Raw genomic sequence first — 452,391 nt, forward strand, 5'->3', positions numbered from 1 at the left:
GCCGGCACCGGCTCGTCGCGGCAGTCGCTGCGGGCGTCGCCGCCGTCGCCGCGGGGGTGGCGGTGCTGCTCGCGGTGGTGCTGCCGGGCGGCTCGGGGCCACAGGGCGATGCGATGACCGCGCTCGGCCGGTACCCGGTGCAGGCCAGCGTCGAGCTGACCGAGGCCGCGTGGGGCACCAAAGTGGACATGTCGTGCAGCTACCGCGGCGCCACGGGCGGCGACTACGTGCTGGTGGCCGTCCAAAGCGACGGCCGCGAGCGCCGCCTGGCCAGCTGGTACGCCGTCCCGGAGGACACGGCCGAGCTGTCGATCGGCACGCCGCTGCGGCGCGGGGACATCGACTTCCTGGAGATCCGGCTCCCCGGCGGACCGGCGCTGCTGCGGCTGCCCGTGTCGCCGTAGGTGCATACGGCAGTCCGTGCGGGCCCCGTGGCGCACGGCGTCCGCCGGGCCGGTGCGGTCTCCAGTCGTGGCGCGGCCGTGGTCTCGTGACTGAGGGCCGTCGCGGCCGGCAGGCAGTGGCGCCGGTTAGCTCGGTCGGGTGGTCCTGGGCCGTGATCCGGTGCGAACGGACCGCTCGCTCCGGCACGTTCTTGCCGTCTCGCCGCGGGCGCCTCCACGCTGGATCTCGTGTACTGGGGGTTGATCGTCGCCGTCGTCGCCGGTGGGCTCACCGGGTGGGCCGCGAGCTGGGCGCTGCGCCGCGGGCCGCGTCCGGCTGCCGTGCCGGCTCACTGGTGTGCCGCCGGCACGGCGGCGCTGTGGGCGCTGGTCGTCTGGCGCCTGCTGACGAGTGGCGTGCCCGGCTGGTGGCTGCCCGTGCCCCTCGCCGTCACCGCCGTGGCGGTTCCGCTGGTGCTGGCCGACGTCCGCTACCGGCGCCTGCCGGACGTGCTGACGCTGCCGGCGTGGCCGCTGACCGGTGCGGCGGTGACGGTGGCGGCCGTTGCCGGGCCCGGCGTCGGGCTCGCCTGGCGCGCCGCCCTGGCCGCGGCGTTGTTCGCCGGTGCCCACGCCCTCGTACACGCCGTCGCGCCGGCCTCCCTCGGAGCCGGTGACGTGAAGCTGGCGGGCAGCCTCGGGGGCGTGCTCGGCGCGACGGGATGGCCTGCCGTGGTGGTCGCCGCCTGCACGGCGGCGGTGGTCACGGCGGTGCTGGCCCTGGCCGCGGCACTCCTGCGTGTTCGCCGGTGGCGTGACGGAGTGCCGCACGGTCCCGGGCTGCTGCTCGCCACGTGCCTGGTCGTGGTGTTCCCGGGCGCGGGATTGGAGGTGAACATGGGTAGCTGAGGTCGCGAAGGCGCCTCGTGACAGGATCGACGGCGTGTTGCGCTGGATGACCGCAGGTGAGTCCCACGGCCCCGCCCTGGCCGCGATCCTCGAGGGCATGGTGGCCGGGGTCGAGATCACGACCGCTGATGTCGGTGAGCAGCTCGCGCGCAGGCGGCTCGGTTTCGGTCGCAGTCCCCGGATGGGGTTCGAGACCGACCGGATCGAGTTCGTCGGCGGCGTCCGTCACGGCCGGACGCAGGGCGGGCCGATCGCGGTGCAGATCGAGAACGCCGAATGGCCGAAGTGGGAGAAGGTCATGGCGGCCGACCCCGTCGATCCCGCCGAGCTCGAGGGTCTCGCCCGCAACGAGCCGCTCACGCGGCCACGGCCCGGCCACGCCGACCTGCCCGGCATGCAGAAGTACGGCTTCACCGAGGCCCGGCCGGTGCTGGAGCGGGCGAGCGCCCGCGAGACCGCCTCCCGGACGGCGCTGGGCACGGTGGCGCGCCTGTTCCTGCGGCAGCTGCTGGGCGTAGAGGTGATCAGTCACGTCGTGTCCATCGGCAAGGCGGACGCGCCCGAGGGGCCGCTGCCGGAACCCGGTGATCTCGCCGCCATCGACGAGAGCCCGGTGCGGGCGTTCGGCGACGCCGCCACCGAGGCGATGGTCGCGGAGGTCGACGCCGTCCGCAAAGCCGGCGACACGGTGGGCGGCGTCATCGAGGTGATCGCCTACGGGCTGCCTCCGGGCCTCGGCTCCCACGTTCACTGGGACCGCCGTCTGGACGCCCGGCTCGCCGGTGCGCTGATGGGCGTGCAGGCGATGAAGGGCGTCGAGGTCGGCGACGGCTTCACCACCGCGCGCCGGTGGGGCAGCCAGGCCCACGACGAGATCGACCGGGGCACCGGCCCGAAGGGGGTCACCCGGCGGTCCAACCGGGCCGGCGGGCTCGAAGGCGGCATCACCAACGGCGAGCCGTTGCGGGTCCGCGTCGCCATGAAGCCGATCTCGACGGTCCCTCGCGCGCTGTCCACTGTGGACGTCGAGACGGGCGAGGCGGCGGTGGCGATCCACCAGCGGTCCGACGTCTGCGCGGTGCCGAGGGCCGGCGTGGTGCTGGAGTCCGTGGTGGCGCTGGTGCTCGCCGACGCCGCGCTGGAGAAGTTCGGCGGCGACTCGCTCGCCGAGGCCAAGCGCAACGCCGACTCCTACCTCGCCGGTCTCGAGGACTGGTGGCAGCGCTGACCGCGACGACGCTGTCCGCCGGTGACCGCGGGACCGCCCGCGCCGCGGCTGTGGCCCGGTGGCTACCGTGACCGGCATGAGCACACGTGGTCCGGTCGTGATCGTGGGACCGCCCGGCTCCGGCAAGAGCACCGTCGGCCCGCTACTGGCCGAGCGGCTGGGCGTGGGTTACCGCGACGCCGACGCCGACCTCGAAGCCGAGGAAGGCCGCACCATCAGCGACATCTTCGCCACGGACGGTGAGCCGGTGTTCCGCGCGCTCGAGGAGCGGAACATCGAGAAGACGCTGCGTGAGCACACCGGTGTGTACTCCCTCGGTGGCGGCGCCGTCCTGTCCGAGGCGACGAGGGCGCGACTGCGTGGGCATACCGTCGTGTTCCTCAACGTCGGGATGGCGGAGGGCGTCCGCCGCACCGGGTTGTCGACGGCACGGCCACTGCTGGCCGGCGTGAACCCCCGTGCGACGTACAAGGCGTTGCTGGACGCCCGGTTGCCGGTCTACCGGGAGGTCGCCACCCTCGAGATCGGCACCGACGACCGCTCGCCCGCGGAGGTCGTCGCCGAGATCGTCGAACGGCTGCGGGCGGAGCCCGTGCGAGAATCGCCCGGATCGGTCCCAGAGTCCTGTGTGGAGTGAACCATGCGTGCACGGATCCGGCTTGCCGGACTGATCGCCGGCGTCGCCGCGCTGACGGTGGCGTGCGGCGGTGGGGAGTCCGCTCCGGCGGACCAGGCGCCGTCCGGAGCACCGTCTTCGCGTGGTCCCGCCGGTGAGGACTACGGCGACACCGGCCAGGCAGGGCGGGAAACGCCGGTCGCCGACGATGTCGAGGTGACCGGCTGCGCGCAGACCGCGTGGTCGCCGAAGGTGGTCGTCAAGGTCACCAACAGCACCTCGCGGCCCCAGCGCTACGCCGCGACCGTCACCATCAGCAACCCGGGCGGGGACTCGACCGAGGCGTACTTCGCGAAAAACCGGCTGGAGCCGGGCCAGGCCGTGACCGACGAGATCATGGGCTCGGGCCCGGTCGCGGGCGAGCTCACCTGCGAGGTCACCGAGGCCAAGCGCCTGCCGCCGAAGTGAGGAGCACGATGACCACCGATCCGGTCCGTATCGAGGTCCGCACCGCCCAGCCGTACGAGGTGGTGGTGGGCCGCGGACTGCTCGGCGAACTGGCCGACGCGGTGCGCGACGCCTCCAAGGTCGCGCTCATCCACCCGCCGACCCTGACCACCACCGCGGAGGCCGTCCGTGGCGAACTCGCCGAGGCCGGACTGGACGCGCACCGGGTCGAGATCCCCGACGCGGAGGACGGCAAGGCACTGCGCGTCGCCGACTTCTGCTGGGACGTGCTCGGCCAGATAGGTCTCGATCGGCGCGGCATCGTGGTCGGCCTCGGCGGCGGTGCGGTCACCGACCTCGCCGGGTTCGTCGCCGGCACCTGGATGCGCGGCGTGCGGCTGGTGAACGTCCCGACCACCTTGCTCGGCATGGTCGACGCCGCGATCGGCGGCAAGACGGGCATCAACACCGAGGCGGGCAAGAACCTCGTCGGCGTGTTCCACGAACCCAGCGCCGTGCTGGTGGACCTGGCCACGCTCGAGACCCTGCCACCCAACGAACTGGTCGCCGGGATGGCGGAGGTCGTCAAGGCAGGCTTCATCGCCGACCCGGCGATCCTCGACCTCATCGAGCGCGACCCCGCCGCCGCCGTCGACACCCAGGCCGACGTCCTCGGCGAGCTCGTCCGCCGGTCCATCCAGGTGAAGGCCGACGTCGTCGCCGCGGATCTGCGGGAGTCGAACCTCCGGGAGATCCTCAACTACGGGCACACGCTCGGCCACGCCATCGAGCGGCGCGAGCGCTACCGCTGGCGCCACGGTGCCGCGGTCAGCGTGGGACTCGTGTTCGCCGCCGAACTCGCGCGGCTGGCGGGCAGGCTCGACGACGCGACCGCCGACCGGCACGCCGCCGTCCTGCGTTCGCTCGGCCTGCCGACCACCTACGACGCCGACGCGTTGCCTCAGCTCATCGACGGCATGCGCGCCGACAAGAAGAACCGCGCGGGGACCTTGCGGTTCGTGGTCCTCGACGGCCTCGCCAAGCCGGGCCGGCTCGAAGGGCCGGATCCGGCGTTGCTCGCGGGTGCGTACTCGGCCATCGCCGCGGGCGAATCGGGCAGCGGGGGAGTGCTGCTGTGAAGACGTTCGTGCTCAACGGGCCCAACCTGGGCAGGCTCGGCACGCGGGAACCCTCCGTCTACGGGTCGACGACCCACGACGATCTGGTGCGGTTGTGCGTCGAGACGGGCAAGGATCTCGGGCTCGACGTCGAGGTCCGCCAGACCGATCACGAGGGCGAGATGGTCGGCTGGCTGCACGAGGCCGCCGACGCGGCGGCGCCGGTGGTGCTCAACGCCGGCGCCTGGACGCACTACTCCATCGCCGTGCGCGACGCCGCCGCGCAGCTGACCGCACCTCTTGTGGAGGTGCACATCTCGAACGTCCACCAGCGCGAGCAGTTCCGCCACCACAGCGTGCTCTCCGACATCGCGACCGGCGTGCTCGCGGGCTTCGGCGTGGACGGCTATCGATTGGCCCTGCGCTGGATCGCCGACAACGCGAAGTGACCCCACTCCGGAGCTGACCACGCCCGGTGGCCCGCATTCGGCTACCGGCCGGAACGGATACCGGCGGTCCGGGACCGGTCCGAGGCCGGTCCACAGTGGCCGGACGAGCAGCGGGGCAGCGCTACGGACGAACCACACGGCAAGGCGAGGGGCGCCGACAGGCCATCCAGCGCGCACGTCGAACCGCTCCCGACCACGGTGCCTCACCACGGACCGTGGCCCGGGCGCCACCGGGGGCCGACCGTAGACTGATCGGCATCCCTCGATCGGGTTCACCGGGCGAGGCGGAGGGATGGAGGTTGTCCGGCAGCATGCGCACTCGGCGTACCGGACCGGTGGGATGGCCTGCGCGGTGGCCGCGACCGCGATCCTGGCCGTGGCGTGCACGCCGGGAAACGCGCGCCCCCAGGCGGAGGGCGCCCGAGACGGCGTGGCCGCGGTCGGCGAGGTGCGAGCCGAGCCCGTCGAGCTGGCCGTCGACCGGCATCGCCAGAGCGACGGCGTGGTGGCCGAGGGCGGCGCCGACGCCGTGTACAACTACGGCCCCACCGTGATGACCGAAGGCGGGACGGTGCGGATGTGGTGGTGCAGCCAGTACGGCAGTGCCGACCCGCCCGGCGACGACATCCTCCACGCCGAGGCGGACTCCGTGGAGGGACCGTTCACCGCGCCCGGTGGCGGGATCCCCGACTCCGTCCTGTCCGGCGATCCCGGATCCTTCGACGGTGTGCACACGTGCGATCCGTCGGTCATCCGGGTCGACGGCACCTACTACCTCTACTACACCGGCGCTGCGGGCAGCCACGACCACGGCAACGCCATCGGCCTCGCCACCAGCACCGACGGCCGCACGTGGACCCGTGCCGCCGGCAACCCGGTCGTGCGGCCCGCCCACGACACCACGCGAGACAACACCTACGGAGCCGGCCAGCCCGCTGCGGTGTACCTGGACGGCTGGTTCTACCTCATGTTCACCGATACGACCGGCCGCGCGGCGGGCTGGAACGGGGCGGGGCAGTTCGTCATACGGGCCAAGGACCCCACGTTCTCCACCGGCGTCGAGGCGCTCGGCCCGGACGGGTTCACCTCCGTCGCGGGCACCGGCACGCCCCGCACCCGCTCGGTGGTGGACGCCTTCAGCGCCGACCTCATGTGGGTGGACGCGCTCGACGCGTTCGCCATCGCCCATCAGACCGACCGCGGCACCACGATCACCTTCTGGAACCGCGACTTCACGGCCACGCCGTACCGGCCGGTGCTCCTGCCCGCGCCCTGGGAGGAGGGGCCCGGCCTCGTCCGCGAACCCGACGGACACGCACCCGTGTCCACCGACGATCCGTGCGGGCGCGTCCCCGTCGACGTCATCCATGCCACCCGGATCGGCGAGGCCGGGGCACCCACCGCGCTGCGGCACTTCGGCCTCGACATCCACGGCGTCGACGGCTGCGCCACCACCGGACGGGCACTCGCCGTGCTCGACGGGTTCGCGATGCCGTCGCCGCAACGCACGATGGACCTCGTCACCGGCGGAAAGCTGCTGCGCATCGAGCGGCGGTCGGTGGCCGAGACCATCGCACACACCGTGCTGGACGAACGGCCCGCCGCGGTCGACCGGATCTCCGTCGCGGCCCGGCTACGGGCGGGAGCACCTGCGGTCCGGGCGCTGGGGGAGGGCACCGGCTTCGTGCTCGACGGCACGCTGTGGCCGGTGACCGACGCGGAGGCCGTGAGCCGGAACGACTCGCACGCCCGGGCCGTGACCGACGCGGAGTGGCGGGCCTACCGGCTCGGGCCCACCCTCGGCGCACGCGGCTGAGGACGGGGCCGCGGCCGGGCGGTCGCGCGCCGCCCGGAACCCGGCTCGCCCCGGGAGCGCCCGGCCGCGACGGAGCCCGTGTCCTCCTGACCCGGCTCAGCGTGCTCCTCCTCGTCGTCGCGCTGCCCGGCCAGCCTGCCACCCACCACCAGGCCGAGACCGGCGGGCAGCAGCACCAGCAGCGCGGTGAACGCCGCGCCGCCGGTCAGCGCCGGGCCGAGCTCGCTCAGGCCGGTCTGGTCCACGAACACCGACCTGCCGAGCACGCTCAGCACACCGGCGACGGGGCCGGTGACCAGCGCGGCGATGAACCACGTGCGTCCGGCGTCGCGGAGGCGGAGCCATGCGTCGACCGCGCTCCACAGCGCGGCCGCGCCCACGAGCAGCGCGAGCGCGACCGCGGTCATGAGCGAGGTCTCACCCGGCTGGAACACCGCGATCTTGGCGAGCGCGACAGTGGCGGCGGCATGCAACACGGACATGCCGAGCGCACGGACAACCCAGGACGGCATCGGCCCACTGTAACGGCAACCGTGCCGAGGACCACCCCTAAGCTGGGCGCGTGGCTGTCACTTCCCGGAGCTCCCGCGCGGAGGCGCACCAGGCCCGCCGGGCCGCGGTGCGGGACCTGCTGCGCGAGGCCGAGCTCGACGCGTTGCTCGTCACCGATCTGCGCAACATCCGCTACCTCACCGGCTTCACCGGTTCCAACGCCGCACTGCTGCTCCACACGGACGGCGACGCGGCGACCGTGTTCTGCACGGACGGCCGGTACACCACCCAGGCCGCGGCCGAGGTGTCCGACCTGGAGCGAGTGCTGGACCGGGCCAGCGCGAGAGGCCTGGTCGCGCGGGCCGCCGGCGCCGCGCGCCGGTACCGCCGCACGGGCTTCGAGAGCCAGTACGTCAGCGTCGAGCAGTACGCGGGCTTGCAGGAGGTGTGCGGCGACGTGGAGCTGTGCCGGGCGCCGGGTCTGGTCGAACGGCTGCGGACGGTGAAGGACGACCTCGAGATCGAGGCGCTCCGGCAGGCATGTGCGGCGGCCGACCGGGCGTTCGCGGAACTCGTCGACCAGGGCGGGCTGCGGCCTGGCCGCACCGAGCGCGAGGTGGCGCGCGAGCTGGAGAGCCGGATGCTCGACCACGGCTCGGAGGGCCCGTCGTTCGAGAGCATCGTCGCCGCCGGGGCCAACTCGGCGATTCCGCATCACCGGCCCACCGACACGGTGCTCACCACGGGCGACTTCGTGAAACTCGATTTCGGCGCGACCGTCGGGGGGTACCACTCCGACATGACGCGTACCGTGGTGCTCGGCACACCGGCCGACTGGCAGGTCGAGCTCTACGACCTCGTGCGTGAGGCCCAGGCGGCCGGGCTGGCCGCCGCCCTTCCGGGCACCGAGGTCGCGGCCGTCGACAAGGCCGCCCGGGACGTGATCGCCGGGGCGGGACGCGGCGAGGAGTTCACCCACGGCCTGGGACACGGCGTGGGCCTGCAAATACACGAGGCTCCGAGCCTCGCGGCGACCGGCGCCGGTACACTGTCGGCCGGTATGGCGGTCACCGTCGAGCCCGGCGTCTACCTCGCCGGCCGTGGTGGAGTCCGCATCGAGGACACGCTCGTCGTGCGGGAGGGAACTCCCGAGCTCCTCACCCTCAGCACCAAGGAACTCGTGGTCGTCTAAGCGCGCGGCCCAACCCCGACACAGGAGAACTCACAGCAGTGGCCACCACCAACGACCTGAAGAATGGCATGGTCCTCAATCTGGACGGCCAGCTCTGGTCCGTCGTGAACTTCCAGCACGTCAAGCCGGGTAAGGGCGGAGCGTTCGTGCGCACCACGCTGAAGCACGTCCTGTCCGGCAAGGTGGTGGACAAGACGTTCAACGCCGGGACCAAGGTCGACACCGCGACCGTCGACCGCCGTCAGATGACCTACCTCTACAACGACGGCACCGACTTCATCTTCATGGACGCCGAGACCTACGACCAGATCAACGTGCCGCGGGAGACGGTCGGCGACGGCGCCAACTTCCTGCTGGAGAACACCGAGGTGCAGGTCGCGATGCACGAGGGGCAGCCCCTCTACGTCGAGCTGCCGACCTCGGTCGAGCTGGTCATCCAGCACACCGACCCGGGCCTGCAGGGTGATCGCTCCACCGGCGGTACCAAGCCGGCGACGCTGGAGACGGGCGCCGAGATCCAGGTGCCGTTGTTCGTCAGCACCGGCGAGAAGGTCAAGGTCGACACTCGCGACGGCCGCTATCTCGGTCGCGCGTGAGAACGCCGGTGGGTGCTGAATCCTCTTCTCGCCGCGGCGGCCAGATCAGCCGTCGCGCTGCGCGCAGGCGCGCGGTGGAGTTCCTGTACGAGGCGGCGCAGCGGGAGGCCGACCCGGCGGCGCTGCTCCACGACCGGATCGGCTCGGTCGACGTCGAGCCGATCGGTGACTACACGATCTCGCTGGTCGAAGGTGTGGCAGCGCACCAGGAGCGCATCGACGAGCTGCTGTCGGAACACGCCCAGGGCTGGACGCTGAACCGGATGCCGCCGGTCGATCTGGCCGTGCTGAGGCTCGGTGTGTACGAGATGCTCTGGTCGGCCGACGTGCCCGACCCGGTGGCCATCGACGAGGCCGTGGGCCTGGCCAAGGAGCTGTCCACCGACGATTCGCCGCGCTTCGTCAACGGCGTGCTCGGCCGCATCGGCAACATCGCGGACCGGCTGCGCGCGGTGCTGTGACCGCCGCTGCGGTCGTGAGTGCCGCACGCACCCACGACCGCGGCGCCGGTCAGTCCTCCTTGGAGGGACGGGCCTCCGGGGGCAGCACGCCCCAGTCGATGAGCTGCTCGGTCAGCTCACCGGGCGTCATGTCGTAGATGATCGCGAGCGAGCGCAGGTCCTCGGTGCGGATGGAGAGCACCTTGCCGTTGTAGTCGCCTCGCTGGCTCTGGATCGTGGCGGCGTACCGCGCGAGCGGACCGACCTTCTCGGCGGGCAGCTGCTGCAGCCGCTCGAGGTTGATCACGATCTTCGTCGCGGGCTCGGCGCCGGAGGGAACACGACCCTCGGGCAGGAGCTCGACCACCGGAACCCCGTAGAAGTCGGCGAGCTCGGCCAGCTTCTGGACGGTGACGGCCCGGTCGCCGCGCTCGTAGGAGCCCACCACGACCGCCTTCCAGCGGCCGCCGGACTTCTGCTCGACCCCGTGCAGGGACAGACCCTGTTGCTGGCGGATACCGCGGAGCTTGGCCCCGAGCGCCTTGGCGTAATCGCCCATGTGGTGGTTCTCCGTTTCCTCGCCCCGGCTCGGCCCGGCTGACCGACAGGGAACTCCTGAGTCGAATACTCAGAGTAATGGTTACGCGTTGTCGTCACCAGGTCAAGGTTGTCATCGCTCCCGGTGAGTTCTCGGCCACGGACGGACCACCCGATCGGTTGCCGGGCACGGCCTGCTACCGTCAGTACGGTTCCCGGCCGAATGGGGGAACCGACATCCTTTAAGGACCCGTCCGGTGAGGCGGGGAAGGAGGTCCACCGTGGCGCCACGCCCACGTGGCGCGACGGAACCGGCTGAGCGCGAGCTGCTCTCGGCCGGCGACGTCGCGCGCACCGTCGCCCGAATGGCGCATCAGGTCATCGAGAAGACCGCGCTGGACTCGGACGGCGTCATCCCGCCCGTTCTGCTGGGCATTCCCACCCGCGGCATTCCGCTCGCGACCCGGCTCGGCGCCCGCATCCGGGAGTTCTCCGGCGTCTCCGTGCCCACCGGCGCACTCGACGTCACGCTCTACCGCGACGACCTGCGGCACAAGCCGACCCGGCCGCTCGAGGAGACCCAACTCCCGCCCGCGGGGATCGACGACCGCGTCGTGATCCTTGTCGACGACGTGCTGTTCTCCGGCCGCACCATCCGCGCCGCCCTCGACGCCCTCCGCGACCAGGGCAGGCCCCGCGCCGTCCAGCTCGCCGTGCTCGTCGACCGCGGCCACCGTGAGCTGCCGATCCGCGCGGACTACGTCGGCAAGAACGTGCCCACGTCGCGCTCCGAGGAGGTGTCGGTGCTGGTCACCGAGGTCGACGGCCGGGACGCCGTCCTGCTGGGGGGACGCCGATGAAGCACCTGCTCAGCACCGACGGCCTCGCCGCCGACACGGCCACGGCCGTGCTGGACACCGCCGACGAGCTCAAGCGCACGCTGCTCGGGCGCGAGGTCCGCAAGCTGCCGACCCTGCGCGGGCGGACCGTCGTGACGATGTTCTACGAGAACTCCACCCGCACGCGGGTGTCCTTCGAGATCGCCGGCAAGTGGATGAGCGCCGACGTGATCAACGTGTCGGCCAGCGGGTCCTCGGTCGGCAAGGGGGAGTCGCTGCGGGACACGGCGCTGACGCTCTCCGCGGCGGGCGCCGACTGCGTGATCGTGCGGCACCCTGCCTCCGGAGCCGCCCACCGGCTCGCGGGCTGGCTGGCCGGCGCGGGGACGTCGGTGGTGAACGCGGGCGACGGCATGCACGAGCACCCGACCCAGGCGCTGCTCGACGCGGCGACGCTGCGCGAGCGGCTCGGCGGCCTGCCCGGCAGGCGGATCGCGATCGTCGGTGACGTGCTGCACAGCCGCGTGGCGCGCTCGAACGTCCACCTGCTCACCACGCTCGGTGCCGAGGTGGTGCTCGTCGCGCCGCCGACCCTGCTGCCCACCGGTGTGCAGAGTTGGCCGGTCACCACGTCGCACGATCTCGATTCCCAGCTGCCCGCCGTGGACGCGGTGATGATGCTGCGCGTCCAGGCCGAGCGCATGCACGGCGGGTTCTTCCCGTCGGCGCGCGAGTACTCGATCGCCTACGGGCTCAACGAGGCGCGGCTGCGGCTGCTGCCCGAGCACGCGGTGGTCCTGCACCCGGGGCCGATGCTGCGTGGGATGGAGATCGGCTCCGCAGTGGCCGACGCCCCGCAGTCGGCGATCACCGAACAGGTCCGCAACGGGGTGCACGTCCGGATGGCGGTGCTGTACCACCTGCTGGCCGGAGAGGGCGGCGATCGTGGCTGAGGTCGCCGCACCAAGGGCCCCGTGGCAGACAGAAGGAGAAGGTTCGTGAGCACGACCGTCATCAGGGGCGCGCGCCTCTACGGCGACGGCGACCCGGTGGACGTGCTGGTCGCCGACGGGATCATCGCCGAGATCGGGCACCTCGCCGTCCCGGGCGACGCCGAGGTGATCGACGCCGGCGGGCAGGTGCTGCTGCCCGGGTTCGTCGACCTGCACACCCACCTGCGGGAGCCGGGCCGGGAGGACGCCGAGACCGTCGAGACGGGATCGGCCGCCGCGGCGCTGGGCGGGTACACGGCCGTCTTCGCGATGGCCAACACCGACCCGGTGGCGGACAACGCACTCGTCGTCGAGCACGTGTGGCGCCGGGGCCGTGAGATCGGGCTGGTCGACGTCCACCCCGTGGGGGCGGTCACCGTCGGTCTGCGTGGGGAGCGGCTCGCCGAGATGGGAACGATGGCCAAGTCGGTGGCCGGGGTGCGGATCTTCTCCGACGACGGGCACTGTGTGGCCGACCCGCTCGTCATGCGCCGCGCGCTCGAGTATTCGACCGCCCTCGGCACGGTGATCGCCCAGCACGCGGAGGAGCCGCGGCTCACGGCAGGCGCCCAGGCGCACGAGGGCGAGCGCGCGTCACGGCTCGGATACGCGGGCTGGCCGGCCTCGGCGGAGGAGTCGATCGTGGCGCGCGACTGCGTGCTCGCGCGGCACGCGGGCGCCCGGCTGCACGTCTGCCACGTCTCGACCACGGGTACCGTGGATGTCCTGAGCTGGGCGAAGGGGCTCGGCATCGACGTCTCGGCCGAGGTGACCCCGCATCACCTGCTGCTCACCGACGAGCGGCTGGAGACCTACGACCCGGTGAACAAGGTGAACCCGCCGCTGCGGTCGGAGCCGGACGTCGACCGGCTGCGCCAGGCGCTCGCGGACGGTGTCCTCGATTGTGTGGCCACCGACCACGCGCCACACGCCGCCCAGGACAAGGACTGCGAGTGGCAGGCGGCCCGCCCGGGCATGCTGGGCCTGCAGACGGCTCTGTCGATCGTCGTGGAGACGATGGTCCGCACGGGGCTGCTGGACTGGCGCGGCGTGGCCAGGGTGATGAGCGAGCGGCCCGCCGAGATCGCCGGGCTGCCCGACCAAGGCAGGCCGCTGGCGGTCGGCGAACCGGCGAACGTGGTGCTCGTCGACCCGGACGCCGAGTGGACCGTGCGTGGTGCGGAGCTGGCGAGCATCGCCGCGAACACCCCGTACGAGGGCATGCGGCTGCCTGCCGTGGTGAGCGCCACGCTGCTGCGCGGGCGGATCACCTCGCGCGAAGGGAAGATTGTGTGATGGAAAGGCTTCTGCTGACGCTACTGGTCTTCGCGCTGTTCGCGCTCGGGGTCTACGGCATGTGGCGCGGCTGGCGACGACAGGCCCGCGCGCAGAGCGTGCGCATCCCGCCGTTCCCCCAGCGTCCGGCCGACCCGGGCGAGCCGGAACTGGAGGCCGCCGGGCTCTACGCCGCCACGACGAACGCGGGCCACTGGCAGCAGAGGGTGGTCACCCGCGGCGCCGGCCTGCGCGGCCGCGCGACGCTGCGGCTCTACCCCGGCGGTGTCGAGGTGGACCGGGCGGGCGCGCCGGGGTTCTGGATCCCGCGTGAGTCCATCACGGACGTGACGACGGCCAAGGGCATGGCGGGGAAGGTGATGGGCACGGCGAGTCTGCTGGTCTTCACCTGGCGCGTCGGGGACGTCGAACTCGACACGGGTTTCCGCGGGGACGATCTCGGCGTGTATCCACAATGGATCAACAAGGTCAAGGGAGGTGCCCAGGTATGAGCGGCACACGTACACCGGCCGCCCTCGTGCTGGAGGACGGCCGGATCTTCCGGGGAGCCGCCTACGGGGCGCACGGGCGCACACTGGGCGAGGTGGTCTTCTGTACCGGCATGACCGGCTACCAGGAGACGCTCACCGACCCCTCCTACCGGCGGCAGATCGTCGTGCAGACGGCCCCGCAGATCGGCAACACCGGCTGGAACGACGAGGACGACGAGTCGGCTCGCATCTGGGTGGCCGGCTACGTCGTGCGTGACCCGGCGCGGACGCCGTCGAACTGGCGGTCCCGGCGCTCGCTGGACGACGAGCTCAGCAAGCAGGGCATCGTCGGTATCTCCGATGTGGACACCCGCACGCTGACCCGGCACATCCGCGAGCACGGTGCCATGCGGGCCGGCGTGTTCTCCGGTGACGCGCTCGCCGGCGACGACGAGATGGTGGCCGAGGTGTTGGCGAGCCCGAAGATGGCGGGCGCCGACCTCGCCGGTGAGGTGACGACCGCGCAGCCCTACGTCGTGCCGGCGATCGGCGAGACGCGCTATCGCGTCGCCGCGCTCGACCTGGGTATCAAGTCGAACACACCGAGGCAGATGGCCAAGCGCGGCATCGAGGTCCACGTGCTGCCGGCGTCGACCTCGGTCGACGATCTGCTGGCCCTGGAACCGGACGGCGTGTTCCTCTCGAACGGGCCCGGCGACCCCGAGACACAGACCCACGCGATCGAGCTGACGAAGGCGACGCTCGCCAGGGAGGTGCCGCTGTTCGGCATCTGCTTCGGCAACCAGATCCTCGGCCGGGCGCTCGGCCTGGGCACGTACAAGATGCGCTACGGCCACCGCGGCATCAACATTCCGGTGCTCGACGCCGAGACCGGCCGGGTGGCGATCACCGCCCAGAACCACGGCTTCGCCCTCGAGGGGGAGCCGGGGCAGCGGTTCGAGTCGCCCTTCGGCACCGCGCGCGTGAGCCACCACTGCGCCAACGACGGCACCGTCGAAGGCCTGCGGTGCGAGGACGTGCCCGCGTTCTCGGTGCAGTACCACCCGGAGGCGGCGGCGGGTCCGCACGACGCGAACCCGCTGTTCGACGACTTCGTGAACCTGATGGAGGCGCGCGGAAGGTCCGGCCGCGCGGCGGGCACGGCACAGGAGGGGCGCAAGTAAATGCCCAAACGTACTGACATCGAACACGTGCTCGTGATCGGCTCGGGCCCGATCGTCATCGGGCAGGCCGCCGAGTTCGACTACTCGGGCACGCAGGCGTGCCGGGTGCTCCGGCAGGAGGGGCTGCGGGTCAGCCTGGTCAACTCCAACCCGGCCACGATCATGACCGACCCCGAGTTCGCCGACTCCACCTACATCGAGCCGGTGAACCCGGAGTACGTCGAGAAGGTCATCGCGCAGGAACGCCCGGACGCGCTCCTGGCGACCCTCGGCGGCCAGACGGCGCTGAACTGCGCGGTCGCGCTCCACGAGAGGGGCGTGCTGGAGAAGTACGGGGTCGAGCTCATCGGTGCCGACATCGACGCGATCCAGCGCGGGGAGGACCGGCAGAAGTTCAAGGACATCGTGCGCAGTGTCGGCGGGGACGTGCCGCGCAGCGCGGTATGCCACTCCATGGAGGAGGTCCGCAAGACCGTCGCGGAGGTGGGCCTGCCCGTCGTGATCCGGCCGTCGTTCACCATGGGCGGGCTCGGCTCCGGCATGGCGCACACCGAGGAGGAGCTCGAGCGCATGGCCTCGTTCGGCCTCGAGGAGAGCCCGGTCACCGAGGTGCTCATCGAGGAGAGCGTGCTCGGCTGGAAGGAGTACGAGCTCGAGCTCATGCGTGACCGCCACGACAACGTGGTGGTGGTGTGCTCGATCGAGAACGTCGACGCGATGGGCGTGCACACCGGCGACTCGGTGACGGTGGCGCCCGCGATGACGCTGACCGACCGCGAGTACCAGAACATGCGCAACGTCGGGATCGACGTGCTGCGCGCGGTGGGCGTGGACACCGGTGGCTGCAACATCCAGTTCGCGATCAACCCGCGGGACGGCCGCATGGTCGTGATCGAGATGAACCCGCGCGTGTCGCGGTCGTCGGCGCTCGCGTCGAAGGCCACCGGGTTCCCGATCGCCAAGATCGCCGCGAAGCTGGCCATCGGCTACTCGCTCGACGAGATCAGCAACGACATCACCGGCGAGACGCCCGCGAGCTTCGAGCCCACCCTCGACTACGTGGTCGTGAAGGTGCCGCGGTTCGCGTTCGAGAAGTTCCCCGGCGCCGACCCGATGCTCACCACCACGATGAAGAGCGTCGGCGAGGCCATGGCCATCGGCCGCAGTTTCCCGGAGGCACTCGGCAAGGCCCTGCGCTCGATGGAGACCAAGCGGGTCGGGTTCTGGACGACACCGGATCCGGAGGGCGCCACGCTCGAGTCGACGCTGGAGGAGCTGCGCACGCCGCACGACGGCAGGCTCTACGCCGTCGAGCGCGCGCTGCGGCTGGGCGCCACCGTCGAGCAGGTCCACGAGGCCAGCGGAATCGATCCGTGGTTCATCGACCAGATCGCGCTCATCGGCGAGGTCGGCGCCGAGATCAGGGACGCGCCGGTGCTGGACGTCGACCTGCTGCGGCGGGCGAAGCGCACCGGGCTGTCCGACCGGCAGATCGCCGCGCTGCGGCCCGAGCTGGCCGGTGAGGACGGCGTGCGGTCGCTGCGCCACCGGCTCGGCGTGCACCCGGTGTTCAAGACCGTGGACACCTGCGCGGCGGAGTTCGCCGCCAGGACGCCGTACCACTACTCGGCGTACGAGGCCGACCCCGCGGCGGAATCCGAGGTCGAACCGCAGCCGGACAAGCCGAAGGTGCTCATCCTCGGCTCCGGTCCCAACCGCATCGGCCAGGGCATCGAGTTCGACTACTCGTGCGTACACGCGGCGCTGGCGATGCGGGAGGCGGGCTTCGAGGCCGTCATGGTGAACTGCAACCCGGAGACCGTCTCCACCGACTACGACACCTCCGACCGGCTGTACTTCGAGCCGCTGACGTTCGAGGACGTGCTCGAGGTCGTGCGGGCCGAGCAGGCCTCGGGCACGGTCGCGGGCGTCATCGTGCAGCTTGGCGGCCAGACACCGCTGGGGCTGGCGAAGCGGCTCGCTGACGCCGGCGTGCCGGTGGTCGGCACGTCCCCGGACGCCATCCACCTCGCCGAGGACCGCGGGGCGTTCGGCGAGGTCCTGCGGGCGGCGGGCCTGCCAGCGCCGCAGTACGGCACGGCCACGTCGTTCGAGGGCGCCAAGCGCATCGCGGACGAGATCGGCTACCCGGTCCTCGTGCGGCCGTCCTACGTACTCGGCGGGCGCGGCATGGAGATCGTCTACGACGAGGCCTCGCTCGAGGGCTACATCGCCCGCGCGACCGAGGTCACGCCGGAGCACCCGGTGCTCGTGGACCGCTTTCTCGACGACGCCATCGAGATCGACGTCGACGCGCTCTACGACGGCGAGGAGCTCTACCTCGGCGGCGTGATGGAGCACATCGAGGAGGCGGGTGTCCACTCCGGCGACTCGGCGTGTGCCCTGCCGCCGATCACGCTCGGCCACACCGACCTGGAGGAGGTCCGCCGCTGCACCGAGGCGATCGCCCGGGGGGTGGGCGTGCGCGGTCTGCTCAACGTCCAGTATGCGCTCAAGGACGACGTGCTGTACGTGCTCGAGGCCAACCCGCGGGCGTCGCGCACGGTGCCGTTCGTGTCCAAGGCGACCGCCGTGCCGCTGGCCAAGGCGGCCTCGCTGATCATGACGGGCGCCTCCATCAAGGACCTGCGGACCCGCGGTGTGCTGCCCGCCGAGGGCGACGGCGGTCACCTGCCGGTCGACGCGCCGGTGGCCGTCAAGGAGGCCGTGCTGCCGTTCCACCGGTTCCGCACACCGGAGGGCCACGGGGTCGACTCGCTGCTCGGGCCGGAGATGAAGTCCACCGGCGAGGTGATGGGTGTCGACACGTCCTTCGGCACCGCGTTCGCGAAGTCGCAGGCCGGCGCCTACGGGTCCCTGCCGACGTCGGGCAAGGTCTTCGTCTCGGTGGCCAACCGGGACAAGCGCTCGCTGGTGTTCCCGGTGAAGCGGCTGGCCGACCTCGGGTTCGAGGTGCTCGCGACGGCGGGGACCGCGGAGGTGCTGCGCCGCAACGGCGTGCCGTGCTCGGTGGTGCGCAAGCACTCGGAGGGCAGCACGAAGGACGAGCCGAACATCGTCGAGGTGATCCTCGACGGTGGCGTCGACATGGTGATCAACACGCCCTACGGCAACAGCGGCCCGCGTATCGACGGCTACGAGATCCGGACGGCGGCGGTGTCCCGGGGCATCCCGTGCATCACCACGGTCCAGGGCGCGGCGGCGGCCGTCCACGGCATCGAGGCGCTCATCCGGGGCGACCTGGGTGTGCGGTCGCTGCAGCGGCTGCAGGCGTCGCTGCGGGCGATGTCGGGCCGGCCGGGACAGTCGTGACCGCGGGCGGGGTGCCGTTCGGAGCCCGGCTCGCGGAGGCGGTGGCGGCCCGGGGACCACTCTGCGCGGGCGTCGACCCGCACCCGGGGCTGCTGGAGGCGTGGGACCTGCCCGCCGACGCGGGCGGGCTCGAGAAGTTCGCGCTGACGGCCACCGACACGCTCGCCGAGCATGTGGCCGTGCTCAAGCCCCAGTCGGCGTTCTTCGAGGCCTACGGGGCCGCGGGCGTGGCGGTGCTGGAGCGGGTGATCCGGCATGCCCGGGACGCCGGTGCGCTCGTCCTGCTCGACGTCAAGCGTGGGGACATCGGCTCGACGATGGCCGCGTACGCGGCCGCCTACCTGGGCGAGGGCTCACCGCTCGCGGCCGACGCCGTCACCGTCTCGCCGTACCTCGGGTTCGGCTCGCTGGAGCCGGCGTTCGCGGCGGCCGAGGCCACGGGCAGGGGTGTGTTCGTCCTCGCCCGGACCTCGAACCCCGAGGGGGCGGCGCTGCAGGGTGCCGGCACGGGCGCCGGCACGGTGGCGCAGTCCATTGTGGATGCCGCGCGCGAGCGCAACGCCGGAGCGCGCCCGCTGGGCAACGTCGGCGTGGTCGTCGGCGCGACGATTACGCCGGGGGAACTCCGGCTCGCTGGGCTGAACGGGCCAATCCTGGCCCCCGGCTTCGGCGAGCAGGGGGCCACCGCCGACGATCTGAAACCCCTGTTCGGCGACGTGCTCGCGGCGGTGCTGCCCGCCTCGGCCCGGGGCCTGCTCAAGCACGGGCCCGATCCGGCCGCGCTGCGCACCGCGGTGCGGCGCACACAGGACGAGCTCCGCCGGGTCATCGGGTAGTGGTTGGCGAACTTCTGCCCTGCTCCACACGCATGTTGATCTTGCACTAGGGTGTGACCGGTGGCGCAGGCGGGGGTGTCGGCGGCACAGCGGAAAACGCGGTTCACCGGTCGTCGCCGACACGGCGCGGCCAGGGGTGAGTAGTGTCGTTCTTGGCCGTCCCGCGGCCTCCAGTCGCGGCGCCGGCGCGCCGTCCGCCCGGCTGTTCCCGGACGTCCGGGCAGCCTGGTCGGCGCCCACCCCCGCATTGTGGGTCCAGGTCAGGGGTGGGTACGGTCGCCACACCCACCCAGAATTTTGAGTAATACCGGAGGAAAACGTGGCACTTCCCCAGCTCACCGAGGAACAGCGTGCTGCGGCGCTGGAGAAGGCCGCCGCCGCCCGTCGCGCCCGCGCGGAGCTCAAGGAACGGCTCAAGCGCGGCGGCACGACCCTCGCCGACGTGCTGAAGCAGGCCGACGAGGACGAGGTCCTCGGCAAGATGAAGGTCTCCGCGCTGCTGGAGGCTCTGCCGGGCGTGGGCAAGGTGCGTGCGCAGCAGACCATGGAGCGTCTGGAGATCGCGTCCAGCCGTCGTCTGCGCGGCCTCGGCGACCGGCAGCGCAAGGCGCTGCTCGCCGAGTTCAGCGGCGAGTGAGCGAGCAGCGACACCGCGGCTCGAACCAGGCCGGCGCTAGCGGCGGCCGAGTGGCAACTGGTGGGCCGGTGCCGGGGAAAGCCGCCCGGCACCGGCTCACCGTCGTATCGGGACCATCCGGGGTCGGCAAGTCGAGCGTCGTCAGCGAGCTGCGGCGGCTCTGCCCCGACGTGTTCTTCAGCGTGTCGGTGACCACCCGCCCGCCCCGGCCCGGCGAGGTCGACGGCGAGCACTACCACTTCGTCGACCGGGAGACCTTCGACGCGATGGTCGCCCAGGGTGAGCTGCTCGAGCACGCCGAGTTCGCGGGGAACTGCTACGGCACCCCGCGGGCGCCCGTCGAGGCGGCGCTGGACTCGGGCAAACCCGCGGTTCTGGAGATCGAACTGCAGGGCGCCCGGCAGGTCCGCGCGGCCATGCCGGACGCCCAGCTCGTCATGCTCCTGCCCCCGTCGTGGGGGGAGCTGGTCGACCGGCTCACCGGCCGCGGTACCGAGGCGATGGAGGCCGTTCAGGCCCGGCTGAGCGAGGCGGAACGGGAACTCGCCGCCGCCAGCGAGTTCGACGCCCAGGTGGTGAACGCCGACCTGAAGACCGCCGCGCGTGAGTTGCTAGACTTGGTGACCGGCGAATACACCGCTTTCGACGATTCGGAGCACAGTTAGTGACCGCGATTACGTTGGGTCCTCAGAGCGAGAACCTCGAGGGCATCACCAACCCGCCCATCGACGACCTGCTCGAGAAGGTCAGCTCGAAGTACGCTCTGGTGATCTACGCGGCGAAGCGCGCCCGCCAGATCAACGACTACTACGCGCAGCTCGGTGAAGGCCTGCTCGAGTACGTCGGCCCGCTCGTCGAGCCGGGTCCGAGGGAGAAGCCGCTGTCGATCGCGCTCCGCGAGATCCACGCCGGACTCCTCGAGCACACCGAAGGCGAGTAGTCCCTCGGTGAGCCCGCAGCCTCGTGTCGTCCTCGGAGTCGGCGGCGGCATCGCTGCCTACAAGGCGTGCGAGGTGCTGCGCGGGCTCACCGAATCCGGGCACGACGTCAAGGTGGTGCCCACCGCGGCCGCGCTGAACTTCGTCGGCGCGGCCACATTCGAAGCGCTGTCCGGGCGCCCCGTGAACACCGGCGTGTTCACGGCCGTGCCCGAGGTGCAGCACGTGCGGACCGGGCAGGAGGCCGACCTCGTCCTCGTCGCGCCCGCCACGGCGGACCTGCTGGCCAAGGCCGCCCACGGCCTGGCGGACGACCTGCTCACCAACACGCTGCTCACCGCACGTTGCCCGGTCGCGTTCTTCCCCGCGATGCACACCGAGATGTGGGAGCACCCGGCCACGCGCGCCAACGTTGCGACGCTGCGCTCCCGCGGTGCGGTGGTCACCGAACCCGCGTCGGGCAGGCTGACCGGGGTCGACACCGGCAAGGGCAGGCTCGCCGACCCGCGGGAGATCGTCGACCTCGCCCGCCTGCTGCTCGCGCGGGCCGACGCGCTGCCCCGTGACCTCGACGGAGTCCGCGTGGTCGTGTCGGCGGGGGGCACGCGGGAGCCGCTGGACCCCGTCCGGCATCTCGGGAACCGCTCGTCCGGCAAGCAGGGGTACGCGCTCGCCCGGGTGGCCGCCCAGCGCGGTGCCGATGTGACGCTCGTGGCCGCCCACACCGACGCGCTGCCGGAGCCCGCGGGTGCCCGGGTAGTGCACGTCTCCACGGCCGCGGAGCTCGGCGACGCCGTCGACGAGGCCGCCCGTGAGGCCGACGTCGTGGTGATGGCCGCGGCCGTCGCCGACTTCCGCCCCGCCGGCCGGTCCGGACACAAGATCAAGAAGAGCGACGACGAGCCCGACCCGATGATCGAGCTCGTCCGTAACCGCGACATCCTCGCGGGGCTGGTCGAGCGGCGCAGGCCGGGCCAGATCGTCGTCGGCTTCGCCGCCGAGACCGGCGACGCGCAGGGCAGTGTGCTCGACCACGCCCGGGCCAAGCTCAAGCGCAAGGGATGCGACCTGCTCGTCGTCAACGCCGTCGGCGAGGGCAAGGCGTTCGAGGTGGAGGACAACACCGGGTGGCTGCTCTCGGCCGACGGGCTCGAGACCCGTATCCCACTCGGCGCCAAGTCGCAGCTGGCGGCCACGGTGTGGGACGCCGTCGCGCAGTTGCTGCGCCCCTCCCGCGAACGCCAGTAGGCTGCCACCGGGCAGCGGAGCCCGGAGTGTGTTGTCGAGTGAGGATGTGAGGACGTCGTGACCGCGTCGAACCGTAGGTTGTTCACGTCGGAGTCGGTGACCGAGGGACACCCGGACAAGATCTGCGACGCGATCAGTGACTCCATCCTGGACGCGCTGCTGGGCAAGGACCCGCGGAGCCGCGTCGCCGTGGAGACACTGATCACCACCGGCCAGGTGCACGTCGCCGGTGAGGTGACCACCGAGGCCTACGCCGACATCCCGACGATCGTGCGCGACAAGATCCTGGAGATCGGCTACGACTCCTCGGCCAAGGGTTTCGACGGCAACTCCTGCGGCGTCAACGTGGCCATCGGCTCGCAGTCGCCGGACATCGCGCAGGGTGTGGACACGGCGTACGAGTCACGGCTGGAGAACGCGCTCGACGAGCTGGACCGACAGGGCGCCGGTGACCAGGGGCTGATGTTCGGCTATGCGTGCTCGGACACGCCGGAGCTGATGCCGCTTCCGATCGCGCTGGCCCACCGGCTCTCCCAGCGGCTCGCCGCGGTGCGGAAGAACGGGGTGCTGCCCTACCTGCGCCCGGACGGCAAGACCCAGGTGACCATCGAGTACGCCGGCGAGCAGGCCGTGCGGCTGGACACCGTCGTGGTATCCAGCCAGCACGCCGACGGCATCGATCTGGACAAGATGCTCGGCGTCGACGTCCGGGAGCACGTCGTGGCCCCCGTGCTCGACGGAGTGGAGCTCGACACCTCCGACACCCGCCTGCTCGTGAACCCGACCGGCCGGTTCGTCGTCGGCGGCCCGATGGGTGACGCGGGGCTGACCGGCCGCAAGATCATCGTGGACACCTACGGCGGCATGGCCCGGCACGGTGGCGGCGCGTTCTCGGGCAAGGACCCGTCGAAGGTGGACCGCTCGGCGGCGTACGCGATGCGCTGGGTCGCCAAGAACATCGTGGCCGCGGGCCTGGCCGACCGGGTCGAGGTGCAGGTGGCGTACGCGATCGGCAAGGCGGCGCCGGTGGGGTTGTTCGTGGAGACCTTCGGCACCGAGCACGTCGACCCGCTGAAGATCCAGGCCGCCATCACCGAGGTGTTCGACCTGCGGCCGGCGGCGATCATCCGCGACCTGGACCTGCTGCGCCCGATCTACGCCAAGACTGCGTCCTACGGCCACTTCGGTCGCCCGGAGCTCGACCTGCCCTGGGAGAGCACCGAGCGGGCCGACGACCTGCGGCGCTTCATCGGAGCGTGACACGCCGGGTCCCCGGTGATGACGCGGGTGATCGCCTGCCATAGAGTGCCGGACTCGTGGTGGACACTCAACGCGTCGAGACCGCGGGCCCGCGGGCGGCCGACCGGCCGCGCTCGCGCGGCACGCGGCACATCAGCTGGGACGCGATCCGGGTCATCGGCATCCTTGCGGTCCTGGCCTTCCACACGACGTTCCTGGCTCCGCACACGCTGCCGGGCTTCGACCTCCCGCCGGCGCCGTTGCAGATGGACTTCCCGTTCGGGGCGTCGCTGCTGATCGTCATCTCCGGTTACTTCGCGGCGATGACGATCGGCAGGCAACCGCCACTGCGCTGGTGGCTGCGGCGACTGGCCCGGCTGCTGCCCGCCTTCTGGGTGGCGGTGGTCGTGATCTTCGTGGTGAGCATCGCCTTGCGGCCGGAGGGCTTCTACCGGCCCTCCTACGTCGACCTGGCCGGCAACCTGGGGCTGTTGCACACGCTGCTGCCCGCGGTCGAGTACATCGACCGGGCACACTGGACCGTGCCGGTCCAGGTGTGCGCGTTCACCGCGATCGCACTGCTGGCCTGGCGCGGCAAGGTCCGGGGGCGGGCGGCGACGCTGGTGATGTGGTTCGTGCTGCTGTTCCCGCTGGCCCTGCGGTACCTGTTCATGGGTCCTGGCGACACCCCGCCGACGTGGGTGAGCATGATCATGGACGGCACCGGCCTGAACCGGGCGCACCTCGCCATCGCCGGGGTCGCCATCTACCGCTGGTCGCAGAACCGGATGACGTTCCCACAGCTGTTCTGCATGCTCGGCGTCGTCCTCATCGCCCACGACAAGCATCCGCCACCCGGGGACTCGGTCCTGGCCTTCGCCGTGGCGCTCGTGCTGATCTGCGTGGCCGCCTACCAGCCGGTGTGGGACTCGCCCGTGTTCACGAACCTGGCCCGGCCGATTCGCTGGCTCGCCGGCATCTCCTACGGCGTGTACCTGATGCACTACGTCATCGGGTCGATCGTCGCCCGCCACCTCGCCGACCTGGGCGTGCCCTGGTTCGGCTGGATCCCGGCCTACCTGGCGACCGCCGTGCTGCTCGGCTGGGCGCTGACCCGCTGGGTCGAACAGCCCGCGTTCCGGTTCCTCACCTCCCGGCTCGACGCCATCCCGGCCCGGACCGGCAGGTAGGCGTACCTCTGGTAGAGAGAAGGGCGTGAGCCGCCCGGAACCGACCCCGCTGTGGGACCTGCCGCAGCCTGCGCCCGCCACCGGCGCGCGGCGCGGGCCGACGCGCAAGGACCCGGGCTCGCGCAAGGGCCGCCGGGAGCCCGCCGAGACCGATCCGATCGCGAGGGTGGTCGTCGACGTCCCGCTCGCGCACCTGGACCGCACGTTCGACTACCAGGTGCCGCGTGAGCTGGACGACGTGGCCGTGCCGGGCTGCCGGGTGCGGGTGCGGTTCGCGGGCCAGCTCGTGGACGGGTTCCTGCTCGAGCGGGCCGCCACCACCGAGCACACGGGCAGGCTGGCATTCCTCGAACGCGTCACCTCGTCGGAGCGGGTGCTCCCGCCGCGGCTCGTCCGGTTGTGCCGCGCCGTCGCCGACCGCTACGGCGGCACGCTCGCCGACGTGCTCCGGCTGGCATTGCCGCCCCGCCACGCCAAGGTCGAGGCCGAGCCTCCGCGGGAGCCCACGCCGGCGCCCGCGGAGCCGTCGCTCGCCGGGTGGCGCCGGTATCCGTGGGGGCCGTCGTATGTCGGGGCGCTCCGGGACGGCCGGGTCGCCAACGCCGTGTGGCAAGCACTGCCGGGTGAGGACTGGCCACGCCGGCTGGCCGAACTCGCCACCACCGTCGCGGCGACCGGGCGTGGGGCCGTGCTCGTCGTGCCCGACCACCGCGACGCCGCCCGGCTGGAGGCCGCGTGTGCCGAGCTGGCCGGGCCGGAGGCCGTCGTGGCGCTGTCGGCCGACCTCGGCCCGGCCGAGCGGTACCGGCGGTGGCTGGCGGTCCTGCGCGGCGCGGTCCGGATCGTGGTGGGCACGCGAGCCGCCATGTTCGCGCCGGTCGCCGATCCCGGCCTGTACGTCGTGTGGGACGACGGCGACGACCTGCATGCCGACCCGCACATGCCGTACCCGCAGGTGCGCGACGTGCTGATGGTGCGCGCGCACGCCGATCGCGCCTCGTTCCTCGCCGCCGGGTTCGCCCGCACGGCCGAGGCCCAGCTGCTGCTGGAGTCCGGGTGGGCGCAGCCGATCGTCGCCTCCCGCGACGAGCTGCGCGCGTGCGCGCCCCGCGTGACGCCCACCGGCGAGGACTTCGACGTCGCCCGCGACGAGGCCGCGCGTGCGGCGCGGCTGCCGGCCGTGGCGTTCGAGGCGGCTCGCTCCGGGCTGGCGGCGGGCGCGCCGGTGCTCGTCCAGGTGCCCCGCCGCGGGTACGTCCCCGGCCTGGCGTGCGCGCACTGCCGGACGCGCGCCCGGTGCCGCCACTGTGCGGGCCCCCTGCTGCTGCCGGGCGGCGACGGCGCAGGGGTGCCGCGCTGCCGGTGGTGCGGGGTCGTCGATGCCGCCTACCGCTGTCCCGCGTGCGGATCCGCGCGGCTGCGGGCCGTCGTCGTCGGGTCGAAGCGCACGGCCGAGGAGCTGGGCCGGGCGTTCCCCGGGGTCGCGGTGCGGACGTCGGGCGCGGGGGAGGTGCTCGCCAGCGTCCCCCCAGGCCCCGCACTGGTCGTGGCGACGCCCGGCGCCGAACCGGTGGCCGAGGGCGGGTACGGCGCGGCGCTGCTGCTCGACGGCTGGGCCCTGCTCGGCAGGCAGGACCTGCGGGCGGCCGAGGAGACGCTGCGGCGCTGGATGGCGGCCGCGGCCCTGGTGCGGCCGGGCCGGGACGGCGGCCGGGTGGTGGTCGGCGCTGAGGCCGGCATCCCCGTGGTGCAGGCGCTGGTGCGGTGGGACCCCGGCTGGCATGCCGAGCTGGAGCTGGCCGAGCGGCGCGAGCTCGGCTTCCCGCCGGCCGTGCGGATGGCCAGCCTGGAGGGATCGCCCGACGCGGTCGCCACGGCGCTCGACGAGCTCGACCTCCCCGCCTCGGGCGAGGTGCTCGGGCCGGTCCCGATCGGGGAGGTCGACGCCGAGGGCCGGGCGGACCGGGAGCGCGCCCTCGTGCGGGTGGCCCGGGCCGACGGCCGGGCCCTGGCCGCATCCGCACACGCGCTCAGTGCGCTGCGCAATGCCCGCAAGGAAACCGACCCGGTGCGGATCCAGCTCGATCCGCTCGACCTCATCTGAGCGCACCGGGCCGGGTGCTCGCCGGGAGACGGCGTCGGTGAGCAGGTACCCCCGCGCTCTAGACTGGCCCGCGATGAAGTTCGCCGTCACCACCGCGGACCGCCGATGAGGCTTGTGTTCGCGGGCACCCCGGAACCCGCCGTCCCGTCGCTGCGGGCGTTGCTCGAATCCGGCCGCCACGAGGTGGTCGCCGTCGTGACCAGACCCGACGCCCCGGCGGGGCGGGGGCGCAGGCTCGTGCGCTCGCCCGTGGGCGCGCTGGCCGACGAGCACGGCATCGAGGTGCTCACGCCGGCCACGGCGGGCGACCCCGCGTTCCTCGACCGCCTGGCCGAGCTCGCACCCGACGCGTGCCCAGTGGTGGCCTACGGTGCGTTGCTGCCGCGGCCGGCGCTGGACATCCCCCGGTACGGCTGGGTCAACCTGCACTTCTCGCTCCTGCCGGCGTGGCGGGGTGCCGCGCCGGTCCAGGCCGCCATCAAGGCCGGGGACGAGATCACGGGTGCGACCACGTTCCGCATCGTCGCCGAGCTCGACGCCGGGCCCGTCTACGGCGTGGTGACCGAGAAGATCGGCCGCACCGACACGGCGGGCGAGCTGCTCGGCCGGCTCGCCACCTCCGGAGCCGGGCTGCTCGTGTCCACGATGGACGGCATCGAGGACGGCACCCTGCAGGCGGTGCCGCAGCCCGCCGACGGCGTGACGTACGCGCCCAAGGTGACCGTCGAGGACGCGCGGGTGTCGTTCGCCGCACCGGCCGTGGCGGTCGACCGGCACGTGCGGTCGGTGACCCCGGAACCCGGTGCCTGGGCCGTGTTTCGCGACCAGCGGCTCAAACTCGGCCCCGTGCAGCCCGTCGACGCGCCCGGCCTGCCGCCGGGCGAGTTGCGCGTCGAACGCAAGCGCGTGCTCGTCGGCACCGCGACCACGCCGGTGCGGCTGGGCGACGTGCAGGCACAGGGCAAGAAGCGGATGCCGGCGACCGACTGGGCCCGCGGCACCAGGATCGAGCAGGGGGAGCGGCTGACATGACACCTGGCCGGCCACGCAGACCGGACCGCGGCCGCAGGCCCGCGCCACGCAAACAGGGCCCGCGCAGGCCACCCGTTCAGGACCCACCGCGCCGGGCGGCGTTCGACGCGCTGCACGCCATCAGCGAGCGCGACGCCTACGCCAACCTGATCCTGCCCGACCTGCTGCGCAAGCGGAACATCACCGGCCGCGACGCCGCGCTCGCCACCGAGCTCACCTACGGCACGGCCAGGGCGCAGGGCCTGCTCGACGAGATCATCGCCGCCTGCCTCGACCGCCCGCTGTCCAAGGTGGACGGTGTGGTGCTCGACGCGCTGCGCATCGGGGCCTATCAGCTGCTGCGCACCCGGATCCCCGCCCACGCCGCGGTGGCCTCGGCCGTGGACCTCGTCCGGGAGGTCGCCGGATCGCACGTCGCCGGGTTCGTCAACGCCGTGCTGCGCTCGGTGTCCGAACACGACGAAGCGGCCTGGATCGACCGCCTCGCGCCCGACCCGGAGACCGACCGCATCGGCAACCTCGCCCTGCGCACCGCGCACCCGCGCTGGGTAGCGCGGGCGTTCGCCGAGGCGCTCGGCGACACCGGCGCCGAGCTGGAGGCCGCACTGCAGGCCGACGACGCCCGGCCGGAGGTGCACCTGCTGGCGCGGCCGGGCGAGATCAGCGCCGAGGAACTCGCCGCGATCACCGGCGGCGACGTGGCGCCGTACTCGCCCTACGGCGTGCACCTGCCGCCCGGCACCGGCGACCTCGCCGTCTCCGAACCCCTGAACCAGCATCTGGCCGCCGTGCAGGACGAGGGCAGCCAGCTCGTCACCCTCGCCGCGGCCGAGGCACCCGTCGAGGGCAGCGACAGCCGGTGGCTCGACCTGTGCGCGGGCCCGGGCGGGAAGGCCGTCCTGCTCGGCTCGCTCGCCGCGACGTCCGGCGCCACGGTCGATGCCGTGGAGGTGGCCGAGCACCGCGCGCGGCTCGTCGAGCAGGCCACCGAGGGGCTGCCGGTCACCGTGCGGGTGGCCGACGGCCGCGACCCCGGCCTCGACGGAGGCTACGACCGTGTGCTCGTGGACGCGCCGTGCAGCGGGCTCGGCGCGCTGCGCAGGCGGCCGGAGGCACGCTGGCGCAGGCAGCCGGCCGACATCGCCGGCCTGACCCGGTTGCAGACGGAGCTGCTGGCCTCGGCGTTCCGGCTCGTCCGCCCGGGCGGCATCGTGGCCTACGTCGTATGCTCGCCGCACCTCGCCGAGACCGAGGGCGTGTTCACCGGCGCCGCTCGGCGGGCGGGGGCGGAGGTGCTCGACGCGCGCGCGTACTTCCCGGGTGTCCCGGCGCTCGGCGACGGGCCGACCGTGCAGCTATGGCCGCACCGGCACGGTACCGACGCCATGTTCTGCGCTCTCGCCCGCGCGCGGTGAGCCGCGTCCTCGGGCTCGTCGCGAGCTCCTGCGGTGGCGTGGAGACACGCCTGTGTGCCGAGCTCGCCGAGCCCGCCGCACGCCGGGGCTGGCGGCTCGCCGTCACCCTGACACCGACCGCGGCGCGCTGGCTGGAGGTGACCGGCGAGCTCGCCCGGCTCCGGACGCTGACCGACCTCGAGGTGCGCTGGGAGTCCCGGCTGCCCGGCCGACCCCGCCCGCACCCGGACCCGGAGGTGTTCCTGTTCGCGCCCGCGACCGCGGGCTCGGTCGCCAAGCTGGCGCTGGGCATCGCCGACAACCAGGCGATGACCGTGCTCGGCGACGCGCTCGGGGATCCGGGCGTGACGATCGTCGTCGGCTACCAGGTGCGTGACACGCGCGCGGGCCACCCGGCGTGGCAGGGCCATCTCGACGCGCTCGCGGCCGCCGGGGTCGGCCTGCACCGGCTGATGGACGAGCCGTGGACCGCCCTGCTCGACCACCTGCCGTGACCGGTGGCCTTCCCGCCCCGGTCTCTCGCAGGGGTCCGGACCCCGGAGACCGGTGGGCACCCCTCTACACTCGCGCGCGTGGCCCCTCAACCGCTGATCGCACCAAGCATCCTGTCCGCCGACTTCGCCCGCCTCGGTGAGGAGGTCGCCGCCGTCGCCGGACACGGCGACACGCGCGCCGACTGGGTGCACGTCGACGTGATGGACAACCACTTCGTCCCGAACCTCACGCTCGGGCTCCCGGTGGTGCAGTCGCTGCTCAAGGTCACCGACGTGCCGCTCGACTGCCACCTGATGATCGAGGACCCCGACCGCTGGGCACCCGGCTACGCCGAGGCCGGCGCGTACAACGTCACCGTGCACGTCGAGGCGGCCCACGACCCGGTGATGCTCGCGAAGAACCTCCGGGCCGCCGGTGCCAAGGCGGGACTGTCGATCAAGCCGAACACGCCGCTCGAACCGCACCTGGAAACCCTCAAGCACTACGACACGCTGCTCGTGATGTCGGTCGAGCCCGGCTTCGGCGGGCAGTCGTTCATCCCCGACGTGCTGGAGAAGGTCCGCACCGCTCGCCGGCTCGTCGACACCGGCCACCTGCAGGTCCTCGTCGAGATCGACGGCGGCATCAACACCGACACCATCGAGCAGGCCGCCGAGGCCGGCGTCGACTGTTTCGTGGCGGGCTCGGCCGTCTACGGCGCGCAGGATCCCGGCCAGGCCGTCGCCGCGCTCCGCGCGCAGGCCGACCGGGCCCGGGTGGCGCGCTGAGGTGACCTTCCCGGCAGGCGAGCGCGACACCATGGCGGTGGCGCTCGCCCTCAGCGAGACCGTGCGGGGCACGACGAGCCCCAACCCGCCGGTGGGCGCGGTGATCCTCGACGCCCACGGCCACCGAGCCGGCGCCGGTGCCACGCAGCCTCCGGGCGGGCCGCACGCCGAGGTGATGGCGCTGCGGGAGGCCGGCGAACGAGCACGCGGCGGCACGGCCTTCGTGACGCTGGAACCGTGCTCGCACCACGGCCGCACGCCACCCTGCACGGATGCGCTGCTCGATGCCGGGATCGCGGCCGTGCGGTACGCGGTCGCGGATCCGCACCCGCAGGCACGCGGGGGTGCCGAGGTGCTGCGGGCCGCCGGGGTCGACGTGCGCGGCGGGCTGCTCGCCGACGAGGTCGCGGCGGGCCCCCTGCGGGCCTGGCTGCACTCGGTGCGCACCGGCCGCCCCCACGTCACGTGGAAGTACGCCGCCACCCTCGACGGCCGGATCGCCGCCGCCGACCGCACCAGCCGGTGGATCTCCGGGCCCGTCTCCCGCGCCGAGGTGCACGCGATCCGGGCCGCCGCCGACGCCGTGGTGGCCGGGACGGGCACCATCCGGGCCGACGACGCCTGGCTCACCGTGCGCGACGCCGCGGGGGCGCTTGCCGAGCGGCAACCCCTGCGGGTGGTCGTGGGTCGCGGCGGCATACCGGACGGCGCGCGGGTGTTGGACTCGGTGGCGGAAACGGTGCACGTCCGCACGCACGACCCGGCCGAGGTCCTGGCGGTTCTGACCGACCGCGGTGTCGTGGACGTGCTGCTCGAAGGCGGGCCCACGCTGGCGGGCGCGTTCGTCCGGGCGCGGCTGGTCGACCGGATCGTCGCGTATGTCGCACCGGCGCTGCTGGGGGACGGCCCCGCGGCGCTCGGCCCGGCCGGCGTGTCGACCATCACCGAAGCACACCGCTGGCGTGTCGAAGGGGTCACCATGAGCGGAGAGGACGTGCGCATCACCGCCGTACCGGCCGTGGGCGAGGGAGGGGACTAGGTGTTCACCGGGATCGTGGAGGAACTCGGCGAGGTCACGCGGGTCGGGCGGCGGCCGGAGGGCGCCCGGCTGAGCGTGCGGGGCCCGCTGGTGACCAGCGATGCCAAGCACGGCGACTCCATCGCCGTCAACGGCGTCTGCCTGACGGTCGTGGAGGTCGAGGGTGACGAGTTCACCGTCGACGTCGTGCGCGAAACCCTCGCTCGCTCCAGCCTGGGCCAGGCCGAGGAGGGCAGGCCGGTCAACCTGGAACGGGCGATGGCGGCCGACGGACGGTTCGGCGGCCACGTGATGCAGGGTCACGTCGACGGTACCGGGACGTTCCTGAACCGGGACCCGGACGGGCTGACGCACTTCGCCTACCCGCCCGAACTGGGGCGCTACATCGTGGAGAAGGGCTCCATCGCCATCGACGGGGTCTCCCTGACCGTTGCCGCGGTGTCGGCGCAGGAGTTCGCCGTGGCGCTCATCCCCACGACCCTCTCGCTCACCACCCTCGGTCGTACGCAGCCCGGCGATCCGGTGAACCTCGAGGTCGACGTGCTGGCGAAGTACGTCGAGAAAATGGCCACCGTCCACATCTCGGGCGCGCCGGTGGACAATGGCGTTGGCAAGGAGGACGCGTGACCATGACGAATGCGGGCCCGGCGGTGGACATCGAGGCCATCGAACTGGCCATCCAGGACATCGCCGACGGCCGCCCGGTGGTCGTCGTCGACGACGAGGACCGGGAGAACGAGGGCGACCTGATCTTCGCGGCGGAGAAGGCCACACCGGAGCTGCTGGCCTTCATGGTCCGTTACACCTCCGGCTACGTCTGCGTGTCGCTGACCGAGCAGGACTGCGACCGCCTCGACCTGCCGCCGATGTACCACACCAACCAGGATCAGCGCGGGACCGCCTACACCGTCACCGTCGACGCCGCGGCGGGCGTCACCACCGGGATCTCGGCCGCCGACCGTGCCCACACCATCCGGCTGCTCGCCGACCCGGCGTCGGTGGCTGCGGACTTCCGCAGGCCCGGGCACGTCGTGCCGCTGCGGGCCAAGGAGGGCGGCGTGCTGCGCAGGCCCGGGCACACGGAGGCCGGTGTCGACCTCGCGCGGATGGCCGGGCTGGCGCCCGCGGGGGTGTTGTGCGAGATCGTGTCGCAGAAGAACGAGGGCGACATGGCGCGGCGCGACGAGCTCGAGGTGTTCGCCGCCGACCACGACCTGCGGCTCATCACCATCGCCGACCTGATCGCCTACCGCAGGCGCAAGGAGAAGCAGATCGAGCGCGTGGCCGAGGCCCGCATCCCGCTGGCCGCCGGCACGTTCCGCGCCATCGGCTACGACAGCCTGCTCGACGGCATCGAGCACATCGCGTTCGTCTACGGCGACATCGGCGACGGCGAGGACGTGCTGGTCCGCGTGCACTCCGAGTGCCTCACCGGTGACGTCTTCGGGTCCCTGCGCTGCGACTGCGGTCCGCAGCTGCAGGCGGCGCTCGAGGCGGTGGCCCGTGAGGGCCGCGGCGTCGTGCTCTACGTGCGCGGGCACGAGGGCCGGGGCATCGGGCTGCTGCACAAACTGCAGGCCTACCAGCTGCAGGACGCCGGCGCGGACACCGTCGACGCCAACCTGGCGCTCGGCGTGCCGGCCGACGCCCGCGACTACGGCACGGGGGCGCAGATCCTGGGCGACCTCGGGGTGCGGTCGATGCGGCTGCTCACGAACAACCCCGCCAAGCGCGTGGGCCTCGAGGGCTACGGCCTGCGCGTCACCGGGCGGGTGCCGCTGCCGATCTCGCCCAACCCGGAGAATCTCCGGTATCTCAAGACCAAGCGTGACCGGATGGGTCACGACCTCTCCCAGCTGGAGCAGTTCGACGAGGTCGGCGCCGAGGTGGGCGACGCGCGCAACGGTGGCGGAGGACAGGCGTGAGCGGCGAAGGACGTCCCGACGAGAGCACCGGGCCGGCACTGAGCGAGTGCGAGAACCTGCGGCTGGCGATCGTCGCGACCCGCTGGCACGCCCGGATCACCGACAGCCTGCTGGAGAACGCACTGAAGGTGGCGTCGGAGGCCAAGCTCGCCGACGAGCCGACGGTGGTGCGCGTGGCCGGCGCGGTGGAGCTGCCGGTGGTGGCGCAGGCACTGGCGCGCAACCACGACGCGGTCGTGGCGCTGGGCGTGGTGATCCGCGGGGGCACGCCTCATTTCGAGTACGTGTGTGACGCGGTGACGGCCGGGCTGACGAGGGTGGCGCTCGACGAGAGCACGCCCGTCGGCAACGGGGTGCTCACCTGCGACACCGAGCAACAGGCGCTGGACCGGGCCGGGCTTCCCGGGTCGGCGGAGGACAAGGGTCGCGAGGCGACCGTCGCGGCCCTGACCACCGCCACCGTGCTCCGCGGCCTGCGTCAGCCATGGACGGAACGAGGCTTCGTGTGAGCGGACGAACGAGGACCGACGAGACCGTGGTGATCAGGCCGCGGCGCGCCGCCTGGATGGGCGGCGTGGTCGCGTTGGTCATGCTGGCCGTGTTCACCGTGGTGGCCGTGCTGCTGCGCACCTCCGACACGGGCGTGATCTTCCACCTGAGCGACCAGATCGCGATGATCGGCGTCGGCGTGCTGCTGGCCGCCGCCGCCCTGTCGTTCGCGACGCCCCGGGTGCGGGCCGACGCCGACGGCATCGACGTGCGCAACATCGGCGTCGGCCGGCACTTCGACTGGTCCGAGGTGCTGTCGGTGAGCTTTCCCGACGGCGCGTCGTTCGCACGGCTGGAGCTGCCCGACGACGAGTACTACGCGCTGCTCGCCGTGCAGGCCGTCGACCGGCACCACGCCGTCGAGGCCGTGCGCGCCCTGCGCAGGCTGCACAAGCAGGCGCACGGGTCCTGACCGCGAGCCGGTGCCGGCTACAGCTCGAGATCGACCACCACAGGCGCGTGGTCCGAGGCGCCCTTGCCCTTGCGCTCCTCCCGGTCGACGTAGGCGTCGGTGACCGCGCCGGCGAACGCGCTGTCGGCGTAGACGAGGTCGATCCGCATTCCCTTGTTCTTGGGGAAGGCCAGCTGCCGGTAGTCCCAGTACGTGTACGGCCGGTCGTACTTCAGCGGGCGCGGCACCACGTCGGTCAGCCCGGCGTCCCGGAGCATCGCGAGGGCCTTGCGCTCCGGCTCGGTGACGTGGGTCGACTCGGTGAACAGCGAGATGTCCCACACGTCGTCGTCGGTGGGGGCGATGTTGAAGTCGCCGAGCACCGCGAACGGGCGCTCGCCTCGGCCGTCGGCCGTCTCGGCGAGCACCGTGGCGTGCAGCGCCTCGAGCCAGGCGAGCTTGTAGTCGTAGTGCGGATGTCCCGGCTCCCGGCCGTTGGGCACGTACACCGACCAGACGCGCACACCCCCGCACGTGGCGCCGAGCGCGCGGGGCTCCACCACGCCGTCGTAGGCGGGCTGGTTGACGAGGTCGCGGGTGATGTCCTCCAGCCCGACGCGGGAGAGCACCGCCACGCCGTTCCACCGGCCGGTGCCGTGGCAGGCGATGTCGTAACCCAGCTCGGCGATCTGCTCGCGCGGGAACGCCTCGGCCGCGCACTTGAGTTCCTGCACGCACACCACGTCCGGCCGGGCCGACGAGAGCCAGCCGACCAGGCGGGGGAGGCGGGCGGTGACCGAGTTGACGTTCCACGTGGCGATCCGCATGGGGGAACCTTCGCACAGCGGGAGGGTCGTATAACGCCCTATACGGCGGTGCCGTGGAGCGTGGCCCGGCACTAGGCTGCCGATCATGACCCGCGCGAAGGCACGGAGGCCGGAGGTCGTCCTGTTCGACGTCTTCGAGACGTTGGTGCGGCTGGAACCGCTGCGGGAGCGGTTCGTCGCGGCAGGCAGGCCCGCGCACGAGCTGGAGCTGTTCTTCGCGCGGACCCTGCGCGACGGCATGGCGTACACGCTCGCCGGTGAGGCGCCGCGGTTCCGCGAGGTGGCGGCCGCCCAGCTCATGGTCACCTCCGGCTACCAGCTCGACCGCGACGCCGCCGACCACATCCTCGACGGGTTCGCCGAGCTGCCACTGCACCCCGACGCCCAGCCCGCCTTCGACCTCCTCGCCGACGCCGGCGTGCCCTGCTACGGCTTCACGCACGGCTCGGCGGCCATCCTGGAGACCGTGCTCGACCGGCACGGCATCCGGCACAAGCTCCGGGGCGTGCTCTCGGCCGAGGCGATCCGGTCGTTCAAGCCGCCGGCGCGGGTCTACCACTGGGCGTGCGAGCAGGCCGGCGCGGAACCCGCGGCGACGGCACTGGTCGCCGTGCACTCGTGGGACACCCACGGCGCGGTCCGGGCCGGTCTGCTCGCCGGGCTCGCCACGCGCCTGGAGGGCGGTGTGCCCGGCATCGTGGAGCGCCCGCACGTGGTGGCCGAGCGCGTCGACGAGGTCGTCGCCGGCCTGCTGAGCCTCGACGGGTGAGGCAGGCCCGGTCCGCCCGACGCCGGCCCGGAGGCTGCCCCCGCCCACGACGAAGCGTCGTGCGCTGCAAGTAGATTCGAACCTGTGGCTGACCCCTCGACCTACCGCCCCGCGCCGGGGAGCATTCCGGACGAACCCGGTGTGTACAAGTTCCGCGACGCCACCCGCCGGGTCATCTACGTCGGCAAGGCCAAGAGTCTGCGCAGCAGGCTGAACTCCTACTTCGCCGACCTCGCCGGGCTGCACCCGCGTACCCGGCAGATGGTCACCACGGCGGCGAGCGTGGAGTGGACGGTCGTGTCCACCGAGGTCGAGGCGCTGCAGCTCGAGTACAACTGGATCAAGGAATTCGACCCGCGGTTCAACGTCCGCTACCGCGACGACAAGTCCTACCCGGTACTCGCGGTGACGCTCAACGAGGAGTTCCCGCGCCTGCACGTCTACCGCGGACCGCGCAAGCGGGGCGTGCGCTACTTCGGCCCGTACGCGCACGCGTGGGCCATCCGCGAGACGCTCGACCTGCTCCTCCGGGTCTTCCCGGCGCGGACCTGCTCGAACGGCGTGTTCCGCAGGCACGGTCAGATCGGCAGACCCTGCCTGCTCGGCTATATCGACAAGTGCTCGGCCCCGTGCGTCGGCCGGGTGAGCGCCGACGAGCACCGCGCGATCGTGGAGGACTTCTGCGACTTCCTCGCCGGGCGCACCGACCTGATGATCCGCAGACTCGAGAAGGCGATGGCCGAGGCGGCCGAGGCGCTGGAGTTCGAGCGCGCCGCCCGGTTGCGGGACGACCTCGGTGCGCTGCGGCGGGCCATGGAGAAACAGGCCGTCGTGCTCGGCGACGGCACCGACGCCGACGTCATCGCCTTCGCCCACGACGAACTGGAAGCGGCCGTCCAGGTCTTCCACGTCCGCGGCGGGCGGGTGCGCGGGCAGCGCGGCTGGGTCATCGACAAGGTCGACGAGATGGACGTCCCCGCGCTCGTGGAGCAGTTCCTGAGCCAGTTCTACGCCGAGCAGGTGGACCTGGCGCGGGAGAGCCCGGCCAACGGGTCCGCGGTGCCGCGGGAGGTGCTGGTACCGGAGCTGCCGCCCGATGCCGAGGCGATGAGCGAATGGCTGTCCGGGCTGCGGGGGGCCCGGGTGCGGCTGCGCGTCCCGCAGCGTGGTGACAAGCGGGCGCTGGCCGACACCGTTGCCCGCAACGCCCAGGAGGCCTTCGCGCAGCACAAGCTGCGCCGGGCCGGCGACCTCACGGCGCGCTCGGCGGCCCTGTCCGAGCTGCAGGAGTACCTCGGGCTGGACTCGGCGCCGCTGCGGATCGAATGCGTCGACATCAGCCACACCCAGGGCACCGACGTGGTCGCCTCGCTCGTGGTGTTCGAGGACGGCATCCCGCGCAAGTCCGAATACCGCCGCTTCGCGCTGCGCGAGGCCGCCACCGAGGGCGACGTCGCGGCGATCGCCGAGGTCGTGCGGCGCCGGTTCGCGCGCTACCTCAAGGAGACCGGCGGCGAGGCGGGCGGCACCGTCGCCGACGAGCCGGGCAGCGCGCCGGGCATCGACCCGGATACGGGCAAGCCGCGCAAGTTCGCCTACCCGCCGAACCTGCTGGTCGTCGACGGCGCGGGGCCGCAGGCCACGGCGGCCGCGGACGTGCTCGGCGACCTCGGCGTCACCGACGTGGCCGTCGTGGGGCTCGCGAAACGGCTCGAGGAGGTGTGGCTGCCCAACGATCCCGACCCGGTCATCCTGCCGCGGACCTCGGACGCGCTGTACCTTCTGCAACGGGTACGCGACGAGGCACACCGCTTCGCCATCCGGTACCACCGGCAGAAGCGGGCCAAGCGTGTGCAGGCGTCGGCGCTCGACGGGGTGCCGGGACTCGGGCAGGCGCGCAAGTCCGCGCTCATCAAGCATTTCGGCTCCGTGAAGAAGCTGAAGCAGGCCAGCGTGGACGAGATCGCGCAGGTGCCGGGGTTCGGCAAGCGCACGGCCGAGGTCGTGTACGCCGCGCTCGCAGGGGGAGACACGAGAGACGAGGGGAGTCACGGACGTGACTGACGAAGACGCCCGGACGTCGGGCATGGAGGTCGCGGTGGTCACCGGGCTGTCCGGCGCGGGCCGGAGCACGGCGGCCAAGTGCCTGGAGGACCTGGGCTGGTTCGTGGTCGACAACCTGCCGCCCGAGCTGATCTCGACCATGGTCGAGCTCGGCGCGCAGTCCCGTGGCGCCATCACCAAGGTGGCCGTGGTGATGGACGTGCGCTCTCGCGCGTTCACCGACGACCTCGCCTCCGTGATCAAGGGCCTCGACGCGCGCGGCTACAAACCTCGCGTGCTGTTCCTCGAAGCCACCGACGCCGTGCTGATCCGCCGGTTCGACCAGGTCCGGCGCAGCCACCCCATGCAGGGCGACGGCAGGCTCGTCGACGGCATCGGCGCCGAGCGGGGCGCTGCTGGCGCCGTTGCGGGAGGAGGCCGACCTGCTGCTGGACACCTCGTCGCTGTCGGTGCACGACCTGCGCGCGAAGATCGAGGACGCCTTCGGCACCGAGTCCTCGGCTCAGACCCGGGTGACGGTGCTCTCGTTCGGGTACAAATACGGCCTGCCGATGGACTCCGATCTCGTGATGGACGTGCGGTTTTTGCCCAATCCGTTCTGGATCCCCGAGCTGCGCGACCACAGCGGACTCGACACCGAGGTGCGCAACTACGTGCTCGGCCAGGAGGGCGCCGAGGAGTTCCTCGACCGCTACCACGAGCTGCTGCGGCTGATCGGCGCCGGGTACAGGCGGGAGGGCAAGCGTTACCTCACGCTCGCGGTCGGCTGCACCGGCGGCAAGCACCGCAGCGTCGCCATCTCCGAGGAGCTCGCCAATCGATTGTCCAAAGAGGATGGAATGGCGGTGAAGGTGGTTCACCGCGACCTGGGCCGGGAGTGAACCCGGGTATGCGCGCTGTCGCGCTCGGTGGTGGGCACGGACTGCACGCGACGCTCACGGCGTTGCGCCGCATCACCACGGACGTCACCGCGGTCGTCACCGTCGCCGACGACGGCGGTTCCTCCGGCAGACTGCGCCGGGAACTCGGGCTGCTGCCGCCCGGAGACCTCCGGCAGGCCCTCGCCGCGCTCGCCGCGGCCGACGACGGCGGGGCACGCTGGGCGGAGGTCTTCCAGCACCGCTTCGGCGGCACCGGGGCGCTCACCGGACACGCGGTCGGCAATCTGCTGCTGGCCGGGTTGTTCGAGGTGCTCGGCGACCCGGTCGCGGGTCTCGACGAGGCGGCGCGGCTGCTCGGCGTCTCCGGGCGGGTGCTGCCGATGTCCACCGATCCGCTGGACATCGAGGCGGAGGTGACCGGGCTCGAGCCGGACGGCGGCGTGAGCCGCATCCGCGGGCAGGTGGCCGTCGCCAGCACGCCCGGCCAGGTCCAGCGCATCACGCTGCACACACCCGGCAGGCCCGGGCGGCCCCCGGCGGCATGCCCGGAGGCGGTGGAGGCCGTGCTGTCGGCCGACGCCGTGTTCCTCGGCCCCGGGTCGTGGTTCACCAGCGTGCTGCCGCACCTGCTGGTGCCCGAGCTGCACGACGCGCTCGTCCGGACCACGGCCACCAAGGTCGTCATCCTCAACCTCATCCCGCAACCGGGTGAGACGGCGGGTTTCTCACCCGAGCGGCATCTGGACGTACTCTTCGAACACGCTCCCCGGCTGCGGGTCGACGCGGTGATCGCGGATCGTGGCTCGGTGCCGACACCGGCGCGGCTGCGGTCCGCGGCGGCCGCGCTGGGCGGGCGTGCGCATCTGGCGTCGGTCGCCGCACCCGGCGTGGCGGGGCGGCACGATCCGGATGCTCTGGCTGGCTGTGTGCGAGAGGCTCTCGGTCTCGAGAGCGCGAGGGAGGGGCAGTAATGGCCATGACGGCGGCGGTGAAGGACGAACTCAGCCGGCTGGAGATCACGAAGGTGGGTCCCCGCCGCTCCGAGGTGTCGTCCATGCTGCGGTTCGCCGGCGGGCTGCACATCGTGGCGGGGCGGGTCGTCGTCGAGGCCGAGCTCGACACCGGCTCGGTGGCGCGGCGGCTGCGCAAGGAGATCCACGAGCTGTACGGCCACCACGCCGACGTGCACGTCATCACCTCGGGCGGGCTGCGCAAGGGGACCCGTTACGTGGTGCGGGTCGTCAAGGACGGTGAGGGGCTCGCGCGGCAGACGGGCCTGATCGACCAGCGTGGCCGTCCGGTGCGCGGGCTTCCCGCCGCGGTGGTCTCGGGCAGCATCGCCGACGCGGAGGCGGCGTGGCGGGGCGCGTTCCTCGCGCACGGCTCGCTCACCGAGCCCGGCCGGTCGTCGTCGCTGGAGGTGACGTGTCCCGGCCCGGAGGCGGCGCTCGCGCTCGTCGGGGCCGCGCGCAGGCTCGGGATCCAGGCGAAGTCCCGCGAGGTGCGGGGAGCCGACCGCGTCGTCGTGCGTGACGGCGACGCCATCGGCGCGCTGCTGACCCGCCTCGGCGCGCACGCCAGCGTGCTGGCTTGGGAGGAACGCCGCATGCGGCGCGAGGTCCGCGCCACCGCGAACCGGCTCGCCAACTTCGACGACGCCAACCTCCGCCGGTCCGCCCGTGCGGCCGTCGCCGCCGCCGCGCGCGTGGAGCGGGCGATGGACATCCTCGGCGACACCGCTCCGGACCACCTGCTCGCCGCGGGCAAGCTGCGGCTGTCCAACCGGCAGGCCTCGCTCGAGGAGCTCGGGCAGTTGTCCGATCCGCCGATGACCAAGGACGCCGTCGCGGGACGGATCCGGAGGTTGCTCGCCATGGCGGATAAGAAAGCGGCCGAGTTGGGTATCCCCGACACCGAGTCGGCCGTGACTCCGGAGATGTTGGAAGAGGAAGTGTGAACGGGCCTCGTTACGTGGGCCGGGTGCGAGGGTGAACTCGTAACCTACCGGTTTCACGCCGGCGCCCCGGCCCGAAACGCGCCGAGCCAACTCTCGATCACGGCAGCACAGCCGGGTTCGACGAAAGGGGGCTTCGTGCACGCGACAAGGACAGGTGTGGACAGCGCCGACCTCGCCGTTTCGGCGGAGATCGGCACCTGGCTCGAGCGCCGCTCCAGCCGCGCCGACGACTGGACCGCCGCCGAGCTCGTCGCCGCCAAGCGCGGGCGCACCGTGAGCGTCGTCATACCGGCGCGGGACGAGGAGGAGACGGTCGGGGAAATCGTGCGGACCATCCGCACGACCCTGGTCGAGGACGAGCCGCTGGTCGACGAGATCCTCGTCGTCGACTCACACTCCGAGGACGCCACGGCGGAGGTCGCGGCCGCCGCCGGAGCCGCCGTGGTGGCCCAGGACGAGGTGCTGCCCTCCCTGCCGGGCCGCCGGGGCAAGGGTGAGGCGCTGTGGAAGGGACTGGCGGCCACCACGGGCGATCTCGTGGTGTTCGTCGACGGCGACCTGTACGACTTCACCGCCGGATACGTGATCGGCCTGCTCGGGCCGTTGCTCACCGATTCGGGTGTGGACTATGTGAAGGGGTTCTACCACCGGCCGCTCGTCGCCGCCGGGCACACCGAGGCCGACGGCGGCGGGCGTGTCACGGAACTCGTCGCACGCCCCCTGCTCAACATGTTCTGGCCCGAGCTGTCCGGCTTCGTCCAGCCGCTCGCCGGTGAGTACGCCGGGCGCCGGGAGGTGCTGGAGGCGATCCCGTTCGTCACCAACTACGGCGTCGAGGTCGGCCACCTCATCGACCTCGTGGAGTGGCGCGGGCTGGACTCACTGGCGCAGGTCGACCTGGGCATGCGCACCCACCGGCACCAGACCACGCAGGCGCTGGGCCGGATGTCCGGCCAGATCATGCTGACGATCATGGACCGGCTGAAGGCCTACGGCAGGCTCACGCTGTCGGTGCCCCCGGCGACCCTGCTCGCCCAGTTCCGGCGCGGCGACGCCACCTGCGGGGTGGAGCGGGAGCTGGTGCTCACCGACCTCACGCTGCACCAGCGGCCACCGCTGGCCACCCTGAGCGGCGAGACATCCGACGGGCTGCGGGACACGGCCTGAGCGAGCCCGGTGCCGGGACCCCGCCGAGGGGCCCGGCACCCGGGCCGGTCCACCAGGGCCACGCGCGCGCCCGGTGTCGCGATCGGCGGGGACCGCGGCTCTCCCGTCTGTCTCCCGCCACCGCCCAACCGGGCGCGCCCCGGGCGGCTCGCTTACCCTGTGGCGCTGTGCTGGATCACGACCTGGCCCCGGCCGATCCCGACGAGGGACTCGCGCGCAGGCTCAAGGCGCTCGCGTGCACGGCGCCGCTGCACGACCTCGACGCCCGCAAGGCCAAGCTCGACTGGGCCGACGCGACGGTCTACCAGATGGCCGAGATCGCGCTGCACACGATCGACCAGGTCACCATCGCCATGGACTTCGACACCGGTGCCGACCACCAGCAGGTGGTCAACCGGCTCCTGCCCTTCATCGCCGCCCAGGCTCCCGACCGCCCCGTCACCGAGCACACGCGGGTCGCCCGCTGGGTGCTCGACAATCTCATCAACGTCGGCACCACCGACCGCGGGTTCCGGCGTGTCTACGGCGCTGTGGACGCCGACGGCCGCTACCGGCGCCGGGCGTTCGACTTCAAACTCCTCGTCGAGCTCGCCGCCCCGGACGGCGAGGTGTACCTGCGGGCCACCGACGAGGCGATCAACGTGCTCGTCGGCGCACTGGACACCGACGTCGAGTCCGCCCAGATCGCGGCCGAGGTGAAACTGGAGAACCTCATCACCCGCGGCAGGCTCGCCGACGCCAGACTCGCCGCCGAACAGGCCCGCTACCGCACGGTGCAGTACGGCGAGATCCTGCGGGCCAAGCTGGAGGCCACCCGGCGTGACGTCCGCTCCGTCGACTGGGAACGCGAGGTGCCCGAGCTCCTCGACGCGGCGCTGTCCCACATCGAGTCCCGGTTCCGCGCGGAGACGGCGATCCTCAAGAACATCACCGCCGCCCGGGACGACGCGGAGGACCCCGACCACAAACGCCGCGCCGCCGAGCTGGTCGACATCGTCGCCGACTGCATCCGCAGGCACACCCAGCTCCAGTCCCGGCTGCAGGCGGCGGGCGCGGTGTTCCGCGCCGAGCAGGACCGCCAGCAGTTCTCCGGCCCGCCCCAGCGGGCGGCCATCGACGTGTTCGGCCAGCTGCTCACCCCCGCCCTCGAGTTGTCGCTGGCCGACGCCCTGGCGCCCACGCGGGCATTCTTCCGCGCGGGCACCGGGCTCGCGGTGCCGACCGTGCCGTCCTTGCCGTCCCTCGTGTCATTGCTGCTGCGGCCGGCGCCGGAACGCGAGCACGTGGTCGGCGAGGTGCCCGAGCCGGAGCTGCTGCCCGCCGAGGACGCCGACGGCTACACCGACGAGCAGTGGCAGCACGCCGACGAGCTGCTCGACCTGCCCGAGGTGCCGCGCAGGCTCTCCGGGTTGCTCGCCGACGCGCGCGCCATCGACGCCGGCGTGGCGCGGCTCGTCGCGCTGCGGGCCGTGCACGCCTACGGTCCCGAGGTCGGCGCCGCCGTGCGGCAGGGGGAGCGCCGGGTGCTGCTGGCCGTCGACGACGGCACCCCGCTCGACGACCCGGAGTTCGGCGGTGCCGATCTCCTGCTGCTGTCCGCGACCGTCGACGCGGCCGACGCCGCCGGTACCGGGGAGGGGGTCGCGTGAGCGCCCGGCACACCACGGCCGACGCCGAGGCCGCCGCGCGGCTGGTGTCCTTCGGCATGCGCCCGAAACTCGTGCCGGGCCGCGACGTCGTCTACGCCGACCTCGTGCGCCGCTACGGCGAGGACAGCGCGTTCAAGCAGCTGACCCACGCGGTCGCCGCCGGGCTCGGGCTCATGGTGCTGGAGGTCAACACCCAGGCGGGCGCGGTCCTCGCGGCCATGGACGAGTCGATCTTCGAGATCAAAATGGACTCCTACGCCCGGCAGAGCAAGATCCGCGAACGGCGGGACACCGAGAAGGTCCTGCACGGGCTGATCCACCTCGCCACAGCGGCGCTCGGTTACCCGCGCCCCGACGATCTCGCCAATGACACCTACATCGGGCGGGTCAGCGTCGAGCAGGTGGACGGTGTGGTCCGGGAGGCGTGCCGGATCCTCGACGAGCGCGCCGCCGCCGCGGATGCCAACAGCGACCCGCTCGCCGACGCGCCCGAGCTCGAGCAGGCCTGGCGTGCCTACGCTCGCAGGCCCGCCGCCGCGGCCACCAAGGACGGCAGGCTCGCCCCGGACACCACGCGCGGCATGGTGGCCAGGGCGCTACGGTTCCTGGCCGAGCAGGGTTTTCTCGTGCCGGTGAGTGCCGAGCAGGGCGGCACCTACCGGACGACACCGCGATACCAGGTGCAGGTGCGCGAGCTCGCGGCCGACGCGGCGTTCGACGAGCTGCTCGCGCTCGGCGTCGTCTCGGTGCCGGGCGACGGTGCGACGCTGCGGGCGTCGGCCACCGACACGCTGTAGGGGGAGTGGATGTACGAGCTGTCGCGGGTGCGCCTGCACTCCGTGGGGCCGGCGGGCGCCCGGTACCAGGACGTGCTGCTGGACTTCTCCGGCGTGGGCGAGGTGGTGACGGCGCCGAAGCAGGACGCGCTGTTCGGCGCCGGCGTCCACACCGCCGACGGCGGGCTGCCGCGCCGTCCCTCGCCCGCGAGCGTGCTGTTCCTGGAGAACGGCGGCGGCAAGTCGGTGCTCATCAAGCTGATCTTCTCGGTGATGCTGCCCGGCAGGCGGCAGGTGGTCGGAACCACCAACACGCGGGTGCTGGAGAAGTTCGTCGGCGCCAAGGACGTCGCGCACGTCGTGCTCGAGTGGCAGCACGTCGAGACGGGGGAGCGGCTCATCACGGGCAAGGTGTCCGAGTGGCGGGGGCACGTGGCTTCGTCCGATCCCGCAAACCTGGTGGACTCCTGGTACTGCTTCCGGCCGGGCACGTCGGTGGGGCTCGAGTCGCTGCCGCTGACCTCCGACGGCCGGTTGCTCACGATGTCCGGCTTCCACGAGCGGTTGTCCGCCCTGCACGCCGACGCGCCGGAACTGCGGCTGTTCTGGACCCGGCGGCACCACGAGTGGACCGAACGTCTGGACCAGCTGGGTCTGGACCCCGAGCTGTTCCGTTACCAGCGCGCGATGAACGCGGGCGAGGGCGAGGCCGCGGACGCCTTCGCGTTCGGCACCGACGAGGCGTTCGTCGAGTTCCTGCTGCGGGCCGTCGTGTCCGAGGACGAACCGAAGGACCTCGCCGAGGTGGTCGCCACCTATGCGCACAACCTCGCCCAGCGCGGCGAGCTGATGACCGAACGGGACTTCGTCGCCGGCGCGCTCGACCTGCTCGCGCCGCTGATCGAGGAGGAGAAGCTCGCCGCGGCGTCGCGCAAGCTCGCCGCGGCCGCCCGGGCGGACCTCGAGGCGCTCGCGGCCGAGGTCGCCGCGCGGGAGGCGATCGAGACCGAACGGCTCGCCGGGCTCGCGGCGCACGTGGACGAGGCCGCCGACGCCGAGCGGCTCGCCGAGGGCGATCACCGCAGGCGGCAAGCCGTGCTGACGGAGATCCGGCGGCTGGTCGCCGGCATGCTGCGCGACCAGGCCCAGGCCGACAAGGACCGGGTCGACGCCGAGCTGGCCGAGGCCAAGACGCTCGCCGAGGCGTGGCGAGAGACCGGAACGGTGCTCGCCCACCTCAACGCCGCCCGCCGGGCCCGGGACATCCGGGAGCTGGTGGGAACGCGGGAACAGAAGGCCAGGCCCGCGCTGGAAGCCAAGAACGCCGCCGCGAACGCGCTCGCCCGTGGCCTGCTCGGCCTGGCCCGGCAGGCGCAGGAGCAGGCCGACGAGGCCGAGCGGGTCGCCGGGAACACCCGGGACCAGGCGCAGCGGGAGCGGGACGAGGCCACGCGGGCGGCCGCGAGCCGCCGGGCCGAGGCGGACGGGCTCACGGGCCGCATCGACGAGGTGCGGGCCGAGATCGCGCAGGCCGTGCGCGACGGGCTGCTCGGGCACGGCGCCGACGTCGCCGACGTCGCCGAGGCCGCGCGGCGCGCGAGGGCCGAGGGCGAGTCGGCAGCGGCCGAACTCGCCCGCCGGGAGGCCGAGCTCGAACGCATCTCCGAGGAACTCGGGGCGGCGCAGGCCGCCGCCGGGCAGGCCGATCGCGAGGCGGACAGCGCACGGGACCGCGCCGAGCGGGCCGCCGACGAGCTCGCCAACGCGCACCGCCGCACCGACGCCCTCGCCGCCGAGCCTCGGCTGGCCGAGCTGCTCGGCACCGCGGATGTGGCTCCGGAGACCGACCTCCCCGTGCTGCTCGACCGGCTCGCCGAGGCCCGCGCGGCGGCGGAACGCGAACAGACGGCGCTGCGCATCGAGGAGTCGCTCGACGAACGCGCGCTCGGCGCGCTCGGCTCGGGCGGACTCCTGCCGCCGCCCCAGGAGGTGCAGGCCGCGCTGGACGCGTTGGAGGCCGCGGGTATCACGGCGTGGTCCGGGTGGCGGTACCTGTCCACACTGGACAGCGAGCGGCGCGCCGAGGCGGTGCGGCGCGCACCGCAGCTCGTCGCCGGCGTGCTCCTCAACGACCCCGGCCAGCTCGACCGGGCGCGGGCCGTGCTCACCGAGCAGCGCCTCCTGCCCGGTGCCGCCGTCGCGGTGGGCACGACGGCCGCACTGGCCGATCCGGACCTCGAGCCCGCACCGGGTGTGGCCTTCCTCGTCCCGCCCAACCCGGCGATGTACGACGAGGAGGCCGCCGACGCCGAACGTGAGGCCATCACGCGCAGGCAGGCCGACCGGCACCGCCGGCTGGCCGCGCTGGAGGAATCCCTCGGCGCCGACGCCGCGCTGTCGTGGAAGCTCACCACCTGGCGGGAGGACTACCCGCCCGGCAGCATCGCCGTCCTCGCCGAACAGGCGCAGCAGGCCGCGTCGGCGCGCGAGGCGGCGGAGCGCGCCGCGCGCGAGGCCGGGGAGGCCGCACGACGCCTCACGGCCACCCGCGACTCCGTGCGCGAGCGGATCCCGGCGCTGCGCGCTGCGGCCCGGAACGCCGAGGACACCGCGCGCAGGCTGGACGAACTGGCCGCCCGGGCGGCCCGCATTCCACAGTGGACGACGGACGCGGAGCGGGCACGGGAGGCGGCCGGGCACGCCGAGGAACGCGGCGAGGACGCGGCGGCCCGGGCGGCCCGGTGGCGGGAACAGGCCGCCGAGTACCAGCGCACGGCGGACGGACACCGGCGCACCGCCGGCGCGGCCCGTGCCGAGCTCGCGGAGGTGCCGGGCGGCGGCTCGGTGTCCGAATCGGACCCGGTGCCGGCCGAGCCGGTGGACGCCCTGCGCCGGGCGTTCGCCTCGGCCGCGGAGGCCTACGCCAAGGTCGAGGTCGGCAGCGACCTGCGCGCGGAACTGGAACAGGCCGAGGCCGGCGAGGCCGCCGCGCGGGCGGCGCTGGAGAGCCTTGACGACACCGTCCGTGCCCGGGCGAGCGAGCTGCTGGAGACGCCGGACGGGTCGGACTCCTCGGCGCGGGCCGCCGCGCAGGCCCGGGCGGCCCGGGTTGTCGCCACGCTCGAGGACGAACGCTCCGAGATCATCAGCAGGCTCGCCACCCGCACCGCCGAGCTGGACCGGCTGCCCAGGCCCACGGGACCCCTCGACACCGTCGAGCGGCCGCGCGACGTCGAGCACGGCCGTGACCTGATCGACGCCGCCGCCGAGGATGTGGCCGCTGCCGCCCGCGCCTGGGACGAGGCCCGCGAACGGCATGCCGCCGCGCAGAACACGCTCGACACGGCGAAGGAGAGCGCGTCCGGATTCCGCGTGCTCGCCGAGTCGCTGGCGGCCTACGTGCCCGCGGGCGAACCCGAGCGGGTCTACGACGGTGCCGTGGAGGACGCCCAGGCGCGCCACAGCGAGCTGACCGCACGGCTCGTCACCGCCCAGCAGGCCGTCGACGAGGCGGACACGCGGGTCCGGGCGGCCGCCGACGCGCTCGCCCAGTACGCCACCGAGAAGCGGTTCGAACAGCTCGGCACACCGGTGCGCCAGCAGGTCATCTCGGTGCGCCGCGACAGCCTGCCCGAGCACGCCGAGGAGTGGGCCAGGGCCCTGCGCCCACGCCTGCGCACCCTCACCGACGACCTCGCGCAGATCGACCGGCACCGGACCGGCATCGTCACCCGCCTGCAGAGCATGGTCGAGGGCGCGGTGCGGACCCTGCGGTCGGCCCAGCGGGTGTCTCGGCTGCCGGACGGGCTCGGCGACTGGTCCGGCCAGGAGTTCCTGCGCATCCGCTTCAGCGAGCTCACGGACACGGAGCTGGCCGAGCGGCTCGGCGAGGTGGTCGACGAGGCCGCGGCCGGCCGCACCGCCGACGGCCGGGAGGTCCGGCGGGACGGCCTGTCACTGCTGTTGCGCGGGGTGCGCGCGGCGGTGCCCAAGGGATTCCGCGTCGACATGCTCAAGCCCGACTCGGTCCTGCGCACCGAACGGCAGCGCGTCTCGGAGATCCGCGACGTGTTCTCGGGCGGCCAGCAGCTCACCGCGGCGATCCTGCTGTACTGCACCCTCGCGGCCCTGCGGGCCAACAACCGCGGCCGCATGCGCAACCCGCATTCGGGCGTGCTGTTCCTGGACAACCCCATCGGGCGCGCCTCGGCCGGCTACCTGCTGGAGCTGCAGCGCGCGGTGGCGAAGGCGCTCGGCGTGCAGCTGATCTACACGACCGGGTTGTTCGACGCCGGAGCGCTGTCCGGGTTCCCGCTCATCGTGCGGCTGCGCAACGACGCGGACCTGCGCGCGGGCCGCAAGTACCTGTCGGTCGAGTCCACCATCCGCGCCGAACTCGACGAGCTCGCCGAGTCCGACGGCGTCGCGCGGCTCTCGGCCACCCGCCTGTACACGAGGCCCACCGCGAGCTGATCGCCGCCGGTTGTCGGTGGCCGGTGGTAGGACAGGACGGTGACCAGACGTATCGCCGTGGCCGAGCGCCGCGCCCGGCTCGCCCGGAGACACCGCCTCGCACCGGTTGATCGTGCCGCGTCGCCGGTGGAGGTGGCCGAGAGTCTCGTGGCCCTGCACGCCACCGATCCCGCGACCGTCCATCTCGCGGCGGCCGCCCGTCTCCGCGAACCGGACGTCGCCGTCGTCGAGCGGGCCCTGTACGACGAGCGCACCCTCGTGCGGATGCTGGGCATGCGGCGGACGATGTTCGTCGTCCCTCGCGACGTCGCGCCACTCGTCCAGGCAGGCTGTGCGATCGACATCGAACGCAAGCAGCGGGCGCTGCTCGTCCAGCACCTCGGCCAGACCGGCATCCCGGATCTGGAGCAGTGGCTGCGGGACGTCGAGGACGGCACCGTCCGGGCGCTCAAGGCCAGGGGGTCGGCCCGTGCCCAGGACCTCGCCGACGACGAGCCGAGGCTGCGCACGGAGATCGTCATGGCGGAGGGCAAGCCGTACGAGTCGCGCGGCTACATCACCAACCGCGTCCTGTTCCTGCTGGCCGTCTCCGGCCGCATCATGCGCGGCCGCCCGCGCGGCTCGTGGCTGTCGACGCAGTACGAGTGGTGGACCACCGAGGACTGGCTGCCGGGCGGGTTGCCCGAGCTCGACGCCGACACCGCGCGCGTCGAGCTGGCCCGCCGGTGGCTGCGGGCGTACGGGCCCGCGCAGATGAGCGACCTGCGCTGGTGGACCGGCTGGACCGCCGCCCAGACAAAACGCGCGCTGGCCGCTCTCGAGCCCGCCGAGGTGGACCTCGACGGGATCCCCGGCGTGCTGTTGCCGGACGACACCGAGCCCGAGCCCGATCCGGGCCCGTGGGTGGCGCTGCTGCCCGCGCTCGACCCGACCGCGATGGGCTGGGCCGAGCGCACCTGGTTCGTCGGCGCGCACCGGGCGGCGTTGTTCGACCGCTCCGGCAACATCGGTCCGACGGTGTGGTGCGACGGCCGCATCGTCGGCGGCTGGGCGCACCGCGCGGACGGCGAGGTGGCGGTGCGGTTGCTGGAGGACGTGGGCACCGAATCGGCCACCGCGGTGCACGCGGAGGCGGCGCGCCTGAAGGAGTGGATGAAGGGCGTCACAGTCGTTCCGCGCTTCCGGACACCGCTGGAACGCGAGCTGGTTTCTTAATCGATTCGCTCAATGGTTCAAGGTGGGCGACGTCTCGCGCGGGGTATACGGGGAGGTCCCGGCCCCCGCGCTAGGGTGGCCCTGACCCCCAATGACGTGAAGTCCCGGTTCCCGCCGGGTCGTAATCCTTGAGGAGAGAAGAGCAGTGACGGTTCGCGTAGGCGTCAACGGCTTCGGCCGGATCGGCCGCAACTTCTTCCGTGCCGTGCAGGCCAGCGGCCACGACATCGAGGTGGTCGCGTTCAACGACCTCGGTGACGTCGCCACGATGGCCCACCTGCTCAAGTACGACAGCGTCCTCGGCCGCTACCCGGAGGAGGTCACCGTCAGCGACGAGGGCATCGTCGTCGGCGGCAAGACCATCAAGGCGCTCGCCGAGCGTGATCCCGCCAACCTGCCGTGGGGCGACCTGGGCGTGGACGTCGTCGTGGAGTCGACCGGCTTCTTCACCAACGCCGACGCCGCCAAGGCCCACATCGCGGGCGGCGCCAAGAAGGTCATCATCTCCGCGCCCGCCAAGGGCGAGGACCTCACCGTCGTGCTGGGCGTCAACGACAAGGCCTACGACGGCTCGCAGACGATCATCTCGAACGCCTCCTGCACCACCAACTGCCTCGGCCCGCTCGCCAAGGTGCTGCACGAGAGCTTCGGCATCGAGCAGGGCCTGATGACCACCATCCACGCCTACACGCAGGACCAGAACCTGCAGGACGGGCCGCACAAGGACCTGCGCCGCGCCCGCGCCGCCGCGCTGAACATCGTGCCGACCTCCACCGGCGCGGCGAAGGCCATCGGCCTCGTGCTGCCGGAGCTCAACGGCAAGCTCGACGGCTACGCCCTGCGTGTCCCGGTGCCGACCGGCTCGACCACCGACCTCACCGTCACGCTCTCGAAGAGCGCCTCGCTCGAAGACATCAACGCCGCCTACAAGGCCGCCGCGGAAGGCCCGCTGAAGGGCATCCTGCGCTACAGCGAGGAGCCGATCGTGTCCTCGGACATCGTGACCGACCCGGCGTCGTGCATCTACGACGCGCCGCTGACCAAGGTCATCGGCAACCAGGTCAAGGTCGTCGGCTGGTACGACAACGAGTGGGGCTACTCGAACCGCCTCGCGGACCTGGTCAAGCTCGTCGGCTCCAAGCTGTCCTGATCCATGGCGGTCAAGACACTCGACGATCTGCTCGCCGACGGCGTCGCGGGTCGCTACGTGCTGGTCCGCTCGGACCTCAACGTGCCGCTCGACGGGGCGACGATCACCGACGACGGCCGGGTGCGCGCGGCGCTGCCCACCATCACGCGGCTGGCCGAGGCCGGCGCGAAGGTGGTCGTGACGGCGCACCTCGGCCGCCCGAAGGGCGCCCCCGACGAGAAGTACTCGCTGCGCCCGGTGTCGAACCGGCTCGGCGAGCTGCTCGGCGCCGATGTCCGGCTCGCCGGCGATGTCGTCGGCGAGCAGGCGAGGACGGTGACCGGCTCGCTCACCGACGGTCAGGTGGCACTGCTGGAGAACGTGCGCTTCGACCCTCGCGAGACCAGCAAGGACGCCGGTGAGCGGTCCTCACTGGCCCGTGAGTTCGCGGCCCTTGTGGGTGAGGGTGCGGCGTTCGTGTCGGACGGCTTCGGCGTGGTGCACCGCAAGCAGGCCTCCGTCTACGACGTGGCCCGCGAGCTGCCCGCCTACGCGGGCGGTCTGGTGCTCGCCGAGCTCGAGGTGCTCACCCGGCTCACCGGCGACCCGCAGCGCCCCTACGCCGTCGTGCTCGGCGGCTCCAAGGTCTCCGACAAGCTCGCCGTCATCGAGGCGCTGCTGCCGAAGGTCGACCGGCTGCTGGTCGGCGGTGGCATGTGCTTCACGTTCCTCGCGGCGCAGGGGCACGGCGTGGGCAGTTCGCTGCTGGAGAACGACATGGTCGACACGTGCAAGCGGCTGCTTGCCGACGCCGGCGACAAGCTGGTCCTGCCCGTGGACGTCGTCGCCGCGGACACGTTCGCCGCCGACGCCGCCACCCGCACCGTGCCCGCGACCTCCATCGAGGACGGCTGGATGGGCCTCGACATCGGTCCGGAGTCGGTCCGGCGGTTCGCCGAGACGATCGGCACCGCCCGCACGGTGTTCTGGAACGGCCCGATGGGCGTGTTCGAGATGGCACCGTTCGCCGAGGGCACCCGGGGTGTCGCGCAGGCCATCGCCGACGGGGACGCGTTCAGCGTGGTCGGCGGCGGCGACTCGGCCGCCGCCGTGCGCCTGCTCGGCCTGCCCGAGGACGGGTTCTCGCACATCTCCACCGGTGGTGGCGCATCGCTGGAGTACCTGGAAGGCAAGGAACTGCCCGGCGTGGCGGTCTTGAGCGAGGGGAAGTGATGGTGGCCCGCAAGCCCCTGATCGCCGGCAACTGGAAGATGAACCTCAATCACCTCGAGGCCATCGCCCTGGTGCAGAAGATCGCGTTCTCCCTCCCGGAGAAGTACTACGCCAAGGTGGATGTCACGGTGATCCCGCCGTTCACCGACATCCGCAGCGTGCAGACGCTGGTCGACGGCGACAAGCTCCTGCTCACCTACGGTGCGCAGGACCTGTCGCCGCACGACTCCGGCGCCTACACCGGCGACGTGTCCGGCCCGATGCTCGCCAAGCTCGGCTGCACCTACGTCATCGTGGGTCACTCCGAGCGGCGCGAGTACCACGCCGAGACCGACGAGGTCGTGAACAAGAAGGTCCGCGCGGCCCTCAAGCACGGGCTCACCCCGATCCTGTGCGTCGGCGAGCAGCTCGACGTCCGCGAGGCGGGCAGGCACATCGAGCACACCACCGGTCAGCTGATCGCCGGGCTCAAGGGCCTCAAGGCCGAGCAGGTGAGCGGCGCGGTGATCGCCTACGAGCCGGTGTGGGCGATCGGCACCGGCCGGGTCGCCACCCCGGCCGACGCCGAGGAGGTGTGCGCGGCGCTGCGGGCGGCGCTGTCCGACAAGTACGGTGCCGACGTCGCCGAGGGGGTTCGTGTCCTCTACGGTGGCTCGGTGAAGTCGGGCAACATCGCCGACCTCGTCAAGTGCGACAACGTGGACGGCGCGCTCGTCGGCGGGGCCAGCCTCGACGGCGAGGAGTTCACGAAGCTGTGCGCGCTGGCCGCCGGAGGCCCACTGCCGTGATCGCGGCGGGTACCCGCTAGTCTCTGGGTACCCGCCACCCGCAGTACACAGAGGATGACATGAAGCTGTTCCTGCAAATCTTGTTGGTCGTGACCAGCGTGCTGCTGATCATCGCGGTTCTGCTGCACCGTGGCCGCGGGGGAGGGCTGTCGTCCTTGTTCGGTGGCGGGATGCAGTCGAGCCTGGCCGGGTCGAGCGTGGCGGAGAAGAACCTCGACCGCATCACGCTCGGCCTCGGTGCCGTCTGGGTCATTTCGATCATCGGGCTCGGTCTGCTCCTCAAGATCTGATCGGCACGGCGTGCCTGGGGGTACGCCAACTTTCTGGTGGGTGTGAGGATTCATGGTTGGCGGTAACGCGATTCGGGGCACGAGGATCGGAGCAGGTCCGTCGGGAGAGTCGGAGCGTGGTGAGAAGGCGCCGCGTCGCGTGGTGTCCTACTGGTGTGCCAACGGGCACGAATCCCGGCCGTCGTTCTCGGTGGACGCCGAGGTACCGGAGGAGTGGGACTGCCCGCGTTGCGGCCTGCCCGCCGGGCAGGATCAGCAGAACCCGCCCGCGGCTCCGCGCACCGAGCCGTACAAGACGCACCTTGCCTACGTGAAGGAACGCCGCAGCGACGCCGACGGGGAGGCCATCCTCGCCGAGGCACTGGAGAAACTGCGGAAGCGGCGCCAGCAGATCTGACGGCGCGTGGCCGGCACATCCAGCGCACCGGAGGAGACACGGCCGCGCGGGCGACGCCTGCGCCGGTGGAGCGAGCTGAGCGCCGGGGAGCGGCGCCTCTTCGTGCCCCAGCTGGTGATCCAATTCGTGGTCCGCGCGGCCGTGTTCTTCCTCGCACTCGACTTCGCCGTGGCGGCGGGCGCAGTGCCGGGCTTCTCGGCGGCGACCTGACCGGGCGCATCGGGACGGCGGTCGTGCGTTCCTGCGACCCGGGCGGGCCGCTCTCCCCGCTCGGCGTGAGCTGGTATCACGACTGTGACCTCTCCCTGCGCTGGTCGGACGGAGAGTCCGGCGAGGCGTCGCTGACCACGACCGAACTCGGCGGCGACGACATGGGTAGCACGGTCGGCGTGGTCGAGCGCGCGGGCGGCGACAAGTGGGGCCGCGGCCAGGCGTATCCGGCGCTGGACACGCCGAACCGGTACGGGCCGCTGGCCGCGGTGCTGTTCGTCGCCTTCGGCGTGGTCTGGTTGTTCTTCCCGCACTGGTACCGGCTCGGCACTCCGGCCGAACGCGCGGAACGCCGCGCGCGGGCCCGGTTCAAAGCACGTCCGGCGCTGGTCGTCGCGGGCGGGTACTGGCTGCTGATCGCCGGTGGAGCCGGTTGGCCGGTGTCGCCTCCCCAGCCGGGACTCCCGGGCTGGGGTCCGCTGACCTGACCACCCGTGCTGCTGGTGCTGCTCGGTGTCCTCGTCCTGGCGATCGGGCTGGGCCTGGTGCGCTACCGGCAGGCCCGCGGATACCGGTCTACGCCGTACCGGCCGCCGCTGCTCGGCAGGCTCGGCCGCGTCGTCGGCGGGACGCTCGCGGCACTGACCGGCGTCATCGTCTCCATCTCTGCCCTGTCGTCCGGAGCGCAGGACGGGTCGGTCTGGCTGCTCCAGCTCGCGCTGCCGATCGCGTTGCTCGTCGCCGGAGCCCGGCTGTTGCTGCTCTGGCTACGAGGCCGCGCACTCCCTCGACGTCCGGTGCCGAGACAGGAACCGGAACCCCGGCCGGTGAGTCACAGTGGCGACTGACCGCTGCCGGGAGGGTGCACATGGCCGAACAACCGCAATGGCTCGCGGATCTGCAACGACAGAGCGAGCGGATGCTGGAGCAATCTCAGCAGGCTCAGGCTGAGGCCAGCCGCCCGCGCCACCGGGCTCAGCGCGCCAGCGGATAGCTCGCCACCACCACGAAACCGCCGTCCTCGGTCGGCTGTGCCTCGAGAGTGCCCCCGAGGAGCCGCGCCCGCTCCTTCAACCCGGTGAGCCCGAACCCGCCGGAGGGCAACCGGCTGCCCGGCCGCGACGGCCGGTCGTTGCGGACCTCGACGAGCAACCGATCGTCCTCCGCGGCCACCGTCACGTACGCCGTCGCACCCGCGGCGTGCTTGTGCACATTGGTCAGCGCTTCCTGCACGGTCCGGTACGCCGCCGCCGACACCTCCGGCGGGAGCTCGCTGGGCACGCGAGCCACCGAGAGCCGGACCGGGACCTCGGTGGTGCGCACGAGGTCGTCGATGTCGCAGAGTTTCGGTTGCGGCCCGTCGTCCTCGACCGACCCCGACCGCAGGACCCCGACCAGGGCGCGCAGCTCCTCCAGGGTGTTGGTGCTCAGCTGCCGGATGGTCCGGGCGGTCCGCGCCGCGTCGTCGGTGGTGGCGGCCGCGGACAGCGCACCGGCCTGCATGGCGATCAGCGTGATGTCGTGCGACACCACGTCGTGCATCTCCCTGGCCAGACGCGCGCGTTCGTCGGCACGGACCATCTCGGCGTACAGTTTGCGTTCGCGGTCGCGGGACTCGGCCAGCTCCGCCAGGCGCGCCGCGAGCTCAGTCCTCGCGCCGATCAGCAGGCCGATCGCCAGCGGCATCCCGGCCACGATGACGCCGTAGATGACGTCCAGCATGTGCTCCCGCCACGTCAGGGCGAGGAAGTCCGGCAGCGGCCAGAGCATGAACCGGCACAGCCACACCAGCCCGGCCCCCACCCAGACCTGCCAGTGCATCTGCTTGCGGGTCGCGAGGAACCCGAGCGCCAGCATCGCCGCCACCTGTGCCCAGCCCGCCAGGAAACCCGGCACCGTGAGCAACAGAACCGTGAACGGCAACCAGCGCCGCACGAGCAGCGCGGCACAGCTCACCGCCGACAGGTACACCGAGTACGGCGGAGCCTCCTCGGGGAACACGAGCCACACGTCCAGCACGGCGATGAGGAACACCGACGCGTCCACGGCCGCCTTGCGGACCGCCGATCGTCTCCACACCGCGGTCATCGGACCGGCGGTCGAGGATCGAGGCCGTGCGTGGTCGGCGCTCCGCGCGCTCGGGCCGCGGACCGAAACATCGGGGATGGTCATTCCCTCTGTGGCCATGGCGTGGACCTCTCGTCGTGTGGACTCGACCATGAGAGGTCATCGGAGGCCGACGAGTACGCACTTTCACGAAAAAGTGTGCGGATGCTAACGGAGCGCACACGCCGGTGCCGAGTACGAGCTGCGTGGAATCGCTCCGTCGTGGCCGGAACCTGCCACGGTCACTCTGCGTACGCCGTCGGCGTCATCCGCGCGGAGTCAGGCCGGTCTTGCTCGCCGCCGCGGCGTCGAGCAGCCACAACGTCCGCCGCTTGCCGCGGGCCCCGGCCACCGGCAGCTGCACCTCGCCCGCGCCAGCCAGCGCCAGCGCCACGGCGTCCGCCTTCGCCTCACCGGTGCTGGTGATCCAGACCTCGGCCGCGCTCCGGATCGCCGGGAACGTCAGCGAGATCCGGGTCGGCGGGGGCTTCGGGCAGTTGCGCACGGCCACCACGGAACGCTCCTGCTCGTACGCCGCGGGCGACTCCGGGAAGATCGACGCCGTGTGTCCCTCGCCGCCCAGGCCGAGCAGCAGGACGTCGAACGTCGGCACCCCACCGTGGTCCTCCGGGCCCGCGGCGGCCGCGAGCACCTCCGCGTAAGCCGCGGCCGCGGCGTCCGGGTCGTCGCCGAACTCGCCGTCGGAGGCCGCCATCGGGTGCACCCGGGCGGGATCCACCGGGACGTGGTCGAGCAGCGCGTCGCGCGCCTGCTTCTCGTTGCGTTCGGCGTCCCCGGCGGGCACGAACCGCTCGTCGCCCCAGTACACGTCGAGCCGTGACCAGTCCACGGCGTCCCGCGCCGGAGCCTCCCGCAGCTGCTCGAGGATCGCGATACCGATGCCGCCGCCCGTGAGCACCACCGACGCCGACCCCTTGGCCGCCTGCACGTCCACGAGCGTCGTGACCAACCGGGCCGCACAGGCGGCGGCCAGCACGTCGGGAGTGGCGTGGACCACCACGTCGGACGCCGCGTTCATGCCTTCCCCTTCGCCGGGGTCTTCGGTGTGGTGGCCGTCGTGCGCCTGCGGGCATTGGAGAGCTTGCTCAGCCCGCGCAGCGCCGCCTCGTAGATCTCGTCCGGGTCGAGCCTGCGCAGTTCCTCGATGAGGCAGTCCCGGTTGTCCCGCCGGTGCAGCCCGACCCGGCGGGTGGGCTGGCCGGGCTGGGTCAGCGTGCCGGTCCGCCCGTCGGGCCGGTGGATCTTGATCGGCCCGGACGGCCGGTCCAGCGTGACCGACATGATGCCCTGCGCGCTCGTCGTCTTCTGCCGCTTTACCGGGACGTCGAGGTACTCGGCGAGCCAGCCGGCGAGCAGTTCCGACGACGGAGAGTCCGCCTCGCCGACCACCGACGCGCCGGTCACCGGCTCGTACGGCGGCAGGTCCAGTGCGGCGACGAGCTGGGCGCGCCAGTTCGTCAACCGGGTCCAGGCGAGGTCGGTGTCACCGTCCGCATAGGACTTCGAGCGCGTCAGCAGTGCACGGATCGGGTTCTTCTCGGCAGCGGAGTCGGTGATCCGGCGCTGGGCGAGCTGCCCGAGCGGGTCCTTCGCCGGTGCCTTCGGTCCCTGCCCGGGCCACCACGTGACGATCGGCGCGTCCGGCAGCAGCAGCGGCACCACGGCACTCTGCCCCTGGTTCGCCAGCGGGCCGTAGAGCCGCAGTACCACGACCTCGCTCGCGCCCGCGTCACCGCCGACCCGGATCTGGCCGTCGATGCGGGGTGCCGCCGTGCGGGCCCCTTTCGCGACCACGATCACGCGCGACGGATGTTCCCGGCTCGCCTCGTTGGCGGCGTCGATGGCGTCCTCGAGCTGGTCGTCGTCCTCCGCGACGATCACGAGCGTCAGGACCCGGCCCAGCGCCACGGCACCGCCGCGTTCCCGCAGCTCGACCATCTTCTTGTTCAGCTGCGACGTCGTCGTGGACGGCAGGTCGATGATCACGGGCGCCTCCAGTGCCGTCCGCTGCTCTCCAGGATGCGGTCTGCCGACGGCGGCCCCCACGAACCGGGCGCGTAGGGCTCCGGGGCGCCTCCCTTGGCCCAGTGCTCGAGGATCGGGTCGAGGATCTTCCACGACAGCTCGACCTCTTCGTTCACCGGGAACAGCGACGGCTCGCCGAGCAGCACGTCGAGGATCAGCCGCTCGTAGGCCTCCGGGGACGTCTCGGTGAAGGCGTGGCCGTAGCCGAAGTCCATCGTGACGTCCCGGACCTCCATCGTGGTGCCGGGAACCTTCGACCCGAAGCGCATCGTCACGCCCTCGTCCGGTTGCACGCGGATCACCAGCGCGTTCTCGCCCAGCTCCTCGGTGGCCGTGCTGTCGAACGGCAGGTGCGGCGCACGCTTGAACACCACCGCGACCTCGGTGACCCGCCGCCCGAGCCGCTTGCCGGTCCGCACATAGAACGGCACGCCGGCCCAGCGCCGGTTCTGCACCTCGAGGGTCACCGCGGCGTAGGTCTCGGTGGTCGAGTCCTTCGAGAAACCGGCCTCCTGCAGCAGACCGGGCACCTTCTTGCCGCCCTGCCAGCCACCCGTGTACTGGCCGCGGGCCGTGGTCTGGTCGAACGGGCCGACCGGCTTGGTGGCGCCGAGCACCTTCACCTTCTCCGCCCGCAGCGCGCCCGGCTCGAAGGACACCGGTTCCTCCATCGCCGTCAGCGCGAGCAGCTGCAGCAGGTGGTTCTGGATCACGTCGCGGGCCGCGCCGATGCCCTCGTAGTAGCCGGCCCGGCCGCCCAACCCGATGTCCTCGGCCATCGTGATCTGCACGTGGTCCACGTAGTGGGCGTTCCAGATCGGCTCGAACAGCTGGTTCGCGAACCTCAGCGCCAGGATGTTCTGGACGGTCTCCTTGCCGAGGTAGTGGTCGATGCGGAACACCGACTCCTCGGGGAAGACGTCGTTGACGACGGCGTTGAGCTGCTTGGCGCTCTCCAGGTCGTGGCCGAACGGCTTCTCGATCACGACGCGGCGCCAGACGTCCTCACTGGACTCCGCGAGCCCGCAGCGGGCCAGCTGCTTGGTGACGACAGGAAACGCCCACGGCGGGATGGACAGGTAGAACGCCGTGTTGCCGCCCGTTCCGCGTTCGGCGTCCAGCTCGTGGACGGTCTGGGCGAGCCGGTCGAACGCGTCGTCGTCGTCGAACGTGCCCTGCACGAAGCGGATACCTTCCGCGAGCCGGTTCCACACCGACTCGCGGAAGGGCGTGCGCGCGTGCTCGGCGACGGCGTCGTGGACGAGCTCGCCGAAGTCCTGGTGCTCCCACTCGCGGCGGGCGAAGCCCACCAGCGAGAAGCCGGGCGGCAACAGGCCGCGGTGCGCGAGGTCGTAGATCGCCGGCATGAGTTTCTTGCGCGAGAGGTCCCCGGTCACGCCGAAGATCACCATGCTCGACGGCCCGGCGATCCTGGGCAGCCGCTTGTCCCGGGGGTCGCGCAGCGGGTTCGTCCAGCCACGTTTCATCGAGCGAGCTCCTGTACGGCACGCATCAGCTCTGCCAGGCCCGCCGCCCGGTCGGTGAGGTGCAGCCGCAGCACCGGTCTGCCGTGCTCGGCGAGCACCTGTCCGTCGCCCAGCGCTTGCGCCAGCTGCAACGTGCCCAGCGAGTACGGGCGGTCGGGAACGTCGAGATCATCGTCGGCCGCGCCGGTCAGCTGAAGGAAGATCCCGTTCGGGTGACCACCCTTGTGGTACTGGCCGGTGGAGTGGAGGAAGCGCGGGCCCCAGCCGAAGGTCGTCTGCACGCCGGCGCGCGGTGCCAGCTCGGACCGGAGCAACGACGCCGACGCGTCGTCGAGCCGGTCGAGGTAGGCCTGCACCGCCAGATAGCCGCCCTCGGGTGCGGTGGCGAGGAATTCGCGCAGGACGTCGGCCAGGGTTCCCTCGCCGGTCGTGCCTGCCGAGGCGTAGACCTCGACGGCGCCGATCACGGCGGACGGCTCGGCCGTGCCGCGCAGGGCATCCGGGTTGTCGAGCAGCGAGCGGGCGGCCTTCTTGGCGGCTTCCACGTCCGGCTGGTCGAACGGATTGATCCCGAGCAGCCTGCCCGCGACGGCCACGGCCGTCTCCCAGAGCAGGAACTGCGCCCCCAGGGGGCCCGCCACGGCGATCTTCGCCGCCCCCGTGGCGGGGCCGATCGCGACCGGGGTGGCGTCGGATCCGGCGTCGGCGAAGCCGGGAGCGTCCTTGTTCTCCACCACGACCGGCAGCAGCCCGGTGCCCTGCTTGCCGGTGGATTCGGCGATGAGCTGCTCGGCCCAATCGCCGAGCCCGGCGATGCCGGAACCGGTGTCGGCCAGCACGACCTTCTCCGCACCGTCGGCGTGGGCGGCGCCGAGCGCGGCGGCGAGCCGCAGTGCCGGGTTGTCGGCCGAGTCGGCGGCGATCGCGTCGGCCACGAGGGCGGCCTGGTCGAGCAACCGGGCCACGTCCGCGCCGGCGAGGCCGGCGGGGACGAGACCGAACGCGGTCAGCGCCGAGTAGCGGCCGCCGACGTGCGGGTCGGCGAGGAACACCTTGCGGTAGCCCTCGGCCTCGCCCAGCTCGGCCAGCGGCGAGCCGGGATCGGTCACCACGACCAGGCGCCGGGCCGGGTCGATGCCCGCCTCCCGGAACGCCGCCGCGAAGATCCGCCGGTGGCTGTCGGTCTCGACGGTGGTGCCGGACTTCGAGGAGACGACCACCACCGTGCGCTGCAGGTCACCGGCGAGCGCGTCGGCGACCTGGCCGGGGTCGGTGGTGTCCAGCACCGTCAGGGCGACGCCCTCGGTCGCCGCGATCACCTCGGGAGCCAGCGACGACCCGCCCATCCCGGCGAGCACGACGCGGTCGATGCCCTCCGAGCGCAGCTGGGTGCGCAGGGCCTCGATCTCGCCGATCAACGGTCGCGACGACTTGTGCAGCGTCGTCCACGACAGCCGGATCGACGCCTCGGCCTCGGCATCGGAGCCCCACAGCGTCGGGTCCTGGGCGGCCAGCTTCCCCGCGACGCCGTCGGCCACGAGCTTGTCGAGCAGCGGTGCCGCCGCGGCCTCGAGGGCGGGGTCGGCGATACCGACCCCCGTCTGCTCTCCGGCCATCCGGCCTCAGCCCTTCGCCTTCTCGAGCTGGCCGGTGACGGTGTCGAGCAGCTCGGCCCAGGACTTGTCGAACTTCTCGACGCCCTCGTTCTCCAGTGTCAGGAACACGTCCGTGACGTCGATGCCCACCGCGCTGAGCTGGTCGAAGACCTCCTGCGCGGCCGCGGCGGTGCCGGTGACCGTGTCGCCGGTGATCTCGGCGTGGTCGGCGGCGGCCTCGAGGGTCTTCTCCGGCATCGTGTTCACGGTGCCCGCCACCACGAGCTGGTCGACGTAGCGCGTGTCGGAGTACTCCGGGTTCTTCACGCCGGTGGACGCCCACAGTGGACGCTGCGGGTTGGCGCCCTCCGCGCGCAGGGCCTGCCACCGGTCGGACGCGAACAGTTCCTCGTAGGCCGCGTAGGCCAGGCGGGCGTTGGCGATCGCGGCCTGGCCGCGCAGGGCCAGCGCCTCGTCGGTGCCGATCGCCTCGAGCCGCTTGTCCACCTCGGCGTCCACGCGGGACACGAAGAACGAGGCCACCGACTGGATGGCGGCCAGGTCGTGCCCGTTGGCCTTGGCCTGCTCGAGGCCGGCGAAGAAGGCGTCCATCACCGCGCGGTAGCGCTCGACGGAGAAGATCAGCGTGACGTTGACACTGATGCCCTCCGCGAGCGTGCGCGTGATCGCGGGCAGGCCTTCCTCGGTCGCCGGGATCTTCACCAAGATGTTCGGGCGGTCCACCGTCTTCCACAGATCCGCCGCCTCGGCGACGGTCTTCTCGGTGTCCTTGGCCAGGCCTGGGTCGACCTCGATCGACACCCGGCCGTCCACACCGTTGGTGGCCTGGTAGACGTCCCGGAACACATCCGCGGCGTTGCGCACATCGGTGGTGGTCAGCTCCCGCACCGCCGCGTGCACGTCGGCGCCGCGCGCGGCGAGGTCACGCACCTGCTCGTCGTAGGCCTTACCGTTGGAGAGCGCGTTGGCGAAGATCGTCGGGTTCGTGGTCACCCCCACGACGTGCTGGTCGCGGATGAGCTCCGCGAGGTTGCCGGAGGTGAGCCGCTCCCTCGACAGGTCGTCGAGCCAGATCGACACGCCGGCCTCGGACAGCTGGGCCAGCCGGTCGTTGTTGCTCATGACGTAATCCCCTTCGCAGGTCAGGAGTTCTTCTCCAGCGAGCGGCGGGCCGCGGCGACCACGGCCTCCGCGGTGAAGCCGAACTCACGGAACAGAGTCTGGTAGTCCGCCGAGGCGCCGAAGTGCTCGATCGAGACGATCTCGCCACCGTCGCCGACGAAGCGGTACCACGGCTGCGCGATGCCGGCCTCGACGGCGACGCGGGCCTTCACGGTCGGCGGGATCACGGCGTCGCGGTAGTCCTGGTCCTGCTGGTCGAACCACTCGACACACGGCATGGACACCACACTGGTGGGAACGCCCTCGGCCTCCAGTGTCTTCCTCGCCTCGACGGCGATCTGCACCTCCGACCCGGTGGCGATCAGCACGACCTCCGGGTTGCCGTTGGAGGCCTCGGCGAGCACGTAACCGCCCTTGGCGACGCCCTCCGGGCTGGTGCCCTCGAGCACCGGGACGTTCTGCCGGGTCAGCGCGAGGCCGGTCGGGTGGTGGACGTCCTCGAGCGCGGCCTTCCACGCCGCCGCCGTCTCGTTGGCGTCGGCGGGTCGCACCACGTTCAGGCCCGGGATCGCGCGCAGCGACGCGAGCTGCTCGATCGGCTGGTGCGTGGGACCGTCCTCGCCGAGGCCGATGGAGTCGTGCGTCCACACGTAGACGACCGGCGCCTTCATCAGCGCCGCGAGCCGCACGGCGGGCCGCATGTAGTCGCTGAAGATCAGGAACGTCGCGCCGTACGGGCGGGTGCCACCGTGCAGCGCGATGCCGTTGAGGATCGAGCCCATCGCGTGCTCACGGACACCGAAGTGCAGGTTCCGGCCGTACGGGTTGGTCGAGAACATCTCGGTGGACGCGCTCGACGGGCCGAACGAGTCGGCGTTCTTGATGATCGTGTTGTTGCTCTCGGCCAGGTCGGCCGACCCGCCCCAGAGCTCGGGCAGCGCGTCGCCGATGGCGTTGAGCACCTCACCGGAGGCCTTGCGCGTGGCGATGCCCTTGGCGTCCGGCTCCCAGGTCGGCAGCTTCTCGGCCCAGCCCGCGGGCAGGGTGCGGGTGCGCAGCCGGTCGGCCAGCTCCTTGCGCTCCGGGTTCTGCTTCGCCCAGGCGTCGAAGCGTTCCTGCCACTGCGCGTGGGCGGTCTTGCCGCGGTCGACGGCCTTGCGCGTGTGCGCCAGCACCTCGTCCTCGATCACGAAGCTGCGCTGCGGGTCGAAGCCGAGGATCTCCTTGACGGCGGCCACCTCGTCGGCGCCCAGCGCGGCGCCGTGCGCCTTGCCGGTGTTCATCTTGTTGGGTGCCGGGTAGCCGATGATCGTGCGCAGCAGGATGAACGACGGGCGCGTGGTCTCCTTCTTCGCCGCCTCGATCGCCTGCTCGAAGGCCACGACGTCCTCGCCGCCGTCGACCACCTGGACGTGCCAGCCGTAGGCCTCGTACCGCTTGGCGGTGTCCTCGGACAGCGCGATGGTGGTGTCGTCCTCGATGGAGATCTTGTTGTCGTCGTAGATGACGACGAGGTTGCCCAGCTCCTGGCGGCCCGCGATGGACGACGCCTCGGAGGTCACGCCCTCCTCGATGTCACCGTCGGAGGCGATGACGTAGATGTGGTGGTCGAACGGGCTCTCGCCCTGCGGCGCATCCGGGTCGAGCAGGCCGCGCTCACGGCGCGCCGCCATCGCCATGCCGACCGCGTTGGCCAGACCCTGGCCGAGCGGTCCGGTGGTGGTCTCGACGCCCGGAGTGTGCCGGTACTCCGGGTGTCCCGGGGTCTTGGAGTTCCACTTGCGCAGCTGCTTGAGATCCTCCATCTCCAGCCCGTAGCCGGCGAGGAACAGCTGGATGTAGAGCGTCAGACTGCTGTGACCCGCGGAGAGGATGAAGCGGTCCCGGGCGGGCCACTCCGGGTCGGCCGGGTCGTGCCGCATGATCCGCTGGAACAGCGAGTACGCGACGGGCGCCAGGCTCATCGCGGTGCCGGGGTGGCCGCTGCCGCAGTTCTCGACCGCGTCGGCGGCCAGCACACGGATCGTGTCCACGGCCCGGGTGTCGAGATCGGTCCAGTCGGCCGGGTAGTTCCGGCGCAGTAGGGGGTTGTTCTCCGCGGTCGAGGCGATTTCCGACACTGAACTCGGCTCCTGAGTCGTCTGCAGCTTGTTTCTCGTGGGTACCCGGCGGTCCGACCGCCACTGACCTTAATCGATCCTGACCCGGTTACCCCGAGGAACTCGCAGGTAACCACGGATGGTGCGACCGACGGCCGCAAGCCTAGTCCTTGCCTCTTCCGGCCGCGGCGGACACACCTGGCACGACCGGGCATGTGATGTGGGAGGCTCGGCCGGGGTACCGCCCGGAAGCCCGTGGGAGCTTCTACTACCCTTTGTCAAGGTGCCTGCCCGGCGTCGCGCGGGGCGGGTGCCGAGCCCGAATCTTGACGCAGGGAGCGAAATGTCGTTGGTGCACGCTGCGCACGACCGCAGTGAGAACACCAGCGCCGTGCATCCCACTGGCGAGTCCCCAGCCGGTGGCCGGCGAGGTATCCGCGAGGTCGTGGGCGCGTACGCCGCGCTCGCCAAGCCGAGGGTCATCGAGCTGTTGCTCGTCACGACCATCCCCGCGATGTTCCTCGCCGGGCGGGAGATCCCGTCGCCATGGCTGCTCATCGCCACGCTCGTCGGCGGCACGATGGCGGCCGGCAGCGCCAACGCGCTGAACTGCGTGATCGACGCCGACATCGACAAGGTGATGAACCGGACGAAGCGGCGTCCGCTCGTGCGCGACTCGGTTCCCCGGCGCAACGCGCTGATCTTCGGGCTCGCGCTGGGCGCGGCATCGTTCGCCGTGCTCAACCTCGCGGTGAACCTGCTGTCCGCGCTGCTGGCGATCGCGACGATCCTGTTCTACATCTTCGTCTACACGCTCGGCCTGAAGCGCCGCACGCCGCAGAACGTGGTGTGGGGCGGCGCCGCGGGGTGCATGCCGGTGGTGATCGGCTGGGCGGCCGTCACGGGAACGGTGGAGTGGCCCGCGTTCGTGATGTTCGGGGTCATCTTCTTCTGGACGCCGCCGCACACGTGGGCGCTCGGCATGAAGTACCGCGACGACTACGAGCGCGCGGGCGTGCCCATGCTGCCCGTGGTGGCCAGCCCGCTGCACGTGGCCCGCCAGATCGTCATCTACTCGTGGGTGATGGTCGGGTGGACGCTGCTGCTCGTTCCGGCCACCAGCTGGATCTACGCCTCGTTCGCCGCGCTGGCGGGCGCCTGGTTCCTCTTCTACGCGCACCGGCTGCACGCGTCGGTGCGGCGCGGCCGGGAGACCAGGCCCATGGCGTTGTTCCACCGCTCCAACACGTATCTGATGATCGTGTTCTGCGCGCTGGCCGTGGACGCCGCGATCGGCCTGCCCGTCGTCGGCCTGCCCTTCTGACGACCCGGCGGCCCCGGCGGGAATTCCCGGCGGCGGGTGTGCGTTGATACTCGGCCACCGATTTCCCTGATCCGAAAGGCGCTGCCCTTGTCCGTGTCCCCGTACGACCGGGAAGCCGACAGCACCGACAAGACCGACAAGAGCGCGGTGATCGCCGCCGAGCAGCGGTACGTCTCGCAGCTCTACGCCAAGCTCGACGCCGAGCGGGAACTGGTCGCCCGCCGGCTCGACGAGACACTGCGCAACGGCGGGGGACCGCCGCAGGCGCAGGCTGAGCGGGAAGCCGCGACGGCGACCTACAGCGACCGGCTCGCCCAGCTCAACTCCGTGGAACAGGGCCTGTGCTTCGGCAGGCTCGACTTCACCGAGGGCCACGACGGCGACTCGCCGATCTACATCGGCAGGCTCGGGTTGTTCGACGAGAGCGACGACTACCGGCCGTTGCTGGTGGACTGGCGTGCTCCCGTGGCCCGCCCGTTCTATCTGGCGACCGCGGCGTCCCCGGACGGCGTGCGCAGGCGACGGCATCTCCGCACCCTCACGCGGCGCGTCGTCGGCGTCGACGACGAGATCCTCGACATCGGTTCCGCCGGGGAGAGCGACCACCTCGGCCTGGCGGGCGAGGCGGCGTTGCTCTCCGCGCTCGAGCGCAGGCGGACCGGCGAGATGTCCGACATCGTCGCCACGATCCAGGCCGAGCAGGACCGCATCATCCGGGCCGACATGAACGGCGTGCTCGTCGTGCAGGGAGGGCCCGGCACCGGCAAGACCGCCGTGGCGCTGCATCGGGCCGCATACCTGCTCTACACGTACCGGCGGCAGCTCACGACCCGCGGCGTGCTCGTCGTCGGGCCCAACAGCACCTTCCTGCGCTACATCGGCCAGGTGCTGCCCTCGCTGGGGGAGACCGGTGTGCTCCTCACCACCATCGGCGAGCTGTACCCCGGCCTCGAGGCGACCGGCGCCGAGTCGCCGGAGGCCGCCGAGATCAAGGGCAGGCTGACGATGGTCGACGTGCTCACGCAGGCCGTACGCGACCGGCAGACCGTGCCGGACGACGTGCTGGAGATCGACGTCGAGGGCGAAGTCCTGACCCTCGACCGGCGGACGTGCGAGCGGGCTCGCGAGAAGGCCCGCCGGACCCTGCGGCCGCACAACGTGGCCCGCCGTGTGTTCGTGGACACGTTGCTCGACGCCCTGGCCGCGCAGTCGGCCGACCGGCTCGAGTCGGATGTGCTCGACGACGTCCCCGATATCCCGCTGGCCGAGGACGAGACCGACGAGGGCGACCTGCTGGACGCCCGCGACCATGCCGCGATCCGGCAGGAACTCGCCGAGGACGACGCCGTCCGCGCCGCGCTGCACGCGTTGTGGCCCAAGCTGACGCCGCAGGAGCTGCTCAGCGACCTGCTCACCGACGCGGAACGCCTGGAGTCGGCGACCCTCGGTCACCTCACCGACGCCGACCGGGACGCGTTGCTGCGCCCGCCCGGTTCACTGTGGACACCCGCCGACGTCCCGTTGCTCGACGAGCTGGCCGAACTGCTCGGCGAGGACGACACCGAGGCCCGTGAGCGCAGGGCACGCCGGGAGCGGGAGGAACGCGCCTACGCCGAGGGCGTGCTGCACGTCCTCGAACAGGACGACGAGATCATCGACGAGGAGATGATCCGAGTCCGCGACGTGCTCGACGCCGAATTGCTGGCCGAACGGCAGGAGGCCCGCAGCGCCCTGACCGCCGCCCAGCGGGCCGCGCAGGACCGGACGTGGACGTTCGGTCACGTGATCGTCGACGAGGCGCAGGAGCTCTCGGCGATGGACTGGCGGACGTTGATGCGACGCTGCCCGAGCCGGTCCATGACGATCGTGGGCGACGTCTCGCAGACCGGCTCACGGGCCGGGACGTCGGCGTGGGCGGACGTGCTCTCGCCCTACGTCGGCGATCGCTGGCGGCTGCGCGAGCTCACCGTGAACTACCGCACGCCGGCCGAGGTCATGGATCTCGCCGCGGGTGTGCTCGCCGAGATCGACCCCGGCCTGCGGGCGCCCACGTCGGTGCGGGACACGGGTGTCCCGCCGTGGCAGCGCTCGCTGGATCGGTCCGCCGTCGTGACCGAGATCTCCTCCATTGTGGACGCCGAGCTCGCCGAGGTGGACGGTGGCACGGTCGCGGTCGTGGTTCCCGGCGGGCTGGAGGCCGCGGTGGCGGGGGAGCTGGCCGGAGCGGGCGGCACGACCGCCGAGGACGACAACCCGCGGGTGTCCGTGCTGACGGTGGAGCGGGCCAAGGGGCTCGAGTTCGACTCGGTGGTGGTCGTGGCGCCGGACGAGATCGTCGCCGAGTCGCCGCGCGGGCTCAACGACCTCTACGTCGCGCTGACCCGGGCGACGCAGCGGCTCGGCATCGTCCACACGGGAGCGCCGATCGAGGCGCTGTCAGGCGCGCAAAGCGCCCGGTGAGCGCCCAGCTAGGGTGTGCGCATGCGCAATGCTGGCAAGATCATGATCGTGGCGGCCGTCGCCACGGCGCTCGCGGCGTGCTCGCCGTCCCGTGAGGAGCCGACCGACCTGTCGCCGAGCGAGCAGCCCACCCACACGCCCGCGCCGGTGTCGATCTCGGAGAGCGCCCCGCCGTCCGCCGAGCACGCGGCCGGGCAGGGCGGCAACCATGCCGAGCAGGCGGCCGAGTGCACGGCGGACGACATCACGGTCGACACCTCTGGCTCGCAGCCGCGGGTCACGATCCCGCGCGATTGCGCGGCACCCGGCGACATCGTGACGAAGGAACTCGAGCAGGGCAGCGGCGCGGCGGCCGCGGCCGGCTCGACCGTCGAGGTGAATTACCAGGTCGTCGGCTGGTCGGACGGTGCGGTCGCGGAGAACACGTTCGGCGACCAGCCGGAGCGGGTCACCCTCGGCGAGCCGCGGGACATCGAGGGCTGGGCGCAGGGCCTGGAGGGTATCCGGCAGGGCGGCACGCGCCTCATCGTGCTGCCGCCTGACCTCGGCTACTCCGCCCAGGGCGGCAACCCGCTCGCGGGCGAGAGCCTCGTGATCGTCGCCGAGGCCGTCCGCGTCGCCTGACGGCGCCGGCCGTGGCGTCCGCGCGCGCCGGTCCGCGGACGCCACGGCCACGCCGGCTCACGGCAGCAGCAGTACCTTGCCGGTCGTGCGCCTGCCCTGCAGGTCCTCGTGCGCCTGCCGGGCCTCGGTGAGCGGGTAGCGGGCGCCGATCCGGACGTCGAGCGTTCCGCGCCCCACGGCGTCGAACAGCTCGCTCGTGCGCCGTTCCAGCTCCTCACGGGTGGCCACGTAGTCGGCCGAGGTCGGGCGCGTCAGGTACAGCGAACCGCCCGAGTTGAGCACCTGCGGGTCGATCGGTGGCACCGGCCCGCTGGCGGCGCCGAACAGCACCAGCATGCCGCGCCTGCGCAGGCTGGCGAGGCTGCCCTCGTAGGTGGACCTGCCGACGCCGTCGTACACCACGGCGACCCCCTCGCCACTGGTCAGTTCCTTGGTGGCCTCCGTGAAGTCGCGCTCGGTGTAGCGGATGACCTCGTCCGCGCCGGCTTCCCGCGCGAGCCGCTCCTTGTCGGCCGTGGAGACGGTGCCGATCACGCGCGCGCCCTTCGCCTTGGCCAGCTGCACCAGCAGCAGCCCGACGCCGCCCGCGGCCGCGTGCACGAGGATCGTCTCGCCGTCGGAGACCGGGTACGTCGAATTCACCAGGTAGTGCGCCGTGATGCCCTGCAGCATCGTCGCGGCGGCCGTCTCGTCCGGCACCCCGTCGGGGATCCGGACGGCGATCTCGGCGGGCACGAGCGCCCGCTGCGCGTACCCGCCGGGGTGGCCCTGCCACGCCACACGGTCGCCGACCCGCAGGCCGGTCACGCCGCTGCCGACCGCCGCGATCGTGCCGGCACCCTCCAGCCCGGGCGTGTACGGCAGCGGGACGCGGTAGATGCCGCTGCGCTGATAGGTGTCGATGTAGTTGACGCCCGCGGCGGCGACGTCGACGAGGACCTCACCGGGGCCCGGCTCGCCCACCTCGACCTCCGCGGTCTGCAGAACCTCGGGACCGCCGGTCCGCTCGATCCGAACAGCTGTGGGCATCCGTCCTCCTCGTCTCGGTGCACGTCGATCCGACCTTAAAGAAGGATCTTCCCCGCGCGGAAGCGGGCGACACGCGGGCCGGTGTAATCTGCCGTCAACCGCCCTGATCGGCGGTTTTTCATGATCGGCCGGGAATGCGAGCCCGGCTCGGAGCGCTGGTATTTGCGATGTTCCTGCCCGTATTCCTCGGTTTCCTGGCGGCATTTCTCTTCGCCGCCTCCGCGGCGCTGCAGCGCGGAGCCGTGCTCGATGCCGCGGATTCCGACACCGAGCATCGGGCGAGCAGGCACCAGGTGCCCGTCCTGTGGCTCGTCCGGCGGCTGGTGCGACGGCCGCGCTGGCTGTTCGGCTGGACGACCAACCTCGTCGGCTTCGGCTGTCAGGCCGCCGCGCTGCACCTGGGGACGGTGGCGCTGGTGCAGCCCCTGCTGGTCACGCAGCTGCTGTTCGCCCTGCCCATGGCCTCGGCCGCCATCCGGCGGTGGCCGACGCTGCGGGACTGGCTCGCCGCGCTGGCCGTCAGCGGGGGAGTCGCGGTGTTCCTGGCCGTCGAGGGCACCGCGCCGCTCGAGGGCGAGCCGAACCGGGGGAGGTTGCTGCTCGCCGTCCTGGTGGCCGCGGCCGTGGTGGTCAGCCTGGTCCAGCTCGCCCAGCGCAAGCGCCCGATGGTGTACGCGGCACTGATCGCGACGGCCGCCGCACTGTGTTACGCGACGAGCGCGGCGATGATGAAGCTGACCGCGGACAGCCTCGTCGAGCGCGGCGTGGCGGAGACGGCCGCGGACTGGCCCGGGTACGTGCTCGCGGTGTCGACCCTGTGCGGGCTCCTGCTCGGCCAGCAGGCGTACGGGTCAGGGTCGCTCTCGGCCGCGATCGCGGTGATGTCCATCGTCAACCCCGTCACCAGCTACGCCCTTGGCCTGCTGGCGTTCGACGCGACGCTGCGGGTGTCCACGGGTTCACTCGCCGCGACCGCCGGTGCGGCGGTGCTGCTCATCGTCGGCGTCCTCGGGCTGGCGCATTCCCCCACCGTGAGAAAAGAGACCTCGAGCACTGCGGAACACGGGGTTTACCCCCAATCGGGTAACGTTTCGGGCACGGTTTCCACCAGGACGCGAAAAACGGGTACGCGCCCTTAGGGGTAACCGGAATCCGAAGCACCCGAAGCCGGGAGGCCAACCCCGTGCAACCTCGCCTGCCGTCCACCGAACGGCACCTGGTCATCGAGATCCCGCATTGGCGGGCCACGATCACCAGAGCCGTCCGCATGGCTCTGGAGACGGCGGTGATTCCCACCCTGCTGCTGATGCTGCTGCTCCACTACGTCGGGCTGGTCGCCGGGCTGTGCGCCGTGCTCGGCTGGTGCGCCTTCGTCATCGGCACCCGGCGAGCGCTCGGCAAGGAGCTGCCGCACACCTTGCTGCTGTGTACGGGGATGCTCGCGGGCAAGGCGGCGCTCGCGCTGGTGACCTCGAGCGCCGTGGTGTACGTGCTGCAACCCGTGGTCGGCTCGATTCTGATGTTCCTGCTGTTCGTGGGCAGCGCCATGGCGGGCAAGCCGATCACGGCGCGGCTGGCGCGCGACTTCGTGCACCTGCCCGCCGAACTGTTCACCAACAACGCCGTACGCAAGGTCTTCATCAACGTCGCGCTGCTGTGGGGCGGGTCGCGGCTGATCGACGCGGCGATGACGCTCGGCTTCCTGCAGTGGAGCGTGGAGGCCGGATTGCTCTCGCGCGGCGTGTTCAGCGGCCTGCTCACCGCGCTGACGATCGCCGTGTGCGCTGGTCACGGCTGGCGTGCCCTGCGCAAGCTGCCCGGCGTGACCCTGCGGCTGGGGCACAAGCCCGCCCTGGCCTGATATTTCGAAGCGGGCGTGGCGCCCGCCCGGCGTGCTATACGGGAGTGTGCTCACTGCGGGTTCGGCGCGCGGCACCGCCTCAGCCGGCACCGGTGCCGCGGGCTTCCGGCCGCCGCGCTGGCAGGCCGAGGTTCTGCTCGGCCTGGCGCTGTTCGGCGTCTACATCCTGGTCAAGGTCTTCGCCTTGCCCGGGGCCCACGCCCGCGCGCTGAGCAACGGGCAGGACGTCCTCGCGGCGGAGCGTGCGCTCGGCCTCGACTTCGAGCTGCCCATCAACCTGTGGCTGGCCGACCAGGGATGGCTGCGGATCGCGGCCAACTACGAGTACGCCTACACCTACATCGTCACCACGCTCGTGCTGCTCGTGTGGGTGTTCGTCCGGCGTCCTGAGCAGTACCGGTGGGTGCGTGACTCGTTCGTGTGGATGAACCTGGTGTCCCTGGCGGTGTTCTGGGTCTATCCCGTCGCGCCGCCGCGCATGCTGACCGAGTTCGGCTTCGTCGACACGGTGCGGCTCGGCCCGACGTGGGGCTCGTGGGGCTCGCCGCTGGTGGACAGCGCCAACCAGCTCGCCGCCATGCCGTCGCTGCACATCGGCTGGGCGCTGTGGACGTCGGTGGTGCTCGCGCGGCTGTCCGGCGGCCGCCTCGTGCAGATCGCCAGCGCCCTGCACGTCGTGCTGACGTTCGTGGTGATCGTCGCGACCGGCAACCACTACTGGCTGGACGCCGTGGGCGGGGTGCTCGTCGTCTGGCTCGGCATGGTGCCGGCCCGCCGGGCACGGGAACGGGCCGAACGAGCCGGTCCGCACGCCGGGGGACTGGTGGTGCTGCTCGAGGCCGGTGATCCCGGCCCGTCGGCGGCCGGGGTGCGGGCGGTGCTCGCCGAGCGCCTGCCTGCGCGGATGCGCAGGCGGCGGGACCACGCGGGGCTGTGGCCGCGAGCGCGACGGGAACCGGACTGGGCGTGGCACGTACCCGAACTCGACGCGACCACTCCGGACGGCGAGCCGGGCGGGCTGGCCGTCGTCCACCGGCTCGCCGCGGAGCTCGCTGCCGAGCCGTGGCCGCGCGACCGGCCACCGTGGCGCTGCGCGCTCGTCACCGGGGTCGCCGACGACGTCGCCGCCCTGGTCGTCCTGGTGCATCGCGCGGCCGGTGACGAGACGACGGCGGCGGACCTCCTGCGCAGCGTCACCCGCGAGGGACGGGCGGTGCCACCCGCGCGGGGTGCCGCGAGCGGTCCGTTCGGCACCGTGGTCCTCGACCGCGACCGGCTCGATGTCCCGGCCCGCCAGCACGCGGTCCCGGCCGCCGACGTGCTTCGCTGTGCCGTGGCCGGTGCCCTGCGCCGGGTGTGTCCGGGTCCGTTGCCGGAGGCGCTCAGCGTGGCGGTGTCCGGGGAACCCACCGCACCGCTGGCCGCCGTACCCCTCGACGACCTGCCCGAGACGTGGCGGCTGACCGGCATCGCGCGGCTGCACGGCCTGCGGACGCGTGCGGGCGGCCTGGTGCGGCGCGTGGCCGGCCCGCACACCCCGGTGTGCCTGGGCGAGGTGCCGGTGCGCACGGTGCTGCCGCTGCCGCTGCCCGCGCCCGGCGCGCTCGTCACGCTCACGGCGCTGGACTGGGCGAACTCGGTGACGATCGGGGTGCTGCTCGACCCGGCCGCGGGCGGTGACGTCGAGCGTTTCCTCAAGGAGTTCCGCGCGGTGCTCGACGAGCTGCACCTAGACTTGCGCCGTGGCTGAGACCGAGAGCACCGAGCAGACCCCCGCAGCACCCACGAGCCAGCAGCTGGCGGCCGCCAAGGCCTTCGTCGCGGCGCACGGCAAGCCGTCCCGCGCCGTCGTGGAGCGCATCGGCAGGGCGGGCGCACGGGTCGTCCTGGTGGGCGCCGACGGCGCCCTCGGCGACGTCGTGGTCCCGAGCCCCGAGACCGGCGAGGCGCTCGTCGCCGCCGTCGAGGACCTCGAGCCGGCCGAATGGGACGCCGACACCGTGAACGCGACCGTCATCGGTCCCGAGCACCGGCGCAGGATGGCGGGTCCGCTGGCTCGCCGGTGACGGCGCGGGCGATCTTCGTCGGCTGCGCGCACCGTCCCGAGGGCAACGGCGACGACGACGCGGCGGTGCGCGCACTGGCCGACATCGGCGTCGCCACCCGCTGGGCGGTGTGGGACGACCCGGCCGAGGACGTCGCGAGCGCGGACGTGGTGATCCTCCGGGCGACGTGGGACTACCCACTGCGGCGGGACGAGTTCCTGGCGTGGTGTGCCTCGGTGCCGCGGCTGCGCAACCCGTTCGCGGCGGTGCGGTGGAACACCGACAAGTCCTACCTGCTGGACCTCGAACGAGCCGGTGTCCCCATCGTGCCGACCCGGCTGGTGCATCCCGGGACGGTGCCGGAGTGGCCGGAGGGGGAGTTCGTCCTCAAACCCGCCGTCGGCGCGGGTTCGGTCGGCGCGGCGCGATTCGCCGCGGGCGAGCACGAGCGCGCGGCCGAACACCTCCGCAGCCTGCACGACCGGCGGCGGACGGCGCTGCTGCAGCCGTATCAGGCGGCCGTCGACAGCGAGGGCGAGACAGCGCTCGTGTTCTTCGGCGGCCAGTACTCGCACGCCTTCACCAAGGGCCCGATGCTCACCGGTGCCGGACTCGACGGGTCGGGACTGTATGTCGCGGAGAAGCGCGGCACCACCACGCCGTCGGTGGCTTGGCGGGCACTGGCCGAGGACACGCTGGACGCGGCGGCGGCCCACCTCGGCCTGCGCCGCGGCGACCTGCTCTACGCCCGGGTCGACGTCGTGCGCACGGACGCGGGGACCCCCGCGCTGCTCGAACTCGAAGTCACCGAACCGAGTCTGGGCTTCGGGCAGGCGGACGAGGCCGCGGCACTGCGATTCGCCTCGGCCGTGCGTGGCGTGCTCGCCTGACCGCGCCACGCACGGCGCCGGGGCTCAGGCCGTGGCGCGCTTGGCGGCGATCCGCTCGGCACGAGGCCAGCGGACGTTGCGCGCCCAGCCGAGCTTCTCGAAGAGCCAGATGATCCGCGCGGAGATGTCGATCTGCCCGCGCAGCACACCGTGGCGCGCGCACGTCGGGTCGGCGTGGTGGGAGTTGTGCCACGACTCGCCCATGGACAGGATCGCCAGCGGCCAGAAGTTCGCGGCCCTGTCGCGGCTGGCGAACGGCCGCTCGCCGACCATGTGGCAGATGGAGTTCACCGACCACGTCACGTGGTGGGAGAAGGCGATCCGGACGAGCCCGGCCCAGAAGAACGCGGTCACCGCGCCCCACCACGACCAGGTGAGCAGGCCTCCGAGCAGCGCGGGCAGCGCGAGGCTCAGGGTGATCCACAGCCAGAAGTAGCGGTTGACGACCTTGAGGTCCTTGTCGGCGAGCAGGTCGGGCGCGAAGCGTTCGTAGTTGGTGACGTCCCGCTTGAACATCCAGCCCATGTGGGCGTGCCAGAAGCCGCGCAGCAGCGCGCCCGGAGACGTGCCGAACAGCCACGGGGAGTGCGGGTCTCCCTCCCGGTCGGCGAACGCGTGGTGCCTGCGGTGGCTGGCCACCCAGAAGATCACCGAACCCTGGACGGCCATGCTGCCGACGATGGCGAGGGCGATCCGCAGCGGCCGGTTGGTCTTGAACGCACCGTGCGTGAAGTAGCGGTGATAGCCGACCGTGACGCCGAGCGTGCCCACCGTGTAGAAGAGGGCCGCGAGCGCGAGATCGACCCAGGTGAGGCCCCATCCCCAGGCGAAGGGCACGGCGGCGACGAGAGCGAGGAACGGGATCAGCAGGAATGCCTTGAGGACGATCATCTGGCCCGTGGTGCGCTGGCTTCCGATGATCGGCTTCGGCGGGGTTTTCGTCGTCGACGCCTGTGCGGGACTGCTCATGTTTCGGTGCGACCTCGTATCGGGAGGGGGACTGGACGGCTCGGCGAGTACCGGGGAAAAACGGTCGTTCGGAACAACTCCGGTTGGCATCAGGGTAACGGCAGAGCGGGATGATCACCCTGCCGTGCCGATGACGGCCCGGTGACGGTCGGCGAACAGGAAGCTAGCGAGCAGTCGCCGCGTTCTCGGGCACGGCGGCGGGTGCCTCGCTGACGACGGGCCCGCGGTCCCGGGCGGCGCACCACAGCGCCGCGGTCGCCACGATGACCGCCGCGGAGCCCAGCACATGGAAGGAGACGAGCTCCTCGGGCACTCCGAGGCGGTACTGCACGCTGCCGAGGGTGCCCTGCGCGAGTGCGACCGCCCAGACGACCGCGTACCGCCGCCACAGCCGGGCGGTGGCTCCGGTGCGCATCCACTGCAGGCCGAGCATCGCGAGGACGATCAGGTAGACCACGAGCAGGCCACCGTGGATGAGAGTCAGTGTTTCGATCGGGGCGTCGAAGCGCGGGGTGTCGGGATCGCCGCCGTGCGGGCCGGCTCCCGTGACGGTGGTGCCGGCGACCAGCACGGCCCCCATCGCGGCGACGAGTGCGACGAGGAGCGTCCGGCCGCCCTCGGGGACGCGCCAGCGTGGGCGTTCGTCACCCTCGCCGAAGGCGAACAGCAGCAGCGTGGCGAGCCACACGAGCACGGTCGAGGCGAGGAAGTGGATGGCGACCGTCCACCAGAGCAGGCCGGTGAGCACGGTCATGCCGCCGATCACGGCCTGGGCGACGACGCCGCCCGGCATGGTCCACGCGAGCTTGACGAGGCGCGCGCGGCCGGGGTGGTCGATCTTGATGCGCCATGCCGCGAGTACGCACAGCGCGGCGACGATGCCGACCACGCCGGTGAGCAGCCGGTTGCCGAACTCGATCCACTGCGTCAGCGTCTCGTACTCGGGGTGCTCGACGGGGAACATGCTGCCCTCGAAGCACTGCGGCCACGTGGGGCAGCCGAGCCCGGATCCGGTGACGCGCACGACCGATCCGGTGACTCCGATGCCACCCTGCGTGATGATCGCGGCGATGGCGAGCGCTCGCTGCACCGTCCGCGATGGATAGGGAAGCCGGGCAACGAGCGAAGACAGCTGCACGACATCGAATAGTAGTTGGGCGCGCAGCGCCTCCGTATGGGTGGTGGTGGGAGACGGGTGGGCGTAGTTGGGCGCGCAGCGCCTCCGTATGGGTGGTGGTGGGAGACGGGTGGCCCGCGGAGGCGCCGGTGTGCCGCTAGGTGAGCTTGGTGGTCCGGGTCGCGAGGGCGCCGGCGGCGACGGTCCACACCGCGAGCACCGCGACCGGGCCGGCCGTGAACCTGCCGTCGACGAGTGCGGCGTGCAGGCCTTCCGCGAGGGCACCGGAGGGGAGCAGCACCACGAGGTCGCCGTAGGCGTCGGGGAGCGTGGCCGGCGCCATGAGGATGCCGCCCGCGAGGAGCAGCACGAACCACACGATGTTGGCGAGCGCCAGCACCGCCTCGGCCCGCATCGCCCCGCCGAGCAGCACGCCGAGCGCGCCGAAGCACAGTGTCCCGAGCACGATCAGGACGATGCCGAACACGGTGCCGGCTCCGGAGGGCGACCAGCCGAGCAGCGCCGCGACGATGCCGAGCAGCACAACCTGCAGCGTCACGACGACGAGTGCGGCGACGAGTCGCCCGGCCACGAGGAGCCAGCGGGGCAGGGCCGTCGCCGAGAGTCGTTTGAGCACGCCGTAGCGGCGGTCGAAGCCGAGTGCGATGGCCTGCCCGGTGAACGCCGACGACAGCACGGCGAGCGCCAGGATCCGCGGGGTCACCCAGTCGACGCGCGGCAGCGACTCGAACTCGCCCGCGGGGAGCACGTCGAGCAGGCTCAGGCTGATGAGCAGCGCGATCGGGATGAGCAGGGTGAGCAGGATCTGCTCGCCGTGGCGCAGGGTGAGGCTGGTCTCGACGCGGGCGTGCGTGAACAGCATCCGGCCGAGCCGTCCCACGCCGGGGGCAGGGGTGAAGGTGCCCGCGGGGAACCGGCTGCCGGTCGCGGTCATGTGCGCAGCTCCCGTCCGGTCAGCTCGAGGAAGACCTCCTCGAGGTCGCGCCGCCCGACGTGCAGCTCCTCGGCGAGCACGCCTTGCTGCGCGCACCAGGACGTCACCGTGGAGACCACCTGTGGGTCGACGTAGCCGATGACGCGGTACGAGCCGGGGGTGGATTCGCGCACGAGGTAGCCCTCGGGCAGGGCGGCGCTCAGCAGTGCCGTGTCGAGGCCGGGGCGGGTGCGGAACCGCAGCTGGGCGTCCTCCGCGTGCTCGGCGGTCAGCGCGTTCGGCGAGCCCTGGGCGATGATGCGGCCGCCGTCGACGATCACGACGTCGTCGGCGAGGGTCTCGGCCTCTTCCATGAGATGGGTGGTCAGGAGCACGCTCACGCCGTCGGAGCGCAGGGCCGCGAGGAGATCCCACACCAGGCGCCGGGCCTGGGGGTCCATGCCGGAGGTCGGCTCGTCGAGGAATACGAGCTCCGGCCTGCCGACGAGCGCGCAGGCCAGCGACAGCCGTTGCTGCTGGCCGCCGGAGAGCCGCTTGAACGGTGTGCGCCGGGCGTTCGTGAGCCCGAGAACGTCGAGCAGCCAGGCGGGATCCAGCGGGCTTTCCGCGCACGCGGCGACCAGGCGCAGCATCTCCTCGGCCCGGACGCCGGGGTAGGCACCGCCGCCCTGTGGCATCACCCCGATCCGGGGACGCAGCGCGGCGCCGTCCCGCACGGGGTCGAGGCCGAGGACACGCACCGTGCCGCTGTCGGGGCGCGCGAAGCCCTCGCAGATCTCGACGGTGGTGGTCTTGCCCGCCCCGTTGGGGCCGAGGAGGGCGAGCAGAACGCCCCGCGGCATCTTCAGGTCGAGCCCGTCGACGGCGGTGACCGTTCCGAAGCGTTTCACCAGCCCGGTGATCTCGACGGCCGCTGCACTCACGAACATCAAGGGTACGGCGTGCCGCCGCATCGGCTTACAGCGACTCATCCGGCGCCGGACGGTGCCCCCTCGCCACGCCGGGCGAAGAGCATCGGCGCCGCACGCCACATCACCAGCACGGCACCGAGAATGACGATCCCGCCGGCGAGGTAGGCCTGGGACACGATGTAGGAGCGCCCGTCGAACGTGCTGCCCGTCGGCGGGATGAGCACGGCGAGCACCGCACTGACCACCGTCGCCACCACGCGGAACCGTGAGGTGCCCGCGGAGGCTGCGAGCGGGATGACCGCCCACAGCAGCCACCACGGCTGCATCGCGACGTGCAGGGTCATGAACGCCCCGAGCGACACGCCCAGCCCGATGATCGGCCGGTAGCGCCAGCGGAAGCTGTCCCAGAGGAACTTGACGGTGATGCCGCCCGCCACGGCGTAGCCGAGGAAACCGAGGATGGCGATGACCGCGGCGGTGTGGTTGCCCAGGCCCAGCGTGATCCCGAGGACGCCGCCGAGCTGCCCGAGCTCGGCGACGGGCGAGATCCAGTTCCAGACCATGGCGGGCGTGCCGAGGGCGCCGACCCAGCCGAACCCGAGTCCGGTGCCGAACGCCACGGCGGTGGTCACGGCGGCGCACACGACCGTCATGAGCGCCGCCGCCCAGAGCAGGTCGGTGATCCGGCCGTACCAGCGGCGGGCGATCAGCACACCGAAGAAGCCGAGCGCCACGATGGCGTGGATCTTGATCATCGCGGCCAGGGTGATGACCGTGGCGCCGGCGAGGATGCACAGCAGCTCACCGCGCGCCAGTGGGGGAGGTGCGTCCCCGGCGACGCGGATCGGCAGCCGCCGGATGCCGATCTCCAGGCCGGCGAGCATCAGGCCGATGCCGAGCGCCTCGTTGTGGGCGCCCGCGACGAGGTGGAAGAGCACGAGCGGGTTGGCTGCGCCGAGCCACAGCGCGGTGGCCGGCTGCACCCCGAACCGGCGGGCCAGCCGGGGCAGCGCCCACACGATCAGGCCGAGGCCGACGAGCGCCAGCGCACGCATGAGCAGGACACCGGGTGCGACGTGGTTGCCGACTGCGGCGGAGATCCAGCTGCCGAGAGTCAGGAACAGCGGACCGTAGGGAGCGGGCGTGTCGCGCCACATGTTCGACACGCCCGCGGTGAGCGGATCGCCCACGCCGAGTGCCTCGGCGGGACCGAGTTCGTAGGGGTCCATGCCGCGGGCGACGATCGCGCTCTGCGCGAGGTAGCTGTAGACGTCGCGGGAGAACAGCGGCGGGATGACGAGCAGCGGGACGATCCAGGTCACGAGCGTGCGATGCAGCTGGCCGGTGCTCGCCAGGCGGGTGCGGCCCGGCCGGGCGAACCGGCCGAGCAGGAGCCAGGCGATGACGAGCATCCCCATGCCGGTGAAGGCGACGGCGAGCGAGACCGTGGGGATCCGCGCGAACACCCGCAGTACCGGGATGCCGAGCACGGGGTTCAGGACCGGCGCGGCGCCCGCGCCCAGTGAGCCGCAGGCGAGGAACAGCGACCCCACCGCGCCGAAGCGCCGGACGACCGCGATCGCCCGGATCTCCTCGTTGTCCAGGGGTTCCGGGTCTTCAGGGTGCACGGGAGAGCGCACGGGAAGCCCAGGATCCGGGACGGACGGCGCCTCGTCGGCCTGCTGCCGCGTTCCTCCCTTGCCCGATGCCACGCGGGAAGCGTATCGACTGGGGTGAGTGCGTGAGTCCGGTCACTCGGTTTCGCGGATCTTTGCCCTCGGCCCGGAAATACGACACACTTATGTTGTGAAAAAGCAGGGAACCGACGACCAGCATGACGGCGGCCGGCCGTCCACTGCCGGTGGTGTCCCTGTTCAGGTGACGGCCGAGGGCCGGACTCGCAACGAGGTCGCCCGGCTGCTGCTCGAGCAGGGGCCCATGACCGCGGTGTCGGTGGCCGAACAGCTCGGCATCAGCCCGACGGCGGTGCGCCGCCATCTCGACGCACTGCTCGCCGACCACGAGGCCGAGACCAGGGAGGCTCCGCGGCGCGGTCCGCGGGGGCGAGGCCGTCCCGCCAAGCTGTTCCTGCTCACCGAGCAGGGACGGGCGCGGTTCGGTCACGCCTACGACGACCTGGCCGTCTCCGCCATCCGCTTCCTCGCCGAGCACGCGGGCGAGGACGCGGTTCGCGCGTTCGCCGAGCGCCGGGTGGCGGCGCTCGTGGACCCGTACCGGGAGTCGATCGCCCGCGAGGGGGCTCCCGCAGGCAAGGCAGAGGCCCTGGCCCTCGCCCTGACCAGGGAGGGTTACGCTGCGTCGACCAGGCAGGTCGGCGCGCCCGAACTGGGCACAGGAGCGCAGCTCTGTCAGCACCACTGCCCGGTCGCCCACGTCGCAGCCGAGTTCCCGCAGCTGTGCGAGGCCGAGACCGAGGCCTTCGCGCAGTTGCTCGGCACCCACGTGCAGCGACTGGCGACCATCGCGCGCGGCGATGCCGCGTGCACCACGCACGTGCCCGCCGAGACGTCGGGTCACGAAGCACGAACTCCGAATGGAGGGACGACCGCATGACTGCCGCTGCCGAGCAGCGCAATCCCACCACCACGCCGATGAGCCAGGAAGAGACCATCGAGTCCCTGGGCAAGTACGCGTTCGGCTGGGCGGACCCGGACACCGCGGGCGCCAGCGCCCGACGCGGCCTCGACGAGGATGTCGTCAACGACATCTCGGCGAAGAAGTCCGAGCCGGAGTGGATGCGCGAGACGCGCCTGAAGGCGCTCAAGCTGTTCGAACGCAAGCCCATGCCCAACTGGGGCGCCGACCTGTCGGGGATCGACTTCGACAACATCAAGTACTTCGTCCGGTCCACGGAGAAGCAGGCCACCAGCTGGGACGAGCTGCCCACGGACATCAAGAACACCTACGACAAGCTCGGCATCCCGGAGGCGGAGAAGCAGCGCCTGATCGCCGGTGTGGCGGCGCAGTACGAGTCCGAGGTCGTCTACCACCAGATCCGCGAGGACCTGGAGAAGCAGGGCGTCCTCTTCCTCGACACGGACACGGCTCTGCGGGAGCACCCCGAGCTGTTCAAGGAGTACTTCGGGTCGGTCATCCCGGCCGGTGACAACAAGTTCTCCGCGCTGAACACGGCCGTGTGGTCCGGTGGTTCCTTCATCTACGTGCCGCCGGGTGTGCACGTCGACATCCCGCTGCAGGCCTACTTCCGGATCAACACCGAGAACATGGGCCAGTTCGAGCGGACGCTGATCATCGTCGACGAGGGCGCCTACGTGCACTACGTCGAGGGCTGCACCGCGCCGATCTACAAGTCGGACTCGCTGCATTCGGCGGTCGTGGAGATCATCGTCAAGAAGGGCGGCCGCTGCCGCTACACGACCATCCAGAACTGGTCGAACAACGTCTACAACCTGGTCACCAAGCGCGCCAAGGCCGAAGAGGGCGCCACCATGGAGTGGGTCGACGGCAACATCGGCTCCAAGGTGACCATGAAGTACCCGTCGGTGTTCCTCATGGGCGAGCACGCCAAGGGCGAGGTCCTGTCGGTCGCGTTCGCGGGCGAGGGCCAGCACCAGGACGCCGGCGCGAAGATGGAGCACCTCGCGCCGCACACGTCGTCGACGATCGTGTCGAAGTCGGTCGCCCGTGGCGGTGGCCGGACCTCGTACCGCGGTCTGGTGAAGGTCGCCAAGCGGGCGCACCACTCGCGGTCGACGGTGAAGTGCGACGCGCTGCTGGTGGACACGATCTCGCGGTCGGACACCTACCCCTACGTCGACATCCGCAACGACGACGTGTCGATGGGCCACGAGGCCACGGTGTCCAAGGTGAGCGAGGACCAGCTGTTCTACCTGATGTCGCGTGGCCTCACCGAGGACGAGGCCATGGCGATGGTGGTGCGCGGGTTCGTCGAGCCCATCGCGCGGGAGCTGCCGATGGAGTACGCACTCGAGCTCAACCGCCTGATCGAGCTGCAGATGGAAGGAGCCGTCGGCTGACATGACGGTGACGGACAACAATGTCGCCGCTGCCGCGGAGGCAGTCGTTCCGGCTGCCTCCCGCGGGGAGCGCTTCGCCTCGTACGACGTAGCGGCCTTCGAGGTCCCGAGCGGACGCGAGGAGAACTGGCGCTTCACCCCGATGAAGCGCCTGCGTGGCCTGCACGACGGCTCCGCGCCCGCCACCGGCGAGGTCGAGGTGGACGTCGAGGCCGCACCCGAGGTGCGTGTGGAGACGGTCGGCCGCGACGACGAGCGGCTCGGTGCCGCCGGCACGCCCAGCGACCGGGTCGCGGCGCAGGCGTACTCGTCGTTCGAGAAGGCGACGCTGGTGACGGTGCCGCGCGAGACGAAGGCCTCCAGCCGGACGCTCGTGCGGATCACCGGCCCCGGCGAGGGCAAGACCGCCTACGGACACGTGCAGGTCCGGGCCGAGCGGTTCGCCGAGGCCGCGGTCGTGCTCGACCACGTCGGGTCGGGCACCTACGCCGACAACGTCGAGTTCGTGCTGGGCGACGGTGCGCAGCTCACGGTCGTCAGCGTGCAGGACTGGGCCGACGACGCGGTGCACGTCTCCGAGCAGCACCTGAGCCTGGGCCGCGACGCGCGGCTCAAGCACATCGTCGTCACCCTCGGCGGCGACCTGGTGCGGGTGAGCCCGACGGCCGCGTTCGGCGGACCCGGCGGGGACGTCGAGATGCTCGGCCTGCACTTCGCGGACGCGGGCCAGCACCAGGAGCACCGGCTGTTCGTCGACCACGCCGTGCCGAACTGCAAGTCCAATGTGGTGTACAAGGGTGCGCTGCAGGGCGATGGCGCGCACTCGGTGTGGATCGGTGACGTCCTGATCAGGGCCGCCGCGGAAGGCACAGAGACGTTCGAGCTGAACCGCAACCTCGTGCTCACCGAGGGCGCGCGGGCCGACTCGGTGCCGAACCTGGAGATCGAGACCGGCGAGATCGCCGGCGCGGGGCACGCGAGCGCCACGGGAAGGTTCGACGACGAGCAGTTGTTCTACCTGCAGTCGAGGGGCATCCCGGAGGAGCAGGCGCGCAGGCTCGTCGTGCGCGGGTTCTTCCACGAGATCCTCATGAAGATCGACATCCCCGAGGTGCGCGAGCGGCTCGAGGCCGCGATCGAGGACGAGCTCCAGGCGATCGGCGTCTAGTACCACCCAGAACTCTCCCGGAACTGACTGAAGAGAAACGAAGAGGCATGGCCACACTGGAAATCAAGGATCTGCACGCCGACGTCGTCAGCGACGAGGGCAGCAAGGAGATCCTCAAGGGTGTCAACCTGACGATCCGGTCGGGCGAGACCCACGCGATCATGGGCCCGAACGGGTCCGGCAAGTCGACCCTGTCCTACGCCATCGCCGGCCACCCGAAGTACGAGGTGACCTCCGGCGAGGTGCTGCTCGACGGCGAGAACGTGCTCGACATGAGCGTCGACGAGCGCGCCCGGGCAGGTCTGTTCCTGGCGATGCAGTACCCGGTCGAGGTGCCCGGCGTGTCGATGTCGAACTTCCTGCGCTCGGCGGCCACCGCGGTCCGCGGCGAGGCGCCGAAGATCCGGCACTGGGCCAAGGAAGTCAAGGAGGAGATGGGCAAGCTCGACATCGCCCCCGAGTTCGCCGAGCGCAGCGTGAACGAGGGCTTCTCCGGCGGTGAGAAGAAGCGCCACGAGATCCTGCAGCTGGCGCTGCTCAAGCCCAAGATCGCGATCCTGGACGAGACCGACTCCGGGCTGGACGTCGACGCGCTGCGGGTGGTCTCCGAGGCCGTCAACGACTACAAGGCCAACAACGAGGTCGGCGTCATGCTGATCACGCACTACACCCGCATCCTCAAGCACATCCACCCGGACTTCGTGCACGTCTTCGCCGGTGGCCGGATCGTCGAGTCGGGCGGCAAGGAGCTGGCGGACGAGCTCGAGGAGAACGGCTACGTCAAGTACGCCGGCAAGGCCGAGGCGGCGGTCTGACGCGGGCACGCGGGGGACATCGAAAGGAGTTGGCGCGATGACCACCACCGATTCGCTGCCTCTGGATGTCACGGCGGTGCGCGCCGACTTCCCGATCCTGCACCGGACCGTGCGCGACGGTAAGCCGCTGGTGTACCTCGATTCGGGAGCCACCTCGCAGCGGCCGACGCCGGTGCTCGACGCCGAACGACGGTTCCTCGAGACCTCCAACGCGGCCGTGCACCGCGGGGCGCACCAGCTGGCGGAGGAGGCCACGGACGCCTACGAGGGCGCGCGGGAGAAGATCGCCGCGTTCGTCGGGGTGTCGCCCGGCGAGGTGGTGTTCACCAAGAACGCCACCGAGGGCATCAACCTCGTGGCGTACGCGATGAGCAACGCCGGCACCGCCGGTCCGGAAGCGGAGCGGTTCTCGCTCACACCGGGCGACGAGATCGTCGTCACCGAGATGGAGCACCACGCGAACCTGCTGCCCTGGCAGCAACTGTGCCAGCGCACCGGGGCCACCCTGCGCTGGTTCGGCGTCACCGACGACGGCAGGCTCGACCTGTCCCGCATCGACGAGCTGATCACCGAGCGCACGAAGGTGGTGGCGTTCGCGCACCAGTCGAACGTGCTCGGCACGATCAACCCCGTCGAGCAGCTGGTGCGCAAGGCCCACGAAGTGGGTGCGCTGGTGCTGCTCGACGCGTGCCAGTCGGTGCCGCACGGCGTGTACCCGCAGGGTGCGGTGGACTTCGCCGAGCTGGGCGTGGACTTCGCCGTGTTCTCCGGGCACAAGATGCTCGGGCCGTCCGGTATCGGGGTGCTCTACGGCCGCCGGGAACTGCTCGAAGCCATGCCACCGTTCCTCACCGGCGGGTCCATGATCGAGCTGGTCCGGATGGAGGGCTCGACGTTCGCGGCGCCACCGCAGCGGTTCGAGGCCGGGGTGCCGATGACGTCGCAGGCCGTGGGCCTCGGTGCGGCCGTCGACTACCTCACGGCGATCGGTATGGATCGGGTCGCCGCGCACGAGCATCTCCTGGCCGAGCGTGCGCTGGAGGGACTCAAGGCCGTGCCCGGTGTGCGGATCATCGGTCCGGAGAACACGGTCGACCGCGGGGCCACCGTGGCGTTCGTGGTCGACGGTGTGCATCCCCACGACGTCGGGCAGGTGCTCGACAGCCTGGGTATCGCCGTGCGCGTCGGCCACCACTGCGCGTGGCCGTTACACCGGGCGTGCAGCATTCCGGCGACGGTGCGCGCGACGTTCTACCTCTACAATGAGGTGTCCGAAGTGGATGCCTTGGTGGACGGTGTCCGCGAGGCGCAGCGGTTCTTCGGTGTGGGTGGTGCGTAATGGACCTCGACAGCATGTACCAGGAGATCATCCTGGACCACTACAAGAACCCGCACGGCCGCGGGCTCCGCGAGCCGTACGACGCCGAGTCGTTCCAGGTGAATCCCACGTGCGGGGACGAGGTGACCCTGCGGGTGAAGCTGTCGGACGGCAAGGTCGAGGACGTCTCCTACGAGGGGCAGGGCTGCTCGATCAGCCAGGCCTCCACGTCGGTGATGACCGACCTGGTCACCGGGCACACGGTAACCGAGGCACTGACCACGATGAACGCGTTCACCGAGCTCATGCAGGGACGTGGCAAGGTCGAGCCGGACGAGGATGTGCTCGAGGACGGCGTCGCGTTCGCCGGTGTCGCGAAGTACCCTGCGAGGGTGAAGTGCGCGTTGCTCGGCTGGATGGCGTTCAAGGACGCGCTGGCCCGGACGTCGAACGAGGTGGAAGCATGACCGAGACGCCCGAACACCGCGAGGGACGGACCGCCGCCGACCTCGAGGAGCAGGCTCGGCCGGCGACCGAAGGCGGCGCGGACGTCGCCAAGATCGAGGACATCGAGGAGGCCATGCGCGACGTGGTCGACCCCGAGCTCGGCATCAACGTCGTCGACCTCGGGCTCGTCTACGACATCCGCGTGGACCCGGACAACACGGCCACCATCGACATGACGCTCACCTCGGCGGCCTGCCCGCTGACGGACGTCATCGAGGACCAGACCGCGTCCGTGCTCAAGGGCAGCGCGAACGTGGTCAAGGACTTCCGGATCAACTGGGTCTGGATGCCGCCGTGGGGGCCGGAGAAGATCACCGAGGACGGCCGGGAGCAGCTGCGCGCCCTCGGCTTCACGGTCTGAGGCCGCCGGCTCGGTTTCTCCGCACGGTGCCCCGCTCGCCAGCGAGCGGGGCACCGTCGTGTGTGGGCCGCATGGGTCACCGTGTCTGCTGTCGGTGTCGTCGTGTCTGCGATTGCGGTAGCCGTGTCGGCGGTCTGTGTCGCCGTGTTGGCCGCCCGCGGCGGGAACGGCGGACACGGCGACGGGAACGGCGGACACGGCGAGGTGGGCGGCGGCGACCGTGGCCTAGCCGGCCAGCACGGCGTGCAGGGTGGCCAGGAGGCGGTCGGCGCGGCCGTCGGCGTTCTCGGCCCGCATCTCGTTGGTGACGAACGAGAATCCGAGCTCCAGCTCCGGCCACGCGCCGTGTCGGCCACCACCAGCGCCGGAGTGGCCGAACGCGACGGCCGCCGGGCCATAGGTGCCGATCGGGTCCGGCAGCTCGAAACCGAGTCCGAAGTGGACAGGTCGGTCGTTGATCGCGTCGATGCCCTCCGACCAGGTGCGCGTCGCGCGGGCGAGCGCCGCCGGGTCGACGAGCTCGCCCGCGGTCAGCAGATCGTAGAAGCGCGCCATCGACCGCGCGGTGCCCACCGCACCGGCCGCGGCCAGCTCGGCCCGCCGGTACGCCGGGGAGTTCGGCAGGTCGGAGTCGAGCAGGCCCCGGTACATCCGGTCGACGACGGCGCGGCGTTGCTCGTCGTGCAGGAAGGTGCTGATGGCGTAGCCGGGCGCGCGCGTCAGCCACGCGACCCGCGGGTCCAGCTCGGCGGACGTGCCGAGATGCAGATCGAGATCGAACGGCCGGGCGATATGTTCCCGCAGCAGGGTGCCCACCGTCTGTCCGGTGGCCCGCCGCACCAGCTCGCTCGCCAGGTAGCCGTAGGTCATGGCGTGATAGGCGACCCGTGTTCCGGGCGTCCACAGTGGTCGCTGCCGGGCGAGAATGGCCGTCGCGGCGTCGGTGTCGACGAGGTCGTAGTCACCGTCCACATAGGGTAGACCGGCGGTGTGGGCGAGAACATGGTGCACCCGGACGTCCCGGGCCGAGAACTCCGGCCAGTACGTGACCACCCGCTCGTCGGGGTCCAGCACGCCCGCCGGCCCGGCCACCACCGCCGCCGTGATCCCCTTCGTGCCGGAGAACAACACGCACAGCGTGTCTTCGCGCCACGGCTCACCGGTGCGAGGGTCGGCCAGTCCGCCCCACAGGTCGGCGAGCACCTCGCCCCTGCGGACCACCGAGAACGCGACACCCGCGAGGCTGTCGGCGACGAGCTCGGCGAACACCTCGCGCACCGGCTCCAGGCCGGGCGCGACGGATCCCTGCACCGGCACGGTCAGATCCTCGGCGTGTGGGCGAGCAGTTCCCGCGTGTAGGGGTGCGCGGGCGCGGTCAGGACGTCGTCGACCGCACCCTCTTCGACGACCTCGCCATCGCGGAGCACGGCGATCCGGTCGGCGATGTGCCGCGCCAGCGCGATGTTGTGCGTGACGAACAGCATCGCCATTCCGAGTTCCTCCCGCAGCTCCCGCAGCAGGTCGACGATCGTGGCCTGCACCGACACGTCCAGGGCCGAGGTCACCTCGTCGCACAGCAGCACCCGTGGCGTGGTGACGAGCGCCCGCGCGATCGCGGCGCGCTGACGCTCCCCGCCGCTCAGCTGGTCGGGCAACCGGTCCGCGAGCGCCCGGGACAGTCGCACCCGGTCGAGCACCTCCGCCACCCGGTCGCGTCGCGCGGCACGGTCCAGGTCGGTGAGCGTGCGCAGGGGCGCCTCCACCGACTGCGCGATGGTCTTGCGGGGGTTCAGCGACGAGAACGGGCTCTGGAACACGTATTGCACGGCTCGCAGCTGCTCGGCGCTGCGTGCCCGCGTCGCGGCCGGCAACGTGGCACCGTCCAGCTCGACCGAGCCGCCGTCGTGCTCCCGCAGGCCCGCGATGCACTGGGAGAGCGTGGTCTTTCCCGACCCCGACTCGCCGAGCAGCATGAGGCACTCACCGGGCCGCACGTCGAGGTCGACGCCGCGCAGCACCCGGTGGTCGCCGTAGGACACCGCCAGGGCCCGCACCGCGAGGACCGGCGCCGTGCCGGAGGCCGGCGTGCCGGGGGAGCCGCCGTCCAGGTGCGGCACGGCGGCCACGAGCCGGCGCGTGTAGGCGTGGCCGGGCCGGCGCAGCACTTCCTCGGTACCGCCGGTCTCGACGAGCTCGCCCTGGTACATCACGGCGACCCGGTCGGCGATCGCGGAGACCACGGCCAGGTCGTGGGTGATGTAGAGCGCGGCCACGTCGTGGTGCGTGGTGAGCTCCTTGACCGTGCGCAGCACCAGCGTCTGCGTCATCACGTCCAGGCCGGTGGTGGGCTCGTCGAGCACCACGACGCTCGGGCGGCACGCGAAGGCCATCGCGATACCCACGCGCTGCTGCTGGCCTCCGGAGAGCTGGTGCGGGTACCGGCGCTGGTACGCCTCGTCGCCGGGCAGCCCGACCTCGGTGAGCACCTCGGCGACGCGCGCGGCCCGCTCGGCGTCCGACGCACCGTAGCCGTGGACCTCGAGCACCTCGCTGATCTGCCTGCCGATGCGCAGAGCTGGGTTCAGCGAGAGTGCGGGGTCCTGCGGAATGTAGGCGACCGTGGCGCCGCGCAGGGCACGCCGCTCGCGTTCGGGCAACTCGAGGACGTTCACCGGCTCGCCGTCGCGCGGCGACGCGAGGACGGTGCCGCCACGCGAGACCAGGCCTTGCCGGAAATGCCCGAGCGCGGCCAGGCCCGCGGTGGTCTTGCCGGATCCGGACTCGCCGACCAGAGCGAGCACCTCGCCCGGTGCGATCTCGTACGAGACGCCCTTGAGCACCGGGGTTCCGGTGAGCGTGGCGACGCGCAGGTCCGAGACGACGAGTGCATTGCGGACGGCCACCTGGGTCACGACAGGACCTCCTTCTCGCGGCGCGAGGCCGCGGATGCCAGCGAGTCCGTGATGAGGTTGGTTCCGACCGTGAGCACGGCGATGGCGAGCACGGGCAGCAGCACACCCCACGGCTGGACGACGAGCGCGATGCGGTTCTCGTTGATCATCAGCCCCCAGTCGGCCGCGGGCGGCTGGATGCCGAGCCCGAGGAACGACAGGGAGGCGACGTAGCCGATCGAGTAGGTCAGCCGCAGCCCGAGCTCCACCATGAGCGGGCCGGTGATGTTCGGCAGGACCTCACGCAGCAGGATCGTCCGGCGGGGCATGGCGTACATCTGGGCGGCGCGGATGTAGTCGTTGTCCCGGACCGCCACGGTCGCCTGTCGTGCCACTCGCGCCACCCGCGGCGCGTGCGTGATGCCGATGACGAGCACGAGCAGCCAGCCCTGTGGCCCGAGCATCGCGATGGCCAGCAGCGCGAACACCAGCTGGGGAAACGACAGCAGCACGTCGTTGCCCCGCATGATGACGCTGTCGAGGCGGCCGCCGCTGTACCCGGCGAGCATGCCGAGCGCCGTACCGAGCACCACCCCCAGTGCGGTGGCCAGCACGGCGTAGAGGAGCAGTGTCGCGCCGCCGGAGAGGAACCGGCTGAGCACGTCCCGGCCGAGGCCGTCGGTGCCCGCGGCACCGTCGGGGCGGAACGGCTTGGCGGCGAACTCCATGGGGTCGTGGCCGGTCAGCAGGGGGCCCAGCCACGGACCGAACACCGCGAGCAGCACGACGGCGGCGGTGAGCATGAGCCCCACCTTGGCCTGTGGCAGAGCGAGGGCACGGCGGAACAGGCTCATGACGACACCTCGGTGCGCAGCTTGGGATTGACGAGGATGCCGACGATGTCGGCGATCAGGTTCACCACGATGTAGACTGCGGCGACCAGCAGCGTGATGGCCTGCACCACCTCGACGTCCCGGTGGTCCACGGCGTCGATCAGCGCCTGGCCGATGCCGGGGTAGCGGAACAGGAACTCCACGACGACGACACCGCCGGCGAGCCACGCGAGCTGCAGCGCGATCACCTGCGCGACCGGGCCGATCGCGTGCGGCAGCGCGTGTCGCGTGAGGACGATTCGTTCGGGCAGACCCTTGAGCCGCGCCATCTCGACGTAGCCGCTGTCGAGAACCTCACTCATGGTCGCCCGCATCATGCGTGCGATGTAGGGCGTGACGACGAGCGTCAGGGTGAGCACGGGCAGTACGAGCTGGGCCGGCTCCGACCACACCGGCTCGCCCGGCGGTGCGAGCGTCACCGAGGGCAGGACGGGGAACACCGTCGTCGCGAACAGGACCACCAAGGCCACACCGATGACGAACTCCGGCAGTGCCGCGATCACCAGGCTGATCCCGGACACGGCGTGGTCGGCGCCGCGGCCACGCCGCAGTGCGCTCCAGGTTCCCAGCGCCAGGCCCAGGATCGTGGCCAGCACGGCGGCGCTGACCAGCAGGACGAGGGACGCGGCGATGCGGTCGCCGAGCAGCGCGTTGACCGACTCCTGGGTCGCGGCGGACGTGCCCAGGTCGCCGGTCAGCACGTCACCGAGCCAGTCCAGGTAGCGCTCCCACACGGGCGCGTCGAGGTTGAGCTGCGCCCGGAGCGCGGCGATGCGCTCCGGAGTGGCCTGCTGGCCCAGGATCGCCCTCGCCGGGTCTCCCGGAAGCAGCAGCGTCGCGACGAAGACGAGCAGCGTCACCAGCCACAGCACGACAAGGCTCACCGCGAGGCGGCGCAGTATCAGATGGAACATGCCGGACACCTCCTCAGCCGAGCCAGACGTCGCAGAACGAGTAACCGGACAAGGGCAGGCCGGTGCGGTCGGGCACGAGCCCGGCGACGTACACCTGGTAGGCGTCGACCTGGTTGAGGAAGCCCCAGATGATCATGCCGCCGCGTTCGTACTCGATGCGCTGTGCCTGCCGCAGGAGCTCGGTGCGCTGTGCCTCGTCCACCGTGCGCCGCGCCCGGCCGACCAGATCGAGGAACTCGGGGTCGTTCCAATGTGTCTCGTTGAACGGCGCGTCGGGCAGCGAGCCCGATGCCACCTGGGGCAGGTAGTTGCGCGTGTACCAGAAGGTCTGGGCGAAGTCCCAGCTCAGGTAGTTCTCGCCGAAGAACGTCGTCGTGTCCAGCCGTTTCAGCCGTACCGTGACACCGGCGGCCCTGGCCTGCTGCTGGAACACCTGTGCCGCCTCCACCGCGCCGGCCTGGATGGGCGCGGTGACGAGCTCGACCTCCAGCCCGGACTTCCCGGCCTCGGCGAGCAGCCGCCGTGCCTCGGGGATGTTCCGCCGTCGCTGCGGAAGGTCGGAGGCGTAGGCGGGATCGAACGGGGAGTAGAGGTCGTTGCCGAGCCTGCCCTGTCCACTGAGGACCTGGTTGATCATCTGCTCGCGGTCCACGATGAGCCGCATCGCCTGCCGTACCCGGACGTCGTCGAACGGCGGCCGGTCCACGCGCATGGTGAACGGTAGCCACGTGCCGGTCTCCGAACTCAGGATGCGCAGTCGTTCGTCGCTGCGCAGCACGTCGACCAGAGCCACCGGCACCTGGTCGATGGCGTCCACCTGGGAGGACAGCAGCGCGTTCACCCGCGCGTCGTCCTCACCGAAGTTGATGAGCACGAGCCGGTCGACATACGGCCGGCCGGAGCGCCAGTAGTGGTCGTTGCGCAGGAACACGCTCTGCAGCCCGGGAGTGAACTCGTCCACCCGGAACGGCCCCGTCCCGATCGGACGGTCGAGCGAGAAGTCCGCGGGCACGATGCCGAGCGAGTACTGCGCGAGGTAGTCGTCGAACACGGCGACCGGTTCGTTCAGCCGGAACTCTACAGTGCGATCGCCGGTCGCGACGACCTCGTCGAGCATCGTGAGGCTCGACGCGCCGGACTTCGGGTCGTCCGGATCCATGATCCGGCGGAAGGTGGCCACGACGTCGGCGGGCGTCACCGGCCTGCCGTCGTGGAAGCGGATGCCCTCGCGGATCGTGGCGGTCCACACCCGCGCGTCGGGCGACGGTGTCACCGACTCGGCGACGAGCATCTCGAACTCGTAGTCGTGGTCGCGGTAGAGCAGCGGCTCGTACAGGTTGCGCACCCGGGCGATGTCCGGATTGGTCGTCGGGGTGTGTGGGTCGAGGGTGTCCGACGAGCCGCCGCCGGTGACGCCGACCCGCAGCGTCCCCCCGCGACGAGGTGGGCCCGTCGGCGCGGCGACGGCGCTGCGCCCGCCACCACATGCGGCGAGCAGGGGCGTGCTCGCCGCGAGCGCGGCGCTGCCGAGGAGGAAATTCCTTCTGGTGATGCGTTTGTCAAACGACATGACGTCGGGGCTTCCGGTGTTGGGAGAGGAGGGTCAGGAGATGGCGCGACCGGCATAGTCGGGAGCCGGCCGCAGGTGTCTTCGCAGCCGCTCGGCGACCGCCTCCGGGAACGGCGCCGCCCTGGCCCGCGCGACATGCACGGCCAGCAGTTCCTCCGTGGCGACGAGTGTGCCCTCGGCGTACATCTCGTGACAGAACCGCACCGTGCGCCGGGCCACCGAGAGCACCCCGGTGGTGACGCGCAGCGGGGTGTCGGGCCCGACCTCGCGGAGATAGCGCACGTGGGCCTCGACGGTGTAGAGCGAGCACCCGGTACTGTTCCGGTAGCGCGCGTCCAGGCCCACCGCGTCCATGAGGTGGTCGGTGGCGAAACCGAACACCATGACGTAGAACGGTTCGCTGAGGTGGCCGTTGTAGTCGATCCACTCGGGACGGACGGTGTCGTGGTACTCCAGGGCTTGCGTCACCGTTGCCCGCCCCGGCTGGCGTGGACGGCACGCTGGACGGCGATGATCGCGCGGTCCCGTTCGGCCACCAATTCCGCGATCGACCGTCCGTCCGCTTCGGACTCGCAGCCGGACACCATGCCGTCCCGCAATTCGCGGGTGAGCTCGGGTGCGTCGAGCCGCGTCCACGGCGCCTTCAGTGACGGTCCGAAGTGGTCGAGCATGTGCGCCATGCCGCCCTCGCCGCCGGCGAGGTGGAACGTCAGGCACGGCCCGTGGACCGGCCAGCGCAGCCCGGGTCCCTCGGTGATGGCGGTGTCGATCTGCTCGACGGTGGCCTCGCCGGCGGCCACCATGTGCAGCGCCTCCCGCCACAGAGCCTCCTGCAGCCGGTTGGCGATGAACCCGGGCAGTTCCCGGTCCATCGTGATCACCGACTTGCCGACGTGCCGGTAGAACGTGCTCGCCCAGTCCACGGCCCACTGCTCGGTCTTGTCGCCGCCGACGACCTCGACGAGCGGAATGAGGTAGGGCGGGTTGAAGGGGTGGCCGACCACGAGGCGCCCCGGGCGGGCGGCGTCCACCTGCATGTCGCTCATGGGAAAGCCCGACGTCGACGAGGCCACGACGACACCGGGCGGGGCGACGGCGTCGATGTCGGCCAGCAGGGCCCGCTTGACGGCGAGGTTCTCCGGGGCGCTCTCCTGCACGAATCCGGCGTCCGCCACGGCGTCGGCGAGTGCGGGGAGCACGGTGAGGTTGTCGGGGGAGGCGCCCTCGGCGAGGCCGAGCTCGGTGAGCGCGGGCCAGGCGGCGTCGACCAGCCGCCTGAGCCGGTCGCCGGCTCCCGGGGCGGGATCCCACGCGCGCACGTGATAGCCGCGGGCGAGGAAGTGTGCCGCCCATCCGCCGCCGATCACGCCGGCGCCGACGCAGGCGACCGTGGTCACCTCAGCGGGTTCAGGCACGGTCGCCCTCCTTGAGGCCGAGCAACCTGCGCGCGGTGGCGGGTGAGGCGACCCTCGCGCCGAGATCCTCGACGATCCGGACCGCCCGCTCCACGAGCTGGCCGTTGGTGGCCTTGACGCCTTTCGCGAGATACAGGTTGTCCTCGAGCCCGACGCGGACGTGGCCGCCCAGGAGCACCGAGTGCGCCACCCACGGCAGCTGGTTGCGGCCGATCGCGAAGGAGGCCCACTGGGCGCCGTCCGGCAACATGTTGACCATGGTCTGCAGCAGTGCGGGGTTGGCGGGGGCACCGTAGGGGATGCCCATGCACAGCTGGAACAGCGGCGGGGCGTCGATGAGGCCCTCGTCGATCAGCTTGGTCGCGAACCACAGCTGTCCGGTGTCGAAGATCTCCAGTTCGGGCTTCACACCGAGTTCCTGGATGCGCTTGGCTCCGGCACGCAGCATGTCCGGTGTGGACACGTACAGCTGGTGTCCCTCGCCGAAGTTCAGTGATCCGCAGTCGAGCGTGCAGATGTCGGGCAGCAACTCCTCGACGTGGGGCAGCCGGCCGTGGGCGTTGACCAAGTCGGTGCCGTCGACGGGTTTGAGCGGGTCTTCCTCGTCGAGTACCAGGTCGCCACCCATGCCCGCGGTGAGGTTGAGCACGACGTCGACCCCGCTGTCGCGGACGCGGCGGACGACCTCGCGGTACAGTGCGACGTCGCGTGATCCCTGTCCGGTCTCGATGTCGCGGACGTGGATGTGGACGACCGCGGCGCCCGCGTTGGCCGCCTCGACGGCCGACGCGGCGATCTGTTCCGGAGTGACGGGGACGTGCTCACTCTTGCCGACGGTGTCGCCCGCGCCGGTCAGCGCACACGTGATGATGACGTCGTCGTTCATGCTCACCTTTCGACGATGTTGCGGTCGATGAAGTCGCGCAGCAGCGTCCGCATCTGCGACACCGAGCTTCCCGGTTTCCCGGTGAGCACCTGGATGCCGAGACCGTCGATCAAGGCGCTGAGCTGCGTGGTGATGTGGTCGGGATCCTGCTCGCGGAACACTCCCTGCTCTTGTCCACGTCGGATGGTCATGGCGATGGTGCGGAACCATCGGTCGTAGGAGTCCCAGTACAGGGCCCGCATGGCCGGGTTGAGCGTGCTCTCGTTCCACACCTGCAGCCACACCGACCACTCGTCGCGCAGCAGGCCGGGTGTGGGCAGCTGGAGTTCGACGAGCCGGACCAGGCGCTCGTGGGCGTTGTCGATGGCGTGCAGCTCGGCCACCTGGCGGTCGAACGCGAGCTTGACGTTGCGCCGCAAGGCCTCGGTGAGCACGTCGTCCTTGGTGGGGAAGTGGTAGTGGATGGCTGCCGTGCTCGTGCCGCATTCCCGGGCGATGTCGGCGATCCGGACCCGGTGATAGCCGCGCTCGGCGATGAGCTTCCACGCCGTCTCCAGGATGCGCCTGCGCGGCTCGTCCGGCGGTCCCTCGGCCAGCGGGCTGCGCGACCGGGCCGTCGGCGCGGGCACGGCCGTGACCGTCGCGGCGTCGTCGCTGCCGTTCAGCAGCCAGTTGACCGTGACCCCCGAGTACTCCGCGATCCGGACCAGTTCATGGGGCGAGAAACGCCGGGTGCCCTTCAAGGACTTGGACAGCTTCGTCTCGTCGAGCCCGATGGCCGCGGCGAACTCGCGTTGCGCTCCGGGCCTGGCCGGAATGAGGCTGCGAATCCGCTTCCGGAGCTCGGCTGCCTCGTCCATGGCAGAGCACCGTAGCCTCGACTTGCGATTATCGCAACCATGACCGGCGCACAGAGGCGGCTTATCCTTGCGTGCCAACGAGAATGTCCTTGCGCTCGACTGGCTGCTCAGTCGATTCAGTGGCGGCTGGCGGCATGGAGCCGAATTCGGCACCGCACACCGTCCACTGCGGATGCGCTGCGTTGTGTATAACGGTCTATACCGCACCCCCTGGGATGCCTCTCGTTGTCGAAAGAGGTGACGGACTGCGGTGTTTGCGATGATCACGCAAGGTGATTCGGCGAGTGACCTCTCCCGTGCTGGGCCCGCACCACGTACAACCGGTGGGTGTAGCTCGTCGTGTGCCCCGTGCTGGGTCGGCGGCCTGCTCGGCGTGCTGAGCCCGGTGCTTGCGGTGTCGCCCGTGATCGCCGTCACGGTTTGCGTTCACCCGCGTTCGCCATCGGCCCAACGTCCCGGTGGCCGTACGTGGCGGGACCGCGGAGGGCGAGCGGATGATCACAGTGCGCAACCTGATCGGCGACCGGCCGCCGCGCCATGTGGGTGGCGGAGGCCGTGGGCTCCGGGGCGTCGCCGAGCGGGTCGAGCTCCTCGGCGCCAGCCTGGCCGCCGGCCGGTCCGGGTCGGACTTGGGAGGTTGCGGTTGCCCACCGGTGGACGAGGGAGCGAGCGGTGATCCGGATGCCGGGGGTGGACGACGAGCAGCTCGTGCGCACCGGGCTGCGGGCCATCCTCGAGTCCGAACCGGACTGCGAGTGGTGGGCGAGGCCGCCGACGGCGCGGGGGTGCCAGGGCTGGTGGCGAACCTACTGCTGGGCGTGGTGCCCATGGATGCCCCGATGCCCGCCGTGGACGGCATCCGGGCCACCGAACACCTCGTGTCCACATCGGTCGGCCCGCGAGGATCGTCGCCGTCACGACGTTCGAGAAGGACTCCGTCGACGAGATGCTGCGGGCGGGCGCGCGCGGTTTCTGCTGAAACGCTCGTCGCGGCCGTTCGCACGGTGGCGGCGGGGGAGTCGCTGCTGGTCCCGGCCGTGATCCGCAGGCTCGCCGCGCCGGCGCGCCCCCGGCCGTTCACGTGGGCTCACCGGCGCAGGGTTGCCGGAGCGCGAGCCGCACGCGCCGCGTCTCAGGGCGACCGGACTGTCCAATGCGGAAATCGCGGCCCGTCTGCACCTGCGCGTGCGGATGGTGGAGACCCACGTCGCCACCGTGCTGGCGAAGCTCGGTGCCCGGGACCGCACCCGGGCGGTGATCTGGGCCCTGCGAGTCCGGTTTCGTCTCACCCCACGAGGCCGGCGCGTAGCCGCCACGGCGCGGAGGCGAACAGGGCCGCCATCGCGCCCGTCGTGCCGGCGATGTCCTCGCGGCCTGACGTGAACGCCCGCTGCTTGTCAGCAGGCTGGGCGAAGAACAGCTCGAAGAACGCCGGAACCTCCCCGCCGGGAATGCGGGTGAGGGCGCGGAGTGCGTAGCGCCGGAACGCGTGCACGGCGAGCGCCCGCGGCGACCACACCGCCCGCCGCGCCAGCAGCACCGCGCGGCGCGGGCTGTGGCGGAGGCCGTCGGCGAGTGCGGCCGCGACCCGGGGCGCGAGCCGCAAGGACGTCGCCACGCTGAACCCGGTCGCCGGATGCGTGAGCGCCGCCCGCGTACCGAAGGCGACCGTCAGCCCCGGGGCGGGCAGCGGTACGTCGAGGCGGATGCGCACCCGCTCCACCGGTGCCCCCGCCGCGTCGATGCCGGCGGCCGCGAGCCGGCTGTGCAGGCGTTCGGCCAGCACCGGCAGCGCAAGCCCGGGACGACGGGCGAGCGAGGTCTCCTCCACGAGGACACGATCGCCGCCGAGCGGCACGGCGTACAGAAAGCTCGGATCGCGCGGGGTGGCTCGACGCCAGTCCATGAACACGGCGCCGCCCGCCGGCACGAGCGCCGCCGCCGTGCCCGCGGCAAGCACGACTCCGTACGCGGTCTGCTCGGTACCACCGGGTGTCGCCCCACGGGCGTCCACCACGACCTCCGCGTCGAGCGCACGCCCGTCCCCGAGCCGGACCAGCGCGCCGTGCGGCCCGTGGGCGACGTCCGTGGCGTGGCCGGCGACCACGTCGACGCGATCGTCGGTCAGCAGACGGCGCAGCCCCGCGTTGTCGAGCACCACGTACTCGCGGTCCAGCGTGGTCCCGCAGGCCAGAGTGACCGCCGGGCTCGCCGCGACGGCGTCCGCGGGCAGGTCGGGGACCTCGTCCCGCCACAGCGCGTACGTCGGCTGCCACGGTCGGCCGGGATCGGGATCGACGAGCACCGTGCCGAGGCGCTCGCGGGCGCACGCGGCCGCGAGCGCCCGGCCGGCGGGTCCGCCGCCGAGCACCACCACCTGCGCCATGACCCGATCCCATCACACCCGGCAGGCGGGTGGGACGGAACGCGCCCCGCCGGGGGCAGCCGGTCACGTACGGTTGTGCGCATGGCAGATCAGTCCGATCCCCGCGCCCGGCGGCGAGACGAGGAAGCCGAGGCCGCCGGCTTCGCGGACCTGATCAGCAGCCCGTTCCGGCTCGACCGCGACCGGATCGCGGCGTCGCCGTTCTTCGCCAGGCTCGGTGGCGTGACCCAGGTCGTGAGCGCGGGCGGCTCCGGCCTGCTGCACAACCGGCTCACCCACAGCCTCAAGGTCGCGCAGGTCGCCAGGGCGATCGCCGAGCGGATCACCGCGACCGAGGACACGCGTGCCCTGGTCGAGAAGCTCGGCGGCTGCGACCCCGACGTCGCCGAGGCCGCCGCCCTCGGGCACGACCTCGGGCACCCGCCGTTCGGGCACCTCGGCGAGCAGGTGCTCGACCGCATCGCCCGCCACCGGTACGGCCTCGCCGACGGCTTCGAGGGCAACGCCCAGACGTTCCGGATCGTGACCACCACCGAGGCGGGCGGCCCGACGCCGCACGGGCTCAACCTCACCGCCGCGACCCGCGCCGCGCTGCTCAAGTATCCGTGGGCGCGCCTGCACTATCCGGACCCGCACCCGGCCACCCTCCGCGTGCCGCCGCGCGGAGCGGCCGAGCCCGAGGACGCACCCGGGACGGGCTCGGCGAAGTTCTCGGCCTACTCCACCGAGCTCGACGACGTCGAGCACGCGCGCGGGCCGTTCGCCGGCCGGGTCGAGCGCTGGCAGCAGACGGTCGAGGCGTCGGTGATGGACATGGCCGACGACATCGCCTACGCGATCCACGACATCCAGGACTTTCACCGCATCGGCGTGCTCCAGCACGCGGCGGTCGCCACCGAGCTCGGCCAGTGGCTCGCCCACGTCGGTGAGCTCGCCGAGCTGCCGACGGCCGCGCTGCAGGACGAGCACCGCAACCCCGGCCGCTCGCTCGAATACCTGCGCAGGCGCATGCACGCCAAGGACTCCTGGGTCGTCGACGACGACGCGTTCGCCCACGCGGTCGCGCGGGTGCGGGCGGAGCTGGTCGACGACCTGCTGGCCATCCCGTTCGACGGCTCGATCGAGGCCGAGCAGGCGATGGCGGCGTTCTCCGCCCGCTGGACGGCGCGGCTGGTCGACGGCGTGCTCGTGACGCCGTCCCCGCCCACCCGCACCGGCCACGTCACCCTGCGGCCCGCGCAGTGGCACGAGGTGCAGGTGCTCAAGTTCGTCCACCGCCGGTTCGTGCTGCAGCGTCCCGACCTGGCGCTGCACCAGCGGGGCCAGGCGAGCATGCTCAGCGATCTCGTCGACGCGCTCGACGAGTGGCTCACCGACCGGGACGAGGCGCGCAGGCTCCCGCGTAGGCTGCACGACCTGGTCACGCTCGCCCGGTCGCAGTACTCGGTGCTCGCGGAGCGCTCGCCGGAGCTTCTGGTGGGCGCGACGGGGGAGCCGGTCCACGGGCGGGACGCCGTGCGAGCGCTGGCCCGCGGCCGGGCGGTGATCGACTTCGTGGCCTCGCTGACCGACCGGCAGGCCGCCGTCATGCTCGACGCCATCACCGGCCGTGCGACGCAGCCATGGTCGGAGTCGTTCGTCCTGTGAGCACGAGACCCCGGCGGGTCAGCGGCGGTGGCGTCGCCGTGGAGGTCGAACCGGAGCGGCTGGAGCGCTGGTTCGCCAGGTTCGCCGAGCGCAACGACGGCGTTACGAGCACCCGACTCGGTCCGGACGAGGTCGTGGTGACCGGCGGCAACGGCACGACGGCGACGGTCACGGTCCCGTTCCCGCCGCTGGACGCCGAGGGGTTGCGCGACGGACTGGACATCGCGGCGCTCGCCCGGCACGCCGGCCGGCCCCGCCGCGTGGGCTTGCTCTTGCTCCGGCTGGGCGCGCACAGCGTCGGGGTCGCGGAGCAGGGCCGGGTGGTGGTGTCCCGCACCGACCGCCACCTGGTACACGGGCGCAGCGCCGCGGGCGGATGGTCGCAGCAGCGCTTCGCCCGCCGCCGCGAGGGCCAGGCCCGGCAGGCATTGCGGGCGGCCGCTGACGACGCCGCGGAGATACTCGGCGCCCGGGCGTCCGAACTGGACGGTGTGGTGCTCGGCGGGGACCGGCGCGCGCTCGACGAGCTGCGCGCCGATCGCCGGCTGGACGCGGTGTTCGCGCTCGCCGCCCCCGGGTGCTCGACGTCGGCGAGCCGCGGCGGGCGGTGCTGGACGAGGCGGCCGAGCGGGCCCGTGCCGTGGAGATCGTGGTCCGGTGACCCGGGTCACCGGCGCGGAAAACCGCTGGACGCCGGTCCGTACACTGGGTGCCGTGGTCGTTCGCCTGGAGTAGCCAGCCCGCCCGAGCGGGCTCCGCACGCTGTCCAGTTCCGCTTCTACGCCACGGAGACTTCTGTTGATCACGGCCAGTGGCCTCGAACTTCGCGCGGGTTCGCGTATTCTGCTCGCCGACACGACGTTGCGTGTGCAGCCCGGCGACCGCATCGGCCTCGTCGGCCGCAACGGCGCGGGCAAGACGACCACGCTCAAGGTCCTCGCGGGCGAGGGCGAGCCCTACGCCGGTGACGTCCGGCACAGCGGGGAGATCGGCTATCTCCCGCAGGACCCCCGCGAGGGGGACCTGTCGGTGACCGCCAAGGACCGCGTGCTGTCGGCCCGCGGGCTGGACACCCTCGTGCGCGACATGGAGAAGGCGCAGACCGCGATGTCGGAGCTCGTCGACGACACCGAGCGCGACCGCGCGGTGCGCCGCTACGGCAGGCTCGAGGAGCGGTTCTCCGCGCTCGGCGGCTACGCCGCGGAGAGCGAGGCCGCCCGGATCTGCGCCAACCTCGGGCTGGAGGATCGGGTGCTCGGGCAGCGGCTGGGCACGCTCTCCGGTGGCCAGCGGCGGCGGGTGGAGCTGGCCCGCATCCTCTTCGCCGCCTCGGAGGCGGGTGCGGGCGGCAAATCCGGCACGATCCTGCTGCTGGACGAGCCCACCAACCACCTGGACGCCGACTCGATCAGCTGGCTGCGCGGGTTTCTCAAGGCCCACGAGGGCGGGCTCGTGGTGATCAGCCACGACGTCGAGCTGCTCGACGAGGTCGTCAACAAGGTGTGGTTCCTCGACGCCACGCGTGGCGAGCTCGACAGCTACAACATGAACTGGAAGCGCTACCTCGAGGCGCGCGCGACCGACGAGAAGCGCCGCCGCCGGGAACGCGCCAACGCCGAGAAGAAGGCCTCGGCGTTGCAGCAGCAGGCCGCCAAGCTCGGCGCGAAGGCCACCAAGGCCGTCGCGGCGAAGAACATGGCACGCCGGGCCGAGCAGATGCTGGCCGAGCTCGACGACGAACGGCAGGCCGACCGGGTCGCGAAGATCAAGTTCCCGGCTCCCGCGCCGTGCGGCAGGACCCCGCTCACCGCGGAGGGACTGTCCAAGTCGTACGGTTCGCTGGAGATCTTCACCGGTGTCGACCTCGCGATCGACCGTGGCTCCAAGGTCGTCGTGCTGGGGCTGAACGGCGCGGGCAAGACGACGCTGCTGCGGCTGCTCGGGGGTATGGAGAAGCCGGACACCGGGCGGGTCGTCGCGGGGCACGGCCTGCGGCTCGGCTACTACGCACAGGAGCACGAGACCCTGGATCACGACGCGACGGTGTGGGAGAACATCCGCCACCTCGCTCCCGACACCGGTGCCCAGGAGCTGCGGAACCTGCTCGGTTCGTTCCTCTTCTCCGGCGAGCAGCTCGAGCAGCCGGCGGGAACGCTGTCCGGTGGCGAGAAGACGCGGCTCGCCCTGGCGGGCCTGGTGTCCAGCGCCGCCAACGTCCTGCTGCTCGACGAGCCCACGAACAACCTCGACCCCGCGAGCCGGGAACAGGTGCTCGACGCGCTGCGCAGTTACACCGGCGCCGTTGTCCTCGTGACCCACGACCCGGGCGCGGTCGAGGCGCTGGAGCCAGAACGTGTGATCCTGCTGCCGGACGGCACCGAGGATCATTGGTCGGCCGACTATCTCGAGCTGGTCCAGCTCGCGTAACGCCATTCGCATCCAGTTGGCCCGTTGCCAAATAGTGCGCCGCTTCGTTAGTTGATGTTCGGTAAACACTGGATCGGCGCAATATCGGCGGACTTCGGCCAGGTTTTTCGGCTCTCGTCTGGCATTCCGACGGTTGGTGTTCGATCATTGCGGCGGCAGGGGTCGAATGTGGCCCGAAACACTACGGGCGGAAGGTGGATTGACGTGGCAGACCTGAAGAAGGGTGCGCGCATCACCGGAAACACGCGCGACAAGCTGGCCGCCGATCTGAAGAAGAAATACGAGAAGGGGGCGAGCATTCGCTCGTTGGCGGAGTCGACCGGCCGTTCCTACGGTTTCGTCCACCGGGTGCTCTCCGAATCCGGAGTGCAGCTGCGTGGCCGGGGCGGAGCGACGCGCGTCAAGAAGAAGTAAGGGGCGTGGTCCCTCGCGCGGTGATGGAGGTGGGTGCCGCGCCGACGGGACGAGTCGTTTGCCCGCTCGGCACACACAACATCGCGCCGAGCAGGACGACCGGATAAACCAGATAGCCGAATCGCGTGGCCGGTGTGAGCAATGTGAACGCGCCCAGACCGACGGCGATGCGCAGCATGGCCTGCGCACCGTCGAGGGGCGGACGCCGGACCAGCCACACCGCGATCGCGAGTGCCGCGGCACCGAGCAGGACGAAGGCGATCGCTTTGCCGACGCCTCCGGTGGCGGCGATGAGGTGTCCCGGCAGTGGGCTCGCGGCAGGTGATGTCACCGCCCCGAGCCCCGCCGGGAACTTCAGCACGTGCTCGACGAACGCCCGGGGCTGCACGAGGAGCACCGGGACGTTCACCGTCGCGCACACGGCCAGGAACACCAGGACGAACCGTGCCAGTGCGGCGCGCCCGAGCCTGGCCAGCAGCAGCACGCCCACCACGACGGCGGCCGGCAGCACGATGAGCTTCGCGCTGGTGACCAGAGCCAGCACGAGGCCCGAGAGCGCGGGCCGGTCGGTGGCGGCCAGCGTGCAGCCGAGCACGAGCAGGCCCACGATAGCCAGGTCCGGGCCCGCGGTCGCCCACGTCAGCGCGGTCAGCGGGAACACCGCGGCGAGTTGCGCGGCGCGCACGGGCACGTGTGGCCTGCCGAGGAGGCGCAGAGACCCCCACGCGCACAGCACCGCGGTCAGCGCGAAGTAAAGCCGCGCGTCGGTGAGCACGTCGGTCATCGGCGTGCCGCCGAACACCGCCCTCGGCAGGCCGAACACCGGCATCACGGGTCCGTAGGGCGTGTAGTCGTTGACCACGGGCGGCCTGCCGAGCGCCGCGAGGTCGGCGTAGGGGGTGCCGTGGTCCAGCAGGGTGCTCGCCGAGCGCTCGATGACCCACACCTCGGGTTGCGCGCTCCACGACCACGGCGTGTCCAGCCAGTCGACGCCGGTGAGCCTGCGGACGAGCAACGTCCCCAGCGGCAGCAGCATGCCGATCACGGCGACCAGGCCGACGCCGGTCCAGCGGGATCGCCACCAGCCGCCGCCACGGCGTGGCGTGAGCTGCAGCCAGCACGTGTGAGCCAGTGCGAGGCCGTACCCGGCGATGGCGAAGTTCGCCCAGATCCGGAAGCCGTAGTGCTTGTCGGTGAGTGCCAGTGCGACGGCGTAGGCCGTGCACAGCAGGTAGAAAACGAGATCGAGGCGCAGTGGCCGTTCCGACCAGCTCGCGCGGATCCAGCCCGGGACGGCCCGACTCCCCATGGGTGGTCAGATTAGGGGATGCGGCGGCGTGGGCGGAGACGACCGGGCGAATCGGGCCGAGGGATCGGGAATGATCTTGAGAGAGACGGTGTTGTGCAGGACATATCTCGGGAAAAGCTCGATTAATGTCGAGGTTTGCGGGAAGGGGCGGGGTCGGCATGGACAACACGTGGGCGCTGCTGGGCGGGGCCATGCGAGCGGCCGACGCCCCGAAGGGACTCCGGAAGGGGACCGTGCGCCGCGTCGCGCGGTTCGCGCGGCCGCACTGGGCGCGGCTGGCGATCTTCCTCGGCCTGACGGTGATCTCCGCCGTGCTCGCCGTGAGCACGCCACTGCTGGCGGGCCGCGTCGTCGACGAGATCGTCGGCGGCGGGACGCTGTCGATCGTGGTCTGGCTCGCGCTGGCCATCGCGGGCCTCGCGATCGCCGACGCCGCGCTCGGCCTCGCCGAACGCTGGCAGTCCGCGCGGATCGGGGAGGGGCTGATCTACGACCTGCGCCGGGCCGTGTTCGAGCATGTGCAGCGGATGCCGATCGCGTTCTTCACCCGCACCCGCACCGGTGCGCTGGTGAGCAGGCTCAACAACGACGTCATCGGTGCCCAGCGGACCTTCACGGCCACCCTGTCCGGCCTGGTCACGAACGTGATCCAGCTGGTGCTCTCGCTGGCCGTCATGGTGACCCTGTCCTGGCAGGTCACGCTGCTCGCGCTCGTCCTGCTGCCGATCTTCGTGCTGCCCGCCCGCCGCATCGGCAGGAAGATGGCCGACCTGCAGCGGGAGTCGGCGGAGCTGAACGCGTCGATGACGACACAGATGACCGAACGCTTCTCCGCTCCCGGCGCCACCCTGGTCAAGCTGTTCGGCAGGCCGCGCCACGAGGCCGACGAGTTCGGTGCCCGGGCGGGCCGCGTGCGCGACATCGGGGTCCGGACCGCGATGCTGACGCGCTGGTTCATGACCAGCCTGACGCTGGTGTCCGCGCTGGCCCAGGCACTCGTGTACGGCCTCGGCGGCTGGCTCGCCCTGCGCGGTGACCTCGCTCCGGGCACCGTGGTCGCCCTGGCGCTGCTGCTCACCCGGCTGTACACGCCGCTGACCGCGCTCGCGAACGTCCGCGTCGACGTGATGACCGCGCTGGTGTCCTTCGAACGGGTCTTCGAGGTGCTCGACCTCGACCCGATGATCAAGGAGAAGCCGGCCCCGACGCCGTTGCCGGCAGGCGGGGTGTCCGTGGAGTTCGCCGACGTCCACTTCGCCTACCCGGCGCCGGAGGCGTACTCGCTGGCCTCGCTCGAGGAGGTCGCGACCCTCGATCACCGCGGTGGCGAGGAGGTGCTGCACGGCATCAGTTTCCGCGCCGAGCCCGGGCAGATGGTGGCCCTCGTCGGGTCGTCCGGCGCGGGGAAGTCCACCATCGCCTCGCTGGTGCCGCGGCTCTACGACGTCGACTCCGGGGCCGTCCGGCTCTCCGGCGTCGACGTGCGCGACCTCGGGTTCGACACGCTCAAGGCGACCGTCGGCGTCGTCACTCAGGACGGGCATCTATTCCACGACACGATCCGCGCGAACCTCGCGTACGTGCGGCCGGGCGTCACCGAGCCCGAGATCTGGCACGCGCTCGAGGGGGCCCGGCTGGACCGGCTCGTGCGGTCGTTGCCGGACGGGCTCGACACGGTGGTCGGCGAGCGGGGCTACCGGCTCTCCGGTGGTGAGCGGCAACGGCTGACGATCGCCCGCCTGCTGCTCGCCCAGCCCCGCGTGGTGGTGCTGGACGAGGCCACCGCCCACCTGGACTCCGAGTCCGAGGTCGCCGTCTCCGAGGCGCTCAGCGACGCCCTGGAGGGCCGCACCGCGCTCGTCATCGCGCACCGGCTGTCCACCATCCGGGCCGCCGACCGGATTCTGGTGGTGGAGGGCGGCCGGGTCGTCGAGGAGGGCACGCACGACGAGCTGCTCGCGGCGGGCGGCCGGTACGACGAGCTGTACCGTACGCAGTTCCAGGACGAGGAACCGGCCACCGCGGCGTGAGGGGGATCCGGGTGCGCGACGAACCGGTGCTCGCCATCCGCCGTCCCCGGATGCCGCCGCGGGCGGTGGCGCTCCTCCTGCACGGCGGCGCCGAGCACGGCCTCGACGCCGTGCCGCCCTGGCGGCTCGCCTACCTGCGCATGGTGCCGTTCGCGCGGGCGCTGGGCGCCGCCTACGGCGGGCACGGCCTGGAGGTGCGGCTGCTGCGCAACCGGGTCCGCGGCTGGAACGAGCCGACGCTGCCCGCGGTGCAGGACGCGCGGTGGGCGCTGCGCCGGGTGCGGGCCGAGCGGCCGAGCCTGCCGGTGTTGCTGGTGGGGCACTCGATGGGTGGCCGCGTCGCCCTGCGGGTCGCCGACGATCCCGACGTGACCGCGGTGTGCGCGCTGGCTCCGTGGACACCCGAGGACGAGCCGGTGGAACCGGTCCGCGACCGGACTGTGCTCGTGGCGCACGGCACCCACGACCGGGTGACGAGCCCGAAGGCCTCGTACCGCTACGCGACCCGGGCGGAGGCAACGGCAGGCCGGCTAGCGCGCGTCGAGGTGGCCGGCGAGAGCCACGCGATGGTGCGCAGGCCCGCCGTGTGGAACCGGCTCGTGCTCGACACCGCCGCACGGGGACTGGACCTGCCCGGCCGGGACGGAGATCTGGACCACGCCTGGTGTGAGCGGAATCCCCACAGGCTGCGCACGCGGCTGTGACGTGCGGATCCCGGCGTGTCGTACACAACCGATCGGGGGACCGTGCGTCCATATCTCGGGGGCGTGCGGTTTAGTGGGTGCCGCACGCAGGCGCCGACGACACGGATCGGGAGACGGCCATGACGTATGGCGGGCACTACGGCGGCCAGCAGCCTCCGCCCGGAGGTCGCAGGCCACCACGGGGCCCTCGGGAGCACCAGCGGGCTCAGATGCTGCCGCTGCCGGGCAGCGACCAGGCCCGTCGGCGGCCGCCGATGGAGCACACCCGGGTCGCGCCGCCGCCCCACCAGCCGCCGCCCCACCAGCCGCCACGGGATCGCAGGATGCCGCCCGAGCGTCCGCCGCGGCGTCGGCGCTGGTCCTTCGGCCGCGTCGTGATGTCCCTGTTCCTGGTCTTCGTGCTGCTGCTCGGCGCGGTGTGGCTGTACCTGGAGTTCTCGATCAACCGCATCGACGCGCTCGAGGACTACGAGGGCAGGCCCGCCGCCGCGGAGGGCACCAACTGGCTCATCGTGGGCTCCGACTCGCGCGCCGGGCTCGACGCCGAGCAGCAGGAGAAGCTCGTCACCGGTGACACCGGTGGCCAGCGGACCGACACGATTATGCTCGCCCACATCCCGGACAACGACACGGCGCCGACGCTGCTGAGCCTGCCGCGGGACTCCGTCGTCGAGATCCCCGGCCACGGCTCGGGCAAGATCAACTCGGCGTTCTCGCTGGGCGGGGCGCCGCTGTTGGCCCAGACCGTGGAGCAGGCCACGGGGCTGCGGATCGACCACTACGCCGAGATCGGCTTCGGCGGGTTCGCCAACATCGTCGACGCCATGGGCGGCGTGGAGATGGACATCCCGCAGGAGATGCGGGACAGCAAGACCGGCATCACCATCCCCGCCGGCAGGCAGACCCTCGACGGCGCGCAGGCGCTCGGGTTCGTCCGCATGCGGTACAGCGACGCGACACCCCGGTCGGACCTCGACCGCGTCGCCAACCAGCGCAGGTTCATCGGCGAGATGGTCAGCCAGATGGCCAGCCCGTCCACGCTGCTCAACCCGTTCGACGTGGTCCCACTGCTGGCCGAGGCGCCGGACGCGCTCACCATCGACACCGGCGACCACCTGCACAACCTCGTCGGGCTCGCGTGGGCCATGCGCGGCATCTCCAGCGGCGGCGTGGTGACCACGACGATGCCCACGACGTCGTCGTCGGCCGAGGAATGGGACGAGGAGAAGACCGAGGTCCTCTTCGACGCCCTGCGCAACGACACGCCCGTGCCGGACAGCGTCATCGTCGAGTAGCGGCCTGCTCGCCGCCCGGCCGGTACGCGCCCGCCGGGCGGCGACGGCTCAGGCGCGCTCGCGCAGGACCTCGAGTGCCTTGTCGGCGTGGACGGCCATCCGCAGTTCGCTTTTGATGACGGAGAGCACGGTGCGGTCGGTGCCGATCACGAACGTGTGCCGCTTGGTCAGCAGCGGGCCGAACGGTCTGCGGACTCCGAACTGCCGGGCCACCGCGCCGTCGGCGTCCGACAGCAGCGGGAAGTCGAGCCGATGGGCCTCGGCGAAGGTCTGCTGCTTGCCCACCGGGTCCGGGCTGACGCCGACGCGCTGGGCGCCCACGGCCGCGAACTCGGCGGCCAGATCGCGGAAGTGGCACGACTCGGCGGTGCACCCCGGCGTCATCGCCGCGGGGTAGAAGAACAGCACCACGGGCCCCGCGCCGAGGAACTCGGTCAGCCTGCGAGGCTTTCCGGTCTGGTCGGGCAGCGTGAAATCCGGCGCGAGATCTCCCTGTTTCATGCGGTGATCGTACGCACGCTCAGCGGGACGGCCGGATCAGCGAGCGGATCTCCTCCGCGCTTGCCGAGCCGCCGTAGATCCTCCCGCGGCCCGCGACGATGCCGATCCGGCGCAACCGCTCGGCGTGCTCGGCGCTGTGCACGCCTTCGGCGCCGATCCGGTTGATGCCGAGCTCCCGGGCGCGTTCCAGCAGCACGGACAGGTGCCTGCGGGCGTTGTCCGCATCGGGTCCCTCGCTCGCGAGCGCCCCGACGAGTGGTCCGGACAGGATCGCGAAGCCGACCGGCAACTTGTACGTGTGGACGAGCTCCAGGTCGGAGGCGCCCGAGATCGCCAGGGTGATCTTCACGTCGAGGTCGGCGAGCACGGACAGGGTCTCCGGCACCTCGCCGCGCGGGTCGAACAAGGTCCGGCTGTCGGTGCAGATCCGCAGCTTCCGCGGCGGCAGGCTGGTGCGCTCCAGCTCGTCGCGGATGGTGCCGACCAGGTTCGGGTCGATGGCCAGCCTGGTCGGCAGCTTGACGCACAGGTCCGGAGCCGCGGGGAACTCGTGGTACCACTGGGCGGCGTCCGACATCGACTTGGTGAGCAGCCACCGGCCGAGGCTGGGCGTCATTCCGGTGGTGTCGGCCAGCGGGTAGAACTCCTCGTCCTTGAGCCGGCCGTGTTCCGGGTGATCCCAGCGCAGCACCGCGTTGACGACGGCGATCTCGCCGCTGCCGTCGAGCTTCACGGTCGGCTGGTACTCCACGTCGAACTGGCCGTTCTCGAGGCCGCCCCCGATGACCGCCCCGATGCCGTACCGGCGGCGGTCGTGGCAGTCGAGCTCCTCCTCGAACAGCATCCACTGCGCGCGGCCCGCTTCCTTGGCCCGGTGGAGCGTGATCTCCGCGGCGCGCCGCAGGTCCTCCTGACTGTGGCCCCGCGCCTCCTGCACGACGATGCCGACGCTGACGTTCACGCCCACACCCCGGTCGTCGATGTAGACGGGCTCGGCCAGCTCGCTCATGGCGTACTCGACGAGGTCGATGACGTGGGCGGTGTCGAGCCTGCCGCGCATCAGCACGGCGAAGCCGTCCCCGGACAGCCGGGCGAGGAACGCCTCCTCCTCGGCGAACACCGTCTCGAGCTTGCGGGCGACGTGCCGCAGCACCTCGTCACCGGCGCCGGGGCCGAGTCCGTCATTGACGACCTTGAACCCGTCGATGTCGAGGTAGATCAGCGCGATCCGGTCGTCGCCGGGTGCGGCCAGGCAGGCCTCGAGCTTGGCGACGAAGCTCTTGGTGTTGGGCAGTCCGGTGAGCGGGTCCTGGACGTTCTGTTTGCGCAGCGCCTCACGCACGAGGTTCAGCTCGCTGATGTCCTCGGCGAACAGCACCGGATACGCCGCACCTGGCCGGTCGCCGGGCAGCGCGGCGACGGTGACGTTCGTGACCACCGGCCCGTCCTCGCCACGGCCGAGCTCCACCTGCTCTCGGCGGCGGGGCCGCGTGCCCGGCTCGAGGTCGCGCACCAGGCTGTCCAGCGCCTCGACGTCCCGGGCGCCCGCGCCCAGCTCGGTCAGCGGGGTTCCGGCCAGGTCCTGGGTGCTGACGCCGAGGAGCTCGGTGAACGCGGGGTTGGCGTCGAGGACGACGCCGTCGGGACCGGCCAGCACCACACCGCACGGCATGGCCGCGTAGAGGCAGGCGAAGCGTGCCATGGCGGAGTCGCGCCCGCCGCGGGCGTGCTCGCTCGCCTCCTCGGCGACGGAGAGCAGCGCGCGCTCCAGATCGGCGGCGGGCAGGTCGGCCGGGCCGGTGTCCGCCAGCCGGGTCGCCCAGCGGCGGGCGATGTCCACCAGTCCTGGTGTGCCGCCAGGTTCCGGCACAGTGCACCTCTCCACAATGTGTCGCAGACCGGCTCAGGGCCGTCCTGAACCGCGGGCACCACGCGACGGCCGGGTCGGCCGAGAGCCCTGCAACAGCATCATGCAGTACCCGGTGTGTCTACCGACTGGAAGGGTGGTTCTACTCGCTGTACTCGTCACGGTGCGTGGTCACACTCGATCGAGTCGCATCGGCAGCCCATCGACCGGGACGGGCAGCGACACGTAGTCCCACCGCACCCGGTAGTCGCGGGGCACGCTCCAGCGGTAGGTCCGGAGCATCTCGTGCAGCAGTGCCTTGGTCTCGAACATGCCGAAATGCATGCCGATGCACTTGTGCGCGCCACCGCCGAACGGCATCCACGCGTACCGGTGCGACTTGTCCTCGCGGCGGTCGGCGTCGAACCGTTCCGGGTCGAACGTGTGCGGGTTCGTCCAGTGGTCGGGGTCGAAGTGGTTCATCGACGGGCTGACACCGATCAGCGTCCCGGCCGGGATATAGCGGCCGAGGACGGCGGTGTCCTTCACCGCCATCCGGGTCATGCTCGGCACGGGTGCGACCAGCCGCAGCGACTCCTTGATGACGAGCTCCAGGCTCTCCAGCCGGTCGAGCGCTTCGATGTCGGGGAGCTCGTCCCCGAGCGCGAGCGACTCCTCCCGCACCCGCTCCTGCCACTCGGGGTGTTTCGCCAGGTAGTAGGCCGCGGCCGTGCTCGTGATCGTAGTGGTGTCGTGGGCGGCCATCATCAGGAAGATCATGTGGTTGATGACGTCGGCGTCGGTGAAGCGTTCGCCGTCGTCGGTGGTGGCGTGGCACAGCGCGGAGAAGAGGTCCCGGCCGTCGCCGGCGCGCTTGGCGGGGAGGTTGGCGGCGAAGTAGCGCTCGAGCAGCGCGCGGCCCTTCACCCCGGCCCGCCACCGTCCGCCCGGAACCGGATACCGGATCACCGCGGTGGCCGCGCGCACGCAGTCGACGAAGGCGCGGTTGATCTGCCGGGCGTCGGAGCCGCTGCGCATGTCCATGAACACCCGCGTGGCGACGTCGAGCGTGAGTTGCTTGAGCGCCCAGTAGAGCCGGGTGCCGGCGCCCCCGCCCCACCCGCGCACGCCCTCCCGCAGCGTCGGTCCCATGCTCGCGACGTACCCGACGAGCCGATCGCGCGTGAACGCCTCCTGCATGATCCGCCGGTGTGTGTGGTGCTCACCGACGTCCAGCAGCATCAGGCCGCGGTGGAAGAAGCGGTCGATGAAGAACCGCCAGCCCTCCTGGGAGAACGCCTTGTCCCTGTTGACGAGCGCGACCTGCGTGGCCTCCGGGCCGGTGAGGGTGACGATGCGCCGGCCGAACGCACCGGACCACCACACCGGCCCGTAGCGCTCGTACCGGCGCAGGCCGTACTCGACGCCGAAGCGCATCTGCTTGAGCGTGTGCCCGATGATCGGTGGTCCCGCGTCGCCGAGGACCGGCTCGAGGCCGCTGCCTGGCGGGGGCGCGGCGAGCTCCGTGGCCGGCCATTGCTTGCGCAGCAGGCGCGAGTCGAGCGTGCGGGGGAGGGGCAGCGCCGTCAGCGGCGGCATCCGCTCCCGGAGCGATCCGGTCATCCTGTCGACGGCTGACACCATGGCGACCATCTCCTCGGCGAGACTGCTCCCACGGTCCCGCATTGTTGGCGGCCAGACAAGAGCGTTCCGCCGTCCGCGCCCGTGGGGAGCGGTCAGCCGACGGCGCCCACGCGGAAGTCGTCGAGGTTCACCCGCCGTGTGCGGCGGCGGTACTCGTACGTCCGGCCCGGCCAGTTCGCGACGACGCGGCCGTGTTCGTTGCGGTACCAGCTGCGGCAGCGTGTCCACACCGACCGCTGCAGCCTGCCCTGGATCTCCTCGTCCCAGGCTCGCTCGGCCGCCGGCCGCACGTCGAGGTAGCGGCCCGGGTACTCGACGAGCGTGGTCACCGCGTCGCGAATGTAGCGCGCCTGGCTCTCCAGCATGTGGATGATCGATCCGCCGCCGAGGTTGGTGTTGGGGCCGTACATCAGGAACATGTTCGGAAAGCCCGGCACGGTGATGCCCAGGTGCGCCCGGGCGCCCTCACTCCACGCGTCGCCGAGCGGCCGGTGCCCGAGGCCGTGGATCTTCATGGGTGCCAGCAGGTCCTGCGCCGCGAAGCCGGTGCCGTAGATGATGACGTCCACCTCGTGGTCGGTGCCGTCGGCGGTCCGCAGACCCGTGGGGGTCACCTCGGTGATCCGATCGGTGACGAGGTCCACAGTGGATCGGGTGAGCGCAGGCAGATAGTCGTTGCTGAACAGCACACGCTTGCAGCCGAGCTCGTAGTCGGGGGTGAGCTTGCGGCGCAGTTCCGGATCGGGCACCTGCTCGCGGAGATGCTTCTCCGCCTGCCGCCGGAACAGCGGGGTGAAAAAACGCCACCGGGACAGGCATTCCTGCGCGAACTCGGCATAGAGCCAGAAGCCCAGCCGGTCCAGCTTTTGCGTCACGGGCAGCTGGCGGAACACCCAGTGGTACCAGCGGTCGTAGGCGTGGTCGCGCTTGGGCATGATGTACTGCGCCGAGCGCTGGAACACCGTCAGCCTGGCGACCTTCGGCTGGATCTGGGGCACGAACTGGATCGCGCTCGCCCCGGTGCCGACCACGGCGACACGCTTGCCGGCGAGGTCGCACTCGTGGTCCCACTCGGCGGAGTGGAACGACCTGCCGCGGAACGAGTCGATGCCCGGGATGGCCGGGTAGGCCGGTCGCGAGAGCTGCCCGGTCGCGGGAATGAACGCCACCGTCGCGAACTCCTGCCCGTCGGTGGTCCGGACCCGCCACCGCGCCGTGCGGTCGTCGAACTCGGCCGAGGCGACCTCGTGCCCGAACCGGATGTGGTCGGTGACGCCGTGCTTGCGTGCCGTGCGCTCGAGGTAGGCGAGGATGTCCGGCTGCTCGGCGTAGCGCCGTAGCCAGCGGCCGTTGTGCTCGAAGGAGTACGAGTACAACGGCGAGGGCACGTCACAGCCGGCGCCGGGGTAGGAGTTGTCCCGCCACACGCCGCCGAGGCTCGGGGCCTTCTCCAGGACGATGAAGTCGTGGATGCCGGCGCGGCGCAGTTCGATCGCCATCGCGACTCCGCCGAACCCAGCTCCGACGATGAGCGCGGTCGTGCGAATGGTCATGCCGGAAGGGTATGGGCCAATGACCGAGGCGCCCATCACAGCCGCGGACACGATATTGATATTTTCGGACAGATGGCAGGCTGGGACTTTCCACGCGGAGCGGCGAGCGTCGCTCTGCTCACCGAGTTCGCGAGCGAGCTCGGGCTGCCCGCCGAGGCGGTGCTGAGCGGCACCGGACTGGACCTCGCCACGATCCGGGATCCGCTGGCGCAGGTGGAAGCTCAGCAGGAGCTCGCGCTCGTCCGCAACCTCATCCGGCACTGCGGTGGCCGCGACGCCGGACCCCTGGGCCTGCACGCCGGGCAGCGCTACCACGCGACGTCGTACGGCATCTGGGGCTACGCGGTGACGAGCAGCCCGACAGTGCGCGACGCGGTGGAGCTGGCGCTGCGCTACGTCGAGCTCACCTACGTCTTCTGTGTGCCCGAGTTGTCCGTGGAGGGCGACGTGGCGCATCTGCGGTGCCGGGACGACGACGTGCCCGCCGACGTGCGTGCGTTCCTGCTCTGCCGGGATCTCGCGGCGATCGTCACGCTCGTGCGCGAGCAGGCGGGGGCGGCTCTGCGGCCGGAGGCGGTGACCCTGCGGTTGCCGGAACCCGCCGACACGGGCCCGTACCGGGAGGCGCTGGGGGTCCGGCCCCGGTTCGGCGGCGACAGCACGCGGATCACCTTCGACCGCGCGCTGCTGGACCGGAGGATGCCGCAGGCCAGCGAGCACACGCTGGCTCTGTGCGAGCGGCAGTGCCGGGAGCTGCTGGCCCGCCGCCGCGAGCGCACCGGGGTGGCGAGCCGCGTGCGTGACCGGCTGCTCGCGGCCGACGGCCTGCACACCGGGATGGACGAGATCGCGGCCGGGTTGTCGATGACGGTGCGTACGCTGCGCCGGAAACTGGCCGCCGAGGGCACCAGTTACCGCGCGCTCGTCGACGAGGTCCGCGAAACCGTCGCCGAGGACCTGCTCGCCACCCCGGCCTTGTCGGTCGAGCAGATCGCCCATCGGCTCGGCTACAGCGAGGCGTCCAGCTTCATCCACGCGTTCACGCGCTGGAAAGGCGTGCCGCCGCGCGAGTTCAGGCGCCGAAGCGGATCCGCACGTCCGACAGATGCGCGCTGAGGATCGGGCGGCGCCCGGCGAGGTAGCCGAGCGGACCGGCCGGGTTGATATTCCACGACGCCGCGGCTAGGCACGGCTTGCCCGCCGATTCGACGGCGCTGACCTTCCGCCGGCCGCCGACGTCCTGGCAGATCGCGAAGTTCGCCGGCAACCGTACGGGAAGTCCGGGACGCGGGGAGAACGCGGCGGTGGCGATCCAGTCGTCGCCGGTAGCCGCCGTCGCCGTGAACCCGCGGCCGTAGGTGAACTCGAAGTCCGCCAGGTCCTTGGGGATTCCCCACAGCTCGCGGCCGCCCACCATCGAGGCTGCACTGTCCACCCAGATCTCGGTGATAGTCCCGGTCGGACGCAGTCCGTTGTGGATGGCCACGGTGGACAAAAGCTCGTGGTAGGACATCTGCCCGGCCGGGAGGTAGTCGAACCACGCCGTGACCACGACGGCCCGACCGCCCAGCGTCAGGGGGTCCACGATGCCCGGCACGCGGGGCAGCTCAGCCCTCGGCACTGTCCACATCGACAGGTACGCGGACGCCGCGAGGTGCCATGGCTCGGGCGGGTAAGTCGGCATGTCGGTCATGTCTGCACCCAGGGAAGGAAGTCGGGAAGGTCGCGCTCGGGGTCGAGCCGGAACTCCGGTGGCCGCTTCTGCAGGAACGACAGGACACCCTCGACGGCGTCCGGGTTGCCCGAGACGCTTGCGATGAGTTTGGAGTCGACCTCGTGCACGGGGAACGGCGAGTCGAGCGCCGACATCCGGTACAGCAGCTGGCGCGTGACGGCCACCGACACGGGCGCGGTGTTGGCGGCGAGGTCGGTGGCCAGCTCGTAGGCGGCGTCGAGCAGCCGGTCGGGGTCGTGGAGGCTGTGCACGAGACCGGCCGCGTGGGCCTCCTCGGCGCCGAACACGCGGCCGCTGATCATCCAGTCCATCGCGCGGCCCATGCCGACGAGCCGGGGCAGGAACCACGCCGACGCGCCTTCGGGATAGATGCCGCGGCGGACGAACACGAACCCGAAGCGGGCGTCGGTGGAGGCGAGCCGGTAGTCGGCGGAGAGCGTGATGGTGATGCCGCCGCCGATCGCCGCGCCGCGGATCGCGGCGATGACCGGCTTGTTCATCGTGAAGATCCGTTTCGAGCACCGGCCCGCGGGCTCCTGCCAGTCCGGGGCGGGCCCGGCGCCGGCGTCGAAGTCGAACCCGCCCTGGGAGAGGTCGGCGCCCACGGAGAAGTCGGTGCCCTCGGCGGTGAGCACCACGACGCGCACGCCCGGATCGTGGTCGGCGCGGTCGAAGGCGTCGGCGAGCTCGTCGGCCATCCGGACCGTGTACCCGTTGCGTGCCTCCGGCCGGTTCAGCGCGATCGTCGCCGTGCGGTCGGCGACGCGGTACGTGATCTCGCGGTAGTCGTTGTCACCCACGAAGGTTCTCCCGGTGTCGTCGTCGACGCGACGGTATCGCACGAGGGACTTGCTGGCATACTGCCAACAAGGTAGAAAACAATCAAGCGTGCTTGATTTTGGTCGGGCACGGTGCGACTCTGCTCGAGACGGCGCAAGGAGGTGCCCGCGTGGCTGATCTGGCGGAGATCCTGGCCGATCTCGAGGCCGAGAGCGCGGAACTGGACGCACTTGTGGCGGGTCTGCCAGACCCTGAGTGGGCGCGGGCGACTCCGGCCGAGGGCTGGTCGATCGGCCACCAGATCGCGCACCTCGCCTGGACCGACGGCAAGGCGCTGATCGCCGTGCGCACCCCCGACGAGTTCGGCGACGAGCTCAAGCGCGCACTCGCCGCCGGCGAGCACTACGTCGACGCCGGGGCTGCCGAGGGGGCCGCGCTGCCACCGGCCGACCTGCTGCGCACGTGGCGCGCGGGCCGGGCCGAGCTGCGCGCGGCGCTCGCCCGGGTGCCCACCGGTGAGAAGGTGCCGTGGTACGGCCCGCCGATGAGCCCCGCCTCGATGGCGACCGCACGGATGATGGAGACCTGGGCCCATGGGCAGGACGTCGCCGACGCGCTCGGAGTCGTGCGCACGCCGACCGCGCGGCTGCGGCACATCGCCCGGTTCGGCGTGCGTACCCGGGACTTCGCGTTCAGCGTCAACGGGGTCGCTCCGCCGCGTGACGAGTTCCGGGTGGAGCTGACCGCCCCGGACGGCGCCACCTGGGCGTTCGGCCCGGAGGACGCCGCGCAGCGCGTGACCGGCAGCGCGCTCGGCTTCTGCCAGATCGTCACGCGGCGCCGCCATCCCGACGACACCGACGTCCGGGCGACGGGTGCCGACGCCCAGCGGTGGCTCGGTATCGCCCAGGCGTTCGCGGGGCCTGGCGGATCGGGCCGGAAGGCGGGTCAGTTCACATGATCCGCATCGGCAACGCGTCCGGCTTCTACGGCGACCGGTTCTCGGCCGTCCGCGAGATGCTCACCGGTGGCCCGCTGGATGTGCTCACCGGCGACTACCTCGCCGAGCTCACCATGCTGATTCTCGGCCGCGACCGGCTGAAGGATCCCTCGCGTGGCTACGCCAAGACGTTTCTGCGGCAGATGGAGGAGAACCTCGGTCTCGCCAAGGACCGCGGCGTGCGCATCGTCGCCAACGCCGGCGGGCTCAACCCGGCGGGACTGGCCGGCGCGCTGCGCGACCTCGCCACACGGCTGGGCATCGACGTCGCCGTGGCGCACGTCGAGGGCGACGACCTGCTGCCCCGCGCCGGCGAACTCGGGTTCGGCGAACCGCTCACCGCGAACGCCTACCTCGGCGCGTGGGGCATCGCCGAGTGCCTGAACGCGGGCGCGGACGTGGTGGTCACCGGCCGCGTGACCGATGCGTCCGTGGTGGTCGGCCCGGCCGCCGCGCACTTCGGCTGGGCTCGGGACGACTACGACGCGCTGGCGGGTGCGGTGGCCGCGGGCCACGTCATCGAGTGCGGGGCGCAGGCAACCGGCGGCAACTACGCCTTCTTCACCGAGCACGCGATCGGCACACCCGGTTTCCCCGTCGCGGAGATCCACGCCGACGGGTCGAGCGTCATCACCAAGCACGAGGGCACCGGCGGCGTCGTCGACGTCGGCACGGTGACCGCGCAGCTGCTGTACGAGATCGGCGGCGGCCGCTACGCCGGCCCGGACGTCACGGCCCGCTTCGACACCATCGAGCTCGCCCAGGACGGCCCGGACCGCGTGCGGCTCTCCGACGTCCGCGGCGAGCCGCCACCGCCGACGGTGAAGGTGTGCCTCAACAAGCTCGGCGGCTTCCGCAACGAGGTGACGTTCGTCCTCACCGGACTGGACATCGACGCCAAGGCCGCGCTCGTGCGTGAGCAGGTCGAGGAGGCGCTGAAGGAGAACCCGCCCGCCGAGGTGCGCTGGACCCTGGCGCGCACCGACCACCCGGACGCCGTGACGGAGGAGACGGCGAGCGCGTTGCTGCACTGCGCGGTCAAGGACCCCGACCCGACCGTGGCCGGGCGCGCCTTCAGCGGGGCGGCCATCGAGCTGGCGCTGGCCAGCTATCCCGGTTTCCACGTGACCGCGCCGCCGTCGGACGCCTCGCCGTACGGCGTGTACACGGAGGCCTTCGTGGACGCCGCCGGCGTGCCGCACGTCGCCGTGCTGCCGGATGGGTCCCGGGTGGACGTGGCGCCGCCGGGGGAGACGCGGATGCTCGCCGATCCGGAGGAACCGCCATTGCCCGAACCGTTGCCGCCCGGCCCGGTACGCCGGGTTCCGCTCGGGCTCGTCGCCGGAGCACGCAGCGGGGACAAGGGCGGCAACGCCAACCTCGGCGTGTGGGTGCGGTCCGACGACGCCTGGCGCTGGCTCGTGCACACACTCACCACCGGCACCCTGCAGCGGCTGCTGCCCGAGACGGCGTCGCTGCCCGTCAGGCGGTACGTGCTGCCCCGGCTGCGGGCGGTGAACTTCGTCGTCGAGGGACTCCTCGGTGACGGCGTGGCGGCCAAGGCGCGCTTCGACCCGCAGGCGAAGGCACTGGGCGAATGGCTACGCGCCCGGCACATCGACATACCGGAGGTGCTGTTGTGACGGTGACGGAGGTCTTCGCCACGCCGGAGCGGGTGGAGCTGCGCAAGACCGTCCGCCGGTTCGTGGAGACCGAGGTGCTGCCCTACCTCGACCGGTGGGAGGCCGAGGGGGAGCTGCCCCGGTCGCTGCACCGCAAGGCGGGCGAACTCGGCCTGCTCGGTGTCGGCTTCCCGCATGCCGTCGGCGGTGGCGGGGGTGACTTCATCGACGCGCTGACCGTCGCCGAGGAGATCCACTACGCCGGAGCGTCGGGCGGGGTGACCGCGTCGCTGTTCACCTGCGGCATCGCCGTCCCGCACCTCGCCGCGGCGGGCGACCCGGCGCAGATCGAGAAATGGGTCCGGCCCGCTCTCGCCGGTGACCTCGTGTGCTCGCTTGCCATCACCGAGCCCGATGGTGGCTCCGACGTCGCCGGGCTGCGGACGACCGCGCGCCGCGAGGGTGACGAGTACGTCATCAACGGCGCGAAGACGTTCATCACGTCGGGCTGCCGCGCCGACTTCGTCACCACCGCCGTCCGCACGGGAGAGAAGGGCGCACACGGGATCTCGCTGATCGTGGTCGAGCGGGGAACCCCCGGGTTCACGGTGACGCGCAAACTGGACAAGATGGGGTGGCGCTGCTCGGACACCGCCGAGCTGTCCTACGTGGACGTACGGGTGCCCGCGGCGAACCTCGTCGGCGAGGAGAACAGCGGGTTCGCGCAGATCGCCACACAGTTCGTCAGCGAGCGGCTGTCCCTGGCCGTGCAGGCCTACGCCACCGCACAGCGGGCGCTGGACGTCACCGTGGAGTGGTGCCGGATGCGGGAGACGTTCGGCAGGCCGCTGATCTCGCGCCAGCTCGTCCAGCACACCCTCACCGAAATGGCGCAGAAGGTGGACGTCGTGCGCACCTACACGCGCCACATCGCACAGCGGCACGCGGCCGGGGACGAGGTGATCGCCGAGGCGTGCTTCGCGAAGAACTCCGCCGTCGAGGCCGCCGAGTGGGTGGTCAACGAGGCCGTTCAGCTGCACGGCGGGCTCGGCTACATGAGCGAGTCCGAAGTGGAGCGGCATTACCGGGACATCAGGATCCTCGGCATCGGAGGCGGCACCACCGAGATCCTGACCGGCCTGGCGGCCAAGCGGCTGGGTTACACGTCATGACCGCGCTGACGTCTGCAATGGACACCGCGAGCGCGGAGTTCGCCGCCAACCGTGAGGCGATGCTCGCCAAGCTCGCCGAACTGGATGCCGAGCACGCGAAGGCCGTCGCGGGTGGCGGGCCGAAATACGTCGACCGGCACCGTGACCGCGGCAAGCTGCTGGTGCGCGAACGGATCGAGTTGCTGATCGACGAGGACTCGCCGTTTCTGGAGCTGTCCCCGCTGGCGGGCTGGGGCAGCGACTTCCAGGTGGGCGCCAGTGTGGTGACCGGGATCGGCGTGGTCGAGGGCGTCGAATGCCTGCTCATCGGCCACGACCCGACCGTGCGCGGCGGATCCAGCAACCCGTGGACGGTCCGCAAGATCTTCCGCGCCGCGGACATCGCGCTCCAGAACCGGTTGCCGGTGATCAACCTCGTCGAGTCCGGTGGCGCCGACCTGCCCACCCAGAAGGAGATCTTCATCCCCGGCGGGCGCCTGTTCCGGGACCTGACCCGACTGTCGGCAGCCGGGATTCCCACGATCTCGCTGGTCTTCGGCAATTCGACGGCCGGCGGTGCGTACGTGCCCGGCATGTCCGACTACGTCGTGATGATCGAGCGACAGTCCAAGGTGTTCCTCGGGGGACCGCCGCTGGTGAAGATGGCCACCGGCGAGGAGTCCGACGACGAGGCGCTCGGCGGCGCGGAGATGCACGCCCGCGTGTCCGGCCTGGCCGACTACCTCGCGCGCGACGAGCCGGACGCGATCCGGATCGGACGGAGCATCGTCCGCAGGCTCAACTGGCGCAAGCTGGGACCGGAACCCGGCCCGGCCGTGCCGCCGCGCTACGACTGCGACGATCTGCTCGGCGTCGTACCGGATGGGCTCAAGGTGCCCTTCGACCCCCGCGAGGTGCTGGCGCGGGTGGTCGACGGCTCGGAGTTGGACGAGTTCAAACCCGCCTACGGCACGAGCCTCGTCACCGGCTGGGCGCGCGTGCACGGCTACCCGGTGGGCGTTCTCGCCAACGCGCGAGGCGTGCTGTTCAGCGAGGAGTCGCAGAAGGCCACCCAGTTCATCCAGCTCGCCAACCAGTCGGACACCCCGCTGCTGTTCCTCCACAACACCACCGGCTACATGGTCGGCAAGGACTACGAGCAGGGCGGCATCATCAAACACGGCGCGATGATGATCAACGCGGTCTCCAACAGCAAGGTGCCGCACATCTCGCTGCTGATCGGGGCGTCCTACGGCGCCGGTCACTACGGCATGTGCGGCCGCGCCTACGATCCCCGGTTCCTGTTCGCCTGGCCGAGTGCGAAGTCGGCCGTGATGGGCCCGCAACAGCTCGCGGGCGTGCTGTCCATTGTGGCCCGCGCGGCGGCACAGTCCCGCAGACAGGTCTACGACGAGGACGGCGACGCCGCCATGCGCGAGGCTGTCGAGGCGCAGATCGAGGCGGAGTCGTTGCCGCTGTTCCTGTCGGGACGGCTCTACGACGACGGCGTCATCGACCCGAGGGACACCCGGACCGTGCTGGGGCTGTGCCTGTCGGCGATCCACAACAACGTCGTCGAGGGCGCCCGTTTCGACGGCAGCGGCTTCGGCGTGTTCCGGATGTGAGGGGCGACCGTGATCGAGAACCTGCTCGTCGCCAACCGCGGGGAGATCGCCCGGCGGATCTTCCGCACGTGCCGCGACGTCGGCATCGGCACCGTCGCGGTGTACTCCGACGCCGATGCCGGCTCGCCCCACGTCGCCGAGGCCGATGCGGCGGTACGGCTGCCCGGCGACGCGCCCGCCGACACCTACTTGCGGGCGGAGGCGCTGGTGCGGGCGGCGCGGGCCGCCGGTGCCGATGCCGTGCACCCCGGCTATGGCTTCCTCGCCGAGAACGCCGACTTCGCGCGCGCCGTTCTCGACGCCGGGCTCGTCTGGGTGGGGCCGTCGCCCGAGGCCATCGAGACCATGGGGTCCAAGGTCGCCTCGAAGCGGCTGCTGTCCGGCGCCGGTGTGCCCGTGCTGGCCGAGCTCGACCCGGCCGCCGTCACCGAGGACGACCTGCCCGTGCTGGTCAAGGCGTCGGCAGGTGGCGGTGGACGCGGCATGCGCGTGGTGCGGGACAGGGCGGCGCTGGCCGAGGCCGTCGAGGGGGCGCGCGCGGAGGCGCAGTCGGCCTTCGGTGATCCGACCGTGTTCTGTGAGCGGTATCTGGAGACCGGCAGGCACATCGAGGTGCAGATCCTGGCCGACACCCACGGAACCGTGTGGGCGGTGGGCGAGCGGGAGTGCTCGATCCAGCGCCGGCACCAGAAGGTGGTGGAGGAGGCCCCGTCCCCGTACGTCGGCGAGACGATGCGGGCACGGCTGTTCGAGGCGGCGCGGGCGGCGGCCAAGGCGGTCGGCTACGTCGGCGCGGGCACGGTGGAGTTCCTCGCGGCCGGTGACGAGTTCTTCTTCCTCGAGATGAACACGCGCCTGCAGGTGGAGCACCCGGTCACCGAGTGCACGACCGGCCTCGACCTCGTCGAGCTGCAGCTGCGCATCGCCGACGGCGGCCGGTTGCCCGCGGAACCGCCGCGTACCGAGGGACACGCCATCGAGGTCCGGCTCTACGCCGAGGACCCGGCGGCGGACTGGCAACCCCAGAGCGGCACGCTGCACGCCTTCGACGTGCCGGGGGTGGCGGCAGAGTTCGCCGTCCCCGCGCGCGGGCCCGCGCTGCGGCTCGACAGCGGCGTGACGGCGGGCTCGGTGGTGGGCGTGCACTACGACGCCATGCTGGCGAAGGTGATCGCCTGGGGACCGGATCGCACGGCCGTGGCGCGCAGCCTCGCGGGCGCGCTGGCCGCGGCCCGGATCCACGGCGTGACCACCAACCGGGACCTGCTCGTCGCCGTGCTCCGGCATCCCGGGTTCCTCGCGGGCGAGACCGACACGGCCTTCCTCGACCGGCACCGCGCGGCCGTTCTCGCCCCGCTCGCGGGAACGGAGGCCGTGCGGCTGTCCGTGCTCGCGGCGGCACTCGCGACGGCGGAACGCAACCGGGAGAGCGCCCGCGTGCTGGGCGGACTGCCGAGCGGGTGGCGCAACATCCCGTCGGCGCCGCAACGCAAGTCGTACGTCCACAACGGACAGAAGTACGACGTTCGCTACCGCCTGACGCGGGACGGCCTCCGTGCGGACGGCTACGACGGCGTCGCGCTGGTCGAGGCGCGGCCGGATCGAGTGGTGCTCGAGGTCGATGGGGTGCGGCGCGCGTTCCACGTCGACGCGTATCCCGGGCTCGTGGCCGTCGACTCGGCTCTCGGAGCCGTGAGCCTGGCCCGCGTGCCCCGGTTCCCCGATCCGGAGGCGGAACAGGGTGCCGGATCGCTGCGGGCCCCGATGCCCGGCACCGTCGTGCGCGTCGCGGTGTCGGAGGGTGAGCGCGTGCAGGCCGGGAAGCCCCTGTTGTGGCTCGAGGCGATGAAGATGGAACACCGGATCGACGCGCCCGTCTCCGGTGTGGTGACCCGGCTGCCCGTGGTGGCGGGCACGCAGGTGGACCTCGGCGCGGTGCTGGCCATCGTGAGCGCGGACGGGGACCAGCCGGACGACACCGACCAGGACGACCCGGACGCCCCCGACAGCGGAGACGAGGAGTGATGGTGAGCTTCACCGAGCCGGAGGAACGGCAGGCACTGCGCGAGGCGGTCGCCGATCTCGCGCGCAAGTACGGCCACGAGTACTACGCCGAGAAGGCCCGCGGCGGCGGCCACACCACCGAACTGTGGGACGAGGCGGGCCGGCTCGGCTACCTCGGGGTGTCCGTGCCGGAGGAGTACGGCGGCGGCGGGGCGGGCATCGGCGACCTCGCGGCCGTGTGCGAGGAGTTCTGCGCGGCCGGCACCCCGATGCTGCTCATGGTCGTGTCGCCCGCGATCTGCGCGACCGTGATCGCCCGCTACGGCACCGACGAGCAGCGCAAGCACTGGCTGCCCCGATTCGCCGACGGCAGCGTGCGGATGGCGTTCGGCATCACCGAGCCCGACGCCGGGTCCAATGCGCACCGGATCACCACCACGGCCGCCCGCGACGGTTCCGACTGGATCCTCAACGGACGCAAGGTGTTCGTGTCCGGTGTGGACGAGGCCGACGCCGTGCTGATCGTCGGCCGCACCGAGGACGCGCGCACGGGCAAGCTGAAGCCGGCGTTGTTCATCGTGCCCACGGACACACCCGGCTTCGAGTACAAGCAGATTCCGATGGATCTCGTCTCGGCCGACAAACAGTTCGGCCTGTTCCTCGACGACGTCCGCCTTCCCGCGGAGGCACTCGTCGGCTCCGAGGACGCCGGCCTGGCGCAACTGTTCGCGGGTCTCAACCCGGAACGCATCATGGGCGCGGCGTTCTCCGTGGGCATCGCGCGCTACGCGCTCGACAAGGGTGTGGCCTACGCGAGGCAGCGCAGCGTGTGGGGCGCGCCGATCGGCTCCCACCAGGGCATCGCGCACCCGCTGGCGCAGGTGAAGATCGAGCTGGAGATGGCCAAGCTCATGACCCAGAAGGCGGCCGCGCTCTACGACTCCGGCGACGACTTCGGCGCCGGTGAGGCCGCGAACATGGCGAAGTACGCGGCGGCGGAGGCCGCGATCCGGGCGGTGGACCAGGCCGTGCAGACACACGGTGGCAACGGACTCGCGTCGGAGTACGGGCTCGGCACGCTCCTCGGCGCCGTGCGGGTCGGCAGGATCGCACCGGTGAGCAGGGAGATGGTGCTGAACTTCGTGGCCCAGCACAGTCTGGGCCTGCCCAAGTCGTACTGACCAGGGGAGGGCAGGACATGACCACACTCGCGGGCAGGACGCTCATCATCTCCGGCGGCAGCCGGGGCATCGGCGAGGCGATCGCCGTGCGGGCGGCTCGCGACGGCGCCAACGTGGCGCTGCTCGCCAAGACCGCCGAACCGCACCCGAAACTGCCCGGCACCATCCACACCGCCGCCCGGGCGATCGAGGAGGCCGGTGGGCAGGCGCTGCCGATCGTTGGGGACGTGCGCGACGACGAGTCGGTCGCCTCGGCCGTGGCGAGAACGGTCGAGCAGTTCGGCGGCATCGACATCGTCGTCAACAACGCCAGCGCCATCGACCTGACGCCGTCGGAGCACATCCCGATGAAGCGCTACGACCTCATGCAGGACATCAACGCGCGCGGGACGTTCCTGCTCTCGCGCACGGCGATCCCGCACCTGCGTGCCGCGGTCAATCCGCACATCCTCACCCTCTCGCCGCCCATCCGCCTCGAGGAGAAGTGGTTCACCGCCGGGCATCTCGCCTACAGCATCGCGAAGTACTCGATGAGCCTGGTCACCGTCGGCCTCGCCGCGGAGCTGCGCGGCGACGGCATCGCCGTCAACTCGCTGTGGCCGCGCACGACCATCGACACGGCGGCGATCCGGAACGTGGTGGGGGCCGAGCTCACCAGCCGGTCACGCACTCCGCAGATCATGGCCGACGCGGCGCACGCCGTCCTCACCAAGCCGAGCCGGGAGCTCACCGGTGGCTTCCTCATCGACGACGAGGTGCTCGCCGCCGAGGGCGTCACCGATCTGGCGACATACCGCGTGGAGCCCGGCGACGGGGAGCTGCAACTGGACTTCTGGGTGGATCCGGCTTGACCACGAGGGAACCGCTGCGCGAGCCGCGGCAGGAGCGCAGCCGCACCACCCGGCGCAAGCTGATCGGCGCCGTCGTGCAATGCCTGGCCGAACGCGGCTGGCAGGGCACGACGGTGGCCGAGGTCGCCGAGCGAGCGGGAGTCTCGCGCGGCGCGGCGCAGCACCACTTCCCGACCCGGGAGGATCTGGTGGTCGCGGCCGTCGAGCATCTCGGCGACGAGCAGATCGCCGAGCTGCGCGCGCGTGCGGCCGCCCTGCCCGCCGGGCCGTCGCGTGCGCTGCCGGTGGCCGAGATGCTGCTCGATCTCTACGCGGGCGAGACGTTCCGCGCGGCCCTGCACCTGTGGGTGGCGGCATCGACCGACGCCGGCCTGCGCGATGTCCTCCTGCCGCTGCAGGCACGGGTCGGGCGGGAGGCCCACCGGGTGGCGGTCGAGCTGCTCGGCGCCGACGAGTCACGACCCGGGGTGCGCGAGACCGTGCAGGCCACGCTCGATCTCGCGCGCGGCCTCGGTCTCGCCAACCTGCTCACCGACGACACCCCGCGGCGCAGGCAGATCGCGCGGCAGTGGGCGACGCTGCTCGAACCGACCGTCACGGCCACTGCCCGGCCCGGAGCAGGTGTCCCCGGCACGTGACCGGTGGACCCGTGCGCGTGGCCGGCGTGGGCGTGGCCGGCGTGGGCGTGGCCGGCCACCGGCTCACTCCGTCGCCGGAGTCTCGGCGCCGATGTCCTCGAACCAGAGTTCCGGGTGAGCGCGGACGAACCCCTCCATGAGCTCGGCACACTCGGGGTCGTCGAGCACGGTGATCGCCACCCCGTTCTCGGCCAGCCACTCGTGGCCGCCGGAGAAGGTCCTGGCCTCGCCGATCACCACGTGCCCGATGCCGAACTGCCGGACGAGGCCGCTGCAGTACCAGCACGGCGAGAGCGTGGTCACCATGATCGTGTCGCGGTAGTGCGGGCGGCGGCCGGCATTGCGGAAGGCGCTGGTCTCGGCGTGCATGGACGGGTCACCGTCCTGGACCCGCCGGTTGCGCCCGCGGCCGAGGAGGTCGCCACCCGCCGTGAACAGGGCCGCGCCGATGGGCAGTCCGCCTTCGGCGGCGCCGAGGCGGGCTTGCTCCTTGGCGACGGACAGCAGGTCGGCGTAGCGGATCGGGTTCATGGGACTCACTCTCGTCCCGGGTGAGCCCCGGCCGCAATACCGGAGTCGCGTTCTCCCGGCCACACGTGGACTAGTCCATTCAAGGTGACTACGGGTGACGTCCGTGCACTCGGAGTGACCGGGATGGATCAGGAAAAACACCGGCGGTTCGCAGCCGGGATCGGGTGCGAGAGGAAACTCGGTGCGCGCTTTCCTCGATTCGTGACCGGGTTCTCTCCCGAGAAGAACGGCGTCACGGCCTCCGTTCCGGCGGGCGTCCGTGTGCCTCGTCGTCGCGGACCCTCTCCGCCGACAGGGCTCCACAGTGTCCACATGGGAACGATCGGTATGCCGGCGGTCCGGTGCGGACGGTCCTCGTCGTGGAGAAAAGGACGTCAGGAATGGCAAAGAAGACCATCGCCGTTGCCGCAGCCGTTGTCGGATCCGCGCTGCTGCTCGGTGCGACCGCGGCGACCGCAGGGCGGCACGGCGCCTGGCCGCAGTCGAACGAGATCGGCAAGGTCGACGTCCTCGGCTCGCCGCCCTCGGGCCTGACCGAGAACGAGGACGGCACCTGGTCGGCTGCGAGCTGGGATGTCACGGCCGAGAACGTGACCGACGTCGCCGTCGGTGTGCAGACCTTCGTCACCTGCGCCTACGCGGGGCTGACGAGCCGGGTCCTCCGTGGCGGGCGTCCACAGCGGACTCCCGCTACTGCGCGGAGCACCGGGCCGCCGCCGGGCACTGGTATGTCCACTACGGACCGTCCGCGGCACCCGCGCGGAAAAGTCCTCCGGCCGACGGGGCCGGGAGGCCGGCGACGACGGGTGCGGCCCGCGGGTGTGCCGATCGGCGGTGTGACGACGCCGCCTCGGGCGGGTGCTGCGGTGAACGGCCCCGCCCACGGTGGCGGAACAGCGGCGCGCCGGTCGTCAGGGGCTGGCGCGCCGGTGAGCGCGCGCTTAGTATGGCGCCGCGGCAACGATGGCGGGAGGTGCGCGTGGGCTGCGGTCAGGACGTCTTGGCGCCGAGCATGCGCAGCGCGAGCTCGCCGTACTCGCGGCCGAGCGCCTCCGGGGTCTGGCGCGCGCGGTCGGAGTACCACCGCGCGACGTCGACGCCCAGCGACAGCACCGCGCGGGCGGCCGTGTGGGCGTCGGAAACGGTGAACACGCCTTCCTCGAGTCCGCGCTCCACCAGGTCGCGCACGATGCGTTCGATGCCGCGCCGCAGATCGGCCACCACCCGGTACTCATCCTCCGGCAGTGCTCCCAGCTCGTACTGCACCACGCGCGCCACGGTGTGCCGTCGCGCGTGCCACATGACGAACTGCTCGACGATGTCCCGCATGGCGTCCACCGTGTCGTCCGAGCTGGCCGCCGCGCGCTCCACGAGCGCCAGCACCCGCTCGTGGCCGCTGCGGCTGATGGCGAACAACAGGGCCGCCTTGGACGGGAAGTGCACGTACAGCGCGGCGGGACTCATGCCGGCGGCGCTCGCGATGTCGCGTGTGGTGGTGGCGTGGTATCCGCGCCGCGCGAACGACTCCACCCCGGCGAGCATCAGCCTTCGCGCCGCGTCCGGCTGCACATCCGGCCACAGCTCGGCCGGCATCGACATCGACATGCGTGGGATTGTAAGCATTCGCTTAGAGCGTGTCTCGTTTGGATCTTGGTTGGGTTGCGGGCATGATCTTGGTTCGTGGTTGATGAGTTGTCGCGGCGGTTGGTGCCTGATGAGCTGTGGGCACTGGTCGAACCGCTGGTCCCTGCGCATCAGGTTCGTCCGCAGGGAGGCGGACGGTCGCGCGTGGATGATCGTGCTGTGTTCACCGCGATCGTGTTCGTGCTGACAAGCGGGTGCGCTTGGCGACACCTGCCACCCAGCTTCGGAGTGAAGGTCCCGACCGCGCATCGTCGCTTCACCGAGTGGACGAAAGCCGGATTATGGCGCAGGTTGCATCGCGCGGTACTCGATGAACTCGGCAGCCAGGGAATGATCGACTGGTCCCGCGCGGTCCTGGACGGAGCCTCCGTCAGGGCCAAAAGGGGGGATCTCTGACCGGTCCCAGTCCTGTGGACCGCGGGAAACCCGGCTCGAAGATCCATGCACTGTCCGACCGGGCGGGACTGCCGCTGGCGGTCGCGATCTCGGCCGCGAACACCAACGACGCGCACGCCCTCAAACCGCTGATTCTGGCCATCCCCGCCGTGAACTCCCGGCGGGGGCCCCGCCGGCGCAAGCCGGACAAGCTCCACGCCGACAAAGCCTACGACCAGGCCGAACTCCGAGACTGGGTACGCAAGCAAGGAATCACCGTGCGCATCGCCCGCAAAGGCATCGAATCCAGCCAGAAACTCGGCAAGCACCGCTGGGTCATCGAACGATGTATCGCGTGGCTGTTCGGATACCGACGATTGACCATACGCTACGAGCGCTACGCCAACCACTTCTGCGCCTTCCTCACTCTCGCCGCAGCCCTCACCTGCTTCAAGAAACTCGCGAAATGAGACATGCTCTTAGCGGGGATTGGAGATCGGCAGCGGTGAACTCACTCAAGGATCGGGTCGCCATCGTGACCGGAGCGAGCCGCGGCATCGGGCTCGGCATCGCCAAGGAACTGGTGGAGCGCGGAGCCAAGGTGTGCATCACGGCGCGCAAACCCGAACCACTCGCCGAGGCGGTCGAGCAGCTCGGTGGTGAGCAGGTCGCGCTCGGCGTGCCCGGCAAGGCCGACGACGCCGACCACCAGGACGAGACGGTCGCGCGCACGATCGAGACGTTCGGCAGCGTCGACTTCCTGGTCAACAACACCGGCGTGAACCCCGTGTACGGCCCTGTCGTCGAGTGCGACGAGGCGGCCGCGGCCAAGATCCTCACCGTCAACGTGCTGTCGCCGCTGGCGTGGACGCGTAAGGTCCGGGACGCGTGGATGGGCGAGCACGGCGGCGCGATCGTCAACGTCGCCTCCGTCGCCGGGCTGCGAACCTCGCCCGGCATCGGCATGTACGGCGTCAGCAAGGCCGCGCTCATCCGGCTCACGATGGAGCTGGCCGAGGAGCTGGCACCCGGGATCCGGGTCAACGCCGTGGCGCCCGCCGTGGTCAAGACCAAGTTCGCGACCGCGCTGTACGAGGGCAAGGAGCAGGAGGTCGCGTCGGCGTACCCGATGAAGCGGCTCGGTGTGCCGTCCGACATCGCGGGAGCCGTCGCGTTCCTGCTCTCCGAGCAGGCGGGGTGGATGACGGGCCAGACCCTCGTGCTCGACGGCGGCGTCACACTGGGCGGTGGGCTGTGAGTCTGGATCTGTCGGGGGCCGGCGTCGTCATCACCGGCGGTGGTGGCGGGATCGGCGCCGCGCTCGCCCGCGTCTTCGCGGCCGAGGGAGCGCGGCTGGTACTGGCCGACCTCGAGGTGTCCGACCTCGAGGCGGTCGCCGCGGAGGTCGGCGGCGTGGCGGTCGCCGGGGACGCCGCGAGCGAGAAGGGCGTGCGGCGGCTCGTCGCGCGGGCCCGTGAGGAGCTCGGCGAGATCGACCTGTTCTGCGCGAACGCGGGCGTCGCGCGGCCTGGCGGGCCCGACGCCCCCGAGGACGTGTGGGCGTTGTCCTGGGAGGTCAACGTGATGGCACACGTGCGGGCCGCCCGGGAGCTGCTGCCCGGCTGGCTCGCCCGCGGCCGCGGGCACTTCCTGGCCACCGTCTCCGCCGCCGGGCTGCTCACCAATCTCGGCTCGGCGCCGTACTCGGTCACCAAGCACGGCGCGCTGGCGTTCGCCGAATGGTTGTCGGCGACCTACCGGCACCGTGGCATCACGGTGCAGGCGGTGTGCCCGCAGGGAGTGCGCACGAGGATGCTCGCCGACACGGGCGCCGCGGGCGAGCTGATCATGGGAGCCTCGGCGATCGAGCCGGACCAGGTGGCGCACACCGTGCTCGAGGGCCTGCGGGACGGGCGGTTCCTCATCCTGCCGCACCCCGAGGTGGCCGGGTACTACGCCACCCGTGCCACCGAGAACGAACGCTGGCTGGCCGGCATGAACAAGCTCCAGCGCAAGATCGAGCAGGTCGAGGGCGGCTGAGGGAGGCGGCGGTGACCGATCCGGCGGCGGCGACGGCCGCGTTCGCCTACGAGCTCGGCGTGCTCAAACGCCTCCGCCGAGCCGGGTGGTGGCACGCCGGTGTGCGCGACCCGGAGTCCGTCGCCGAGCACACGATGCGCGTCGCGCAGCTCGCCGCGCTGCTCGCCACCGAGGAGGGCGCGGTGCCGGAGCGGGCGGCGTTCCTGGCGCTGTGGCACGACATGCAGGAGACGCGCACCGGCGATCTACCGCACACGGCCACCGCTTACCTCGACAAGCCGGACCCCGAGCGGATCACCGCCGACCAGACCGCCGCGCTGCCCGATCGGGCGCGGCGGGCCGTGCGCGACGCCGTCGCGGAGTACGAGGCGGCCGAGTCGCCGGAGGCGCGCTGCGCCCGCGACGCCGACAAACTCGAGATGCTGCTGCAGGCGGTGGAGTACCGGGAGCTCGGTGTCGAGCGGGTGGACGAGTGGATCGCCAGCGCCCGGAGCGGCATCACCACCGCGACCGCCCGGCGGATCGCCGAGGCGGCCGTCACCGTGTCCCCGCTCGCGTGGCGGGAAGGCTGATCGCCTCCGCGCCGGATCGTAGGGTTGGCGGTATGGCTAACGATCACGTCGTCGTGGTGACCACCACCGACTCCGAGGAGGCCGCGCGCGGCCTGGCGGCCGCTGCCGTCGAGGCGCGTCTCGGCGCGTGCGCGCAGATCGTCGGACCCATCACCAGTGTCTACCGCTGGGAGGGTGCCGTGGAGACCGAGCGGGAATGGCGAGTCGAGGTCAAGACCGCCGCGGACCGGGCCGACGCGCTCGTCGCCCTGCTCACCGAGAAGCACACCTACGACGTCCCCGAGGTCGTCGTCACCCCCGTCACCGGGGGCAACGACGACTACCTCTCCTGGCTCGTCGCCGAGACACGCTAGCCGGGGAGATCGACGAGCCCGGCGAGCGTGGCGCGGTGCCTGCCCGGCGTGCCGAGCGCGAGCTGGCTCGCCTTGGCGCGCTTGAGATACAGATGCGCGGGATGCTCCCACGTCATGCCGATGCCGCCGTGCAGCTGGATGCACTCCTCGGCGGCGTGGACGGCGGTCTCCGCGCAGTACGACTGGGCCATCGCGACCGCCACCGGAGCGTCGGCGTCGCCGCGCGACAGCGTGTCCGCGGCATACCGTGCCGCCGCGCGGGCGGCGACGAGCTCCAGCCACACGTCGGCGATCCGGTGCTTCAGCGCCTGGAACGACCCGACCGGCCTGCCGAACTGGTAGCGGTTCTTCACGTAGTCGACCGTTTCGTCGAGGCACCACTGCGCGACCCCGAGCTGTTCGGAGGCCAACAGCCCGGCGCCGGTGAGCAGCGCGCGGTCGAGGGCCGCGCGTGCCTGCTCTTCCCCTGCCAGCCGCGTGGCCCGCGCCCCGGAGAAGGTGATGTCCGCGATCCGGCGCGTGAGATCGAACGAGACCGGCTCGCTGACCGACACACCACCGCCGGCCGGCTCGACCGCGTACAACCCGGGACCGTCGGAGCCGGTGGCGGGCACGACGAGCACCTCGGCCAGCGCGCCGTCGGCGACCGAACGCACCGAGCCGGTCAGCGTGCCGTCGCCGGACACCTCCACAGTCCCGGAGAACGGCGAGCCCGGCGCGGTCGAGAGCGGCACCGCCAGCGCACCGACGGCCTCCCCGGATGCGAGCCGGCGCAGCAGTGCCGCGACCGCATCGGTGCCGGTGTCACACCCCAGCAGCGCCGAGGTCGCCAGCACGGCGCTGCCGAGGAACGGCACGGGTGCCACGGCGCGGCCGAGCTCCTCGAGCACGAGCGCGGTCTCCCGGACGGACGCGCCCTGACCGCCCAGTTCCTCGGGGACGGCAAGTCCAGCGGTCCCGAGCTCGACGGCGAGTGTGCGCCACAACTTCAGGTCATAGGGTTCGTCGCTTTCCACACGGGCGAGCAGGGCGGCCGGGGAGCACCGGTCGGCCAGCAGGTCGCGCACACTGGCCCGCAGGTCCGTCTCGACGTCGGAGTAGAGCAGGTCGGCCGGCGTCGCCGCAGAGTTCGTGGTCATCGGGGCAGGTCCTTCCAGGCGACGTCCTTGTCGGTGCGCGGCTCGGAGGGCAGCCCGAGCACGCGCTCGGCGATGATGTTGCGCAGGATCTCCGAGGTACCGCCCTCGATGGAGTTCCCGCGCGCACGCAGGTAGCGGTAACCCGCCTCGCGGCCGGTGAAGTCCACCAGCTCGGGCCTGCGCATCGTCCAGTCGTCGTAGCGCAGGCCGTCGTCGCCGAGCAGTTCGACTTCCAGCCCCGAGAGGGCCTGTGACAGCCGCGCGAACGCGAGCTTCATGCCCGAGCCCTCCGGGCCCGGCTGCCCGACGGCGAGCTGCTGGCGCAGGCGCGCGCCCGCCAGCCGGAACGCCTCGGCCTCGATCCACAACCGGAGCAGCCTGTCGTGCAGCTCGGGTGTGCGTGTGCCCGGGTTGGCCCGCCAGGTGGCGGCAACCTTGCCGACCATGCCGCCCTCGCGCGGCAGCGCGTTGCCGCCGATCGCGACCCGCTCGTTCATGAGCGTCGTCTGCGCCACCCGCCAGCCGTCGCCGATCTCGCCGAGGCGGTGGGCGTCGGGGATGCGGACGTCGGTGAGGAACACCTCGTTGAACTCGGCCTCACCGGTGATCTGCCGCAGCGGCCGGACCTCGACGCCGGGTTGGGTCATGTCGCACACGAAGTAGGTCATGCCCTTGTGCTTGGGCACGTCCGGGTCGGTGCGGGTCACCAGGATCGCCCATTGTGCCGTGTGCGCGCTGGAGGTCCACACCTTCTGCCCGTTGACGATCCAGTCGTCCCCGTCGCGCACCGCCCGTGTGGCGAGCGCGGCGAGGTCCGATCCGGCGCCCGGTTCGCTGAACAGCTGGCACCACACCTCCTCGCCCGTCCACAACGGACGGAGCAGGCGCTGCTTCAGCTCGTCACTCGCGAACCGCAGGATGGTCGGCGCCGCCATGCCCAGGCCGATGCCGATCCGGCGCGGGTTGTTGTCCGGGGCGCCCGCGGCGGCCAGCTCCGCATCCACAACCGACTGCAGTTCGCGCGGCGCGTCGAGCCCGCCCAGGCCGACGGGGAAGTGCACCCACGCCAGGCCGGCGTCGAACCGGGCGCGCAGGAACTCCAGCCGGTCGGTGGTCGCGGGGTCGTGCTCGGCGAGCAGCCTGGCCACCCGCTCCCGCAGCTCGGCTGCGTCCACTGTGGATTGTCCGGTCATCACAGATACCTCTTGAGTTCGCGGCGGGCAAGGGAACGCTTGTGGACCTCGTCGGGGCCGTCGGCCAGCCGGAGCATGCGCGCGGCCGCCCACAGTTCGGCGAGCGGGAAGTCCTGGCTCACTCCGCCGGCTCCGTGCACCTGGATTGCCCGGTCCAGGATCTTCTCCACGGCGGCGGGGGTGGCGATCTTGATGGCCTGGATCTCGGTGTGGGCGCCCTGGTTGCCCACGGTGTCCATGAGCCACGCGGTCTTGAGGACCAGCAGCCGCAGCGACTCGACCGTCACGCGCGACTCGGCGATCCATTCCTGGATCACGCCCTGCCGGGCCAGCGGCTTGCCGAACGCCTCCCGGGACACGGCGCGCCGGCACATCAGCTCGATCGCCCGCTCGGCCATGCCCAGCAGGCGCATGCAGTGGTGGATACGGCCGGGACCGAGGCGGGCCTGCGCGATGGCGAATCCACCGCCCTCCTCGCCGATGAGGTTCTCGGCGGGCACCCGCACGTCCTCGAAGATCACCTCGGCGTGACCGCCGTGATCGCCGTCGGTGTAGCCGAAGACGTGCATGCCGCGCTTGACGTGCACGCCGGGAGTGTCGCGGGGGACCAGCACCATGCTCTGCTGCCGGTGCGGCTCGGCATCCGGATCGGTCTTGCCCATGACGATGAAGATCCGACAGTCCGGGCTCATGGCGCCGGAGATGAACCACTTGCGCCCGTTGATGACGTAGTCGCCGCCGTCGCGCTCGATGCGGGTCGCGATGTTGCGGGCGTCCGAGGACGCGACGTCCGGCTCGGTCATCGCGAACGCCGACCGGATCTCGCCGTCCAGCAACGGCTGCAGCCACTGCTTGCGCTGCTGCTCGGTGCCGAACATGGCCAGCACCTCCATGTTGCCGGTGTCCGGCGCCGAGCAGTTCAGCGCTACGGGCGCGAGCGCCGGGCTGCGGCCGGTGATCTCGGCCAGCGGGGCGTACTGGAGGTTGGTCAGTCCCGCGCCGAGCTCGCCCGGCAGGAAGAAGTTCCACAGTCCGCGCTTGCGGGCCTCCGTCTTGAGGTCCTCGACGACCGGCACGCTCGCCCACGGGTTCTCCCGCGCCTCCAGCTGGTCCCGGAACACCGGTTCGGCGGGGTAGACGTGGGAGTCCATGAACTCCAGCAGGCGCTCGCGCAGTTGCTCGGTCTTGGCGTCGAAGGCGAAATCCATCAGTCCTCCTTGAGCGTCGCGTTGCCGTGCGCCACCAGCGGAGGCACTCCGGCGCCGATCTCCTCGAAGCCGGAGCCGACGGTCTGGCCCTGGCTGAACCGGTAGTAGATGCCCTCCAGGATCACGGCCAGCTTGAAGAACGCGAAGCCGATGTACCAGTTCAGCGCGGAGACGTCCCGGCCGGAGCGGCGGGTGTAGCGGTCGATCAGCTCGTCGGTGCCCGGATAGCCCGGTGCGGCACTGACGTTGCTGACGAAGCTCAGGTCGAGCGTGCGGCGCTCGGCGTAGGCGACGAGCAGCGCGAGATCGGTGAGCGGATCGCCGAGCGTCGACATCTCCCAGTCGAGCACGGCCTTGATCCGGTCGTCGGTGCCCACGAGGACGTTGTCGAGCCGGTAGTCGCCGTGCACGATCGCCGGTTCGGGGGAGACGGGGATCCTCGCGGCGAGCCGCTCGTGCAGCTCCTCGATGCCGGGCAGGTCGCGGCTGCGGGAGGCGTCGAGCTGCTTCTTCCACCGGCGCAGCTGGCGCTCGAGGAACCCGGCGGGGCGACCGAAATCGCCCAGCCCGACCGAGTCGTAGTCGACGGCGTGCAGGTCGACCAGCGTGTCGACGAGGGCGTCGGCGATGGCGCGGGTGCGCTCGGCACCGAGCGGTTCCAGCTGCTCCTTCGTGCGGAACGGCGTGCCCTCGACGAAGTCCATGACGTAGAACTGCGCGCCGATCACCGCGTCGTCCTCACACAGCAGCAGGGTCGGCGGCACCGGGACGGTCGTGGGGCCGAGTGCGCTCAGGACGCGGAATTCGCGGCGCATGTCGTGGGCGGTCGGCAGGACGTGCCCGAGCGGCGGCCTGCGCACGACCCAGCGGCGGGCGCCGTCGGTGACGATGTAGGTGAGGTTCGACCGGCCGCCCTCCACGATGTCGGCCGCCAGCGGGCCGCTGACCGTGCCGGGCAGCTCCCGGTCGAGGTGTGCGCGCAGGCGCCGCAGATCCAGGCCCGGCGGATCCGCTTCGCTCATCTGACCTCCTTGTCGATGACGCGTCCGGTGCGGGAGCGGTGTGCGTCTCCCGTACCGGACGTGGGTGCCGATGTCGGCCGGCCGATCAGGCGACCATCACGACGACGGTCTCCGCGACACACGCGGGCTTGGCCTCGCCGTCGATCTCGATCGTCCAGCGCACCACCGCCTGGGTGCCCTGCGCCGTCGGCTTCACCTCGGCGAGCTCGGCTCCGGCGCGGATCTTGGCGCCGACCTTGACGGCCTGCGGGAAACGGACCTTGTTGACGCCGTAGTTGATGCCCATGCGCAGGCCGTCGACGCGGTAGATCTCCTTGCCGAGAGCCGGAATGAGCGACAGCGTGAGGTAGCCGTGGGCGATCGGCCCGCCGAACGGGCCGCCGGCCGCGCGCTCCGGGTCGACGTGAATCCACTGGTGGTCGTCGGTCGCGTCGGCGAAGAGGTTCACCTGCTCCTGGGTGATGGTGCGCCAGTCGCTGTAGCCCAGGTGCTCGCCGACGGCCTGGGTGAAGCTGTCGAGGTCGGGGAAGACGCGGGGCTCGCTCATGCCTTCGGCCCGCCCGCGACGTAGACGACCTGACCGGACACGAAGCCGGCACCCTCGCTCACCAGGAACGACACGGTGTGCGCGATGTCCTCCGGCTGCCCGACGCGGCGGACCGGGATCTCCTGCGCCGCGGCCTTCTTGAACTCGTCGAACGACATGCCGATGCGCTCGGCGGTCGCGGCGGTCATGTCGGTCTCGATGAAGCCCGGTGCGATGGCGTTGACGGTGACGCCGAACTTGCCGAGTTCGATCGCCAGGGTCTTGGTGAAGCCCTGCAGACCGGCTTTGGCCGTGGAGTAGTTCGCCTGGCCGCGGTTGCCGAGTGCGGAGGTGCTGGACAGGTTCACGATGCGGCCCCAGCCCTGCTCGGTCATGTACTTCTGGGTCGCCCGCGACATGAGGAAGGCGCCGCGCAGGTGCACGTTCATCACCGCGTCCCAGTCGGACTCGGTCATCTTGAACAGCAGGTTGTCGCGGGTGATCCCGGCGTTGTTGACCAGGACGGTGGGCGCTCCGAGCTGCTCGGCCACGGTGGCGACGGCCCGATCCACCTGCTCGGCGTCGCTGATGTCGGCAGCCACTCCCAGGGCCTTGCCTCCGGCGGCGACGATCGCGTCGGCACCGGCCTTGGCGCCTGCCTCGTCGAGATCGACCAGCCCGACGGCGAACCCGTCGGAGGCGAGACGTTTCGCGATGGCGGCGCCGATACCCCGGCCGGCGCCCGTGACGATCGCGACACGGGAAGGCGACTCGGACAATGTTCCTCCTCGGTGAGTAAGCATCCGCTCAGGAACCTACCAGCGGAGGAGCCACCACGGGAGTACGCGCGCGGACCGATCCGAGGGAGAGCGCGACGAGCGCGGCGACCTCGGTGGCGGCCATCCCGCGCTCGACGAGGCCGAGTGGAATCGCGCGCCACCACGGTTCTCCGCCCGTCAGCATCAGCCCGACGGCGGCGAGGATGACGCCGAACCACGCGAGCGACGCCGCTGCGAGCACACCGGTCGCGATCCGGAGGACGGGGGAGTGTCGGTGGACGGCGCGGGCGGCGAGCACGGCCACCGGCAGCCCCACGAAGGCGACGACGCTGGCGTAGCGGTGGATCGTGCCGCCGAGACTGGGGCCGACGGACCAGTCCGTCTTCGGGAACACCACCACGGTCAGCAGGCCCAGCGTCCACGCCGCCGCGCCGAGCGTGGTGATCCCGCCCGCCCTGACCTGCTCGCGGTGCACCAGCGTGCCGAAGATCGCCGCCGATCCGGCCGCGATCAGCAGGACGGCCGTGTCGAACACCCACTTGCCCGGCCCGAGCGCGTACTCGCTGATGGTCCGGCGCACCGGGTCGACCTCGTCGACGGTGCCGACGTGCAGCAGGCCCATGAGGACGCTGCCCGCGAGCACGGCGGCAAGGCCTGCCGCCGCGGCCAGGGTGCCACCTTTGGCTGGCACGGTATCCGGCATCTGACGTCCTTCCCGGTCGCGGTGCTGGCGGTGTCGTCCATTCAGCCAGGCGCGTTGTGAGCGTGCCGTCAGCTCACGACCTGCCCGAGCACCGCGCGGAAGACGGTCCGGTCCACTGTCGACGGCTCCGCTGCCAGCCACGCACCGGCCTCACGGACGAACTCCTCGGGCGTCATGGGCCGGACGTCGCCGTCGCCGGGGTCGGTGGTGATCTCGCCCGCGCGGCTGGGATAGAGGACCAGCGCCCCCCGTACCTCCACGTCCGGCAGCAGCGCCTCGAACGCCGCGACGCTTTCCGCCAGCCGGGTGCCGCCGCCCCGGAAGCGCTGGCCGTTGCGGTGCAGCACCCCCGCGTCGTCGACGCTGTAGTGCCCCGGCAGCCATCGTTTCGACTCGATCAGCACCAGCCGGTGACCGCACAGCACCGCGTGGTCGACGTCGGCGAACACCGAATCCGGCCAAGCGAGCCCGTGGAAGATCCGCGCGCCGGGCAGCTGCGTGAGGTAGCGGGCGAGCAGGTCGGCGGTGCGGCGCTCGGCCACCTGGTCGTCGTCTCCGCCGGGATGGCCGAACACGGCCCGGCCGCGGTACTCGTCCTGGAAGGTCCGCGCCTCCCGCAGCGACGCCAGCTGACGGCGGACGAGCAGGAACCCGGCGCCGAGCACGACGGCGAGCAGGACCAGGCCGGCGACGAGAACCGGTGCCGGGGGAGAGGTGAGCACGAGTGTCGGCGCCAGAACGCAGGCCGCGCCTGCGGTGAGCGCGGCTGGACCGTGGCCGGCAGAGCCAGGCTGGGCGTAGTGCACGCGGCAGGCCGTGTCGACGGTGTGCCACCACGGGATGGTCCGCACGTCGACGCGGGGTGGCGGCGGGTCGTAGTGCGGGTCCTCGCCGAACCGGCGGGTCCGGGTGCGCGCACGTGCCGCGCGCGGGGACGCGGTGCGAGTCGCCTCCGCGCGGGGTGCCGCGGGACCGGCTGGTGTGGTCCGGCGTGGCTCCTGCCGCGCGTCCCCGCTCACCCGGCCGGTGTCCTCGTCGTACTCGGCCCGCAGTTCGGGATCGGCCAGTGTCTCGTACGCCTCGCGCAGGAGGCGGAACGTGCCGGTCGTGCCGCCCGCGTCCGGATGCAGCGCGCGGGCGAGCGCACGGTAGGCCGACTTGATCTCCGCGGGTGTGGCATCCGGCCGCACGCCAAGAAGTTCGTAGTAGTCGACGTCGCGCACACTCACCTCGCTAGGACCTCGGCAGGCACACACTATGGCGTGCCGGTCACTCACCGGGTACGGCCGCCTCCGGCGCGTTGGGGTGCCGGGCCGGTGTGCTAGGGCGCCTTAGGCTTGTACCGTGCTGTCGGACGAGCCGGTCGTGCTGGACGGTGGTCTCGCCACCCAGCTGGAGGCACGCGGGCACGATCTGTCCGACGCGTTGTGGTCGGCGCGGCTCCTCGCCGACGCCCCGGAGGAGATCGTCGCCGCGCACCTGGCGTTCTTCCGGGCGGGCGCGCAGGTCGCGACCACGGCGAGCTACCAGGCCAGTTTTCCGGGCTTCGCGGCGTGCGGGGTCGGCCGCGCCGAGGCGGCGCAGCTCCTGCGCCGCAGCGTCGAGCTCGCGCGGCGGGCCCGTGACCTCCTCGCCGCCGACGGCGGACGGCGCTGGGTCGCCGCCTCCGCCGGGCCGTACGGCGCCTACCTCGCGGACGGTTCCGAGTACCGCGGCCGCTACGGGCTCACCGCGCGAGAGCTCGTCGCCTTCCACCGGCCACGGCTCGAGGTGCTCGCCGAGGCGGGGCCGGACCTGATCGCACTGGAGACCGTGCCCGATGTCGACGAGGCGGTCGCCGAGCTCGCGGCACTCGATGCGGTGGACGTGCCCGCGTGGCTGTCCTACACCGTCGAAAACGGCCGCACTCGGGCCGGGCAGAGCCTGGAGGAGGCCTTCGCCGTCGCCGCGGAGGACGACCGGGTCGTCGCCGTCGGGGTGAACTGCTGCGCCCCGGACGAGGTTCCCGGCGCGGTCGGCGTCGCGCGCGAGGTCACGGGCAAACCGGTGATCGCGTACCCGAACAGTGGCGAGGGCTGGGACGCGGCGGCGAAGGCCTGGACCGGACCGGCTCGGTTCTCCCCTGAACAGGTGACCGGGTGGATCGCGGCCGGCGCCCGGTTCGTCGGGGGGTGTTGCCGCGTCGGACCTCCGGATATCGCTCGTGTCGCCGATGTCGTGAGAAATCCGCGGGGCATCGCCTGAACGGGCTGAATTGGTTTGTCCGGAAAGGCGGCTTCCCGGCGCGCGTGTGACGCTTCGTATTCGGGGTAGTCCGCAACCACCGGAGCAAGTGGTCCGGCGCCGATGCGAGTGCCGCGTGGACGAGTCCACGCGGAACGCTGCCCGCCTGCGCGGCGGGCAGCGGGACGACGGCGCGGGAGGGCCGGCCACGGAAAGGAATGGGATCCGGATGAACATAACGGAATCATTCAACGAAGCCTTACGATCGGTGATCACCTTCCTGCCGAAGTTCGCCGCATTTCTCGTCATTCTGGTCATCGGCTGGCTGGTGGCGAAGGCCCTGCGCAAGCTGGTCGACGTGGTCCTGGAGCGGCTGAACTTCGACCGGGCCGTCGAGCGCGGCGGCATCAAGCGGGCGCTCGAGCGGTCGAAGTACGACGCCAGCGACCTCATCGCGGCGATCGTCTACTACGCCGTGCTGCTGCTCACCCTGCAGCTGGCGTTCGGCGTGTTCGGGCCCAACCCGATCAGCAGCCTGCTCGCGGGCATCGTCGCATGGCTGCCGCGGGCCCTGGTCGCGATCGTCATCATCGTCGTGGCCGCGGCCATCGCCAACGCCGTGAAGGACCTGGTCGGTGCGGCGCTCGGGGGCTTCAGCTGGGGCAACTTCGTCGCACGCGTGACGCAGGTGTTCATCGTCGCGCTCGGTGTCATCGCGGCACTGAACCAGGTCGGCGTCGCCACCGCGGTGACCACGCCGGTGCTGGTGGCCGTCCTCGCGACCGTCGGCGGCATCCTCGTCGTCGGCCTCGGCGGCGGCATGGTGCGGCCGATGCAGCAACGGTGGGAGCGCTGGCTGAACCGCGCCGAGCAGGAGGTGCCGGAGGCGAAGTCGCAGACGGAGGCCTACCAGCGAGGCCGAGAGGACGCCATGCGGGCGCAGGCGGGCCAGACCGGTGAGGCCGCGGAACCCGCCGACACCGGTGCGCAGACCGGGCCCATCCAGACGGGCGCGGCCGGCGCTGGGCAGATGCCGTCGGGCACGCAGCAGATGCCGCCGCGGACCGACCTGCCGCCGCGCGACTACCCGCGCTGACCGGCGGCCGAGCTCACGGCTACGTCGTGGTGGGTGCGTTCCCCGGGCGGGACGTACCCACCACGTCTGCGCGGGGCCGGAATACGTGAGGTCAGAAGAACAACAGGGGGTCGACGTCTCCGCCGGTGGCCATGGCCACCGTTCCGGCTGTGGCCAGCAGGCACACGGCGGCCAGCCGGAGGGTCACCCAGTCCAGGTTGTGCGCGCTGGGGACATCCCGATCACCGGGACCACCCGGTTCCGGTGGGGTCCAGCCGGATTCCCGGGCCGCGTCCAGGATGCCGCGGGCGTAGCCGGCGAGTTCCACGGCTCCGACCTTGGCGCCGCTCAGCGCGAGGATGTCGCGGACGGCGGCGGCGTGCTGATCGATGGTGGCGAGCAGACCGGGGGCGAGGCTCCCGATGGCAAGCCCGGCCCGACCGAGCCGCTCGGCGAGTGCGGACAGCTCCCGCTTCGCGGCAGACTCCTGCCACACGTTCAGCAACCAACCCATGGCTGCCGAGCATAAATCCACCTATTCGGGTGGCAGCAGCGGCCCCAGCGGACCCAGGTCGATGTTGAGGTCGGCGGGGGTGAGCCCGAAATGATCGCGCAGCTCGCCCATCCGCTCCTCGAGCCGCATGAGGGTCAGCCCGATGCGTTCGACCTGCTCCTCGGACAGATCGCTCTCCTCGACGCGGCGCAGTGCCTGCCGCTCCATGAGCTGGCGCAGCAACTCCACGATCGTAAGCACGAGGCTGACCAGACCCTTCTCGACGTTGTCCGGATCAGCGTCGATGTGCTCGGCGAGCAGATTCCTGTGTTCGTTCTCACTCACGGCTGCTCCGCTCCAGGGTGCTCGCCGACGTGATGAGGGCACGCAGCGACACGTGCACCAGATCGACGTCGGCGATCGACAGGGTGATCTCGCCGGAGAGCACCACACCGCCCGCGAGCACGCGGTCGAGGAGATCGACCAGCGCGATGCGGCGTTCCGGCGCGGCGGTGTCCAGCTCGCTTCTCATGCCGGGATCTCCGTTCCGCGCGGGAGCGCCCGCGCCCGGCCTGCCCCCATGGGCGCTGCTCCGGCATGGCCGCTCATCCCGCGTTCTCCTCGAGGCCGGCGAAGGAGTACGGCGGCCACGGACCGGTGAGCTCCAGCCGGACGCCGGCCCGGTCGGCGCCGAGCCGCTCGACGGTGCGGGCGAACTCGTCGCCCCGGGCGTCGTCGACGAGGTAGGCACCATTGAGGACCATCCATCCGCTGCGCCCGGAGAGCTTCGGGTCCTGCGGAGGATGCCGCCGGGCCGCGACGGAGAGGGCCGCGAGCGCCTCGTGCAGCTCCCCGGCGTGGTCCGCGGCGGCCTGCTCGGCCCGCTCCCGCGCCGACAGCTGCGCCTTGCGCTTGAGCAGGTAGGCGGTCCCGGCGCCGCCGCCCGAACCGGCGGTGGGCTCGGCGGCGGCGACGAGTTCGTCCGGGTCGGCGTAGGCCTTCACGCCCCACTCGGTGCGCCCCGCGACCAGGTCCAGCGCGGCGGCGAAGTCCGCCCGGCGCTGCGCCAGCAGGGAGCGGACCCGGTCGTCGTCGAGGTACACGGTGGCCAGCCGCAGCGGCACCACCGCCGCGGCGGCCCGATCGGCGGCGGCGACGACGTCGTCGTGGGCGCGGGCGGTCTCCGCCAGCCAGTCGAGGTCCTCGAGGTTGCGGTGCAGGGCTTCCTCGCCGAACTCGTCAAGGCTCGCCGGGCTCACGAGCGCCACGAGGTCTTCGTTCTCGATGGCGTGCACCGGCTCGCCCGCGACCCCGCGCAGTCCCTCGAGGACTCCGTGGTCCAGGGAGCGGGCGACGACGTAGAGCCAGCGTCCGATGCCTTCGGTGTGCTCCGCGCTCGCGGTGCCGGTGGTGCCTTCGGTTCCGGAGGTGTCAGCGGCCATCGGGTGCCCAGTCCTTCCTCCTCGCTCAGCGTTGCTCGTCGGTGGTTTCCCGCTCGGTCGCGGCCTCGATCGTGCGTGGCGTGCTCGTGCCGTCCTCGATCCGGCCGCGGCGCTCCAGCTCCTCGATGCGCTGCCGCAGCTCCCGGTTCTCGCGTTCCAGTTGGTGCTTGCCGTCGCCCTTGCCCGTGAGCCAGGGGTCGTTCTCCCACCAGTTGATCCCCACCTCCTTGGCCGTCTCCAGGGAGGCGACGACGAGGCGCAGCTTGATCGTCAGCAACTCGATGTCGAGCAGGTTGACCTGGATGTCGCCCGCGATCACCAGCCCCTTGTCCAGTACCCGCTCGAGAATGTCGCCGAGATTGGTGGACGAACCGCCCGAGCCACGGGCGGAGCCCACCGTCGACTGCGCCGGCCTGCCGATCTCCGTCATCTTCAGGATGCTCCGTTCCCGAGGCCGCTGCGGCCCCGTGCATAACGTTGCGTCCGGCGATAGGCGAGGAGCTCGCCGCCCAGGTCGAGGTCCACCTGGTACAACGCCATCAGGTCCGATGTGGACGGGATGCGGCGTTCCTCGACGACCTCGATCTCGACCCGCCACCCGTCGTCGGTGGGCTCCACCGACGTGGCGCCCACCGTGTCCCGGCCGGTGAGCTTGGCGATCTCGTCCAGCGCCGTCTCCGCGGCCTCGGGCGCGCTCAGCTCGGGCGGATCACCGTCGTGTTCCGGCTTGCGGTGCGGGGTTTCCTGTTGTCGGGCCATCCCGGCCTCACCCCTCTCGAGGGTCGATCGTGCCCTCGCCGGTCATGCGTTGCATGGCCCGCTCCTGGATCGCGGCTTCCTCCTCGGCGGTGATCTCGCCCCTCGCCCTGGCCTCCTCGGCGGCCTCCAGGTCGCGGCGCACCGACGACGGGTCGGAGACCTCCTGGTCGACCTGTTCCTGGATCAGCTCGGCCAGTGAGATCACCCCGCGAACGGGGGCCAGCGGTAGCAGCGCGATCTCGCTCAGCAGGCCCATGGCCTCACTCCTGTTGCTGCGGTTGGCGCGTCGTCACGAAGTCGTACGGCGCGAGCGGGCCGAGCAGTCGCATGTGGACGCGGCCCTCCCAGCGTTCGGCGAGCTCGCCGACGGCACGTTCCAATTCCTCCTGCTTGGCGACCTCGGCCAGGCACGAGACGTAGACGGCGTCCCGTTCGTGCGTCGCCTCCCGCACGTTGACGAGCAGGCCGAGCGCCTCGAGCCGCTCGACCGCCGTGCCGGTGTCCTGCTCGCGCTTGGCGGCGAGGGCGTTGGTGATGAGCTCGCCCAGCGCGATGCGTTCGTTGCGGCTCGCGTCCTCGGACTTGCCGCGGATCGCCTCGCGCAACCGCGAGGCCTCCTCGTTCTCCCGCAGCACCTCCCGCAGGATGGCCTGCTCGTCGTAGCGACCCTTGACGACGTACTGCGCGCGCCCCTCGAGCTCGTGCAGCGCCGCCGCGAAGTCGTCGTGGTTGTTCGCGAGCAGCTCCTCGGCCACGGCATCCTCGTCGGTGACCACGGCGCCGAACCGCAACGGCAGCACCGGGGCCACGCCGGCGGTCGCGTCGAGAACGGACGCGTGCGCCGCAAGGTCCTCGGGTTTGCCGAGCTTGGCGTCGCGGCTGATGTGGCTCACCAGCGCTGCGAGGTCACCGTGACGGACGAGCGTGACCCGGCTGGGCGGATCACCGACTCCGGTGGCCTCGGGGTCGCTCTCCACGTCGCCGGGAACGATCCCGTAGACGTAGACGACGGTCTCGCGTTCGCTGTCCTGGGTGCTGTCCTTGGTGGTCGCCATGGTCACTCGCCGTCCTTCCGGCTCCGGCCGCTCGCCGGTTCCGCCTCCTCGCCGAGAAAGTCCTTGAGCTTGTCGCCCGCGGCCTCGATCGCGCCCTTGGTCTTCGTCTTCGCGCCGCCCTGGTGCATGTCCTGCACGAGCTCGGGCAGGCCCTTGTCGTCGTTGTCGGCAAGGTCGAGGCGGCTCGTCGCCTCCGCGAAGCGCAGGTAGGTGTCGACACTGGCGACGACGACGCGCGCGTCGATGGTCAGCAGTTCGATGCCGACCAGCGACACCCGCACGTAGGCGTCGATCACCAGGCCCTTGTCCAGGATGGTGTCGATGACGTCGGCCAGGCTGGACGACGACGGGCGATCGGCGGCTCCGCCTCCGCCTGCGGGCTGCACGGCTGTGGTCACGAACGACCTCCTCGTGTTCGACGGGTCCTGGTTCCCCTGGACGAGCCGGGTGCGGACGCGGCCACCGCCCGGCGGCGACGTGGCCGCGGTGCGGGTTCTTCCTCGTCCTCCGTGTCCTCGCCCGGTTCCTCGGGTTCTTCGGGTTCCTCCTCCTCGGCTTCTTCGTCGGCTTCTTCGTCGGTGTCCTCGTCGGTCTCGTCGGAGGGCTCCTCGGCGGACTCCTCGTCCTCCTGGCCCTCGTCCTCGCCGCCCTCGCGGTCGGCGACCGCGTCCTCGCTGACGACCTCGCCCTCGCGGATCTCGCCGTGCCAGCCCTCGATCTCGTCGGGCTTGAGAATGGCGTGCACCATGGCGTGCCGCTGGAAGTGCTTGAGTTCCAGCCGCGCGCGTCGGCCCGGTGCGCGCCAGATGTTGCCGGTGCGCTCGACGAAACCCTGCGGGTAGTACTCGAGCACGACGACGATCTTGGTGAGGTTCGGTGCGAGCTCGTGGAACGTCACCGCACCGTCGACGTGGCCCTTCTCGCCCTCCGACCGCCATACGATGCGCTCGTAGGGCACCTGTTCCTCGATCGTGGCCTCCCACGTGCGGTGGGACCACAGGACCTGGGCCTTCCACTTGAGCTTCTCGTCCTCCTCCTGGTCGACGTTCTCGACCTTCTTCATGAAGGAGGGGAAATCGGTGAACTGCGTCCACAGGTCGTAGGCGATGTCGATCGGCACCCCGACCTCGATGGACTCGACGATGTTGGTGACCTTCAGCTGGTCCTTCGCGCCGCCGCCACCGCCGCCGCCGAAGGCCTGCTTGACCTTGTCGGTCACCTTCGACATGCCGGTGCTGGCGATCGCGCCGAGCGGCGACTTGCCCTCGGCGAGCTTCTGGGCACCGGTCAGCGCCGTCGCCAGCCCGCCCTTGCCGCCGCTCTCGGCGTACTGGGTGAGGTTCTGGGCGGTCGAGGACACCTTGTCGCTGACCGACGAGGCCGCACGGGAGGCGACCGTCGACGCGAGCTGCTGCACCGCCTTCTTCAGCAGTGCGGACGCCCCGAGGTCACCCACGGCGTCCTTGGCCGATCCGGCGGCGCCCGTGGCGGTGTCGGCGGTGCCCTTGGTCGTGTCCTTCGCCGCCTTGCCCGCTTTGCGGGCGGCTCCTGTCGCCTGGCTGGTCACAGCACTCACCTCCGGGTGCGGCGCACCGGGGCACGGCCCTCGCTGCCGCGGGCGGGCGTGCGGCCGGAGCGCGACCGGCTCGCCGACCGCGTGGACGTGGAACGGGCCGACCGGGTCTGCGCCGCGCGCCTGCGGCGGGGCGGCTCCGGCTCCTCCTCCGGCTCTTCGTCGGTGTCCTCGGAGTCGTCGGAGTCCTCGGAGTCGTTCGAGCTGGACGCGGCCTGCTCGGACTCCTCGGTGTCGTCGCTCCCGCCGGTGTCTTCGCCGGTCTGCGAGTCCTCGGACTGCTCGTCCTCGGGTTCGACGTCGAGGTAGTCCTCGTCACCCTCGGATTCCTTCTCGTCGCCGCCGCTCTTGCCCGCGCCGGTCTGGTCCTGCAGCCGCTGGTTGAGGGAGTCGAGCCGGCTGCTGGCCGCGGTGACGGCCGCGGTCTTGGCCGCGTCGAGCAACTCACCGCGAATACTCTCGGTGATCTTGGTGAGCTCCGGCGATTCCGCGAGCCGCTTGGCTCCCTGCTGCAGGAGTTCCCGCGGCGAGGTGCCGAGCTTCCCGGTGGCGCCCGCAGCGGCGATCATCAATGCCAGTCGCATCTTGCGTGTGCGACCCAAGAGGTAGCCCGCGGCCACCGCCGCGCCTACCTGTGCCCCGCCTTTCACGAGCGATTCTCCTTCGGTCTGCAGTGGGTCCGGCCGTCCGATGGCGGACCCGAGGACCCGATCGAGTTACCACTGGTGAGTGACTGCGAAACGCCCTTGTCACCCGGGCTTCTGAATTGCTCCAGGTGGAGCACCCGTGCGGACCTGGACGGGGACCGATGTCGGCGGCATCTAGTCTGTCCGCGTGATGAGGAGGCATCGGTGAGTGAGGACGAGGGCCGGCTGATCGCCGGCCGGTACCGCCTCCAGAGCCGGATCGGCAGCGGCGCGATGGGGGTCGTGTGGCGGGCCGTGGACGATCGTCTGGACCGGACGGTCGCGGTCAAGCAGCTGCTGCTGCCCCCGGGGTTGAACGAGGTGGAGACCGACAAGGCGCGGCAGCGTGCGTTCCGGGAGGGCCGCATCGCGGCGCGCCTGCAGCACCCGAACGCGATCTCGGTCTACAACGTCGCCGAGGACGCCGGCCAGCCCGTGCTGGTGATGGAGTACCTGCCCTCGCGGAGCCTGTCGGCCGTGCTGGCCGAACGGCGCGTACTGCCGCCCACGGAGGTCGCGCGGCTCGGCGCGCAGGTGGCGTCGGCGCTGACCGCCGCCCACGCGGCCGGGGTCATCCACCGGGACGTCAAGCCCGGCAACATCCTCCTCGGCGACGACGGCACGACGAAAATCACCGACTTCGGTATTTCCCGGGCGGCAGGCGACATCACGGTGACGAGCACGGGCCTGCTCGCGGGCACACCCGCGTTCCTGTCGCCCGAGGCCGCGCGTGGCGCCGAACCGGGGCCCGCCTCCGACGTGTTCTCCCTCGGGGCCACGCTCTACGCCGCCGTGGAGGGCACGCCGCCCTTCGGGGCCATCGACAACGAGATCGCGCTGCTGCATACGGTCGCCACCGGGACGACCATCCCGCCCCGGCAGGCCGGACCGTTGGCCGGCCCGCTGCAGGCGATGCTGCAGACCGAGCCCTCCGCCCGGCCGACGATGGCGCAGGTCGCCGAGACGCTGCGCACCGTGGCCGACGGCGGCACCGTTGCGCCCGCCGATCCGCCGACCGTGCCCGCCACGGCCGCCGTTCCGCCTCCCCCGCCCCGCCGGCCGGCGACGCGGGTCGACCTCCACCCCGCCGGCCCGCCACCCGCGGCGGCCCCGGCGCCGGCAGCCCCTGCGGCCACGCGGCGGTCGAGCACCCGGGTCCTCGTGACGGCGCTGGCGGTGCTCACGGCAGCGGCGATCGGGATCCTCGTCGCCGAACTGCTGGTGGGCGCCACCGGAAGCTCCGGCAGCCCGCGGGCGGGGGCGCCACCGACCACGGAGGCCCCCCGGACCAGCGAGCCTCCCGCCACCACGACCACCACGTCGGTGGCTCCGAGCTCCGAGGAGCTCGAACAGGCCGTCGCCGACTACTACGCCCTACTGCCCGACGATCCCGACAGCGCCTGGCAGGAGCTGGGCCCGGGGTTGCGGGCCCAGGGCAAGAGCGCGTACGAGGATTTCTGGAACGGCATCGAGAGGGTGTCCCTCGTCGCGGGACCGCGTGCCCTGGATTCCGCCACCGTTCAGGTCCAGCTCGACTTCACCACCGACGACGGCAAGGTGACCCGCGAGGTGCACCGCCTCGGCATGGTCACCACGTCGGGCACGCCCCGCATCGACAGCGACCAGCTCGTGTCGTCGCGGGTCGTGAAGAAGCCCTCCGACGAGGACAAGGGCGGCAAGGACAAGAAGGACGACGAGGGTAAGGACGACAAGGACGGCAAGGACGAGGGCGACGAAAAGGACAACTGATCGCGGGTCGTGCACGGGGACTGCGTGCCGCTGCGGTAGTTTCGCCTCGTTTGACGTCACTGCTCGCACCAGCCCGGGGATGCCTTGGTTCAGGAGAACAGCCCGCCGAGTCCGGAGCCGCCCGACGAGGACCGGGCCGGCAGTCGGCCCCAGGACCAGCCGACCGGCCCACCCGCCGAGTCCCAGCCGGCCGGCCCTGCCGCGGCCGCGTCGCCCGAGCAGGATCCGGCCGACGCGGATCCGGCGACCCCCGATCCGGCAGGAACCGCATCGGCGGAGGACACCGGAGCCGGATCGGCGGACGGCGACGGTACCGCCGCTGACCCCGCGGAGCCCGCGCCGGACGGCGTCGACGCGGCGCGTCCGGACCTGACCGCCCGCGACCACGAGCCCCCGGCACGCGGTGGCCGGCCGGACACCGACCTCCCGGACGGCGCGGCACCGCAGGCGGGGCGGCTCCCGGACTCCCGCCTGCGGAAGGCCGGTCTCGTGGCCGGTGCGATCGTCGGCGTGCTCGCGCTGCTGTACGGCCTCGATCTGTTGCTGAACCAGGGTGACGTCGCGCGTGGCCGCACCGTGGCGGGCGTCGACGTCGGCGGGATGAGCCGGGAGGACGCCGAGCAGACCCTGCGTGCCGACCTGACGACGCGGCTCACCGAGCCCGTCGAGCTCGACGCCGCCGGCACGCGGCACACGCTGATGCCGGGCCCGCTCGGTCTGCGGCTCGACTGGGCGGCCACGCTCGACGCGGCCACCGACCAGCCGCTGAACCCCTTCACGCGGCTCGCGTCGTTCTTCACCACCGAGGAGATCGGCGTGGTCTCCCAGGCCGACTGGGATCTCTTCGACGACGCGGTCCAGCGGGTACGTCAGGGCGTGGACCGTGAGGCGGCCGAGGGCACGGTCCGCTTCGACGGCACCACACCGGTCGCCCAGGATCCCCGTCCCGGGCGCGCACTCGAGGTCGCCGCGGCGCGCGAGGAGATCCTGCGGCACTGGGCCGGCCCCGATCCGGTGCGGCTGCCGGTGCACACCATCCCGGTCCGCTCGACGACCGAGTCGGTGCGCGAGGCCCTCGACCGGATCGCGCGGCCCGCCGTGTCCGGACCCGTCACCGTGCACGGCGAGGGCCGGGACGCGACGTTGCGCCCGGAGGCGATCGCCCGGGCGCTGACGTTCGAGGCCCGCGACGACGGTTCACTCGCACCGAAGGTGGACCGGCAGATCATCCGGAACGCCGTCGGGCCCCAGCTGGCGCCCACCGAGCGACGCGGCCGGGACGCGCGGTTCACCTTCCCGGGCGGCAGGCCCACGATCGTCCCGGCGCGGAACGGCCGCGGCATCGACTGGGAGAAGAGCCTGAGTGGCCTCACCGGCGTGCTGCAGCGGACCGACCGGCGGGAGATCACCGCGACCTACGTCTCGCAGCCCGCCGCGCTGACCACCGAAGCCGCCCGTGCCCTCGGCATCAAGGAAGTGATCGGCGAGTTCACCACGAGCGGGTTCGCCTACGACTCCGGGCAGAACATCCGGGCCGTCGCGCGAGAGGTCAACGGCGCGGTCGTCAAGCCGGGGGAGACGTTCAGCCTCAACGGTTTCACCGGGCCACGCGGTCTCGACCAGGGCTACGTGTACGCGGGCATCATCGAGAACGGGCAGCCGGGCCGGGCCGTCGGCGGCGGGATCTCCCAGTTCGCGACGACGCTGTACAACGCGGCGTACTTCGCGGCCATGAAGGACACCGAGCACAAGGAACACAGCTACTACATCAGCCGCTACCCGGAGGGCCGGGAGGCGACGGTCTACCAGAACCCGGACGGGTCCAGCGTCATCGACCTCAAGTTCACCAACGACGCACCGACGGGCGTGGTCATCCAGACCATCTGGACTCCCTCGGACATCACCGTGAAGCTCTGGGGCACCAAGCGCTACGAGGTCGAATCCGTCAACGGCGGCCGGTTCGCCTACACGTCGCCGAGTGTCACGGTGGAGCCGATCGAGACGTGCTCGCCCACCAGCGGCGCCAGCGGGTTCAGCACCACCGACACCCGCATCATCCGCGACCTGACCACCGGCGAGGTCGTCCGCCGGGAGAAGCGCACCGTCGTCTACAACCCCCAGCCCGCCGTGGTCTGCGAGGAACCGGAACCCGAGCCGGAACCCGAGCCCAGGCCGAAGCCCCGGCCGCAGCCGTCTCCTCCGCCGCAGCCGGACGGGCCGCCCGCCGAGCAGGGTGATGTCCCACCGGGGCCACCGGCCGACCCGCCGGGTGACGCGGACGGCGAGGGCTGAGCCGGCGGCCTGTGCTCACTCGCGCGGGGAGCCGAGCGTCAGCTGGTCGAGCCGAGCCTGCAGCGCCGTGACGACGGCGAGCCGGTCGGCGTGGTTCTCCTCGTACGCGAGCAGCCGTCGGACGTCCTCGGCGGGCAGCGAGCGGATCCGCTCGCGCACCGCGAGCACCGGCAGCCGGTCGTAGCCGGCGAGCGGCAGGTCGCCGCGGTGGTCGGTCATGGCACACCTCCCGTCACGGCTCCAGGCAGTACACCGTGAACGCCGACCGGATCACGGGCTGGGCGACGTTGCGGACCCGGACCCCACCGGGGGTGACCCCGCGCTCGCACCCGGCGTGCGCGTGACCGTGCACGGCGAGGTGCGTCCGCGTCGCGTCCACCGCCTCGCCCAGTTGGTAGGCGCCCAGGAACGGGTAGATCTCCAGCGGTTCCCCGTGCAGGGTGTCCGGCACCGGGGAGTAGTGCATGAGCGCGACGCGGATGTCGCAGGTCAGCGACTCCAGCGCCGACTGCAGCTTCCCCGCGATCTCCGTGGTGTGCCCGACGAACGCCTTCATTTCCGGCTCGCCGAACGCACTCGCGCACCGGCCCTCGAACCCGCCGCCGAAGCCCTTCACCCCGGCGACACCGAGCCGCAGCCCACCGACCGGCAGCACCGTGCCGTCGCCCTCCAGGACATGGATGCCGCCGTCGGTGAGCACCTCGGTGACCTCGGGAACGGCATCGCTGTGGTGGTCGTGGTTGCCGAGCACCGCCAGCACCGGCACGCCGACGTCGGCGAACTCCCGGGCCACCACCCGAGCCTCCTCCGGCGTGCCGTGTCGGGTCAGGTCGCCCGCGAGCAGCAGCACGTCGGCGTGCCGGGGCAGCCGTTCGAGCGCGGGCCGCAACCTGCCCCGCGCGTCCGGTCCGAGATGGACGTCTCCCACCGCCGCGATTCTGATCATCGGAGCACCTCGGGTTCTCCTGGTTCGCCGGCCTCGACGACGTGGACGTCGTTGTGCACGCGCAGCCACGGTTCCCGCTCGTGCACCACCAGGTCGAGCTCGTCCTTGCACTGCTGGGACGACACGGACCCGCACAGGTAGACGTGCTCGCCCCGCACGTCCACCTGGATGCCGAGTTCCGCCGTCCGCGGGTCCTCGGCGAGCGCTCTGCGCACCCGCGCGGCGACATACTCGGGCACCTCGTCGCTAGCCCGGTTCGGCATCGGAGTCTCCTCCCTTCACGCCGAGGTCGGTCAGCAGGCGCAGGAACGCACGCGCGTACGGCGAGCCGGCCGTCTCCCGTGCCGCCCGGTGCCAGTCGACCTGTTCCCGCAAGGCTCTGGCGATGGGCAGCAGCGGGGTGAAGTCGCACCGATGCGGGCCGAGGACCAGCAGTTTGTCCACCATGACGTCGGTGGCGGGCAGCACGGGCGCCGACGTCGGGCCCACGCGCATCTCCTCGCACCGGGCGAGCAGGTCGGCGGTCACCGGCCGCTGATTGGGACGGAAGATGACGTCGACGAGGCAGTCGCCGTCGTAGACCTTGACCAGCCAGTCCTCGGGCGGGTCGGCCGCGCGCATGCCCGCGGCTATCAGCGCCTTGCGGGCCACCGGAGCGTCGGCCTCGGTGACGAAGATGTCGACGTCGTGATCGGAGGCGGGGCCGCCCCGGGCGTAGACGGCACACCCGCCGGCCAGCGCGAACGGGACATCCGCCTCCCGCAGGGTCGTCACCACCCTCGTGACGGTGCGCAGCAGCTGTTCCTGATCGACCTCCACGGCGCGTGATTACCCGCGTGGTGGCCGGGTATGCGGGGGCCAGGAGGTGAAAGCATGGCCCAGCCCAACCCCATCGAGATGCAGAAGTACCTGGCCGGTGTGGACTACCCGTGTTCGCGAGACCAGCTGGTCGACTACGCGCGCGGCAAGGGTGCGGACGACGACATCCTCGAGCACCTCAAGTCCCTGCCCGACCGCGAGTACGACGGCCCCAACGCGGTGAGCGCCGAGTACTCCAAGACCTGACCCAGTCGGCCCGGGGCGGCGGCACGTTTACCGAATGCGGCGGTGGATCACCCTCGCCGCAGGAGGTGCCTGATGACCGATCTCGCCGTTGACCTGGACCTGCCCGCCGCGGAACCGGACGACCCGCACGCCATCCGCATCGACAACCCCGTCGACGGAAGCCTCGTCGGCCGCGTCGCGATGGCAAGCCGCGAGGACGTCACCGCGGCAGTCGAGGCCGCCCGTGCCGCCACCGCCGAGTGGGCTGCCACCCCCGCTGCGGATCGGGGAGCCGCACTGCGGGCGGCGGCCGCTGCGGTCCGGGGCCGCGCCGACGACCTCGCGGCGATCAACGAGGCCGAGACCGGCAAGCCCGCCGCCGACGCCAAGGAAGGCGTGCTCGCAGGCGCGGGCACGCTGGAGCAGTACGCCGAGCTCGGTACGGTCCACAGAGGACGGAGCCTGCTCGGTGCGGTGTCCGCGACCGATCTCATGGTGCCCGAGCCACGCGGGGTCGCCGCTGTCCTCACCCCGTGGAACGACCCGGTCGCCGTGGCGTGCGGACTGCTCGGCGCCGCCCTGGTCACCGGCAACACCGTGGTGTACAAGCCCAGCGAACGGTGCCCGCACACCGGGCTGCTGCTCGGTGAACTGCTGGCACCGTACGTCCCGGACGGCGTGCTGACCAGCCTGCCCGGTGACGGTTCCGTCGGAGCGTGGCTGGCGGAGAGTCCGGTCGACCTGATCGCCCATGTCGGCAGCAGCGAGGCAGGCCGGGCCATCGCCAAGGCCGCCGCCACGACCGGTGCGAAGGTGCTCCTGGAGAACGGCGGCAACGACCCGCTCGTGGTCGACGCCGACGTGGATCCGCGCTGGGCCGCCGCCCAGGCGGCGACGGGCTCGTTCGCCAACAGCGGCCAGATCTGCGTGGCCGTGGAACGCATCTACGTCCACCGCGCGATCGCCGAGCCGTTCGTGACCGCACTCACCGAGGAGGCCGAGCGCACCGGGCTACTGCCCTTGGTCGACCGCGCCCACCGGGACAAGGTCCACGACCACGTCGCGGACGCGGTCGCCGCCGGCGCGCGCCTGTGCGCGGGCGGGGTCGTGCCGGACGATCCCGGCAGCCGATACCCGGCGACGGTGCTGGCGGACTGCACTCCCGGCATGCGGGTGCTGCGTGAGGAGACCTTCGGTCCCGTGGCACCCGTGTGCGTCGTGGACAGCTTCGCCGACGGTCTCGAGGCCGCCCGCACCGACCGCTACGGCCTCGCCGCCACCGTGCTGACGCGTTCCATGGAGCATGCCCAGCGTGCGTGGCGCGCGCTGCCGGTGGGCACCGTGAAGGTCAACGCCGTGTTCGGCGGCGCGCCCGGCGGCGCCGCGCAACCACGCGGCGCCAGCGGGCAGGGCTACGGCTACGGCCCCGAGCTGCTCGACGAGATGACCACGACCAAGGTGGTGCACATCGAGCCCGCTCCGGGCGGCTGAGGCGCCGTGGCGCCGCGCGACTCAGCGCACGACGACGGTGCGGCCGTCGCGACGGGACACGAGCTCGCCGACCACGGGTGCGCCCGGGATCTCGCCCGCGACAAGCAGGCCACCGGAAGTCTGGGCGTCCGCCAGCAGCAACGCCGTCTCCTCGTCCACAGCGGACAGATCGGCGTGCGGGCGCACCCAGTCCAGGTTGCGCTTGCTGCCTCCGGGCACGAAGCCCGCCCGCAACGACTCCCGCGCCCCGTCGACATAGGGCACCGAGGCGGAGTCGATCACCGCGGTCACGCCGCTCGCCCGCGCGAGCTTGTGCACGTGCCCGAGCAGCCCGAATCCGGTGACGTCGGTGGCACACGTCAGGCCGGCCTCGAGCGCGGCGCGGGCGGCGGCGTCGTTCAGCGTGGTCATCACCTCGATGGCCTGCTCGAACCGTTCGGCCGTGGCCTTGTGCCGCGCGTTGAGCACGCCGAGCCCGAGCGGTTTCGTCAGCGACAACGGCATCCCCGGGGCGCCGGCGTCGTTGCGGAGCAGCCGGTGGGGGTCGGCTGTGCCCGTGACGGCGAGGCCGTACTTCGGTTCGGGATCGTCGACGCTGTGCCCGCCCGCCAGATGAGTGCCCGCGGCGCCGCACACGTCCTTGCCGCCTCGCAGTACCTCGGTGGCCAGGTCGAACGGCAGCGCGTCGCGCGGCCAGCACAGCAGGTTCAGCGCGACCACCGGCGTGCCGCCCATGGCGTAGACGTCCGAGAGCGCGTTGGCGGCGGCGATCCGGCCCCAGTCGTAGGGGTCGTCGACGACGGGGGTGAAGAAGTCCGTGGTGGCGATCAGCGCTTGTCCGCCCGCGATGCGGACCGCGGCCGCGTCGTCGCCGTCGTCGAGGCCTACGACGAGCTCGCCGGGCGGGTCGAGCGGGCGCGAGCCGGTGAGGCCCCGCACCACGTCCTCGAGTTCGCCGGGCGGGTCGAGCGGGCGCGAGCCGGTGAGGCCCCGCACCACGTCCTCGAGTTCGCCGGGCGGGATCTTGCAGGCACAGCCGCCGCCGTGCGCGTACTGGGTGAGACGGTAAGCCATGTCACCAATCCTCGCGCTGCGTGCGACGATGCGCCTTGCGAAGATTGCGGCATGTCGGGCATGTCTCAGGGAGGCGCTTCCGGCCTGGTGACCGGCGCGGTCTTCAAAACCGTTGAACGGCAGGCACTGTCGTTGGCGGGTTCGATTCCCGTTCGCCTCCGCCACCGGTCGCGGGGTGCGCTGCCGTGACGGATCCACGACGGCGCATCCCGCGCACCGACACGCTTCTGGCCGATCCCCGGCTGGCGAAGGCGGTCCACGATCTCGGCCCCGGTCTCGTCAAGGCCGCCGTCGTGACCGCGCAGGAGCGGGCGCGCGCGGGTGAGATCGCGCCCGAGGACGTCGCCGAGTCGGCGCTGGCGGAGCTGCCCGGCACCGCGACCACGTTGCACCCGGTGCTCAACGCGACCGGCGTCGTCGTGCACACCAACCTGGGCCGGGCTCCGCTCTCGCCCGCCGCGCTCGACGCCGTGCGGGCCGCCGGCGGCGCCACGGACGTCGAGTTCGACCTCGCGTCCGGAACGCGGGCCCGGCGTGGGCGGGGCGCCCTCGCCGCGCTGGCGGGGGCCGTGCCCGAGGCCGGCGGCGTGCACGTCGTCAACAACAATGCCGCCGCCCTGCTGCTGTGCGCGCTCGCGCTCGCGCCGGGCCGGGAGATCGTGCTGAGCCGGGGCGAGCTCGTGGAGATCGGGGACGGTTTCCGGATTCCCGAACTGCTGGAGTCGGCCGGTGCCCGGTTGCGGGAGGTCGGTACGACCAACCGCACCACCGTCGCCGACTACGCGGCCGCGATCGGCCCCGACACCGGGTTCGTGCTCAAGGTGCACCCGTCGAACTTCCGGGTCACCGGGTTCACCGCCGAGGCCGGTGTCGGCGAGCTGGCGGAGCTGGGTGTCCCGGTCGTCGCCGACATCGGGTCGGGCCTGTTTCACCCGCACCCGCTGCTGCCCGACGAGCCTGACGCGACCACGGCGCTGCGCGCGGGCGCGTCGCTGGTGACCGCGAGCGGTGACAAGCTGCTCGGCGGGCCGCAGGCCGGGCTGTTGTTCGGCGAGCACGCCGTCGTCGAACGCCTGCGCCGCCATCCGGCCGCCCGGGCGATGCGGGTGGACAAGCTGACGCTGGCGGCCCTCGAAGCGACGCTGCGCGGTCCGCTGCCTCCGGTCCGGGCCGCCCTGGAGGCGCCGGTGAGCCGGTTGCGGGACCGCGCCACCTGGCTGGCCGGTGAGCTGGCCCGGCGTGGGGTCGACGCCACCGCGGTGGAGTCGGTGGCCGCCGTCGGCGGCGGGGGAGCGCCGGGAGTGGAGCTGCCGAGTGCCGCGGTGAGCCTGCCCGAGCACTACGCGGAGGCCTTGCGGACGGGAACCCCACCGGTGGTGGGCCGCGTCGAACGAGGCCGCTGCCTGCTTGACCTGCGCACCATCGACCCGGCCGAGGATCGCAGCCTGCTGGACGCGGTGATGCGATGCACGTCCTAGCCACCGCCGGCCACGTCGACCACGGCAAGTCCACGCTCGTCCGCCGGCTGACCGGCATGGAGCCGGACCGGCTGGCCGAGGAACAGCGGCGTGGCCTGACGGTGGATCTCGGCTTCGCGTGGATCGAGATCGACGGCACGGTACTGGCCTTTGTGGACGTTCCCGGGCACGAGCGCTTCGTGCCGAACATGCTCGCCGGTGTGGGGCCGGTGGCGGCCGCGGTGTTCGTCGTGGCCGCCGACGAGGGCTGGCAGGCCCAGTCGAGCGAACACCTGGCGGCGCTGGACGCGTTCGGCGTCCGCCACGGCCTGCTCGTCGTGACCAAGGCGGACCGCGCCGACCCGCGTCCGGTCGCCGCGGCGGCCCGGGACCGGCTGGCGGCCACCACTCTCGGCGATGTGCCGGCCGTCGCGGTCAGCGGCCGCACCGGCGAGGGGTTCGACGAGTTGCGGGCGCGGCTCGTCGCGCTCGCCCGCCGGCTGCCGCAGCCGGACGCGGACGCCGACGTGCGGCTGTGGATCGATCGCGTCTTCACCGTGCGCGGAGCGGGGACGGTCGTCACCGGCACGCTGGGCGCGGGCCGGCTCGCCACCGGCGACGAGCTCGTGCTCTCCGGCTCGGGGCGGCGCGTCGTGGTGCGCGGCCTGCAGTCCCTCGGCCGTTCGCGCGACACGGTGACCGCGGTGGCCCGCGTAGCCGTGAACCTGCGCGGCGTCGACCGCGACGAGCTGCGGCGGGGGGAGGCGCTGCTGACACCGGGCGCCTGGCACGGGACCGCCGAGGTGGACGTCCGGGTGCGCGGGGACAAGGCCGCCGAGCTCCATCGTGAGCTGGTCCTGCATCTGGGTGCCGCAGCCGTGCCGTGCCGGGTTCGTCCACTGGGGACGGACACGGCACGATTGACGCTGCGGGTCGCGCTGCCGGTGCGGGCCGGTGACATCGGCGTGCTGCGCGACCCGGGGGAGCATCGCGTCCCGGCGGGGGCGGAGGTGCTCGACCCCAGTCCGCCGCCGCTGCGCCGCAGGGGCGCCGCGCGTGCCCGGGCGCGGGAACTCGACGAGCACGACGCGGCCGCGGCGTATGTCCGCAGGCACCGGGTCGTGGCCGTGCGGGAGCTCGCCGCGCTCGGCTTCGCGCCGGCCGGGGCTCGCCTGGGGCGCTGGGCGGTCGACGAGGAGGTCCTGGCGGGGCTCCCGCGCCAAGCGGGAGAGCGGTTCGCGGCGTGGAGTGCGGCCGAGCCGTTGGCCGCGGGCATGCCGGTGGAGGCATTGCGGCGTGACCTCGGCATCCCCGCCGAGCTGGTGCCGGAGGTCCTGACCGGGACCGGCCTGGAGGTCCGGGACGGGCTCGTGCGCAAACCCGGCGTCGATGCGGAGCTGCCGGAGCCCGTGGCGCGGGCGGTGGCGCGGATCGAGCGGCGTCTCGCGGAGGAGCCGTTCCACGCGCCGGAAGCCGACGACCTCGCCGCACTGGGCCTGGGGCCGCGGGAACTGGCGGCGGCGGAACGTGCGGGCAGGCTCATCCGGTTGACGGACACGGTGGTGCTCGCTGCGGGCGCGCTCGAAATGGCCGCGCGCGAGCTGGCCCGGCTCGACCTGCCGTTCACCGTGAGCGACGCTCGCCGGGCTTGGCACACCACGCGGCGGGTCGCGGTGCCCCTGCTGGAGCGGCTCGACGCCGAGGGCGTCACGCATCGCCGTCCGGACGGAACGCGCGTCCTGCGGCAGGGCGGCTGATCGCAGGCGGCGTACCGACCTGAGCGGTGGTGAGCCGAGGGCCACGATCCGGGCCACCACCTGCCGTGCCGCACCGCTCCCGGACCGCGACGTCGTCAGCCTGCGATCGGTGCCCGCCGTGGCGTTGCCGGGCCGCGAGGCGCCTGGACCACGACGTTTCCGCGGCCGCAACCGTTGCCGCGTCACCAGCCCGGCCATACCCTTGCCGGACCGCCACGTTGTCGGCACGACCGGTGCCTGGCCAAATCTCTCCGTCCACGACGCCCCCGGGCCGCGACCGGTCACCCGGCCCGGCTGCTCCGGCTCAGCGCACGCCGCGGGGCCGGAACTGGATGCTGATCCGCGGGCCGACGGGTTTGGACGTCTTCGGCACGGCGTGCTCCCATGTGCGCTGACACGAGCCGCCCATGACGATCAGGTCGCCGTGCCCGAGGCCGTAGCGGACCGTCTCCCGCCGGTACCATGCCGGGGCCGCAGCATGAGCGACCGTGCGGCGCCCACGGAGATGATCGCGACCATGGTGTCCTCGGAGCTGCCCCGGCCGATGGTGTCGCCGTGCCAGGCCACGCTGTCCCGGCCGTCGCGGTAGTAGCACAGGCCCGCGGTGCGGAACGGTTCGCCGAGCTCGGCTCCGTAGTGTGCCGTCAGCGCCGCCCGAGCCTCGGCCAGCACGGGGTGCGGCAGCTCGTCGTGCTCGTCGTAGAAGCACAACAGCCGCGGCACGTCGACGGTCCGGTCGTACATGTGCCTGCGCTCGGCCCGCCACGGCACCTCGGTGGCCAGCACGTCGAACAACGCGTCGGCGCCCGTGAGCCAGCCGGGCAGCACGTCGATCCAGGCGCCGTGACTCAGGGTCGTGCGTGTGACGTCGGCGAGGGACCCCAGCGCCGGCGCGTCGCCCGCGTCGAACAGGGAACCCTGAAGTGCGAGGTCCATGCCCCGAGCGTACCCGTGATCGAACAGATGTTCTAGTCGGGTGGGGAATGTTCGGCGTGTGGACTCCGTTGGCACACAGGTACCGAACGCGACAACAAGGAGCCCTCATGGCGACCGTCGAGCTGACGAACGAGAACTTCAACGACGTGGTGGCGAAGGACGGGATCGTGCTCGTCGACTTCTGGGCGTCGTGGTGCGGGCCGTGCCGGATGTTCGCACCCGTGTTCGAACAGGCCGCCGACAAGCACGACGACATCGTGTTCGGCAAGGTCGACACCGAGGAGCAGACCTCGCTCGCGCAGGCCTTCGGCATCTCCTCGATCCCGACCCTGATGGCGGTCCGGGACGGTGTGGTGCTTTACGCGCAGCCGGGCGCGCTTCCCGAGCAGGCGCTGGAGCAGCTGATCGAGAAGGTTCGCGAGGTCGACATGGACGAGGTCCGCCAGGAGATCGACAAGCAGCAGCAGTGACCGCGCGTTCGGCGGCTCTGCCGGCCCGGACCTGCGGCTACAATCGGGGCATGCATCGACCTCGACCGGTGACCGAGGTCCCAGATGTGGTCGGGCTCGGCGCCGAGGACGCGTGCACCATCGTGCGGCGCGCCGGGCTCGTGCCCGTGGGCCCCGAGGGGGCCGACGAGCCCACCACCGGCGTCGTGACCGCGCAGCGGCCCATCGGCACGGCCGGCGCGGAGGAAGGCGCGGAGGTCGTGCTCTGGACCCATCCCGGCCGTGACTCGGCGGAGGCGCTCGTGCCGCCGACCCCGGTCGAGGCGGCTGATCTCGACCCGGTGTGACCCCCCTCGACGACTGAGTCAGCTCAGCCGCAGGTGCGCGAACACCGGCCGATGGTCGGAGCCGGGTGCGTCGCGCCGGTCGGTCGGGTCGTCCCCGACGGATCCACCGCCGCCCGACTCCGCGGTCGCGACCTCGCCGGCCTTTCCCACGAGCGCGTGACTCACCAGGACGTGGTCGATGAGCTCCTGGCGCCCCTGGTAGATGCGGGAGAACCGGTCCGCCTCGAGGATCAGCGACGTAAGGTTCCACAGGCGCGCGCCGTCACCTTGGTCCGAACGAGTGAAACCCGCCGTCCCCAGCTCCGACCCGGGGGGGCCGTGCAGCAGCGTCGTCGTCGCGGCATGCGGGCCGTCGTTGGGGTCGCCGAGCACGGCCAGTGCCCGGTCCCGCCCCTGTCCGGCCAGCAACTCGGTGACGAACGCCCGCACCGTGGCCGCCTCGGCGGCGCGCCTGCCCAGCGCGTAGACGGCGTACCGCGCGCGCTCGTGTTCGTCCCGCGGGGAGAACCGCCCGCCCGGGTAGGTGAGCAGCTTGGACTTCAGATGGCAGCTCACCAGCGTCACCTCGGTGCCGTCGAGATCGGCGACCGCCTTGAGCGCGGGCCTGCCCATCTGCTCGACGGTGCTGCCGTCGTCGGCGACCTGCACCGGCGCCAGGGGCTCGGGAAACCGCGCGGCCTGGGCCGGCGCGGTGAGGGGAGTCCGGGCCAGCAGGCCCACGCGGATGCCGCGTGCGTCCGGCTCGGCGAGCTCGGTGTGCCACTCGCCGGGCAGGCGGGTGACCAGGTCGGCGAGTGCCTCCGGTGACCCGACCTCCTGGACGGCCAGCACGTCGGGAGCCGCCCGGACGATCGTGGCCGCCAGGGAGTCGAGCTTGGTTTCGTAGGCCTCGGTGGATGTCGGTCCGGCGTCGGCGCCGGGGAGGAAGAGGTTCTCCAGGTTCCAGGTTCCGATGACGGCCATGCGCGGCTCCGCTCGTTGCTCGTCGAACCCCCCGCGACGACAGGCATCTTCACTGTCCTCGCCTCACCGGCCGGGTGGAAGAGTGCGCCACCGCGGTGACGTCGAGGGTCCGTTGGGACACGTGTGTCCGGCCCCGGCAGAATGGCCGCGTGGCGACCAGGCGCAGCGCTGGAATCCTGCTCTACCGCGAGCTCGACGAGGAGGTCGAGGTCCTGCTCGGCCACATGGGTGGCCCATTCTGGGCGCGCAAGGACACTGCAGCGTGGTCGATCCCGAAGGGCGAGTACGACGCGGACGAGGAGCCGCAGGCCGCGGCCCGGCGCGAGTTCCGCGAGGAGCTGGGAGTTCCCGCGCCGCCGGGAACGCTGACGGCACTCGGTGACGTCCGGCAGTCCGGCGGCAAGGTCGTCACCGTGTGGGCGCTGGCCGGAGACCTCGATCCGGACACGGTGGTGCCCGGGACGTTCGAGCTGGAATGGCCCCGCGGATCCGGGACGATGCGCCAGTTCCCGGAGCTCGACCGGGTGGCGTGGTTCGCTCTTGCCGACGCTCGCGACAAGCTGGTGAAGGGGCAGCGCGTGTTCCTCGACCGGCTTGCCGGTGTGCTGGCGCGCTGACCACGACGTTACGTCGTTCGGGGGTAGGTCTGCTCCAAATCGCGCAGGCACGCGTCGACGGCCTCCCGCAGCACGGGGTCGCCCTCGCGCGTGATCGTGTCGCAATACCAGTCGGCGAGCCAGAATCCGGATTCGGTACCCGCTTCGGCGAACACATGACGGATGATCTGCACGGCACGGCGGGAATCGCTGCTCTTGGTCGCGGCGCGAAGCTCGGCCGCTTGCGACCGCAAGTAGCTCTCCCGGTCCAGAGTCGGCAGGTTGTCCATGCCCGGTGTCCCTCCAGTCGTCACACGTCGTGCCCGTGTGATTGCGGCAGTCGTACCCGGCACGCCACGCGTCCAAACCAGTGCCGCGCTGGTTTCGTCACACAGCCCACGGGTATTTCCGGCTCATGACGATAGTGCCGGAACAGGCGGGAAGTGCCGAAAACACGGCAGGTTCGGTACGTGTCACAGTCGATCGCACTGCCCGATTGCTGCTGGGCGAAGGCTGGTCGGTCCGGGTGCTGTCGTCGTACGCGGTGCGCACCGGCATCGAGCTGCACAGCCTCGCCGATGCGATCGAGTTCGTGTGCGCCCACTGCCTGGAGCTCTGCGAAGCGACGCTGGTCGCCATTCTGCGGCGCAGGCTGGTATGCCCGTCGTGCTACGCCTCGCCGCATGTCCATGAGCCACGTGAGTCTCGCGGGATTGGGGGCTTTCGGCCCTGCCGCGAGGAGTTCGCCACCGGCAAGCTGTACTCGTTCGCCCGTTAGCGCCGCGGTGAAGCGGGTGGATCGCAGGGGTCCGACCGCGGCAGGTACCGGCCGGGTGCGGGGACATTCCGGGCGGTATCGGGGGGCGTGCGAGGCCGGGCGACGTGACGTTGCCGGGCACGACCACGGCTCCGACGACGGTGCGGGCAGTCGGCCGGATGGGGTGCCGGCTGCCCGCACCGAGATCCCCTACCCGTGCGCCACCGACACACTCGTATGGACGAGTCCCGGGTCGGCCGCCGCGAGGAGCAGGAACTCCGCGAGGTCGGCGCGGGCGATCGTGAACCCGCCGCGCACATTGCCGCCGACTCTGCTCCGCACCGGCTTACCGGTGGGAGCACCGTTCGTGAGCCGCGGCGGCAGCACGATGGTCCAGTCGAGCCCGCTGCACCGCACCACCTCCTCCATCGCCAGCATGTCGGCGAACTGGTGACGCAGCATCCGCCGCAGCATCGGCTTGACGAGCAGGCGGGTCGCCGGTCCGTCGCCGGTGGTGTGGGCACCACTGGCGCTCACGACGACCAGCCGGCCACCGCCGGCGGTCCGCATGGCGGTGGTGATCGATCTCGCGCCGTCCGCGCACACCGTAGTGGGCCCGCGGCCGCGGGCGCCGAGTGCCGAGATCACCGCGTCGCGCCCGGTGACCAGCGGGACGAGGGCGTCCGGGTCGCCGAGCGGTGCTTCGGCGACGTAGAGCCGGGAGTCGGCCGGGACCTCCGGCCGCGTCGCGCCCCGCACCACGGCCGTGACGTCGTGGCCTGCCGCCAGGGCCTGTCCGACGACGTGCGTGCCGGTACCGCCCGTGGCTCCGAAAACGGTGATCTTCATCGGCGTGCCTCTCGGTTAGTGAACACTCACCCACTACAGTGAGTCCGCACTCACCGAGGCGTCAACCGGGCGCTGAGAACTCGCTGAGGAGGCCGGCATGGGAACACGCGAGGACATCGTCGCCGCGGCGGCCCGGATCATGCGCATGCACGGGTATGCCCACGCCACGACGAAGGAGATCGCGCGCGAAGCCGGCTACTCCGAGGCGGCCCTGTACAAGCATTTCCAGGACAAGACCGAGATCTTCGTCAGCGTGCTCACCGAGCAGCTGCCCGCGCTGGACCAGATGCTGACCCGGCTGGCGGACCGCGCCGGAACCAGGACCGTGCGCGCGAACCTCGTCGATGTCGCGCGCGCCGCCGTCGAGTTCTATGCCGAGGCCTTCCCGATCGCGGCGTCGGTGTTCTCCTCGCAACGGCTCCTCACCGCCCATCGGACGCGCCTGCGTGAGCTCGGGTCCGGTGGCGGTCCCCGGCAGCCGGTCCGCCGGCTGGCCGACTACCTGCGCGCCGAACAGAAACTGGGCCGGCTCGACGCCACCGTCGACACGGAGGCCGGCGCCGCCCTGCTGTTCGGGGCGTGTTTCCAGCAGGCGTTCCTGATCGCGTTCGAGGGCGAGCGACCCGGCGAGGAGGAGCTGCGCAGGTTGGCGTCGAAACTGGTGAGAACACTGCTCACCTCGTGGTGAGAGGCCCGCGCATACTGGCCGCCGCCGTGGGTAGCCCGGGGCGGTGAGCATCGCGAACGGTCAACGTACCCGCAACCCGATTGTGCGCATGGGCAGGCGCGTCCGGCGCACCTACGAGGCGGGGGAGGAGCGCCCGCTGCACCGCTACGCCGCGGTGATCGGCGTCTACACCGCCTGTGTCGGCGCGCTCGGCGCGGTCGGTCGTGCCCGGGGAGTCCGGCTGCCCGAGCGGTTCACCGCCCAGGACACGGTGCTGCTGTGCGCCGCCACGCACAAGGCGAGCCGGCTGCTCTCCAAGGAGGCGGTGACCAGCCCGTTGCGCGCACCGTTCACGCGGTACCAGGAAGCCACCGGCGAGGCCGAGGTCAACGAGACGGTGCGCGGGACGGGCGCCCGGCACACCATCGGTGAGCTCCTGACGTGCCCGTTCTGTCTAGGCGTGTGGGTGTCGAGCGGGTTGACGGCGGGCATGGTGTTCGCGCCGCGGATCACCCGGCTGGTGAGCACGGCGCTGACCGCGGTCGCCGCCTCGGACTTCGTCCAGCTCGCCTACGACGGCGCCAAGCACCGCGCGCACTGAGCGCACGCTCGCCGTATAACGTCCTATACGCCCGGGCCTTGTCGGGGTCCTTCGGGCCGCGGCGGCGCCTGACCCGAACCACCGAACGGAGGCACGGAGGGGCCGCCCTGCTGCATCGGCGCGGGGAAGCCGTACCTCGGGGTCTCCGGCTCGGTCGGCTCGCGCCTGCCACGGGGACGTAGCGCGACGCCGGCGGCCGCCAGTGCCAGAACGGTGGCGCCCGCGAAGAGCCACACACCCAGGCCGAGGCTGGTGTCGACGGAGAAGTCGCTGTTGCCCTCGGCGGTTCCGGTGGGCCGGAAGGTCTCCTGCCAGCTCAACGCCTGCATCAGCACCGTCACCGTCACCCCCGCGACGAAGGCCGCGGCCAGGCACGTCATCGGCGTCGCCACGCGTGAGGTGTCCGGCCGGCCGCGCAACGCACCGGCCAGCAACACGGCGGCGGCCACGCACAGCAGCGCCGCCGCGATCATGAGCGGGACGCCGTTGTTCGCGACGCCGCCCTCCTGCGTGGGCGCGTCGGTCTCGAACCCCCAGCTGGTGATCGACATCTCGAACTGGGTGCTGCCGAGCGCGGTCAGCGCGCCGGTGAAGATCGGCAGGAACGAGCCGACGACGGTGAGGGCCGCGGCGGCCAGGCACAGCACCGCGGCGAGCGCGACGAGCGGCTGCTTCGGCGCGGCGGTTCCCGCGGCGCCGGTCTGGGGTCCCAGGCTGGACATCGGTCAATCGTGCCACCGCCCCGGTGCGCAGGACAGGGCACCGAGGCGGAAAAGTCGCACGCAAGCACGAACCCGCCTTTCCGCAGGTGACACGATGGACCTCGTGCATTCACCCACCTTCGTTCTCGTCCACGGCTCGAACGGCAACTCCTTCAGCTGGGCTCCGTTGCAGCGCGAGCTCGCGCTGCTCGGACACCGCTCCCTCGCGGTCGACCTGCCCGGGCACGGCTTCGGCGCCGCCTGGACCGCCGCGTACCAAGCGCCCCAGGACCCGGCCGGCCTCGCGAGCGCCCCGTCCGCCTCGGCGGGTGTGACCCTGCGCGACTCGGTCGACCATCTCGCCGGCATCGTGCGGCGCGCCCGGGAGCACGGTCCGGGCATCGTCGTCGGGCACAGCCGCGGCGGCATGACGCTCACCGCGCTCGCCAACGCCGTCCCGGACCTGCTCGCGCGGATCGTCTACATCTCCGCGTGGTGCTGTGTCGACGCGACCCCGGCGGAGCACATGGCCGGCCCCGAATACGCCTCCAGCGCGCTCAACGACCTGCCGAACCTGCTCGCCGCCGACCCCGCCGGGCTCGGCGCGCTGCGGATGAACTGGCGCATCGCCGACCCGGCCACGCTCGCCGCGGTGAAGCGCTCGATGCTTGCCGACGGCACCGACGCCGAATTCCTCGCCTACCTGAACCTGCTCGAGCCGGACGAGGCACTCGACACGGGAACGCCCGACGATCGCGCCGACCCCGAGACGTGGGGACGGGTACCGCACACCTATGTCCGGCTCACCCAGGACACCTCGATCCCGCTCGCGTTGCAGGATCGGTTCATCAAGGAAGCCGACGCCAGAACGCCCGGCAACCCGTTCGACGTGCGCACGCTGGAGAGCAGCCACGTCGGCTTCCTCGTGCGACCGGGCGAGGCGGCTGCGATGCTCGCGGAGGTCGCGGCCGGCTGAGTCCTAAGTGGTCACATCGGGCGCGTACCGCGCGAGGGCGGCGGTACGCGCGCCGGTGAGATCGTCCTCGGCGGCGATGCCGGAGGCGGACACCGCCGCTGCCCACGCGCTGATGGCGTGCTGCGCGAACCGCTGCACATCCTCGGAACCCTTCCACCCGGTGGGGTCGTCGGTGTGCTCGCCGCGCAAGAACCGGTCGAGCGCGAGCAGCCGGACATCCCACCCGGGGCCGACGCTCAACGCGGTCGCGGCCGGTTCGGCGCCGAGGACGTGTTCGAGTTCGAGCACCACCTCGCCGCTCTCGTCGGTGCCCAGCCGGATGTCCACGGTGGCCGGTTCCGCGCCCCACGTGAGCCGCAGCCGTTGCGGCGGCTCACACTGGAGAATCCGGCCGCCGGGGCCGCCGGCGAGCGTGAAATCCCCGCCGGCGCGCAGATCCCCGGCGACGGCGCGGTACCACCGGCCGAGGCGGTCCGGGTCGGTCAGCGCGGCGAAGACCTCGGCCGCCGGGGCGGGGTAGCGGCGGCGCAGCAGGACACCGAGCGCCTCTCCGGACGGGTCCGGGCCGACCTCGCGGTAGACCGTGGTGAGTTGCCTGGCGATGTCGATCATTGGTCCTCGGTGTCCTTCCGCTGCTGGCCCTTGACGCCGGTGCGATCCGGCTCAGCCCGGAGGCCAGCCCATGCCGCGGCCGGCGAGGACGTGGCAGTGCACGTGGAACACCGTCTGGTGGGCGTCCCGGCCGGTGTTGAACACGAGGCGGTAGCCGGAGGTGTCGACGCCCTCGAGCTTGGCGACCTCGCCCGCGGCGGAGAGCACGGCACCTGCCAGGGCCGGGTCCGCACTCGCCATCGACGCAGCATCGGGGTGGTGGTCCTTCGGGATCACGAGGACGTGCGTGGGCGCCTGGGGATCGATGTCGCGGAAGGCCAGCACCGAGTCCGTCTCGTGGACCACGGTGGCGGGCACGGTCCGGTCGACGATGCGGCAGAACAGGCAGTCTGAGCTCACCGGGCACACCTTAGAGGTCCTGGCCGGCCGCCGGTCGGGACGCGCCGACGCGCCGGCGAGGTGATCGGATCAGTTGGCCTTGTAGTACGCCTCGGTAACCTCGGACGGAATGCGGCCGCGCTCGGAAATCTGGAAACCGTTCTCGCGGGCCCAGGCACGAATCGCCTGATTCTGTTCCCGGCCGGATGCCGACGAACGGACGGGGGCCTGACCATTCGTCCGCTTTCCGGCGGCGCGCTTGCGTCCGCCGGCGCGGCGGGCGTGCTCGATATACGGGGCGAGCGTGTCGCGCAGTTCTTCGGCATTGTCCGCGGACAGGTCGATCTCGTACGTCACACCGTCCAAGCCGAACTCGACGGTCTCGTCGGCCTCGGAACCGTCCAGGTCGTCCACGAGGGAGACAAGAACGCGCTGCGCCACCGTTCCTCCTGCTGGCTACTCGCACCCATTAATCGCGATTCGTGTTCGCGGCGAAAGTGTACCGCGCGGTGATCGACGGCCCGACAGACCATCGGCGTGATCCCGCCGCGATAGCGGAAAGCCGCGCGTTTCGGCCGAACCGGCACGGGAATGGCGGGAGCGGTCGGCTCAACCGGGCGCCGGGTAGGCGATCGGGTCGCCCGGCCGGACGGTGCCGCCCGTGAGCACCTCCGCGTAGACGCCCATCTCGATGTGCCCGAACTCGCGCTTCAGCAACCGGGGCAGCGGAAGGTCGCGCCGGCCCGTGGCGGGATTGACCTCTGTGGCCGCGCACCGTTTCGTCGCGAGCACTCCCCGCAGCCGCAGGCCGCCGATGGTGATCTCCTCGCCGACGAGCTCACGTTCGCTGAACGGCGGCATCCCGTCGAAGTAGACGTTGGCCCGGAACCGCAGCGGGTCGACGGGCTCGCCGATCCGTTCCTCGAGCGCGCGTATCGACTCGAGATTGAGCAGCGAGACGGCGTTCATCATCGCGTCCGACACCACCGACACGTCCGTGAAGCGGCGCCCGTCCGCGTGCGCCAGCACGGGAGCGTCCTCGGCAGTGCGCCCGAGCGCGCGGGCGAAGAACGCGGTCACCTCGTCGGCGCCGCCCGGCGTGCCCAGGTCGGCCACCAGCACCTCACGGCCGTCCTCCTCGACGCGCAGCATGTTCGTCGCGGTGTCGACGTGGGTGGTGAACGCCGCCAGGCTTTCGTCACGGGCGAGCATGAAGAACTGGGTCTTGGGCAGCGGCTCGGCCAGTCCCGGCACGTAACGCCCCTCCGGGCGCGCGAGCGCGAACGCCCGGTCGTGGGGCACACCGCGCCCGGCCTCGAGCGTCACCTCGGGCAAAGGCTGCGGGCTCAGCCCCTTGACCGGATACACGTACAGTCCGCGGATCCGTCCGGCCATGCGTGCTCCGCCTCTCTCGCCGCCTCGGTGATGTGCCAGATGGAATCTAGCGGCTCGCCGCCCGCGATCTCGCGCCTGGGAAGTGAACGCGACAGACGACGGGACGGAGGCGCGATGACACCGCTGCGGGTGGCCGTGCTCATCGGCAGCACCCGGGAGGGCCGGGTCGGGCACACCGTCGGGCACTGGTTCGCCGACCGCGCCCGGGAACGCGAGGACCTCGAGGTCGGTGTCGTGGACCTCGCGGAGTTCGACCTCCCGGCACGGTTGCCTGCTGCGGCGACACCGGAGATGACGCGGTTCGCCGCCGAGATCGACCGCGCCGACGCGTTCGTGGTGGTCACCCCGGAGTACAACCGCAGCTTCCCGGCCTCGCTGAAACTGGCCATCGACTGCGCCTACGACGAGTGGCACGCCAAGCCCGCCGGCTTCGTCTCGTACGGCTGCCGCTCGACGGGCCTGTACGCCGTCGAGCAGCTGCGGTCGGTCTTCACCGAGCTGCACGTGGCCACCGTTCGTGACGCGGTGAGCTTCAACCTGCTCGCCGACTGCCGGGGCGGGCCGCCGTTCGCGGCCGAGGAGCTCGTCCACCGGGCGACGGCGCTGCTCGACCAGCTGGTCTGGTGGGGCCGCGCCCTGCGGGCGGCCCGCGCCTCGCACCCCTACATCGGCTGACGGAAAGGAAACACGGATGACACGACACAGGACCGAGCTGGCCATCGAGACCTCGGGGCTGGTGAAGGTGTTCGGCACGAACCGCGCCGTCGACGGGATCGATCTGGAGGTGCCCGCGGGCTCGGTCTACGGCGTCCTGGGCCCCAACGGGGCGGGCAAGACGACCGCCGTGCGGATGCTGGCGACGCTGCTCAGACCGGACGGCGGGCACGCGCACGTGTTCGGCCACGACGTCGTGCGCGAGGCGGACGCCGTGCGCGCGCAGGTGAGCCTGACCGGGCAGTACGCCTCGATCGACGAGGACCTCACCGGCACCGAGAACCTCGTGCTGCTGGGCAGGCTGCTCGGCCACCGCAAGCCTGCCGCACGAGAGCGCGCGAGCCGGCTGCTGGAGGCGTTCGGCCTCACCGAGGCCGCCGACCGTCAGGTCAAGAACTACTCGGGCGGCATGCGCAGGCGCATCGACATCGCGGCCAGCATCATCTCCACCCCCCGGCTGTTGTTCCTCGACGAGCCCACGACCGGTCTCGACCCCCGCAGCCGCAACCAGGTGTGGGACATCGTGCGGATCGTCGTCGCGCAGGGAACGACGGTGCTGCTGACGACGCAGTATCTCGACGAGGCCGATCACCTCGCCGGGCGGATCGCCGTGATCGACCACGGCAAGGTGATCGCCGAGGGCACACCGGGCCAGTTGAAGTCGTCGGTGGGCGCGGGGTCGGTGCACGTCCGGCTGCGGGATCCGGAGCAGCGGCCGCAGGCCGAGCGGGTGCTCGCCCGCACGCTGGAGGCCGACGTCCAGCTCGACGCCGATCCGGTGGCGCTCACCGCACGGATCTCCGGTGCCGAGTCCGGCCGGAGCGCTGCCGAGCACGCCGCGCAGGCGCTCGCCGAACTGGCCCGCGAGGGCGTCACCGTCGACGACTTCTCCCTCGGACAGCCAAGCCTCGACGAGGTCTTCCTCGCCCTCACCGATCGCACGACCCGGAAGGAGATGGCGGCGTGACGACCGCTACCACCACGACCGAATCCACCTCGGCGAGCTACGTCCCCACCGCCGACGGCCTGGGAGCCGTGCTCGCCACGGGACAGCAGCCGCCCCGGCCCAGCGCGTGGTCGGCGTCGGTGACGTTCGCCTGGCGCGCGATGCTCAAGATCAAGCACGTGCCCGAGCAACTGTTCGACGTCACCGTGTTCCCCGTGATCATGACGCTGATGTTCACCTACCTGTTCGGCGGTGCACTGGCGGGCTCGACGGATCAGTACCTCCAGTACCTGCTGCCGGGCATCCTGGTGATGAGTGTCGTGATGATCACGATGTACACCGGCGTCGGGCTCAACACCGACATCCAGAAGGGCGTGTTCGACCGGTTCCGCACGTTGCCGATCTGGCGGCCGTCGGCGCTGGTCGGCGCGGTGATCGGCGACGTGGCGCGGTACACGATGGCCTCGGCGGTCATTCTCGTGCTGGGGCTGGTGCTGGGCTACCGGCCGGGAGGCGGCGTCGGCGGTGTGCTCGCGGGTGTCGGGCTGCTGTTGGTGTTCTCGTTCGCGTTCTCGTGGATCTGGACGATGTTCGGGCTGCTGCTGCGCACCGAGCGTTCGGTGATGGGCGTCAGCATGCTCGTGCTGTTCCCGATGACGTTCCTGAGCAACATCTTCGTCGATCCGAGCACGATGCCGTCCTGGCTGCAGGCCTTCGTCGACGTGAACCCCATCGCGCACCTGGTCGCGGCGGTCCGCGGCGCGATGGACGGCAGCTGGGCCGCCGGCGCCACGATGTGGACGCTCGTGTCCGCGGCGATCATCCTCGTGGTGTTCGGGTCGCTGACGACGCGGCTCTACAACCGCAAGTGACGGGCGCACGCGGTCTCCCGGCGGTCACAGCCGCCAGGAGACCGCCTCGTCCGGCTGGTAGCGGCAGTACGTGCCGGTGGAGACGGTCGCCCGCAGATGTGCGGCGAGCTGGGGGTGGCGATCGTCGAGCCGGCGCAGGGTGTCGCGAATCCGCGCGGTCACGGTCTTGCGGGCGCGTTCCGCCTCGTCGCCGAGCCGGCGGGTGCGGCCGCCGAGTCCCGCCGCGGCGCGGAGCTCGTGCAACAGCGCGGTCCGTTCCCGGTCGAGGGCGGCGGCGCGGTCGTCGTCGCCACGCAGGGTTGCCTGATCGATCTGGTCGTCGAGCCGGTCGATGCGGCGCTTGTACTCGGTCTTGGCGACATCGTCGAGGACGGCGTCGCCGCCGAGCCGCTTCGCTGCCACGACCTGCTCGCCGCCCTCGGGGTTGAGCAGGGTCACGGCGGCGACGTCCGTGCCCGGTCTGCTCAGCAGGTGGTGCAGATCGCGCAGGCCTTTGGCGTCGGGCAGATGGACGGTGTGCCCGTTCATGGTCAGCGTCCACGCGCCGTCGGCGAACCGGAACTCATGGGCAGCGCCGGAACCCGCACCGTCCACAGTGGCGCGCAGCCGGTTGATGACGGTGGCCGCGTGCCGCATGCCGAGCGCGGTGGCGTCACGCTCGGTCTCGTCGAGCAGACCGGCAGCCGCCACCGCGTCGCCGGGGCGCCCACGGCACACCCGCGCGGCGGCGAGACCGACGCGGGCCTCCACCGACCACGGCCGGGCGTGCATCGCGTCCGCGGAACGGCGGGCCTCGGTGAAGCGGCGGACGGCGTCGTCCCAGCGTTCCTCGGCGGCGTCGATCGCCGCGAGCCAGTAGGTCACCGGGCCACTGACGTCGAAGCCGAACAACGCCACGAGGTAGCCGCCCTCGAGCGGCGTGAGCGCCTCCCGCGCGCGGCGGCACAGCTCGGCGTCCCGGGTGGTCGCGGCCGCCTGTGCCAGCAGCCGGAGCGCCAGGGGTCGGATCTTGCGGGAGAAGCCGTCGAGATGGTCGCGCCGGTCGGCGAGCAGCCGCAGCGCGGGCGCCGTGTCGCCGTCCCGCAGACGGGTGATCGCCTCGAGCAGAGCGGCATGCCGTCGCTGCGGGAGCCGCGGCGAGGCGTGCAACGCGGCCAGCTCGTCGGCACGGCCCTGGAGGTAGAGGATCTGCCAGCGGATATGATCGAGCATCGAGCCCAGGTGTGCGTGCACCTCGTGCTCGGTGTCGGCGAGCAGTTGCGCGAGGAAGGCCTCGGCCTCGGCGAACCGCCCCGTGAACGTGGCGATGACCGCCTGATCGACGAGGGCACCGAGCGCCATGCGGGTCCGCTGCCCGGCTTCGGCCAGCGCGACGAACCGGTCGAGGCGGTCCCGGTAGCGCGGGTCGCCCAGCTCGAGGAGGGCGACCCACTGCAGGGACGTCGCGTACTGCTCGGCCTCGGTGTCGCCCGAGCGGCGGGCCACGGTGATCAGCTCGTCGGTGAGCGCCATGCGCTCCGCGGCCGTGCCGGGTCCGAAGATGCTGTCGTGCAACGTCCACAGGCTGAAGCCGAGAGCCTCGTCGTCGCCACCGCGGCGGGCCCGCTGGGCTATGCGCAGGGTGAGCTCCGCGGCCAGCTCGTGGGTCGGCAGGTCGGCGGAGTGGGTGTCGCGCAGCAGGGCAGCATGTGCCTGGCGCAGGAGGTCGGCGGCGGCGCGGGAATCGGCCGACCACCCCTCCGCGCGGTGGGCGGTGACCGCCACTCTGGCCAGCGCTTCCGGCTCGCTCAGGTCGCGGGCGTAGGCCGCCACGTCGGCCAGCACCTCGCGGGCCTCCTCCGTGTCTCCGCTGTGGACCAGCTCGCTGAAGAGCTCGAGGGAGAGCTGGAGCCGCATCGGGTGGTCCGTCCGGGTGGCGAGCTCGACACCGCGCCGGTAGTGCGCGAGCGCCTCGTCGAACGCCATGCGGCTCGCGGCCTGTTTGCCCGCGGCCAGCAGTAGATCGACGGTGCGGTCGTGGCCGACCCGGTCGCCGGCCTGGTAGGCGTGCCGGGCGAGGTCGGCGGGCGGCAGCCGCTCGGCCAGGCCGGGGGAGTGGTCGACGGCGTGCACGACGGCCGCGTGCCGCTCGCGGCGTTCGTCGTCGCCGAGTGCGTCGTACAGCGTCTCCCGCACGAGGTCGTGGGCGAAGCCGAACACGCCGCCACCCCGGGCGACCACGAGGCGGGCGCTGATGGCCCGATCCAGCAACCGGTCGACCTCCGCCACCGGCGCGGGAACGCACGCGGCGAGCACCTGGCGGTGGAACTCGCGGCCGAGCACGCACGCGCTGCGGAGCAGACGCGCGACCGGGCCGGGCAGCAGGGACAACCTGCGGCGTACGGCGTCGCGGACACCCGGAGCGATCGCCGTCACCGTGCCCCCGCTGTGCCACAGCCGCGCGGTCTGCTCGACGAAGAACGGGTTGCCGCCCGTGCGCTGATGGACCTCCGCGACGACGTCCTCGCCCGGTCGCTCGCCGACGGTCCGCGCGATGAGCGCGCCGACCTCGTCCGGTTCCAGCCCGGTCAGGGTGACGGTCGTCGCCCGCGGGAGCAGCGCGAGCAGCAGCGGCTCCAGCGCGTGGCCGGCGGCCTCCACTTCGGCGTCCCGGTAGGTCCCGACGAGCAGGACCCGCTCGAACCAGGCGTGCTGGGCCGCGAACTCGAGCAACCGCAACGAGGCCGCGTCGGCCCAGTGCAGGTCGTCCAGCACGACCACCACCGGACGTGCCTGCGACACGGCGACGAGCGCGCTCGTCACGGCGTCGTAGAGCTCGAAGGCCCCGACACGGTCCTGAGCCGCCGATTCGCCGAGCAGCACACCCAGGCCACCCCGGGCCGCCCGCTCCGCGGAGGCCCATTCCTCGCCGGATGCGGCCCGCCGGAGTGCACGCACCACCTGCATCCACGGCCAGTAGCCCGGCGCGGTCTCGGACTCCCAGCACGACGCGCCGAGCACCAGCGCTCCCTGGCGCCGGGCTTCCTCGGCCGCGTCCGTGACGAGTGTCGTCTTGCCGATGCCGGCCTCGCCGGTGACGAGCACGAGCCCGCCGTGACTGGACGCCGTGCGCGCGACCTCGGCACGCAGGACCGAGGCCGGGTGGTCCCGGCCGATCAGCAGGGCAGGTCGCGTCACGGTGTCCATGTCGTCTCGACCCTAGCGAGTGCCAGGGACGAAACGCGCGGATTTCTCCGTCAGGCCGTGCGGAAGAACCGGTCGAGCACGCGTGTGCCGAACCGCAGCGCGTCCACGGGCACGCGCTCGTCCACGCCGTGGAACAGCGCCGAGAAGTCGAGGTCGGCGGGCAGCTTCAGCGGAGCGAAGCCGAAGTTGCGGATCCCGAGCTTCTGGAACGCCTTGGCGTCGGTGCCGGCGGAGAGCATGTACGGCAGCGTGCGCGCGCCGGGGTCCTCGGCGGTGATCGCCGCCGACATGGCGTCCACGATCGGGCCGTCGAACGTCGTCTCGACAGGGGGCAGCTCCATCCACTCGCGCTCCACGTCCGGACCGAGCAGCTCGTCGAGCTCGCGGTCGAACGCCTCGAGCCGACCGGGGAGGATCCGGCAGTCGACCGACGCCTCGGCCACGGACGGGATCACGTTGGACTTGTAGCCCGCGTCGAGCATCGTGGGGTTGGCGGTGTCGCGCAGGGTGGCGCCGATCATGCGCGAGATGTTGCCCAGCTTGGCGACCGCACCCTCGATGTCGTCCTCGGGGAAGTCCCAGCCGGTGATCTCGGTGACGCCGGCGAGGAACTCGCGCACGGAGTCGGTCAGCACCAGCGGGAACCGGTGGTTGCCGAGCTTGGCGACCGCCTCGGCGAGCTTGGTGACCGCGTTGTCGCGGTGGATCATCGACCCGTGGCCCGCCGTGCCGCGCACCCGCAGCGTCATCCAGCGGATGCCGCGCTCGGCTGTCTCGACGAGGTAGGCGCGCACGTCGTCCTTGAGGGTGATGGAGAACCCGCCGACCTCGCTGATCGCCTCGGTCGCGCCCTCGAACAGCTCCGGCCGGTGGTCGACCAGCCACTGCGCGCCGAACTGGCCACCTGCCTCCTCGTCGGCGAGGAACGCGAAGATCATGTCGCGCGGGGGCACGATGCCGTGGCGCTTGTAGTGACGGGCCAGGGCCAGCGTCATGCCGACCATGTCCTTCATGTCGACCGCGCCGCGACCCCACACGTAGCCGTCCTCGACGGCGCCGGAGAACGGGTGCACCGACCACTCCGCGGGGTCGGCGGGCACGACGTCGAGGTGCCCGTGCACGAGCAGCGCACCACGGGAGGAGTCGGCACCGGGCAGCCGGACGATCACGTTGTGCCGGTCACGGCCACCCGACTCGACGTAGTGGATCTCGTACCCGACCTCGGAAAGCTTCTCGGCCACGTACTCGGCGGCGGCCCGCTCGCCGACGAGCGTGTCCGGATCGCCGGTGTTGGTCGTGTCGATGCGGATGAGCTCGCTCGTCAACGTCACGGCCTCGTCGGCAGCGGCCTCGATCAGGTTCGGTTCGGTCACCCGACATTCCTACCATTGATGCAGGTGAGGCATGTGGGGACGCCGAGGCGGACCCCCCGATGCGAGCGCCGGGGAGCGTCCGCTACTCTATTCCGCAGCAAGTCCGAGTGGCGGAATGGCAGACGCGCTAGCTTGAGGTGCTAGTGCCCGTAAAGGGCGTGGGGGTTCAAGTCCCCCCTCGGACACACGTAGTACCTGCACGAGAACCGGCTGTCGAGGAGGCAGCCGGTTTTTGTGGTTTGAGGCTGTTCCTACAGATCAGGGCGTGGTTGGCCGGTCAAGTGAGGTGTTCGTCGGCAGTACCTGCATGCGGTGGGTGCGCACGAACAGCCGCGTTCGGGGCGCGTGCCCGAGTACCGGCTCACCGTCAGCTGCGTTTCGGGTGTGCCCACATCGAGGCCGTTGGCGGACTCGTAGGGGAGCAGCCGGTCAGGGGCGCCAACGGGCGCGCTGGCGATCGATGCGCCTCGCGGACCGTACTCGCGGTCACTGGCTCAGCTCCCGCCGCGGCTGGGCCGCGCTACCCAGCCGCTGATACTCCTCCCGGAGCTGCCGTTTGAGGATCTTGCCGCTCGCGTTGCGCGGGAGCGTGTCGACGAACACCACATGGCGGGGGCACTTGTAGCCGGCGAGATGCGCGCGGCAATACGCGATCACCTCCTCCTCCGCCACGGCGTGCCTGGCGTCGCGAACGATCACCGCGCATGGTGTTTCGTCGTACTTCGCGTCCGGCACGCCGACGACCGCGCATTCCACGATCCCGGGGTGCTCGGCGAGCACGTTCTCGATCTCGGCGGGATAGACGTTCTCCCCGCCGCTGACGATCATGTCCTTGAGCCGGTCGATGATGTAGATGTAGCCGTCTCCGGTTATCCTGGCCAGGTCGCCAGTGCGACACCAGCCGTCCACAAAGGTCTGCGCGGTTTCCTCGGGCTTGCCCCAGTAATGCCCGCACACCGATGGACTGCGCAGCCACAATTCGCCGTCGGTGTCCGGCGGAACCTCGGTACCCGTCACCGGATCGACCACTTTCGCCTCCGTCAGCGGCAACGGGCGACCGACGCTCGTCGGATGTCCTTCGAGCGCTTCTGGAGACATCACGGTGGCCATGCCGCCGCCCTCGGTCAGCCCGTACGCCTGCTCCAGCCTGAGGTCGGGGAAGCGAGTCCGGATCGCGTCCACGGCCCAACGCACCAACGGTGACCCGCCGGTCAGCAACCGGCGCCAGCTCGGCAGCTCGACGTCGTCGAGCTCAGGCCAGGACATCAGCTGATAGATCAGCGCGGGTACCAGGAACACGTCCCGCACCCGATGCTGCGAGATCGCCGCGACCACGCTCTCCACGGTGATGCCGGTGGAGCGCATCACCACGACGTGCCCGCCCCGGAACAGTACCGGAAGCAGCCAGTCCTCGAACCCACTGACGTGGAACATCGGCGTGGTCGACAGGTGCACGGCGGACTGGTCGTAGTTCCAATACAACGCCTGCATGGCGGCGAACCACACCGTGTTGCCGTGTGTCCACAGCGCACCCTTGGGAAAACCCGTGGTTCCTGAGGTGTACATCAGCATGCACGGCGTGTCGACATCCGGCTCGGCGACCTCGGGCTCGGTCGCGACGGCTTTCTCCAACACCCGCTGCGGCAGCATGCCTGCGACCCCGTCGACCTCGTCGACCCCCGGATCGAGCACGAACCGCACCACGGTCCGAACCGGAGTCTCCTCCAGCACGGGCTCGATCCGCTCGACGAAGCGGCCGTGCACGCAGAGCACGCTGGTACCCGAGTCGGCCAGGACGTAACGTAGCTCATTCGCGGTCAGGCGCCAGTTCAGCCGGACCGCGATGGCGCCCAGTCTGGTGATCGCCAGGTATAGCGCGACGTACTCGAGGCTGTTGCACATCAGGATGCCGACTCGGTCGCCTGGCCGCACACGCTGCTCCCACAAGCCGTTGGCATACCGGCGAGAACGCTCGGCGAGCTGGGCGTAGGTCCAGGTATCCCCGGACTGCAGGGTCAGCGCAGGCCGCTCGGCAGCTCTGCCACGAGCCCGTTGCAGCCACTGCCTGGTGATGATCCCGGTAAACACACCGCTCCCTTACGGATCATGCGACTAAACCGTGCAATAGGGTTTTCGCGTAGAGTTTGCCGACCTGCTCGGCATCCAGTTTCCCGCTCGTCCGGTACCATTGGTATGCCCACGCGCTCATACCGATGATGCCGAACGCGAGTACGCGGCTGGACTCCACGTCCTTGAATACGCCGCTGGCGATGCCCCGTTCGATGATATCGACGATCTTTTTCTCGAATGTGTCGCGTTTCTGTTTGACGTTGTGGAAGTGATGCAGCCCGAGACGGCGGCGTTGCTCGAAGAAGACCGTCATGTACGAGCCGTACTGCTCGACACTGCTGATGATCATCTCAACGGCTTGGGTCAGCGCCTCTCGTGGGTCGTCCTGCTCACGCTCGATTCTGGTAAGCGCATCCAGCTCTTGTTGAATGAAGATGTCGTGGATGGTCAGCAGAATCTCTTCCTTGTTCTGGAAGTGGTGATAGAACGCCCCTTTCGTCATCCCGATGCTCGCCATGATCTTGTTGACCGAGGTGGCCTCGTAGCCGTCGCGCTCGAACAGCTGCACCGCGGCGTCAAGGATCATCTGCCGCACATCACCGGTCTGCACGTGGACGTTCATCGACATGAGAGGACCGTAGCTCAGACCCAGTCTCGGGTCGGCGAGCGCCACGGCGGCCATGCCTCGTCCAGCGTCGGGTCCTCTACCGAGAGATGGTGGAAGCAGGACTGGCACTTCGTCACCATCTTCGGCCCGATGAAGTTCGCCACCGGGTACCGCCGCACATCGGCGGACCCGCAGCTGGGGCAGCTCGCCGACACCGGTTGCCGGCTGACCTCCAGCCTGGACTCCTGCGGCCGAGGGAACAACAGCCTGTCGACTCCCATGGTGCCTCCTGTTCCTGTCTGGCTAGCGGATCCATTCGACCGGCGCCGCGTCCGGCGGTGACCAATCGCCCGCATCGCGTTGCTTGGCAAGGGCACGGCGCAGCTCGGCCGTGCCTGACTCGTCGAGTACGCCGTCGTCCACAACGACGCCGTAGCCCTTGGCCGCGAACTCGGGGCTGTGCAGGCCGTTGCGCACGTCCGCGAGGACCTTCGCGGGGTCGCGACGCAGCGGGTCGCCCCAGCCGCCGCCACCACCGATGACGAATCGCATCGCCTCACCCGGCTTGAGCACGATCTGGGACAGCTTGGCCGACCGGTGCGTGGCGCCGTGGCCGAACCGGCCTGCGCCCGGGTCCGGGATTCCCTCCTCGTTGAATGTGCCGAACAGTGGCTCGGCATTGCGAATGTCGGTAGGACGCAGGTTTTCCGCAGGGTCGAACGACGGCAATCGCCAGCCGTAGAGCGGCATGCCCCGGCCGCCACCCTGAGTGCCGGACGCGCCTCGACGGGCGCGGTCGCCGGTGATCGTGAGGACCGTTTCGGATAGCGTGCCCACCGTGTAAACGCCGCCGAAGCCGCCCCGGTATTGCCCGACACCTGCCGAGTCCGGCATGATCTCGTGCTGCCACACCACGAGGGGGCTCTCCCGCTCGGTGTGCTCCTGCACCGGGGTCCGGCAGTTGCCGATCGACAGCAGGCAGAAGCTCAGGCCGTCACTGCGCCAGGTACCACCCCAGCCGCCTCCGGGGACGATGAACGTCGCCCATGGGTTGCCCTCGCGGCCCGGCCTGGTGTCGATACCGCCGATGCTCAACCCGGACGCCGTGCCGGAGTCGCAGCCTATCGAATGCGCACCGGCCGCCTCGCCCACGGCCTGCGTGACCATGTTGACGATGCGGCCGCCCACGTCCATGTGATTCGAACAGCTCGACGGCGGTAGCACGCAGACCGCGCTACCCGGCGGCAGCAACGCCTCGATTGGGCGCAGCGTGCCGCTGTTCACCGGCGAGGCCGGCTCGACGATGAACTTGATGCCCTCGATACACCGTGTGCTCTCGATCCACGCGGTGCCGACGTTGCCCAAGGGCTGGCGGCCGGTCCCGGAGTAGTCCACCTCGATCGAGTCGCCGCGTACCTTCACGGTGGCGCGCAACGGGATCGGCTCGTCCTCGACGCCGTCGTCGTCCAGCGAGTCCTCCGCCACGTAGTCGCCGTCAGCAAGCTCGGCGATTCCGGCGCGCATGGCCCGCTCGGTCATGTCCATGCCGTACTTGCCACCGGCCACGACCTTGTCCGCGCCGTACTTGTCCAGTAGTGCACGGATCCGCTGCTCGCCGATCACCAAACAGCCGTACAGCGCGCGGACGTCACCGAGCACTGCGGCCGGGACGCGAACGTTCTCCAGCAGGTAGTTGAACACCGACTTCACCGGCTTGTCCGCGGCGTAGAGCAGCGTCGGCGGAAACTTCAGCTGCTCCTCGAAGTGGGTCTGCACGCCGTTGGCGAACCCGCCGGGCACGCTGCCACCCAAGTCCACCACGTGCGAGGTGGAGTGCAGCACGAACTTCGCTTCGCCGTCGACGAGCACCGGGCGCAGCAGGTTGATGTCGGCGCAGTGGATAGCGCCGCGCCACGGGTCGTTCACCAGAATGGTGTCGCCGTCACGCAGCTCCTCCTGCCACTCGTCCATGGTGAAGTTGCAGATGTGCTGGGAGGTAAAGGCATGCTGCATGCATCCCTCCCAGGAGGCGACCATCTCCCAGCCGTGCTCGGTGCGCATGTGGATGGCCGCGGTGCAGTCCATGACATCCCGCACGACTGGGGAGAAGGCACTGCGCATCAGGCTCTGGTGCATGTCCCTGGCCGCCTCGATAAGGCTGTACCGCAGGGTTTCCAGCTCGATCAGTTGCTCGTCGTCGAGTGCGGCCGTTGGCGCGGTGGTGCTGTGTTGTGTCATCGGCTCGTCCTTTGTTCAGCGGAGGGCAATCTGCAGGCTGCCCTGCTCGTCGACCTGGGCAGTCGAGCCTGCGTCGAGCAACGTCGTGGCGTAACGTTCGACGACCACGGCAGGACCGGAGACCTCGTGCTTGATCGGCAGGTGTTCCCGTTGGTAGACGGGCGTTTCCGGATGCTCGACGCCATCGAGGAGCAGGGTGGTGTGGCCGAGCAACGGGTCCGCCTCCGCCGTTTCCTTGGCCATCCTTGGCTGGGCATGCCGCCGCGCGACGCCGGAGACCTCGATCGTGGTGAGCATGATGGGGAGTTCCTCCGCGCTGAAGCCGTAGCGCGCCCGGTAGAACTCGTGCACGTCGGCGATCATCTGCTGGATCCGCTCTGCGCTCAGCTCTCCGGTCTCGAGCGGCAGCCGGTTGTCCCAGGTCTGGCCCGCGTACATGGCGTTGTACGCGCGCTCGAACGCTACCCGGGACTCCTCGACGCCCTGACGCCGCAGGTCGGCCCGCACTGACTCTTCCAGCTCACGGAACTCATGCTCCAATGTGGACGCCGAGTCCGGGCTCAGGGTCATCATCGGCGAGCGGGCCTTGGTCGAACGCAGGTCGCTGGACAGCAGACCAAAGGCGGAGTATTCGCCTGGGCCTGCCGGGATCACCACCGAGCGCAAACCGAGCTCGCGCGCCACCCGCACCGCGACCATCGGCCCCGCTGCGCCGAAAGCGAGCAGGGAGAACTCTCGGATGTCCACGCCACGGTAGGTCGAGATGGATCGAATCGAGCCGGCGATCTCCGAGCAGGCCAGCCGGTAGGCGCCGTCGGCCAGCCCGGTGACGGTCATGCCAAGCTGTTCGGACACAGTCGACAGAGCGCGCTCCGCGGCGGCGCGGTCCAGCTTCAGGGCGCCACCCGCGAACTGCTCCGGCTGCAGTATGCCGAGCGCGACGCAGGCGTCGGTCAACGTAGGACGTTCGCCGCCGCGGCCGTAGGCGGCCGGGCCGGGCGAGGAACCTGCGGACTCCGGGCCGACCCGCAAGGTGCCCAATGAGTCGAGGTGGATGATGCTGCCCGCACCGGAACCGACGCTGGTCACGTCGACCACTGGCATGGTCATGGTCAATCCGTGCTCCACCGACCACAGGTCGGTCAGCGGCGTGGCGCCGGAGCGCACGACCGCCACGTCCGAGCTGGTGCCGCCGACATCGACGGTGAGCAGGTTCGCGTGCTGGCTCGTGCGTGCCACGTGCACTGCGCCGCTGACGCCGCCCACAGGTCCGGATACCAGCTGGAACACCGGAGCTTTGGCGGTCTCGGCCACCGAGCCGACACCGCCGTTCATCGTCATGATCCACAACGAGCCGGTGAACCCGATGTCGGCCAGCCCGTTCTCCAGCCTGCGTAGGTAGCCGGTCACGATCGGGCCGACGTAGGCGTCCAGCGCGACGGTCGTGGTCCGCTCGCTTTCCTTGGTCACTGGATAGACCGCGGAGCTTTGCACGTACAGATCCGGGCACTCCTCGCGCAGGATCTCGACGGCCTGCTGTTCGTGCTTGTCGGTCAGGTAGGCGTTCAGGAAGCAGACCGCGACGGATCGCACGCCCTCCGCTCGCATCCGGCGGGCGGCCTCGCGGACACTGGCCTCGTCCAGCGGAACCAGCTCGTTGCCGTTGTAGTCGATCCGCTCGGTGATCCCGTAGCGGTCCTGTCTCGCGATGATCGGCCGTTCCTGATGAGGCCTGAGCCAGGTCGGGTCATAGAACCGGGGACCGAACTCCCGGTCCATCCGGCCGATGTCGAGCAGGTCGCGATGCCCGTCCGTGGCCAACAGCGCGGCGTGCGCACCGCGCCTGCTCAGCACGGCGTTGATCCCGGCGGTGTGCCCGTGCACGATTTCCTCGATCTGTTCAATCGGGATTCCGATCTCGCGCAAACCCTGCAACACACCGAGTTCCTGTGCGTGTGCAGTGGTCAACACCTTGTGTTCGCGGGTTTCACCGGTGCCGGTGTCGACCGCGACGAAGTCGGTGAACGTTCCCCCGACATCGATTCCCAGCCACCACCTGGGCTTGGTATCCGACGGCTTCGTCACTGTTCCGGCTTCCTTTCCTGCGTGCCGGCGGCCGTCCCGCCGGGATCGATGGCGGCCGAGCCCACCCGTGCGGGGCTGTCCGCCGGTATCTCGTGCACCACGGACTTCTGGCCGGTCGAGCCGTTGCTGAAACCGGTCAATCCGCGTGCCGCCGGGTCGCCGCCACGTAGCACCGGGGGCAGTCTGGTGCCGGTGGCGCGCACGCCACCGTCGACGACGATCGTTTCGCCGGTGATGAAGCGCGATTCCTCGCTACCGAGAAAGCGGACGACGGCGGCGACGTCCTGGACGGTGCCGAACTCAGGCCATGGCTGGACGTCGTGCAGCGCCTGCCTGGCGTCTCCATCCGCCGGCCGGGTCATGGGCGTGGGAATGAACCCTGGGCACACCGTGTTGACCCGTATGCGGTGGGGGCCGAGTTCCGCGGCTGCGGTGAAGCCGAGGTTGACCACCGCGGCCTTCGCGGCCGAGTACGCCTGCGGCCCGGCTCCACCGCCGAGCCCGGCGATCGAGGCGATGTTCACGATCGAGCCGCCGCCGTCCTGGCCGAGCATCACCCGAGCGGCGTGCTTGACGCCGAGAAAGACTCCCCGGCACAAAACCGCGAAGGTGCGGTCCCAGTCCCGCACATCGATTTCGACCAGTGGCCCGAACGCGCCGCCGACCCCGGCGCAGTTCACCATGCAATCGAGGCGGCCGCTGGCGCGCACCGCCCTGCCCACCGCGGCCGCTACCGCGGACTCGTCCGAGGCGTCCGTCTCGACGAAGTCGACGGAGGCGCCATCTCCGGACAACTCGGCGACCAGTGCTGCCCCGTTCTCGGCGTGCAGGTCGGCGGCCACCACGTGCCAGCCGTCGGCGGCGAACCTGGTCAATACCGCCCTGCCGATGCCGCTGGCGCCACCGACGACAACGAGCGTCGGTGTTTGCCGGGGAACTCCGCGTTCCTGATCGGTCATCAGCATCGTCACTCCATCTCGTCATTGAGAACTGGCGTGTACTAATCGGGCTGTTATTGTGATTTGGAGACATACCGAGCGGTACGATCAGGCATACCGGAGGGTACGACGAGTCATTACACAGGTCAATAACCGATCGTGGGACTATCATGGAGGGCATCGATGCCGACCACTGTCGACCGCAGCACCAAGGTGGAGCCCGAGCGTTTGCGCGCCGCTGTGGCCGCGGCGAACCTGCCCACCCTGCTGATGGTGCTCTACCAGCTCACCGGCGATCGGCGATGGCTACGGGCCCCCTATCGTCCCAGCCGGATCAAGGGGATGAGCGAGCACAACCTCGGCGGTTTCGACGAGCAGGTGCAGCGGGAGATCCGGGAGGCAGCGGTGGACGCCGTGTTCGCCTGGTATGCCGGGACACCTGCGGCAGTGCCGGCACCCACCGGTGACCTCCTGGTCGAGATGATGAGCACCAGTGTCGGTGAGCCGGTCCCGCCGGAGTACGAACCGATGATGGCGCGCGAGATGGGCTTCGTGCCGGCCGCGCCGCGCAGGCCGGAAGTCGACCATCCGGACAACGATTTCTCGGTGATCGTGATCGGTGCCGGGATTTCCGGTCTGATCGCCGCGCGCGCGTTGCGGCAGGCCGGCATCCCGTACACGGTACTGGAGAAAAACCGCCAGGTCGGCGGCACCTGGCTGGAGAATCGCTATCCTGGATGTGGCGTCGACACGCCGAGCTATCTCTATTCATTTTCGTTTTTTCCCAAGCAATGGTCGACCCATTTCGGGAAACGCGACGAGGTCGTTTCCTACGTCCAGCAGATGGCAGCGGAGCACGACCTGCTCGGCTCGGTCGACTTCGGCATCGAAGTGTTCGCCGCGTCCTACGATGAACGAGAGCGCCGTTGGCTGGTTCGGGCACGTGACGAGCACGGCCGTGAGCACGCCTACCGGGCGAACGCGGTGATCAGCGCGGTCGGCCAGCTCAACCGGCCCCAGTTGCCGGACATTCCGGGGATGGGCCGGTTCCGCGGCGAACTCTTTCACTCGGCCCGCTGGCCACGGGATCTCGACCTGCGTGGCAAGCGAGTGACGGTCGTCGGCACAGGAGCCAGCGCGATGCAGATCGTCCCCGCAATTGCCGACGACGTCGCACAGCTGACGGTGGTCCAGCGTTCCCCCCAGTGGGCCGCACCCAACGACAAGTACTTCGCCCCGGTGGGTTCGGACGTGCACTGGCTGATGGAGAACGTGCCCTATTACCACGAGTGGTACCGCTTCCGCCTGGCCTGGACGTTCGGCGACAAGGTGCACGAATCGTTGCAGCTCGATCCTGATTGGCCGCACCAGGATCGGTCGGTGAACGCGACGAACGACGGGCACCGTGCCTTCTTCACCCGCTATATCGAGCAGCAGATGGAGGGGAGGGAAGACCTGCTGCCGAAGGTGGTGCCGACGTATCCGCCGTTCGGCAAGCGAATGCTGCTGGACAACGGGTGGTTCGCGACGCTGCGACAGCCACACGTGGAACTGTTGCACGACCGGGTGGCCGAGGTGACCGAGACGGGCTTTCGCGCCACGAACGGTCACGAGCGAGAGACCGACGTGTTGGTCTTCGCCACCGGCTTCGAAGCCAAGCGACTGCTTTATCCGATCGATCTACGTGGGCGCTCGGGCCGGTCGATCAGGCAGCTCTGGGGCGACGACGACGCACATGCCTACCTCGGCATCGTGACTCCGGACTTTCCCAACCTGTTCATGCTGTACGGGCCGAATACCAACCTTGGTCATGGCGGCAGTTACATCTGGATCTCAGAATGCCAGGTCAGGTACGTGATCGACCTTCTGTGTCAGATGATCGAACGACGCATCGCCGCCGTGGAGTGCAAGGCCGAGGTCAACGACGAGTACAACCGGCGCATCGACGAAGCGCACGCCTCGATGATCTGGACCCATCCCGGCATGGACACGTGGTACCGCAATAGGCGCGGTCGCGTGGTCACGAACATGCCATGGCGGATCGTCGACTACTTCACTATGACCCAGCAGGCCGACCTGTCCGACTTCCTGGTCGAGCCGGACCAGCAGAACCTCCGGGAGCGTTCGGCATGACCGGCGCAGAGGTTCCGCTGTCCCAGTGGGGACGCCGGCTCAGCGACACGATCCGTGACAAGTTGGCCGAGGGTGACACTGCGGCGGCCCTCCGGCTGATCGAGTACGGCGACGGCCAGACCAAGTCGCTGGCCAAGGAGTACGCGTTGATGTACCGGGGCCTCGGCTTCACCGTCCGGGTGATCCTGGACGCACTGCGGATGGACGAGAACGACACCTCGGGAGCGGGCGCAGCAGAGCTGGTGCATCAGTTTCGGGGTCGGTTCACCGAAGCGATGCACCAGGCATGGGCGGACGCGCCGCCTGTCCCGGGGCCCGTCGGGTCCCCGGCCGACGAGGCGAGAGAGTGCCGCGACCTGCTGGAGTGGGGCGAACGCCGGTTCGACCGTGAGCAACGTGAACTCGCCGAGCAGGTGTCCCGATCAGTACACAGTGGTCAGTTGGCCAGGGCGCGAGATCTGCTCGACCGGAAGGAACGGGGCCAGTTCGTTCCGCTGCATGACAGGCTCGTCCGCATGATGGCGGAGTCGTTCGCGTTCGTGTTCGGCGAGCAGGGTGCTGACGGCCTGCTGCGCTTTCACACCGAGGTCGCGCATGCTCAGCGCGCCGGCTTCGACAGATGGGAGGCAATGCCCACAAGGGATTTCGCCCACGCCTTCACCTTCCTGCTCAAGCAGCATATGGGCACTGTGGAAGTTCGCGAGGAGCCGGACCGGTTCGTGCTCGACCAGCAGCTGTGTGGCAGTGGTGGGCGGCTGATCCAGGACGGCGCCTATACCGGGCCGACGCCCTTGCCCAGCGTGCCGGGCAACCGCGTGCTCGGCGCGGGGCGCGACGTGCTCCCGGTCTACTGCTCGCACTGTCCCGCGTGGAACACCCACGCACCACGGCAGTGGTACGGGCACCCGCACGTCCGGTTTGCCGACCCCGCCCGGCCGGACGGGTCGTGCACGCTGCACATCATGAAGCGGGAGCGGTAGGCACGGCGACGCGCTCCGTTCCGCGAAGCCGGCAACGGCGGCATGTCCAGGCGGTCCGGCCGATCGCCAGCGAGCGGGCCGAGTTGGCGGAACCGCTCGATCGACGAGCGCCGCGGAAGTGTGCGGAAACCACGTAGCAGCGAAGGCCACCGCCTCGGAAACGGGTCGGGTTTTGGTCGTGGTGACCTCGCAGCCACCTCCTCGACGGCTCGCTCGGGCCGCGATTCGACCCGTACGCACATCGCCGACAGCAGGATCGGTTCCCGCGGGTTAGGGGAGCGTCACTCCGGTGAAGCGTGCCAGCTCGTCCAGAAGCGCGTTCCGGAAGCGCGTCGAAACGGCGGATGTGGGCTCCTCGAGTCGCCGGTTGTGCCAGTAGCCGCCGCCGGTGAGGGCGCGCGGGTCGTCGCTGGTTCGGCCCCGGCTGGGTCCCCACGAAGATGGGCTGGCCGGCGCCCGGACGACCTGCGGCTCGGACACCTCACGCACGAATGGCTCGCCCCGGTGTGGACGACAGAGCCCATCGGGCCCAGCTCATCGGGCTGCTCGGCAAGGGGGGTGGTCAGCGCCTTCGACACTACCCACGCTCGCGCACTCCTGGAGGGTCCCGACAGAACCTCCCGCCGGCCTGGCGGCGGTGGTTTACTGGATCGTGAAAGACATCCGAACGGACCAGTGAAGGACCTTGATGACTGCTGTGCACGCCTACATCGCCCGATCCGCGACCGACCCGCTGGAGCCGGGGACGATCGAGCGACGTGCGGTCGGCCCCAAGGATGTGCGCATCGACATCCGCTGGGCCGGAATCTGCCATTCCGACATCCACACCGTCCGCGGTGACTGGGGCCCGCAGCCGTACCCGCTGACCGTGGGACACGAGATCGCCGGTGTGGTCGCCGAAGTCGGTTCCGAGGTGACCCGCTACCAGGTCGGTGACCGGGTCGGCGTCGGGTGCATGGTCAACTCCTGCGGCAAGTGCGTCAACTGCCAGGCCGGTGACGAGCAGTACTGCACCGAGGGGATGGTCGCCACCTACGGCGCGGTCGATCGCGACGGCACGATCACCCAGGGCGGCTACTCCACCGGGGTGGTCGTAGACGAGGACTTCGTGCTGCGCATCCCGGAGGCGATCCCGTTCGAGAAGGCCGCGCCGCTGCTGTGCGCGGGCATCACCACCTACTCGCCGCTCAAGCGGTGGGGCGCCGGTCCCGGCAAGAAGGTCGCGGTCGTCGGCATGGGTGGCCTCGGGCACATGGCGGTGAAGTTCGCGCACGCCATGGGCGCGGAGGTTACCGTGCTGTCCCGGACCCTGAACAAGCGCGAGGACGGGCTGCGGCTCGGCGCCGACCACTACCACGCCACCAGTGACCCGGAGACGTTCGAGACCCTGGCCGGCCGGTTCGACCTGATCCTCAACACCGTCAGCGCCGCGATTCCGGTGGATGCCTACCTCGGGCTGCTCGCCGTGGACGGTGCATTGGTCAACGTCGGTGCGCCGGCCGAGCCGCTGAGCCTGCAGGTCATGTCCCTGATCGGTGGGCGCCGCTCCTACGCCGGGTCGCTGATCGGCGGCATCGCCGAGACCCAGGAAATGCTCGACTACTGCGCCGAGCACGACATCGCCCCCGACGTCGAGATCATCCCCGCCGACCAGATCAACCAGGCGTGGGACCGCGTCCTGGCCTCGGACGTGCGGTATCGGTTCGTGATCGACACCAGTACTCTCGCCGCCTGAGCCGAGAGCCGCTTGCGGGTGCGGAGGTGGCGGAAGCGCCCCCGCACCCGGCCGGACCGATCCAGCGTGGACCGGATGAGCACGAGGACGAGGTACGGGAGTTCCGGACCTACCGGCGCGCGCACGTCAGCGCCGAGCGGGCCGGGCTGTCCGACGGTCGGCGGGGACCGGCGTGTCCGGGCCTGCGGTGGGACGAGGTCGCCCGGCTCGCCCGGCGTCAGCCTCGGCTGCTGCACCCGCCTGGAGCGGGGCAACATCCGTGGCGCGTCGGGAAGCGTGCTGAACGCGATCGCGCAGGCGCTGCAGCTCGACGACGTGGAGCCGGAGTACTTGTTCGACCTGGCCCGCACCGTGCCCGTCCCGGCCCGCAACGCGAAGAGGACCAGGCCCCGCGTGCGGGCATCGGTCCGGCCGGTCCTGAACACGATGAGTGTTCCGGCGGTCGTGTGGAACCACGGCAGGAGCTCGTCGCCTCGAACCGGATGGGGCGAGCCCTCTTCGCACCCGCACGTCGACGCCGCGCGGCCTTTCACCGAATCAACGGTTTCCCGGGCGATGCGCAGGTCCCGCAACACCCGCCTGGCGGGTTCGATCAATCCGGTCCATTTCCACCCCGGCATCACCTCGCCACTGCGCGAGGCGGACCACACCCTGCTGGACCGGGTGGTCGTCCGCGAGAACAGCGAAGGCGAGTACGCCGGTCTCTCGGCGGACGCAACCTGTCGGGCCGTGGTCCGGGCAACGAAGTGGCTCCCCAGACCGCGCTGTTCACCGACAAGGGCTGCGCACGGATCATGCGGTTCGCCTTCGAGGTGGCCCGCAGCCACCCCCGCACGAAGGTGCCGTCGGTGACCAAGAGGCAACGCGCAGCAGCACGGCATGGTGCTGTGGGACGAGGTGTTCGCCCGCGTTGCCGCCGACTACCCCGACGCGGAGGCCGACAGCGTGCTGGTCGATGCGATGGTCGCCACGTTCGTGCTGCATCCCGAAGACCTGCCGGTGGACGTGGTGTCCAACCTCACGCCGACATCCTCTCCGACCTGGGGCCGCGCTGGCCGGCAGGCTCGCGCGTCGCGACCAGTGCGAATCTCAACCCGGATCGCCGGTTCCCGTCGATGGTCGAGCCCGTCCACGGCTCCGCGCCCGACATCGCCGGTCGCGGCGTGGCCAACCCGATCGGCGCCCTCGGCAGTGCCGCGCTCATGCTCGACCACCTCAGGCTGCCGAGGCGACCCGGCTCCACAAGGCCATCGAGACGACCACGGCCGCCGGTTGCCTCACGCCCGATGTGGGCAGCACGGCCACCACTCAGCAAGTCGTCGACACCATCATCGGCAGCCTCACGTCCTGACCGCTGAGGACCTGCGCGTGGCGCTCGGCGGGTGGGTGATGTTCCGGATCATTCCGCTGTGCGCCAGGGGGTTCCGGAGCGTGCAGTCGCGGCTCGGTGGCAGATCCCAGGCGGTGGTGGTCTGGGCTAGAGGACCCACAACGACGTGGAGAAGTCGTGCTGCGCCAGCGCTCGTGGGACCGCGTCGATGGATCGGTCAGGCAGAAGGTCGGTGTCCGAGCTCGTCAAATCCTCGAAGACAATGATTTCGACGGGGTCGTCCGCGGCAGGCTCGTTGTTCTCGTGCCCGTTGACGCCACCAAGCCTTTGGTGATGGAGCTCGCGGCGCAGCCGAATGCCATCAGTGACATTCTCATTTCCTGGCATTCGAACTCTCGTTTACCCGGGTCCGCCGGGTGTTTTCAGGATTCTTCTGGGCAACGTGGCTTGTCCGGAGTCCAGTCGGGACGGCGGGTCACGTCGGACATGTCGTGGCGAAAAGCCGTTGGAAACCGGCTTTCCCGGTTTATTCGGCGGTCCATCCGGGTTACCATATTCGACTATGTCGGAGGGTGGGCTGGACACCGTCGTTCCTCCCGGCATCACGCGTCATTGGGCGGTGGTGTCGCCATGATCTGGGAAATGCTGGCTCTGGGCTTTGTACTCAGCCTCGACAATTTCCGGGTGGCGATCGCGCTCGGTACTGTCCCGATCAGTCTGAAGCGCGCGGTGCAGGTCGCCCTGACCTTCGGGCTGTGGGACGCGATCATGCCTCTGATCGGGCTGTTGATCGGTCGCGAGATCGGGGAGTCCGTCGGAGCCGTGGCCGAATGGGTCGGCGCGGGCGCGCTCGGCGCATACGGCCTCTACCTGCTGATCTCGGCCCTTCGCAAACCGGAGCCGGACGAGCTGGACCACCCGTGGGCGCTGTTCGGCATTCCGTTGACCCTGAGCCTGGACAACCTGTTCGCCGGGGCGAGCCTGGGGATCCTGGGGTTCCCGCCGTGGTTGTCGGCCGTTGTCTTCGGCGCCATGACGGCGGTGATGTCACTGATCGGGCTGCGGCTCGGCAGGGTCGCGGCGCGCCTCATCCGGGTCCGGTCGGACGTGCTGGCCGGGGCGACCCTGATCATCGCCGCCGCGGCACTGCCGTTGCTGTTCGGCGATTAGCCCCTTCGGCCCGGTGCGGGCGGGGGACCAGCGGAAGCGCGCCGGCCCGCGAATCGACGTTGGCGGTTCGGACCGCGTCGGCGACCAGGTCGTGGTCGGGGGAGAGGTGGCAGACCGGGTCGGTGCGGGCGGCGTCGCCGGTCAGCAGGAACGCCTGGCAACGGCACCCGCCGAAGTCGACCTCCCGCCGTGCGCAGCTCCGGCAGGGCTCCGGCATCCAATCCGTACCCCGGAACGCGGTCATCACCGGGGATTCGGTCCAGATCCGCTCCAGTGTCTCCTCTCGCACGCTCGCCCGCGGCAACGGCAGGGGTCCAGCGGCAGGGCAGGGCAGGACATCGCCGCTCGGTGTCACGGTCAGCTGCCGCGAGGCCCAGCCGCCCATGCAGGGCTTGGGGTAGCGGCTGTAGTAGTCGGGGAGGATGTAGATGACCTCCATGCGGTCCCGCAACCGCTCACGGGCGGCCCGTACGACGGCTTCGGCCGCCTCGAGCTGGGCCCGGCTCGGCAGCAATGCGGCACGATTGCGCCAGGCCCAGCCGTAGTACTGGGTGTTGGCCAGCTCCAGCCGGTCGGCGCCCACCTCCTCGGCCAACGCGAGGATGTTCGCGACACGGTCGATGTTGTTCCGGTGCAGCACCACGTTGACGGTGAGCGGCCAGCCCAGCTCCTTGACCACGCTCATCGCCTCGATCTTGCGTTCGAAGGACGGCGTCCCGGCGATCCGGTCGGAGGTCGCCGGCTCGTCGGCCTGGATGCTGATCTGCACGTGGTCGAGGCCCGCGGCCCGCAACTGCTCGGCCCTCGGCCGCGAAAGCCCGACTGCGCTCGTCACGAGGTTGGTGTAGAGGCCGAACTCGTGGGCGTTCGCCACGATGTCCACCAGGTCGCGACGCAGCAAAGGCTCGCCCCCGGACAGGTGGCACTGCAGGATGCCGAGGTCCGCGGCCTCGGCCAGCACCCGCCGCCACTCGTCGGTGGTCAGCTCGTCGGCGTAGTCGGCCAGGTTCAGCGGGTTGGAGCAATACGCGCAGGCCAGCGGGCAACGATAGGTGAGCTCCGCCAGCATCCCGAACGGGCTCTCCGGGCTACCCATGGGCGAGCTCCACGCAGCGCCGGGCGACGAGGCGGGCCAAGAAGCGCCGCACCTCGTCGTCGGGGACGGTTCGATAGCGCTCGCCCAGCTCGGCGACGATCTCGGCCACCGTGTGCCGCCCGTCGCACAGCTGCAGGATGTCCGCGCCGCTGACGTTCAGCACCACCACCGTCTCGGGGAGCTGGAGGATGTGCCGCTGCCGGGTTCGGCTGAAGCTCAGCCGCACATGGCGCGCCAACCGGGGCCGGTCCGAACCGGACACCTCGCCGAGTCGGGACATGGTTGCGGTTGTGTCGGGGTCCATGGCGCTCACTCCGGGTAGGCCTGGTCGATGGCGTTCATCAGGCTCCACAGGACGTCGCACTTGAACGACAGCGCATCGACGGCGCGGGCCTGGGACTCCGCTGACAGGCAGTGCGTGGTGACGACCTCGAGCGCGTGCTCGCAGTCTCGGGGCGCCTGCTCGAGGCGGGCCCGGAAGTAGGCGAGGCCCTCCGGGTCGATCCAGTCGTACCACCGCTCGAACGCGGCCAGCCGCTCCGCCATCAGCCCGGGAGCGAACAACTCGGTGAGCGAGGAGGCCACGGCCTCCACCCACGGGCGAGTCCGGGCGAAGTTGACGTAGGCGTCGACCGCGAACCGCACCCCGGGGACGAGGTGCCGGTGGTCCCGGACCTCGTCGCGGGTCAGGCCGGTGGCCTCGGCGAGGCGCAGCCACGCCTCGATGCCGCCCTCGCCGGCGGCAGTGCCGTCGTGGTCGACGATCCGCCGGATCCAGCGGCGGCGGACCTCGACGTCGGGGCAGTTGGCGAGGATCGCCGCGTCCTTGCGGGGGATGTTCTCCTGGTAGTAGAAGCGGTTGGCCACCCATCCCTGGATCTGCCTGCGGCTCAACCGCCCGGCGTTCATCCTGATGTGGAACGGATGCTGGTCGTGGTAGCGGCGCGAGTGGGCCCGCAGCGTCTCGACGAAGGCGTCGGTTCCCATGGCCCGTGCTGCCGGGTCGGCCGGTCCCGCCGGGGTTGTCGTCGTCGTTGGCACGGCGTTACACCTCGACCTCGAGACCGTCCATGGCAACCTCCATGCCACTGTCCTCCACGATGCGCCGCTCGGGCGAGTTCTCCAGCAGGATCGGGTTGGTGTTGTTCATGTGCACGAAGATCGTCCGCCGCACGCCCAGCGAGGGGAGCTCCGCCAGGCTGCCGCCCGGTCCGTCGATGGGGAGGTGGCCCATCTCCCGGGCCGTCCTGCCGGCCAGACCGAGCCGGACCAGCTCGTCGTCGCGCCAGCACGTTCCGTCGATCAGCAGGCATCGGCAGCCTTGGATCTCCGCCTTCACCGCCGGTGTCAGCGCCTGCACTCCGGGCAGGTATGCCAGCGTCCCTCCGGTGTGTGCGTCGGTCAGCCGGTAGCCGACGACGCGGCCATGGTCCACAGTGGGCCCGAACCGGTTTCGCTTCGTGGTGGGCACGTCGAACGCGCGGCAGGTCAGCCCGTCGGCCAACGTGACGTCCTCGCCGGGGACCACCGCCCGCCACTCGACCGCGCAGTAACGCTCGAGTGTCCACAACAGACCCGACCCGTCCCGCAGCGTCTTGTGCACCGCCGGCGTGGCGTACAGACGCAGGCCCGCACTCTCCCGCAACAGCAGCAGGCCGAGAGTGTGGTCGAGCTCGGCGTCGGTGAGCAGCACCGCCTCGATCGGTGTCGTCCGACTGGCGGCGGGGTGCAGGCCGGGGAAGGCCTCGATCTGCGTGTGGACGTCGGGGGAGGCGTTGATCAGGAACCAGCGCCGACCATCGCCGCTGACAGCGACCGACGACTGGGTGCGTGGGCGGCCGGACCCCGAGCGGACAGCAGTGCACACCGGGCAACCGCAGTTCCACTGTGGGGAGCCGCCTCCTGCAGCCGAGCCCAGCACCCGCAGCCACACCATGACACTCCGTCCGTGAGTCGCGGGCGGGCGCCGGACCGGGGTCCAGCGCCCGCTCCACGTTCGGTCAGTCCTCCAGCTGAGCGACGTACATGGTCACTTCAGGGGCGACTGCGATCTCATCGAACTCGGGCGTCTCCCACACGACGAGCTCAGACTCCATGGATCCACCTCCTCTCCGCCAGACGACTCCGGCAGGTGGTTTCACAGCATTACGTTTCCGGGAGAGCGAACGTGATCAGCGCACTTCCGTGGCCGGCGCCGAGCATGCCGGGGAGGAATCCCTCGGACCAGGCGCCCCAGCCGACCGGTACGGCGATGTACTGCCTGCCGTCGACCATGTAGGTCGTCGGGTTGCTGTGGTGGCCGCTTCCGCACTGGAACTGCCACAGCAGCTCGCCGGTCCGGGCGTCGAGCGCGTTGAACTCCCCAGTGGGCTCGCCGGCGAACACCAGGTCGCCGCCCGTGGCCAGCACCGAGGCGCACATCGGAAGCTCGTTGCGCCAGCGCCACTTCTCCTCGCCACGAGCGTCGAACGCGCTGATACTTCCCGTCATGTCCTCGATGTCCACCTGAACACCGGCGCCCCAGTAGGGGATGCTCTCCTTGAACTCCCGGCGCCGCCGGGTGGCCGTGGCACCGACATCCTGGACCGGGACGTAGAAGAGCTCGGTCTTGGGGCTGTAGGCGGCGTGGGTCCATTCCTTGGCGCCGGCCGGGCCCGGGTAGAAGTGGACCGGCACCCCTTCTTCGTCGGGGTACACCTTGGGGGTCACCTGGCCGTCCCTGGTGATCGCTCCCCAGGTGATGCGGTCCACGAACGGGGTGATCTGCACCAGCTCGCCGTTCGTGCGGTCCAGGACGAAGAAGTAGCCGTTCTTGTCGAAGTGCCCGAGCAGCTTGCGCCCCTCCGACTCGAACAGGATGCACTCGCCGATGCTGTCGTAGTCCCACACGTCGTGCGGGGTGCACTGGTAGTGCCAGCGGATCTGACCGGCGTCGACGTCGACGGCGACGATGCTGTCGGTGTAGAGGTTGTCGCCCTCGCGGACTCCCCCGTCGAAGTCGGGCGCCGGGTTCCCGGTGCCCACGTAGAGCAGGTTGGTCTCCGGATCGAAGGTGGCGGTGATCCAGCAGTTGGCGCCACCACGCGCCCAGGCTTCGCCGTCGGCGGGCCAGGTGTCGGAGCCGGGTTCTCCGGGCTTCGGGACCATGTAGCAACGCCACTGGTACTCGCCCGTCTCGAGGTCGAAGGCGTCGAGGTGGCCGCGCACCCCGAACTCCCCGCCGGAGCTGCCGACGATGACCTTGTTCTTCACGATGAGCGGTGCGACCGTGGCGCTCTCCCCGGCCCGCACGTCGCCGTAGATCCGGTCCCAGACCTTCTTGCCCGTGGTGGCATCGAGCGCGAGCACGTGGGCGTTCGCCGTGACGACGAAGACCTTCCCGGCGGCCACGGCGACGCCGCGGTTGACGTTTCCGCAGCACAGCGACACATCGAAGGGGACCGCGTGCTTGTACCGCCAGATCTCGATACCCGTCTTCGCGTCGAGGGCCCACACCCAGCCGTCCCAGCCGGCGAGGAACATGATCCCGTCGACCACGATCGGCGCGGCCTCGAACGAGTAGGTCGAGGTGCCCGCGATGATGCCGGTCGTGCCGGCCTGGAAGACCCAGGCAGGGGCGAGCCGCTTGACGTTCTCCGTGTTGATCTGGTCAAGCGGGCTGTACCGCTGTCCGTTGTAGGCGCCGTAATAGGTGAGCCAGTTCTGCGGCTCCGAGCGGGCGTTCAGAATGCGCTCGTAGTTGACGTCGCGAACCACCGGCGGCGCGACGTCGCCCCCCCGGGACCTTCCCGCTCAGGTTTCCCTGATCGATGGCCTCGCCCGCGTCCACGTATTCGACGGTCATCGTGCGTCCTCCAATCTAGGGCCGCGGTTGGTCGGGACGGTCCAGGCGAGCCTCCGGCGGAACATCTCCCAGCACCACGATGGCGCCGGTCAGTCCCCGGCCTTCGTCGTTGCCCGTCGGCGAGCTGAACCAGTAGTAGCCCGGGCCGTCGAGGTTGAGGGTCGCCCGTCCTCGAGAATGGTTCACCAACCAGATGAATTTCCTGTCCCCATTGCTCGGCAGCAGCGCGCAGTGCGTGTTCAGGTCGTCGTTGATGAGTTCGAGGTCGATATCACCCCCGTGGGGCATGACCAGAATGGAGGGATCCCAGGAGATCTCATCGGGCCGGATCCGGATTGTCGCCTCCATTCGGCCATCGGCCTTCTCCGTTGCCTGCCCGATTCTTCCGGTGCCCAGCACCTTGCCCAGTGCCGCCTTGTTCTGCGCGTCCAACCCGAGCTCGTCCAGCAGGTGGTCTCGATCCTGCATGGTTGTCATCGGGCGTCACCTCCTCATCCAGGGTCCTGTATCTGCTTGGCACAAGAAGCACACGGTGCGACATGGCAATGGCTCGGCTGGCCGAAACCCCAGATTCGCCGGTGCTGCCGGCAGAAGCAGACTTGAAGGCGCGAACCTGATTGTGATTGCATGGGAACCATCACATGAACTCATTGCATGGCTTTATCCATGAATTGCAAAATTACCAATCAAGCAGAACTCTACGCCGCGAGAATCGTACCGACAAGGGCGGTCGCCAAGTCGATCGGGCCGCGCCGTTCGTCCGGCCCCGGGTACCGTTCGTACCCGATTTCCCGCCATTGCATGGGATCAGGTGAGGTCGTATCGGTCGAGGTTCATCACCTTGTCCCACGCGGCGACGAAGTCGTGTACGAACTTCTCCCCGGCGTCGTCGCTCGCGTAGACCTCGGCGAGCGCCCGTAGCTCGGAGTTCGAGCCGAACACGAGGTCGACGCGGCTGCCGGTCCACCTCACCTCGCCGCTGCGCCGGTCGCGGCCCTCGAACGTCTCGGCGTCCTCGGACACCGGCGACCACTCGATGCCCATGTCGAGCAGGTTCACGAAGAAGTCGTTGGTCAGGCACCCGGGTCGCGGGGTGAGTACGCCGAGCGGGGACTGCCCGGAGATCGCTCCCAGCACGCGCAGGCCGCCCACCAGGACGGTCATCTCGGGCGGACTGAGGGTCAGCAGGTTCGCCCGGTCGATCAGCTGGTGTTCCGACGGCAGCCGGGTGCCCTTACCCCGGTAGTTGCGGAAACCGTCGGCTGCGGGTTCGAGCGCCGCGAAGGATTCCACGTCGGTCCACTCCTGGGACGCGTCCATGCGGCCCGCGGTGAAGGGGACCTCGATGTCGTGGCCGGCGGCCGCCGCGGCCTGCTCAACCGCGGCACATCCACCGAGCACGATGAGATCGGCCAGCGAGACCCTCTTGCCGTCGGCCTGGTTGCCGTCGAAGGATTCCTGGATCTCTTCCAGGACGCGCAACACCTGCCCCAGGGTGTCCGGGTCGTTGACCTCCCAGCGGCGCTGTGGCTCGAGGCGGATACGCGCGCCGTTGGCCCCGCCGCGCTTGTCGCTGACGCGGAAGGTCGAGGCCGACGCCCACGCGGTGGACACGAGCTGGGCGGTGGACAGCCCCGAGCCGAGGATCGTGGCCTTGAGCGCTGCGATGTCCGTCTCGTCCACCACGGCGTGGTCGACGGTGGGGATCGGGTCCTGCCAGAGGAGTCGCTCCTTCGGCACCAGCGGGCCGAGGTAACGCTGGATCGGCCCCATGTCGAGGTGTGTCAGCTTGAACCAGACCCTGGCGAAGGCATCCGTCAGCTGGTCGGGATTCTCCAGAAAGCGTCGCGCGATCGGTTCGTAGACCGGGTCGAACCGCAGCGCGAGGTCCGTCGTCAGAACCGTCGGGGCGTGGGTCTTCGACGGGCTGTGGGCGTCCGGCACGGTGCCGGCCCCGGCACCGCCTCTCGGAATCCACTGCCACAGACCGGCGGGGCTCAGTTCCAGGTCCCACTCGTAACCGAACAGGGTTTCGAGGAAGCTGTTGTCCCATCGGGTCGGGGTGGGTGTCCACGTACCCTCGAGGCCGCTGGAAATGGTGTCGGCTCCCTTTCCGGTACCGTAGCTGCTCCTCCACCCCAGGCCTTGGTCCTCGAGCGGGGCGCCCTCGGGTTCGGGGCCGAGGTGACGCTCCGGGTCGGCCGCGCCGTGGGTCTTGCCGAACGTGTGCCCACCCGCGATGAGCGCGACGGTCTCCTCGTCGTTCATCCCCATGCGCCGGAACGTCTGGCGGATGTCCCGGGCCGCGGTGAGCGGGTCCGGGACGGTGTTCGGGCCCTCCGGGTTGACGTAGATGAGACCCATCTGGTCGGCGGCCAGGGGGTCCTCCAGGTTCCGGACGCCGCCGTGGCGCTCGTCTCCGAGCCAGGCGCGCTCCGGACCCCAGTAGACGTCCTCGTCGGACTCCCAGACGTCGCGGCGGCCACCGGCGAAGCCGAAGGTCGGCAAGCCCATCGTCTCCAGGGCCCGGTTGCCCGCGAAAATCATCAGGTCCGCCCAGGAGATCTTGCGGCCGTACTTCTTCTTCACCGGCCACAGCAGGCGGCGCGCCTTGTCCAGGTTGCGATTGTCCGGCCAGCTGTTCAGCGGCGCGAATCGCTGCATGCCCGCGCCCGCGCCGCCGCGGCCGTCACTGACCCGGTACGTCCCGGCGCTGTGCCACACCATCCGGATCACGAGCGGCCCGTAGTGGCCGAAGTCGGCGGGCCACCAGTCCTGGGAGGTCGTCAGCACCTCGTCGACGTCCCTCGTCAGGGCGTCGAGGTCGAGCGTCCGGAACTCCGCGGCGTAGTCGAAGTCCGCGCCCATGGGGTCCGACGCCGCGGGGTTCTTCCGGAGGATGGTCAGGTCGAGCCGGTTCGGCCACCAGTCGTGGTTGCTTGCGCCGCCGGCCGGATGCCTGTGGTGGCCGGCCGGGGCGGAGATGCCGAGGCCGCCAGTAGGGTGCGGGCTGTCGGACACGGGAACCCTCCCGGGAAGTTCAGATTTTCAGCGCGCGCCGCACGGCCGGCACGTTGCGCCGGGAGACCGGCAGCATCGTGTTCTTCCGGTCGTCCATGACCAGGGACAACTCGCCCTTGAGCCCGCGCTCGATCTCGCGGATGCGGCTGAGGTTGACCACATACCGGCGGTGTACCCGCAGGAAGCCCGCATCCGCCAGCTCGTCGTCGAGCTTGTCCAGGCCCGGGGTGGCGGCTCTCAACCGCCCCTGGTCGGTGGAGAGCAACACGTCGTTTCCTTCCGACTCGGCGAAGGCGATCTCCGACAGCCGCAGCAGCACCATCCGGTTGTCGCGCGTCGCGACCAGCCTGCGCGGCTCCGCACATGGGGCGGGCGCTTCGGCCCGGGGCAACCGGGCCCCGTCGGCGGTGCCGAACGAGATCAGGTTCCCGATCAGGCGTCCGGAACTGAAGACGGGCCGGATGCTGATCGACGTCGGCTCGTCGGAGAGGTGGGTGAAGACCTGGGTCGAGCCGATCCAGTCCGGATTGTGGGCTCCCTGCCGCACGGCATACCGGACGGCTCCGACCAGTTCCGGCAGCCCGGGGTTCCATCGCAGCGTCGGGTCGACCGCCGGGGTGGAGGCCGGCACGCCCATGAGCACGCTTGCCAAGTCGTCGGCGATCACCACCTTGCCCGCGGTGTCCAGGGCGGCGATCGCCGCCCTGGAGCGGGCCCTGGCCTGGGTGAACGCCGCGACCAGCTCCGCACCGCTGTCCCGGGCGTGCTTTTTCAGGGTTGCCTGGGTGACGGTGGCCGCGTTCGCCAGCCAGCTTCCCGCGGCGGCGGGGAGCTGGCTGCGCCAGCAGGAGATGTTCAGGACAGCGATCGGCTCCCTGGTCACCACGTCACGCACCGCGACGCCCGCGCAGACCCAGTTGTGAAACCCCTGGCACCAGTGTTCGGCGCCCCTGATCGAGACCGGGCCGTGCGCCTCGAGCGCCGTGCCCATGGCGTTGGTGCCTGCCGCGCACTCCGACCAGCAGAACCAGGGCGCCAGATTGGACTCGGTGGCCCTGGCGAGCGTGGCTTGGTCGCCCCATTCGGCGAGGATCCGGCCGGTGGCATCGGTGACCGTGACGACGCCACCGAGGTTCTCCATCTCATGCGCCACGGAGGCAGCACGAAACCCCAGCTCGGCGAAGACGACGTCGTGCTCGGGTGTGTGGTCGGGCTCCGCGACGGCCAACGGCGCCGCGGCGAGGTGAGGGTCGACCCGGTATTGCTCCCGGCAGCGATGCCAGGAGATCGCCACCAGCGGTCGTACAGCCGGAACGTGATCTTCGCCTTGCACGAACCGTTCCCATGCCGCCAGCACGGTGCCGCTGCCCGGGTTCGCAGGCTTTGGCTCACGCCGATGCGCATCCCTCATGGTGGAGAACCGCCTTTGGTCCATCCCCAACGTCCGACGGTGTGCGTGTGCCCCGCAGTTGTCGCCGCTCAGTCCTCGACGACCTCTGGCGGAAGCCCGCACCGCGTCGTGCGTCGTGCAGCTATGTCATTCGTTCCAGGCTGTGTCACAGACCGGCTGTTCCACTGTAGGCCGAAAATGCGGCGCCGCCATAGGCTCGCGGCCTAGGAGTGGTCGGCTGCGTCGCGGTTGGTGGGTGTGGCCAGGCCGAGCAGCCGGACCAGGGCGGTGAAGCCGCCGTCGGTGCCGGGCCAGTGCGCGCGCACCGGGCCGAGCCCGGCGCGGCGGACGATCGAGCGCAGCACGGCGATGACGATGATGGCGTCGTCGGCGTAGCCGAGGACGGGGATGAAGTCGGGGATCAGATCGATCGGCATGGCGAGGTAGGCCAGCAGCAGGCCGAGCCGGATCCGGACTCCGCGGGGCAGACTGCTGTCCGCGGCCAACCGCCGCACCAGGCGCAGTACATCAGGTAGCACCCGCACGGCCTCGTGCAACAGCCCTCCGCGCGGTCGCACCAGCATCAGGGTGATCGCCAGCGCCAGCCAGATCAGCACCAGTGCGGTGACGAGGCTGAGCGCGAGGTCCCACCAGAACGAGCCGGTCACGAGTCCGTCACCGCTCGCAGCCGGCGCGGGCTCCGCCGTGAATCGGGGTCGGGTTCCTCGGCGTGGAAGGCCGCCTGCTCGAATGCGGCCAGGTCGGCGGCGGCCTCGTCCACGGCGTCGCGGGCGGCTTGGCCGCCGGGCGCCTGGAAGTAGTCCCGGGCGGCGATTTTGGTCAGCCAGGCGCGAAAGCGGGCGAGGTCGGCTTCGGATTCCTCGACTTCGGCGTAGGTGGCCCGGCCACGGGCGCGCTCGTGGGCCAGTTCCTCCCGCAGGGCGGGCAGACGGTCCAGGACCTCGGCGTACTCGGCGTCGCGGGCGGCGTTCAGTTCGTCGACAATGGCCTGTTCCTCGGCGGAGTCGCTGAAGCGCATCCGCAGGACACGGGCGGTGCCGCCCTCATGGCGGACCCGGTCGGCCAGCCGCCGGACCTGCCGCACCACCTCGTCGTGCGCGGGCAGCAGGCAGACCGATTGCTGCAGGTAGAGCGCACCGAGCGAGCGCAGCTTGCGCCAGACCCGCACACGCAGCGTGCCGGGAGCTCCAGCGGTGGACACGCTGATCACCAGCCACTCCCTGCCGGATTCATCAGTCACACGGCCATGTTACACCCGTTACATCCAGCGGGTACGGTGTGTGCGTCGCTGGGCGGCATCGCATTTGGCAGTTCAGCGCCGAGGACCTCGACACGGTGGCCAAGGTCGCCGCACTGCTGGCGCGGCCATAGCCACTCGTGTCAACCGGCACGACGGGCGCCTCCGACACCACCCGTAGTCATGCCGGCGGGACCCACGAGTGCGCGACACTGTGCCGACGTTGAACCGGTCGGAGGGAAGTGGACGGACTGTGCGGACGGTGGGTGTCGATCTGGCGGCGGAGCCCGTCTCCACGGCGGTCGCGGTGCTCGAGTGGCAGGCGGGTGGCGCGCGCGTGACCGGAGTCGACTTTCCCGCTGACGACGACGCGATCCTGCGACGGGCCGAGCACGCCGACAAGATCGGGATCGACTGCCCGCTCGGCTGGCCGGATCCCTTCGTCGACTTCCTCCGCGCGCAGCGTGACGACCCGGCCGAGGTTGAAGCGGACCTGCCGGGCGCCGGCTGGCGTCGGGCACTGGCGTACCGGTGCACCGACGAACGGGTGCGCGCGGAGACCGGCCTGATCCCGCTCAGCGTGGCCACCGACCGGATCGGTCTGACCGCGATGCGGGCCGTCCGCGTGTCCGCCCTGCTGGCCCGGCGCGGGCATGTCGTCGACCGGGCGGGAACGGGCCTGCTCGTCGAGGTCTATCCCGCCGCAGGGCTCAAGCAGTGGGGGCTACCGCACCGCCGCTACAAGGGCGGTAAGCATCGCGCCGCGCGCGAGGAGCTGATCGGCGGGCTGCGGAAGGCCGCCCCGTGGCTCCATCTCGCCGAGCACGAGGAGTTCTGCCGGCAGCGCGACCACGTACTCGATGCGGTGATCGCCGCGTTGCTGGCCCGCGCCGCTGCCCGCGGGCTCGCCATCGAGCCCGCCGCGGACGAACGGGGGAGGGCCCGGACCGAAGGCTGGATCGCCTTGCCCACCTGCGGCCTCGGCGAACTCCCGGGGTAACGCACTGATGCGGGTAGCGCCGGACGTGGAGCCACCTGGCGAGCCGGCGGCGGGCCCGAGCCGGTCCTGGCGCCGGAGAACGGGTGGCGCCGTCGCCGGTGACATAGCCGGGCGCTCCTCGCCCGATGCCGGGGGCCTGCCCGGGTCACCAAGCCACCTTCCGGCGGCACCCGCGGTCCCCGCCCACTACCGCAAGTCAGGGTTTGACGGGCTCGCCCGACCACCGGTGCACACCGACGTCCTGCGCCGCGCACTCGCGGTACATGCGGTCGAAGGTCTCGTGGAAGACGGCGTTGCGCCGCTCCACCCGATCCTGCTCCCGCTGGATGCCGGGCAAGAGCACCCGCACCTGGGCCAGCAGCGCGTCCTCGTCGACCGTGATGACCCTGCCCTCGTCCACGACGACCCGTCCGGCGACGAGCACCTGGCGCAGCGAACTGCCGTTCTCGGAGTACACCAGTTGCAGCTCCGCACGGTTGCGTGGCGTGAAGGCCAGCGTCTCGAGGTCGTAGATCAGGAGATCCGCCTGTTTCCCGGCCTCCAGTGTGCCGACGTCTGCCTGCAGCTGCGCCGTGCGCGCACCGCCGCTGGTCGCGGCCCGCAGTACCTCCTCGACGGTCGGCCAGCTCGCGGGGTCCGGCTCGGTCACCTTGTGCAGCAGGGCCGCGGCCTTGATCACGTCGTGCAGGCGCGGGGTGTCGCTGCTGGAACAGCCGTCGGAACCCAGGCCCAGCGTCACGCCCGCGTCGTGGTACCGGCGCCACGGCGCGATTCCCGAGCCGAGCTTGAGGTTGGACACTGGGTTGTGCGACACGCAGACCTCGAACTCGGCGAGTGTGTCGATGTCGGAGTCGGTGGTCCAGACACCGTGGGCGAGCGTGGTGTTGGGGGAGAGAGCTCCGATGCGGCGCATGTGCTCGACGAGCGTGGTGCCGTAGAACTCCCGGCCCGTCACCGCCTGCGTCTTCGTCTCCAGCACGTGCACATGACACTCGGCGCCGTGCCGTACCGCGAGTTCGGTGGCACCCGCCAGCAGATCGTCGGTGCAGCGCTGCGGGCCCGACGGCGCCACCATGTACCGGAGCCTGCCGCCCGCGCGGCCGGCGTAGCGGCGGAACGCCTCGGTGCTGAACGCCAGGTACTCCTCGGCGGTGGGTACCGCCTGACCGCGTACCTCCCGGACGATGTCCTCCGGCAGCCAGTCCGCCACGTACGGCAGCGTCTCGATGAACGGCCGGTTGATCACGTGCCCCGAGATGTTGGCTCGCACGCCGACCTCGTCGTAGGCGTCGAAGACGGCGTCGAGCTGGTCGAAGTCCTGGCCGGGGGTTTCCAGCACGTCGTCGACCAGCGTGGTGACACCCGATTTCACCGACTCGACGGCGAACAGCCTGCTGCGCAGGCCCACCAGCTCCGGCGGCAGCGGACGCTGGGCGAGGATCGGGTAGGAGTACAGCATCCACAGCTCGAGCGGCAGATTGTCGTAGCGCCCCTTGGCGAGATACTCCCACGAGTGGGTGTGGGCGTTCACGAATCCCGGGCACACCAACCTGCCCTGTCCATTGAGGACGGTGTCGGCGTCGGAAACGGAGACCTGCCGGGCGATTTCGGTGATGACCCCGTCCTCGATCCGGATACTGCGCGGCACGGGAGTACTCCCGGTGTGCGCGTCCATGGTGATGACCTCGGCGTCCAGGATGACGGTGGCCACGGGTCAGTTCTCCTTTCCTGCGCCGGCCTTCGCCGACGTGGTGAGCACGGGCACGAGGAGCAACGCGACGAGGATGCCCTGCACCGCGGGGATTCCGATGTCGACAATGGAACCGAGCAGCGCGGCGGCCGTGCCGCCCAGGTAGGCCAGCAGCCCGGGCCAGAGCACAGCGGGGACCGCATCGAGCTCGGTTCCGGGGTCGCGGCGCTTCCACACGAACACGAACGTGCCGATCAGCACACCGCCGAGCGGCGGGATGAGCACACCGAGCATCGTGAGGAACGCGGTGATGGCATCGGCAATACCGGTGAGCGCCATGATGATGCCGACGACCACGCCCCCGACCACGAACGGTCGCTTGTCGGGCTTGCCGAACAGCTCGGCACCCGCGACACCGAACGCGTAGGCGGCATTGTCGTTGGTGGTCCACAGATTCGAGATGATGAGCACCACCGCGAGCGCCACGGACCCGAGCATCAGCAGGACGTTGGAGAAGTCCGGTTCGCCGTAGCCGACCGCGCCGACGCCGCCGAAGAAGAGCATCCCGAACTGCACCAGCAGGATCGTGGCGACGGTGATCGTGAACGCGAGGGTGCCGCCGCTGGCGAACCGCGTCCAGTTGCCGATCTGGGTTCCTCCGCTGACGAACGTGCCGATCATCAGCGTGAGTGCCGTGCCCACGCTCATGGCTCCCGCGCCTTGGTGCGCGAAGAGGCCGGCCCAGCCGCCCGCGTTGCCCACCGCGGAGAAGGTCACCCAGACGCAGAGCGCCGTCATCAGCGGAACCGAGATCCAGGACAGGAACTCGATGCCGCGGAAGCCCTTGTAGGCCGTGACGGCCATGGCGATCCCACCGGCGAGAACGATCGGCCACGTGGTCTCGATGCCGAGGGCACCGCCGAGGAGTGTGGCGAGCATGCTGATGGTGATCCCGTACCAGCCGATCTGCGTGCCGCCCAGCAGGATCGAGGCCCACTTGCCTCCGAGCCTGCCGAGGGCGAGGCGGGACAGCAGGACCGTGGTGAGACCGGTGCGGGCGCTCGTGATGGCCAGCGCGGCGATGTACACGGCCAGCACGGCGGCCGAGACGGCGCCGAGGGCGAGGAAGGTGCCGAACGAGAACTCGCCGGCCACCTGTCCACCGGTCGCCATGGTCGGGGTGAAGAAGCCGAACCCGGCGATGACGACGGCGACCGAGGCGACGCCTTTGCGCTCGGGCACGGGCACGCGCCGGAGTGGGTAATCCCGGTCGAGCGCGGGAGGTGGGTCCTGCGCGACGCTGGTGCTGGGCGTCGGAGGCGTCGAAGACATCGTCACGGGGCACCTCGCACTGTGTGGTGGAGAAGGGGAGAGTGGTCCGCCCCACGGCGACGGGGAGCGAGTGCTGATCGCTCCGATCTAACAGGTTCGTCCGGCTCGCGGGCCACGGCCGGGACGAAGATGTGGCGAACGTGCCCACGCGCGCGGGACGGTGGTGTTCGAACGCACACCGCTCGGCAACATGGCCGACCACGGGCGTAACGTGGCAGTTACACCATCTGGTTAGCGTCGCGTTCCATGCGGACGCTCGACCCCACCGGTGCGCCGCCGATCCGGGTGCTGGATGTGCTCGGGTGGGCGGACGGCCTGCGGTTGGTGGGCCGCCCGGTCGGGCTCGATCGCGAGGTTCGCTGGGCCCAGGCGTCCGATCTGCTCGACCCGGCTCCGTATCTGCGGGGCGCGGAGCTTGTGCTCGTGACCGGGCTGTCGCTGCGCAGCGAGGACGAATGCGTGCAGTTCGTGCGGGCGCTCGTGCCGGCCTGCCCGGCCGCGATCGGGTACGCCGTGGGGGTGGTGCACGACACCGCGCCCGAGGCGCTGGTGCGGGAGGCCAATCGGGCCGGGATACCGGTGTTCGAGGTGCCGCCGACGGTGCCGTTCGTCCACTTCACCGAACGGCTGGCCAGGGAACGCCTGCTGTACCGGGAACGCGCGGAGAACGGCTATCTGCTCGAGCTGGTGCGGACCGGCCGGGCGCGACCGGACGCGCTGCTGGAACGTGCCGCGTTCCTCCACGACGACGTCACCGACCTGGGCGTGACGGCAGTGGCCGCGGACAGTGTCGGCAGGCTTCCGATGCCGGAACGGGCACTCGTCGGCGACCTCGGCGAGCGCGTGGTGCTGCTGTACCGCCTCTCCGGTCTGCCGAGCGGATATCCGCGCGGCGTCGCGTGCGGGATCAGCGGTCCGGGAGAACTGGCGGACGTGCCGAGATTGATCGAACAGGCGTTGTCCGCGCTGGACCTGGCGCGGCGAAACGGGGTTCCGGCGACAGCGGCGGACCTGGCCTCGCTGGAGGCGCTGGCCCGATGTCTGCCCGAGGGTTACCTGCAGCCGTTCCGCCGGTACCTGTACGAGCCGCTCGCCCGGTACGACCGTGTGCACAACGCCTGCCTGGTCGAGACGCTTCGCGTGCTGATCCGATGTGGAGGGTCGGTGACCGAGTGCGGGCGGCGAATGTTCCTGCACCCCAACACCGTCCGCAAGCGGCTACGGCGGGTCCACGTGTTGACGGGCAAGGACCCGGCGGTGCCGACCGATCTGGCCGCGCTGTCGCTGTGCCTGCCGGAGCCGGTGTCCCGCTGAGGGCCCCGGCATCCGAGCGCCCGCGGGGGTGCTGCACCGGCGGTTTCGTCCGGACCACGGGTCAGCGGCGCACCGTGGCTCGGGTGAGGGTGATCAGGATCGTGCCGAGCAGGATCAGCGCGGCCGCGAACACGACCATGCGTGCGGTCTCCAGGTCGGCGCCCGTGTTCGCCAACGACCCGTGCGCGCTGTCCTGGGCGTGGGCCGTGCCGTCCGGCGCCGGCTCGTCGGTCTCCGCGCCGGACCGGCTCTCCGCCGTGCCGTCGTCGGCGGTCCTGGCAGTGAGTTCGCCTGCGTTCTCGTCGGCTCGCCACGAGTGCGGCGGGTTCGACTCGCGTTGCCCGGCCCAGACCAGCCCGTCGATGGACTCGTCCTCGTCCTCGTGTGCGGTCGTTGTCGTGGTCGGCGCCGCGACCTCGGTGCTCGTCTCCGGCGTGCTGCTCGGGGCCGGGGACTCGGTGGTCGACGGGGCCGTGCTCGTCGACGGTGGTGTGCTGGTGGGCGGCGAGGTGGTCGTCGGCGGCGGGGTCGACGAGGACGGGGGCACGTCGCGCGGGCTCTCGCTCGGCGAGCTCGGCGGTGGCGGAGGCGTCGTGGTCGGTGGCGGGGGCGGCGTGGTGACCGGGGCGCGTGGCGGGGTGTCCCCGGTGGCGAACCGGATCAGCTGCTCGATCGACCCGTTGAAGGTGTCCTGATCGCCGGGCATACGGCCGGAATCCGAGTACTGCCACATCGTGTAGTAGCGCCATCCGCTGGGCAGTGGCCCCGGGTTGTCCGCGTACCGGGCGATGAACAGCGGATGGGTCTCGCCGAACTCCGGTGAGTCGCCGGTGCAGGTCCGCCACCAGTCGGTGGTGGTGTAGAGCATCGGCCAGCGACCGGTCTTGGCATGCACCTGCCGGGAGAAGGACCTGATCCAGTCGACCATAGCGGAGCGGGAGAGCCCGTAGCAGGTGGGTCCGTACGGGTTGTATTCGATGTCCAGCATTGGCGGCAGCGTCTTGCCGTCCGGCGTCCAGCCACCGCCGTGCGCGACGAAGTAGTCCGCTTGTGCGGCGCCGCCGGAGATGTCCGGCCGAGCGAAGTGGTAGGCACCACGGATCATGCCGACCTCGTAGGACCCGTTGTACTGCTGGGCGAAGTAGGGATTGCGATAGCCGGTTCCCTCCGTGGCCTTGACATAGGCGAACCGGGCGCCGGAGGCCCAGGCTGCCCGCCAGTCCACATTGCCCTGATGCCCGGAGACGTCGATACCGGGCACCTGAGTGGTGTCGGCCGTCGCGCTCGGAGTGTCCAGAAGGGTCAGTGACCCCAGGGTGGCGACCGCCAGCGCGGCGATCGCCAGGCCTGCTCGTGTCGCGGTCCTCCTGATCGCGGCCGTCATCGTGTCCCTCCCATGCCCCGGGGTGTCCCCAGTGGCCTGTGGTCGGGCCGCGTCTTCTCCCCTGGCGCGGCCTCGGCAGACCCCAGGCCACGTCAAGCGTCCGTGACACGCGGGACACTTGTAAACTCATGGGTTAGGTGGGACATGTGTTATTAGTGAGGTTTTCGCAGCTCATCGGGGGGATACCGTCGCATGTGGAGTCACCCGCACGGGTGAGGTTCGTCGCGCAGCGCGACCCACCGGCCGCCTGGTGTGAACCTCGAGAACGCCGACGGACCCGGACGACGCCGCCCTGGCAGCGGCAGGTCGCGCGGGTCCGTCCGGGTCTGTCCGTGTCCGTCAGGCGCGCGGGTCGCCGAGCGCGTCCGCCGGGGTGAAGTTCTCCCGGTGAATCGACCGCGGCGCCATGCGGCGCCGTTTGAACGCCTTGACCCCGGCCTCCACCATCGGCGGTGGTCCGCACAACCAGCCGGACCATCCGCGGGCGCTCGGCACGTCCTCGAGGAAGGCGTCGGTGGGGAACCCGCTCCGGTACCCGGCGTGGCGTTCCTCGGACAGCACCGGCTCGAACCGGAAGTGCGGGTACCGCTCCGCCAGTTCCGCGAACCGGTCGAGGTCGTACAGGTCGGCGGCTCCGCGCACCCCGTGGTAGAGCAACAGCTGCCGTTCCGGGTGCCTGCGCAGGGCCGTGCGGGCCAGGCCCACCAGCGGAGCGAGCCCGGTGCCGCCCCCGACGAGGACCATCGGCCCGCCGTCGTCGTCCGCGGCCGGCGGGAGATGGAAGTCGCCCAGCGGGCCGGACGCCTCCACCTGGTCGCCGGGGGCGAGGCCGTCGAAGATCCACCGGTCGGTGGCGACGCCGCCCGCCACCCGCTTGACGTGCAGTTCGAGGACCTTGTCCTCGTCGGAGGTGTTGGCCAGCGAGTACTGCCTCCGCTCGCCGGTGCCCGGCACGACAAGCTCGACGTACTGCCCGGCCTCGAACGCCAGCGGCTCCGCCAGGCCCAGCGTCACGCGGCGGGTCTCGCGGGCGATGTCGGAGACCTCCAGCACCGTGGCGACGAGGTCCCGCAGCGGGTGCACGGCGCGGCCGGACGGTCCGGGACTGTGCACCTCCAGGTCGGTGACGGGGCGGGCCTGGCAGGCGAGGGCCAGGCCCGCAGCTCGCTCCTCCTCGGTGAGTGTCTGGAGCGGGGACGAGGCGTGGTCGACCTCGCCGGAGAGCACCCGGAACTTGCACGTGCCGCACGTGCCCTGGTTGCACGAGTTCGGCATCCACACGCCCGCGCGCAGGCACGCGTCGAGCAGCGTCTGGTCGGCGGCGCAGTCCACGCGGTTGCCGCCGACGGTCACCGCGAAGCCCACGTCAGACCTCCCAGGTGACGTGCAGGCTGGTCGGCCCGCGGAATCCCCAGCCCCAGAACTCGACACCCTCGCGCGTGTCCCGTTCGAGGTTGGGAATGGCCTCGAACAGTTCCTCCAGCGCGATCCGCATGACGTGGTTGGCGAAGTAGATGCCTGCGCACGCGTGGTTGCCTGCGCCGAAGGCCAGATGCGGCAGCGGCGGGCGGTGCAGGTCGTACGTGGACGGCGCCTCGTACTGCCCGGTGTCGTGGTTGGCCGAGCCGTAGGACAGCATCACCGGCGTGCCCTCGGGCAGGTCGACGCCGGCGATGGTGACGGGCTTGGTCGAGATTCGGGCGGTGGCCGACCAGATCGGCGACGTCCACCGCAGCCCTTCCGAGATCGCCCGCGGGATCAGTGTGGGGTCGTCGATGACCTCCTCCAGCTGCTCGGGACGGCTGAACAGGCCCACGAGGGTGGACGCCATGCCGTGACCCGGTTCCTGCATCGCGCCCAGCAGGTAGACGTAGATGGTGGGGTAGATGTACTCCCGGTCGCGGGTCTGCCCGGGCGGCATGCCGTCGTGCAGCCAGTGGGAGATCGCGCTGTCGTCCGGGTGCTCGATCCACCTGTCGATCAGCGGGTCGACGATCGCGCGGATCTCCGCCTTGGCCTCGTCGCCCTCGCGGAAGCCCTCCGGGTTGGCGAACTCGCCGTTCTCGTCCACCGCCGCGTTGGTGAACGACCGGTTCAGCTTCGCGAACCATTCCCGCAGCTTGTCGGAGTCGACGTCGTGCAGGCCGAGCAGGTCGCCGAGCGAGCGCACGCTGACCGGTTCGCAGTACTGGGACACCAGCTCGGCGTGCCCGTCGTTCTCGAAGCGTTCCAGGTAGCGGCGGGCGATCGGGCGCACCAGGTCGTCGATCCAGCGGTCGACCTCGACCGGCTGCAGGGCCGGCTCCACCATCGACCGCAGGTCGTCGTGGATCTCGCCGTTCACTCCGATGATCGCCGGGTGGCCGAACGTCCGGCCGCCCGCGGGCGTGATCACCGCTTCGAAGTCGGGGCTGGTCGCCACTTCCCGGCACACCTCGGCCGTGGACGCGACGTACGAACCGAGCACCGGGACGTAGGCCAGCGGTGCCTCGGCGCGCAGCCGCTCGTACACCGGGTACGGGTTGCGCTCGAGCTCGGTCATCGTGACGTCGTCGAGCCAGGCCAGGTCGGGACGCTCTGTCGTCGTCATGGGTCGTGTCCTCCCACGTCGTTGTCGGGTTGGCACGGGACGGTAGGGCGGTGGAGGGGGACCGGGCGACACGCTGAGCGCGGCCGTGATACGGATCGCGCGACACGTTCGTGACCTGCGTCCCAGGTATCCTTCTGCGCATGCGTGCACGGCGAGGTGCCGCTCCCCGGGACTGGGACCAGGCGTCCCGGAAGGTGGCGGAGGCGTACTTCCCGCACGAGCTGCGCCTGCTCAGCGGGACCCGCGATCCACGGCTGACGTTGCACACCCTCGACCTCGGACCGGTCTTGATCGGGCACGTCGGCTGGGGTGCGGACGTCCGGGTGGCCTGCGACTATCCCGGCGCCTACGAGGTCAACCTGCCCCTCACCGGCCACCTGGAAAGCCGGGGCAGACACGGCACGGTGGTCTCGGTGCCGGGCCAGGGCACCGTGTTCCGCTCGGACACGCCCACCCTCATCAGCCACTGGGACGCGACCTGCACCGTGCTCGGTGTCAAGTTCGACAGCCGGTGGCTCGACCGTGAGGCCGAGCGGGTACTCGGCACCGACCGCACCACCTTGCGGAGTGCTCTGCCGGAACAGCTGGCCCTCGCTGACGGCCGCGGTCACGCGTGGCGCACGCTCATCGGAAGCCTGACGGCGCACCTGCGCGATCCGGGTCCGCTCGCGGAGTGCGGACCGGTGCGGGACCAGCTCGCCGGAGCGGTCGCGGCCGGGTTCCTGCTCGCTGGCTGTCCGGACCTCGGTTCGGGACCGCCGCCGCGTCCGCGGGCGATCCGGCGCGTCATGGATCAGGTGCACGACGACCCCGCCCGGGCCTGGACGGCAAGTGAGATGGCCGCCGTGGCGGGCACCAGCGTCCGGCGGCTGCAGGAGGGTTTCCGGCAGTGGGTCGGGTGCACGCCGACGGAGTACCTGATCGACGTCCGCCTGCAGCGCGCCCACGCCGACCTGCTCGCCGAGCCGTGGCTGGCCATCAGCGAGGTGGCCGCACGGTGGAGCTTCTCCAGCGCCAGCCGGTTCGCCGCCGCGTACCGCAAGCGCTACGGGGTGCCGCCGTCCCAGGCGCGCCGGGACGCGGGCGAACTCGGCTGACGGCCGAGGTGGGCGGGCGGAAAGGTCCGGACCACGTACGCGTCGCGGGAGAGTCCGGATTGGAGGAGACAACGGCGGACGTGCTCGGCATTGCCCGGAGAGGACCCGAGCCGCCCGGCCGCCGCCGCTCGGGGAGGACCACGGCACGGATCCAGCGCGACAACGGATCGGTTGAGCGTGCAAGTACAAAACCGTGCGAGCCGGTCCCTTGCCCGGTCGGTACCGGGGGAGCAGTGTGAGGTGACCGGTGGCGCCACCGGGGCGCCGCCCCGACGGCAGGAGGTGCATCGTGCATGCACGGTCCACGACGATTCAGGCGCGGCCGGACGCCATCGACGACGGGGTGGCGCATGTCCGCGACGTAGTGATGCCCGCGATCCTCGACATGTCCGGCTGCGTGGGGCTGTCGATGCTGGCGGATCGCCAGAGCGGCCGCTGCATCGTGACGACCGCGTGGGAGGACGAGACGGCGATGCGCGCCAGCGCGCACGCCGCGGGCAGGCTGCGGGACGAGGCGGCGAAGATCTTCGGCGGCCAACCCCAGGTCGACGAGTGGGAGATCGCGATGCTGCACCGTGATCACCGCGCGAGTGCGGGCGCGTGTGCCCGGGTGACCTGGTTGCGGCTGGACCCGGACCAGCTGGACCGGGTGACCGACGTGTTCAGCGAGGCCGTGTTGCCCGCGGTCTCCGAACTCGACGGGTTCTGCAGTGCGAGCCTGTTGCTCGACCGGTCGACGTCGCGGTGTGTCGGGTCGGTGGCCTACGACAGCATGGACGCGATGCGGCGCAGCACCCAGCGCGCCGACGAGATCAGGGCGTCGGTGGTCCGCGATCTGGGTGCGGAGCGCCTCGACATCGGCGAGTTCGAGCTGGCGATCGCCCACCTGAGGGTGCCCGAGATGGCGTAGCCCCCCGTGGCGGCTCGACGTCGTCCAGGCCGGCCCTCCGGCCGGCGCCCGGCCCGGTTCCTCTGCCGGGCCGGGCGGGACCGGCGCTCAGCCGCCGTGGTGCGGCGCCAGGACACTGCGGAAGACGGCTTCGATGTCGTCCCGCTTCGGCACCGATTCGCGCACGATGCCCTGCAGCAGCAGGCCGCAGAACACGACGGACAACGTGCGGCCGGTCTGCGGGTCGGTGTAGGAGGCGAACAGTTCCGCCAGCGCCGTGTCCCATTCCTGGCTGACGTGGCGCAGAGCGGGTCGGTGCAGGGCGGCTACGTAGAGCTGATGCTCGACCACCGTCTGTGCCCGCGCGGGGCCCAGGTAATGCAGGACGAGGTCGGCGAGCGCCACCGCGAGGTCGGTATCGCCGTCCAGTCCGGCGGCCCATTCCCGGAGGTGGTCGACGTCGGCCTCGGCGGCGTACCGCAACGCGCAGGCCAGGAGATCGTCGAGGTTGGCGAAGTAGTACGTCGTGGATCCGAGCGGCACGCCGGCTTCCGCCGCGACGGCACGGTGGGTGAGCTTGTCCACCCCCCGTTCGGCCACGACCCTGATCGCGGCGCGGGCGATGCGCTCCCGGCGGTCCGGGTCTCTGCGCCCGGCGGCGGGCGCGGTCTTGCTGATCGACATGCGCGTCGGCGTTCCTCCTGCACGGCCTTCGGTGCCCGGACACAGCCTGCCACGGCATCGCGGTACATGATGCGGCCCACGTCACCGTGCTGGTGTTTCCGCTGTTGGAGGCCGCGAATCCGACCGCCAACACGAGCCCGGGCTCGCCGTGGGCGTGTACAGATGTACAGCCGCGGTGTAACGTCACCGATCGCTGATGCGGTCGCGTCCGTTACGGACCGAGCGGGTGGTGCGAGCGAGGCCACACGCGAGCCGGGCACCGCGACCGCACGCGGCCCGCGACGCGCTGTGTCCGATGAGGAGTACGCCCCGGACGCGCGGCGACGCGGAGAGACCGGCACCAGGACAGTCGACACCACAGGGAAACGGTTCATGTCGCAGGCTGATATCGCGCCACCGACGCTGTTCATCGACGGCGAATGGGTCTCTGCCGTCTCGGGAGGCACCCGGGAGATCCGCTGTCCCGCCGACGGGACGCTCGTGTCCACTGTGGATGAGGCCGATCGGTCCGATGCGGAACGCGCCGTCGCGGCGGCACGCCGCGCTTTCGACGACAGCGGGTGGCCCTCGAGTTCGCCGTGGGAGCGAGGGGATCTGCTGCTGCGGGTGAGCGACATCCTCGTGCGCGACAAGGAGACGTTCGCCCGCGCCGAATCGCTGGACACCGGTAAGCGGCTGGTGGAAAGCCGCATCGACATGGATGACATCGCGGCCTGCTTCCGCTATTTCGGCAAGATCGCCGGTACGGACGCGGGCCGGCTCGTCGACACCGGATCGCCCGACGCGCTCAGTCGCGTGCAGTACGAGCCGGTCGGCGTGTGCGGCATGATCACGCCGTGGAACTACCCGCTGCTGCAGGTGGCGTGGAAGGTCGCGCCCGCACTGGCCGCGGGCAACACCTTCGTTCTCAAGCCGAGTGAGCTCACCCCCAGCACGGCGATCCTGCTGATGCGGGCACTCACCGAGGCGGGTCTGCCCGCCGGCGTGGGCAACCTGGTGCTCGGCAGCGGAGCCGAGGTCGGTGCCGTGCTGGCCGAGCACAAGGACGTCGACCTCGTCTCGTTCACCGGCGGGCTGCACACGGGCCGCACGATCGCCGCCGCCGCGGCGGCCACGGTGAAGAAGGTGGCCCTGGAGCTGGGCGGGAAGAACCCGAACATCGTGTTCGCCGACGCCGACTTCGACACCGCCGTGGACTACGCACTGACCGCCGTGTTCCTCCACTCCGGACAGGTGTGCTCGGCGGGCGCGCGGCTGATCGTGCAGGACGAGGTGCACGACGCCCTGGTCGACGAAATCGTCCGGTGTGCGGAGCAGATCCGCATCGGCGGTCCGTTCGACGAGGACGCCGAGACGGGCCCCCTGATCTCCGCCGAGCACCTGAGCAAGGTCGAGGACTACGTCGCCAAGTCCGTCGCCGAGGGCGCCGTGCTGCGCACCGGCGGTCGCAGGCCCGACGGGGATCGGTACGCGCGGGGGCACTACTACCTGCCGACCGTGCTCGACGAGGTCGCGCAGGGATCGTTCGCCGTGTCGGAGGAGTCCTTCGGGCCGGTGCTCACCGTGGAGCGCTTCACCGACGAGGACGATGCCGTGCGCATCGCCAACGACACGCACTACGGCCTGGCTGCCGGCGTGTTCACGGCCGACGCGGGCAGGGGTCAGCGGGTCGCCAACCGGCTGCGCCACGGCACCGTGTGGATCAACGACTTTCACCCCTACCTGCCCCAGGCGGAATGGGGCGGCTTCAAGCAGTCGGGCGTCGGCCGCGAGCTCGGCCGGGCCGGACTGGGGGAGTACCAAGAAGCCAAGCACGTCTACCACAACCTGCGTCCGGCGCCGCAACACTGGTTCTCCGGGCAGTAGGTAATGCGCGCGGACACGACCCGGTGCCCGGGAGCGCCCCGGCGGGCACGGCGCGCCGGCGCGCACCGGTGGACCAACGCGCCACCCGTACGGAACTGAAACCCGCGGACGCGCGTCCGGCTGCGCCACCCGCGCAGTCGTCCGCGCCGCGCCCGGGTCTCGCTCGGCACACGCACCAGCTACCACCCGATCACGCCGCGCTGCTGTCGGCGGCGCGCGATCGGGGAAGGAGTCAATCGGGAATGAGTGCTGCCCATGACGATGCCGGACTGAACGCGTTCGGTTACACCAACAAACTGAAGCGGTCGCTCGGGGGCTTCCATACCTTCGCGGCCGGCATCAGCTACATCTCGGTGCTCACCGGCACCTTCCAACTGTCCTATTTCGGGCTGTCCTTCGGCGGTCCCGCCTACTGGTGGTCGTGGCCCATCGTGTTCCTCGGCCAGTTGTTCGTGGCGCTGAGCTTCGCCGAGCTGGCATCGCGATACCCCATCGCCGGATCGGTCTACAACTGGGCGAAGACGCTGGGCGGCCCGCACATCGGGTGGCTTGCCGGATGGATGATGCTGCTGGCCTCCATCGTGTCGATCGCGGCGACCGCGCTGGCCTACCAGAACACGCTGCCGCAGATCTGGTCGGGTTTCCAGTTCGTCGGTGACGGCACGAGCGCGACCGATGCGGCGGTCAACGCCGTCGTGCTGGCGCTGGCGCTGATCCTGTTCACCACGCTCGTCAACGCCTTCGGCGTGAAGCTGATGGCCCGCATCAACAGCGCCGGCGTGATCCTCGAACTGGTCGCGGCGGTCCTGCTGATCCTCGCACTGGTGCTGGCCGCGACCAACGGGCCGGACGTCGTTCTGGAGACCAACGGCACCGAGGCCGGATTCTCGACCGGCTACCTGGGCGCGTTCCTCGTCGCCGGCATCGCCTCGTCGTACGTGATGTACGGCTTCGACACCGCCGCGTCGCTCGGCGAGGAGTCCGTGGATCCGCACCGCAACGCGCCCAAGGCGATTCTGCGGGCGCTGATCGCGTCAGGTCTGCTCGGCGGCCTCATCATCCTCTTCGGACTGATGGCCGCGCGTGATCTGTCCTCACCGGAACTGTCGTCGAGCGGCTTGCAGTTCGTCCTCAACGACTCGCTGGGACCGGTGGTCGGCCGTCTGTTCCTGCTGGCCATCTTCGTGGCGATCACGGTCTGCGTGCTGGCCGTCCACACCGCGTCCATCCGGATCGCCTTCGCGATGGCGCGCGACAACGCGCTGCCCGCCGGGTCGAAGCTGGCGAAGGTCAGCCCGCGGTTCCAGACGCCGGTCGTCCCGGCCGTGCTCATCGGCGGGCTCGCGATCGTCCTGCTCCTGGTCAACATCGGGCAGCCGCAGATCTTCACCGCGGTCACCAGCCTGGCGATCATCCTCGTCTACATCTCGTATCTGCTCGTGACCGTGCCGATGCTGGTCGCTCGGCTGCGCGGCAAGTGGTCCACGGCCAAGGAGTCCGGCCGGTTCAGTCTCGGCCGGTTCGGCCTGCCGATCAACATTCTCGCCGTGCTGTGGGGCGGGGCGATGACGGTCAACCTGGCGTGGCCGCGCCGCGAGGTCTACAACGCCGAGCCGCCCTACCAGTGGTACCTGCAGTACAGCGCTGTCGTGTTCATCGGGATCGCCGCCGTCGGCGGGTTCGCCTACTACTGGTTCGTCCAGCGGCGCAAGATCGGGGTGCTCGCCGAGCACGCGGCGACGGTCGTAGCCCAGGAAATCCCGTCCTCCCGTGCCACCGAGACGCCCGCGAGCTGAGCGAGGCGCCGGCAGGCCTTTGTGACAAAGGAGATGCGATCCATGTCAGACCAGTTCGACTACGTCGTCGTGGGCGGCGGCAGCGCGGGCGCCGTCGTCGCGGCCCGGCTGTCGGAAGACCCGGATGTCACCGTCTGCCTGCTGGAAGCCGGTCCGTCCGATGTGGGCGATCAGGCGATTCTCGAGCTCAAGCGGTGGATGGCGCTGCTGGAGTCCGGTTACGACTGGGATTATCTGATCGAGCCGCAGGAGAACGGAAACTCGTTCATGCGGCACGCGCGGGCCCGGGTGCTGGGCGGCTGTTCCTCGCACAACTCGTGCATCGCGTTCTGGGCTCCCGCCGAGGACCTTGACGAGTGGGAGTCGATGGGCGCCACCGGCTGGGGCGCCAAGGACATCTTTCCGCTGTACCAGCGTCTGGAGACCAACGACGGTCCGGGCGAGCATCACGGCCGTAGTGGTCCGGTGACCATTCGCAGTGTCCCGCCGAAGGATCCCTGCGGTGCCGCGCTGCTCGAGGCGTGCGCACAACAGGGCATCCCGACCACGGAGTTCAACTCGGGCCGGACGGTCGTGCACGGGGCCAACTGGTTCCAGATCAACGCCCGCGAGGACGGCACCCGCTCGTCGTCGTCGGTGTCCTACTTGCACCCGATCATGGGCAAGCGGCCGAATCTGGAGATCCGCACGCAGGCCTGGGCGAAGAAGGTGACCTTCGACGGCACCCGCGCGACCGGCGTGCAATACCTCGACGCCGACCTCATCCACACGCGGACGGTGACGGCGCGGCGCGAGGTCGTGCTGTCCACCGGGGCGATCGACACGCCGAAGTTGCTGATGCTCTCCGGCATCGGACCCGCCGAGCACCTGCGTGAGGTCGGGGTCGAGGTGCTGGTCGACTCGCCCGGGGTCGGCTCCAGCCTCCAGGACCATCCGGAAGGCGTCATCAGCTGGGACGCGAAGCAGCCGATGGTCACCGACACGACACAGTGGTGGGAGATCGGCATCTTCACCACGACCCGCGAAGGCCTCGACCGGCCGGACCTGATGTTCCACTACGGCTCGGTGCCGTTCGACATGCACACCGTGCGGCAGGGCTACCCGACGTCGGAGAACAGCTTCTGCCTGACGCCGAACGTCACCCGGGCCCGGTCGACCGGCACCGTCCGGTTGCGCAGCCGGGACTTCCGGGACAAGCCGAAGGTCGACCCCCGCTACTTCACCGACCCGCACGACATGCGCGTGATGGTCGAGGGGATCAAGCTTGCCCGGGAGATCGTGGCGCGGCCCGCGATGCGGGAGTGGGCCGGTGCCGAGCTGTTCCCGGGGCCGGACGTGCGGACCGACGACGAGATCGCCGACTACATTCGCCGCACCCACAACACCGTGTACCACCCGGCGGCGTCGGTGCCCATGGGTGCCGCGGACGACCCGACCAAGCCGCTCGACGCGCGACTGCGGGTCAAGGGCGTGCACGGGTTGCGCGTCGCGGACGCCTCGGCGATGCCGTTCCTCGTGGCCGTCAACCCGAACATCACCACCATGGCGATCGGTGAGAAGTGCTCCGACATGCTCAAGGAGGACAACCGCTGACGGTGCCGCCGGCGGGACCTCCGGACGTCCGGGTGTGGTGCCGCGCGGCGCCGGGTACGTGAAGGACGTACCGGCACTCGATGCGACGTAGGAGGTGTCATGAAGGAACACGACATCGTCGCCGCCGTACGCAAGACCGTGGGCCTGTCCGACCCCGCCGAGGCGGAACGCGCGACCCACGCCACGTTGTCGGTGCTCGGTCAACGACTCGCCGGCAACGAACCGCGCGACCTCGCCGGCCAGCTGCCTGCGGGTATCGCCGAGGCACTGCCTTCGACGGGAGGGGGCGAGCCGTTCGGGATCGAGGAGTTCTACCGCCGCGTCGCGCAGGCCGAGGGGCCTGACTGCACCCAGGACAGCGCGCGTGAGCACGCGCGTGCGGTCGTCGCGACGCTCAAGCAGGGCGTCAGCGAGGGCGAGTTCGACGATCTCGCCTCGCAACTGCCGCAGGACTACCGGCAGGACCTGCTCTCGACCGCGCCCGTGAGCGAACAGCGCTGACGGCCGGCGTTCGTGGCCGGCTCACCCACCGGGTGGGCCGGCCACGTTGTGCTTGCCGGTCGTCAGCGCGCAACCACCGCGGAACCTCGACGAACAGCTTCTGAGCAGGCTGACTCCCGGACCGAGCCGGACCCGGAGACGGCACCGAGGACGGTGACTCTCAGCGGCCGAACCTGCCCACGAGGGTGCCGGTGTCGATCACGTGACCCTCCAGAGCCGCCCGCACCGCGTCGGCGTGGACCGCGCCGCCGAGCTCCAGTGGCCGGTCGGTCGCGTACAGCCGGAAGAAGTAGCGGTGCGGCTCGTCCCCGACGGGCGGGTGCGGGCCGCCCCAGCCGACCTGCCCGAAGTCGTTCACGCCCGCGTTCGCCCCCTCCGGTGGCTCGCCCTCGGGCGCTCCGGTCGCGTCCGGCCTGATTCCGGTGAGAACCCAGTGCACGAACGTCCCGCCCGGCGCGTCCGGATCCTCGCACAGCAGCACGAGCTCCCGGGCGCCGTCGGGCACGTGGGTCCACTCGAGCGGAGGCGAGACGTTCTCGCGGCCCTTGGCGTAGCGGTCGGGAATGAACGCACCGTCGTTGAACGCCGGGCTGCGCAGCTCCACGCCGCTGGCCAAGGGCCGCGGCGGATCGGTGATCGACGGGTCGCCGCGGCTCGTTCCCCTTGTGCCGCGGGGTCCGGCGGCGCGGTCGGGATCACCGGCCGGCTGGGGCGGATTGTCCCGCTCCAGCTCCTCGTTCGCCGCGCGGTCGGCGCGCTGATCGGGCACGCCCTGGTCGTCGTACTCGGCGCGCTTGCGCGTGCGCTGGATGTCGTACTGATGGCTTCCCGGCTGCGGCATCGTTCCTCCTGGGACGGATCGGTTTCAGCCGAGTGCCCGCAGCTCAACCCGGGTTGAAGTTCTGGTCGACCTGTTCCGACAGCGCGTCGAGGGCGGCTCCGGCCAGCTCGTCGGACGCCTCGCCCGCCACCTCGAGCGTGGCCGTGCTGCCGCCGGCCCCACGCGCCTCCACGTGCAGCTCGGCCCGGCCGCCCGGCCACTCGGCCGTGAGCCGCGGGGAGCTCAGGTGGAAGTCGACCTCGTCCGGGCGGGTGCCGAGGACGTCGGTCAGCCACGCGCTTGCCATCGCCTTGTCAGCGGCGGTGTTCAACACGATGTCGGGCATGGCGTGGATGCCCCGGGTCGCTCTGCAGGCCCTCATGGCCGCAGACATACCCGCGTACCCCAGGAGTCACACGGCCTCGGGGTCAGGCCGCGGCGGCCGTGCAGCGGGGGCAATGCTGCGCCGACGCCGGCACCAGGTGCTGGCAATCCGGGTGGAAGTAGCTCCGGGATGCTCGCCGCAGCGGTCCGACGGCGCCGAGCGCGAGCACGAGCAGACCGCAGAGGACCCAGCCCGCGACAAGCAGGCCCACGCCGACCACGACAGCGCCCAGGATGCCGAGCGTCAGCAGGGTCGCCGGTGCGTCCTCCGGTGGCGACATCCGCCGCAGGGAGGTGTCCAGCCGGGGTTCGTCGGCACGCAATCCGTGTTCGAGCTCGGCCAGCGCCCGCTGTTCCTGTTCATTCAGTGGCATGGTCGCCCACCCGGGAATGGCGCGCTGAACTGAACAATGATTTCTCCTTTGGGGTCCACGGAGGCGGTGCAGGGGGATTCCTCCGTCTGCGCCATCGTGGTCACGTGCGCCTTGTCCTGCAATGACGGTGGTCACAAACACCGGAATCGTGGGAAAACGGGAATTGCACGCCGACGCACCGAATACTGATCGATACTTTCCGCCAACATTCGCGGTGATTGCGGAATCGGATGAGCGGCGGCGTGGCGTGGGGTCTGGCAGGGTGGTCGGATGCGGGCGGACGAGGGAGTCACCGCGGCGGCGCAGCGGGAGCAGCAGTTCGTGGACGCCGTCATCGCGATCGCCATCACGCTCCTGGCGCTGGGGCTGCCGCTTCCGGAGGGCGCGACGAACGACGATCTCCTGCGATCGGCGTGGGGCCACCGGCAGGATTATGCCGTTTTCGCGATCAGTTTCGTCGTGATCTATGTGCGCTGGGCGGGCCACCACCGAGTGTTCCGGCATGTGGTGGCCACCGACGGAGGGATGGGGCTGCTCACGGCCGCGTGGCTGTTCCTGGTCGTGCTGACGCCGTTCGCCACGGAGGTGCTCAGCGGTGACGGTGCGTTTGCCGTGCGGTTCGGGTTCTACGCCCTCGTCCAGGGCGCGATGAGCCTGGTGTTCGTGGTGATGATGCGGCAGGTGGTGCGGGCGGGACTCGCGCGGGACGGCACGCCGGCGGGTGTGTTCCGGCGCGCCGCAACCGGGTCGGCGGTGTCGGCCGTCGCTTTCGTGGGTTCCGTCCCGCTGTCGGTCGTCACGCCCTGGGCGTACGCGTGTTGGGCACTCGTGCCGGCACTCGGCGAGGTGGCCGCCCGGTTGCGCCGTCGAGTCCGGCCGGCGAGCTGAACGGGCGGAAGCCGGTGCTGCCGAGCAGCGTGACGCGACCCCGGACCGCTCCGGAGGCCGGCTCCCGGCCGCGGTGCCGGGCGGCTCCGGCACGGCTGGACCACGGGCGGGTACCTGGCCCTTGGCCCGCCCGATCGCCGGTCAGTGGCTCCGGTCGTCGGTGGACGGCTCGAACGTGCGGTTGGCGCTGTCGGCCAGCGTATCCCGGCGGGCCAGCACGTCGGCCAGGAGTTCGTCGAGGATGTCGACCGCGGCCTGGGGCCGTCCGGCACCCAGCTCGGCCAGCACCCGCCGGCCCCGCTCGCGCAACGTCTCCGGCCACTGTTCCCACGGGGAGGCCGTCGCGTCGTCGCCGGTCATGATCGTTCCTTCCGTGCGGTTCACGTCCCTCCACGGGTTCCCCGAGCGGGGAACCGATGCACCGCCGCAGGCACGCCGACCGCGACTGCGCCCGCAGTCGCCGACGTTTCCCGGGAGCACGCGCGGGTAGGCGAGGGTCATGAGCGAAGAGCTTCCGTTGCCGGACTACGACGACCTGCCGCTCGGCACGCTCCAACATCGGGTGCGGGCGCTCGACGAGCCACAGTTGCGCCGGCTGATGTCCTACGAGCAGGAACACGCCAACCGAACGCCGGTGCTCGAGGTGATGCGTGCCCGTCTGGAGCAGCTCGCCGACGGTGCCACGCCGTCGCCCGGGAGCCAGGAGCGGACGCCGGAGGTCACCGAGCAGCGCCACGGTTCCGCTGCCGGGGACTCCACCGCGGCCGAGCCCGGGACACCCTTGCGCCACGGCGTGGCGGAGCAGACACCCGGACGCGCGCGCCCGTGACGCACGGAGCCGGGGACTGTCCCGGCGACCGCGCCACGGCCCGCCGCAGCCCGAGCTCACGGGCGGACGACCCGCCTGCCGTGGTGCCGGCGGCCGCCCGAGCACGGAGGACCCCGGCCGAGGGAGTGGCGTGACGCTGCCGACCTCGGCCTGCCGCAACGGTCGGCTCGTCAGGGTACCGCCGACCACGCTTCGATCCAGGTCGCCGACCGGGCCACGTGCGGGCTGCCGCGTGCTCAGCTCCCGGACGCTGACCCCGACCCGCCGACGCGGGGCCGACGCCTAGAAACGCTTCTTCGCCTCGGTGGCCGCGGTGCTGGTGGCCAGCTTCTCGAGCAGTCCGATGAGAACCTCGCGCTCCTCGGCGGTCAGCGCGTTGGCCCAGGCCTGCTCGCGTTCGTTGTGTGCCTCGAAGGCGCTGGTGATGGCGTCGTGGCCGGCGTCGGTGAGGTGCAGCCGCACGGCCCGGCGGTCGTAGGCGGCCTGTTCCCGGGAGATCAGCCCGTCCCGCTCCAGCGTGTTCGCCAGAGCGGACACCGCGGCCCGGCTGTTGCCCGACAGCTCGGCGACCTGCTTCGCCTCGAGCGGCCCCGCCAGCCAGAGCACGAACAGCACGCGGAATCCACCCCAGCTCCATCCGCGTGGGCGGTGCACAGTGGACTCCCAGTCGTACACGAGCGCGCTGGCGAGCCGGTGCAGCATGATCCCGAGCCGCATGGCGATCGGGTCGACCCGCGGCAGTTCCGCGGTCGTCTTGGTGATCGCGTAGTCCACGAACGTCAGGTAATCGAGGTGTTCGGCCGGCTCGGCGCTCATGCCTCGAATCTAAACCGCGCCGCGCGGGGTGTCCGCCCGGGTGGTGGCGCGAGGTGCGCGCGGGCGAGTTTCGCCTCCGGGTCTTCCGTTCCTGCTGGGCCACGGCTACGCTCACTCGTGAACCAGATAGTCAAAGCTTTTATCACCTGGAGGGCACCGTGGCCCAGAAGGCTTTCGCCTCGTCGGCCGACCTCGCCGAGAAGGAACAGACACTGGAGGTCCTCGCCGACGGCGTCTACGCGTTGACCGCGGAGGGTGACCCGAACATCGGGGCCATCGAGGGGGAGGACTTCCTCGTCTGCTTCGAGGCGCTCGCCACCCCCGTCGCCGCCCGCGAGTGGCTGGCCAAGCTGGCCGAACACACCGACAAACCCGTGCGATACCTCGTTCTCTCGCACTACCACGCGGTGCGCGTGCTGGGTGCGTCGGCGTTCGACGCGGAGGTGATCGTGGCGCACGAGAACACGCGTGCGCTCGTCGCCGAGCGGGGAAAGGAGGACTGGGAGAGCGAGTTCGGCAGGATGCCGCGATTGGCCAAGGGGGCCGACTCGGTTCCCGGCCTGACGTGGCCCACGCTCACCTTCTCCGACCGGCTCACCATCGACCTGGGCGGCGACCGAGGTGATCTGGTCCTGCAGTACTGCGGCCGCGGCCACACGGAGGGTGACATCGTGGCGTGGCTGCCGCGGCAGCAAATCCTCTACGCCGGCGACCTCGTCGAAGCCGAGGCCGCACTGTACACAGGAGACGCGTTCCATCGGGAATGGGCATCGTCCACACTGGACCGGGTCAAGGAGTTCGGCGCCGAGGTGCTGATCGGCGGTCGCGGCGGTGTGACCAAGGGCCGGGCGGCCGTGAACGCCGCGATCGAGCAGACGCGCGACTTCCTGCGCGTGATGATCCGGGAGGTCGGCGCCGTGCACGAGGCGGGAGGCACCCTCAAGGAGGCCTTCGAGCGCACGCACGCCGCGCTGGCGCCGAAGTACGGCCAGTGGCCGATCTTCGAACACTGCCTGCCGTTCGACGTCTCCCGCCTGTGGGACGAACTGTCGGGCGTGGAGCGTCCGGTGATCTGGACGGCACAACGCGATCGTGAGGTCTGGGACCAGCTGCAGGGGTGAGGACTGTGCGAGACCGCAGCGTGGCGGTACTGGGCAACGGACCGGTGGGACAGACCACGGCGTTGCTCCTGGCTCGGTGGGGTGTACCGGTCGTGGTGCTCGACGGCAGGCCGGAACGGGACGTCGTCGGCTCCAAGGCGATCTGCCAGCAGCGGGACGTCCTGGACGTCTGGGAGGCGGTCGGTGCGGGCCGCCGCATCGCCGGCGAAGGGGTCACCTGGACCACCGCGCGGACGTTCTACCGCGACCAGGAACTGTTCTCCTACGAGCTTGGCGATCCCGGGCGGTCGGAGTTCCCCCCGTTCGTCAACATCTCCCAGGCGCGGGTGGAGGCGATTCTCGACGAGCGCATCGCGGCCGAGCCGTTGATCGACGTCCGGTGGGGCCACCAGGTGGCCGGCATCGAGCAGGACGGCGAGTCGGTGACGGTCACGTGCGACAACGGCGTGCGGGTCCGCGCCGACTACCTGGTCGCCTGCGCAGGGGCCCGCGGCGAGACGGTGCGCCGCGAGCTCGGCGTCAGCTTCGACGGACGCTCGTTCGACGACCGGTTCCTCATCTGCGACATCCGCGCCGACCTGCCGGGATGGGCGCAGGAACGCCGGTTCTACTTCGATCCGGCGTGGAACCCGGGACGGCAGGTGCTGATCCACCCGTGCCCGGGGTCGACGTTCCGCATCGACTGGCAGGTTCCGGGCGACTACGACCTCGATGCCGAGGTCCGTTCGGGCGCCCTGGACCGCAGGATCCGGGCGATCATCGGCGACGCGGATTACGAGATCGTGTGGAAATCGGTGTACCGCTTCCATTCCCGCGTCGTCGACCGGATGCGGGTCGGTCGGGTGCTCCTGGCCGGAGACTGTGCGCACCTGGTGTCGCCGTTCGGCGCGCGGGGGCTCAACTCCGGGGTGGGCGACGCCGAGAATGCCGCGTGGAAGCTCGCGTACGTCCTCAACGGATGGGCCGGGGAGGAGCTGCTGGAGAGCTACCACCAGGAACGGCACGCCGCCGCGCTGGAGAACATCGAGGTCACCACGGCGACGATGGACTTTCTCGTTCCGCACGACGAGGAGCAGCGCCGCACACGGGTGTGGGTGCTCTCCGGCGCGGCCACCGATCCGGCACTGCGGGCGCGGGTCGATTCGGGCAGGCTGGCGGAGCCGTTCTGGTACGTCGGCTCGCCCCTGACGATTCCGGACGAGTCGCGTCCGTTCGGCGGGCGGCCGCCACGCGGCGGCGTACCCGCTCCGGGGCCCGGCATTCTCGTGCCGGACGTGCCGGTCGCGCTGACCGGATGCAGCCGCATTCGAGAGCTGGCCCGGGATGGCTTCCTCGTCCTCGCCACGCCGGGAGCACAGGTGCCGGACGTGGTGACGGGTGCCTCGGGGCCGGTGCGCGTGCTCCACCTGGAGGAGATCGACGTGACCGGTGTGCTCGCCGACGCCCTGGGTGCGCGCCGCGGAGAGCTGTGGGTCGTGCGGCCGGACGCCTACGTGGCGGCGGTCGTGACGGACCCGGCGAGCCTCGACGCCGCGTTGCGGCGCGCCGTCGGCCGGACAGCGACGCCGTCGCCCGCGTAGGAAGCGTCCATTCCGGACCTGACCGGGTGCGCGGCCGCCCGGTGCCGAATCGATTGCAGGAGGCCGCGAACACTGGCGCACGACGTCGTGATGTCGCATCATTCTGCAGAATCCCCGTGGGCCGGTACGGCCCGCGTCCCCACGGCGAGCCGGGAATCCCCTGCACGCTCGCCCCAGCCGAACAACGGAGTTCCCATGTCCCGACCGGTATCCCCACCGCGCTCCCGGGAGCGCATGTCCACGGAAGAACGCAAGGTGCTGGCGAGCACCCTCGCCGGGACGTCCATCGAGTGGTACGACTTCTTCATCTACGCCCAGGCGGCCAGCCTCGTGCTGGCGCCGCTGTTCTTCGCGCCCGTGAGCGACAGCTCGCCCGGCCTGGCGACCGTCATCTCGCTGGCCACGATCGGCATCAGCTTCCTGTTCCGCCCGCTCGGCGCCATCATCGCGGGCCGGTACGGCGACAAGCTGGGCCGCAAGAAGATGCTCGTGCTCACGCTCGTGACGATGGGCGCGGCCACCGCGATGATCGGCCTGCTGCCGACCTACGCCGACATCGGGATCGCGGCGCCGATCATTCTCATGGTGCTGCGCATCCTGCAGGGCTTCTCGGCGGGCGGGGAGTGGGGCGGTGCCGCCCTGATGTCCGTCGAGCATGCGCCGCTGCACCGGCGCGGGCTGTTCGGTGCGTACCCGCAGATCGGCGTGCCGATCGGGCTGATCCTCGCCACGACCGTGCTGTGGCTGCTGAGCACGCTCACCACCCCGGCTCAGTTCGAGGCGTGGGGCTGGCGGATCCCGTTCCTGTTCTCCGTCGTGCTGGTCGGCGTCGGGTACGTCATTCGCCGTGCCGTCGAGGAGAGCCCGGTCTTCAAGGAGATGCTGGAGCGCAAGAAGCAGTCCTCGGCGCCGCTGCGTGACCTGTTCCGGCGGAACTGGAAGGAGGTCGTCCTCACGGCACTGATCTTCATCGCCAACAACGCCGCCGGGTACCTGGTCATCGCCTACTTCATCGCCTACGGCACCACGACGCTCGACCTGCCCCGCTCGTCGGTGCTGCTCGCCACCGTCGTCGCCTCGGCAGGGTGGCTGATCTCCACCTTGTACGGCGGCGCACTGTCCGATCGCATCGGTCGCGTTCGGACATTCCAGATCGGCTACGCGTTCATGTTCGTGTGGATGTTGCCGCTGTTCCTGCTCGTCGACACGGCGGACATCCTGCTGTTCGGTGGCGCCCTCTTCGTGCTGGGACTCGGCCTGGGGCTCTCCTACGGCCCGATGTCGGCGTTGTACGCGGAGATGTTCCCCGTCAACGTGCGCTACTCCGGTGTGTCCATCGGCTACGCGCTCGGCGCCATTCTCGGCGGCGCGTTCGCCCCGACCATCGCCGAGCTGCTGATGCAGAACACCGGTTGGTCCGGCTCGGTCGGCATCTACATCATGGTGCTCGCCGTGATCTCCTTCGCCGCCGTCACCGCGGTGAAGGAGACCAAGGGCGCCGACCTCGGTGTCGCGAGCGTGGCCGGCCCGGCCACCGAACGGACCGGGGTCTGACGGAGCACTCTCGCGCGGGGGCGGCCCGGCCGGTGCCGGTCCGCCCCCGGTCGCGGGGTGCCACCGGGCTCACGCCGTGGCACCGGCACCCTCGGGCGGCAGGACGATGTCGAAGGTGACCTCGCTCCACGGTCCCCCGACCTGCCGGCCGTCCGGCGTGGGGGAGCCGGCCGGATGCCGTACGAAGCGCTGGACCAGCGAGTCCTTGACTCCGAACACGGCGTCGGAGCCCAGCAGCTCGTCGCCCTCGACGAAGATGTGCGTGACCAGCCGCCGGTAGCCCGGGGCGGTCACCATGAAATGCAGATGTGCGGCACGCATGGGGGAGCGGCCGACGGCCTCCAGCAGTTCACCGACCGGGCCGTCGTGCGGGATCGGGTACGGCGTGGGTGTCACGCCCCAGAACCGATATCGGCCGTCGTCGTCGCTGAACAGGTGCGCGCGGCCGGCGGTGCGACCGTCGTCGTACTGCACGTCGTAGAAGCCGTCGTCGTCGGCCTCCCACACCTCCAGCCGGGCACCCGGGATGGGCAGGCCATCGGTGCCGCGCACGGTTCCGGTGACCCAGCACGGCTCGCCGGACGCGCCCTGCGCGATGTCGCCTCCGAGCGGAACCTCGGGCGAGTCCTCCACGAAGAACGGGCCGAACACGGTGGCTTCCGTGGCATCACCCTCCGCGGGGTGGTTGACGCCGATGGTCTGCATCGACAGGCCGAGCACATCGGAGAGCAGGATGAACTCCTGGCGGGTGTCGGTGGTGATGTCACCGCAGCGGCGCAGGAACGCGATCGCCGTCTCCCACTCCTGCTCGGTCAGCCGCACCTCGCGGATGAAGGCGTGCAGGTGCCGGGTGAGGGCCTGCAGCAGTTCCTTCAGCCGCGGATCCGGCGCGTTGTCGAAGCTCGCCTGCACCTGCTGGACGAGGCGTTCCTCGCGGGCTTCCTGCTCACTGTGCTGCGGCGGGACGGCGGCGGTCATGGTGGTGTGCTCCCTTCTCACGGCCGCTGGCGGCGCGACGTCGTCGGTGAACATACCGGCCGGATGGTCGGTGCAACGGCACGCGCGCAGGCTATGTGCCCGCCTGCGCCCGTGCCGATCGGCTCGGTGGGCGCGTCGACGTCGACAGCCGCCGTCCGGATCCGCCGGCGCCGCGATGCGGCTCGGCCGGCACCGATGCGCGGCGCGTCGCCGCATTGGGGTCGTGGGGACTCACCGGGCCCCGGCCAGCGCCTGCTTGCGGAACTCGGCCGGCGTGCAGCCCGTCTCGCGCTTGAACACCTGGCCGAAGTGCGAGGCGCCGGGGAACCCCCACCGGGCTCCGATCGCGGCGGCCGGCACGTCCGCCAGCGCGGGGTCGGCCAGGTCGAGTCGGCACCGCTCGAGGCGCCGCTCGCGGATGGACCGGGCCACCGTGGTTCCCGTCCGTTCGAACAGTGCGTGCAAGGCACGCGGCGAGATGAAGTGCGCGGCGGCGATGCGGCCGGGGTCCAGGGCGGGATCGGCCAGGTGGGCGTCGATGTAGTCGAGGACCCGGTCCAGGAGCGCCTCGTGCCGGGGCCGGGCCGGGAGCCGGTGCCCGAGCTCGCCGCGGAGCATCGTGCCGACGAGGGTCAGGAGCGACCGGACAGTGGTCCGCCCGTGCACGCCCAGCGACTCGAGGTTGCGGTTGACGCTCAGCACGGTGCTCCACACGGTGTCGGTGAGACCCGGCGCGCACGCGAACGGCCGCGCCGTGATGTCGGCGAGCGGATCGTCCTGGCGGGTGGTGATCGCCCTCTTCGGAAACCGGATGCATGTGGAACGGTAGCCGTCACCCACGGTCAGTGCCGCGGGCTTGCCGGAGTCGTAGAGCGCGAACAGGCCGGGCTTGAGCACGGCGACGCGATCGTCCTGGGCGATGCGGACCTCGCCGGCGAGCTGCAGGGTCATCACGTAGAACCCGGCGTCGCCGTCGCGGATGGAGCTGGGGCCGCGGTAGGCCGCGTGCCGTCCGGAGGACATGTCGATGAAACTGACGCCGTGCAGCGATCGGTCCCGGACGGTGCCGGCGAAGCGCTCGGGCCGGTCACAGTCGAACTCGAAGCTCAGCACGCTGCGCCGGACGGCGTCCGCCCAGGACGTGAACGTGATGGGACGCGGCGCCACGCCGGCGGTGGCGAACTCGTCCGTCAGCGACGCAAGTGACGTCATCGTCATCTCCACGGCTCGCGAACTGCGCGTCGTTTTCCACACGGTACCGAGCGCGCCCACCGGAACCGTGAGTGATGTGGGTCACATTCGGGTGTGCGCGGACGCGACATCGGCGTGCGCTCTCGTGCCACACGCGGGCGCGCGGTATTCCTACAGTTCGCGTCATCGGATACCTCAGTGTGGAGGAGACATCCATGACCTACGTGCACGGTTCGCACCACGTGACACTCTCCGTGGCGGACGCTCAGGAAGACGTCGACTTCCACGTCAAGATCCTCGGTATGCGCTTCATCAAGCGCACGGTGCTGTTCGACGGCTCGCTGCCGATCTACCACCTGTACTACTCCAACGCCGCGGGCGACCCCTCCAGCGTCGTGACGACCTTCCCGTGGGCCCAGGCCGGCTTCTACGGAAAGCGGGGAACCAATCAGGCACGCGAAGTGCTGCTGTCCATTCCGGACCACTCGCTCGACTACTGGCACGGCAGGCTGACCCAGCACGGCATCGAGGTCGCCAACGTCGAACGGTTCGGCAAGCGCAGGCTCGCGTTCCGGCACCCATCGGGGATCGAGTACGTGTTCGTCGGCAACAGCGGCGACGAACGGGTGGGCCACACCGGCTACGGCGTGCCGCAGGAGCACGCGATCCACGGCATCCACGGCGTCGGCGTGCACATGACCACACCCGACCGCATGGTGGAGTTCGCGGACGAGTCGTTCTTCGCCCAGGACGGACTTGCCGAGGAGGGCGACGTCATCGGGCTGCAGATCGGCGACGCCAAGCACGGCAACCACCTCGAGATCACCGTCAACCGGACCGACGATCAGGGCACCTGGGGCTACGGCGCCGGCACATACCACCACTTCGCCTGGAACCTGGACACCCTGGAGAACCAGGACGCGGTGAAGTTCGAGATCGAGGGCCGCGGCTACACCGACATCTCCGAACTCAAGGACCGCAAGTACTTCAAGAGTGTCTACGTGCGCACGCCGAGCGGCGCGCTGTTCGAGCTCGCCGTGACCCACGCCGACGGCGGCTGGACCTGTGACGAGTCACCGCACGAGCTGGGCACCCGGTTCCAGCTCCCGGAACAGTTCGAGCATCGCCGGGAGGAGCTGTTGCGGCAGCTGGAGCCGATCGACATCTGACGGGCCGGAACCGACGAGGTGGGTGACATGGCAGCACCGCACGTGGCCGGCGGCCACGAGATCACCGTCCGGCGTGGACAGTTCTGGGTCCCGGGTGAGCGCGTGAGCACCGAGCACGGCACCGTGCAGCGGGCTCCGCTGTTCGTTCAGTGGGAGGCGCCGCCGGGGCCGGCACATCCCGTACCGCTCGTGCTCGTGCACGGCGGCGGCGGGCAGGGCACCGACTGGACCGGGACACCCGACGGCAGGCCGGGCTGGGCGACGCGGTTCGTGGAGGCGGGCTTCGCGGTCTACGTGGTCGACCGCTGCGGGCACGGCCGCTCGCCGTACCACCCGGATGTGGTCGCTCCGATGGGCGGTCCGTTCCCGTACGAGGCGGCGAAGGCGCTCTTTCTGCCCGACGAGGCCCGCGACGCGCAGACACAGTGGACGTTCGATCGCGACATCGGGTCCGCCGACGTCGACCAGCTGGTGTGCTCGATGGGACCGCTGCCCGCCGACCTGGCCGAGTCGCAACGCCTGGACGCCGACCGGCTGGGCAGGCTTCTCGACATCGTGGGCGAAGCCGTACTGGTCACCCATTCCGCGGGCGGGCCGGTCGGTTGGCTCACCGCGGACGCGCGACCGGACAAGGTCGCGGCGATCGCGGCGATCGAGCCGATGGGCCCCGCGTTCGCCCGGTTCCCCGGGCTCGGTGAGCTCACCTGGGGCCTCACCAGCGCGAAGATCACGTACGACCCTCCTGCAGACGATCCCGCCGAGGTCACCGGCCGCCGCATCCCGGCCCTCGTGGACATGCCGGTCGCGGTGGTCACCGGCGGCGCGTCGCCGTTCGCCGCGTTCGCACCGCAGGTCGTGGAGTTCCTCACCGCCGCCGGGGCGCGCGCGCAGCGGCTCCACCTGCCCGACCTCGGCGTCACCGGCAACGGGCACGGGCTCATCTTCGAGGCGAACTCCGACGAGACCGTCAAGCCCGTCATCGACTGGATCCTGGCCACCCTCAGCGCCCGCTGAATACCCAAGGACGGACATCATGAACCAGTTGCACGTCAGCGACGAGTTCGACGCGCTCCAGCGGCGGCTCGACGCCATCACCCCGGTCATCGAGGAGAACGCCGAGCAGGGCGAGGAGCTCGGTCGCGTGCCCGACGAGGCCGCGAAGGCCCTGCACGAGACCGGCGTGTTCAAGGTCGGCATCCCGCGTGAGCTCGGCGGCTACGAGTTCTCGCCGCGCCAGGTGATCGACACGATCGCGAAGGTGTCGTATGCGGACGCCTCGGCGGGCTGGGCGTTCATGGCCCTGCAGATGATCACCGGCACCACCGCTGCCTACCTCGGCCCGGAAGCCGTCGCGGACCTGTTCCCGGACGTCGGCAACGGCGGCTACGCACTCATCGCGGGCCAGGGCACCAAACTGGGCACGGCGGTGCGGGTCGACGGCGGCTACCGCATCAGCGGGCACTGGCACTTCGCCTCGGGCATCTCGATGGCCACCCACATCCACACCGCCGCGCTGTGCGAGGAGACCGGGGAGGCACTGGTCTTCACCCTGCCCAAGGACCAGGTCACCGTGATCGACAACTGGGATGTGATGGGCCTGCGGGCCACCAGCAGCCACGACTACGTGTGCGAGGACGTGTTCGTGCCGTCGACCCACGTGTACGGCATCGCCACCACCGACGTCCGGCACGGTGGCGCGATCTATCGGATGGGCCTGGCGAACATGTCCGGGATCTGCCACACCGGGTGGGCACTCGGTGTCGGCCGCCGGATGCTCGACGAGATGAAGGCGCTGGCGGCGAAGAAGACAGGCAGCCCCAACGCGTCGGTGGACACCCAGCAGTTCTACGCGGAGTACGCCCAGGCCGAGGCGAAGCTCCGCGCCGCGCGGGCGTGGGCGATGGACGTCTGGGCCGACAACGAAGCGACCTTGGACCGTGGGGAGCTGCTCGACACCGAGCAGGAGACGCTGACCCGGCTGATGCTCAACACCACGACGTGGTCGGTGCATGCCGTGGGCCAGACCGTCTACAAGTGGGCGGCGACGGCGGCGCTGCGGCACGGTGTCCTGCAGAGGTTCTTCCGCGACCTGCACGCCGGGACCCAGCACGTCACCTCCGGCCCGGTCGTGCTGCAGAACTGCGGCAAGCTGCTCAGCGGTCTGGCGCCGAACGCGCACTGGGTGTTCCTGGAGCTGCAGGGAGCCCAGTGATGCCGACGCACGACGAGGCGCTGGCCGAGCGGTTCGCCGCCGCGTTCCGGGCTCACCCCGCGGGGGTCGCGATCATCACCGCCGACGACGGTGGCGGACCCGCCGGGCTGACAGCCACGTCGGTGATCTCGGTCAGCGCCCGACCCGCGTTGCTCGCGTTCTCGCTGTCGGCGCGGTCCTCGGCGGCACCCCGCATCGCGGGGGCGGACACCGTGGTCGTGCACCTGCTGGGCGCCGGTCAGGTGGAGCTGGCGAAGCGGTTCGCGACGAGCGGCATCGACCGGTTCGCGCCCCCGTGCCGGTGGCACCGCCTGCCGACCGGCGAGCCGGTGCTCTCCACCGTCGGCACCTGGCTGCGGGGGCGGATCACCGACCGGCTCACGGCCGGGAATTCGTCCCTCGTGCTCGTGCGCGTGCTGGAGATCGCACGGGGAGGCCGGCCGGGCTCGCCGCTGATCTACCGCGACCGGACCTGGTACTCGCTCGACGAGAAGGCGGTGGTGGCATGACGGTGCCGATGCTCGAATGGGGTGCCGCGGCCGATCAGGCCGAGCTGGCCGTGCTCGCGGTGCACGGCCGCGGTCAGGACCCGGGGTTCATGCGGGACACCGCGCGGCGGTTCGGTCCCGCCCCGGTGCGGTTCGTCGCTCCCGAGGCCGAGGGCAACACCTGGTACCCGCTGTCCTTCCTCGAACCCGCCGAGCGCAACCAGCCCGCACTGGACCGGTCGCTGCGCACACTCGAGACGTGCCTCGGCCGGCTGGCGGAGCGGGGGTTCGATGCGGGGCGGGTCGTGCTGTGGGGGTTCTCGCAGGGCGCCTGCCTGCTCTCGCAGCTCGTCCTCACCAGGCCGCGCCGCGTCGCCAGTCTGGTGATCTTCACCGGCGGCTACGTCGGCACCGAGGCCCCGCCGGTGCCGGGTGACGCGGTCCTGCACGGGGTTCCCGCCGTGCTGCGCAGCATCGAGCACGATCCGTGGGTGCCGCGTCACCGGGTGGAGGACACGGCGGCCCTGCTGCGGCGAGCAGGGGCCGAGGTGGACCTGCGCATAGACCCGGGCACCGAGCACGTCATCACCGACGAGGCGTGCGCGGCGGCGACCAGGCTGTTCACGACGGTGGCCTCCCGGGGAGCCGGCCGGCGGGCGGGGTGAACCGCGGCCGCGGGGAACTCGTACCGCACCGTTGGCCCGGCACCCGGCGCACGATCGGCCGGGTGACCACGACCCTCACAGCTTGGCGACCGTGAGCACCACGACCGAGTCCTCGAGCGCCTCCAGGCTGTGCCGCGCGGGCGGGACGGCGATCAGGTCGCCGTGCAGGCCGTCCCACGATGCCTCGTCGGTGCGCAAGCGGACCCGGCCACGCAACACGAACACGCTCGCCTCGCCCGGGTTCTCGTGCTCGCCGAGAGTCTGCCCGGACAGCAACGCGATGACCGTCTGCCGCAGGACGTGCTCGTGCCCGCCGATGACGGTCTCGGAGCTGCGGCCCTGCGCTGAGTCGGCGGCGCGTTTGAGCAGCTCACGGGCGAGGGCGTCGAGTGAGAACTTCTGCATCGTCTCCGCTTCCGCCGAGGCGGGCCGGATCATCCGGCTGCCGGGTGGGCTTGCGCTACCGGTGCCGCGGCAACGGTGCCGTCCAGGTGAGGACCGTGCCGCCGGGTGGGTCGCAGCGTACGGTCACCGAGCCACCGCACGCCTCGGCGCGGCGGCGCAGATTGGCCAGGCCGCTGCCACGTCCGCGGGCGGCCAGCCCGGAGCCGTTGTCGCTGATCGTGATGGTCAGGACGTCGTCGGCCCGGATATCGATGCCGACCTCCGTGGCCCGCGAGTGCCGCACCACGTTGCTCAGCCCTTCGCGCACGGCGGCCTGGGCGTGCTCGGCGAGGTCCTCGGGGACGACGGCGTCGACGGACCCGGCGATGCGGATCGTCGGGCAGACCCCGCTCGTCGCGGTGAGTTCCGTGATGATGTCGAGCAGGCTGGCGCGCAGACCGCGGCTCGCCGCGTCGCCGGGGCGGACGTCGAACACCGCGTTGCGGATCGCGAGGACGGTCTGGTCGAGCCGATCGACCGTCTCCTGGATGCGCCGGCGCACGTCGTCGTCGGCAGTGCGGCCCAGCGCACCGTGCAGGGACAGACCGATGGAGAACAGCCGCTGGATGACGTGCTCGTGCAACTGCTTCGCGATGCGCTCCCGCTCGCCGGCCAGGGTCAGCTGCCGCTGGTTGCGCTGGTGCTCGGCGAACTCGAGCGCCATGGTGGCCTCGGCGGCGAACGACGTGAGGATGGGCACCTCGTCGGAGGTGAAGTGCCCCTCGCCTCGCGCGCGCACGGCCAGCAGGACACCGCTCGTGCGGGCGACGTTCTTCGGAGCGACCACGAGCGCGGGCCCGAATCCGGTACCCAGCAGGCGTTGCTCCGCCCGGGGAATGGCGGCGAGATCGGCGATCAACCGCGGTTCGCCGTTGGCCACGACGTCGCGGATCACGGGGTCGTCGGCGGCTACGGTACGACCGAGCAACGTCTCCGTATGCGCGCCCGCGGCCGCCCCGACCGTGAGGACGCGACTGTGCGGCTCGGCGAAGAGGATCAGCACGGCCTGGGCACAGGAGAGCTCACGCGCCGAGGAGGCCACCCTGCGCAGCGCGTCGTCGGCGGGTGCGCCACCCAGCAGCGCTGTGTTGATGTCGGCGATGGCCTGCAACCACTGCTCCCGGCAGCGGGACCGTTCGAACAGGCGCGCGTTCTCGATCGCCACTCCGGCGGCGGCGGCGAGGGACCGGACGAGGATCTCGTCGTCGGTGGTGAACGCCTCGTCGTTCGCCTTGTCCGCCAGGAACAGGTGCCCGAACGGGCGGTCGCGTAGGCGGAGTGGCACGGTCAGCACTCGAGGCCATGCCTGCCGCGTGCGGCTCAGCACCTCGTCCCGGTCCGGCATCTCGTGGGCCGTGTGGCTGATCCACGACGGCCACACCGTGTCGTCGGCGCCGACGAACTCCGTGAAGTATCGGCCTGCCGCGTCGAGAATGCCGACGGCGCCGTGGCGGGCGTCGAGCAGACCGCGGGCCGCGTGGACGATCTCCCGGAGCGTCGGCCGGAGCTCCAGCCCGGTGCCCACCGCCAGGACGGCTTCGACGAGACGGCGCAGCCGGTGCCGCGCATCCGTCACCTCGTGGACGTCGGCGCCGCGCTGCCGCACACCGGACAGCAACTCCTCGATCCCGGCCGCGGACAGCTCGCGCGGGGTGATGCGTCCGTCCGTGTTTGTCTGTCGGGGGCCGAATGTGGTGTCCATGAACCGGGGGATCAACTCCTGGCAGCGGGAAGCGGTGCACGGCAGGTGACAACGGCTGCCAGGGTCCGGGGCTGCCAACGAAACTAACCGGACACTCACGGGTAGGCAACATTTCCCAGTGGGTGCACCGCGGCTCTCACTGGGTGCACCGCGATGTGTCCGGTCCACCGTGGTCCGACCGGTTTCCTGTTGTCGTACGGACAATCTCGCGCGCGACGTCGTGCAGTTTTCGGTTGGTGCCCCGGGCGCGCCTGCGGATTTGTTCGAACGCGACGTCGACGGTGATGCCGTGCCGGGCGGCGAGAACGCCCTTGGCCTGTTCGATCACGACGCGGCTCGCGAGTGCGGTCTGCAGCTCGTGCACCAGCCTCGAGCGCGCGCTGAGCTCACTGCTGTGCGCGAGGCCCACGGCCGCGGCGCCGAGCAACGCCTGCGCGAGATCGTGGGTCGCGGGAGACAGCGGGCCGGGCTCGTGGCTGAACAGCTCGCCCACCCCGACGACCTCGCCGCGCAACCACACCGGGATCGCGTGCAGCGAACGGAATCCACGGCGATCGGCTTCCGCGAGGAGTGCGGCGTCGAATCCGGCGCGGCCGAGGTCGGGCACCGAGATCGGCTGTCCCCGCCGGTAGCACTCGGCGGCCGGGCCGCGCTCGCGTCCGGTCTGCAGCTGGATCAGCCGGTGTGCCAACGGGTCCGACGCGCCGAGGGCCCGCAGCGGAGGTTCCGGATACGCGAGCAGCACGCCCGCGGCGTCGACGCCGAGCGTCCCCGCGCAGTGCTGCGCCACCGACTTGGCGTGCTCGGCCACGTCGAGATCAGGCTGCGCCGGATCGACCAACCTGATCATCGCTGTGACGAGCTCGTCCACGGACGATCGGTCGATGCGCTTCACCCCCTCCCGCGCACTCGGTCGCGCACGGTCGGAATCCCGTTACCGCCGAGGCGGCTGTTCACCGCTTCGGCGCAGCGCGGGCCTGCCGGTGCGGCGCTCGGGCACGGCTCACACCCGGCCCCGGGCTCCGGTACCACGGCGCCGGATCAGAGGTCGCGGTGCTCGCCCGCCCGGATCGCCCTGGCCCTCACCCGCCCGGGTGCCGGCGTCGGCGATTCCGAGCACGGGCCTTCACCGCGCCGGGATGGCCGCTACAGGAATTGCCGGAAAACAGCCGGTTACACGCGTGGGCGCCGAAATCGGGGGTGACCGTCATCCGGGGCTTGCGGTGTGCCCGGCGCGCCCGCGGTGTGTCACCCACATGCGTACCGTGGGCGCCGGCCGGGCAAGCGGGCCGTGCGCGAGCAAGAGGCCGGAGAAAGAGGATGGGGCGGTGCGCCCCGCACCGCCCCATCCAGCAGCGCCCACGGCGGCCGGCCCCGACCTACCCGTCGTGCTCACTGCGCGAGCGGCGTCCCCCGACAACCGCCCTCACGCCCCGAACGCCCCCGAGCGCCGGCGTGTACCACCAGTGTCGTCCGCCGCGTAGGCGCTGCCCAGGGGCCGAAAGTCCCTGGTTGCCTCGGCGAACGTCAACGAACCGGGCCGGCTTCGGGGCAGACGCTGTGCTCGCGCAGCCAGTAGGGTCGCACCCGTGGAGACGGCGGCGCGCGATGATCGCCGTGCCGCTCGGTGTGGCGACGCTGTCGGACCGCAGGACGGGGCGCAGCCGGACGGTCGAGATCGGCCGGTTCCAGCTCGCCGCCCACCCGGTCACCGATGCCCTGTAGGCGCAGGTCACCGGTGAAACCGCAGTTGCGGCTCGCCTTCCCGTCGTCGGCGTGTCCTGGTGGGAGGCGGTGCGGTTCTGCAACGCCCTGTCTCGCCAGGAGGGCCTGAGCTCCGCGTACCGCTTTCCCGGAACCGACGGAGACGACGTCGAGTGGGACGAGCGCGCCGACGGCTACCGGCTGCCGAGCGAGGCCGAGTGGGAACACGCCTGCCGGGCGGGCACGACCGGTCCGCGGTACGGGGTCCTGGACGAGATCGCGTGGTATCGCGGCAACTCCGGCGAGCGCCTGCACGAGGTGGGCGGCAAGCGGCCCAACGCGTGGGGGCTGTACGACATGCTCGGCATCGTGTGGGAGTGGTGCTGGGACACCGTCGACGCCGAGGACCATCCGCGGTATCGCGTGCTCCGCGGCGGCTGGTTCGACGAGCACTGGAGCTGCCGGGCCTCGGTGCGTCGCCGCAGCCACCCCACCCTGCGCATCGACGACGTCGGGTTCCGCCTGGTGCGGTCGGCCCGGCACTGAGCGCTGGGCTGCCCACGCTCGGAGTCAAGCCGGATGACGGGCTTCCAGGTCACGCACCAGCGCGCGCAGCTCGCGGTCGGCGGCCAGCACCCCGTCGGTGACCGCGCTCGCCACACCACGCAACAGTGACCACACCTGCCAGGCGCCGGGCGCCATGGTCGCGCCCGCGCGCCGGGCTATGCCGTCGGCGATCACGAGCGCGGCGTCCTCGGGAGCGAGCCTGCTGCGCAGCGGCGCGGGCAGCTGCTGCATCAGGCGGCGACCGAGCGGATCATCGTCCACGGTCGTCCGCGCGAGTCGCGTGTCGACGAATCCGAAGTAGGCGATGCCCACCGTCGCGCCGTGCCCGGCGAGCTCGAGCCGCAGGGCGCGGCCGAGCTGCTCGACGGCGGCCTTGCTGACCATGTAGGCGGCCCCACCGGGGCCGGGGGTGAACGACGCCACCGACGACACGACGACGATGTGCCCGCGCCGGGCGATGACGGCGTCGGCGGCGGCGCGGACGGTGTTGAAGACGCCGGTGAGGTTCACGTCCAGGACCCGGTCGAACTCGGCCGGCTCGATCTGCCGCAGCGTCGCGGGCGGCGGGGTGACCCCGGCGCCCGCCACGACGATGTCGAGGCCACCCGCGCGCTCGACGACGTCGTGGATCGCGACGGTGACGGCCGTCCGGTCGCGGACGTCGGCGGGCATGGTCAGCACCCGCGAGCCGAGCTCGCGCGCCGCGGCTTGGAGGGATTCCCCGTCGACGTCGACGAGGGCGACCGTCGCTCCGCGCCGGTGCAGCACGCGCGCCAGCGCGAGGCCGATGCCGTCGCCGCCCCCGGTGATGAGCACCACCTTGCCCGCCACGTCCAGCGTGACCCTCCGGCCGGGCAGCGGCAGCCCGAGATCCCGCAGCACACCGTCCAGTTGCGACCAGCTCAGCATCGAGCCCTCCGTGCTAGAGGTCCAACACGAGCCGTCCGCGCGCGGCACGGCTCACGCAGAGCAGCATCGCGGTCTCCCGGTCGGCGGCGGGCAGGCGCGTGTCGCGGTGCTCCACCTCGCCCGCGAGCACTCGCACCCGGCACGTGCCGCAGAACCCCTGCCGGCACGAGTACGCGACACCGGGCAGGGCGCGCCGCACCGCCGCCAGGGCGGTCTCGTCGGCGGCGACGCGCACCGTCGTGCCCGTCCGGCGCAGCTCGACGTCGAACGGGCGGCCGCCGAGCACGGGCGGCGGCGAGAACCGTTCGGTGTGCAGCGACGCCGTGGGGTCCAGACGCTGCAGGAGGCGGTACGCGGCAGCCATGAGCGGAGGCGGACCGCACACGTAGACGGCCGCGCCCGGCCCGGCGCTCGGCAGAAGGTCGGCGATGTCCGGCGGGCCGTGCTCGTCGTCGGTGCGGACGTCGACCCGGCCGCCGTAGCCGGCGAGCTCGTCGAGGAACGGCAGCGTGGCGCGGGACCGGCCGAGGTAGACCAGGCGCCACGGCAGGCCGAGCCGGGCGCACGCGCGGACCATGGGCAGGATCGGCGTGCTGCCGATGCCGCCGGCGACGAACAGGTACGACGGCGCGTCCACCAGGCGAAAGGCGTTGCGCGGTCCCCGGATGCGCAGCGGGGTGCCCCGTGCCAGCCGATCGTGGATCTCGCCGGAGCCGGTACCGCCCGGGATCCTGCGCACGGCGATGCGGTACGCCGAACGGTCCGCCGGCTCACCGCACAGGGAGTACTGACGACACCTGCCCGAGGGCAGTGTCAGGTCGATGTGGGCGCCGGGCACCCACGTCGGAAGCGGGACGCCGTCCGCAGGCGCCAGCCTCAGGCCCACGACGCCGTCGGCCTCCCGCCACCGCTGCCGCACGACGACGTCGAGATCGAAACCGGTGTGTCGCACCGGACCAGGCCGGGAGGTCAGCGGACGCGGAGCTCGCGCGACGGCCTGGCGATACAGGGCGGAGACGGCACCGAGCCCCTTCAGCACCACCCCGGGCCGGAAGCCGGTCGTGGTCGTCATCCGGCCACCGCGCCGGCGTTGGCCGCGGGGGAGCGGGCGAGGTAGCGGATCGCGGCGTCCATGCTGCCGAGCTGGGACGGGTGGAACCGCGGGTTCAGGTACTTCGGCAGCTCGGTGAGGAAGATCGTCGCCGGGGGAATCACCCCGCGCGCGGACGCGCTGAGCAGCTCCCGCCACCACGACCGTCCCTTGTGTTCGGCCGGGTCGTGCCGGTACAGGTACCGGGCCGAGCCGAGGAACACCGCGGCCAGCGTCAGGCTGGCCAGCAGCGCCGTGCGTACCCGCCGCGCGTAGCCGCCGTCGACGTACTGGAAGGCGTCGAAGGCGACGTTGCGGTGCTCGACCTCCTCGGCGCCGTGCCAGCGGATCAGATCGAGCATCGTCGGATGCATGCCCCGGCGCTCCAGTTCCCCGGCGTCGAGCAGCCACTCGCCGACCACCGCCGTGTAGTGCTCCATCGCGGCGAACAGGCCGAGCCGCTCGCACAACCAGGCGTGCCGGGCCCGCTCGGGTAGCCCGTGCTCGCCCAGCACTCGGTCGACGAGCCACTCCACGGTGCGCACCACGGGCTCGATGTCGACGCCGAGCGAGGCGAGGTGCTCCCGAGCGCCCTCGTGCGACGAGGCGTGCACGGCCTCCTGCCCGATGAACCCGACGACCTCCTCGTGCAGGCGCGGATCCTCGATCAAGGGCAGCACCTCGGCCAGCGTCCGCGCCATCGCTCGTTCCCCCTCGGGCAGGACGAGGTGCATGACGTTGATGATGTGGGTCGCCATCACCTCGCCCGGGATGTAGTGGCGGGGCACACCGGACCAGTCGAACTCGACATCGCGGGCCGCGATCGCCTGCGCCTCCTCGCCGTAGCGGCGGGCGCCTCGCGGGTCGACGACCGGCGTGCCGCCGAAGGGCCAGAAGCGCAACATCAGGCCGTCCTCGCTGTCTCGGAGAGTTCCCCGGCCGGGCGCGCCGGAGTGCAGGTGTAGCCGCCCAGGTCGAGCGAGCGGGTCCGGGCGCGGAACCGGCGGGCGAAGCCGGGATAGAAGGTGAAGTTGCGGCCCGCGTCGTCGAGGTAGTAGCTGCGGCACCCGCCCGTGTTCCACACCGAGGTGCTCAGCCTGCGGTCCACCTCGCCGGCGAACGCGGACTGCACCTCGCGGCGTACGTCGACACTGGCCAGGCCGTGTGCGCCCATCGTGCGCAACGCGCTGAGCAGGTACGCCACCTGGGCCTCGATGGTCACCACTTGCGACGTGTAGACCACCGAGTTGGGGCCCAGCAGGAAGAACAGGTTGGGAAACCCGCTCACCGTCGTGCCGAGGTAGGCCTGCGGCCCGCCACTCCAGGCCTCGGCGAGCGTGGTTCCCGCACGGCCGCGCACGCGCGGGAACATCGGGTGGTCGGTCATGCGGAACCCGGTGCTCAGCACGATGGTGTCCAGCTCGTGGAGCCTGCCGTCGACGGTGACGATCCCGTGCGGGCGGATCTCGTCGATGGACGCCGTGACCACCTCGACGTTGGGCTGCCCCAGCGCGGGGTAGTAGTCGTTGGAGAAGGTCGGCCGCTTGCAGCCGAAGGCGTAGTCCGGGGTGAGCTTCGCGCGCAGCCGTGCGTCGCGCACCTGCCGGTGCAGGTGTGCGCGGGCGAGCAGTTCGGCGCCCTTGAGCAGCGCCGGCTCGGCCACCAGCCCGGGAACGAGGGCCTCGTGCGCGAGGTCGATCGCCGTGCGGGCGAGCCGGTGTGCGCCGGGCACCGACTGGAGCATTCCTCGTGCAAGGCCGCCCAGCGCCCGGTCGGGATGGGGGAGGATCCACGCCGGGGTGCGCTGGAAGACGGTCAGCGACTCGGCGAGAGGTTGCAGCCGGGGAATGATCTGCACGGCCGACGCGCCGGTACCGATGACGGCGACGCGCTCACCGGCGAGGTCGTGCTCATGGTCCCAGCCGGCCGAGTGGAACACCGCGCCCTCGAAGGTGTCCAGGCCGGGGAAGTCGGGGACGGAGGGTGCGCTGAACGGTCCGAACGCGGCGACGAGGACCCGTGCCTCCCACGTCCCCCGGTCCGTGGTGACGCGCCAGTGCTGCCGCCCCTCCTCCCACGTCGCGTCGAGCATCTCGTGGCCGAGCCGCAGGTGTGGCGTGATGCCGAACGTCTCCGTGCAGTGGCGCAGGTAGCGCTTGATCTCGGGCTGCGACGGGTAGAGGCGCGTCCACTCGGGATTCGGCGCGAACGAGAACGAGTACAGAAGGGAGGGGATGTCGCACTGGGCGCCGGGATAGGTGTTGGCGTGCCAGGTGCCGCCGACGTCCCCCGCCCGCTCGAGCACGACGAAGTCGTCGATGCCGGCGCGCTTGAGCTGGATGGCGGCGCCGAGCCCGCCGAAGCCTGCGCCGACGATGGCCACTCTGACCCGTGACATGGCGCCTCCTCGCTGCGTCGCCGCGGCCACGGTAAGTATTGACAGCGGTCGATGTCAACAGCGGGCGATGTCAACTCCGGGAAGTGGGCGGGGAAGGTCAGCGCACCGACGTCGAGCGCGCGAGGTTGCCGATGACCTGGGCGACGTGCTCCACGAACCGGTCGCGGTCGACGTCGATGGCACCGGTCAGCCACGCCTGATACAGGTAGGCGAGCGCGCCGAAGACGGCCTGGGCGTTCAGCCGGAGGTCGTGCTCGTCGGCGTGTGCGGCCGTGACGTCGGTGCGGCCGAGCCCGTCGGCGATGGTGGCGGTGAAGTCGCCGACCATGGACGCGCCGGAGCTCGTCAGCTCGGGCGCCGCCAGCGACTCCACGAACAGCACCCGCCCGCGCCGCGGGTCGGCGGTGACGAACTCGGTGAACGCGCGCACGACGTGGCGGATGAACTCGAGCGGCTCGCCGGGTGCGTCCGCGAGCGCGGTGAGCAGGACCTCGCGAGCGCGGTTCGCCGTGGCCGCGAGCACCTCCACCAGCAGCTCCTCGCGGCCGGAGAAGCTTTCGTAGAAGTACCGCTCGGTGAGCCTCGCCCGCCGGCAGACCCCGCGCATGGTGACCGCCGCCGCCCCTTCGGTGCCCATGATCGCGAAGGCGGCGTCGAGCAGCTGCCGGCGCCGGCGTGCCTGCCGTTCGTCGGCCTCGACCCCGCGCCAGGGGCGGCGAGTGGGAGACGAGGAATCCGCGTCGGCAGCCATGCCCCCATCCTGACACGGCCCTGGGCACGCGGTGACCACGCCGGTGTTGCGTCGTGACCACGGCGTCCTGTTCCCGGGCCGAGCGCGGACGGTCGCCCGGGCCGGCCGAGCGCCGGCCTGCCCGGCCGCGGACCCCGGGGCGGGAGGTGTCAGCCGTCGCTGATGTTCACCAGCCAGGAGATGCCGAACTTGTCGGTGCACGACCCGAACACGTCACCCCACATCTGCTTCTCCAGCGGCATCGACACCGTGCCGCCGTCCGAGAGCTTCTCCCAGTAGCCGCGGAGCAGGTCGGAGTCGTCGCCGCTGAGGCAGATCGAGATGCTGCTGCCCGGGGTGTACTCCATGCCGGGCGGCGTGTCCGAGGCCATCAGCACGAACCCTGTGTCGGTCTCGAGCTGGCCGTGCATGATCTTGTCGGCTTCGGGAGCGTCCTGGGCTCCGAACTCGCCGAACGTGTTCGTGGTGAGGTTGCCCCCGAACACGGAGTGGTAGAACTCCAGCGCCTGCCGCGCGTTGTCCCGGAAGCTGATGTAGGGGTTGAGCTGAGAAACCATCGTCGGTCCTCCTTCGGTCCCTGCAAACCAGCATCGTCGCAAAGCCGTGGCCCGAGGAACAGGGAACGACCGGAGAAGTTCGCAGCGCCCGGCCGCGGGTATCGGTGCCCGCGCGGACGCCGAGCGGTCGGCCGTCACACCGGGCAGTGTGCGTGATCAGGCGGCACACTGGAGGTGCGTGCGCCGGGCTCCCGGCCGCCATCGACGGGCGTGCGCACGACGACATCGTGGCCGCGGCCCGGCCACACACCCGATGCGAGTGACGGAGATTCACCATGACGAAGATCGTCGTGGGTGTCGACGGTTCCTCCCCGGCGGTGCACGCCGCGGTGTGGGCGGCCGGCGAGGCGGTGCGCCGCCGGGAGGTACTGCGCCTCGTCCATGCCTATGTGGTGCCGGCCTACGGCTATCCGGACTTCATGGCCAGCACCGCACAGTTGCGTGAGGCGCTCCGCCGCGAGGGCGTGCAGGCCCTGAGCGCTGCCGAGCAGGCCGTGCGGGGCGCGGAACCCGAGGTCGAGGTCGAGACCGACCTGGTGGAGGGGCAAGCCACCGCGGTGCTGCGGGCGGAGGCGAGGCAGGCGCGGTTCGTCGCCCTCGGATCACGCGGGCTCGGCGGGTTTCCCGGCCTGCTCGTGGGGTCGGTGGCGACGGTGTTGTCCGGGCACGCACGGTCGCCCGTGGTCGTGGTCCGCGGATCGGGACACGACCAGCCGCCGCCCGCCCAGGGCCAGGTCGTGGTCGGCGTCGACGGGTCCGACGCCAGCGGCGCGGCGCTCGGGTTCGCCTTCGACGAGGCCGCGCTCCGGGGCGTGCCGCTGCGGGCTGTGCGCGTGTGGAACGACGTCACGCTGGAGGCCACCGCGCGGATCTACCCGCTCTCGGTCGACCCCGACGACATCGACGCCGCCGAGCGTGACGTGCTGCAGGCACAGCTCGACCTGTGGATCGAGAAGTATCCCGGCGTGGCCACGCAGCCGGTGGTGGCGCGCGGCCTGCCCGCCCGTACCCTCCTCGAGTTCGGTGGGCAGGCGCAGCTGCTGGTGCTGGGCAGCCGGGGCCGCGGCGGCTTCCGCGGGATGCTGCTGGGCTCGACGAGCCAGGCGCTCATCGCGCACGCGCCGTGCCCGGTGGCCGTCGTGCGGGCCGACCCGGCCGCCGAGGGCGCGCCTGCCTGGACGACTTGAGCGGTGGTCCCGGGCGGCGACCCACTGGCCCGCCCGGGGTCGTGCCGCCGGCGCTGCCCGACGTCCTCGCCCGTGCCACGTCCGGTCCCCACCGCTCCGTGGTCCGGATGCGACTCGGTCATGCCCCGACGGGTGCGGAGTGCACGCGTTTCTCGATCGGAATGGTGATCTCCGTGCGGTAGTCGTCAGGCGAGGACGTCTCGTCGGGACCGGTCACATAGGTCTCGATGGCCGGGCCCGCCGCGTCGTACGGCTGCTCGGCGAGCCACTGCTCGAGCACCCGGTAGGCGTCCCCGAGCCGCTCGTAGGGTCCGGTGTGGACGGTGCACACGCACCGTTGTGCCGGGAGTGTCACGACGCTCGCCGCGTCCACCTGGGCCGCGCCGGGTTGTGATCCCGCGATCGGCACCCGCACCTCGATGTCCAGACCGTCCAGGCTGAAATCACTCAGGTAGGCCACTTCGGGTGGTCCCGCGATACCGAGGCCGTGTACCCCTGCCCGCGAGTACAGAGCGGCCAGGCATGCCCCGATGGACTCGCCGAGCTCCTCGAGCCGGACCGTTTCCCGGACGGCCAGCACCGTCCGTTCCGCCTTGTCCTGGATCCGCACCTCGTAGTCCATGGCCGCCTCCTTCGCTGCCGGCCGGACCTCATTCGTCCCCCGCGCGGGCGTCGGCGCCGAGGAAGCCCAGCGCGGCCTCGGCCGCGTCGCGCCGGGTCGTCGTCAGATGCCCCGTCCGCGGGTACACCTTCAGGGTGCCGCCGGGGATGCGGGCGGCGGTACGGGCGAGGAGGTCACGGCCGTAGAAGCGGTCGCGTTCCCCGCCGACGACGAGCGTCGGCGCGGTGATCTCGCCCAGCCGAGGCTCGAGATCGAACCCGTCCTCGGCCTCGAGCATCGCGAGGAGATCGGGGTCGCCGTCGCCCACGACGGCCCGTCCCAGCGCCCAGCCCACCCCTCCCAGCACCACCCCGCTGAGGGGTCCGATGCCCGATGTCCCGACCAGGCTTGCCGCCGCGCGCCGCGGCCTGCCCGCGCGCAGCGACTCCGCCGCGCGGCGCTGGGCCGTGCGGCCGTGCGGCCCCAGGCGGCACGCCGCCGATACGACCACGAGCCTGCGCACCAGACCGGGGTGGTCGGCGGCGAGTTGCAGGGCCACACTGCCGCCGGTGGAGACCTCCACGACGTCGATCGGCTCGCCGAACCGGACGAGGTGGACGGAGTCGGCGTAGTCGCGAGCCAGTTCCTCCATCGTGACGTGGGCGGGCAGTCCGGGTCGCCGGTTCACCCACCACACCTGGCGCCGCGCGGCCAGATACCGCAATTGCTGCAGCTGGAACCGGCGGTCGACACCGCGCGGCTCGCGGTGGTGCGGCGTGATCCCCGGCAGGAACAGCAGCGGAGGCCCGGTCCCCAGGCGCAGGTACGGCATCCCGCCGTGCAGGGTGCCGTGGCTGACGGCCGGCTCCGGCATGGTCGTGCACTTCCGCGTCGCGCTGCGATGCGCATGACACTACGCCGGCCGCGCCCGGCCACAAGGGGCGAAGGTCCCGGCCCGGACGGTGACCGCGGTTCGCTCGGCGGCCGTGACCGGTCGCCGCCACAAAACCCACGGCACCACCGGGTCTTGTGGCACTACCGCCTGCCCCGGGCCGGGGAGTGAGCTACGGGCGTCCATGAGCGCGTCGACCAATCCGTGAGGAGGCATCATGGCCGCACCCACCATCGAGACCCTGCACGATCGCGTACGCGGTCCGTTGATCACCGCCGACGACGAGAGGTACGACGAGGCCCGCAGAGTCCACAACGGCATGATCGACCGGCGACCGCGCGCGATCGTGCGGGCGGCGAACGTCGGTGACGTCATGGCCGCGGTCGACTTCGCCCGGGAGAACTCACTCGAACTGTCCGTCCGCGGCGGCGGGCACAGCGTCCCGGGTTTCGGCACCTGCGACGACGGCGTGGTGATCGACCTGTCCGGGATGCGCTCCGTCTGGGTCGACCCCGCGGGCCGCACCGCCCGCGTCGAGGGCGGCGCCACGTGGGGCGACGTCAACGCCGCGACCAACGCCTTCGGGCTCGCGACGACGGGCGGCATCATCTCGACCACCGGCGTCGGCGGGCTGACGCTCGGCGGCGGCATCGGTTACCTCGATCGCGCCTACGGCCTGTCCTGCGACAACCTGCTCTCCGCGGGCGTCGTGACCGCGGACGGACAGTTCCGCGTGGCCGGACCCGAGGAGAACCCGGACCTGTTCTGGGCGTTGCGGGGCGGCGGTGGCAACTTCGGCGTGGTCGTCTCCTTCGAGTTCCGGCTGCACCCGGTCGCCGACATTTACGGCGGTCCGATGTTCTTCGAGCTCGACGCGGCCGCAGATCTCCTGCGGACCTACCGCGAGTACATCCGGAGCGCGCCCGAGCAGCTCGGCGGGTTTCCGGCGTTCCAGATCGCGCCGCCGCTGCCCTTCATCCCGGAAGACCGGCACGGCGAGCCGTTCGTCGCCTTCGTGTCGTGCTGGACGGGCCCGCTGGACGCGGCAGAACGTGCGTTGGAGCCGATCCGCGCCGTCGCCCCGACCGTCGCCGAACACGTCGGCCCGATGCCGTACCCGGCGTTGAACAGCGCCTTCGACCCGCTGGTGCCGCCCGGTCTGCAGCATTACTGGAAGGCGAACTTCGTCACCGAACTCACCGACGAGGCCATCGCGGCACACCTGGAGCACGGACCCAAGCTGCCCGCCGTCAACTCGACGGTGCACATCTACCCGATCAACGGCGCCTGCCACCGCGTCGGCTCCGGTGACACCGCGTTCGCCTACCGGGACGCCGACTTCGCCACGGTGATCGCCGGCATGTGGCCCGACCCCGCCGACAACGACGCCAACATCCGGTGGGTGCGCGACTACTACGACGCCACCGCACCGCACTCGGAGGCGGGCGGCTACATCAACTTCATGGCCGGCGACGACCAGAGCCGCATCCGCACCAACTACCGCGGGAACTACGACCGGCTCGTGGAGGTCAAGCGGCGCTACGACCCGGACAACCTGTTCCACCTGAACCAGAACATCCGGCCGTAGCCGCGTTGAGCGGTGCGGGCGGGCGCAGCGCCGGCTGCACCCGCCCGCACCGGTGTGCGGGGCATTCCCGCCGGCTTCCGTGAGAAAAACACTGACGGGTGGGTCCCAATCTTTGACATTTGTTTGACACCGTATCGCAGTGGCGCCACCATCTCGCCATGGTGAGAAACGGTGTTCCCGATTCCTTTGGTGCAGCAGGCAATGCGCCTGGAGTAGCGGCACTTTGATTTCTCCCTGAGTGTAATGAATCGCTCCTGAAAGCCCGTCGCCGACGCGGCGGGCAGGGGAGCGCTGTGTCCGTTTCCGGGCGCAGCGTCCTTTGTTTCGATAAGGCGCAAAACAAAAATCGGAGAAAGAATGCCGCTGAAATCGCCGTTGTGGCGAAAGACGATGATGCTCGCCGCGGTGGTGGTGGTCGCGGTCGGCGCCGTGGCGTCGACCGGCTCGACCGCGCCCGCGTACGCCGACGTGGAGGTGGTCACCGACGCCCGGAAGGGCGCCGACGGCAAGGAGTACTGGGTGAAGAACCATCTGGTCCCCGACCTCGTCCGCGCCGGCGGGACCGGCGGCCAGCGCAAGAAGTGGCTGCTCGTGTGGGCAGGGGACGAGAACATCGCGGACACCGTCGTGAAGGACGTCAAGAACCTGCCCGGCACGCTCGGTGGTGGTCTGAACAAGGTCAAGAACGCACTGCCCGGCCCGGACTTCCTCGCGGTGATCGACGCGACACCCGGGTCTCGCTCGTACGGCAAGGTGGTCAACACGGCGACCGTGGGGCCGCTCGTGGAGAACGAACCGCACCACATGCAGTACGTGTGGCACAAGGGCGACACGATCTACGCCGGAGCGCTGTTCCTCGCCGCCACCTATGCGTTCGACGTGTCCGCCCTGCCCGAGCTCAAGCTCAAAGGCGTCAGCCTGCCGACCCAGACACTCGGCGGGTCCGTTCCCGACGCGTACTGGGTGCTCAAGGACGGCACCGCCTACGGCACTTACATGGGCGGCCCGGTGGCGCCCGGCCCCTACACCTACGCCAACGGCCAGACCGTGACGAGCAACGGGTTCGCGGGCAGCCCGGGTGCCGTCGTGAGGTTCGACGAGAACGCCCGGGTGCTCTCGCAGACGTCCGCGGCGACACCGCAGGGCGACAACGCGAAGCTGTGCGAGAACCTGCCGACCCTGGGCAAGCCGACGTGCGCCAACCCGCACGGGATCCAGGCCCGCGAGGATCTCGACACTCTCGTGACGAGCGATTACGCCGAGCCGAGGAACATCATCCTCGACCCGGTGAAGCAGCCGTCCCCGTACCTGCGGCGGCCCACCGTGCGCACGTGGGACATCTCCGACCGGAACAACCCGAAGCTGCGTGCGGTGTCCTACCTGCCGGACGGACCGCGGGCGGACTTCGCCGACCCGCTGTATGCGGAGAGCCGCGCCGTGATGGAGACGACGGTGACGAACCTGCCGCACCACAAGGGCGCCTTCGCGCAGACCATGCAGGGCGGCGCGGTGTTCTACACACCGGACATCACCGCGAAGGAACCGCGCTGGACCCAGGTGCTCGACGACGGTGCCGCGAGCAAGGCGATCTACCCGGGCAACGACAGCATCGGCGCGAGCTCCAACGGCGGGTGGATCCAGACCAGTCCGGACGACCGCTTCCTGTACCGCGCCATCACCGGCCGGCAGAAGGGAACGCTCGGCCCGGACGATCCGGGAGCCACCGGCGGCGTCTACGTGCTGGACATCCGGAAGCTGCTGGCCGCGGGTACGGACTTCCGGTGCAACATCGACACTCGCCAGGAATCGGAGAACGGTGGCGCCGAGTCCGATTGCCCGACCGTGGCCGGTGCGGCACCGATCAACCCCGGCACGCCCGGTGCCGGGCCGCATTGGGGCGCCTACGACAACTTCGTGCCCGATGCCGACGGTCTCTACCGCGAGACCGACCGGCCGACCCGGCTGGCGGTGTCGAACTACTTCGTCGCGCGGTCCGGATTGGACGGTGACCACACGGTGAACATGCTCGACCTGGGGGAGGACGGCTCGGTGCGGGTCGACCAGAACTTCCGGGACGAGTTCACCGGCCAGGTGGGCATCAACTTCAACCGGAAGTCGTGGCCACACGGCGATTTCGGCAACGCCAAACCCCATTCCGAACTGTTCGTCATCGCGGACAAGGACGTGAAGTAGCGATCATCCCGAGCCGGGAGCGGTCCGCGCGACCGCTCCCGGCTCCTCGGCACAGGGGAATTTCCTGATGGATCACGGCACTCACGTGTCCACCGGATCGGCGGGCGCCGACGGCCTCGCCCTGGCGATCCGGCTTCTCCTCCTCTCCAGCACCGCGCTCGTCGGCGGTGCCGGGCTGGCCCGCCCCCTGACGGGCGCGGTGTCCCGCGCAGCAGGGCTCGTCGTCGCCGTCGCGGCCGCTGTCTCGGCGGCCCTCGCCGTCACCTCGGTGGTGGTGCTCGGTGTCAACGTCGTCGGCGGTGTGGTGCACGCGCTGCTGACCGTGGCGGTCGCGGCGCTGGTGGCCAGGCCGTCGGTCGTGCGCTGGCCCGCGAGCGCGCTCGTCCTGCTCGTGGTCCTGGAGACCGCCCACGGCCGCTCGGGCCTGGAGTTCATGCTCGACGTGGTGTTCGTCGCCGGTGCCACCACGTGGTTCGGAATCGCCCTGGCGGCCACCGGAGTAGGGGGCTGGCGCAGCGAGACCGTCCGTCCGGGACCGCTGGTGCTGGCACTTGGCGTCGTTCTGACGCTGGCGGGCGTGGTGCACCTCGTGGTGGCCGCGCCCGGCTTCGACCGCCGGCTCTACACGACGGCCGCGGGCCTGACGGCGCTCGTGGTCGTGGTCCTGCCGCTCGTGGTGACGGTCGTGGTGGCGGTGTCGCTCCGGCGCCGGACCACGGTGGTGCAGGGATACCGGTACGGCGCGGTCGGCATGGTGGCCTGTTTCCTGGCCTGGACCGCCGGCGCCGCGATCCCCGAACCCCCCGAACTGCCCATGCCGGGCGTCCCGCTGCTGGCCACCGCGAGTCTCGCCGGGCACGACGTGCCGATCCTCGTCAGCCCGCATCGGCCCGGCCGCAACCTCGTGCACGTGCCCGCGTCGGCGGGAGACGGCGTCAGTGTCGGCGTCGAGGGCGACGACTCCGTACCGGCCGTACTCCGGGCCGGTGCGCAAGGCGCGTGGGCGGAGGTCCACCTCCCTCCCGGACGCAGCGACCTGGTGGTGCGGCACGGAGCCGCCGAGACCACCGTCGAGGTCGACACCGGAACCGGCGCGGGACCCGCGAGCGCGGTCGGCAGCGACGGACCCGAGTGCGCCTCCGCCGCGCTGGGTGGCCTCGTCGCCGGTGCGCGGGAGGTGCTCGCGACGTGCCCGGCGGACGCACTGTCCGAACCGGACGCCGACGCCCTGCGTAAGCTGGTCGGCTACCTTGCGGGACGGGGTGTGCCCGCGATCACGCTCGCCGCCGACACGTCCGCACGGGGCAGGCAGGCGGCCGAGGTCATCCGTGCGGCGGCCGGCGAGTCCAGGCTGCCGGTCACGGAGGAGCAGCGGCAGGACGCGGCCCTTGTGGTCGTGTCCGGCTGGAGCGGTGCCTCCACCACCCTCACGCGAGCGGCCGCGGCCCAACGGGAGGAACCGGCGTACGGATACGGCGTGCACCTGGCGCCGTGGTTGCTCACCGGCCCGCTCGCCAGCACCGTCGCAACCTCGTCGGTACCGCTGCGGTTCGACCCGCGTGCGGAGCCTGCCGTGACCTTCACCGTGTCGCTCGGCAACGCCTTCGGCGGCGAACGTCCCAGCGTCGACGGCTACCGGAGGTGGCTGGCGGCACGCGGGCAGCAGGCGGACGAGGACGTGCGCCTCTTCGCCACCGCGCAGGTGAACGTGATGCCGATGAGCCCGGACATGCCGCACGCGCCCGGCATGGCGGGCATCGGCGAGGGCGCCGGGCACTGGATCGAACACGGCACGGTCATCCCCGTCAGTCTCCCGCTCCAGCCGTGAGCGGACACCGCTCGACAACACGCGAGGGGAGGTGAACACATGAGGACGACCTTGGCGCGCGTCGCCACGATCGTCGCGACGGCCGCCGCGTCGCTCGCAGCCGCAAGCGGGGTGGCGGCGGCCGAACCGCAGGACCCGGCGACCTGGCTGCTCCCGGGCGTCGACGCCGGCGCGCTGCTCGGCCCGACCGTCGGCCTGCCGACCGACGCGCTCGCCCCGCTGTACGGCGTGCTCACGCTGCTCGCCGGTTGACCCGTTCGACCAGGAAGGACACTGCTGCCATGAGGAAGACCATCGTGCGCGGCGTCGCCGTCGCGACGCTCGCGGCCGTCGCGATGGCCGCTGCGGCGCTGCCCGCGTCGGCCGCGGCCGCCCCGGCGGAGGACGAGGTGGTGATCGTCGACGAACCGGACACGAGCGATCTGCACAACGTCTACACCGTCGCGCCGCTCGGGGTGCCCGTGTTCGGGCTGATCCGGTCGGTGGCCGGGGTGCCCGGCAAGATCCTGCCGAGCGTCGGTCAGTAGGGCATCGACGACAGGGGGCGCCCCGGCTGTGGCCGGAGCGCCCCCTGTGTCGAACGCGGTGGGTCAGCAGACGCTGTCGGCCGGCCGGGGGTTGGTGAGACCGAACAGCGGGCGCAGCTTCAGGCCGACCCACGTCCCGCCGAGCGCGAACGCGCCCCACAGCCAGCCGTGCAGGCTACCGGTGGAGATGCCGCCGAGATACGCGCCGATGTTGCAGCCCCCGGCCAGGCGCGCACCGATGCCCATGAGCACTCCGCCCAGTACGGCGGCGACCGCGGTGCGCCACGGAATCTCCGAGCGGATCTTCCACGCACCGGCCGCCGCCGCCGCGATCGCGGCGCCGAGGATGATGCCGACGTTGGTCAGCGTCGTCTTCTCCGTCCACACCGAACTCTCGAGCATCGCGGCGAACTTCGGCTGCTGCCAGAATTCCCAGGTCTCCGGGTGCAGCCCGATCAGCTGGAGCAGCTTCGCTCCCCACAGGGCGAAGGCCGTCGTCACACCCCAGATGCCGCCGGAGACGAGCACCACCGCGGCGGCGAGCACGCCGAGCACCACCGCACCCACGAGCAGCGGCCAGGAACCACGCAGGATCCGGGCGGCTCCCTTCGCGCTGGGCACCGCCCCGAGCGGCGGCGGCACGCGCCTCGCCTGCACGACCCGGGTGGCCACGACGATGAGCACCAGCAGACCGATGGTGATCGCCCACGATCCGAACCAGCCGACGTGGTCGGACAGCAGGACGCCCGGCACCTCCGGCCAGCCGTCGAAGGCCGGGAAGGCGAACGTGTAGAGCACCGAGCCGATGATGAACCCGCCGAGTGTGAAGACGATCGTGGACTGCCCCGAGCCGACGGCGAACAGCGTGCCGGATGCGCAGGCGCCGCCGAGTTGCATGCCGATCGCGAACACCGCGGCACCGACGAACAGCGGAAGCCCGATCGGGCCGGCCGTGGCTTCCGGTGACGAGCCGAACAATCCGGACCCGGTGCCGAAGATCAGTGCGATGAGCGTCGCCGCGGTGCCCAGCAGCAAGGCGTGGGCCCGCAGCCCCTCACCGTTGCCGACGGCGATGAGCTGGCGCCATGCCGAGGTGAAACCGAAGCGGGAATGGAAGAGCGCGACACCCAGGAACACACCGATGATGAGCAGCGCGCCGAACTTCTGCCCGTGGACGGTCCAGACGTACCAGCTCAGCCCGGCCGCCAGCAGCCCGGCGATCGCGAGCGGAACGACCCGGACCGGCTCTTCCGGGTCCGGACGTGGGGCGGCACACGATGTCGGTGACGTGAGCAGGAAATTCCCCGAGGGCGCTTTGCCGGTCTCAGTCGACACTGTTTCTCCATAGGGCACGAGGGGAGCGAATCAACGCACAAGATTAGAACCAGACCGGCGCGGGAGCTAATCCCGTCCATTGTCTGGACGTCCTCGTTCCGGGCAGAGAATTTTCTCACAGTGTTACTTTCGCTATTTCCGGAAATTCCGGCTCGCTTCGCAGGCCCATCGGTGTCCGTGCCGAGGCTTCGCGTGCCTGCGGTGCGTCCTTTGAGGACGGGCAGGCGCCGGCTGTCGTCGCACTGTGAGCGCCCTCACGCTGCGGTAGCCTCGGGGTCGGCGACCGCAGTCGGCGGAAGGGCGAGGGATGGCAGTCTCACCGGATAGCGAGACCCCGCACCAGGTCCTGATCGTGGGTGCCGGGCTGGGCGGCCTCACGGCGGCGAGGAAGCTCGCGGCCCGAGGCATCGAGGTCCTGCTGATCGACCGGAACAACTACCACCAGTTCCAGCCGCTCATCTACCAGGTGGCCACCGCCCAACTCGGGATGCGGGACGTCGCGCGGCCGTTGCGGGCGATCTTCCGCAAGGAGCGCGCCGTGACCGTCAAGACCGGCGAGGTGGCCTCCATCGACCCGGTAGCGCGCACCGTGACCACCTCGGACGGCGTCACCTACCGCGGCCGCATCCTCGTGATCGCCGCCGGCGCGGAGGTCAACTTCTTCAACGTGCCGGGTGCGCAGGACAACTCGTTCCCGCTCTATTCCGTCGACGACGCCGCACGGCTGCGCTCCCGGTTCCTCGGGGCACTGGACGCCGCCGACCGTGACCGTCGCTACGTCGAGCGGGGAGCGCTCAACGTGGTGATCGTCGGGGGCGGAGCGACCGGCGTCGAGACCGCGGGCGCGGTGGCGGAGAGCATGCGCGAGGTCGTGCCGACCTACCTGCCCGACGACCTCGCGCGCGCGGGCCGGGTCTACCTCGTCGACATGCTGCCCGACGTGCTCATGCCCTTCAACGAGAAGTCCCGGGCCTATGCCGCGGAGAAGCTGCGCGAGTACGGCGTGGAGCTGAGGCTGGGACAGAGCGTCACCGAGGTCCGCAAGGACGGGGTGGTGCTGCAGGACGGCAGCTTCATCCCGTCACGCACCGTGGTGTGGGCAGGCGGGCTCAAGGCGCGCGGTGTGCTCTCGGGCACGGGTCTGCCGCAGGGCAAAGGCGGCCGGATCGACGTGAACCCGGACCTCACCGTGCCCGGGTTCGAAGGCGTCTACGTGCTGGGCGACTCGGCCAACATCGTCGACGCGAAGGGCACCAAGCTGCCCCAGCTCGGGTCGGTGGCCCAGCAATCCGGGGCGTGGGCGGCCCAGAACATCGTCGCGGACCTGGGCGGAGGGCAGCGGACTCCGTTCGTGTACCGCGACAAGGGCATCATGGCGATGATCGGGCGTGGTGCGGCGATCGCCGAACTCGGCAGCAGGCATCGCCACATCGCCGGGCCGGTGGCGTTCCTGGCGTGGCTGGCCGTGCACATGGTGCTGCTGTCGGGTCTGTGGGAGAAGCTGCACGCGCTGTGGAACTGGGCGTGGGACTACGGCACGCGGCGCCGGCCCCAGATCATCGTCGACCGTCCCGATGCCTACGCCATCGACTGGAGCGACGAGCGGACCCCGCACGGAGGGGCGTCCCCGTGAGGTCACCAGGACGTCCAGAGCAGACGCACCGTCACCGTGTCCGCCGTCTGTGTCGCCGTGTCTGCGATCCGTGTCGTCGTGCGCGCGGTCCGGGTCACGGTGTCTGCCGTCGGCGCGATGGCTCCCGGCCACACACGGCCCCCGCCGCGCGCTGGGGTCAGGTCAGGTGGTCGTAGTCGCCGCGGCACCATTTCACGTGCCGCTCGGCGGACCGGCGGACGACCGATCGGGCGTCGGTGTCGATGCTCAGGTCGAAGTTGCCGTACAGCCGGTCGAACGCCAGCTGGTCGACGGCGCCGGCGATCCGCTCCACCACCGCACCCGACAACGGGATGCGGTTGGGGAAGCTCCGCATGAAGCTCACCGACGCGCGGTCCGGGTTGACGAAGATGGTGTCGCTGCTGAGCAGCACGCCCCGGCCGCCCGCACCTGCCGCCCAGTGCGCGACTGCGCTGCCCGGGAAATGCCCGCCGAGCTGCACGAGCGTCAGCCCGGGCGCGAGCTCGACACGGCCGGACCACGGCTGGATCACCGGGTCGGGCCGCGCGATCCAGTCCGCGTCGGCCTCGGCGACCAGCACGGGGACGTCGCCGAGCGCGCGGCTCCACTCCACCTGGACGCCGAACATGTGCGGGTGACTTGCCGCGACCGCGAGCACCGGCCCCAGGTCCCGGACCCGGGCGGCACCGGCGTCGTCGACGAAACCGATCGGGTCCCACAGGAGGTTCCCGTACGGGGTGCGGACCAGCTTCGCGTGCTGGCCGATGCCCACGCCGGGGGAGCTCGTCACGCCGAACAGGTCGGGCTCGAGCTCAGCGACCTCGGTGCGGTACCCGGCGCCGGCCAGCTCGTCGAGCGTGGTCCACGCCTGCCCCGTGGCCGGCACCCATTGGCGTTCATCGGAGCAGATCGCGCAGACGTCGGCCTTCTCGGCATGCTCGACGGCGCAGGTGCGGCAGATCCACACGGGCACGGCACCCTCCTCGGGCTGGTAGGTAGCCGTCAATCTACCGGCGAGGCCACGCGGCCGGCGCCATCCGGCACGCCGCCGTCATGCGCGCGTGGCAACCACGTCGAGGTCGAACGTGAGGTGACGCCCGGTCATGCCCTTCATGGCGGTGATCCCGAAGTCGTAGCGGTCGACCTCGGTCGTCGCGGAGAACCGCACCTCGACGTCGTCGGCGCGCGCCCGGTACACCCGGACGTCGACCGGCACCTCCCGGCCGCACACGGTCAGCGTGCCGCGCAGCACCGCCTCGCCGTCGGTCACCTCGACGCCGGTGGAGGCGTAGGTGATGTCCGGATGACGATCGGTGTCGAGGTACTGGGCCGAGCGGACGGTGCGATCGCGCATGCTGTTGCCGGTGTCGATGTCGGCCGCCGAGATCGTGGCCGTGCTGGTGGACCGCTCCACCGGTTCGGTGACCTCGACCCGCCCGTTCCGCAGGGCGAACGTGCCGCGCACCCGGCCGAGGCCGAACATGTGCAGGGTCGTGAAGCGGATGCGGGTCCGTTCCGGGTCGAGGGTGTAGGTGCCGGGGGCGGGAACGTCGAGGGACTCCGCCTCGGGAACCGCGTCGCTCATCGGTGTCCTTCCCGCCGCGACGGACGCGGCTGGGCTCACGGTCGCGGCAGAACGGCCCGCGCCGGCGGACAGCCGGCCTCGATGGCGCCGCGGCCGGTGACGTTATCGGCTCCCGTCGGCCGTGTCCATCATGTCACCGCCCGTGGTCGCTACCGCGCTTCCGGGATCACCTCGGGTGGGTCGAACGCCTGCACACGCGGAGGCTCGCCCTCCTCGGGGACCACCTCGACGAGCGTCGTGCCGGAGCTCGGTCCCTGCGCCAGCCGCGACGTGCCCGCGTCGCGCGTGAGTACGTTCGGGTTGCCGTGGCGATCCAGTCCGTCGGGCGCGGGGTCGTACCAGGCGCCGGTGGCCAGCACGACCACGCCGGGCCGGACCGACTCACTCAGCCGCACGCCCGCCAGGCAGGCGCCGCGGTCGTTGAACACCCGCACGACGTCGCCGTCACGGACTCCGCGGGCGTGGGCGTCGCGAGGGTGCATCAGCAGTGGCTCCCGGCCGGCGATCTTCGCGGCCTGGCTGTAGTCGCCGCCGTCGTACTGCGAGTGCAGCCGGGTCCTCGGTTGGTTGGACACGAGGTGCAGCGGGAACCGGCCGGCCAGCGGGGAGCCGAGCCACTCGGCCGGTTCCAGCCACGTCGGCAGGCCGGGGCAGTCGGGGTAGCCGAAGCCGTGGACCGTGCTGCTGAACAGCTCGACCTTCCCGGACGGTGTGGCGAGCGGATGCCGTTCCGGATCGGCGCGCAACAGATCGAACGCGCCGCCGTCGGGGTTCATCGGACGGGGCGGCAGCTCGACGCTGCCCTCCCGCCAGAAGGTCTCGAAACCGGGAATGTCCACACCGGACTCGCGGAGCCGCGCCCGCGTGCGGTCGTAGAGCTCGCGTACCCAGTCCTCTTCCGACCGGCCCTCGGTGAACCGGTCGCCGAACCCGAGCCGCTCGGCGAGCGCGCTGAACACGCCGTAGTCGGTCCGCACGTCCCGCGGCGGCGGCACCGCCCGGTACAGGGCGGACAGCGTGACGTCGGCGCGGCCGAGGGCGAGGTCGTCGCGTTCGAGCGCGGTCGCGACCGGGAAGACGATGTCGGCGTGCCGGGACAGCGGGTTCCACCACGAATCGTGCACGATGACCGTCTCGGGCCGCTGCCACGCCCGCACGAGCCGGTTGAGGTCCTGATGGTGGTGGAACGGGTTGCCGCCGGCCCAGTACACGAGCCGAATGTCGGGGAAGGTGAGGCGACGGCCGTCGTAGTCGATGGTCGCGCCCGGGTGGAGCAGCAGATCAGCGATACGGGCGACGGGGATGACGTCGGGGACCTCGTTGGGCGGCTGCGGCAACGCGGCCACCCGCCAGTGCCCGCGGGTGCCGAGTTCGGAGATGCCCAGCCCGGACATGGGCCCGCCGCCGGGCAGCCCGAACGATCCGGACAGCGCCGCCAGCGCGATCCCGGCCCAGTAGGGCTGCTCACCGTGGTCCTGCCGCTGGATCGACCAGCTCAGGTTCACCACCGTGCGATGTCCGGCGATGTCGCGGGCCAGTTCGCGAATGGTCGCCGCGGGCACTTCGGTGATCCCTTCCGCCCAGGCCGGGTCCTTCGGCTGACCGTCCGGCCCGCCCAGCAGGTAGTCGCGGAATCGGTCGAAGCCGGTGCAGCAGCGGGTCACGAAGTCCTCGTCGTGGCGGTCTTCCGTCACGAGCACGTGGGCCAGCGCCAGCATGAGCGCCGTGTCGGTGCCGGGCCGCAGCGGGATCCACCGGGCACCGAGTTCCGGGTCGGTGTCGTCGCGCACCGGTGAGACGTTGACGAACCGCACGCCGGCCGCGACGGCCTCCCGCTGCCATCGGCGTTGGGTGTGCCGGCCGACCCCGCCCGGTACGACCTGGGCGTTCTTGGTCGCCAGCCCGCCGAAGGAGATCACCAGCTCGCCGTGCTCGGCGATCTGCGGCCACGCCGGACCGCGTTCCTGCAGGCTGTCCGGTCCGCCGCCGATGACGTGCGGCAGCACGACCTCCATCGCGGCCTGGCTGTAGCTGTTGACCGAGGCGGTGTAGCCGCCGAGCATCGCCAGGAACCGGTGGATCTGACTCTGCGGGTGGTGGAACCGGCCCGCGCTGCCCCAGCCGTACGACCCGCCGTAGATCGCGGAGTTGCCGTGGTCGGCCACCACCCGGCGCAGCTCGCCCGCGGCGAGTTCGAGGGCGCGTTCCCAGCTCACGGCGACGAACGGTTCGCGGCCCCGCCCACCCGCGTCGCGCCGGGGTCCGTTCCGCAGCCAGCCCGCGCGCACCATGGGCTGCCTGATCCGGTACGGCGCGTGGTTCACGCGCGGCATCCCGGGCCCGATGGGGGAGTGGTCGGGGTCCCCGGCGAGGGGCTCGAGGGCGATCACTTCCCCGTCCCGCGCGGTGACCTCGTAGCGGCCCCAGTGCAGGGTCGTGGTGGTGCGCGTGGTGGTCCGGTCGGCGTCGGTCACGCTGCCAGACCCTACCTGCGGGAGGAGCCGGCGCGCCGTGGCCGGCCACGCCGCCGGGGCGTCCCGTCGCCGCGAGGAAGGCGACCGCCACGGCGGGCTGCGAGGCTCCCGCTCCGCCTTTACCCGGCACAGCCCGTCGGCCCGTTCGTGCCCCGTGCCGCGGACCCGGCGAGGTCATCCGATCCCCTGTGCCATGCCGCTACCGCGCGTACGCTGTCGTTTTCGGGGCGGCAACCTGGGGAATCAGGACAACGAGAGACCGGGCGAGGGAGCGGAGCTCAATGGGGAAGATCGTCGCAGGGATCGACGGGTCGGCATCGGCGAAGAACGCGGCCGTGTGGGCGGCCCGGGAGGCCGCGAGACGGCAGGACACACTCCGGCTGGTGCACGCGTACGTGGTGCCCGCGGGCGGGTATCCGACGTTCGTGGCCCGGCTGCCGCAACTGCGTGAGGGCATGCAGCAGCAGGGCCGGGAGTGGCTCGACGAGGCCAGGGACGCCGTACTGGAGAGCGTGTCCGGCCTGGAGGTCGAGACCGATCTGATCGAGGGCCAGCCGGCCGCCGTGCTGACCGCCGAGTCCCGGACCGCCCGCAGCGTCGTACTCGGGTCACGCGGCCTCGGCGGATTCACCGGCATGCTGGTCGGCTCGGTGGCCGTCAGTCTCGCCGCCCACGGCCACTCGCCGGTCGCCGTGGTGCGCGGGCGGCGCCCGGCCGATCCCGTACCCACCGAGGGCCCCGTCGTGGTCGGCGTCGACGGCTCGGAGCCGGGCGCGGCCGCGCTCGCCCTCGCGTTCGACGCCGCGTCGGTCCGGAAGACCCCACTGGTCGCCGTGCACGTCTGGAACGACGTCACCGCCGACGCGGGCCTGGGCGTGTACCCGTTGGCGGTCGACCCCGACGAGCTCGCCAGGAATGCCCGGACGGTGCTCGACGAGGCGTTGTCCGAGTGGCAGAGCAAGTATCCCGACGTGACCGTGGAGCCGGTGGTCGCGCGTGGCCGGCCGGTGCGGACACTGCTCGAATACGCCGAACGGGCGCAGCTCGTGGTCGTCGGCAGCCGCGGCCGCGGAGGGTTCCAGGGCATGTTGCTCGGGTCCACCAGCCAGGCACTGGTGATCCACTCGCCGTGCCCCGTGGTGGTCACTCGGGCGGAGGACGCGGAGGCGTGACCGATGCGGGCCCGTGACGTCATGACGAGCCCGGTGGTCACCGTGGGACCCGACACCCCGGTCACGCGGGCGCTGGCGCTGCTGGCCGACCACGGGTTCACCGCGTTGCCGGTGACCGACGAGGACGACCGGCTCGTCGGGATCGTCAGCGAGGCCGACGTCGTGCGGGACCGCGTTCCGCGCGACGTCCGCACCGCCACCCGAGCCGACCACGGGAACGTTCCACAGTCGACGGTCGGCGCGGTCATGTCCAGCCCCGCGGTGACCACACCGGGCAACGCCGAGCTGGGGCAGCTGGTCGCCACGATGATCGAGCGCCACCACCGCACCGTGCCCGTTGTGGACTCGGGTCGGCTGGTCGGAATCGTCACCCGGAGCGACGTGGTCCGTGCGCTCTCGCGGGACGACGAGTCGATCGCCCGGGAGATCCGGCGCAGGCTCACGGTCTACGGCGGACCCGACCGCTGGGAGGTCGACGTCGCCGACGGTGTCGTCACCATCGGCGACACCCGGGACAGCCCGGAGGACCGTCACGTGGCGACGCTGCTCGCCGAATCGGTCCCCGGCGTCGTGCGGGCCGAGGCGGTGCACCGGGCCGGGGACGAGGCCTGACGGCGATCGCTGCCGGGACCTTCGTCCTCGGCAGCCCGGGACCGCTGCCGCTGGCGGCAACGCACCGGCGCGACCAGGCTGAAGGGGCAGACGAGCGGAGGTCCGGATGCGCGTGAACGACACGGGTGCCCGCCCGGGTGAAAGCGATGACCGGTGACGTGGGCGTCGGCGCCGACGTCGTCGAACTGGCCGTGCGGGCGGCGGTACGCGCGCCGTCGCCGCACAACACACAGCCCTGGGAGTTCCATGCCGGACCGGACGGGATCGAGGTGTTCCTCGACGAGTCCCGGCTGCTGCGCGTCGCCGACCCCGGCGGCCGGGAAGCCGCTCTCGCCTGCGGTGCGGCCCTGCTCAACATGCGGATCGCGCTCGAAGCGGCCGGGCACGCGGCCACCGTGGAGGTGCTGCCGGACCGCACCCGGCCGCGGCTCGCGGGCGTCGTCCGCATCGGCGGAACACACCGGCCCACGCCCGAGCAGACCCGGCTCGCCGGCGCCGTCGCGCGCCGGCACACCAATCGGAGGCCGTTTCTCGACCGCCCGGTTCCCGCGCCCGCTCGGCATGCGCTGACCGCGGCGGCGGACCATGAGGGGGCGCGGCTGGTGCTGCTGTCCACCTCAGAACTCGACGCCTTCGCCGCGCTGCTGCGCCAGGCCGACCACGTCCAGAGCGAGGACGCCGCGTTCCGTGCCGAGCTGGGCGAGTGGACGCATCCCGGCGACCGGTCCGACGGAGTCCCCGCCTCGGCGGGTGGCCCGCGTCCGCCCAGCAGCGCGCTGCTGGCGTTGCGCGACTATGGCGGACCCGCGGCCGGGCGGGAGCGCGAGTTCGAACGGGACCCGCTCGTCGGCGTGCTCACCACCGCGGGCGACACGCGCAGGCACTGGTTGCTTGCCGGGCTCGCGATGGAACGTGTCCTACTGGCGGCCACGGTCGCCGGGCTGAGCGCGTCGTTCCTGGCGCAGCCGATCGAGGTCGACCCCGTCCGCCGGGAAGTCGCCGCGCTGCTCGCGGGCCGGGGCCACCCGCAGACGGCGCTGCGGATCGGCTACGGCTATCCGGGCGCGGCCACGCCACGGCGTCCCGTCGAGGACGTCACCGGGTGAGCCGCGCCCCGGCACAGGTGTAAACAGGCGCACCGGGGGAAGCCGTCAACCACAGCACCCGCCCGTCCGCACCGGCGAGGGAGACGCCATGACCCACGAGCGTTCCGACGAGGACGTCATCGCCCTGCTGACCCGGCAGCACGCCGAGATCCGCGAGCTGTTCCAGCGCCTGGAGACGACCGGCGGACCCGAGCGCAAGGACCTCTTCCGCCGGCTCGTGCGGCTGCTCGCCGTGCACGAGACCGCCGAGGAGGAGATCGTGCACCCCAACGTCCGGGACCTGCCCGACGGCGAGACCCTCGTCGAGGCCCGGCTCGGCGAGGAGCACCGGGCCAAGGAACTGCTCTCCACACTGGACGGTCTCGACCCCGATGACGAAGGCTTCGACACCCTCCTGACCCAGCTGCGGCAGGACGTGATCGCCCACGCCGAGCACGAGGAACGCGAGGAGTTCCCGTTGCTGCGCAGGGGCTTCGACGCGCAGCGGCTGCACGCGATGGCCTCGACCGTGCGTGCCGCCGAGGCGATCGCACCGACGCGGCCGCACCCCGGCGTCGAGAGCGCGAGGGCCAACCTGCTGCTCGGTCCGCCGATGGCCGTCCTGGACCGCGCGCGCGACGCGCTGCGCAGCGTCCTCGGCCGCTGAGACATCCCCGTCCGCGGACAGCGAGGAGGGCACATGAGCGAGGAGGAGTTCCGCAACGGGCCGGTCGTCGTGGGCGTCGACGGCTCGCCCTCGGCCACGGAGGCGGTGTGCTGGGCGGCCGCTCTGGCGGCGCGCCGCAACCTGCCTTTGCGGATCGTGCATGGGTTTTCCTACACCCACGGCTTCTACGGCGGCGACCTGCCCGTCAGCACCGAGGTCTACGCCGCGCTCGAGGAGGACGGCAGGCGCCTGCTCTCCGCCGCGGGTGAGCGCGCCCGAGGCCTCGAACCCGGGTTGACCGTCGAGACGGATATGCCGACCCAGCCCGCGATCCCGCTGTTGGTGCACGAGTCGCAGTACGCGAGCGTGGTGGTGCTGGGGACCTCCGGCCGAGGCGGCTTCGCGGGCATGCTGGTCGGCTCGACGGCCGTCTCCGTGGTGGCCCATGCCCGGTGCCCGGTGGTGGTCGTCCGCGGCCGGGCCGACGGTGGTGCGGTGCCTGTCGAGGGGCCGGTGGTCGTCGGTGTCGACGGCAGCGGGGTGAGCCGGGACGCGGTCGGTGTGGCGTTCCGGGAGGCGTCGCTGCGGGAGGTTCCGCTGGTGGCGGTGCATGCGGGGCTGGACGTCGAGTACGACCCGGCGCCGGCCGCGGCGGAGCCGGACGAGCAGCGGATCCTCTCGGAGGGGCTGGCGGGCAGGCAGGAGCAGTACCCGGACGTCCACGTCGAACGGGTCGTCGTGGCGGACCGGCCGAGGCACCAGTTGCTGGAGTGGTCGGCGCGGGCCCAACTTGTCGTGGTCGGCAGCCGCGGCCGGGGCGGGTTCCGCGGGATGCTGCTGGGATCGACCAGCCAGGCGTTGATCCACCACGCCCAGTGCCCGGTGATGGTCGTCCGGTACCGGGAGCGCGCCGACTGACGATCGTTCGGCCCGGCGACACGGGACCAAGGACCCTTCGGCCCGGCCTGCCGTCCGGCGGATGCTGGAGGCACAGGGGACGGGAGGACGCTGAGGATGCCGGAGTCGGCGACGTACCTGGCGCGGCTGTGGCGGCGCATCCGGGTGGGGCGTAACCCCATGGCGCGGAGGGCGGACCGCGTGGAGGGCTGGCTGCTGGCCTTCGCCCTCATCGCGCCCCTCCTCGCACTGCCGGTCGCGGTGTCGGCCGGGTCCGACGGATATGCGCGCGCCGTCGAGACCGTTCGGCAGGAGACGCACTCCCGGCACCAGGTGACGGCGACCCTGCTCGCGGACGCCGAACCGTCTGTCGGCTCGTCGTACGGCGCGGTGCTCGAACGCACTGCGCGCGTGCGTGCCGAGTGGCCGGCACCGGACGGCAGCGTGCGCACGGGAATGATCACGACCGAGCCCGGCTACAGCACGGGCAGCACGGTCCGGATCTGGCTGAACGAGAGCGGCGGCCAGACCGTGGAGCCCCGCACGGCGGGCTGGGCCCGCTGGGAGGGCATCGCCATCGCAGCGATGTCGTGGTTCGCCGTGGTACTGCCGTGCGCGGCCGGGTACGGGCTGGCTCGCCGGGTGCTCGACACACGCCGGTTGCGTGCGTGGGATCGCGAGTGGGCGCGCATCGACCGGGAGCCCAGCGGCTCGTAGACGGGGTGGCCGGCCGCTACCGGCGCCGGGACTTTCGCACCTGTCCGTGCGCAGCCCGGGAGCGCATCGTCGAGGCGACACCGCGTCGACACCGAGAGGTCGGCGGTCGTCGTGACGACCGCCCAGCGCTATCCCGTCCGCGCGAGCGCGCGGCTCGATCCGGAGCTGTCCCGCCGGCTCTGGGCCGGCCGCGCCGAGCGTGACGCCGGGTTCCTCTCGCGCTTCGACGACGTGAGCACCGGCACCTGTGCGCTGTCCGCCCGGCCGGTCGAGCGGGCCGGTACGCCTGCTGATCTGGCGTTGCTGACCAGAATCCTCGGCGAGGTCCGGGTTCGCCTGGAGACACGCGGGGGTGAGGTGTTCGTGGGGATTGCCCGCGACGAGGCGGCGACCCGTGACCTGCGTAATGGTGGAGCAGACGGTTGCGGATGGTCGCGACGACCTATCCCGAACCGTCCACAGTGGTGATTGTGGCAGGGATTTCCTGCCTCGGAAGAGGTTTCTGGGTGGTCCATTCCACCTGCTTTTCAGCACGCCGACGGTGGCGATGCCGGATGTGTGCGGGGCACTGGACGGTCGTGGCGATGAACGCCGGCGGCAGCAGAGGGGTCGACGTGCGCGCTCTGCCGTGGGTCGCGGGTGGACTGATCGCCGTGGGCCTGCTGTTCCCGGCAGGAGGGGTCGTCCTCATCGCGATTCCCGCGAGCCACGCCTCGCGGACACGGGAACCTCCGCTCAGCACCGGCTCCCGGACCTGACGGCGCCCGCGTACACAGAGGACTCCGCGGGCCGCAGGGCCGGCGTATCGTGTCCCGGCCACCCGGGTGGCGGGGCGAGGTCTCGTGGCGAGAGTGGTGCAGATGGACGGTGCGGAGACCAGATCCACCGTGGCCCCGACGCGATTGGGGGCACTCACCCGCTTCCCACGGCACGCGCCTCGCGCAGCGGATGGGAACCCGGCCCGGCGAGGCAGGGTGGTGGTCATCGGCACCTGCCACCGTCGACCGACCCGCCCGGCTTCAGCGGGAGCTGCCTGACGACGGACATGGCGTCAGGACCTCACCGCGGCCGTGCCACGGACCGGCACGACGGATCCTGGCCGGGGAGGCAGGCAGGGCCGAACCGCTCCGCACGGGTTACCGCGTCGGTGCAGCCGTCCTATGCGGCTCCCCGGACGTACCTGGCGGACGGTCAGCCCCGGCGCTCGCGAGCCGGGATGATGTCGACGACGCGGTCGTGGCGAACCCACGTGGGCTCGGTGTCGTCCGCAGCGCCGTCCGGGCGCGTGGGCACCCACAGGATCGCGGTGTAGGGGTCGGCGATCGGTGGTGCGACGACCTTGCCGTGCCTGCACAGGCCACCGGAGGAAGGAGAGCTGGTGAAGTAGGTGACGCGGTCTCCGACAAGGATCTCGCCGGCACCTTTGGTCATGACGACTCCCTTCGTGCGCCATCACCCGGGCCTGTCGGTGGTCCGGTTCCGTGGCGCCGTGCGGTACGCGCGTCGCGCAGCCCCCTGCAGCGCGCACCCCGGCACGTGACACGCGGCAGGACGACGCGTGTCCACGGAGTCGATGACGCTCTTCTTCGCCTTGTCCAAGTGCAGAAGTTACACCCGATGCCTGGCGTTCGTAACCTCTGTCACACGAACTGCGGCACTGGTGTTCGACGGTGGTCCACTCCCAACCACCCGTGGCCGGTGCGCCGGGTGGCGGTGCCGTCGGGTGGGTGACGTCCGGGGCGTTCAGAACGTCGTCGGCCGGAACAGCGCGTCGACGCCGCCGTCGACGACCAGTTGGGCACCGTGGACGAAGCCGGCGTTCCCGCCCAGCAGGTACAGGATGGCCGCCGCGATTTCGGCGGGTGTGCCGTGCCGGGCCACGGGCGCGACAAACTCCCGGATGGCCTGCCCGTAGCGGGGATCGTCCATTCCGGCCCGCAGCAGGGGAGTGTCCACCGAGCCCGGCGCGACGGTGTTGAGGCGGACGCCGGCCGCTCCCCACTCGGCGACTCGCCGACGGGTCGCCACGGTGAGCGCGTTCTTCGACGCGGCGTACGCGAGCTGTCCGCGGTACTCGCCGCCGGCCGCGACGGCTGCGCGGGCGGCCGGTTCGTCACCGGACTCGACCGCGGTGGCGATCGGGTTGGTGTCCCACGCGACGTGTGTCGACGACACGGACGACACCACGACCGCCGCGGGTTGCTCGCCCTCCCGCAGTGCGGGCAGCAGCCCGTCGAGCACGGCGACCGTGCCGAAGTAGTTGACCGAGACGATGCGCGCCGGGTCGGGCACGTGCGGCCCGAGGCCCGCGCACAGCGCCAGTCCGTCGAGGACACCTCCGGACCGCGCGAGCACCGCATCGACCGCGTGCTGCCTGCCCTCCGGGGTGCCGAGGTCCGCGTTGATGTCGGCGTCGTGCAGGTCGACGGTCAGCGGCTCACGACCCTGCTCCCGCAACGCGGCACAGGTCGCGGCTCCGATGCCGGAAGCGGCTCCGGTCACAACCGTCGGCGCCACGGTGTCCTCCTCGTCGTCACGGCCGTCGCGCGCGGTGGTGGATCCGGGCGGCCACGCTGCCTGCTCTCCTCGGTCGCGTGCAGTAGAGCGCATCCCGCGCGCCGGAGTCAATGCATGGTCAAGACCAAGTCGAACACCGATCGATCCGATGTGTACCGTGGCGGCCGACCCGGCGCGGTTTGATGCTCGTCACAGCTTTACTGTGACCGGATGTGACGGTCGCATGAGCGGGGTGGTCGAGGGGTTCCTTGTCATCGGAATCGTGGTCGCCGTGGGCTACGCGGTGGGCCGGGCTGGTGTGCTGGGCGCCTCGGCCATGCAGGTGCTGTCGCGGACGGCCTTCTTCGTGGCCAGCCCCGCGTTGCTGTTCGTCACCCTCGCGCACGCCGATGTCGGCGCCGTGTTCTCCTCGGCGCTCATCGTCACGGCGGTCACCAGCACTCTGGCGTGTGCGCTCTATCTGCCGGTGGGGATCCTGCGGAGGCGGCCGGCCGGCGAGACCGCGGTGGGGTCGATGGCCAGTGGCTACGTCAACGCGGGCAATCTCGGCATCCCGATCGCGACCTACGTGCTGGGTGACGCCGCCGAGGTCGCCCCGGTGCTGTTGTTCCAGCTCGCCGTCCTCACGCCGGTCTTCACGTCGGTGCTCGACGTCGTCTCCGAACGTGCGAACGGCGGGCGGCCGCCGTGGCTGCGGGCCTTCTCGGCGCCACTGCGCAACCCGCTGGCCATCGCGAGTGCCCTCGGCATCGTCTGTTCGGCCACGGGTTTCCTGCCACCCGAGCCGGTGCTCGCGCCGGTCGAGCTGCTGGCCGATCTCGCGGTGCCGGCGATGCTGCTCGCGTTCGGCATCTCTCTGCACGCCTCGACCTGGCCGGGCCGGGACCGCGCCACACTGCCGTCACTGGTGTCCGTGGTGACGATCAAGAACGTCGTGCACCCGTTGCTGGCTCTCGCCGCGGGACATCTGCTGGGTCTGACCGAGCACGCGCTGCTGGCGGCCGTGGTGTGTGCGTCGTTGCCCACGGCGCAGAACGTCTTCGGATACGCCGTGCGGTTCGATCAGGGTGTGCAACTCGGCCGCGACGCGGCGCTCACCACCACCATCGTCGCCCTGCCCGTGATGTTCGGGGTGGTCGCGCTGCTCGCGTGACGGTGCTGCCGGTGGGCGGCTCGCCCGGATGCCGTGGCCGCGCGGGTGGCGAACTCCTCACGACCGCGTGGGGACCCGCGCGTGCGGCGCTCACTCCCGAGAAGCCGCCGTGCCCAATCCCTGCGCGGCGCCGCCGCCCGCGCCTGGCCGCGGTGCGGTCAGGCGCGAGCCGCACGCCGCCACACCGTCGCACGGCAGCCGTCGAGAGCCGGAGCGATCCCTGCGGGGCCCGGCGGAGTCAGTCGACGGACAGGGCCTGCAGGAGGTCGCCGACCTCGGGGTCGTCCAGCGCCCGGGCGACGTCGGCCTGCGCGACGATGCCGACGAGGTCGTGTCCGTCGATCACCGGAAGCCGGCGCACCTTGTGCTCGGTCATGGTGCGCATGATCTCCTGCGCGTCGTCGTCGGCGCCGATCGTCACGGCCTCGCCCTGGGACAGCTCCCCGGCACGAACCGCACGCGGGTCCTTGCCCTCCGCGAGCACCTTGATGACGATGTCGCGGTCGGTGAGCATGCCCTTGAGCCGGTTGTCCTCGCCGCAGATCGGCAGGGCGCCGACCGCGAGCTCCGCCATCCGGCGCGCCGCGTCGAGGACGGTCTCGGTCGACTGCACACACGTCGGGTCCGGCGTCATGATGTCGCGTGCCTTGGTCATCTCGACCTCACTTTCGCCACAAGACGTCCCAGCGGAACCTGGCTACCCCGTGATCAGGCTCGCAAACCAGACGGTTCACGCTCGTCCACTGTGTACGTGCGGCTCCGTCGCCCGCAGGTGCCGCGTGCCGGGCGTGCGATGGTGATGATTTCCGGGCTCTGCGCTGTCACCGGACTGGCGTCCCAGTCGCCGAACTGCTCCTCGACGGTAAGACCCGCCGACCCGAGCGCATCGCACACCGCAGACCGGTCGAGGAACCGCAGCGTGCTGCGGCTGACCCGCGGCTGCGGCCACCCCGGCGAGGTGAACGTCTCGGTCAACCCGACCGTGCGACCGTTGAACGGTGCGTCGACGCGCTGCTCCACGCGCAGTTCACCGCCCGCGGCCGCAACCGTGCGGTCCCGCGTCCAGCGCAGCCACGGCCGGACCAGTGGGTTGCGGGTCTCGAAGGCGAACCGGCCGTGGGGCGTCAGCACGCGCCGTACCCCGGCAAGCGTGCCGTGGATGTCGGCGTCGCTCACCAGCGCCTGAAACGCGTGGCCGGTCATCACGGCGAGGTCGAACTCGTCGTGCCAGGACGTCGACGCAAGCTCGCCGAGCACCCACTCGATGTCGTCCCGCCTGCGGGCCTGGGCGAGCATTCCCCGGGCCGGATCGAGCCCTACGAGCCGACCGGTGTGGCCGGCCTCGCGTGCGCGGTGCAGCAGCCGCCCCGTCCCGCAACCCACGTCGAGCACCGACCGTGCGCCGAGCACCAGTCTCAGGTAGAAGTCATCATCAGGGCCCCAGGGATTGAGGTCGTCGTACCACGCCGCGAGTGCGGGATCGGCGAACGCGAGATCGGCCACAGCAGCAGCCTGCCAGGCCGGCGTGCGGTCCTTGTGGCGTCGTTCGGGTCACGTCGGCGCCGGTCGGCGGGCTCAGGTACGGCCACCGGGGCCCGGGCGTGGTAAAAGTGAGCACCCTGGTCACGGAACACGACGGAGAGCGCATGGAACTGCTGATCACGACGGAGCGGTTTGAGGATGCCTTCATCGTGCGGGCGAAGGGCGAGATCGACCTCGGTACGGTCGGGCAGCTCGACTCGGCCCTCGATGCCGCGTGCGACAAGGTGACCCCGCCGATGTCCGTCGTCGCCGACCTCACGGGCATCACGTTCCTGGCGTCCTCCGGACTCAGCTCGCTGGTGCGCACTCACGAACGCTGCGCCGAACAGGGAACGCCGTTGCGCGTGCTCGTCGGCAACCGCAGCGTCCGGCGTGGTTTCGAGGTCACCGGCCTCGACCAGATGCTCGACATCCGCGACGGCACGTGAGCCGGCACCGTCTCACCCGCCGAACATGTCGAGGGCCCGCAATGCGGTGCCCAGTTCCGCGATGTCGGCGGGGTCGCTGAGAGAGCGGTCCAGCTCGCCGGTGACCCGGCGCAGGCGGTGCCGCACCGTGTTCGGATGGCAGAACAGGCGCTGCGCGGTGAGCCTCGTGGAACCACCCGAGTCGAACCACGTGCGCAACGTCGACAGCAGCACCCGGCGCTCGTCCTCGGGCAGCTCCAGCACCGGCCGCAGCACCTGGCGGGCCAGCTGGGCCGACGCCTCCGGATCACTCGCCACGAGACCGGCCAAGGGTGACTCGTGGAACTGGGCGACCGCTCGCGCACCCGGCGGCAGGCTCGACAACGCGAGCCGCGCGAGGTGCAGCGCCCGTGCTGTCCCACCCAGCCCCCGGTACGGCGGGCTGACCCCGACCCGCCCGGCCGGATCGTCCCGGAGCAGGTCGAGCACCGGCTCGGCCACCGGTTCCCGGAGCGACACGACGCCGACCTGCAGTTCGGGCGTCAGCCGCCACGCGGAGGCGTGGTGCCGGTCGCGCAGCCTGTCCTCGATGAGCGGCAGTGGCTCCTGACCGAGCCCGGGTGTCTCCGCGGCCACGACGACGAACGTGCCGTCCAGCGAGAGGTCCAGCATGCGCGCGATGTCCCACAGCGTGCCCTCGGTGGCCGTGCCGCCCTCGAACAACGCCTCCACGAGCGCCGAACGGCGGTTCTGCCGGGTCCGCGTGATCTCGGCCATCGTCTCGCGGTAGCTGTTCGTGAGGGCCTCGATGTAGTCGTCCATGAGGTCCCAGATCGCCGTGGTGGCGGCTACCAGGGCGGCGACGTCGTGCCCGGCCTGGTGGGAGGTCAGGTCGACGAAGCACCGCCACACCTGCGTGAACCCGATCCGGTAGGCCCGCAGCAACTCGGGCAGCGGCGCGCCGAGCAGTGCGCGTTCCCGTCCGGTGGAGCGAGCCTTCGACAGGTCCGGTGCGCCGTCCCGGCTCAAGGCCTGGAGCAGGAAACGCAGGTTGTCACGGCACGAGGAGAGCAGATCGGGATGCCGCACGAACTGCTGGTCCCGGTAGACGGGCATCTCCTCGAGGATCTGTTCGAAGGTGGTCGTGGCCATCTCCGGAATGCGCTCGTGGGCGGCGGTGGCCAGCTCCGCAACGGCAGGGTGGGCGCCCGTGTATCGCATGCGACGTCCGTCCTCCTCGACGAGGGATGGCGTGGACATCTAACACGATCCGCCCCAGGACAGGAGAGTGCCCCGTGACCACGGCGGGTCACGGGGCACCGGGCCGGCCGCTCACATCTCGGCGGCGGCGCTGTACACGGCCTCCCGGATGCGGGTGTAGGTCCCGCAGCGGCAGATGTTGCGGATCTCGTCCAGGTCGGCGTCGCCGATCTCGTGGCCCTCGGCGCGGGCCTGCCGCACCTTCGCGATGGCCGCCATGATCTGGCCCGGCTGGCAGTAGCCGCACTGGGCGACGTCGTGCTCGAGCCAGGCCTTCTGCATCGGGTGCAGTTCCCCGGTCTCCGGGTCGGCGAGTCCCTCGATGGTGGTGATCTCGTCGTCCGGGCCGATCTCGGACACGGGTACGGCGCAGGGGTTGAACGCCTTGCCGTTGATGTGCGACGTACAGGCCTTGCAGACGTTGATGCCGCAGCCGTACTTGGGGCCGGTAATACCGAGCAGGTCGCGCAGCACCCACAGCAGCCGCACGTCGTCCTCGGTGTCGACGGTCACTTGCCTGCCGTTGACGGTGAAGGTGTGTCGGGGCACGGGGATCTCCTCAGAAGGTGTGGCTCAGGCCGTCGACGGGCGACTGCGGCACCGGCGGTACGCGGGGCTTCGGGTCGAAGCTCAGCGTGCCGTGGTTGATGGGGAAGTGGGTCGGCATGGTGCCGGTCGCGCGCCCGTAGGCGCACGCGACGGCGGCCAGCGAGCTCGCGACGCCGAGTTCGCCCGCACCGCCGGGTTCCCCGGTCGTCTCCGGCAGCACGATGATCTTCACCTCGGGCGGGGTGTTCCACTGCCGGGTGTAGAAGTAGTTGTCCCAGCTGGCCTCCAGTGGCAGGCCCTTGTCGATGTGCAGGCTGGAGGTGAGCGCGAGGGCGATGCCGTCGTTGATGCAGCCCTGCATCTGCGCTTCGAGGCCGCGCGGGTTGATCGGCAGGCCGACGTCGACCGCCATCACCGCCTTGGTCACCCGCGGTCCGGTGACGCCGTTGCGGATCGGGCGGTTGACCGTCTCGGGCCTGCAGTCGATCTCGACGAGCACCGCGCTGGCGCTCTTGTACTCGTAGTGGAACGCGACGCCCTGCGCCATGCCCTCCGGCAGCTCGCGGCCCCACTCGCCGGCCTCGGCGACCGCGTCGAGGACCGCCCGGAACCGGTCCTGCGTGAAGAACGACCGGCGGAACTCCAGCGGGTCCCGGTTCATCGCCGCGGCGAGCTGGTCGATCACGAGCTCGCGCGCGCACACCGTGTTCGGCGAGTAGACGTTGCGCATGCTCGCCGTGTGGAACTTCAGCGGCACCTCGTTGAGCAGCTGGGTGGTGACTCCGAAGTTGTAGGGCATCCCGTGCGAGAGCAGGAACACCGTCTGCGAGAAACCGACGTCACCGACCGGCAGGCGGGACGCCACCGAGGTGAGGATCTCGCCGAGGCCGTGCCCGAAGTCGGTCTTGACGCTCGTGTGCCGCTGCTCGTAGCTGACGACGTTGCCGAGCGCGTAGTTGACGCGCACCCGCGAGAGCGACATGGGGTGGGTGCGCCCGTGCCGGGAGTCGTCGGCGCGGTGCCACATCAGCTTCACCGGCTTGCCGATCTTCTGTGAGATCTCGGCGGCCTCGATCGCGGCGTCGCCGAACAGCTTGCGGCCGAACGACCCGCCACCGGTCACCACGTGGACCTTCACCGCCGGAATCGGCAGTCCCAGCCGGGCGGCGATCTCCTCCTGCGCCACGATCGGGGACTTCAGCCCCGCCCAGATCTCCGCCCGGTCCGGCCGGACGTCGGCGATGGCACAGTTGGTCTCCAGCGCGCTGTTGCTCGCGAAGGCGAACACGAACTCGGCGTCGATCGTCTTGGTCAGCGCCGGCGGTACGGCCATCGGCAGCGTCGCGGCCTTCAGCTTCTCCAGCACCGTGTCGTCGGACTCGTCGTCCACCGTGCCCGGGCCCCAGTCGACCTCCAGCGCACGGACGGCGTCGATGCACTGGCCGAACGTCTCGCCGCGCACCGCGACGCCGGTGGAGATGACGACGACGTCGGTGATGCCCGGCATGGCCTTGACCGCGCTCATGTTGCGCACGTGACGCACGGTGCCGTTGATCGTCGGCGGCCGGCACACCATGGTCGGCTTCGCGCCCGGTATCTGCAGGTCCATGGTGAACTGCTTGGCGCCGGTCACGGCCTCGTAGGCGTCGATGCGCGTCTGGGGTGTGCCCACCACCGTGAAGTCGGAGGCGTCCTTGAGGGTGGCGCTCACCTCTTCGGTGCGCGTGCTCGCCGCGGCCTCGGCCAGCGAGCCGAACGTCGCGCTCCGCCCGGTGCGCGAGCGGATGACGCCGTCGGCCACCCGCAGCGATGCCGCGTCGACGTTCCACCGGCGCGCCGCGGTCTCGACCAGCCGGGCGCGGGCGATCGCCGCCGCGGTGCGCACGGGTGTGTAGAGCGAGCGGACCGAGTTGGAGGCGCCGGTGAGCTGGTTGAACAGTAGTTCGGGGCGGGCGTCGGCGAGGCTGACGTGCACCTTGCTCAGCGGCAGGTCCATCTCCTCGGCGATGAGCATCGCGATCGTGGTGGTGATGCCCTGCCCGACCTCGGCCCGCGGCAGGGCGAAGGAGACGGTGCCGTCGCGGTTCACCTGCACCGCGATGAGCCCGGACGTGGGCGCGGCCGCGAGGGTGAGCGCGTCGCCGAGGTCGACGATGTCCGCGGGGGCGGGCACGGCCGGTATCGCGGCGTCGGCCGTCCCGGGATCGGCGAGGTCACCGCCGATCCGGGCGGCGACGGCGAGCGTCGGCGCGGCCAGCAGGTACCCGAGGAAACGGCGGCGTTCGACCCGCCGGGGCCCGTTGTCGGGGCCGGGCGATCGCCGTTGATCTGCCATCGACAGTCCTTCCGAAAGCCAACTCGCCACTGAGCGCCGTCACGCTAGGGAGTGCGACACGGCGGGGTCAACGCAGCGTGGTCGTGTCCGGTCAGATCTGTGACGAGATGACAACGGGGGCACCCCTCGGCTGTGACGGGGACACACCCGATCGGCCTACGATGAGCGTCCGTTCGGACCCGCGCGACCGAGTCGCGGGCGGCGCGCCGGGGGCGCCGGGGCCTTAAGCTGACGCCCATGGCGAAGTACTACGACGTCCACCCGAAGAACCCGCAACCACGCTCGATCGCCAAGGTGGTGGACGTCGTCCGCTCCGGCGGGCTCGTCGCCTACCCGACCGACTCGTGCTTCGCGCTCGGCAGCAGGCTTGGCAACCGCGAGGGCATCGACCGGATCCGCGCGATCCGCAAGCTCGACGACCGGCACCACTTCACGCTCGTGTGCCAGGATTTCGCGCAGCTGGGCCAGTTCGTGCACATCAGCAACACCGTCTTCCGCGCCGTGAAATCCGCGACCCCGGGCAGCTACACGTTCATCCTCCCGGCGACGAAGGAGGTACCGCGCAGGCTCCTGCACCCCAAGAAGAAGACCGTGGGGGTGCGGATCCCCGACCACACCGTCGCCCAGGCCCTGCTCGCCGAGCTCGGGGAGCCGTTGCTGTCGAGCACGCTGCTGCTGCCGGACGAGGAGGAGCCGCTGACCCAGGGCTGGGAGATCAAGGAACGGCTCGACAACGCCCTCGACGCCGTGATCGACTCCGGTGACTGCGGTACCGAACCCACGACCGTGGTCGACTTCTCCGGGGACGAGCCCGAGATCGTGCGGGTCGGTGCGGGAGACCCCGACCGGTTCGCCTAACGCGTTGGTCCCGCGAGCCGCGCCCGTCAGCGCGCGCGGGCCCGCTGCGGGGTGCCCAGTTCGGTGAGCACCGGCTCGGAGGCCAGCACACAGTGGGTCCCGCGGTAGATCGTCGGCATGCACTTGTTGCAGTGCACGCAGAGCGAGCGGTGTCCCGGTTCGTCGCGGAGCAGGTTCGGCAGATCGGGCTCGCGCAGCAGGGCGCGGGCCATCGCCACGAACGAGAAGCCCTGTTCCATCGCGAGGTTCATCGTCTCCTTGCGGGTGATGCCGCCGAGCAGGATCAGTGGCAGCGAGAGCGCGTCGCGGAACTGGAGCGCCTTGTCGAGCAGGTAGGCCTCGCGGTAGGGGTAGCTGCGCAGGAAAGCGTTGCCGCTCATCCGGATGCCGAGCCGGAGGGGCTGCGGGAACTGCGCGGAGAATTCCCGCAGCGGGACGTCACCGGTGAACAGATACATGGGGTTGAGCAGGGAGCTGCCCGCGGTGAGCTCGAGTGCGTCGAGCCCGCCGTCGGCCTCCAGCCACTGCGCCACCTGCAGGCTCTCGTCCAGCCAGAACCCTCCGCTGACGCCGTCGTCCATGTTGAGTTTCGCGGTGATGGCGATCCGGTCGCCCACGGCGTCGCGGACGGCCCTGGCGATCCCGCGTGCCAGCCGGGCGCGGTTGCGCAGGCTGCCGCCGTAGGAGTCGGTGCGCCGGTTGAGTTTCGGGCTGAGGAACGCGCTGGCGAGGTAGTTGTGTCCGAAGTGGAGCTCGACGGCGTCGAAACCGGCGTCGCGGGCGAGGCGCGCGGCGGTGGCATGGGCGGCGATGATCCGTTCGAGGTCCGCGGCCCTGGCCGAGCGGATCATCCGCATGCTGAGCGGGCTGGGCAGGGCACTCGGTGCCAGCGCGGGCAGGCGGTTGGAGGCGGCGTTCGCGACCGGTCCCGCGTGGCCGAGCTGGGCGCTGACGGCAGCGCCTTCGGCGTGGACGGAATCGGTGAGCCAGCGCAGTGCCGGGACGACGTCGGCGCGCATGCGGATCTGATGCCGGTCGATCCCGCCTTCCGGTGCGACGGCGCAGTAGGCGACGGTGGTCATCCCGACGCCGCCGCGGGCGGTGCGGACGTGGAAGTCGATGAGCTGTTGCGTGACCTCGCCGTTCGGCGTGCGCCCCTCGAAGGTGGCGGCCTTGACGAGCCGGTTCCGCAGTCTGACGGGGCCGAGCGCGGCCGGGGCGAAGACATCGGCGGACAGGGTCATGGTGCGTCCAATCCCGCGATGACGAAGGAGCGCAGTGTCCGGAAGGCCGCACGGCCCGGCGGCGCCGTCGTGTCCGGTGCGGCGAGGGTGTGCAGCACGAGGTCGAAGGTCAGCAGCCAGCGACGGCCTGCCTCGGCGGTCGAGAGGTCGGCTCTCACGGCCCGCAGCAGGCTCACCCACGGGCCGAGGCCGAACCACTGCGAAGCGAAGCCGACGTCCCACCGGTGCAGGACGACCCGGGCGAGGAGCTGGAGGTGCAGTCTGCCCCGGGGATCGCGCGTGAGCTCGGCGAGTGGGGTGAGGACGACGTCCACCAGTTCGGCCACGCCGGGCGGGTCGCCGTGGCGTCTGCGTGCGGTGAGCTCGGCGAGCTGGTCCTGCCACAGCGGCGCGAGCCGGCGTTCGAGCAGCGCGCCGACCAGCGCTTCCTTCGAGCCGAAGTGGTAGTGCACGGCGGCCGGGTTCATGCCGGCGGCGGCGTTGACGGCGCGGACGGAGACCTGGTCGTAGCCGTGTTCGAGCAGCAGGGACTCGGCCACGTCGAGCAGGCGCTCGGACGTCGCGCGTGCTGCGGTCGGCTTCGACGGCATGCGCACCAGTAGAGCGCAGCGGCCCACGAATCTCAAGCGCCGATTCAATCAGTGATTGGACACCCGGATCGCTGGCGCGTGGCGAGGCGGCCACGGCGGGCGACATCGGACAGTGGGGAAACGAACCCGGCGCGACCGTGACCGGCCGGCGCACCCCCGTGCGTGGTGCACCGGCTCCTTCGCGCGCCCGTGCAGTGCGCGGCGACCGGGTGCCGGGCACACCCGCCCCGCGTGCCGGGGGCACACCGACGGTGGCCCCGTACCCGTCTCCGGCCACCACCGCGGGTCGCTTCGGTGGCCGCGATCACGTTGCCGCGCGCGTACGCTGAACGGCATGTGCCGCAACATCACGGTCCTACGGGGCCTCGAGCCCGCCGCGACGGCCGAGGAGATCGAGGCCGCCGCACGCCAGTACGTGCGCAAGGTCAGCGGTGTGCAGTCGGTCTCGGACGCCACCCGCGAGCCGTTCGAACAGGCCGTCGCGGAGGTCGCCGCGATCACGACCCGGTTGCTCGACGAGCTGCCCGCGCGGCGCAACCCGCCCCCGACGGTGCCGCCACTGCGCAGGCCCGAGGTGCGGGCCCGCATCGCCGGACGGTCCTAGGACGCGCGGACGACCGCCGGGGACGCGGGCGGTGCCTGGTCGTCCCCGGCGGTGTCCTGCTCACTCGATGGCGTCGAGGTCCGACGCCTTCGACTCGCGGCTGATCGCCACGGCCAGGACGGTGATCGCCATGGTGAGCACCAGGTACCCGATCACCATGCCCACGCCGAAGCTGTCGACGAGCCACACGGCGATGAGCGGAGCCGGGGCGCCGGCGATGAGCGTCGAGCCCTGGAACACCAGCGACGAGCCCGCGTAGCGGTAGCGCGTCGGGAACAGCTCGGTGATCCAGGCGGCCTCCGGGCCCGCGAGCATGCCGTGGAAGAACGCACCCACACAGGCGCCCAGCCACAGCATCGGCAGGCTCTCCGTCTGCACCATCCAGAAGAACAGCGGTGCCCACACCACCAGCAAGGCCGACGGCACGAGCATCGCCGTCTTGCGGCCGACGCGGTCGGACCAGGCGCCGCCGCCGATCATGCCGGCGAACTGGCACACCGACGCGAACGTCACGGCCAGGATCACGTCGCCGCGCTCGTAGTCGAAGGACGTCGTGGCGTAGGCGATGACGAACACCGTGTAGATGTAGAACGCGATGTTCTCGCCGAGCCGCATGCCGATGCCCACCAGCACCGCCTTCGGCCGCGCCAGCGCCTCGAGGACGCTGGACTTGCGCTTCTCCATCGCCGCCCGCTCCTCGGCCTTGGCCTGAGCGGCCTGGAACACCGGTGACTCCTCGACGCTGCGGCGCACCCAGAACCCGACGACCAGCAGCGGAACCGCGACGAGGAACGCGACGCGCCAGCCCCACTCGTCGAAGGCGTCACCGGGGAACAGCCAGCCGACCACGGTGACCACGACGGTCGCGAGCACCGTGCCGAGCGGAGCGCCCGCCTGCGGCCACGACGCCCAGAAGCCGCGCCGCTTCGGTTCGCCGTACTCGCTGACCATCAGCACCGCGGCACCGAACTCGCCGCCGAGCGCGAAGCCCTGCGTCAGCCGCAACAGCACGAGCAGCAGTGTGGCCCAGATGCCGATCTGCCCGTAGGTGGGCAGCAGGCCGATGGCCGCGGTCGATGTGCCGAGCAGCAGGAACGTGGCGACCAGCATGGGTTTGCGGCCGAACTTGTCGCCGAGGTGGCCGAACACGATGCCGCCGAGCGGGCGGGCGATGAAGCCGATGCCCTGCGTGGCGAGCGCCATCAGCAGCTGCACGATCCCGCTGTCACCGGGGAAGAAGAGCGGGCCGAGCACGGTCGCCGCGAGGACGCCGTAGATCGCGAAGTCGTACCACTCGAGCACCGCGCCCGCCATGGAGCCGGCGAGCACCCGCCGGAAGCCGGTGGCCGGGGGCGCTCCGCTGCCGGAGTGCCCCGTGGATTCGGCACGGTGATGCACCGTTGACGCCATTGTCGTTGTTTCCTTTCAGGGGTCCACAAAGGATGGGAGAATCAGAGCGCGAGCGTGAGCTTGCTCCCGCAGGCGCGCGAGCAGCAGGTCATCATCTTGGTGTTCGCCGCCCGCTCGGGTTTGGTGAGCACGACGTCGCGGTGGTCGACCTCGCCGTCGAGCACCGGTGCCTCGCACGTGCCGCAGAGACCTTCCTCGCAGTCGCTCGGGATGTCGATGTTCGCCGCGCGCAACGCGGCCAGCACGGTCTGGTCGGCCCCGACGTGCACGGTGAGCCCGGAGTCGGCGAGTTCGACGTCGAAACCGTGCTCGACGCTGGGGTCCAGCACGCGCTGCGTGGTGGTGAAGTGCTCCACGTGCAGGGCGTCGTCGGGCCAGTGCGCCGTGGCGTCGGCCAGTGCCGTGAGCAGCCGCTCGGGCCCGCAGGCGTAGATCTGCGTGCCTTCGGCCGGTTCGGCGAGCAGGGCCGCGACGTCGAGGCGGGTGCCGTCGGCGGTCGAGTGCAGGTGCAGCCGGTCGCCGTGGTCGCGCCGCACCCGGTCCAGCAGCGCCATCGCGGTGGTGCTGCGCCCACAGTAGTGCAGCTCGTAGCTGCCGCCCGCGGCCTTGACACGGTCGGCCATCGCGACGATCGGGGTGATCCCGATCCCGCCCGCGACGAACACGTAGTGCCGGGCCGACGGGTCGAGCCGGAAGTGGTTGCGCGGGCCGCGCATCGCCAGCGTGCTGCCGGGCCGGAGCTCCTCGTGCACGTACGCCGAACCGCCGCGGCTGTCCGGGTCCCGCAGCACGGCGATGCGGTAGGTGGCGCGGTCGTCCGGGTCGCCGCAGAGCGAGTACTGCCGGGAGAGCTCACCCAGCTCGAGGTCGATGTGCGCGCCCGGTGACCATGCCGGCAGCGGCGCGCCGGTGGCGGACTCCAGTGTCACCTCGACGACGTCGTCGGCCGCCCGCTCGATCGACCGCACGGTGACCGGACGGCTGATCGCACGCTTCGACGGCTCACCGATGCGCAGCTGCAGCCGCGTGGCGAGGATCGAGGGATCGGTGCGTTCCGGGTTCGCCGACGGGTCCCACTGCACCCACAGGTGCTCGGGACCGCGGAACGAGGTGTTCGGGACGTAGGTGAACTTCTGGTCGGGCACCAGCTCCATGTGCGGCAGCCGGCGCGTGAGCTCCTCGAGGAATACCTGCAGCTCCATGCGGGCGAGGTTCTTGCCCATGCACTGGTGGCTGCCGTAGCCGAAGGTGAGGTGATCGGTGGCGTTGTCGCGGCGGATGTCCACGTCGTCGGCGTTGTCGAAGTGCCGCTCGTCGCGGTTGGCCGAGGAGTTGACGATCAGCAGCTTGGCGCCCTTGGGGATGGGCACGCCGCCGACGGTCGTGTCCTTGGTGACGAGCCTGCGCCACGCCGCGACGGACCCGGAATGCCGCAGGCACTCCTCGACCGCGTTGGGGATCAGGCCGGGGTCGGCGCAGATCTCCTCCCACACGCTGCGGTTCTCCAGCAGGAGCTTGATCGCGTTGGCCGCGGCGTTGGCCGTCGTCTCGTGTGCGGCGACGATGCCGGCCATCATGATCGAGTGCAGGTAGGAGTCGGTGATGATGTCGGGATGCTCGCGCTGGGCGCGGATGCTGAACGGCATCCAGCCGTGCCCGGACGGGTCCTTGCGGAGCTTGTCCAGCACCGTGCCCGCGTACTGCCAGAACTTGCCGACGTTCTCGGCGACGGTGACCTGTTCCTCCGGTGACGGCCTGCCCCAGGTGTTGACGGTGTGGGCGATGGAGAACTTGCGCAGCGTCGCCATGTCCTCCTCAGGAACGCCGAGGAAGTGCAGCGCCACCGTGAGCGGCACCTCCCACAGCATCTCGTCGACGAGGTCGGCCTTGCCGGAGTCGACGAACCGGTCGACGTACTCGCGGGTGAGGCGGCGCACCATCGGCTCGTGGTGGGCGAGCTGCTCCGGGGTGAACGGTTCCATCAGCACGCGCCTGCGTGGCATGTGCTCGGGCTCGTCCTCGTTCACCAGGGTGCGGTTCATCCCGTAGTCGTACTTCGCGAGGGTCGCCGTGGCCTCCTCGGAGACGGGCGTGATCTTCTCCAGTGCGATGGACGGGGAGAACGTGATGTTGTCGCGGAACACGGCCTTGACGTCGTCGTAGCGCGTCACGACCCAGTAGCCGAGCGAGGGGCTGTAGAACACCGGCTCCTCGTCCCGGGACCAGCGCAACGAGGCGGGCGGGTCGGCCTGGTAGGCGTCGCCGAACGGGTCGAAGGCGGCCGCATTGGCCGATACCGGGCAGCTGGCCGCGCCGGTGCCTTCGCTGTCGGGTGCGGCAGCGCCGAGGGCGGCGTGATCGATCGGGCACGACCCTGTGCTCATCCTGCTAGTCCTTTGCTGTGACCTGCTGAGTTACTAATAACGAACAATGTGTCGCGCTGGGCGAACCGGAATGAGAGTAAGTGCGACCACAGGACGCGTCAAGAGAGTCCCGGACGGGGAATCAGGCGGTGAGCAGACGTTCCAGCTGCCGGGCGGTGCGCAGCACGGCGCGCGCGGCCAGATCGGTGTCGAGGCCCTCGATGGCGACGACGCCGACCGACCGCTCCACCGCGCCGCCGGGCCCGAGTCCAGCGGGCACGCGGATGCCCGCCGCGAGCCCGACCGCGCCGCGTTCCAGCTCGCCCCGCGTGAGGCTGTAGCCGTCGCGGCGCGCGATCCGCACCGCTTCCGGCTCGCCCGGCTCCTCGGGCCGCAGCGCGAGAATCGCGATCCCGGCGGCGCCCTTGTCCAGCGGATGCCTGCTGCCGACGCGGTAGCCGACGGTCAGCAGCTGGTCGTCCGGTTCGGCGACCTGGACGGCGACGCAGTCCTGCCCCTCGGCCGCGGACACGAACGCGGTCGCGTGGGTCTCGTTCGCGAGCGCCTGCAGCAGGGGACGGGCGTCGAGGTGAAGCTGCGGCTCGAACCGCGACGCGAGCACGGCGACACCGACGGCGAGGCGCACACGCCCGTCCTCGGTCCGGGCGACGAGCAGGTGGTCCTCGAGGGTCGCGACGATCCGGTAGCAGATCGCCCGGTGGACATCGAGCTCCTTGGCGAGCTCGGCCACCGAGATGCCGCGAGGGGAATGGGAGATCACCTCGAGCGCGCGCAGGCCCCGGTCCAGAGTCTGCAGTGTGCTCATCGCCGTCCCTTCTCGCCTCGCTGTCCGGATCGAGAGTAACGAGCCCGTCACGCGCGCCCGGCTCCGGTGTGGACGCGCCGGGCTCGTACGATCGGGGCCGAGCTCGTCAAGGAGACCATCGTGGCACCAGCACCGCCGTCCACACCGGACCCGGAGTTCCGGGAGCGGCTGCGGGCCGACTGCACACGGTGCACCGGCCTGTGCTGTGTCGCACCGGCGTTCTCCGCGTCGGCGGACTTCGCGATCACCAAGCCCGCGGGCACCCCGTGCCCGAACCTGCTGGCCGACTCGCGGTGCGGCATCCACGACCGTCTGCGCGACAGCGGATTCCCGGGCTGCACGGTGTTCGACTGTTTCGGTGCGGGGCAGCACCTGACCCAGGTGACCTTCGGCGGGCGCGACTGGCGCGAGGACCCGCGGCTGGCCGAGCGCATGTTCGCCGCGTTCCCGGTGCTGAGGGAGCTGCACGAGCTGCTGTACTACCTCCACGAGGCGCGCACGCTGCCCGCCGCGCGAGTGCTCCACGCCGACCTCGAGGCCGCGCTCGTGGCGACCGACCAGCTCACGCGGCAGGACGCCGGCGCGCTGCTCGAGACCGATCTCGCCGCGCACTGGCGGTCGGTGAACGTGCTGCTGTCGCGTGCGAGCGAGCTGGCCAGGAAGGGCCACGGCGCGCCGGACCGGGAACTCCGCGGCGCCGATCTCGCGGGCAAGAGCCTCGGCGGAGCGGATCTGCGTGGCGCCAACCTTCGCGGCGCGTTGCTCCTCGGTACCGATCTGCGTGGCGCCGACCTGCGCCTGGCCGACCTCACCGGTGCCGATGTGCGCGGCGCGGACCTTGCCGGTGCCGACCTGACCACGAGCCTGTTCCTCGTCCAGGCCCAGCTCGACGCGGCGCGCGGCGACGATCGCACGCGGCTGCCCGCCACGGCGCGGAGGCCGCGGCACTGGGTGCGCGCGCGGTCGGCCGGCTGAGACTCGGGCACCGCCACCCGCGCGGCTCGCGCGGTCGGCCGGTTTAGGCGCAGCGCGACCTGGCTAAACCGGCGCGGGTGAGCGACACGGCGAACGACACGCGCGGCGGCGTCCGGTGGCCCCGGCGCTGGCCGGTACGGCCGGTGGCCCGGACCTCCTGGGCGCGGCAGCGACCGACCGTCGGGCACGCCGACCCGGACATCATCCACGCCGCGGCGGACCGTGCCCGGGCTCGCCCGTCCGGCAACTGGTTCGCCTTCGCCGACAGCCGCCTCATCCGCGGTGACCGGCCGTACGGCACCCGCGTCGCCGGACGCGAGGTGGTGGCGTGGCGCGCCGAGGACGGCACGCTCGTCGCCGGGCCCGGCGCGTGCCCGCACCTCGGCGCCCCGCTCGCGCAGGGCCGGATCGTCTGCGGTTCGGTGGTGTGCCGCTGGCACGGGCTCACCGTCCGGCCGCGCGGGCAGGCGGGCTGGACCCCGTTGCCCGCCCACGACGACGGCGTGCTCGCCTGGGTACGGCTCGACGACGTGGGCGGCGAGCCGCCGACGCCCCGGCCGGTGCTGCCGCGCAGGCCCGACCCGCACCGCGGGGTCACCGCGGTGACACGGCTGGAAGGCGTCTGCGAGCCGGGCGACGTCGTCGCCAACCGGCTCGATCCCTGGCACGGCGCGTGGTTTCATCCGTACTCGTTCACCCGGCTGACCGTCGTGGAGGCACCCGCACCCGACGCCACCGACGGTGACGACCGGTTCGTCGTGGACGTCACCTTCCGTGTCGGTCCCCGGCTCGGCGTGCCGGTGCGTGCCGAGTTCCGGTGCCCCGAACCGCGCACCGTCGTGATGCGCATCGTGTCCGGGGAGGGAGAGGGCAGCGTGGTCGAGACCCACGCGACGCCTCTCGGTCCCGGCGCGGACGGCAGGCCCCGGACGGCGGTGCTCGAGGCGACGATCGCGACGTCGGACCGGCCGGGCTTCGCCGTCGCCCGCACCCTCGCGCCCCTGGTGCGGCCCGCGATGCGGCGTGCGGCGGCGCGGCTCTGGCGGGACGACCTGGCCTACGCCGAGCGCCGGTACGCCCTGCGCACGGACGGTCAGGCCTGATCGGACAGCCGGCCGGCGAGCCGGCGTAGCACGGCGGAACGGCCGCGGACGGGCACCGTGGTGAGGTCGTGCCCGGCGATGCCCCACGCCCCGAGGATCCGGTTCGCCGCCTGCCAGCCGGTGGTGGCCGCGCGCTCCATGAGGGCCACCGGCAGATCGGTCCGCACGCCGTCGCCCGCGAGCATCAGCCCCGCGACCGGTGTGGTCACGGTGGGCCGCCGGGTGTAGCCGCCGGGCGGGAACAGCGGGCAGTCGGCACGCCACTCGACCCGGTCGGCGACGATCTCGGCGGCACGTGTCTCCGGGTACAGCGCGTGCAGCCTCGCCAGCGCGTCCCCGGCGGTGGCGTCCCGATCGCCCGTCGCCGCGTAGGCGTGCAGTTCCACCACGGAACCCCCTGAACGGCGGGCCCAGCGCTGCGCGTCGCGGTCGTAGCGGTCGAGGACGCTCACGTTGTCGAGCGGAGGCAGGCCGCCGGTGGCGAGGAACGCGGGCCTGCGGGCCTCGACCGGCCGGTCCAGCCACAGCCTGCGGACCAGGAACGGCGGCGCCGTCGGCTGCGCCGCGATGGTCTCCCGCCAGTCCCGGGTCCCCAGCTCGGGCGAGGCTTCCACGACCCGGTGCAGCCCTCGCGTGTCGAGGGCGAGCACGACGGCATCGGCATCGAACGCCCGGTCAGTGGCGTGCACGCGGAACCCCTTCCCGTGCGGCTCCACGGACTCGACCGGGTGGGCGAGGTGGAGCCGCGCGCCGTGGCGGCGCAGGTAGGCGGCGAGCGGGTCCCAGAGTCTGTGGAACGGCTCGCGCGGCACGTCGAAGAGCAACCCCTCGGCCGAGCCGAGGAAGTACAGGTGGAACATCACGGCGAGCTCCGCCGCAGACAGGTCCTCGGGCGGGGCGAAGAAGCTCCGGGAGAAGACGTCGAACGCGAGATGCCGCGCGGCGTCGGGAAAGCGCACGCGGTCGAGGAACTCGCGCGCGTCCAGGTGGTCCAGTGCGTGGTAGGTCCGGGGCACGCGGACGTCCAGCAGGGCGGCGGCCGCCCTGCGGTCGACGCGCAGCAGGTCCAGCGTGGTGAAGGTCGGACTGCGCAGGGCGAACACGAGCGCGCTCCACGGCGGGGTCCGGGGCACCCGGCGGAAGCTGTCGGCGCGGCCGTGTGCGTCGACGAGCGGGTAGTCGGCCACCGGGGTGAGCACGTCGAGCGCGGGATCGGCCCGGCGCAGCAGCGCCCGCAGGTTGTAGTACTGCCGGAAGAACGCGTGGAACCCGCGGCTCATCCCGGTCTCCGTGCCGTCCGGGAGCGTGGTGGTCCAGCCCCCGACCCGGCCGCCGAGGTAGGGCTCCCGCTCGAGGAGGTCCACGTCGACGCCGCGTTCGGCGAGTGCGACGGCGGCCGTGAGCCCGGCGATCCCGCCGCCGGCGACGACCACGCGCCGGGTACGCGCACCGGAACCGGAACTCCCGCGCGGGGCCCGGTGTACCACGCGCCGCCGGTCGCGGCTCATGGACGCCTCGCCCGGAACGTGTGGACGATGCCGCGTTGCCAGCCCTCGACCGGTTCACACCGTGCGCCGGTGAACCCGGCTCGGCGCAGCCGCGCCAGGAACGCCGCGGGGTCATCGAACCGGCGGACGCTGCGCCACAGGTAGCGGTAGAGCGCGGCGTCCCCGGCGACGAGGCGTCCCGCCGGGATGATCACCGACCAGCACACCGCGTGCCACAGCAGCCGGGGCACGGGGTGGCGGCGCAGGCTGTAGTCGTGCACGACGAGCAGTCCACCAGGTCGCAGCAGGTCGCGCAGTGCGACGAGCGCGCTGTCCGGGTCGGGCAGGTTCCGCACGAGGTAGGCGGCGAACACCGCGTCGAACGGCCCGGCGACCCCGGCGGCGGCCAGGTCCTCGATCCGGCTGTGCACGAACTCGACGCCCGCCGGCCAGGCCTTGCCGCGGGCCACCTGCAGCATCCCGGCGGAGCCGTCGACCGCCACGACCCGGCTGCCCGGCACCGCCTCCACGATCGCGCGGGTGGAGGCGCCGGTGCCGCAGCCCGCGTCCAGGATCCGCGGTCCGGCCTCGGCGAGCGCCCCGGCGGCCTGCCGCAGGTGAGCGTGGTAGCCGGGATTCAGCCCGACGAGCCGGTCGTAGGCCGGTGCGGTGTGGTCGAACGCCGCGGGCACGTCGCGGCGCGGCAGTGCCGAGCCCGTCATGGCTTCGGCGTCCGGGTCCGGTCGCGGTCCTGGCATGTCCAGCCGAGCAGCGTGGCCGTGACGAGGCTGAAGCCGAACAGGAAGTCCTCCACCGGGATGTCGAACGGGAACCGCAGCCCGGAGATGTGCGCGGGGGAGTAGAGGACGATCGGTGCGCTCAGCTTCGTCAGCCATCCGTCGACGGGGATCTGGAACGCGAACACCAAGCCCAGCGTGATCCAGTACGCGCGCCGCCGGAACAACCCGGTGCGCAGCCACAGAAGTTCGACCAGGACCACGGCGGGCACCGACAGCAGCGCCGGGACGGTGTAGCCGATCACGGGAGCGGCTCCGGTTCGAACCGGCGCGCCGTCTCGAACGTGAGCAGCCCGCACAGCGGGATCACCACGAAGAACAGCACCTCCTCCAGTGGAAGCCCGGGCAGCGGGGTGAATCCGAGCGTGTAGCGGGGGTCGATGCTCCAGACGTCCAGGGCGACCGCGGTGACGTCCCAGAGCAGGAAGACGGCCGCGGCCGGGGCGATCGCCCGGGCGAGCTTGCGCGGCTTGCGGTAGACACCGTCGCCGAGGAACTCCAGCGGCAGCGTCACGACCAGACAGGCCGCGAGCACGAGCAGGTAGTGCAGGTGGTCGGTCGAGTCCATGCCGTCATTCCTCCACGGTGGCGGGTGGCGGATGCGGACCGGCGGTGCGTGCCCACGCCGTGCGCACCAATGCGCCGGCGGCGAGCGTGAGCCGCTGCGGCGTGCCCACCGCCGCCCGGCCCGAGAACACGTCGTACCCGCGCTCCTCCACGCGGTCGAGGATGCGCGAGTACAGGGCGAACGCCGTGCCCACGCACGGGCGGGACGCCGGCGCCAGCAGGGCGATGCCGGGCCGCGCCCGCCGGTACACCGCGCGGGTGCGGGCGATCTGCTCGGCGAGGGCGTGCCGGACCCGGATGTCGAGGCGCCCGCTGCGCCGGCACCACAGCAGCAGCTCCCGGTCCACACCGTGCGCGGCGAGCTCGTCGGCGGGCAGGTACACCCGGCCGCGATCCAGGTCCTCACCGACGTCGCGGATGAAATTGGTCAGCTGGAACGCGGCCCCGAGCGCGGCGGCGTGCGGGGCGGCCTCCTCCGGGGCGGACACGGTGCCCAGCACGGGCAGCAGCTGCAGCCCGATCACCTCCGCCGAGCCGTGCACGTACTCGGTCAGCGCGGCCCGGGTCGGGTAGCCGGTGCGGGTGAGATCCATGCGCATGGACGCGAGGAACCGGTCGAAGAGCTCCGCCGCGATGCCGTAGCGCGCCGCGGTGTCCACGACCGCCGCGAGCAGGGGATCGGTGCTGGTGCCGGTCCTGAGTCCCGTGCCGAGCGCGGCGCCGATCTCCGTGAGCCGCCGCGACACCTCCGCCGTACCGAGGTCGGGCAGCTGCTCGTCCACGATGTCGTCCACGTACCGGGCGAAGCCGTACAACGCGTGCACGGCCGGGCGCTGTCCGGGCCGGAGCAGCCGGGTGGCGAGAAAGTACGTCCGCCCGTGGAGCGCGTGCAGGGAGCGGCACCGGAGATAAGCCGCGCGCAGACCTGGTTCGGTCACGCGCGCGGCCTCGAGCTCTCGGCGGCGGCCCATGCCGGAGCGGGTACCCCGCGGGGGAGAAGTTGATGCACGGGCCCGGTCGCGTGTGGACTGCGCGGACGCCGGCCGGGCGGTGAACGGCTTGACCGCCCGCGTCCGGGCGAGGAGGGTGAGCCGATGGGCGCCGACGAGGAGCGGGACGGGGTCGCGCTGACCAACCTCGCTCAGCCGTTGTTCGAGGGAGCCGACGCGACCAAACGCGATCTGGTGGACTACCTCGACGTCATGAGCACACGGATTCTGCCCGAGCTGCGCGATCGTCCACTGTCGGTGATCCGGGTGCTGCGCGGGCAGCGGCCGTTCATGCAGAAGAATCTGCCCGCCTATGCGCCGTCGTGGGTGCCCAGCGTGGATGTGTGGGCGGAGTCGTCACAGCGGACGGTGTCCTACGCGCTGTGCAACGACCGGCGGACGCTGCTGTGGTTCGCCAACCAGCGTGCCGTCGAGTACCACCCGACATTGCTCCGCGGGGCGCGGGCGACGCACCTCGTGCTCGACCTCGACCCGCCCGTGGACGGAGGGTTCGGAGCCGTCGTGCGGGCTGCCGCGCTGGTCCGGCAGGCACTGGCGGACGCCGGGTTGTCGGGTGCGGTCAAGACGAGCGGCGCGAAGGGCGTGCACGTGTTCGTCCCGGTCGCCGGGGACGTGCCCATCGACGACGTCGCCGCGGCGACCCGCGCGCTCGCGGCACGGGCCGAACGGCTCGATCCCGCGGTGGCGACCACGGCCTACATCCGGGAGGACCGCGGCGGAAGGGTCTTCCTCGACTCGACCCGCGCGGGCGGGGCGACCGTCGCCGCCGCGTACAGCCCCCGCGCGCGGCCGGGTGTGCCGGTGTCGTTCCCCGTGCCGTGGGACGAGCTCGACCAGGTCTCGCCCCGGGACTTCACCGTGCACACCGTGCCGCGCCTGATCGGCGACAGCGACCCGTGGGCGGAGTCGATGCCCGCGCCGCAGGCGCTCGGCGCCGACCTGCTCGAGGAGGGCCAGGCCATTCCGGTGGCCCGGGTGCAGGCCATGCACGAGGGCAAGCGGCGCGCGCGGGCGCGCCGCGGCTGAGCGGGTCACAGCACGCGCGCGGCCGTCGACGCGGTGACCCGGGTGCGGGCGCTGGGCGTGCTCGCGGCCCGGGCGGCGGCGAACAACTTGCGCGGCAGGTCCGGCGACGACGGGAACGACGGCGGCTCGAGCTGCCCGGGCATGGCTCCCGCCAGGAGCTTCTCGACGAACCGGACGACGCGCCGTGGTTCCGGAACGGGGTCCTGGCCCCCGAGGTACGACACGATGATGAGGTCCTCGCCGGAGTGTGTCTCGATGGCCGCGGCCCAGCCCTGCTTCTCGTCCCAGACGAGTGCCAGGTCGCGGTCGGGGAAGTCGGGCAGGCGGTCGTCGAGAGCGACATAGGCGCTCGCCGGCGTGGTCGACGCGCTGCAGGTGTACTCGGGCCGGGTGTCGAAGGCGTCCACGATCGCGCCGACGTAGGCGTGCAGCGCGGATTCCGTTGAGTCCCAACCGTAGATGTCCACAACGATCACCTCGCTTCGTCCGGGACGGACCGGGAACCGTGACGCCCGGCCGTCACTCGCCAGGTGGCCCGCCGTTGCCGTCCTGGGACCGGCCCAACTGTCCGCGCAGTGTGGTGATCTCCTGCCGTGCCTGGTCGAGCTCCAGCTCGAGCTGCAGGATGCGGTTCGCGGCGGCGAGGTTGTAGCCCTCGTCGAGCAGCGCGCGCAGGCGGCTCGCCTGTCCGAGCTGATGCCGCGAGTAACGCCGGTGGCCTCCGCTGGATCGCTCGGGGGACACGACGCCCGCGTTGTCGAGGCTGCGCAGGAACGGTTGCTCCACGCCCAGGATGTCCGCGGCTTGGCCGGTGGTGTACGTGGGCCGATGCTCGTCGTCGAGTTTGCGCAGGTCCATGCCACCACCTCCTGTCTTCCGCAGTGTTGATCTCAGTCTAACTACGACCGAGATTGCAAACAACCTATGGTTGCCACTGCAACTTGAGTCACATGGCAAACGGAGATACTCTGTGTCAGTGGATGCAGGCAAGTTCGGCTGACGCCGGGTCCACCCGGCCCGGCAGGGTGCGCTGGAGGAGTGAGATGGCACTGCAGAGCGTCTGGATTCGCACACTCAGTGACGGGCTCGTCCGAGCCGACCAGGTCATCGGCATCAGCGCCCACCGCACACCCTCGTTGTCCGGGAAGCCGGGCCGCTGGCTGCTGACCGCCGCGCTCAACGCGCCCGCGGGCAGCGGCGACGCGAACGGCTGGGACATGGCGAACCTGCACCGCACCCTGCTGCAGAGTGACCTCGAGCCGCAGCGGGCACCCGAGTCCCTGGCCCGGCTGCTCGCCCAGTTGTCGGCGAGTGGGGCCGCCGGCATCGTCACCCCGCGCGTGCTGACCGCGGGCGACGTGCGGTTCGACTTCGAGCCGTTCGACGGCGGCAACGGTCACGCGGGGGAGATGCCGTTCGCGGACATGGCGCCCCGCGAGACGGTCGGAGTCGGCTGAGCAACCCGCACCGCGAGCCGGCGGCCGCTCGGGGCGGCTCGGCAGTTCGCCGCCGTGTCTGCGCCGCTCCGGTAGCCGTGTCCGCCGTTGGCGTCGTCGTGTGCGCCGTTCCCGTGGCCGTGTCGGCCGCGCGCGTGATTGGTTGGCGAACCAGCCGACGCGGCGAGCAGACACGACGACCTGAGCGGCCGACACAGCGACGCAGACGGCAGACACGGCAGGCGCTCGGCCCGTGGCCGGTGGTCCTGACGTCGCCGCGTTGGTAGCGTCGGCCGGACGGGCTGCCGTACGTCGTGGTCGCGGCCCGGGAGGGGCGTGGACATGCCGGTCGAACACGTGGACGTCCTGATCGTCGGCGCGGGCCTGTCGGGCATCGGAGCGGCCTGCCGGCTGCGGGACAGGTGCCCGGACAAGACCTTCGCCGTGCTCGAGGCCCGCGGTGCGATCGGCGGGACCTGGGATCTGTTCCGGTACCCGGGTGTGCGTTCCGATTCGGACATGTTCACGCTCGGCTACGACTTCCGGCCGTGGCGGCGTCCGGAGGCGATCGCCGACGGAGCCACCATCCGCGACTACATCCGTGACACCGCGCGGGAACACGGGATCGAGCGCCACATCCGGTACCGCCACCGCGTCGTGGGCGCGTCCTGGTCCACCGAGCGTGCACAGTGGACGGTCCGGGTGGAGCGCACGGACACCGGGGACCAGGTGAGCCTCACGTGCTCGTTCCTGTTCGTGTGCTCCGGCTACTACCGCTACGACGAGGGGTACACACCCGACCTCCCGGGCGTGGAGGAATACACCGGCATACTGGTGCATCCCCAGCACTGGCCGGAGGATCTCGACCACACCGGCAGCCGTGTGATCGTCATCGGCAGCGGCGCCACGGCCATGACACTCGTGCCTGCCATGGCGGACACCGCCGAGCACGTGACGATGCTGCAGCGCTCCCCGAGTTATGTGCTGTCGGTCCCGTCCTCGGACCCGCTCGCCAGGGTGCTGCGCCGGTTCCTGCCCGATCGGCTGACCTACGCGTTGGCCCGCTGGAAGGGTGTGGCGGCCCTGACCCTGGTGTTCCAGCTGAGCCGCAGGCGCCCCGGCCTGATGCGCCGGCTCATCGAAAAGGGCGTGCGCGCGGCCCTGCCGGCGGACTTCGACGTGGACCGGCATTTCCGCCCGCGCTACGGGCCGTGGGACCAGCGGATGTGCTTCGTGCCGGACGGCGACCTGTTCGACGCCCTTCGCCGCGGCCGCGCGTCCATCGTCACCGACACGATCGAGACCTTCACCGAGAAGGGCATCCGGCTTTCCTCGGGTGAGGAGCTCCAGGCCGACATCGTCGTGACGGCGACCGGTCTGAACCTGCTGGCGATCGGCGGCATGGCGCTGGACGTGGACGGCGAGCCCGTCGACGTGGCGGACACGGTGGCGTACAAGGGCATGATGCTCAGCGGCGTGCCGAACTTCGCGCTGACCATCGGCTACACCGCGGCGTCGTGGACCCTCAAGGCGGACCTCGTGAGCGAGTACGTCTGCCGGTTGCTGCGGCACCTGGACGCCCACGGCTACCGGCAGGTCACACCGGTCCTGCCGCCCGGCGAGGGCCCTGCCGAGCCGCTCATCGACCTGAAGGCGGGCTACGTCCTGCGCAGTCTGGACCGCCTGCCGAAGCAGGGGCGGGCGACGCCGTGGCGGCTGCACCAGAACTATCCCCGCGACGTCGTGCTGCTGCGGCACGGCCCGGTCGACGACGGTGTGCGGTTCGCCCGCGCGCCCTACGCGTCGGCGAGCGGTGGCGGCGCCGAGCGGTAGACCGGGGGAGTGGCGGACAGCCCGATCGGGTTGCGTGTCAGCCGGGCGGCGGTGCCGTCGCCGCGCGGGACCGTCACGATGGGGTCGAGGCCCAGCTCACCGGCGAGCTCGAACGCGGCCGCGATGTCGTTGACGACACCGGCGGGCACCCGCGCGTCGCTCAGCGTCTTGGCCCAGTCGGCCGCCGGCCGCTCGGCGAGCAGGCGCACCAGTTCGTCGCGGAGCTCGGCCCGGTGCTCCACGCGGGCGCTGTTGGTGGCGAAGCGTGGGTCGGTCCCGAGGTCCGGTTCGGCGAGCAGCTCGCACAGCACGCGGAACTGGCGGTCGTTGCCGACCGCGAGCACGAGGTCGCCCTCGCCGCACGGGAGCACTTCGTAGGGCGCGACGCTCGGATGCTCGTTGCCCATCCTCGTCGGCACGACGCCCGCGGCCGTGTAGGCGCAGCCCTGGTTGACCAGTGCGGCCAGCAGCGACGACAGCAGGTTGATCTCCACGCGCTGGCCCTCACCGGTCGCGTCGCGGTGGCGGACCGCCGCCAGCATGCCGACGGTGGCGAACAACCCGGACAGCACGTCCACAACGGCGACGCCGACCTTCTGCGGTTGCCCGCCGGGCTCGCCGGTGATGCTCATCAGCCCGCCGAGCGCCTGGATCAGCAGGTCGTATCCGGGCAGGGCGGCTCCGCGGTCCCGGCCGAACCCGGTGATCGAGCAGTACACGAGGCCGGGGTTGCCGGCGCGGAGCGTCTCGTAGCCGAGGCCGAGGTCGTCCATCAGCCCGGGCCGGAAGTTCTCGACCACGACGTCGGCCTCCAGCGCGAGCGCACGGGCGCGGGCGAGCCCTTCGGGCGTGCCGAGGTCGAGGGCGATGCTGTCCTTGTTGCGGTTGACGGACTGGAAGTAGGTCGCCTGGCCCGTGTCGTCGTAGGGCGGTCCCCAGCTGCGGGTGTCGTCGCCCGTGCCCGGGCGCTCGATCTTGGTGACCGTGGCACCGAGGTCGGCGAGCAGCATGGTCGCGAACGGCCCGGCCAGGACCCGCGAGAAGTCGACGACCCGGAGGTCGCCCAGCGACGAAGACATCAGGTGGCTCTCCTCTTTTCGAATTTCGAAGATTCACGCTATGGTTCGGCCAGACGACGGTCAAGGAGAGGCAACCAACATGGCCAGCACCAGCGCCCGGTCACTCGACCCACGCGACTTCCTCGCGATCGACGACCAGCTCTCGCCGGAGGAGCGCGACATCCGCGACGTCGTGCGTTGCTTCGTACGCGAGCACGTCGTACCGCACGCCGGGGAGTGGTTCGAGCAGGCCCGCATCCCCCGGGAACTCGCTCGCGAGCTCGGCAAGCTCGGAGTGCTCGGCATGCACCTCGAGGGCTACGGCTGCGCGGGAGCGAGCGCGACCGCCTACGGCCTGGCCTGCATGGAGCTCGAGGCCGGCGACAGCGGCGTGCGCAGCATGGTGTCGGTGCAGGGTTCGCTGGCGATGTTCGCCATCCACCGCTGGGGCTCGGAGGAGCAGAAGCAGGAGTGGCTGCCCCGCATGGCGGCCGGTGAGGCGATCGGCTGCTTCGGCCTCACCGAGCCGGACTCGGGCTCCGACCCAGGTTCCATGCGTACCAACGCTCGCCGTGACGGCGCCGACTGGGTGCTGAACGGCCGCAAGATGTGGATCACCAACGGCTCGCTCGCCGACGTCGCCGTGGTGTGGGCACGCACGGACGACGGCGTGCGCGGTTTCCTCGTCCCGAAGGGCACGCCGGGTTTCAGCACGCACGACATCCACAGCAAGATGTCGCTGCGCGCGTCGGTCACCTCGGAGCTGGTGCTGGACGGCGTCCGGCTGCCCGATGCCGCCGTGCTCCCGGGTGCGACGTCGCTGCGCGGTCCGCTGTCGTGCCTCAACGAGGCGCGGTACGGGATCGTCTGGGGAGCGGCGGGTGCCGCGCGGGCATGCCTGGAGTCCGCTGTGGACTACAGCACCACCCGGATCCAGTTCGGCAGGCCGATCGCGTCGTTCCAGCTGCAGCAACAGAAGCTCGCGACGATGGCGCTGGAGGTCAACCGCGCGACCCTGCTCGCCCTGCACCTCGGGCGCATGAAGGACGCGGGGACGCTGCGGCCCGAGCACGTCAGCATGGGCAAGCTCGGCAACGTCAACGCCGCGCTGGAGGTGGCGCGCACGGCACGGCAGGTGCTCGGCGCGAACGGCATCACGCTGGAGTACCCGGTGATCCGGCACATGACGAACCTCGAGTCGGTGGTCACCTACGAGGGCACCGCCGACGTCCACGCCCTCGTGGTCGGCGGCGCGGTGGCCGGCGTGCCTGCCGCCTTCCGCTGATGCGCACGCAGCGGAGCGGCCCGGGCACCACGGCGCAGCACGCGCTCGACGGCCTGCGCCGCGCGATCATCGCGGGCGACCTCCGGCCGGGCCAGCGGGTCCGGCAGGAGGAGATCGCCGAGGGCCTCGGCGTGAGCGTGGCGCCGGTGCGGGAGGCGCTGCGTGTGCTAGAACAGGAAGGCCAGGTGGTGTACCGGCCGCGGCGCGGCTACTTCATCACCGAACTGTGCGCGAACGACCTCGCCGAGATCTACGAGCTGCGCCGGATCCTGGAGGAACGCGCCGTCCGCGCGGCCCTGCCGACACTCGACGAGGACGCGATCGAGCGCATCGCCCTGGCGGCCCGGGACTGCGCCGAGGCCGCCGAGCGGGGCGACGTCGCGGCGGAACTGGCGGCCAACCGCCGGTTCCACTTCGGCATGCTGGAGTCTCCCGACCAGGTGCACACCATGCGGCTCATCCGGCTGCTGTGGGACTCCACCGAGGCGTACCGGGCGATGTACTACAACTCCCCGGAGGAACGGACGCTCACCCTGCACGCCCACGACGAGATCCTGGATGCCGTGCGCCGCCGGGACGCCGACACCCTCGTCGCCGAGCTCGAGGCCCACCGGGCCCGCGCGCTCGAGGTGCTCACCGCGGTGCTCGACGCGCCGGAGTGACCGGTCAGCGGCGCGCCGGATCGCCCTGGGCCGGTTCGGCGGCGCGGCGCGCCCAGAAGGTGGCCAGCAGTGCACCGGACACGTTGTGCCACACGGAGAACAACGCGCCGGGCAGGGCGGCCGCCGGGGCGAAGTGGCTCGTGGCCAGGCTCGCCGCCAGCCCCGAGTTCTGCATCCCGACCTCGACGCTGACCGCCCTCCGGGCCGACTCGTCCAGGCCGGCGACCTTCGCCGCGAGGTAGCCGAGCGCGAGCCCGGCTCCGTTGTGCGCGACCACCGCGAGCACCAGCAGGAGCCCGCTCGCGGCGACGGTGTCCGCGTTGGAGCCCACGATGCTCGCCACGACGACCACGATCCCGGCGACGGAGATGAGCGGGAGATACGGCAGGACGCGCTGGACGAGACCACCGGCGATCGCGCGCACGAGCACCCCCGCCACGATGGGCAGCAGCACCACCTGCGCGATCGAGGCGAACAGGTCACCGAAGCCGACCGGGAGCTCCGAGCCGACCAGCGCCAGCACCCACAACGGCGTGAGCAGCGGGGCGAGCAGGGTGGCGACCGACGTCAAGGTCACCGACAGCGCCACATCACCGCGCGCCAGATAGACGATGACGTTGGACGCCGTGCCGCCGGGTGCCGCGCCGACGAGTACCATGCCGATCAGCAAGGCCCCGGACAGGCCGAAGAGCTGGCCGATACCCCACGCGGTGAGCGGCATGATGAGGAACTGCGCGAGGAGGCCGAACAGCACGGCGAGCGGCCTGCGCAGCACGAGCGCGAAGTCGGCGGCGCGCAGGGTCAGCCCCATGCCGAACATGATCACGCCGAGGAACACCGGCACGTACTCGGCGACGGGTGTGGTCTGCTCCGGGGCCACCATGCCGGCCAGACCGCCGAGCAGCACCAGTACGGCGAACCAACGGCCCGCGAAATCGGCGACCGCCAGCAACATGCCTCGTCGTTGTGCCATGTCCTGCACTCCCGAGCCTCCGGTCAGCTGAGCCGACCGGCCACTCTAGGACACGGCGCCGGTCAGCTCGCCGGGTACTGGGCGGAATGCAGCAGCCGCGCGAGGTGGGCGGCGTTGCGGGCCAGTGTCGCGTTCGTGCTCGCCACGGCTTCCGGGGTGGACTCGAGGTCCTGGTAGTCGACGGGATTCATCGCCTCGTTGTTCCAGTAGGTGGCGCCCTGCGACGGGATGCTGAAGCCGATGTCGTTCAGCGCCTGGAACAGGTCGGCGATGATCTTGTGGGCGCCGTCCTCGTTGCCGACCACCGCGGCGACGGCCACCTTGCCCGCCATGGACGGTCTGCCCTCGTCGTCGGTCTCCGACAGCTCCGCGTTGAGCCGTTCGAGCACCCGCTGGGCGACGCTGGACATGTGGCCGACCCAGGTCGGCGTCGTGATAAGCAGGATGTCGGAGGCGACGACTTTCTCGCGCAGGCGCGGCCACGCGTCCCCGTCTCCCATGTCGATCTGCACGCCGGGCCTGACGTCGTGGTCGACGACGCGCACCAGTTCGCCGTCGACGCCGTGCTTGCCGAGTTCGGTGAGCAGCTGTTCGGCGATCAGCTGACTGCTGGAGCTGTCGGGCGAAGGCTTGAGGCTGCAGGTGAGCGCGAGCGCCCGGAGTGGGGTGTCGGTTGCTGAAGTCATGCGCCCGGGGTACCCGAGCCGGCTGCGCCGTACTCCGTCGCCGGTGGCCGCCCGCGGCAGAGTACGGCGCTCGCCGGCCCAGACCACCCGGGCGCGAACGGACCCGGCGCTTTCCTTTCGTTCCGAAAGTTGAGACCGGTGTCCCCCAAGCTGATGACAGAGATCGTCCCGGGTGCTGGGATAGGGTGCGCGTGTCCACGGGTTGATCGTCTAATGAGATGACCAATCCCTCGACGAGGAGAAGGCAGGCATCCATGACAGACACACCGGCCAGCTGGTCGTTCGACACCCGGCAGATCCACGCGGGCGCCGCACCGGATCCAGCGACCGGAGCCCGCGCGACGCCGATCTACCAGACCACGTCCTACGTCTTCCGCGATACGCAGCACGGCGCCGACCTGTTCAGCCTCGCCGAGCCGGGCAACATCTACACGCGCATCATGAACCCGACGCAAGACGTGCTGGAGCAGCGCATCGCCTCGCTCGAGGGCGGGGTGGCGGCGCTCGCGTTCGCGTCCGGCTCGGCCGCGACCACCGCGGCCGTCCTCAACGTCGCCAACGCCGGTGACCACATCGTCTCCGGCGCCAAGCTGTACGGCGGCACCTACAACCTGTTCCACTACACGCTGCCGAAGCTCGGCATCGAGGTCTCCTTCGTCGAGCAGCAGGAGGACCCGGAGCAGTGGCGCGCGGCCGTACGGCCCAACACCAAGGCGTTCTTCGGGGAGACGCTGGCCAACCCCGCGGGCAACGTGCTCGACGTGCGGGCCGTGGCTGACGTGGCCCACGAGTCCGGGGTGCCGCTGCTGGTCGACAACACCATCCCGACGCCGTACGTGCTGCGCCCGATCGAGCACGGGGCCGACGTGGTGATCCACTCCGCGACGAAGTACCTCGGCGGCCACGGCACCACGGTCGCCGGTGTGCTGGTCGACGGTGGCACGTTCGACTTCGGTGCGCAGCCGGAGCGGTTCCCCGGCTTCAACGAGCCCGACCCGAGCTACCACGGCCTCAAGTACTGGGAGGCGCTCGGCCCCGGAGCGTTCGCCGCGAAGGCCCGCGTGCAGTTGCTGCGCGACACCGGCGCCGCGATCGCCCCGCTGAACAGCTTCCTGATCCTGCAGGGCGTCGAGACGCTCTCGCTGCGGATGGAACGCCACCTCAGCAACGCTCAGGCGCTGGCGGAATGGCTCGAGCAGCGCGACGAGGTCGAGCGGGTGTACTACGCGGGCCTGCCGTCGAACCCGTACTACGAGCTGGCCCGCAAGTACCTGCCCAAGGGCGCCGGTGCGGTGCTGTCGTTCGAGCTGCGCGGCGGCGTCGACGCGGGCCGGGCGTTCGTCGACGGCACCGAGCTGTTCAGCCAGCTGGTGAACATCGGCGACGTGCGCAGCCTCATCGCTCACCCGGCCAGCACGACCCACTCGCAGTTGAACCCGCAGGAGCAGCTCGCCAGCGGGGTGACACCGGGCCTGGTGCGCCTGTCCGTCGGGCTGGAGGGTCTGGAGGACCTCAAGGCCGATCTCGAAGCGGGTTTCCGGGCGGCCAAGGACAAGCTGTGACCCAGCCCGAGGGGCGCGTGCCTCCCGCCACCGGTGCGTGGCGGGAGGGCGACCCGCCCGGCCGGCGCCGGTGGTACACCTCGCCCGGGCCGCTCTCGTTGGAACGAGGCGGTGTCCTGCCCGGATACCGCCTCGCCTACGAGACCTGGGGCGAGCGAGCGCCGGACGGGTCGAACGCGGTGCTGGTGCTGCACGCGCTCACGGGTGACAGCCACGTCGCCGGGCCCGCGGAACCCGGGCCACCCGACCGAGGGCTGGTGGGACGGCCTGATCGGCCCCGGCAAGGCGCTGGATCCGGCGGAGTGGTTCATCGTCGCGCCTAACGCGCTCGGCGGCTGTCAGGGCAGCACCGGCCCGTCGTCGACCGCGCCCGACGGCAAGCCGTGGGGTAGCCGGTTTCCCGCGGTGACGATCCGCGACATGGTCGTGGCCGAGGCCGCCTTGGCCGACGAGCTCGGCATCGGCTCGTGGGCGCTCGTCGTCGGCGGGTCGATGGGCGGGATGCGGGCGCTGGAATGGGCGGTGATGTATCCGGAGCGGGTGCGCCGGGCGGCGCTGCTCGCCACGACCGCCCAGGCCAGCGCCGATCAGATCGCGTGGACGTCGGTGCAGATCAAGGCCATCACCTCGGACGCGGGCTGGTGCGGCGGCGACTACTACACCGAGCCGGACAGCGACGGGCCGCACCTCGGGCTGGGCGTGGCCCGGCGCATCGCTCACCTGACCTACCGCGCCGAGCCGGAGCTCGCGACGCGGTTCGGGCGGGCGGCGCAACCCGGCGAGGACCCGATGGACGGCGGCCGGTTCGCGGTGGAGTCCTATCTGGACCATCACGCGGGCAAGCTCGTCGGGCGGTTCGACGCGGGCAGCTACGTGCGGCTGTCCGAGGCGATGAACGCCCACGACGTCGGCCGCGGCCGCGGCGGTGTGGCGGAGGCGTTGCGGCGGGTCACGGCGACCACGCTGGTCGCGGGCGTCGACAGCGACCGCATCTACCCGTTGTACCAGCAGGAGGCGCTGGCGGCCGACATCCCGGCCGCGAAGGAACTGCGGGTGATCGAGTCGGCGCACGGGCATGACGGTTTCCTCATCGAGACCGGCCAGGTGGCCGACCTGCTCACCGATCTGCTGCTGGCGTCGCCGTAGCGCCACCGTCGCCTGCCCTCCGGGGTGTGACGACCGGGCGTTGGGGGTACGTCCTGCGCATGGCGCCTGGTGACGAGCCGATGATCGCGGTGAGCCGCGTGTTCCCCGCGTCGCCCGACGAGGTGTTCGCGGTGCTGGCCGACGGCTGGTGCTACGCGGGCTGGGTCGTCGGCAACGCACACATCCGGCAGGTTGACCGGGACTGGCCCGCGGAGGGCAGCCGCATCCACCACAGCGCCGGGGTCTGGCCGCTGCAGGTACCGGACGTGTCCACCGTGGTCGCGGTCCGCCCCGGCGAGCTGCTCGACCTGGACGCCCGGCTGTGGCCGTTCGGGCGCGCCCGGGTGCGGCTGAACCTGCGGCCCGAGCCCGACGGCAACACCACGGTCGTGCTGGAGGAGCAGGCGGTCACCGGGCCCCTCAGCGTCGTTCCGGCCGCGGTGCAGGCGCTGTTCCTCAAACCGCGCAACACCGAGGCGTTGAGCCGGCTCGCCGATATCGTGGTGGGCCGGCGGGCACGCAGTGGCGGTCAGGCCTGAGACTGGTGACTCGGCCTGCACCAGGGGACCGCGCGCAGCCGCTCGGTCACCCCTGACGGGGGCTGCGCGAGCGGCGCGCTGCCGTGCCCGGCCCCGTCGCGGATGCCGGCAGCGAACGAGGCGATCGTCGAACGCGTGTCGTGCCGCGGCTCCCATCCGAGCAGGTCCCGGGCGCGGGCGGTGTCCACCAGCGCAGCCTTGTCGGCGAGGGCGAGCCAGCCCGGGTGCACCGGTTGCACGCCCGCACGCCAGGTGAGCCATGCGAGCGGCGAGGTCACGGCCAGCGGTACCGGTAGCTGGGGCCCACCGAGCTCGGCCGCCAGTTCGCGCGCGTCGAGCACCGGTTCCGCGGCGAGGTTGAACGAGCCGGCGGCGCGCTGGTCGACGGCGGCGCGGACCGCGGCGGCGACGTCCTCGGCATGGACGGCCTGTGCCCGCAGTCGCGGCCACAGCGGCAGCGGAAGCCACGGCCTGCCGACCGCCGCACCGGGCAGCAGATTGCTCAGCAGCCACCGGGTGAACTGGCCCGCCGCGTCGCGCTGGAGGATGGCGCACGGCCGCAGCCGGGTGACGGCGGTCGTGGGGTGACGGGCGGCGAACGCGTCAAGCTCCCGCTCGAGCCACACCTTGCCGCGGCTGTACGCGCTGGCCGGCACGCCGCCACACGGCCAGTCCTCCGTGACCCGCGACCACCGCGGCGGCGGCGTGTAGGCGGCCACCGACGACGCGACGACAAGGTGCGGCACACCGGCCTCGCCCGCCGCGCGCAACACCGCGCGGGTTCCGGCGACGTTGGTCCGCCCCATCGGCGGGTCGTCCCGGCTCGGGTGGATCGCCCACGCCAGGTGGACGACGGCGTCGGCACCGTCGACCGCGCCGGCCAGCCGGTCCCGCTCGGCGGGGTCACCGACGTCGGCCGAGATCCAGTCGACCCAGTCGTAGGGTTCCCGGACCCGGTCGGGCAGGCGGCGCGCGACGCCCGTGACCGTCCATTCGCGAGCGGGACGGAGCAGGCGCAGCAACGCGGTCCCGACGTTGCCGGTGGCTCCGGTGACGACAACCTTCACGCCAGCGGAGTCCCCGCTGCGAGAAAGGCGAAACCACGTGTGCCGTGATCGCCGAACGGGTAAGCAGGGAGGCGTGAACGGGCCTACTGAGACGGTGGACGCCGTCGTGATCGGCGCGGGACCGAACGGGCTGGTCGCGGCGAATCTTCTGGCCGACGCCGGGTGGGGCGTGCTCGTGCTCGAGGCGACGGAGCGGCCGGGGGGTGCCGTGCAGAGCGCCGAGCTGATCGAGCCGGGTTTCCACCACGACCTGTTCAGCGCGTTCTACCCGATGGCCATGGCATCGCCGGTGATCGCCGGCCTCGACCTGGAGCGCCACGGTCTGCGCTGGCGCCACGCACCGGTGCCACTCGCGCACATCCTGCCCGACGACCGCTGCGCCGTGCTGTCCCGCACCCTCGAGGACACCATGTCGTCGGTGTCGGCGTTCCACCCCGGTGACGGAGAGGTCTGGGCCACCGAATTCGCGGCGTGGTCCCGGGTCCGGGAGCCGTTGCTCGACGCGTTGTTCACGCCTTTCCCGCCGGTGCGCGCCGCGGCGCGACTGGCGCGGGCGCTCGGGGTGGCCGACGGGCTCCGCTTCGCCCGGATGGTGACCATGCCTGCGGCGGCCTGGGGGAGGGAACGCTTCCGGGGAGAGGGCGCGACGCTGCTGCTGTCGGGCAACGCCCTCCACACCGACCTGGGGCCGCACCAGGCGGCGAGCTCGGTCTTCGGGTGGCTGTTGTGCATGCTCGCGCAGGATCTGGGTTTCCCGGTGCCCGAGGGCGGGTCCGGTGAGCTGAGCGGTGCGCTCGTGCGCAGGCTGCAGGCCCGGGGTGGTCGCGTCGAATGCGGGCGGGCGGTCACGCGGGTGCTGACCGCGCGGGGATGTGCGGTGGGCGTCGAGGACGTGTCCGGGGCACGGGTGCGCGCCACGCGCGCCGTGCTGGCCGACGTGCCGGCGCCCGTGCTGTTCCGCAGGCTCGTGGGGGAGGATGGGCTGCCCGCGCGGTTCGTGGAGGACCTGGGCCGGTTCCACTGGGACGACGCGACCGTGAAGGTCGACTGGTCGCTCTCGGGGCCGATCCCGTGGCGGAACCCGGATGCCGCCCGCGCGGGCACGATTCATCTGGCCAACGACCTGGCGGGCCTGACGCGGTACAGCACCGACGTCGATGCCGGGCGGCTTCCCGAGGACCCCATGCTGATCCTGGGGCAGATGGCGGTCGCCGACCCGTCCCGGGCACCCGCGGGACACGAAACCGCGTGGGCCTACACGCACGTGCCGCGGGGTTACGCGTGGGACGCCGACCGGCTGCGCCGCTACGCCGACCACCTGGAGGCCATCATCGAACGGCACGCGCCGGGGTTCACCTCCCGCGTGCGCGGCCGTTACCTGCAGGGGCCGCGGGAACTGGAACGGGACGACCCCAGCCTGGTGGAGGGCGCCGTCAACGGCGGCAGCGCCGCCATGCACCAGCAGCTCGTGTTCCGCCCGGTGCCCGGACTCGGCCGCTCCGACACGCCGATCGACCGGCTGTTCCTGGCCAGTGCGTCGGCGCACCCGGGTGGCGCAGTCCACGGCGGTCCGGGGGCCAACGCCGCCAAGGCCGCGCTCGCGCGCGCCGGGATGGCCGGACCGCTGTACCACCGCGTGATCAGCCGCCTGCACGACGTCGTCTACGCGGGCGGACCGCCCCGGCCCCGGCGCGAGCCGACGTAGGCCTGCTCCCGCAGCGCCGCCAGCCAGCGCGGAGCGGGCCGCAGCGCGGGGTGGGCGTTGCGCATCGAGTCGAACGCCTCGCCGCCCGGTTCGCCGGGCGCGGCGGTGAGTGACAGCCGCGCGATCGGCAGCCACGGCCCGAGCGGTGCGGCGACGGCGAGCGTGAACACCAGCGGCGCGGCAGCCGTGGCCAGGCGCAAGGCCTCGGTGGAGCTCGGGATCGGCGGACCCGGGTCGGGATGCGCACCGAACCAGCACAGCGACCCGGCGATCCGGTAGGGCATCGTGCTGCTGTACACCCCGGCCCGCCAGTCGGCGCGGGCCTGCGGCAGACACCGCAGGACAGGCGCGTTGCCGGTTGTGCTGAACAGCAGGTCCACCGGCCGAGCCGTCCCGTCGGGGCCCGGTAGGCGGACGGCGAGGCCGAGGACATCCGGCCATTCGCCGGGCGTCCCCGCGCCTTTCGACAGCCGGCCCAGGACGTCGAAGCGCTCGCCGGTCGGACCGGCGAGGACGCCCGCGACGGCGGGTGCGGCGTCGCGGGCGGTGAGCTCGAGGTCCCCGGTGAGCAGGACGCCCGCCGGGTGGAAGGCGCGGGCACGCCGCAGCCGGGACGCCGTCGCGGCGGCCCGGTCGACAACGGATCGCACGCCGTGCTCCAGCGCGGTGGTCATGATGGCTCCTCTCCCGATGCGGGGTGCGGTCCTCCTCGGAGCCGGGTCCGGTGCGGCAACCACGGCTCGTTCCGAGGCGCTCCGCGATCGCGGTCCTCGAGGAAACCCTGCCTGCCCTTGCGCCGGACCGCAGCGGACCGCGTGGCCGGCTCGTCACACGTCGCGGACGGTCTCGGCGGCGACCGAGCGCATCGCCCGCCAGAGTCCCTTGGCGGCCGCGCGCCGTTGCCGCTGGGCGCCGGTGCCGTCGCGCAGGAGGCGGTCGATGATCGTGTGCACGGTCCGCAGGTCCCCGGTTCGTTCCAGGGCGGGGCAGACGTGCTCGACGAGCGCGGTGACCAGTTCCGTCGCCGGCCCCGTGTGCTCGGTCCAGGGGTCGACGGCCTTCCCGGCGAGGCCGTAGCGCGCGGCCGACCACAGCGCCACGGCGGCGACCCGGTCGTTCACCCGCGTGGCCTCGCGGCCCTGGTCGAGCTCGGCCAGGGCGGTGTCCACGAGGGCACGCACGAGCAGGGCCTGCAGGACGGCCTCATCGGGGGTGATCGCGGCGTCGGCCGCGCGCACCTCGACGGTCGGCAGCGTGGGGGAGGGGCGGGCGAGCCAGAACGTCATCTGGTCGTCGACGAGCGCTCCGCAGTCGAGCAGCCGTTCCACTTCGGACTGATAGGCCTTCAGGCCGGCGAACCACGGCGGGATGCCCGCGGCGGGGAAGCGCGACTGCTCGACCATCCGCCAGCTCGCGTAGCCGGTGTCGCGGCCGTGCGCGTACGGCGAGTTGGCCGACAGCGCCAGCAGGGTGGGCAGCCACGGCCGGAGGTGGTTCACCACCGCCACGGCGTGTTCCCGGTCGGGGACGGCGCAGTGCACATGACAGCCGCACGCCTGGTAGCCGGTCACGACGCCGCGGTAGAGGCCGTCGATGAGCGCGAACCGGGCGCCGGGGCCACCCGCCGGGTCCGGCCCCTCGAGCGCGGGCGTGCCGCAGGACACGAGCACGACGCCCTCGGCCTGTGCGGCTGTCGCCAGCTCGCGCCGTCCGGCCAGGAGATGCTCCCGCAGCTCGGCGGCGGTCGTGCACACACCGGTCGCGGCCTCCACCTGGCTGGCACGCAGCTCCGCCTGGCACGTCCCCGCATAGGACCGGGTGCGGGCGAGCACCTCCTCGGCGACGGGGACGGCCTGCCACGTGGTCGGGTCGACCAGCAGGAACTCCTCCTCGACGCCGAGCGTGCGGGCGCTCAGCCCGGTCCCTCCGCGTCCAGTCTCCGCAGTGGTCTGGTCGCCGGTCCCTGGATCACCGAGCCGTCGATGCCGAAGCGCGAACCGTGACACGGGCAGTCCCAGGTCTTCTCGGAGTTGTTGAAGTTGACGAGGCAACCCTGGTGGGTGCAGTGCGCCCCGACCGCGTGCAGCCGGCCGTCGGGTTCCCGGTACATCGCCGCCATCCTAGGTCCGACGCGGGCCACGGTCGCGTCTCCGGGCCGGAGACTGCTCGCCTCCCAGGACGTGGCGAGCGCGCGGATGTGGTCGCCGACGAGGTACTTCGCGATCGTGGCCCCTTCCTTGGCGACGGCCGGTGCCGTCCGCGGCGCGAGACGGTTCGGGTAGTACAGCTGCTCGGCGGGATTGGTCACTCCCTGGATGAGGTGCCACAGCAGCAGTCCCGCCGCGGTGCCTCCGGTCATGCCCCACTGGCCGAACCCGGTGGCCACCCAGAGCCGCTTGGCGAACGGGTGATAGCGGCCCACGTAGGGCACGGAGTCCGGTGTGGACATGTCGTGGGCCGACCAGCGGTAGCGGACCTCGGTGAGGCCGACGTGCTCGCGGGCCCACTCCGCGAGCCTGCGATACCGCGTCTCGACGTCGACGTGCGCCCCGGTGCGGTAGTGCTCGCCGCCCACGACCGCGAGCGTCTCCTCGCCGGTGTCGTACGTGCGCACCGAGTGGGACGTGGCGGCGTCGAGGTACATCCCGCTCGGTGCCCGGTCGACCGGGACGGGCCCGCACACGACGAGATCGCGGACCGGGTCGAGCCGGGTGAAGTAAAGGCCCCGGTCGAGGATGGGGTAGTGCGTGGCCACGACGACGTGCTCGGCGCGGACCGTGCCGCGGCTGGTGCGCACGCGCGGCGTGGGCCACTCGTCCACGGCCAGGGCCGCGGTGTGCTCGGCGATCGTCCCGCCGAGCCGTTCGATCTCCGCCGCCAGTCCCAGGAGCCAGCGCCGCGGGTGGAACTGGGCCTGGCCGGTGAACCGGACGGCGGCGACGGCGGGCACGTCGAGGTCGATGTCCTCGGTGAACGACGCGGGCATGCCGGCGCGGGCGGCGGCGTCGGCCTCCTCGGTGATCCGGTCCCGTTGCCGCGGGTCGGTGGTGTAGACGTAGGAGTCGCGGCGGGTGAGGCGGCAGTCGATGGCCAGCTCGGTGGCGGTCTTGGCGACCCACTCCAGGGCCGCGTGCTGGGTCTCGCCGTACCGGGTGGCGGCGGTCCGGCCCTTGCTCCGCTCCAGTTGCCGGTACTTCAGCGCGTGCTGTGCGCTGAGCTTCGCCGTCGTGTGCCCGGAGACGCCGGCCGCGACCTCCTTGCGGTCGAGCACGACGACGGACCGCCCCTCGCGCGCGAGCAGGTAGGCCGTGGTGAGCCCGGCGATGCCGGCGCCGATCACGACGATGTCCGCGTCGTCGGGCAACCGCGGCTGCGCACGCTGGGGCGCGGGCGCGGTGTCGATCCACAGCGACTGCGGCGGCGGCAGGTGGGCGTCGGCGTCCATGCGGTACCTCCTTGGGCGGGTCCCGGGGATTCCCCGTGGCGGGGTGGGAAAACGCGTGGTCAGGCCGTGCGCCGGGAGCGGTCCGACTCCGGCCACACATAGGGCAGGTCGTCCGGCACATCGGGGAACCAGTGCCGGTAGTGGGCGGGGTCCTTGCGGACGAGCGCCGAGGCGTGGCTGCGGTGGAACGCCTCGTCCCCGAACCAGGGCGGCAGGTTCCTCGTGGCGGCGAGCACGTCTTCGGTGCGCGGATCGGTAACACCGACGGACGCGGCGAGATCGGAGCGGAGCTTGCCCGCGCAGGTGTCGGCGTGCCCGGCGGCGACCCACACGGCGCACACCGTCAGCCCGTAGCGGGTGAGCGCCTCCTCGTAGCCGGACCACATCGTCACCGCGGGGTGATGGCGCCAGCCGTAACCGGGCACCGTGAGCCGCGCAGGATCTGCAGTGCCTCCACCCGCTGCCTGCCCAGCCTGAGCCGGTCCAGGACACGTGCGGTGGCCGTGAAGTCGGGGTAGGGGAGGAACGTCTGCATGAGGCCGGCCGGGTCACCCGGCGGCCGGCTCGTCCGGCCTCGCCTCGTGGCCGGAGATCCCGTGCGAGCGGCGCTTGCGCTTGAGTGCGGCCTCGTGCAGGTGCCGCATCCCGCCGGTGAGCTCCCGTCCTTGTCGCTCCAGAGCCCGGAACGGCTCGTAGTAGGTGTCCTCGTAATCCTCCACGACCTGGAACGTCCAGCGGCCGGGGAGCACGTTGCGGCCGAGCAGCTCCCGCTCCAGCCGCTCGGCGAACTCCGGGTGCCCGGCGTCCCGGAGCATGTCGATGGCGTCGCCGACGGCGAAGTCGGCCGTCCCGGTCAGCTGATGGAAGGCGTACAGGTGGCCGCGCGCGATCTCGATGGTCTCGAGTGCCTCGGTGAGCCTGCCGATGGCGGTCACCGTGGCGACGTCCGGGTCGGCGTCGACTCGCGGCGTCTCGGGTGTGTAGGTCATGGAGCCCGGGTACCCGGATCGCCCGGAGGCGAACGCCACGCCTGTCCGACCTGACCGCCAGCGACCGAGGAGGTTGCGTGAGCACCATCACGAAGGCCGTGGACGTCAACGTTCCGATCTCCACGGTCTACAACCAGTGGACCCAGTTCGAGTCGTTCCCGGAGTTCATGGAGGGTGTCGAGGAGATCCGGCAGCTGGATCCCACGCACACCCACTGGGTCACCAAGATCGGCGGCGTGAGGCGCGAGTTCGACGCCACGATCACCGAGCAGCATCCCGAGGAGCGCGTCGCGTGGACCTCCGACTCGGGGCCCGACCACGCCGGGGTCATCACGTTCCACAAGATCGCCGACGGCGTCACCCGGGTGACCGCTCAGATGGACATCGACCCTGAGGGATTCGCCGAGAAGGCGGCCGACAAGGCCGGCGTGATCGAGAAGCGGGTCGACGGCGACCTGCAGCGGTTCAAGCAGTTCATCGAGCGCCGCGGGAGCGAGACCGGCGCGTGGCGGGGAGACGTTCCCCGGTCCGGCGGGTGATCCCCAGCGCGGGGCGCGTCAGCGGCCGGTGAACCGGGCTTCGCGGCGCTCGACGAAGCTCTGCAGCCCTTCCTGGGCGTCCTCGCTGGCCATGATGTCGGGCAGCAGCGTCCGCAGGTGGTCGGCGGCGGCCCGTTCGGAGTCGGCGCGCTCGGCGAGGCGGGCGTTCGCGAGCGTGCCCTGCACGCCGAGTGGTGCCTGCGCGGCGATGACCCGGGCGATCTCGGCCGCGCGCTGGAGTTGCGTGCCTGCGGGGACGACCTCCTGCACGAGCCCGATGCGGTGCGCCTCGGCGGCGCCGAACTCCTCGCCGGTGAGCAGGAAGCGCATCGCGTTGCCCCAGCCCAGTTGCGCGGGTGCGCGCAGGGTCGCTCCGCCGAACGGGATGATGCCCCGCCCGATCTCGAGCTGGCGGAAGCGGACGTCCTCGGCGGCGATCACGATGTCGGCGGCGAGCGCCAGCTCGATCGACAGGGTGAAGGCGATGCCCTGCACGGCGAGCACGATCGGCTTGGGCACGGGCGGCTTCCACAGGCCGAACGGGTCGTGTTTGCCCGCGCCGGCGAGGGCGTCGGGGCCGTGTTCCTGCACGGCAGGCCACACGTCGGTGAGGTCGAGGCCGGCGCTGAAATGGTCACCGTGTCCGTACAGCACGCCGACGCGCGCGTCGGGATCGTCGGCGAGCCGATCGTAGGCGAGGCCGACCTCGTCGATGGTCTGCCGGTCCCACGCGTTGCGCTTGGCTGCGCGGTCGACTCCGATCAGCAGGACGTGGCCGTCTCGTTCGACGGTGACCCGTGGCGACATGCGGTGACCTCCCTGGCGTCGTTACCAGCGGTAGGTTGTCACGTCGGTAAAGTGTATAATGACCTATACGGCGTGGCTTTGTGAGACACTACCTGCACTCCTCTCACCTCACCATGCCGTCACCACACAGCACGGACGCGGCCGGGCCCGGCCCGGATTTCGGCCGACTGGTCTATTCGCCTGTAGCCGGCGGGGTCGGCGGGCCGAGCTTCCTCCAGGTGTCCGCGAGGTCGTCGATGGCCGGTGCGAGCGTCGGAATCCGACCGTCCACACCGGACTGTTCACGAGGGCGACGTGCAGAGGAACCAGCTGGTGATCGGGCAGGCGCTGACCGGCGTGCCCGCGTTCCGCTGAGCGGAGTCAGGACCGAAGCCTGCGCAGGCCGAGGGCGCAAAGCCCGCAGGCGGCACCCCAGGCGGCGTTGACCGCGAACAGCGGGACGATCGCCGCCGGGTTGGCGAGCGGGCCCTGCAGCTCACCATGCATCATCGGGGAGAGCACGGCGCTGAGCACCAGCGACGCGAGCGCATAGACGAGTCCCGTGGCGACAAGGGTCAGCAGGGGGTCGCGGGCGCGGCCGAGGCCCGCGACCAGAATCCACACCACCGAGATGGCGACGGTGAGGATGATCGGCGTCGCGGGTTTGCCGAGCGCGTCGCTGACCCCGGTGATCGAGGCGATCGGACGGAGCAGGGCGACAACGGTGAGGGCGACGACCAGCCGCCAGTCCAGGCGATGGCGCAGCGATTCGGGCGGGCGAGGTGCGGAAGTCACGTCACCATGCTCGGGTCTGCCGGTGCCTTTCGCGTCCCTCCACGGTGGTCACCTGCGCTACTCCCGTGGTCGCGGGTGGGCGTGCCCGCCTACCACCGGAGTTGCGGACCGCGGCTCAGCGCACACCGGCGTCGCTGGTGGTGGGTGCTGAAGAGTCGAGGTACTCGACGAGGCCGCGCTCGTGCAGGAGGTCGACGATCTTCTTCGCGGCGGTCTCGGGCGGGAGCCGGCTCGTGTCGAGCTCGAGATCCGGGTGCTCGGGACGTTCGTAGACGTCGTCGACACCGGTCAGTCCCTTCACCTCGCCCGCGGCGGCCCTGGCGTAGAGACCTTTCGGGTCGCGCCGCGCGCATTCCTGCAGCGGAGTGCTGACGTACACCTCGAAGAACGCCGAGCCGCGCTGGTGGTGTCGTTGGCGGACGGCCTGCCGGGTCTCGGCGTAGGGAGCGATCACCGGCACGAGCGTCAGCACGCGGTGGCGGGCCAGCAGTTCGGCGATGAAGCCGACGCGGCGGCCCTGGACATCCCGGTCCCGGCGGGAGAAGCCGAGGTCGCTGGAGATCGTCGTGCGGATCTCGTCGCCGTCGAGCACTTCCACCTCGGCATCGGAGCCGACGAGGTCCGCGACGGTGCGGGCGACCGTCGACTTGCCCGCGCCGGATAATCCGGTCAGCCACACCGTGGCACCGCGGTTGAGACGCAGGGCCGGGCCCGCTGACATAGACGTCCTCCTCCGGTTGTCGTCGGCAATGGGCCGTTGTCACGCGCGTGGTGGTCATCATGCCCGTCGGCACGCGGCACGTCTCGTTCAGAGCGAAACTCGCCGCGAAGGGCCCAGCAAACCATCCGGCGCCACCGACTACGCTTCCGGGGCCATGACCTCCGCAACGCAGCGCGTGTATCTGCACATCGGCCTGCCGAAGACGGGAACGACCTCGCTGCAGGAGTTGATGTGGCATCACCGCGACGCCCTCGCCGCCGACGGGGTGTTCTTCCCCGGGCACGACCTCGGCGCCCATCACCGGGCGGCCATGGACGTGCATCCGGGGCGGTACGGCGATTGGCGGGAGACGCGCACGGCCGGGTCGTGGGCGTGGATCGTCGAGGAGGCTCGCTCGTTCCGGGGGACGACGGTGATCTCGTCGGAGCTGCTGGCGCCGGCCAGCCCGGAGGAGGCGGCGCAGGTGCTGTCGGCGTTCGGGTTCGCCGAGGTGCACGTCGTCTGCACCGCGCGTGACCTGGCGCGGCAGATCCCGTCGGTGTGGCAGGAGAATGTCAAGACCAGGCAGAGCACGTCCTTCGCCGAGCTACTGGCGTCGTTGCGTGGGGGGGAACTGGACGACACGGCGAGGCTGTTCTGGGACTACCAGGACCTGCCTCGGGTGCTGCGCACGTGGAGCCAGGGCCTGCCCTCCGACCGCGTCCACGTGGTGACGGTGCCGCCCCGCGGCGCGCGGCCCGGCCTGCTGTGGGAGCGGTTCGCTTCGCTACTGGGCCTGGACCCGGCGCGGTACTCGACCGATGTTCCGCACTACGGCAACTTCTCGTTGGGGTACGCCGAGACGGAGCTGCTGCGCCGGGTCAACCAGGCGCTCGACGACGACTTCCCCTGGCTGCACTACGCGGGTTCGGTCAAGGACCGGTTCGCCGCGACGGTGCTCGCCGGGCGTAGCGGGCGTACGCACATTCCGCTGCCGAAGCAGGACGCCGGCTGGGTGCGGGACACCGCCGAGCGGCACATCGCGGAGGTCACCGCTGCCGGTGTCGACGTGGTCGGCGACCTGGCGGAGCTGCTTCCGGCCGACCCGCCTGCCGATCCGCCCGAGACGGCCGAAGGGCTCGAACCCGGCGACGCCGAACTCCTCGACATCGCCGTGACCGCGATCGCGGATCTGCTGCAGCGTCCGGCCGAGGCCACGTCCGCGCCGGCGCGCAGGCCACCGAAGAAGGCGCGGGCCGTGCGGCTCCGGCAGGTTGTCATGCAGCTGTCCGAGCAGTATCCGCAGGTGATGTCGGCTCGGCGGGCGTATTGGCGGGCGAAGGCGCGGCTGCGACGCTGAGCTCCACCGGATCGGGTGGGTCGTCCGGTCGCTCACCGTGGGTAGCCTTCCGTGGTGAGATCGCGACTGACCGTGATGGTGACGTGCTGGCTGGTGGCGACGCTGGGGATGCCGTCCGCGTGGGCGGTTGTTCCGGAACCGCTGATTCCGCGGGATTTCCCCGATCCCGAGGTGATCGTGGCGGACGGGGTCCATTACGCGTATGCCACGGGCACCGAGCGGCAGCGCGTGCCCTACGCCGTGGGCGGCGTGGACGGGGCGAGCTGGCAGGTGGGCGGGGACGCGCTGCCCAGGCGGCCCCGCTGGATGGCCGTCGGCGCGGGTGCGTGGGCTCCGGACGTGTCGGTCCGGCCCAATGGTGACTACCTGCTGTACTTCACCGGCCCCCGCGCGGGCGACGGCACGTTGTGCGTGGGTGCGGCGACGGCGCCGCGTCCGGAGGGACCGTTCCGGCCCGCTCCGGAGCCGCTGGTGTGCGAGTCACGGCTCGGCGGGGTCATCGATCCGGCGAGCTTCGTCGCCGAGGACGGCAGGCGTTATCTGGTGTACAAGACGAACGCGGACCCGGCGACGATCTGGCTCCAGCCGGTCGAGCCGGGTGGGATGGCGCTCGGCGGGGCGCCGACGCCGTTGTTGCGGGCGGACCGGCCGGACGAGGGCGGGATCGTGGAGGCGCCGGTGCTCGTGCGGCGGCCGTCGGGGTACGTGCTGTTCTACGCGGCCAACCATTTCCGGAGCCGGCACTACCAGACCCGCTATGCGACGGCGTCGTCGCTGAAAGGTCCGTACCGCAAGGCGGGTGGCCCGCTGCTCACGTCGGCGTCGACGGGGATCGAGTCTCCCGGCGGCGCCGACGTGGCAGCCGGGCACCTGTATTTCCACGGGTGGCTGGGCGGCGGCCGCGAGGTGCGGGCGATGTACCGCCTCGCCTACCGGTGGGCCGGGGACCGGCCGGTCGTGCCCGGCCGGTCCGATGTGGCCGGTCAGCCGACGCGGTCGAGCTGAAGGTGATCGAGGTTGAAGTTCTGGAACTCGTTGTCGTTCATGCGGACGACGAGCTCGTGGGTGCCCTTGGTGAGGTGACGCCGTTGCAGGTGCTGGACCTCGAACGCCTCGTGGTGCGTGGTCGTCACGATGCGGATCGGGGCGCTGGTGTCCTCGCCCCAGTCGAGCGTTACCGTGCCGGCCGGGGAGTAGGGCGACGACACGCGCGCGGAGACGTCGTAGACGCCCGTGACGGGCACGCTCACCCGGTACTTCAGCCACTCGCCCGCGCGGATCCAGTTGACCGCGATGGCGCCCTCGAGGTCGCAGATGTCGACGCCCTCGTCGAGCCGGGCGACGGTGCAGCGGTTGGGGTCCAGGTCGTGGTAGCCGACGCCGTCGCCGCCCGGGGCGAAGTCCTCGGCTTCGATCCGGATCGAGCGGTTGCCGGGCTGCCTGCCGTAGTGGTCGAGGTTGCCGCCGTCGCGCCAGTAGTCCAGTGCCTCGACGTTGTCGGTCTGGATCATGCTCGCGCCGTAGGTCTTGACCACGGGACGCCAGCCGAGTCGCTCGTCGCGCAGCGACGCCTCGTCGGTGTACTCCATGGCCAGGCCCTTCCACATCGTGTTGATCCAGACGCGGCTCGTGTCGCGGATCTTCGCGAGTGTCGCGGGCTGCACCTGCGGGTCGGCGGGGTCGTCGAAGACGACCTCGTAGGCCACGGGCTGCCGGCCGGGGAACGTGCCGACGGCGTCGGCGTTGCCGTCGTCGACGATGTGCATGTAGAGGATCTCGGGGTCGCGGGCCATGAACGCCGCGGCCTCGGCGACGGTGGGGCTGCCCTTGAACAGCGCATGGTCGACGGTGCCGGTGCGCCGCAGCACCTCGTACATCTCCTCGCGCACGGCCCAGCCCTTGTCGAGGTTGACCAGAGCGCGACCCTGCACGGTGCGCACGGCTTCCTCGAAGGTCGGCACGGTGTGCTCGGTGAGGGGCGCCTGGCTGCCGCCGAGCCCCTGCTTGAGTCGCAGGGATTTGATCTGGGCGAGGGTGAGGTCGGCGACGCGGCCGGTGCCGTCGGTGGTGCGGTCGACCGTCTCGTCGTGCATGAGGACGAGATGTCCGTCTCGGGTGCGGCGGACGTCGATCTCCACGATCTCGGCGCCGTCTGCGATGGCGTGGCGGATCGCGGCGAGCGAGTTCTCGGGTGCGTCCCGCCACTGCCCGCGGTGGGCGGCGATCATCAGCGGTGCGCCTTGACCGTGCCGCAGCAGGGTGTCGTGGATGCGGTCGAATGTGCTCGGCGGTGCGGCCACGGCGGGGGCGACGGTGGGGGAGCCGGCGAGCGCGGCCGCGGCCAGCGCGGTGGCGATCAGGACATTCCGGGTCTTTCGGGTCATGCTCGACAGTTTCGGCGGGGTCGCTGTCGGGGGTGTGAACGTTCCCGGTGGCCTTGCTGAACGGTGGATTGATCTTGCTCCCCCGGGCCGGCGAGCTCTGTGGCGCGGTTCTTGTCGGTGGCCGATGCGAACATACGTTCGTGAGCACCGAGGGGCCGATCCTGCACGCCGACCTCGACGCGTTCTATGCCTCCGTCGAGCAGCGCGACGATCCACGCCTGCGCGGGCGGCCGGTGATCGTCGGCGGGGGAGTGGTGCTCGCCGCCAGCTATGAGGCGAAGGCCTACGGGGTGCGCACGGCGATGGGCGGCGGGCAGGCGCGGCGGCTGTGCCCGCACGCGATCGTCGTGCCGCCGCGCATGGCGGCGTACTCGGCCGCCAGCAAGGCGGTGTTCGGCGTGTTCGAGCGGACCACTCCGAACGTCGAGGGCGTGTCGATCGACGAGGCGTTCCTCGACGTCGGCGGGTTGCGACGGATCGCGGGCACACCGTCGGAGATCGCCCGCAGGCTGCGTCAGGACGTCGCCGAACAGGTCGGGCTGCCGATCACGGTGGGCGTGGCGCGGACGAAGTTCCTCGCGAAGGTCGCCAGTGGGGTGGCCAAGCCGGACGGTCTGCTGGTGGTGCCGTCCGACGGCGAGCTGGAGTTCCTGCATCCACTGCCCGTCGAGCGGCTGTGGGGTGTCGGCGCGGTCACCGCCGCGAAGCTGCGTGCCCGCGGGATCACGACGGTCGGGCAGGTGGCCGCGCTGGACGAGCGGTCTTTGGTGGCCATGCTCGGCCGCGCGGCGGGCCGGCACCTGCACGCGCTCGCGCACAACCGGGATCCGCGCCCGGTGCGGGTGGGTCGCCGGCGGCGGTCCATGGGGGCGCAGCGTGCGCTCGGCAGGCGCCGGCGGTCGCCTGCCGAGCTCGACGCGATGCTGGCGGGCCTGGTGGACAAGCTGGCCCGGCGCCTGCGCGGGGCCGGGCGGGTGTGCCGCACGGTCGTGCTGCGCCTGAGGTTCGCGGACTACACGAGGGCGACGCGGTCGCACACCATGGTCGAGCCGACCGCGCAGACCGAGGTCATCCTCGCCACGGCCCGCGGCCTGCTCGCCGCCGCCCTGCCGCTCATCGAACAGGCCGGTATCACGCTGATCGGTGTCTCACTGACCAATCTGGACAACGCCGATGCCGTGCAACTCGCCCTGCCGTTCGGACCCGGCGGCGATCCGGCCCTCGACGCCACCCTGGACACGGTGCGTGACCGGTTCGGCTCCACGGCCGTCACCCGCGCCACGCTGCTCGGCAAGGACCCCGGGCTCTCCGTCCCGCTGCTGCCGGACTGACGTGGAGCTTCCCGCGGTGCCGCCGGTCCGGGAACACGGTCCTACGCCTCCCGTTCGTCCTCCGTCGAGGACGCGTCGTGCCGACGGCGCCGCTGCTCGACGGCGAGCCGCGTGTCCTCCTCGACGAGGTCGGCGTTGACGGCGCCCGCCGTGGCGACACCTCCTGCCGCGGCGCCGATGACCTGTGCCGCCAGGTTGGTGACGTTGCCCGCTACCCACACGCCCGGCACGTCGGTGGCACCCGAGGGGTCCGCCGGGATCGCGGAGCCCAGCACATGTCCGTTGACGACGTGCTCGCGCGGGTGCAGGCCCAGCCCGGTGAACACCTCGGTGCGGGCGACGAACCGCGGCGCGACCACGAGCGCATCGCAGCCGACGACCTCGCCGGAGACCAGCCGTACCCCGGACAACCGGTCGCCGGTCACCTCGATCTCGGCCACCTTGCCGGACACCACCCGGATTCCCCGGGCGTCGAGCCGTTCCCGCTCGTCCGGGTCCGGGTCGGACGCGGTGTGCAGCAGCACGGTGATGTCACTGCTGAGCTGGCGGAACAGCAGCGCCTGGTGCAGCGCCCACGCGGTCGTGGTCGCGAGCACGGCGATGGAGCGATCGCGCACCTCCCAGCCGTGGCAGTAGGGGCAGTGGAGGACGTCGCGGCCCCACCGCGACGCCAGTCCGGGCACGTCCGGCAGCTCGTCGACGAGGCCGGTCGTGACGATCACCCGTCGCGCCCGCACGGGCCCGCCATCGGCGAGCTCCACGGTGAACGTGCCGTCGTCGGTGCGCCGCGCGGTGACCACCCGGCCGTCGACGATCTCGCCGCCGTAGCCGGCGACCTCGGCGCGTCCCGCGGCCAGGAGTTCGGAGGGCGGGGTGCCGTCGCGGGTGAGGTAGTTGTGGACGTGGCCCGCGGGTGCGTTGCGGGGCGTGCCGTCGTCGACCACCAGGACCGAACGGCGCGCCCGCGCGAGCGTCAAGGCCGCGCCGAGTCCCGCGGCACCGCCGCCGATCACCGCGACGTCGTAGCTGTCCTTCACCATGCGCCTCCTCCGCGCTCATCCTGCTGAGCCGACTGTCCGGCAGAATCGCGACGGCGACAAGAAACGTTGCCGATCTGGCAAACTGGCGGGCATGGAGGACGCCGTGACCTCGCTCGACGAGGTCCTCGACGCGGTCGGTCCGCGGCTGCGGGCGTTGCGTCGCAAGCGTGGGGCCACCCTGGCGCAGGTGTCGGAAGCCACCGGCATCTCGGTCAGCACGCTGTCGCGGCTGGAATCGGGCCGCCGCAAGCCCACGCTGGAGCTGCTGCTGTTGCTCGCGAAGGCGCACCGGGTGCCGCTGACCGAGATCGTGGACGCGCCGGTGACGGCGGATCCGCGGGTGCATCCGCGCCCGATCGTGCGCCACGGCATGACGTACCTGCCGCTGACCCGGCGTCCCGGAGGCGTGCGCGCGTACAAGCAGATCATTCCGCCGCAGGGGCCGAACCAGGAACCGGAGCCTCAGACGCACGAGGGCTATGAGTGGCTGTACGTGCTGTCCGGCCGGATCCGTCTCGTGCTCGGTGACCACGACCTGGTCCTGACGCCCGGGGAGGTGGTCGAGTTCGACACGCACGTGCCGCACTGGTTCGGCAACGCGGGGCCCGAACCGGCCGAGGTTCTCAGCCTGTTCGGCCCGCAGGGCGAGCGGATCCACGTCCGCGCGCGGGCGGTTCTCAGATGATCTCGCGCCCGCTGCGCGCCCGGAACCGGATCTTATGCCGCGGGACGAACGCGGTGACGACCGTTCGCCACTCCCTGTCCGCGGTGAGCAGCTGGTAGGAGACGAGGCCGAGCATCCCGCCGTCCACCGCGGGCATCCACCCGCGCAACAGGCCCTTCACCTCGTATCGGTACTGCAGCCCCTCCGGGGCGTCGTCGTGGAAGGAGAACGGGTCGCGGCGCAGGGCGCCGCGCAGATCGGCCCACACCCACTCAGCGGGCTCCACCGGGCGGAACGAGCCGGGCGGCGTTTCGGCCGGCGTCCACACCGGACGGATCGGCGTCGAGCTGACGTCCCGCCGCCACCACCGGCACGGCGGTCGAGCTGGCTGGTTCATCTGCTCTCCCGGGCTCAGGGGCAGCGGTCGGCCAGGACGCAGAACTCGTTGCCTTCGGGGTCGGCAAGCACGACCCAGCTCTGCTGGCCCTGACCGACGTCCACGTGCCGGGCACCCAGATCGAGCAGGCGAGCGACCTCGTCGTGTTGCTCCCGGTCGGTCGGGTTGACGTCGATGTGGAGCCGGTTCTTGGCGGTCTTGCCCTCGGGCACGCGCGCGAAAGTCAAGGTCGGTGGCACCGGGCCACGGCGGTTCCTGCCCTCGGGCACCGTCGGGGAACCGATCGTGACGATTTCGTCTTCCTGGTCCTGCACCTCGTAGCCGAGAACCGCGCACCAGAACCGGGCGAGACCGTGCGGGTCGGCGCAGTCGATCGCCAGCTCGGTGAACTTACTGGTCATGTCGGGATCTCCCAGTCACGTCAGCGGGTCACACGCTCATCGCGGTGTTCGACGGCGAGGCAGGACATTCGGCTCCGTCCACGCAGAGAATTCGAACAGCCGTTCGAAGCTTCTGTCAAGCGGGTGTCACAGCGGTCACCGTGGGCTGCGCCCTCCGGGCGGCACCTCGCCGGTTCAGCCTGCCAGGAGCTGGGGCGCCAGCGTCTTCGCCATCGCGTCGGCCCACGTCACCTGCCGCCGCGTTCGCGGACGGCACCGCCGGGCGAGGTCGAGCAGATCGACGTCCTTGACCGCCCGGGCACCCTGCTCCAGCAACTCCCAGTCGAGCGCGACGCCGGTGGCATGGCCATGGAGCCGCCGCAGGTCGGCGAGCACGGCCGGCAGCACGCCGTCCGGTTCGCCAGGCCATCCCGAATCGCCGGGGCCCACGCCGCGGTCACCGTCCGGCTCGATGCCGTGGGCGCGTGCCGCGTCGGCCAGCTGCCGGACGTGGTCCTGCGACCACGCCGCCAGATCCAGCGCCACGTGGTACACCTCGGACTCGGCCCGGTGTCGGTCGGCCACGCCCAGCAGCTCGCGGGCGAGCGCGGACTCCCCGCGGTGCAGCTCCCGGACCACCACGTCGAGCGCCATCACGCACCGTCCCCACCGAGGCGCCGGAGGCGGGCCGCAGCCGTCTTGAACAGCGGTTGCTTGGACGCCGGATCCCACTCGGTGCGGGTGAGCTCGTTGGCCGCGCGATCACCCGACCCGTCCGCCGGGTCGCCGGTGTCCCAGTAGCCGTAATGGAACGGCAGGAACACCACGCCGTCCCGGACACCGCCGATCCGCGCCCGCGCGCGGACAACCCCGCGTTCCGTCTCGATCGCCACGCGGTCGCCCTCGGCGATGCCGTGCCGCCTGGCGTCGCCCGTGGCGAGTTCGGCCCAGACCTCGGGCGCGGCGTCCTGCAACTGCGGGACGCGCCCGGTCTTGGTTCGCGTGTGGAAGTGGTAGAGGGTGCGGCCGGTGATGAGTGCCAGCGGGAACTCGCCGCTGACCGTCTCGTGTGGAGTGAGATACTCGGCGGGTTTGATCATCGCCTTGCCCTCCGGGTTCATCGCCCGGTACTCGTCCGGTTGCATCGGTGCGCCCGTGACGAAGTCGCGGCCGTAGCTCTCGCAGTAGTCGGGGTGGGCGAAGAACCGGCCGTCGGTATAGAGCCGTTCCGTGCCGTCGGGACGGTCGTGGTCACACGGCCACTGCACGCCCCCGGCGCGGAGCTTGGCGTAGCTCAGTCCGGTGTAGTCACACGGTCTGCCCGCGGACGCCCGTTGCCACGCCCGGAACGCCGACTCCGGGTCCGTCCACGAGGGAAACGGGGCACCGTCGCGGTCGCGCAGATCCATGCGGCGTGCGTAGTCGAGGAAGATGTCCAGATCGGATCGTGCCTCGCCCGGGGGGTCGACGGCCTTCTCCGACAGGTGCACCGTGCGATCGGCGTTGGTGAACACGCCCGTCTTCTCGCCCCACATCGCGGCGGGGAGCACAACGTCGGCGAACTGCGCGGTCTCGGTCAGGAACGCGTCCTGCACCACGAGAAACAGGCTGTCCTGACGCAGGATCGAGCGCACCCGCGCGAGTTCGGGCAGCGACACGGCGGGGTTGGTCGCCGACACCCACCAGAAGCGCAGCGTGCCGTTCTCGGCGTAGCGCAGCATCTGCATCGCCGGTGTCGGCGGCGTGTGGTGCGGGATCCGCAGCTCGTCGACGTTCCACAGCCGCGCCAGCTCGGCGATGTGGCCGGGGTTTTCCCAGTTCCGGAACCCGGTGAGGTCGCCGTCGGCGCCGCACTCCCGGGTGTTCTGGGCGGTCGGCTGCCCGTTCATCTGCAGCACCCCGCACCCGGGCCTGCCCAGCATGCCCCGGACGAGGGCGACGTTGTTGACCTGCACGCTCGCCGCCGTCGCCTGGTGCGACTGGTAGAAGCCCTGCAGCACCGTGCACAGCAGCCGCCGCGCCGTGCCGAGCATCCTGGCCGCCTCGCGGATCTCACCGGCGTCGAGACCGCAGATGCGTGCGGCTCGCTCGGGCGGATACTCGGCCACCACCGAGGTCAGATCGGAGTAGCCGACGGTGTGCCGCTCGACGAAGTCGTGGTCGACCCAGTCGTGGGCGATGATCTCGTGCAGCAGCGCGTTCATCAGCGCGACGTTGGTGCCCGGCAGCGGCCGCAGGTGCAGTGTGGCCGCGCGGGCCACGGGCGTCTCCCGCGGGTCCACACACAGCAGGGCGGGTGGTTCGGGCCCGGCCAGCCGGTCGAGCATCCGTTCCCACAGCACGGCCTGGGTCTCGGCGACGTTGTGGCCGAACAGGGCGAGCACGTCGGCGTGGTCGACGTCGGTGTAGGACGCGGGCTGGCCGTCGCACCCGAACGACGCCTTCAGCGCGGCCGCGGCCGTCGCCGTGCACAGGCGGGTGTTGCCGTCGAGGTGCACCGTGCCCAGGCCGCCGTGGGCGATGGCGGCCAGCGTGTAGTACTCCTCGGCGAACAGCTGACCGCTGGTGTAGAAGCCGAGTGCGCTCGGGCCCCGCTCGGCGAGCAGTTCCCTGCTGCGGGAGACGATGCGCGACATCGCCTCCTCCCACGACGCCGGGACCAGCCGACCCCCGTCCCGGACGAGCGGCGTGGTCAGGCGGTCCGGCGCGGCGTTCGCCTGCCACCCGTAGCGGTCCTTGGGGTCGAGCCTGCCGTGATTCACCCGGTCGGTCGCGCGGCCCCGGACGCCCACGAGGCGCCCGTCCCGCACGGCGAGCTCGAGACCGTCGCCGTTGGAATGCAGCACCGCGGCGCTCGGCACCCACCGGTCGACGTCGTCCTCGGTGACGCCGTCGGCGAGGTGGCAGTCCACCCGCACCGGCCACGGATCCCCAGGCCCGTACGGGGTTCTCGACCCCCACGGCTGCTCCATTCCGGCGTGTTCCCGCATGACCCTCCTCTCGGGACCGGTGTGCCGGGTACCACACACCGCTGCCGAGAAACCGCGGCACTCACCCGCCGCCGCGCCGCACCGCCCGCGTTCCGACGAGCAAGCCCAGCGCCGCGACCGCGATCGCGGCGAGCACACCACCACCCACGGTCCCCGACCACACCTCGCCGTCGAAGAGCGCCCGCGTGGCGTCGACGACGTAGGTGAGCGGGTTGAGGTGCGAGACCGTCCGCAACCAGCCCGGCCCGTTCTCGAGGGGCAGCAGCACACCCGCCAGCAGCAACACCGGGAAGATGACGGTCTGCTGCACCGCCCAGAACATCCACTCGGTGTTCTTCGCTGCCAGCGCGAGCGTGTACGACAACGCGCCCAGGCCGACGCTGAACACCGCCAGCATCAGCAGCGCCAGCAGGGCACCGCCGAGGTGCGGCTCGAAACCGAACGGCATAGTCGCCGCGACGATGAGCACCGTCTGCGCGAGCACCGGCACGATCTCCTTGAACGCGCGCCCGACGATCAGAGCCGAGCGGCTCAGCGGCGACACCAGCATCCGTTCGTGCGCGCCGGTCTGGATCTCGTACAGCAGGTTGGAGCCGGTGGCCGAGGTGCCGAACAGGCACGACATGACGATGATCCCGGGTACGAACCACTGCACCGCCGGCTCACCACCCGAATCGGGCAACAGTGGTGCGAACAGGGCAAGGAACACCAGCGGCTGCAGCATCGAGAAGATCACGGAGAACGGGTCCCGCAGGACCGGACGCAGCTCGCGGCTGAGGACGGCGGCCGTGTCGGTGACGAACGTGGTGCTCATGCCGCACGCTCCAGCCCGGGCCCGCCCGCGCTCTCCTCGCGCAGGCTGCGTCCGGTCAGGGCGAGGAACACGTCGTCGAGCGTCGGGCGGACAACCTCGACGCTCGCGACCGGAATGTGGGCCTCGTCCAGCCCCCGCAACAGCTTCGGCGCGAGCGCGGCGCCGCCGTCGACCCGGAGGTCCACCCGGGCGCCGGCGCGGGTCAGCTCGGCACCGTCGGCGACGGCGAGCACGCGGTCGGCGGCCCGCTGCGCCTCGTGCTCGTGGTCGAACAGCAGCGAGATGCGGTCGCCGGCGTGGGCGGCCTTCAGCCGCGCGGGCGTGTCGTCCGCGATGACCCGGCCGTGGTCGATCACGATCACCCGCTCGGCGAGCTGATCGGCTTCCTCGAGGTAGTGCGTGGTGAGCACCATCGTGGTCCCGTGCTCGGCGCGCAGCCGGACGATGTGTTCGGCCAGGTTCGCCCGGTTCTGCGGGTCGAGCCCGGTGGACGGCTCGTCGAGGAACAGCAGCTCGGGCGCGTGGATCAGACCCATCGCGATGTCCAGCCGCCTGCGCTGGCCGCCGGACAGCGACGAGACGACGCGGTCGGCCACCGAGTCCAGGTCCAGTGATCCGATCAAGGCCGCGGCGCGCTCACGGGCCGCGGCCACGGACAGTCCGTACGCCCGGCCGTGACTGACGAGCTCGTCGCGCGCCCGCTGGCTGTGCCCGGCGCCGTTGCCCTGCCCGATGTAGCCGATGCGGCGGCGCACACCCCGCGGGTCGGCGACCACGTCGTGCCCGGCGACCTCGGCGGTGCCGGAGGTGGGCCGCAGCAGCGTGGTCAGCATGCGCAGGGTGGTGGATTTCCCGGCGCCGTTCGGGCCGAGCAGCGCCACGAGTTCGCCCTTGCCGACGTGCAGGTCGAGCTCGCGCACCGCCTCAACGGTCTGCTTCTTGACCGTGAAATGCCTGGTCAAGGCGTGTGTGTGAATCATGGTGGAGGTCATGGCACCCACGCTAGGATTCGCAGCGGTCACTTCTTGACCGGAATGGGACGGATACTGAAGACATGGCGAACACGAGCGCACGCATGCTGCGGTTGCTGTCCCTACTGCAGACGCATCGGTACTGGCCCGGCGGTGAGCTCGCCGGCAGGCTCGGGGTCAGCGAGCGGACCCTGCGCCGTGACATCGACCGGCTGCGGGACCTCGGCTATCCCGTCGACGCAAACCGCGGCGTGGCCGGCGGGTACCAGCTCAGGTCGGGCGCGGCGATGCCGCCGCTGCTCCTCGACGACGAGGAGGCCGTCGCCATCGCGGTCGGCCTCCGCACGGCGGCGGGCAGCGCGCTCGACGGCATCGAGGAGACCTCGGTCCGGGCGCTCACCAAGGTCATCCAGGTGATGCCTCCCCGGCTGCGCCGGCGCGTCGACGCCCTGCAGGCCTACACCGTGCCGGCGGCGCCGGGCGGCGGGCCGACCGTGGACGCGACCGCTCTCACCGTGATCGCCCAGGCGTGCCGGGACGACGAGCGACTCCGGTTCGACTACACCGCCCGCGACGGCACCCGCACCTCGCGGCTGGTCGAACCGCATCGGCTGGTGTCACTCGGCCGCCGCTGGTACCTGGTCGCGTGGGACGCGGAGAAGCATGGCTGGCGCACCTTCCGCGTCGACCGGCTCACCGACCCGCGCGCCACCGGCGCACGGTTCCGGCCGCGCGAGCTGCCCGGCGGCGACGCCGCGGAGTTCGCCCGCAGGCAGACCGCCATGGTGCCCACGCAGTACGAAGCCGTGGTCACCGTCCGGGCAGCGGCCGATCATGTGCAGCGTGTCGTCGGCCGCTGGGGACAGGTGGAACCACTGGACGACGTGTCGTGCCGGCTCGTGATGAACGTGGACACGTTCGACTGGCTGGTGCTCGTGCTCACCTCGATCGACGCCGACTTCGACGTGGTCGGCCCGCCCGAGTTGCGCGAGTACCTGCGGGTGACGGGGGAGCGGCTGTTGCGGGGTGCCGCGGCACCCTCCGCTACGTCATGAGGCCGGGCAGCCCCACCGCGGCGCGGGTACGCCGTCTGCGCAGCCACACGCGGCGGGTCCCGTCCGAATAGAGTCGTACGTTCGAGAGCTCCCACCCGGAGAATTCCGCCTGGATGGACAGCTGCACCGCGGCGGTCACGCGGGACATGCCTGGTGGCAGCTGCACCCGGCGGTATTCCCAATCCTCGTCGACCACCGCTTCCGCATTCCTCATCGCGTGATCACCTGGATCCCTTCCCCGGCTGCCGAACCGATGATGACCCGGGATGTCCGTTGGTCGACGGTAACCGAATTCGGCTGGCGAACGGTGGGTAAACGGAACTTTTCCGTCGGCTCACCACCCCGTACGTCGTAGCCGACCACCTGGTTGCGCCCCGTCAGGGTGACCCACGCGATACCGCGGCGCGCGTCGTAGGCGATGCCGTAGATGCCGCCCGGCACCGGGTAGCGCTGCCGCAGCAGCAGCGGGTCGGTGCTGAACGCCAACAGCCCGTCGCCCCGCGTGTCGGTGACGAGCACCCGGCCGTAGGAGTCGGTGACGGCGTTGGTGGCGCCCTCACCGGCCCGCAGGCCCTCGCGGATCGTGCCCTCCTCCACATCGACGGAGAACACGGCCGTGCGCAGCTTGTCGAGCACCACGGTCGCCCCGCCCGCGACCAGCACGTCGTCCGCGCTGTAGAGCTCACCCGTGATGGTTTTGCTCACGGTGTCGCCGTCGAGGACATCGACGGCCTTGCGGTCGCGCACGGCGACCAACGTCCGGCCACCCTGCACCGCCGTGCCCGCGGGCTTGCCCTGGACCTTCGTCGTCCGCACCTCGCCCGACGGGACCGCGATCCGCGCCAGGGTGCGCGCACCGGGCAGGCTCGCCACCACCGCGTCGCCGGCCGGGGTGAGCTCCTCGACGGCACCCGGCAGCGGCACCGTCGTCGGCCGTGCGCGGAGGTCGTCGAGGTCGTAGAGCAGCACCGACGCCGGGTCGGCCACCGCGACGGCGAGCGTGCGGCCCATGGTCGCGGTGGCGGTGATCTCTCCGCTCTGCGGCACGATCTCGCCCGCAGGCCGCACCGTCGCCGCCGGTGACGGTGCGGCGACCGCGGCCGTCGGGTTCTCCACGACCTGCAGCGCGTCCCCGCCGCCACCGGTGTCCGAGCAGCCCGTCAGCACCAGCACGCCCGCCAGGCACACCAGGCCGACCCGCCGGGCGGCGCGGACACGGTCACGGGCGCGGATCACACGGCCTCCTGTGTCTTGCGGGACACCCGCACCCGGTCGGTCCGCGTGAGCGGGCTCCGCCGATTGTCGTGCACGCGGACCTCCTGTGTCTTGCGGGACACCCGCACCCGGTCGGTCCGCGTGAGCGGGCTCCGCCGATTGTCGTGCACGCGGACCTCCGACAGGTCGCAGGGGTTACGGGTTGTCACGGAACCAGCATTCCGCACCGCGGCGGCGGCGTCACGCGATGGTCAGGTCGGCCACCGTTCCGGATAGCCGAACTCGACGGCACTGACATCGTCCAGCGCGGCGCGGATCGCGCTCGGCAACGTCAGCTCCTCGGCGGCCAGCGAGCCGGACAGCTGCCCGGTGTCGCGCGCACCCACCACCGGCGCGACCACTCCGGGCCGGTCGCGCACCCAGGCCAGGGCCACGGCGAGCGGAGAGGTGCCGAGCCCGTCGGCGGCCGTGGCCACGGCCTCCACGATGCGGCTCGCCCGTTCGGTGCGGTGCTGCTCGACGTAACCGGCGTAGGTCGTGGACGCGCCGCGCGAATCGGCGGGGGTGCCGCTGCGGTACTTGCCGGTGAGTACACCGCGGCCGAGCGGCGCCCACGGCAGCAGCCCGATCCCGTGGTAGGCGGCGGCGGGCACCACCTCGCGCTCGACCCCGCGTTCCAGCAGCGAGTACTCCACCTGCGTGGAGACGATCCGGTGCTGCGTCATCCCGGCCGCCGCCGTGGCCAGCTGCCAGCCGCAGTAGTTGGACACCCCGGCGTAGCGCACCTTGCCGCTGGTGATGGCGTAGTCCAGTGCCGAGAGCGTCTCCTCCAACGGCACCGTGCTGTCCCACGCGTGCAGCTGCCACAGATCGACGTGGTCACTGCCGAGTCTGCGCAGCGAACCGTCGAGCGCCGACAGCAGCGCGCCGCGCGAGGCGCCGCCACCGAACGGGCCGTCGGCGCGCCGGGCCACCGCCTTGGTCGCCACGACGATGTCGTCACGGGGCACCAGGTCAGTCAGCAGCGAGCCGAGGATCCGCTCGCTCTCGCCGTCGGCGTAGATGTCGGCGGTGTCGACGAGCGTGCCCCCGGCGTCGACGAACGCGACGAGCTGGTTGGCGGCCTCCTCGGCGTCGGTGGCCGTGCCCCACGACATCGTGCCGAGGGCCATGCGGGACACCTTCAGACCGGAGGTGCCGAGCGGGCGGCATTCCATGACTGCCCAGCGTAACGACAGGCGGTTCCGGAGTTCGACGAAGGCGCTTCGGATCGTCGGCGAGTGCCCCCGCTAGTGTCGGCGACCGTGCGATTGGGTTTGAATCTCGGATATTGGGGCGCCGGTAACGACGCGGCCAACCTCGCCCTCGCCAAGCACGCCGACGAGCTCGGGTACTCGGTGGTGTGGGCGGCGGAAGCGTACGGATCGGACGCTCCCACGGTGCTCGCCTGGATCGCCGCGCAGACGTCGAGAATCGACGTCGGCAGCGCGGTCCTGCAGATCCCGGCGCGGACACCCGCCACCACGGCGATGACCGCCGCGACGCTGGACTCGTTGTCGGGCGGCCGGTTCCGCCTCGGGCTCGGTGTCTCGGGCCCGCAGGTCTCCGAGGGGTGGCACGGCGTGCGGTTCACCGCGCCGCTCGGCCGCACCCGGGAGTACGTCGACATCGTGCGCACGGCTCTGCGCCGCGAGCGCGTCCGCTACTCGGGCAAGCACTTCCAGCTTCCGCTGCCCGACAGCCCCGGCAAGGCACTCACGCTCACCGTGCACCCCGTGCGCGACCGCATCCCGACCTACCTCGCCGCGATCGGCCCGCGCAACATCGAGCTGACCGGCGAGATCGCCGACGGCTGGCTGCCCGTGTTCTTCTCGCCCGAGCACGCGGGCGAACACCTCGGCCACCTGCGCGCGGGAGCCGAGAAGGCCGGGCGCACGCTGGACGGCTTCGACATCGCACCCACCGTCCCGCTCGTTCCGGGCGAGGACTGGACGACGTGTGCCGACTCCGTGCGCGCCTACGCCGCCCTGTACCTGGGCGGCATGGGCAGCCGGGAGAAGAACTTCTACAACCAGCTCGCCTGCCGGATGGGCTTCGAGGCCGAGGCCGCCGAGGTCCAGGACCGCTACCTGGCCAAGGACTACGAGGGCGCCATGGCCGCGGTACCGCTGGCGTTCCTCGACGCCACCTCGCTGCTGGGCCCCAAGGAGCGCATCGCCGAGCGCCTGGCCGCCTACGCCGAGGCCGGGGCCACCACGCTGACCGTCGCGCCGTTCCTCGCGCCGGAGCAGGCCCCGGAGGGTCTGCGCACCGTCGTCGAGGCACTCGAGCTGGCCGGGGTCGCCTGATGGGGTGGTTCGAAGCACTGGTCCTGGGGCTGGTCCAGGGCCTCACCGAGTTCCTGCCCATCTCGTCCAGCGCCCACCTGCGGATCACCGCCGCGTTCGCGGGCTGGGGAGACCCGGGCGCGGCGTTCACGGCCGTCACCCAGATCGGGACCGAGCTCGCCGTCCTGCTCTACTTCAGCCGCAAGATCGGGCGGATCATCGGGCACTGGTTCCAGTCGCTGTACAAGCCCGAGTACCGGCACGACCCGGACGCCAGGATGGGCTGGCTGATCATCGTCGGGTCGATCCCCATCGCGGTGCTGGGCCTGCTGTTCCAGGAACAGATCGACCACGTGTTCCGCGACCTGCGCATCACCGCGACCACGCTGATCGTGTTCGGTCTCCTGCTGCTGCTGGCCGACCGGATCGGACGGCAGGACCGCGATCTCGACCACCTCACGGTGCCGCACGGCATCACCTACGGGCTGTTCCAGGCGCTCGCGCTCGTGCCCGGGGTGTCCCGGTCGGGCGGCACGATCACCGGCGGCCTGCTGCTCGGCTACAAGCGCGCCGACGCCGCCGAGTACGCGTTCCTGCTGGCCGTGCCCGCGGTCCTCGCGTCCGGTCTGTACAAGCTCACCGACATCGGTGAGGGGCAGGGCCCGGCGTGGGGCCCGACGATCCTGGCGACGGTGGTGGCGTTCGGTGTCGGGTACGCGGTGATCGCGTGGCTGATGTCCTACATCAAGAGCAACAGCTTCCTGCCGTTCGTGATCTACCGCGTCGTGCTCGGCATCCTGCTGTTCGTGCTCGTCTTCACCGGCGTGCTGGACCCCGATGCCGGTCCGGTGGGGAGCTAGCACCCCGTAGGGTGGCGGTGTGGGAACCGTCATTCTGCTGCGGCACGGCCGGTCGACGGCGAACGGCTCCGGCGTGCTCGCCGGGCGCACGCCGAAGGTGGGCCTCGACGACACCGGCCGTGCCCAGGCGCAGGCACTCGTGGATCGCCTGCGCACGGTGCCGCTGGCGGGCCTGGTGTCGTCGCCGCTGCTGCGTTGCAAGCAGACACTCGACCCGCTGGCGAGGCACCGCGGCCTGGAGCGGGTCACCGAGTCCCGGCTGTCCGAAGTGGATTACGGCGAGTGGACGGGCCGCGAGCTCAAGACGCTGGTGAAAGAGCCGCTGTGGCGGGTGGTCCAGGCCCACCCGTCGGCGGCGGTGTTCCCCGGCGGTGAGGGGCTGGCCAACGTCCAGGCACGGGCGGTCGCCGCGGTGCGCGAGCACGACGCGCGGATCACCGCCGAACACGGTGACCACGCGGTCTGGGCGCTGTGCAGCCACGGCGACGTGATCAAGGCGATCCTGGCCGACGCGCTGGGCCAGCACCTCGACGGCTTCCAGCGCATCGTCGTCGACCCGGGGTCGCTGTCGGTCGTGCGCTACACGGAGACGCGGCCGTTCGTGCTGCGGATCAACGACAACGCGGGCGATCTGGCCGGGATCGTGCCGCCGGAGCCGAAGAAGCGCCGCCGGAGCAGGAAGACGATGTCCTCGGACGCCGACGTCGGGGGCTCGACAGGACGAAAGGACCGAGCGTGACGAGCGAGACCACCACGAGCAACCCGCTGCTGGTCCCGAGCGAGCTGCCCCACGGGCTGCCACCGTTCGACCGCATCGCCGACGAGCACTACCTGCCCGCGTTCGAGGCCGGCATCGCCGAGCAGGCGGCCGAGGTGCGGGCGATCGCCGACAACCACGAGCCGCCCACCTTCGAGAACACGATCGTGGCGCTGGAGCGCTCGGGGCGGCTGCTGCACCGCGTGGCGTCGGTGTTCTTCAACCTCGTCGGCTCCCACACCAATGACACCCTGCAGCAGGTGCACGCCGAGATCGCGCCGCGGCTGGCGGCCCACTCCGACGCCATCCACCTGGACCCGGCGTTGTCCGCCCGTATCGAGACGCTGTACGAGCAGCGGGACTCGCTGGAGCTGACCGCCGAGCAGGCGTGGCTGCTGCGCCGCTACCACCTCGACTTCCAGCGCGCGGGTGCCGGCCTGCCGCCCGAGAAGCAGCAGCGGCTGCGGGAGCTCAACGAGGAACTGTCCTCGTTGTCGACGCGGTTCCAGGACAACCTGCTCGCCGACACCAACGACCTGGCCGTGATCGTGTCCACCCGGGAGGAGCTGGCCGGGCTGTCGGAGGACGCCGTCGCGGCGGCGGCCGAGGCCGCGACCGCCCGCGGCGAGGACGGCAAGTACCTGCTCAAGCTGAGCCTCCCCACGGCGCAACCGGTACTGGCCTCCCTTGACGACCGTGGCCTGCGCGAACGCGTGTTCCGGGCGTCCACGGCGCGGGGTCACCGCGGCAACGAGCACGACAACACCGCGGTCCTGACCCGGATCGCGGTGTTGCGCGCCGAGCGGGCGACCCTGCTCGGGCACCCGCACCACGCCGCGTACGTCATCGAGGATCAGACCGCCAAGACCGCCGAGGCCGCGCTCGGGCTGCTGCAGCGGCTGGTCCCGGTGGCGGTGGCCAACGCCGAGGCCGAGGCCGCGGAACTGCGGGAGGAGATGGCCGCGGCCGGCGAGGACGGAGAGCTGAAGCCGTGGGACTGGGCGTACTACGCCGAGCGGGTCCGCCGCCGCCGCTACGCCGTGGACGACGCCGAACTGCGTCCGTACTTCGAGCTCGAGCGCGTGGTGCGGGACGGCGTGTTCTATGCCGCGAACCGGCTGTACGGCCTCACGTTCGCCGAGCGGCACGACCTGCCGACCTACCACCCCGACGTCCGCGTGTTCGAGGTCTTCGACGCCGACGGCAGCCCGCTGGGCCTGTTCCTCGGCGACTACTACACGCGCGACTCCAAGCGCGGCGGCGCGTGGATGAACACCTACGTGGACCAGTCGCGGCTGCTGGGGGAGCGGCCGGTGGTGGTGAACAACCTCAACATCGCCAAGCCGCCCGCCGGGGAGCCGACCCTGCTCACCTACGACGAGGTGCTCACCGCGTTCCACGAGTTCGGGCACGCCTTGCACGGGCTGCTGTCCGACGTGGAGTATCCGACGTTCTCCGGCACGAGCGTGCCCCGCGACTTCGTCGAGTTCCCGTCGCAGGTCAACGAGATGTGGGCGCTGTGGCCGGAGGTGCTGACCAACTACGCGCGCCACTACCGCACGGGCGAACCGCTGCCCGCCGACCTGGTGGCCAAGCTGGAGGAGTCGAGCCGCTACGGGGAGGGCTTCCGCACGACGGAGTACCTCGCGGCGTCCCTGCTGGACCTGGCGTGGCACACGCTCGGCCCGGACGCCACGGTCGAGGACGCCGCCCGGTTCGAGGCCGAGGCGCTGGAGAAGGCGGGCGTCGCGCTCGCCACCGTGCCGCCGCGCTACCGCAGCACCTACTTCGCGCATGTCTTCAGCGGCGGCTACTCGGCGGGCTACTACTCCTACATCTGGGCCGAGGTGCTCGACGCCGACTCGGTCGAGTGGTTCCGCGAGCACGGCGGGCTGACACGAGCCAACGGCGACCACTTCCGGCGGGAGCTGCTGGCCAAGGGCGGCAGCGTCGACGTGATGGAGGCGTTCCGCGCGTTCCGCGGGCGGGATCCGGAGATCGAACCCCTGCTCAAGCGCCGTGGCCTGACGGGGGCGTGAGCGGCCTGCGCCGCCGACGGGTGCCTGCCCGGTCGTGGCGCGTCCACGGCCAGGTGATCAGCGCCCACACACCGAGGATCAACACCGCCTCCGGGAGCAGATACCACGGCCACGGCCCGAGGAGCTCGAGCACGGACGGGTTGGCCGGTTTGCGGTTGAGGAAGCCGAAGTTGGTGCCGGCGATGCTGTTGAACACGAACGCCACCACAGCCCACGACACGGTGATCGTCACGCAGATCCGGTACTCGCGCCACGTCGGGTGCAGACCGACGCCCCACGTGAGGTAGATGGCCGCCCACACGGCGAGCAGATGCAGCCCCCAGAACGCCATGAACTTGTAGTGCGGAAAATCAGGGCCGACGAAGGCCGGCGAGATCAGGGCCTGCGTGGTCAGGGAGAGGCACCAGTAGTAGGTGACCGCGAATGCCCAGCGCCGATGAGTCCAGAGTGCGTAGGCCGCGACGAACCCGACAAGGTCGGACACGTGCAGCGGGACCGCGTCGATCGGCTCTTCGATTCCCAGAGCCACGCTGTAGAACCGGGCGGCCACGTGCCCGATCAGCAGCAGCACGGCGAACACCCGGCTGAACCGGGTCTGGGCTTCGGTGCCGCGCCACGCGCGCCCGGCCCGGATCAGCAGCACCAGCCCGAGTACGAACACGACGAGCACGGCCCAGTGGGACGGACCATAGCTGCTGAACTCCTGTGCCGTCAGCTCCACGAGTGACCTGCCAGCGATCGTCGTAGCCGGTGCGGTGCACCTATCGTGACAGCGGAGGAGTTCGGCTGCTCAACGAAGCGGGCCTGCCGCGACCGGCGATGCGGTCACGACAGGCCCGGGACACCAGCCTGGGAGCTGCTCAGACGAGGCCGAGCTGCTTCACGGCGTCGCGCTCCTCGCTGAGCTCGCGCACGGAGGCGTCGATGCGGCCGCGGGAGAACTCGTCGATCTCGAGTCCCTGGACGATCTCGTACTTGCCGTCCTTGCACGTGACGGGGAAGGACGAGATGAGGCCCTCCGGGACGCCGTAGGAGCCGTCCGACGGAACGCCCATCGACACCCAGTCGCCCTCGGGGGTGCCGTTGACCCAGTCGTAGATGTGGTCGATGGCCGCGTTGGCCGCGGAGGCCGCCGACGAGGCGCCGCGGGCCTCGATGATCTCGGCGCCGCGCTTGGCCACGCGCGGGATGAACTCGTTCTCGATCCACTGCTGGTCGTTCACGGCCTCGGCGGCGTTCCGGCCGGCGGCCTCGGCGTGGAAGATGTCCGGGTACTGGGTGGCGGAGTGGTTGCCCCAGATGGTCATCTTCTTGATGTCGGACACCGTGACGCCGAGCTTCTTGGCGAGCTGGGCGAGGGCCCGGTTGTGGTCGAGGCGGGTCATCGCGGTGAACCGCTCGGCGGGGACGTCGGGCGCGTGCGACTGTGCGATGAGCGCGTTGGTGTTGGCGGGGTTGCCCACCACGAGCACCTTGACGTCGTCGGCGGCGCCGGCGTTGATGGCCTCGCCCTGCGGCTTGAAGATGCCGCCGTTGGCCTCGAGGAGGTCACCGCGCTCCATGCCCTTCGTGCGCGGGCGGGCACCCACCAGCAGCGCGACGTTGACGCCCTCGAAGGCCTGCTTGGCGTCGTCGAAGATGTCGACGCCGGCCAGCAGCGGGAACGCGCCGTCCTCCAGCTCGAGCGCGGTGCCCTCGGCCGCCTTCACCGCCTGCGGGATCTCCAGCAGCCGCAGCTTCACCGGCGTGTTCTGCCCCAACAGCTGACCGGACGCGATGCGGAACAGCAGCGCGTAACCGATCTGGCCGGCCGCGCCGGTGACGGTGACGTTGACAGGGGCCTGGGTCATGATCGATCTCCTGCTGACGGGTTCAGTTCTGTGTATCGGGGATGTTATCGGCCGCTGGTGGAGCCGTACGGGTGCGTCGCCTCACCTGAACCGATTGAGGCGGTCCCGAGCCGGGACAGGACCTGCGGAATGTCGGCGATATCACGGATGGACGCCGGTTCGCGCCTCACGTTACCCGCGGGCGGCCCACGCCGCGCCGCTCCGAAGGGTCTGGTTTGTCACGCAAACCGGTTTGCGTGACAATATGGACATGCCGTGCCGACGACAACGGAGATCCGCATGAGCGAGCAGGCCGACCCGTCCCGCATCCGCTCCGTGGTGAGGAACTTCGAGTTCCTGCAGGGACTGGCGGTGGTCCCGGTCGCCGTGTGGTGTGCCGTGGCCGTGGGGTGGGCCGACGGCTGGCTCCCGGGCTGGCTCGTGGCGGTGGGCGCCGCCGTCGCCGTGGTCGCGGCGGGTGCGGCGATCCTCTGGTACCGCAGGCATTACGGCCGGGTGCGGCCCGCCGCGGACGCCGCGCGCGGCGCCCTGCTCGTGTGGCCCGCCGCGGGCGTCATCCTGGCGGCGATGGTGGTGCGGGCACTGGAGCTGCCGGTCCCGGTGAGTGTCGAGGGACTCGTGCTCGCCGCCGGCGCCCTGGCCGCCGCGCTGTGGCTGCGCCAGCTCACGCCGGCGCTACTGGCCGTGGCCGGTCTCGTGGCCGCCGCGAGCCTGCTCCCACTCGGCGGACCGGACGGGCCGCACCCGTTGTCCGACACCGAGAACTGGACCATGGCGTTCTGCGCGGCCGTCGCGATCGTGGCGGGCTGGAGCCACCTCGTCCTGCGCCGCACACTCGGGCCGGGTGGGCGGTGAACGCGCCGTTCGAGGAACTGGCCGGGCTCGACAAGCTCGTGCACGAACCGGCCAGGCTCGCCATCACCACCGCACTGTCCGCCTGCGACAGCGCCGACTTCCTGTTCCTGCAACGGCTCACCGGTCTGTCCAAAGGCAACCTGTCCGCCCACCTGGCCAAGCTCGAGGCCGGTGGGCTGATCGCGATCAGCAAGCAGTTCGCGGGCAAGCGCCCGCAGACGTGGATCAGCCTCACCGAGACGGGCAGGCGCTCGGTCGACGCACACTGGGCCCGGCTCGACGACCTGCGCCGCCGCGCCCGCGCGTGGCGCACCGGCCGCTGACCGGCTCACTCCGCGAGCAGCTCCCACTGCGCGAGGCGCAGCCGCCTGCCGGTGTGAGCGGTGATCCGCAGCCGGTGGTGCCGCACCGGCTGCGGTGACCGGACCCGGAACGCGCGGGTCTGCCTGCGCCACCGGAACGTCTCCCCACGACGTTCGTCGAGCACCACCCAGCGGACACCGTCGGCCGAGCCCTCGAACACCCAGCCCGCCGGGTCGCCGTGCTCCGCCGCCGAGGTCAGCGTGTACAGCCGCACCGCCACCGGTTCGCCTGCCGTGTGGCTCACCACCGGACGGGCCGAGCGGAACACCACCTCCGTGCGGGCGGTGTCGTCCCGCAGCACGGTGGCATCGGTGCCGTCGGAACAGTGCACCGTGCCCGGCACGTCACGCAGCGGCCGCGGCGGCTCGGGCTCCGTCGTCACCACGCCCCACGTGGACGGCGCCGGGCCGAGGTCGATGTCGAGCACCGCGCCGCCGGCCAGGACGTCGTGGTCGATCCACGGCAGCTCGTGCGGCACACCATTGACCCGCAGGCCCTGCACGTACACGTTCTCCGGACTGTTGGCGGGTGCGTTGACGACGAGGTCGTTGCCGTTCTCCAGATGCACCACCGCCCGCCGGAACAACGGCGACCCGATCGTGTACCGCGGGCTGCCCACCGCGAGCGGGTAGAACCCGAACGCACTGAACAGCCACCACGCCGACATCTCGCCGTTGTCCTCGTCGCCGGGATAGCCCTGGCCGATCTCGCTGCCGAGATAGCACCGCCGCAGTACCTCCCGGACGATCCGCTGCGTCTCGGCGGGCGCGCCCGCGTGCGCGTACAGGTAGGGGATGTGGTGCGAGGGCTGGTTCGAGTGCGCGTACTGCCCGAGCCGAACATCGCGCGCCTCGGTCATCTCGTGGATCACCCCGCCGTAGGCGCCGGTGCGGGTGCCCGTCTCCGGCGTGGCGAAAAACCTGTCGAGCAGGGCACGCAGCGCCGCACGGCCGCCGTGCAGGGCGGCCAGGCCGTCGCCGTCGTGCGGAGCGGCGAACGCGGTGTTCCAGCCGTTGGTCTCGGTGTAGTCGCCACCCCAGGCGGCGGGATCGTAGGCGCCCGGCTCGTGCCGCCACCGTCCGTCCCGGGTGCGGCCCTGGAAGAAGCCGATGCGCCGGTCGAAATGGTCGGCGTACCGCCGCGCACGGGAGGCGAAGTACTCGGCGTTGTCCTCGTCGCCCAGTGCCCGCGCCAACCCGGCGATGCCGGCATCGTTCACGCAGCCTTCCAGCGCCCAGGACAGTCCCTCCCGTGTGGACAGCGGCGTGTAGCCCAGGAAGATCGACTCGGCGAGGCCCTGCCTGCCGACCGCACGGTCCGGCGGGGTGACGGTGGCGTTGCGCAGCGCCGCCTCGTACGCCGCCCGCACGTCGAACCCGCGCACGCCCTTGCGGTAGGCGTCGGCGAACGCGACATCCGAACTGGTTCCCACCATGGAGTTCGCGTACCCCGGCGCCGACCAGCGCGCGATCCAGCCGCCCTCGCGGTACTGCTGCACGAACCCGTCGATCAGCGCGCCACAGCGCTCCGGTGCCAGCAACGCGTACGCAGGCCAGCAGGTGCGGTAGGTGTCCCAGAACCCGTGGTTGACCGACATCGGCCCGGGCAGGACGCGCGCGCCGGTCGTGCGCGGGCTGCTCGGCCGCCGCCCACGCACGACCGGGCTGGCGTACCTGCGGCCGTCCGGCGTGTCCTCGTGGGCGATGTTCGGGTACAGGAACAGCCGGTACAGGTTCGAGTACAGCGTCGTGAGCTCGTCCTCGCTCGCGCCCTCGACCTCCACCCGCCCGAGCACGTCCTGCCACGCCTCGCGCGCCCGCTGCCGGACCTCGCCGAACGACGCGCCCCCGATCTCCACGTCGAGGTTGCGCCGGGCCTGGGCGAGGCTGATCAGCGAGGTGCCGATGCGCAGGGTCGCGCCGTTGCCGGCGGGCCGGACGTACCCGGTGACGGTGCGCCAGGGCGGTGTCCGCAGTCGCCGGCCCGTGGTGAGCGGCTCGTCGAGCGTGGAGTACACGAACATCCGCCGCGCTCCCGCGGACATCCTGCTGCGCACCCAAGTGTGCCCGGTGACGGTGCGGGCGACCGGGTCGATGCGCAGGCCGCCGCGGTTGCGGACGTTGTCGAACAGTAGCCACCCGTCGGCCGAGGGGAACGTGAAGCGCAGGATCGCGGCGTGGTCGGAGGGTGCGATGTCGGCGGTGATGCCGCCCGCGAAGCGCACGCCGTAGTGGTGCGGGCGGGCGGTCTCGTCGGCGTGGTCGAACGGCAGCGCACGGGCCCGCGGTGCCGTCACCACCGGGCCCACACCGGGCATGATCTGGAACGTGTGCCGGTCGCCGACCCACGGGCTCGGCTGGTGGCTCAGCGCCAGAGCCTGCAGCGCGGGACGGTTCGTGGCCTCGTTGCCGCGGTGGTACTCGTAGATCCAGTCGAGTGCGCGGGCGTCCGTCACCGGGGTCCAGAAGTTGAAGCCGTTCGGCAGCGCCGTCGCCGGAAGGCAGTTGCCGCGGGAGAACCGCCGGCTGGAGTGGGTGCCCCGCGTCGTGCTGACGTAGTCCACCGGGTCACGCGCCGACGGGACCCGCTCACCGATCCGGACGTCGTCGAGCCACCCGGTCAGCTCACCGTCGCCCGCCGGCGCGTCGGTGACGAGCACGATCGCCCGCACCCGCCTGCCCGCCGCCACCTCGCCGAGGCGATGACGGACCAGGTTCCACTGGTCGAGGTACAGGTTCTTCGACTCGCCCTGGGCCCGCGCCGACGCGGCCTGCCGCCGGTGGCTCAGCGTGCTCCCGTCGTCGAACTCGACGTCCACCGCCACGAACGTGCTGCGGTAGCTCGGGCCCGCATCCGACTGCGGAAACACCACATAGGACAGCTCGGTGTGCTCGCCGACGGGAACGTCCACCGTGAACAGTCCCGCCCGCGCCGGGCCGGCGACCGTCGTGGCGTAGTGCAGTGCCCGCAGCCCCGTGAACCCCGCCTTCGGCGTGGCCGCGAGCGGGCGCAGCGGCCCGGTGCCGACGTGCACGTGCAGCCGCGTACCACCGCCCGGCCGGGGATCGCCGTCCTCGAACGAGGTGAAGAACCCACCGGCCACCGGCTCACTCCCCGACCGCAGCTACACCGACAACAGGAGACGCTCGAGCACCCGGGCCCCGAAGCGCAGCCCCTCGATCGGCACCCGCTCGTCCACCCCGTGCGCCATGGCCCGGTAGGGAAAACCCTCCGGCAGCCACAACGGCGCGAAGCCGTAACAGTCGATGCCGAGCGGGGCGAACGCCTTCGCGTCGGTGCCCCCGCCCAGGCAGTACGGCACCACCACGGCTTCAGGATCCTCCGCCCGCAGCGCGTCCGCCATCGCGTCGAACCACGGCGAGTCGACCTCGGCCTGCACCGGCGGCTGGTGCGCGACGAACTCCCGCTCCACTCCGGGGCCGAGGAGCGCGTCCACCTGCGCCAGCATGGCGTCCTCGGTGCCGGGCAGCACACGGGTGTCCACCAGCGCATGGGCGATGCCGGGGATGACGTTCACCTTGTAGCCGGCCGAGAGCATCGTCGGGGTGGTGCTGTTGCGCACCGTCGACTCCGCCAGCGACGCCACCGGCCCGAACCGGCTCAGGGTGCCGTCGACGTCGGCGAGATCGACCTCCACGCCGAGCGCCTTGCCGGTGCGCTCGAGGAATGCCCGGACCGTCGGCGTCAGCACGACCGGCCACCGGTGCGCGGACAGCGCGTGCACGGCCGCGACGAGGCGGACGACGGCGTTCTCGTCGTTGCGGCGGGAACCGTGCCCGGCGCGGCCACGCGCGGTGAGCCGCAGGTGCGCGGTGCCGCGCTCCGCCGTGCCGACAGGGTAGAGGCGCACGGGCCTGCCGTCGGCGCCCGTGGCGTGGTACGTGTACCCGCCCGATTCGCTGATCGCGGCCGCGCACCCGTCGAACAACTCCCGGTGCTTGCCGGTCAGCCAGTGCGCCCCGTAGACGCCCTGGTCCTCCTCGTCGGCGACGAACGCGAGGACGAGGTCCCGGCGCGGCCGCTTTCCCGTTCGCGCCAGCGAATGCACCACCGACAGCACCATGGCGCAGAAGTCCTTCATGTCCACCGCGCCGCGGCCCCAGAGGCAGCCGTCGCGCACCTCGGCCGAGAACGGGCCGACCGACCAGTCCGCCGCGTCCGCGGGCACGACGTCGAGGTGACCTTGCACCAGCAGGGGAGCGAGGCTCGGATCCTCGCCGGGTACGCGGGCGACCACGTTCGCCCTCCGCGGCGCGGCCTCGTAGACGCGGGCGTCCACACCGGCGTCGGCGAGGACCTCGCCGACGAACTCGGCGGCCTCGCGTTCCCCTTCGGAGTCGCCCGCGCCGTGGTTGGTCGTGTCGAACCGGATCAGCCGTGCACACAGGTCGACGACGTCGGTTTCCACGCTGTGCTCCCTCGCTCGGCGGCTCGCGTCGCGACGCCGTCAACCATACTTGCCCTGCACCGCGCCGTCCGCGATCGCGGTGACGACCTTGAAGGCCTTCATCGCCTCGGTCATGTCGGGCGCGTCGAACGCGACCCGGCGCAGCCCCGTCTGCTCGACCGTCGGCACGACCGCCGCCGCCTGCGCCAGATGGCTCGCGTCGAACTCCACCTCGATCCGGTGCGCCGTGACCACCGGGTCGAGGTGGCCCGCGCGGCTCATCGCCGTGCGGGCCGCCTCGGTGATCCGGGCGGCCGTGGCCGACGGCGGGTCGCAGATGGCGGCGTACCGGCTGACGCACTCCTTGACCACCACGTGCTCGGCCTCCGGCGCGTAGCCCGCGGCGTCCTCGCACGCCTTGTCGTCGCCGGTGACCACCAGGACCGGCACGCCGTACTCGGCGGCGAGCACCGTGTTCAGCCTGCCCTCGCTCGCCGGTGCCTCGTCGAGCCACACGCCCGTGATGTGGCTCGGCAGGTAGGTGTGCGAGAGCACGCCCTCGCAGCCGGAAGCGGCGTGGTACCCCAGCAGCACCGCGCCCGCCACGCCGGTGTCGACGCCCTCCATCATCGACAGTGGCTTGTGCCGCCCGGTCAGCATCCGGGCGCGCGGGTCGAGCTCCTCCAGCAGCAGGTTGCGCTGGGACAGGTGCGCCTCGTTGACGAGCACCCGGTCGGCGCCGCCCTCGCACAGTCCCGCCACGGCGGCGTTCACGTCACCGGTGAAGAACCGCCGGAAACGTTGCCACTGCTCCGTTCCCGGGACGACGTCGTCGGTCCACGTGACACCGCTGACGCCCTCCATGTCGGCCGAGATCATGATCTCCATCGGCCCCAACCTACTGCGCTTGGTCACGGCTTGGCATCCGTTAGGGAAATCGTTGACAGCCGAAACGGCGAAGTGGTTACTTTTCGGCTTCGGGTCCCACCAGCCAGCAACGAGGTGTGCACAGTGCGTTTCAGTCGTCTCCGGCGGGCCAGAGCCGCGCTCGCCGCGCTCGCGGTTCCGCTCCTGCTCGCCGGGCCGTTCACCCCGCCCGCGCAGGCGCAGTCCGGCACGGTGCTGCGCGTGGCGCTCGTCCAGGAGATCGACCACCTCAACCCGTTCACCGCGAGCTTCGCGTCGAGCACCATGGTCGGCCGCATGGCGTGGGAGTTCCTCACGCTGCCCTCCGCGGAGGACGCCACCCCCACCGGCGGCGTGGCCGAGAAGTGGGAGTCCTCACCAGACAAGCTCACCTGGACCTTCACCATCCGCGACGGCATGACGTGGTCCGACGGCAAGCCGGTGACCGCGAAGGACGCCGCGTTCACGTTCAACCGGATCCTGACCGACCCGAAGGCCGCCGAGGCCAACGGCAGCTACGTCGAGAACTTCGAGAAGGTCACCGCACCCGACGAGCGCACCCTCGTCATCAAGACCAAGCAGCCACAGGCCAGCATGACGGCCCTGGACGTCCCGATCGTGCCGGAGCACATCTGGTCGGGCATCTCGGACATGACCGACCCGAAGACGGACAGCGTCGACGTGGTCGGCGTCGGCAGCGGACCGTTCCTCATCAGCGAGTACCGGCCGAACGAGATCGTCAGGCTCACGGCCAACCCCGACTACTGGCGCGGCGCGCCCGAGGTCGACGAGCTGCAGTTCGTCAAGTTCGAGAACGCCGACGCCGCGGTCGCCGCCCTGCGCAACGGCGAGGTCGACTTCGTCAACCGGCTCACCAAGGCCCAGTTCGACAGCCTGAAGGGTGTCGAGGGAATCGAGACCAACCAGGCCTCGGGCCGCCGCTACCGCGAACTGCTCATGAACCCCGGCGCCAAGAACATCGACGGGCAGCCGATCGGCGACGGCCACCCGGCGCTGCGTGACGTCCGCGTGCGCAAGGCCGTCGCCAAGGCGATCGACCCGCGGGTGCTCGTGGACAAGGTGCTCGGTGGCTACGGAGAGCTGCCCGGAGGCCTCGTCCCGCCGATCTACGCCGACTTCCACTATCAGCCCCCGCAGGACGCCAAGTACACCTTCGACCCGGCCGCCGCGAACCGCGAGCTCGACGCGGCCGGCTACCGCAGGGGCCCCGACGGCATCCGCGTCAGCCCGGACCGCAGGCCGCTCGAGTTCCGGCTCACCGCCCGGTCCAGTGAGGACTTCGGCCTCCGCGCCTCCGAGTACATCGCCGGCTGGCTCGGCGACATCGGCATCAAGGTCACCAAGAACCTCGTCTCCGACAACGAGGTGGACGAGACCACGTCCTCCGGGCACTACGACCTGGCGCTGTCCGGCTGGGGCACCAACCCCGACCCCGACTACATCCTCGCCAAGCAGACCTGCGCGAGCCTGCCCGCCAGCTCCGGCAGTAGCAGCAGCAACGCGTTCTTCTGCGACGCCACCTACGACGACCTCTACGCCAAGCAGGCCGCCGAGATGGACCGGGCCAAACGGGCCGAGTACGTCAAGCAGGCCCAGGCCCGCTACTACGACCAGGCGCCGAGCTACGTCCTCACCTACGAGAACGTGCTCGAGGCCTACCGGTCCGATGCGTTCACCGGCTTCGTCCGCCAGCCCGAGGGCGAGGGCCAGATCATGGAGCAGACCGGCTACTGGGGCTTCTACGGAGCCAGGCCCGTCGCGGGCGGAGCCGACGACGGCGGCGGGCTGCCCGCCGGCGCGTGGGTGGCCATCGGAGCCGGGGTGCTGCTCGTGGTCGCCGGTGGCGGCACCGCACTCGCGCGGCGCCGGTCCTCGGCGGACGACCGGGAGTAGCGCGCGGTGCCGGCAAGCACGACCGACAGCCACGCGGTCACCGACCTGGACGAGCGGCGGACCGGGACCTCGACGTCCCGGTTCGCCGCAGGCAAGGTCGGCGGCGCGCTGGCCAGCCTCGCCCTCGTCGTGGTGCTGGGCTTCCTGCTGTTCCGGATGATCCCCGGCGACCCGGTGGCGACCATGACCCGCGACCGGCCGACCAGCCCGCAGCAGCTGGCCGACCTCCGGGAACGCCTCGGCATCGACAAGCCCCTGTGGCAGCAGTTCCTCGACTACGTCACCGGACTGCTGCGCGGCGACCTCGGCACCTCGTACATGTACAACCGGCCCGTGGCCGAGATGATCGGCGAACGGGTCGGCCCGACGCTGCTGCTGGTCGGCACGGCGACGGTGCTCGCGGTGGCGCTCGGCATGTGGCTCGGCGTCCGCGCGGCGTGGCGGCGCGACAGCCTGTTCGACCGCACCCAGACCGGTATCGCGCTCACCCTGTGGTCGGTGCCGCAGTTCTGGCTGGGCCTCCTGCTGCTCATCGCCACGCAGGGCCTGTTCCCGAGCCGCGGCATGCGCTCGCCGGACCTGCCGGACGGGTTCGTGCCGCAACTGCTCGACATCGCCTGGCACCTCACGCTGCCGTGCGTGACGCTCCTCGCGGTGATCTACGCGCAGTACATGCTCGTGATGCGCTCGTCCCTGCTGGAGGAGATGGGCGCCGACTACCTCACCACGGCGCGCGCGAAGGGCCTGCGCGACGACCTCGTCCGCCGCAGGCACGCCGTGCCCAACGCCCTGCTGCCCGCGGTGACGCTGGTGTTCCTGCAGTTCGGGATGGTCATCTCCGGCACGGTGACGGTCGAGGCCGTGTTCTCCTGGCCCGGGCTCGGGCTGCTCACCTACGAGGCGCTGCGGGGGCCGGACCTGCCGCTGCTGCAAGGAGTGTTCGTGATCCTGGCCGGGTCGGTGATCGTGATGAACCTGCTCGCCGAGCTGCTCTACCGCGTGCTCGACCCCCGGGTGCGTGCGTCATGAGCGCACCGGTGTGGGAACGCAGGCGCGCGGCCGCGGCCGGCGTGTGGCAGGAGTTCCACGGCAACAAGGCCGGGCTCGCCGGCCTGGTCGGTCTGGCGGCGATCGTGGTGCTCGCCCTGCTGGCTCCGCTCATCACCGACGAGAGCGGGCTCGACGTCGTCTCCGCCACGGGCACCCCGCTCCAGCCGCCCAGCGGGGAGTACCTGCTCGGCACGGACGTCGACGGCAGGTCGGTGCTCCTGCTGACGTTCTGGGGCGCGCGGGTCTCGCTGCTCGTCGGCTTCGCCGCGACGGTGCTGTCGGTGTTCATCGGCACGCTGGTCGGGGTCGTCGCCGCGCATTTCGGCGGGTGGGTCTCGGCGGTGCTGCTGCGGATCACCGATTTCTTCCTCGTGCTGCCGTCGCTGGTGCTGGCGATCGCGCTGTCCAGCGTGCTGCCCAAGGGTGTGGCGACGATCATCCTCGCCGTCGGCATCACGTCGTGGCCCGCGACCGCGCGGCTGGTCCGGGCCCAGACGCTGACCATCGAGAGCAGGCCCTACATCGAACGCGCCCGGGCGCTCGGTGGCGGGCACGCCCACATCATCGGCAAGCACGTGCTGCCCGCCGTGCTGCCGCTCGTGCTGGCCAACACCACGCTCGTCGTCGGCAGCTCGATCATCGCCGAGTCCACGCTGTCGTTCCTCGGCCTCGGTGACCCGTCGGCCGTGTCGTGGGGCTCGATGCTGCAGACGGCCATGTCGTCGGGTGCCGTCACCGCGGGCGCGTGGTGGTACCTGCTGCCGCCCGGCCTGGCGATCGTGCTCATCGTGCTGGCGTTCACGCTGGTCGGCCGGGCGCTGGAGACCGTGCTCAACCCGCGCCTGAAGGGAGCCCGGTGACACCGCTGCTCGAACTCAGGAACCTCGGCGTCACGTATCGGACCGCGGGTGGCGAGGTGGAGGCCGTCCGCGGCGTCGACCTGACCCTGGAACCGGGCGAGACCCTCGGCATCGCGGGGGAGTCCGGTTCCGGCAAGTCCACAGTGGCGATGAGCGTGCTGCGGCTGCTGCCGAAGTCCGCCCGGACCACCGGCGAGGTGCTGCTCGACGGCGAGGACGTCGGCGCGATGCGCTGGGGGCGGCTGCGCGCGGTGCGCTGGTCGTCGGCGTCGGTGGTGTTCCAGGGCGCGATGCACGCGCTCAACCCCGTCCGCCGGGTCGGCGAGCAGATCGCCGAGCCCCTGCGCCTGCACACCGACCTGTCCGAGTCCGAGATCACGGCGCGGGTGGGCGAGCTGCTGGACCAGGTGGATCTGCCGCGGTCGCGGGCGCGCGCCTACCCGCACGAACTCTCCGGCGGACAGAAACAACGCGTGATGATCGCGATGGCGCTCGCCTGTGAGCCGCGGCTCGTCATCGCCGACGAGCCGACCACCGCGCTCGACGTGATCGTGCAGGCGCAGGTGCTGGCGCTTCTCGGCAGGCTGGTGACCGAACGCGGCATCGGGCTCGTCTTCATCACCCACGACCTGTCCGTGCTGGCGGCCACGTGCTCGCGGATCGCCGTCATGTACGGCGGGGAGATCGTCGAGACCGGTCCCGCCCAGGAGGTCATGACAGCGCCCCGCCACGAGCACACCCGGGCGCTCGCGGCGGCGTTCCCCACCGTCGGCGACCCGGTGTCGCGGTACGCACCGGCCACCACCACGCCGCTGCCGCCCGAGCGCCCCCGCGACGCCCACGCCGAACCCACCCCGCTGCTGGCGGCGCGCGGCCTGCACGTGACCTTCCGCGACCGCGCAGGGGCACCCGTGCCCGCGGTGGCCGGGGTCGACCTCGACGTGCATCGGGACGAGATCGTCGCGCTGGTCGGCCAGTCCGGCTCCGGCAAGACCACCCTCGCGCGGACACTGCTCGGCCTGCAGCGCCCCACGTCCGGCTCGGTGCTCTACGACGGCTCGCCCGTACCGACGACGACCGAGGGACTGCGGGCCTACCGGCGCCAGGCGCAGCTGGTGCTCCAAGACCCGACCAGCGCCCTCAATCCGCGGCACACCGTCTACGAGGCCGTCGCCGAAGGCCCGCGTATCCACGGCATCGACGGTGACGAACGGGACATCGTCGTCGCCGCACTCGAGGCCGCCGAACTGCGGCCGGCCGAAACGTTCCTCGCCCGGTTGCCACACGAGCTCTCCGGCGGGCAGCGGCAACGGGTGGTGATCGCCGGCGCGCTGGCGTTGCGGCCGAGCGTGCTGGTGGCCGACGAGCCCGTCGCCTCGCTGGACGCCTCCGTGCGCGGCGAGATCCTCGGTCTGCTGCTGCGGCTGCGCCGGGAGCTCGGCCTGGCTGCGCTCGTCATCACGCACGACCTCGGATTGGCCTGGAACATCGCCGACCGGGTCGCGGTGATGTACCGGGGCGAGCTTGTCGAGGTCGGACCAGTGGAGCAGGTCCTGCTCGAACCCCGGCACCACTACACTCGGGCGCTGCTCGACGCGCTGCCGTCGGGTACGGCACGACCGTCCCAACCCGGTGTGTAACCTCGAACCTCAGTATGGCGACCACCACAGACCCCGTGCCCGGCGCCGGCACCAGCGCCGATTCACGCACCGAGACGCAGGCCGACGCCCGTCCCGGTGCTGGTGCGCGCTTCCCGCTTCGAACCGTGTTCATGGGCGTCCTCGGCAGCGTCCTGGTGCTCGTGGCGTCCTTCGGCGCGGCCGGTGTGCTCGTCCGGGACCCGGTGCTCGGCAACGGCCCGTTGTCGTGGATCCGGTACGGCCACGGCAAGGCGCTGATGACGGCGCTGCTCTACGTCGGCTTCGGGCTCGTGGTGTGGGCATGGGTACGGCTCGGCCGCTACGTCCTCGCCGGCCGGGTCGGCACGAGACCGGTGGTGATCGCCGCGCTCTCCTGGATGGCGCCCCTGCTGGTGGCGCCACCACTGTTCACCCGTGACGTCTTCTCCTACCTGGGCCAGGGCGCCCAACTGCTCCACGGGCTGGATCCCTACGCCTACGGCCCGGCGGCACTGGACACGCTGCCCGACGTCGTGCAGAACGTGCACCCGCTGTGGCAGACCACCCCCGCGCCGTACGGCCCGCTGTTCCTGTGGGTCGCGCAGGGCATCGTGTCGGTGACCGGCAACAACATGATCGCCGGCGTGATCGTCACGCGGGTCGTGCTCCTGGCCGGGCTCGGAGCCATGCTGTGGGCGTTGCCGCGGCTGGTGAAGCACCTCGGCGGCACGCTGCCCGTCACGATGTGGCTGGCCGTCGCCAGCCCGATGACCGTGATCCACCTCGTCGGTGGTCCGCACAACGACCTGCTGATGCTCGGCTTTCTCACGGTCGGCGTGCTCGCCGCGCTGGAACGCAAGCACGCCGTCGCGATCGCGCTGGTGACGGTCGGCATGCTCATCAAGCCGACCGCGGCGATCGCGCTGCCGTTCCTGGTGTGGGTGTGGGCCAACCACCTGCCCGCCGAACGCACCCTGTTCCGCCGCTTCGTCACAGCCGTCACGCCGTCGCTGGGAATCTTCGGCGTGGTGTTCGTGGCTGGCACGTGGCTCTCGCTCGGGTCGTTCAACCTCGGCTGGGTCACCGGCCTGCAGGCCCCGCAGATCATCGCGAACTGGCTGAACTTCCCGACCGGCATCGGCGAGATCTTCTACACGCTCGTCAACGTCGTCGTCGACGTGCAGGTGTCGCCGTTCGTCACCGTGGCGCGCGGGCTCGCGTGGCTGGCGCTCGCCGCGGTGCTGGTGCGGCAGTGGTGGCTGTCCCGGCACGGTGGCAATGAGGCGATCTTCCGGATGGCCGTCGCACTGCTCGCGGTCGCCGTCTTCGCCCCGCCGACGCTGCCCTGGTACCTCACCTGGGGCTTCGTGATCGCCTCGGCGTTCCCGTGGCGGCGCACCCACCTCGCGGCCGTCGTGGGCATCTCGATGTTCCTGGTGCTCGTCTACTACCCGACGGGTGAACAGAGCCTCTACGACTGGTGGTTCATCGCCGGGGTGATCGCCGCGAGCCTCTACGGCGCGGCCTCGCTGCTGCGGCCGGATCCGCTCGGCCTCATCGCCGCGTGGCGCCGTCTCCCGGACGACGACCGCGTCGAGGACACCGCCGCCACAGTGGGCGTGCCGGCTAGCTCGCCGCCCACCCGCTCCAGCCGCTGACCGCCGTCCGCACGGCCGGGCCACGCGGCGGAGCGTCGACGTATTGCGGGTACCGCACGCGCAGCGCCCGCACCGCCTCCTCCCAGCGCGGACCGTCGTCGTGGATCACTGCCTCCCCGTCCGCACGCACCCACCACAGCTGTGCCCAGTCGTCGTCGTAGTGGTCGACGAGGAACGCCACCTTCGGGTTCGCCTCGATGTTGCGCAGACGCCGGAGGTCCATGGTCGACTTGGGCTTGCCGTCGACTGCGAAAACGATCTCGTCGCCGATGACGGCGAACGTCACCGGCACCACGTGCGGCTGCCCGGCCGGGTCCGCGGTGGCCAGCCGCGCCACCCGGGCCTGCGCGAATCGTTGCCGCGCGTCGCCCTCGTCCAACCTCATGCCGCGAGACTAGGCCCGCCGACGACGAGCCGCGCTGCGTCCGCGTCGAGTTCCGCGGGCACTCCGAGCGGCACGGTGAGCGCGCCGGCGTGATGCCCGAAACCGAGGTCCCACACCATCGGCACACCCAGCGGGCCGAGCCGGTCCAGCATCAGCGACCGGACCTCCCCGGCCGGGCCACAGCTCGTCCAGGAGCCCAGAGCGAGGCCACGCACGCCGTCGAACCACCCCGCGCGCAGCAGATGCGTGAGCATGCGGTCGATCCGGTAGACGTCCTCGTCGACGTCTTCGAGCAGTGCGATGGCGCCGTCCGCGGGCCGGCTTTCGGGGGTGCCGACGCCTGCCGCGAGCAGACTCAGATTCCCCCCGGCGAGTGAGCCTCGCGCACTGCCGGGAACGAGCGTGCGCGCACCGGGCGCACCCAGTTCGCGGACGCTGTCCGGTTCGAAGAGCGTCGCCCGCAGATGCTCGGCGGCGCGGCGATCGAAGTGGGTGGTGGCGGGCATCGGGGCGAACAGGGTGGGCAGCCCGAGGTGGACGCCGATCGCGTCGTGCAGGGCCGTGGTGTCGCTCGAGCCGACGAACAACTTCGGCGGCGCGGACTTCAGGGCCTGCCAGTCGATCAGGTCGAGCATCCGCTGGCAGCCGTATCCGCCGCGGGCGGCCACCACGGCGACCACGTCCGGGTCCAGCCACGCGTCCTGGAAGTCCCGTGCCCGGCGGGTGTCCGTTCCGGCCAGGTAGCCGAATTCGGGGTGCCGCTCCCGCACGCCGGCACTGCAGCGCACACGCAGCCCCCACGACCGCAGCACCGCTACTCCCGCGTCCAACCGGTCGCCGGGCACCGGGCCTGCCGGCGCGACGACGGCGACCGTGTCACCGAGCCGCAGCCGCCCGTCCCAGCCGGTCACCGGCGCAGTTCCAGGACGGGCACACCGGGTGTGGCGAAGCCGAACACCTGCCCGTAGAAGGCGAGCTCGGCCTCGAGGGCCGCCACGATCGTCTCCGCGCGGCGGAACCCGTGTTGCTCGCCCTCGAAGGCCAGGTAGGCGTGCGGGATGCCGGTGCCCTCGAGCGCCGCGATGAACCGCTCGGCCTGCTCCGGTGGGCAGATCTCGTCCTCCAGCCCCTGCAGCAACAGCACCGGCCCGGCCAGCGTCGCGACGTTGTGAATGGGGGAGCGCTGCCGGTAACGCTCGGCGGTGTCCGGCAGCGGCCCGACGAGCCCGTCCAGGTAACGCGATTCGAAGTCGTGGGTCTCGCCGCCCTCACCCGTCCACTCCGCCAGGTCCAGGATGGGGAACTTGATCGTGGCCGCCCGGTAGGTAGCCACGGTCGTCATCGACGCCGCCGAGGTGAACCCGCCCGCGCTGCCACCCCGGATGGCGATGCGCTCCGGATCTGCGGTGCCCTCGGCGACCAGAGCCTCGGCGACCGCGGCGCAGTCGGCGACATCGACCACACCCCACTGCTCCCGCAGCCGCTCCCGGAACCGCCTGCCGTAGCCGGTCGAGCCGCCGTAGTCGACCGCCACCACACCGATACCGCGGCTGGTGAAGTAGGCGAAGTCCAGGTCCAGTACCGGGTGGTTGCGGCCGGTGGGCCCGCCGTGCGCGTGCACCAGGTAGGGCGGCAGCTCGCCGTCGGGCGCGGAGAACTCCGGGTTGGCGGGAGGATAGACGTAGGCGGGCACCACAGCGCCCTGCGCGGTGCGGAAGGTGCGGTTCCGCGGGACGGGCAGGTACTCCGCGGGCGGCAACGGGGGCTGCGGCGTCAACGCGGTCACGGTGGCGTCGGAGACCCCGACACGCACGACGGCGTTCTCCGTCCGGGGCCCGGCCGCGATCCCGACGACGTCGCCGTCCAGCACGCCGAGCGACGGCGACCACGCCGTGAGCTCCGGTGCGACGGGGGTCAGCGAACCGGTCGCCTCGTCCAGGACGCTCAGCCGCCCCGACGCGAGCACGGCATGTCTGCCGCCACCGAGCGGGACCGTCCAGCGGGACCCGATCTTCCACAGCGCGCCGCCGAGCTCGGCCTCGGCGGGCGCGAGGTTGCGGACGGTGCCGTCGAGCCGAACGCGGTGCAGGTTCCACCAGCCGTCCGGGTCCAGCAGGGCCAGCAGCGTGTCCGGGCCCTCCCAGTCGAGCTGGCACACCGACACACCCGAGCCACCTGCCAGCACCCGGTGCGGACCGAACGTGCCGTCCGGACCGACCTCGGCCACACACAGTTCCGTCTCGTCCCACGGCATCGCCGGGTGGTTCCAGCCCAGCCAGGCCGCGTGCCGCCCGTCGGGGGAGAGCTGTGGCGCGGTGAGGAAGTGGTGGCTCGCCGCCAGCGACCGCGGCTCCCCGCCGGCGAGCGGGACCGCGACCAGGTCCCGGCTGACGTCGGTGCGTCGCGGCCCGGTGCTCCGCTCCCGGACGGCCCACACCTCGCCCTCCGGCCCGGGGCGCAGGTCGCCGAAGCGGACCCCGTGAGGCTCGGCCGGTTCGGGGGTCAGCGGCCGCACCTCTCCGCTCCGCAGGTCCCGCAGGTATATGCGCTGGTCGGCCCAGTGCGTGAAGGCGAGGGCGTCACCGACCGCGAGCCACGGCCTGCCGCCGTATTCGTGGATTCGGTTGCGGGCACTCCACGGGGCGGGCAGCAGTTCCTCGACGGTGCCGTCGAGGAACCGGACGAGCGCGACCCGGCCGTCCTCGGCGGGCCGGGCTTCCGCCCACCACACCGCCCCGTCCACGACGTCCAGCCACTGCGGGACGACTCCGGCCGCGGCCACGTCGGCGGCACGGATCGGGGAGGACCACGTTCCGAAGGGCGCGATCTGCGGCATTGCGCCACCCTATGCGACCGGGCCGGCCCGAGCCGCCGACCCGGGCGAGCCTGATCTTGGAAGTTGGCCTAGGGTCGTAGGTGCCATGGCTCGTGTCATCCACGTCTTTCGCCAGCCCGACCGGTTCGTCGCGGGAACCGTCGGGGAACCCGGCGACCGCACCTTCTACCTGCAGGCGACCGAGAACGTGCGCACCATCAGCGTCACGATCGAGAAGCAGCAGGTCGCCGTGCTCGCCGAACGACTGAGCTCGCTGCTCGAGGAGATCGCCAGCCGCTTCGGCGCCGACGTGCCCGAGGACGTGCCCGACGACCTGGTCGACACCGACCCGCTGGACGTCCCGGTCGAGGAGGAGTTCCGCGTCGGCACGATGGGCCTCGGCTGGGACGCCGAGAGCAAGGCGGTGGTGATCGAGCTGCTCGCCATCACCGAGGGCGAGGTCGACGAGGCGGTCGTGCTGGACGACACCGAGGAGGGCCCCGACGCGGTCCGGGTCTTCCTCACCCCGGCGGCCGCGCGCGCGTTCGCCGCCCGGGCCGACCGTGTCGTCAACGCCGGCCGCAAGCCCTGTCCGCTGTGCGGAGAACCGCTCGATCCCAGTGGGCACATCTGCCCGCGGCAGAACGGGTACCGCCGTGACTCGGAACTCGCCGACGAAGGCTGAGCCGAGGTGGCAGACGCGCATGTCGATCCCGCGGATCCCGCCGCCACGGAGCTGATCGCCCGCGGCCGGATCGAGGTGGAGGGCCGGCTCGTCGACGCCTCGAACGTCACGCTGTTCTGCTCGATCGAGCTCGACGGCGTGAGCGCCCAAGCCGTGTACAAGCCGGTGTCGGGTGAACGGCCGCTGTGGGATTTCCCGGACGGCACGCTCGCCGGCCGCGAGGTGGCGACCTACCTCGTCGCCGAGGCCGCGGAGCTCGCCCAGGTGCCGCCGACGGTGCTGCGGGACGGCCCGTTCGGCGAAGGCATGGTGCAGCTATGGGTCGAGACGGCCGACGAGGAACTGGTCGACGTCCTGGCGCCCGGTGACGTGCCCGACGACTGGCGGGTAGTACTGCACGCCCACGACCGGCTCGGGGATCCCGCCGTGCTCGCGCACGCCGACCACCCGGGCATGCGTGAACTGGCCGCGCTCGACGTCGTCGTCAACAACACCGACCGCAAGGGCGGGCACGTGCTCGCCGGGCGGGACGGCCGCATCTACGGCGTCGACCACGGCATCTGCCTGCACGCCGACCCGAAGCTGCGGACCGTGCTCTGGGGCTGGGTCGGCGAGCCGTTGCCGGACGAGGCGATGGACAAGCTCCGCAAGCTGCGCTGGGCGCTCGACCACGACCTCGGCGAGACGCTCGCCGCGCATCTCACCCCGCGCGAGATCCGGGCCCTCGCGCGGCGCACCGACACCCTTCTTGCCGACGGCGAGTTCCCGGCCCCGGGCGACGACTGGCGCGCCATTCCCTGGCCGCTGTTCTGACCCTGTTCCGGCTCGGGGTGTCCGGCGTGGCGATCCCGCCGCGTCACCGCCGCGCCCGCTAGGTTCGGCGTCCGTGCGATCCCACTCGTATGACGACGTCCTGGCCGGTCCGCGCAAGCGCAAGGTGCCCGAGGTTCCCGCTGAACCCGGGCTCGTGGTCGAGGACCCGGTGAGCGGGTTCTGCGGTGCGCTGGTGCGGCTCGAGCACGGCAACGCGGTCCTCGAGGACCGCCACGGCAGGCACCGGGTGTTCCCGCTCGGCCCCGCGGCGTTCCTGCTGGAGGGCAAGCCGGTGACACTCGTTCCCGTCCGCCGCCCGGCGGCACCCGCGAGCACCCGGTCGGCGTCCGGCTCGGTCCGGGTCGAGGGACTGCGGGCGCGGGTCGCGCGCGACTCGCGCATCTGGGTCGAGGGCAAGCACGACGCCGAGCTCGTCGAGCGGGTGTGGGGCCATGACCTGCGGGTCGAGGGCGTCGTCGTGGAGCCGCTCGACGGCGTCGACGTGCTCGCCGAGCGCATCGCGGAGTTCGGTACCGGTCCCGGCCGCAGGCTCGGTGTCCTGGTCGATCATCTCGTGCCCGGCAGCAAGGAATCCCGGCTCGTCGAGGCCATCACCGACCCGGATGTGCTCGTCACCGGCCACCCGTACGTCGACGTGTGGCAGGCGGTGAAGCCGTCGTCGGTGGGGATCCGCGCGTGGCCGGACGTGCCGAAGGGCGTCGAGTGGAAGCAGGGTGTGTGCGCGGCGCTGGGCTGGGGCGAGCCCTACGAGGGCTGGCAGCGGGTGCTGGCCGGGGTCAGCAGCTTCCGCGACCTGGAGACGCCGCTCATCGGAGCCGTCGAACGCTTGATCGACTTCGTCACCGAGCCGGAGGGCTGACGATCCACCGGGAAGGTCACGCGTGGATCACGTCGTGTGATCTTCTCGGTGCAGGTGGTGGCGATCTGGGAGCATGTGTGCATGACAGCGGCGCTTATCTGGCTCATCGTCGGAGTCGCATTGATCGTGGCAGAAGTCCTGTCCGGCGACTTCGTGCTGCTCATGCTGGGCATCGGCGCGCTCGTCGGCGCGGGCTCGGCCGCGTTCTCGGGCAACGCGATCGTCGACGTCGCCGTGTTCGGCGTCGCGTCGATCGGCCTGCTGGTGCTCGCGAGACCGGCGCTGAAGCGCAGGTTCCTCGCCGGCCCGGGTGTCAAGACCAATGCCGAGGCCCTCGTCGGGGCGCAGGCGCTCACCGTGTCTACTGTGGATGCCCACAGTGGTCAGGTGAAGCTGGCCGGTGACATCTGGTCCGCACGCAGCATCGCCGAAGGCCAGGTGATCGATCCGGGCACCACGGTGACGGTCGTGGAGATCTCCGGGGCGACGGCCGTCGTGTCGGCCGAGCCGTGATGGCCGGGAATCCGATGTGGAAACCGGTTCGGAATAGGAAGAGGAGTTAACTCTTGTCGACAACAGCGATCATAGTGGTCGCTATCCTCGCGCTGTTCGTGATCGTGACGGTCGCGAAAGCGCTCATGGTGGTGCCCCAAGCCCAATCGGCGGTGATCGAGCGCCTCGGCCGGTTCAAGACCGTCGCATCGCCAGGCCTGAACTTCCTGGTTCCGTTCCTGGACAAGGTTCGTGCCCGGGTGGACCTGCGCGAGCAGGTGGTGTCGTTCCCTCCGCAGCCGGTGATCACCCAGGACAACCTGACGGTCTCGATCGACACCGTCGTCTACTTCCAGGTGACCGACTCGCGCGCCGCGGTGTACGAGATCTCGAACTACATCGTCGGTGTCGAGCAGCTCACCACGACCACGCTGCGGAACCTCGTCGGGGGGATGAGCCTCGAGGACACGCTCACCTCGCGTGACCAGATCAACCAGCAGCTGCGTGGTGTGCTCGACGAGGCGACCGGCCGCTGGGGCATCCGGGTGGCGCGCGTGGAGCTCAAGGCGATCGACCCGCCGCCGTCCATTCAGGACTCGATGGAGAAGCAGATGCGCGCCGACCGGGAGAAGCGCGCGATGATCCTCACCGCCGAGGGTCAGCGGGAGTCCTCGATCAAGACGGCGGAAGGGCAGAAGCAGAGCCAGATTCTCGCGGCCGAGGGTTCCAAGCAGGCCGCGATCCTGGCCGCCGAGGCCGAGCGGCAGTCGCGCATCCTGCGCGCGCAGGGTGAACGTGCCGCCCGCTACCTGCAGGCGCAGGGACAGGCGAAGGCGATCGAGAAGGTGTTCGCGGCGATCAAGGCCAGCAAGCCGACGCCGGAGGTGCTGGCCTACCAGTACCTGCAGACGCTGCCGCAGATGGCGCAGGGCGACGCGAACAAGGTGTGGCTCGTGCCCAGCGACTACGGCAAGGCACTCGAAGGGTTCGCGCGCACGCTCGGCGCACCCGGCGAGGACGGTGTGTTCCGCTACGAGCCGCCGAAGGACGACAAGGTCGAGATGCCGCCGCTGGACGACGAGGAGGTCGCGAGCTGGTTCGACACCTCGACCGACCCGAAGGTCGCCGAAGCGGTGCGGGAGGCGGAGGCCGTGGCGCGTCAGGAGGTTCCCGGGCCGCTGACCGGCACGACGCCCACCCCGCCGCCGGCGCTGTCTCCGCTCGGCGGAACCCCGCCCAGGCCCGCCGAGCCGGAGCCGGACGAGGCCCAGGAGCTGCCGCAGCAGGCGCCGCCACCCCCGGCGCAGCCGCCCACGCAGCCACCGACGCAACCGCCCACGCAACCGCCGGGTGGACCGTTCGGCGCGAGCTCGGCACAGGTACGTCCGCCACAGCCGCCCAACCCGCCGCAGGCCGGCCCGGGCGGTGGACCGTACCCGCCGCAGAACCCGCCCTACGGTGGGCCGCCGCCGCGGCAGCAGTAGCCCGTCGTCGGAGAAGGCGCCCTCGCGACCATGTCGCGGGGGCGCCTTCGTGTCTGGTCAGCGATGGTCGGGCAGGAGTACCGGGCCCGGCTCGGGACGTTTCGGGCTGATCGCGTCGCCGGACGACTCGCCCCGGAGCCTGCGCCGGATCCACGGCACGGCGTGCTCGCGCGCCCACCGCAGGTTCTGGGCCCGCCGGGCCCGGGCGCTCAGCAGCTCCGGAGGACCCAGCTCGGCGGCACCCGGATGCGGGACGCCGAGTGCCTCGAGGACGGCGGCCGACACAAGCGTGTGCCCGCGGGCGTTGAGGTGAATCCGGTCGGCCGACCACAAGCGACGGTCCCGCAGGGCACGCATCGCCCACATGTCCACCAGCAGCGTTCCGTGCCGCGCGGCGATCAGCCGGACGTGCTCGTTGTAGATGGCCGTGCGCCCGCGCATCTTCCGGAACACCGGGTCCTCGACGCCGTCGACACCGGTGAACAGCACCACCGTGGCACCGGTCGCGGCGAGCTTGCCGACGGCCTCGTCGTAGGACTCGGCGAGCGCGTCGATGTCGACCTTGGGCCGCATGAGGTCGTTGCCCCCGGCGTAGAGGGTCACGAGGTCGGGCCGCATGCGCAGCGCCGGGTCGAGCTGCTCGGCGAGCACCTGGGGCAGCAACCGCCCCCGCACGGCGAGGTTCGCGTAGGCCAGCGCGGGCTGCTGGGTGGCGAGCTGCTCGGCGACGCGGTCCGCCCAGCCCCGGACGCCGTTCGGATAGGCCGGGTCGTCGTCGCCGACCCCCTCGGTGAACGAGTCGCCCAGCGCGACGAAGCGTTCGATCATTTCCGGCACTGTATCGCCGGGACGGCTGTGTCCTGTCACACGTCCTGTCACACGTCCTGTCACACGTCCTGTCACACGTCCTGTCACACGTCCGGGCAGCCGCCGGGTGTCACGCCGTCCCGCGGTGTTCGGCGAGGATCTGCGCCAGCGTGTGCGCGGGTGAGCTGTCGAGCTTGTGCCGGTGCGCGTCGTAGCGGTCGCGGGTGGTGCGGATGTCGGCGTGGCCGAGCAGGTCCTGCACCTTCTGCACCGGCACGTTGTGCGCGAGCAGCAGGGTGCCGGTGGTGCGGCGGGCCGTGTGCGGGGAGATTCGGGTGGCCGCCGGGATGCCCGCCCCTTCGGCGAACCGGCGTAGGGTCTGCCACACGTCGCGCTGCCGCAGCGGCTTGCCGCCCGGTTTGGCGGGATCGTGCGGATGCGGCGTGGTGGCCAGGAGTGGTCCGGTGAGCCGCTCGGCGGGTACCCCGGCGCGTTCGGCCCGCACGGTGAGGTAGCGGGCGAGGGGACGCACCGCCGGCGCCACGAGCGGCACGAAGTCGCGCTGGCCGCCCTTGCCGGTGTAGCGCAGGATCGTGTGCCCGGAGTCCTGGTCGAGGTCGGCCACGGTCGCGGTGGTGATGCCCGAGACCCGCAGCCCCGTGTAGAAGAGCAGCGCGACGAGCGCGGCGTCGCGCCACGCGGCCTCACTGCCGAGCCGCTGGGCGCGCGACTCGGCGTGGTCGAGCAGGGCGGCGGTGGAGTGCTCGTCGAGGGCGGGCAGCGGCGAGGCCTTCGCCCGCTTCGGTCGGGTCACGGCGCCGATCGGGTTGTGGTCGATGACGTCGTTGGACTGCAGGTAGCGGTACCAACTGGAGACGCCGGCCAGCGTGCGGGCGACGGTGGCGGGCGCGGCCGGGCGGGGCAGGCCGTCGCGGCCGGTGACGGTCAACGTGGTCTTCCACGCGTCGACGTCGGCTCGCCGGGCACGCAACGGATCGAGCCCCGCCCGGTCGCACCACGACAGCCACGCGGCGAGGTCCGCGTAGTACGCGCGCCGGGTGTGGTCGCTCTTGTCGACGCTGAGCCACAGCATCGTCACGTGCCGGACGGCGTAGCGGTCGGCCGGGTCGGCGGGCGGCAGCGCGGGCAGCGCCTCCACGGCCTCGGCCAGCAGTTCCGGGGTGGCCGAGCGGAGCGCGAGTTCGGTGGACGCGGGCTTGTCGATCATGGTGCTGTCGATTGTGCCGCGAGCCCGGCGAAAAAAGCGGGAAACTTCTTGTCGCCGTGTGTCGATCCGCGCGAGGCTCGTTCGACGCGTCGGTGAAAGGCGGGCAGAGGGGCCCGGCCATAGACGCAGAGGAGACCACCATGAAGTTCATGCTGATCGTCAAGGCCAACGAGGAGTCCGAGGCGGGCGCCATGCCCACCGAGCAGGAGCTGGCCGAGATGGGCAAGTTCAACGAGGAGCTCGTCAACGCCGGTGTCATGCTCGACGGCAACGGGCTGCTGGAGAGCTCGAAGGGCGTGCGGGTCCAGTTCTCCGGCAAGGGGCAGACGACGGTCGTCGACGGTCCGTTCGCCGAGACCAAGGAACTGATCGCCGGCTACTGGATCATCGACGTCAAGTCCAAGGACGAGGCCATCGAGTGGGCTCGGCGGGTGCCGTTCGAGGAGGGTGAGATCGAGATCCGCAAGGTCGCCGAGGCCGAGGACTTCGGGGACAACTTCACTCCCGAGCTCCGGGAGGCGGAGGACAAGCTGCGCGAACGGGTCACCGGGCAGCAGAGCTGACGTCTTGTCCCCGCCCCGGCGGAGTGCTCTGATATGCGGTTGTGACAGCTGCGACGGACACCCGCCGGGCGATCGACGCCGTGTGGCGCATCGAGTCGGCGCGGCTCATCGCCGGCCTCGCGCGGATGACGCACGACGTCGGTGTGGCCGAGGAGCTGGCGCAGGACGCGCTCGTCGCCGCGCTGGAACAGTGGCCGGAGTCAGGCGTGCCGGAGAATCCGGGCGCCTGGCTCATGGCTGTCGCGAAACGGCGGGCGATCGACCAGTTCCGGCGCCAGGAACGGTTCGCGCGCAAGGCCGAGGAGCTCGGGCGGGACCTCGAGTCCCGCGCCGAGCCCGAACCCGAGGTCGACGACATCGGCGACGATCTGCTGCGCCTGGTGTTCACGGCGTGCCACCCCGTGCTGTCCTCCGAGGCGCGGGTCGCGTTGACGTTGCGGCTGCTCGGAGGGCTCACCACGGACGAGATCGCGCGGGCGTTCCTGGTGCCCGAGACGACCGTCGCGCAGCGGATCGTCCGGGCCAAGCGGACGTTGGCGCGGAAGAAGGTTCCGTTCGAGGTGCCGCAGGGGGCAGAGCTGGCTCCCCGCCTGTCGTCGGTGCTCGAGGTGGTCTACCTGATCTTCAACGAGGGCTACTCCGCCACCGCGGGCGACGACTGGATGCGGCCCGAGCTGTGTGCGGAGGCGCTACGCCTGGGCCGCGTCCTCGCGCACCTGGTGCCGAAGGAGCCCGAGGTGCACGGGCTGGTGGCGCTCCTGGAGATCCAGGCGTCCCGGGCCCGGGCCCGGGACGGACCCGCCGGCGAGCCGATCCTCTTGCTCGAGCAGGACCGTAGCCGCTGGGACCGGTTGCTCATCCGCCGAGGGCTGGCGGCACTGGACCGTGCGGAGGCACTGACCGACCGCCTCGGACCGTATGCCCTGCAGGCCGCGATCGCCGCGTGCCATGCGCGCGCCAGGACCGCGGACGAGACGGACTGGCGGCGCATCGCCACGCTCTACGGCGAACTCGGCACGATCATGCCGTCGCCGGTGGTGGAGCTCAATCGCGCGGTCGCGGTCGCGATGGCGTACGGCCCCGAGGCCGGACTCGAACTCGTGGACGCACTCGCCACCGAACCGGCGCTCGCGCGCTACCACCTGCTGCCGAGTGTGCGCGGCGACTTCCTCACCAAGCTGGGCAGGCACGCCGAGGCGCGCCCGGAGTTCGAGCGGGCGGCGGAACTGACCCGCAACCAGCGTGAGCGCGACCTGTTGCTCGCCCGCGCCGAACGCGCGGCCGAGCAAGCCGGTTTTTGAGGTGGCTCAGTGCCGGGTCAGGATCGGCGCGGACGGCCAGGCCGCGTCGGCCGCCGACGTAGCCGGGCACCGACTCAGTCCCCGGTCTTCAGCGGGGTCAGGTTCGTGCGCAGTGTCCAGCCTGGAATGTGGTGGGGTTCGGGACCGGCCTGATCGGTGAGCACGATTCCGGCGTCGTGTGGGTCGAATCCGGATGGCCAGCGTGTGCTGTGGTCTGCGAGTGCTCCGGTGAACCTGCACTCGCTGAGGTCTGCCGCGGTGAAGTTGGCGCCGCGTAGGTCGGCCTCGCGGAGATCGGCCCGCGCCAAGGAAGCACGGGTTGCGTCAGCTTGCCGAAGGTTTGCTTCGCGGAAGTCCGTCCCCGTGCAGAGAGCACCATCAAGACAGGTCCTGTACAGCCGGGCGCCCCGTAGGTCTGCATAGTCAAGACGAGCCTGGCCCAGCCGAGTCTTGCTGAAGTCTGCGTGCCTGAGGTCGGCGTGCATGAGCGAGGTCTTGGTCATGCCGACTTCGAAGAACGTGGCGGCGACGGCGCAGCAGCGGTCAAGGATGAGCCCTTGCAAGTGAAGCCCATCGCAGTCTGCCTTACGCAGGTCGGTTGAACCGGCGTTCAGCCAGATCGGAGCGCGCCCTTGTGACAAAGCACGCCCAGCGCAGTGAGCGCTGCCTGCACGTCGGGTGCGCGGGATTCCAATGGTGGTAGCTGGTTGATCGCCTCTGTGGATACGTCTGTCGCTCCGATGGGCGGCGGCCAGGGAGAGTGTGTCCGCACAAACGCCGCCATCATCGCGATGACCGGCTCCCAGTCGCGGGCGGAGGTCTCGCCGATGCGCCACAAGGCGTAGATCCCGCCCATCCGGACATCGAGGGCGCCGTCGCCAAGCTGGTCGATGGCCCGGGTAAAGCGCTCGGTGACTTGTCCATCCCGGGTGGCCTGTAGCTCCTCTTGGTTCAGCCGCAGTCGCCGCCAGGCCACGTACGCGCTGTAGAACACCACCACACCACCGATGGCCTGCAGCATTGTCCGGCGCGCATCGCCTATCGCTGTCAACCGCTGCTGAGCTGTGACCTGCATGCCGGCCAGATCGTAGGAAACGACGAGACGCGGCAAATACAAGATCACGAGGGCGAGCACGGCACAGGCCCCGACAGCTACTGCGAGCGCGGCCGCGAATGTGCTCGGTCGTCTGCGCTGATCCGTGCCGCGGGCAGTCACAACCCAGCCTTCTTGCTGGTGTGGACGTCGATCCCTGGTCTCCACACGTGAGGCTATCGAAGATCCGCTCCTGCTTCCCCGTTTCAGCTCACTGCGGTGATCCAGCTGTGTTACGTCGGCGTCTGGGCTGCGCAGTGGGCGGGCCTCCGGCTGCTTGGCCGGCCGCCATCCCAGACAGCCGCCACCACACGCAGGTGCCCGTGCACGTCTCCCGCGCGTCCCATACCCCTCGAGTTCGCCCGGCGGCCCGGCCTGTCCCGTGGGTCGTTGCGACCGAGCTTCCGACGCCCTCCCGTGTGGGATCGCGCCGATCGACCGGCGCATCCCGCGAGCACACCGTGATAAGAGGCATTATCACGGTGCCTTCTTATGAACCAGATTCACGGTTTGTCGACACGCGTAACTAGTTTCACTATCGCGTGCGCGAAACTAAAAGCCCTGGTGGAGCGCTCACGGCCGATGATGCGAGGGAGGGCCAGACCGAGGCCAACCTCATGGAGCGCGAGGACAGCGCGGGTGGCGCGGAGACGGATGGCGGTGAAGGAGTCGACCAGAGGCAGGCCATTGGAATCTCGGTTGACGACCCACCCCGCCGGTCGGCGACCCTGGACCCCGCAGCAATGAGCTCAGGCGGGCACCGACGTGGGCCCGCCCGGAAAGGACGCGCACGCATGACCGATCAGCCCGAGTGGATCAGCACCCCGATCACCGCGGATCTCGTGCGCGGGGCGCTCGAACTCGAGCACACCAGCCGCGGAGTGCGGCCGCACCGGCTGCCCGCTCGGGCCCGCGCCCAGTGCGCCGACGCGCGACTCGCCATGGCAGAGGCCCAGCCGTCGGGCGTGCGGCTGGCGTTTCGCACCCGAGCGGGCGCCGTCGAACTGGAGACCCTGCCCACCCGGGTCGTGTACCGGGGCGCCCCGGCCCGCCCGCCGGGCGTGTACGACCTGCTCGTCGACGGCCGGCTCGTCGACCAGACCAGCGTCGCCGACGGCGACACCATCACCCTCGACATGACCACCGGGAAGGCCGAGCACACGGCCGGCCCGACCGGTGTCGCCCGGTTCACCGACCTGCCCGGCCACGCCAAGAACGTCGAGATCTGGCTGCCACACAACGAGGGCACGGAGCTCGTCGCCTTGCACACCGATGCTCCGGTCGAACCCCTGCCGGCTCGCGGTCGCCGCGTGTGGTTGCACCACGGCAGCTCGATCAGTCAGGGCTCCAACGCCGCAAGCCCCACCACCATCTGGCCCGCCCTCGCCGCGGCCGCGGGCGGCGTGGAGCTGACCAATCTGGGCTTCAGCGGCAGCGCCCTGCTCGATCCGTTCACCGCTCGCGCGCTCCGGGACGCTCCCGCGGACGTGATCAGCGTCAAGATCGGCATCAACCTGGTGAATTCCGACCTGATGCGGCTGCGGGCGTTCGGCCCGGCCGTGCACGGGTTCCTCGACACCATCCGTGAAGGGCACCCTGCCACGCCGCTGCTGGTCGTCTCGCCCCTCTACTGTCCGATCCACGAGAACACGCCGGGCCCGGGCGCCTTCGACCACAGCGCGTTGCGAGCCGGGCAGGTGCGCTTCCGCGCGACCGGTGATCCCGCCGAACGCGCCGCCGGAAAGCTGACGTTGGAGGTCGTCCGCAGCGAGCTGGCGGACATCGTGCGGCAGCGACGAGCCGAGGATCCGAGCCTGTACTACCTCGACGGCCGCGACCTCTACGGGGAGGCCGACTTCGCCGAACTCCCGCTGCCGGATGCCCTCCATCCCGGGCCCGCGGCCCACCGCCGGATTGGCGAACGATTCGCCAAGCTCGCGTTCGCCGCGGACGGCCCATTAGCGGACCGGGCCTGACACCCGGTGGGCGCGCGGGTGCACCGTGACGCCGGGACGGAGATCGGGTGCGCGACACTACCAGCGTGGCTGACGAATCGGTGCTCGCGCCGGAGGTGCAGGACAACGTCGCGGACACGGTCGACGCCGTATGTGCGCTGGACGGGTGCGAGAACCCGCTGCCGCCACCCGCCGTGGACGAGCACGGGCGCCGCAAGGGTGGGCGGCCGTCGTCGTACTGCTGCAAGGCACACGCCGACGCGGCGTCACGCCAGCGACGGGCCGCACGCACGGCCGCGGTCGTGGACCCGCTGGTGGAGCTGCGACGCGCGGCGGAGGCGTTCGCGGCGACCTCGGAACCGGTGCTGAGCGCGCTCCGCGAGATGGAAAACCGCCTGGGCACGGCCGAGGAACAGGCGCTGGCGCAAGTCCGGCAGGCGGAGGAGCAGGCGCTCGCCGCGCGTGGCGAGGCCGAGGACGCGCTCCGCCGAGCGGAGCAAGCCGACCAGGCGCGCGCGCGGGCACTGGCTCAGGCTCGGGACGACCATGCCGCGCGCGGCGAGGCCGAGAAGCACGCGCAGCGCGTGGCGGCCGAGGCCGAGGCCGTCCGTAAGGAAGCCTGGGCGAAGATCGCCGAGCACGAACGCGCGCGGGGAGCGGCGGAGTCGGCGGCCAAGGCCAACGCCGAGGCGCGCGACGAACTCGCCGCGCAACTGCGGGCGGCGCGCGAGCGACTGGACGCGCTGCAGGGCGAGCGCGTGGCCCTGGCCCGGCGGCTGGAGGACGTGCAGCAGGAATTGAGTGAGCTCGGCACGGCGCACGCGCTGGCCACCGAACGCCTCGAGGCCGCGTCGGCGCGTGCCGAGGCCACGCAGGCGTCCCTGGCACACGCCCGCCGGGACCTGGAGGACGCCCGGAACGACGCCGCCACGCAGCGGGCCGAGCTGGGCAGGACGCGCGAGGAACTGGCGGACGAACGCGCGGCGCGCGCCGCTGCCGAGGCCCGCGCCGTGGCGGCCGAAGCGGCCCTCGTCGACCGGGAGGAACGGTTGGCCGAGCTACGGACGCAGCGGGACGAGGCACATGCCCGCGTGGACCGGCTCCTGGCGGCCCGGACGGAGCCCATGCCCGAGAAGGAGCCGGCGGCGGACGACGCACAACCCGGGTGATGCCAGCCGATCACCTGGTTACGTGCCGAGCCGGCCGGACGTCGCTCCGCTGTGGACGGTGGGCGCGGAGCTCGACCGGACGGGTGTGTTGCGGACTGGTCTTGTCCGGGCTGCCGGTCGATGCCTGAACGGCTCGACGAGACGACTGACCGTGTCCCCGGCGACCTGCCTACTCCGGGAGCAGTTCGAAGTCGTCGAAGTCGAAGCCGGGGGAGACCACGCACGACACCAGCACGGCCTCGTCGCGTGCCGGGTGAGCGGCCTGCCAGGTACCCGCGGGAACGAGCGCCTGGACCTGCTCACCACGCTCGACGTCCGGGCCGAGGGTGATGGGCGGCGCGGGATCCGGGCGGTCGCCGGTGCCGCCGAGTGTCAACGTCAGTGCGCCGCCTCGGTGCCACAGCCAGAGCTCGTCTGCGCGCACGCGGTGCCAGCGGGACTGTTCACCCGGTGCGAGCAGGTAGTGGATCGCGGTGGCCGACGGCCGCTCGCCGGGATAGCCGTCGGGCCGGAAGCGCTGCCCGGCCTCCCAGGTGCGCCGGAACCAGCCGCCTTCCGGATGGGGTTGCAGGTCGAGCGCTTCGGCGAGCTCCGGGCGACGGGATGGCGGCTGGGTGGGCATGGGGCGGGAGTGTAGTTCGCCCTGCCCGGAAACGCCGGAGCCGCCGAGCGGGAGCGGCGCTGCTCCCACCCGGCGCCGTCCGGTCTTACGGCCGCCGGCTGTCGTGACTGTCCTGACGGTCGACGCCGGTGGCGTAGCCGAGGTCGAAGTCCTGCTCGTTCCGGTCGTCGCCGGTGATGTGCAGGGTGGCCGTCGCGGGACCGTAGCCGCTGGCGATCACGGTGTATTCGCCGAGGTCCAGGTCACTGAAGCGGTAGCTGCCGTGGTCGTCGGTGAGCGTCACGCCGACGACGTTGCCGTCGGTGTCGAGCAGCACCACCCGCGCTTCCGGAATGGCCTGGCCGCTCAGTTCCGAGCGCACCGTGCCGGACACCTGGCCCGCGGCCCGCAGTTCGACGTCGCGGGTGAGCCGCTCGCCGTCGAGCACCGTGAGCGGTGCCGCCTGCGGGCGGTAGCCCTGAGCGGTGACGGCCAGGGTGTACGTGCCGCCGATGACGTCGGCGAACTGGTACCAGCCGTCGCCACCGGTGAGGCTGGAGCAGAGGACGTCGCCACGCGGATCGGTGAGCACGACGGTCGCGCCGCCCACGGGCCTGCCCGCCGGGGTGCGGACGCGGCCGCTGACCTGGCCCGCGCCGGTGAGCACCAGGTCCCGGCGAACGGGCGCCGTGCCGAGCTCGACAGTGTGGGCGGCGGGCTGGAGGTGCTCGGCGGCCGCGATGAGGACGTACCGGCCCGGGGTGGGCGCCGTGAGGCGGTAGTCGCCGTCGGCTCCGGTCCGGGTGAGGTCGACCTGGCTGCCGACGGGGTCGGTGAGGGTCAACGCGACGCCGGCCACGGGTTCGCCGCCCACGGTCACCACGCCGTGCATGGCCGGCCGGGCGTGGCCGTTCGAGGCGGCCGGCGCGGGCACCTGCACCGCCTGCACCGGGCGCGGCGCCTCCGCCGGGGCGGTGTCGGAATCCGGCGCCGGTTCCGGCGTCTCGATGTCGAGGGTGGTGCGCAGCGGCGTCTCCTTGATGAACAGCACCGCCACCAGGGTCACCACCGCGATGACGGCGGAGTAGAAGAAGATCGTGCCGGTGGCGTCGCCGTAGGCCGCGCGGACAATCTCCTGGATGGGCCCAGGCAGCGCATCCACGTTCATTGTCCCGCCGCCCCCGTTGAGGGCGCCGGTGGTGGGCAGGCCACGTTCGGCCGCCGCGCTCGCGATGTGGTCGGCGACCGCGGTGGCGAGCACGGCACCCAGCGCCGAGACGCCGGCGGAACCGCCCAGAGTTCGGAAGAAGGTGACCGTGGCGGTGCCCGACCCGATGTCGCGCATGCCCAGGGTGTTCTGCGCGGCCAGGACCAGGTTCTGCATCAGGCAGCCGGTGCCGATGCCCATCAGCGCCAGGTAGGCGCCCATGAGCGCCAGGTTCGTCGTGTGGTCGATGGTGCTCAGCAGGCCGAGGGCGACCAGCAGCACGATCGCGCCGCCGACCAGGAACGGCTTTGTCCGGCCGATCCGGGAGACGACCTGGCCGGCGATCGTGGACGACAGGAACAGTCCGATCACCATCGGCAGGGTCATGAGCCCGGCGTGAGTGGGGGAGTAGCCGCGCGCGATCTGGTAGTACTGCGCGAGGAACACCGCGCCACCGAACATCGCCGTGCCGACCGCGAGCGTGCCCACGACCGTGAGGCTGAACGTGCGGTTGCGGAACAGTCGCAGCGGCACCACCGGCTCGGCCACGCGCGACTCGACCACGAGGGCAAGTGCGAGCGCGACCACCGCACCGACGACGAACCAGACCGACGTCCACGACAGCCAGGCGAAGTCCTTGCCCGCCAGGGAGATCCAGACGAGCAGCAGGGCGACGCCACCGACGATCAGGGTCGCGCCGAGCCAGTCGATCTTCACGTCCCGCTTGACGACGGGCAGGTGCAGCGTCTTGCCGAGGACAAAGAAGGCGATCACCGCGATCGGCACGCAGACCCAGAAGCACCAGCGCCAGCCCAGCGGCGAGTCGACGATGATGCCGCCGAGCAGCGGGCCGGACACTGTGGCCACCGCGAACGTCGCGCCGATGTAACCGGAGTACTTGCCGCGGTCGCGGGGCGCGATCATCGCGCCGATCACGGCCTGGATCAGAGCCTGCAAGCCGCCCATGCCGATGCCCTGGAGGGCGCGGTAGCCGATGAGCTCAGGCATCGACTGGGCGATGCCGCCCAACGCCGAGCCGACCGTGAAGATCACGATCGCGAGCTGGTACAGCACCTTCTTGCTGAACAGGTCGGACAGCTTGCCCCAGATCGGCGTCGTGGCCGTCGACGTCAGCAGCATCGCCGTGACGACCCAGGTGTACTCGCTCTGGGTGCCGTTGAGATCGGCGAGGATGGTCGGGAGCGCGTTGGACACGATCGTGGAGGACAGGATCGCGACCAGCAGCGCCAGGAGCAGACCGGTGAAGGCCTGCATGATCTGCCGATGGGACATGCTGCCGTCGGGGGCGGTCGACTGCGCGTGCGCGGACGTAGTGGACTCCTTCGGGAAAGGGTGGACTGGCGGTCACCTCAACATAACAAATAACTTGATTGCTGCAACTACATATTCCCGGTGGGCAGCTTCCAGCACCCGAACGGCGGTACCAATCGAAGACATCGGGCCGAGCGGCAACACTGAGTAAACACACCGGATTCCGACCTGATCGAGCTCATCCGGCCGCGGGACTGAACGCCCGCACCGTCGCCTCCACGACCGCGTCGGCGAACTCGGCGGTCAGCGGTCCGGTGCGGAGTAGCCAGCGGCGGAAGACGGGGGCGTAGAGCAGGTCGAGGACGAGGTCGAGATCGGCGTCGGCACGCAGTTGGCCGGCGCGCTGGGCACTGCGCAGGCGCTCCTTCTTGGCCTCGTCCACCGGCGCGGCGACTCGTTTCTCGTAGAGCGCCGCGAGTTCGGCATCGTGGACGAGTTCGGTCGTCAGCGCACGGATCGGAGCGTCGAACGCGGGGTCGCTGAACTCGGCCACGGTGGCGCGCACGACCTGCTTGAGATCCGCTTCGAGGTCGCCGGTGTCCGGCAGGGCGACGGGCTCTCCAGGCGACTGTTCGCTCAGGGCGAGGATCGCGTCGAACACCACGGCGCCCTTCGACGGCCACCAGCGATAGATCGTCTGCTTGCCCACACCGGCGCGCGAGGCGATCGCCTCGATGCTGAGCTTCGCGTAGCCGACCTCCGCGATGAGTGCTCGGGTGGCGCCGAGGATCGCCTGGCGGGATCGCTCGCTGCGCCGGGAGGAGCCGGGACGGTGTTCGGTGACCATGCCCCGATGCTAACCGAAACGAGACGGTTCGTCTTGACAAGCACCGGCCAGCGTGCTTCGCTTGGTCACACACGAGACGAAACGTCTCGGTTCACGTCAGGAAGGGAGCGGCCATGACCCGCGTCCTGGTTCATCACCGGAGCGTCACGAGGACTCGGACGGGCGTTCGCCGAGGAGGCCCTCGCCACGGGGGACCGGGTCGTCGGCGCCGCCCGCGACGTCACCCCGCTCGACGACCTGTGCGCCGAGCACGCGGGACGGCTCGTCACCCTGCCGCTCGACGTGTTGGATCGCGCGGCCGTGTTCGACACCGTCGACAAGGCCGCCGCCGCGTTCGGTCGGCTCGACGTGGTGGTCAACAACGCCGGCCAGCTGCTGATGGGCATGCTCGAGGAGATCACCGAGGCCCAGGCCAGGGCCCACTTCGACACCAACGTCTTCGGTGCACTGTGGGTGGCGCAGGCCGTGGTGCCACACCTCCGGGCACAGGGAAGCGGGCACATCCTGCAGGTGTCGTCCATGGGCTCGCTCGGCGGGTTCGCGTCCGTCGGTCTCTACTCGGCGGGCAAGGCCGCGCTGGACTCACTGAGCGAGGCGCTCGCCATGGAGGTCGAGCCGTTCGGGATCGACGTCACCATCCTGCAGCCGGGCGGCTACGCCACGGACCTGTTCACCCGAGGCACCACGGCCACGACCCCCGACGACGCCTACGCCGACCTGCGCGCCCGGCTGGCCGAGACGTGGGCCGAGGCGGAGGATCCCGATCCCCGGTTGGCCGCCCCCGTCGTCCGGGAGATCGCCGGAATGGACCAGCCGCCGAAACGGCTTCTGCTCGGCAGCACCTCCTACGACCTCGTCCAGGAGATGGTCGGCGCCCGCCTCGACGAACACCGGCGCTGGGAACACCTGAGCCGCCGCGCCGGGCCCGCGTGACGGCTCAGCCCGGCAACAGGTCCGTGACCAGCCGGGACAGCTGGCGGATGTTGCGGCACTCGAACATCGGCACCTCGCGGGCGTACTGCTGGGCAGCGGAGTCGCCGGTGCCCCAGGACGACTCCGGCTCCGGGTTGAGCCAGTACACGTGCCGCGCGCGGTCGGCGATTTCCCGCAGGGCGGTGAGGTTGGGGTCGCCGCCGTTGGTGCGGCCGTCACCGAGGATCAGCACGCTGGTCCTCGGGCTCAGCACGTCGCCCCAACCCTCGACGAACGTGCTCAGCGACGAGCCGTAGTCGCTGCTCATGCCCCACCTGGTCAGGCGGGCCTCGGCGAGGATGCGCGTTGCGAGGTGCTCGGGCTCGTCGCGACCGGCCCGCACCAGGTCGGTGATCTCGTCGGTCAGGCCGACGAAGGCGAAGCTGCGGATCTTGGAGAACTGGTCGCTGAGCGCTTGCGTCAACAGCAGCGTGAACTGCGCGAAGCCCGCCACCGAGCCCGACATGTCGCACAGCACGACCAGCTCCGGCCTGCCCGGACGGCGGTTGCGCAGCACCGGCCGCATCGGAACGCCACCCGTGCCGAGAGAGCGGCGCACGGTCCGGCGCAGGTCGATCTGCCCGCGGCCGGCCCGGCGCCGGCGCGCGGCGAGCCGGGTCGCGAGCCGGCGGGACAGCGGCTGTATCGCACGGCGCATCGCCGCGAACTGCTCCGCCGACGCGTTCGTGAACGTCACCAGTTCCGTCTCCGGATCCACCGCGTGCCGGGCGATGCGCTCCCGCCCACGTAGCTCTGCGGTGCGGCGACGCGCCTCGGCCCGTACCTGCTCCCGGAACGCCGCGATCCGGGCCAGCGCCTCACGGCCGGCGAGCGCCTCACCCAGGGGGCCGTCGCCTGCCTGCCGCATCGCGGCCAGCACCCGGTCGAGCAACGCATCCGGCCGGATCTCACCGAGCGTCTGGTAGGCCGACCACCCGCTGAGCCGGGCCGACCCGCCGCCCTGCGCCCCGTCGGCGCCCTCACCGCCGGTACCCACCGAGCCGTATCCGCCGAACGCCTCGACCCCGGTGGCGGCGAGCGCGCGCAGCCGCGCCTCGTCACCGGCCGCGAGAGCCTCGACGAGGGCGTTGCGCAGCTCGAACACCGTCGACGGCGGCGCTTCCGCCCATTCGGCGGCACCCACGGCGACAGGGAAATAGAGGTCGAACACGGCGTCGAACACCGGCCGTTGACCGGCGCCTCGCAACAACGTGGCCGCGAGCGCCTCACGCAGCCGGCCGCGGTCGTCGAGGCCGAGCACGTCGACGGCTGCCGCGGCGTCCACCGTCTCGCCGGGACCGACCTCGATCCCGCGTTCCCGCAACGCCCCGACGAACTCCACGAGCCGCGCGGGCAGCACGGCCGAACTCATGACACCGCGGAGTCGAGGACCCGCTCGAGGCGCAGCTCGGCGGACGCCTTGCGCTGGTCGGACCGGTACTTCAGGATCACGCCGAGCGTGGTCTGGACGATCTCCTCGTCCAGCGCCTCCGCGCCCAGCGCCAGCAGCGTCCGCGCCCAGTCCACCGACTCGGCGATCGACGGCGCCTTGCGCAGGTCCATCTCCCGCAGCGCGCCGACGACCCGCACCAGCGCGTCGGCCAGCCGGCCGTCCAGACCGGGCACGCGCAGTGTCACGATGTCCCGCTCCAGCTCCGCCGGCGGGAAGTCCAGATGCAGGAACAGGCATCGCCGTTTGAGGGCTTCGGACAGCTCTCGCGTCGCATTGGACGTCAGCACCACGAACGGCCTGCGCGACGCGGTGATCGTGCCCAGCTCCGGCACCGTCACCTGGAAATCGCCGAGCACCTCGAGCAGCAGCCCCTCCACCTCGACGTCGGCCTTGTCGGTCTCGTCGACGAGCAGCACGGTCGGCTCGGGATTGCGGATCGCCGTCAGCAACGGCCGGGGGAGCAGGAACTCCTCGCTGAACACGTGGTCACGGGTGTCGGTCCAAGCCTCGTCGCGGGCCGCCGTGATCCGCAGCAGTTGCTTGGCGTGGTTCCACTCGTAGAGCGCCCGGGACTCGTCGATGCCTTCGTAACACTGCAGCCGCACCAGCTCACTGCCGGTCGCGGTGGCCAGGGCACGCGCCAGCTCGGTCTTGCCGACACCCGCGGGGCCCTCGACGAGCAGCGGCTTGCCGAGCCGATCGGCGAGGAACACGGTGGTGGCGACGGCGGTCGAGGCAAGGTACCCGGCGCCGGCCAGGCGCTCGACGACCTCGTCCACCGAACCGAACAGCGGTTCTTGCACGGGCCCTCCCTGGGATGAACGTCCGCTTATTGTCACCGCGCCGACATCCCGGCACGTCCCGTGGTGGCTCAGGTCACGTCGGGTGCGGCCTCGGAGCGCCCGATGACGACGGTGGCTCCGAGTTCCTCCGAGCGCTCCAGCCGGGGGAGCAGGCCGGACTCCGCGAACGCCTCCGCCGCGGGCACCGCCTGCCGCTCGCTCGTCTCGATGAACAACCGGCCGCCCGGGGACAGCCAGTCGCCGACGCCGGCGGCGACCCGGCGGAGCACGTCGAGGCCGTCGGGCCCGCCGTCGAGCGCGACCGCGGGTTCGTGCAACCGAGCCTCGGGCGGCATGGACGCGATGGCCGCCGACGGCACGTACGGCACGTTCGCGACCACGGCATCGACCCGACCTCGCAGCCGCACGGGCAGCGCACGGAACAGGTCACCCTCGTAGACGCGGCCGCCGAGGGCCGCCAGGTTGCGCCGGGCGCAGCGCACCGCGGCGGGGTCGATGTCGACGGCGTGCACCCGGGCGCGCGGCCGTTCCGTCGCGATGGCGACTCCGAGCGCGCCGGAGCCGCAGCACAGGTCGACGACCACGGGCTCGGTGTCGGGCAGGGCCGCGAGTGCGAGCTCCACGACGAACTCGGTGCGCCGCCGGGGAACGAACACCCCGGGCTCCACGGCAATCCGCAGCCCACGGAACTCGGCCCAGCCCACGATGTGCTCCAGCGGCAGACCGGCGACGCGGCGTTCGACGAGCTCCGCGAGCTCGGCCTCGGTCCGCGCCGCGGCGGTGAGCACACGGGCCTCGTCCTCGGCGAAGACGCAGCCCGCCGCACGGAGTCTGGCGACGACGTGGGGCTGGGGGAGTGCTGTCATGGAGTTCCTCCCTGCGACGGATGTCGTGCGCACGAGGGACTGCACACCGCACGGAAACCTACTCCCGGCCTTGGTGGGCCGCGCGAACCGGCAGAGCGTGGCCGGCCACTGGTAGGTGAGTTCCACTGAGCCGCCACTGAGCCGCGAAGGCCCGTTGCTGCTCAGCCGGCCTGATCGCGTTTGCGGTAGCGGATATGGGTGGTCAGCGGGGAGTGAAGCACCTCGACGGGCTCGAAACCGAACGTCTCGACGCCGTCGAACATGCGCTCGCCGCTGCCGAGCAGGACGGGTGCGATGTCGAGGATGAGTTCGTCGATCACGCCGGCGTTGAGTGCCTGCCGGACCGTCGAAGCGCCACCGGCGATGTCCACGCCCTTGCCGCCGGCGGCTTCGAGCGCCTGCGCGTAAGCGGCGTCGAAGCCCTCGGTGACGAAATGGAATGTGGTCCCGCCCTCCATCTCGATCGGTTCGTGGGCGTAATGAGTGAGTACGAAGACCGGGGCGTGATACGGGGGCTCGGGTCCCCACCATCCGTCCCACGGCTCGTTCCACTCACCTCGGATCGGCCCGAACATGTTTCGGCCCATGACGTAGGCGCCGCGCGGGCGCATCAGCCAGCTGCTGGCCGTCTTGTCGGCTTCGGTCGCGCGCGGGTCGCCGATATGCCAGCCGTGCAGCTCGTGGCCACGCTTGCCCAGCGGATCGTCTCGGCTCTGCTCGGGTCCGGCGACGAAGCCGTCGAGCGAGATCGACATGTGGCAGGTGGTGTCGGACAACAGCTTCTCTCCAAAAGTAGTGGTCGCGGGATGCGCAGCGGTCGTCGGAGGCGCATGACACACGTACAGACTGGCGGAGGCGACCGAACTCATCGCTGGTACTGCGCAGGGGCAGTTGACGGCCCGCGGTGGAGCGCTCGGAGGGTTCGGGAGGCGCGGCCCTCAGCTCGCCGCGAACCGCGCCTCCCAGGCATGCCGCCGGAGGCGTTCCAGCGCGTCCTTGCCCACCAGTTCGCGGGCGATCCCATGCCCAGTCACCGAGTGCTCGGATCGCTGCGTGTCCGCCGACACTGCGCTGTGCCGGCGGTGGCGTGTTGGGCTGTCGGAGCGGGGGCACTGATGACATATACCTCCGGTACCCGGCTGGTCGCCCCATACGCGTAGCTACCGGCTCAGCGAAAGATCAGCCAGGAATGCCAAGGCGGCCAAAGCCTTCGGGGACCGCAAGAGCTGCGCACAGCGGTGTGCTGAGGAGTCGACCATCCCGGATTACCCCCTACGGTCCTGCGTGCCCGTCCGCCAGCGACGCCACGAGCTGGAACATGTCGTCCAGCGTGCGCTCACAGCACGAAGGACCGCCGCCGCGAAGCCGCGGCCTGCCGGGGTCAATACCGGAGGCGTTGACCAGGAGCCAATCCGGTTTCACGACCCGTGCCAACCCAGCCGCACCTGTCGCACGTCACTCGCGGGCCAGGGGAGACGTGGAGATCGCCTCCGCGGCGGCGCTCATCGAGTCGTCCATGTACACCGAGGTGGTCGCGAGGCTGGCGTGGCCGGCGATCTGCGCGACGGTGGCGATGTCCACCCCGGCCCTGGCCAGGATCGTCAGCGCCGTGTGCCGCAGCGAGTGCGGTGTCGCACGCCGACCCAGCACCTTGGTGTAGCGCGCGACCATCCGCTGCACGTCCCGGGGGGACAGCCGCCAACCGCGAATGGACACGAACAACGCCCCGGCAGCGTCGTCGATCTTGATCCGTTCGGCCCGGTCGTGCGGGCGTTGGGGGCGCGGGGGAGCGGGACGCTCCTCGGCCAGGTACCGCTCGAGGAGATCATTGGTCGGCCGGGACAGCGGCAGGTCGCGATCCTTGCCTCCCTTACCCCGCACGTGCAGCACCGGCGTGCCGGTTTCCTCGTGCAGCCGGATGTCACTGCGGTTGGCCCCGCACAGCTCCGACACCCGCGGACCGGACTCGACCAGCAACCGCAGGATCGCCTCGTCCCGCAAGCTCAACCGCTGGTCGGCGCGCAGGCTCTCGGGGGCCCGTTCGGCCGGCGCCGTCCGCAAGGTCAACGCCTCGTCCAGCTGCAGCCCGATGCGAGCGCCGGACGCGCGTTTCGGCGCGCGCGGCGGGGTCACTCGCGTGGTGGGATCGATCCGCACGTAGCCCTTGTCCGCCGCCCACCGGAACAATCCACGCACCGCGGCGAACCAGCGCGCCAGCGAGTGTGCACCACGGCCGGGGGGAGTGGAGCCGTCCTCGCCTATCTTCAGGCCCCTGCTGTAGCGGCGATCCGGTGCCTTCGCGATGGTGGTCAGTGCGAATTCCAGGTGGTCGGCCTCGATGGTGTCGAGAACGGTGTCGGCGCCCAGGAGAGTGACGAACTCGCTGAGGTCACGGCGGTAGGCGTGCAGGGTGGTAGCGCTGAGTTGTGAGCGCATCACGCGCCGTTCGAGGATCTCCAGGTACTCCAGGGTCGCATCCCGCACACTGACGGCGGACAGTGCTTTCGGCTCGGCCATCACGATCAAGGTACCAGTTGCGTCGTGGATTAGCCATTACACGACATGGATTTACCCTACTTCAGCGGTTGGAGCCGATCCGAGATCACCTCAACACCCACCGGTTACCCCGCGTCATGACCCGAACTCTGCGCTGACCTGCATCGATGGTTCCGCGGACATCTCTCGGCGGGGCAGGGTGGCCGCCAAGGGTCGGCCCGGCGGACCGACCGAGCCGCTGCGGGAGCCGTGCGACACCAACACGCGTCGCGCCGGAACGCGCTCGTCGTCGTGGGGCCGTCCCGCGCCCCGAACGGGTCCGTCGAGTCCGGGCGCGGTCAGGACGCTGAGCGCGCCAGTCGTGGCCACCAGTGGGCGATCAATCGGTCTCGGCTGGCCGCCGACCTTGATCGAGGACACCTTCCGGGCCTTACTTGACATAATGTCGCTTATCGGCGTTGTGGATCAGTGCCGGTTATCGAGCCGCGGAGACCGTCGGGCCCGATCGGCATCGCCGGCACCATGCACCTCTGGCGGACCGCACCCAGGACACAGCATCGACCGGCAGCCACCCCATCCCGCCCCGGCACACACAGCGCGGCCTGCGACCGCCGCGGGGCCGTGTGAGCGCCCTATCGGCGCCGCAACGACGCCTACAGGGCGCCCTATTCCGAACCGTCCCCGCCTGACTATTTCGTCACCGTGACGTATTGACCGCGCCGCGCGGGATGGCAACGCCTGCCTCGGAGGTGCCGCCGTGTGCCCGATGAGCCTCAGCGAAGCCGCTCGAGGTCTTGCGCCGTGCGCGCCACATCGGCGGCCAGCTTGCTCAGTTCGCCGACATCCGCACCGTCCTCGGCAGCGGTGACCACGTCCTCGGCCGCGCACCGCAGCTGGAACAGTCGATCCTGCAGCGCGGAGATCTCGTCGGCCGACAACACGACGGCGTCCTCGGGTAGGCCGGTCCGCTGCACAGCGGTGCGGCGTTCGTACGCGCGCTGGCGGCACGACTGACCGCAGTACCGCCGCCTGCGCCCCACCGTCCCGGCCTGCTGAAGCCTGCGGCCACACCAGCCACAGTGCTGTGGCACGGGCTTGCGCAGTCGCCGCAATTCGTCACGTGACGCAATAGCGTGTTCTGCCGCTTCGCTCACCTCGCCGACCCTAGCCCGCCATGTCGTCGCCATGACGGGGCCACGCCGGACCGGCACACTGAATGGGTGCCGACCCGTAGCCATCCGTATCTCGCCGGTCCCCTCCCCCGGGCGTTCGCGCACCGGGGCTGGCATCTGGACGACCTGGCCGGACTGGAGAACTCGCTGCCGGCGTTCCGCCGCGCCGTCGACGAGGGGTTCGGCTACATCGAGACCGATGTGCACGCGACCTCCGACGGCGTGGTGGTGGTGCATCACGACGCACTCCTGGACCGCACCACCGACGGCACCGGTCCGATCGCACGGCAGACCTGGCGCACCGTCCAGCGGGCCCGGATCGGCGGCAGCGTGCCGGTGTCGCGGCTGGAGGACGTGCTCGAGGAGTTGCCCGGCGCTCGGTTCAACGTCGACGTCAAAGCCGGTGCGGCCGTGGAACCGTTCGTGCGCACACTGCAGCGGCTTGACGCGTTCGACCGCGTCGCGGGCGCCTCGTTCTCCGACGCGCGGCTCGCCCGCATGCGCAAGCTCGCCGGTCCGCGGCTCATCACCTCGCTCGGGCCGCGCTCGGCGGCCGTGTTGTGGGCCAATGGGTGGCTGCCGTTCCTCCGGCTCGGCTTCCTCAGCCGGGGTGCGATGGCGCAGGTGCCGGTCCGGCAGGGCCGCATGACGGTGGTGGACAGGGCGTTCCTGCGTTCGGCCCGGCACGCCGGGGTCGAGGTGCACGTCTGGACCGTCAACGACAAGCACGAGATGCGCGCGCTGCTCGACCTCGGCGTGCACGGCATCGTCACCGATCGGCCGGACCGGTTGCGCGAGTTGCTCATCGAGCGGGGCGCCTGGCCGTCGTCGGGCGACGACGCCATGCTCGCCGAGTAGCGCGCTCTGGTCTTACCGCGGCGCGGTCCCCTCCCAGGCGGCCTTCCACGTCTTGGGCCCCAGCCTGCCCGAGTCCCGGATTCCGTTGGCCCGCTGCAGATCCAGTACCGCCTGCCTGGTCTCGCCGTAGTAGCAGCCGGTGCCCTGGAAGTCGTAGCCGAAGGCGTTCATCCGCAGCTGGAACGTACGCAGTGCGGGAGCGCAGTCGCCGTAGGCGTAGACCACACCCGGCCACGCTGGCCTGCCCGGCGCCGCCGGTGGCGCGGGCGCAGGTTGCGCCGGCACGCGGCCGCCGATGTAGGCCGAATCCCGGTAGCTGGGCTTGACCTTGCTGCGTGCGTCACTGTCATTGCGCAGTCCGAGCATGCCCGCGCACTCCCACGGCTGCCAGCCCCGCATCCGGTAGAGGTACAACGCGCGGTAGTCCTGTTCGGCGGGACTGGCCTGGTCGGGCCTGCCGGATCCGCCCACGCTGCGCCAGGTCGGGAGATCGAACTGGTAGGCGCCGTAGTAGCCGGTGCCCGTGTTGACGCCGTAGCGGTTGGTGGACTCGCACATCCGCAGTGCCGCCCACGTGTCGGCGGGTGGGTCCGCCGCCGTCGGAACGGCGAGCGCGACCTGCGCCCCCAGTGCCGCCGCGGCGACCAGGAGAAGTTTCCCGATTCCGCGGGCTGCGGCGCGTACCCGGCCTGTATGCATTTCTGCACGGTAAGCAAACCGGACAATTGAACACAAGAGTCACAGGCGAAACTTCAGTATCGCCTACCACATCCGGGGGATGCCGGAACGACACGCGGTGTCCGCCCGGGTTCTCGCGGGTGATCAGCGCGCAGTAATCTCCGCTCACCTCGATATCCCAGCCAGGGAGCCCGCATGACGACAACTCCTCCGGGCCCGGCGCCCGCGGCCGAAGCCCGGGATCGCAAACGCGAACAGCGCGGCTGGTACTTCTACGACTGGGCGAACTCGACGTTCTTCACGTCGGTCATCACCGTCTTCGGTGCCCTGTATATGAGCTCGGTGGCCGCCGACGACGCCAAGGCCGACCTCGCCCGCAACGGTCCGACGCCGTGCATCGACGCCCAGGGAAACGAGAATCGGCTGCGGAACTGCGACATCTCCCTGTTCGGCCTGGAGTTCCCGGCGGGCTCGCTGTGGGGCTATCTGCTCGCCGTGGCCACGGTCGTGCAGGTGCTGGTCCTGCCGATCACCGGGGCGATCGCGGACCGCAGCCAGAACAAGAAGCGGATCCTGGGCCTGTTCGCCTTCCTGGGGGCCGCGGCGTCGGCGCTGCTGTTCTTCGTCGACGACGGCCGCTGGGAACTCGGCGTCGCGCTCTACATCGTCGGCAACATCGGCTACGGCGCCTCGATCGTCACCTACTACTCCTTCCTGCCCGACATCGCGACCCCCGACGAGCGGGACGTGGTCTCGGCGCGCGGCTGGGCGTTCGGCTACCTGGGCGGCGGCATCGCGCTGGCCGCGCAGCTGGCGTTCTACCTGAGCCGGGACGCCTTCGGGGTCAGCGAATCCATGGCCGTGCGGATCTGCTATCTCAGCTCGGGCCTCTGGTGGGCGGCGTTCACGCTCATTCCGCTGCGCAGGCTGCGGGAGCATCAACGTCCGCACGGGGGCGAGCGTGGGTTTGCCCTGCTCGGTGCCGGCTTCGTCGAGCTGCGGGACACCATCCGCGCGGCGAAGGCGTTCCCGCTCACCCTCGCGTTCCTCGGCGCCTACCTCATCTACACCGACGGCATCTCCACGGTGGTCACCGTGTCGGCGCAGTACGGCACGGAGGAACTGCGGTTCAGCGACGAGGTGCTGATCGCGACGATTCTCGTGATCCAGTTCGTCGCCTACGTCGGGGGGATGCTCCACGGTCTCGCGGCCCGGCGTTTCGGTGCGAAGAAGACGATCCTGGGCAGTCTCGTGGTCTGGATTCTCGTCATCGCGTCGGCCTACTTCGTGCAGGAACGCCAGCCGATGCAGTTCTACGCTCTCGCGGTGGGCATCGGGCTGGTGCTCGGCGGCACGAACGCGCTGTCCCGCTCGCTCTACAGCCAGATGATCCCGCCGGGCAAGGAGGCGCAGTACTACTCGCTCTACGAGATCGGGGAACGCGGCACGTCGTGGCTGGGGCCGTTGCTGTTCGCCGCCGTCGGGCAGGCGACCGGGTCGTTCCGGTACGCCATCATCGCCCTGGTGATCTTTTTCGTGGTCGGTTTCGTTCTGGTCGCGCTGGTGCCTGTGAGAAGGGCCATCGCCGCCGCGGGCAACCGGGAGCCTGCCGTGCTGTAGGTGTGGCGGCCGCTAGGGTGCTCCGACGTGACTGCGCTGGAGAACCCAGGAGCCGATCCGACCGACGCCCTCTCGCCGGTGCCCACGTGGGGGTCCCGGCGTGATCTGCCCAGTGTCGGTCAGATCAAGTTCTGGTACGGCCCGATGGACTGTGGCAAGTCGACGCTGGCGCTGCAGATCGACCACAACCTCGCCCGTCAGGGCCGGCAGGGCCTATTGCTGGTCCGGCACGACCGTTCCGGGGCTCCGCGGATCACCAGCCGCATCGGCATCACCCGTCAGGCACTGGAGCTGGAGGGCGATACGGACCTGCGAACGGTGGTGCGCCAGGCGTGGGCGCAGGGCACACACGTCGACTACCTGATCGTGGACGAGGCGCAGTTCCTCTCCCCCTGCCAGGTCGAGCAGCTCGGCGAGCTCGCCGACGAGGCCCGCATCGACGTCTACTGCTTCGGCATCGCGACCGACTTCCGCAGCCGGCTCTTCCCCGGTGCACAGCGGCTGTTCGAGCTGGCGGACGTCTTCCAGCCGGTGCAGGTGGAGGTGTTGTGCTGGTGCGGCCTGCCCGGGCGGTTCAACGCGCGGGTCCGAGACGACGAGGTGCTGCGCAGCGGAGACACGGTGGTCGTCGCGGACACCGCGGCGGGTGATGCCCCGGTGGAGGTGAATCCGGGCGCGACACGCTCTCGGACCGAAACGGCTACGATCCGTTACCAAGTACTGTGTCGTCGGCACTACCGCCTCGGCGATCTTGGGCCGACCGGGTCCGGACGCGGTCAGCTCCGGCTCACCTAGTGTTCCGCATCTAACCCGAATGAGGGACACAGCCGAGAAAACAGGCATGGATGCGTCACGCCGAGACGGTGGCCGTCTCCCTCATAGGAGAAAGGTGTTCCGGGGTGATCCAGCTCATCGATGAGTAAGGACACGGGGTGCGGGGAATTCACCGCACCACCTACGTCGTTGCACTGGGTGAGCATCACCCTGGCTCCTGCCCGGGAGCCGACTGAAAGGACTCATCATGGCCGACCGTGTTCTCCGTGGAAGCCGGTTGGGAGCGGTTAGCTACGAGACCGACCGCAATCACGACCTCGCCCCGCGGCGCACCGTTCGTTACTCCTGCCCGAAGGGGCACGAGTTCGAAGTGCCGTTCTCGGACGACGCCGAGATCCCTTCCCTGTGGGAATGCCGTCTGCACGGAAGTGAGTCGGAGATCGTCGAGGGCGGGCAGCCTGAGCCCAAGGAGGTCAAGCCTCCGCGTACGCACTGGGACATGCTGTTGGAGCGCCGGTCGATTCCTGAGCTCGAGGAGCTGCTCAACGAGCGTCTCGCCGAGCTGAAGGCTCGCCGGGGCCGGGCGTAACGCCACAACCTTCCGCTCCCACCACAGACGGAGCCCCCGCGTCCTCGCGACGCGGGGGCTCCGTGCTGTTCGGGTCTGCGGGCAGGTCAGCGGACGAAGCGGCCCAGCAGACGGCGCAGCTGGCCGGCGCGGTGCTCGGCGCCCCACTGGGCGACCCGCAGCATGGCCTCCACCACGATCGACCCGCTCATCTTCGACTGGCCGACCTCCCGTTCCGTGAAGGTGATCGGCACCTCGACGATGTCGAAGCCCTCCTGGGCCGTGCGCAGGGTGAGGTCGATCTGGAAGCAGTAGCCCGCCGAGGCGATGTCGTCCAGCGGCAGCTTGCCGAGCACGGCCCGCCGGTAGGCGCGGAAACCCGCGGTCATGTCGTTGACCGGGACGCCGAGCGCGAGCCGGGAGTAGATGTTGGCGCCCCGGGACAGCAGTTCCCGCCGTTTCGGCCAGTTCACGAGCGCACCGCCGGGCACGTACCGGGAGCCGATGACGAGATCGGAGTCGGCGAGCGCGTCGAGGATGCGGGGCAGGTCCTCGGGTGCGTGGGAGCCGTCGGCGTCCATCTCGACGAGGGTGGCGTAGTCCCGTTCCAGTCCCCAGCGGAAACCGGCGATGTAGGCGGCGCCGAGACCTGCTTTCTCGGTGCGGTGCAGGACGTGGATCCGGTCGTCGGTGGCGGCGAGCTTGTCGGCGAGCTCACCGGTGCCGTCGGGACTGCCGTCGTCGACGACGAGCACGTGGACATCGGGCAACGTCGTGTGCAGTCGCCGCAGGAGTGGCGTGAGGTTCTCCCGCTCGTTGTAGGTCGGGATGATCACCAGCACGGGGTCGGTCGACGCCCGATGCTGTGTGTCCTCCGCCATGCTGCTCCCCTTCTATCGCGTGTCGTCGGCACTCGAGCGGCGCGTGCGCACGCCGAGCACGATCCCGGCGACCACCGCGGCGAGTGCGGCCCCCACCAGCACGTACTCGGTCCACGCGCCGAGTCGATCCGACAGCGTAGTCTGCTGCCGCAGCGGCACGTCGCCCACCAGTGACGCCGCGGTGAACAGGTCCGTCTGTCCGGTCACGCTACCGTCCGGCTGCACGATGGCGCTCACGCCGCTCGTCGCGGCCACCACGACGGCGCGGCCGTGTTCCACCGCCCGCAGCCGGGACATGGCGAGCTGCTGGTAGCTCATCTCCCCCGGCCCGTACCAGGCATTGTTGGTGGGCACGACGAGCAGCTGCGCACCCGCGTCGACGGCCTCGCGGGAGACGTAGTCGTAGGCGACCTCGTAGCAGATGACGGGCCCGGTGCGGGTGTTCGCGACGTCGAGGGTGGCTGGGGCGCCGCTGCCCCAGCGCATGTCGCGGGTGCTGTCGACGAAAGGCGTGAACCAGCGGGCGATGGTCCGCATGGGTACGTACTCGGCGAAGGGCACCAGTTCCTGCTTGGTGTAGTGCTCGCCCGCACCCCGGCCCGGCCGCCAGGCGAACACGGCGTTCTCGGTCTTGCCGTCGGGTGCGCGGTAGGCGGCACCGACGAGCGTGGGCACCCCGAACTCGTCGACCAGGGCGTCCAGCGCAGGGTCCGGTCCGCCTGCCTCGGTGGCGGTCTCCGGCCAGACGACGAGGTCGGGCCGGGGCAGCCGGCCCTCGGCGATCCGGTCGGCGAGCCGCGCGCTCTCGTCGAGGTGGTTGGCGCGGATGATGTCGCGGCTGCCGAGGAGGTCCAGGCCGATGTCGGGCGCGTTGCCCTGGACGACGGCGACGGTGCGGGTGCCGGCCTCGGGTGCGGTGCCGACGGCCGGCCACACGGCGAGCCCGGTGAGCACGGGTAGCGTGGCCGCCGCGAGCGGGCCCGTCCAGCCGAGGGTGGGGCGGAGTCCGCCGCGGCGGAGACGCACGATCAGCTGCGCCAGGCCGAAGCCGGTGAGCACGACGGCGAAGCCGACGAGCGGGACGCCGCCGACCGATGCCAGCGCCAGGTACGCGCCCTCGGGCTGGCTGAAGCCGACCCGGCCCCAGGGGAATCCGTTGACCGGCCAGCGGGAGCGACCGGCTTCCTGCAGGAGGAACACGAGTGCCATCCACACGGGCGCGCCCGGCAGGCGCGCGGCGAAGGGCATGAGCGCGCACGCGGCGGCCACGTAGACGGCGAGGACGGTGGACAGGCCGAGCCACGGGGCGGAGCCGAAGTCGTCGCCGAGGAAGTCCTCGATCCAGATGAGGTGCGGGAGAAAGAACGCGAGTCCGAACACGAGGCCGTAGCCCGCGCTCGCCCACACCCGGCGGCCGTGCAGGACGAGGCCGAGCCCGGTGAACGCCAGGGGCGCGAGCCACCAGAGGTCGCGTGGGGCGAACGCGGCAGCGAGCACGAACCCGGATGCCACCGCGAGGGCCAGCCGCGCGAGCACGGGCAGGATGCGGCGCCGGCGGGGCACCGCGCTGGGGGCGGTGGAGGTGGGCGCTTCGGCCGCGGCGGTCACCCGTCCAGCCTATGGGGCGGAGGTGAAGCGGTCGTAGATCACCTCGCCCGCGCGGACGGTGCGCAGGCACCGCGGCAGCGGCGTGCCGGGGTCGAGGGGCGGGAGGCCGGGCACCTGGGACCTCGGGTCGGTGGACCAGCGCTGGACGCGGGTGTCCGGGGTGGCCACCACGAGGTCACCGGATTCCCAGATGGCGTAGTGGGCGGGCGCGCCGGGGACGAGGCTTCCGGTCACGCCGTCGTTGACACCGGCGGCGCGGTGCCCGCCGCGGGTGTGGGCGTTGAACGCCGCTCGTGCCGAGATGCCGGAGCCGGGAGTGCGGTGGTGCACGGCGGCGCGGACGCTCTCCCACGGGGCGAGGGGGGTAACGGGTGCGTCGGAGCCGAACGCGAGCACCACGCCCTCGCTCGCGAGCATGGCGAACGGGTTGAGCCCTGCGGCGCGGTCGGCGCCGAGCCGGGTGGCGTACATGCCGTCTCCTCCGCCCCACGCGGCGTCGAACAGCGGCTGCATCGACGCGGCGACGCCATAGGCGGCCAGTGCCCTGGCCTGCTCGGCGTCGACCATCTCGACGTGCTCGAGGCGGTGCTTGCCGGTGGCGAGCGCGCGCCTGCCGACGGTCTTCTCCGCGCGCGTGAAGCCGGTGACGACCTCGGCCACGGCGGCGTCCCCGATGACGTGGAAGCCGGCCTGCAGTCCGGCCTCGGTGCAGGCGATGAGGTGCTCGGCGATGGCGTCCGCGGTGAGGTAGCGGACGCCGGTGCTGTCGGGCCGGTCCGCGTAGGGCTCGTGGAGCGCGGCGGTGTGGGAGCCGAGGGCGCCGTCGACGAAGAGGTCGCCCGCGAGCCCCCGCGCGCCGAGACGGCGGGCCGTGTCGACGGCCCCCGGCTCGCCCCAGTAGGCGACGACCTCGGGCATCCCGGGTGCGTCGGCCAGTGCGAGGAGGTCGAGCAGATCCTGTTCGCCGGAGATGTCGGGACCCGCGCACTCGTGGACACTGACGATGCCGGCCGCGGCGGCGGCGCGCAGGAATGTCTCCTGGGCACGGCGGCGCTGGGCGGGGGTGACGGCGGCGCGGGCGGCGGCGCGGACCAGGTGGTGGGCATCTCGCGTGAGCGGGCCGTCGTCCGACCAGCCGGCCGTGTCGCGCACGCCGGCCGCGAGGTCGGCGAGCGCGCTCGACACGAGGGCGGAGTGCACGTCGACTCGGCTCAGGTAGACGGGGTTACCGCCCGCGGCCTCGTCGAGCTCGGCGCGGCTGGGCAGACGCGGATCGGTCCAGGCCGACTCGTCCCAGCCGTGGGCGAGCAGCACCTCGCCCGGGGTGACGGCCGCGCGGACGGCGGCGAGGAGCTCGCCCGCGTCGCGGACGCCGGTGAGGTCCAGTCCGGTGAGGTGCAGGCCCGTGGCGGTGGCGTGCACGTGGGCGTCGACGAACGCGGGGGCGACGAAGGCGCCGTCCAGGTCGACGATCTCGGCGTCCGGGTGCAGTGCCTGCCCGGGGCCGTCCTGACCCACCCAGACGACCGTGCCGTCGGTGACGGCCATGGCGGTGGCGTCGGTGGAGGACGGGGTGTGGACGCGGCCGCCGAGGAGGAGCGTCGTCGTGCTGGTACTCACGCCGTGCAGTCTGCCAGTACGTTCGTCGCGAGAAGATTTGCATCTGTTCGTTGGTGTGACAGGATATTTTGGCGACGTTCTCGATTTGAGGAGCAGAAGTGACTGCGATCCAGGAATCTGCTGCCGCCCCCATCGACACCGGCGAACAGCCGTACGAGTACGCCAGGGCCGAGCTGGTCGAACCCGATTGGCGACGGTTCCCGGGCTGGCGGACCGTGACCGAGGCCGAGTGGCGCGACGCGCAATGGCAGCGCGTGCACTGTGTACGCAACATCAAGCAGCTGCGCGCCGTGCTGGGCGACCTCCTCGAGGACCGCTTCTACGACGACCTCGTGGCCGACCAGCAGCAGCGGGCCACGATGTCGATGCTGCTGCCGCCCCAGATGCTGAACACGATCGCTCCCCACGCGGGCTCCGATCCGCAGAAGATCACCGAGGCGTTCTACGCCGACCCGATCCGCCGCTACATGCTGCCGGTGCACAGCGACCGCGACCCGGACTGGCCGAGCCACCCGCACTCCGAACGCGACTCGCTGCACGAGGCGGAGATGTGGGTCGTCGAGGGACTCACCCACCGCTACCCCACCAAGGTGCTCGCCGAGCTGCTCTCGACCTGCCCGCAGTACTGCGGCCACTGCACCCGCATGGACCTGGTGGGCAACTCCACGCCCCAGGTGGACAAGCACAAGCTCGAGCTCAAACCGGTCGACCGGCAGGACGCGATGATCGACTACCTGCGCCGCACCCCCGGCGTGCGCGACGTGGTGGTGTCGGGCGGTGACGTGGCGAACGTGCCGTGGCACCAGCTGGAGGCGTTCCTGATGCGCCTGCTCGACATCGAGACCGTGCGCGACATCCGCCTGGCCACCAAGGCGCTCGCCGGGCTGCCCCAGCACTGGTTGCAGCCGAAGGTGGTGGAGGGCCTGGCCCGCGTCGCCGGGACGGCCCGCAGGCGCGGGGTCAACCTGGCGATCCACACGCACGTCAACCACGCGCAGTCGGTGACCCCGCTCGTCGCCGAGGCGGCACGGACAGCTCTCGAGGTCGGCGTGCGGGATGTCCGCAACCAGGGCGTGCTGCTGCGCGGCGTGAACGGGACCGCGGCCGACGTGCTCGACTTGTGTTTCGCGCTGCAGGGCGAGGCAAACATCCTGCCCTACTACTTCTATCTGTGCGACATGATCCCCAACGCCGAGCACTGGCGGCTTGCGGTGTGGGAGGCACAGGAGCTGCAGCACGCGATCATGGGCTACCTGCCCGGGTACGCGACGCCGCGCATCGTGTGCGATGTCCCCTACGTCGGCAAACGCTGGGTGCATCAGCTCGCCGAGTACGACCGCGAGCGCGGCATCTCGTACTGGACGAAGAACTACCGCACCGGCATCGAGCACGACGACCCGGACGCGCTGCGCCGCCGCTACCCCTACTACGACCCGATCTCGACGCTGCCCGAGAGCGGGCGCCGGTGGTGGGCGACGCAATGACGTCGTGATCCGGCGCTCGTCCGGATGCCGGGGGCCGTGGCCGCAGGCGCGGAGAGGCTCGACCCTGTCGCGGCCCACCGCCCGGTGCCCGTTTTTCTCTAGACTGATCGGCGATGGCCAGATCTCGCTGGTGGCTCGGTGCGCTCGCCTTCGTTGGTGTGTCACTCCTCGTCGCGGTGTTCGTATTGGTGGGCGAGGACGGGCCGCCGCCCGGGGAACCGCCCGGGCCGCCTGGCCGGGGTCCGCTGACCGTCGTGGCGCTCGGCGACAGCACGATGTCGGGTGAGGGCGCCGGCGACTACACCCCGGCTACCAACGGCCGGAACGGCAACTGGTGCCACCGCTCCCCGAACGCCTCGGTCCATCACGTCGAGCTGACCGGCATCGTCAAGAGCGTGAACCTGGCCTGCTCCGGTTCCCCGGCGGGGCACGTGGCGCTCGGCGACGTCGAACAGTGGACTGAGCAGTCGCAGGCGCGCCGGCTGGCCACGCTGGTCGAGAACCACCGGGTGGCGGCCGTGGTGGTCGCGGTCGGCGCCAACGACGACCCGCACTTCTCCCGTCTCATCTCGGAGTGCTTCACGTCCTGGTTCATGGACGACGGCAGCCCGTGCAGCGAGCGGATCAAGACCGACTGGCCGTCCCGGATCGACCGCATGGTCCCGAAGGTGGTCGCCGCGCTCGAGGACGTCCAGAAGGTCCTCGCCGCCGCCGGCTACGACCGCGAGGACTACGACCTGGTGTTGCAGTCCTACGCGTCGCCGATCGGCCCGGACATCCCGGAGAGTCTCCGCAACCTCGACGGCTGCCCGTTCCGCAAGGAGGACCTGCGCTGGGTCAAGTACACCGGCGCGATCTCACTCGCAGCGGGACTGCGGGAGGTTGCGGCCCAGACCGGCGTGCGGTTCCTGGACCTCTCCCGCGCCGGCGACGGGCACGAGGCGTGCACCGGAGGCGCCGACCCCAGCTCGGAGTGGTTCACCCGGTTCACGGTGCAGTGGGACGACCTGCAGAGCGCCGAGCGCGCCACGCATGCCATTCAGGAGTCGTTTCATCCCAACGCCGCCGGCCACGCTCAGTTCGGGCGGTGTCTGAGCGAGTTCCTCGCCTCCAACGACGAGTCCGCGGCCTGCCTGGAAGGCGAGGACGGCCACCTGCACGCCGCGCCGTCGGTGGTCGCCCAGCGGCAGGGCTAGAGATCGAGCGCGGCGCGCAGTGCGCTGTCGATCTGCTCCTGGACGTCGTCGCCGATCGCGGCGATCCGCTCGACCAGCCACGGCCGGTAGATCCGCGTGACGTGCAGGGTGGAGACCCAGAACCGGCCGTCCACGGCGACGCCCAGGATGTCCTGAGGATCCTCCTCGAGCAGGTCGGTGCCGAGCAGCCACGGCCGCTCGGACTCGTTCACGCCGTCCGACGACAGCAGCAGGACCGCGCGGGCACGGGACGGATGTGTGGGTGGGCGGTACGTCCAGACCTCACCCCTCCGCACGCAGCTCCTCCAGCGCGGCGGCGATCTCGGCTTCGTCGGCGGTGGCGGCTGTCTCGCCCGGGTGGCCGGGTGCGGGCCGGTATCCGGTCCGCACGGCCTCGCGCCGCGCCGCCTTCGACAGCCACGAGGAGACGGAGACGCCGTGCGCCTTGGCGGCCCGCTCCGCGAACTCGAGCGCCCCGGCGTCCAGGGACAAGGTGACCTTCCGAGTTGCCATACCTTTTACCGTACCGCTGGGCGGGCCGGATTCACAGTGTCGGCGAGCGCCCCTCGAACGGCGTGGAGAGCACCACGGTCGTGCGGGTGGAGACCTTCGCCGCCTCCCGGATCCGCCGCAACAGATCCTCCAGGGCCAGCGGCGAGGCCACCCGCACCAGCAGGATGTAGGACTCGTCCCCCGCTACCGAGTAGCACGACTCGATCTCGCGGATGTGCTCCAGGCGCTGCGGGTAGTCGTCCGGCGCGGCCGGATCGTTGGGCGTCAGCGAGATCAGCGCCGTCAGCGGCAGACCGATCTGCTCGCCGTCCAGCCTCGCCGTATAACCCCGGATGACACCGCGCTGCTCCAGCCTGCGCACCCGCTGGTGCACCGCCGACACCGACAGCCCCACCCGCTCGGCCAGGTCGGTGAAGCTCCGCCTGCCGTCCGCGGCGAGCTCGGCCACGATCGCCTTGTCCAGCGGCTCCAGTCCGGGCGCAGTCATTCCGCCGCCTCAGCGGGAAGGAGTGCCTCGGCGGTACTTGCCGCCGCCTCAGCGGGAAGGAGTGCTTCGGCGGTCATGACCCGACCACGACCAGTTCGTGCGGCCGCGTGTTGAGGGGCTCGGCGCCGTCGGAGGTGACCACGACGATGTCCTCGATCCGCGCGCCCCACCGGCCGGCCTGGTAGATCCCCGGCTCGACACTGAACGCCATCCCGGGCTCCAGCGGCAGGTCGTTGCCGCCCACGATGTAGGGCTCCTCGTGCACGTCGAGTCCGATGCCGTGGCCCGTCCGGTGGATGAACTGCTCGCCGAAACCGGCCTCGGTGATGATGTCGCGGGCCGCCGCGTCGACCGCGTGCGCCGTCACGCCGGGGCACACCGCCTCCACGGCCGCCTGCTGGGCACGCTGCAACACGGCGTAGGTGTCGGCCACGTCGGCGTCCCGCGGCTCGCCCACCGCGTAGGTGCGCGTGGAGTCGGAGTTGTAGCCCTCGGCGATGGGTCCGCCGATGTCGACGACCACCACGTCGCCGGGCTCGATGACCCGATCGGACACGTCGTGGTGCGGGCTGGCGCCGTTCGGGCCGGAGCCGACGATCACGAACTCGGCCTCGGTGTGCCCCTCCTCGACGATCGCGGCGGCGATGTCGGCGCCCACCTGCGCCTCGGTACGCCCGGCACGCAGCCACTCGCCCATGCGGGCATGCACACGGTCGATGGCCTCCCCGGCCTTGCGCAGCGCGGCGATCTCGGCGGCGTCCTTGCGCATGCGCAGTTCGCGCAGGACCGGACCGGCCAGTGCCTGCTCGGCACCGGCGACCGCGTCGCGCAGCGCGAGGACGTGCAACGCGGCCATCATGTCGCTCACGGCCACCCGGCCGGGCTTACCGAGCCGGTCGGCCACCAGCCGGTACGGGTCGTCCCCGTCCACCCAGGTGATCACGTCGACGCCGAGGTCGTCGGTCGGCACGTCGGAGTAGCCGGGGAACTCGAGTTTGGGCACCACGAGCGCGGGTGGCGCGTCGCCCGCTGGAATCACGAGCGTGGTCAGTCGCTCGAACGACCCGCCTGCCTGCCCGATCAGGTATCGCAGGTCCGAACCGGGGGCGATGAGCAGGGCGTCGGTGCCGGCGTCGGCGGCCGCCTGCCGGGCGCGGTGAAGCCGGGCGCGCAGGGTGGCGGCATCGGGGGCGGGAGTGTGCAGCGATCGGCGCGACATGACCGAAAGCCTAGCCCGCCGCCCGGTCCCGTTCCGGAGCGGCAGGCCGGGTGACGACCGGAACCCGGGGTGCCTCAACCGACACCGTGAACGTGGTGGATACACCAGCCGCCGCCGAGCGACTACCCGCCGCGGCCGAGGTGTTCTCGCGCCTCGTCGCAGGCCCGATGCGGACCCGGGGAACGGGTTCTCGAGCGCCGTCCACCGGGCATGGCAGGCTGTGCGGGTGAGCACCGGTTCCCTGGCGCTGCTGGACGCGGCGAGCCTGTACTTCCGTTCGTTCTATGCCCTGCCGGATTCGCTGACCGCACGCGACGGCACCCCGGTCAACGCCGTCCGCGGGTTCGCCGACACCGTGGCGCGCATCCTCGTCGACCGCAGGCCCTCACGGCTCGTCGCGTGTCTGGACGCCGACTGGCGGCCGCGGTTCCGGGTCGACGCGCTGCCGAGCTACAAGGCGCACCGGGTGGCCGAGGAGTTCGAGGCGGGACCCGACGTCGAGGAGGTGCCGGACACCCTGACCCCGCAGGTGCCGATCATCCTCGACCTGCTGGAGGCCCTGGGCCTGGCGACGGCCGAGGCGGCGGGTTACGAGGCCGACGACGTGATCGGCACGCTCACCGCCCGCGAGAACAGCGACCCGGTCGAGGTCATCACCGGCGACCGCGACCTGTTCCAGCTGGTGCGGCACGAACCGACCCCGGTGTCGGTGATCTACGTGGGCAAGGGCTGGGCGAAGGCGGAGGTGCTCGGCCCGGACGAGCTCGCCGCCCGCTACGGCGTGCCCGCCGGCCATGCCGGCCCCGCCTACGCCGACATGGCGATGCTGCGCGGCGACCCCTCCGACGGCCTGCCGGGTGTGGCGGGCATCGGGGAGAAGACGGCGGCGAAACTCATCACCCAGTTCGGGTCGATCGAGGCGCTGGTGGAGGCCGCGCGCGCGGAGAGCCCGCAGCTGCCGCTGAAGACGCGGGTACGGCTCAACGAGGCCGCCGACTACCTCGCAGTGGCACCCACGGTGGTGCGGGTGGCGCCCGACGCGCCCGTGGAGCTCTCGAAAGACGACCGAGTGCCGTCCGCGCCCGCCGATCCCGAGCGGGTGGCGGAACTGGCCGAGCGCTGGAACCTCGGCGGCTCCGTCAACCGGTTGCTGGACGCGCTGACGACCCGCGCGTGAGCCTTACTCCGGATAGCCGACCTCGTACTCGTCGTTGCGACCGAGCACGGTGATCGGCACGCGCTGCGCCTCGCCCGCGATCACGGCGGTGCAGTCGAACGTCAACCCGGCCTCGACCGGCTGGCGTGGCGGGCACGACACCGCCTCGACGCCCTCGACGCGGTAGCTCTGGGTCAGGATCCGTGCGACCGACGCCTGCATGGTGCGGGCATCGAACACCCGAGGCACCGGCGCGAGGCTGGACGACAGCCCGGACGAGGCGCTGCCGAGGGTGCTCGGGTCCGGGGTGGACTCCGATGGGGAGGAGGGGGACGTCGCCGTGGACGTGCCGGGTGGTTCGGCGCCCTCGCCCCGGCTGTCGCACCCGGCGGCCAGCAGACCCGCGGCGACCATGGCCGACACCAGCACTACACGACACCGCACCGACGCAACACCCCGACGTTGATCTTTTCCGGCTAGAAGAACGTACCGCACCATGCCGGCGTGCGCGTGGAGAACAGGCGGTCGGCCGCGGCGACCGCATCGGCCCCGGCTGCCTGGGCCCGTCCGGTCTGCACGAGCTGGGAGGGCCGCCACGCCCCGAGGTAGATCATGGCGAGCGCATCCACGCCGAGCCGTAGCGCCGGAGGCGCGTCGGTGCGGCGTACCTCGTCCGGGCCGACGACGTAGCCGCCCGTGTTGGCCGGGATCGCCGGATCCGTCACCTCGATCACGAGCGGGTCGCCGTAGTACTCGCGGGCGGCCAGCGCGGTGGGCACGTCGAGCAGCCGCAGCCATGTCTCGTCCGCCACCTCCGTGACGGTGCACACGCGCGGGTCGGTGACCAGCAGCTCGACGGGTTCGTCCAGCGCCCGCTCCCCCAGCCGGATCTCGTCGACCAGGTCGACCGACAGCAGGAACCGCCACAGCCCGGCGAACGCCTCGGCGGTTGCCGCGTGCAGGTCGTCGACGCGGAGCACGGCGGAGCCCGTCCGCGGGCGGGTGACGGTATAGACCACGAAGCCGTCGATGTCGCCCGGTCCCTGGTGCACCGCGATGCTGGTCGGCTCGTCGCCCCGGCCGGCCACCGCACGCGCCCAGGTCCACCAGTGCGCCGGACGCGCCATCATGCCCGGGCGAGTCCTGAGCGCGGGATAGGCGGCCGACAGCACGTCGAACGCGGCGTCCCCGTCAAGCAGCCGGACCTCACCGCCCGCGGGCACTTCGGGACGCAGCCGAGCGCGGGTGCGATCGATCGTGCAGCCGCGGGCGAGGGTGCCGACGCCATAGCCGAACCGCCCGTAGATCACGGCCTCCGAGGCGTGCAGCGTGGCGGCGACGACACCCCGCTCGGCGAAGTCGGCGAACTGGGTGCGCATGAGGTCGGTGAGCACGCCGCGGCGCGTGCGGTCGGCGCGCACGCCGACGCCCGTGACCGCGGCCAGCGGCACGGTGCGTCCACCCGGCACGGTGAGCTCGGAGTCCAGGGAGCGCGCCGTGCCGATGAGCGTGCCCGGATCGCCGGCGAATGCACCCAGCGTGCGGCCCGGCTGGAACGCCCCGGCCGCCCGCGTCCATTCCTGGTCCTCGGCGGGCTTGAGGTGGAGGCTGGCGCGGAACAGGTCCATGGCCGCGCGGTGTTCGTCGTCGCGCAGAACCCGGATGCGGTGATCGCTCATGACACCGATGCTTGCCGACCGGCCACCGTCCGTGCCACCGGATTACCGGCTACTGGAGCCTGCCGACCTCGTAGCGCCCGTCCTCGCTCTTGACCGTGATGGTGACCTGCTGCTGTTCACCGTTGACGGTGACGTCGCAGGTGAACGTGGCGCCGACCTCCACCTCCTGGTCGGCGGGACAGCTGACGCTCTCCACACCTTCCGCGCCGTAGCTGTCGGTGAGCACGCGCTGGATGTCGTTCTGCATGGTCTGGTTGTCGAAGACCTTCTGCACGAGCAGGCCCGGCATCCAGAACAGGACGACGGCGGCCGCGGCGAGCACGACGACCGCCGCGGCGAGCCCGATCCACAAGCCCTTGCCCGGCTTCTTCTGTGCGGGCGGAGGCGTGCCGTAGGCGCCGCCCTGCTGCCCGTAGCCGGGCTGCTGCTGGCCGTACTGCGGCTGACCGTACCCGGGCTGTTGCCCGTACCCGGCCTGCTGGCCATAGCCGGGCTGCTGCTGGCCGTACTGCGGTTGCTGGCCGTACTGCGGCTGGCCATAGCCGGGCTGCTGCCCATATCCGGGTTGCTGACCGTAACCGGGCTGCTGGCCGTACCCGCCCTGGCTGGGGAAGCCACCGGACGGGTTCCCGAAGGCGGTTGCTGGCCCCACTGCTGTGGGTCGTTGCCTCCGTACGGCGTGCTCATCGTGTTGCCTCCGCCAGTCCACCGAATACGTCTACGCGTCGTGCGCGATCCAACCACAGCGCAGCCTCCCGCACACGTGAAGGGCACAGCCGATCACGTGCCCAGGATCAGACCTCGCCCACGGCGACGACACCACGGCGGAGCGAGCGCACCGCCTTGGCCGCCACACCCCCCACCGGGTGGTCCTTGCCGAGCACGTCCTTGATCTGGTCCAGCAGGTCGATCACCTGCCGCGCCCACCGGACGAAGTCGCCCGCGGACAGCTCCTGACCGTTGGCCTCGGCCGTGGTCAGGACACGCTCCAGGGACTCGCCGCGCGCCCACCGGTACACCGGCCACGCGAATCCGGCGTCGGGTTCCCGGGTGCGATCGAGCCGGTGCCGCCGTTCGTCCTCGACGAGGTCGCTCCACAGCCGCACCGTCTCCTGCCACGCCTTCGGCACGGCCCCGGACGGCAGTTTCGGCTCGGCGGCCGCGTCCCGGCGTGCCTCGTACACCAGCGTGGAGACCACGGCGGCCAGCTCGGGCGCGCTGAGGCCGTTCCACACGCGCTGCCGCAGACACTCCGCGGCGAGCAGGTCGGACTCGCTGTAGAGCCGGGCCAGCAGCATCCCGTGCTCGGTCACCTGGTCGCCGTCGGCCCCGAGGTAGCCGCGTTCGGTGAGCAGCGCGCGGATGCGGTCGAACGCCCGCGCCAGCGAGTGCGTCGTGGCGGCGACCTTGCGCTCGAGCTGGGCGGTCTCGGCGGAGAGACGCTGGTACCGCTCCACCCAGCGCAGGTTGGACTCCCGGTCGGCGAGCCCGTGACACGGGTGCGCACGCAGAGCCCGGCGCAGCTCGGCCAGCTCGTGGTCGTCGTTCGCCCCCGAGCGACGGCGTTCCCGCGGCGGGCGGGTGATCCCGGAATTGCGCAGCGACGAGGCGATGTCCCGGCGGGTCTTCGGCGAGCGCAGCTCGACGTGCCGGGGCAGCCGCACCCGCCCGAGCGGCTCGACGGGCGACGGGAAGTCGGCCGCGGACAGGGCCCCCGACCAACGGTCCTCGGTCACTACCACCGGCCGGGGTTCCCGCAGTGGATCAAGGCCCGGGTCGACCACCACGGCCAGCCCGGCGCGGCGGCCCGCCGGCACCGAGATGACGTCGCCCCTGCGCAGCTTCTCCAGCGACCGGGAGGTCTCCGCCCGCCGGTTGGCGCTGTTCTGCTTGGCGAGGTACTTCTCCCGCTCGGAGATCTTCTTGCGCAGCTCGACGTAGGACAGCATCTCGTCGAAGTCGCCGCTGATCGCGTCGGCGTAGCCCTGGAGGGCGTCCTTGTTCCGCTCGATGCGCTTGGCCGTGCCGACCACCGCGCGGTCCGCCTGGAATTGGGCGAACGACTGTTCGAGCAGCTCCCGGGCCTGCTCGGCGCCGAACTGGCCGACCAGGTTGATCGCCATGTTGTAGCCGGGCCGGAACGACGACTTCAGCGGGTAGGTGCGGGTCGAGGCGAGCCCGGCGACGTGCCGCGGATCCACACCCGGCTGCCACAGCACCACGGCGTGGCCCTCGACGTCGATGCCGCGCCGCCCGGCCCGCCCGGTGAGCTGCGTGTACTCGCCGGGCGTGAGGTCGACGTGCGCCTCGCCGTTGTACTTGACGAGCCGTTCGAGCACCACGGTGCGGGCGGGCATGTTGATGCCCAGGGCCAGTGTCTCCGTGGCGAACACGACCTTCACCAGGCCGCGGACGAACAGCTCCTCGACGGTCTCCTTGAACGCGGGCAGCAGGCCGGCGTGGTGGGCGGCGATGCCGTGCTCGAGCCCCTCGCGCCACTCCCAGTAGCCGAGCACGCCGAGGTCGGCGTCCGGCAGGTCGGCGGTGCGCTCGTCCACGATGCGGCGGACCTCGGCGACCTCCTCGGGCGAGTTGAGCCGCACACCCGAGTGCAGGCACTGACCGACGGCGGCGTCGCAGCCCGCGCGGGAGAAGATGAACACGATCGCGGGCAGCAGGCCCGCCCGGTCGAGGCGGTCGATCACGTCGACCCGCGACGGCGGCCGGAACCGGGGCATGCGCGGCCGGTCCCGCGGACCCCGCCGGCCACGCGGTCCGCGCAGCCCTGCCGGGGCGTGCATGCGCGCCACGTCCTCGACGCGGCGCAACAGCTGCGGGTTGATGCGGGGCTCGTCCTGGTGCTCCTCGCCGACGAAGAGGTCCATGAGCCGGTTACCGACCATCATGTGCTGCCACAGCGGCACCGGGCGGTGCTCGTCGACGACGACGGTGGTGTCGCCGCGCACGGCCACGAGCCATTCACCGAATTCCTCGGCGTTGCTCACCGTGGCCGACAGCCCCACCACCCGGACGTACTCGGGCAGGTGGAGGATGACCTCTTCCCACACCGCACCGCGGAACCGGTCGGCGAGGTAGTGGATCTCGTCCATGACGACGTAGCCGAGTTCGTCGATGGTGTCCGAGCCGGCGTAGAGCATGTTGCGCAGGACCTCGGTGGTCATGACGACGATCTGGGCGTTGCCGTTGATGGCGGTGTCACCCGTGAGCAGGCCGACCGTGCCCGTGCCGTAGCGCTCGGTGAGGTCGGTGTACTTCTGGTTCGACAGCGCCTTGATGGGCGTGGTGTAGAAGCACTTGCGGCCTTCGGCCAGCGCGAGGTGCACCGCGAACTCGCCGACGACGGTTTTGCCCGCGCCCGTGGGCGCGCACACGAGCACGCCGTGTCCGTCCTCCAGCGCCTCGCATCCGCGGAGCTGGAAGTCGTCGAACTCGAAGGACGCCTCGGCGGCGAACCGGGCGAGCTGCGGGTACCTGCCGCGCCGCCGGGCTGCGGCGTAGGCCTCGGCCGGGCTGGGAGAGGTGGATGAGTCCACGGCGTCAGGGTTTCACATCTCGGGTCAGGCTCGCATGCGGTCCGGCGTCGGTGGGTCGCCGTAGTCTGCCCGCATGACACCCGAGCAGCTCAAGGCGACCTGTCTGGCCCTGCCCGGCGCGCGGGAGGAGTTCCCGTTCGACGAGTCGACCAGCGTGTTCAAGGTCTCCGGCAAGATCTTCGCGCTCAGCAGCCTGGCCGGTGTCCCGTTGCGGGTGAGTCTGAAGTGCGATCCGGAGCTGGCCGTGCACCTGCGCACCAGTTACCCGGTCATCACCGCCGGCTACCACCTCAACAAGCGGCATTGGAACACGGTGGAGCTCGACGGCTCGGTGCCCGATCGACTGGTGACGGACATGATCGAGGACTCCTACGACCTCGTGGTCGCGGGGCTGCCGAAGGCGGAGCGGGAGCGCCTGCGGTGGACCGCGCTCAGCCGAGAACAGCGAGTGCCCGGGGCACGCAGTTGACCGACACGGGCAGTGTGCCCAGGGGCTCGCCGTCGGCGTAGGCGGGCCAGCCGATACCGGACAGGCTGACCTCACGCGCCCTCAGCGTGGTCACCGCGGGATGGTCGAGGTGCCGGCCGCTGCGCAAGCTGGGCAGCATGCGGATCAGTTCCCGGCGAGTCGCCTGGCCGACCACCGTGACGTCGAAGACGCCGTCGTCGGGCCGGGCGTCCGGGCAGATCGGCACACCGCCGCCGTACCAGGCGGTGTTGCCGACCGCCACGAGCGTGGCCCGCAGCTCGTGGACTCCGGCCTCGGTCCGGATGCACACCTCCCGGGACCGGAACGACGCGAGCTCGGCGAGGATCGCGAGATCGTAGCGGCGGGGGCCGCGCGGATACCGCCACCGGTTGGCGCGTTCGTTCACGGCGGCGTCGAATCCGGCGCACAACACGGTGCTGAACCAGGTGTCGCCCGCGCGCCCGAGGTCGATGCGGTGGGTGCGGCCCTGCCGCAGGCCCGCGACGACGGCGTCCACGGCGGTCAGCGGGTCGGCGGGCATGCCGAGGGCTCGGGCGAGATCGTTGCCGGTGCCCGCGGGTACCACGCCGAGTGCGATGTCGGTGCCCGCGCAGAACTGGACGGCCTGGTGGGCGGCGCCGTCGCCGCCCACCACCACCAGGACGTCCAGGCCGGCCGCCCGTGATTCGGCCAGCAATGCCCGGTAGTGCTCGACGGTGTTCGCGGCCAGCAGGTCGAGCCGGTCGACGTGCCGCCGGAGCCGGTGGGCGACGGTGCCCGCGATGCGGGCGGCCGCCCCCATGCCGGAATCGGGATGCACGGCGAGGGCCGCGTGCAGACCCATCGTTACGTGATGTCGTCCGTGCCGGCCGTGGCGCTCGGCTTGGCGGGCGGCTCGTCGTCGATGGTGCTCGGTGTGTACTCGAACGGTGCGGGCTCGTCGTCGGCCAGCTGGTCCCAGCCCTCGGTTCCGCGCTGCTTGTCGAGCTTGCGATCGTGCAGGCGGGTCAGCTGGAGCGCAAACTCGAACAGCAAGGTGAGCGCACCGGCGAGCGCGATCATGGAAAACGGGTCGGCCGGTGTCACGAACGCGGCGAACACGAACAGCAGGAAGATGATGCCCCGCCGCCACTTCTTCAGCTGTTGGTATCGCACCACGCCGACGCGGTTCAGCATCACGATCAGCAGCGGCAGCTCGAAGCTCACGCCGAAGATCAACAGCAGCGACAGCACGAACGAGATGTACTTGTCACCGGTGAACCAGGTCGCGAACTCGCCACCGCCAAAGGTCGTGAGGATCTCCAGGGCGTGCGGCACCATCAGGTACGCCAGCACCGCGCCGCCGGCGAACAGCACGGACGCGATCCCGACGAACGTCAGGGCGTACTTGCGTTCCTTGGAGTACAGCCCGGGCGCGACGAACGCCCAGAGCTGGTACAGCCACACCGGCGAGAACAGCACGGCGCCCGCGGTGAGGCCGACCTTCAACTGGATCATGAAGGCCTCGAACGGCACCGTCTGCAGCAGCTGGCACGGGCCTTCGCGGGGGAACCGCTGCTGAGGAGGGATCGCACAGTACGGCCCGGTGACGATGTCACCCAGCGACGGGATCGGCCCCACCTTGTTGCCGAACCACAGGAAACCGAGGATACCGCCCGCGATCAGGGCGATCAGCGCGTAGCCGAGGCGCCGGCGGAATTCGTAGATGTGCTCGATGAGCGTCATCGTGCCGTCGGGGTTGTACCGACGGCTCCGCATCCGCCGCTTGCTCTGGCGGCCTTCGCCTTTTCCGGAGGACTCCGCCACGAGAGAGCGTCCGTTCTCGTCAGTCGATCAGGTCAGCCCGCGTGCTTCTGCGCCTGGTCGGCCGGGCTCTGCTGCTTCTTCAGCTCGTCGAGCTGCCGCTGGAGGTCGGCGAGCTGCTGGTCCTTCTCCTGCACGTCGGCCGTGGCGGGAGCGGACGCGATTTGCCGGGTGTCGGCGTTGGCGGCCGTCGAGGCGGAGTCACCGGACTCGCCGGACTCCCGCATGTCCTTGGTCTCGGCCTTGAAGATCTTCATGGATTTGCCGATCGAGCGTGCGGCATCCGGAAGCCGCTTCGCACCGAACAGCAGAACCACGACCAGGACCAGGATGATCAAGTGCCACGGCTGCAGCGCATTCATGGTGGCCTCCTACTCGTTCACAGCCGATCGTACTGGCTCGGACGTCGCGTTCGGGCCAGTGTGGAGCCGTCGTTCTCCGACGGCAACGCCGAGTGCGGCCGACCGCGCGCGCAGCAGACCGAGGTGGTCCCGCGCGTCCGCTCGCACTGTGCTCACCGCGCGCTGGTAGCGGTTCACCGCGCCGCCCACCCGCACCAGCACAGTGCCGAGCACGACCAGACCGGCCGCGACCAGCACGACACTCAGCACGTAAAACACGCGATTACTCTACTGGCCGAAGGTGATCGGAAGGTGACGCGCCCGCGCCAACGCGGCGGCGGCCCGGTGGCGCACGGCTTGCGCGAGCTCGGCCGGCTCGGCCACCTGAGCACCCCCGCCCAGACCCAGGACCAAACGCACCATCCACGACTCGTCGCCGTAGCGCATCCGCACCCGCAGCCTGCCGCCGTCGAGCTCGGCCAGCTCCTCGCACGGGTAGTACTCGGCCACCCAGCGCGCGTCGGGTTCGAGCACCAGCTCGGCCTCCGGGTAGTCGTCCCGGGGTGAGAACACGCCGTCGGAGATGTCGGTCGGTTGCGCGTCGGGCGGTGGCGCCGCGGGCTCGTCGAGGATCTCCAGCTCGTCGATGCGGTCGAGCCGGAACAGCCGGACCCCCTCCGCGCGACGGCACCAGCCTTCGAGGTAGCTGTTGGCCTGCACGATGAGCAGCCGCATCGGGTCGACGGTGCGTTCGGTCATCTGGTCCTTGGAGGCGGTGTAGTACCGCATCCGCACGGCGCGACGCGCCTGGAGCGCCTCGCGGACGAGCTCGCGTGTGCGGGCGGTCGCCTCCCGTTCGCGGACGCCCATCCCCACCACGACCCCGGCGGGCTCGGCCTCTCCGGCCGCGGCCTCGATCTTCGCGATCGCCCGCTGCACCGCGTCGGTGTCCACGACACCCGGTGTCTCGCCGAGCGCGCGCAACGCGATCACCAGCGCGCTGGCCTCGGCACCGGTGAGCCGCAGTGGCCTGCGCATGCCGGCGTCGTAGGTGACCGAGACGGTGTCGCCGTCGAAGGAGAGGTCGATGAGGTCGCCGGGCCCGTACCCGGGCAGCCCGCACATCCACAGCAGCTCAAGGTCCTTGCGCAGCTGCCGCGGGGTCACGTCGAAGTCCTGCGCGGCCTGCTCGATTCTGATTCCGGGCCGGGCGAGCAGGTAGGGCACGAGTGCGAGCAGCCGCGGCAGTCGTTCGCTCGACCCGCTCATGGCTGCTCCCTCCGCACCCGGCCGGCCCGTACGGTCGGGGCCGCGCGACTGTCGATCACCGGGCGGCCTCCGACTGCGCGAGACGTTCGAGCCGGTCGCGGACCGACTTCGCCAGCACGTCCGGCTCCAGCACCAGGACGTCGGGGCCGTGGCCTGCGATCCAGTCGGCGGCTCGCTCGGGGAAGTACAGGTCGACCTCCGCCACGTCGCCGTCGGTGCCGTCCACGGTCATCCTCCCGACGAGCCGGGCGTGCCGCCGGATGCCCGCCGCGCAGCCGTCGGCCAGCCACAACCGTGCGGTCGCGGCGGGAGCCTGGTCGTGGCCGCCGGACGTTCCGGCGACGAACTCCAGCAGGTTGACCTCCGGTGGCCTGCGCACCACGCCGGGCCCGCTCACCGTCCGCACGTCGCCGGTGATGCGAGAGAGCCGGAAGCACCGGGGCGCGTCGCGGTCCCGGTCATGGCCGACGACGTACCAGCGCGCCCGCCACGACACCACACCCCACGGTTCGAGTGTGCGCTCGCGCCGTTCGGGCGAGTCGGAGCGCCGGTAGTCGAAGCGCACCACCTGGCCCTGCTGCACGGCGGCGAGCAAGGGCGCGAAGGCCGGCTCGGTGTGCACGCGCGGTTCCACGACGGCGGGCGCGTGTTCGTCGACCTCGACCCCCGCTGCGCGCAGCTTCACCAGGGCCCGGTGGGCCTGGCCGGTCAATTCCGGGGAGTCCCACAGCCGCGCCGCCAGCGCCACGGCCGTCGCCTCGTCGGGTGCGAGGTCGATGTCGCCGAGCTCGTAGTCGCGTCGTGCGATGCGGTAGCCCTCGACGGGATCGAACACGGAGTTGCGTCCGGTCTCCAAGGGAATGCCCAGTTCCCGCAGCTCGGTCTTGTCGCGCTCGAACATGCGCGAGAACGCCTCGTCGGTGGCCGCGTCGGCGTACCCGGGCACGATCCCGCGGATCCGCTCGGCCGTCAGGTACTGCCGAGTGGAGAGCAGGGCGAGCACCAGGTTGACCAGGCGCTCGGCGCGTGCGGTGGACACCCTGACCACCCTAGCTCGCAGGGGCGGGCATGCTCAGCAGGTCCGGCCGACACGTCGTTGCGGGGACCCGATCAGGGGCGGGCGGCCTCGGTGACCATCGCGTGCAGATCCGCGGGCAGCCGGTCGCCACCCAGCCCCTCGGCGAAGACGACCATGGCCCGCGCGAGGGACTCCTGCAGCAGTTCGTCACCCGCCTCGCGCAGCGGCCCGTCGACGAAGAGCATGGCCATGCCGTGCACGAGCGACCAGGCCGCGAACTCGGCCAGCGGGCGCCGTTCCGGCGGCAGGTAACCAACCTTGACGAGGTCGTCGAGCACGTCGACGAGCAGCTGGAACGGCGCGGCGTCCGACATCTCGCCCGGCTCGGACAAGGCATTGCCCTCGGCGCAGGTGCTGAACAGGCCCGGCTGGGAGGTGGCGAAGGCGACGTAGCCGCGACCGATGGCGGCGAGCCTGCCGAGTGCGGCTACCACGGGATCGTCCGGCTCCGGGCGTTTGCTCAACTCGGCCCGCATCGACTGAGCCATGCGCCGCAGGGCCTCCTCCTTGGCGGCGTGGAGCAGTTCCTGGTGACCGGCGAAGTGCCGGTAGGCCGCGGTCGGTGTGACACCGACCTGCCGCGCGGCGGCCCTGATCGTCACCGCCTGGGGGCCGCCCGTGCGCGCGAGGTCGGCGGCGGCCTCGACCAGGGCATTACGGAGATCGCCGTGGTGATACGAGGTTCGAACAGGACCTGAGGAGCTCACAGCTTGATGTTGACACCTGTGCACATCGGTGGCAAGTTGACGGCCATCAAGTTTACATCCGTCAACATGCTCGTCCGCTTCCGATTCGGAGACAGCCATGTTCGCTCGCATCGGGCGGTTCTCCGCGGACCACGCCCGCGGAGTCCTCGCCGTCACCCTCGTCCTCCTCGTCGGCGCAGGCGCGCTCGGCTTCACGGCGTTCGGCAAGCTCCAGTCCGAGGGCTTCGCCGACCCCGCCGCGGAATCCAGCCAGGCCGCCGACCTCATCGACTCCCGCTACGGCGGCTCCGCCGACCTCGTCTTCCTCGTCACCGCGCCCGAGGGCACCGTCGACGACGCGGCCGCCCGCGCCGCGGGTGCCGAACTGACCGGCCGGCTCGCCGCCGACTCCGACCTCGGCGCCGTCACCTCGTACTTCCAGACCGGCGCACCCGTACTGCGCTCCACCGACCACCGCCACGCCCTCGCCGTCGCGCAACTCGCCGACGACACCGCCGACAGCGCCGCCGTCGAAGAGATCGCCGAGCGCTACGAACGCGACACCGGTCCCGTCGACGTCACCCTCGGCGGCGGCGCCGCCGTCGGCCAGAACATCAACGACCAGGTCAGCTCCGACCTCCTGCTCGCCGAGTCCATCGCCATCCCGGTGATCCTGGTGCTCCTCGTCCTCGTGTTCGGCAGCCTGGTCGCCGCGCTCCTGCCCCTCGCCATCGGCGGCATCGCCATCCTCGGCACGTTCGCCGAACTGTCCATCCTGGGCTCGGTCACCGACGTGTCGGTGTTCGCGATCAACCTCACCACCGGTCTCGGCCTCGGCCTCGCCATCGACTACGCGCTGCTCATCGTCAGCCGGTTCCGCGAGGAGCTGGCGGGCGGCGCGAACAGCCGGGACGCCGTCGTGCGCACCGTCGCCACAGCCGGCCGCACCATCACCTTCGGCGCCGTCACCGTCGCCATCGCGCTGTCCGCACTGCTGCTCTTCCCGCAGTACTTCCTGCGCTCATTCGCTTACGCGGGCATCGGCGTGGTCCTCATCGCCATGCTCGCGGCCCTGTTCGTGCTGCCCGCGCTGCTCCGCGTTCTCGGCACGCGCGTCAACGCAGGCAGACTCCCCTGGCGCACCGGCGCACCCAGCACCGTGTCGTCCTTCTGGGGACGCGTCGCCGCAGCGGCCACCCGGCGCCCCTGGCTCGTCGCCGGGCCCGCCGTGCTCGTGCTGGTCATCGCCGCCTCTCCCCTGCTGCGGGTCGAGTTCGGCACCCCGGACGACCGGGTCCTGCCCACCACGGCCTCCAGCCGGGTCGTCGGAGACACGCTGCGCGAGCAGTTCCCTGCCGACGACAGCGGCGCCATCGAGATCGTCACCACCGGGCCCGTGTCCCCGGCCGACGCCGCCGCCTACACCGACCGCATCGCCGGCGTGCCCGGAGTCGCCGACGTCCACCCGGCCGCACAAGGCCAGCGCTACACCGTCGTCACCGACGACGACCCCCGCTCCGACGCGGCACGGGAGGCCGTCGACCAGATCCGGGCACTCCCTGGCCCCGGCACCACCGCGCTGGTCGGCGGCGAGACTGCGGTACTGCTCGACAGCACCAACGCGATCGGCGACCGGCTGCCACTCGCGCTCGGGCTCATCGCTCTGACCACGTTCGTGCTGCTGTTCCTGTTCACTGGCAGCGTCCTGCAACCCGTGCGGGCACTGCTGTTCAACGGGCTCGGCCTGTCGGCCACGCTCGGCCTGATGGTGCTGGTGTTCCAGACCGGCGTCCTGTCCGACGTCCTCGGCTTCACCCCGCTGCCACTCGACACGAGCATGCTCGTGCTGCTGTTCTGCATCGCGTTCGGGCTGTCGATGGACTACGAGGTGTTCGTACTCAGCCGCATCCGCGAGGCCGGCGACCACGGCCTCGGCACGCGCGACGCCGTCATCGCCGGCCTGTCCCGCACCGGGCGGATCGTCTCGATGGCCGCCGTGCTGCTCGCGGTGAGCTTCTTCGCCTTCGTCACCAGCGGAGTCAGCTTCATCCAGATGTTCGGCCTCGGCAGCGGGCTGGCGATCCTGATCGACGCCACACTCATCCGCGGCCTGATCGTGCCCGCCACCATGCGGCTGCTCGGCGACCGGGCCTGGTGGGCACCGGCGCCGCTACGCCGATTCCACACCCGCTTCGGCGTCACCGAGACCCCGGCGCCCGCACCCCGCGAGCACGCCACCCTGTGACCGCTACAACGAATTGATCAGCCGCTCGACCCGCTCGTCGACCGACCGGAACGGATCCTTGCACAGGACCGTGCGCTGCGCCTGGTCGTTCAGCTTCAGGTGCACCCAGTCGACGGTGAAGTCACGGCCCGCCTGCTGCGCGGCGGCGATGAAGTCGCCGCGCAGCTTCGCGCGCGTGGTCTGCGGTGGAGTGTCCTTCGCGAGCTCGATCTCGCCGTCGTCGGTCACCCTGCGCACCAGGCCCTTGCGCTGCAGCAGATCGAACACGCCCCGGCCACGCCGGATGTCGTGGTAGGCCAGGTCGAGTTGAGCCACCCGCGGATCGGACAGGTCGAGGTTGTGCTTCGACCGGTACCGCTCGACCAGCCGGTGCTTGATGGCCCAGTCGATCTCCGTGTCGATCTTCGAGAAGTCCTGCTGCTCCACCGCGTCGAGCGCCCGGCCCCACAGATCCACGACCTGCTGGGCGATCGGCCCCCCACCCGTCGTGGCCACGTGCTGGGCCGCCCGCGCGTGATACTCGCGCTGGATCTCCAGCGCCGACGCCTCCCGGCCACCGGCCAGCCGCACCTGACGCCGCCCGGTCAGATCGTGACTGATCTCCCGGATCGCGCGGATGGGGTTGTCCAGGCTGAAGTCCCGGAACTGCACGCCCTGCTCGATCATCTCCAGCACGAGATGCGCCGAGCCGATCTTCAGCAACGTCGTCGGCTCCGCCATGTTGGAGTCGCCCACGATCACGTGCAGCCTGCGGTACCGCTCCGCGTCCGCGTGCGGCTCGTCACGGGTGTTGATGATCGGCCGCGACCGCGTCGTCGCGCTCGACACGCCCTCCCAGATGTGCTCGGCACGTTGCGACAGGCAGTACACGGCGCCCCTTGGCGTCTGCAGCACCTTGCCCGCGCCGCAGATCAGCTGACGGGTCACCAGGAACGGCAGCAGCACATCGGCGATCCGGGAGAACTCGCCCGCCCGCGTGACCAGGTAGTTCTCGTGGCACCCGTAGGAGTTGCCCGCCGAGTCGGTGTTGTTCTTGAACAGGAAGATGTCGCCACCGATGCCCTCGTCGGCCAGCCTGCGCTCGGCGTCGACCAGCAGGTCCTCGAGGATCCGCTCGCCCGCCTTGTCGTGCGTGACCAGCTGCGTGAGGTCGTCACACTCGGCCGTCGCGTACTCGGGGTGCGAGCCGACGTCGAGGTAGAGCCGGGAACCGTTGGACAGGAACACGTTCGAGGACCGGCCCCACGACACCACTCGCCGGAACAAGTAGCGCGCCACTTCGTCGGGGGAGAGCCTGCGCTGCCCGTGGAAGGTGCAGGTGACCCCGAACTCGGTTTCGATCCCAAAGATCCGCCGCTGCATCCTTCAAGGGTATGCGCTCGGCGGCCGGTAGCGGTGATGGAATCGGGCCGCGAAACAGTGTCGGTACCTTGGGACACCATGGCTCCCCACCTCCCCCGCCCCCTGCGCCGGGTAGGGCTCCCGGACCGGCATCTGATGGCGCGCAGCGCCGCGCTGCCCCACAGCCCCGCGGACGCCGCCCTCCGCATGCTGTCCCGCTCGGCGAACAAAGGCCACCTCTGGTGGGCCGTCGCCGCGGCCCTGGCCACCAGAAAAGGCCCGGCACGCCGTGGTGCGCTCCGCGGGATCGCCGCCATCGCCGCAGCCAGCGCGAGCGCCAACCTCGTCGCCAAGGAACTGTTTCCCCGGCGCCGGCCCGCCGCCGAGCTCGTCCCCGAACACCGCAGGCTCGTCAAGCGGCCGACCTCGTCCTCATTCCCGTCGGGCCACTCAGCCTCCGCCGCCGCCTTTGTGACGGCTGTCACAATGGAATCGCCCACGGCGGGGCTCGCGCTCCTGCCCCTGGGCGCGGCGGTCGCCTACTCCCGCGTCCACACCGGCGTCCACTGGCCCACCGACATCGGCGTCGGCGCTCTCATCGGCGTCGCCGCGGCACTCGGCACGCGCCACTGGTGGCCGATCCGCGACGAGCGCCCCGGCCGCACCGCACACCGGGCCGAGGCGCCCGTGATGATCGACGGCCAAGACATGCTCGCCCTCGTCAACCCCGGATCCGGCGACCCCGGCGACGACCCCACCGAGGAGGTCCGCTTCGCCTGGCCGAAGGCCACCATCCTCTACCCCGACCGCGGCATCGACATCCGCACCCAGCTGACCACCGAGATCGCCCGCCGCGACGGCCAGGTCCGCGCACTCGGCGTCGCGGGCGGGGACGGCACCGTCGCCGCCGTCGCATCCGTCGCCGCCGACACCGGCCTGCCCCTCGCCCTCATCCCCGCGGGCACCCTCAACCACTTCGCCCGCGACGTCGGCGTGCGCTCCATGCCCGACGCCGACGCGGCCACCGAACAAGGCGCGGCCGTCGGCATCGACCTCGGCGAGGTCAAGATCGAGGGCGGCGCCGGCACCCACCACCGGTGGTTCGTCAACACCGCCAGCCTCGGCGGCTACCCGGAAATGGTGCGGCTCCGCGAGAAAATCCAGCAACGCCACCCCAAGTGGCCCTCCGCTGTCGTGGCCATGATCCGCGTCCTGCGCCGCGCCCGCCCGCTACCGGTGCGCCTCAACGGGCACTCCGCGCTCGTGTGGATGGTGTTCGTGGGCAACGGCACGTACGCCCCGAAGGGGTTCTGGCCCAACCGCAGGCCGCAACTCGACACCGGCCTGCTCGACGTCCGCTACCTGCGTGCCGACGTGCCGTACTCGCGCGCCCGGTTCGTCCTCGCCGCGATTACGAAGACACTGCACGCCAGCCACGTGTACCGGCAACACGACGTGCCCGCGCTCGACGTGGAACTGCTCGACGGCCACCGCCGAGTCGCCACCGACGGAGAAGTCGGACCGCTCGGCCGGACGTTCCGATTCCGGTCCCGGCCGAGCGCCCTGACGATCTACCGGCTCTGACGCCGAGCTACTGGGCGCCGCCGTCGGAGCCGTTCGACGACTCGTCCGGCTTGGCCGCACCGTCACCCGACTCGGACGACTCCGCGGTACGGCTCGGCAGCAGGGCGTCCAGCGCGGCACCGGTGATCCGGCGGAACTTGCGGCCCGGCCGCTCCCGCTCCAACACGGCGACCTCGAGCTTGCTCGGCTCGCCGTCCCCGTTGCCGTTGCCCGAGCTGTTGGGCGAGCGGAACGCCTCGGCCGCGACCTTCAACGCCGAGCCGAGGTCCATGTCGTGCTCGAACGTCTCCTTGAGCTTGGTGCTGATCGCGTCGGTCTGCCCGCCCATCACCACGAACCGCGGCTCGTCGAAGATCGACCCGTCGTAGGTGAGCCGGTACAGCTCGTCCTCGTCGGCGGTGTCCCCGACCTGCGCGACACAGATCTCCACCTCGAACGGCTTCAACTGTTCGGTGAAGATCGTGCTCAGCGTCTGCGCGTAGACGTTCGCCAGCGCCCGGGCGCTGACGTCCCGCCGGTCGTACTGGTAACCCTGCAGGTCCACGTGCCGGATGCCGCCACGGCGCAGGCTCTCGAACTCGCTGTACCGGCCCACCGCCGCGAAGCCGATCCGGTCGTAGATCTCGGAGACCTTGTGCAAGGTGGGCGACGGGTTCTCCGCCACGAACAGCACTCCACCCCGGTACTTCAGCACCACCACGCTCCGGCCCCGCGCAATACCCTTGCGCGCGAGCTCGGAACGCTCGCGCATCAACTGCTCGGGTGAGGCGTACAGCGGCATCGTCACTGGCGTTGGCTCCGCTCTGCTCGTCGAAATGCTCTGCTCGTCGGGATGCCGGGTGGTCGGGACCCGGCGGGATCAGCTCTGGTACCGGCTGGGCCGCTCCGCGCGGGCCTGCACGACGGATTCCGCGATGGCCGAGGTCTCCTCGCTCGGCAACTTCACGGCGCCGTGCTCCGCGGTGATCGTCACGACCGTCGGGTAGATCTTGCGCACCACATCCGGACCACCGGTCGCGGTGTCGTCGTCGGCGGCGTCGTAGAGCGACTCGATCGCCGCGCGCACAGCGGTGTCCTGGTCGGCGTCGGGATCGTAGAGCTTCTTCAGCGCCGACTTCGCGAACACCGACCCGGAGCCGATCGCGTGGTAGCCCGCGTTCTCCTCGTACCGGCCGCCCGTCACGTCGTACGACACGATCCGGCCCGCGCGCTTCGGGTCGTTGGACTCGATGTCGTAGCCGACGAACAGCGGCAGCACCGCCAGGCCCGCCATCGCCACGTCGAGGTTCGACTTCACCATGGTGGCCAGCTTGTTCGTCTTGCCGTCCAGCGACAGCGAGACGCCCTCGATCTTCTCGTAGTGGGCCAGCTCGACCGTGTAGAGCCGCACGAGCTCGAGCGCGATGCCGGCAGTACCGGCGATACCCACGGCCGAGTACGCGTCGGTGATGTAGACCTTCTCCAGATCGCGCGTGGCGATCATGTTGCCGCTGGTCGCGCGACGGTCACCGGCGATCAGCACGCCACCGTTGAACGTGGACGCCACGATGGTCGTGCCGTGGGGCGGCTCCAGCGCGCTGCCGGGCGCGAACGACCCCTCGGGACGCTTGCTCGGCAACAGGTCCGGCGCCTGGGCGCGGAGAAAGTCGGTGAAGGACGACGTCGTCGACGACAGGTATGCGGAGGGCAGCGCGAAGCCCGAGGTGCGCGGAATCTGTTCCATGCGTGCTCGTAGTTCCCATCGACGAAGGGGGCAGTACCGAAATGTGATCAGGAAGCTTAGGCGACGATGCCGTCGGCGCCTTACTCGCCGCCCTTCTGCACGTACGCCCGCACGAAGTCCTCGGCGTTCTCCTCGAGCACGTCGTCGATCTCGTCGAGAATCGTGTCGACATCCTCGCCGAGCTTCTCCCGGCGCTCCTGACCCGCGGGGGCACCACCCTCGACTTCCTCGTCGGAATCCCCGCCGCCGTGCTTTTCGATCTTCTCCTGAGCCATACTCGCCTCCCGGTGTGGCCGTTGTGTCTAGCCTACCCAGAGCCGCCCCGATTCGGGGCTTTCGTTGATGTACCGGTGATCTTCACCTACTCCGAACCGGTCAGCGCGTCGACCAGTTCCTCCGCGGTCGCCGCCCGGTCCAGCAGCTCGCCGACGTGCGCCTTCGTGCCCCGCAGCGGCTCCAGCGTCGGGATCCGCACCAACGACTCCTTGCCGACGTCGAAGATCACCGAATCCCACGACGCGGCGGCGATCGAGGTGGCGTACTTCTCCAGCGTCCGGCCCCGGAAGTAGGCCCGCGTGTCGGACGGCGGCGTCGTGATGGCCGCCTGCACCTCGTCCTCGCTGACCAGGCGCTTCATCGACCCACGCGTCACCAGCCGGTTGTACAGCCCCTTGTCCAGCCGCACGTCCGAGTACTGCAGATCCACCAGGTGCAGGCGCGGCGCGGCCCAGCCGAGCTGGTCGCGCGAGCGGTACGCCTCGAGCAGGCGGAGCTTGGCGGGCCAGTCCAGCCGGTCCGCGCACTCCTCCGGATCCCGGGCCAGCGCGTCCAGCACTTCGCCCCAGACCCGCAGGACCTCCTTGGACTGCTCGTCGGCCCCCTCGCGCTCGAGGTGCTCCGCCGCCATCTCGTGGTAGGCGAACTGCAGGTCGAGACCCGTGTACTTGCGGCCGTTCGCCAGCTCGACCTTCGTCTTCAACGTCGGATCGTGGCTGATCTGGTGCACCGCACGCACCGGCTCGTCGAGCTTGAGGTCGTCGAACCGCACGCCCGCCTCGATCATGTCGAGCACGAGCGCGGTGGTGCCGAGCTTGAGGTAGGTCGAGTACTCGGCCAGGTTCGCGTCACCGATGATGACGTGCAGCCTGCGGTACTTGTCGGCGTCGGCGTGCGGCTCGTCGCGGGTGTTGATGATGCCGCGCTTGAGCGTGGTCTCCAGGCCGACCTCGACCTCGATGTAGTCGGCACGCTGCGACAGCTGGAACCCGGGCTCCTCGCCCTGCGGCCCGATGCCCACGCGACCCGAGCCGGTGATGACCTGCCGGGACACGAAGAACGGAGTCAGCCCCGCGATCACCGCGGTGAACGGCGTCGACCGCGCCATCAGGTAGTTCTCGTGGGTGCCGTAGCTCGCGCCCTTGCCGTCGACGTTGTTCTTGTACAGCTGCAGGTGAGGCTGACCCGGCACGGTCGCCGCCCGGATCGCCGCCTGCTCCATCACGCGCTCGCCGGCCTTGTCCCAGATCACGGCGTCGCGCGGGTTGGTGACCTCGGGAGCGGAGTACTCGGGGTGGGCGTGGTCGACGTAGAGCCGTGCCCCGTTGGTGAGGATGACGTTGGCCGCGCCCAGGTCCTCGACATCACTGTCGTGACCCTGCTGGCCCGGCCCGGCCAGGTCGAAGCCACGCGCGTCCCGCAACGGCGACTCCACCTCGTAGTCCCAGCGCGCGCGCCGCGCACGCGGGATGTCCGCCGCCGCCGCGTAGGCCAGCACGACTTGAGTGGAGGTCAGCACCGGGTTGGCGGTGGCGTCTCCCGGGACCGCGATCCCGTACTCCACCTCGGTTCCCATGATCCGCCGCATGACACCAGCCTACGGGGCTTCGTGGCACGATCACCCGGTGGGCGGTGACGAGCTTGTTGCGATCTACGACGAACAAGCACAGGTCGTGGGGGCCGAAACCCGCGCCGTGATGCGCGCGAACGGCCTCTGGCACGCCGCCGGTGTGGTCCTGGTGCGCTCCGGCGACGGCGGCAGCGTGTACGTCCACCAGCGGTCGGCCGGCAAGGACGTGTTCCCGTCCGCGTTCGACTGCTGGGCGGGCGGCGTGGTGGCCGCGGGTGAAACTCCCGCCCGGTGCGCCGAGCGAGAACTGGCCGAGGAACTGGGCATCCGCGGCGTGTCCCCCGTCCCGTTGTTCCGGTTGACCTTCGAGCAACCACCCGTGCGCTGCCACAACTTCGCCTACGAGGTCCGCTGGGGCGGCCCGATCACCCACCAGCCCGAGGAGGTCGTCGGCGGCGAGTGGATGTCGCTGGAGCGGCTACGGGCGTGGGCGGAGGATCCGGCGAGCCCCCTGGTGCCCGACGGCCGCCTCAACGTCCTGGAGTGGTTCCGCCGCTACGGGTGACCGTCAACCGAGCTTCGCGGCGGCGACCGGGGCCAGCCGCCGGATCGCCGCCGCGGCCCGCGTGCTGTCCGCGGCGTCGACCTGCACCCCCGAGAGCACCGGACCCGCAGCCAGCAGGACGGTGCACGTACCCCGGGCGCACCACGCGCCGTGGGCGTCGACGCCATCCTGGTCGGAGACACCGGGCACGTCGAGCTCGTCACCCGCGCACTGCGTCCGCGCGCGGAGCACATCGGCAGCCCGGCGGTCGGGATACGTCGTCACCAGCTGGTGCAGCGTGGAGCCCGTCGGGTACTGCCAGTGGTGCTCGACGTGCGCCGAGCCGACCATCGCCAGCGGCACGCGGGCCAGGCAGCCGGCCGGCGCGGCAGGCGACGACGCCGGCCGGACGCCCTCCGCGGCGACGTCCTCGTCGGTGAACTCCGCCGCGCGCACGGCCTCGACGAGTCCGGTCGGCTCCGAGGCGGGGGCGGCGGACGACGCCCGCGGTTCGGGCGAGGGCGGTTCGGCGGCCGGTGTGTCGTCGTAGTAGGTGTCGAGGTCGTTGGGGCGGTCGGCACACCCCGCCGCCGAAGCCGCCAGTACCGCCAACGCCACCGCGATCCGTGCGCGTCGCACCTACCCTCGTCCCCTTCCGGCCGGCCCGCGAACAGCGCACGACCCTAGTCAACGCCAGTCGAGCGATGATCGGTGGGCCCAGTAGTCGGCGGGAGGCTCTCGCAGCTCGGCCAGCGTCTCCAGCTCCTCGTCGGTGAGCTCCACCGTGGCGGCGGCGAGGTTGGCCTCGAGCTGGGCGGCTCCCGCCGGCCCCAGCAGCACGACGTCCGCCCACGGCTGGGCATACGCGGCGGCGAGCGCCACCGCGTCGGATGACACCCCGCGCGTCTCGGCCGTTCGGTGGACAGCCTCGGGCGGCTCCACGGCGAGCCGCCCGTTGGCGAGGGTCTCCTTGAGCTGGACGAGCACGCCGGCGTCGTGGGCTTCCGCCAGGGCGAGACCGGCCGAGGGCTCCAGCACGTTCCACGTCGACTGCACCGCCGTGAAAACCGGGGATCCGGCGACCGTCAGCGAGAGCGCTCGCCGGATCGTGTCGGCCTGCGCGGGCCCGGACGTCGAGAAGCCGACGCGGACGCCCTCGGCGGCCAGTGCGGCGAGCTCCTCCAGCAGCGCCTGGTCGTCGAACAGCGGACTGTCGGCCGTCAGCGAGTGCACCTGGTACAGCGACAGCACGTCGCCGAGCAGATCCCGGGTCTCCTGCCACTGCCTGCGGAACTGTGTCAGGGAGTGTTCCTTGACCTCGTGGACGGGCGCGTCCAGACGCCAGTCGCCCACGTAGGCGTAACCCCACTTGCTCGACACCACGACGTCGGTGTGCCCACGGTCGGCCAGCCAGCCGGCGAGGAACTCCTCGGCGCGCCCGTACGAACGAGCCGCGTCGACCCGGCGCACGCCCGCCGCGTAGGCACGGTCCAGCACGGCCTCGGTGGCCGCACGCATCGCGTCGACAGTGCGGTCGGCCGGGAGCTCGTCCGTACGGCCGAGGTTGAGGTAGGCAGGCCTGCCCAGCGCGGCAAGACCCACGGCCGTCCGTGCGATGTTGTCCATGGGATGAACGGTAGCGGGGGCTGTGGGATCGGGTGGGGTCGACAATCCCGCGCCGTATAGGTCGTTATACACCACGCAGGCGCCGGCGCATCAGCTCGAGGAACTGATCGGCCGAGAGAACCTCCCGATGCAGCTTCTCCAGCCGCGCCGCCGGCGCCCGGACGTACCCCTTGCCGAACACCGGCGCGATCTGTCGCAAGCTCGCCCCCGCTTCCCTGGCGGCCAGCAACGCCCAGTCGGAGGCGTTCGCGCAGGCCGTCGACGCCTGCCTCAACTCCCCCAGCAGCTCGATGAGCTCGTCGGCCTCGACCTCGCCCGCCCGCACCGCCGCGGCGGTGTCCTCCAGCCAGGCAAGCACGTCCGCGGCCGTGATCGGCGCCCGTGGTCGACTCTCTCGCAGTTCGTCGTCCATGGCCACAGCGTATAGGACGTTATACGCTCGCCAAGGGGCGCAAACGCACACGAGGGCGCCCCGATCGCGCTGTGCGACCGGAGCGCCCTCGTGGGACGCGGCGGCCTGGGGCTAGAGGTACTGGCCGGTGTTGGTCGCCGTGTCGATGACGCGGCCGGAATCCTGGTTCTTGCCGGTGACGAGCGTGCGGATGTAGACGATCCGCTCGCCCTTCTTGCCGGAGATCCGAGCCCAGTCGTCCGGATTCGTCGTGTTGGGCAGGTCCTCGTTCTCCGCGAACTCGTCCACGATCGCGTCCAGCAGGTGCTGCACGCGCAGACCGGGCTGCTTGGTCTCCAGCACCGACTTGATCGCCGACTTCTTCGCCCGGTCCACGATGTTCTGGATCATGGCGCCCGAGTTGAAGTCGCGGAAGTAGAGCACCTCCTTGTCCCCGTTGGCGTAGGTGACCTCCAGGAACCGGTTCTCGTCGGTCTCCTCGTACATCCGCTCGACGGTGTGCTGGATCATCGCGTCGATGGTGGCCTGCCGGTCGCCGCCGAACTCCCGGAGATCATCGGCGTGGATCGGCAGATCCGCCGTGAGGTACTTCGAGAAGATGTCCTTCGCACCCTCGGCGTCGGGCCGCTCGATCTTGATCTTCACGTCGAGCCTGCCTGGCCGCAGGATCGCCGGGTCGATCATGTCCTCGCGGTTGGACGCGCCGATCACGATGACGTTCTCGAGACCCTCGACACCGTCGATCTCCGACAGCAGCTGCGGCACGATCGTCGTCTCCACGTCCGACGACACACCGCTGCCACGCGTCCGGAAGATCGACTCCATCTCGTCGAAGAAGACGATGACCGGCGTACCGTCCGAGGCCTTCTCGCGAGCCCGCTGGAAGATCATGCGGATGTGCCGCTCGGTCTCCCCGACGAACTTGTTGAGCAGCTCCGGACCCTTGATGTTGAGGAAGTAGGACTTGGCGTCCGCCGCGTCGCCCGCCACCTTCTTCGCGAGCGAGTTGGCCACCGCCTTGGCGATGAGCGTCTTCCCGCATCCGGGCGGCCCGTAGAGCAGCACGCCCTTCGGCGGCCGCAGCTGGTACTCGAGGTAGAGGTCGGAGTGCAGGAACGGCAGCTCCACGGCGTCGCGGATCTGCTCGATCTGCCGGTACAGCCCGCCGATGTCCTCGTACCGGACGTCGGGAACCTCTTCGAGCACCAGGTCCTCGACCTCGGCCTTGGGCACGCGCTCGTAGGCGTAGCCCGCCTTGGAGTCGACGAGCAGGGAGTCACCCGACTTGAGCGTCTGCTCGGCCAGCGGGTCGGCCAGCCAGACCACCCGCTCCTCGTCGGCGTGACCCACCACGAGGGCACGCGCACTGCCGCCCTCGGTCTCGGGCAGCAGGACTTCACGCAGCGCACACACCTCGCCGGTGCGCTCGAAGCCACCCGCCTCGACGACGGTGAGCGCCTCGTTGAGGCGCACGCTCTGGCCACGCTCCAACGACTCGATCTCCACCGCAGGCGATACGGCGACCCGCATCCGCCTGCCCGCGGTGTAGACGTCCACCGTGTTGTCCTCGTATGCCTCCACGAAGACGCCGTACCCGCTGGGCGGCTGCGCCAGCCGGTCGACTTCTTCCCGAAGCGCCAGGAGCTGGCTTCGCGCCTCACGCAGCGTCTCGACCAGCTTGTTGTTCCGCTCCGTGAGCTGACTCACGCGCTCCGTCGCCTCGGCGAGCCTCTGCTCGAGGACTCGGTTCTGCCTCGGGGAATCCGTGAGCTTCCGGCGAAGCAAGGCGACTTCCTCCTCGAGGAAGCGAATCTGTCGCACCTGTTCGCTGGTCGGGTTCCCCGCCGTTCCAGCTCCACTCGTTTCTGAAGAGTCGGCCTCCTCGTGCCGACCTCCGGGAAGGTCGTGTTGCATTTCGGCACCTCCTCGGAATGCATTTGCTTCCACGGTACCGGCGATCACCGACATGAAAAGCCCTTGCCGCGTTACAGGATCGGCGCGTCGCGCGGATGTGCACGGCTACCCGCTGCTGCCCGACCCGACTCCAAAGTTGGCCTCATAGCCCGTTTTCCACCGTTCGGCGGCATCCGCACGCGGAGAGTGACCACTGTCGAACCGGACAAATCGGCCAGGTTTCCGAGAGTCCGGAGACGCCCGCCCCCGCCCCGATACGATCAGCCGGACACCAAGGTCGAAGTTCGGGGATTTCCGCAGCTCACAACAGGTAAGGGGAAGCAATGACCTACCCGCCGCAACAGCCCGGCGGACCGGGCCAGCCGGGCCCGTACGGACAGCCCGGCGCGTGGGGCCAGCCGGGTCAGCCGGGCCCGCAGGGTGGCCCGAACGGGCCGTTTCCGCCCAGCGGCCCGAATCCGCAACACGGTGGTTACACGGGCCAGGGCGGAACGCAACAATTCGGCCAACCCGGGCCTTACGGCCCCCCTCCGGGCGGTGGCTTCTCCGGCGGTCCCGCTGGCCCGGGCGGCGAGCCGCCCAAGAAGAAGACCGGACTGATCGTCGGCCTGTCGATCGCGGCGGTGGCCGTGATCGGCGGTGTGGTGGCGCTCATCCTGCTGCTCTCCGGCGGGGACGAGGAGGACACGCAGGCTGCGGGCGGCACCAGCGACGCCTCCCCCACGGCCGGCCAGGAAAGCGGACAACCGTCCGCGCCGAGTTCGTCCGAGCCGGCGGAGTCGTCGGAGTCGGCCGACGACTCCGGCTCCGGCGACGACGCAGCCGCGGTGCAGGCACTGGCCCAGCAGGTCGTCGACGTGTTCAACAACCGCGACGCCGCCCTCGCCGAGGACATCTCGTGCAGCCCCGGCACCGTCAACGCCTCGGCATTCGACGAGCTCCCGCCGCAGGCGCAGTTCACGATGGGCAGGGAGCCGGAGATCACCGGCGACACCGCCAAGATCTACATCGCGGTCTCCGCGGCCGGACAGTCCCAGGAACTCCCCGGAATGCCTGCCTCGAAGCAGGACGGCGAGTGGTGCATGGGCAACTAGCCCTCCCGGGCGGCCCGGCCGTCAGCCGCGGCTGGGCCGCCTGCGGGGCCGCGGAGGCGTCACGCCCTCCGCAAGCCTGCGCGTGGTGAGCAGGAACGCCGTGTGCGCCACCATGCGGTGCTCGGGCCGCACCGCCAGTCCCACGACGTGCCACGGCCGCATGAGCGTCTCCCACGCCTGCGGCTCGGTCCAGCACTGCTGCTCGCGCAGTGCCTCGGTGACGGCCGACAGCTGGGTGGTCGTCGCCACGTAGACGACCAGCACGCCACCCGGCACCAGGCTCTTCGCCACCGTGGGCAGCACCTCCCACGGCGAGAGCATGTCCAGCACCACCCGGTCGGCCTCGCCCTCGTGCGTGGCGAGGTCGCCCAGGCGCAGCTCCCAATTCGCCGGGCGCTCGCCGAAGAACTTCTCCACGTTGCGCACCGCGTGCTCGGCGTGATCCTCGCGTACCTCGTACGACGTCACGCTGCCCTCGGGCCCCACCGCCCGCAGCAGCGAGCACGTGAGCGCGCCCGACCCGGCGCCCGCCTCCAGCACCCGGGCTCCGGGGAAGATGTCGCCCCACATGACGATCTGTGCGGCGTCCTTCGGGTAGATGACCTGAGCACCACGCGGCATCGACAGCACGTAGTCCGGCAGGAGCGGGCGCAGGGCGAGGTAACTCGTGCCGCCCGCCGAGGTGATGACGGACCCCTCGGGTTTGCCGATCACGTCGTCGTGGGACAGCGCTCCCCGGTGGGTGTGGTACTCACCACCCTTGGCCAGGACGATCGTGTAGTGCCGACCCTTCGGGTCGGTCAACTGCACGCGATCTCCGGCACGGAACGGCCCTGCGGACACGACACCTCCATCACGACGAACGACAGCGGTTGATCGTCGCAGACCCGTGCGCACGGCGTTCAGCCGGTAGGCCTCCATCCGCCCGCGAGCGCCGCGCGCAGGTCGTCGCGGTGCAGTACCCCCGCCGGCTTACCGTCGTCGTCGACGACGAGGAACTGCCACGTGGCGACCTCGGCGACCCGCTCGGCGACCGCGTCGCCCGGGTCGGACAGCAGCAGGACCGTTTCCGCGCGGATCGGCTCGGCGGCCAGTTCGGCGGGCGCCTGGGGGGCCGAGGCGGCCAGCCGTTCGGCCGCGGCCTCGTCGAGCAGGCCCGCGGCCACGCCGTCCGCGCGCACGAGCACCACTCCCCTGCCCGCGGCCGCGGACAGGGCGGCACCCACCGGGCTTTCGGCGGGCAGTTGCAGCACGGGACGCATGAGGTCGCCGAGGGCGAGCCCGTCGGGCCAGCCGCGGCGCTGCTCGGCGGCGAACTCCCCGGAGGCGCCCGTGACGACGAACCACGCCGTCACCACGCACACGCCGAGCCGCAGCCACCGGTCGTCGCTGCCGGACGCGAGCCCCCACAAGGCCCAGACCAGCAGTCCCAACGCGACGAGCCCGCCGCCGAACACCGCCGCGCGGGTGCCCGTCGTCCGCGTCCCGGTCACCGACCACACGCCCGCACGCAGCAACCTGCCGCCGTCGAGCGGCAGCCCGGGCAGGAGGTTGAACACGCCCACGGCGAGGTTGGCGACCGCGCATTGAGCGACGAGCAACCACACTGGACCGCCCGGCGGCACCGCGAGTAGCAGGAGCCCGCAGAGCGCGGCGAGCAGCACCGACACGACGGGCCCCGCGGCGGCGATCAACCCCTCCTGGCCGGGTTTGCGGGGACTGCGAGCCACCTCGGACAAGCCGCCGAGCAGGAACAGTCGCAGCCTGCGCACGGGAATGCCGAGGCGCAGGGCGACCACACAGTGCCCGAGCTCGTGGGCCAGCACCGAGAGCCCGAGCAGCACGGCGAACGCCGCGGCGAGCAGCCAGGAGGTGACCATGCTCGCCCCGGGCAGCAGCCTGCCCACCAGCGGCGAGTACAGCACGACGATCAGCAGTGACCCGATCCACCACGACGGCGCCAGCAGCACCGGTACGCCGTCGACCCGGAACAGCAGCAGTCCGCCCTCCACGGCGGGCGCGCGCCCGGACCGATCGCGGCGATGGCTGCTGGTGGTGTCCACACCGGGAGCGTAGAACGCGACATGTGGGAGAGCCGTTACCCGTGGGTGCCGTGTCCCACGCCCCGGCGCCGCGTTACCCGGAGTTGTCGGACCGTGCCGTTACGCTGCCGGGCATGGCAGAGGGCACGATCAACACGGTGAGCGTCGAACCCGCAACGAGCGTCGGCACGGTCCGCAGACCCGCGCTGTCGCCGTCGCGGGCCAGCGATTTCAAGCAATGCCCGCTGCTCTACCGGTTCCGCGCGGTCGACCGGCTGCCGGAGAAGCCGACCAAGGCCCAGGTCCGCGGAACGCTCGTGCACTCGGTGCTGGAGCGGCTGTTCGGGCTGCCCCGCGGCGAGCGCCTGCCCGAGCGAGCGAAGGACATGCTCGAACCGACGTGGGCGGAGTTGTCCCAGGAGTGTCCGGAGTGGACGGAACTGTTCGAGGACGACGACGCGGTCGGCGAATGGCTCGCCGGCGCGGCCAAACTCGTCGATGCCTACTTCGGACTCGAGGATCCGAACCGGCTCGACCCGGAGGCCTGCGAGTTGCATGTGGAGACCGAGCTGAGTTCCGGCGTCGTGCTCCGCGGCTATGTCGACCGGCTCGACGTCGCGCCCACGGGCGAGATCCGGGTGGTCGACTACAAGACCGGCGCCGCGCCCCGCGAGATCGGCGAGGCGAAGGCCATGTTCCAGATGAAGTTCTACGCCGTGGTGCTGTGGCGGCTGCGCGGGGAGGTGCCGCGGCAGCTGAAGCTCATGTACCTCAGCGACGGGCAGGCATTGGCCTACACCCCCGACGAACCGGAGCTGGTGCGGTTCGAACGCACCCTCGAGGCGATCTGGAAGGCGATCCTCAAGGCGGGCAGGACCGGTGACTTCCGGCCGAGCCCGAGCCGGTTGTGCAACTGGTGCTCGCATCAGGCCTTGTGCCCGTCCTTCGGCGGGACGCCGCCGGAATATCCTGGCTGGCCGGAGCCCGATCCCGGCGAGGAGTCCGTGTTGGACCGCGCCGACTGACCGACGAGGAGAGTGCCGGTGGCCGACGCCTTCTACGTGCCCCGCGGCGATGATCGCTACCTGCCCACGGCGAGCACCGTCGGCCCGTGGACGCCCGACGCGCAGCACTTCGGCCCGCCGTCGGCGCTGCTGGTCCGGGGACTCGAAAGCATCCCGGCCTCGCGGGACATGCTGCTGGCCCGCGTGACCGTGGAGATCCTGGGCCCCGCTCCGCTGACCGAACTCACCGTGCGCACGGCGCTGGAGCGGCCCGGCCGCTCGGTCGAGCTGCTCTCCGCCGAACTGGTCGCCGGCACGACGGTGGTGGCGAAGGCGGCCGCGTGGCGGATCGTGACGTCCGACACCACCGGCGTCACCGTCGGCGCCGCGGCCGCGCCGAGACCGCCCGAGGATTGCCCCGAGGCCGACTGGCCGGAGGGCTGGCACGACGGCTACCTCGGCGCCATGGAGTGGCGGGCGGCGGCGGGCGCCATCCGTGCCCCGGGCCCGGCGACCGTGTGGGCGCGGCAGCGCGTCCCGCTCGTCGACGGCGAGGAGCCGAGCCCGCTGCAGCGGCTGTTCACGGTCGCCGACTCCGGCAACGGGGCGTCCAACGAACTCGACATGACCCGCTGGTGGTTCATCAACTCCGAGCTCACCGTGCACGTCCAGCGGCCGCCCCAGGGCGAGTGGATCGGCCTGGACGCGCACACGGTCATCGGGCCGCTGGGGGTGGGAACCGCCCGCAGCATCCTGCACGACACGCGCGGGCAGGTGGCGGCCGGTTCGCAGGCGCTGCTGGTCCGCGAGCGCTGACGGCACGCGCGGCCCGGAAACAGCCGCGGGTGGCCATGATCGACTACCCTGCTCCCCAACAACCGAGATCCAGGAGCTGGCGCACAGTGCAGATCACCTCGGTGGTCAATCAGAAGGGCGGGGTCGGCAAGACCGCGCTCAGTGTCGGCGCCGCCGCGGCGCTCGCCGAGCGAGGCCGCAGGGTGCTGCTCATCGACCTCGACCCACAGGGGCACGCGACGACGGAGATGCTCGGGCTGCCGGAGACGCCGCCCGAAGCGCCCAGCCTGGCCAAGGCTCTCACCAAGATGTGGCGCGGCCCTGTCGAGGAGCTGATCGTGCCGCACACCCGCAGCAACATCGGTGCGGGCGGCGCGTTCGACGTCATCCCGACCTCGCCGGGCATGTTCGACCTCGTGCGCCGGCTGGATCAGTTCCGGGTGCCGGGCTGGCAGCTCGCCCGGGTGATCCAGTTCGCGAACTACGACCACGTGATCATCGACTGCCCGCCCGCCCTGGACGTCTTGACGAACAACGCGCTCGTCGCCACGCACGGCGTCCTGGTGCCCGTGCAGCCCGACCGCACGAGTGTCCGCGCCCTGCGACTCATGCAGGATCAGATCCGCCATCTGGAATCGGTGATCGACCGGCCGCCGATCACCTACTACGGCCTGGTGCCCGGTCTGTACCGGCGGCCCATCTCCGGCTACGCCGTGGCGGCGCTGAACGAGCTGCAGCAGTTCGGCATTCCCATGCTGGCGCACGTGCCGCTCGGCGTGGTGATGAACGAGGCGGCCGCGCGCGGCATGCCGGTGACCACGTTCGCCCCGGAGACGGCCCAGGCGGTCGCGTTCCGGCAGATCGCCCACGCGCTCGACCGCGTGCGGGCGCAGGGGGCACCCGCGGTGGCGCCGCCCGACGAGTTCGTGTTCGAGGACTTCATCGCCGACGTGTCGAGCACTCGCTCGAGCAATGACAACGGCGCCCGCCGCAAGCTCTACGACCTGCTGCCCAAGCGGCCCCGCGGGCACTGACGAGGGAACGCGCGCGGCTCCCGGGCGGCCGTGGTGCGACCGCCGGCCCGGGAGCCCTCGCGGTCAGAGCCGACAGGCGCGGATGTCGGATGCCAAGATCGCCCGTGCACCCACGGCGGCGAGCTCGTCCATGATCGAGTTGACCTGCTTGCGCGGCACCATGGCGCGCACGGCGACCCAGTCGGGGTGCGCCAGCGGCGCGACCGTCGGCGACTCGAGGCCGGGCGTGATGGCCGTGGCCTGTTCGAGCAGGTCCCTCGGGCAGTCGTAGTCGAGCATCATGTACTGCTGGGCGAACACCACGCCCTGCAGGCGCGCGGCGAGCTGGTCGATCCGCTGCGACTCGCCGTTGCCGTCCCGCTGGACGAGCACCGCCTCCGACACGCAGATCGGGTCGCCGAACGCGACGAGGTTGTGCTGGCGCAGTGTGCGTCCCGAGCCGACGACGTCGGCGATGGCGTCGGCGACGCCGAGCTGCACCGAGATCTCCACGGCACCGTCGAGGCGGATCACCTCGGCCTCGATGCCCTGGCGGGCCAGGTCGTCGCGCACCAGCCGCGGATACGAAGTGGCCAGCCGCTTTCCGTGCAGGTCGGCGGGCTTCCAGTCGCGGCCCGCCGGAGCTGCGTAGCGGAAGGTCGAGCCGCCGAAGCCGAGGGCGAGCTTCTCCGTCACGGGCGCGCCCGAGTCCAGCGCCAGGTCGCGTCCCGTGATGCCGAGGTCGAGCTCCCCCGAGCCGACGTAGATCGGGATGTCCTTGGGACGGAGGAAGAAGAACTCGACCTCGTTCACGGGGTCGAGCACGGTGAGGTCGCGCTGCTCATGTCGCTGGCGGTAGCCGGCCTCACCGAGCATCTCCGACGCGGGCCCGGCCAGCGCGCCCTTGTTCGGTACCGCGACACGCAGCATGACTGTCCTCTCCTCCTCACAGATACCGGTAGACGTCCTCGAGGGAGACGCCCCGGCCGATCATCAGCACCTGCACGCGGTAGAGCAGCTGGGAGACCTCCTCGGCCAGCCGCTCGTCCGACTCGTGCTCCGCCGCGATCCAGACCTCACCGGCTTCTTCCAGCACCTTCTTGCCCTGCGCGTGCACTCCGGCATCCAGCGCGGCCACGGTGCCCGAACCGGAGGGCCGGGTCCGGGCACGCTCGGTCAGCTCGGCGTACAGCTCGTCGAAGGTCTTCACACACTGAATCCTTCCATCCACCGCGGACACACGAGCGAGCGGGCCACCCCGTCGCCGTAACCGGGTCGGCCGGTTGACGTGGCGCGGGAAATGCACTTTGCTGAATTGACGGCGGAAAACCGACCGGGAACCGGAAGGGTGTGATATGGGAAACACGGGGCCGTCCGGCGAAAACAACGACGCTTCGGTGACGGGCAGGCAACACGAAATCAAACTGCCGGATCGAACCGAGCAATTCGACCAGGACTCCGAGTACTGCGAGGTCCGGCTCGGCGGGGAATGGCAGCGGATCCGTTTCCACGACTACGACCGGATCTTCTCGGTTCCCGGCCTCTACGAGCAACTCTTCCACGACATCCTCGACTGCCACTCCCCGGACGTCATCGCGAAACTGCTCAAGGAGCAGGTGCAACGGGACAACGTCGCGGCATCGGACCTGCGGGTGCTCGACCTCGGCGCAGGCAACGGACTGGTGGCCGAGCAACTGCGCGCCGTCGGCGCGGGCCGGATCACCGGCGTGGACATCCTGCCGGAGGCGCGCGAGGCCGCTCTGCGCGACCGGCCGGAGGTGTACGACGCCTACCTCGTCATGGACTTGACCGATCTCGGCGACGCCGACCGCCGGCGGTTGAGCGAGGGCCGCTTCAACACGCTCACGTGCGTGGCAGCGCTCGGCTACGCCGACATCCCGCCCGCGGCGTTCCGTTCGGCGTTCAACTATGTCTCCGACGGCGGCTGGATCGCGTTCACCATCAAGGACCGCTTCCTGTCCGCTGAGGACACCTCGGGATTCGCCGAGCTCATCAACCGCTGCCGCGACGCGGGCATTCTCGAGGTGCGGGCATCCGAGCGCTACCGACACCGGCTCAACGTCCTGGGCGAGCCGCTGCACTACGTCGCGCTCGTGGGCGCCAAGCGCGCCGACATCCCGGCCGAGCTGGTGCCCTGACGCGTCACCGGGTGCGCACGAGCTCGGCGAGGGCCTGCGCGTCGAGCCCGACGAGCGAGGACCGGAACACCCGCCGCTCCCCCGGTTCGACGGGTACGTCGTTGGGCACCACCAGCACCGTGCAGCCCGCGGCCACCGCCGACTCGGTGCCGACCGGGGAATCCTCCACCGCCACGCAGGACTCCGGGTCGGCGCCGAGCAGGCGGGCCGCGCGCAGGTAGGGCTCCGGATGCGGCTTGTTCAACCCCTCCACCTCGTCGCCGCACACGGTGACGGTGAAGAACTCGCGGCCGATGGTGTCGAGAGCGAGCTCGGTGAGTGCGCGTTCGGTGGAGGTGACGAGCGCGCACGGGATATCCGCCGACCGGGTCGCCACCAGTGCCTCGCGAGCGCCGGGCCGCCAGGGCAGTTCGTCCGAGAACAGCGTGGCGGTGCGCTTGCGCATCCATCGGGCGACGTCGCCGATCGCGGCCTCGGTCACCGGATGCCCGGTGACCGAGAGCAGCACCCGCGAGGTCGCGTGGATGTTGGATCCGACGAGTGAGACACGCCGGTCGGCGGTGAGTTCACCACCGAGCCACTCGGCGGCCTCGTAGAGGACGACGTCCCAAAGCTTCTCGGAATCCACGAGGGTGCCGTCCATATCCCACAACACGGCGGCAGGGCCGTCCATCCCGGACGGTCGGTTCACATTCTCTCCTAGGTGTTGAAATATTTCGCTTCGGGATGATGGGCGACAATCGCGTCGGTCGATTGTTCGGGATGCAGCTGGAACTCCTCGGAGAGTTTCACACCAATTCGTTCGGGCCGCAGCAGCTCGACGATTTTAGTCCGGTCCGCCAGATTCGGGCACGCGCCGTATCCGAGCGAGAACCGGGCTCCGCGGTAGCCGAGTTTGAAGAATTCCTCGAGGTCGGCGGGGTCCTCGTGGGCGACCGGGCCACCGCCTGAGAAGCGCAGCTCCTGCCGGACCCGGCGATGCCAGTACTCGGCGAGGGCCTCGGTGAGCTGCACGCCCAGGCCGTGGACCTCGAGGTAGTCGCGATAGGCGTCGCGGGCGAAGAGGTCGTTGGCGTAGTCCGCGATGGGCCGGCCCATGGTCACCAGGGTCAGCGGCAGCACGTCGACCTCTCCGGCGCGGACGGCCGAGTCTCGGGGCCGGTAGAAGTCGGCGAGGCACAGTCGCCGGTCCCGCCGCTGCCGCGGGAACGTGAACCGGGTCACCTCGGGCGCGTCAGGGCGCGGTTCGGCGAGCACCACCACGTCGTCGCCCTCGGCGAGGCACGGGAAGTAGCCGTAGACCACGGCGGCATGGGCGAGCACGCCGTGGGTGGCGAGCCGGTCGAGCCAGTACCGCAGGCGGGGCCTGCCCTCGGTCTCGACGAGCTCCTCGTAGCTCGGACCGCTGCCCCCGCGGCTGCCCTTGAGCCCCCACTGTCCGAGAAACGTGGCGCGCTCGTCGAGGTAGGCGGCGTAGTCCGCGACCGGCACACCCTTGACCACCCGTGTCCCCCAGAACGGCGGAGCCGGCAGCGGGACGTCGGTGGCGACGTCCGACCGGCCGGCCGGCTGCTCCGGCTCGGCGCGCTCCTGCCCGCGCTTCTCGGCGATGCGCCGGGACCGTTCCCGCCGGGCCTTGCGTTCGGCACGCCTGGTCTCCTCGGCCGGGTCGACCGCGGGCGCCTCACCGCGCTTGACCGCCATGATGCGGTCCATCAGCCGCAGACCTTCGAACGCGTCGCGGGCGTAGTGGACCTGCCCCTGGTAGAGCGCGGCGAGGTCGTTCTCGACGTAGCCGCGGGTCAGCGCCGCTCCTCCGAGCAGCACGGGCCAGCGGTCCGCGACGCCCCGGGAGTTCATCTCCTCGAGGTTCTCCTTCATGATCACCGTCGACTTGACCAGGAGACCGGACATGCCGACGGCGTCGGCGCCGTGCTCGTCCGCGGACTCGAGGATGGTGGTGATCGGCTGCTTGATGCCCAGGTTGACGACGTCGTAGCCGTTGTTGGACAGGATGATGTCGACCAGGTTCTTCCCGATGTCGTGTACATCGCCCTTGACGGTCGCCAGCACGATCCGGCCCTTGGTCTGGCGCACTCCCTCGCTGTGCTGTTCGATGTGCGGCTCGAGGTGGGCCACCGCGGCCTTCATCACCTCGGCCGACTGCAGCACGAACGGCAACTGCATCTGCCCGGAGCCGAACAGCTCACCGACCGTCTTCATCCCGGCGAGCAGGGTCTCGTTGATGATCTCCAGCGGCGGCTTCTCCCGCAGCGCCGCGTCGAGGTCGTCCACCAGCCCGTTCCGTTCGCCGTCCACGATCCGCTGTTCCAGCCGCGCGAACAGCGGCATCGCCGCGAGTTCCTCGGCTCGCGACGCCCTGCCGGACGACGCGGTCCTGCCCTCGAACAGGGCCATGAGCCGCTGCAGCGGGTCGTAGCCCTCGCGGCGCCGGTCGTAGACCAGATCCAGCGCGACCTGCCGCTGTTCCTCGGGGATGCGCGCCATCGGCAGGATCTTCGACGCGTGCACGATCGCCGTGTCGAGCCCCGCCCGCACACACTCGTGCAGGAACACCGAGTTCAGCACCTCCCGCGCGGCCGGGTTCAGCCCGAACGACACGTTCGACACCCCGAGTGTCGTGTTCACCCGGGGGTAGCGGCGTTTGAGCTCGCGGATCGCCTCGATCGTCTCGAGGGCATCCCGGCGCACCTCCTCCTGGCCGGTGGAGACCGGGAAGGTCAGGCAGTCGACGATGATGTCGTCGACATCCAGGTCCCAGTGGCCGGTGATGTCCTCGATGAGCCGCGTCGCCACCCGCACCTTCCAGTCGGCGGTGCGTGCCTGCCCCTCCTCGTCGATGCACAGGGCCACCACCGCGGCGCCGTGTTCCCGGACGAGCTCCATCACCCGCTGGAAACGCGAGCCGGGGCCCGCGCCGTCCTCGTAGTTCACGCTGTTGACCGCGCACCGCCCGCCGAGCCGCTCCAGGCCCGCCCGGAGCACGTCGGGCTCGGTGGAGTCGAGCATGATGGGCAGCGTCGACGCCGTCGCCAGCCGTGAGGCGATCTCGGCCATGTCGGCGACCCCGTCGCGGCCGACGTAGTCGACGCAGAGGTCCAGCATGTGGGCCCCGTCGCGGGTCTGCCCGCGCGCGATCTCCACGCAGTCCTCGTAGCGGCCCTCGAGCATCGCCTCCCGGAAGGCCTTGGAGCCGTTGGCGTTGGTGCGCTCGCCGATCATCAGCACGCTGGCGTCCTGCTCGAACGGCACCGCCTGGTACAGCGACGACACACCCGGTTCGGGCGTGGGCCGGCGGCTGCCGCGCTCCAGCTCGCGCACGGCCGCCGTGAGCCGGCGGATGTGCTCGTCCGTGGTCCCGCAGCAGCCGCCGACCAAGCCGACTCCGAATTCGGTGACGAAGCCGGACAGCGCCTCGGCGAGGCCGTCCGGGCTCAGCGGGTACACCGCACCGTCCGGGCCCAGCTCGGGCAGGCCGGCGTTGGGCATGACCGACAGCGGGATGCGTGCCTGCCGCGACAGGGTCCGCAGGTGCTCGCTCATCTCGTCGGGCCCGGTGGCGCAGTTGAGGCCGATCACGTCGACGCCGAGCGGTTCCAGCGCGGTGAGCGCCGCTCCGACCTCCGTGCCCAGCAGCATCGTGCCTGTCGTCTCGACCGTGATGGAGGCGATGACGGGCACCCGGCGGCCTTCGGCGGCCATGGCCCGGTGCGCGGCGAGGATCGACGCCTTCGTCTGCAGGATGTCCTGCGTGGTCTCGACGATCACAGCGTCCACACCGCCCGCGAGCAAGCCGCGCACCTCCTCGACGTAGGCGTCGCGGAGTGCCGCGAACGGCGCGTGCCCGAGGGTCGGCAGCTTGGTGCCCGGACCCACCGAGCCGAGCACGAACCGGGGGTGTTCGCGCGTGGCGAACTCGTCGGCGGTCTCCCTCGCGAGCCGGGCGCCCGCCTCCGCCAGCTCGGCGATGCGGTCGGCGATGCCGTACTCGGCGAGGTTGGCGAGGTTCGCCCCGAACGTGTTCGTCTCCACCGCGTCGGCGCCCGCCTCCAGGTAGCCGCGGTGAATGCCGCGCACCACGTCAGGCCTGGTGACGTTGAGGATTTCGTTGCAGCCCTCGAGCCCGCCGAAGTCGTCGAGCGTGAGGTCGTGGGCCTGCAGTGCCGTCCCCATGGCGCCGTCGGCGACGACGACCCTGCCGGCCAGGGCGTCGAGCAGCGGCGACGAGAAGGGCGCGGGCATGCCTTACAGCCTACGGCGGCCTGCCCGCACGTCGTCCCCCGACGAGCGGCGCGGGACATGCGCTGTCTTCGAGCGTCGCCGCCGGGCCGTAGGCTGGCCGTGTGAGCACGCCCTTCGACGAAGCAACAGAGAACCGGCCGCAGCCGAAACCGGTCATGGTGGTCGCGTTCGAAGGCTGGAACGACGCGGGTGACGCCGCGAGCACGGCCCTCGAGCACCTGCAGCTCAGCTGGGACGCCAAACCGCTGGCCGAACTCGACCCGGACGACTACTACGACTTCCAGGTCAGCAGGCCGACCGTCCGCCACGTGGACGGGGTCACCCGGCGCGTCGAATGGCCGACCACCCGCCTCACCGTCTGCCGTCCCGCCGGGCTCGACCACGACATCGTCCTGGTCCAGGGGCCGGAGCCGAACATGCGCTGGCGGGCGTTCTGCGCGGAGCTGCTCGAGCACGTCGAGCAGCTCGAGGTCGAGACGGTCGTGACGCTCGGCGCGCTGCTCGCCGACACCCCGCACACCCGGCCGGTGCCCGTCACCGGCACCGCCTACGACGCCGCGGCCGCGGCCCGGTTCGGGCTCGAGCGCAGCCGCTACCAGGGACCGACCGGCATCGTCGGCGTGCTGCAGGACGAGTGCGTCAAGGCCGGGGTACCCGCCGTGTCGGTGTGGGCGGCCGTGCCGCACTACGTCTCCCAGCCGCCGTCACCCAAGGCCACCCTGGCGTTGCTGCACAAGCTCGAGGACGTCCTCGACGTCGAGATCCCGCTCGGTGCGCTGCCCGAACAGGCCGAGGAGTGGCAGCAGACGGTCACCGAGATGGCCGAGGAGGACGAGGAGATCAGCGACTACGTGCGCACCCTCGAGGAGCGTGGCGACGCCGAGATCAGCCTCGACGAGGCCAGCGGGGACAAGATCGCCGCCGAGTTCGAGCGTTACCTGCGGCGGCGCAGGCACGACGGGCCCGGCTCCACGGGCCGCTGACCCGGTTGGCCGGGACATCAGGCGCCACCCGGGCCGCTCTGCACGTCGGGGCCTTGCTCGGCCCGTTCGGTGGCGGGGTCGTGGCCGCGATCCTGCCCGAGATCGGCGCGAGCTTCGGGGTGACGGCATCCACGGCGGCGTCGTCGCTCACGGCCTACCTCGTGCCGTTCGCGGTGCTCATGCTCGGGTCGGGCACGCTCGGCGAACGCTGGGGGCCTGCCCGGACCATCCGCATCGCCTACGTCGCCTACGCCCTCGCGGCCCTGGCCTCCGCACTCGCACCCTCGTTCTGGCTGTTCCAGGTGACGCGGGGCCTGCAGGGATGCGCGAACGCGTTCACGACGCCGCTACTCATGGCCAAGCTGGCCGCCGTGACACCGAACGACCGGCTGGGCCGCGCACTCGGCGTGTTCGGTGCCATGCAGGCCGTGGGGCAGACGTCGGCGCCGCTGGTGGGCGGGCTCGCCGCGGAGCTGTCGTGGCGCTGGGCTTTCGTGGGCATCGCCCTGGTCGCCGCCGTGCTCGCGGCCTGGCCGCTGCCCGCCGACGCGCGCACGGACGAGGCGCCGGCGCGGTTGCGGGACCCCTGGCGGCGGGAGGTCCTGCTGCCGGGCATGGTCGCGCTCGTGGCGTGGGCGTGCCTGGCCGGAGTGGCGTTCCTGGTGGCGTTCCGGCTGGAGGACGCGTTCGGCCTGGGATCGGGGCTGCGGGGACTCGTCCTGACCGGCTACGGCGTCGCCGGGTTCGTCACGGCCCGGCTCGTCGGCACGGCGTCGGACCGGTACGGGCCGCGGCTCGCCGGCCTGGTCGGACTGGTGCTGGGTGCGGGACTCCTCGTGACGATCGGCGTCTCCGGCGCCCTGCCGGTGGCCGCGATCAGCTGGGCCCTGGGCGGCGTGTGCGGGCAGTTGGTCATCGTCGCCGTCAACGCCACCGTGCTCGGCGGGAAGGAACGCGGCCGGGGCGGGGCGATCTCGCTGGTGCAGGCGATGCGGTTCCTCGGGATGGCCGCGGCACCGGCCCTGTTCACCGCGCCGTACCATGCGTCGCCGGCGCTGGGCTTCGGGATTCCCGCGGCGTTGCTGCTGCTGGTCCTGCCGTTCGTGGTCAGCCTGGCCCGCCGCCCGTCACGCGGGTGAGCTGCCGAGCAGCCGCCGGAACGGGACCGCGCCCCGGGCGCGCTTGCGCCATTCCCGCGGGTAGCCCAGCGACACCTCCTCGAAGCGCACGCCGTCGAGGTAGGTGGTGCGCGGGATGTGCAGGTGGCCGTAGACGGCGATCTCCGCGCGGTAGCGCACGTGCCAGTCCTCGGTCTCGGTGGTGCCGCACCACAGCGCGAACTCGGGATAGTGCAGTGGCTCGGTCGGATGCCGGTGCAGAGGCCAGTGCGACATCAGCACGGTGTTGTGATCGGCGGGAATGGCCGCGAGCCGTTTCTCGCTGATCTCCAGGCGCCGGGCACACCACTCGGCGCGGCTGGCGTACGGGTCGGGCTCCAGCAGGAACTCGTCGGTGCAGACCACGCCTGCCTCGCGGGCCTGCCGCATGGCCTCCTCGAGGGGCGCACCGTCGGCAGCCGGGGTGCGCCAGCTGTAGTCGTAGAGCACGAACAGCGGTGCGATCGTCAGCGGCCGCTCGCCGTAGGGCCACACCGGGAACTCGTCCTCCGGGGTAAGCACGTCGATCGAGCGGCACCGCCGGACGAGCTCGTCGTAGCGTTCCTGGCCACGGTGCTGGTCGGGGTCTTTCGCGGTGGTCCAGAGCTCGTGGTTGCCGGGAACCCACACCACCGTCGCGAACCGTGCGCGCAGCATCGCGAGCGTGTCGACGACGGCGGCCATCCGCTCCCCCACGTCGCCCACCACGAGCAGCCAGTCCTCGGCCGACTCGGGGCGGATCTCGTCGACGAGCGGCGCGTTGCCCTGGTGGGTGACGTGCAGGTCGCTCGTGGCATACAGATTCGGCACGCTCCCACGGTATCCCGCAGGGGTGATCACTCCGCTGGAGATCTCGGGCGGAAAAACCCGTGGAGCGCGGCGCGGCGGTCGCGCTACCATCGTGCCGCGATGAAGAACTGACATCCCGCCCTCACCCGCGTCCGAGGCGTTCGCCCGGCGGGTGCTCCACGTCGTCTCCGGGCCGGTGATGTCTGATGTCTTCCACGTTGTCTCTGCGCGTTCGCGATCTCACGTTCTCCTACGGCGACCGGGTGGTGTTCTCCGGTCTCGACCTCACCGCCGCGGCGGGCCGCCGGATCGGCCTGGTGGGCGAGAACGGGGCGGGCAAGTCCACGCTCCTGCGGCTGCTGGCACGCCTGGAGCAGCCGCAGGCCGGCCTCGTCGAGGGTGGTGGCGACATCGGGTTTCTCCACCAGGAGTTGCCGTTTCCCGGTAGCGCACGGGTGGCCGACGTGCTCGACGACGCGCTTGCCGAGATCCGTGCCGCGGCCACTCGGTTGGAGACGCTCAGCGAGCGTCTGGCGGCCCGCCCCGACGACGAGGCGGCGCTTGCCGAGTACGGCCACGTGCTGGAGTGGGCGCAGGCCCACGACCTGTGGGACGCCGATCGGCGGGCGACGCTCGTCCGCACCGGGCTCGGACTCGGCGACGTCGATCTCGACCGGCCGCTGGCGAGCCTGTCCGGCGGGCAACGGGCCAGGCTCGCGCTGGCGGCCCTGCTCATCCGCGCTCCGGAGACGCTGTTGCTCGACGAGCCCACCAACCACCTCGACGACAACGCGCTGGCATTCCTGGAGCGACACCTCGCGGGGCTGTCCGGGATCGTGGTGCTCTCGTCGCACGACCGTGTGTTCCTCGACGCGGTGTGCACGGACATCGTGGATCTCGATCCCGCGCTGGGCGGACCGGTGCGCTACGGCGGTCGGTACTCCGACTACCTGGCCGCGAAGCGGGCCGAGCGAGCCCGCTGGGAGCAGCGCTACACCGAGGAGCAGGACGAGCTGAAACGGCTCCGGCACGCCGTCGCGGTCACCGCCCGGGACATCAACCACGACCGTGCTCCGGGGGACAACGCCAAGATGGCCTACGACTACAAGGGCGGCCGGGTGCAGAAGCAGATCTCCCGCCGTATCCGCAACGCCCAGCAGCGGCTGGCCGAGCTGGAGCGCGACCAGGTCCCCCGGCCACCCGCTCCCCTGCGGTTCGCGCCGCCGCCGGGCCGGTCGCGTCCCGACGACCGGCTCGCCGTCTCGGTACGGAAGGTGGAGGTACCCGGCCGGGTGCGGCTGGCCGAACTGGACGTCACGGCATCGGCCCGGCTGTTGGTCACGGGCGGCAACGGGGCGGGCAAGTCGACGCTGCTGCAGCTGCTCGCGGGCAGGCTCCGCCCGGCGGCCGGGACGGTGCACCGTGCCCCCGGGATACGGGTCGGCCTGCTCGAACAGGATGTCACCTTCGCCGACCCGGCACGGACACCGCGGGAGCTTTACGGCGCGGCGACCGGTGAGCGCGCGCCGTCGCTCGCCTCGCTGGGTCTGCTGGCGCCGCGCGACGTGAACCGGCCGGTCGGCACGCTGTCGGTGGGCCAGCGCCGCCGGCTGGCGCTGGCGATCCTGCTTGCCGAGCCGCCGGACGTGCTGCTGCTCGACGAGCCGACCAACCACATTTCGCTCACGCTCGCCGAGGAACTGTCGGACGCACTCGACGACGCGCCCTCGGCCGTGGTGATCGCCTCCCACGACCGGTGGCTGCGACGTGGCTGGTCCGGTGCCGAGCTCGCGCTGCCCGCCGCCTGACCCCGGCGGTGGCGGCCCGGCCGTCAGAGCGCCACGCCGAGCAGCGCGTCGACGGCATCGCGGACCAGTGCCGGAGCGGACGGGTCGGTGCCGCCGCGCCGGAGCGCGTCGTCGGCCCAGGCGTCGACGGCGGCGAGTGCCTTCGGGGTGTCGAGGTCGTCGGCGAGGTGATCGCGCAGCCGCGCGATCGTGTCGTCCGCGGCGGGTGCGGCATCGAGCGCCACCGCCTCCCGCCAGCGGGCGAGGCGGGCCTGAGCGGCGGCGAGCAGCTCGTCGGTCCACGCACGGTCGGAGCGGTAGTGCCCGGCGAAGAGGGCGAGCCGGATGGCCGCAGGCTCGACGTCGTCGGCGCGCAGCCGCGACACGAACACCAGGTTGCCCTTGGACTTCGACATCTTCTCGCCGTCGAGGCCGATCATCCCGGCGTGGACGTAGTGCCGGGCGAACGGGTGCTCGCCCGCGAGCGCCTCGGCGTGCGCGGCGCTGTACTCGTGGTGCGGGAAGGCCAGGTCGGAGCCGCCGCCCTGCACGTCGAAGCCCATACCGAGCCTGCCCAGCGCGATGGCGCTGCACTCGATGTGCCAGCCGGGACGGCCCGGACCGAGCTCGGACTCCCAGAACGGCTCGCCCGGCCGGGCGGCCCGCCACAGCAGCGCGTCGAGCGGGTCGCGCTTGCCGGGCCGGTCCGGGTCACCGCCGCGTTCGGCGAAGAACGTGGCCATCGTGTCCGCGTCGTAACGGGACTCGTAGCCGAACCGGCCGGTGTAGGACCGGTCGAAGTAGATGTCGGGGTACTCGGGGTCGTCGGCCCGGTAGGCGGCGCCGTCGGCCAGCAGCTTGGCGATCACCTCGACGATCTCGGGAATGCTCTCGACCGCGCCCACGAAGTCGCGTGGCGGCAGCACGCGCAGGGCTTCCATGTCCTCGCGGAAGAGCGCGGTCTCCCGCATCCCGAGCACCACCCAGTCGTCCTGGTCGCGCTCGGCACGCTCGAGCAACGGGTCGTCGATGTCGGTGACGTTCTGGACGTAGTGCACCTCGTGCCCCGCATCGAGCCACAGGCGGTGGACCAGGTCGAACGCCAGGTAGGTCGCCGCGTGCCCGAGGTGGGTCGCGTCGTAGGGCGTGATGCCACAGACGTACATGCGGGCGACGCGGCCGGGTGCCGTCGGCCGGATCTCGCCGGCGGCCGTGTCGTACAGCCGCAGCGGGCGGGACTCTCCGGGGACACGGGGCACGGCGACCGAGGACCAAGTCTGCATACCCCAACCCTATGCGGGGTCGTCCGGCGATTTCCCGTGCGGTGGGAACGATGCCGACCACAATGCCGAGAGGCCGCCCACGAACTCCTCCGCGGTCGGCGCGCGCTCCGGATCCAGCAGCCACTGCACCGCCAACCCGTCGCAGACGGCGATGACGAAGCTGGCCAGCGCCTGGCAGCGGGGGTCGTCGGAGCTCGTGCCGTCGCCGAGCGAGTCGGCGACCAGGCCGGCCACCCGGGACCGGCAGCGCCCGTACAGCTCGGCGAACTGCTCCCGCAGCCGCGGTGTGCGCTCCGCTTGCGCGAGCGCCTCGACGAACGAGAGCAGCAGTTTGCGCTTGCCGGGGAGGCTGCCCAGCCAGGCCGCCCACGTGACGTGCCCGCGCTCCACCGGCGAGGCGGTGGGATCGGCCATGGCCAGGCGGGCGATCTGCTCGGTCCATTCCTCGAAGACCGCCCCGATCGCCTCGTTGAGCAGTCCGGCTTTGGAGCCGAAGTGGTAGCCGATGGAGGCGAGGTTCGTGCCGGAGGCGGCGACGAGCTCGCGCGTCGTGATGTGCGCGTATCCCTTGTCCTCCAGCAGCCGCCGAGCTGCCGCGAGGAGGTCTTCCCGATGGCCCACCGGCACAGCGTAACTCCACCCGTGTGAGCCTGGACACGTGATCTATACACGCGTATAAAACGGACGTGTAGATCCTCACGCAAAGGAGCGGACCCATGACCAGCGACACCGCCACGGCGGGTGTACGCACCGAGGACCTCACCGCCACCGCCGAACCGCCCGGCCCGCGCCTGCCGCTGGCCGTGCAGACGTTCCTGTTCGGCTCCCACCGGCAGCGCTGGATGCCGCGGCTGCGGCGCCGCTACGGTGACGTGGTCCGGCTGCGGATCTTCCCGGAGCGTCAGGTGGTGCAGCTCGCCGACGTCGACCACATCCGTGCGGTGTTCAGCGGCTCCCCGGAGATCTTCCACGCCGGCGAGGGCAACGTGATCCTCAAACCCGCCATGGGACCGCACTCGGTGCTGCTCACCGACGAGGACGTCCACCTGCGGGCTCGCAAACTCCTCATGCCGGCCTTCAACGGTGCCGCGCTGCGCGGCTACCGCGACATGATCACCGAGCTCGCTGAACGCGAGGTCGACCGCTGGCGGCCCGGCACGCCGTTCTCGTCGCACGTGCGGATGCAGGCCGTGACGCTCGAGATCATCCTGCGCGTCGTGTTCGGCGTCGCCGAGGGACCACGGCTGGAGGAGCTGCGGACGCTGTTGCGCCGGATCGTCGACGTCGGCCCTGTGGATATTCTCGGCTGGCACAACCCGAACCTGCAGAAGTACGGGCCGTGGAAGCGCTACGCGCGTGCTCAGCGCCGGGTCGACGAGCTGCTCTACGCCGAGATCGCCGAACGCAGGCGGGCCGACGACGTCGGCTCCCGCCAGGACGTGCTCTCGCGACTGCTGACCGTCGGCGACGACGAGGACCGGCTCACCGACCCGGAGCTGCGCGATCAGCTCATCACCCTGCTGCTCGCCGGGCACGAGACGACGGCCACCGCGCTCGCGTGGGCGTTGCACGAACTGGCCCGCGACCCCGCCCAGCTCGCGGAGGCGACCCGCGCGGCCGACGAGCGCGACGAGAAGTACCTCGAGGCCGTCGCGAAGGAGGCCATGCGGCTGCACCCGGTGATCTCCGAGGTCGCGCGGAAACTCACGCGCGACATCGAGATCGGCGGGTACCGGATTCCCGCGGGGCACACGGTGATGCCCTCGATCGCCCTCGTCCAGGGCGACCCCGCGCACCACCCCGACCCCCAGGCGTTCCGGCCCCGGCGGTTCCTCGACGGCGGCCCGCCCACCGGCACGTGGTTCCCCTTCGGCGGCGGTGTCCGGCGGTGTCTGGGAGCCGGGTTCTCGCAACTGGAGTCCACGCTCGTGCTGCAGGCCGTGCTGTCCCGCTTCCACGTGGCCCCCGACCGTGCACGCCGCGAGTCGCCGAAGGCCCGCAACATCACGATGGTGCCCTCGCGGGGCGCGCGGATCGTGGTCACCCGCCGCTGACCGTCAGCGGCGGTGGCGCAGGTAGTCGCCGACCACGGCGGCACCGAGGCCGTCCAAGTCCGGCGCCAGCACCCGCCCGCCCGCGCGGCGCGCGAGCAGGTCGACGAACGCCGCCAGACGCGGGTCGTCCCCGAGCCGGAACACGCTCAACGCCGCGCCGAGCTTCGCCAGCCTGTCCACTTCGGACAGAGTCTTGTACAGCGTGCGCGGGCTGGGCGGGTAGTCGAACTCGGCGACCCCGTCCGGCTCGAGGTGCGCGGTCGGCTCGCCGTCGGTCACCATCAGCACCACGGGCTGCGCGTCCGGGTGCCTGCGCAAGTGGCGTCCGGCCAGCAGCAAGGCGTGGTGGGCGTTGGTGCCCTGTTCCCACGCGCCCTCGAGACCGACCAGTTCGGACAGCTCCACCGCCTCGGCGTAGCGGCCGAACGTGATGAGCTGCAAAGCGTCGTTGCGGAACCGCGTCGAGATGAGCTGGTGCAGGGCGAGCGCCGTGCGCTTCATCGGCAGCCAGCGGCCCTCCTGCACCATCGACCACGACGTGTCCACACACAGGGCCACCGCCGCCCGCGACCGGTGCTCGGTCTCCACGACCTCCACATCGGACACATCCAGCGTCACGGCGCCGCCGGATCGCCGCGCCGCCGTCCGGAGCACGGCGTTGCGCACGGTCCGCGACACCGCCCACGGCTGGGTGTCCCCGAACTGCCATGCCCGGGTCGACCCGGTGGGCTCGCCCGCCGCGCCGGCCGACGTGGTGTCCCGGTCGCCGGTGCGACCGCGCAGCGACCGCACCACGTCCGCAAGCGCCGTCTCCCCCAGCCTGCGCAACGCCTTCGGCGACAACCGCAGCGAGCCGTCCGGTGCCCGCTCGAACACTCCCTGCCTGCGCAGCTCGCGTTCCAGCTCGGCGAGCCTGCGCGCGTCGACACCGGCGTCCGGCCCGAGTTGCCGTTCCAGGGCCTCGAGGTCGATGTCCTCCAGCCGCGCGCCCGGGTAGCCCTGCGAGAGCTGCTCGGCGAGCGCGTCCAGCTCGGCCAGGTCGGTCATCGCCTGCGCGCCCTCGGCCAGGCCGAGCGGGTCGCCACCGCGGAACCGGCGGGAGGACGTCCAGTCCTCACCCGGGCGCAGACCACGCAGCTGTTCGTCCAGCGTGGACAGTTGCTGGGCGACGCGCGGGTCGCCGAACGCCTGCTGGGACAGCTGGGCGAGCTCGGCACGCTGCTCGGGCGTCATCGAGTTCAGCATGCGCTGCGCGGCGGCGGCCCTCGCGGCCAGCACGTCGATGAGCTCCTCGATGTCGCGCGGGTTCTCCGGGAAGAACTTGCCGTGCCTGCGCATGAACTCGGCGAACCGCTCGTCGATGTCCTCGTAGCCCTGGGCGTGCGCGGCCAGCAGGGCGTTGAGGTCCGACAGCATCTGGTTGACGCGCTCGACGTCCTCGGGCGTGGTGGACTGCAACGCCTCCTTCATGCCCTGGAACCGCGAATCGAGCAGCTCCCGCCCCAGCAGCTCGCGAATCCGCTCGTAGTTCTCGCGGCCCGTCTCGGAGGTCCAGTCGTAGTCGGCGAGTTCGCTCACCGCGGCCGCGGTGCCGGGCGGCAGCGCGTCGAGCTGCGCCTCCCGGAACCGGGCGTCGTCGGACGGGTCGGGCAACAGCGCCCGTCGTTCGGCGTCCAGGGCCTCGTCGAGCAGCCTGCGCACCTCCTGCAGGGTGCCGTCGAGCCGATGCCTGCGCTGGATCTCGGCGCGACGCTCCCACACCCGACGGGTGAGCTCGTCCAGGCCCGCCGTGCGAGGTGTGCCCCGCCGCAGCAGCTCCTCCAACGCCGACCGGGGTGACGACCCGGCCATCACGTCGCGTCCGATCTCGTCCATCGCGTCGCGCAGATCCGTCGGCGGGGCCAGCGGGTCGGGCCCGTCGTGGTACGGGCCGTACGCGTAGTTCTCGGGCAGGGGTGAGCTCATGGTCCGTACACCGTCGTCGCGTCGTCGGCGTCCTTGGCCAGCCTGCGGTTGAGGTAGAGCGACTCGAGGGCCAGCTCGACGGCCGCGGCGATCCGGCCCGGCGCCTCGCCCGAGCCCACGCCGCAGCGCTGCGCGACCTCGTGCAGCACGGGAAGCTCCGGCAGCGCTTCGAGGAGGTCCTTGCCGGGCACGCGTTCGCCGGTGGCCACGAGGTGACCGTCCGCGACGGCCTCCGCCAGAGGTCGCAGGTTCAGCCCGGCGAAGCGCTCGCGGGCGGTCTCGGCGACGGCCAGACGCAGCAGGTGCACGAGATGCTCGTGTTCGCGGCCCTCCTCACCCGGCTCGAACTCGAGCTTGCCGCGCAGCACCGCGGGCACCGCCTCCAGGTCGATGGGGCGTGCCACCGCCGGTTGCTCCCCGGTCAGGGCGGAGCGGCGCAGGGCTGCGGCGGCGACCGTCTCCGCGGCGGCCACGGCGAATCGTGCCGACACCCCGGAGCGCTGATCGACGACACTCGACTCCCTCAGGTTGCGCACGAACCGGGCCAGCACCTCCACGAGCGGATCGCCGACCTCGGCGACGAGCTCCGCCTCCTGCCGGACCACGCCCACCTCGGCGGAGAGGTCCAGTGGGTAGTGCGTCCGGATCTCGGCGCCGAACCGGTCTTTCAGCGGCGTGATGATGCGGCCTCGGTTGGTGTAGTCCTCGGGGTTGGCCGTGGCGACGAGCAGCACGTCGAGCGGAAGCCGGAGGGTGTAGCCGCGGACCTGGATGTCGCGCTCTTCCATGACGTTGAGCAGGGCCACCTGGATGCGCTCGGCGAGATCGGGCAGCTCGTTGATCGCGACGATGCCGCGGTGGGCCCGCGGCACCAGACCGAAGTGGATGGTCTCCGGGTCGCCCAGGCTGCGGCCCTCGGCGACCTTGACCGGGTCGACGTCCCCGATGAGATCGCCGACGGACGTGTCGGGTGTGGCGAGCTTCTCGGTGTACCGGTGACTCCGGTGCAGCCACGACACGGGCAGGTCGTCGCCGAGCTCGGCGGCCCGGCGTCGTGAGGCCGGCGTGATCGGCGCGAGTGGGTGCTCGGCCAGCTCCGAGCCCTCGATCACGGGTGTCCATTCGTCGAGCAGTCCCGCGAGTGTCCGCAGCAGCCGGGTCTTGCCCTGGCCGCGCTCGCCCAGCAGCACCACGTCGTGGCCGGCGAGTAACGCCCGCTCGAATTGCGGCAGCACGGTGCGGGAGAACCCGACGATGCCTGGCCACGGGTCCTCCCCCGCGCGCAGCGCGGCGAGCAGGTTGTCGTGGATCTCGGTCTTCACGCTGCGCGGCGTGTGTCCGGCGGCGCGCAGCTCGCCCGCGGTGCGGGGCAGGTCTTGGGGTGCAGACGCCATCACGCCTACGACGCTACTGACCACACGGGCCCACGTCGACGTGGAGCGACTCCAGCACGCCGGTAGTCTCGGACGCTGTGTGCTGTCCCAGTGCGACGCTTGCCGTCTGGTCCTCGGCGTGGCTGCACGGTGCCGCCGCGTCCGACAACGCGCTCGACGCCCTCCTCGCGTGGGGTGAGGCGCACGAGGTCGTCGCGGCCGACCGTGCCTCCGCCGACACCTTCGACCTGCCGGTGACCGGTGGGTTTCCCGCGCAGCCGGCCCAGCTGCTCGGCGCGCTGCGCCGGCTCGGTGCTACGGACGCGCGGCTCGTGCTGCCCGTTCCCGGCGACGTGCGCGGGCTGGGCGGTGGCGGGGCCTTCACCGACGCCGCCCTGCGCGCGGGCGAGGCGGTGGTGTTCGCCGGGCTCGGCCACGGGATCGTGCCCAGGGCGATCGCCGAAGGCCTGGTGCGCTGGACGGTGTACCCGATGGTGGCGGAGACCGTGCCCGAGTATGTCGGTCTCGCCGAGGCCGAGCACGGGCTCACCGACGCCATCAGGGACAGCGCGGGCGCGCTGAAGGCCCTCGACGTGGCCAGCGAGCGCCCCGGGGTTCGCGCCGAGCTGTCGGCGCGGTTGCGGTCGCGGCCGGCTCCCGACTGGCCCCCCGGCACGCCGGGACGTGCCCTGCGCGTGCTCCAGCGCGCGGAGGAGGTCGGCGCGATTCTCGCGCTCGCCCACGCCGACGAACCGGGCGGGGCCCTGTCGGCCTCGGCGGCCACCCGGCGGGCCGACGCGCTGCGTCCTCTCGCCGACGCCGTGCGCACGGCGCGCTGCGCAGCCGTCAATGAGGCGGTGCGGGTGTTCGCGGAGCAGGCCAACCGGTCCTGACGGCGAGCACGCTCACCGGTACCCGAGAGCCGGCCGGATCTGCGTGGCGATCACTGTGCCGAGCGTGCACACGACGGTGTCGGCGTACTTGGCGGGTCCGGCCGTGGGTCGCAGGTGGCCGTTCATACGCGGGTATGCCGCCGAAGGCCACGCCGTATAGGACGTTATACACCAGCCTGGATGGGTCGCGGCCAGTCGCGACCCGGGCCCGATCAGGCCGGGCGCGCCGCCGGCTCGCAGCAGCCAGGCGCGCACGGAGCCCCGTTGGCGGTGCAGCCGGCCGCGGGGAACTTCGAGAGCTTGCGGACCTCGGCCCCGGCGGTGTGTTCCCGGACCAGCTCCACCACCAGCTCGGCGAAACGCGGGTCGTGATTGGGCGTCGCGGCCCGGGCGAAGCCCATGCCGAGCTCCTTGGCGCGGTCGGCGGCCTCGTTGTCGAGGTCCCAGATCACCTCGAGGTGGTCGGAGACGAATCCGACCGGGCACACCACGACGGCGTCCACGCCCTGTTCGTGCAGCGCGTCGATGTGGTCGACGATGTCCGGCTCCAGCCACGGCACCTGCGGCGGGCCGGAGCGCGACTGCCACACCACGTCGTACTCGTCGATGCCGAGTTGCTCGGCGACGAGCCGGGCGGCCTCGGCGATCTGCTTGGAGTACCGGTGCCCGCCCTCACCGGGCGGCCCTGCGGCGGCGTCGGCGCTGAGCGGCACCGAGTGCGCGGTGAACACCGTGCGCGCGGCCGTGCCCTCCCCCAGCTCGGCGTGGGCGGCACGCACCGCGTCGGCGATCGCCGCGACGAACAAGGGGTGGTCGAAGAACTGCCGCAGCTTGACGAGCTCGGGCGCGCCGTCTCCGACGGCCTCACGGGCCCGCGCGATGTCCTCGTCGTACTGGCGGCACGCCGAGTAGCCGCCGTAGGCGCTGGTCGGGAAGACGAGGGCTCGCCGCACGCCGTCGGCGGCCATGCGCGCCACGGTGTCCTCCACCATGGGATGCCAGTTGCGGTTGCCGAAGTACACCGGCAACTCAAGCCCCTGGGCCGCGAGTTCCCGCTCGACCGCGGCGATCGACTCGCGGTTGAGCCGGTTGATCGGCGACACGCCTCCGAAGTGCCGGTAGTGCTCGGCGACCTCCTCCAGCCGCTCACGGGGGACTCCCCTGCCCCGCGTGACGTTCTCGAGGAACGGCATCACATCCTCGGGTCCTTCGGGACCGCCGAAGGACAACCACAGCAGCGCGTCGTAGTTCACGACGTCCATTTTCCCGCTGTGGCGGCCGGCACGCAGACCCGGGTTGCGACCGGGTGTCCCCCGGTAACGGCATGCCGGGTCCCGCGGGCTCGACGAGACGGCTGCCGCGACGAGCGGGATGTGCCTCGGCACCCTCCGCCCGAGGCCGCCACCCGCGAGCGCGAACGGCACGGCACCGACCCCACCACACGCGAGGACGGTCACCAGGTGGTCGTGGTCACCCGGTGACCACCGTCCTCATTGGCCAGTCGCGTGGACACCGCCGTCCACCCACACCATCGATCCGGTGGTGGCGGGCAGCCAGTCGGAGAGCAGGGCGCAGATGGTCTTGGCGACCGGCGTCGGATCGGTGGTCTCCCAGCCGAGCGGCGCGCGGTCGCCCCAGCTGTTCTCGAGCTCCTCGAAACCCGGGATCGACTTCGCCGCCATGGTCTTCACCGGCCCTGCGGCGACCAGGTTCACGCGGATGCCCTGGGGGCCGAGGTCGCGCGCGAGGTAGCGGTTGACCGACTCCAGCGCGGCCTTCGCCACGCCCATCCAGTTGTAGGCGGGCCAGGCCACGCGGGCGTCGAAGTCCATCCCCACGATCGACGAACCCCGCCCCAGCAGCGGCAGCACGGCCTTCGCGAGCGCCTTGTACGAGTAGGCCGAGATGTCGACGGCCTTGGTGACGTCCTCGGCCGGGGCGTCCATGAACGGCGCACCCAGGCAGCTCGGCGGCGCGAAGGCGATCGAGTGCAGCACGCCGTCGAGGCCGTCGACGTGTTCCCGCACCCGGTCGGCCAGCGTGTCCAGGTGCTCGGCGTTCTGCACGTCCAGCTCGATCACGGGCGCCGGCTCGGGCAGCCGCTTCGCGATCCGCTCCACCAGCGACAACCGGCCGAACCCGGTGAGCACCACCGTCGCTCCCTGCTCCTGCGCGGTCTTCGCCGCGTGGAACGCGATCGACGCGTCGGTGATCACGCCGGTGATCAGCAGCCGCTTGCCTTCGAGCAGTCCGGACACCTGTCCTCCACTTCGCACGGTTCGATTCGTCAGCGACGGCCACGCCGCCGGGTCAGTGGCCCATCCCGAGGCCGCCGTCGACCGGCAGCACGGCGCCGTTGATATAGCCGGCCTCGTCGGAGGCGAGGAAACGCACCGCGTTCGCCACGTCGGTGACCTCGCCGTAACGGCCCGCTGGAATCTGGGCCAGGGCGGCGGCGCGCTGCTGCTCGGTGAGCTCGTCGGTCATGTCGGTCTGGATGAAGCCGGGCGCGACGACGTTCGCGGTGATGTTGCGCGAGCCGAGCTCCCGGGTCAGGGACCGGGCGACGCCCACGAGGCCCGCCTTGCTGGCGGCGTAGTTCACCTGGCCCGCTCCGCCGGAGAGACCGATCACCGAGGAAATGAACACGAACCGGCCCCACTTGGCCCGCAGCATGTTGCGCGACGCACGCTTGGCCACGCGGTACGCGCCGGTCAGGTTCGCGTCGATCACCCGGGTGAACTGCTCCTCGCTCATGCGCATGAGCAGGGTGTCGTCCGTGATGCCGGCGTTCGACACCAGTACCTCGACCGGGCCCTGGTGCTCCTCCACCTGTTTGAAGGCGGCGTCGATCTGCTCGGTGTCGGTGACGTCGGCCTGCACACCGAAGAGCCCCTCCGGCGCGCCCGAGCCCCGGTGCGTCACCGCGACCCGATGCCCGGCCTCGGCGAGACCGCGCGCGATCGCCAGGCCGATGCCCCGATTGCCACCGGTGACCAGAACGGACCGTCCCACGAAACAACTCCTCCACCGTGTCGCTCGGCCGCCTGCCGCGGCCTGCCGCCGTGAGGTTATCGGCTCCCTGGACGGCGGTCGCGCGCGCGGCGCCGATACCGGCTGGTAACCAGGGATGGTGTTGGCCACAGCGGTAGCGTGCGGGCATGGTCGACCTCCACCACGCACCGGTCGTGACGATGCCGCTGCGCGTGCGCTACCACGAATGCGATCAGCAGGGCATCGTCTTCAACGCCCACTACCTCGCCTACGCCGACATGGCGGCGTTCGAGTTCTACGAGGTGGTGTTCGGCTCGAAGCACTACACCACCGACCACGGCGTCGATCTGGTGGTGGCTGAGACGACCCTGCAGTACCGGGCTCCCGCGCGGTTCGACGACGACCTCGGCGTCGGTCTCAGCATCGAGCACGTCGGAACCACGTCGCTCGTGCTGGGCATCCGCATCCACCGCGACCGCGAGCTCCTGCTGCAGGGCGCCAACCGGTACGTGTGGGTCAGCCTCGACACCCTTCGCCCGACGGCGCCGCCCGACCACATCCGCGAGGCCGTGCTCAAGGCACAGCAGTCCGCCCTCGGCGGCTGAGCGACGCGCTGTGGTGCCGGCTCCCCGCGGCAGCCGGCACCAGGCAGGCCGGGCGTGCAGGCAGGTCAGCTTGCCTGCACGCCCGGCCTGCCGTCCTCCACGACGAAGCTGGCGCGGGTGCTGATGGGGGCGCCGGGCCGGGTCACGTAGGGCAGCACGCGGAAGTCGCTGCGCCACCGCTGCCGGTCGACGTGGACCCGGACGTAGCCACGCTGGCCGTTGAAGAACTTCATGTGCGGGTTGGCGGCGAGGAACCGCTCGCCGTCGCTGTTCATGTCCGCGCCGTCGCCGCCGCTGGTGATCGACGTGCCGACGAACTCGCTGCCCACGGTCGGCGAGTCGGGATCGGTGAAGTCGCGCTTGAGGTCCCACGCGTAGTTCTGGTGGCGGTCGCCGGTGATCACCACGAGGTTGCGCACTCCCTGGTCCTGGGCCTCGGCGAGCAGCCGGTCGCGCTCGGCGACGTAGCCGTCCCACGGGTCCGTCCACACCTCCGTCGCCTCACCGGGGTCCCGGTCGGTCTGCCCCATCGGCGCCTGGTTGCCGAGCACCTGCCAGCGCGCCCGCGAGCTGCCGAACCCGCGCAACACCCAGTCCCGCTGCTCGGCACCGAGGATCGTGCGCTCCGGATCGAACCGCTCGTCACACGTGGCGGACGCCCCGTCGCCGCACGGCTGGTCGTCCCGGTACTGGCGCGTGTCGAGCATCGTGAACTCCGCGAGCCGGCCGTAGGAGATCCGCCGGTGCAGCCGCACCTCCGGCCCCGATGGCATCTGCTCGCTGCGGAACGGCATGTTCTCGTACATCGCCTGGAACGCCTGCGCCCGGCGCTGCCGGAACGTCGCCGGGTCGTCGTCGTTCTCCGAGATGTCGCCCGCCCAGTTGTTCTCGACCTCGTGGTCGTCGATCGTCATGATCCACGGGAAGCGGGCGTGCGCCCGGATCAACGGCTCCTCGGACTTGTAGAGCCCGTACTGGAGGCGGTAGCGCGCGAGACCGGTCGTCTCGGTGTGGAACTTCGGATCGGTGACCACGCCCCGCCGGTTGTTGGCCACGCCGTACTCGTAGAGGTAGTCGCCGAGGTGCACCACCAGGTCGAGGTCCTCCTCGGCCAGGTGGTCGTAGGCGGTGTAATAGCCGTCCTGCCAGGCCTGGCAGGAGGCGAACGCGAAACTGAGCTCCTTCGGGTTGGCCGACCGCGCCGGGGTCGTGCGGGTCCGGCCGGTCATGGAGATCTCGCCGCCGACGCGGAAGCGGTAGTAGTACTCGCGGTCCGGCGCGAGGCCGCTGATCTCCGGGTGCACGGAGTGCCCGAGCTCCGGTGTCGCCACAACGCTGCCCCGCTTCACCACACCGCGGAAGCGCTCGTCGACGGCCACCTCGTACTCGACCCGGACGGGGCGCGCGGGCATGCCACCATGACCGTCCTCGGCGAACGGGTCCGGGGCGAGCCGGGTCCAGAGCACCACGCCGTCGGGCAGCGGGTCGCCGGAGGCCACACCGAGCGCGAACGGGCTGCCGTCGACCCGGGGTGCGGCGAAGGTGCCCGACGCGTTCCAGGCGCCGGTGCCGAGGAGAACGGCGGCGGCGCCCGCGCCGCCGTAGCCGAGGAAACGTCGCCGGGACACTGAGCGCGGACGCGCGACCATGGGGTCCTCCTGTGGTGGGGATGCGGGATCGGCAGAATCGTGGTGCGCCGACGTGGCCACCACGGTTCGCACGGGCGACACACGCATGAACAGGAGAAGATCAACGACGTGTTCCGGGTCGTCTTCTACCACCCCGAGATCCCGCCCAACACGGGCAACGCGATCCGGCTCGCCGCGAACACCGGCTGCGAGCTGCACCTGATCGAGCCACTCGGATTCTCGCTGGAGGACAAGTACCTGCGCCGGGCCGGGCTCGACTACCACGACCTCGCGCACGTCCGGGTCCACGCCGACCTCGCCGCCGCGTGGCGGGCGCTGGCACCCGAGCGGGTCTTCGCCTTCACCACCCGCGGCACGCGCCGCTACACCGACGTCCGCTACGCCGAGACCGACGTGCTGTTGTTCGGGCCGGAATCGACCGGCCTGCCCGACGACGTGCTCGCCGACCCGATGGTCACCGAGCGGTTGCGGCTGCCGATGCTGCCGACATCCCGCTCGCTCAACCTGACCAACACCGCCTCGATCGTGGTCTACGAGGCGTGGCGGCAGCTGGACTTCGCCGGCTCCTAGCCGGTCAGGGCAGTCGCTGACCGAGGAACAGCGAGCTGCCCGCGGCACCGATGAGAACGATGGTGCCGAGCACGACCCACGGCCTGCTCGCGTCGACGTTCTTCGTCTCGTAGCCGATCTGCTCGCCGAGGCTGGCGTAGACCTCCTTGAGCTCGTCGGCCGTGGCGGCCTTGTAGAAATCCCCGCCCGACAGGCGCGCGATCTCCCGCATCGAGGTGTCGTCGACCTCGACGGGGATCTGCTTGCCTTCGATCTCGACCGACCCGTGCGAGGTGCCGAACGAGATCGTCGTCACCGGGATCTCCTTCTGTTTGGCCACGCCCGCTGCCGTGAACGCCCCCCGCGGGGCGTACTCGTCCTGCGGCACGGTCTGCTTGCCGTCGGTCATCAGCAGGATCCGCGCGGGCGGCGGGCCATCGGCTCCGCCGACCACCGCCGAGAAGCTCTCGATCGACTGCAGCGCGGCGAAGATGCCCTCACCCGTCGCCGTCGACTGGGCCAGCTTGAGGTTGTCGATCGCGCGCACCACGCCGTCGCGCTCGGTCGTCGGTGCCACCAGGACCGTGGCGGTGCCGGCGAACGAGATGAGCCCCAGGTTCACCCCGGGCGTGAGCCCTTCGGCGAACTGCTTCGCGGCGTCCTGCGCGGCCTTGAGCCGCGTCGGCGCGACGTCGGTGGCCTCCATCGACAGCGACACGTCGATCACGAGCATCACCGTCGCCCGGTTGCGCGGCACCTTCTGTTCCGCGGTCGGCCCGGCCAGCGCGAAGGTCAGCAACAGCAGCGACACGACCAGCAGTGCCGCCGGCACGTGCCGTGTCCAGCGCCTGCCGCGCGGCGCCACTCGCTCCAGCAACTCCAGGTTCGAGAACCGTAGGGTCCGCTTGCGCCGGGTCCGCAACGCCAGCACGTAGCCGGCCACCACGGCGGCCACGACGAACAGCAGCAGGAACCACCACGGCGAGGAGAATCCGGTGAGGCTCACGACGCCGCTCCCGACCAGCCCCGCTTGCGCGCCACCACGAACCGCACGACGTCGGCGATCCAGTCGGAATCGGTCCGCAGCACCAGATGCCCGGCACCGGCCTGCCGCAGCGCCCGCGCCACCTGGGCGCGGTGGGCCTGTGCGGCAGCGGCGAACTCCTTGCGCAGCAACGCCGAGGCGTGCACCTCACGTTGCCTGCCGGTCTCCGGATCGGCCAGCACGATGTCCCCGACCTCGGGCAGGTCGACGTCGCGCGGGTCGATTACCTCCACGCCGATCAGGTCGTGCCGGGCCGACAGTGCCCGCAGCGGCCGCTCCCAGCCGGTGTCGCCGAGGAAATCCGACACCACGACGGCCAGGCCCCGGCGTCGCGGTGGCCGGCGCAGCTGGTCGACGAGCGCGCCGAGGTCCCCGCGCGTGCCTTCCGGTGCGCGGGGCATCTGCGCGACCCTGCGGACGAGGTTGCGAGCGTGCGCGAGCCCGCCACGCGGCGGCAGGCGCACGGTCTCGGCGCCGTTGGAGATCAGCGCGCCGATGCGGTTGCCGCCGCCGCGGGTCAGGTGCACGACAGCCGCGACGGCGCAGATGACGAGATCACGCTTCTCGCACACCGCCGTCCCGAAGTCGAGGCTGGCGGACAGGTCGGCCACCACCCACGTCTCCAGTTCCCGGTCGGCGACGGTCTCGCGAATGTGCGGCGTGGTCGTCCGGGCGGTGACGGCCCAGTCCATCCGGCGGACGTCGTCGCCGGGTTGGTACGGCCGCGCCTCCCCCGGCTCCGAGCCGGGCCCCGGCACCAGACCGAGATGGTTACCCTGCAGCAGCCCGTCGAGCCGGCCGCGCACATCGAGTTCGAGCGTGCGCAGGCCCGCCTCGAGCCGGTCGCCCCGCAGCACCGGAGGCGCCCAGGCCGGCCTGCCCTTCGCGGCGTCGTTGATCGGACCCATGACGCGCGCTACCTGCCGGGCACACCTGCCGCCACCGGCTGCCCGCCCTGCGGCCGGGCAGTCACCTGCGGCAGCGGCACGGTCTGCAGGATGCGGTTGATGATGTGGTCCAGCGGCACGCCGTCCGCGAGCGCGTCGTAGGACAGCACCAGCCGGTGCCGCAGCACGTCCGGTACGACGTCCACCACGTCCTGCGGCAGCACGTAGTCGCGGCCGCGGACGAGCGCGAGTGCCCGAGAGGCGGCGATGATGCCGAGGCTCGCGCGCGGCGAGGCACCGTAGGACACCCACCCCGCCACGTCGGTGAGGCCGTGCTCGCCGGGTGTGCGGGTGGCCAGCACGAGCCGCACGACGTAGTCGACGAGGGCGTGGTGGACGAACACCTGCGAGGCGACCCCCTGCAGCCGCACGAGCTCGGCGGGGCTGAGCACCTCGTGCGGCTCGGGCGGCGTCACGCCCATCCGGTAGACGATCTCGCGCTCCTCCTCGGCCGTCGGGTATTCGACGACGATCTTGAAGAGGAACCGGTCGCGCTGCGCCTCCGGCAGCGGGTACACGCCCTCGTTCTCGATCGGGTTCTGCGTGGCGAGCACGAGGAACGGATCCGGCATGGGGAAGGTCTGGCCGCCGATGGAGACGTGCCGCTCGGCCATCACCTCGAGCATCGCCGACTGCACCTTCGCGGGCGCGCGGTTGATCTCGTCGGCGAGCACGAAGTTGGCGACCACCGGTCCGAGCTCGACGTCGAACCTCTCACTGGCCTGGCGGTAGATCCGGGTGCCGAGGATGTCGGCGGGCACGAGGTCGGGGGTGAACTGCACACGGGAGAACGACCCGCCCACGACCTTGGCGAACGTCTCGACCGCGAGGGTCTTCGCGACGCCGGGCACGCCTTCCAGCAGCAGGTGTCCCTTGGCGAGCAGTCCCACCAGCATGCGCTCCACGAGCCGGTCCTGGCCGACGATGACGCGCTTGACCTCGAACACGGTGCGTTCCAGCAGCTGCGCGTCACGCGCGGGTGTGCCGGGCTGCGCCGCGGTCGCGCCGTCGGAATAGCCGGGCTCGGTCACACCTAACCTCCTTGCCGGTGATCTTCGTCTACGCCGTGTGACCGTACCCGTGCCGACGGGCACGGCAACGGCCGAGGCTATCGGCCCCAGCAAACCGTTCCCCCGGTATGGCCGCTGTGAAGCATTCCGGTGCGCCCCGGCTACCGCAGATCCTCGGGCGTGTCGATGTCGGAGGCCTCCCCGGGAAGCGCCGGAACGTCCACGATGGAGAGACCGCTGAGCGTCCGGTGCAGCGACGCGCCCACCGGATCGGCGGGCAGCGCGGCCCGCAGCCGCGTGGTGCGCCAGATGCCGATGAGCCATTGCCTCCGCCCGGCCTCGTCGGTGAGTACGGCGCCGTCGGCGTCGCCGAGGGCGGCGCGCAACCGGTCGACGGTGCCCGCGCCGACCCCGCGCAGATCGGCGGCCAGCACCGCGACGAGCGGCTGCTCGACGAGCCGCAGACCGGCCGCGAGCGCGGCGACGGGGCCGGAGCGGGGCGGGTCCTCGCGCGTCCAGCGCACGCCGGAGATTCCCTCGCGCCGCGGGCCGACCACGACCACGGGGTCGGCCGCACGCAACGCGGTCACCGCTCGCTCGAGCAGCGTCGTGCCGGCGATCTCGAGCAGGGGTTTGTCCACGCCGCCGAGCCTGCGCGCGGCGCCGCCGGCGAGCACGATGCCCGCGAGGCCGGAGGTCACCCGATCAACCGGGTCGCATACGGCACGATGTCGCCGTAGCGTACGGGCACGACCCGGACGTATCCACCCGAGTACGGCGCCTCGATCATCTGGCCGTTGCCCAGATACAGCGCGACGTGGTGGATGCCGCCGTTGCCCCAGAAGAGCATGTCGCCACGGCGAGCCTGGGACAGCGGCACCTTGCGGCCCGCGTGGTACTGGTAGCCGCTGTAGTGCGGCAACGCCTGGACGCCGGCGAACGCGTAGATCATCAGCCCGGAGCAGTCGAACCCGATCTTGGCGTAGTCGCCGTGGGCATCGGCCACGCCGCCGTCGCGGATGCCATAGGTCGGGCCGGAGGCGTTGCCACCACCCCACGCGTACTGCACGCCCAGCTGGGACATCGCGCGTGCGATCACCGACTCGACGGACGCGCTCGAGGGTGCCGAGCTCGCGGGTGCCGACGGCGCGGGCGCGCTGCTGCCGCCGGACGCGGCGAGTGCCGCCTGCCGGGCCCGTTCCGCCTCCTCGGCCTCCTTCTGCGCGAGCCAGTCCTCGTACCGGGCGCGCTGGCCCTCGAGCCCGTCCACCCGGGACTGGGCTTCGTAGAGCTGCTGCTCGACGCGGCTCTTCTCCGCCTCGAGCTCGCTGGTGCGCGCCGCCTGGCCCTGCTGGGCCTGGATCGCGGCGGCCTGGGCCTGCTCGGCGGCGGTCTTGGCCTGCTCGGCCTCGGCCCGGCGCTGCTCGGCGAGCTCGAGCGCCTTGCGCGCCGCGGCGTCCTTGTTGGACTTCTCGATCTGGGCGCGCTGCATGTCCTCGAGCGCGTCGAGCTCGCTGCTGCTGACGGCTTCGAGCAGTTGCGCACGGGCGAGGAGGTCGTCCGGGCTCTCCGCGCCGAGGTAGGCGCCGATGGAGCCGATCGTGCTCCCCTGCCGGTAGCTGCCCGCGACGAACCGGTCGAGATCGGCGCGCGCGGCCTCGATGGCGCCCGCCGCCGCGTCGGCCTCGGCCCTGGCGGCCGCGGCGTCGGCCTCCGCCTGGTCGGCGGCGGCGCGGGCCGACTGCAGGTCGACGCGCGCCTTGTTGGCCTGCTCCATCTTCAGCTCGACCTCGGCCTGCAGGGCGGCCAGCCGGGATTGCGCCTCGGCGAGCCGGTTGGTGAGCTGGCCGACCTCGCCCGCCTTGGCGTCGGCGGCCTCGCGGCCTGCCTCGAGCTCGGAATCGCTCGGGTTCGGGGGCGGTGGCGGCACCGCGGCGCCCGTGCCCGCCAGACCCAGCAGCGCCACCAGGGACACGGCACCGATCGCGAACGCCCGCCGCACACCGGCGGCGCCCCCGCGCGTCACGTCCGATCGCCTCAGCCTGGCCGGCACAGCCTCCACCTCCCCGTTCGGTGTAACAGACTGTGCCACCGGAGTCACTACTTCACCACATGTCACATGCGAAACTTCGTCATCTCCGGACACATTTACCCAGAACGGGGGATATCGGCCGACGCCAAATCGTGATCCGGCAGGATGCGCTCACCGGCGCGGCCCCAGCGGACGCGGGAGCTGCTGCCGCCGCGAACAGGGGGAAACCGCGATGCCGACCAGCCGCCCGACCGCCGCCCACGTGAGCGCCGTGGTGTCGTCGCTCGGCCTCGTGGTGGCCGTGACCGGCAGTTTCCTGCCGTGGTTCCGCTCCGGGGAGGTGGAGCGCAACAGTTACCAGGCCGCCGGGCTGGTCGACCGGTTCGCGCTGCTGGACAACCCCTTCGCCACTGGCGCGCTCGCCGCCTGGGGCGCGGTTCCGTTGCTGTGCGCGCTGTGCGTGGCGCTGTTCGCGACGCGACTGCTCCGCGTTGGCGCAACGACAACGGTGCTTCTCGCGATAGTCGTAGGAACCGTTTCACTGCTCGCCACCGTCCAACGCAGTGACGGCGAGGGGGTCATCGGCATCACGCCGGCGGGCCCGCTCACCACCACCACAGGCATGGGCATCGCACTGCTCGGAGGGCTCGGCGTGCTGGGCACGGCGTGGCGTCCCCGGCGACGCGGACCGACGCCGCGAACACAGCGCCCGCACAGTGCGCCCGAGGAAAGAACAGGTAGGGAACCGTGACAACTCCAGGCCCCGGTGATCAGTGGCCGAACCCGCAGCAGGGCGGATATCCGCCGCCGGGCGGCCAGTACGGCAATCAGCCCTACGGCGGGCCACCTCCGCAGCCGGGCGGCTACCCCCAGCAGGGATATCCGCAGCAGTACGCGCCGACGAACTACCAGCAGCCGCCGGGCGCGGCCTACCAGCAGCCGGGCGGGGTCGCCGTGCCTCCGCCGCCGGGCGGAGGCGGCAGGAGCAAGCGCGGGCTCATCATCGGGCTCGTCGTCGCCCTCGTCGTGGCCGCGGGCGGCGTCGCCAGCTACTTCGCGTTCTGGCAGCGCGACTCGGCCGCCGCGGGCGCCGCGACGCCCACCGACGCCGCCCTCAACCTGGCGAACTCGTTCGGCGATGGTGATCTCGTCGGCATGCTGAGCACGCTCGCCCCTGCGGAGGCGGCCCTGCTCACGGACCCGCTGAAGGACTCCACCACCGAGCTCAAGCGGCTGGGCATCCTCACCGAGGGCGCCGACCCGAGCAACTTCGGTGGCATCTCCCTCACGACCGAGAACCTGACGTTCGACGAGCAGGGCGCCGAGCAGATCAACGACCACCTGACGATCACGAAGCTCACCGGCGGGAAGGTCACGCTGGGGGCCGACCTGGCCAACCTGCCGATCGCCGACGAATACCGCGACGCCATGCTCGCCGAGGCGGGTGGCGCGGCCACCGGCGGAAGCCAGACGATCGACATCGGCCAGGTCGTGCGCGAGACGGGCGAGCCGATCCGCATCGCGACGGTGAAGGTCGGCGACGAGTGGTACCCGAGCCTCTTCTACACGATCGCCGACAACGCCCTGCACGAGGAAGGCGAGCAGTGGCCGTCGCAACCGATCCCGGCCAACGGCGCCGCCTCCCCCAACGAGGCCGTGCAGCAGACCGTGCAGGCGGCGCTGGAGGGCAACCTGCGGCGCGTGATCGAACTGCTGCCGCCCGACGAGATGGGCGTGCTGCACGACGTGGGCCCGCTGATCCTCGATGAGATGTCGTCGTTCACCGGTGCGCCGGAGGATGTGCGGATCACCAAGCTCGAGACCGAGACCAGTGAGGTCTCCGGCGGCACCCGCGCGACCATCACCGCGCTCGACCTCGAACTGGGCTCGCAGGGCTCGATGTCGCTGGCGAAGGACGGCGACTGCTACCAGGCGACGTTCCAGGGGCAGACC

The 452,391-nt window shown here is 71.4% G+C and carries 433 protein-coding genes, 2 tRNA genes and 7 pseudogenes (2 of these 442 only partly in view); 215 read left to right on the forward strand and 227 right to left on the reverse strand.

Going from position 1 to position 452,391, the window contains the following annotated elements; translation table 11 throughout:
• The 8 genes from ACFSZT_RS17105 to ACFSZT_RS17140 all read left to right on the forward strand — a co-directional run.
• On the forward strand, positions 1–404 hold the 3' portion of the coding sequence (locus ACFSZT_RS17105; protein WP_377388832.1) for a zf-HC2 domain-containing protein. 265 nt of this gene lie to the left of the window's left edge; only the last 404 of its 669 coding nucleotides appear in the window; its start codon lies off the left edge, out of view; its stop codon occupies positions 402–404.
• 228 nt (positions 405–632) lie between these two features.
• A complete protein-coding gene (locus ACFSZT_RS17110) occupies positions 633–1,292 on the forward strand; it encodes a prepilin peptidase (RefSeq protein WP_377388830.1) in 660 nt (219 codons plus the stop codon).
• 34 nt (positions 1,293–1,326) lie between these two features.
• A complete protein-coding gene (gene aroC, locus ACFSZT_RS17115; RefSeq protein ID WP_377388828.1) occupies positions 1,327–2,520 on the forward strand; it encodes a chorismate synthase in 1,194 nt (397 codons plus the stop codon).
• A 76-nt stretch (positions 2,521–2,596) separates the two neighbouring features.
• The gene (locus ACFSZT_RS17120) at positions 2,597–3,157 is read left to right on the forward strand and encodes a shikimate kinase (protein ID WP_377388826.1); all 561 of its coding nucleotides are present in this window, start codon (positions 2,597–2,599) and stop codon (positions 3,155–3,157) included.
• Positions 3,158–3,160: 3 nt separating this feature from the next.
• Positions 3,161–3,604 carry a hypothetical protein gene (locus tag ACFSZT_RS17125; RefSeq protein ID WP_377388824.1) on the forward strand — a complete coding sequence of 148 codons (444 nt, stop codon included), beginning with the start codon at positions 3,161–3,163 and terminating at the stop codon, positions 3,602–3,604.
• Between the two features lie 8 nt (positions 3,605–3,612).
• Positions 3,613–4,722, forward strand: a complete 1,110-nt coding sequence (gene aroB, locus ACFSZT_RS17130; RefSeq protein WP_377388822.1) for a 3-dehydroquinate synthase — start codon at positions 3,613–3,615, stop codon at positions 4,720–4,722.
• Positions 4,719–5,150 carry a type II 3-dehydroquinate dehydratase gene (aroQ, locus tag ACFSZT_RS17135; RefSeq protein ID WP_377388820.1) on the forward strand — a complete coding sequence of 144 codons (432 nt, stop codon included), beginning with the start codon at positions 4,719–4,721 and terminating at the stop codon, positions 5,148–5,150. Before aroB ends, aroQ begins: the two co-directional genes overlap by 4 nt.
• Positions 5,151–5,442: 292 nt before the next feature.
• Complete coding sequence (locus ACFSZT_RS17140; protein ID WP_377388818.1) at positions 5,443–6,966, forward strand: beta-xylosidase; 1,524 nt, start codon at positions 5,443–5,445, stop codon at positions 6,964–6,966.
• On the opposite strand, the gene ACFSZT_RS17145 is transcribed toward ACFSZT_RS17140, so the two are convergent.
• Positions 6,930–7,448, reverse strand: a complete 519-nt coding sequence (locus ACFSZT_RS17145) for a hypothetical protein (protein ID WP_449301429.1) — start codon at positions 7,446–7,448, stop codon at positions 6,930–6,932. The genes ACFSZT_RS17140 and ACFSZT_RS17145 overlap by 37 nt on opposite strands.
• 80 nt (positions 7,449–7,528) lie before the next feature.
• Between ACFSZT_RS17145 and ACFSZT_RS17150 the strand changes: the two genes are divergently transcribed.
• From ACFSZT_RS17150 to nusB, 3 genes are read left to right on the forward strand one after another with little or no spacing between them, the layout of a single operon-like run.
• On the forward strand, positions 7,529–8,650 hold the full coding sequence (locus tag ACFSZT_RS17150) for a M24 family metallopeptidase (RefSeq protein ID WP_377388814.1): 1,122 nt from the start codon (positions 7,529–7,531) through the stop codon (positions 8,648–8,650).
• 38 nt (positions 8,651–8,688) lie between these two features.
• A complete protein-coding gene (efp, locus tag ACFSZT_RS17155) occupies positions 8,689–9,246 on the forward strand; it encodes an elongation factor P (protein ID WP_377388812.1) in 558 nt (185 codons plus the stop codon).
• Positions 9,243–9,707 carry a transcription antitermination factor NusB gene (nusB, locus tag ACFSZT_RS17160; protein WP_377388810.1) on the forward strand — a complete coding sequence of 155 codons (465 nt, stop codon included), beginning with the start codon at positions 9,243–9,245 and terminating at the stop codon, positions 9,705–9,707. Before efp ends, nusB begins: the two co-directional genes overlap by 4 nt.
• Before the next feature lie 49 nt (positions 9,708–9,756).
• On the opposite strand, the gene bldD is transcribed toward nusB, so the two are convergent.
• The gene (bldD, locus tag ACFSZT_RS17165) at positions 9,757–10,245 is read right to left on the reverse strand and encodes a transcriptional regulator BldD (RefSeq protein ID WP_003096372.1); all 489 of its coding nucleotides are present in this window, start codon (positions 10,243–10,245) and stop codon (positions 9,757–9,759) included.
• 259 nt (positions 10,246–10,504) lie between these two features.
• On the opposite strand from bldD, the gene pyrR reads away from it, so the two are divergent.
• From pyrR to ACFSZT_RS17280, 23 genes are all read left to right on the forward strand, one after another.
• Positions 10,505–11,083, forward strand: a complete 579-nt coding sequence (gene pyrR, locus ACFSZT_RS17170) for a bifunctional pyr operon transcriptional regulator/uracil phosphoribosyltransferase PyrR (protein ID WP_377388806.1) — start codon at positions 10,505–10,507, stop codon at positions 11,081–11,083.
• Positions 11,080–12,015, forward strand: a complete 936-nt coding sequence (locus ACFSZT_RS17175; protein ID WP_377388804.1) for an aspartate carbamoyltransferase catalytic subunit — start codon at positions 11,080–11,082, stop codon at positions 12,013–12,015. The genes pyrR and ACFSZT_RS17175 overlap by 4 nt, the downstream gene beginning before the upstream one ends.
• Positions 12,016–12,060: 45 nt before the next feature.
• Positions 12,061–13,350, forward strand: coding sequence for a dihydroorotase (locus ACFSZT_RS17180; RefSeq protein ID WP_377388802.1), 1,290 nt, complete (start codon positions 12,061–12,063; stop codon positions 13,348–13,350).
• Positions 13,350–13,841 carry a PH-like domain-containing protein gene (locus ACFSZT_RS17185; protein ID WP_377388800.1) on the forward strand — a complete coding sequence of 164 codons (492 nt, stop codon included), beginning with the start codon at positions 13,350–13,352 and terminating at the stop codon, positions 13,839–13,841. The genes ACFSZT_RS17180 and ACFSZT_RS17185 overlap by 1 nt, the downstream gene beginning before the upstream one ends.
• Positions 13,838–15,004: a glutamine-hydrolyzing carbamoyl-phosphate synthase small subunit gene (carA, locus tag ACFSZT_RS17190; RefSeq protein WP_377388798.1), complete on the forward strand. Its 1,167-nt coding sequence runs from the start codon at positions 13,838–13,840 to the stop codon at positions 15,002–15,004. Before ACFSZT_RS17185 ends, carA begins: the two co-directional genes overlap by 4 nt.
• Positions 15,005–18,337: a carbamoyl-phosphate synthase large subunit gene (carB, locus tag ACFSZT_RS17195; RefSeq protein WP_377388796.1), complete on the forward strand. Its 3,333-nt coding sequence runs from the start codon at positions 15,005–15,007 to the stop codon at positions 18,335–18,337. It abuts the gene before it with no gap.
• A complete protein-coding gene (gene pyrF, locus ACFSZT_RS17200) occupies positions 18,334–19,173 on the forward strand; it encodes an orotidine-5'-phosphate decarboxylase (RefSeq protein ID WP_377388794.1) in 840 nt (279 codons plus the stop codon). Before carB ends, pyrF begins: the two co-directional genes overlap by 4 nt.
• Positions 19,174–19,492: 319 nt before the next feature.
• The gene (mihF, locus tag ACFSZT_RS17205) at positions 19,493–19,810 is read left to right on the forward strand and encodes an integration host factor, actinobacterial type (protein WP_005455668.1); all 318 of its coding nucleotides are present in this window, start codon (positions 19,493–19,495) and stop codon (positions 19,808–19,810) included.
• A 50-nt stretch (positions 19,811–19,860) separates the two neighbouring features.
• The gene (gene gmk, locus ACFSZT_RS17210) at positions 19,861–20,475 is read left to right on the forward strand and encodes a guanylate kinase (RefSeq protein ID WP_377388791.1); all 615 of its coding nucleotides are present in this window, start codon (positions 19,861–19,863) and stop codon (positions 20,473–20,475) included.
• Positions 20,475–20,750, forward strand: coding sequence for a DNA-directed RNA polymerase subunit omega (gene rpoZ / locus ACFSZT_RS17215; protein WP_377388789.1), 276 nt, complete (start codon positions 20,475–20,477; stop codon positions 20,748–20,750). The genes gmk and rpoZ overlap by 1 nt, the downstream gene beginning before the upstream one ends.
• Positions 20,751–20,757: 7 nt before the next feature.
• Positions 20,758–21,996 (forward strand): bifunctional phosphopantothenoylcysteine decarboxylase/phosphopantothenate--cysteine ligase CoaBC, encoded by a 1,239-nt coding sequence (coaBC, locus tag ACFSZT_RS17220; protein ID WP_377388787.1) that lies wholly within the window; start codon positions 20,758–20,760, stop codon positions 21,994–21,996.
• A 57-nt stretch (positions 21,997–22,053) separates the two neighbouring features.
• A complete protein-coding gene (gene metK / locus ACFSZT_RS17225; RefSeq protein WP_377388785.1) occupies positions 22,054–23,256 on the forward strand; it encodes a methionine adenosyltransferase in 1,203 nt (400 codons plus the stop codon).
• A 56-nt stretch (positions 23,257–23,312) separates the two neighbouring features.
• Complete coding sequence (locus tag ACFSZT_RS17230) at positions 23,313–24,425, forward strand: acyltransferase family protein (RefSeq protein WP_377388783.1); 1,113 nt, start codon at positions 23,313–23,315, stop codon at positions 24,423–24,425.
• 25 nt (positions 24,426–24,450) lie between these two features.
• A complete protein-coding gene (locus tag ACFSZT_RS17235; RefSeq protein ID WP_377388781.1) occupies positions 24,451–26,529 on the forward strand; it encodes a primosomal protein N' in 2,079 nt (692 codons plus the stop codon).
• 105 nt (positions 26,530–26,634) lie between these two features.
• A complete protein-coding gene (fmt, locus tag ACFSZT_RS17240) occupies positions 26,635–27,561 on the forward strand; it encodes a methionyl-tRNA formyltransferase (RefSeq protein ID WP_377388779.1) in 927 nt (308 codons plus the stop codon).
• Positions 27,558–28,976, forward strand: a complete 1,419-nt coding sequence (locus tag ACFSZT_RS17245) for an RsmB/NOP family class I SAM-dependent RNA methyltransferase (protein WP_377388777.1) — start codon at positions 27,558–27,560, stop codon at positions 28,974–28,976. The genes fmt and ACFSZT_RS17245 overlap by 4 nt, the downstream gene beginning before the upstream one ends.
• Positions 28,973–29,470, forward strand: coding sequence for a flavoprotein (locus tag ACFSZT_RS17250; protein WP_377388775.1), 498 nt, complete (start codon positions 28,973–28,975; stop codon positions 29,468–29,470). Before ACFSZT_RS17245 ends, ACFSZT_RS17250 begins: the two co-directional genes overlap by 4 nt.
• 93 nt (positions 29,471–29,563) lie before the next feature.
• Positions 29,564–30,238 carry a ribulose-phosphate 3-epimerase gene (rpe, locus tag ACFSZT_RS17255; RefSeq protein ID WP_377389049.1) on the forward strand — a complete coding sequence of 225 codons (675 nt, stop codon included), beginning with the start codon at positions 29,564–29,566 and terminating at the stop codon, positions 30,236–30,238.
• A gap of 31 nt (positions 30,239–30,269) precedes the next feature.
• On the forward strand, positions 30,270–31,277 hold the full coding sequence (ribD, locus tag ACFSZT_RS17260) for a bifunctional diaminohydroxyphosphoribosylaminopyrimidine deaminase/5-amino-6-(5-phosphoribosylamino)uracil reductase RibD (protein ID WP_377389047.1): 1,008 nt from the start codon (positions 30,270–30,272) through the stop codon (positions 31,275–31,277).
• Positions 31,278–31,904, forward strand: a complete 627-nt coding sequence (locus ACFSZT_RS17265; RefSeq protein ID WP_377388773.1) for a riboflavin synthase — start codon at positions 31,278–31,280, stop codon at positions 31,902–31,904.
• Between the two features lie 2 nt (positions 31,905–31,906).
• A complete protein-coding gene (locus ACFSZT_RS17270; protein WP_377389045.1) occupies positions 31,907–33,202 on the forward strand; it encodes a bifunctional 3,4-dihydroxy-2-butanone-4-phosphate synthase/GTP cyclohydrolase II in 1,296 nt (431 codons plus the stop codon).
• Entirely contained in the window at positions 33,199–33,711 is a 513-nt protein-coding gene (ribH, locus tag ACFSZT_RS17275) for a 6,7-dimethyl-8-ribityllumazine synthase (protein WP_377388771.1), read from the forward strand. Before ACFSZT_RS17270 ends, ribH begins: the two co-directional genes overlap by 4 nt.
• Positions 33,687–34,163: a PH domain-containing protein gene (locus ACFSZT_RS17280; protein ID WP_377388769.1), complete on the forward strand. Its 477-nt coding sequence runs from the start codon at positions 33,687–33,689 to the stop codon at positions 34,161–34,163. Before ribH ends, ACFSZT_RS17280 begins: the two co-directional genes overlap by 25 nt.
• Before the next feature lie 17 nt (positions 34,164–34,180).
• Here the strand turns inward: ACFSZT_RS17280 and ACFSZT_RS17285 are convergent, their stop codons facing one another.
• On the reverse strand, positions 34,181–34,969 hold the full coding sequence (locus tag ACFSZT_RS17285) for an exodeoxyribonuclease III (protein WP_377388767.1): 789 nt from the start codon (positions 34,967–34,969) through the stop codon (positions 34,181–34,183).
• A gap of 85 nt (positions 34,970–35,054) precedes the next feature.
• On the opposite strand from ACFSZT_RS17285, the gene ACFSZT_RS17290 reads away from it, so the two are divergent.
• The 18 genes and pseudogenes from ACFSZT_RS17290 to ACFSZT_RS17375 all read left to right on the forward strand — a co-directional run bounded on the left by ACFSZT_RS17290 (position 35,055) and on the right by ACFSZT_RS17375 (position 54,815).
• Positions 35,055–35,738 (forward strand): HAD family hydrolase, encoded by a 684-nt coding sequence (locus tag ACFSZT_RS17290; RefSeq protein ID WP_377388765.1) that lies wholly within the window; start codon positions 35,055–35,057, stop codon positions 35,736–35,738.
• Between the two features lie 84 nt (positions 35,739–35,822).
• On the forward strand, positions 35,823–37,802 hold the full coding sequence (gene uvrC, locus ACFSZT_RS17295; RefSeq protein ID WP_377388763.1) for an excinuclease ABC subunit UvrC: 1,980 nt from the start codon (positions 35,823–35,825) through the stop codon (positions 37,800–37,802).
• Positions 37,803–37,824: 22 nt separating this feature from the next.
• A pseudogene (rapZ, locus tag ACFSZT_RS17300) lies at positions 37,825–38,683 on the forward strand (RNase adapter RapZ).
• A gap of 8 nt (positions 38,684–38,691) precedes the next feature.
• On the forward strand, positions 38,692–39,654 hold the full coding sequence (locus ACFSZT_RS17305) for a gluconeogenesis factor YvcK family protein (RefSeq protein WP_377388761.1): 963 nt from the start codon (positions 38,692–38,694) through the stop codon (positions 39,652–39,654).
• A complete protein-coding gene (gene whiA, locus ACFSZT_RS17310) occupies positions 39,654–40,640 on the forward strand; it encodes a DNA-binding protein WhiA (RefSeq protein WP_377388759.1) in 987 nt (328 codons plus the stop codon). The genes ACFSZT_RS17305 and whiA overlap by 1 nt, the downstream gene beginning before the upstream one ends.
• Positions 40,641–40,775: 135 nt before the next feature.
• Positions 40,776–41,807, forward strand: coding sequence for a glucosyl-3-phosphoglycerate synthase (locus tag ACFSZT_RS17315; protein WP_377388757.1), 1,032 nt, complete (start codon positions 40,776–40,778; stop codon positions 41,805–41,807).
• Between the two features lie 167 nt (positions 41,808–41,974).
• Positions 41,975–43,456: a hypothetical protein gene (locus tag ACFSZT_RS17320; protein ID WP_377388755.1), complete on the forward strand. Its 1,482-nt coding sequence runs from the start codon at positions 41,975–41,977 to the stop codon at positions 43,454–43,456.
• Between the two features lie 56 nt (positions 43,457–43,512).
• Entirely contained in the window at positions 43,513–44,253 is a 741-nt protein-coding gene (locus tag ACFSZT_RS17325; protein WP_377389041.1) for a hypothetical protein, read from the forward strand.
• Between the two features lie 9 nt (positions 44,254–44,262).
• Positions 44,263–48,705, forward strand: coding sequence for a hypothetical protein (locus ACFSZT_RS17330; RefSeq protein WP_377388753.1), 4,443 nt, complete (start codon positions 44,263–44,265; stop codon positions 48,703–48,705).
• Between the two features lie 39 nt (positions 48,706–48,744).
• Positions 48,745–49,920, forward strand: a complete 1,176-nt coding sequence (locus ACFSZT_RS17335) for a winged helix DNA-binding domain-containing protein (protein ID WP_377388751.1) — start codon at positions 48,745–48,747, stop codon at positions 49,918–49,920.
• A gap of 145 nt (positions 49,921–50,065) precedes the next feature.
• Positions 50,066–51,070: a type I glyceraldehyde-3-phosphate dehydrogenase gene (gap, locus tag ACFSZT_RS17340; protein ID WP_377388749.1), complete on the forward strand. Its 1,005-nt coding sequence runs from the start codon at positions 50,066–50,068 to the stop codon at positions 51,068–51,070.
• Positions 51,071–51,073: 3 nt separating this feature from the next.
• Positions 51,074–52,282: a phosphoglycerate kinase gene (locus ACFSZT_RS17345; RefSeq protein ID WP_377388747.1), complete on the forward strand. Its 1,209-nt coding sequence runs from the start codon at positions 51,074–51,076 to the stop codon at positions 52,280–52,282.
• A 2-nt stretch (positions 52,283–52,284) separates the two neighbouring features.
• Positions 52,285–53,070, forward strand: coding sequence for a triose-phosphate isomerase (gene tpiA / locus ACFSZT_RS17350; RefSeq protein ID WP_377389039.1), 786 nt, complete (start codon positions 52,285–52,287; stop codon positions 53,068–53,070).
• Positions 53,071–53,129: 59 nt separating this feature from the next.
• Positions 53,130–53,360 carry a preprotein translocase subunit SecG gene (secG, locus tag ACFSZT_RS17355; protein ID WP_377388745.1) on the forward strand — a complete coding sequence of 77 codons (231 nt, stop codon included), beginning with the start codon at positions 53,130–53,132 and terminating at the stop codon, positions 53,358–53,360.
• Positions 53,361–53,412: 52 nt separating this feature from the next.
• Positions 53,413–53,757 (forward strand): RNA polymerase-binding protein RbpA, encoded by a 345-nt coding sequence (locus ACFSZT_RS17360; RefSeq protein ID WP_377388744.1) that lies wholly within the window; start codon positions 53,413–53,415, stop codon positions 53,755–53,757.
• A 6-nt stretch (positions 53,758–53,763) separates the two neighbouring features.
• A complete protein-coding gene (locus tag ACFSZT_RS17365; protein ID WP_377389061.1) occupies positions 53,764–53,967 on the forward strand; it encodes a hypothetical protein in 204 nt (67 codons plus the stop codon).
• An 8-nt stretch (positions 53,968–53,975) separates the two neighbouring features.
• Positions 53,976–54,455 carry a DUF6346 domain-containing protein gene (locus ACFSZT_RS17370; protein ID WP_377478401.1) on the forward strand — a complete coding sequence of 160 codons (480 nt, stop codon included), beginning with the start codon at positions 53,976–53,978 and terminating at the stop codon, positions 54,453–54,455.
• A gap of 6 nt (positions 54,456–54,461) precedes the next feature.
• Positions 54,462–54,815, forward strand: coding sequence for a hypothetical protein (locus ACFSZT_RS17375; protein WP_377388742.1), 354 nt, complete (start codon positions 54,462–54,464; stop codon positions 54,813–54,815).
• 127 nt (positions 54,816–54,942) lie between these two features.
• Here the strand turns inward: ACFSZT_RS17375 and ACFSZT_RS17380 are convergent, their stop codons facing one another.
• The 7 genes from ACFSZT_RS17380 to tkt all read right to left on the reverse strand — a co-directional run bounded on the left by ACFSZT_RS17380 (position 54,943) and on the right by tkt (position 64,464).
• A complete protein-coding gene (locus ACFSZT_RS17380) occupies positions 54,943–56,154 on the reverse strand; it encodes a sensor histidine kinase (RefSeq protein WP_377388740.1) in 1,212 nt (403 codons plus the stop codon).
• Positions 56,155–56,338: 184 nt separating this feature from the next.
• Positions 56,339–57,112, reverse strand: coding sequence for a 6-phosphogluconolactonase (gene pgl, locus ACFSZT_RS17385; protein WP_377388738.1), 774 nt, complete (start codon positions 57,110–57,112; stop codon positions 56,339–56,341).
• Positions 57,109–58,080, reverse strand: coding sequence for a glucose-6-phosphate dehydrogenase assembly protein OpcA (opcA, locus tag ACFSZT_RS17390; protein ID WP_377388736.1), 972 nt, complete (start codon positions 58,078–58,080; stop codon positions 57,109–57,111). Before opcA ends, pgl begins: the two co-directional genes overlap by 4 nt.
• Entirely contained in the window at positions 58,077–59,606 is a 1,530-nt protein-coding gene (zwf, locus tag ACFSZT_RS17395; RefSeq protein ID WP_377388734.1) for a glucose-6-phosphate dehydrogenase, read from the reverse strand. The genes opcA and zwf overlap by 4 nt, the downstream gene beginning before the upstream one ends.
• The gene (locus ACFSZT_RS17400; RefSeq protein WP_377388732.1) at positions 59,603–61,222 is read right to left on the reverse strand and encodes a glucose-6-phosphate isomerase; all 1,620 of its coding nucleotides are present in this window, start codon (positions 61,220–61,222) and stop codon (positions 59,603–59,605) included. Before ACFSZT_RS17400 ends, zwf begins: the two co-directional genes overlap by 4 nt.
• A 6-nt stretch (positions 61,223–61,228) precedes the next feature.
• On the reverse strand, positions 61,229–62,344 hold the full coding sequence (gene tal / locus ACFSZT_RS17405) for a transaldolase (RefSeq protein ID WP_377388730.1): 1,116 nt from the start codon (positions 62,342–62,344) through the stop codon (positions 61,229–61,231).
• 20 nt (positions 62,345–62,364) lie between these two features.
• Positions 62,365–64,464, reverse strand: a complete 2,100-nt coding sequence (tkt, locus tag ACFSZT_RS17410) for a transketolase (protein ID WP_377388728.1) — start codon at positions 64,462–64,464, stop codon at positions 62,365–62,367.
• Positions 64,465–64,786: 322 nt separating this feature from the next.
• Between tkt and ACFSZT_RS17415 the strand changes: the two genes are divergently transcribed.
• From ACFSZT_RS17415 to ACFSZT_RS17425, 3 genes are all read left to right on the forward strand, one after another.
• Entirely contained in the window at positions 64,787–65,767 is a 981-nt protein-coding gene (locus ACFSZT_RS17415) for a heme o synthase (RefSeq protein ID WP_377388726.1), read from the forward strand.
• Between the two features lie 87 nt (positions 65,768–65,854).
• On the forward strand, positions 65,855–68,227 hold the full coding sequence (locus ACFSZT_RS17420) for a HelD family protein (RefSeq protein ID WP_377478301.1): 2,373 nt from the start codon (positions 65,855–65,857) through the stop codon (positions 68,225–68,227).
• Between the two features lie 21 nt (positions 68,228–68,248).
• Positions 68,249–68,851, forward strand: a complete 603-nt coding sequence (locus ACFSZT_RS17425; protein ID WP_377478303.1) for an FKBP-type peptidyl-prolyl cis-trans isomerase — start codon at positions 68,249–68,251, stop codon at positions 68,849–68,851.
• Positions 68,852–68,908: 57 nt separating this feature from the next.
• Here the strand turns inward: ACFSZT_RS17425 and ACFSZT_RS17430 are convergent, their stop codons facing one another.
• A complete protein-coding gene (locus ACFSZT_RS17430; RefSeq protein WP_377388720.1) occupies positions 68,909–69,880 on the reverse strand; it encodes a quinone oxidoreductase family protein in 972 nt (323 codons plus the stop codon).
• Positions 69,881–70,047: 167 nt separating this feature from the next.
• Here ACFSZT_RS17430 and ACFSZT_RS17435 point away from each other — a divergent pair, with 167 nt between their 5' ends.
• From ACFSZT_RS17435 to ACFSZT_RS17455, 5 genes are read left to right on the forward strand one after another with little or no spacing between them, the layout of a single operon-like run.
• Positions 70,048–71,019, forward strand: coding sequence for a DMT family transporter (locus tag ACFSZT_RS17435; RefSeq protein WP_377388718.1), 972 nt, complete (start codon positions 70,048–70,050; stop codon positions 71,017–71,019).
• A 44-nt stretch (positions 71,020–71,063) separates the two neighbouring features.
• On the forward strand, positions 71,064–71,741 hold the full coding sequence (locus ACFSZT_RS17440) for a hypothetical protein (protein WP_377388716.1): 678 nt from the start codon (positions 71,064–71,066) through the stop codon (positions 71,739–71,741).
• Between the two features lie 46 nt (positions 71,742–71,787).
• On the forward strand, positions 71,788–73,491 hold the full coding sequence (locus ACFSZT_RS17445) for a phosphatase PAP2 family protein (RefSeq protein ID WP_377388714.1): 1,704 nt from the start codon (positions 71,788–71,790) through the stop codon (positions 73,489–73,491).
• Positions 73,484–73,807: a hypothetical protein gene (locus tag ACFSZT_RS17450; RefSeq protein WP_377388712.1), complete on the forward strand. Its 324-nt coding sequence runs from the start codon at positions 73,484–73,486 to the stop codon at positions 73,805–73,807. Before ACFSZT_RS17445 ends, ACFSZT_RS17450 begins: the two co-directional genes overlap by 8 nt.
• On the forward strand, positions 73,804–74,676 hold the full coding sequence (locus ACFSZT_RS17455) for an ATP-grasp domain-containing protein (RefSeq protein ID WP_377388710.1): 873 nt from the start codon (positions 73,804–73,806) through the stop codon (positions 74,674–74,676). The genes ACFSZT_RS17450 and ACFSZT_RS17455 overlap by 4 nt, the downstream gene beginning before the upstream one ends.
• Before the next feature lie 24 nt (positions 74,677–74,700).
• Here ACFSZT_RS17455 and ACFSZT_RS17460 read toward each other — a convergent pair whose 3' ends face one another.
• The 5 genes from ACFSZT_RS17460 to mptB (ACFSZT_RS17480) form a co-directional block, all read right to left on the reverse strand.
• Positions 74,701–75,645 carry an acyl-CoA desaturase gene (locus tag ACFSZT_RS17460; protein ID WP_377388708.1) on the reverse strand — a complete coding sequence of 315 codons (945 nt, stop codon included), beginning with the start codon at positions 75,643–75,645 and terminating at the stop codon, positions 74,701–74,703.
• A 163-nt stretch (positions 75,646–75,808) separates the two neighbouring features.
• The gene (locus ACFSZT_RS17465) at positions 75,809–76,783 is read right to left on the reverse strand and encodes a COX15/CtaA family protein (RefSeq protein ID WP_377388706.1); all 975 of its coding nucleotides are present in this window, start codon (positions 76,781–76,783) and stop codon (positions 75,809–75,811) included.
• 136 nt (positions 76,784–76,919) lie between these two features.
• Positions 76,920–77,717, reverse strand: coding sequence for an ABC transporter permease (locus ACFSZT_RS17470; protein ID WP_377388704.1), 798 nt, complete (start codon positions 77,715–77,717; stop codon positions 76,920–76,922).
• Positions 77,714–78,640, reverse strand: coding sequence for an ABC transporter ATP-binding protein (locus tag ACFSZT_RS17475; protein WP_377388702.1), 927 nt, complete (start codon positions 78,638–78,640; stop codon positions 77,714–77,716). The genes ACFSZT_RS17470 and ACFSZT_RS17475 overlap by 4 nt, the downstream gene beginning before the upstream one ends.
• A gap of 44 nt (positions 78,641–78,684) precedes the next feature.
• Complete coding sequence (mptB, locus tag ACFSZT_RS17480; protein ID WP_377389035.1) at positions 78,685–80,256, reverse strand: polyprenol phosphomannose-dependent alpha 1,6 mannosyltransferase MptB; 1,572 nt, start codon at positions 80,254–80,256, stop codon at positions 78,685–78,687.
• Positions 80,257–80,434: 178 nt separating this feature from the next.
• Between mptB (ACFSZT_RS17480) and ACFSZT_RS17485 the strand changes: the two genes are divergently transcribed.
• The 7 genes from ACFSZT_RS17485 to ACFSZT_RS17515 are packed head-to-tail and all read left to right on the forward strand — an operon-like array spanning position 80,435 to position 86,816.
• Positions 80,435–81,202: a helix-turn-helix transcriptional regulator gene (locus ACFSZT_RS17485; RefSeq protein ID WP_377388699.1), complete on the forward strand. Its 768-nt coding sequence runs from the start codon at positions 80,435–80,437 to the stop codon at positions 81,200–81,202.
• Entirely contained in the window at positions 81,199–82,647 is a 1,449-nt protein-coding gene (sufB, locus tag ACFSZT_RS17490; protein WP_377388697.1) for a Fe-S cluster assembly protein SufB, read from the forward strand. Before ACFSZT_RS17485 ends, sufB begins: the two co-directional genes overlap by 4 nt.
• Position 82,648: 1 nt before the next feature.
• Positions 82,649–83,815: a Fe-S cluster assembly protein SufD gene (gene sufD, locus ACFSZT_RS17495; protein WP_377388695.1), complete on the forward strand. Its 1,167-nt coding sequence runs from the start codon at positions 82,649–82,651 to the stop codon at positions 83,813–83,815.
• Positions 83,816–83,862: 47 nt separating this feature from the next.
• Positions 83,863–84,630, forward strand: coding sequence for a Fe-S cluster assembly ATPase SufC (gene sufC, locus ACFSZT_RS17500; protein WP_377388693.1), 768 nt, complete (start codon positions 83,863–83,865; stop codon positions 84,628–84,630).
• Positions 84,631–84,667: 37 nt separating this feature from the next.
• A complete protein-coding gene (locus ACFSZT_RS17505) occupies positions 84,668–85,969 on the forward strand; it encodes a cysteine desulfurase (protein ID WP_377388691.1) in 1,302 nt (433 codons plus the stop codon).
• Entirely contained in the window at positions 85,969–86,415 is a 447-nt protein-coding gene (gene sufU, locus ACFSZT_RS17510; RefSeq protein WP_377388689.1) for a Fe-S cluster assembly sulfur transfer protein SufU, read from the forward strand. The genes ACFSZT_RS17505 and sufU overlap by 1 nt, the downstream gene beginning before the upstream one ends.
• On the forward strand, positions 86,412–86,816 hold the full coding sequence (locus ACFSZT_RS17515; protein WP_377388687.1) for a metal-sulfur cluster assembly factor: 405 nt from the start codon (positions 86,412–86,414) through the stop codon (positions 86,814–86,816). The genes sufU and ACFSZT_RS17515 overlap by 4 nt, the downstream gene beginning before the upstream one ends.
• 225 nt (positions 86,817–87,041) lie before the next feature.
• Here the strand turns inward: ACFSZT_RS17515 and ACFSZT_RS17520 are convergent, their stop codons facing one another.
• Genes ACFSZT_RS17520 through ACFSZT_RS17560 form a run of 9 tightly spaced genes read right to left on the reverse strand, consistent with a single transcriptional unit; the run spans position 87,042 to position 96,245 of the window.
• Positions 87,042–88,133, reverse strand: a complete 1,092-nt coding sequence (locus ACFSZT_RS17520) for a serine hydrolase domain-containing protein (RefSeq protein ID WP_377388685.1) — start codon at positions 88,131–88,133, stop codon at positions 87,042–87,044.
• 2 nt (positions 88,134–88,135) lie between these two features.
• The gene (gene nikE / locus ACFSZT_RS17525; RefSeq protein WP_377388683.1) at positions 88,136–89,728 is read right to left on the reverse strand and encodes a nickel ABC transporter ATP-binding protein NikE; all 1,593 of its coding nucleotides are present in this window, start codon (positions 89,726–89,728) and stop codon (positions 88,136–88,138) included.
• On the reverse strand, positions 89,725–90,561 hold the full coding sequence (locus tag ACFSZT_RS17530; protein ID WP_377388681.1) for an ABC transporter permease: 837 nt from the start codon (positions 90,559–90,561) through the stop codon (positions 89,725–89,727). Before ACFSZT_RS17530 ends, nikE begins: the two co-directional genes overlap by 4 nt.
• Complete coding sequence (locus ACFSZT_RS17535; protein ID WP_377388679.1) at positions 90,558–91,514, reverse strand: ABC transporter permease; 957 nt, start codon at positions 91,512–91,514, stop codon at positions 90,558–90,560. Before ACFSZT_RS17535 ends, ACFSZT_RS17530 begins: the two co-directional genes overlap by 4 nt.
• Positions 91,515–91,527: 13 nt before the next feature.
• Complete coding sequence (locus ACFSZT_RS17540; protein WP_377388678.1) at positions 91,528–93,084, reverse strand: ABC transporter substrate-binding protein; 1,557 nt, start codon at positions 93,082–93,084, stop codon at positions 91,528–91,530.
• A 33-nt stretch (positions 93,085–93,117) separates the two neighbouring features.
• A complete protein-coding gene (locus tag ACFSZT_RS17545; RefSeq protein WP_377388676.1) occupies positions 93,118–93,552 on the reverse strand; it encodes a thioesterase family protein in 435 nt (144 codons plus the stop codon).
• A complete protein-coding gene (locus ACFSZT_RS17550; protein ID WP_377388674.1) occupies positions 93,549–94,499 on the reverse strand; it encodes a 3-hydroxyacyl-CoA dehydrogenase NAD-binding domain-containing protein in 951 nt (316 codons plus the stop codon). The genes ACFSZT_RS17545 and ACFSZT_RS17550 overlap by 4 nt, the downstream gene beginning before the upstream one ends.
• Positions 94,492–95,385, reverse strand: coding sequence for a BKACE family enzyme (locus ACFSZT_RS17555; protein WP_377389033.1), 894 nt, complete (start codon positions 95,383–95,385; stop codon positions 94,492–94,494). The genes ACFSZT_RS17550 and ACFSZT_RS17555 overlap by 8 nt, the downstream gene beginning before the upstream one ends.
• Positions 95,386–95,387: 2 nt before the next feature.
• A complete protein-coding gene (locus ACFSZT_RS17560) occupies positions 95,388–96,245 on the reverse strand; it encodes a TetR family transcriptional regulator C-terminal domain-containing protein (RefSeq protein ID WP_377388672.1) in 858 nt (285 codons plus the stop codon).
• A gap of 1,101 nt (positions 96,246–97,346) precedes the next feature.
• On the opposite strand from ACFSZT_RS17560, the gene ACFSZT_RS17565 reads away from it, so the two are divergent.
• Entirely contained in the window at positions 97,347–97,628 is a 282-nt protein-coding gene (locus ACFSZT_RS17565) for a response regulator transcription factor (RefSeq protein WP_377388670.1), read from the forward strand.
• Here the strand turns inward: ACFSZT_RS17565 and ACFSZT_RS17570 are convergent.
• Positions 97,531–98,631, reverse strand: a complete 1,101-nt coding sequence (locus ACFSZT_RS17570) for a lycopene cyclase family protein (protein WP_377388668.1) — start codon at positions 98,629–98,631, stop codon at positions 97,531–97,533. The two genes, ACFSZT_RS17565 and ACFSZT_RS17570, sit on opposite strands and share 98 nt — an antisense overlap.
• Positions 98,632–98,712: 81 nt before the next feature.
• On the opposite strand from ACFSZT_RS17570, the gene ACFSZT_RS17575 reads away from it, so the two are divergent.
• The 4 genes and pseudogenes from ACFSZT_RS17575 (at position 98,713) to ACFSZT_RS17590 (ending at position 103,119) form a co-directional block, all read left to right on the forward strand.
• Positions 98,713–100,278, forward strand: a complete 1,566-nt coding sequence (locus tag ACFSZT_RS17575) for a deoxyguanosinetriphosphate triphosphohydrolase family protein (protein WP_377388666.1) — start codon at positions 98,713–98,715, stop codon at positions 100,276–100,278.
• A pseudogene (locus ACFSZT_RS17580) lies at positions 100,254–100,939 on the forward strand (acVLRF1 family peptidyl-tRNA hydrolase). The gene ACFSZT_RS17575 and the pseudogene ACFSZT_RS17580 overlap by 25 nt, the downstream one beginning before the upstream one ends.
• Positions 100,940–101,076: 137 nt before the next feature.
• Entirely contained in the window at positions 101,077–102,705 is a 1,629-nt protein-coding gene (locus tag ACFSZT_RS17585) for an ABC-F family ATP-binding cassette domain-containing protein (protein ID WP_377388664.1), read from the forward strand.
• A gap of 204 nt (positions 102,706–102,909) precedes the next feature.
• Complete coding sequence (locus ACFSZT_RS17590; RefSeq protein WP_110339417.1) at positions 102,910–103,119, forward strand: helix-turn-helix domain-containing protein; 210 nt, start codon at positions 102,910–102,912, stop codon at positions 103,117–103,119.
• Here the strand turns inward: ACFSZT_RS17590 and ACFSZT_RS17595 are convergent.
• A complete protein-coding gene (locus ACFSZT_RS17595; protein WP_377388662.1) occupies positions 103,106–104,428 on the reverse strand; it encodes a glycosyltransferase 87 family protein in 1,323 nt (440 codons plus the stop codon). The genes ACFSZT_RS17590 and ACFSZT_RS17595 overlap by 14 nt on opposite strands.
• 158 nt (positions 104,429–104,586) lie before the next feature.
• Here ACFSZT_RS17595 and ACFSZT_RS17600 point away from each other — a divergent pair, with 158 nt between their 5' ends.
• The 3 genes from ACFSZT_RS17600 (at position 104,587) to ACFSZT_RS17610 (ending at position 108,457) form a co-directional block, all read left to right on the forward strand.
• A complete protein-coding gene (locus ACFSZT_RS17600; protein ID WP_377388660.1) occupies positions 104,587–106,458 on the forward strand; it encodes an ABC transporter ATP-binding protein in 1,872 nt (623 codons plus the stop codon).
• Positions 106,459–106,508: 50 nt separating this feature from the next.
• Positions 106,509–107,162 carry an alpha/beta hydrolase gene (locus ACFSZT_RS17605; protein WP_377389031.1) on the forward strand — a complete coding sequence of 218 codons (654 nt, stop codon included), beginning with the start codon at positions 106,509–106,511 and terminating at the stop codon, positions 107,160–107,162.
• A 119-nt stretch (positions 107,163–107,281) separates the two neighbouring features.
• Positions 107,282–108,457, forward strand: a complete 1,176-nt coding sequence (locus tag ACFSZT_RS17610) for an LCP family protein (RefSeq protein ID WP_377389029.1) — start codon at positions 107,282–107,284, stop codon at positions 108,455–108,457.
• Positions 108,458–108,505: 48 nt separating this feature from the next.
• Here the strand turns inward: ACFSZT_RS17610 and ACFSZT_RS17615 are convergent, their stop codons facing one another.
• The 4 genes from ACFSZT_RS17615 to ACFSZT_RS17630 form a co-directional block, all read right to left on the reverse strand.
• Positions 108,506–108,958, reverse strand: a complete 453-nt coding sequence (locus ACFSZT_RS17615) for a peroxiredoxin (RefSeq protein WP_377388658.1) — start codon at positions 108,956–108,958, stop codon at positions 108,506–108,508.
• A 19-nt stretch (positions 108,959–108,977) separates the two neighbouring features.
• Positions 108,978–110,828, reverse strand: a complete 1,851-nt coding sequence (locus tag ACFSZT_RS17620) for a diguanylate cyclase domain-containing protein (protein ID WP_377388656.1) — start codon at positions 110,826–110,828, stop codon at positions 108,978–108,980.
• A gap of 168 nt (positions 110,829–110,996) precedes the next feature.
• Positions 110,997–112,448: a cytochrome P450 gene (locus ACFSZT_RS17625; protein WP_377388654.1), complete on the reverse strand. Its 1,452-nt coding sequence runs from the start codon at positions 112,446–112,448 to the stop codon at positions 110,997–110,999.
• A 92-nt stretch (positions 112,449–112,540) separates the two neighbouring features.
• Positions 112,541–114,001, reverse strand: a complete 1,461-nt coding sequence (locus ACFSZT_RS17630; protein WP_377388652.1) for a flavin-containing monooxygenase — start codon at positions 113,999–114,001, stop codon at positions 112,541–112,543.
• Positions 114,002–114,073: 72 nt separating this feature from the next.
• On the opposite strand from ACFSZT_RS17630, the gene ACFSZT_RS17635 reads away from it, so the two are divergent.
• Complete coding sequence (locus ACFSZT_RS17635) at positions 114,074–115,117, forward strand: AraC family transcriptional regulator (RefSeq protein ID WP_377388650.1); 1,044 nt, start codon at positions 114,074–114,076, stop codon at positions 115,115–115,117.
• Here the strand turns inward: ACFSZT_RS17635 and ACFSZT_RS17640 are convergent.
• Both ACFSZT_RS17640 and ACFSZT_RS17645 read right to left on the reverse strand, forming a co-directional pair.
• Positions 115,074–115,685: an acetoacetate decarboxylase family protein gene (locus tag ACFSZT_RS17640; RefSeq protein ID WP_377389027.1), complete on the reverse strand. Its 612-nt coding sequence runs from the start codon at positions 115,683–115,685 to the stop codon at positions 115,074–115,076. The two genes, ACFSZT_RS17635 and ACFSZT_RS17640, sit on opposite strands and share 44 nt — an antisense overlap.
• Before the next feature lie 5 nt (positions 115,686–115,690).
• On the reverse strand, positions 115,691–116,536 hold the full coding sequence (locus ACFSZT_RS17645) for an enoyl-CoA hydratase-related protein (protein WP_377388648.1): 846 nt from the start codon (positions 116,534–116,536) through the stop codon (positions 115,691–115,693).
• A gap of 149 nt (positions 116,537–116,685) precedes the next feature.
• On the opposite strand from ACFSZT_RS17645, the gene ACFSZT_RS17650 reads away from it, so the two are divergent.
• The 8 genes from ACFSZT_RS17650 to ACFSZT_RS17685 are packed head-to-tail and all read left to right on the forward strand — an operon-like array spanning position 116,686 to position 126,588.
• Complete coding sequence (locus ACFSZT_RS17650; RefSeq protein ID WP_377388646.1) at positions 116,686–117,477, forward strand: TIGR03084 family metal-binding protein; 792 nt, start codon at positions 116,686–116,688, stop codon at positions 117,475–117,477.
• Positions 117,474–119,159 carry an acyclic terpene utilization AtuA family protein gene (locus ACFSZT_RS17655; RefSeq protein ID WP_377388644.1) on the forward strand — a complete coding sequence of 562 codons (1,686 nt, stop codon included), beginning with the start codon at positions 117,474–117,476 and terminating at the stop codon, positions 119,157–119,159. Before ACFSZT_RS17650 ends, ACFSZT_RS17655 begins: the two co-directional genes overlap by 4 nt.
• A 2-nt stretch (positions 119,160–119,161) precedes the next feature.
• Complete coding sequence (locus tag ACFSZT_RS17660) at positions 119,162–120,310, forward strand: acyl-CoA dehydrogenase family protein (RefSeq protein ID WP_377389025.1); 1,149 nt, start codon at positions 119,162–119,164, stop codon at positions 120,308–120,310.
• Positions 120,307–121,914: an acyl-CoA carboxylase subunit beta gene (locus ACFSZT_RS17665; RefSeq protein WP_377388642.1), complete on the forward strand. Its 1,608-nt coding sequence runs from the start codon at positions 120,307–120,309 to the stop codon at positions 121,912–121,914. Before ACFSZT_RS17660 ends, ACFSZT_RS17665 begins: the two co-directional genes overlap by 4 nt.
• A 9-nt stretch (positions 121,915–121,923) precedes the next feature.
• Positions 121,924–123,939, forward strand: coding sequence for an acetyl/propionyl/methylcrotonyl-CoA carboxylase subunit alpha (locus tag ACFSZT_RS17670; protein ID WP_377388640.1), 2,016 nt, complete (start codon positions 121,924–121,926; stop codon positions 123,937–123,939).
• Between the two features lie 2 nt (positions 123,940–123,941).
• Complete coding sequence (locus tag ACFSZT_RS17675; protein ID WP_377389023.1) at positions 123,942–125,099, forward strand: acyl-CoA dehydrogenase family protein; 1,158 nt, start codon at positions 123,942–123,944, stop codon at positions 125,097–125,099.
• A gap of 17 nt (positions 125,100–125,116) precedes the next feature.
• Positions 125,117–125,950 (forward strand): SDR family oxidoreductase, encoded by an 834-nt coding sequence (locus ACFSZT_RS17680; protein WP_377388638.1) that lies wholly within the window; start codon positions 125,117–125,119, stop codon positions 125,948–125,950.
• On the forward strand, positions 125,947–126,588 hold the full coding sequence (locus ACFSZT_RS17685; protein WP_377388636.1) for a TetR/AcrR family transcriptional regulator: 642 nt from the start codon (positions 125,947–125,949) through the stop codon (positions 126,586–126,588). Before ACFSZT_RS17680 ends, ACFSZT_RS17685 begins: the two co-directional genes overlap by 4 nt.
• Positions 126,589–126,651: 63 nt before the next feature.
• On the opposite strand, the gene ACFSZT_RS17690 is transcribed toward ACFSZT_RS17685, so the two are convergent.
• Both ACFSZT_RS17690 and ACFSZT_RS17695 read right to left on the reverse strand, forming a co-directional pair.
• Entirely contained in the window at positions 126,652–127,119 is a 468-nt protein-coding gene (locus ACFSZT_RS17690; protein ID WP_377388634.1) for a nucleoside deaminase, read from the reverse strand.
• A gap of 990 nt (positions 127,120–128,109) precedes the next feature.
• A complete protein-coding gene (locus tag ACFSZT_RS17695; RefSeq protein ID WP_377388633.1) occupies positions 128,110–128,724 on the reverse strand; it encodes a TetR/AcrR family transcriptional regulator in 615 nt (204 codons plus the stop codon).
• A 75-nt stretch (positions 128,725–128,799) separates the two neighbouring features.
• On the opposite strand from ACFSZT_RS17695, the gene ACFSZT_RS17700 reads away from it, so the two are divergent.
• From ACFSZT_RS17700 to cutA, 5 genes are all read left to right on the forward strand, one after another.
• Positions 128,800–129,608 (forward strand): IS5 family transposase gene (locus tag ACFSZT_RS17700; RefSeq protein ID WP_377478151.1). Its coding sequence is split into 2 segments (ribosomal slippage): positions 128,800–129,142 and positions 129,142–129,608, totalling 810 coding nucleotides; the frame shifts between segments, so codons are not numbered across the junction.
• Positions 129,609–129,643: 35 nt separating this feature from the next.
• Entirely contained in the window at positions 129,644–130,396 is a 753-nt protein-coding gene (locus tag ACFSZT_RS17705; protein WP_377390422.1) for an SDR family oxidoreductase, read from the forward strand.
• Positions 130,393–131,178 (forward strand): SDR family oxidoreductase, encoded by a 786-nt coding sequence (locus ACFSZT_RS17710; protein WP_377390424.1) that lies wholly within the window; start codon positions 130,393–130,395, stop codon positions 131,176–131,178. Before ACFSZT_RS17705 ends, ACFSZT_RS17710 begins: the two co-directional genes overlap by 4 nt.
• 11 nt (positions 131,179–131,189) lie before the next feature.
• Entirely contained in the window at positions 131,190–131,750 is a 561-nt protein-coding gene (locus ACFSZT_RS17715; protein ID WP_377390426.1) for an HD domain-containing protein, read from the forward strand.
• A gap of 32 nt (positions 131,751–131,782) precedes the next feature.
• On the forward strand, positions 131,783–132,103 hold the full coding sequence (gene cutA, locus ACFSZT_RS17720; protein WP_377390428.1) for a divalent-cation tolerance protein CutA: 321 nt from the start codon (positions 131,783–131,785) through the stop codon (positions 132,101–132,103).
• Here the strand turns inward: cutA and ACFSZT_RS17725 are convergent.
• The 8 genes from ACFSZT_RS17725 to ACFSZT_RS17760 form a co-directional block, all read right to left on the reverse strand.
• Positions 132,100–133,242, reverse strand: coding sequence for an acyl-CoA dehydrogenase family protein (locus tag ACFSZT_RS17725; protein WP_377390430.1), 1,143 nt, complete (start codon positions 133,240–133,242; stop codon positions 132,100–132,102). The two genes, cutA and ACFSZT_RS17725, sit on opposite strands and share 4 nt — an antisense overlap.
• Positions 133,239–134,435, reverse strand: a complete 1,197-nt coding sequence (locus ACFSZT_RS17730) for an acyl-CoA dehydrogenase family protein (RefSeq protein WP_377390432.1) — start codon at positions 134,433–134,435, stop codon at positions 133,239–133,241. Before ACFSZT_RS17730 ends, ACFSZT_RS17725 begins: the two co-directional genes overlap by 4 nt.
• A complete protein-coding gene (locus ACFSZT_RS17735) occupies positions 134,435–135,643 on the reverse strand; it encodes an acyl-CoA dehydrogenase family protein (RefSeq protein WP_377390434.1) in 1,209 nt (402 codons plus the stop codon). Before ACFSZT_RS17735 ends, ACFSZT_RS17730 begins: the two co-directional genes overlap by 1 nt.
• Entirely contained in the window at positions 135,643–136,665 is a 1,023-nt protein-coding gene (locus ACFSZT_RS17740; protein WP_377390436.1) for a phosphotransferase family protein, read from the reverse strand. The genes ACFSZT_RS17735 and ACFSZT_RS17740 overlap by 1 nt, the downstream gene beginning before the upstream one ends.
• 85 nt (positions 136,666–136,750) lie before the next feature.
• Positions 136,751–137,212, reverse strand: coding sequence for a MaoC family dehydratase (locus tag ACFSZT_RS17745; protein ID WP_377390438.1), 462 nt, complete (start codon positions 137,210–137,212; stop codon positions 136,751–136,753).
• The gene (fabG, locus tag ACFSZT_RS17750; protein ID WP_377390440.1) at positions 137,209–137,970 is read right to left on the reverse strand and encodes a 3-oxoacyl-ACP reductase FabG; all 762 of its coding nucleotides are present in this window, start codon (positions 137,968–137,970) and stop codon (positions 137,209–137,211) included. Before fabG (ACFSZT_RS17750) ends, ACFSZT_RS17745 begins: the two co-directional genes overlap by 4 nt.
• A gap of 28 nt (positions 137,971–137,998) precedes the next feature.
• On the reverse strand, positions 137,999–138,673 hold the full coding sequence (locus ACFSZT_RS17755; RefSeq protein ID WP_377390442.1) for a DUF998 domain-containing protein: 675 nt from the start codon (positions 138,671–138,673) through the stop codon (positions 137,999–138,001).
• Positions 138,674–138,741: 68 nt separating this feature from the next.
• On the reverse strand, positions 138,742–139,896 hold the full coding sequence (locus ACFSZT_RS17760) for a J domain-containing protein (protein ID WP_377391545.1): 1,155 nt from the start codon (positions 139,894–139,896) through the stop codon (positions 138,742–138,744).
• 121 nt (positions 139,897–140,017) lie between these two features.
• Here ACFSZT_RS17760 and mmuM point away from each other — a divergent pair, with 121 nt between their 5' ends.
• Together mmuM and ACFSZT_RS17770 are read left to right on the forward strand one after the other, a co-directional pair.
• A complete protein-coding gene (mmuM, locus tag ACFSZT_RS17765; protein ID WP_377390444.1) occupies positions 140,018–140,917 on the forward strand; it encodes a homocysteine S-methyltransferase in 900 nt (299 codons plus the stop codon).
• Positions 140,918–141,125: 208 nt separating this feature from the next.
• On the forward strand, positions 141,126–141,992 hold the full coding sequence (locus tag ACFSZT_RS17770; protein ID WP_377390446.1) for a mechanosensitive ion channel family protein: 867 nt from the start codon (positions 141,126–141,128) through the stop codon (positions 141,990–141,992).
• Between the two features lie 91 nt (positions 141,993–142,083).
• On the opposite strand, the gene ACFSZT_RS17775 is transcribed toward ACFSZT_RS17770, so the two are convergent.
• The 11 genes from ACFSZT_RS17775 to ACFSZT_RS17825 form a co-directional block, all read right to left on the reverse strand.
• On the reverse strand, positions 142,084–142,485 hold the full coding sequence (locus ACFSZT_RS17775; protein WP_377390448.1) for a DUF6401 family natural product biosynthesis protein: 402 nt from the start codon (positions 142,483–142,485) through the stop codon (positions 142,084–142,086).
• 21 nt (positions 142,486–142,506) lie between these two features.
• A complete protein-coding gene (locus tag ACFSZT_RS17780; RefSeq protein WP_377390450.1) occupies positions 142,507–142,809 on the reverse strand; it encodes a gas vesicle protein K in 303 nt (100 codons plus the stop codon).
• Complete coding sequence (locus ACFSZT_RS17785) at positions 142,802–142,996, reverse strand: gas vesicle protein (protein ID WP_377390452.1); 195 nt, start codon at positions 142,994–142,996, stop codon at positions 142,802–142,804. Before ACFSZT_RS17785 ends, ACFSZT_RS17780 begins: the two co-directional genes overlap by 8 nt.
• A gap of 73 nt (positions 142,997–143,069) precedes the next feature.
• On the reverse strand, positions 143,070–143,906 hold the full coding sequence (locus ACFSZT_RS17790; protein WP_377390454.1) for a GvpL/GvpF family gas vesicle protein: 837 nt from the start codon (positions 143,904–143,906) through the stop codon (positions 143,070–143,072).
• 25 nt (positions 143,907–143,931) lie between these two features.
• The gene (locus ACFSZT_RS17795) at positions 143,932–144,336 is read right to left on the reverse strand and encodes a gas vesicle protein (protein ID WP_377390456.1); all 405 of its coding nucleotides are present in this window, start codon (positions 144,334–144,336) and stop codon (positions 143,932–143,934) included.
• A 2-nt stretch (positions 144,337–144,338) separates the two neighbouring features.
• On the reverse strand, positions 144,339–144,665 hold the full coding sequence (locus ACFSZT_RS17800; protein ID WP_377390458.1) for a gas vesicle protein GvpO: 327 nt from the start codon (positions 144,663–144,665) through the stop codon (positions 144,339–144,341).
• A gap of 7 nt (positions 144,666–144,672) precedes the next feature.
• Positions 144,673–144,921 (reverse strand): gas vesicle protein GvpG, encoded by a 249-nt coding sequence (locus tag ACFSZT_RS17805; protein ID WP_377390460.1) that lies wholly within the window; start codon positions 144,919–144,921, stop codon positions 144,673–144,675.
• A gap of 4 nt (positions 144,922–144,925) precedes the next feature.
• Positions 144,926–145,720, reverse strand: coding sequence for a GvpL/GvpF family gas vesicle protein (locus ACFSZT_RS17810; RefSeq protein ID WP_377390462.1), 795 nt, complete (start codon positions 145,718–145,720; stop codon positions 144,926–144,928).
• Between the two features lie 2 nt (positions 145,721–145,722).
• Complete coding sequence (gene gvpJ, locus ACFSZT_RS17815) at positions 145,723–146,118, reverse strand: gas vesicle protein GvpJ (protein ID WP_377390464.1); 396 nt, start codon at positions 146,116–146,118, stop codon at positions 145,723–145,725.
• Positions 146,115–147,287 carry an SRPBCC family protein gene (locus ACFSZT_RS17820; protein ID WP_377390466.1) on the reverse strand — a complete coding sequence of 391 codons (1,173 nt, stop codon included), beginning with the start codon at positions 147,285–147,287 and terminating at the stop codon, positions 146,115–146,117. Before ACFSZT_RS17820 ends, gvpJ begins: the two co-directional genes overlap by 4 nt.
• 5 nt (positions 147,288–147,292) lie before the next feature.
• Positions 147,293–147,943, reverse strand: coding sequence for a hypothetical protein (locus ACFSZT_RS17825; RefSeq protein ID WP_377390468.1), 651 nt, complete (start codon positions 147,941–147,943; stop codon positions 147,293–147,295).
• 201 nt (positions 147,944–148,144) lie between these two features.
• On the opposite strand from ACFSZT_RS17825, the gene ACFSZT_RS17830 reads away from it, so the two are divergent.
• Together ACFSZT_RS17830 and ACFSZT_RS17835 are read left to right on the forward strand one after the other, a co-directional pair.
• The gene (locus tag ACFSZT_RS17830; protein ID WP_377390470.1) at positions 148,145–149,728 is read left to right on the forward strand and encodes a serine/threonine-protein kinase; all 1,584 of its coding nucleotides are present in this window, start codon (positions 148,145–148,147) and stop codon (positions 149,726–149,728) included.
• 84 nt (positions 149,729–149,812) lie between these two features.
• Positions 149,813–152,020: a VanW family protein gene (locus ACFSZT_RS17835; RefSeq protein ID WP_377390472.1), complete on the forward strand. Its 2,208-nt coding sequence runs from the start codon at positions 149,813–149,815 to the stop codon at positions 152,018–152,020.
• A 15-nt stretch (positions 152,021–152,035) separates the two neighbouring features.
• Here the strand turns inward: ACFSZT_RS17835 and ACFSZT_RS17840 are convergent, their stop codons facing one another.
• The 4 genes from ACFSZT_RS17840 to ACFSZT_RS17855 are packed head-to-tail and all read right to left on the reverse strand — an operon-like array spanning position 152,036 to position 153,785.
• The gene (locus ACFSZT_RS17840) at positions 152,036–152,239 is read right to left on the reverse strand and encodes a hypothetical protein (protein ID WP_377390474.1); all 204 of its coding nucleotides are present in this window, start codon (positions 152,237–152,239) and stop codon (positions 152,036–152,038) included.
• Between the two features lie 13 nt (positions 152,240–152,252).
• Positions 152,253–152,966 carry a metallophosphoesterase family protein gene (locus ACFSZT_RS17845; protein WP_377390476.1) on the reverse strand — a complete coding sequence of 238 codons (714 nt, stop codon included), beginning with the start codon at positions 152,964–152,966 and terminating at the stop codon, positions 152,253–152,255.
• Entirely contained in the window at positions 152,963–153,229 is a 267-nt protein-coding gene (locus ACFSZT_RS17850) for a BON domain-containing protein (protein ID WP_377390478.1), read from the reverse strand. The genes ACFSZT_RS17845 and ACFSZT_RS17850 overlap by 4 nt, the downstream gene beginning before the upstream one ends.
• Positions 153,213–153,785: a nucleotidyltransferase family protein gene (locus ACFSZT_RS17855; protein WP_377390480.1), complete on the reverse strand. Its 573-nt coding sequence runs from the start codon at positions 153,783–153,785 to the stop codon at positions 153,213–153,215. The genes ACFSZT_RS17850 and ACFSZT_RS17855 overlap by 17 nt, the downstream gene beginning before the upstream one ends.
• Before the next feature lie 54 nt (positions 153,786–153,839).
• Between ACFSZT_RS17855 and ACFSZT_RS17860 the strand changes: the two genes are divergently transcribed.
• Positions 153,840–154,031 carry a DUF2795 domain-containing protein gene (locus tag ACFSZT_RS17860; RefSeq protein WP_377390482.1) on the forward strand — a complete coding sequence of 64 codons (192 nt, stop codon included), beginning with the start codon at positions 153,840–153,842 and terminating at the stop codon, positions 154,029–154,031.
• A gap of 72 nt (positions 154,032–154,103) precedes the next feature.
• Complete coding sequence (locus ACFSZT_RS17865) at positions 154,104–155,501, forward strand: aldehyde dehydrogenase family protein (RefSeq protein ID WP_377390484.1); 1,398 nt, start codon at positions 154,104–154,106, stop codon at positions 155,499–155,501.
• Between the two features lie 21 nt (positions 155,502–155,522).
• Here ACFSZT_RS17865 and selD read toward each other — a convergent pair whose 3' ends face one another.
• Positions 155,523–156,575, reverse strand: coding sequence for a selenide, water dikinase SelD (gene selD / locus ACFSZT_RS17870; RefSeq protein WP_377390486.1), 1,053 nt, complete (start codon positions 156,573–156,575; stop codon positions 155,523–155,525).
• Between the two features lie 69 nt (positions 156,576–156,644).
• Between selD and ACFSZT_RS17875 the strand changes: the two genes are divergently transcribed.
• From ACFSZT_RS17875 to selB, 3 genes are all read left to right on the forward strand, one after another.
• A tRNA-Sec gene (locus ACFSZT_RS17875) sits at positions 156,645–156,739 on the forward strand.
• Positions 156,740–156,760: 21 nt separating this feature from the next.
• Entirely contained in the window at positions 156,761–158,053 is a 1,293-nt protein-coding gene (selA, locus tag ACFSZT_RS17880) for an L-seryl-tRNA(Sec) selenium transferase (protein WP_377390488.1), read from the forward strand.
• Positions 158,041–159,789, forward strand: a complete 1,749-nt coding sequence (gene selB / locus ACFSZT_RS17885; protein WP_377390490.1) for a selenocysteine-specific translation elongation factor — start codon at positions 158,041–158,043, stop codon at positions 159,787–159,789. Before selA ends, selB begins: the two co-directional genes overlap by 13 nt.
• A gap of 304 nt (positions 159,790–160,093) precedes the next feature.
• On the opposite strand, the pseudogene ACFSZT_RS17890 reads toward selB, so the two are convergent.
• Positions 160,094–160,725, reverse strand: a pseudogene (locus tag ACFSZT_RS17890) (alpha-ketoglutarate-dependent dioxygenase AlkB).
• Positions 160,726–160,832: 107 nt separating this feature from the next.
• On the opposite strand from ACFSZT_RS17890, the gene trxA reads away from it, so the two are divergent.
• Positions 160,833–161,195, forward strand: a complete 363-nt coding sequence (gene trxA, locus ACFSZT_RS17895; protein ID WP_377390492.1) for a thioredoxin — start codon at positions 160,833–160,835, stop codon at positions 161,193–161,195.
• Positions 161,196–161,245: 50 nt separating this feature from the next.
• Positions 161,246–161,521 carry a PASTA domain-containing protein gene (locus tag ACFSZT_RS17900; protein ID WP_377390494.1) on the forward strand — a complete coding sequence of 92 codons (276 nt, stop codon included), beginning with the start codon at positions 161,246–161,248 and terminating at the stop codon, positions 161,519–161,521.
• Positions 161,522–161,539: 18 nt separating this feature from the next.
• Here ACFSZT_RS17900 and ACFSZT_RS17905 read toward each other — a convergent pair whose 3' ends face one another.
• Positions 161,540–162,484 carry an endonuclease/exonuclease/phosphatase family protein gene (locus ACFSZT_RS17905; RefSeq protein WP_377390496.1) on the reverse strand — a complete coding sequence of 315 codons (945 nt, stop codon included), beginning with the start codon at positions 162,482–162,484 and terminating at the stop codon, positions 161,540–161,542.
• Positions 162,485–162,633: 149 nt separating this feature from the next.
• On the opposite strand from ACFSZT_RS17905, the gene ACFSZT_RS17910 reads away from it, so the two are divergent.
• Positions 162,634–163,101, forward strand: a complete 468-nt coding sequence (locus tag ACFSZT_RS17910) for an NUDIX domain-containing protein (protein ID WP_377390498.1) — start codon at positions 162,634–162,636, stop codon at positions 163,099–163,101.
• Between the two features lie 8 nt (positions 163,102–163,109).
• Here ACFSZT_RS17910 and ACFSZT_RS17915 read toward each other — a convergent pair whose 3' ends face one another.
• Positions 163,110–163,370: a hypothetical protein gene (locus tag ACFSZT_RS17915; RefSeq protein WP_377390500.1), complete on the reverse strand. Its 261-nt coding sequence runs from the start codon at positions 163,368–163,370 to the stop codon at positions 163,110–163,112.
• 125 nt (positions 163,371–163,495) lie between these two features.
• Between ACFSZT_RS17915 and ACFSZT_RS17920 the strand changes: the two genes are divergently transcribed.
• Positions 163,496–163,858 (forward strand): hypothetical protein, encoded by a 363-nt coding sequence (locus ACFSZT_RS17920; RefSeq protein WP_377390502.1) that lies wholly within the window; start codon positions 163,496–163,498, stop codon positions 163,856–163,858.
• A gap of 189 nt (positions 163,859–164,047) precedes the next feature.
• Here ACFSZT_RS17920 and ACFSZT_RS17925 read toward each other — a convergent pair whose 3' ends face one another.
• Positions 164,048–164,686, reverse strand: a complete 639-nt coding sequence (locus ACFSZT_RS17925) for an NAD(P)-dependent oxidoreductase (RefSeq protein WP_377390504.1) — start codon at positions 164,684–164,686, stop codon at positions 164,048–164,050.
• A 97-nt stretch (positions 164,687–164,783) separates the two neighbouring features.
• Here ACFSZT_RS17925 and ACFSZT_RS17930 point away from each other — a divergent pair, with 97 nt between their 5' ends.
• Together ACFSZT_RS17930 and ACFSZT_RS17935 are read left to right on the forward strand one after the other, a co-directional pair.
• Positions 164,784–165,374: a TetR/AcrR family transcriptional regulator gene (locus ACFSZT_RS17930; protein WP_377390506.1), complete on the forward strand. Its 591-nt coding sequence runs from the start codon at positions 164,784–164,786 to the stop codon at positions 165,372–165,374.
• A gap of 43 nt (positions 165,375–165,417) precedes the next feature.
• Positions 165,418–165,954, forward strand: a complete 537-nt coding sequence (locus tag ACFSZT_RS17935; protein WP_377390508.1) for a DUF1360 domain-containing protein — start codon at positions 165,418–165,420, stop codon at positions 165,952–165,954.
• Positions 165,955–165,977: 23 nt separating this feature from the next.
• Here the strand turns inward: ACFSZT_RS17935 and ACFSZT_RS17940 are convergent, their stop codons facing one another.
• Entirely contained in the window at positions 165,978–166,676 is a 699-nt protein-coding gene (locus ACFSZT_RS17940; protein ID WP_377390510.1) for a hypothetical protein, read from the reverse strand.
• A 94-nt stretch (positions 166,677–166,770) separates the two neighbouring features.
• Here ACFSZT_RS17940 and ACFSZT_RS17945 point away from each other — a divergent pair, with 94 nt between their 5' ends.
• The gene (locus ACFSZT_RS17945; RefSeq protein WP_377390512.1) at positions 166,771–167,631 is read left to right on the forward strand and encodes an alpha/beta hydrolase; all 861 of its coding nucleotides are present in this window, start codon (positions 166,771–166,773) and stop codon (positions 167,629–167,631) included.
• A 3-nt stretch (positions 167,632–167,634) separates the two neighbouring features.
• Here ACFSZT_RS17945 and ACFSZT_RS17950 read toward each other — a convergent pair whose 3' ends face one another.
• From ACFSZT_RS17950 to ACFSZT_RS17965, 4 genes are all read right to left on the reverse strand, one after another.
• On the reverse strand, positions 167,635–168,243 hold the full coding sequence (locus ACFSZT_RS17950) for an SRPBCC domain-containing protein (RefSeq protein WP_377390514.1): 609 nt from the start codon (positions 168,241–168,243) through the stop codon (positions 167,635–167,637).
• A gap of 51 nt (positions 168,244–168,294) precedes the next feature.
• On the reverse strand, positions 168,295–168,642 hold the full coding sequence (locus ACFSZT_RS17955) for a histidine triad nucleotide-binding protein (protein WP_377390516.1): 348 nt from the start codon (positions 168,640–168,642) through the stop codon (positions 168,295–168,297).
• Between the two features lie 69 nt (positions 168,643–168,711).
• Positions 168,712–169,062: a histone-like nucleoid-structuring protein Lsr2 gene (locus ACFSZT_RS17960; RefSeq protein WP_377390518.1), complete on the reverse strand. Its 351-nt coding sequence runs from the start codon at positions 169,060–169,062 to the stop codon at positions 168,712–168,714.
• Positions 169,063–169,230: 168 nt separating this feature from the next.
• Positions 169,231–170,016 carry an MOSC domain-containing protein gene (locus tag ACFSZT_RS17965; RefSeq protein ID WP_377390520.1) on the reverse strand — a complete coding sequence of 262 codons (786 nt, stop codon included), beginning with the start codon at positions 170,014–170,016 and terminating at the stop codon, positions 169,231–169,233.
• A gap of 114 nt (positions 170,017–170,130) precedes the next feature.
• On the opposite strand from ACFSZT_RS17965, the gene ACFSZT_RS17970 reads away from it, so the two are divergent.
• Genes ACFSZT_RS17970 through ACFSZT_RS17980 form a run of 3 tightly spaced genes read left to right on the forward strand, consistent with a single transcriptional unit; the run spans position 170,131 to position 172,548 of the window.
• Complete coding sequence (locus ACFSZT_RS17970) at positions 170,131–170,691, forward strand: NADPH-dependent FMN reductase (RefSeq protein WP_377390522.1); 561 nt, start codon at positions 170,131–170,133, stop codon at positions 170,689–170,691.
• Between the two features lie 16 nt (positions 170,692–170,707).
• Entirely contained in the window at positions 170,708–171,697 is a 990-nt protein-coding gene (locus ACFSZT_RS17975; protein WP_377390524.1) for an ATP-binding cassette domain-containing protein, read from the forward strand.
• Entirely contained in the window at positions 171,694–172,548 is an 855-nt protein-coding gene (locus ACFSZT_RS17980; protein WP_377390526.1) for an ABC transporter permease, read from the forward strand. The genes ACFSZT_RS17975 and ACFSZT_RS17980 overlap by 4 nt, the downstream gene beginning before the upstream one ends.
• Positions 172,549–172,572: 24 nt before the next feature.
• On the opposite strand, the gene ACFSZT_RS17985 is transcribed toward ACFSZT_RS17980, so the two are convergent.
• Together ACFSZT_RS17985 and ACFSZT_RS17990 are read right to left on the reverse strand one after the other, a co-directional pair.
• The gene (locus tag ACFSZT_RS17985) at positions 172,573–175,734 is read right to left on the reverse strand and encodes an ATP-binding protein (RefSeq protein ID WP_377390528.1); all 3,162 of its coding nucleotides are present in this window, start codon (positions 175,732–175,734) and stop codon (positions 172,573–172,575) included.
• A gap of 50 nt (positions 175,735–175,784) precedes the next feature.
• Positions 175,785–177,107 (reverse strand): M20/M25/M40 family metallo-hydrolase, encoded by a 1,323-nt coding sequence (locus ACFSZT_RS17990; RefSeq protein ID WP_377390530.1) that lies wholly within the window; start codon positions 177,105–177,107, stop codon positions 175,785–175,787.
• Positions 177,108–177,208: 101 nt separating this feature from the next.
• On the opposite strand from ACFSZT_RS17990, the gene ACFSZT_RS17995 reads away from it, so the two are divergent.
• Positions 177,209–177,292, forward strand: a tRNA-Leu gene (locus ACFSZT_RS17995).
• Between the two features lie 301 nt (positions 177,293–177,593).
• Here ACFSZT_RS17995 and ACFSZT_RS18000 read toward each other — a convergent pair.
• Genes ACFSZT_RS18000 through ACFSZT_RS18025 form a run of 6 tightly spaced genes read right to left on the reverse strand, consistent with a single transcriptional unit; the run spans position 177,594 to position 185,072 of the window.
• Entirely contained in the window at positions 177,594–179,195 is a 1,602-nt protein-coding gene (locus ACFSZT_RS18000; RefSeq protein WP_377390532.1) for a class I adenylate-forming enzyme family protein, read from the reverse strand.
• Positions 179,196–179,211: 16 nt separating this feature from the next.
• Positions 179,212–179,805 (reverse strand): TetR family transcriptional regulator, encoded by a 594-nt coding sequence (locus ACFSZT_RS18005; protein WP_377390534.1) that lies wholly within the window; start codon positions 179,803–179,805, stop codon positions 179,212–179,214.
• A 14-nt stretch (positions 179,806–179,819) separates the two neighbouring features.
• On the reverse strand, positions 179,820–180,065 hold the full coding sequence (locus ACFSZT_RS18010) for a hypothetical protein (RefSeq protein ID WP_377390536.1): 246 nt from the start codon (positions 180,063–180,065) through the stop codon (positions 179,820–179,822).
• 22 nt (positions 180,066–180,087) lie between these two features.
• Positions 180,088–182,022 carry a hydantoinase B/oxoprolinase family protein gene (locus ACFSZT_RS18015; protein WP_377390538.1) on the reverse strand — a complete coding sequence of 645 codons (1,935 nt, stop codon included), beginning with the start codon at positions 182,020–182,022 and terminating at the stop codon, positions 180,088–180,090.
• A 15-nt stretch (positions 182,023–182,037) separates the two neighbouring features.
• Positions 182,038–184,107: a hydantoinase/oxoprolinase family protein gene (locus ACFSZT_RS18020; RefSeq protein WP_377390539.1), complete on the reverse strand. Its 2,070-nt coding sequence runs from the start codon at positions 184,105–184,107 to the stop codon at positions 182,038–182,040.
• Complete coding sequence (locus ACFSZT_RS18025) at positions 184,104–185,072, reverse strand: SDR family NAD(P)-dependent oxidoreductase (RefSeq protein WP_377390541.1); 969 nt, start codon at positions 185,070–185,072, stop codon at positions 184,104–184,106. The genes ACFSZT_RS18020 and ACFSZT_RS18025 overlap by 4 nt, the downstream gene beginning before the upstream one ends.
• A gap of 156 nt (positions 185,073–185,228) precedes the next feature.
• Here ACFSZT_RS18025 and ACFSZT_RS18030 point away from each other — a divergent pair, with 156 nt between their 5' ends.
• The 5 genes from ACFSZT_RS18030 to ACFSZT_RS18050 all read left to right on the forward strand — a co-directional run bounded on the left by ACFSZT_RS18030 (position 185,229) and on the right by ACFSZT_RS18050 (position 192,393).
• Complete coding sequence (locus ACFSZT_RS18030) at positions 185,229–187,178, forward strand: NAD(P)/FAD-dependent oxidoreductase (protein WP_377390543.1); 1,950 nt, start codon at positions 185,229–185,231, stop codon at positions 187,176–187,178.
• Positions 187,175–188,158, forward strand: a complete 984-nt coding sequence (locus ACFSZT_RS18035) for a hypothetical protein (protein WP_377390545.1) — start codon at positions 187,175–187,177, stop codon at positions 188,156–188,158. Before ACFSZT_RS18030 ends, ACFSZT_RS18035 begins: the two co-directional genes overlap by 4 nt.
• Positions 188,159–188,843: 685 nt before the next feature.
• Complete coding sequence (locus ACFSZT_RS18040; protein WP_377390547.1) at positions 188,844–189,893, forward strand: NAD(P)-dependent alcohol dehydrogenase; 1,050 nt, start codon at positions 188,844–188,846, stop codon at positions 189,891–189,893.
• A 794-nt stretch (positions 189,894–190,687) separates the two neighbouring features.
• Positions 190,688–191,251 carry an isocitrate/isopropylmalate family dehydrogenase gene (locus tag ACFSZT_RS18045; protein WP_377390549.1) on the forward strand — a complete coding sequence of 188 codons (564 nt, stop codon included), beginning with the start codon at positions 190,688–190,690 and terminating at the stop codon, positions 191,249–191,251.
• Positions 191,252–191,400: 149 nt separating this feature from the next.
• Positions 191,401–192,393, forward strand: coding sequence for a manganese efflux pump MntP (locus ACFSZT_RS18050; protein ID WP_377390551.1), 993 nt, complete (start codon positions 191,401–191,403; stop codon positions 192,391–192,393).
• Here the strand turns inward: ACFSZT_RS18050 and pqqE are convergent.
• From pqqE to ACFSZT_RS18105, 11 genes are all read right to left on the reverse strand, one after another.
• Positions 192,353–193,489, reverse strand: a complete 1,137-nt coding sequence (gene pqqE / locus ACFSZT_RS18055; protein ID WP_377390553.1) for a pyrroloquinoline quinone biosynthesis protein PqqE — start codon at positions 193,487–193,489, stop codon at positions 192,353–192,355. The genes ACFSZT_RS18050 and pqqE overlap by 41 nt on opposite strands.
• Positions 193,482–193,769, reverse strand: coding sequence for a pyrroloquinoline quinone biosynthesis peptide chaperone PqqD (gene pqqD / locus ACFSZT_RS18060; RefSeq protein WP_377390555.1), 288 nt, complete (start codon positions 193,767–193,769; stop codon positions 193,482–193,484). The genes pqqE and pqqD overlap by 8 nt, the downstream gene beginning before the upstream one ends.
• Positions 193,770–193,798: 29 nt before the next feature.
• A complete protein-coding gene (gene pqqC, locus ACFSZT_RS18065) occupies positions 193,799–194,476 on the reverse strand; it encodes a pyrroloquinoline-quinone synthase PqqC (protein ID WP_377391548.1) in 678 nt (225 codons plus the stop codon).
• A 58-nt stretch (positions 194,477–194,534) separates the two neighbouring features.
• Entirely contained in the window at positions 194,535–195,425 is an 891-nt protein-coding gene (gene pqqB / locus ACFSZT_RS18070; RefSeq protein ID WP_449301416.1) for a pyrroloquinoline quinone biosynthesis protein PqqB, read from the reverse strand.
• Positions 195,426–195,489: 64 nt separating this feature from the next.
• Positions 195,490–195,585 (reverse strand): pyrroloquinoline quinone precursor peptide PqqA, encoded by a 96-nt coding sequence (pqqA, locus tag ACFSZT_RS18075; RefSeq protein ID WP_377390559.1) that lies wholly within the window; start codon positions 195,583–195,585, stop codon positions 195,490–195,492.
• Positions 195,586–195,634: 49 nt separating this feature from the next.
• Positions 195,635–197,245, reverse strand: coding sequence for a PQQ-dependent dehydrogenase, methanol/ethanol family (locus ACFSZT_RS18080; RefSeq protein ID WP_377478305.1), 1,611 nt, complete (start codon positions 197,243–197,245; stop codon positions 195,635–195,637).
• Between the two features lie 103 nt (positions 197,246–197,348).
• Positions 197,349–197,810 carry an MSMEG_3727 family PQQ-associated protein gene (locus tag ACFSZT_RS18085; RefSeq protein ID WP_377390563.1) on the reverse strand — a complete coding sequence of 154 codons (462 nt, stop codon included), beginning with the start codon at positions 197,808–197,810 and terminating at the stop codon, positions 197,349–197,351.
• Positions 197,811–198,140: 330 nt separating this feature from the next.
• The gene (gene katG / locus ACFSZT_RS18090; protein WP_377390565.1) at positions 198,141–200,354 is read right to left on the reverse strand and encodes a catalase/peroxidase HPI; all 2,214 of its coding nucleotides are present in this window, start codon (positions 200,352–200,354) and stop codon (positions 198,141–198,143) included.
• Between the two features lie 19 nt (positions 200,355–200,373).
• On the reverse strand, positions 200,374–201,648 hold the full coding sequence (locus tag ACFSZT_RS18095; RefSeq protein WP_377390567.1) for a DNA-binding protein: 1,275 nt from the start codon (positions 201,646–201,648) through the stop codon (positions 200,374–200,376).
• 320 nt (positions 201,649–201,968) lie between these two features.
• Complete coding sequence (locus ACFSZT_RS18100) at positions 201,969–202,412, reverse strand: YkvA family protein (protein ID WP_377390569.1); 444 nt, start codon at positions 202,410–202,412, stop codon at positions 201,969–201,971.
• Positions 202,409–203,005: a Chromate resistance protein ChrB gene (locus ACFSZT_RS18105; protein WP_377390571.1), complete on the reverse strand. Its 597-nt coding sequence runs from the start codon at positions 203,003–203,005 to the stop codon at positions 202,409–202,411. The genes ACFSZT_RS18100 and ACFSZT_RS18105 overlap by 4 nt, the downstream gene beginning before the upstream one ends.
• Before the next feature lie 259 nt (positions 203,006–203,264).
• Here ACFSZT_RS18105 and ACFSZT_RS18110 point away from each other — a divergent pair, with 259 nt between their 5' ends.
• Positions 203,265–204,002: a DUF429 domain-containing protein gene (locus ACFSZT_RS18110; RefSeq protein ID WP_377390573.1), complete on the forward strand. Its 738-nt coding sequence runs from the start codon at positions 203,265–203,267 to the stop codon at positions 204,000–204,002.
• Positions 204,003–204,198: 196 nt separating this feature from the next.
• Here the strand turns inward: ACFSZT_RS18110 and ACFSZT_RS18115 are convergent, their stop codons facing one another.
• Positions 204,199–205,713, reverse strand: a complete 1,515-nt coding sequence (locus tag ACFSZT_RS18115) for an amidohydrolase family protein (protein WP_377390575.1) — start codon at positions 205,711–205,713, stop codon at positions 204,199–204,201.
• Positions 205,714–205,716: 3 nt separating this feature from the next.
• A complete protein-coding gene (locus ACFSZT_RS18120) occupies positions 205,717–207,024 on the reverse strand; it encodes a cytosine permease (protein ID WP_377390577.1) in 1,308 nt (435 codons plus the stop codon).
• A gap of 246 nt (positions 207,025–207,270) precedes the next feature.
• On the opposite strand from ACFSZT_RS18120, the gene ACFSZT_RS18125 reads away from it, so the two are divergent.
• Entirely contained in the window at positions 207,271–208,338 is a 1,068-nt protein-coding gene (locus ACFSZT_RS18125; protein WP_377390579.1) for a PucR family transcriptional regulator, read from the forward strand.
• Between the two features lie 61 nt (positions 208,339–208,399).
• Here the strand turns inward: ACFSZT_RS18125 and ACFSZT_RS18130 are convergent, their stop codons facing one another.
• From ACFSZT_RS18130 to ACFSZT_RS18140, 3 genes are all read right to left on the reverse strand, one after another.
• Positions 208,400–209,722 (reverse strand): lysozyme, encoded by a 1,323-nt coding sequence (locus ACFSZT_RS18130; protein WP_377390581.1) that lies wholly within the window; start codon positions 209,720–209,722, stop codon positions 208,400–208,402.
• 339 nt (positions 209,723–210,061) lie between these two features.
• Positions 210,062–211,087 (reverse strand): 2Fe-2S iron-sulfur cluster-binding protein, encoded by a 1,026-nt coding sequence (locus ACFSZT_RS18135; protein ID WP_377390583.1) that lies wholly within the window; start codon positions 211,085–211,087, stop codon positions 210,062–210,064.
• 1 nt (position 211,088) lies between these two features.
• Complete coding sequence (locus tag ACFSZT_RS18140; protein ID WP_377390585.1) at positions 211,089–212,312, reverse strand: cytochrome P450; 1,224 nt, start codon at positions 212,310–212,312, stop codon at positions 211,089–211,091.
• Between the two features lie 140 nt (positions 212,313–212,452).
• Here ACFSZT_RS18140 and ACFSZT_RS18145 point away from each other — a divergent pair, with 140 nt between their 5' ends.
• Both ACFSZT_RS18145 and ACFSZT_RS18150 read left to right on the forward strand, forming a co-directional pair.
• A complete protein-coding gene (locus ACFSZT_RS18145) occupies positions 212,453–213,409 on the forward strand; it encodes an AraC family transcriptional regulator (protein WP_377390587.1) in 957 nt (318 codons plus the stop codon).
• Positions 213,410–213,698: 289 nt separating this feature from the next.
• The gene (locus ACFSZT_RS18150) at positions 213,699–214,319 is read left to right on the forward strand and encodes an antibiotic biosynthesis monooxygenase (protein WP_377390588.1); all 621 of its coding nucleotides are present in this window, start codon (positions 213,699–213,701) and stop codon (positions 214,317–214,319) included.
• Between the two features lie 87 nt (positions 214,320–214,406).
• Here ACFSZT_RS18150 and ACFSZT_RS18155 read toward each other — a convergent pair whose 3' ends face one another.
• Entirely contained in the window at positions 214,407–214,982 is a 576-nt protein-coding gene (locus ACFSZT_RS18155) for a TetR/AcrR family transcriptional regulator (RefSeq protein ID WP_377390589.1), read from the reverse strand.
• Between the two features lie 372 nt (positions 214,983–215,354).
• Here ACFSZT_RS18155 and ACFSZT_RS18160 point away from each other — a divergent pair, with 372 nt between their 5' ends.
• The 4 genes from ACFSZT_RS18160 (at position 215,355) to ACFSZT_RS18175 (ending at position 220,738) form a co-directional block, all read left to right on the forward strand.
• The gene (locus ACFSZT_RS18160) at positions 215,355–216,848 is read left to right on the forward strand and encodes an aldehyde dehydrogenase family protein (protein ID WP_377390590.1); all 1,494 of its coding nucleotides are present in this window, start codon (positions 215,355–215,357) and stop codon (positions 216,846–216,848) included.
• Between the two features lie 242 nt (positions 216,849–217,090).
• Complete coding sequence (locus tag ACFSZT_RS18165) at positions 217,091–218,644, forward strand: APC family permease (RefSeq protein ID WP_377390591.1); 1,554 nt, start codon at positions 217,091–217,093, stop codon at positions 218,642–218,644.
• A gap of 42 nt (positions 218,645–218,686) precedes the next feature.
• Positions 218,687–220,237 (forward strand): GMC family oxidoreductase, encoded by a 1,551-nt coding sequence (locus ACFSZT_RS18170; RefSeq protein ID WP_377390592.1) that lies wholly within the window; start codon positions 218,687–218,689, stop codon positions 220,235–220,237.
• A 99-nt stretch (positions 220,238–220,336) separates the two neighbouring features.
• Positions 220,337–220,738: a DUF2267 domain-containing protein gene (locus ACFSZT_RS18175; protein WP_377390594.1), complete on the forward strand. Its 402-nt coding sequence runs from the start codon at positions 220,337–220,339 to the stop codon at positions 220,736–220,738.
• A 160-nt stretch (positions 220,739–220,898) separates the two neighbouring features.
• On the opposite strand, the gene ACFSZT_RS18180 is transcribed toward ACFSZT_RS18175, so the two are convergent.
• The 3 genes from ACFSZT_RS18180 to ACFSZT_RS18190 all read right to left on the reverse strand — a co-directional run bounded on the left by ACFSZT_RS18180 (position 220,899) and on the right by ACFSZT_RS18190 (position 222,316).
• Positions 220,899–221,375: a YbhB/YbcL family Raf kinase inhibitor-like protein gene (locus ACFSZT_RS18180; protein ID WP_377391551.1), complete on the reverse strand. Its 477-nt coding sequence runs from the start codon at positions 221,373–221,375 to the stop codon at positions 220,899–220,901.
• A gap of 247 nt (positions 221,376–221,622) precedes the next feature.
• Positions 221,623–221,940 (reverse strand): hypothetical protein, encoded by a 318-nt coding sequence (locus ACFSZT_RS18185; RefSeq protein WP_377390595.1) that lies wholly within the window; start codon positions 221,938–221,940, stop codon positions 221,623–221,625.
• A 46-nt stretch (positions 221,941–221,986) separates the two neighbouring features.
• A complete protein-coding gene (locus ACFSZT_RS18190) occupies positions 221,987–222,316 on the reverse strand; it encodes a DUF3040 domain-containing protein (protein ID WP_377390597.1) in 330 nt (109 codons plus the stop codon).
• 270 nt (positions 222,317–222,586) lie between these two features.
• On the opposite strand from ACFSZT_RS18190, the gene ACFSZT_RS18195 reads away from it, so the two are divergent.
• Positions 222,587–223,204: a TMEM175 family protein gene (locus tag ACFSZT_RS18195; RefSeq protein ID WP_377390599.1), complete on the forward strand. Its 618-nt coding sequence runs from the start codon at positions 222,587–222,589 to the stop codon at positions 223,202–223,204.
• Between the two features lie 141 nt (positions 223,205–223,345).
• Here ACFSZT_RS18195 and ACFSZT_RS18200 read toward each other — a convergent pair whose 3' ends face one another.
• Positions 223,346–223,564, reverse strand: coding sequence for a hypothetical protein (locus tag ACFSZT_RS18200; RefSeq protein WP_377390601.1), 219 nt, complete (start codon positions 223,562–223,564; stop codon positions 223,346–223,348).
• A 139-nt stretch (positions 223,565–223,703) separates the two neighbouring features.
• On the opposite strand from ACFSZT_RS18200, the gene ACFSZT_RS18205 reads away from it, so the two are divergent.
• Positions 223,704–224,033 (forward strand): hypothetical protein, encoded by a 330-nt coding sequence (locus ACFSZT_RS18205; protein ID WP_377390603.1) that lies wholly within the window; start codon positions 223,704–223,706, stop codon positions 224,031–224,033.
• Between the two features lie 282 nt (positions 224,034–224,315).
• Here ACFSZT_RS18205 and ACFSZT_RS18210 read toward each other — a convergent pair whose 3' ends face one another.
• Entirely contained in the window at positions 224,316–224,849 is a 534-nt protein-coding gene (locus ACFSZT_RS18210) for a MarR family winged helix-turn-helix transcriptional regulator (RefSeq protein ID WP_377390605.1), read from the reverse strand.
• A gap of 158 nt (positions 224,850–225,007) precedes the next feature.
• Between ACFSZT_RS18210 and ACFSZT_RS18215 the strand changes: the two genes are divergently transcribed.
• The 3 genes from ACFSZT_RS18215 to ACFSZT_RS18225 all read left to right on the forward strand — a co-directional run bounded on the left by ACFSZT_RS18215 (position 225,008) and on the right by ACFSZT_RS18225 (position 229,104).
• Positions 225,008–225,970: an MBL fold metallo-hydrolase gene (locus ACFSZT_RS18215; RefSeq protein ID WP_377390607.1), complete on the forward strand. Its 963-nt coding sequence runs from the start codon at positions 225,008–225,010 to the stop codon at positions 225,968–225,970.
• A 5-nt stretch (positions 225,971–225,975) separates the two neighbouring features.
• Positions 225,976–227,550: an FAD-dependent monooxygenase gene (locus tag ACFSZT_RS18220; RefSeq protein WP_377390609.1), complete on the forward strand. Its 1,575-nt coding sequence runs from the start codon at positions 225,976–225,978 to the stop codon at positions 227,548–227,550.
• Positions 227,551–227,784: 234 nt separating this feature from the next.
• Complete coding sequence (locus ACFSZT_RS18225) at positions 227,785–229,104, forward strand: MFS transporter (RefSeq protein ID WP_377390611.1); 1,320 nt, start codon at positions 227,785–227,787, stop codon at positions 229,102–229,104.
• A gap of 69 nt (positions 229,105–229,173) precedes the next feature.
• Here ACFSZT_RS18225 and ACFSZT_RS18230 read toward each other — a convergent pair whose 3' ends face one another.
• Positions 229,174–230,082 carry an intradiol ring-cleavage dioxygenase gene (locus tag ACFSZT_RS18230; RefSeq protein WP_377390613.1) on the reverse strand — a complete coding sequence of 303 codons (909 nt, stop codon included), beginning with the start codon at positions 230,080–230,082 and terminating at the stop codon, positions 229,174–229,176.
• 231 nt (positions 230,083–230,313) lie between these two features.
• Positions 230,314–231,294 (reverse strand): AraC-like ligand-binding domain-containing protein, encoded by a 981-nt coding sequence (locus ACFSZT_RS18235; protein WP_377390615.1) that lies wholly within the window; start codon positions 231,292–231,294, stop codon positions 230,314–230,316.
• 194 nt (positions 231,295–231,488) lie between these two features.
• Here ACFSZT_RS18235 and ACFSZT_RS18240 point away from each other — a divergent pair, with 194 nt between their 5' ends.
• Genes ACFSZT_RS18240 through ACFSZT_RS18260 form a run of 5 tightly spaced genes read left to right on the forward strand, consistent with a single transcriptional unit; the run spans position 231,489 to position 235,807 of the window.
• A complete protein-coding gene (locus tag ACFSZT_RS18240) occupies positions 231,489–232,442 on the forward strand; it encodes a VOC family protein (protein ID WP_377390617.1) in 954 nt (317 codons plus the stop codon).
• Between the two features lie 27 nt (positions 232,443–232,469).
• Complete coding sequence (locus tag ACFSZT_RS18245; RefSeq protein ID WP_377390619.1) at positions 232,470–233,456, forward strand: alpha/beta fold hydrolase; 987 nt, start codon at positions 232,470–232,472, stop codon at positions 233,454–233,456.
• Positions 233,457–233,475: 19 nt separating this feature from the next.
• Complete coding sequence (locus ACFSZT_RS18250) at positions 233,476–234,654, forward strand: acyl-CoA dehydrogenase family protein (protein WP_377390621.1); 1,179 nt, start codon at positions 233,476–233,478, stop codon at positions 234,652–234,654.
• Entirely contained in the window at positions 234,654–235,163 is a 510-nt protein-coding gene (locus ACFSZT_RS18255) for a flavin reductase family protein (protein WP_377390623.1), read from the forward strand. Before ACFSZT_RS18250 ends, ACFSZT_RS18255 begins: the two co-directional genes overlap by 1 nt.
• Entirely contained in the window at positions 235,160–235,807 is a 648-nt protein-coding gene (locus ACFSZT_RS18260) for an alpha/beta hydrolase (protein ID WP_377390625.1), read from the forward strand. Before ACFSZT_RS18255 ends, ACFSZT_RS18260 begins: the two co-directional genes overlap by 4 nt.
• Positions 235,808–235,882: 75 nt before the next feature.
• Here ACFSZT_RS18260 and ACFSZT_RS18265 read toward each other — a convergent pair whose 3' ends face one another.
• From ACFSZT_RS18265 to ACFSZT_RS18275, 3 genes are all read right to left on the reverse strand, one after another.
• Entirely contained in the window at positions 235,883–236,245 is a 363-nt protein-coding gene (locus ACFSZT_RS18265; protein ID WP_377390627.1) for a cupin domain-containing protein, read from the reverse strand.
• 22 nt (positions 236,246–236,267) lie between these two features.
• A complete protein-coding gene (locus ACFSZT_RS18270) occupies positions 236,268–237,953 on the reverse strand; it encodes a GAF domain-containing sensor histidine kinase (protein ID WP_377390629.1) in 1,686 nt (561 codons plus the stop codon).
• A gap of 136 nt (positions 237,954–238,089) precedes the next feature.
• A complete protein-coding gene (locus tag ACFSZT_RS18275; RefSeq protein WP_377390631.1) occupies positions 238,090–238,824 on the reverse strand; it encodes an ANTAR domain-containing protein in 735 nt (244 codons plus the stop codon).
• 737 nt (positions 238,825–239,561) lie between these two features.
• Between ACFSZT_RS18275 and ACFSZT_RS18280 the strand changes: the two are divergent.
• Positions 239,562–240,203, forward strand: a pseudogene (locus tag ACFSZT_RS18280) (formylglycine-generating enzyme family protein).
• A 24-nt stretch (positions 240,204–240,227) separates the two neighbouring features.
• On the opposite strand, the gene ACFSZT_RS18285 reads toward ACFSZT_RS18280, so the two are convergent.
• The 6 genes from ACFSZT_RS18285 to ACFSZT_RS18310 form a co-directional block, all read right to left on the reverse strand.
• Complete coding sequence (locus ACFSZT_RS18285) at positions 240,228–241,133, reverse strand: SDR family oxidoreductase (RefSeq protein WP_377390633.1); 906 nt, start codon at positions 241,131–241,133, stop codon at positions 240,228–240,230.
• Between the two features lie 13 nt (positions 241,134–241,146).
• A complete protein-coding gene (locus ACFSZT_RS18290) occupies positions 241,147–242,205 on the reverse strand; it encodes a PDR/VanB family oxidoreductase (protein WP_377390635.1) in 1,059 nt (352 codons plus the stop codon).
• Positions 242,202–243,128, reverse strand: coding sequence for a metal-dependent hydrolase (locus tag ACFSZT_RS18295; protein WP_377390637.1), 927 nt, complete (start codon positions 243,126–243,128; stop codon positions 242,202–242,204). The genes ACFSZT_RS18290 and ACFSZT_RS18295 overlap by 4 nt, the downstream gene beginning before the upstream one ends.
• Positions 243,128–244,621, reverse strand: a complete 1,494-nt coding sequence (locus ACFSZT_RS18300; protein WP_377390639.1) for a flavin-containing monooxygenase — start codon at positions 244,619–244,621, stop codon at positions 243,128–243,130. The genes ACFSZT_RS18295 and ACFSZT_RS18300 overlap by 1 nt, the downstream gene beginning before the upstream one ends.
• 97 nt (positions 244,622–244,718) lie before the next feature.
• On the reverse strand, positions 244,719–245,372 hold the full coding sequence (locus tag ACFSZT_RS18305; protein ID WP_377390641.1) for a TetR/AcrR family transcriptional regulator: 654 nt from the start codon (positions 245,370–245,372) through the stop codon (positions 244,719–244,721).
• Positions 245,373–245,521: 149 nt separating this feature from the next.
• Positions 245,522–245,929, reverse strand: coding sequence for a VOC family protein (locus ACFSZT_RS18310; protein ID WP_377390643.1), 408 nt, complete (start codon positions 245,927–245,929; stop codon positions 245,522–245,524).
• Between the two features lie 275 nt (positions 245,930–246,204).
• On the opposite strand from ACFSZT_RS18310, the gene ACFSZT_RS18315 reads away from it, so the two are divergent.
• On the forward strand, positions 246,205–247,116 hold the full coding sequence (locus ACFSZT_RS18315) for a universal stress protein (protein ID WP_377390645.1): 912 nt from the start codon (positions 246,205–246,207) through the stop codon (positions 247,114–247,116).
• A 118-nt stretch (positions 247,117–247,234) separates the two neighbouring features.
• Here the strand turns inward: ACFSZT_RS18315 and ACFSZT_RS18320 are convergent, their stop codons facing one another.
• Together ACFSZT_RS18320 and ACFSZT_RS18325 are read right to left on the reverse strand one after the other, a co-directional pair.
• Positions 247,235–247,738, reverse strand: coding sequence for a GyrI-like domain-containing protein (locus ACFSZT_RS18320; RefSeq protein WP_377390647.1), 504 nt, complete (start codon positions 247,736–247,738; stop codon positions 247,235–247,237).
• 28 nt (positions 247,739–247,766) lie between these two features.
• Complete coding sequence (locus ACFSZT_RS18325; RefSeq protein WP_377390649.1) at positions 247,767–248,591, reverse strand: alpha/beta fold hydrolase; 825 nt, start codon at positions 248,589–248,591, stop codon at positions 247,767–247,769.
• Between the two features lie 235 nt (positions 248,592–248,826).
• Here ACFSZT_RS18325 and ACFSZT_RS18330 point away from each other — a divergent pair, with 235 nt between their 5' ends.
• The 5 genes from ACFSZT_RS18330 to ACFSZT_RS18350 all read left to right on the forward strand — a co-directional run bounded on the left by ACFSZT_RS18330 (position 248,827) and on the right by ACFSZT_RS18350 (position 254,745).
• Positions 248,827–250,197: an FAD-binding oxidoreductase gene (locus ACFSZT_RS18330; RefSeq protein WP_377390651.1), complete on the forward strand. Its 1,371-nt coding sequence runs from the start codon at positions 248,827–248,829 to the stop codon at positions 250,195–250,197.
• Between the two features lie 357 nt (positions 250,198–250,554).
• Complete coding sequence (locus ACFSZT_RS18335; RefSeq protein WP_377390653.1) at positions 250,555–252,390, forward strand: hypothetical protein; 1,836 nt, start codon at positions 250,555–250,557, stop codon at positions 252,388–252,390.
• Between the two features lie 67 nt (positions 252,391–252,457).
• On the forward strand, positions 252,458–254,218 hold the full coding sequence (locus ACFSZT_RS18340) for a hypothetical protein (RefSeq protein WP_377390655.1): 1,761 nt from the start codon (positions 252,458–252,460) through the stop codon (positions 254,216–254,218).
• Positions 254,219–254,257: 39 nt separating this feature from the next.
• Entirely contained in the window at positions 254,258–254,470 is a 213-nt protein-coding gene (locus ACFSZT_RS18345; RefSeq protein ID WP_377390657.1) for a hypothetical protein, read from the forward strand.
• 29 nt (positions 254,471–254,499) lie between these two features.
• Positions 254,500–254,745, forward strand: a complete 246-nt coding sequence (locus ACFSZT_RS18350; protein WP_377390659.1) for a hypothetical protein — start codon at positions 254,500–254,502, stop codon at positions 254,743–254,745.
• A gap of 63 nt (positions 254,746–254,808) precedes the next feature.
• On the opposite strand, the gene ACFSZT_RS18355 is transcribed toward ACFSZT_RS18350, so the two are convergent.
• Positions 254,809–256,080 (reverse strand): YeeE/YedE family protein, encoded by a 1,272-nt coding sequence (locus ACFSZT_RS18355; protein ID WP_377390661.1) that lies wholly within the window; start codon positions 256,078–256,080, stop codon positions 254,809–254,811.
• A 307-nt stretch (positions 256,081–256,387) separates the two neighbouring features.
• Here ACFSZT_RS18355 and ACFSZT_RS18360 point away from each other — a divergent pair, with 307 nt between their 5' ends.
• On the forward strand, positions 256,388–257,713 hold the full coding sequence (locus tag ACFSZT_RS18360) for an NAD(P)/FAD-dependent oxidoreductase (protein WP_377390663.1): 1,326 nt from the start codon (positions 256,388–256,390) through the stop codon (positions 257,711–257,713).
• A 157-nt stretch (positions 257,714–257,870) separates the two neighbouring features.
• Here ACFSZT_RS18360 and ACFSZT_RS18365 read toward each other — a convergent pair whose 3' ends face one another.
• From ACFSZT_RS18365 to ACFSZT_RS18375, 3 genes are all read right to left on the reverse strand, one after another.
• Positions 257,871–258,686: a hydrolase gene (locus ACFSZT_RS18365; RefSeq protein WP_377390665.1), complete on the reverse strand. Its 816-nt coding sequence runs from the start codon at positions 258,684–258,686 to the stop codon at positions 257,871–257,873.
• A gap of 78 nt (positions 258,687–258,764) precedes the next feature.
• Positions 258,765–259,298, reverse strand: a complete 534-nt coding sequence (locus ACFSZT_RS18370; RefSeq protein WP_377390667.1) for a YceI family protein — start codon at positions 259,296–259,298, stop codon at positions 258,765–258,767.
• A gap of 149 nt (positions 259,299–259,447) precedes the next feature.
• On the reverse strand, positions 259,448–261,772 hold the full coding sequence (locus tag ACFSZT_RS18375) for a molybdopterin-dependent oxidoreductase (protein ID WP_377390669.1): 2,325 nt from the start codon (positions 261,770–261,772) through the stop codon (positions 259,448–259,450).
• A 281-nt stretch (positions 261,773–262,053) separates the two neighbouring features.
• Here ACFSZT_RS18375 and ACFSZT_RS18380 point away from each other — a divergent pair, with 281 nt between their 5' ends.
• From ACFSZT_RS18380 to ACFSZT_RS18415, 8 genes are all read left to right on the forward strand, one after another.
• Positions 262,054–262,944, forward strand: a complete 891-nt coding sequence (locus tag ACFSZT_RS18380; RefSeq protein ID WP_377390671.1) for a universal stress protein — start codon at positions 262,054–262,056, stop codon at positions 262,942–262,944.
• A 3-nt stretch (positions 262,945–262,947) separates the two neighbouring features.
• On the forward strand, positions 262,948–263,556 hold the full coding sequence (locus ACFSZT_RS18385) for a CBS domain-containing protein (protein WP_377390673.1): 609 nt from the start codon (positions 262,948–262,950) through the stop codon (positions 263,554–263,556).
• Positions 263,557–263,702: 146 nt separating this feature from the next.
• Positions 263,703–264,662, forward strand: a complete 960-nt coding sequence (locus ACFSZT_RS18390) for an Acg family FMN-binding oxidoreductase (RefSeq protein ID WP_377390675.1) — start codon at positions 263,703–263,705, stop codon at positions 264,660–264,662.
• Between the two features lie 88 nt (positions 264,663–264,750).
• Positions 264,751–265,308 (forward strand): hemerythrin domain-containing protein, encoded by a 558-nt coding sequence (locus ACFSZT_RS18395; protein WP_377390677.1) that lies wholly within the window; start codon positions 264,751–264,753, stop codon positions 265,306–265,308.
• 33 nt (positions 265,309–265,341) lie between these two features.
• Positions 265,342–266,226 carry a universal stress protein gene (locus ACFSZT_RS18400; RefSeq protein WP_377390679.1) on the forward strand — a complete coding sequence of 295 codons (885 nt, stop codon included), beginning with the start codon at positions 265,342–265,344 and terminating at the stop codon, positions 266,224–266,226.
• 96 nt (positions 266,227–266,322) lie between these two features.
• Positions 266,323–266,922, forward strand: coding sequence for an Rv1733c family protein (locus ACFSZT_RS18405; protein WP_377390681.1), 600 nt, complete (start codon positions 266,323–266,325; stop codon positions 266,920–266,922).
• A 111-nt stretch (positions 266,923–267,033) separates the two neighbouring features.
• A complete protein-coding gene (locus tag ACFSZT_RS18410) occupies positions 267,034–267,390 on the forward strand; it encodes a hypothetical protein (protein WP_377390683.1) in 357 nt (118 codons plus the stop codon).
• A gap of 86 nt (positions 267,391–267,476) precedes the next feature.
• On the forward strand, positions 267,477–267,680 hold the full coding sequence (locus tag ACFSZT_RS18415) for a hypothetical protein (RefSeq protein ID WP_377390685.1): 204 nt from the start codon (positions 267,477–267,479) through the stop codon (positions 267,678–267,680).
• Positions 267,681–268,113: 433 nt separating this feature from the next.
• Here ACFSZT_RS18415 and ACFSZT_RS18420 read toward each other — a convergent pair whose 3' ends face one another.
• Complete coding sequence (locus ACFSZT_RS18420) at positions 268,114–268,353, reverse strand: hypothetical protein (protein WP_377390687.1); 240 nt, start codon at positions 268,351–268,353, stop codon at positions 268,114–268,116.
• A gap of 312 nt (positions 268,354–268,665) precedes the next feature.
• Positions 268,666–269,439 (reverse strand): SDR family oxidoreductase, encoded by a 774-nt coding sequence (locus ACFSZT_RS18425; RefSeq protein ID WP_377390689.1) that lies wholly within the window; start codon positions 269,437–269,439, stop codon positions 268,666–268,668.
• A gap of 223 nt (positions 269,440–269,662) precedes the next feature.
• Here ACFSZT_RS18425 and ACFSZT_RS18430 point away from each other — a divergent pair, with 223 nt between their 5' ends.
• Positions 269,663–270,592 (forward strand): AEC family transporter, encoded by a 930-nt coding sequence (locus ACFSZT_RS18430; RefSeq protein WP_377390691.1) that lies wholly within the window; start codon positions 269,663–269,665, stop codon positions 270,590–270,592.
• A gap of 238 nt (positions 270,593–270,830) precedes the next feature.
• Here the strand turns inward: ACFSZT_RS18430 and ACFSZT_RS18435 are convergent, their stop codons facing one another.
• Both ACFSZT_RS18435 and ACFSZT_RS18440 read right to left on the reverse strand, forming a co-directional pair.
• A complete protein-coding gene (locus ACFSZT_RS18435; protein ID WP_377390693.1) occupies positions 270,831–271,247 on the reverse strand; it encodes a CBS domain-containing protein in 417 nt (138 codons plus the stop codon).
• 53 nt (positions 271,248–271,300) lie between these two features.
• The gene (locus tag ACFSZT_RS18440) at positions 271,301–272,095 is read right to left on the reverse strand and encodes a class I SAM-dependent DNA methyltransferase (RefSeq protein WP_377390695.1); all 795 of its coding nucleotides are present in this window, start codon (positions 272,093–272,095) and stop codon (positions 271,301–271,303) included.
• Between the two features lie 143 nt (positions 272,096–272,238).
• Here ACFSZT_RS18440 and ACFSZT_RS18445 point away from each other — a divergent pair, with 143 nt between their 5' ends.
• Positions 272,239–272,562 carry an STAS domain-containing protein gene (locus tag ACFSZT_RS18445; protein WP_377390697.1) on the forward strand — a complete coding sequence of 108 codons (324 nt, stop codon included), beginning with the start codon at positions 272,239–272,241 and terminating at the stop codon, positions 272,560–272,562.
• Between the two features lie 12 nt (positions 272,563–272,574).
• On the opposite strand, the gene ACFSZT_RS18450 is transcribed toward ACFSZT_RS18445, so the two are convergent.
• The 3 genes from ACFSZT_RS18450 to ACFSZT_RS18460 all read right to left on the reverse strand — a co-directional run bounded on the left by ACFSZT_RS18450 (position 272,575) and on the right by ACFSZT_RS18460 (position 276,685).
• The gene (locus tag ACFSZT_RS18450; protein ID WP_377391554.1) at positions 272,575–273,762 is read right to left on the reverse strand and encodes a PucR family transcriptional regulator; all 1,188 of its coding nucleotides are present in this window, start codon (positions 273,760–273,762) and stop codon (positions 272,575–272,577) included.
• 111 nt (positions 273,763–273,873) lie between these two features.
• On the reverse strand, positions 273,874–274,350 hold the full coding sequence (locus ACFSZT_RS18455; RefSeq protein ID WP_377390699.1) for a (2Fe-2S)-binding protein: 477 nt from the start codon (positions 274,348–274,350) through the stop codon (positions 273,874–273,876).
• Positions 274,351–274,360: 10 nt separating this feature from the next.
• Positions 274,361–276,685: a molybdopterin cofactor-binding domain-containing protein gene (locus ACFSZT_RS18460; RefSeq protein ID WP_377390701.1), complete on the reverse strand. Its 2,325-nt coding sequence runs from the start codon at positions 276,683–276,685 to the stop codon at positions 274,361–274,363.
• A gap of 237 nt (positions 276,686–276,922) precedes the next feature.
• On the opposite strand from ACFSZT_RS18460, the gene ACFSZT_RS18465 reads away from it, so the two are divergent.
• The gene (locus ACFSZT_RS18465; RefSeq protein ID WP_377390703.1) at positions 276,923–277,543 is read left to right on the forward strand and encodes an L-threonylcarbamoyladenylate synthase; all 621 of its coding nucleotides are present in this window, start codon (positions 276,923–276,925) and stop codon (positions 277,541–277,543) included.
• Between the two features lie 26 nt (positions 277,544–277,569).
• On the opposite strand, the gene ACFSZT_RS18470 is transcribed toward ACFSZT_RS18465, so the two are convergent.
• Both ACFSZT_RS18470 and ACFSZT_RS18475 read right to left on the reverse strand, forming a co-directional pair.
• Positions 277,570–278,787 carry an NADH:flavin oxidoreductase gene (locus ACFSZT_RS18470; protein ID WP_377390705.1) on the reverse strand — a complete coding sequence of 406 codons (1,218 nt, stop codon included), beginning with the start codon at positions 278,785–278,787 and terminating at the stop codon, positions 277,570–277,572.
• Complete coding sequence (locus ACFSZT_RS18475) at positions 278,784–279,377, reverse strand: TetR/AcrR family transcriptional regulator (protein ID WP_377390707.1); 594 nt, start codon at positions 279,375–279,377, stop codon at positions 278,784–278,786. Before ACFSZT_RS18475 ends, ACFSZT_RS18470 begins: the two co-directional genes overlap by 4 nt.
• A gap of 334 nt (positions 279,378–279,711) precedes the next feature.
• On the opposite strand from ACFSZT_RS18475, the gene ACFSZT_RS18480 reads away from it, so the two are divergent.
• Complete coding sequence (locus ACFSZT_RS18480; protein ID WP_377390709.1) at positions 279,712–279,981, forward strand: DUF2277 domain-containing protein; 270 nt, start codon at positions 279,712–279,714, stop codon at positions 279,979–279,981.
• A gap of 60 nt (positions 279,982–280,041) precedes the next feature.
• On the opposite strand, the gene ACFSZT_RS18485 is transcribed toward ACFSZT_RS18480, so the two are convergent.
• From ACFSZT_RS18485 to ACFSZT_RS18495, 3 genes are all read right to left on the reverse strand, one after another.
• Positions 280,042–281,391, reverse strand: a complete 1,350-nt coding sequence (locus ACFSZT_RS18485) for an MFS transporter (protein WP_377390711.1) — start codon at positions 281,389–281,391, stop codon at positions 280,042–280,044.
• 41 nt (positions 281,392–281,432) lie between these two features.
• Positions 281,433–283,775 (reverse strand): cytochrome P450/oxidoreductase, encoded by a 2,343-nt coding sequence (locus ACFSZT_RS18490; protein ID WP_377390713.1) that lies wholly within the window; start codon positions 283,773–283,775, stop codon positions 281,433–281,435.
• Positions 283,776–283,896: 121 nt separating this feature from the next.
• Entirely contained in the window at positions 283,897–284,580 is a 684-nt protein-coding gene (locus tag ACFSZT_RS18495; protein WP_377390715.1) for an IclR family transcriptional regulator, read from the reverse strand.
• A 120-nt stretch (positions 284,581–284,700) separates the two neighbouring features.
• Between ACFSZT_RS18495 and ACFSZT_RS18500 the strand changes: the two genes are divergently transcribed.
• Positions 284,701–285,555: a pentapeptide repeat-containing protein gene (locus ACFSZT_RS18500; protein WP_377390717.1), complete on the forward strand. Its 855-nt coding sequence runs from the start codon at positions 284,701–284,703 to the stop codon at positions 285,553–285,555.
• Positions 285,556–285,632: 77 nt separating this feature from the next.
• The gene (locus ACFSZT_RS18505) at positions 285,633–286,658 is read left to right on the forward strand and encodes a DUF5914 domain-containing protein (protein WP_377390719.1); all 1,026 of its coding nucleotides are present in this window, start codon (positions 285,633–285,635) and stop codon (positions 286,656–286,658) included.
• On the opposite strand, the gene ACFSZT_RS18510 is transcribed toward ACFSZT_RS18505, so the two are convergent.
• From ACFSZT_RS18510 to ACFSZT_RS18530, 5 genes are read right to left on the reverse strand one after another with little or no spacing between them, the layout of a single operon-like run.
• Entirely contained in the window at positions 286,649–288,166 is a 1,518-nt protein-coding gene (locus ACFSZT_RS18510) for a hydroxysqualene dehydroxylase (protein ID WP_377390721.1), read from the reverse strand. The two genes, ACFSZT_RS18505 and ACFSZT_RS18510, sit on opposite strands and share 10 nt — an antisense overlap.
• Complete coding sequence (locus ACFSZT_RS18515) at positions 288,163–288,903, reverse strand: class I SAM-dependent methyltransferase (protein ID WP_377390723.1); 741 nt, start codon at positions 288,901–288,903, stop codon at positions 288,163–288,165. Before ACFSZT_RS18515 ends, ACFSZT_RS18510 begins: the two co-directional genes overlap by 4 nt.
• Positions 288,864–289,187 (reverse strand): lycopene cyclase domain-containing protein, encoded by a 324-nt coding sequence (locus tag ACFSZT_RS18520; protein ID WP_377390725.1) that lies wholly within the window; start codon positions 289,185–289,187, stop codon positions 288,864–288,866. The genes ACFSZT_RS18515 and ACFSZT_RS18520 overlap by 40 nt, the downstream gene beginning before the upstream one ends.
• Positions 289,184–289,510, reverse strand: coding sequence for a lycopene cyclase domain-containing protein (locus ACFSZT_RS18525; RefSeq protein WP_377390727.1), 327 nt, complete (start codon positions 289,508–289,510; stop codon positions 289,184–289,186). The genes ACFSZT_RS18520 and ACFSZT_RS18525 overlap by 4 nt, the downstream gene beginning before the upstream one ends.
• A gap of 4 nt (positions 289,511–289,514) precedes the next feature.
• Positions 289,515–290,480 carry a phytoene/squalene synthase family protein gene (locus ACFSZT_RS18530; RefSeq protein WP_377390729.1) on the reverse strand — a complete coding sequence of 322 codons (966 nt, stop codon included), beginning with the start codon at positions 290,478–290,480 and terminating at the stop codon, positions 289,515–289,517.
• A gap of 123 nt (positions 290,481–290,603) precedes the next feature.
• On the opposite strand from ACFSZT_RS18530, the gene ACFSZT_RS18535 reads away from it, so the two are divergent.
• Positions 290,604–291,545: a DNA polymerase domain-containing protein gene (locus tag ACFSZT_RS18535; protein WP_377390731.1), complete on the forward strand. Its 942-nt coding sequence runs from the start codon at positions 290,604–290,606 to the stop codon at positions 291,543–291,545.
• 5 nt (positions 291,546–291,550) lie between these two features.
• On the opposite strand, the gene ACFSZT_RS18540 is transcribed toward ACFSZT_RS18535, so the two are convergent.
• Both ACFSZT_RS18540 and ACFSZT_RS18545 read right to left on the reverse strand, forming a co-directional pair.
• Positions 291,551–292,012, reverse strand: a complete 462-nt coding sequence (locus ACFSZT_RS18540; RefSeq protein ID WP_377390733.1) for a DUF6292 family protein — start codon at positions 292,010–292,012, stop codon at positions 291,551–291,553.
• Between the two features lie 52 nt (positions 292,013–292,064).
• Positions 292,065–292,403, reverse strand: coding sequence for a helix-turn-helix domain-containing protein (locus ACFSZT_RS18545; protein ID WP_377390735.1), 339 nt, complete (start codon positions 292,401–292,403; stop codon positions 292,065–292,067).
• Positions 292,404–292,588: 185 nt separating this feature from the next.
• Here ACFSZT_RS18545 and ACFSZT_RS18550 point away from each other — a divergent pair, with 185 nt between their 5' ends.
• Positions 292,589–293,002: a hypothetical protein gene (locus ACFSZT_RS18550; RefSeq protein ID WP_377390736.1), complete on the forward strand. Its 414-nt coding sequence runs from the start codon at positions 292,589–292,591 to the stop codon at positions 293,000–293,002.
• A 321-nt stretch (positions 293,003–293,323) separates the two neighbouring features.
• Complete coding sequence (locus tag ACFSZT_RS18555; protein WP_377390738.1) at positions 293,324–294,814, forward strand: flavin-containing monooxygenase; 1,491 nt, start codon at positions 293,324–293,326, stop codon at positions 294,812–294,814.
• Here ACFSZT_RS18555 and ACFSZT_RS18560 read toward each other — a convergent pair.
• Positions 294,778–295,893 (reverse strand): CaiB/BaiF CoA transferase family protein, encoded by a 1,116-nt coding sequence (locus tag ACFSZT_RS18560; protein WP_377390740.1) that lies wholly within the window; start codon positions 295,891–295,893, stop codon positions 294,778–294,780. The genes ACFSZT_RS18555 and ACFSZT_RS18560 overlap by 37 nt on opposite strands.
• 79 nt (positions 295,894–295,972) lie before the next feature.
• Between ACFSZT_RS18560 and ACFSZT_RS18565 the strand changes: the two genes are divergently transcribed.
• Positions 295,973–297,157 (forward strand): acyl-CoA dehydrogenase family protein, encoded by a 1,185-nt coding sequence (locus tag ACFSZT_RS18565; protein ID WP_377390742.1) that lies wholly within the window; start codon positions 295,973–295,975, stop codon positions 297,155–297,157.
• Complete coding sequence (locus ACFSZT_RS18570) at positions 297,157–297,819, forward strand: GntR family transcriptional regulator (RefSeq protein ID WP_377390744.1); 663 nt, start codon at positions 297,157–297,159, stop codon at positions 297,817–297,819. Before ACFSZT_RS18565 ends, ACFSZT_RS18570 begins: the two co-directional genes overlap by 1 nt.
• A 4-nt stretch (positions 297,820–297,823) precedes the next feature.
• On the opposite strand, the gene ACFSZT_RS18575 is transcribed toward ACFSZT_RS18570, so the two are convergent.
• Positions 297,824–298,792: a bile acid:sodium symporter family protein gene (locus tag ACFSZT_RS18575; RefSeq protein ID WP_377390746.1), complete on the reverse strand. Its 969-nt coding sequence runs from the start codon at positions 298,790–298,792 to the stop codon at positions 297,824–297,826.
• Positions 298,793–298,854: 62 nt separating this feature from the next.
• Positions 298,855–299,478 (reverse strand): flavodoxin family protein, encoded by a 624-nt coding sequence (locus tag ACFSZT_RS18580; RefSeq protein ID WP_377390748.1) that lies wholly within the window; start codon positions 299,476–299,478, stop codon positions 298,855–298,857.
• 254 nt (positions 299,479–299,732) lie between these two features.
• Here ACFSZT_RS18580 and ACFSZT_RS18585 point away from each other — a divergent pair, with 254 nt between their 5' ends.
• The 3 genes and pseudogenes from ACFSZT_RS18585 to ACFSZT_RS18595 all read left to right on the forward strand — a co-directional run bounded on the left by ACFSZT_RS18585 (position 299,733) and on the right by ACFSZT_RS18595 (position 302,725).
• Positions 299,733–301,040, forward strand: a complete 1,308-nt coding sequence (locus ACFSZT_RS18585; RefSeq protein WP_377390750.1) for a bifunctional o-acetylhomoserine/o-acetylserine sulfhydrylase — start codon at positions 299,733–299,735, stop codon at positions 301,038–301,040.
• A pseudogene (gene metX / locus ACFSZT_RS18590) lies at positions 301,037–302,186 on the forward strand (homoserine O-acetyltransferase MetX). The gene ACFSZT_RS18585 and the pseudogene metX overlap by 4 nt, the downstream one beginning before the upstream one ends.
• An 80-nt stretch (positions 302,187–302,266) precedes the next feature.
• A complete protein-coding gene (locus ACFSZT_RS18595; RefSeq protein ID WP_377391557.1) occupies positions 302,267–302,725 on the forward strand; it encodes an SRPBCC family protein in 459 nt (152 codons plus the stop codon).
• On the opposite strand, the gene ACFSZT_RS18600 is transcribed toward ACFSZT_RS18595, so the two are convergent.
• On the reverse strand, positions 302,716–303,792 hold the full coding sequence (locus ACFSZT_RS18600) for an NAD-dependent epimerase/dehydratase family protein (protein WP_377390752.1): 1,077 nt from the start codon (positions 303,790–303,792) through the stop codon (positions 302,716–302,718). The genes ACFSZT_RS18595 and ACFSZT_RS18600 overlap by 10 nt on opposite strands.
• A gap of 73 nt (positions 303,793–303,865) precedes the next feature.
• Here ACFSZT_RS18600 and ACFSZT_RS18605 point away from each other — a divergent pair, with 73 nt between their 5' ends.
• Positions 303,866–305,497 carry a phytoene desaturase family protein gene (locus tag ACFSZT_RS18605; RefSeq protein ID WP_377390754.1) on the forward strand — a complete coding sequence of 544 codons (1,632 nt, stop codon included), beginning with the start codon at positions 303,866–303,868 and terminating at the stop codon, positions 305,495–305,497.
• Here the strand turns inward: ACFSZT_RS18605 and ACFSZT_RS18610 are convergent.
• From ACFSZT_RS18610 to ACFSZT_RS18630, 5 genes and pseudogenes are all read right to left on the reverse strand, one after another.
• Positions 305,455–306,171, reverse strand: a complete 717-nt coding sequence (locus ACFSZT_RS18610) for a hypothetical protein (protein WP_377390756.1) — start codon at positions 306,169–306,171, stop codon at positions 305,455–305,457. The genes ACFSZT_RS18605 and ACFSZT_RS18610 overlap by 43 nt on opposite strands.
• A gap of 153 nt (positions 306,172–306,324) precedes the next feature.
• Positions 306,325–307,503 carry a carboxylate-amine ligase gene (locus ACFSZT_RS18615; RefSeq protein ID WP_377390758.1) on the reverse strand — a complete coding sequence of 393 codons (1,179 nt, stop codon included), beginning with the start codon at positions 307,501–307,503 and terminating at the stop codon, positions 306,325–306,327.
• Positions 307,410–308,942, reverse strand: a complete 1,533-nt coding sequence (locus tag ACFSZT_RS18620; protein ID WP_377390760.1) for an FAD-dependent oxidoreductase — start codon at positions 308,940–308,942, stop codon at positions 307,410–307,412. Before ACFSZT_RS18620 ends, ACFSZT_RS18615 begins: the two co-directional genes overlap by 94 nt.
• Before the next feature lie 59 nt (positions 308,943–309,001).
• Positions 309,002–309,477 (reverse strand): annotated as a pseudogene (locus ACFSZT_RS18625) (MSMEG_6728 family protein).
• Between the two features lie 13 nt (positions 309,478–309,490).
• On the reverse strand, positions 309,491–309,931 hold the full coding sequence (locus ACFSZT_RS18630) for a hypothetical protein (RefSeq protein WP_377390762.1): 441 nt from the start codon (positions 309,929–309,931) through the stop codon (positions 309,491–309,493).
• Positions 309,932–310,008: 77 nt separating this feature from the next.
• On the opposite strand from ACFSZT_RS18630, the gene ACFSZT_RS18635 reads away from it, so the two are divergent.
• Positions 310,009–310,470, forward strand: a complete 462-nt coding sequence (locus ACFSZT_RS18635; protein ID WP_377390764.1) for an SRPBCC family protein — start codon at positions 310,009–310,011, stop codon at positions 310,468–310,470.
• A gap of 18 nt (positions 310,471–310,488) precedes the next feature.
• On the opposite strand, the gene ACFSZT_RS18640 is transcribed toward ACFSZT_RS18635, so the two are convergent.
• The 3 genes from ACFSZT_RS18640 to cysC all read right to left on the reverse strand — a co-directional run bounded on the left by ACFSZT_RS18640 (position 310,489) and on the right by cysC (position 312,772).
• Positions 310,489–311,277 (reverse strand): crotonase/enoyl-CoA hydratase family protein, encoded by a 789-nt coding sequence (locus ACFSZT_RS18640; protein ID WP_377390766.1) that lies wholly within the window; start codon positions 311,275–311,277, stop codon positions 310,489–310,491.
• 360 nt (positions 311,278–311,637) lie between these two features.
• Positions 311,638–312,051, reverse strand: a complete 414-nt coding sequence (locus tag ACFSZT_RS18645; RefSeq protein WP_377390768.1) for a hypothetical protein — start codon at positions 312,049–312,051, stop codon at positions 311,638–311,640.
• Positions 312,052–312,166: 115 nt separating this feature from the next.
• Positions 312,167–312,772: an adenylyl-sulfate kinase gene (gene cysC / locus ACFSZT_RS18650; protein ID WP_377390770.1), complete on the reverse strand. Its 606-nt coding sequence runs from the start codon at positions 312,770–312,772 to the stop codon at positions 312,167–312,169.
• A 154-nt stretch (positions 312,773–312,926) separates the two neighbouring features.
• Here cysC and ACFSZT_RS18655 point away from each other — a divergent pair, with 154 nt between their 5' ends.
• Together ACFSZT_RS18655 and ACFSZT_RS18660 are read left to right on the forward strand one after the other, a co-directional pair.
• The gene (locus ACFSZT_RS18655; protein WP_377390772.1) at positions 312,927–314,111 is read left to right on the forward strand and encodes a hypothetical protein; all 1,185 of its coding nucleotides are present in this window, start codon (positions 312,927–312,929) and stop codon (positions 314,109–314,111) included.
• 54 nt (positions 314,112–314,165) lie between these two features.
• Positions 314,166–315,116, forward strand: a complete 951-nt coding sequence (locus tag ACFSZT_RS18660; protein ID WP_377390774.1) for a glycoside hydrolase family 43 protein — start codon at positions 314,166–314,168, stop codon at positions 315,114–315,116.
• Here ACFSZT_RS18660 and ACFSZT_RS18665 read toward each other — a convergent pair.
• Positions 315,095–316,495 carry a glycerophosphodiester phosphodiesterase family protein gene (locus tag ACFSZT_RS18665; protein WP_377390776.1) on the reverse strand — a complete coding sequence of 467 codons (1,401 nt, stop codon included), beginning with the start codon at positions 316,493–316,495 and terminating at the stop codon, positions 315,095–315,097. The two genes, ACFSZT_RS18660 and ACFSZT_RS18665, sit on opposite strands and share 22 nt — an antisense overlap.
• Positions 316,496–316,635: 140 nt before the next feature.
• Between ACFSZT_RS18665 and dinB the strand changes: the two genes are divergently transcribed.
• On the forward strand, positions 316,636–317,826 hold the full coding sequence (gene dinB, locus ACFSZT_RS18670; RefSeq protein WP_377390778.1) for a DNA polymerase IV: 1,191 nt from the start codon (positions 316,636–316,638) through the stop codon (positions 317,824–317,826).
• A 41-nt stretch (positions 317,827–317,867) separates the two neighbouring features.
• On the opposite strand, the gene ACFSZT_RS18675 is transcribed toward dinB, so the two are convergent.
• Positions 317,868–318,866, reverse strand: coding sequence for an NAD(P)/FAD-dependent oxidoreductase (locus ACFSZT_RS18675; RefSeq protein WP_377390780.1), 999 nt, complete (start codon positions 318,864–318,866; stop codon positions 317,868–317,870).
• A gap of 91 nt (positions 318,867–318,957) precedes the next feature.
• Between ACFSZT_RS18675 and ACFSZT_RS18680 the strand changes: the two genes are divergently transcribed.
• Complete coding sequence (locus tag ACFSZT_RS18680) at positions 318,958–319,551, forward strand: helix-turn-helix domain-containing protein (protein ID WP_377390782.1); 594 nt, start codon at positions 318,958–318,960, stop codon at positions 319,549–319,551.
• Here ACFSZT_RS18680 and ACFSZT_RS18685 read toward each other — a convergent pair.
• The 6 genes from ACFSZT_RS18685 to ACFSZT_RS18710 form a co-directional block, all read right to left on the reverse strand.
• Positions 319,544–319,927 (reverse strand): hypothetical protein, encoded by a 384-nt coding sequence (locus ACFSZT_RS18685; RefSeq protein WP_377390784.1) that lies wholly within the window; start codon positions 319,925–319,927, stop codon positions 319,544–319,546. The two genes, ACFSZT_RS18680 and ACFSZT_RS18685, sit on opposite strands and share 8 nt — an antisense overlap.
• Positions 319,928–319,941: 14 nt before the next feature.
• Positions 319,942–320,328 (reverse strand): VOC family protein, encoded by a 387-nt coding sequence (locus tag ACFSZT_RS18690; RefSeq protein ID WP_377390786.1) that lies wholly within the window; start codon positions 320,326–320,328, stop codon positions 319,942–319,944.
• 174 nt (positions 320,329–320,502) lie between these two features.
• Positions 320,503–320,961 carry a hypothetical protein gene (locus ACFSZT_RS18695; RefSeq protein ID WP_377390788.1) on the reverse strand — a complete coding sequence of 153 codons (459 nt, stop codon included), beginning with the start codon at positions 320,959–320,961 and terminating at the stop codon, positions 320,503–320,505.
• Positions 320,961–323,297, reverse strand: coding sequence for a molybdopterin oxidoreductase family protein (locus ACFSZT_RS18700; RefSeq protein ID WP_377390790.1), 2,337 nt, complete (start codon positions 323,295–323,297; stop codon positions 320,961–320,963). The genes ACFSZT_RS18695 and ACFSZT_RS18700 overlap by 1 nt, the downstream gene beginning before the upstream one ends.
• Before the next feature lie 61 nt (positions 323,298–323,358).
• Entirely contained in the window at positions 323,359–324,111 is a 753-nt protein-coding gene (locus ACFSZT_RS18705; protein ID WP_377390792.1) for an ABC transporter permease, read from the reverse strand.
• Positions 324,108–325,103, reverse strand: a complete 996-nt coding sequence (locus tag ACFSZT_RS18710; protein ID WP_377390794.1) for an ATP-binding cassette domain-containing protein — start codon at positions 325,101–325,103, stop codon at positions 324,108–324,110. Before ACFSZT_RS18710 ends, ACFSZT_RS18705 begins: the two co-directional genes overlap by 4 nt.
• 62 nt (positions 325,104–325,165) lie before the next feature.
• Between ACFSZT_RS18710 and ACFSZT_RS18715 the strand changes: the two genes are divergently transcribed.
• Positions 325,166–326,137 (forward strand): helix-turn-helix transcriptional regulator, encoded by a 972-nt coding sequence (locus ACFSZT_RS18715; protein WP_377390796.1) that lies wholly within the window; start codon positions 325,166–325,168, stop codon positions 326,135–326,137.
• Here the strand turns inward: ACFSZT_RS18715 and ACFSZT_RS18720 are convergent.
• The 4 genes from ACFSZT_RS18720 to ACFSZT_RS18735 all read right to left on the reverse strand — a co-directional run bounded on the left by ACFSZT_RS18720 (position 326,127) and on the right by ACFSZT_RS18735 (position 328,569).
• Positions 326,127–326,351 (reverse strand): DUF5703 family protein, encoded by a 225-nt coding sequence (locus ACFSZT_RS18720; RefSeq protein ID WP_377390798.1) that lies wholly within the window; start codon positions 326,349–326,351, stop codon positions 326,127–326,129. The genes ACFSZT_RS18715 and ACFSZT_RS18720 overlap by 11 nt on opposite strands.
• On the reverse strand, positions 326,348–327,370 hold the full coding sequence (locus tag ACFSZT_RS18725; RefSeq protein ID WP_377391560.1) for a YncE family protein: 1,023 nt from the start codon (positions 327,368–327,370) through the stop codon (positions 326,348–326,350). Before ACFSZT_RS18725 ends, ACFSZT_RS18720 begins: the two co-directional genes overlap by 4 nt.
• Positions 327,370–327,522, reverse strand: coding sequence for a hypothetical protein (locus ACFSZT_RS18730; protein WP_377390800.1), 153 nt, complete (start codon positions 327,520–327,522; stop codon positions 327,370–327,372). The genes ACFSZT_RS18725 and ACFSZT_RS18730 overlap by 1 nt, the downstream gene beginning before the upstream one ends.
• A gap of 81 nt (positions 327,523–327,603) precedes the next feature.
• A complete protein-coding gene (locus ACFSZT_RS18735) occupies positions 327,604–328,569 on the reverse strand; it encodes an aldo/keto reductase (protein ID WP_377390802.1) in 966 nt (321 codons plus the stop codon).
• Between the two features lie 87 nt (positions 328,570–328,656).
• Here ACFSZT_RS18735 and ACFSZT_RS18740 point away from each other — a divergent pair, with 87 nt between their 5' ends.
• From ACFSZT_RS18740 to ACFSZT_RS18755, 4 genes are read left to right on the forward strand one after another with little or no spacing between them, the layout of a single operon-like run.
• Entirely contained in the window at positions 328,657–329,700 is a 1,044-nt protein-coding gene (locus ACFSZT_RS18740; protein ID WP_377390804.1) for an LLM class F420-dependent oxidoreductase, read from the forward strand.
• Complete coding sequence (locus ACFSZT_RS18745; RefSeq protein ID WP_377390806.1) at positions 329,700–330,539, forward strand: undecaprenyl-diphosphate phosphatase; 840 nt, start codon at positions 329,700–329,702, stop codon at positions 330,537–330,539. The genes ACFSZT_RS18740 and ACFSZT_RS18745 overlap by 1 nt, the downstream gene beginning before the upstream one ends.
• A 19-nt stretch (positions 330,540–330,558) precedes the next feature.
• Entirely contained in the window at positions 330,559–331,278 is a 720-nt protein-coding gene (locus ACFSZT_RS18750) for a histidine phosphatase family protein (protein WP_377390808.1), read from the forward strand.
• A complete protein-coding gene (locus ACFSZT_RS18755; protein WP_377390810.1) occupies positions 331,275–333,335 on the forward strand; it encodes a M3 family metallopeptidase in 2,061 nt (686 codons plus the stop codon). Before ACFSZT_RS18750 ends, ACFSZT_RS18755 begins: the two co-directional genes overlap by 4 nt.
• Here the strand turns inward: ACFSZT_RS18755 and ACFSZT_RS18760 are convergent.
• Together ACFSZT_RS18760 and ACFSZT_RS18765 are read right to left on the reverse strand one after the other, a co-directional pair.
• Complete coding sequence (locus tag ACFSZT_RS18760; RefSeq protein WP_377390812.1) at positions 333,307–334,056, reverse strand: YwaF family protein; 750 nt, start codon at positions 334,054–334,056, stop codon at positions 333,307–333,309. The genes ACFSZT_RS18755 and ACFSZT_RS18760 overlap by 29 nt on opposite strands.
• A 139-nt stretch (positions 334,057–334,195) precedes the next feature.
• Complete coding sequence (locus ACFSZT_RS18765; protein WP_377390814.1) at positions 334,196–335,185, reverse strand: malate dehydrogenase; 990 nt, start codon at positions 335,183–335,185, stop codon at positions 334,196–334,198.
• A gap of 279 nt (positions 335,186–335,464) precedes the next feature.
• On the opposite strand from ACFSZT_RS18765, the gene ACFSZT_RS18770 reads away from it, so the two are divergent.
• Both ACFSZT_RS18770 and ACFSZT_RS18775 read left to right on the forward strand, forming a co-directional pair.
• Positions 335,465–336,040: a hypothetical protein gene (locus ACFSZT_RS18770; protein WP_377390816.1), complete on the forward strand. Its 576-nt coding sequence runs from the start codon at positions 335,465–335,467 to the stop codon at positions 336,038–336,040.
• On the forward strand, positions 336,037–336,363 hold the full coding sequence (locus ACFSZT_RS18775) for a transcriptional regulator (RefSeq protein WP_377390818.1): 327 nt from the start codon (positions 336,037–336,039) through the stop codon (positions 336,361–336,363). Before ACFSZT_RS18770 ends, ACFSZT_RS18775 begins: the two co-directional genes overlap by 4 nt.
• A 5-nt stretch (positions 336,364–336,368) precedes the next feature.
• Here the strand turns inward: ACFSZT_RS18775 and ACFSZT_RS18780 are convergent, their stop codons facing one another.
• The 3 genes and pseudogenes from ACFSZT_RS18780 to ACFSZT_RS18790 all read right to left on the reverse strand — a co-directional run bounded on the left by ACFSZT_RS18780 (position 336,369) and on the right by ACFSZT_RS18790 (position 341,699).
• Complete coding sequence (locus ACFSZT_RS18780; protein WP_377390820.1) at positions 336,369–339,506, reverse strand: GH92 family glycosyl hydrolase; 3,138 nt, start codon at positions 339,504–339,506, stop codon at positions 336,369–336,371.
• A 21-nt stretch (positions 339,507–339,527) separates the two neighbouring features.
• A pseudogene (locus ACFSZT_RS18785) lies at positions 339,528–340,838 on the reverse strand (M20/M25/M40 family metallo-hydrolase); the annotation flags it as partial.
• Positions 340,839–340,871: 33 nt separating this feature from the next.
• On the reverse strand, positions 340,872–341,699 hold the full coding sequence (locus ACFSZT_RS18790; protein WP_377390822.1) for a M55 family metallopeptidase: 828 nt from the start codon (positions 341,697–341,699) through the stop codon (positions 340,872–340,874).
• 123 nt (positions 341,700–341,822) lie between these two features.
• Here ACFSZT_RS18790 and ACFSZT_RS18795 point away from each other — a divergent pair, with 123 nt between their 5' ends.
• The 5 genes from ACFSZT_RS18795 to mptB (ACFSZT_RS18815) are packed head-to-tail and all read left to right on the forward strand — an operon-like array spanning position 341,823 to position 348,818.
• Complete coding sequence (locus tag ACFSZT_RS18795; RefSeq protein ID WP_377390824.1) at positions 341,823–343,631, forward strand: ABC transporter substrate-binding protein; 1,809 nt, start codon at positions 341,823–341,825, stop codon at positions 343,629–343,631.
• A gap of 45 nt (positions 343,632–343,676) precedes the next feature.
• Complete coding sequence (locus tag ACFSZT_RS18800; protein WP_377391563.1) at positions 343,677–344,660, forward strand: ABC transporter permease; 984 nt, start codon at positions 343,677–343,679, stop codon at positions 344,658–344,660.
• Complete coding sequence (locus tag ACFSZT_RS18805) at positions 344,657–345,541, forward strand: ABC transporter permease (RefSeq protein ID WP_377390826.1); 885 nt, start codon at positions 344,657–344,659, stop codon at positions 345,539–345,541. The genes ACFSZT_RS18800 and ACFSZT_RS18805 overlap by 4 nt, the downstream gene beginning before the upstream one ends.
• A complete protein-coding gene (locus ACFSZT_RS18810; protein WP_377390828.1) occupies positions 345,538–347,181 on the forward strand; it encodes a dipeptide ABC transporter ATP-binding protein in 1,644 nt (547 codons plus the stop codon). The genes ACFSZT_RS18805 and ACFSZT_RS18810 overlap by 4 nt, the downstream gene beginning before the upstream one ends.
• 14 nt (positions 347,182–347,195) lie before the next feature.
• A complete protein-coding gene (mptB, locus tag ACFSZT_RS18815; protein ID WP_377390830.1) occupies positions 347,196–348,818 on the forward strand; it encodes a polyprenol phosphomannose-dependent alpha 1,6 mannosyltransferase MptB in 1,623 nt (540 codons plus the stop codon).
• On the opposite strand, the gene ACFSZT_RS18820 is transcribed toward mptB (ACFSZT_RS18815), so the two are convergent.
• From ACFSZT_RS18820 to ACFSZT_RS18830, 3 genes are read right to left on the reverse strand one after another with little or no spacing between them, the layout of a single operon-like run.
• Complete coding sequence (locus ACFSZT_RS18820) at positions 348,787–349,203, reverse strand: TIGR03668 family PPOX class F420-dependent oxidoreductase (RefSeq protein WP_377390832.1); 417 nt, start codon at positions 349,201–349,203, stop codon at positions 348,787–348,789. The genes mptB (ACFSZT_RS18815) and ACFSZT_RS18820 overlap by 32 nt on opposite strands.
• Positions 349,200–350,114: a S66 peptidase family protein gene (locus ACFSZT_RS18825; protein WP_377390834.1), complete on the reverse strand. Its 915-nt coding sequence runs from the start codon at positions 350,112–350,114 to the stop codon at positions 349,200–349,202. The genes ACFSZT_RS18820 and ACFSZT_RS18825 overlap by 4 nt, the downstream gene beginning before the upstream one ends.
• Positions 350,111–352,039, reverse strand: coding sequence for a prolyl oligopeptidase family serine peptidase (locus ACFSZT_RS18830; protein WP_377390836.1), 1,929 nt, complete (start codon positions 352,037–352,039; stop codon positions 350,111–350,113). The genes ACFSZT_RS18825 and ACFSZT_RS18830 overlap by 4 nt, the downstream gene beginning before the upstream one ends.
• An 85-nt stretch (positions 352,040–352,124) precedes the next feature.
• Between ACFSZT_RS18830 and ACFSZT_RS18835 the strand changes: the two genes are divergently transcribed.
• From ACFSZT_RS18835 to ACFSZT_RS18855, 5 genes are all read left to right on the forward strand, one after another.
• The gene (locus ACFSZT_RS18835) at positions 352,125–352,703 is read left to right on the forward strand and encodes a DUF3090 domain-containing protein (RefSeq protein WP_377390838.1); all 579 of its coding nucleotides are present in this window, start codon (positions 352,125–352,127) and stop codon (positions 352,701–352,703) included.
• Between the two features lie 6 nt (positions 352,704–352,709).
• Complete coding sequence (locus tag ACFSZT_RS18840; RefSeq protein WP_377390840.1) at positions 352,710–353,516, forward strand: SCO1664 family protein; 807 nt, start codon at positions 352,710–352,712, stop codon at positions 353,514–353,516.
• A 73-nt stretch (positions 353,517–353,589) separates the two neighbouring features.
• The gene (locus ACFSZT_RS18845) at positions 353,590–354,396 is read left to right on the forward strand and encodes a DUF3097 domain-containing protein (RefSeq protein WP_377390842.1); all 807 of its coding nucleotides are present in this window, start codon (positions 353,590–353,592) and stop codon (positions 354,394–354,396) included.
• Between the two features lie 81 nt (positions 354,397–354,477).
• Positions 354,478–354,909 carry an NfeD family protein gene (locus tag ACFSZT_RS18850; protein WP_377390844.1) on the forward strand — a complete coding sequence of 144 codons (432 nt, stop codon included), beginning with the start codon at positions 354,478–354,480 and terminating at the stop codon, positions 354,907–354,909.
• Between the two features lie 125 nt (positions 354,910–355,034).
• Positions 355,035–356,372, forward strand: a complete 1,338-nt coding sequence (locus ACFSZT_RS18855) for an SPFH domain-containing protein (protein ID WP_377391566.1) — start codon at positions 355,035–355,037, stop codon at positions 356,370–356,372.
• A gap of 57 nt (positions 356,373–356,429) precedes the next feature.
• Here ACFSZT_RS18855 and ACFSZT_RS18860 read toward each other — a convergent pair whose 3' ends face one another.
• Complete coding sequence (locus ACFSZT_RS18860; protein ID WP_377390846.1) at positions 356,430–357,200, reverse strand: SGNH/GDSL hydrolase family protein; 771 nt, start codon at positions 357,198–357,200, stop codon at positions 356,430–356,432.
• A 109-nt stretch (positions 357,201–357,309) separates the two neighbouring features.
• Complete coding sequence (locus tag ACFSZT_RS18865; protein WP_377390848.1) at positions 357,310–358,407, reverse strand: tyrosine-type recombinase/integrase; 1,098 nt, start codon at positions 358,405–358,407, stop codon at positions 357,310–357,312.
• Between the two features lie 140 nt (positions 358,408–358,547).
• Between ACFSZT_RS18865 and ACFSZT_RS18870 the strand changes: the two genes are divergently transcribed.
• Entirely contained in the window at positions 358,548–358,970 is a 423-nt protein-coding gene (locus tag ACFSZT_RS18870; protein WP_377390850.1) for a YciI family protein, read from the forward strand.
• A gap of 41 nt (positions 358,971–359,011) precedes the next feature.
• Positions 359,012–360,271 carry an RNA polymerase sigma factor gene (locus tag ACFSZT_RS18875; protein ID WP_377390852.1) on the forward strand — a complete coding sequence of 420 codons (1,260 nt, stop codon included), beginning with the start codon at positions 359,012–359,014 and terminating at the stop codon, positions 360,269–360,271.
• A 74-nt stretch (positions 360,272–360,345) separates the two neighbouring features.
• On the opposite strand, the gene ACFSZT_RS18880 is transcribed toward ACFSZT_RS18875, so the two are convergent.
• Both ACFSZT_RS18880 and ACFSZT_RS18885 read right to left on the reverse strand, forming a co-directional pair.
• On the reverse strand, positions 360,346–360,774 hold the full coding sequence (locus ACFSZT_RS18880) for a pentapeptide repeat-containing protein (protein WP_377390854.1): 429 nt from the start codon (positions 360,772–360,774) through the stop codon (positions 360,346–360,348).
• A 107-nt stretch (positions 360,775–360,881) separates the two neighbouring features.
• On the reverse strand, positions 360,882–361,487 hold the full coding sequence (locus ACFSZT_RS18885; RefSeq protein ID WP_377390856.1) for a hypothetical protein: 606 nt from the start codon (positions 361,485–361,487) through the stop codon (positions 360,882–360,884).
• 671 nt (positions 361,488–362,158) lie between these two features.
• Between ACFSZT_RS18885 and ACFSZT_RS18890 the strand changes: the two genes are divergently transcribed.
• Complete coding sequence (locus ACFSZT_RS18890; RefSeq protein ID WP_377390858.1) at positions 362,159–363,340, forward strand: GDSL-type esterase/lipase family protein; 1,182 nt, start codon at positions 362,159–362,161, stop codon at positions 363,338–363,340.
• 65 nt (positions 363,341–363,405) lie between these two features.
• Positions 363,406–364,488, forward strand: coding sequence for a hypothetical protein (locus ACFSZT_RS18895; RefSeq protein ID WP_377390860.1), 1,083 nt, complete (start codon positions 363,406–363,408; stop codon positions 364,486–364,488).
• Positions 364,489–364,657: 169 nt separating this feature from the next.
• Here ACFSZT_RS18895 and ACFSZT_RS18900 read toward each other — a convergent pair whose 3' ends face one another.
• The 3 genes from ACFSZT_RS18900 to ACFSZT_RS18910 all read right to left on the reverse strand — a co-directional run bounded on the left by ACFSZT_RS18900 (position 364,658) and on the right by ACFSZT_RS18910 (position 368,415).
• Entirely contained in the window at positions 364,658–365,110 is a 453-nt protein-coding gene (locus ACFSZT_RS18900; RefSeq protein WP_377390862.1) for a cupin domain-containing protein, read from the reverse strand.
• 85 nt (positions 365,111–365,195) lie between these two features.
• Complete coding sequence (locus tag ACFSZT_RS18905) at positions 365,196–367,589, reverse strand: MFS transporter (protein WP_377390864.1); 2,394 nt, start codon at positions 367,587–367,589, stop codon at positions 365,196–365,198.
• 217 nt (positions 367,590–367,806) lie between these two features.
• On the reverse strand, positions 367,807–368,415 hold the full coding sequence (locus ACFSZT_RS18910; protein ID WP_377390866.1) for a TetR/AcrR family transcriptional regulator: 609 nt from the start codon (positions 368,413–368,415) through the stop codon (positions 367,807–367,809).
• Between the two features lie 132 nt (positions 368,416–368,547).
• Here ACFSZT_RS18910 and ACFSZT_RS18915 point away from each other — a divergent pair, with 132 nt between their 5' ends.
• Positions 368,548–369,348 carry an SDR family NAD(P)-dependent oxidoreductase gene (locus ACFSZT_RS18915; protein WP_377391569.1) on the forward strand — a complete coding sequence of 267 codons (801 nt, stop codon included), beginning with the start codon at positions 368,548–368,550 and terminating at the stop codon, positions 369,346–369,348.
• A gap of 4 nt (positions 369,349–369,352) precedes the next feature.
• Here ACFSZT_RS18915 and ACFSZT_RS18920 read toward each other — a convergent pair whose 3' ends face one another.
• The 6 genes from ACFSZT_RS18920 to ACFSZT_RS18945 all read right to left on the reverse strand — a co-directional run bounded on the left by ACFSZT_RS18920 (position 369,353) and on the right by ACFSZT_RS18945 (position 376,159).
• Positions 369,353–370,759, reverse strand: a complete 1,407-nt coding sequence (locus tag ACFSZT_RS18920; RefSeq protein ID WP_377390868.1) for a vWA domain-containing protein — start codon at positions 370,757–370,759, stop codon at positions 369,353–369,355.
• On the reverse strand, positions 370,756–371,643 hold the full coding sequence (locus tag ACFSZT_RS18925) for an AAA family ATPase (RefSeq protein ID WP_377390870.1): 888 nt from the start codon (positions 371,641–371,643) through the stop codon (positions 370,756–370,758). Before ACFSZT_RS18925 ends, ACFSZT_RS18920 begins: the two co-directional genes overlap by 4 nt.
• 68 nt (positions 371,644–371,711) lie before the next feature.
• Positions 371,712–372,509 carry a putative protein N(5)-glutamine methyltransferase gene (locus ACFSZT_RS18930; protein WP_377390872.1) on the reverse strand — a complete coding sequence of 266 codons (798 nt, stop codon included), beginning with the start codon at positions 372,507–372,509 and terminating at the stop codon, positions 371,712–371,714.
• Positions 372,510–372,670: 161 nt separating this feature from the next.
• Positions 372,671–373,285 carry a dihydrofolate reductase family protein gene (locus ACFSZT_RS18935; protein ID WP_377390874.1) on the reverse strand — a complete coding sequence of 205 codons (615 nt, stop codon included), beginning with the start codon at positions 373,283–373,285 and terminating at the stop codon, positions 372,671–372,673.
• A gap of 679 nt (positions 373,286–373,964) precedes the next feature.
• On the reverse strand, positions 373,965–375,026 hold the full coding sequence (locus ACFSZT_RS18940; RefSeq protein WP_377390876.1) for a tyrosine-type recombinase/integrase: 1,062 nt from the start codon (positions 375,024–375,026) through the stop codon (positions 373,965–373,967).
• Between the two features lie 752 nt (positions 375,027–375,778).
• The gene (locus tag ACFSZT_RS18945) at positions 375,779–376,159 is read right to left on the reverse strand and encodes a hypothetical protein (RefSeq protein ID WP_377390878.1); all 381 of its coding nucleotides are present in this window, start codon (positions 376,157–376,159) and stop codon (positions 375,779–375,781) included.
• 66 nt (positions 376,160–376,225) lie between these two features.
• Here ACFSZT_RS18945 and ACFSZT_RS18950 point away from each other — a divergent pair, with 66 nt between their 5' ends.
• Positions 376,226–377,035: a glycerophosphodiester phosphodiesterase gene (locus tag ACFSZT_RS18950; RefSeq protein ID WP_377390880.1), complete on the forward strand. Its 810-nt coding sequence runs from the start codon at positions 376,226–376,228 to the stop codon at positions 377,033–377,035.
• 12 nt (positions 377,036–377,047) lie between these two features.
• Here the strand turns inward: ACFSZT_RS18950 and ACFSZT_RS18955 are convergent, their stop codons facing one another.
• Complete coding sequence (locus tag ACFSZT_RS18955) at positions 377,048–377,734, reverse strand: transglycosylase family protein (protein ID WP_377390881.1); 687 nt, start codon at positions 377,732–377,734, stop codon at positions 377,048–377,050.
• Positions 377,735–377,908: 174 nt separating this feature from the next.
• Between ACFSZT_RS18955 and ACFSZT_RS18960 the strand changes: the two genes are divergently transcribed.
• The 3 genes from ACFSZT_RS18960 to ACFSZT_RS18970 all read left to right on the forward strand — a co-directional run bounded on the left by ACFSZT_RS18960 (position 377,909) and on the right by ACFSZT_RS18970 (position 380,696).
• Complete coding sequence (locus tag ACFSZT_RS18960; RefSeq protein ID WP_377390883.1) at positions 377,909–379,333, forward strand: MFS transporter; 1,425 nt, start codon at positions 377,909–377,911, stop codon at positions 379,331–379,333.
• Positions 379,334–379,360: 27 nt separating this feature from the next.
• On the forward strand, positions 379,361–380,128 hold the full coding sequence (locus tag ACFSZT_RS18965; RefSeq protein ID WP_377390885.1) for a thymidine kinase: 768 nt from the start codon (positions 379,361–379,363) through the stop codon (positions 380,126–380,128).
• Between the two features lie 226 nt (positions 380,129–380,354).
• A complete protein-coding gene (locus ACFSZT_RS18970) occupies positions 380,355–380,696 on the forward strand; it encodes an RNA polymerase-binding protein RbpA (protein ID WP_377390887.1) in 342 nt (113 codons plus the stop codon).
• Positions 380,697–380,782: 86 nt separating this feature from the next.
• Here ACFSZT_RS18970 and ACFSZT_RS18975 read toward each other — a convergent pair whose 3' ends face one another.
• The 3 genes from ACFSZT_RS18975 to ACFSZT_RS18985 are packed head-to-tail and all read right to left on the reverse strand — an operon-like array spanning position 380,783 to position 384,784.
• Positions 380,783–381,556, reverse strand: coding sequence for a polyprenol monophosphomannose synthase (locus ACFSZT_RS18975; RefSeq protein WP_377390889.1), 774 nt, complete (start codon positions 381,554–381,556; stop codon positions 380,783–380,785).
• 12 nt (positions 381,557–381,568) lie between these two features.
• Complete coding sequence (gene lnt / locus ACFSZT_RS18980) at positions 381,569–383,164, reverse strand: apolipoprotein N-acyltransferase (RefSeq protein WP_377390891.1); 1,596 nt, start codon at positions 383,162–383,164, stop codon at positions 381,569–381,571.
• A gap of 9 nt (positions 383,165–383,173) precedes the next feature.
• On the reverse strand, positions 383,174–384,784 hold the full coding sequence (locus ACFSZT_RS18985) for an amidohydrolase (protein ID WP_377390893.1): 1,611 nt from the start codon (positions 384,782–384,784) through the stop codon (positions 383,174–383,176).
• A 98-nt stretch (positions 384,785–384,882) separates the two neighbouring features.
• On the opposite strand from ACFSZT_RS18985, the gene ACFSZT_RS18990 reads away from it, so the two are divergent.
• Both ACFSZT_RS18990 and ACFSZT_RS18995 read left to right on the forward strand, forming a co-directional pair.
• Positions 384,883–386,268, forward strand: coding sequence for a KamA family radical SAM protein (locus ACFSZT_RS18990; protein WP_377390895.1), 1,386 nt, complete (start codon positions 384,883–384,885; stop codon positions 386,266–386,268).
• Between the two features lie 113 nt (positions 386,269–386,381).
• Positions 386,382–387,464 (forward strand): GDSL-type esterase/lipase family protein, encoded by a 1,083-nt coding sequence (locus ACFSZT_RS18995; RefSeq protein ID WP_377390897.1) that lies wholly within the window; start codon positions 386,382–386,384, stop codon positions 387,462–387,464.
• On the opposite strand, the gene ACFSZT_RS19000 is transcribed toward ACFSZT_RS18995, so the two are convergent.
• The 4 genes from ACFSZT_RS19000 to ACFSZT_RS19015 form a co-directional block, all read right to left on the reverse strand.
• Positions 387,461–387,760, reverse strand: a complete 300-nt coding sequence (locus tag ACFSZT_RS19000) for a hypothetical protein (RefSeq protein WP_377390899.1) — start codon at positions 387,758–387,760, stop codon at positions 387,461–387,463. The two genes, ACFSZT_RS18995 and ACFSZT_RS19000, sit on opposite strands and share 4 nt — an antisense overlap.
• The gene (locus tag ACFSZT_RS19005) at positions 387,747–387,977 is read right to left on the reverse strand and encodes a hypothetical protein (protein WP_377390901.1); all 231 of its coding nucleotides are present in this window, start codon (positions 387,975–387,977) and stop codon (positions 387,747–387,749) included. Before ACFSZT_RS19005 ends, ACFSZT_RS19000 begins: the two co-directional genes overlap by 14 nt.
• Before the next feature lie 31 nt (positions 387,978–388,008).
• The gene (locus tag ACFSZT_RS19010; RefSeq protein ID WP_377390903.1) at positions 388,009–388,464 is read right to left on the reverse strand and encodes an Lrp/AsnC family transcriptional regulator; all 456 of its coding nucleotides are present in this window, start codon (positions 388,462–388,464) and stop codon (positions 388,009–388,011) included.
• 73 nt (positions 388,465–388,537) lie between these two features.
• Complete coding sequence (locus ACFSZT_RS19015) at positions 388,538–389,683, reverse strand: M24 family metallopeptidase (RefSeq protein WP_377390905.1); 1,146 nt, start codon at positions 389,681–389,683, stop codon at positions 388,538–388,540.
• Between the two features lie 226 nt (positions 389,684–389,909).
• Here ACFSZT_RS19015 and ACFSZT_RS19020 point away from each other — a divergent pair, with 226 nt between their 5' ends.
• Entirely contained in the window at positions 389,910–390,860 is a 951-nt protein-coding gene (locus tag ACFSZT_RS19020; protein ID WP_377390907.1) for a 5'-3' exonuclease, read from the forward strand.
• 3 nt (positions 390,861–390,863) lie between these two features.
• Here the strand turns inward: ACFSZT_RS19020 and ACFSZT_RS19025 are convergent, their stop codons facing one another.
• From ACFSZT_RS19025 to ACFSZT_RS19040, 4 genes are all read right to left on the reverse strand, one after another.
• The gene (locus ACFSZT_RS19025; RefSeq protein ID WP_377390909.1) at positions 390,864–391,283 is read right to left on the reverse strand and encodes a DUF4333 domain-containing protein; all 420 of its coding nucleotides are present in this window, start codon (positions 391,281–391,283) and stop codon (positions 390,864–390,866) included.
• A gap of 32 nt (positions 391,284–391,315) precedes the next feature.
• Positions 391,316–392,518, reverse strand: coding sequence for a GNAT family N-acetyltransferase (locus ACFSZT_RS19030; protein WP_377390911.1), 1,203 nt, complete (start codon positions 392,516–392,518; stop codon positions 391,316–391,318).
• 49 nt (positions 392,519–392,567) lie between these two features.
• Positions 392,568–393,170: a DUF4333 domain-containing protein gene (locus tag ACFSZT_RS19035; protein ID WP_377390913.1), complete on the reverse strand. Its 603-nt coding sequence runs from the start codon at positions 393,168–393,170 to the stop codon at positions 392,568–392,570.
• Positions 393,171–393,312: 142 nt separating this feature from the next.
• Entirely contained in the window at positions 393,313–396,072 is a 2,760-nt protein-coding gene (locus ACFSZT_RS19040; RefSeq protein WP_377390915.1) for a DEAD/DEAH box helicase, read from the reverse strand.
• 73 nt (positions 396,073–396,145) lie between these two features.
• On the opposite strand from ACFSZT_RS19040, the gene ACFSZT_RS19045 reads away from it, so the two are divergent.
• Positions 396,146–396,541 carry an MmcQ/YjbR family DNA-binding protein gene (locus ACFSZT_RS19045; RefSeq protein ID WP_377390917.1) on the forward strand — a complete coding sequence of 132 codons (396 nt, stop codon included), beginning with the start codon at positions 396,146–396,148 and terminating at the stop codon, positions 396,539–396,541.
• On the opposite strand, the gene ACFSZT_RS19050 is transcribed toward ACFSZT_RS19045, so the two are convergent.
• The 7 genes from ACFSZT_RS19050 to ACFSZT_RS19080 all read right to left on the reverse strand — a co-directional run bounded on the left by ACFSZT_RS19050 (position 396,504) and on the right by ACFSZT_RS19080 (position 401,739).
• Positions 396,504–397,385 (reverse strand): diacylglycerol/lipid kinase family protein, encoded by an 882-nt coding sequence (locus ACFSZT_RS19050; RefSeq protein ID WP_377390919.1) that lies wholly within the window; start codon positions 397,383–397,385, stop codon positions 396,504–396,506. The two genes, ACFSZT_RS19045 and ACFSZT_RS19050, sit on opposite strands and share 38 nt — an antisense overlap.
• Before the next feature lie 2 nt (positions 397,386–397,387).
• On the reverse strand, positions 397,388–398,347 hold the full coding sequence (gene tatC, locus ACFSZT_RS19055) for a twin-arginine translocase subunit TatC (protein WP_377390921.1): 960 nt from the start codon (positions 398,345–398,347) through the stop codon (positions 397,388–397,390).
• A 32-nt stretch (positions 398,348–398,379) separates the two neighbouring features.
• The gene (gene tatA, locus ACFSZT_RS19060) at positions 398,380–398,706 is read right to left on the reverse strand and encodes a Sec-independent protein translocase subunit TatA (protein WP_377390923.1); all 327 of its coding nucleotides are present in this window, start codon (positions 398,704–398,706) and stop codon (positions 398,380–398,382) included.
• Positions 398,707–398,715: 9 nt separating this feature from the next.
• Positions 398,716–398,964: a bacteriophage holin gene (locus ACFSZT_RS19065; protein ID WP_377390925.1), complete on the reverse strand. Its 249-nt coding sequence runs from the start codon at positions 398,962–398,964 to the stop codon at positions 398,716–398,718.
• 9 nt (positions 398,965–398,973) lie between these two features.
• Positions 398,974–399,954, reverse strand: coding sequence for a helix-turn-helix transcriptional regulator (locus tag ACFSZT_RS19070; protein ID WP_377390927.1), 981 nt, complete (start codon positions 399,952–399,954; stop codon positions 398,974–398,976).
• 55 nt (positions 399,955–400,009) lie between these two features.
• A complete protein-coding gene (locus tag ACFSZT_RS19075; RefSeq protein WP_377390929.1) occupies positions 400,010–400,993 on the reverse strand; it encodes a helix-turn-helix transcriptional regulator in 984 nt (327 codons plus the stop codon).
• A gap of 71 nt (positions 400,994–401,064) precedes the next feature.
• Complete coding sequence (locus ACFSZT_RS19080) at positions 401,065–401,739, reverse strand: TetR/AcrR family transcriptional regulator (protein ID WP_377390931.1); 675 nt, start codon at positions 401,737–401,739, stop codon at positions 401,065–401,067.
• Between the two features lie 97 nt (positions 401,740–401,836).
• On the opposite strand from ACFSZT_RS19080, the gene ACFSZT_RS19085 reads away from it, so the two are divergent.
• Positions 401,837–403,963, forward strand: coding sequence for an MMPL family transporter (locus ACFSZT_RS19085; protein ID WP_377390933.1), 2,127 nt, complete (start codon positions 401,837–401,839; stop codon positions 403,961–403,963).
• Positions 403,964–403,966: 3 nt separating this feature from the next.
• On the opposite strand, the gene pafA is transcribed toward ACFSZT_RS19085, so the two are convergent.
• Positions 403,967–405,325 (reverse strand): Pup--protein ligase, encoded by a 1,359-nt coding sequence (gene pafA, locus ACFSZT_RS19090; RefSeq protein ID WP_377390935.1) that lies wholly within the window; start codon positions 405,323–405,325, stop codon positions 403,967–403,969.
• A 78-nt stretch (positions 405,326–405,403) separates the two neighbouring features.
• On the opposite strand from pafA, the gene ACFSZT_RS19095 reads away from it, so the two are divergent.
• Positions 405,404–406,888, forward strand: a complete 1,485-nt coding sequence (locus ACFSZT_RS19095; RefSeq protein ID WP_377390937.1) for a bifunctional phosphatase PAP2/diacylglycerol kinase family protein — start codon at positions 405,404–405,406, stop codon at positions 406,886–406,888.
• Between the two features lie 7 nt (positions 406,889–406,895).
• Here the strand turns inward: ACFSZT_RS19095 and prcA are convergent, their stop codons facing one another.
• From prcA to dop, 4 genes are all read right to left on the reverse strand, one after another.
• Positions 406,896–407,675, reverse strand: a complete 780-nt coding sequence (gene prcA / locus ACFSZT_RS19100; RefSeq protein WP_377390939.1) for a proteasome subunit alpha — start codon at positions 407,673–407,675, stop codon at positions 406,896–406,898.
• Between the two features lie 72 nt (positions 407,676–407,747).
• Positions 407,748–408,611 (reverse strand): proteasome subunit beta, encoded by an 864-nt coding sequence (prcB, locus tag ACFSZT_RS19105; protein ID WP_377390941.1) that lies wholly within the window; start codon positions 408,609–408,611, stop codon positions 407,748–407,750.
• A gap of 80 nt (positions 408,612–408,691) precedes the next feature.
• Positions 408,692–408,886: a ubiquitin-like protein Pup gene (locus tag ACFSZT_RS19110; RefSeq protein ID WP_377390943.1), complete on the reverse strand. Its 195-nt coding sequence runs from the start codon at positions 408,884–408,886 to the stop codon at positions 408,692–408,694.
• A gap of 86 nt (positions 408,887–408,972) precedes the next feature.
• Positions 408,973–410,475, reverse strand: a complete 1,503-nt coding sequence (dop, locus tag ACFSZT_RS19115) for a depupylase/deamidase Dop (RefSeq protein WP_377390945.1) — start codon at positions 410,473–410,475, stop codon at positions 408,973–408,975.
• Here dop and ACFSZT_RS19120 point away from each other — a divergent pair.
• Complete coding sequence (locus ACFSZT_RS19120; protein WP_377390947.1) at positions 410,474–411,022, forward strand: NUDIX domain-containing protein; 549 nt, start codon at positions 410,474–410,476, stop codon at positions 411,020–411,022. The genes dop and ACFSZT_RS19120 overlap by 2 nt on opposite strands.
• Positions 411,023–411,025: 3 nt before the next feature.
• Here the strand turns inward: ACFSZT_RS19120 and ACFSZT_RS19125 are convergent, their stop codons facing one another.
• The 4 genes from ACFSZT_RS19125 to arc all read right to left on the reverse strand — a co-directional run bounded on the left by ACFSZT_RS19125 (position 411,026) and on the right by arc (position 414,953).
• Positions 411,026–411,640 (reverse strand): hypothetical protein, encoded by a 615-nt coding sequence (locus tag ACFSZT_RS19125; RefSeq protein WP_377390949.1) that lies wholly within the window; start codon positions 411,638–411,640, stop codon positions 411,026–411,028.
• A 48-nt stretch (positions 411,641–411,688) separates the two neighbouring features.
• Positions 411,689–412,627: an aldo/keto reductase gene (locus ACFSZT_RS19130; RefSeq protein ID WP_377390951.1), complete on the reverse strand. Its 939-nt coding sequence runs from the start codon at positions 412,625–412,627 to the stop codon at positions 411,689–411,691.
• A gap of 64 nt (positions 412,628–412,691) precedes the next feature.
• A complete protein-coding gene (locus tag ACFSZT_RS19135; protein WP_377390953.1) occupies positions 412,692–413,039 on the reverse strand; it encodes a hypothetical protein in 348 nt (115 codons plus the stop codon).
• Between the two features lie 111 nt (positions 413,040–413,150).
• Positions 413,151–414,953: a proteasome ATPase gene (gene arc / locus ACFSZT_RS19140; protein WP_377390955.1), complete on the reverse strand. Its 1,803-nt coding sequence runs from the start codon at positions 414,951–414,953 to the stop codon at positions 413,151–413,153.
• Between the two features lie 323 nt (positions 414,954–415,276).
• On the opposite strand from arc, the gene ACFSZT_RS19145 reads away from it, so the two are divergent.
• On the forward strand, positions 415,277–416,047 hold the full coding sequence (locus ACFSZT_RS19145) for a hypothetical protein (RefSeq protein WP_377390957.1): 771 nt from the start codon (positions 415,277–415,279) through the stop codon (positions 416,045–416,047).
• 21 nt (positions 416,048–416,068) lie between these two features.
• Here the strand turns inward: ACFSZT_RS19145 and ACFSZT_RS19150 are convergent, their stop codons facing one another.
• Together ACFSZT_RS19150 and ACFSZT_RS19155 are read right to left on the reverse strand one after the other, a co-directional pair.
• On the reverse strand, positions 416,069–416,890 hold the full coding sequence (locus ACFSZT_RS19150) for a tRNA (adenine-N1)-methyltransferase (RefSeq protein WP_377390959.1): 822 nt from the start codon (positions 416,888–416,890) through the stop codon (positions 416,069–416,071).
• Positions 416,891–416,949: 59 nt separating this feature from the next.
• Complete coding sequence (locus ACFSZT_RS19155) at positions 416,950–418,047, reverse strand: site-2 protease family protein (protein ID WP_377391572.1); 1,098 nt, start codon at positions 418,045–418,047, stop codon at positions 416,950–416,952.
• Between the two features lie 176 nt (positions 418,048–418,223).
• On the opposite strand from ACFSZT_RS19155, the gene ACFSZT_RS19160 reads away from it, so the two are divergent.
• From ACFSZT_RS19160 to ACFSZT_RS19170, 3 genes are all read left to right on the forward strand, one after another.
• The gene (locus ACFSZT_RS19160; protein WP_377390961.1) at positions 418,224–419,114 is read left to right on the forward strand and encodes a RecB family exonuclease; all 891 of its coding nucleotides are present in this window, start codon (positions 418,224–418,226) and stop codon (positions 419,112–419,114) included.
• Positions 419,115–419,132: 18 nt separating this feature from the next.
• Positions 419,133–419,909, forward strand: coding sequence for a thioesterase family protein (locus tag ACFSZT_RS19165; RefSeq protein ID WP_377390963.1), 777 nt, complete (start codon positions 419,133–419,135; stop codon positions 419,907–419,909).
• An 86-nt stretch (positions 419,910–419,995) separates the two neighbouring features.
• Complete coding sequence (locus ACFSZT_RS19170) at positions 419,996–420,922, forward strand: ParA family protein (protein ID WP_377390965.1); 927 nt, start codon at positions 419,996–419,998, stop codon at positions 420,920–420,922.
• A gap of 63 nt (positions 420,923–420,985) precedes the next feature.
• On the opposite strand, the gene hisG is transcribed toward ACFSZT_RS19170, so the two are convergent.
• Both hisG and ACFSZT_RS19180 read right to left on the reverse strand, forming a co-directional pair.
• The gene (hisG, locus tag ACFSZT_RS19175; protein WP_377390967.1) at positions 420,986–421,831 is read right to left on the reverse strand and encodes an ATP phosphoribosyltransferase; all 846 of its coding nucleotides are present in this window, start codon (positions 421,829–421,831) and stop codon (positions 420,986–420,988) included.
• A 16-nt stretch (positions 421,832–421,847) separates the two neighbouring features.
• On the reverse strand, positions 421,848–422,111 hold the full coding sequence (locus ACFSZT_RS19180) for a phosphoribosyl-ATP diphosphatase (RefSeq protein ID WP_377390969.1): 264 nt from the start codon (positions 422,109–422,111) through the stop codon (positions 421,848–421,850).
• Between the two features lie 145 nt (positions 422,112–422,256).
• Here ACFSZT_RS19180 and ACFSZT_RS19185 point away from each other — a divergent pair, with 145 nt between their 5' ends.
• A complete protein-coding gene (locus ACFSZT_RS19185; RefSeq protein ID WP_377390971.1) occupies positions 422,257–423,060 on the forward strand; it encodes a class I SAM-dependent DNA methyltransferase in 804 nt (267 codons plus the stop codon).
• A gap of 4 nt (positions 423,061–423,064) precedes the next feature.
• Here the strand turns inward: ACFSZT_RS19185 and ACFSZT_RS19190 are convergent, their stop codons facing one another.
• Positions 423,065–423,733: an HAD family hydrolase gene (locus ACFSZT_RS19190; RefSeq protein ID WP_377391575.1), complete on the reverse strand. Its 669-nt coding sequence runs from the start codon at positions 423,731–423,733 to the stop codon at positions 423,065–423,067.
• 26 nt (positions 423,734–423,759) lie between these two features.
• Positions 423,760–427,323, reverse strand: coding sequence for a methionine synthase (gene metH, locus ACFSZT_RS19195; RefSeq protein ID WP_377478309.1), 3,564 nt, complete (start codon positions 427,321–427,323; stop codon positions 423,760–423,762).
• 101 nt (positions 427,324–427,424) lie between these two features.
• Here metH and ACFSZT_RS19200 point away from each other — a divergent pair, with 101 nt between their 5' ends.
• Positions 427,425–428,306, forward strand: coding sequence for a PAC2 family protein (locus tag ACFSZT_RS19200; protein ID WP_377390977.1), 882 nt, complete (start codon positions 427,425–427,427; stop codon positions 428,304–428,306).
• A 5-nt stretch (positions 428,307–428,311) separates the two neighbouring features.
• Positions 428,312–429,445: an MFS transporter gene (locus ACFSZT_RS19205; protein ID WP_377390979.1), complete on the forward strand. Its 1,134-nt coding sequence runs from the start codon at positions 428,312–428,314 to the stop codon at positions 429,443–429,445.
• Here the strand turns inward: ACFSZT_RS19205 and ACFSZT_RS19210 are convergent.
• Positions 429,434–430,273, reverse strand: a complete 840-nt coding sequence (locus tag ACFSZT_RS19210; protein WP_377390981.1) for a metallophosphoesterase family protein — start codon at positions 430,271–430,273, stop codon at positions 429,434–429,436. The genes ACFSZT_RS19205 and ACFSZT_RS19210 overlap by 12 nt on opposite strands.
• Before the next feature lie 185 nt (positions 430,274–430,458).
• On the opposite strand from ACFSZT_RS19210, the gene ACFSZT_RS19215 reads away from it, so the two are divergent.
• Positions 430,459–432,060, forward strand: coding sequence for an ABC-F family ATP-binding cassette domain-containing protein (locus ACFSZT_RS19215; RefSeq protein ID WP_377390983.1), 1,602 nt, complete (start codon positions 430,459–430,461; stop codon positions 432,058–432,060).
• Positions 432,061–432,083: 23 nt separating this feature from the next.
• Here ACFSZT_RS19215 and mshC read toward each other — a convergent pair whose 3' ends face one another.
• Both mshC and ACFSZT_RS19225 read right to left on the reverse strand, forming a co-directional pair.
• Positions 432,084–433,322, reverse strand: a complete 1,239-nt coding sequence (mshC, locus tag ACFSZT_RS19220; protein WP_377390985.1) for a cysteine--1-D-myo-inosityl 2-amino-2-deoxy-alpha-D-glucopyranoside ligase — start codon at positions 433,320–433,322, stop codon at positions 432,084–432,086.
• A gap of 9 nt (positions 433,323–433,331) precedes the next feature.
• Positions 433,332–433,943: a TetR/AcrR family transcriptional regulator gene (locus tag ACFSZT_RS19225; protein ID WP_377390987.1), complete on the reverse strand. Its 612-nt coding sequence runs from the start codon at positions 433,941–433,943 to the stop codon at positions 433,332–433,334.
• 95 nt (positions 433,944–434,038) lie between these two features.
• On the opposite strand from ACFSZT_RS19225, the gene ACFSZT_RS19230 reads away from it, so the two are divergent.
• A complete protein-coding gene (locus ACFSZT_RS19230) occupies positions 434,039–435,376 on the forward strand; it encodes a cytochrome P450 (RefSeq protein WP_377390989.1) in 1,338 nt (445 codons plus the stop codon).
• Between the two features lie 3 nt (positions 435,377–435,379).
• On the opposite strand, the gene ACFSZT_RS19235 is transcribed toward ACFSZT_RS19230, so the two are convergent.
• Positions 435,380–437,341 (reverse strand): vWA domain-containing protein, encoded by a 1,962-nt coding sequence (locus ACFSZT_RS19235; protein WP_377390991.1) that lies wholly within the window; start codon positions 437,339–437,341, stop codon positions 435,380–435,382.
• On the reverse strand, positions 437,338–438,735 hold the full coding sequence (locus ACFSZT_RS19240) for an ATP-binding protein (protein ID WP_377391578.1): 1,398 nt from the start codon (positions 438,733–438,735) through the stop codon (positions 437,338–437,340). Before ACFSZT_RS19240 ends, ACFSZT_RS19235 begins: the two co-directional genes overlap by 4 nt.
• 77 nt (positions 438,736–438,812) lie before the next feature.
• Between ACFSZT_RS19240 and ACFSZT_RS19245 the strand changes: the two genes are divergently transcribed.
• Positions 438,813–439,607 carry a hypothetical protein gene (locus ACFSZT_RS19245; RefSeq protein ID WP_377390993.1) on the forward strand — a complete coding sequence of 265 codons (795 nt, stop codon included), beginning with the start codon at positions 438,813–438,815 and terminating at the stop codon, positions 439,605–439,607.
• 212 nt (positions 439,608–439,819) lie between these two features.
• Here ACFSZT_RS19245 and ACFSZT_RS19250 read toward each other — a convergent pair whose 3' ends face one another.
• The 3 genes from ACFSZT_RS19250 to fabG (ACFSZT_RS19260) all read right to left on the reverse strand — a co-directional run bounded on the left by ACFSZT_RS19250 (position 439,820) and on the right by fabG (ACFSZT_RS19260) (position 442,622).
• A complete protein-coding gene (locus ACFSZT_RS19250; protein ID WP_377391581.1) occupies positions 439,820–440,860 on the reverse strand; it encodes a ferrochelatase in 1,041 nt (346 codons plus the stop codon).
• Positions 440,861–441,097: 237 nt separating this feature from the next.
• The gene (gene fabI, locus ACFSZT_RS19255; protein ID WP_377390995.1) at positions 441,098–441,865 is read right to left on the reverse strand and encodes an enoyl-ACP reductase FabI; all 768 of its coding nucleotides are present in this window, start codon (positions 441,863–441,865) and stop codon (positions 441,098–441,100) included.
• A 52-nt stretch (positions 441,866–441,917) separates the two neighbouring features.
• Positions 441,918–442,622 (reverse strand): 3-oxoacyl-ACP reductase FabG, encoded by a 705-nt coding sequence (gene fabG / locus ACFSZT_RS19260; protein ID WP_377390997.1) that lies wholly within the window; start codon positions 442,620–442,622, stop codon positions 441,918–441,920.
• Between the two features lie 146 nt (positions 442,623–442,768).
• Between fabG (ACFSZT_RS19260) and ACFSZT_RS19265 the strand changes: the two genes are divergently transcribed.
• The gene (locus ACFSZT_RS19265) at positions 442,769–443,206 is read left to right on the forward strand and encodes an acyl-CoA thioesterase (protein ID WP_377390999.1); all 438 of its coding nucleotides are present in this window, start codon (positions 442,769–442,771) and stop codon (positions 443,204–443,206) included.
• A gap of 65 nt (positions 443,207–443,271) precedes the next feature.
• Here ACFSZT_RS19265 and ACFSZT_RS19270 read toward each other — a convergent pair whose 3' ends face one another.
• Entirely contained in the window at positions 443,272–444,855 is a 1,584-nt protein-coding gene (locus tag ACFSZT_RS19270; RefSeq protein WP_377391001.1) for an alkaline phosphatase D family protein, read from the reverse strand.
• A 108-nt stretch (positions 444,856–444,963) separates the two neighbouring features.
• On the opposite strand from ACFSZT_RS19270, the gene ACFSZT_RS19275 reads away from it, so the two are divergent.
• Positions 444,964–445,425 (forward strand): tRNA (cytidine(34)-2'-O)-methyltransferase, encoded by a 462-nt coding sequence (locus tag ACFSZT_RS19275; protein ID WP_377391003.1) that lies wholly within the window; start codon positions 444,964–444,966, stop codon positions 445,423–445,425.
• 4 nt (positions 445,426–445,429) lie between these two features.
• Here ACFSZT_RS19275 and ACFSZT_RS19280 read toward each other — a convergent pair whose 3' ends face one another.
• From ACFSZT_RS19280 to ACFSZT_RS19300, 5 genes are all read right to left on the reverse strand, one after another.
• Positions 445,430–446,410: a VWA domain-containing protein gene (locus ACFSZT_RS19280; RefSeq protein ID WP_377391005.1), complete on the reverse strand. Its 981-nt coding sequence runs from the start codon at positions 446,408–446,410 to the stop codon at positions 445,430–445,432.
• A complete protein-coding gene (locus ACFSZT_RS19285; protein WP_377391007.1) occupies positions 446,407–447,357 on the reverse strand; it encodes a DUF58 domain-containing protein in 951 nt (316 codons plus the stop codon). Before ACFSZT_RS19285 ends, ACFSZT_RS19280 begins: the two co-directional genes overlap by 4 nt.
• Positions 447,358–447,365: 8 nt before the next feature.
• The gene (locus ACFSZT_RS19290; protein WP_377391009.1) at positions 447,366–448,427 is read right to left on the reverse strand and encodes an AAA family ATPase; all 1,062 of its coding nucleotides are present in this window, start codon (positions 448,425–448,427) and stop codon (positions 447,366–447,368) included.
• A gap of 140 nt (positions 448,428–448,567) precedes the next feature.
• On the reverse strand, positions 448,568–449,107 hold the full coding sequence (gene mobA / locus ACFSZT_RS19295) for a molybdenum cofactor guanylyltransferase (RefSeq protein ID WP_377391011.1): 540 nt from the start codon (positions 449,105–449,107) through the stop codon (positions 448,568–448,570).
• Entirely contained in the window at positions 449,104–450,432 is a 1,329-nt protein-coding gene (locus ACFSZT_RS19300) for an NlpC/P60 family protein (RefSeq protein WP_377391013.1), read from the reverse strand. The genes mobA and ACFSZT_RS19300 overlap by 4 nt, the downstream gene beginning before the upstream one ends.
• Before the next feature lie 238 nt (positions 450,433–450,670).
• Here ACFSZT_RS19300 and ACFSZT_RS19305 point away from each other — a divergent pair, with 238 nt between their 5' ends.
• The gene (locus ACFSZT_RS19305; RefSeq protein ID WP_377391015.1) at positions 450,671–451,189 is read left to right on the forward strand and encodes a hypothetical protein; all 519 of its coding nucleotides are present in this window, start codon (positions 450,671–450,673) and stop codon (positions 451,187–451,189) included.
• On the forward strand, positions 451,186–452,391 hold the 5' portion of the coding sequence (locus ACFSZT_RS19310; protein ID WP_377391017.1) for a flagellar basal body protein FliL. It continues 252 nt past the right edge of the window; 1,206 of the gene's 1,458 nt are visible here — the first part of the coding sequence; it begins with the start codon at positions 451,186–451,188; the stop codon falls past the right edge of the window. Before ACFSZT_RS19305 ends, ACFSZT_RS19310 begins: the two co-directional genes overlap by 4 nt.

Source organism: Prauserella oleivorans (assembly GCF_042685745.1).
GTDB classification, from domain to species: domain Bacteria; phylum Actinomycetota; class Actinomycetes; order Mycobacteriales; family Pseudonocardiaceae; genus Prauserella_A; species Prauserella_A oleivorans.

Coding starts and splice junctions, on each gene's coding strand:
- ACFSZT_RS17120 (WP_377388826.1), top strand. CDS start 2,597: ATGAGCACACGTGGTCCGGTCGTGATCGTGGGACCGCCCGGCTCCGGC.
- ACFSZT_RS17125 (WP_377388824.1), top strand. CDS start 3,161: ATGCGTGCACGGATCCGGCTTGCCGGACTGATCGCCGGCGTCGCCGCG.
- aroB (WP_377388822.1), top strand. CDS start 3,613: ATGACCACCGATCCGGTCCGTATCGAGGTCCGCACCGCCCAGCCGTAC.
- ACFSZT_RS17140 (WP_377388818.1), top strand. CDS start 5,443: ATGGAGGTTGTCCGGCAGCATGCGCACTCGGCGTACCGGACCGGTGGG.
- ACFSZT_RS17145 (WP_449301429.1), bottom strand. CDS start 7,448: ATGTCCGTGTTGCATGCCGCCGCCACTGTCGCGCTCGCCAAGATCGCG.
- bldD (WP_003096372.1), bottom strand. CDS start 10,245: ATGGGCGATTACGCCAAGGCGCTCGGGGCCAAGCTCCGCGGTATCCGC.
- ACFSZT_RS17175 (WP_377388804.1), top strand. CDS start 11,080: ATGAAGCACCTGCTCAGCACCGACGGCCTCGCCGCCGACACGGCCACG.
- ACFSZT_RS17185 (WP_377388800.1), top strand. CDS start 13,350: ATGGAAAGGCTTCTGCTGACGCTACTGGTCTTCGCGCTGTTCGCGCTC.
- carA (WP_377388798.1), top strand. CDS start 13,838: ATGAGCGGCACACGTACACCGGCCGCCCTCGTGCTGGAGGACGGCCGG.
- carB (WP_377388796.1), top strand. CDS start 15,005: ATGCCCAAACGTACTGACATCGAACACGTGCTCGTGATCGGCTCGGGC.
- fmt (WP_377388779.1), top strand. CDS start 26,635: ATGAGGCTTGTGTTCGCGGGCACCCCGGAACCCGCCGTCCCGTCGCTG.
- ACFSZT_RS17245 (WP_377388777.1), top strand. CDS start 27,558: ATGACACCTGGCCGGCCACGCAGACCGGACCGCGGCCGCAGGCCCGCG.
- ribD (WP_377389047.1), top strand. CDS start 30,270: ATGGCGGTGGCGCTCGCCCTCAGCGAGACCGTGCGGGGCACGACGAGC.
- ACFSZT_RS17270 (WP_377389045.1), top strand. CDS start 31,907: ATGACGAATGCGGGCCCGGCGGTGGACATCGAGGCCATCGAACTGGCC.
- ACFSZT_RS17280 (WP_377388769.1), top strand. CDS start 33,687: ATGGACGGAACGAGGCTTCGTGTGAGCGGACGAACGAGGACCGACGAG.
- ACFSZT_RS17285 (WP_377388767.1), bottom strand. CDS start 34,969: ATGCGGATCGCCACGTGGAACGTCAACTCGGTCACCGCCCGCCTCCCC.
- ACFSZT_RS17290 (WP_377388765.1), top strand. CDS start 35,055: ATGACCCGCGCGAAGGCACGGAGGCCGGAGGTCGTCCTGTTCGACGTC.
- ACFSZT_RS17305 (WP_377388761.1), top strand. CDS start 38,692: ATGCGCGCTGTCGCGCTCGGTGGTGGGCACGGACTGCACGCGACGCTC.
- whiA (WP_377388759.1), top strand. CDS start 39,654: ATGGCCATGACGGCGGCGGTGAAGGACGAACTCAGCCGGCTGGAGATC.
- ACFSZT_RS17325 (WP_377389041.1), top strand. CDS start 43,513: ATGCGCCCGAAACTCGTGCCGGGCCGCGACGTCGTCTACGCCGACCTC.
- ACFSZT_RS17330 (WP_377388753.1), top strand. CDS start 44,263: ATGTACGAGCTGTCGCGGGTGCGCCTGCACTCCGTGGGGCCGGCGGGC.
- ACFSZT_RS17345 (WP_377388747.1), top strand. CDS start 51,074: ATGGCGGTCAAGACACTCGACGATCTGCTCGCCGACGGCGTCGCGGGT.
- secG (WP_377388745.1), top strand. CDS start 53,130: ATGAAGCTGTTCCTGCAAATCTTGTTGGTCGTGACCAGCGTGCTGCTG.
- ACFSZT_RS17360 (WP_377388744.1), top strand. CDS start 53,413: ATGGTTGGCGGTAACGCGATTCGGGGCACGAGGATCGGAGCAGGTCCG.
- ACFSZT_RS17380 (WP_377388740.1), bottom strand. CDS start 56,154: ATGGCCACAGAGGGAATGACCATCCCCGATGTTTCGGTCCGCGGCCCG.
- pgl (WP_377388738.1), bottom strand. CDS start 57,112: ATGAACGCGGCGTCCGACGTGGTGGTCCACGCCACTCCCGACGTGCTG.
- zwf (WP_377388734.1), bottom strand. CDS start 59,606: ATGAAACGTGGCTGGACGAACCCGCTGCGCGACCCCCGGGACAAGCGG.
- ACFSZT_RS17400 (WP_377388732.1), bottom strand. CDS start 61,222: ATGGCCGGAGAGCAGACGGGGGTCGGTATCGCCGACCCCGCCCTCGAG.
- tal (WP_377388730.1), bottom strand. CDS start 62,344: ATGAGCAACAACGACCGGCTGGCCCAGCTGTCCGAGGCCGGCGTGTCG.
- ACFSZT_RS17415 (WP_377388726.1), top strand. CDS start 64,787: ATGTCGTTGGTGCACGCTGCGCACGACCGCAGTGAGAACACCAGCGCC.
- ACFSZT_RS17425 (WP_377478303.1), top strand. CDS start 68,249: ATGCGCAATGCTGGCAAGATCATGATCGTGGCGGCCGTCGCCACGGCG.
- ACFSZT_RS17430 (WP_377388720.1), bottom strand. CDS start 69,880: ATGCCCACAGCTGTTCGGATCGAGCGGACCGGCGGTCCCGAGGTTCTG.
- ACFSZT_RS17435 (WP_377388718.1), top strand. CDS start 70,048: ATGTTCCTGCCCGTATTCCTCGGTTTCCTGGCGGCATTTCTCTTCGCC.
- ACFSZT_RS17460 (WP_377388708.1), bottom strand. CDS start 75,645: ATGAGCAGTCCCGCACAGGCGTCGACGACGAAAACCCCGCCGAAGCCG.
- ACFSZT_RS17470 (WP_377388704.1), bottom strand. CDS start 77,717: ATGACCGCGACCGGCAGCCGGTTCCCCGCGGGCACCTTCACCCCTGCC.
- sufB (WP_377388697.1), top strand. CDS start 81,199: ATGACTGCCGCTGCCGAGCAGCGCAATCCCACCACCACGCCGATGAGC.
- sufD (WP_377388695.1), top strand. CDS start 82,649: ATGACGGTGACGGACAACAATGTCGCCGCTGCCGCGGAGGCAGTCGTT.
- sufC (WP_377388693.1), top strand. CDS start 83,863: ATGGCCACACTGGAAATCAAGGATCTGCACGCCGACGTCGTCAGCGAC.
- ACFSZT_RS17505 (WP_377388691.1), top strand. CDS start 84,668: ATGACCACCACCGATTCGCTGCCTCTGGATGTCACGGCGGTGCGCGCC.
- sufU (WP_377388689.1), top strand. CDS start 85,969: ATGGACCTCGACAGCATGTACCAGGAGATCATCCTGGACCACTACAAG.
- ACFSZT_RS17515 (WP_377388687.1), top strand. CDS start 86,412: ATGACCGAGACGCCCGAACACCGCGAGGGACGGACCGCCGCCGACCTC.
- ACFSZT_RS17530 (WP_377388681.1), bottom strand. CDS start 90,561: ATGAGCCTGTTCCGCCGTGCCCTCGCTCTGCCACAGGCCAAGGTGGGG.
- ACFSZT_RS17535 (WP_377388679.1), bottom strand. CDS start 91,514: ATGTTCCATCTGATACTGCGCCGCCTCGCGGTGAGCCTTGTCGTGCTG.
- ACFSZT_RS17540 (WP_377388678.1), bottom strand. CDS start 93,084: ATGTCGTTTGACAAACGCATCACCAGAAGGAATTTCCTCCTCGGCAGC.
- ACFSZT_RS17555 (WP_377389033.1), bottom strand. CDS start 95,385: ATGAACGACGACGTCATCATCACGTGTGCGCTGACCGGCGCGGGCGAC.
- ACFSZT_RS17560 (WP_377388672.1), bottom strand. CDS start 96,245: ATGGACGAGGCAGCCGAGCTCCGGAAGCGGATTCGCAGCCTCATTCCG.
- ACFSZT_RS17570 (WP_377388668.1), bottom strand. CDS start 98,631: ATGGCGCAGGTGGTGGTGCTCGGCGGCGGACCCGCCGGCCGGGCGCTC.
- ACFSZT_RS17575 (WP_377388666.1), top strand. CDS start 98,713: ATGGCAGATCAGTCCGATCCCCGCGCCCGGCGGCGAGACGAGGAAGCC.
- ACFSZT_RS17595 (WP_377388662.1), bottom strand. CDS start 104,428: ATGGGGAGTCGGGCCGTCCCGGGCTGGATCCGCGCGAGCTGGTCGGAA.
- ACFSZT_RS17600 (WP_377388660.1), top strand. CDS start 104,587: ATGGACAACACGTGGGCGCTGCTGGGCGGGGCCATGCGAGCGGCCGAC.
- ACFSZT_RS17605 (WP_377389031.1), top strand. CDS start 106,509: ATGCCGCCGCGGGCGGTGGCGCTCCTCCTGCACGGCGGCGCCGAGCAC.
- ACFSZT_RS17610 (WP_377389029.1), top strand. CDS start 107,282: ATGACGTATGGCGGGCACTACGGCGGCCAGCAGCCTCCGCCCGGAGGT.
- ACFSZT_RS17615 (WP_377388658.1), bottom strand. CDS start 108,958: ATGAAACAGGGAGATCTCGCGCCGGATTTCACGCTGCCCGACCAGACC.
- ACFSZT_RS17625 (WP_377388654.1), bottom strand. CDS start 112,448: ATGGTGTCAGCCGTCGACAGGATGACCGGATCGCTCCGGGAGCGGATG.
- ACFSZT_RS17630 (WP_377388652.1), bottom strand. CDS start 114,001: ATGACCATTCGCACGACCGCGCTCATCGTCGGAGCTGGGTTCGGCGGA.
- ACFSZT_RS17635 (WP_377388650.1), top strand. CDS start 114,074: ATGGCAGGCTGGGACTTTCCACGCGGAGCGGCGAGCGTCGCTCTGCTC.
- ACFSZT_RS17640 (WP_377389027.1), bottom strand. CDS start 115,685: ATGCCGACTTACCCGCCCGAGCCATGGCACCTCGCGGCGTCCGCGTAC.
- ACFSZT_RS17655 (WP_377388644.1), top strand. CDS start 117,474: ATGATCCGCATCGGCAACGCGTCCGGCTTCTACGGCGACCGGTTCTCG.
- ACFSZT_RS17665 (WP_377388642.1), top strand. CDS start 120,307: ATGACCGCGCTGACGTCTGCAATGGACACCGCGAGCGCGGAGTTCGCC.
- ACFSZT_RS17680 (WP_377388638.1), top strand. CDS start 125,117: ATGACCACACTCGCGGGCAGGACGCTCATCATCTCCGGCGGCAGCCGG.
- ACFSZT_RS17690 (WP_377388634.1), bottom strand. CDS start 127,119: ATGAACCCGATCCGCTACGCCGACCTGCTGTCCGTCGCCAAGGAGCAA.
- ACFSZT_RS17695 (WP_377388633.1), bottom strand. CDS start 128,724: ATGTCGATGTCGATGCCGGCCGAGCTGTGGCCGGATGTGCAGCCGGAC.
- cutA (WP_377390428.1), top strand. CDS start 131,783: ATGGCTAACGATCACGTCGTCGTGGTGACCACCACCGACTCCGAGGAG.
- ACFSZT_RS17725 (WP_377390430.1), bottom strand. CDS start 133,242: ATGACCACGAACTCTGCGGCGACGCCGGCCGACCTGCTCTACTCCGAC.
- ACFSZT_RS17730 (WP_377390432.1), bottom strand. CDS start 134,435: ATGACCGGACAATCCACAGTGGACGCAGCCGAGCTGCGGGAGCGGGTG.
- ACFSZT_RS17735 (WP_377390434.1), bottom strand. CDS start 135,643: ATGGATTTCGCCTTCGACGCCAAGACCGAGCAACTGCGCGAGCGCCTG.
- ACFSZT_RS17740 (WP_377390436.1), bottom strand. CDS start 136,665: ATGAGCGAAGCGGATCCGCCGGGCCTGGATCTGCGGCGCCTGCGCGCA.
- ACFSZT_RS17745 (WP_377390438.1), bottom strand. CDS start 137,212: ATGAGCGAGCCCCGCGTCTTCCCCGACCTCGACAGCTTCACCCAGGCC.
- ACFSZT_RS17755 (WP_377390442.1), bottom strand. CDS start 138,673: ATGCCGGATACCGTGCCAGCCAAAGGTGGCACCCTGGCCGCGGCGGCA.
- ACFSZT_RS17770 (WP_377390446.1), top strand. CDS start 141,126: ATGAACATAACGGAATCATTCAACGAAGCCTTACGATCGGTGATCACC.
- ACFSZT_RS17775 (WP_377390448.1), bottom strand. CDS start 142,485: ATGGGTTGGTTGCTGAACGTGTGGCAGGAGTCTGCCGCGAAGCGGGAG.
- ACFSZT_RS17785 (WP_377390452.1), bottom strand. CDS start 142,996: ATGAGAAGCGAGCTGGACACCGCCGCGCCGGAACGCCGCATCGCGCTG.
- ACFSZT_RS17790 (WP_377390454.1), bottom strand. CDS start 143,906: ATGGCCGCTGACACCTCCGGAACCGAAGGCACCACCGGCACCGCGAGC.
- ACFSZT_RS17795 (WP_377390456.1), bottom strand. CDS start 144,336: ATGACGGAGATCGGCAGGCCGGCGCAGTCGACGGTGGGCTCCGCCCGT.
- ACFSZT_RS17800 (WP_377390458.1), bottom strand. CDS start 144,665: ATGGCCCGACAACAGGAAACCCCGCACCGCAAGCCGGAACACGACGGT.
- ACFSZT_RS17805 (WP_377390460.1), bottom strand. CDS start 144,921: ATGGGCCTGCTGAGCGAGATCGCGCTGCTACCGCTGGCCCCCGTTCGC.
- ACFSZT_RS17810 (WP_377390462.1), bottom strand. CDS start 145,720: ATGGCGACCACCAAGGACAGCACCCAGGACAGCGAACGCGAGACCGTC.
- ACFSZT_RS17840 (WP_377390474.1), bottom strand. CDS start 152,239: ATGACCGACCACCGCGGCGACCTGCCGCTCGCCGGCTACGACCGGCTG.
- ACFSZT_RS17845 (WP_377390476.1), bottom strand. CDS start 152,966: ATGATCAGAATCGCGGCGGTGGGAGACGTCCATCTCGGACCGGACGCG.
- ACFSZT_RS17850 (WP_377390478.1), bottom strand. CDS start 153,229: ATGCCGAACCGGGCTAGCGACGAGGTGCCCGAGTATGTCGCCGCGCGG.
- ACFSZT_RS17860 (WP_377390482.1), top strand. CDS start 153,840: ATGGCCCAGCCCAACCCCATCGAGATGCAGAAGTACCTGGCCGGTGTG.
- ACFSZT_RS17865 (WP_377390484.1), top strand. CDS start 154,104: ATGACCGATCTCGCCGTTGACCTGGACCTGCCCGCCGCGGAACCGGAC.
- selD (WP_377390486.1), bottom strand. CDS start 156,575: ATGGCTTACCGTCTCACCCAGTACGCGCACGGCGGCGGCTGTGCCTGC.
- selB (WP_377390490.1), top strand. CDS start 158,041: ATGCACGTCCTAGCCACCGCCGGCCACGTCGACCACGGCAAGTCCACG.
- trxA (WP_377390492.1), top strand. CDS start 160,833: ATGGCGACCGTCGAGCTGACGAACGAGAACTTCAACGACGTGGTGGCG.
- ACFSZT_RS17900 (WP_377390494.1), top strand. CDS start 161,246: ATGCATCGACCTCGACCGGTGACCGAGGTCCCAGATGTGGTCGGGCTC.
- ACFSZT_RS17905 (WP_377390496.1), bottom strand. CDS start 162,484: ATGGCCGTCATCGGAACCTGGAACCTGGAGAACCTCTTCCTCCCCGGC.
- ACFSZT_RS17915 (WP_377390500.1), bottom strand. CDS start 163,370: ATGGACAACCTGCCGACTCTGGACCGGGAGAGCTACTTGCGGTCGCAA.
- ACFSZT_RS17920 (WP_377390502.1), top strand. CDS start 163,496: ATGACGATAGTGCCGGAACAGGCGGGAAGTGCCGAAAACACGGCAGGT.
- ACFSZT_RS17925 (WP_377390504.1), bottom strand. CDS start 164,686: ATGAAGATCACCGTTTTCGGAGCCACGGGCGGTACCGGCACGCACGTC.
- ACFSZT_RS17930 (WP_377390506.1), top strand. CDS start 164,784: ATGGGAACACGCGAGGACATCGTCGCCGCGGCGGCCCGGATCATGCGC.
- ACFSZT_RS17940 (WP_377390510.1), bottom strand. CDS start 166,676: ATGTCCAGCCTGGGACCCCAGACCGGCGCCGCGGGAACCGCCGCGCCG.
- ACFSZT_RS17945 (WP_377390512.1), top strand. CDS start 166,771: ATGGACCTCGTGCATTCACCCACCTTCGTTCTCGTCCACGGCTCGAAC.
- ACFSZT_RS17950 (WP_377390514.1), bottom strand. CDS start 168,243: ATGATCGACATCGCCAGGCAACTCACCACGGTCTACCGCGAGGTCGGC.
- ACFSZT_RS17965 (WP_377390520.1), bottom strand. CDS start 170,016: ATGGCCGGACGGATCCGCGGACTGTACGTGTATCCGGTCAAGGGGCTG.
- ACFSZT_RS17970 (WP_377390522.1), top strand. CDS start 170,131: ATGACACCGCTGCGGGTGGCCGTGCTCATCGGCAGCACCCGGGAGGGC.
- ACFSZT_RS17975 (WP_377390524.1), top strand. CDS start 170,708: ATGACACGACACAGGACCGAGCTGGCCATCGAGACCTCGGGGCTGGTG.
- ACFSZT_RS17985 (WP_377390528.1), bottom strand. CDS start 175,734: ATGGACACCGTGACGCGACCTGCCCTGCTGATCGGCCGGGACCACCCG.
- ACFSZT_RS18005 (WP_377390534.1), bottom strand. CDS start 179,805: ATGTCGATGAACGTCCACGTGCAGACCGGTGATGTGCGGCAGATGATC.
- ACFSZT_RS18010 (WP_377390536.1), bottom strand. CDS start 180,065: ATGGGAGTCGACAGGCTGTTGTTCCCTCGGCCGCAGGAGTCCAGGCTG.
- ACFSZT_RS18015 (WP_377390538.1), bottom strand. CDS start 182,022: ATGACACAACACAGCACCACCGCGCCAACGGCCGCACTCGACGACGAG.
- ACFSZT_RS18025 (WP_377390541.1), bottom strand. CDS start 185,072: ATGCTGATGACCGATCAGGAACGCGGAGTTCCCCGGCAAACACCGACG.
- ACFSZT_RS18030 (WP_377390543.1), top strand. CDS start 185,229: ATGCCGACCACTGTCGACCGCAGCACCAAGGTGGAGCCCGAGCGTTTG.
- ACFSZT_RS18035 (WP_377390545.1), top strand. CDS start 187,175: ATGACCGGCGCAGAGGTTCCGCTGTCCCAGTGGGGACGCCGGCTCAGC.
- ACFSZT_RS18045 (WP_377390549.1), top strand. CDS start 190,688: ATGCGGTTCGCCTTCGAGGTGGCCCGCAGCCACCCCCGCACGAAGGTG.
- pqqE (WP_377390553.1), bottom strand. CDS start 193,489: ATGGGTAGCCCGGAGAGCCCGTTCGGGATGCTGGCGGAGCTCACCTAT.
- pqqD (WP_377390555.1), bottom strand. CDS start 193,769: ATGTCCCGACTCGGCGAGGTGTCCGGTTCGGACCGGCCCCGGTTGGCG.
- pqqC (WP_377391548.1), bottom strand. CDS start 194,476: ATGGGAACCGACGCCTTCGTCGAGACGCTGCGGGCCCACTCGCGCCGC.
- pqqB (WP_449301416.1), bottom strand. CDS start 195,425: ATGGTGTGGCTGCGGGTGCTGGGCTCGGCTGCAGGAGGCGGCTCCCCA.
- pqqA (WP_377390559.1), bottom strand. CDS start 195,585: ATGGAGTCTGAGCTCGTCGTGTGGGAGACGCCCGAGTTCGATGAGATC.
- ACFSZT_RS18085 (WP_377390563.1), bottom strand. CDS start 197,810: ATGACAACCATGCAGGATCGAGACCACCTGCTGGACGAGCTCGGGTTG.
- ACFSZT_RS18120 (WP_377390577.1), bottom strand. CDS start 207,024: ATGTCTTCGACGCCTCCGACGCCCAGCACCAGCGTCGCGCAGGACCCA.
- ACFSZT_RS18125 (WP_377390579.1), top strand. CDS start 207,271: ATGCGGACGCTCGACCCCACCGGTGCGCCGCCGATCCGGGTGCTGGAT.
- ACFSZT_RS18130 (WP_377390581.1), bottom strand. CDS start 209,722: ATGACGGCCGCGATCAGGAGGACCGCGACACGAGCAGGCCTGGCGATC.
- ACFSZT_RS18140 (WP_377390585.1), bottom strand. CDS start 212,312: ATGACGACGACAGAGCGTCCCGACCTGGCCTGGCTCGACGACGTCACG.
- ACFSZT_RS18145 (WP_377390587.1), top strand. CDS start 212,453: ATGCGTGCACGGCGAGGTGCCGCTCCCCGGGACTGGGACCAGGCGTCC.
- ACFSZT_RS18155 (WP_377390589.1), bottom strand. CDS start 214,982: ATGTCGATCAGCAAGACCGCGCCCGCCGCCGGGCGCAGAGACCCGGAC.
- ACFSZT_RS18160 (WP_377390590.1), top strand. CDS start 215,355: ATGTCGCAGGCTGATATCGCGCCACCGACGCTGTTCATCGACGGCGAA.
- ACFSZT_RS18165 (WP_377390591.1), top strand. CDS start 217,091: ATGAGTGCTGCCCATGACGATGCCGGACTGAACGCGTTCGGTTACACC.
- ACFSZT_RS18170 (WP_377390592.1), top strand. CDS start 218,687: ATGTCAGACCAGTTCGACTACGTCGTCGTGGGCGGCGGCAGCGCGGGC.
- ACFSZT_RS18175 (WP_377390594.1), top strand. CDS start 220,337: ATGAAGGAACACGACATCGTCGCCGCCGTACGCAAGACCGTGGGCCTG.
- ACFSZT_RS18185 (WP_377390595.1), bottom strand. CDS start 221,940: ATGAGGGCCTGCAGAGCGACCCGGGGCATCCACGCCATGCCCGACATC.
- ACFSZT_RS18190 (WP_377390597.1), bottom strand. CDS start 222,316: ATGCCACTGAATGAACAGGAACAGCGGGCGCTGGCCGAGCTCGAACAC.
- ACFSZT_RS18195 (WP_377390599.1), top strand. CDS start 222,587: ATGCGGGCGGACGAGGGAGTCACCGCGGCGGCGCAGCGGGAGCAGCAG.
- ACFSZT_RS18200 (WP_377390601.1), bottom strand. CDS start 223,564: ATGACCGGCGACGACGCGACGGCCTCCCCGTGGGAACAGTGGCCGGAG.
- ACFSZT_RS18205 (WP_377390603.1), top strand. CDS start 223,704: ATGAGCGAAGAGCTTCCGTTGCCGGACTACGACGACCTGCCGCTCGGC.
- ACFSZT_RS18210 (WP_377390605.1), bottom strand. CDS start 224,849: ATGAGCGCCGAGCCGGCCGAACACCTCGATTACCTGACGTTCGTGGAC.
- ACFSZT_RS18225 (WP_377390611.1), top strand. CDS start 227,785: ATGTCCACGGAAGAACGCAAGGTGCTGGCGAGCACCCTCGCCGGGACG.
- ACFSZT_RS18230 (WP_377390613.1), bottom strand. CDS start 230,082: ATGACCGCCGCCGTCCCGCCGCAGCACAGTGAGCAGGAAGCCCGCGAG.
- ACFSZT_RS18235 (WP_377390615.1), bottom strand. CDS start 231,294: ATGACGTCACTTGCGTCGCTGACGGACGAGTTCGCCACCGCCGGCGTG.
- ACFSZT_RS18240 (WP_377390617.1), top strand. CDS start 231,489: ATGACCTACGTGCACGGTTCGCACCACGTGACACTCTCCGTGGCGGAC.
- ACFSZT_RS18245 (WP_377390619.1), top strand. CDS start 232,470: ATGGCAGCACCGCACGTGGCCGGCGGCCACGAGATCACCGTCCGGCGT.
- ACFSZT_RS18250 (WP_377390621.1), top strand. CDS start 233,476: ATGAACCAGTTGCACGTCAGCGACGAGTTCGACGCGCTCCAGCGGCGG.
- ACFSZT_RS18255 (WP_377390623.1), top strand. CDS start 234,654: ATGCCGACGCACGACGAGGCGCTGGCCGAGCGGTTCGCCGCCGCGTTC.
- ACFSZT_RS18260 (WP_377390625.1), top strand. CDS start 235,160: ATGACGGTGCCGATGCTCGAATGGGGTGCCGCGGCCGATCAGGCCGAG.
- ACFSZT_RS18265 (WP_377390627.1), bottom strand. CDS start 236,245: ATGATCCGGCCCGCCTCGGCGGAAGCGGAGACGATGCAGAAGTTCTCA.
- ACFSZT_RS18270 (WP_377390629.1), bottom strand. CDS start 237,953: ATGGACACCACATTCGGCCCCCGACAGACAAACACGGACGGACGCATC.
- ACFSZT_RS18285 (WP_377390633.1), bottom strand. CDS start 241,133: ATGCTGAGCTGGTCGCAACTGGACGGTGTGCTGCGGGATCTCGGGCTG.
- ACFSZT_RS18290 (WP_377390635.1), bottom strand. CDS start 242,205: ATGACGACCACGACCGGCTTCCGGCCCGGGGTGGTGCTGAAGGGGCTC.
- ACFSZT_RS18295 (WP_377390637.1), bottom strand. CDS start 243,128: ATGTTGCGCTTCTGGCCCTTCGGCGGCACGCCGGTCGTCGACCCGCGA.
- ACFSZT_RS18300 (WP_377390639.1), bottom strand. CDS start 244,621: ATGTCACGGGTCAGAGTGGCCATCGTCGGCGCAGGCTTCGGCGGGCTC.
- ACFSZT_RS18305 (WP_377390641.1), bottom strand. CDS start 245,372: ATGGCTGCCGACGCGGATTCCTCGTCTCCCACTCGCCGCCCCTGGCGC.
- ACFSZT_RS18310 (WP_377390643.1), bottom strand. CDS start 245,929: ATGGTTTCTCAGCTCAACCCCTACATCAGCTTCCGGGACAACGCGCGG.
- ACFSZT_RS18315 (WP_377390645.1), top strand. CDS start 246,205: ATGACGAAGATCGTCGTGGGTGTCGACGGTTCCTCCCCGGCGGTGCAC.
- ACFSZT_RS18320 (WP_377390647.1), bottom strand. CDS start 247,738: ATGGACTACGAGGTGCGGATCCAGGACAAGGCGGAACGGACGGTGCTG.
- ACFSZT_RS18325 (WP_377390649.1), bottom strand. CDS start 248,591: ATGCCGGAGCCGGCCGTCAGCCACGGCACCCTGCACGGCGGGATGCCG.
- ACFSZT_RS18330 (WP_377390651.1), top strand. CDS start 248,827: ATGGCCGCACCCACCATCGAGACCCTGCACGATCGCGTACGCGGTCCG.
- ACFSZT_RS18335 (WP_377390653.1), top strand. CDS start 250,555: ATGCCGCTGAAATCGCCGTTGTGGCGAAAGACGATGATGCTCGCCGCG.
- ACFSZT_RS18340 (WP_377390655.1), top strand. CDS start 252,458: ATGGATCACGGCACTCACGTGTCCACCGGATCGGCGGGCGCCGACGGC.
- ACFSZT_RS18345 (WP_377390657.1), top strand. CDS start 254,258: ATGAGGACGACCTTGGCGCGCGTCGCCACGATCGTCGCGACGGCCGCC.
- ACFSZT_RS18350 (WP_377390659.1), top strand. CDS start 254,500: ATGAGGAAGACCATCGTGCGCGGCGTCGCCGTCGCGACGCTCGCGGCC.
- ACFSZT_RS18360 (WP_377390663.1), top strand. CDS start 256,388: ATGGCAGTCTCACCGGATAGCGAGACCCCGCACCAGGTCCTGATCGTG.
- ACFSZT_RS18370 (WP_377390667.1), bottom strand. CDS start 259,298: ATGAGCGACGCGGTTCCCGAGGCGGAGTCCCTCGACGTTCCCGCCCCC.
- ACFSZT_RS18380 (WP_377390671.1), top strand. CDS start 262,054: ATGGGGAAGATCGTCGCAGGGATCGACGGGTCGGCATCGGCGAAGAAC.
- ACFSZT_RS18385 (WP_377390673.1), top strand. CDS start 262,948: ATGCGGGCCCGTGACGTCATGACGAGCCCGGTGGTCACCGTGGGACCC.
- ACFSZT_RS18390 (WP_377390675.1), top strand. CDS start 263,703: ATGACCGGTGACGTGGGCGTCGGCGCCGACGTCGTCGAACTGGCCGTG.
- ACFSZT_RS18395 (WP_377390677.1), top strand. CDS start 264,751: ATGACCCACGAGCGTTCCGACGAGGACGTCATCGCCCTGCTGACCCGG.
- ACFSZT_RS18400 (WP_377390679.1), top strand. CDS start 265,342: ATGAGCGAGGAGGAGTTCCGCAACGGGCCGGTCGTCGTGGGCGTCGAC.
- ACFSZT_RS18405 (WP_377390681.1), top strand. CDS start 266,323: ATGCCGGAGTCGGCGACGTACCTGGCGCGGCTGTGGCGGCGCATCCGG.
- ACFSZT_RS18415 (WP_377390685.1), top strand. CDS start 267,477: ATGTGTGCGGGGCACTGGACGGTCGTGGCGATGAACGCCGGCGGCAGC.
- ACFSZT_RS18420 (WP_377390687.1), bottom strand. CDS start 268,353: ATGACCAAAGGTGCCGGCGAGATCCTTGTCGGAGACCGCGTCACCTAC.
- ACFSZT_RS18430 (WP_377390691.1), top strand. CDS start 269,663: ATGAGCGGGGTGGTCGAGGGGTTCCTTGTCATCGGAATCGTGGTCGCC.
- ACFSZT_RS18435 (WP_377390693.1), bottom strand. CDS start 271,247: ATGACCAAGGCACGCGACATCATGACGCCGGACCCGACGTGTGTGCAG.
- ACFSZT_RS18445 (WP_377390697.1), top strand. CDS start 272,239: ATGGAACTGCTGATCACGACGGAGCGGTTTGAGGATGCCTTCATCGTG.
- ACFSZT_RS18450 (WP_377391554.1), bottom strand. CDS start 273,762: ATGCGATACACGGGCGCCCACCCTGCCGTTGCGGAGCTGGCCACCGCC.
- ACFSZT_RS18460 (WP_377390701.1), bottom strand. CDS start 276,685: ATGGCAGATCAACGGCGATCGCCCGGCCCCGACAACGGGCCCCGGCGG.
- ACFSZT_RS18465 (WP_377390703.1), top strand. CDS start 276,923: ATGGCGAAGTACTACGACGTCCACCCGAAGAACCCGCAACCACGCTCG.
- ACFSZT_RS18470 (WP_377390705.1), bottom strand. CDS start 278,787: ATGACCCTGTCCGCCGATGTCTTCGCCCCGGCCGCGCTCGGCCCCGTC.
- ACFSZT_RS18475 (WP_377390707.1), bottom strand. CDS start 279,377: ATGCCGTCGAAGCCGACCGCAGCACGCGCGACGTCCGAGCGCCTGCTC.
- ACFSZT_RS18480 (WP_377390709.1), top strand. CDS start 279,712: ATGTGCCGCAACATCACGGTCCTACGGGGCCTCGAGCCCGCCGCGACG.
- ACFSZT_RS18485 (WP_377390711.1), bottom strand. CDS start 281,391: ATGGCGTCAACGGTGCATCACCGTGCCGAATCCACGGGGCACTCCGGC.
- ACFSZT_RS18490 (WP_377390713.1), bottom strand. CDS start 283,775: ATGAGCACAGGGTCGTGCCCGATCGATCACGCCGCCCTCGGCGCTGCC.
- ACFSZT_RS18495 (WP_377390715.1), bottom strand. CDS start 284,580: ATGAGCACACTGCAGACTCTGGACCGGGGCCTGCGCGCGCTCGAGGTG.
- ACFSZT_RS18510 (WP_377390721.1), bottom strand. CDS start 288,166: ATGAGCCGCGACCGGCGGCGCGTGGTACACCGGGCCCCGCGCGGGAGT.
- ACFSZT_RS18515 (WP_377390723.1), bottom strand. CDS start 288,903: ATGCCAGGACCGCGACCGGACCCGGACGCCGAAGCCATGACGGGCTCG.
- ACFSZT_RS18525 (WP_377390727.1), bottom strand. CDS start 289,510: ATGGACTCGACCGACCACCTGCACTACCTGCTCGTGCTCGCGGCCTGT.
- ACFSZT_RS18530 (WP_377390729.1), bottom strand. CDS start 290,480: ATGGGCCGCCGCCGAGAGCTCGAGGCCGCGCGCGTGACCGAACCAGGT.
- ACFSZT_RS18535 (WP_377390731.1), top strand. CDS start 290,604: ATGGGCGCCGACGAGGAGCGGGACGGGGTCGCGCTGACCAACCTCGCT.
- ACFSZT_RS18545 (WP_377390735.1), bottom strand. CDS start 292,403: ATGGACCTGCGCAAACTCGACGACGAGCATCGGCCCACGTACACCACC.
- ACFSZT_RS18550 (WP_377390736.1), top strand. CDS start 292,589: ATGGCACTGCAGAGCGTCTGGATTCGCACACTCAGTGACGGGCTCGTC.
- ACFSZT_RS18555 (WP_377390738.1), top strand. CDS start 293,324: ATGCCGGTCGAACACGTGGACGTCCTGATCGTCGGCGCGGGCCTGTCG.
- ACFSZT_RS18560 (WP_377390740.1), bottom strand. CDS start 295,893: ATGTCTTCGTCGCTGGGCGACCTCCGGGTCGTCGACTTCTCGCGGGTC.
- ACFSZT_RS18565 (WP_377390742.1), top strand. CDS start 295,973: ATGGCCAGCACCAGCGCCCGGTCACTCGACCCACGCGACTTCCTCGCG.
- ACFSZT_RS18570 (WP_377390744.1), top strand. CDS start 297,157: ATGCGCACGCAGCGGAGCGGCCCGGGCACCACGGCGCAGCACGCGCTC.
- ACFSZT_RS18575 (WP_377390746.1), bottom strand. CDS start 298,792: ATGGCACAACGACGAGGCATGTTGCTGGCGGTCGCCGATTTCGCGGGC.
- ACFSZT_RS18580 (WP_377390748.1), bottom strand. CDS start 299,478: ATGACTTCAGCAACCGACACCCCACTCCGGGCGCTCGCGCTCACCTGC.
- ACFSZT_RS18585 (WP_377390750.1), top strand. CDS start 299,733: ATGACAGACACACCGGCCAGCTGGTCGTTCGACACCCGGCAGATCCAC.
- ACFSZT_RS18595 (WP_377391557.1), top strand. CDS start 302,267: ATGATCGCGGTGAGCCGCGTGTTCCCCGCGTCGCCCGACGAGGTGTTC.
- ACFSZT_RS18610 (WP_377390756.1), bottom strand. CDS start 306,171: ATGACCACCGCGCTGGAGCACGGCGTGCGATCCGTTGTCGACCGGGCC.
- ACFSZT_RS18620 (WP_377390760.1), bottom strand. CDS start 308,942: ATGGACGCCGACGCCCACCTGCCGCCGCCGCAGTCGCTGTGGATCGAC.
- ACFSZT_RS18630 (WP_377390762.1), bottom strand. CDS start 309,931: ATGACCTACACACCCGAGACGCCGCGAGTCGACGCCGACCCGGACGTC.
- ACFSZT_RS18640 (WP_377390766.1), bottom strand. CDS start 311,277: ATGTCGCCACGGGTCACCGTCGAACGAGACGGCCACGTCCTGCTGATC.
- cysC (WP_377390770.1), bottom strand. CDS start 312,772: ATGTCAGCGGGCCCGGCCCTGCGTCTCAACCGCGGTGCCACGGTGTGG.
- ACFSZT_RS18655 (WP_377390772.1), top strand. CDS start 312,927: ATGACCTCCGCAACGCAGCGCGTGTATCTGCACATCGGCCTGCCGAAG.
- ACFSZT_RS18665 (WP_377390776.1), bottom strand. CDS start 316,495: ATGACCCGAAAGACCCGGAATGTCCTGATCGCCACCGCGCTGGCCGCG.
- ACFSZT_RS18675 (WP_377390780.1), bottom strand. CDS start 318,866: ATGGTGAAGGACAGCTACGACGTCGCGGTGATCGGCGGCGGTGCCGCG.
- ACFSZT_RS18680 (WP_377390782.1), top strand. CDS start 318,958: ATGGAGGACGCCGTGACCTCGCTCGACGAGGTCCTCGACGCGGTCGGT.
- ACFSZT_RS18685 (WP_377390784.1), bottom strand. CDS start 319,927: ATGAACCAGCCAGCTCGACCGCCGTGCCGGTGGTGGCGGCGGGACGTC.
- ACFSZT_RS18690 (WP_377390786.1), bottom strand. CDS start 320,328: ATGACCAGTAAGTTCACCGAGCTGGCGATCGACTGCGCCGACCCGCAC.
- ACFSZT_RS18695 (WP_377390788.1), bottom strand. CDS start 320,961: ATGGCGCTCGACGTGGTGGTCCGGGAGCTGCACCGCGGGGAGTCCGCG.
- ACFSZT_RS18700 (WP_377390790.1), bottom strand. CDS start 323,297: ATGCGGGAACACGCCGGAATGGAGCAGCCGTGGGGGTCGAGAACCCCG.
- ACFSZT_RS18705 (WP_377390792.1), bottom strand. CDS start 324,111: ATGAGCACCACGTTCGTCACCGACACGGCCGCCGTCCTCAGCCGCGAG.
- ACFSZT_RS18710 (WP_377390794.1), bottom strand. CDS start 325,103: ATGACCTCCACCATGATTCACACACACGCCTTGACCAGGCATTTCACG.
- ACFSZT_RS18715 (WP_377390796.1), top strand. CDS start 325,166: ATGGCGAACACGAGCGCACGCATGCTGCGGTTGCTGTCCCTACTGCAG.
- ACFSZT_RS18720 (WP_377390798.1), bottom strand. CDS start 326,351: ATGAGGAATGCGGAAGCGGTGGTCGACGAGGATTGGGAATACCGCCGG.
- ACFSZT_RS18735 (WP_377390802.1), bottom strand. CDS start 328,569: ATGGAATGCCGCCCGCTCGGCACCTCCGGTCTGAAGGTGTCCCGCATG.
- ACFSZT_RS18745 (WP_377390806.1), top strand. CDS start 329,700: ATGGGGTGGTTCGAAGCACTGGTCCTGGGGCTGGTCCAGGGCCTCACC.
- ACFSZT_RS18765 (WP_377390814.1), bottom strand. CDS start 335,185: ATGACCCAGGCCCCTGTCAACGTCACCGTCACCGGCGCGGCCGGCCAG.
- ACFSZT_RS18770 (WP_377390816.1), top strand. CDS start 335,465: ATGAGCGAGCAGGCCGACCCGTCCCGCATCCGCTCCGTGGTGAGGAAC.
- ACFSZT_RS18790 (WP_377390822.1), bottom strand. CDS start 341,699: ATGGAGATCATGATCTCGGCCGACATGGAGGGCGTCAGCGGTGTCACG.
- ACFSZT_RS18805 (WP_377390826.1), top strand. CDS start 344,657: ATGAGCGCACCGGTGTGGGAACGCAGGCGCGCGGCCGCGGCCGGCGTG.
- mptB (WP_377390830.1), top strand. CDS start 347,196: ATGGCGACCACCACAGACCCCGTGCCCGGCGCCGGCACCAGCGCCGAT.
- ACFSZT_RS18820 (WP_377390832.1), bottom strand. CDS start 349,203: ATGAGGTTGGACGAGGGCGACGCGCGGCAACGATTCGCGCAGGCCCGG.
- ACFSZT_RS18830 (WP_377390836.1), bottom strand. CDS start 352,039: ATGCCGCAGATCGCGCCCTTCGGAACGTGGTCCTCCCCGATCCGTGCC.
- ACFSZT_RS18835 (WP_377390838.1), top strand. CDS start 352,125: ATGGCTCGTGTCATCCACGTCTTTCGCCAGCCCGACCGGTTCGTCGCG.
- ACFSZT_RS18850 (WP_377390844.1), top strand. CDS start 354,478: ATGACAGCGGCGCTTATCTGGCTCATCGTCGGAGTCGCATTGATCGTG.
- ACFSZT_RS18855 (WP_377391566.1), top strand. CDS start 355,035: ATGGTGGTGCCCCAAGCCCAATCGGCGGTGATCGAGCGCCTCGGCCGG.
- ACFSZT_RS18860 (WP_377390846.1), bottom strand. CDS start 357,200: ATGATCGAACGCTTCGTCGCGCTGGGCGACTCGTTCACCGAGGGGGTC.
- ACFSZT_RS18865 (WP_377390848.1), bottom strand. CDS start 358,407: ATGATCGACAAGCCCGCGTCCACCGAACTCGCGCTCCGCTCGGCCACC.
- ACFSZT_RS18870 (WP_377390850.1), top strand. CDS start 358,548: ATGAAGTTCATGCTGATCGTCAAGGCCAACGAGGAGTCCGAGGCGGGC.
- ACFSZT_RS18880 (WP_377390854.1), bottom strand. CDS start 360,774: ATGACCAAGACCTCGCTCATGCACGCCGACCTCAGGCACGCAGACTTC.
- ACFSZT_RS18890 (WP_377390858.1), top strand. CDS start 362,159: ATGACCGATCAGCCCGAGTGGATCAGCACCCCGATCACCGCGGATCTC.
- ACFSZT_RS18900 (WP_377390862.1), bottom strand. CDS start 365,110: ATGCCCACCCAGCCGCCATCCCGTCGCCCGGAGCTCGCCGAAGCGCTC.
- ACFSZT_RS18905 (WP_377390864.1), bottom strand. CDS start 367,589: ATGTCCCATCGGCAGATCATGCAGGCCTTCACCGGTCTGCTCCTGGCG.
- ACFSZT_RS18910 (WP_377390866.1), bottom strand. CDS start 368,415: ATGGTCACCGAACACCGTCCCGGCTCCTCCCGGCGCAGCGAGCGATCC.
- ACFSZT_RS18920 (WP_377390868.1), bottom strand. CDS start 370,759: ATGAGTTCGGCCGTGCTGCCCGCGCGGCTCGTGGAGTTCGTCGGGGCG.
- ACFSZT_RS18930 (WP_377390872.1), bottom strand. CDS start 372,509: ATGACAGCACTCCCCCAGCCCCACGTCGTCGCCAGACTCCGTGCGGCG.
- ACFSZT_RS18940 (WP_377390876.1), bottom strand. CDS start 375,026: ATGGCCGAGCCGAAAGCACTGTCCGCCGTCAGTGTGCGGGATGCGACC.
- ACFSZT_RS18955 (WP_377390881.1), bottom strand. CDS start 377,734: ATGCATACAGGCCGGGTACGCGCCGCAGCCCGCGGAATCGGGAAACTT.
- ACFSZT_RS18960 (WP_377390883.1), top strand. CDS start 377,909: ATGACGACAACTCCTCCGGGCCCGGCGCCCGCGGCCGAAGCCCGGGAT.
- ACFSZT_RS18970 (WP_377390887.1), top strand. CDS start 380,355: ATGGCCGACCGTGTTCTCCGTGGAAGCCGGTTGGGAGCGGTTAGCTAC.
- ACFSZT_RS18975 (WP_377390889.1), bottom strand. CDS start 381,556: ATGGCGGAGGACACACAGCATCGGGCGTCGACCGACCCCGTGCTGGTG.
- ACFSZT_RS18995 (WP_377390897.1), top strand. CDS start 386,382: ATGGCCAGATCTCGCTGGTGGCTCGGTGCGCTCGCCTTCGTTGGTGTG.
- ACFSZT_RS19005 (WP_377390901.1), bottom strand. CDS start 387,977: ATGGCAACTCGGAAGGTCACCTTGTCCCTGGACGCCGGGGCGCTCGAG.
- ACFSZT_RS19010 (WP_377390903.1), bottom strand. CDS start 388,464: ATGACTGCGCCCGGACTGGAGCCGCTGGACAAGGCGATCGTGGCCGAG.
- ACFSZT_RS19015 (WP_377390905.1), bottom strand. CDS start 389,683: ATGTCGCGCCGATCGCTGCACACTCCCGCCCCCGATGCCGCCACCCTG.
- ACFSZT_RS19030 (WP_377390911.1), bottom strand. CDS start 392,518: ATGAGCGATCACCGCATCCGGGTTCTGCGCGACGACGAACACCGCGCG.
- ACFSZT_RS19045 (WP_377390917.1), top strand. CDS start 396,146: ATGACACCCGAGCAGCTCAAGGCGACCTGTCTGGCCCTGCCCGGCGCG.
- ACFSZT_RS19050 (WP_377390919.1), bottom strand. CDS start 397,385: ATGGGTCTGCACGCGGCCCTCGCCGTGCATCCCGATTCCGGCATGGGG.
- tatA (WP_377390923.1), bottom strand. CDS start 398,706: ATGAATGCGCTGCAGCCGTGGCACTTGATCATCCTGGTCCTGGTCGTG.
- ACFSZT_RS19070 (WP_377390927.1), bottom strand. CDS start 399,954: ATGAGCGGGTCGAGCGAACGACTGCCGCGGCTGCTCGCACTCGTGCCC.
- ACFSZT_RS19085 (WP_377390933.1), top strand. CDS start 401,837: ATGTTCGCTCGCATCGGGCGGTTCTCCGCGGACCACGCCCGCGGAGTC.
- pafA (WP_377390935.1), bottom strand. CDS start 405,325: ATGCAGCGGCGGATCTTTGGGATCGAAACCGAGTTCGGGGTCACCTGC.
- ACFSZT_RS19095 (WP_377390937.1), top strand. CDS start 405,404: ATGGCTCCCCACCTCCCCCGCCCCCTGCGCCGGGTAGGGCTCCCGGAC.
- prcB (WP_377390941.1), bottom strand. CDS start 408,611: ATGGAACAGATTCCGCGCACCTCGGGCTTCGCGCTGCCCTCCGCATAC.
- ACFSZT_RS19110 (WP_377390943.1), bottom strand. CDS start 408,886: ATGGCTCAGGAGAAGATCGAAAAGCACGGCGGCGGGGATTCCGACGAG.
- ACFSZT_RS19120 (WP_377390947.1), top strand. CDS start 410,474: ATGACACCAGCCTACGGGGCTTCGTGGCACGATCACCCGGTGGGCGGT.
- dop (WP_377390945.1), bottom strand. CDS start 410,475: ATGCGGCGGATCATGGGAACCGAGGTGGAGTACGGGATCGCGGTCCCG.
- ACFSZT_RS19130 (WP_377390951.1), bottom strand. CDS start 412,627: ATGGACAACATCGCACGGACGGCCGTGGGTCTTGCCGCGCTGGGCAGG.
- ACFSZT_RS19135 (WP_377390953.1), bottom strand. CDS start 413,039: ATGGACGACGAACTGCGAGAGAGTCGACCACGGGCGCCGATCACGGCC.
- arc (WP_377390955.1), bottom strand. CDS start 414,953: ATGCAACACGACCTTCCCGGAGGTCGGCACGAGGAGGCCGACTCTTCA.
- ACFSZT_RS19145 (WP_377390957.1), top strand. CDS start 415,277: ATGACCTACCCGCCGCAACAGCCCGGCGGACCGGGCCAGCCGGGCCCG.
- ACFSZT_RS19160 (WP_377390961.1), top strand. CDS start 418,224: ATGGCAGAGGGCACGATCAACACGGTGAGCGTCGAACCCGCAACGAGC.
- hisG (WP_377390967.1), bottom strand. CDS start 421,831: ATGCTGCGTGTCGCGGTACCGAACAAGGGCGCGCTGGCCGGGCCCGCG.
- ACFSZT_RS19185 (WP_377390971.1), top strand. CDS start 422,257: ATGGGAAACACGGGGCCGTCCGGCGAAAACAACGACGCTTCGGTGACG.
- ACFSZT_RS19190 (WP_377391575.1), bottom strand. CDS start 423,733: ATGGACGGCCCTGCCGCCGTGTTGTGGGATATGGACGGCACCCTCGTG.
- metH (WP_377478309.1), bottom strand. CDS start 427,323: ATGCCCGCGCCCTTCTCGTCGCCGCTGCTCGACGCCCTGGCCGGCAGG.
- ACFSZT_RS19215 (WP_377390983.1), top strand. CDS start 430,459: ATGTCTTCCACGTTGTCTCTGCGCGTTCGCGATCTCACGTTCTCCTAC.
- mshC (WP_377390985.1), bottom strand. CDS start 433,322: ATGCAGACTTGGTCCTCGGTCGCCGTGCCCCGTGTCCCCGGAGAGTCC.
- ACFSZT_RS19230 (WP_377390989.1), top strand. CDS start 434,039: ATGACCAGCGACACCGCCACGGCGGGTGTACGCACCGAGGACCTCACC.
- ACFSZT_RS19235 (WP_377390991.1), bottom strand. CDS start 437,341: ATGAGCTCACCCCTGCCCGAGAACTACGCGTACGGCCCGTACCACGAC.
- ACFSZT_RS19240 (WP_377391578.1), bottom strand. CDS start 438,735: ATGGCGTCTGCACCCCAAGACCTGCCCCGCACCGCGGGCGAGCTGCGC.
- ACFSZT_RS19265 (WP_377390999.1), top strand. CDS start 442,769: ATGGTCGACCTCCACCACGCACCGGTCGTGACGATGCCGCTGCGCGTG.
- ACFSZT_RS19270 (WP_377391001.1), bottom strand. CDS start 444,855: ATGGTCGCGCGTCCGCGCTCAGTGTCCCGGCGACGTTTCCTCGGCTAC.
- ACFSZT_RS19285 (WP_377391007.1), bottom strand. CDS start 447,357: ATGGGTCCGATCAACGACGCCGCGAAGGGCAGGCCGGCCTGGGCGCCT.
- ACFSZT_RS19305 (WP_377391015.1), top strand. CDS start 450,671: ATGCCGACCAGCCGCCCGACCGCCGCCCACGTGAGCGCCGTGGTGTCG.